This is a genomic window from Roseateles aquatilis, from assembly GCF_002205645.1.
In the GTDB taxonomy this organism is placed as follows: domain Bacteria; phylum Pseudomonadota; class Gammaproteobacteria; order Burkholderiales; family Burkholderiaceae_C; genus Roseateles; species Roseateles aquatilis.
Genome location: NZ_NIOF01000001.1, coordinates 454,443 through 915,815 on the forward strand (window position 1 = coordinate 454,443; position 461,373 = coordinate 915,815).

The 461,373-nt window shown below is 68.9% G+C and carries 377 protein-coding genes, 11 tRNA genes and 1 riboswitch (1 of these 389 cut by a window edge); of the genes, 138 read left to right on the plus strand and 250 right to left on the minus strand.

Features of this window, described 5'->3' with window-relative positions; genetic code table 11:
- From lpxD to rpsB, 11 genes are all read right to left on the minus strand, one after another.
- Positions 1-965: the 5' portion of a UDP-3-O-(3-hydroxymyristoyl)glucosamine N-acyltransferase gene (gene lpxD / locus CDN99_RS01960; protein ID WP_088383306.1), read on the minus strand. It extends 97 nt beyond the left edge of the window; 965 of the gene's 1,062 nt are visible here — the first part of the coding sequence; the start codon lies at positions 963-965; its stop codon lies off the left edge, out of view.
- A gap of 2 nt (positions 966-967) precedes the next feature.
- Complete coding sequence (locus tag CDN99_RS01965) at positions 968-1,477, minus strand: OmpH/Skp family outer membrane protein (RefSeq protein ID WP_088382425.1); 510 nt, start codon at positions 1,475-1,477, stop codon at positions 968-970.
- Positions 1,477-3,780 carry an outer membrane protein assembly factor BamA gene (gene bamA, locus CDN99_RS01970; RefSeq protein ID WP_088382426.1) on the minus strand — a complete coding sequence of 768 codons (2,304 nt, stop codon included), beginning with the start codon at positions 3,778-3,780 and terminating at the stop codon, positions 1,477-1,479. The genes CDN99_RS01965 and bamA overlap by 1 nt, the downstream gene beginning before the upstream one ends.
- Before the next feature lie 9 nt (positions 3,781-3,789).
- Positions 3,790-5,163: an RIP metalloprotease RseP gene (gene rseP / locus CDN99_RS01975; protein WP_088382427.1), complete on the minus strand. Its 1,374-nt coding sequence runs from the start codon at positions 5,161-5,163 to the stop codon at positions 3,790-3,792.
- 46 nt (positions 5,164-5,209) lie between these two features.
- Positions 5,210-6,418 carry a 1-deoxy-D-xylulose-5-phosphate reductoisomerase gene (ispC, locus tag CDN99_RS01980; RefSeq protein ID WP_088382428.1) on the minus strand — a complete coding sequence of 403 codons (1,209 nt, stop codon included), beginning with the start codon at positions 6,416-6,418 and terminating at the stop codon, positions 5,210-5,212.
- 55 nt (positions 6,419-6,473) lie between these two features.
- The gene (locus CDN99_RS01985) at positions 6,474-7,307 is read right to left on the minus strand and encodes a phosphatidate cytidylyltransferase (RefSeq protein ID WP_088382429.1); all 834 of its coding nucleotides are present in this window, start codon (positions 7,305-7,307) and stop codon (positions 6,474-6,476) included.
- A gap of 1 nt (position 7,308) precedes the next feature.
- On the minus strand, positions 7,309-8,040 hold the full coding sequence (gene uppS / locus CDN99_RS01990) for a polyprenyl diphosphate synthase (RefSeq protein ID WP_375134409.1): 732 nt from the start codon (positions 8,038-8,040) through the stop codon (positions 7,309-7,311).
- A 13-nt stretch (positions 8,041-8,053) separates the two neighbouring features.
- Positions 8,054-8,614: a ribosome recycling factor gene (gene frr, locus CDN99_RS01995; RefSeq protein WP_088382431.1), complete on the minus strand. Its 561-nt coding sequence runs from the start codon at positions 8,612-8,614 to the stop codon at positions 8,054-8,056.
- Between the two features lie 91 nt (positions 8,615-8,705).
- Positions 8,706-9,416 carry a UMP kinase gene (pyrH, locus tag CDN99_RS02000; protein WP_088382432.1) on the minus strand — a complete coding sequence of 237 codons (711 nt, stop codon included), beginning with the start codon at positions 9,414-9,416 and terminating at the stop codon, positions 8,706-8,708.
- A gap of 119 nt (positions 9,417-9,535) precedes the next feature.
- Positions 9,536-10,432 (minus strand): translation elongation factor Ts, encoded by an 897-nt coding sequence (gene tsf, locus CDN99_RS02005; RefSeq protein WP_088382433.1) that lies wholly within the window; start codon positions 10,430-10,432, stop codon positions 9,536-9,538.
- A 138-nt stretch (positions 10,433-10,570) separates the two neighbouring features.
- On the minus strand, positions 10,571-11,317 hold the full coding sequence (gene rpsB / locus CDN99_RS02010) for a 30S ribosomal protein S2 (protein ID WP_088382434.1): 747 nt from the start codon (positions 11,315-11,317) through the stop codon (positions 10,571-10,573).
- A gap of 201 nt (positions 11,318-11,518) precedes the next feature.
- Between rpsB and CDN99_RS02015 the strand changes: the two genes are divergently transcribed.
- The 3 genes from CDN99_RS02015 to CDN99_RS02030 all read left to right on the plus strand — a co-directional run bounded on the left by CDN99_RS02015 (position 11,519) and on the right by CDN99_RS02030 (position 15,910).
- Positions 11,519-12,880, plus strand: a complete 1,362-nt coding sequence (locus CDN99_RS02015; protein ID WP_088382435.1) for an amidase — start codon at positions 11,519-11,521, stop codon at positions 12,878-12,880.
- A complete protein-coding gene (locus CDN99_RS02020; RefSeq protein WP_088382436.1) occupies positions 12,880-14,085 on the plus strand; it encodes an FAD-dependent oxidoreductase in 1,206 nt (401 codons plus the stop codon). The genes CDN99_RS02015 and CDN99_RS02020 overlap by 1 nt, the downstream gene beginning before the upstream one ends.
- Before the next feature lie 226 nt (positions 14,086-14,311).
- Entirely contained in the window at positions 14,312-15,910 is a 1,599-nt protein-coding gene (locus CDN99_RS02030) for an NAD(P)H-hydrate dehydratase (RefSeq protein WP_088382438.1), read from the plus strand.
- Between the two features lie 173 nt (positions 15,911-16,083).
- Here CDN99_RS02030 and rnr read toward each other — a convergent pair whose 3' ends face one another.
- Complete coding sequence (gene rnr / locus CDN99_RS02035; RefSeq protein ID WP_238139374.1) at positions 16,084-18,405, minus strand: ribonuclease R; 2,322 nt, start codon at positions 18,403-18,405, stop codon at positions 16,084-16,086.
- 242 nt (positions 18,406-18,647) lie between these two features.
- Between rnr and CDN99_RS02040 the strand changes: the two genes are divergently transcribed.
- Positions 18,648-18,732 (plus strand) — tRNA-Leu (locus tag CDN99_RS02040).
- A 231-nt stretch (positions 18,733-18,963) separates the two neighbouring features.
- Here the strand turns inward: CDN99_RS02040 and CDN99_RS02045 are convergent.
- The 20 genes from CDN99_RS02045 to CDN99_RS02140 all read right to left on the minus strand — a co-directional run bounded on the left by CDN99_RS02045 (position 18,964) and on the right by CDN99_RS02140 (position 40,953).
- Positions 18,964-19,485: a phosphoribosyltransferase gene (locus CDN99_RS02045; RefSeq protein ID WP_088382439.1), complete on the minus strand. Its 522-nt coding sequence runs from the start codon at positions 19,483-19,485 to the stop codon at positions 18,964-18,966.
- Positions 19,486-19,547: 62 nt separating this feature from the next.
- Positions 19,548-20,885: an adenylosuccinate synthase gene (locus CDN99_RS02050; protein WP_088383310.1), complete on the minus strand. Its 1,338-nt coding sequence runs from the start codon at positions 20,883-20,885 to the stop codon at positions 19,548-19,550.
- A 49-nt stretch (positions 20,886-20,934) separates the two neighbouring features.
- Positions 20,935-22,098 carry an ATP phosphoribosyltransferase regulatory subunit gene (locus CDN99_RS02055; RefSeq protein ID WP_088382440.1) on the minus strand — a complete coding sequence of 388 codons (1,164 nt, stop codon included), beginning with the start codon at positions 22,096-22,098 and terminating at the stop codon, positions 20,935-20,937.
- 150 nt (positions 22,099-22,248) lie between these two features.
- Positions 22,249-22,440: a DUF2065 domain-containing protein gene (locus CDN99_RS02060; RefSeq protein WP_088382441.1), complete on the minus strand. Its 192-nt coding sequence runs from the start codon at positions 22,438-22,440 to the stop codon at positions 22,249-22,251.
- 66 nt (positions 22,441-22,506) lie between these two features.
- A complete protein-coding gene (gene hflC / locus CDN99_RS02065) occupies positions 22,507-23,403 on the minus strand; it encodes a protease modulator HflC (RefSeq protein WP_088382442.1) in 897 nt (298 codons plus the stop codon).
- A 19-nt stretch (positions 23,404-23,422) separates the two neighbouring features.
- Entirely contained in the window at positions 23,423-24,622 is a 1,200-nt protein-coding gene (gene hflK, locus CDN99_RS02070) for an FtsH protease activity modulator HflK (protein WP_238139375.1), read from the minus strand.
- Positions 24,623-24,765: 143 nt separating this feature from the next.
- A complete protein-coding gene (hflX, locus tag CDN99_RS02075; protein WP_238139319.1) occupies positions 24,766-26,091 on the minus strand; it encodes a GTPase HflX in 1,326 nt (441 codons plus the stop codon).
- A gap of 96 nt (positions 26,092-26,187) precedes the next feature.
- A complete protein-coding gene (hfq, locus tag CDN99_RS02080; RefSeq protein ID WP_067275532.1) occupies positions 26,188-26,430 on the minus strand; it encodes an RNA chaperone Hfq in 243 nt (80 codons plus the stop codon).
- 77 nt (positions 26,431-26,507) lie between these two features.
- Entirely contained in the window at positions 26,508-27,872 is a 1,365-nt protein-coding gene (gene der, locus CDN99_RS02085; protein WP_088382445.1) for a ribosome biogenesis GTPase Der, read from the minus strand.
- 1 nt (position 27,873) lies between these two features.
- Positions 27,874-29,031: an outer membrane protein assembly factor BamB gene (bamB, locus tag CDN99_RS02090; protein ID WP_238139320.1), complete on the minus strand. Its 1,158-nt coding sequence runs from the start codon at positions 29,029-29,031 to the stop codon at positions 27,874-27,876.
- Positions 29,028-29,699 carry a YfgM family protein gene (locus CDN99_RS02095; RefSeq protein WP_088382446.1) on the minus strand — a complete coding sequence of 224 codons (672 nt, stop codon included), beginning with the start codon at positions 29,697-29,699 and terminating at the stop codon, positions 29,028-29,030. The genes bamB and CDN99_RS02095 overlap by 4 nt, the downstream gene beginning before the upstream one ends.
- Positions 29,700-29,811: 112 nt before the next feature.
- A complete protein-coding gene (gene hisS / locus CDN99_RS02100; protein ID WP_088382447.1) occupies positions 29,812-31,122 on the minus strand; it encodes a histidine--tRNA ligase in 1,311 nt (436 codons plus the stop codon).
- A gap of 142 nt (positions 31,123-31,264) precedes the next feature.
- Positions 31,265-32,569, minus strand: a complete 1,305-nt coding sequence (gene ispG / locus CDN99_RS02105; RefSeq protein WP_088383314.1) for a flavodoxin-dependent (E)-4-hydroxy-3-methylbut-2-enyl-diphosphate synthase — start codon at positions 32,567-32,569, stop codon at positions 31,265-31,267.
- Between the two features lie 114 nt (positions 32,570-32,683).
- Positions 32,684-33,706: a RodZ domain-containing protein gene (locus CDN99_RS02110; RefSeq protein ID WP_088382448.1), complete on the minus strand. Its 1,023-nt coding sequence runs from the start codon at positions 33,704-33,706 to the stop codon at positions 32,684-32,686.
- A gap of 10 nt (positions 33,707-33,716) precedes the next feature.
- On the minus strand, positions 33,717-34,532 hold the full coding sequence (gene pilW / locus CDN99_RS02115) for a type IV pilus biogenesis/stability protein PilW (protein ID WP_088382449.1): 816 nt from the start codon (positions 34,530-34,532) through the stop codon (positions 33,717-33,719).
- Positions 34,529-35,710, minus strand: coding sequence for a dual-specificity RNA methyltransferase RlmN (rlmN, locus tag CDN99_RS02120; protein WP_088382450.1), 1,182 nt, complete (start codon positions 35,708-35,710; stop codon positions 34,529-34,531). The genes pilW and rlmN overlap by 4 nt, the downstream gene beginning before the upstream one ends.
- 53 nt (positions 35,711-35,763) lie before the next feature.
- The gene (gene ndk, locus CDN99_RS02125) at positions 35,764-36,189 is read right to left on the minus strand and encodes a nucleoside-diphosphate kinase (RefSeq protein WP_088382451.1); all 426 of its coding nucleotides are present in this window, start codon (positions 36,187-36,189) and stop codon (positions 35,764-35,766) included.
- Between the two features lie 229 nt (positions 36,190-36,418).
- Complete coding sequence (locus CDN99_RS02130; RefSeq protein ID WP_088382452.1) at positions 36,419-38,506, minus strand: pseudouridine synthase; 2,088 nt, start codon at positions 38,504-38,506, stop codon at positions 36,419-36,421.
- 50 nt (positions 38,507-38,556) lie between these two features.
- Complete coding sequence (scpB, locus tag CDN99_RS02135) at positions 38,557-39,540, minus strand: SMC-Scp complex subunit ScpB (protein WP_088382453.1); 984 nt, start codon at positions 39,538-39,540, stop codon at positions 38,557-38,559.
- A gap of 294 nt (positions 39,541-39,834) precedes the next feature.
- Positions 39,835-40,953, minus strand: a complete 1,119-nt coding sequence (locus tag CDN99_RS02140) for an RluA family pseudouridine synthase (RefSeq protein WP_088382454.1) — start codon at positions 40,951-40,953, stop codon at positions 39,835-39,837.
- 151 nt (positions 40,954-41,104) lie between these two features.
- Between CDN99_RS02140 and CDN99_RS02150 the strand changes: the two genes are divergently transcribed.
- Positions 41,105-41,887, plus strand: coding sequence for an outer membrane protein assembly factor BamD (locus tag CDN99_RS02150; RefSeq protein ID WP_088382456.1), 783 nt, complete (start codon positions 41,105-41,107; stop codon positions 41,885-41,887).
- Positions 41,888-41,948: 61 nt separating this feature from the next.
- Here CDN99_RS02150 and yoaA read toward each other — a convergent pair whose 3' ends face one another.
- The gene (yoaA, locus tag CDN99_RS02155) at positions 41,949-44,048 is read right to left on the minus strand and encodes a DNA repair helicase YoaA (protein WP_238139321.1); all 2,100 of its coding nucleotides are present in this window, start codon (positions 44,046-44,048) and stop codon (positions 41,949-41,951) included.
- Positions 44,035-44,301, minus strand: coding sequence for an HP1242/YdcH family protein (locus CDN99_RS02160; RefSeq protein WP_088382457.1), 267 nt, complete (start codon positions 44,299-44,301; stop codon positions 44,035-44,037). Before CDN99_RS02160 ends, yoaA begins: the two co-directional genes overlap by 14 nt.
- 51 nt (positions 44,302-44,352) lie before the next feature.
- Here CDN99_RS02160 and CDN99_RS02165 point away from each other — a divergent pair, with 51 nt between their 5' ends.
- On the plus strand, positions 44,353-45,120 hold the full coding sequence (locus tag CDN99_RS02165; RefSeq protein ID WP_088382458.1) for a PP2C family protein-serine/threonine phosphatase: 768 nt from the start codon (positions 44,353-44,355) through the stop codon (positions 45,118-45,120).
- 105 nt (positions 45,121-45,225) lie between these two features.
- Here the strand turns inward: CDN99_RS02165 and CDN99_RS02170 are convergent, their stop codons facing one another.
- The 5 genes from CDN99_RS02170 to CDN99_RS02190 form a co-directional block, all read right to left on the minus strand.
- Entirely contained in the window at positions 45,226-45,906 is a 681-nt protein-coding gene (locus tag CDN99_RS02170) for a hypothetical protein (RefSeq protein ID WP_141100593.1), read from the minus strand.
- Between the two features lie 36 nt (positions 45,907-45,942).
- Positions 45,943-47,043 carry a cell division protein ZapE gene (zapE, locus tag CDN99_RS02175; protein WP_088382460.1) on the minus strand — a complete coding sequence of 367 codons (1,101 nt, stop codon included), beginning with the start codon at positions 47,041-47,043 and terminating at the stop codon, positions 45,943-45,945.
- A 103-nt stretch (positions 47,044-47,146) separates the two neighbouring features.
- Complete coding sequence (lpdA, locus tag CDN99_RS02180; protein WP_088382461.1) at positions 47,147-48,574, minus strand: dihydrolipoyl dehydrogenase; 1,428 nt, start codon at positions 48,572-48,574, stop codon at positions 47,147-47,149.
- A gap of 154 nt (positions 48,575-48,728) precedes the next feature.
- Entirely contained in the window at positions 48,729-49,991 is a 1,263-nt protein-coding gene (gene odhB, locus CDN99_RS02185) for a 2-oxoglutarate dehydrogenase complex dihydrolipoyllysine-residue succinyltransferase (RefSeq protein WP_088382462.1), read from the minus strand.
- Positions 49,992-50,105: 114 nt separating this feature from the next.
- A complete protein-coding gene (locus tag CDN99_RS02190) occupies positions 50,106-52,958 on the minus strand; it encodes a 2-oxoglutarate dehydrogenase E1 component (RefSeq protein ID WP_088382463.1) in 2,853 nt (950 codons plus the stop codon).
- A 344-nt stretch (positions 52,959-53,302) separates the two neighbouring features.
- Here CDN99_RS02190 and CDN99_RS02195 point away from each other — a divergent pair, with 344 nt between their 5' ends.
- The 4 genes from CDN99_RS02195 to CDN99_RS02210 all read left to right on the plus strand — a co-directional run bounded on the left by CDN99_RS02195 (position 53,303) and on the right by CDN99_RS02210 (position 58,216).
- Positions 53,303-54,145, plus strand: a complete 843-nt coding sequence (locus CDN99_RS02195; protein ID WP_088382464.1) for an isopenicillin N synthase family dioxygenase — start codon at positions 53,303-53,305, stop codon at positions 54,143-54,145.
- A 172-nt stretch (positions 54,146-54,317) separates the two neighbouring features.
- Complete coding sequence (locus CDN99_RS02200; protein ID WP_088382465.1) at positions 54,318-54,716, plus strand: hypothetical protein; 399 nt, start codon at positions 54,318-54,320, stop codon at positions 54,714-54,716.
- Between the two features lie 71 nt (positions 54,717-54,787).
- Positions 54,788-56,395 (plus strand): ABC transporter substrate-binding protein, encoded by a 1,608-nt coding sequence (locus CDN99_RS02205; protein WP_088382466.1) that lies wholly within the window; start codon positions 54,788-54,790, stop codon positions 56,393-56,395.
- 204 nt (positions 56,396-56,599) lie between these two features.
- Positions 56,600-58,216, plus strand: coding sequence for an ABC transporter substrate-binding protein (locus CDN99_RS02210; protein WP_088382467.1), 1,617 nt, complete (start codon positions 56,600-56,602; stop codon positions 58,214-58,216).
- A gap of 31 nt (positions 58,217-58,247) precedes the next feature.
- Here the strand turns inward: CDN99_RS02210 and CDN99_RS02215 are convergent, their stop codons facing one another.
- From CDN99_RS02215 to CDN99_RS02240, 6 genes are all read right to left on the minus strand, one after another.
- Complete coding sequence (locus CDN99_RS02215) at positions 58,248-58,811, minus strand: type II toxin-antitoxin system MqsA family antitoxin (protein ID WP_088382468.1); 564 nt, start codon at positions 58,809-58,811, stop codon at positions 58,248-58,250.
- Positions 58,808-59,314, minus strand: a complete 507-nt coding sequence (locus CDN99_RS02220; protein ID WP_088382469.1) for a type II toxin-antitoxin system MqsR family toxin — start codon at positions 59,312-59,314, stop codon at positions 58,808-58,810. Before CDN99_RS02220 ends, CDN99_RS02215 begins: the two co-directional genes overlap by 4 nt.
- A 219-nt stretch (positions 59,315-59,533) precedes the next feature.
- On the minus strand, positions 59,534-60,487 hold the full coding sequence (locus CDN99_RS02225; protein WP_088382470.1) for an NAD(P)H-dependent flavin oxidoreductase: 954 nt from the start codon (positions 60,485-60,487) through the stop codon (positions 59,534-59,536).
- A gap of 121 nt (positions 60,488-60,608) precedes the next feature.
- Complete coding sequence (locus tag CDN99_RS02230; protein ID WP_088382471.1) at positions 60,609-62,402, minus strand: acyl-CoA dehydrogenase; 1,794 nt, start codon at positions 62,400-62,402, stop codon at positions 60,609-60,611.
- A 102-nt stretch (positions 62,403-62,504) separates the two neighbouring features.
- Positions 62,505-63,434 carry an electron transfer flavoprotein subunit alpha/FixB family protein gene (locus tag CDN99_RS02235; protein ID WP_088382472.1) on the minus strand — a complete coding sequence of 310 codons (930 nt, stop codon included), beginning with the start codon at positions 63,432-63,434 and terminating at the stop codon, positions 62,505-62,507.
- A 34-nt stretch (positions 63,435-63,468) separates the two neighbouring features.
- Complete coding sequence (locus CDN99_RS02240; protein ID WP_088382473.1) at positions 63,469-64,224, minus strand: electron transfer flavoprotein subunit beta/FixA family protein; 756 nt, start codon at positions 64,222-64,224, stop codon at positions 63,469-63,471.
- A gap of 235 nt (positions 64,225-64,459) precedes the next feature.
- On the opposite strand from CDN99_RS02240, the gene murI reads away from it, so the two are divergent.
- Positions 64,460-65,287 carry a glutamate racemase gene (gene murI, locus CDN99_RS02245; protein WP_088382474.1) on the plus strand — a complete coding sequence of 276 codons (828 nt, stop codon included), beginning with the start codon at positions 64,460-64,462 and terminating at the stop codon, positions 65,285-65,287.
- A gap of 30 nt (positions 65,288-65,317) precedes the next feature.
- Here murI and CDN99_RS02250 read toward each other — a convergent pair whose 3' ends face one another.
- From CDN99_RS02250 to CDN99_RS02310, 13 genes are all read right to left on the minus strand, one after another.
- On the minus strand, positions 65,318-66,610 hold the full coding sequence (locus tag CDN99_RS02250) for an MFS transporter (protein WP_088382475.1): 1,293 nt from the start codon (positions 66,608-66,610) through the stop codon (positions 65,318-65,320).
- Between the two features lie 51 nt (positions 66,611-66,661).
- Positions 66,662-66,749: transfer RNA gene (locus CDN99_RS02255), tRNA-Leu, on the minus strand.
- An 89-nt stretch (positions 66,750-66,838) separates the two neighbouring features.
- Positions 66,839-66,914 (minus strand) — tRNA-Gly (locus tag CDN99_RS02260).
- A 49-nt stretch (positions 66,915-66,963) separates the two neighbouring features.
- A tRNA-Gly gene (locus CDN99_RS02265) sits at positions 66,964-67,039 on the minus strand.
- A 13-nt stretch (positions 67,040-67,052) separates the two neighbouring features.
- A tRNA-Cys gene (locus tag CDN99_RS02270) sits at positions 67,053-67,126 on the minus strand.
- Positions 67,127-67,217: 91 nt separating this feature from the next.
- A tRNA-Gly gene (locus CDN99_RS02275) sits at positions 67,218-67,293 on the minus strand.
- A 230-nt stretch (positions 67,294-67,523) separates the two neighbouring features.
- The gene (gene lon, locus CDN99_RS02280; RefSeq protein ID WP_088382476.1) at positions 67,524-69,962 is read right to left on the minus strand and encodes an endopeptidase La; all 2,439 of its coding nucleotides are present in this window, start codon (positions 69,960-69,962) and stop codon (positions 67,524-67,526) included.
- Between the two features lie 89 nt (positions 69,963-70,051).
- The gene (gene clpX, locus CDN99_RS02285) at positions 70,052-71,320 is read right to left on the minus strand and encodes an ATP-dependent Clp protease ATP-binding subunit ClpX (protein ID WP_088382477.1); all 1,269 of its coding nucleotides are present in this window, start codon (positions 71,318-71,320) and stop codon (positions 70,052-70,054) included.
- A 195-nt stretch (positions 71,321-71,515) separates the two neighbouring features.
- Positions 71,516-72,124: an ATP-dependent Clp endopeptidase proteolytic subunit ClpP gene (gene clpP / locus CDN99_RS02290; protein WP_088382478.1), complete on the minus strand. Its 609-nt coding sequence runs from the start codon at positions 72,122-72,124 to the stop codon at positions 71,516-71,518.
- A 206-nt stretch (positions 72,125-72,330) separates the two neighbouring features.
- A complete protein-coding gene (gene tig / locus CDN99_RS02295; protein ID WP_088382479.1) occupies positions 72,331-73,641 on the minus strand; it encodes a trigger factor in 1,311 nt (436 codons plus the stop codon).
- A 24-nt stretch (positions 73,642-73,665) separates the two neighbouring features.
- Positions 73,666-73,752 (minus strand) — tRNA-Leu (locus tag CDN99_RS02300).
- Positions 73,753-73,949: 197 nt separating this feature from the next.
- Positions 73,950-77,090 carry an efflux RND transporter permease subunit gene (locus tag CDN99_RS02305; RefSeq protein WP_088382480.1) on the minus strand — a complete coding sequence of 1,047 codons (3,141 nt, stop codon included), beginning with the start codon at positions 77,088-77,090 and terminating at the stop codon, positions 73,950-73,952.
- Positions 77,091-77,106: 16 nt separating this feature from the next.
- Complete coding sequence (locus CDN99_RS02310; RefSeq protein WP_238139322.1) at positions 77,107-78,309, minus strand: efflux RND transporter periplasmic adaptor subunit; 1,203 nt, start codon at positions 78,307-78,309, stop codon at positions 77,107-77,109.
- Positions 78,310-78,473: 164 nt separating this feature from the next.
- Here CDN99_RS02310 and hpnC point away from each other — a divergent pair, with 164 nt between their 5' ends.
- From hpnC to CDN99_RS02330, 4 genes are read left to right on the plus strand one after another with little or no spacing between them, the layout of a single operon-like run.
- A complete protein-coding gene (hpnC, locus tag CDN99_RS02315; RefSeq protein WP_238139323.1) occupies positions 78,474-79,331 on the plus strand; it encodes a squalene synthase HpnC in 858 nt (285 codons plus the stop codon).
- Complete coding sequence (gene hpnD / locus CDN99_RS02320; protein WP_088382483.1) at positions 79,328-80,266, plus strand: presqualene diphosphate synthase HpnD; 939 nt, start codon at positions 79,328-79,330, stop codon at positions 80,264-80,266. The genes hpnC and hpnD overlap by 4 nt, the downstream gene beginning before the upstream one ends.
- 33 nt (positions 80,267-80,299) lie before the next feature.
- Positions 80,300-81,628, plus strand: coding sequence for a hydroxysqualene dehydroxylase HpnE (gene hpnE, locus CDN99_RS02325; RefSeq protein WP_088382484.1), 1,329 nt, complete (start codon positions 80,300-80,302; stop codon positions 81,626-81,628).
- Positions 81,629-81,686: 58 nt separating this feature from the next.
- Positions 81,687-82,454 (plus strand): IclR family transcriptional regulator, encoded by a 768-nt coding sequence (locus CDN99_RS02330; protein WP_088382485.1) that lies wholly within the window; start codon positions 81,687-81,689, stop codon positions 82,452-82,454.
- Between the two features lie 121 nt (positions 82,455-82,575).
- Here the strand turns inward: CDN99_RS02330 and pbpG are convergent, their stop codons facing one another.
- From pbpG to CDN99_RS02365, 7 genes are all read right to left on the minus strand, one after another.
- Positions 82,576-83,586 (minus strand): D-alanyl-D-alanine endopeptidase, encoded by a 1,011-nt coding sequence (gene pbpG, locus CDN99_RS02335; protein ID WP_088383318.1) that lies wholly within the window; start codon positions 83,584-83,586, stop codon positions 82,576-82,578.
- Between the two features lie 184 nt (positions 83,587-83,770).
- A complete protein-coding gene (locus CDN99_RS02340; RefSeq protein ID WP_088382486.1) occupies positions 83,771-85,312 on the minus strand; it encodes a 2-isopropylmalate synthase in 1,542 nt (513 codons plus the stop codon).
- Positions 85,313-85,629: 317 nt separating this feature from the next.
- Positions 85,630-87,315, minus strand: a complete 1,686-nt coding sequence (leuA, locus tag CDN99_RS02345) for a 2-isopropylmalate synthase (protein ID WP_088382487.1) — start codon at positions 87,313-87,315, stop codon at positions 85,630-85,632.
- A gap of 264 nt (positions 87,316-87,579) precedes the next feature.
- Complete coding sequence (gene pssA, locus CDN99_RS02350; RefSeq protein WP_088382488.1) at positions 87,580-88,425, minus strand: CDP-diacylglycerol--serine O-phosphatidyltransferase; 846 nt, start codon at positions 88,423-88,425, stop codon at positions 87,580-87,582.
- A 95-nt stretch (positions 88,426-88,520) separates the two neighbouring features.
- Entirely contained in the window at positions 88,521-89,537 is a 1,017-nt protein-coding gene (gene ilvC, locus CDN99_RS02355; protein WP_088382489.1) for a ketol-acid reductoisomerase, read from the minus strand.
- 126 nt (positions 89,538-89,663) lie between these two features.
- Positions 89,664-90,155, minus strand: coding sequence for an acetolactate synthase small subunit (gene ilvN / locus CDN99_RS02360; protein WP_088382490.1), 492 nt, complete (start codon positions 90,153-90,155; stop codon positions 89,664-89,666).
- A 176-nt stretch (positions 90,156-90,331) separates the two neighbouring features.
- Positions 90,332-92,128 (minus strand): acetolactate synthase 3 catalytic subunit, encoded by a 1,797-nt coding sequence (locus tag CDN99_RS02365; protein ID WP_088382491.1) that lies wholly within the window; start codon positions 92,126-92,128, stop codon positions 90,332-90,334.
- Between the two features lie 261 nt (positions 92,129-92,389).
- Here CDN99_RS02365 and CDN99_RS02370 point away from each other — a divergent pair, with 261 nt between their 5' ends.
- The 5 genes from CDN99_RS02370 to CDN99_RS02390 are packed head-to-tail and all read left to right on the plus strand — an operon-like array spanning position 92,390 to position 95,273.
- A complete protein-coding gene (locus tag CDN99_RS02370; RefSeq protein WP_088382492.1) occupies positions 92,390-92,956 on the plus strand; it encodes an RNA polymerase sigma factor in 567 nt (188 codons plus the stop codon).
- Complete coding sequence (locus CDN99_RS02375; protein WP_088382493.1) at positions 92,953-93,450, plus strand: DUF3619 family protein; 498 nt, start codon at positions 92,953-92,955, stop codon at positions 93,448-93,450. Before CDN99_RS02370 ends, CDN99_RS02375 begins: the two co-directional genes overlap by 4 nt.
- An 8-nt stretch (positions 93,451-93,458) precedes the next feature.
- Positions 93,459-94,316, plus strand: a complete 858-nt coding sequence (locus CDN99_RS02380; protein WP_158218728.1) for a DUF3106 domain-containing protein — start codon at positions 93,459-93,461, stop codon at positions 94,314-94,316.
- 9 nt (positions 94,317-94,325) lie between these two features.
- Positions 94,326-94,877: an RDD family protein gene (locus CDN99_RS02385; protein ID WP_088382495.1), complete on the plus strand. Its 552-nt coding sequence runs from the start codon at positions 94,326-94,328 to the stop codon at positions 94,875-94,877.
- Positions 94,878-94,895: 18 nt separating this feature from the next.
- Positions 94,896-95,273 carry a diacylglycerol kinase gene (locus CDN99_RS02390; protein ID WP_088382496.1) on the plus strand — a complete coding sequence of 126 codons (378 nt, stop codon included), beginning with the start codon at positions 94,896-94,898 and terminating at the stop codon, positions 95,271-95,273.
- Between the two features lie 112 nt (positions 95,274-95,385).
- Here the strand turns inward: CDN99_RS02390 and CDN99_RS02395 are convergent, their stop codons facing one another.
- A complete protein-coding gene (locus CDN99_RS02395) occupies positions 95,386-95,724 on the minus strand; it encodes a P-II family nitrogen regulator (protein WP_067275693.1) in 339 nt (112 codons plus the stop codon).
- 121 nt (positions 95,725-95,845) lie between these two features.
- Entirely contained in the window at positions 95,846-97,942 is a 2,097-nt protein-coding gene (locus tag CDN99_RS02400) for an NAD(+) synthase (RefSeq protein WP_088382497.1), read from the minus strand.
- A 59-nt stretch (positions 97,943-98,001) separates the two neighbouring features.
- Between CDN99_RS02400 and CDN99_RS02405 the strand changes: the two genes are divergently transcribed.
- The gene (locus CDN99_RS02405) at positions 98,002-99,192 is read left to right on the plus strand and encodes a GNAT family N-acetyltransferase (protein ID WP_088383320.1); all 1,191 of its coding nucleotides are present in this window, start codon (positions 98,002-98,004) and stop codon (positions 99,190-99,192) included.
- Here CDN99_RS02405 and CDN99_RS02410 read toward each other — a convergent pair.
- Entirely contained in the window at positions 99,170-100,435 is a 1,266-nt protein-coding gene (locus CDN99_RS02410) for a glycosyltransferase (RefSeq protein WP_088382498.1), read from the minus strand. The genes CDN99_RS02405 and CDN99_RS02410 overlap by 23 nt on opposite strands.
- Positions 100,436-100,913: 478 nt before the next feature.
- A complete protein-coding gene (gene ppa, locus CDN99_RS02415; protein ID WP_088382499.1) occupies positions 100,914-101,453 on the minus strand; it encodes an inorganic diphosphatase in 540 nt (179 codons plus the stop codon).
- Between the two features lie 315 nt (positions 101,454-101,768).
- Between ppa and CDN99_RS02420 the strand changes: the two genes are divergently transcribed.
- Positions 101,769-103,973 (plus strand): sodium-translocating pyrophosphatase, encoded by a 2,205-nt coding sequence (locus tag CDN99_RS02420; RefSeq protein ID WP_088382500.1) that lies wholly within the window; start codon positions 101,769-101,771, stop codon positions 103,971-103,973.
- A 30-nt stretch (positions 103,974-104,003) separates the two neighbouring features.
- On the opposite strand, the gene CDN99_RS02425 is transcribed toward CDN99_RS02420, so the two are convergent.
- From CDN99_RS02425 to CDN99_RS02435, 3 genes are read right to left on the minus strand one after another with little or no spacing between them, the layout of a single operon-like run.
- On the minus strand, positions 104,004-105,509 hold the full coding sequence (locus tag CDN99_RS02425) for a sensor histidine kinase (RefSeq protein ID WP_158218729.1): 1,506 nt from the start codon (positions 105,507-105,509) through the stop codon (positions 104,004-104,006).
- Complete coding sequence (locus CDN99_RS02430; protein ID WP_088382502.1) at positions 105,478-106,164, minus strand: response regulator transcription factor; 687 nt, start codon at positions 106,162-106,164, stop codon at positions 105,478-105,480. The genes CDN99_RS02425 and CDN99_RS02430 overlap by 32 nt, the downstream gene beginning before the upstream one ends.
- Before the next feature lie 14 nt (positions 106,165-106,178).
- Entirely contained in the window at positions 106,179-106,982 is an 804-nt protein-coding gene (locus CDN99_RS02435; protein WP_158218730.1) for a MipA/OmpV family protein, read from the minus strand.
- A 313-nt stretch (positions 106,983-107,295) separates the two neighbouring features.
- On the opposite strand from CDN99_RS02435, the gene CDN99_RS02440 reads away from it, so the two are divergent.
- Positions 107,296-108,153, plus strand: a complete 858-nt coding sequence (locus CDN99_RS02440; protein ID WP_088382504.1) for a J domain-containing protein — start codon at positions 107,296-107,298, stop codon at positions 108,151-108,153.
- Between the two features lie 211 nt (positions 108,154-108,364).
- Here CDN99_RS02440 and CDN99_RS02445 read toward each other — a convergent pair whose 3' ends face one another.
- The 5 genes from CDN99_RS02445 to CDN99_RS02465 form a co-directional block, all read right to left on the minus strand.
- Complete coding sequence (locus CDN99_RS02445; protein ID WP_088382505.1) at positions 108,365-109,084, minus strand: ABC-type transport auxiliary lipoprotein family protein; 720 nt, start codon at positions 109,082-109,084, stop codon at positions 108,365-108,367.
- Complete coding sequence (locus CDN99_RS02450) at positions 109,081-110,046, minus strand: MlaD family protein (protein ID WP_158218731.1); 966 nt, start codon at positions 110,044-110,046, stop codon at positions 109,081-109,083. The genes CDN99_RS02445 and CDN99_RS02450 overlap by 4 nt, the downstream gene beginning before the upstream one ends.
- A gap of 31 nt (positions 110,047-110,077) precedes the next feature.
- Positions 110,078-110,944 (minus strand): ABC transporter ATP-binding protein, encoded by an 867-nt coding sequence (locus CDN99_RS02455; protein ID WP_088382507.1) that lies wholly within the window; start codon positions 110,942-110,944, stop codon positions 110,078-110,080.
- A complete protein-coding gene (locus CDN99_RS02460; protein WP_088382508.1) occupies positions 110,941-112,104 on the minus strand; it encodes an ABC transporter permease in 1,164 nt (387 codons plus the stop codon). The genes CDN99_RS02455 and CDN99_RS02460 overlap by 4 nt, the downstream gene beginning before the upstream one ends.
- A gap of 152 nt (positions 112,105-112,256) precedes the next feature.
- Positions 112,257-113,267, minus strand: a complete 1,011-nt coding sequence (locus tag CDN99_RS02465) for a LytTR family DNA-binding domain-containing protein (protein ID WP_238139324.1) — start codon at positions 113,265-113,267, stop codon at positions 112,257-112,259.
- A 123-nt stretch (positions 113,268-113,390) separates the two neighbouring features.
- Here CDN99_RS02465 and CDN99_RS02470 point away from each other — a divergent pair, with 123 nt between their 5' ends.
- A complete protein-coding gene (locus CDN99_RS02470) occupies positions 113,391-114,650 on the plus strand; it encodes an acyltransferase family protein (protein WP_088382509.1) in 1,260 nt (419 codons plus the stop codon).
- Between the two features lie 13 nt (positions 114,651-114,663).
- Here the strand turns inward: CDN99_RS02470 and CDN99_RS02475 are convergent.
- The 19 genes from CDN99_RS02475 to CDN99_RS02565 form a co-directional block, all read right to left on the minus strand.
- A tRNA-Pro gene (locus CDN99_RS02475) sits at positions 114,664-114,740 on the minus strand.
- A 34-nt stretch (positions 114,741-114,774) separates the two neighbouring features.
- Complete coding sequence (locus CDN99_RS02480; protein ID WP_088382510.1) at positions 114,775-115,245, minus strand: MerR family transcriptional regulator; 471 nt, start codon at positions 115,243-115,245, stop codon at positions 114,775-114,777.
- Positions 115,246-115,284: 39 nt separating this feature from the next.
- Complete coding sequence (locus tag CDN99_RS02485; RefSeq protein ID WP_067062315.1) at positions 115,285-115,650, minus strand: integration host factor subunit alpha; 366 nt, start codon at positions 115,648-115,650, stop codon at positions 115,285-115,287.
- A gap of 14 nt (positions 115,651-115,664) precedes the next feature.
- Positions 115,665-118,082 carry a phenylalanine--tRNA ligase subunit beta gene (gene pheT / locus CDN99_RS02490; protein WP_088382511.1) on the minus strand — a complete coding sequence of 806 codons (2,418 nt, stop codon included), beginning with the start codon at positions 118,080-118,082 and terminating at the stop codon, positions 115,665-115,667.
- A gap of 39 nt (positions 118,083-118,121) precedes the next feature.
- Entirely contained in the window at positions 118,122-119,159 is a 1,038-nt protein-coding gene (gene pheS, locus CDN99_RS02495) for a phenylalanine--tRNA ligase subunit alpha (RefSeq protein ID WP_088382512.1), read from the minus strand.
- Between the two features lie 226 nt (positions 119,160-119,385).
- Complete coding sequence (gene rplT / locus CDN99_RS02500) at positions 119,386-119,742, minus strand: 50S ribosomal protein L20 (RefSeq protein WP_088382513.1); 357 nt, start codon at positions 119,740-119,742, stop codon at positions 119,386-119,388.
- A 25-nt stretch (positions 119,743-119,767) separates the two neighbouring features.
- A complete protein-coding gene (gene rpmI / locus CDN99_RS02505) occupies positions 119,768-119,971 on the minus strand; it encodes a 50S ribosomal protein L35 (RefSeq protein ID WP_088382514.1) in 204 nt (67 codons plus the stop codon).
- Between the two features lie 141 nt (positions 119,972-120,112).
- The gene (infC, locus tag CDN99_RS02510; RefSeq protein WP_259374710.1) at positions 120,113-120,661 is read right to left on the minus strand and encodes a translation initiation factor IF-3; all 549 of its coding nucleotides are present in this window, start codon (positions 120,659-120,661) and stop codon (positions 120,113-120,115) included.
- A 68-nt stretch (positions 120,662-120,729) separates the two neighbouring features.
- Positions 120,730-122,655 (minus strand): threonine--tRNA ligase, encoded by a 1,926-nt coding sequence (gene thrS / locus CDN99_RS02515; RefSeq protein WP_088382516.1) that lies wholly within the window; start codon positions 122,653-122,655, stop codon positions 120,730-120,732.
- Between the two features lie 244 nt (positions 122,656-122,899).
- A complete protein-coding gene (locus CDN99_RS02520; protein ID WP_088382517.1) occupies positions 122,900-123,982 on the minus strand; it encodes a patatin-like phospholipase family protein in 1,083 nt (360 codons plus the stop codon).
- 44 nt (positions 123,983-124,026) lie between these two features.
- Entirely contained in the window at positions 124,027-126,234 is a 2,208-nt protein-coding gene (locus CDN99_RS02525) for a TonB-dependent receptor plug domain-containing protein (protein WP_088382518.1), read from the minus strand.
- A 575-nt stretch (positions 126,235-126,809) separates the two neighbouring features.
- Positions 126,810-129,152 (minus strand): Tex family protein, encoded by a 2,343-nt coding sequence (locus CDN99_RS02530; protein WP_088382519.1) that lies wholly within the window; start codon positions 129,150-129,152, stop codon positions 126,810-126,812.
- A gap of 52 nt (positions 129,153-129,204) precedes the next feature.
- Complete coding sequence (locus CDN99_RS02535) at positions 129,205-130,881, minus strand: acyl-CoA dehydrogenase family protein (RefSeq protein ID WP_088382520.1); 1,677 nt, start codon at positions 130,879-130,881, stop codon at positions 129,205-129,207.
- Between the two features lie 387 nt (positions 130,882-131,268).
- Entirely contained in the window at positions 131,269-132,543 is a 1,275-nt protein-coding gene (locus CDN99_RS02540) for a BaiN/RdsA family NAD(P)/FAD-dependent oxidoreductase (protein ID WP_088382521.1), read from the minus strand.
- A 303-nt stretch (positions 132,544-132,846) separates the two neighbouring features.
- Positions 132,847-134,571 (minus strand): ATP-binding protein, encoded by a 1,725-nt coding sequence (locus CDN99_RS02545; RefSeq protein WP_088382522.1) that lies wholly within the window; start codon positions 134,569-134,571, stop codon positions 132,847-132,849.
- A gap of 195 nt (positions 134,572-134,766) precedes the next feature.
- Entirely contained in the window at positions 134,767-135,663 is an 897-nt protein-coding gene (locus CDN99_RS02550; RefSeq protein ID WP_088382523.1) for an SDR family oxidoreductase, read from the minus strand.
- A 62-nt stretch (positions 135,664-135,725) separates the two neighbouring features.
- The gene (locus tag CDN99_RS02555) at positions 135,726-136,670 is read right to left on the minus strand and encodes a glutathione S-transferase family protein (protein ID WP_088382524.1); all 945 of its coding nucleotides are present in this window, start codon (positions 136,668-136,670) and stop codon (positions 135,726-135,728) included.
- Entirely contained in the window at positions 136,667-137,128 is a 462-nt protein-coding gene (locus tag CDN99_RS02560; protein WP_088382525.1) for a GNAT family N-acetyltransferase, read from the minus strand. Before CDN99_RS02560 ends, CDN99_RS02555 begins: the two co-directional genes overlap by 4 nt.
- A complete protein-coding gene (locus CDN99_RS02565) occupies positions 137,128-138,156 on the minus strand; it encodes an NADP-dependent oxidoreductase (RefSeq protein WP_088382526.1) in 1,029 nt (342 codons plus the stop codon). The genes CDN99_RS02560 and CDN99_RS02565 overlap by 1 nt, the downstream gene beginning before the upstream one ends.
- A gap of 219 nt (positions 138,157-138,375) precedes the next feature.
- Here CDN99_RS02565 and CDN99_RS02570 point away from each other — a divergent pair, with 219 nt between their 5' ends.
- Together CDN99_RS02570 and CDN99_RS02575 are read left to right on the plus strand one after the other, a co-directional pair.
- The gene (locus CDN99_RS02570) at positions 138,376-139,398 is read left to right on the plus strand and encodes a hypothetical protein (RefSeq protein ID WP_141100596.1); all 1,023 of its coding nucleotides are present in this window, start codon (positions 138,376-138,378) and stop codon (positions 139,396-139,398) included.
- Between the two features lie 87 nt (positions 139,399-139,485).
- The gene (locus CDN99_RS02575; RefSeq protein ID WP_141100597.1) at positions 139,486-141,093 is read left to right on the plus strand and encodes a hypothetical protein; all 1,608 of its coding nucleotides are present in this window, start codon (positions 139,486-139,488) and stop codon (positions 141,091-141,093) included.
- A gap of 9 nt (positions 141,094-141,102) precedes the next feature.
- Here CDN99_RS02575 and CDN99_RS02580 read toward each other — a convergent pair whose 3' ends face one another.
- From CDN99_RS02580 to CDN99_RS29080, 7 genes are all read right to left on the minus strand, one after another.
- Positions 141,103-141,621, minus strand: a complete 519-nt coding sequence (locus tag CDN99_RS02580) for a PaaI family thioesterase (RefSeq protein ID WP_088382529.1) — start codon at positions 141,619-141,621, stop codon at positions 141,103-141,105.
- An 11-nt stretch (positions 141,622-141,632) separates the two neighbouring features.
- Positions 141,633-142,424 (minus strand): SDR family oxidoreductase, encoded by a 792-nt coding sequence (locus tag CDN99_RS02585; protein ID WP_088382530.1) that lies wholly within the window; start codon positions 142,422-142,424, stop codon positions 141,633-141,635.
- A gap of 85 nt (positions 142,425-142,509) precedes the next feature.
- On the minus strand, positions 142,510-144,327 hold the full coding sequence (locus tag CDN99_RS02590; RefSeq protein WP_088382531.1) for an acyl-CoA dehydrogenase: 1,818 nt from the start codon (positions 144,325-144,327) through the stop codon (positions 142,510-142,512).
- 17 nt (positions 144,328-144,344) lie between these two features.
- Positions 144,345-145,520, minus strand: a complete 1,176-nt coding sequence (locus tag CDN99_RS02595) for an acetyl-CoA C-acyltransferase (protein ID WP_088382532.1) — start codon at positions 145,518-145,520, stop codon at positions 144,345-144,347.
- 18 nt (positions 145,521-145,538) lie between these two features.
- Complete coding sequence (locus CDN99_RS02600) at positions 145,539-147,635, minus strand: 3-hydroxyacyl-CoA dehydrogenase NAD-binding domain-containing protein (protein ID WP_088382533.1); 2,097 nt, start codon at positions 147,633-147,635, stop codon at positions 145,539-145,541.
- A 226-nt stretch (positions 147,636-147,861) separates the two neighbouring features.
- Positions 147,862-148,308, minus strand: coding sequence for a hypothetical protein (locus CDN99_RS02605; protein ID WP_088382534.1), 447 nt, complete (start codon positions 148,306-148,308; stop codon positions 147,862-147,864).
- A 75-nt stretch (positions 148,309-148,383) separates the two neighbouring features.
- A complete protein-coding gene (locus CDN99_RS29080) occupies positions 148,384-148,797 on the minus strand; it encodes a hypothetical protein (protein ID WP_141100598.1) in 414 nt (137 codons plus the stop codon).
- A 120-nt stretch (positions 148,798-148,917) separates the two neighbouring features.
- Here CDN99_RS29080 and CDN99_RS02610 point away from each other — a divergent pair, with 120 nt between their 5' ends.
- Complete coding sequence (locus CDN99_RS02610; protein WP_141100599.1) at positions 148,918-150,924, plus strand: hypothetical protein; 2,007 nt, start codon at positions 148,918-148,920, stop codon at positions 150,922-150,924.
- Positions 150,925-150,951: 27 nt separating this feature from the next.
- On the opposite strand, the gene CDN99_RS02615 is transcribed toward CDN99_RS02610, so the two are convergent.
- The 6 genes from CDN99_RS02615 to CDN99_RS02640 form a co-directional block, all read right to left on the minus strand.
- Positions 150,952-151,695 carry an ABC transporter ATP-binding protein gene (locus CDN99_RS02615; RefSeq protein ID WP_088383324.1) on the minus strand — a complete coding sequence of 248 codons (744 nt, stop codon included), beginning with the start codon at positions 151,693-151,695 and terminating at the stop codon, positions 150,952-150,954.
- A 32-nt stretch (positions 151,696-151,727) separates the two neighbouring features.
- Entirely contained in the window at positions 151,728-152,516 is a 789-nt protein-coding gene (locus CDN99_RS02620; protein WP_238139325.1) for an ABC transporter ATP-binding protein, read from the minus strand.
- Entirely contained in the window at positions 152,513-153,907 is a 1,395-nt protein-coding gene (locus tag CDN99_RS02625; protein WP_238139326.1) for a branched-chain amino acid ABC transporter permease, read from the minus strand. The genes CDN99_RS02620 and CDN99_RS02625 overlap by 4 nt, the downstream gene beginning before the upstream one ends.
- Positions 153,908-153,910: 3 nt before the next feature.
- Positions 153,911-154,855 carry a branched-chain amino acid ABC transporter permease gene (locus CDN99_RS02630; protein ID WP_238139378.1) on the minus strand — a complete coding sequence of 315 codons (945 nt, stop codon included), beginning with the start codon at positions 154,853-154,855 and terminating at the stop codon, positions 153,911-153,913.
- A gap of 206 nt (positions 154,856-155,061) precedes the next feature.
- Positions 155,062-156,321, minus strand: coding sequence for a branched-chain amino acid ABC transporter substrate-binding protein (locus CDN99_RS02635; protein WP_088382539.1), 1,260 nt, complete (start codon positions 156,319-156,321; stop codon positions 155,062-155,064).
- A 208-nt stretch (positions 156,322-156,529) separates the two neighbouring features.
- A complete protein-coding gene (locus CDN99_RS02640; protein ID WP_088382540.1) occupies positions 156,530-158,200 on the minus strand; it encodes a 3-(methylthio)propionyl-CoA ligase in 1,671 nt (556 codons plus the stop codon).
- A 310-nt stretch (positions 158,201-158,510) separates the two neighbouring features.
- Between CDN99_RS02640 and CDN99_RS29580 the strand changes: the two genes are divergently transcribed.
- From CDN99_RS29580 to CDN99_RS02675, 7 genes are all read left to right on the plus strand, one after another.
- Positions 158,511-160,052, plus strand: a complete 1,542-nt coding sequence (locus tag CDN99_RS29580) for a methyl-accepting chemotaxis protein (protein ID WP_088382541.1) — start codon at positions 158,511-158,513, stop codon at positions 160,050-160,052.
- A gap of 487 nt (positions 160,053-160,539) precedes the next feature.
- Complete coding sequence (locus CDN99_RS02650; protein ID WP_088382542.1) at positions 160,540-162,081, plus strand: protein adenylyltransferase SelO; 1,542 nt, start codon at positions 160,540-160,542, stop codon at positions 162,079-162,081.
- On the plus strand, positions 162,078-162,536 hold the full coding sequence (gene msrB / locus CDN99_RS02655) for a peptide-methionine (R)-S-oxide reductase MsrB (RefSeq protein WP_088382543.1): 459 nt from the start codon (positions 162,078-162,080) through the stop codon (positions 162,534-162,536). The genes CDN99_RS02650 and msrB overlap by 4 nt, the downstream gene beginning before the upstream one ends.
- A 33-nt stretch (positions 162,537-162,569) precedes the next feature.
- Positions 162,570-163,217, plus strand: coding sequence for a septation protein A (locus tag CDN99_RS02660; protein ID WP_088382544.1), 648 nt, complete (start codon positions 162,570-162,572; stop codon positions 163,215-163,217).
- 38 nt (positions 163,218-163,255) lie between these two features.
- Positions 163,256-163,528: a BolA family protein gene (locus tag CDN99_RS02665; RefSeq protein WP_375134414.1), complete on the plus strand. Its 273-nt coding sequence runs from the start codon at positions 163,256-163,258 to the stop codon at positions 163,526-163,528.
- A 72-nt stretch (positions 163,529-163,600) separates the two neighbouring features.
- Complete coding sequence (locus tag CDN99_RS02670) at positions 163,601-164,398, plus strand: peptidylprolyl isomerase (RefSeq protein WP_088382546.1); 798 nt, start codon at positions 163,601-163,603, stop codon at positions 164,396-164,398.
- A 136-nt stretch (positions 164,399-164,534) separates the two neighbouring features.
- Entirely contained in the window at positions 164,535-165,095 is a 561-nt protein-coding gene (locus CDN99_RS02675; protein ID WP_088382547.1) for a DUF2062 domain-containing protein, read from the plus strand.
- Positions 165,096-165,200: 105 nt separating this feature from the next.
- On the opposite strand, the gene CDN99_RS02680 is transcribed toward CDN99_RS02675, so the two are convergent.
- Complete coding sequence (locus tag CDN99_RS02680; protein WP_088382548.1) at positions 165,201-165,896, minus strand: ABC transporter ATP-binding protein; 696 nt, start codon at positions 165,894-165,896, stop codon at positions 165,201-165,203.
- On the opposite strand from CDN99_RS02680, the gene CDN99_RS02685 reads away from it, so the two are divergent.
- The 7 genes from CDN99_RS02685 to CDN99_RS02715 all read left to right on the plus strand — a co-directional run bounded on the left by CDN99_RS02685 (position 165,895) and on the right by CDN99_RS02715 (position 176,254).
- Positions 165,895-166,584, plus strand: a complete 690-nt coding sequence (locus CDN99_RS02685; RefSeq protein WP_238139327.1) for an arylesterase — start codon at positions 165,895-165,897, stop codon at positions 166,582-166,584. The genes CDN99_RS02680 and CDN99_RS02685 overlap by 2 nt on opposite strands.
- 165 nt (positions 166,585-166,749) lie before the next feature.
- Complete coding sequence (locus CDN99_RS02690) at positions 166,750-168,381, plus strand: sulfatase-like hydrolase/transferase (RefSeq protein ID WP_238139328.1); 1,632 nt, start codon at positions 166,750-166,752, stop codon at positions 168,379-168,381.
- A gap of 159 nt (positions 168,382-168,540) precedes the next feature.
- Positions 168,541-169,902 carry an Nramp family divalent metal transporter gene (locus CDN99_RS02695; RefSeq protein WP_088382549.1) on the plus strand — a complete coding sequence of 454 codons (1,362 nt, stop codon included), beginning with the start codon at positions 168,541-168,543 and terminating at the stop codon, positions 169,900-169,902.
- 477 nt (positions 169,903-170,379) lie between these two features.
- On the plus strand, positions 170,380-172,200 hold the full coding sequence (locus CDN99_RS02700; protein ID WP_088382550.1) for a M4 family metallopeptidase: 1,821 nt from the start codon (positions 170,380-170,382) through the stop codon (positions 172,198-172,200).
- 76 nt (positions 172,201-172,276) lie between these two features.
- Positions 172,277-173,869 carry a M20/M25/M40 family metallo-hydrolase gene (locus tag CDN99_RS02705; protein WP_202820211.1) on the plus strand — a complete coding sequence of 531 codons (1,593 nt, stop codon included), beginning with the start codon at positions 172,277-172,279 and terminating at the stop codon, positions 173,867-173,869.
- 227 nt (positions 173,870-174,096) lie between these two features.
- The gene (locus CDN99_RS29585) at positions 174,097-175,656 is read left to right on the plus strand and encodes a methyl-accepting chemotaxis protein (protein ID WP_088382551.1); all 1,560 of its coding nucleotides are present in this window, start codon (positions 174,097-174,099) and stop codon (positions 175,654-175,656) included.
- A gap of 133 nt (positions 175,657-175,789) precedes the next feature.
- Positions 175,790-176,254 (plus strand): chemotaxis protein CheW, encoded by a 465-nt coding sequence (locus tag CDN99_RS02715; RefSeq protein ID WP_238139379.1) that lies wholly within the window; start codon positions 175,790-175,792, stop codon positions 176,252-176,254.
- Positions 176,255-176,366: 112 nt separating this feature from the next.
- Here the strand turns inward: CDN99_RS02715 and CDN99_RS02720 are convergent, their stop codons facing one another.
- Positions 176,367-177,590 carry an MFS transporter gene (locus CDN99_RS02720; protein WP_088382553.1) on the minus strand — a complete coding sequence of 408 codons (1,224 nt, stop codon included), beginning with the start codon at positions 177,588-177,590 and terminating at the stop codon, positions 176,367-176,369.
- A 136-nt stretch (positions 177,591-177,726) separates the two neighbouring features.
- Here CDN99_RS02720 and CDN99_RS29590 point away from each other — a divergent pair, with 136 nt between their 5' ends.
- Positions 177,727-178,842, plus strand: coding sequence for a tetratricopeptide repeat protein (locus CDN99_RS29590; RefSeq protein ID WP_202820212.1), 1,116 nt, complete (start codon positions 177,727-177,729; stop codon positions 178,840-178,842).
- Positions 178,843-178,859: 17 nt separating this feature from the next.
- Here the strand turns inward: CDN99_RS29590 and CDN99_RS02730 are convergent, their stop codons facing one another.
- Positions 178,860-179,708, minus strand: a complete 849-nt coding sequence (locus CDN99_RS02730; RefSeq protein WP_088382554.1) for an IclR family transcriptional regulator — start codon at positions 179,706-179,708, stop codon at positions 178,860-178,862.
- A 202-nt stretch (positions 179,709-179,910) separates the two neighbouring features.
- On the opposite strand from CDN99_RS02730, the gene CDN99_RS02735 reads away from it, so the two are divergent.
- Genes CDN99_RS02735 through fahA form a run of 5 tightly spaced genes read left to right on the plus strand, consistent with a single transcriptional unit; the run spans position 179,911 to position 185,830 of the window.
- Positions 179,911-180,885, plus strand: a complete 975-nt coding sequence (locus tag CDN99_RS02735) for an MBL fold metallo-hydrolase (protein ID WP_088382555.1) — start codon at positions 179,911-179,913, stop codon at positions 180,883-180,885.
- 30 nt (positions 180,886-180,915) lie between these two features.
- Positions 180,916-182,811, plus strand: a complete 1,896-nt coding sequence (locus CDN99_RS02740) for an FAD-dependent oxidoreductase (RefSeq protein ID WP_238139329.1) — start codon at positions 180,916-180,918, stop codon at positions 182,809-182,811.
- A gap of 13 nt (positions 182,812-182,824) precedes the next feature.
- Positions 182,825-183,064, plus strand: coding sequence for a DUF2783 domain-containing protein (locus tag CDN99_RS02745; protein ID WP_088382557.1), 240 nt, complete (start codon positions 182,825-182,827; stop codon positions 183,062-183,064).
- On the plus strand, positions 183,061-184,446 hold the full coding sequence (hmgA, locus tag CDN99_RS02750) for a homogentisate 1,2-dioxygenase (protein WP_088382558.1): 1,386 nt from the start codon (positions 183,061-183,063) through the stop codon (positions 184,444-184,446). The genes CDN99_RS02745 and hmgA overlap by 4 nt, the downstream gene beginning before the upstream one ends.
- 49 nt (positions 184,447-184,495) lie before the next feature.
- Positions 184,496-185,830: a fumarylacetoacetase gene (gene fahA, locus CDN99_RS02755; RefSeq protein WP_088382559.1), complete on the plus strand. Its 1,335-nt coding sequence runs from the start codon at positions 184,496-184,498 to the stop codon at positions 185,828-185,830.
- 291 nt (positions 185,831-186,121) lie between these two features.
- Here fahA and CDN99_RS02760 read toward each other — a convergent pair whose 3' ends face one another.
- Together CDN99_RS02760 and def are read right to left on the minus strand one after the other, a co-directional pair.
- A complete protein-coding gene (locus CDN99_RS02760) occupies positions 186,122-188,158 on the minus strand; it encodes a DUF6600 domain-containing protein (RefSeq protein WP_088382560.1) in 2,037 nt (678 codons plus the stop codon).
- Positions 188,159-188,279: 121 nt separating this feature from the next.
- Positions 188,280-188,816, minus strand: a complete 537-nt coding sequence (gene def, locus CDN99_RS02765) for a peptide deformylase (protein ID WP_088382561.1) — start codon at positions 188,814-188,816, stop codon at positions 188,280-188,282.
- A 168-nt stretch (positions 188,817-188,984) separates the two neighbouring features.
- Between def and CDN99_RS02770 the strand changes: the two genes are divergently transcribed.
- Positions 188,985-189,989 (plus strand): MBL fold metallo-hydrolase, encoded by a 1,005-nt coding sequence (locus CDN99_RS02770; protein ID WP_238139330.1) that lies wholly within the window; start codon positions 188,985-188,987, stop codon positions 189,987-189,989.
- A gap of 63 nt (positions 189,990-190,052) precedes the next feature.
- Here the strand turns inward: CDN99_RS02770 and ntrC are convergent, their stop codons facing one another.
- The 10 genes from ntrC to CDN99_RS02820 all read right to left on the minus strand — a co-directional run bounded on the left by ntrC (position 190,053) and on the right by CDN99_RS02820 (position 201,148).
- The gene (gene ntrC, locus CDN99_RS02775) at positions 190,053-191,537 is read right to left on the minus strand and encodes a nitrogen regulation protein NR(I) (RefSeq protein ID WP_088382562.1); all 1,485 of its coding nucleotides are present in this window, start codon (positions 191,535-191,537) and stop codon (positions 190,053-190,055) included.
- A 42-nt stretch (positions 191,538-191,579) separates the two neighbouring features.
- The gene (gene glnL, locus CDN99_RS02780) at positions 191,580-192,668 is read right to left on the minus strand and encodes a nitrogen regulation protein NR(II) (RefSeq protein WP_088382563.1); all 1,089 of its coding nucleotides are present in this window, start codon (positions 192,666-192,668) and stop codon (positions 191,580-191,582) included.
- A gap of 48 nt (positions 192,669-192,716) precedes the next feature.
- Positions 192,717-193,262, minus strand: coding sequence for a hypothetical protein (locus CDN99_RS02785; RefSeq protein WP_238139331.1), 546 nt, complete (start codon positions 193,260-193,262; stop codon positions 192,717-192,719).
- Between the two features lie 243 nt (positions 193,263-193,505).
- Positions 193,506-194,924: a type I glutamate--ammonia ligase gene (gene glnA / locus CDN99_RS02790; protein ID WP_088382564.1), complete on the minus strand. Its 1,419-nt coding sequence runs from the start codon at positions 194,922-194,924 to the stop codon at positions 193,506-193,508.
- A 326-nt stretch (positions 194,925-195,250) separates the two neighbouring features.
- Positions 195,251-196,045, minus strand: a complete 795-nt coding sequence (locus CDN99_RS02795; RefSeq protein WP_088382565.1) for a competence/damage-inducible protein A — start codon at positions 196,043-196,045, stop codon at positions 195,251-195,253.
- Between the two features lie 32 nt (positions 196,046-196,077).
- The gene (locus CDN99_RS02800) at positions 196,078-197,019 is read right to left on the minus strand and encodes an EI24 domain-containing protein (protein WP_238139332.1); all 942 of its coding nucleotides are present in this window, start codon (positions 197,017-197,019) and stop codon (positions 196,078-196,080) included.
- Positions 197,019-198,071, minus strand: coding sequence for a sterol desaturase family protein (locus CDN99_RS02805; RefSeq protein WP_088382566.1), 1,053 nt, complete (start codon positions 198,069-198,071; stop codon positions 197,019-197,021). The genes CDN99_RS02800 and CDN99_RS02805 overlap by 1 nt, the downstream gene beginning before the upstream one ends.
- Before the next feature lie 84 nt (positions 198,072-198,155).
- On the minus strand, positions 198,156-198,998 hold the full coding sequence (locus tag CDN99_RS02810; RefSeq protein ID WP_375134415.1) for a polysaccharide deacetylase family protein: 843 nt from the start codon (positions 198,996-198,998) through the stop codon (positions 198,156-198,158).
- Between the two features lie 34 nt (positions 198,999-199,032).
- Positions 199,033-200,058: a YncE family protein gene (locus tag CDN99_RS02815; protein WP_088382567.1), complete on the minus strand. Its 1,026-nt coding sequence runs from the start codon at positions 200,056-200,058 to the stop codon at positions 199,033-199,035.
- Positions 200,059-200,335: 277 nt separating this feature from the next.
- Positions 200,336-201,148 carry a TIGR00266 family protein gene (locus CDN99_RS02820; RefSeq protein ID WP_088383342.1) on the minus strand — a complete coding sequence of 271 codons (813 nt, stop codon included), beginning with the start codon at positions 201,146-201,148 and terminating at the stop codon, positions 200,336-200,338.
- Between the two features lie 83 nt (positions 201,149-201,231).
- On the opposite strand from CDN99_RS02820, the gene CDN99_RS02825 reads away from it, so the two are divergent.
- Complete coding sequence (locus CDN99_RS02825) at positions 201,232-202,026, plus strand: IclR family transcriptional regulator domain-containing protein (protein WP_088383344.1); 795 nt, start codon at positions 201,232-201,234, stop codon at positions 202,024-202,026.
- A gap of 122 nt (positions 202,027-202,148) precedes the next feature.
- Here CDN99_RS02825 and CDN99_RS02830 read toward each other — a convergent pair whose 3' ends face one another.
- From CDN99_RS02830 to phaC, 5 genes are all read right to left on the minus strand, one after another.
- Positions 202,149-203,756, minus strand: coding sequence for a bifunctional aspartate transaminase/aspartate 4-decarboxylase (locus CDN99_RS02830; protein WP_088382568.1), 1,608 nt, complete (start codon positions 203,754-203,756; stop codon positions 202,149-202,151).
- 21 nt (positions 203,757-203,777) lie between these two features.
- Complete coding sequence (aspT, locus tag CDN99_RS02835; protein WP_238139333.1) at positions 203,778-205,463, minus strand: aspartate-alanine antiporter; 1,686 nt, start codon at positions 205,461-205,463, stop codon at positions 203,778-203,780.
- Between the two features lie 213 nt (positions 205,464-205,676).
- Entirely contained in the window at positions 205,677-206,414 is a 738-nt protein-coding gene (gene phbB, locus CDN99_RS02840) for an acetoacetyl-CoA reductase (RefSeq protein WP_088382570.1), read from the minus strand.
- A gap of 88 nt (positions 206,415-206,502) precedes the next feature.
- Positions 206,503-207,690 (minus strand): acetyl-CoA C-acetyltransferase, encoded by a 1,188-nt coding sequence (locus CDN99_RS02845; RefSeq protein ID WP_088382571.1) that lies wholly within the window; start codon positions 207,688-207,690, stop codon positions 206,503-206,505.
- Positions 207,691-207,812: 122 nt separating this feature from the next.
- A complete protein-coding gene (gene phaC / locus CDN99_RS02850) occupies positions 207,813-209,558 on the minus strand; it encodes a class I poly(R)-hydroxyalkanoic acid synthase (RefSeq protein WP_088382572.1) in 1,746 nt (581 codons plus the stop codon).
- Between the two features lie 176 nt (positions 209,559-209,734).
- Here phaC and CDN99_RS02855 point away from each other — a divergent pair, with 176 nt between their 5' ends.
- Positions 209,735-210,079: a hypothetical protein gene (locus CDN99_RS02855; RefSeq protein WP_088382573.1), complete on the plus strand. Its 345-nt coding sequence runs from the start codon at positions 209,735-209,737 to the stop codon at positions 210,077-210,079.
- Here the strand turns inward: CDN99_RS02855 and pgeF are convergent.
- The gene (gene pgeF / locus CDN99_RS02860; RefSeq protein WP_238139334.1) at positions 209,999-210,838 is read right to left on the minus strand and encodes a peptidoglycan editing factor PgeF; all 840 of its coding nucleotides are present in this window, start codon (positions 210,836-210,838) and stop codon (positions 209,999-210,001) included. The two genes, CDN99_RS02855 and pgeF, sit on opposite strands and share 81 nt — an antisense overlap.
- Positions 210,828-211,466, minus strand: coding sequence for a maleylacetoacetate isomerase (gene maiA, locus CDN99_RS02865; RefSeq protein WP_088382574.1), 639 nt, complete (start codon positions 211,464-211,466; stop codon positions 210,828-210,830). The genes pgeF and maiA overlap by 11 nt, the downstream gene beginning before the upstream one ends.
- A gap of 41 nt (positions 211,467-211,507) precedes the next feature.
- Between maiA and CDN99_RS02870 the strand changes: the two genes are divergently transcribed.
- Positions 211,508-212,056, plus strand: a complete 549-nt coding sequence (locus CDN99_RS02870; RefSeq protein WP_088382575.1) for an NUDIX hydrolase — start codon at positions 211,508-211,510, stop codon at positions 212,054-212,056.
- 11 nt (positions 212,057-212,067) lie between these two features.
- On the opposite strand, the gene CDN99_RS02875 is transcribed toward CDN99_RS02870, so the two are convergent.
- The 5 genes from CDN99_RS02875 to CDN99_RS02895 form a co-directional block, all read right to left on the minus strand.
- On the minus strand, positions 212,068-212,415 hold the full coding sequence (locus CDN99_RS02875) for a hypothetical protein (protein ID WP_088382576.1): 348 nt from the start codon (positions 212,413-212,415) through the stop codon (positions 212,068-212,070).
- Between the two features lie 20 nt (positions 212,416-212,435).
- Positions 212,436-212,723, minus strand: a complete 288-nt coding sequence (locus CDN99_RS02880; RefSeq protein ID WP_088382577.1) for a type II toxin-antitoxin system RelE/ParE family toxin — start codon at positions 212,721-212,723, stop codon at positions 212,436-212,438.
- Positions 212,720-213,019 carry a hypothetical protein gene (locus CDN99_RS02885; protein WP_158218732.1) on the minus strand — a complete coding sequence of 100 codons (300 nt, stop codon included), beginning with the start codon at positions 213,017-213,019 and terminating at the stop codon, positions 212,720-212,722. Before CDN99_RS02885 ends, CDN99_RS02880 begins: the two co-directional genes overlap by 4 nt.
- 141 nt (positions 213,020-213,160) lie before the next feature.
- Entirely contained in the window at positions 213,161-215,089 is a 1,929-nt protein-coding gene (locus CDN99_RS02890; protein ID WP_158218733.1) for an EAL domain-containing protein, read from the minus strand.
- 55 nt (positions 215,090-215,144) lie between these two features.
- Positions 215,145-215,819: a transglutaminase-like cysteine peptidase gene (locus tag CDN99_RS02895; protein WP_088383348.1), complete on the minus strand. Its 675-nt coding sequence runs from the start codon at positions 215,817-215,819 to the stop codon at positions 215,145-215,147.
- 127 nt (positions 215,820-215,946) lie between these two features.
- Here CDN99_RS02895 and CDN99_RS02900 point away from each other — a divergent pair, with 127 nt between their 5' ends.
- Positions 215,947-216,813 carry an HDOD domain-containing protein gene (locus tag CDN99_RS02900; protein WP_088382580.1) on the plus strand — a complete coding sequence of 289 codons (867 nt, stop codon included), beginning with the start codon at positions 215,947-215,949 and terminating at the stop codon, positions 216,811-216,813.
- Between the two features lie 132 nt (positions 216,814-216,945).
- Here the strand turns inward: CDN99_RS02900 and CDN99_RS02905 are convergent, their stop codons facing one another.
- The 4 genes from CDN99_RS02905 to aceE all read right to left on the minus strand — a co-directional run bounded on the left by CDN99_RS02905 (position 216,946) and on the right by aceE (position 224,160).
- Entirely contained in the window at positions 216,946-217,827 is an 882-nt protein-coding gene (locus CDN99_RS02905) for a delta(1)-pyrroline-2-carboxylate reductase family protein (protein WP_088382581.1), read from the minus strand.
- 16 nt (positions 217,828-217,843) lie between these two features.
- Complete coding sequence (gene lpdA, locus CDN99_RS02910; RefSeq protein ID WP_088382582.1) at positions 217,844-219,649, minus strand: dihydrolipoyl dehydrogenase; 1,806 nt, start codon at positions 219,647-219,649, stop codon at positions 217,844-217,846.
- A gap of 107 nt (positions 219,650-219,756) precedes the next feature.
- On the minus strand, positions 219,757-221,418 hold the full coding sequence (gene aceF, locus CDN99_RS02915) for a dihydrolipoyllysine-residue acetyltransferase (RefSeq protein ID WP_088382583.1): 1,662 nt from the start codon (positions 221,416-221,418) through the stop codon (positions 219,757-219,759).
- Between the two features lie 24 nt (positions 221,419-221,442).
- Positions 221,443-224,160, minus strand: a complete 2,718-nt coding sequence (gene aceE / locus CDN99_RS02920) for a pyruvate dehydrogenase (acetyl-transferring), homodimeric type (RefSeq protein ID WP_088382584.1) — start codon at positions 224,158-224,160, stop codon at positions 221,443-221,445.
- Between the two features lie 317 nt (positions 224,161-224,477).
- On the opposite strand from aceE, the gene CDN99_RS02925 reads away from it, so the two are divergent.
- The 6 genes from CDN99_RS02925 (at position 224,478) to CDN99_RS02950 (ending at position 232,315) form a co-directional block, all read left to right on the plus strand.
- Positions 224,478-227,057, plus strand: a complete 2,580-nt coding sequence (locus CDN99_RS02925; protein ID WP_088382585.1) for a PAS domain-containing sensor histidine kinase — start codon at positions 224,478-224,480, stop codon at positions 227,055-227,057.
- A complete protein-coding gene (locus CDN99_RS02930; RefSeq protein ID WP_088382586.1) occupies positions 227,054-227,689 on the plus strand; it encodes a response regulator transcription factor in 636 nt (211 codons plus the stop codon). The genes CDN99_RS02925 and CDN99_RS02930 overlap by 4 nt, the downstream gene beginning before the upstream one ends.
- Positions 227,690-227,758: 69 nt before the next feature.
- Positions 227,759-228,625 (plus strand): bifunctional methylenetetrahydrofolate dehydrogenase/methenyltetrahydrofolate cyclohydrolase FolD, encoded by an 867-nt coding sequence (gene folD / locus CDN99_RS02935; RefSeq protein WP_088382587.1) that lies wholly within the window; start codon positions 227,759-227,761, stop codon positions 228,623-228,625.
- A gap of 172 nt (positions 228,626-228,797) precedes the next feature.
- Positions 228,798-230,867 (plus strand): M3 family metallopeptidase, encoded by a 2,070-nt coding sequence (locus CDN99_RS02940; RefSeq protein ID WP_088382588.1) that lies wholly within the window; start codon positions 228,798-228,800, stop codon positions 230,865-230,867.
- 121 nt (positions 230,868-230,988) lie between these two features.
- Complete coding sequence (locus CDN99_RS02945) at positions 230,989-231,885, plus strand: endonuclease/exonuclease/phosphatase family protein (protein WP_088382589.1); 897 nt, start codon at positions 230,989-230,991, stop codon at positions 231,883-231,885.
- Entirely contained in the window at positions 231,878-232,315 is a 438-nt protein-coding gene (locus CDN99_RS02950; protein ID WP_088382590.1) for a hypothetical protein, read from the plus strand. Before CDN99_RS02945 ends, CDN99_RS02950 begins: the two co-directional genes overlap by 8 nt.
- On the opposite strand, the gene CDN99_RS02955 is transcribed toward CDN99_RS02950, so the two are convergent.
- Together CDN99_RS02955 and CDN99_RS02960 are read right to left on the minus strand one after the other, a co-directional pair.
- Positions 232,308-235,400, minus strand: coding sequence for an EAL domain-containing protein (locus CDN99_RS02955; RefSeq protein ID WP_088382591.1), 3,093 nt, complete (start codon positions 235,398-235,400; stop codon positions 232,308-232,310). The two genes, CDN99_RS02950 and CDN99_RS02955, sit on opposite strands and share 8 nt — an antisense overlap.
- Positions 235,401-235,722: 322 nt before the next feature.
- Positions 235,723-238,560 carry a M16 family metallopeptidase gene (locus CDN99_RS02960; protein WP_141100600.1) on the minus strand — a complete coding sequence of 946 codons (2,838 nt, stop codon included), beginning with the start codon at positions 238,558-238,560 and terminating at the stop codon, positions 235,723-235,725.
- A 273-nt stretch (positions 238,561-238,833) separates the two neighbouring features.
- Between CDN99_RS02960 and CDN99_RS02965 the strand changes: the two genes are divergently transcribed.
- Positions 238,834-239,778: a hypothetical protein gene (locus CDN99_RS02965; protein WP_141100601.1), complete on the plus strand. Its 945-nt coding sequence runs from the start codon at positions 238,834-238,836 to the stop codon at positions 239,776-239,778.
- Positions 239,779-239,884: 106 nt separating this feature from the next.
- Here CDN99_RS02965 and CDN99_RS02970 read toward each other — a convergent pair whose 3' ends face one another.
- The 7 genes from CDN99_RS02970 to CDN99_RS03000 all read right to left on the minus strand — a co-directional run bounded on the left by CDN99_RS02970 (position 239,885) and on the right by CDN99_RS03000 (position 246,650).
- Positions 239,885-241,063 carry an MFS transporter gene (locus CDN99_RS02970; RefSeq protein WP_088382594.1) on the minus strand — a complete coding sequence of 393 codons (1,179 nt, stop codon included), beginning with the start codon at positions 241,061-241,063 and terminating at the stop codon, positions 239,885-239,887.
- A complete protein-coding gene (locus tag CDN99_RS02975) occupies positions 241,060-242,496 on the minus strand; it encodes a DNA recombination protein RmuC (RefSeq protein ID WP_088382595.1) in 1,437 nt (478 codons plus the stop codon). The genes CDN99_RS02970 and CDN99_RS02975 overlap by 4 nt, the downstream gene beginning before the upstream one ends.
- A 341-nt stretch (positions 242,497-242,837) precedes the next feature.
- Positions 242,838-243,821 (minus strand): 2-hydroxyacid dehydrogenase, encoded by a 984-nt coding sequence (locus tag CDN99_RS02980; protein ID WP_088382596.1) that lies wholly within the window; start codon positions 243,819-243,821, stop codon positions 242,838-242,840.
- A 152-nt stretch (positions 243,822-243,973) separates the two neighbouring features.
- Entirely contained in the window at positions 243,974-244,693 is a 720-nt protein-coding gene (locus CDN99_RS02985; protein WP_088382597.1) for a nitroreductase, read from the minus strand.
- Positions 244,690-245,175, minus strand: coding sequence for an acyl-CoA thioesterase (locus CDN99_RS02990; protein ID WP_088382598.1), 486 nt, complete (start codon positions 245,173-245,175; stop codon positions 244,690-244,692). The genes CDN99_RS02985 and CDN99_RS02990 overlap by 4 nt, the downstream gene beginning before the upstream one ends.
- Before the next feature lie 45 nt (positions 245,176-245,220).
- Positions 245,221-245,667: a cupin domain-containing protein gene (locus CDN99_RS02995; RefSeq protein ID WP_088382599.1), complete on the minus strand. Its 447-nt coding sequence runs from the start codon at positions 245,665-245,667 to the stop codon at positions 245,221-245,223.
- Between the two features lie 35 nt (positions 245,668-245,702).
- Positions 245,703-246,650: a histone deacetylase family protein gene (locus CDN99_RS03000; protein WP_088382600.1), complete on the minus strand. Its 948-nt coding sequence runs from the start codon at positions 246,648-246,650 to the stop codon at positions 245,703-245,705.
- 251 nt (positions 246,651-246,901) lie between these two features.
- Here CDN99_RS03000 and phaP point away from each other — a divergent pair, with 251 nt between their 5' ends.
- Complete coding sequence (gene phaP / locus CDN99_RS03005; protein WP_088382601.1) at positions 246,902-247,456, plus strand: TIGR01841 family phasin; 555 nt, start codon at positions 246,902-246,904, stop codon at positions 247,454-247,456.
- A 298-nt stretch (positions 247,457-247,754) separates the two neighbouring features.
- On the opposite strand, the gene CDN99_RS03010 is transcribed toward phaP, so the two are convergent.
- Complete coding sequence (locus tag CDN99_RS03010) at positions 247,755-248,465, minus strand: TetR/AcrR family transcriptional regulator (protein ID WP_088382602.1); 711 nt, start codon at positions 248,463-248,465, stop codon at positions 247,755-247,757.
- Positions 248,466-248,690: 225 nt separating this feature from the next.
- Here CDN99_RS03010 and CDN99_RS29595 point away from each other — a divergent pair, with 225 nt between their 5' ends.
- The 3 genes from CDN99_RS29595 to CDN99_RS03025 all read left to right on the plus strand — a co-directional run bounded on the left by CDN99_RS29595 (position 248,691) and on the right by CDN99_RS03025 (position 252,321).
- The gene (locus CDN99_RS29595; RefSeq protein WP_158218734.1) at positions 248,691-250,229 is read left to right on the plus strand and encodes a methyl-accepting chemotaxis protein; all 1,539 of its coding nucleotides are present in this window, start codon (positions 248,691-248,693) and stop codon (positions 250,227-250,229) included.
- 94 nt (positions 250,230-250,323) lie between these two features.
- On the plus strand, positions 250,324-250,893 hold the full coding sequence (locus CDN99_RS03020; RefSeq protein WP_088382604.1) for a YdeI/OmpD-associated family protein: 570 nt from the start codon (positions 250,324-250,326) through the stop codon (positions 250,891-250,893).
- Between the two features lie 93 nt (positions 250,894-250,986).
- The gene (locus CDN99_RS03025; protein ID WP_088382605.1) at positions 250,987-252,321 is read left to right on the plus strand and encodes a hypothetical protein; all 1,335 of its coding nucleotides are present in this window, start codon (positions 250,987-250,989) and stop codon (positions 252,319-252,321) included.
- 42 nt (positions 252,322-252,363) lie between these two features.
- Here the strand turns inward: CDN99_RS03025 and CDN99_RS03030 are convergent, their stop codons facing one another.
- On the minus strand, positions 252,364-253,221 hold the full coding sequence (locus tag CDN99_RS03030) for a patatin-like phospholipase family protein (RefSeq protein WP_088383350.1): 858 nt from the start codon (positions 253,219-253,221) through the stop codon (positions 252,364-252,366).
- 319 nt (positions 253,222-253,540) lie between these two features.
- Between CDN99_RS03030 and CDN99_RS03035 the strand changes: the two genes are divergently transcribed.
- Positions 253,541-255,931 carry a penicillin acylase family protein gene (locus CDN99_RS03035; protein WP_088382606.1) on the plus strand — a complete coding sequence of 797 codons (2,391 nt, stop codon included), beginning with the start codon at positions 253,541-253,543 and terminating at the stop codon, positions 255,929-255,931.
- Positions 255,932-255,973: 42 nt separating this feature from the next.
- Here CDN99_RS03035 and pncB read toward each other — a convergent pair whose 3' ends face one another.
- Positions 255,974-257,188, minus strand: coding sequence for a nicotinate phosphoribosyltransferase (gene pncB, locus CDN99_RS03040; RefSeq protein ID WP_088382607.1), 1,215 nt, complete (start codon positions 257,186-257,188; stop codon positions 255,974-255,976).
- 213 nt (positions 257,189-257,401) lie between these two features.
- Here pncB and CDN99_RS03045 point away from each other — a divergent pair, with 213 nt between their 5' ends.
- A complete protein-coding gene (locus tag CDN99_RS03045; RefSeq protein ID WP_141100602.1) occupies positions 257,402-258,286 on the plus strand; it encodes a hypothetical protein in 885 nt (294 codons plus the stop codon).
- A 120-nt stretch (positions 258,287-258,406) separates the two neighbouring features.
- Positions 258,407-259,687: a hypothetical protein gene (locus CDN99_RS03050; RefSeq protein WP_088382609.1), complete on the plus strand. Its 1,281-nt coding sequence runs from the start codon at positions 258,407-258,409 to the stop codon at positions 259,685-259,687.
- Positions 259,688-259,702: 15 nt separating this feature from the next.
- Here CDN99_RS03050 and CDN99_RS03055 read toward each other — a convergent pair whose 3' ends face one another.
- Complete coding sequence (locus CDN99_RS03055) at positions 259,703-260,128, minus strand: Lrp/AsnC family transcriptional regulator (RefSeq protein WP_088382610.1); 426 nt, start codon at positions 260,126-260,128, stop codon at positions 259,703-259,705.
- A 171-nt stretch (positions 260,129-260,299) separates the two neighbouring features.
- Between CDN99_RS03055 and ocd the strand changes: the two genes are divergently transcribed.
- The 10 genes from ocd (at position 260,300) to CDN99_RS03105 (ending at position 270,596) form a co-directional block, all read left to right on the plus strand.
- Positions 260,300-261,439: an ornithine cyclodeaminase gene (gene ocd / locus CDN99_RS03060; protein ID WP_088382611.1), complete on the plus strand. Its 1,140-nt coding sequence runs from the start codon at positions 260,300-260,302 to the stop codon at positions 261,437-261,439.
- Between the two features lie 117 nt (positions 261,440-261,556).
- A complete protein-coding gene (gene ybiB, locus CDN99_RS03065) occupies positions 261,557-262,480 on the plus strand; it encodes a DNA-binding protein YbiB (RefSeq protein ID WP_088382612.1) in 924 nt (307 codons plus the stop codon).
- Positions 262,481-262,766: 286 nt separating this feature from the next.
- Positions 262,767-264,455, plus strand: coding sequence for a nitrite/sulfite reductase (locus CDN99_RS03070; protein WP_088382613.1), 1,689 nt, complete (start codon positions 262,767-262,769; stop codon positions 264,453-264,455).
- A 15-nt stretch (positions 264,456-264,470) separates the two neighbouring features.
- Positions 264,471-264,974 carry a DUF934 domain-containing protein gene (locus tag CDN99_RS03075; RefSeq protein ID WP_088382614.1) on the plus strand — a complete coding sequence of 168 codons (504 nt, stop codon included), beginning with the start codon at positions 264,471-264,473 and terminating at the stop codon, positions 264,972-264,974.
- A 2-nt stretch (positions 264,975-264,976) separates the two neighbouring features.
- Entirely contained in the window at positions 264,977-265,891 is a 915-nt protein-coding gene (locus CDN99_RS03080) for a phosphoadenylyl-sulfate reductase (protein WP_088382615.1), read from the plus strand.
- The gene (gene cysD, locus CDN99_RS03085) at positions 265,888-266,847 is read left to right on the plus strand and encodes a sulfate adenylyltransferase subunit CysD (RefSeq protein ID WP_088382616.1); all 960 of its coding nucleotides are present in this window, start codon (positions 265,888-265,890) and stop codon (positions 266,845-266,847) included. Before CDN99_RS03080 ends, cysD begins: the two co-directional genes overlap by 4 nt.
- Entirely contained in the window at positions 266,847-268,196 is a 1,350-nt protein-coding gene (locus CDN99_RS03090; RefSeq protein WP_088382617.1) for a sulfate adenylyltransferase subunit 1, read from the plus strand. Before cysD ends, CDN99_RS03090 begins: the two co-directional genes overlap by 1 nt.
- 16 nt (positions 268,197-268,212) lie before the next feature.
- Positions 268,213-269,013, plus strand: a complete 801-nt coding sequence (gene cobA, locus CDN99_RS03095) for a uroporphyrinogen-III C-methyltransferase (RefSeq protein ID WP_088382618.1) — start codon at positions 268,213-268,215, stop codon at positions 269,011-269,013.
- 95 nt (positions 269,014-269,108) lie between these two features.
- On the plus strand, positions 269,109-269,432 hold the full coding sequence (gene fdxA / locus CDN99_RS03100; protein ID WP_088382619.1) for a ferredoxin FdxA: 324 nt from the start codon (positions 269,109-269,111) through the stop codon (positions 269,430-269,432).
- 72 nt (positions 269,433-269,504) lie between these two features.
- Positions 269,505-270,596 (plus strand): NAD(P)/FAD-dependent oxidoreductase, encoded by a 1,092-nt coding sequence (locus tag CDN99_RS03105; protein WP_375134410.1) that lies wholly within the window; start codon positions 269,505-269,507, stop codon positions 270,594-270,596.
- Between the two features lie 58 nt (positions 270,597-270,654).
- Here the strand turns inward: CDN99_RS03105 and CDN99_RS03110 are convergent, their stop codons facing one another.
- The 4 genes from CDN99_RS03110 to CDN99_RS03125 all read right to left on the minus strand — a co-directional run bounded on the left by CDN99_RS03110 (position 270,655) and on the right by CDN99_RS03125 (position 274,270).
- Positions 270,655-272,361 carry a flotillin family protein gene (locus CDN99_RS03110; protein ID WP_088382621.1) on the minus strand — a complete coding sequence of 569 codons (1,707 nt, stop codon included), beginning with the start codon at positions 272,359-272,361 and terminating at the stop codon, positions 270,655-270,657.
- Between the two features lie 97 nt (positions 272,362-272,458).
- Positions 272,459-273,085: a YqiJ family protein gene (locus tag CDN99_RS03115; RefSeq protein WP_088382622.1), complete on the minus strand. Its 627-nt coding sequence runs from the start codon at positions 273,083-273,085 to the stop codon at positions 272,459-272,461.
- Positions 273,082-273,756, minus strand: coding sequence for a PspA/IM30 family protein (locus tag CDN99_RS03120; RefSeq protein ID WP_088382623.1), 675 nt, complete (start codon positions 273,754-273,756; stop codon positions 273,082-273,084). Before CDN99_RS03120 ends, CDN99_RS03115 begins: the two co-directional genes overlap by 4 nt.
- Position 273,757: 1 nt before the next feature.
- Positions 273,758-274,270 carry a hypothetical protein gene (locus CDN99_RS03125; RefSeq protein ID WP_088382624.1) on the minus strand — a complete coding sequence of 171 codons (513 nt, stop codon included), beginning with the start codon at positions 274,268-274,270 and terminating at the stop codon, positions 273,758-273,760.
- 309 nt (positions 274,271-274,579) lie between these two features.
- Between CDN99_RS03125 and CDN99_RS03130 the strand changes: the two genes are divergently transcribed.
- From CDN99_RS03130 to CDN99_RS03155, 6 genes are all read left to right on the plus strand, one after another.
- On the plus strand, positions 274,580-274,810 hold the full coding sequence (locus tag CDN99_RS03130; protein WP_088382625.1) for a DUF4160 domain-containing protein: 231 nt from the start codon (positions 274,580-274,582) through the stop codon (positions 274,808-274,810).
- Entirely contained in the window at positions 274,807-275,280 is a 474-nt protein-coding gene (locus CDN99_RS03135; protein WP_088382626.1) for a DUF2442 domain-containing protein, read from the plus strand. The genes CDN99_RS03130 and CDN99_RS03135 overlap by 4 nt, the downstream gene beginning before the upstream one ends.
- Positions 275,281-275,319: 39 nt before the next feature.
- A riboswitch (TPP riboswitch) is annotated at positions 275,320-275,416 on the plus strand.
- Positions 275,417-275,515: 99 nt separating this feature from the next.
- The gene (locus CDN99_RS03140) at positions 275,516-277,690 is read left to right on the plus strand and encodes a TonB-dependent siderophore receptor (RefSeq protein WP_238139337.1); all 2,175 of its coding nucleotides are present in this window, start codon (positions 275,516-275,518) and stop codon (positions 277,688-277,690) included.
- A 36-nt stretch (positions 277,691-277,726) separates the two neighbouring features.
- Positions 277,727-277,802, plus strand: a tRNA-Asn gene (locus tag CDN99_RS03145).
- Positions 277,803-277,905: 103 nt separating this feature from the next.
- Positions 277,906-277,981, plus strand: a tRNA-Asn gene (locus tag CDN99_RS03150).
- 71 nt (positions 277,982-278,052) lie between these two features.
- Entirely contained in the window at positions 278,053-278,565 is a 513-nt protein-coding gene (locus CDN99_RS03155) for a GNAT family N-acetyltransferase (protein WP_088382628.1), read from the plus strand.
- An 18-nt stretch (positions 278,566-278,583) separates the two neighbouring features.
- On the opposite strand, the gene CDN99_RS03160 is transcribed toward CDN99_RS03155, so the two are convergent.
- The 4 genes from CDN99_RS03160 to CDN99_RS03175 all read right to left on the minus strand — a co-directional run bounded on the left by CDN99_RS03160 (position 278,584) and on the right by CDN99_RS03175 (position 281,866).
- Entirely contained in the window at positions 278,584-279,183 is a 600-nt protein-coding gene (locus CDN99_RS03160) for a hypothetical protein (protein WP_088382629.1), read from the minus strand.
- A 106-nt stretch (positions 279,184-279,289) separates the two neighbouring features.
- Positions 279,290-280,684, minus strand: a complete 1,395-nt coding sequence (locus tag CDN99_RS03165) for an FAD-containing oxidoreductase (RefSeq protein ID WP_088382630.1) — start codon at positions 280,682-280,684, stop codon at positions 279,290-279,292.
- Positions 280,681-281,436 carry a YoaK family protein gene (locus CDN99_RS03170; RefSeq protein ID WP_088382631.1) on the minus strand — a complete coding sequence of 252 codons (756 nt, stop codon included), beginning with the start codon at positions 281,434-281,436 and terminating at the stop codon, positions 280,681-280,683. Before CDN99_RS03170 ends, CDN99_RS03165 begins: the two co-directional genes overlap by 4 nt.
- A 31-nt stretch (positions 281,437-281,467) precedes the next feature.
- Positions 281,468-281,866, minus strand: coding sequence for an RT0821/Lpp0805 family surface protein (locus tag CDN99_RS03175; protein ID WP_141100603.1), 399 nt, complete (start codon positions 281,864-281,866; stop codon positions 281,468-281,470).
- A gap of 668 nt (positions 281,867-282,534) precedes the next feature.
- Here CDN99_RS03175 and CDN99_RS03180 point away from each other — a divergent pair.
- Positions 282,535-284,850: a TonB-dependent receptor plug domain-containing protein gene (locus tag CDN99_RS03180; protein WP_158218735.1), complete on the plus strand. Its 2,316-nt coding sequence runs from the start codon at positions 282,535-282,537 to the stop codon at positions 284,848-284,850.
- Positions 284,851-285,513: 663 nt separating this feature from the next.
- Here the strand turns inward: CDN99_RS03180 and CDN99_RS03185 are convergent.
- From CDN99_RS03185 to CDN99_RS03200, 4 genes are all read right to left on the minus strand, one after another.
- Positions 285,514-285,915: a cold-shock protein gene (locus CDN99_RS03185; protein ID WP_158218736.1), complete on the minus strand. Its 402-nt coding sequence runs from the start codon at positions 285,913-285,915 to the stop codon at positions 285,514-285,516.
- A 193-nt stretch (positions 285,916-286,108) separates the two neighbouring features.
- The gene (locus CDN99_RS03190; RefSeq protein WP_202820213.1) at positions 286,109-288,076 is read right to left on the minus strand and encodes a S9 family peptidase; all 1,968 of its coding nucleotides are present in this window, start codon (positions 288,074-288,076) and stop codon (positions 286,109-286,111) included.
- A 238-nt stretch (positions 288,077-288,314) separates the two neighbouring features.
- On the minus strand, positions 288,315-289,628 hold the full coding sequence (gene guaD, locus CDN99_RS03195) for a guanine deaminase (RefSeq protein ID WP_088382635.1): 1,314 nt from the start codon (positions 289,626-289,628) through the stop codon (positions 288,315-288,317).
- Positions 289,629-289,656: 28 nt separating this feature from the next.
- Positions 289,657-290,604 carry a LysR family transcriptional regulator gene (locus CDN99_RS03200; protein WP_088383354.1) on the minus strand — a complete coding sequence of 316 codons (948 nt, stop codon included), beginning with the start codon at positions 290,602-290,604 and terminating at the stop codon, positions 289,657-289,659.
- Between the two features lie 103 nt (positions 290,605-290,707).
- On the opposite strand from CDN99_RS03200, the gene xdhA reads away from it, so the two are divergent.
- Positions 290,708-292,249, plus strand: a complete 1,542-nt coding sequence (gene xdhA, locus CDN99_RS03205; RefSeq protein ID WP_088382636.1) for a xanthine dehydrogenase small subunit — start codon at positions 290,708-290,710, stop codon at positions 292,247-292,249.
- Positions 292,246-294,621 (plus strand): xanthine dehydrogenase molybdopterin binding subunit, encoded by a 2,376-nt coding sequence (gene xdhB, locus CDN99_RS03210; protein ID WP_088382637.1) that lies wholly within the window; start codon positions 292,246-292,248, stop codon positions 294,619-294,621. Before xdhA ends, xdhB begins: the two co-directional genes overlap by 4 nt.
- A 162-nt stretch (positions 294,622-294,783) precedes the next feature.
- Here xdhB and CDN99_RS03215 read toward each other — a convergent pair whose 3' ends face one another.
- From CDN99_RS03215 to kduI, 20 genes are all read right to left on the minus strand, one after another.
- Positions 294,784-297,837, minus strand: a complete 3,054-nt coding sequence (locus tag CDN99_RS03215) for a DUF3857 domain-containing protein (protein ID WP_088382638.1) — start codon at positions 297,835-297,837, stop codon at positions 294,784-294,786.
- A 217-nt stretch (positions 297,838-298,054) separates the two neighbouring features.
- Positions 298,055-298,405: a GFA family protein gene (locus tag CDN99_RS03220; protein WP_088382639.1), complete on the minus strand. Its 351-nt coding sequence runs from the start codon at positions 298,403-298,405 to the stop codon at positions 298,055-298,057.
- 7 nt (positions 298,406-298,412) lie between these two features.
- Entirely contained in the window at positions 298,413-299,267 is an 855-nt protein-coding gene (locus CDN99_RS03225) for an HDOD domain-containing protein (protein ID WP_088382640.1), read from the minus strand.
- A gap of 38 nt (positions 299,268-299,305) precedes the next feature.
- Positions 299,306-300,145 carry a Crp/Fnr family transcriptional regulator gene (locus CDN99_RS03230; RefSeq protein WP_141100604.1) on the minus strand — a complete coding sequence of 280 codons (840 nt, stop codon included), beginning with the start codon at positions 300,143-300,145 and terminating at the stop codon, positions 299,306-299,308.
- A 212-nt stretch (positions 300,146-300,357) separates the two neighbouring features.
- Positions 300,358-301,665 (minus strand): glycerate kinase type-2 family protein, encoded by a 1,308-nt coding sequence (locus CDN99_RS03235; RefSeq protein ID WP_088382642.1) that lies wholly within the window; start codon positions 301,663-301,665, stop codon positions 300,358-300,360.
- 9 nt (positions 301,666-301,674) lie between these two features.
- Positions 301,675-302,583 carry a 2-hydroxy-3-oxopropionate reductase gene (gene glxR, locus CDN99_RS03240; protein ID WP_088382643.1) on the minus strand — a complete coding sequence of 303 codons (909 nt, stop codon included), beginning with the start codon at positions 302,581-302,583 and terminating at the stop codon, positions 301,675-301,677.
- A gap of 36 nt (positions 302,584-302,619) precedes the next feature.
- On the minus strand, positions 302,620-303,405 hold the full coding sequence (gene garL / locus CDN99_RS03245; RefSeq protein ID WP_088382644.1) for a 2-dehydro-3-deoxyglucarate aldolase: 786 nt from the start codon (positions 303,403-303,405) through the stop codon (positions 302,620-302,622).
- 10 nt (positions 303,406-303,415) lie between these two features.
- Positions 303,416-304,429, minus strand: coding sequence for a Bug family tripartite tricarboxylate transporter substrate binding protein (locus tag CDN99_RS03250; protein WP_238139338.1), 1,014 nt, complete (start codon positions 304,427-304,429; stop codon positions 303,416-303,418).
- Positions 304,430-304,476: 47 nt separating this feature from the next.
- Positions 304,477-305,763, minus strand: a complete 1,287-nt coding sequence (locus CDN99_RS03255) for an enolase C-terminal domain-like protein (protein WP_088383356.1) — start codon at positions 305,761-305,763, stop codon at positions 304,477-304,479.
- 76 nt (positions 305,764-305,839) lie between these two features.
- Positions 305,840-306,826 carry a Bug family tripartite tricarboxylate transporter substrate binding protein gene (locus tag CDN99_RS03260; protein WP_088383358.1) on the minus strand — a complete coding sequence of 329 codons (987 nt, stop codon included), beginning with the start codon at positions 306,824-306,826 and terminating at the stop codon, positions 305,840-305,842.
- A 278-nt stretch (positions 306,827-307,104) separates the two neighbouring features.
- Positions 307,105-307,857, minus strand: a complete 753-nt coding sequence (locus CDN99_RS03265; protein WP_088382646.1) for a FadR/GntR family transcriptional regulator — start codon at positions 307,855-307,857, stop codon at positions 307,105-307,107.
- A 109-nt stretch (positions 307,858-307,966) separates the two neighbouring features.
- Complete coding sequence (gene kdgR, locus CDN99_RS03270) at positions 307,967-308,776, minus strand: DNA-binding transcriptional regulator KdgR (RefSeq protein WP_088382647.1); 810 nt, start codon at positions 308,774-308,776, stop codon at positions 307,967-307,969.
- A 30-nt stretch (positions 308,777-308,806) separates the two neighbouring features.
- Positions 308,807-311,221, minus strand: coding sequence for a pectinesterase family protein (locus tag CDN99_RS03275; RefSeq protein WP_158218737.1), 2,415 nt, complete (start codon positions 311,219-311,221; stop codon positions 308,807-308,809).
- Between the two features lie 20 nt (positions 311,222-311,241).
- On the minus strand, positions 311,242-312,393 hold the full coding sequence (locus CDN99_RS03280) for an oligogalacturonate lyase family protein (protein WP_088382649.1): 1,152 nt from the start codon (positions 312,391-312,393) through the stop codon (positions 311,242-311,244).
- A gap of 8 nt (positions 312,394-312,401) precedes the next feature.
- Complete coding sequence (locus CDN99_RS03285; protein ID WP_088382650.1) at positions 312,402-313,748, minus strand: ABC transporter substrate-binding protein; 1,347 nt, start codon at positions 313,746-313,748, stop codon at positions 312,402-312,404.
- Positions 313,745-314,896: an ABC transporter ATP-binding protein gene (locus CDN99_RS03290; RefSeq protein ID WP_088382651.1), complete on the minus strand. Its 1,152-nt coding sequence runs from the start codon at positions 314,894-314,896 to the stop codon at positions 313,745-313,747. The genes CDN99_RS03285 and CDN99_RS03290 overlap by 4 nt, the downstream gene beginning before the upstream one ends.
- 4 nt (positions 314,897-314,900) lie before the next feature.
- Positions 314,901-315,848, minus strand: a complete 948-nt coding sequence (locus CDN99_RS03295) for a carbohydrate ABC transporter permease (protein ID WP_088382652.1) — start codon at positions 315,846-315,848, stop codon at positions 314,901-314,903.
- On the minus strand, positions 315,845-316,732 hold the full coding sequence (locus tag CDN99_RS03300) for a carbohydrate ABC transporter permease (protein ID WP_088382653.1): 888 nt from the start codon (positions 316,730-316,732) through the stop codon (positions 315,845-315,847). The genes CDN99_RS03295 and CDN99_RS03300 overlap by 4 nt, the downstream gene beginning before the upstream one ends.
- Before the next feature lie 24 nt (positions 316,733-316,756).
- Positions 316,757-317,527: a 2-dehydro-3-deoxy-D-gluconate 5-dehydrogenase KduD gene (gene kduD, locus CDN99_RS03305; protein ID WP_259374706.1), complete on the minus strand. Its 771-nt coding sequence runs from the start codon at positions 317,525-317,527 to the stop codon at positions 316,757-316,759.
- Positions 317,528-317,664: 137 nt separating this feature from the next.
- On the minus strand, positions 317,665-318,501 hold the full coding sequence (gene kduI / locus CDN99_RS03310; RefSeq protein WP_088382654.1) for a 5-dehydro-4-deoxy-D-glucuronate isomerase: 837 nt from the start codon (positions 318,499-318,501) through the stop codon (positions 317,665-317,667).
- Positions 318,502-318,798: 297 nt separating this feature from the next.
- Between kduI and CDN99_RS03315 the strand changes: the two genes are divergently transcribed.
- From CDN99_RS03315 to CDN99_RS03325, 3 genes are all read left to right on the plus strand, one after another.
- On the plus strand, positions 318,799-319,131 hold the full coding sequence (locus tag CDN99_RS03315; protein WP_088382655.1) for a cupin domain-containing protein: 333 nt from the start codon (positions 318,799-318,801) through the stop codon (positions 319,129-319,131).
- Positions 319,132-319,332: 201 nt separating this feature from the next.
- Positions 319,333-322,386 (plus strand): TonB-dependent receptor, encoded by a 3,054-nt coding sequence (locus CDN99_RS03320; protein ID WP_088382656.1) that lies wholly within the window; start codon positions 319,333-319,335, stop codon positions 322,384-322,386.
- A gap of 211 nt (positions 322,387-322,597) precedes the next feature.
- Positions 322,598-323,359 (plus strand): rhamnogalacturonan acetylesterase, encoded by a 762-nt coding sequence (locus CDN99_RS03325; protein WP_088382657.1) that lies wholly within the window; start codon positions 322,598-322,600, stop codon positions 323,357-323,359.
- A gap of 27 nt (positions 323,360-323,386) precedes the next feature.
- Here CDN99_RS03325 and CDN99_RS03330 read toward each other — a convergent pair whose 3' ends face one another.
- From CDN99_RS03330 to CDN99_RS03345, 4 genes are all read right to left on the minus strand, one after another.
- The gene (locus CDN99_RS03330; RefSeq protein ID WP_088382658.1) at positions 323,387-323,662 is read right to left on the minus strand and encodes a hypothetical protein; all 276 of its coding nucleotides are present in this window, start codon (positions 323,660-323,662) and stop codon (positions 323,387-323,389) included.
- 67 nt (positions 323,663-323,729) lie between these two features.
- Positions 323,730-324,665, minus strand: a complete 936-nt coding sequence (locus CDN99_RS03335) for a sugar kinase (RefSeq protein WP_088383362.1) — start codon at positions 324,663-324,665, stop codon at positions 323,730-323,732.
- A 138-nt stretch (positions 324,666-324,803) separates the two neighbouring features.
- On the minus strand, positions 324,804-326,012 hold the full coding sequence (locus tag CDN99_RS03340; protein WP_088382659.1) for a urate hydroxylase PuuD: 1,209 nt from the start codon (positions 326,010-326,012) through the stop codon (positions 324,804-324,806).
- Positions 326,013-326,227: 215 nt separating this feature from the next.
- Complete coding sequence (locus CDN99_RS03345) at positions 326,228-327,124, minus strand: LysR substrate-binding domain-containing protein (RefSeq protein ID WP_088382660.1); 897 nt, start codon at positions 327,122-327,124, stop codon at positions 326,228-326,230.
- A gap of 99 nt (positions 327,125-327,223) precedes the next feature.
- Between CDN99_RS03345 and CDN99_RS03350 the strand changes: the two genes are divergently transcribed.
- From CDN99_RS03350 to mdoH, 5 genes are all read left to right on the plus strand, one after another.
- Positions 327,224-328,678: a sensor histidine kinase gene (locus tag CDN99_RS03350; protein ID WP_088382661.1), complete on the plus strand. Its 1,455-nt coding sequence runs from the start codon at positions 327,224-327,226 to the stop codon at positions 328,676-328,678.
- Complete coding sequence (locus CDN99_RS03355; RefSeq protein ID WP_088382662.1) at positions 328,636-329,223, plus strand: hypothetical protein; 588 nt, start codon at positions 328,636-328,638, stop codon at positions 329,221-329,223. The genes CDN99_RS03350 and CDN99_RS03355 overlap by 43 nt, the downstream gene beginning before the upstream one ends.
- On the plus strand, positions 329,220-330,611 hold the full coding sequence (locus tag CDN99_RS03360) for a sigma 54-interacting transcriptional regulator (RefSeq protein ID WP_088382663.1): 1,392 nt from the start codon (positions 329,220-329,222) through the stop codon (positions 330,609-330,611). Before CDN99_RS03355 ends, CDN99_RS03360 begins: the two co-directional genes overlap by 4 nt.
- Before the next feature lie 162 nt (positions 330,612-330,773).
- Positions 330,774-332,330 (plus strand): glucan biosynthesis protein G, encoded by a 1,557-nt coding sequence (locus tag CDN99_RS03365; protein WP_193531673.1) that lies wholly within the window; start codon positions 330,774-330,776, stop codon positions 332,328-332,330.
- 11 nt (positions 332,331-332,341) lie between these two features.
- A complete protein-coding gene (gene mdoH / locus CDN99_RS03370; RefSeq protein WP_088382664.1) occupies positions 332,342-334,495 on the plus strand; it encodes a glucans biosynthesis glucosyltransferase MdoH in 2,154 nt (717 codons plus the stop codon).
- Positions 334,496-334,667: 172 nt separating this feature from the next.
- On the opposite strand, the gene CDN99_RS03375 is transcribed toward mdoH, so the two are convergent.
- The 5 genes from CDN99_RS03375 to CDN99_RS03395 form a co-directional block, all read right to left on the minus strand.
- Positions 334,668-335,072: a GFA family protein gene (locus CDN99_RS03375; RefSeq protein ID WP_088382665.1), complete on the minus strand. Its 405-nt coding sequence runs from the start codon at positions 335,070-335,072 to the stop codon at positions 334,668-334,670.
- A 247-nt stretch (positions 335,073-335,319) separates the two neighbouring features.
- Positions 335,320-336,171 (minus strand): urease accessory protein UreD, encoded by an 852-nt coding sequence (locus tag CDN99_RS03380; RefSeq protein WP_088382666.1) that lies wholly within the window; start codon positions 336,169-336,171, stop codon positions 335,320-335,322.
- Positions 336,172-336,498: 327 nt separating this feature from the next.
- Positions 336,499-338,097: an ABC transporter substrate-binding protein gene (locus CDN99_RS03385; RefSeq protein ID WP_088382667.1), complete on the minus strand. Its 1,599-nt coding sequence runs from the start codon at positions 338,095-338,097 to the stop codon at positions 336,499-336,501.
- 108 nt (positions 338,098-338,205) lie between these two features.
- The gene (locus CDN99_RS03390) at positions 338,206-339,456 is read right to left on the minus strand and encodes a cyclic di-GMP phosphodiesterase (protein WP_088383366.1); all 1,251 of its coding nucleotides are present in this window, start codon (positions 339,454-339,456) and stop codon (positions 338,206-338,208) included.
- Between the two features lie 132 nt (positions 339,457-339,588).
- Positions 339,589-340,302, minus strand: coding sequence for a c-type cytochrome (locus CDN99_RS03395; RefSeq protein ID WP_238139339.1), 714 nt, complete (start codon positions 340,300-340,302; stop codon positions 339,589-339,591).
- 87 nt (positions 340,303-340,389) lie between these two features.
- On the opposite strand from CDN99_RS03395, the gene CDN99_RS03400 reads away from it, so the two are divergent.
- The 4 genes from CDN99_RS03400 to CDN99_RS03415 all read left to right on the plus strand — a co-directional run bounded on the left by CDN99_RS03400 (position 340,390) and on the right by CDN99_RS03415 (position 344,389).
- Positions 340,390-341,232: an AAA family ATPase gene (locus CDN99_RS03400; protein ID WP_088382669.1), complete on the plus strand. Its 843-nt coding sequence runs from the start codon at positions 340,390-340,392 to the stop codon at positions 341,230-341,232.
- Positions 341,233-341,242: 10 nt separating this feature from the next.
- A complete protein-coding gene (locus CDN99_RS03405) occupies positions 341,243-341,473 on the plus strand; it encodes a hypothetical protein (RefSeq protein WP_088382670.1) in 231 nt (76 codons plus the stop codon).
- A 112-nt stretch (positions 341,474-341,585) separates the two neighbouring features.
- Complete coding sequence (locus tag CDN99_RS03410; RefSeq protein ID WP_088382671.1) at positions 341,586-342,194, plus strand: GNAT family N-acetyltransferase; 609 nt, start codon at positions 341,586-341,588, stop codon at positions 342,192-342,194.
- Positions 342,194-344,389 carry a S9 family peptidase gene (locus CDN99_RS03415; protein WP_088382672.1) on the plus strand — a complete coding sequence of 732 codons (2,196 nt, stop codon included), beginning with the start codon at positions 342,194-342,196 and terminating at the stop codon, positions 344,387-344,389. The genes CDN99_RS03410 and CDN99_RS03415 overlap by 1 nt, the downstream gene beginning before the upstream one ends.
- Positions 344,390-344,439: 50 nt before the next feature.
- Here the strand turns inward: CDN99_RS03415 and CDN99_RS03420 are convergent, their stop codons facing one another.
- A complete protein-coding gene (locus tag CDN99_RS03420) occupies positions 344,440-345,741 on the minus strand; it encodes a sensor domain-containing phosphodiesterase (protein ID WP_238139340.1) in 1,302 nt (433 codons plus the stop codon).
- Between the two features lie 126 nt (positions 345,742-345,867).
- Here CDN99_RS03420 and CDN99_RS03425 point away from each other — a divergent pair, with 126 nt between their 5' ends.
- The 4 genes from CDN99_RS03425 to CDN99_RS03440 all read left to right on the plus strand — a co-directional run bounded on the left by CDN99_RS03425 (position 345,868) and on the right by CDN99_RS03440 (position 353,401).
- Entirely contained in the window at positions 345,868-347,049 is a 1,182-nt protein-coding gene (locus CDN99_RS03425; RefSeq protein ID WP_088382673.1) for a vWA domain-containing protein, read from the plus strand.
- The gene (locus CDN99_RS03430) at positions 347,046-348,992 is read left to right on the plus strand and encodes an autotransporter assembly complex protein TamA (protein ID WP_088382674.1); all 1,947 of its coding nucleotides are present in this window, start codon (positions 347,046-347,048) and stop codon (positions 348,990-348,992) included. Before CDN99_RS03425 ends, CDN99_RS03430 begins: the two co-directional genes overlap by 4 nt.
- A 7-nt stretch (positions 348,993-348,999) precedes the next feature.
- Entirely contained in the window at positions 349,000-353,223 is a 4,224-nt protein-coding gene (locus tag CDN99_RS03435; RefSeq protein ID WP_088382675.1) for a translocation/assembly module TamB domain-containing protein, read from the plus strand.
- A gap of 103 nt (positions 353,224-353,326) precedes the next feature.
- Positions 353,327-353,401 (plus strand) — tRNA-Arg (locus tag CDN99_RS03440).
- 79 nt (positions 353,402-353,480) lie between these two features.
- Here the strand turns inward: CDN99_RS03440 and CDN99_RS03445 are convergent.
- A complete protein-coding gene (locus tag CDN99_RS03445; protein ID WP_088382676.1) occupies positions 353,481-353,822 on the minus strand; it encodes a cupin domain-containing protein in 342 nt (113 codons plus the stop codon).
- A gap of 380 nt (positions 353,823-354,202) precedes the next feature.
- Here CDN99_RS03445 and CDN99_RS03450 point away from each other — a divergent pair, with 380 nt between their 5' ends.
- From CDN99_RS03450 to CDN99_RS03470, 5 genes are all read left to right on the plus strand, one after another.
- Positions 354,203-355,648: a S41 family peptidase gene (locus tag CDN99_RS03450; protein WP_088382677.1), complete on the plus strand. Its 1,446-nt coding sequence runs from the start codon at positions 354,203-354,205 to the stop codon at positions 355,646-355,648.
- A 137-nt stretch (positions 355,649-355,785) separates the two neighbouring features.
- A complete protein-coding gene (locus CDN99_RS03455) occupies positions 355,786-356,613 on the plus strand; it encodes a HesA/MoeB/ThiF family protein (protein ID WP_088382678.1) in 828 nt (275 codons plus the stop codon).
- Positions 356,614-356,716: 103 nt separating this feature from the next.
- On the plus strand, positions 356,717-357,610 hold the full coding sequence (locus CDN99_RS03460; RefSeq protein WP_088382679.1) for an LOG family protein: 894 nt from the start codon (positions 356,717-356,719) through the stop codon (positions 357,608-357,610).
- A 31-nt stretch (positions 357,611-357,641) separates the two neighbouring features.
- On the plus strand, positions 357,642-358,562 hold the full coding sequence (rocF, locus tag CDN99_RS03465) for an arginase (protein ID WP_088382680.1): 921 nt from the start codon (positions 357,642-357,644) through the stop codon (positions 358,560-358,562).
- A 278-nt stretch (positions 358,563-358,840) separates the two neighbouring features.
- Positions 358,841-359,368: a Csu type fimbrial protein gene (locus tag CDN99_RS03470; RefSeq protein WP_158218738.1), complete on the plus strand. Its 528-nt coding sequence runs from the start codon at positions 358,841-358,843 to the stop codon at positions 359,366-359,368.
- Between the two features lie 33 nt (positions 359,369-359,401).
- Here the strand turns inward: CDN99_RS03470 and CDN99_RS03475 are convergent, their stop codons facing one another.
- A complete protein-coding gene (locus CDN99_RS03475) occupies positions 359,402-360,307 on the minus strand; it encodes a ketopantoate reductase family protein (RefSeq protein WP_088383370.1) in 906 nt (301 codons plus the stop codon).
- Between the two features lie 132 nt (positions 360,308-360,439).
- Positions 360,440-361,420, minus strand: coding sequence for a DUF429 domain-containing protein (locus CDN99_RS03480; RefSeq protein ID WP_238139341.1), 981 nt, complete (start codon positions 361,418-361,420; stop codon positions 360,440-360,442).
- A gap of 93 nt (positions 361,421-361,513) precedes the next feature.
- Between CDN99_RS03480 and CDN99_RS03485 the strand changes: the two genes are divergently transcribed.
- Positions 361,514-363,196, plus strand: a complete 1,683-nt coding sequence (locus CDN99_RS03485; RefSeq protein ID WP_088382682.1) for a GGDEF domain-containing protein — start codon at positions 361,514-361,516, stop codon at positions 363,194-363,196.
- Positions 363,197-363,601: 405 nt separating this feature from the next.
- On the opposite strand, the gene CDN99_RS29500 is transcribed toward CDN99_RS03485, so the two are convergent.
- The 6 genes from CDN99_RS29500 to hutC form a co-directional block, all read right to left on the minus strand.
- Positions 363,602-365,158, minus strand: coding sequence for a methyl-accepting chemotaxis protein (locus CDN99_RS29500; protein ID WP_088382683.1), 1,557 nt, complete (start codon positions 365,156-365,158; stop codon positions 363,602-363,604).
- 126 nt (positions 365,159-365,284) lie between these two features.
- Entirely contained in the window at positions 365,285-366,640 is a 1,356-nt protein-coding gene (gene hutF, locus CDN99_RS03495; protein WP_088382684.1) for a formimidoylglutamate deiminase, read from the minus strand.
- Positions 366,637-367,473, minus strand: a complete 837-nt coding sequence (gene hutG / locus CDN99_RS03500; RefSeq protein ID WP_088382685.1) for an N-formylglutamate deformylase — start codon at positions 367,471-367,473, stop codon at positions 366,637-366,639. The genes hutF and hutG overlap by 4 nt, the downstream gene beginning before the upstream one ends.
- A 72-nt stretch (positions 367,474-367,545) precedes the next feature.
- Positions 367,546-368,784, minus strand: a complete 1,239-nt coding sequence (gene hutI, locus CDN99_RS03505) for an imidazolonepropionase (protein ID WP_238139342.1) — start codon at positions 368,782-368,784, stop codon at positions 367,546-367,548.
- Positions 368,781-369,440 (minus strand): HutD/Ves family protein, encoded by a 660-nt coding sequence (locus CDN99_RS03510; RefSeq protein WP_088382686.1) that lies wholly within the window; start codon positions 369,438-369,440, stop codon positions 368,781-368,783. The genes hutI and CDN99_RS03510 overlap by 4 nt, the downstream gene beginning before the upstream one ends.
- A gap of 22 nt (positions 369,441-369,462) precedes the next feature.
- On the minus strand, positions 369,463-370,197 hold the full coding sequence (gene hutC, locus CDN99_RS03515) for a histidine utilization transcriptional repressor HutC (RefSeq protein WP_088382687.1): 735 nt from the start codon (positions 370,195-370,197) through the stop codon (positions 369,463-369,465).
- Positions 370,198-370,305: 108 nt separating this feature from the next.
- On the opposite strand from hutC, the gene hutU reads away from it, so the two are divergent.
- The 3 genes from hutU (at position 370,306) to CDN99_RS03530 (ending at position 375,228) form a co-directional block, all read left to right on the plus strand.
- Positions 370,306-372,051 (plus strand): urocanate hydratase, encoded by a 1,746-nt coding sequence (gene hutU, locus CDN99_RS03520; RefSeq protein WP_088382688.1) that lies wholly within the window; start codon positions 370,306-370,308, stop codon positions 372,049-372,051.
- Between the two features lie 64 nt (positions 372,052-372,115).
- Positions 372,116-373,753 (plus strand): histidine ammonia-lyase, encoded by a 1,638-nt coding sequence (hutH, locus tag CDN99_RS03525; RefSeq protein ID WP_088382689.1) that lies wholly within the window; start codon positions 372,116-372,118, stop codon positions 373,751-373,753.
- Positions 373,754-373,839: 86 nt separating this feature from the next.
- Positions 373,840-375,228, plus strand: a complete 1,389-nt coding sequence (locus tag CDN99_RS03530; protein WP_088382690.1) for an alpha/beta hydrolase — start codon at positions 373,840-373,842, stop codon at positions 375,226-375,228.
- A gap of 226 nt (positions 375,229-375,454) precedes the next feature.
- Here the strand turns inward: CDN99_RS03530 and clsB are convergent, their stop codons facing one another.
- Genes clsB through nudB form a run of 3 tightly spaced genes read right to left on the minus strand, consistent with a single transcriptional unit; the run spans position 375,455 to position 378,083 of the window.
- The gene (gene clsB / locus CDN99_RS03535; RefSeq protein ID WP_088382691.1) at positions 375,455-376,729 is read right to left on the minus strand and encodes a cardiolipin synthase ClsB; all 1,275 of its coding nucleotides are present in this window, start codon (positions 376,727-376,729) and stop codon (positions 375,455-375,457) included.
- Complete coding sequence (locus CDN99_RS03540) at positions 376,726-377,556, minus strand: endonuclease/exonuclease/phosphatase family protein (protein WP_088382692.1); 831 nt, start codon at positions 377,554-377,556, stop codon at positions 376,726-376,728. The genes clsB and CDN99_RS03540 overlap by 4 nt, the downstream gene beginning before the upstream one ends.
- A complete protein-coding gene (gene nudB, locus CDN99_RS03545; protein WP_238139343.1) occupies positions 377,553-378,083 on the minus strand; it encodes a dihydroneopterin triphosphate diphosphatase in 531 nt (176 codons plus the stop codon). The genes CDN99_RS03540 and nudB overlap by 4 nt, the downstream gene beginning before the upstream one ends.
- A 470-nt stretch (positions 378,084-378,553) precedes the next feature.
- Here nudB and CDN99_RS03550 point away from each other — a divergent pair, with 470 nt between their 5' ends.
- Positions 378,554-385,546 (plus strand): type I secretion C-terminal target domain-containing protein, encoded by a 6,993-nt coding sequence (locus tag CDN99_RS03550; RefSeq protein WP_141100606.1) that lies wholly within the window; start codon positions 378,554-378,556, stop codon positions 385,544-385,546.
- A 94-nt stretch (positions 385,547-385,640) separates the two neighbouring features.
- On the opposite strand, the gene CDN99_RS03555 is transcribed toward CDN99_RS03550, so the two are convergent.
- From CDN99_RS03555 to CDN99_RS03575, 5 genes are all read right to left on the minus strand, one after another.
- Positions 385,641-386,750, minus strand: coding sequence for an ATP-binding protein (locus tag CDN99_RS03555; RefSeq protein WP_141100607.1), 1,110 nt, complete (start codon positions 386,748-386,750; stop codon positions 385,641-385,643).
- Between the two features lie 70 nt (positions 386,751-386,820).
- Complete coding sequence (aspS, locus tag CDN99_RS03560) at positions 386,821-388,614, minus strand: aspartate--tRNA ligase (protein ID WP_088382696.1); 1,794 nt, start codon at positions 388,612-388,614, stop codon at positions 386,821-386,823.
- 131 nt (positions 388,615-388,745) lie between these two features.
- Complete coding sequence (locus CDN99_RS03565) at positions 388,746-389,420, minus strand: DUF502 domain-containing protein (protein ID WP_088382697.1); 675 nt, start codon at positions 389,418-389,420, stop codon at positions 388,746-388,748.
- A gap of 22 nt (positions 389,421-389,442) precedes the next feature.
- The gene (locus CDN99_RS03570; RefSeq protein WP_088382698.1) at positions 389,443-389,778 is read right to left on the minus strand and encodes an FmdB family zinc ribbon protein; all 336 of its coding nucleotides are present in this window, start codon (positions 389,776-389,778) and stop codon (positions 389,443-389,445) included.
- Positions 389,779-389,921: 143 nt separating this feature from the next.
- A complete protein-coding gene (locus tag CDN99_RS03575; protein WP_088382699.1) occupies positions 389,922-391,391 on the minus strand; it encodes a high affinity choline transporter 1 in 1,470 nt (489 codons plus the stop codon).
- Positions 391,392-391,569: 178 nt separating this feature from the next.
- Between CDN99_RS03575 and CDN99_RS03580 the strand changes: the two genes are divergently transcribed.
- The 9 genes from CDN99_RS03580 to CDN99_RS03610 all read left to right on the plus strand — a co-directional run bounded on the left by CDN99_RS03580 (position 391,570) and on the right by CDN99_RS03610 (position 397,158).
- Positions 391,570-391,749 (plus strand): hypothetical protein, encoded by a 180-nt coding sequence (locus CDN99_RS03580; protein WP_088382700.1) that lies wholly within the window; start codon positions 391,570-391,572, stop codon positions 391,747-391,749.
- Positions 391,750-391,816: 67 nt separating this feature from the next.
- Positions 391,817-392,038 (plus strand): hypothetical protein, encoded by a 222-nt coding sequence (locus tag CDN99_RS28010; RefSeq protein WP_141100608.1) that lies wholly within the window; start codon positions 391,817-391,819, stop codon positions 392,036-392,038.
- An 82-nt stretch (positions 392,039-392,120) separates the two neighbouring features.
- On the plus strand, positions 392,121-392,720 hold the full coding sequence (locus CDN99_RS28015) for a hypothetical protein (protein ID WP_141100609.1): 600 nt from the start codon (positions 392,121-392,123) through the stop codon (positions 392,718-392,720).
- Positions 392,713-393,027 carry a hypothetical protein gene (locus CDN99_RS28580; protein ID WP_158218739.1) on the plus strand — a complete coding sequence of 105 codons (315 nt, stop codon included), beginning with the start codon at positions 392,713-392,715 and terminating at the stop codon, positions 393,025-393,027. Before CDN99_RS28015 ends, CDN99_RS28580 begins: the two co-directional genes overlap by 8 nt.
- On the plus strand, positions 393,024-393,842 hold the full coding sequence (sctJ, locus tag CDN99_RS03590; protein ID WP_259374707.1) for a type III secretion system inner membrane ring lipoprotein SctJ: 819 nt from the start codon (positions 393,024-393,026) through the stop codon (positions 393,840-393,842). Before CDN99_RS28580 ends, sctJ begins: the two co-directional genes overlap by 4 nt.
- Positions 393,839-394,513, plus strand: coding sequence for a hypothetical protein (locus tag CDN99_RS28020; RefSeq protein ID WP_141100610.1), 675 nt, complete (start codon positions 393,839-393,841; stop codon positions 394,511-394,513). Before sctJ ends, CDN99_RS28020 begins: the two co-directional genes overlap by 4 nt.
- Complete coding sequence (locus tag CDN99_RS03600; RefSeq protein ID WP_141100611.1) at positions 394,510-395,172, plus strand: GNAT family N-acetyltransferase; 663 nt, start codon at positions 394,510-394,512, stop codon at positions 395,170-395,172. The genes CDN99_RS28020 and CDN99_RS03600 overlap by 4 nt, the downstream gene beginning before the upstream one ends.
- 11 nt (positions 395,173-395,183) lie before the next feature.
- A complete protein-coding gene (gene sctT / locus CDN99_RS03605; protein WP_088382705.1) occupies positions 395,184-395,984 on the plus strand; it encodes a type III secretion system export apparatus subunit SctT in 801 nt (266 codons plus the stop codon).
- 31 nt (positions 395,985-396,015) lie between these two features.
- Complete coding sequence (locus CDN99_RS03610; protein ID WP_088382706.1) at positions 396,016-397,158, plus strand: EscU/YscU/HrcU family type III secretion system export apparatus switch protein; 1,143 nt, start codon at positions 396,016-396,018, stop codon at positions 397,156-397,158.
- Positions 397,159-397,210: 52 nt separating this feature from the next.
- On the opposite strand, the gene CDN99_RS03615 is transcribed toward CDN99_RS03610, so the two are convergent.
- The 8 genes from CDN99_RS03615 to CDN99_RS03645 all read right to left on the minus strand — a co-directional run bounded on the left by CDN99_RS03615 (position 397,211) and on the right by CDN99_RS03645 (position 406,552).
- The gene (locus tag CDN99_RS03615) at positions 397,211-397,585 is read right to left on the minus strand and encodes a hypothetical protein (protein WP_141100612.1); all 375 of its coding nucleotides are present in this window, start codon (positions 397,583-397,585) and stop codon (positions 397,211-397,213) included.
- Positions 397,586-397,695: 110 nt separating this feature from the next.
- A complete protein-coding gene (locus CDN99_RS03620) occupies positions 397,696-399,051 on the minus strand; it encodes a FliI/YscN family ATPase (protein ID WP_088382708.1) in 1,356 nt (451 codons plus the stop codon).
- Entirely contained in the window at positions 399,045-400,319 is a 1,275-nt protein-coding gene (locus tag CDN99_RS03625) for a hypothetical protein (protein WP_088382709.1), read from the minus strand. The genes CDN99_RS03620 and CDN99_RS03625 overlap by 7 nt, the downstream gene beginning before the upstream one ends.
- Before the next feature lies 1 nt (position 400,320).
- On the minus strand, positions 400,321-402,471 hold the full coding sequence (locus CDN99_RS03630) for an FHIPEP family type III secretion protein (RefSeq protein ID WP_088382710.1): 2,151 nt from the start codon (positions 402,469-402,471) through the stop codon (positions 400,321-400,323).
- Positions 402,472-402,535: 64 nt separating this feature from the next.
- A complete protein-coding gene (locus tag CDN99_RS03635; protein ID WP_141100613.1) occupies positions 402,536-403,741 on the minus strand; it encodes a hypothetical protein in 1,206 nt (401 codons plus the stop codon).
- 36 nt (positions 403,742-403,777) lie between these two features.
- Complete coding sequence (sctC, locus tag CDN99_RS03640) at positions 403,778-405,622, minus strand: type III secretion system outer membrane ring subunit SctC (protein ID WP_088382712.1); 1,845 nt, start codon at positions 405,620-405,622, stop codon at positions 403,778-403,780.
- Between the two features lies 1 nt (position 405,623).
- On the minus strand, positions 405,624-405,833 hold the full coding sequence (locus CDN99_RS28025) for a hypothetical protein (protein WP_141100614.1): 210 nt from the start codon (positions 405,831-405,833) through the stop codon (positions 405,624-405,626).
- Positions 405,830-406,552, minus strand: a complete 723-nt coding sequence (locus CDN99_RS03645) for a FliH/SctL family protein (RefSeq protein WP_088382713.1) — start codon at positions 406,550-406,552, stop codon at positions 405,830-405,832. Before CDN99_RS03645 ends, CDN99_RS28025 begins: the two co-directional genes overlap by 4 nt.
- A 324-nt stretch (positions 406,553-406,876) precedes the next feature.
- On the opposite strand from CDN99_RS03645, the gene CDN99_RS03650 reads away from it, so the two are divergent.
- The 4 genes from CDN99_RS03650 (at position 406,877) to CDN99_RS03665 (ending at position 409,739) form a co-directional block, all read left to right on the plus strand.
- Positions 406,877-407,800 (plus strand): FliM/FliN family flagellar motor switch protein, encoded by a 924-nt coding sequence (locus CDN99_RS03650; RefSeq protein ID WP_158218741.1) that lies wholly within the window; start codon positions 406,877-406,879, stop codon positions 407,798-407,800.
- Complete coding sequence (gene sctR, locus CDN99_RS03655; RefSeq protein ID WP_088382715.1) at positions 407,782-408,489, plus strand: type III secretion system export apparatus subunit SctR; 708 nt, start codon at positions 407,782-407,784, stop codon at positions 408,487-408,489. Before CDN99_RS03650 ends, sctR begins: the two co-directional genes overlap by 19 nt.
- A gap of 10 nt (positions 408,490-408,499) precedes the next feature.
- A complete protein-coding gene (gene sctS / locus CDN99_RS03660) occupies positions 408,500-408,769 on the plus strand; it encodes a type III secretion system export apparatus subunit SctS (protein WP_202820214.1) in 270 nt (89 codons plus the stop codon).
- Positions 408,770-408,884: 115 nt separating this feature from the next.
- Positions 408,885-409,739 (plus strand): sigma-70 family RNA polymerase sigma factor, encoded by an 855-nt coding sequence (locus tag CDN99_RS03665; RefSeq protein WP_088382716.1) that lies wholly within the window; start codon positions 408,885-408,887, stop codon positions 409,737-409,739.
- 114 nt (positions 409,740-409,853) lie between these two features.
- On the opposite strand, the gene ubiB is transcribed toward CDN99_RS03665, so the two are convergent.
- Positions 409,854-411,407: a ubiquinone biosynthesis regulatory protein kinase UbiB gene (gene ubiB / locus CDN99_RS03670; RefSeq protein ID WP_088382717.1), complete on the minus strand. Its 1,554-nt coding sequence runs from the start codon at positions 411,405-411,407 to the stop codon at positions 409,854-409,856.
- A gap of 11 nt (positions 411,408-411,418) precedes the next feature.
- The gene (locus CDN99_RS03675) at positions 411,419-411,952 is read right to left on the minus strand and encodes a hypothetical protein (protein ID WP_088382718.1); all 534 of its coding nucleotides are present in this window, start codon (positions 411,950-411,952) and stop codon (positions 411,419-411,421) included.
- A gap of 228 nt (positions 411,953-412,180) precedes the next feature.
- On the opposite strand from CDN99_RS03675, the gene CDN99_RS03680 reads away from it, so the two are divergent.
- From CDN99_RS03680 to wecB, 10 genes are all read left to right on the plus strand, one after another.
- The gene (locus CDN99_RS03680) at positions 412,181-413,575 is read left to right on the plus strand and encodes an undecaprenyl-phosphate glucose phosphotransferase (protein WP_088382719.1); all 1,395 of its coding nucleotides are present in this window, start codon (positions 412,181-412,183) and stop codon (positions 413,573-413,575) included.
- 73 nt (positions 413,576-413,648) lie between these two features.
- Positions 413,649-414,812, plus strand: a complete 1,164-nt coding sequence (locus CDN99_RS03685) for a TonB-dependent receptor (RefSeq protein ID WP_088382720.1) — start codon at positions 413,649-413,651, stop codon at positions 414,810-414,812.
- Between the two features lie 45 nt (positions 414,813-414,857).
- The gene (gene galE, locus CDN99_RS03690) at positions 414,858-415,877 is read left to right on the plus strand and encodes a UDP-glucose 4-epimerase GalE (protein WP_088382721.1); all 1,020 of its coding nucleotides are present in this window, start codon (positions 414,858-414,860) and stop codon (positions 415,875-415,877) included.
- A gap of 121 nt (positions 415,878-415,998) precedes the next feature.
- Positions 415,999-417,408, plus strand: a complete 1,410-nt coding sequence (locus tag CDN99_RS03695; RefSeq protein WP_088383378.1) for a mannose-1-phosphate guanylyltransferase/mannose-6-phosphate isomerase — start codon at positions 415,999-416,001, stop codon at positions 417,406-417,408.
- Between the two features lie 172 nt (positions 417,409-417,580).
- Positions 417,581-418,861 (plus strand): nucleotide sugar dehydrogenase, encoded by a 1,281-nt coding sequence (locus CDN99_RS03700; protein ID WP_088382722.1) that lies wholly within the window; start codon positions 417,581-417,583, stop codon positions 418,859-418,861.
- 77 nt (positions 418,862-418,938) lie between these two features.
- Complete coding sequence (gene rfbB, locus CDN99_RS03705) at positions 418,939-419,997, plus strand: dTDP-glucose 4,6-dehydratase (RefSeq protein ID WP_088382723.1); 1,059 nt, start codon at positions 418,939-418,941, stop codon at positions 419,995-419,997.
- 7 nt (positions 419,998-420,004) lie between these two features.
- Entirely contained in the window at positions 420,005-420,886 is an 882-nt protein-coding gene (rfbD, locus tag CDN99_RS03710) for a dTDP-4-dehydrorhamnose reductase (RefSeq protein ID WP_088382724.1), read from the plus strand.
- Between the two features lie 10 nt (positions 420,887-420,896).
- Positions 420,897-421,790 carry a glucose-1-phosphate thymidylyltransferase RfbA gene (gene rfbA, locus CDN99_RS03715; protein ID WP_202820215.1) on the plus strand — a complete coding sequence of 298 codons (894 nt, stop codon included), beginning with the start codon at positions 420,897-420,899 and terminating at the stop codon, positions 421,788-421,790.
- Positions 421,790-422,341: a dTDP-4-dehydrorhamnose 3,5-epimerase gene (gene rfbC, locus CDN99_RS03720; protein ID WP_088382725.1), complete on the plus strand. Its 552-nt coding sequence runs from the start codon at positions 421,790-421,792 to the stop codon at positions 422,339-422,341. The genes rfbA and rfbC overlap by 1 nt, the downstream gene beginning before the upstream one ends.
- Positions 422,342-422,345: 4 nt before the next feature.
- On the plus strand, positions 422,346-423,491 hold the full coding sequence (gene wecB, locus CDN99_RS03725) for a non-hydrolyzing UDP-N-acetylglucosamine 2-epimerase (RefSeq protein ID WP_088382726.1): 1,146 nt from the start codon (positions 422,346-422,348) through the stop codon (positions 423,489-423,491).
- A 22-nt stretch (positions 423,492-423,513) separates the two neighbouring features.
- On the opposite strand, the gene kdsA is transcribed toward wecB, so the two are convergent.
- From kdsA to CDN99_RS03850, 25 genes are all read right to left on the minus strand, one after another.
- Entirely contained in the window at positions 423,514-424,353 is an 840-nt protein-coding gene (gene kdsA / locus CDN99_RS03730; RefSeq protein ID WP_088382727.1) for a 3-deoxy-8-phosphooctulonate synthase, read from the minus strand.
- A 71-nt stretch (positions 424,354-424,424) separates the two neighbouring features.
- Positions 424,425-425,765, minus strand: a complete 1,341-nt coding sequence (locus CDN99_RS03735) for a UDP-glucose dehydrogenase family protein (protein ID WP_088382728.1) — start codon at positions 425,763-425,765, stop codon at positions 424,425-424,427.
- Between the two features lie 90 nt (positions 425,766-425,855).
- On the minus strand, positions 425,856-426,863 hold the full coding sequence (locus CDN99_RS03740; protein WP_088382729.1) for an NAD-dependent epimerase: 1,008 nt from the start codon (positions 426,861-426,863) through the stop codon (positions 425,856-425,858).
- A gap of 82 nt (positions 426,864-426,945) precedes the next feature.
- A complete protein-coding gene (locus tag CDN99_RS03745; RefSeq protein ID WP_088382730.1) occupies positions 426,946-428,442 on the minus strand; it encodes a lipopolysaccharide biosynthesis protein in 1,497 nt (498 codons plus the stop codon).
- Positions 428,388-429,296 carry a glycosyltransferase family 2 protein gene (locus CDN99_RS03750; RefSeq protein WP_158218742.1) on the minus strand — a complete coding sequence of 303 codons (909 nt, stop codon included), beginning with the start codon at positions 429,294-429,296 and terminating at the stop codon, positions 428,388-428,390. The genes CDN99_RS03745 and CDN99_RS03750 overlap by 55 nt, the downstream gene beginning before the upstream one ends.
- Positions 429,297-429,306: 10 nt before the next feature.
- Positions 429,307-430,326 (minus strand): acyltransferase family protein, encoded by a 1,020-nt coding sequence (locus CDN99_RS03755; protein ID WP_088382732.1) that lies wholly within the window; start codon positions 430,324-430,326, stop codon positions 429,307-429,309.
- Complete coding sequence (locus tag CDN99_RS03760) at positions 430,323-431,747, minus strand: lipopolysaccharide biosynthesis protein (protein WP_238139384.1); 1,425 nt, start codon at positions 431,745-431,747, stop codon at positions 430,323-430,325. The genes CDN99_RS03755 and CDN99_RS03760 overlap by 4 nt, the downstream gene beginning before the upstream one ends.
- A 5-nt stretch (positions 431,748-431,752) precedes the next feature.
- Positions 431,753-432,934, minus strand: coding sequence for a glycosyltransferase (locus CDN99_RS03765; protein WP_158218744.1), 1,182 nt, complete (start codon positions 432,932-432,934; stop codon positions 431,753-431,755).
- Between the two features lie 92 nt (positions 432,935-433,026).
- Entirely contained in the window at positions 433,027-434,424 is a 1,398-nt protein-coding gene (locus tag CDN99_RS03770; protein ID WP_088382735.1) for a glycosyltransferase, read from the minus strand.
- Complete coding sequence (locus tag CDN99_RS03775; RefSeq protein WP_158218745.1) at positions 434,421-435,482, minus strand: glycosyltransferase; 1,062 nt, start codon at positions 435,480-435,482, stop codon at positions 434,421-434,423. Before CDN99_RS03775 ends, CDN99_RS03770 begins: the two co-directional genes overlap by 4 nt.
- Before the next feature lie 29 nt (positions 435,483-435,511).
- Complete coding sequence (locus tag CDN99_RS03780; protein WP_088382737.1) at positions 435,512-436,453, minus strand: glycosyltransferase family 2 protein; 942 nt, start codon at positions 436,451-436,453, stop codon at positions 435,512-435,514.
- Between the two features lie 115 nt (positions 436,454-436,568).
- A complete protein-coding gene (locus CDN99_RS03785) occupies positions 436,569-437,417 on the minus strand; it encodes a WecB/TagA/CpsF family glycosyltransferase (RefSeq protein WP_088382738.1) in 849 nt (282 codons plus the stop codon).
- A gap of 16 nt (positions 437,418-437,433) precedes the next feature.
- The gene (locus tag CDN99_RS03790; protein WP_238139344.1) at positions 437,434-438,642 is read right to left on the minus strand and encodes a glycosyltransferase family 2 protein; all 1,209 of its coding nucleotides are present in this window, start codon (positions 438,640-438,642) and stop codon (positions 437,434-437,436) included.
- Positions 438,635-439,912, minus strand: a complete 1,278-nt coding sequence (locus tag CDN99_RS03795; RefSeq protein WP_088383384.1) for a glycosyltransferase family 4 protein — start codon at positions 439,910-439,912, stop codon at positions 438,635-438,637. The genes CDN99_RS03790 and CDN99_RS03795 overlap by 8 nt, the downstream gene beginning before the upstream one ends.
- A gap of 71 nt (positions 439,913-439,983) precedes the next feature.
- The gene (locus tag CDN99_RS03800; RefSeq protein WP_088382739.1) at positions 439,984-441,456 is read right to left on the minus strand and encodes an Atrophin-1 multi-domain protein; all 1,473 of its coding nucleotides are present in this window, start codon (positions 441,454-441,456) and stop codon (positions 439,984-439,986) included.
- Complete coding sequence (locus CDN99_RS03805) at positions 441,453-442,106, minus strand: serine acetyltransferase (RefSeq protein WP_088382740.1); 654 nt, start codon at positions 442,104-442,106, stop codon at positions 441,453-441,455. The genes CDN99_RS03800 and CDN99_RS03805 overlap by 4 nt, the downstream gene beginning before the upstream one ends.
- The gene (locus CDN99_RS03810; RefSeq protein WP_238139345.1) at positions 442,103-443,758 is read right to left on the minus strand and encodes an Atrophin-1 multi-domain protein; all 1,656 of its coding nucleotides are present in this window, start codon (positions 443,756-443,758) and stop codon (positions 442,103-442,105) included. Before CDN99_RS03810 ends, CDN99_RS03805 begins: the two co-directional genes overlap by 4 nt.
- 1 nt (position 443,759) lies before the next feature.
- Positions 443,760-444,806, minus strand: a complete 1,047-nt coding sequence (locus CDN99_RS03815) for an acyltransferase family protein (protein WP_088382741.1) — start codon at positions 444,804-444,806, stop codon at positions 443,760-443,762.
- On the minus strand, positions 444,803-446,350 hold the full coding sequence (locus tag CDN99_RS03820) for an O-antigen ligase family protein (RefSeq protein WP_088382742.1): 1,548 nt from the start codon (positions 446,348-446,350) through the stop codon (positions 444,803-444,805). The genes CDN99_RS03815 and CDN99_RS03820 overlap by 4 nt, the downstream gene beginning before the upstream one ends.
- Positions 446,351-446,361: 11 nt before the next feature.
- Positions 446,362-447,147 (minus strand): exosortase C-terminal domain/associated protein EpsI, encoded by a 786-nt coding sequence (locus tag CDN99_RS03825; protein WP_088382743.1) that lies wholly within the window; start codon positions 447,145-447,147, stop codon positions 446,362-446,364.
- Positions 447,144-448,064: an exosortase B gene (gene xrtB / locus CDN99_RS03830; protein WP_088382744.1), complete on the minus strand. Its 921-nt coding sequence runs from the start codon at positions 448,062-448,064 to the stop codon at positions 447,144-447,146. Before xrtB ends, CDN99_RS03825 begins: the two co-directional genes overlap by 4 nt.
- 229 nt (positions 448,065-448,293) lie before the next feature.
- Positions 448,294-449,205 (minus strand): polysaccharide biosynthesis tyrosine autokinase, encoded by a 912-nt coding sequence (locus tag CDN99_RS03835; RefSeq protein ID WP_088382745.1) that lies wholly within the window; start codon positions 449,203-449,205, stop codon positions 448,294-448,296.
- On the minus strand, positions 449,205-450,617 hold the full coding sequence (gene epsF / locus CDN99_RS03840) for a chain length determinant protein EpsF (protein ID WP_088383388.1): 1,413 nt from the start codon (positions 450,615-450,617) through the stop codon (positions 449,205-449,207). Before epsF ends, CDN99_RS03835 begins: the two co-directional genes overlap by 1 nt.
- A gap of 40 nt (positions 450,618-450,657) precedes the next feature.
- Positions 450,658-451,524: a polysaccharide export protein EpsE gene (gene epsE, locus CDN99_RS03845; protein WP_202820217.1), complete on the minus strand. Its 867-nt coding sequence runs from the start codon at positions 451,522-451,524 to the stop codon at positions 450,658-450,660.
- Positions 451,524-452,504 carry an EpsD family peptidyl-prolyl cis-trans isomerase gene (locus tag CDN99_RS03850; protein ID WP_088382747.1) on the minus strand — a complete coding sequence of 327 codons (981 nt, stop codon included), beginning with the start codon at positions 452,502-452,504 and terminating at the stop codon, positions 451,524-451,526. The genes epsE and CDN99_RS03850 overlap by 1 nt, the downstream gene beginning before the upstream one ends.
- Positions 452,505-452,811: 307 nt before the next feature.
- On the opposite strand from CDN99_RS03850, the gene CDN99_RS28030 reads away from it, so the two are divergent.
- A complete protein-coding gene (locus CDN99_RS28030; RefSeq protein ID WP_141100615.1) occupies positions 452,812-453,318 on the plus strand; it encodes a hypothetical protein in 507 nt (168 codons plus the stop codon).
- Between the two features lie 67 nt (positions 453,319-453,385).
- Here CDN99_RS28030 and ubiE read toward each other — a convergent pair whose 3' ends face one another.
- The 3 genes from ubiE to CDN99_RS03870 form a co-directional block, all read right to left on the minus strand.
- The gene (ubiE, locus tag CDN99_RS03860; RefSeq protein ID WP_088382749.1) at positions 453,386-454,117 is read right to left on the minus strand and encodes a bifunctional demethylmenaquinone methyltransferase/2-methoxy-6-polyprenyl-1,4-benzoquinol methylase UbiE; all 732 of its coding nucleotides are present in this window, start codon (positions 454,115-454,117) and stop codon (positions 453,386-453,388) included.
- A gap of 42 nt (positions 454,118-454,159) precedes the next feature.
- Positions 454,160-454,594 (minus strand): gamma-butyrobetaine hydroxylase family protein, encoded by a 435-nt coding sequence (locus CDN99_RS03865; RefSeq protein ID WP_088382750.1) that lies wholly within the window; start codon positions 454,592-454,594, stop codon positions 454,160-454,162.
- A gap of 222 nt (positions 454,595-454,816) precedes the next feature.
- Positions 454,817-456,622 carry a S8 family peptidase gene (locus CDN99_RS03870; protein ID WP_088382751.1) on the minus strand — a complete coding sequence of 602 codons (1,806 nt, stop codon included), beginning with the start codon at positions 456,620-456,622 and terminating at the stop codon, positions 454,817-454,819.
- A 400-nt stretch (positions 456,623-457,022) separates the two neighbouring features.
- Between CDN99_RS03870 and CDN99_RS03875 the strand changes: the two genes are divergently transcribed.
- The 3 genes from CDN99_RS03875 to CDN99_RS03885 all read left to right on the plus strand — a co-directional run bounded on the left by CDN99_RS03875 (position 457,023) and on the right by CDN99_RS03885 (position 461,367).
- A complete protein-coding gene (locus tag CDN99_RS03875; RefSeq protein WP_088382752.1) occupies positions 457,023-459,065 on the plus strand; it encodes a M13 family metallopeptidase in 2,043 nt (680 codons plus the stop codon).
- 553 nt (positions 459,066-459,618) lie between these two features.
- Positions 459,619-460,128 (plus strand): hypothetical protein, encoded by a 510-nt coding sequence (locus CDN99_RS03880; RefSeq protein WP_088382753.1) that lies wholly within the window; start codon positions 459,619-459,621, stop codon positions 460,126-460,128.
- Positions 460,129-460,371: 243 nt separating this feature from the next.
- A complete protein-coding gene (locus CDN99_RS03885) occupies positions 460,372-461,367 on the plus strand; it encodes a Bug family tripartite tricarboxylate transporter substrate binding protein (RefSeq protein WP_088382754.1) in 996 nt (331 codons plus the stop codon).
- The last annotated feature ends 6 nt before the right edge of the window (positions 461,368-461,373 follow it).

Consider the following 461,373-nt stretch of genomic DNA (forward strand, 5'->3'; position numbering starts at 1 on the left):
AAGGGCCACATGCCGGCATAGGCGCCGGGCTTGTCGATGCTGTTGCTGATGTTGGCCGTGGGGCCGATCTGCACGCCGTCGGTGATCTTGATGTGGCCGTTGATGCGGGCCGCGCCGGCGACGATGCAATGGGCACCGATCTCCGCGCTGCCCGCGATCGCCACCGCGCCGGCGATCGCCGTGCCGCGACCGATCTTCACGTTGTGGGCGATCTGGACCAGATTGTCGATGATGACGCCGCCGGCGATCACCGTGTCGCCCAGCGCGCCGCGGTCGACGCAAGTGTTGGCGCCGATCTCGACGCCGTCACCGATGCGCACCGCGCCGAGCTGCTCGATCTTGACCCACTGCACGCCGGCCTCGCCCTTGGTCGGCGCGAAGCCGAAGCCGTCGGCGCCGATCACCACGCCGCTGTGCAGCAGGCCGTCCTCGCCGATCACGCAGTCATGGCCGAACACCACGTGCGGCGCCAGCCGCGTGCGGGCGCCGACGCGGGCATCCTGCTCGACGATCGAGTGCGCGCCGATGCGCACGCCGTCGCCCAGCACCACGCCGGACTCGATCACCGCATGCGGGCCGACCTCGACCTCGCGACCGATCGTCACGTCGGCGGCGACGGTCGCGGTCGGGTGGATGGCGGGCGCGACGCGCGGCTTGCGCATGTTCGCGGCCCACCACTGGGTCAGGCGGGCGAAGTAGAGATACGGATCCGGCGCGACGATGCAGCACGCCGTCGTGCCGCCCCCTCGACGCGCCGCGGCGGCCTCGGCCAGCTTGGGCGAGACGATCACGCAGGCGGCGCCGGTGGTCGTCAACTGCGCTTCGTACTTCGGGTTGGACAGGAAGGAGATCGCGTCCACGCCGGCGTCCTCCAGCGGCGCGATCGCGCGGATCGCCACGTCGGAGGCACCAACAAGATCGCCGCCCAAGGCGGCGATCAGTTCCGAGACCAGAACCTGCTTCACGGTCACTTCTGGGCGTTGAGCGCGTCGATCACCTTCTTGGTGATGTCCACGCGCGGGCTGGCATGAATCGCGTCCTGAACGATCAGATCGTACTTCTCTTGCTCGAAGATCTGCTTGATGACCTTGTTGGCCTTCTCGACCAGGGCCGTCGTTTCCTCGCTCTTGCGCTGGGCGACGTCCTCGTTGAACTCGCGGCGCTTGCGCTGCAGGTCGCGGTCCTGCTCGATCAGCTCGCGCTGGCGGCGCGAGCGCTCGGCATCGGTCAACGCGGGACCGTCCTTGTCCAGCTTCTCGGCGGCGCCGCGCAGCTTGGTCTCCTGGTCCAGCAGCGCCTTCTCGCGCCGGCTGAACTCCGCCTGCAGCTTGGACTCGGCGGCCTTGGCCAGGTTGGTCTCGCGCAGGATCCGCTCGCTGTTGACGTAGCCGATCTTGACTTCCTGGGCTTGCGCGCCCAGCGACGCCGTCGCCGTCAGGAGGACAGCGGCGACGACCTGCGACAGCTTGCTCTTCATCAGAATGCAGTCCCGATCTGGAATTGGAAACGCTCGATTCTATCCGTGGGCTTCTTGCGCACCGCCGAGCCGTAGCTCAGACGCAGCGGGCCCATCGGCGACAGCCAGCTGATGCCGACGCCGGCCGACACGCGGGTGTCCTTGAATTCGAGCTTTTCGTCCTGGCCCCACACGTTGCCCGCGTCGACGAAGCCGAACAGGCGGAAGCTCTTGTCGTTGCCGGCGCCCGGCACCGGCACGTAGAACTCGGTGTTGATGTTGAACTTGCGGTTGCCGCCGGTGTACGAGCCGGTCACGTCGACCGGGCCCAGCGTGCCCGGCTCGAAGACGCGGACCGAACCCAGGCCGCCGCCGTAGAAGTTCTTGAAGACCGGGAACGGCCGGCCGCTCAGGCCGCGGCCATAGGCCACCTCGCCGTTGACCATGAACGAGAACTTGCGGCCCAGCGGCACGAACTGCTGGTACTGCAGGTTGGCGATGGTGTAGCGCGAATCGCCGATCGGGCTCATCTCCAGGTTGACCCGCTTCATCGAGCCGGCAGTCGGGGTGATGACCGAGTCCCGGTTGTCCTTCTTCCAGCCGATCGTCAGCGGAATCGACATCGCCGAGGCGCCGAACTGGTTGCGGAACAGCCAGTAGCTGTTGGGCAGGCCGGTGGTCGTCGTGATGCGGGTGGTCTCGTAGCCGATGCCGAAGAAGACCGTGTCGTCTTCCGAGAACGGCACGCCGAACTTGACCGAGCCACCGTAGGACGCGAACTCGTATTCCTCGCCCAGGTTGTTGATCGGCTTGACGGTGCGGTAGAACACGTCGATCGCGCGCGACACGCCGTCGACGGTGAAGTACGGATCGACCGTTGTCACGCCCAGCGCGCGGCCGGTGCTGGCCGTGTTCACCTGGACACCCAGGTAGTTGCCGGAGCCGAACACGTTCTCCTGCGAGATCGAGCCCGACAACGACAGCTTGCTGGCGCTCGAGTAGCCGGCGCCGATCTGGATGTTGCCGGTGGGGCGCTCGGTGACGGTCAGCGTGACGTCCACCTGGTCGGGGGAGCCCGGCACCTCGGTGGTGTCGATGGTGACGTCCTTGAAGTAGCCCAGCCGCTCGACGCGGTCGCGCGAGGCCTTGATGCGGGCGCCGTCGTACCAGGAGGATTCGAACTGGCGGAACTCCCGGCGGATCACTTCGTCGCGGGTGCGGGTGTTGCCGGACACCAGCACGCGGCGCACATAGACGCGGCGCTGCGGCTCGCCGACCAGCGTGACGGTGACCTGCCCGGTCAGGCGGTCGATCTCGGGGCGGCTCTCGACACGCGCGAAGGCGTAGCCGAAGGTGCCGTACATGTCCTGGAAGTTGCGCGTCGTCTGCGCCACGGCCTCGCCGTTGTAAGGCTCGCCGGGCTTCAGCGCGATCAGGCGCTTGAACTCGTCGTCACGGCCGAGGAACTCGCCTTCCAGCTTGACCGCGTTGACCGTGTAGGGCTGGCCTTCGTTGACGGTGATCGCGATGCTGATGCTCTGCTTGTCCGGCGAAATCGTGACCTGCGTCGATTCGACGTTGAACTCCAGATAACCGCGGTTCAGGTAGTACGAGCGGATCGTCTCCAGGTCGGCGTTCAGCTTGGCGCGGGAGTAGCGATCGGTCTTCGTGTACCAGGTCAGCCAGCCCGAGGTGGTCTGCTCCAGCAGACCCAGCAGCGTGCTTTCGCTGAACACCTTGTTGCCGAGCACGCGGATCTCGGCAATCTTGGCAGGCTCGCCCTCGGTCACCGAGAAGCTGACGTTGACACGGTTGCGCTCGATCGGGGTGATCGTGGTGGTGACCTCGGCGCCGTACAGCGAGCGGGTCAGGTATTGACGCTTGAGCTCCTGCTCGGCGCGGTCAGCCAGCGCCTTGTCGAAGGGCTTGCCTTCGCCGATGCCGACGTCCTTCAGCGACTTGGTCAGCGCCTCGGCGTCGAACTCCTTCAGGCCGACGAAGCTGACGTTGGCGATGATCGGACGCTCCTCGATCACGATGACGACGGCATCGGTGTCGAGGTTGATGCGGACGTCCTTGAACAGGCCGGTCGCGAACAGGGCGCGCAGCGCGGCGGCACCCTTCTCGTCGTTGTAGGTGTCGCCGATGCGGAACGGCAGGGCCGCGAAGACGGTACCGGGGTCGGTCCGTTGCAGGCCCTCGACGCGGATGTCCTTGAGGACGAAGGGCTCGGCGGCCCAGACGGCGCCACCTTGCAGCGCGGTGGCCAGCACCGCCAGTTGGATCACGTGGGGGCGCAGGGACTCGGGCAGGAATCGGGACATGCGGAAGCTTCAGTGCAGACCCGGCGTGCGGGTCAGATCGTTGAAAAGGGCCAGGCTCATCATCAGCAGCACGACGGCGATACCTGCGCGTTGCAGCTGCTTGTGCCACCACTCAGAGACAGGGCGGCCGCTCAAACCCTCGAAAAGATAATACATCAGGTGTCCGCCATCGAGCATCGGCAGCGGCAGCAGGTTCAGTACTCCGAGGCTCACGCTGACGGTGGCCAGGAAGCTCAGGAAGGCAGTGAGCCCGAGGCTCGCGGACTGGTCCGCCGCCTTGGCGATCGTGAGGGGTCCGCTGAGGTTCTTTACCGAAGCTTCACCGATGAGCATGCGGCCCAGCGTCTTGGCCGTCAGCGCGCTCAGCTCCCACGTGCGGGTCAGGCCTTGCCTGACCGATTCGACGGGCCCGTAGTGGACGGTGACGCGGGCCGGTTTGGCATCGAAGCCGGCGCCGATGCGGGCGACTCGCTGATCGCCGGCGATGTCCACGCGCGGCGTGACCTCGCGCACCAGTTGCTGGCCATCGCGCAGCACGGTGATGCGCAGCGTCTCCGCCCGGCCATCGACGACCGCGCGCCGGATGCGTTGGATGAACCAGGCCACGTCCGGCACCGGGTCGTCATTGACGCGCAGCACACGGTCGCCGGCGCGCAGGCCGGCGGCCTCGGCCGGATCACCCTCGATCATCCGACCCAGCACCGGCTCGGCGAACACACCGCTCAGGCCGATCTGGCGCATCGCGCGTTCGTCGAAGTCGCGGCTGTCCAGCGTGTCGGTGTCCAGGCGCAGATTGCGATGGCCGTGGCCCTGCGCGTTGGCGACGCTCAGGAACAGCGGCCGCTTGTCCGCCACCGCCTGCGCGAGTTGCCAGCCGAGGTCGGGCATCGAGCGCACCTCGTCCCACTCCTGACCGTCGCTGGACCACGCCTGCACCCAGTCGCCGGCGCGCAGGCCGGCGCGTTCCGCCAGGCTGCCGGTCAGCGGCGAGCCGAGCAGCGCCTTCGATTCCTCGCGGCCGATCCAGCCGACCGCCGCGAACAGCAGCACCGCCAGGATCAGGTTGGCCGCCGGCCCCGCGGCGACGATCGCGGCGCGCTGCCACAGCGTCTTGCGGTTGAAGGCCTGCGAGCGCATGTCGGGCGGCACGTCGCCGTCGCTTTCGTCGAGCATGCGGACGTAGCCGCCGAGCGGGATCGCGCTCAAGGTGAACTCGGTGGCGTCGGGATGCTTGCGGCGGCGCAGCAGCACGCGTCCGAAGCCGACCGAGAAGCGCAGCACCTTGACGCCGCAGGCGCGCGCCACGCGGTAGTGACCCCATTCGTGGATCACGATGAGGATGCCCAGCGTGACGAGGAAGTAGAGGATCTGGGAGAGGGTCACGATGTGGTCCGGTGGCGGCGGCGGGTCCGGCTGGGAAGGCGCGGGGTCAGACGGTGGCGGCGAAAGCAGCGATCAGTGCCTGCGCATGACGCCGCGCCCGGGCATCCAGCGCGAGCAACCCCGCCACGCTGTCGACGTCGCCGGACTGCGGCGCAACGGATTCGAGCGCCTCGCGGTTGACCTGGCAGATCTGGTCGAAGCGCAGGCGGTGGTCCAGGAAGGCGGCGACCGCCTCCTCGTTGGCCGCGTTCAGCACCGCGGTGCTGCCCTCGGCCGCGCGCAGCGCCTGCCAGGACAGGTGCAAACCCGGGAAGCGGCGCTTGTCGGCCTCCTCGAAGGCCAGATTGGGCGCGGCCAGCAGGTCCAGCATGCCGGCGCCGGACTCGATGCGCTCCGGGAACGACAACGCGTAGGCGATGGGCACGCGCATGTCGGGCGTGCCGAGCTGCGCCAGCACCGAGTGGTCGCGGCACACCACCATCGAGTGCACGATGCTCTGCGGGTGGATCAACACCTTGATCTGCTCGGGCCGCAGGTTGAACAGCCAGCGCGCCTCGATGACTTCGAGCGCCTTGTTCATCATCGTCGCCGAATCGACCGAGATCTTGCGGCCCATCACCCAGTTCGGATGCGCGCAGGCCTGCTCAGGCGTGACGTCGGCCAGCGTCGAGGGGTCGCGCTGGCGGAACGGTCCGCCGGACGCGGTCAGCACGAGGTGATCGATGCGCTGATGCCAGGTCGAGCGGTCCTCGGGCAGGCACTGGAAGATCGCCGAGTGCTCGGAATCGACGGGCAGCAACGTCGCGCCGCCCTCCTCGACCGCGCGCATGAACAGCGCGCCGCCGAGCACGATCGCTTCCTTGTTGGCCAACAGCAGGCGCTTGCCGGCGCGCGCCGCGGCGATCGCCGGCGACAGGCCGGCGGCGCCGACGATGGCGGCCATCACGGCATCGACCTCGGGATGGGCGGCGATCTCGCTGAGCGCGGCCATACCGTCCAGCACCTCGGTGCGAGAGCCCGCCTCGCGCAGGCCGGCGCGCAGCTGGGCGGCCAGCCCGGCATCCGGCAGCACCGCGAAGCGCGGCGCATGCGCCAGGCATTGGGCCAGCAGTTCGTCGACGCGGCTCATCGCCGACAGCGCGAAGACGCGATACCGGTCCGGATGGCGCGCGATGACGTCGAGCGTGTTGGTGCCGATCGATCCGGTGGATCCCAGCACGCAGACCTGTTGCGGACGGTGAAGGGTGAGGCTCATCGCGGGGTGATCACTGGGTTGAATGCTGGATCGATCACGGGTTGGCCAGACGGGATCAGAGGGAACTCAGCGCCAGCGCCAGCGGCAGGACCGGCAGCAGCGCATCGACACGGTCCAGCACGCCGCCGTGGCCGGGCAACAGCTGACTGCTGTCCTTGGCGCCGGCGGCCCGCTTGACCAACGACTCGAACAGATCGCCGACGACGCTCATCGCCGCCAGGAACACCAGCGCCAGCAGCGACACGATGCCGACGCGTTTCACCAGGACCGTGTAGAGACTGGCCGAATCGACGTCCACGCGCACGTCGATGACGTGCACCCAGACGAAGGCCAGCACGATCACGCCGACGAGGCCACCGATCGCGCCCTCCCAGCTCTTGCCGGGACTGATCGCGGGCGCCAGCTTACGCCTGCCGAAGGCCTTGCCGGAAAAATAGGCGGCGATGTCGGCCATCCAGACCAGGCACATCGCCGACAGCAGGAAGTTGACGCCGCGCGATTTCGCCACGATCAGCGCCAGCCACGCGGCCCACAGCAGCACGGCGCCGAGCACCAGCCGCAGCGGCCGCGACAGCGTCGGCCAGCCGGCCACGCCGACCGCCAGCGCGCGCGCGCCGCCCAGCACCCACAGCCCGCCGGCCAGCCACCAGCACCAGGATGGCACCGCGAAGCCCACGAAGAAGAAGGTGCCCGCGCAGACCGCGGCGAGCACCGCGCCGAACGCCAGCGCCGCGGCGCCGGGCTTGCCGTTCAGCCGCGACCATTCCCAGCCGGCGGCCGCGATCATCGCCAGCGTCAGCAGCGCGAACCACGTCGGGTTCGACGCGAACAGCGCCGGCAACAGGATCGCCAACAGCACGATGGCCGTGATGACGCGTTGAAGCAGCATGTCAGGCCTCCTGGGGCACGCCGGGCGCGTTGACGCCGCCGAAGCGGCGGTCCCGGGCGCGGAACGCGGCGATCGCCTCGTCCAGCTGTGCCTCGCCGAACTCCGGCCAGAGGCAGTCGGAGAAGACGAACTCGGTGTACGCGGTCTGCCAGAGCATGAAGTTGCTGATGCGCAACTCGCCACCGGTGCGGATGAAGAGGTCCGGATCAGGCGCGTAGTTCATCGCCATGTATTCGGACAGCTTCGCCTCGGTCAGCTCCGCCGCGGGCACGCCGTCTTCGATCGCGCGGCGGCAGGCCTGGACGATGTCCCAGCGGCCGCCGTAGTTGAACGCGACGTTCAGCGTCAGCTTGCTGTTGTGGGCGGTCGAGGTCTCGGCCTCGGCCCACGCCGCGCGCAGCTTGTCGGACACCGCCTCGCGGTCGCCGACGATGCGGATGCGCACGCCCATCGCGCCCATGCGGGCCAGGTAGCGCGACACCGCCGCCAGCACCAGGCCCATCAGGCCGGAGACCTCGTCGCTGGGGCGCTTCCAGTTTTCGCTGGAGAAGGCGAAGACGGTCAGGTACTCGATCTCGCGGTCGATGCAGGCCTGCACGACGCGCACCAGCGCGTCCACGCCCTGCTTGTGACCGAAGAAGCGCGGCAGAAAGCGCTTCTTGGCCCATCGACCGTTGCCATCCATGACGATGGCCACATGGCGGGGCACTCCCGCCTTGCTGTCGGCGCTCACCAGGATGCGGCGCTCAGACAGCCATGATCTCGGCTTCCTTGGCCGAGAGCAGCTTGTCGATGTCGGAGATGACGCGGTCGGTCAGCTTCTGGACTTCATCCTGGCTGCGACGCTCGTCGTCCTCGGTGATGACCTTGTCCTTGGCGGCCTTCTTCGCCTGCTCGTTGGCATCGCGGCGCAGGTTGCGCACGGCAACCTTGGCATCCTCGGCGGCCCCCTTGGCGACCTTGGTCAGGTCACGGCGGCGCTCTTCGGACAGCGGCGGCATCGGCACGCGGATCAGGTCGCCCTGCGACGCCGGATTCAGGCCCAGGTCGGACTCGCGGATGGCCTTCTCGATCTTCTGGCCCATGCCCTTTTCCCAGGGCTGCACGCTGACCGTGCGGGCGTCCAGCAGCGTGACGTTGGCCACCTGCGAGATCGGCACCATCGAGCCGTAGTAGTCCACGTGCACCTGGTCCAGCAGGCCCGGGTGGGCGCGACCGGTGCGGATCTTCTGCAGCTCGTTCTTGAAGGACTCGACGGACTTGGCCATCTTGACTTCGGCGTTGCTCTTGATGTCGGCGATGCTCATGTTCTTTTCCTCGATTCAATGGGACGGTGATGCCCGGATGCGGCCGCGACGGCGCGTGCGTGGCGGATCCGGCGTTAACGCGTCACAGCGCTCAGACGTGCACCAGCGTGCCTTCGTCCTCGCCCATCACGACGCGCTTGAGCGCGCCCGGCTTGAAGATGCTGAAGACCTTGATCGGCAGCTTCTGGTCGCGGCACAGCGCGAACGCAGTGGCATCCAGGACTTGCAGGTTCTTGCTGATGGCTTCGTCGAAGCTGATGCGGGCGTAGCGCGTCGCGGTCGGGTCCTTCTTCGGATCGGCGGTGTAGACGCCGTCGACCTTGGTCGCCTTCAGCACGATCTCGGCGCCGATCTCCGCGCCGCGCAGCGCGGCGGCGGTGTCGGTGGTGAAGAAGGGGTTGCCGGTGCCGGCGGCGAAGATGACGACCTTGCCCTCTTCCAGGTACTGCAGCGCCTTGGGGCGCACGTAGGGCTCGACGACCTGCTCGATCGCGATGGCCGACATCACCCGCGCGGTCATGCCTTCCTGGCGCATCGTGTCGGCCAGCGCCAGCGAGTTCATCACCGTCGCCAGCATGCCCATGTAATCCGCCGTCGCGCGATCCATGCCCACCGCGCCACCGGCCACGCCGCGGAAGATGTTGCCGCCGCCGATGACCACCGCGACCTCGACGCCGAGGCGGGTGACGTCCTGGATCTCTTGCACCATGCGGACGATGGTCGCGCGATTGATACCGTAAGCGTCGTCGCCCATCAGGGCTTCGCCGGAGAGCTTGAGCAGGATGCGTTTGTGCGCGGGCATTGTTACCTCGTCAATACAACCAATGGGGTGGGCCTGCACGGGGGTCTGCGGGCGGCGCTCGACGCGGGCGCAGGCACAAGTGTAAAGGGCGCCAACGGCGCCCTTTTGAGTCGCGGAGCTTATTGCCCCTTGCTGGCGGCAGCCACCTGGGCGGCCACCTCGGCGGCGAAATCGTCCACCTTCTTCTCGATGCCCTCGCCCACCACGTACAGGGTGAAGGACTTCACCGTGGTGGCCTTGTCCTTGAGCATCTGGGCGACAGTCTGCTTGCCGTCGGCGGCCTTCACGAAGACCTGGTCCAGCAGCGAGACTTCCTTCAGGAACTTCTGCACCGAGCCTTCGACCATCTTGGCGACGATCTCGGCCGGCTTGCCGGATTCGGCGGCCTTCTCGGCGGCGATCTTGCGTTCCTTCTCGACCAGGTCGGCCGACACTTCGGCGGCCGACAGGGCGGCCGGCTTCATCGCGGCGACGTGCATGGCGACGTCCTTGGCGGCGACGTCGTCACCCTCGAACTCGACCATCACGCCGATGCGCGTGCCGTGCAGGTACGACACCAGCTTGGAGCCGGCGTAGCGCTTGAAGCGGCGGATCGTCATGTTCTCGCCGATCTTGCCGATCAGGCCCTTGCGCACGTCTTCCACCGTCGGGCCGAAGCCTTCCTGCGACAGCGGCAGGGCCGACAGCGCTTCCACGCTGGCGGGGTCGTTCTCGGCGATCAGGCCGGCCAGCGCGTTCACGAAGGCCAGGAAGGCGTCGTTCTTGGAGACGAAGTCGGTTTCGCAGTTGACTTCGATCAGCGCGCCGGCGTTGCCGCTGACGACCGAGGCGACCACGCCTTCGGCGGTGATGCGCGAGGCGGCCTTGCCGGCCTTGCTGCCCAGCTTGACGCGCAGGATTTCCTCGGCGCGGGTCATGTCGCCCTCGGCCTCGGTCAGCGCCTTCTTGCACTCCATCATCGGCGAGTCGGTGCGGGCGCGCAGTTCGGCGACCATGCTTGCGGTAATTGCTGCCATTTCAATCTCCGTTTGGCGCGGCGCCGGGACCGGGACAGGTCGGCGCCGCTGAATCTTGCTTGGAAAGAACTTGGAAAAAAGGGGCTGAATCAGCCCCTTGTGAGACCCGATCTGCGTGACCAGGTTGAAGGCCCGAGATCAGGCGCCTTCGTTCACTTCCACGAACTCGTCGCCTTCGGCGGCGACGGCCTGGACCAGATCGGTCGTGCTGTTGGCGCGGCCTTCCAGCACGGCGTCGGCGACGGCCTTGGCATACAGGGCCACGGCCTTGGCCGAGTCGTCGTTGCCGGGAATGACGTAATCGATGCCTTCGGGCGAGTGGTTGGTGTCGACCACGCCGATGACCGGAATGCCCAGCTTCTTGGCTTCGGCGACAGCGATCTTGTGGTAGCCGACGTCGATCACGAACAGCGCGTCAGGCAGCGCAACCATGTCCTGGATGCCGCCGATGTTCTTTTCCAGCTTGGTGATGTCGCGCTGGAACAGCAGGGCTTCCTTCTTGATCGCGGGCTGCGTGCCGGCGTCGACCTGGGCCTGCATGTCCTTCAGACGCTTCAGCGAGGTCTTGACGGTCTTGAAGTTGGTCAGCGTGCCACCCAGCCAACGCTGGTTGACGCTGGGCACGCCGGCGCGGTCGGCCTCGGCGGCGACGATGTCGCGGGCCTGGCGCTTGGTGCCGACCATCAGGATCGTGCCGCGCTTGGAGGCGAGCTGGCGCACGAACTTGAGGGCTTCCTCGAACGCGGGCAGCGTCTTCTCGAGGTTGATGATGTGGATCTTGTTGCGATGGCCGTAGATATACGGGGCCATCTTGGGATTCCAGAAGCGGGTTTGGTGACCAAAGTGGACGCCGGCTTCCAGCATCTCGCGCATCGTGACGGACATGAGTAACTCCGAAGGTTGGTTCTAGAATCCGGCACGAATTGCAACGGGTTTTGAACGTTGCAACACCTTTGATCGCCGGATCCGCGAATTTGCGATGTGCTCCAAGGACTTGCGTCTCTCGTTGCACTCCGCGTCCCGCCAGACTCCAACCCCAGCGGTTGGCGTATCCGGCAAAACCCGACGAGTATAACCCCTTTTTGCATGTCGATCGACCTGACCGAGGCCCTGGCGCAGTTGAACCAGGGCCGCCGCGACGCGCGCTCCTTCCTCGCCGAGAACCTCGAGCACGCCCGCGCCGAGGCCTGCGAGCACGCCTTCCTGCGCCCCTTCTTCGCTGACGCCGAGGCGGCCGCCGCGTCCTCCGACGCCGCCGCCGCGCGCGGCGAGCCGCGCCCGGCGCTGGGCGGCCTGGCGCTGTCGGTGAAGGACCTGTACGACGTCGCCGGCCACCCCACCACCGCCGCGTCCGCCGCGATGGCCGACGCACCCCCGGCGACCGCGGACGCGCCGGCCGTCGCGCGACTGCGCGCCGCCGGCGCGGCGCTGCTGGGCCACACCAACCTGAGCGAGTTCGCGTTCTCCGGCGTCGGCATCAATCCGCATCACGGCACGCCCCGCAATCCGGTGACGCGCGCGATCGACGGCAAGGACCGCATCCCCGGCGGATCGACCTCCGGCGGCGCCGTCAGCGTCAGCGCGGGCGCCGCGTGGGCGGCGCTCGGCTCGGACACCGGCGGCTCGCTGCGCATTCCCGCGGCGCTGCAGGGCCTGGTCGGATTCAAGGGCACCGCGCGCCTGGTGCCGCTGGACGGCTGCATCCCGCTCGCGCCCTCGTTCGATACGGCCGGCGCGATCACGCGCTCGGTGCGCGACGCGGCGCTGCTGCACGCCGTGCTCAGCGGCGCGCCGGTGACGCTGGACGCGCGCCCGCTGTCCGGCTGGCGGCTCGCGGTCACGCCGACCTTCATGCAGGACGATCTGGAGCCGGCCGTCGCCGCCGCCTTCGAACGCGCCCTTGCCACGCTGCGCGGCGCCGGCGCGCGGATCGAGGAGCGCGCGCTACCCGCCCTGCCCCGCGTGGCCGATCTGCAATCACAGGGCGGCATCACCGCGGCCGAGGCCTGGGCATGGCACCATGCGCGCCTCGCCGAACGCGGCGAGCGCTACGACCCGCGCGTCGCCCTGCGCATCCGCCGCGGCGAGGCCATCACGCCCGCCGCCCTCGTGGCGCTGCGCGACGCCCGCGCCCGCTGGATCGACGACATGACGGCCTCGATGCACGGCATCGACGCCTTCCTCAGCCCCACCGTTCCCCTGCAAGCCCCGGAGGTCGCCCCCTTGCGCCACAGCGACGATTTGTTCTTTGCCACCAACGCGCGACTGCTGCGCAACACCGCCGTCGTCAATCTGCTCGACGGCTGCGCAATCTCGGTGCCGTGCGAGCGGCCCGGCGAACTGCCCGTGGGCTTGATGCTGTGGGCGCCGGCGCTGCGGGACGAGGCGCTGCTGAGCATCGCCTCGCGCGTCGAGACGACACTGAACGACGCGGCGGGAGCGCATTGATGCGGGTCGCGATCATCGGCGCCGGCCTGGCCGGCGTGACCAGCGCGTACGAGCTCGCGCTGCAGGGCCACGAGGTCCATGTCTTCGAGCGCGGCACCAGCGTCGCCACCGGCGCCAGCTTCGCGCCGCCGGGGCTCATCGCGCCGGGGTTGATGGCGGCACGGCCTGAATGGCCGCTGGCCTGGCGTGGCAAGCCGGCGCAATTGGGCTGGAAGCTCGCCCACTGGCGCGCCGGCCGCACACGCGGCGCGGCGGCGATGCCCGAAGCGCTGCACGCGCTCGGATTGCGCGGCCAGGCGGTGATGGCCGTCTGGCGCCGCGAGCTCAAGATGGAAGTCGAGCGCGAGGCCGGCGTGCTGCTGCTGTGGCGCACGGCCAAGGGCTACAAGGCCGCGCCGCAATTGCTGACCCGGCTGCGGGAGCGGGAGGTCCCGCATCGCGAGCTCGACGCGGACGGCTGCCGCGCGCATGAGCCCGGCCTGAACGCCGACACCCCGCTCCACGGCGGCATCCTGCTGCCGCAGGACGAGGCCGCGAACGCGCGTCAGTTCGGCCAGGCGCTCAAGCACGAGGCCCAGCGCCTCGGCGTGCGCTGGAACTTCAATGCCGACGTGCTCCGCATCGAGCCGGGCGCGCAGCCGTCGGTCCACATCGCCGCTGGCGAGCCGCTGCGCGTGGACGCGGTCCTCGTCTGCGCCGGCAAGGGCGCGGCCCCGCTGCTGGCCGCGCACGGCCTCAAGCTGCCGTGGGGCACGGTCCACACGCACACGCTGACGGCGCCGCTGCGCATGCTCGAGGCCCACCCGGACCTGGGCCCGCGCGCCACCGTCGTCGACATGAGCACCGGCGTCAGCCTCACGCGGCTCGGCCAGCGCGTGCGTGTCGGCGGCGGCAACGAATTGGGCGGTGCCTCGGCGCAACCCGACGGGCAGTCGATGGGCGCATTGCACCAGGCGGCCCATGACTGGTTCCCCGGCGCGCTGCTCGCCGCGGGCCAGCAACGCTGGAAGGCCTCGCGACTGCTGCTGCCCGATGAACTGCCCTTGATCGGCGAATCCGGATTGCCGGGCGTCTGGCTCAACATCGGCCATGGCGAGCATGGCTGGACCATGGCCGGCGGCGCCGCCCAACTGCTCGCGGCACGGCTCGCGAAGAAGGATCCCGGCATCGACGCGGGAATGCTGGAGCCCTCGCGGTTGAAGTGAGCCGTCCAGGCTTGGCTGGCAGCCCAGCCCAGGCTTGGCCACCTCAGCTCACCTCAACCTGGGCTCGGCCCGGCCCGGCCCGGCTCGGCTCAGCTTGGCTTGGCTTGGCTTGGCTTGGCTTGGCTTGGCTGGGCCCAGATCGGATCGCCTTGAGTCGTGCCGTGTCAGGTCGACCCACCCGTGACCGGCCTGCCCGGCCGCCTCGCACCGGGATAGAGTCGGCGGCATGCTGCCGCTCCTCCCGACCTCCCGTGATTGGCCGCTCCACGACGCCGCGACGAGTCGGGGGGCCGAAGCCGCGGCACTCGCGCTGCACCCGCCCCACGCGTTGATCGAGCGCGCTGGCCTCGCGGTCGCGCGACTCGCGCTGGCCGTCGCGCCACATGCGAGAACCGCGGCCGTCTTCGCCGGTCCCGGCAACAACGGAGGCGACGGCCTGATCGCCGCTCGACACCTGGCCCATCAGGGGTGGCGTGTCGACGTGATGCTCGTCGGAGGGTCACCACCGTCCGGCGGCGATGCGGCGCACGCACGACTGAGCGCGGAGGCCGCGCTTGCCGCCGGCGCGACGAAGCTCCGTCTTCACGAGGGCCTCACCGACGCCCCGGCCTCGGCGGATGTCGTGATCGATGCCCTCTTCGGCCTCGGCGCCAGTCGCGCGCCCGAGGGCGCGGTCGCGGCGGCCATCGCCGCCATCGCGCGGCTCCGGGCCGGCGGTGCCACGGTGCTGGCCGTCGACCTGCCCAGCGGCTTGCACGTCCGCACAGGGCAGCCACTCGGTGACGACATCGTGCGCGCCGACCACACCTTGGCCCTGCTCACGATCAAGACAGGCCTCCTCACCGGCGAAGGGCGCGATGCCTGCGGACGGATCTGGTTCGACGACCTCGCCGGGTCGAGCAGCAGCAGCAGCAGCAGCAGCAGCAGCAGCAGCAGCAACAGCAGCAACAGCAGCAACAACAACGCCGTCGGCATCGGCATCGCGACGCTCATCGGGCGCGAGCGCGTGGAGCGATGGCAGCGCGCGCATGCTCGCTCGGCGACGAGCCACAAGGGTCGGCACGGCGATGTGGTGGTGCTCGGCGGCGCCCCGACGATGCGTGGTGCAGCGTGGCTGGCCGCTTCCGCCGCGTTGGCCGCGGGCGCCGGGCGCGTGTACGCCGCCCTCCCCGACGATGACGGCCAGCCCTGGCCCGCCCGACCCGAGCTGATGCATTGGGACGCCTCGCGCTGGAACACCGCCGCCTCGACCTGGCGCGATGTCGTCGCCGTGTGCGGATGCGGCGGCGGGACGGCCATCACGCCACCGCTGAGCACGCTGCTCCACGGGGCCGCGCGGATCGTGCTCGATGCCGACGCGCTCAACCTCGTCGCGTCGGATGAGGCACTTCAGCACGCCGTTCGTGGACGAAGCGCCCGCGGCCAGGTCACCGTGATGACGCCCCATCCGCTCGAAGCCGCGCGGATGCTCGGCCTCGCGGCGGCATCGCAGGTTCAGGCGGATCGACTGGGGGCGGCGCAGGCGCTCGCGGAGCGATTCGAGAGTTGCGTGGTCCTGAAGGGGTCGGGCAGCATCGTCGCCATGCGCGACCACCTGCCGGCGATCAACGGCACGGGCTCATCGGCCCTCGCCACGGCGGGCACCGGCGATGTCCTTGCCGGATGGCTGGGAGGCCTGTGGGCCCAGGCGCCCGCGATCGACCCGCACACACTGGCCTGCGCCGCGGTGGCCTGGCACGGCGCGGCGGCGGAAGGCCATGCCGGCCCGCTGCTGGCCGCAGATCTGGTGCGGGCGATGGCGGCGCTCCACGCCACCACGCCCTAGCCCGCCAACGGCCGAACGGCCCAGCGGCCATGCACCGCTCGTCGCTCGCCATTCGTGGCTCGCCGATCGCCACTCGCCACTCGCCATTCACCGATCAGCGATCAGCGACCACCACGCGCCTGTCGCACCGGGATGACCGCGAGACCGCGAGACCGCAGTCGACGCCCAGGGGGTCAGGTCCGCTTGCGCCGGGTCGTCTTGGCCGGCGGCGCGCCGCTGCTTTTGCCCGCCACCGACTTCGCCGCGCCGCGGGCCGTCTGCTTCGCCGCCGCGACCGGATGGGTCGTGGACGTCTTGGTCGCCCGGGCGGACTTGCGGCGTTCCGCCTTCAGCGCCCGGTCGGCCTGCTCGACACGCTCCAGCGCGTCCACCGCGGTGGGCGGATCAGGCGGCGGCAGCGGCATGGGCTCGACCGTCGGCGCGGGCGCCGCGGCGGCGTCGCGACGCGCGCGACGTTCCGAGCGCTTGTCATGGCGCTTCGGATCGCCGTGCTTGTCGCGCGGGCCGCGTTGCAGGGTCCGCGCCTCGTCCTGGTCACGCACCAGGCGGAAGTCGATCTTGCGACCGTCGAGGTCCACGCGACTGACCTGCACCTGCACGCGCGCGCCGGTGCCGTAGCGGATGCCGGTGCGCTCGCCACGCAGTTCCTGGCGCACCTCGTCGAAGCGGAAGTACTCGCCGCCCAACTCGGTGATGTGGACCAGGCCCTCGACGTACAACGCATCGAGCTGCACGAAGATCCCGAAGGTGGTGACCGCGCTGACCGTGCCGGAGAACTCCTCGCCGAGGTGGTCGCGCATGAAGCGGCACTTGAGCCAGGCCTCGACGTCGCGCGAGGCCTCGTCGGCGCGGCGCTCGTTGGCGCTGCAATGCGCGCCGACGATCTCCCAGCGCTCCACGTCGGTCGACGCGGTGGCGGGATTCAGCGTCTTGGTCGGCCGGCCGGGACGCTTGGGCAGCGGGTTCGCCGCCTCCATCTTGTGCGCGTCCAGCGCGTACTTCTTGTTGGCCAGCAGCGCCTTGATCACCCGGTGCACCAGCAGGTCGGGATAACGCCGGATCGGGCTGGTGAAGTGGGTATAGGCCTGGTACGCCAGGCCGAAGTGGCCCGCGTTGGCCGGCGTGTAGATCGCCTGCTGCATCGAGCGCAGCAGCATCGTGTGGATCTGCTGCGCGTCGGGCCGGTCCTTGGTCGCCTGCGCGATGGCCTGGTACTCGCCCGGCGTCGGATCGTCGCTGATGCCCATGCCGATGCCCAGCGCGCGCAGGTAAGCCTGCAGCGCCATGCGCTTCTCGGGCGTCGGCCCCTCGTGGACGCGATACAGCGAGGCGTGCTTGCCGCCGGCGATGAAGTCGGCCGAGCAGACGTTGGCGGCGAGCATCGCCTCCTCGATCAGGCGGTGGGCTTCATTGCGGGTGCGGGGGACGATCTTCTCGATGCGGCCGTTGTCGTCGCAGACGATCTGGGTCTCGGTGGTCTCGAAGTCGACCGCGCCGCGCTTGGCCCGCTGCGACAGCAGCGCGCGATAGACCTCGTGCAGGTGCAGCAGGTGCGGCACCAGCGCCTTGCGCTTGTGGGCCTCGGGACCGTGCGTGTTGCCCAGGATCGCGGCGACCTCGGTATAGGTCAGGCGCGCATGCGAGTTGATGACCGCCGGATAGAACTGGTAGGCGTGCAGCTCGCCGTCCTCGCTGACCAGCATGTCGCAGACCATCGAGAGCCGGTCCTGCTCGGGATTGAGCGAACACAGGCCGTTCGACAGCTTCTCCGGCAACATCGGGATGACGCGGCGCGGGAAGTAGACCGACGTGGCGCGCTCGTAGGCGTCGCGGTCCAGCGGCTCGCCGGGCTTGACGTAATGGCTGACGTCGGCGATCGCGACCAGCAGGCGCCAGCCCTTGAACGCCGTCTTGCCACGGCCCTGCTTGTGGGGCTCGCAGTAGACCGCGTCGTCGAAGTCGCGCGCGTCCTCGCCGTCGATCGTGACCAGCGCCACATCGCGCAGGTCGATGCGCTGCTTCAGATCGACGGTCCGCACCTTGTCCGGCAGTTTCGCCGCCTGCGCGAGCGTGTCGGCGCTGAACGCGTGCGGCACCTCGTACTTGCGCACGGCGATCTCGATCTCCATGCCGGGGTCGTCGATCTCGCCGAGCACCTCGGTGACGCGACCGACCGGCTGCGAGTACAGCGACGGCGGCTCGGTCAGCTCGACGGCCACGATCTGGCCGGCGGTGGCGTTCGCGATCGCGTTCTTCGGGATCAGGATGTCCTGCCCGTATCGCTTGTCCTCGGGAGCGACGAGCCAGATCCCGGATTCGAGCAGCAGGCGGCCGATGATGGGCTTCTTGCGGCGCTCCAGGATCTCGAGCACGCGGCCTTCCGAGCGACCGCGCTTGTCCTGGCGCACCACGCGCACCCGCAACCGGTCGCCGTGCATGACGGCGTGCATCTCCTGCGACGAGAGGTAGACATCGGGCTGGCCGTCATCGGGCATCAGGAAACCGTGCCCGTCGCGGTGGCCTTGCACCGTGCCCTCGAGCTCCCCCGTCAACGGCTGTTGCGGGGGAGTTGCGTTCTTGAAGTTTTTGATAGTAGAATCCTTGTCTTTCCTGAAACGCAAAAGCTGTTTGCGATCTCAAGGAACCGAAGGCTCAAGAATAACTTCATTAAGTTGCTTGAGCGAGTTCTCGAAGTTGTTGAGGGCGGGGTTCGTTGGATTGCGATGTTTTTGACCTTGCCCAGGTGGCGGAATTGGTAGACGCACTAGTTTCAGGTACTAGCGGGTAACTCCGTGGAGGTTCGAGTCCTCTCCTGGGCACCAAATTCGAAAAGCCGGCCATGAGCCGGCTTTTCTCATTCCGCCGCCCAGGAAGTGATGTCCAGTGGACAGCACGCGAGGACTCGAAGGGTTTGGACGACGCGTCCAAACCGGAGTCGCGCGCTCGCGACCGCATCCTCTCCGCGGGGTCCTGGGGGCACGCTTCAACGCCCCCAGTATTCGCCGCGCGCCAAAACAAAAAAGCCGACGTCCCCGCCGGCCTTCTTCTCATCATCAGATCGCGAACTTCTTCGCCAGCGCATCGGGCCGCAGCGAGTCATAGTCCTCGAACGGCTGATGGATCCACGGGCTGGTTTCCAGCATGTCGACGTAGTAATCGGGGGTGTACTCCGACACGCTCTTCGTCCAGATCACCGCCGAGCGCAACTCCTTGATCGACGGCATGCCGCGCAGCCGCTCCACCACCGCCTTCAGCGTCACGCCCGAATCCGCCAGATCGTCGACCAGCAGCACGCGGCCGGCCAGTTCACCCTTGGGCATGGTGATGTACTTGGCGATGTCCAGGCGACCCTGGATCGTGCCCGCTTCGGAGCGGTACGAGCTGGTCGACATGATGCCCAGCGGCTTGTCGAACACGCGCGACAGCACGTCACCCGGACGCATGCCCCCACGGGCCAGGCACAGGATCTGGTCGAACTCCCAGCCGGAGGCATGCACCTTCAGCGCCAGGCGTTCGATCAGCAAGTGGTATTCGTCCCAGGACACGTACAGATGTTTGCCGTCGTCGGTCAACATGGGGAGGGCTCCTCAGCGATGGATAGGGTCAGGTCGAAAAAAGACAGGGCCTGGCGGACGACTCAGGCCTGGAACGGGTGTTGCAGCAGGATGGTGTGATCGCGGTCGGGACCGGTCGACACCATGGCGATCGGCGCGCCGATCACTTCTTCCACGCGCTTCAGGTACGAGCGCGCATTGGCCGGCAGTTGATCCCAGCTCGTGATGCCGAAGGTGGATTCGGTCCAGCCGGGGAAGACTTCGTAGATGGGCTTGCAGGCGGCGATCTCGTCGCCATCCAGCGGCAGGATGTCGAGGCGCTTGCCGTCGAGCTCGTAGCCGATGCACATGCTGATCTCGGCCAGGCCGTCCAGCACGTCCAGCTTGGTCAGGCACAGGCCCGAGATGCCGTTGATGATGATCGAGCGCTTGAGCGCCGCGGCGTCCAGCCAGCCACAGCGACGCGCGCGACCGGTCACCGTGCCGCGCTCCTGACCCACCGTCGACAGGTGATGGCCGACCGTGCCGGGCGTTTCCCAGTCGAGCTCGGTCGGGAACGGGCCCGAGCCGACGCGCGTCGCGTAGGCCTTCGTGATGCCCAGCATGTAGTGCAGCATCTGCGGCCCGACGCCGGCGCCCGCGGCCGCGTTGCCGGCGACGCAGTTGCTCGACGTCACATAGGGGTAGGTGCCGTGGTCGATGTCCAGCAGCGTGCCTTGCGCGCCTTCGAACAGCAGGTTCTGGCCGGCCAGGTTGGCCTTGTGCAGCATGTAGCCGACGTCGGCCATCATCGGCTTGATCTGCTCGGCCAGCGACATCGCGTGGTCGTAGATCGGCTGGAACTCCAGTGCCTTCGAATTCAGATATCCGGACAGCGCGAAGTTGTGCAGGTCGACCAGCTCCTTGAGCTTCTTGGCGAAGCGCTCCGGATGCTTCAGGTCCTGCACGCGCAGCGCGCGGCGGGCGACCTTGTCCTCGTAGGCCGGGCCGATGCCCTTGCCGGTGGTGCCGATCTTGCCGTTGCCGCTGCTCTCGCGCAGCGCCTCGCGGGCGCGGTCGACCTCGACGTGGAAGGGCAGGATCAGGGGGCAGGACTCGCTGATGAACAGGCGCGAGCGCACCTCGACGCCGGCCTTCTCCAGGCGCTCGATCTCCGACAGCAGATGGGTCGGATCCAGCACCACGCCGTTGCCGATGTAGCAGGCCACGCCGTCGCGCATGATGCCCGAAGGGATCAGTTGCAGGGCCGTCTTCACGCCCTTGATGACCAGCGTGTGGCCGGCGTTGTGGCCGCCCTGGAAGCGCACCACGCCCTCGGCGTGGTCGGTGAGCCAGTCGACGACCTTGCCCTTGCCTTCGTCGCCCCACTGGGTGCCGACGACGACCACGTTGCGGCCGCGCGCGATCTCACTGCTTTGCATGTTGTTCATCCGATGATTGGGTTGAGAGGGAGGGTGTGGAAGGCGACGCTCACAGCGATCGCAACACCCACTGACCGCCGGCCTGCGCCAGCTCGCGGTCGCATTCGAACTCGTCGTTCTCTTGTTCGTGGCCCGGCAGCACGCAGACCACGGTTTCGCCCCGCTCGCGCAGACGGCGGACCGCCGCGCGCAGGTCGGGATCCTCGCCCCACGGGGCGCGCACCGCGGCCCGCAGCGACGTGGCGGGGAGCAGGCCCGCCAGCGTCTTGAGATCCAGGCTGAAGCCGACCGCCGGACGACGCCGGCCGAAGACGGCCCCGACCTCGTCATAACGACCGCCGCGCACGACGGCATCGCTGCAGCCCTGCGCATACAGCGCGAAACGCGCGCCGCTGTAATAACCGAAGCCCGGCAGGTCCGCCAGGTCCACGCCGATGCGCACATCCGGATAGGCCGCCTGCAAATGGCGGATCAACCAGTCCAGGTCGTCCAGCGCGGCGGTCACCAGCGGATGCGCGGGCAGGCGCTCGCGCGCCAACGCCAGCACCTCGACGCCACCATACAGGCCCAGCAGCGCCTGCAGCGCCGTGATGACGTCGGCAGGCAATTCCTTCGCGAACGCGGCGACACCGGCCGCGTCCTTGGCGGCCATCGCAGCCACCAGCGCGTTCAGCCGGTCCTCGTCGAGCGCGTGCTCGCCGAGCAGCCCCCGCACCAGACGCGCGTCGCCCAGATCCAGCACGAGGTGCTTCAGGCCGGCGCGTTGCATCGCGTCGATGGCCAGCTCCTGCGCTTCCAGGTCGGCCTCCAGACCGGCATGGCCGTAGATCTCGACGCCGAACTGCAGCGGCTCGCGCGTCGCGGTCAGGCCTTCGGCGCGGGTGTGCAGCACCGGGCCGCAGTAGCACAGGCGCGTCACGCCGGCGCGGTTCAGCAGATGCGCGTCGATGCGCGCGACCTGCGGCGTCGTGTCCGCGCGCAGGCCGAGGCTGCGACCAGAGAGTTGGTCGACGAGCTTGAAGGTCTTGAGGTCCAGCGCCTGACCGGTGCCGGAAAGCAGCGAGTCGAGATGCTCCAGCATGGGCGGCATCACCAACTCGCAACCATAGGTCCGCGCCATGTCCAGCAGCTCGCGGCGCAATTCTTCGATGCGGCGGGCCTGGGAGGGCAGGACGTCAGCAATGTGCTCGGGCAGCAGCCAAGCAGAGGCCATGACGTTCAGGAGGGGGTTAAAAACGGCATTGTACCGGGGTCGCGACGAACCTCGGCGGGCGCGCCCCTCACGCGAGGGTCGCGCGCAGGATCGGCGCCCCGCGGGAGCCTTGAAAAAGCACAAGGGCGTCCCCGTGGGCCGCCCTTGCGATCAGTGCCAGACCAGCATCAGCAGCAAGCCGCCGCACAACACGCTGGCCAGGCCCAGGAAGCGCAGTTGGCCGTCGCTCATCGCCAACAGTTTGGCGAACAGCTTGCGCCAGGCCACCGGATTCAGGAAGGGCATCAGCCCTTCCATCACCAGCAGCAGCGCCAGTGCCACGAGCCAGTTGTCGCCGCTCATGACACCCGTGCTGCCTTGTGGCCGGCCGCTATCGTGGGAGTCCGTAGACAGCCGCGCGGACCGCGATTACTTCTTCGGCGCCGCGGCGGGACCACCGGGGCCGCCGTTGCGCATCGCGTTGAAGAACTGGCTGGACGGATCCAGCACCATCACGTCGCTCTTGTTGCGGAAGCTGCGCTGGTACGCGTCCAGCGAGCGATAGAACTGAGCGAACGCCGGGTCGCGGCCGAAGGCTTCCGAGTACAGCGCCGATGCCTTCGCATCGCCCTCGCCCATGATCTTCTGCGCGTCGCGGTAGGCCTCGGCGGTGATGATCTCGCGCTGCTTGTCGGCGTCGGCCTTGATCTTCTCGCCTTCGGCCGAGCCGGTCGAGCGCAGCTCGTTGGCGACGCGGGCGCGCTCCGACTTCATCCGGTTGTAGACCGACTCGGTGATGTTGGCCGCGAAGTCCACGCGCTTGACGCGCACGTCGACGATCTCGATGCCGAACTGCTTGGCCTCTTCCTCCAGGCGCTTGCGCACGTCCTGCATGACCTTCTCACGCTCGGTGGCCAGCACCGCGCGCACGGTGCGCTTGGTGACTTCCTCGTTCAGCGCGGCCTGCACGATCGGGCTCAGGCGAGCCTCCAGGTTGCGCAGGCTGGTACCGCTGTTGCGGATGTACTGGCGCGAGTCGACGATGCGCCACTTCACCAGCCAGTCGATGACCAGGCTCTTTTTCTCGGCGGTGAAGATGGGGCGCGAGTCCGGGCTGTCCAGCGTCTGCACGCGGCGATCCAGGAAGACCACGTTCTGCAGCGGCGGGGGCAGCTTGAACTTCAAGCCGGGCTCGGTGACGACTTCCTTGATCTCGCCCAGCGAATAAACGACCGCGAACTGGCGCTGGTCGACGACGAACAAGGTCGAACTGGCGATCACGAACAGGATCAGCAAGCCCAGGACGACGGAGACGATGCGATTCATTGTGTGGTGCTCCTGTCGTTCAACGGCCGTCGCGGTCGCGGCTGCGCGCGTTGTCGCGTGAGCGCGGGTCGGCGTTCAGCGAGCTGGCGCCGGTCGCGGAGGGATCCGGCGTGACCGCCGGCGTCGGCACCGTGGTCGTCACCGTGCCCTGCCCTTGCTGCTGCATCAGCTTGTCCAGCGGCAGGTACAGCAGGTTGTTGGAGCCGCTGCGGGCGTCGACCATCACCTTCGTGACGCGCGAGTAGACCTGCTGCATCGTGTCGATGTACAGGCGGTCGCGCGTGACGCCCGGCGCCTTCTGATACTCGGCCAGCACGCTCTTGAAACGCTGCGAATCACCTTCCGCGAACGAGACGACGCGGGCACGGTAGGCCTCGGCGTCCTCGCGCAGACGGGCCGCCTGACCCTGGGCGCGCGGGATCACGTCGTTGGCGTAGGCCTCGCCTTCGTTCTTCAGACGCTCGCGGTCGGCGGTGGCGCGGAAGGCGTCGTCGAACGCCGCCTGCACCTGCTCGGGCGCCTGCACGCTGCCGACGTTGACGTTGACGACCTGGATGCCGGTCTTCAGCCGGTCCAGCTGGACCTGGATGGACTTGACCAGATCAATCGCGATCGCGTCGCGCTGCTCGTACAGCACCGAGTCCATGTTGCTGCGACCGACGATCTCGCGCACCGCCGATTCGGCGGCCTGCACGACGGCGTCATCGGTGCCGACGTTCTCGAACAGGTAGTCGCGCGAATCCTTCAGCCGATATTGCACGGTGAAGCGGATGTCGACGATGTTCTCGTCCTGCGTCAGCATCGACGAGTCGCGCAGGCCCGAGGCCTGTCCGACCGAGCTGCGACCGACTTCCACCGATTGCAGCTGCGTGAACGAGACGATCTCGTGCGCCTGGAACGGGTACGGGAAGCGGTACTGGATGCCGGCGTCGACCGTGCGGCTGTACTTGCCGAACGAGGTGATCACGCCTTGCTGGCCTTCCTGGACGATGAACACGCCGCTGGCCAGCCAGCCCAGCAGCACCACGCCCACGACCAGACCAGCGCCGATGCCGGCGCCCTTCATGTCGGGCTGGTAGTTGCCACCGCCGCCGCCGTTGCCCGAGGGGCCACCGTCGTTGTTGCCGCCGCGACCGCCGAACAGCCGCGAAAGCTTGCGGTTGAAGTCGCGCCAGAGTTCGTCCAGGTCGGGCGGGCCCTCGTTGCGGCCATTGCTCATCCAAAGGCCCAGCCTGCGGCGCAGGCCGCCGGCTCCACCCTGCGGGTCACGTCCACGGCCTGCCATGGACATGCGGTCGTCTTGATTCATACGCATCCTGATAAGGAAGTCTTGTTGCAAGTATCGGGCATCGCCGCGTGGTGTCAGCCTGCGCGCCCTTGCGGATCATCCTGAACGTCCGACCGATCTTGGGGCAGGTCTTGCGCGTTCAAGTCGGCTTCATCGGCATCGCCCATCGCATCGGCCTCGTCGCCCCCATCGACATCATCCAGCGGGGACGGCTCCAGGTCCGTCTCCTGCCCGGCGTACTCCGGCACCGGCGCGGCCTGCATCAGCGACGCGATCATCGCGCGCAGCTCGTCCAGGCCCTCGCCCTGCGCGGCGCTGACGAAGATGCGCGGCAAGCGCTGCCCGCCGTGCTCGCCGCCGATGCGCGTCAGCCAGTCCTGCAATGCGCGCGGGCGCTGGTTGGGCTCCAGCAGGTCGAGCTTGTTGTAGACGAGGATCTGCGGAATGTGCTGCGCGCCGATCTCGGCCAGCACACGTTCCACTTCCTCCATCTGCTCGGTCAGCACCGGGCTGGCGGCGTCCACGACGTGCAGCAGCAAGTCGGCGTCGGCCGCCTCCTGCAGCGTCGCCTTGAACGCCTCGACCAGCTTGTGCGGCAGATCGCGGATGAAGCCGACGGTGTCGGAGAGCGAGACGCTGGCGCCGGCTTCCTCGATGTAGAGCGATCGCGTGGTCGTGTCGAGCGTCGCGAACAGCTGATTCGCGGCGTAGGCCTTGGCCTTGGTCAGCGCATTGAACAGCGTGCTCTTGCCGGCGTTGGTGTAGCCGACCAGCGAGACGCGGAACACACCGCTGCGGGTGCGCGCGCGCCGCTGCGTCGCGCGCTGGCGCTGGACCTTCTTGAGGCGCTCCTTGATCGACTTGATGCGGTCGTCGATCATGCGGCGGTCCAGCTCGATCTGGCTCTCGCCCGGGCCGCCGCGCATGCCGATGCCGCCGCTTTGACGCTCCAGATGGCTCCAGCGGCGCACCAGGCGCGTGGCCAGGTACTGCAGGCGGGCCAGCTCGACCTGCAGCTTGCCTTCGAAGCTCTGCGCGCGAGCGGCGAAGATTTCCAGGATCAGCGCGGTGCGGTCCGCCACCGGCACGCCCAGATGACGCTCCAGGTTGCGTTGCTGCGCGGGGGAGATGGCCTGATCGAACAGCACGGTGTGGGCGCCCAGCGCCTGCACCATCAGCTTGATCTCGTCGGCCTTGCCGGAGCCGATGAACAGCGCCGCGTCGGGCGCCTTGCGCTTGGCCACGACTCGGGCCACGGGGGTGTCGCCGGCGGATTCCGCCAGCAGGGCAAGTTCATCGAGGGTGGCGTCGAAAGCCTCGCGGCCCAGGTCGACGCCCACCAGAATGGCGCGCGCCGCCTCGGGGGGCGGCGTCGAATGAGTGGGATCTTGCGTTGTCAAGATTGGGTGTTCGGCGGACCGGGTCGCGGTCCGCGTAGTGCGCCTGGCGTGACCGCGCGGCCACCATCGGGAAGGACGGCGGCCGCGGGATCCGGATCAGCTGGCGTCGTTGCTCTCGCCGGTGTGGAAGTTCACCGCCCGGCCCGGCACCACCGTGGAGATGGCGTGCTTGTAGACCATCTGCGTGACCGTGTTTCGCAGCAGCACCACGTACTGGTCAAAGGACTCGATGTGGCCTTGCAGCTTGATGCCGTTCACCAGGTAGATGCTCACGGGAACATGCTCCTTGCGCAGCAGGTTCAGGAAGGGGTCTTGCAAGAGTTGTCCTTTGTTGCTCACGATATGCTCCGTGTTGTGAGAGGTGTTGGAGTGCCCGACCTTATCACAGCACCGGGTTTCCCCGGACGGGTCGGTGATCAGGTTTCGTTGAACGGGTTCTTCGAGGACCGCATCTCGATCCGCAGCGGCGTGCCGACCAGCTTGTAGTGATCGCGGATCCGCCCTTCCAGATACCGCTTGTACACGTCGCTGACGCCTTCCAGCGCGTTGCCGTGGATGACGACGATCGGCGGGTTCATGCCGCCCTGATGGGCGTAGCGCAGCTTGGGACGGGACAACCCCGCGCGCTTGGGCTGCTGGTGCTCGACGGCCTCGTGCACCAGGCGCGTCAGCACCGGCGTGGTCATCTTCTTGTAGGCCGACGAATACGAGTCGGCCAGCGCCTTCCACAGCGGCCCCAGGCCCTGGCGCTTGAGCGCCGAGATCTGCAGGATGGGCGCGAACCGCAGGAAGGCCAGGCGCGTCGTGATCTGGCGCTCGATCGTCTCGCGCTGGTAGCTGTCGATCGCATCCCACTTGTTGATCGCGACGACCACCGCGCGGCCACTGTCCAGCACGTAGCCGGCGATGTGGGCGTCCTGGTCGGTCACGCCCTGCGTGGCGTCGATCAGCAGCAGCACGACGTTCGCGTCGGAGATCGCCTGCAGCGTCTTGACCACCGAGAACTTCTCGATCGCCTCGAAGACCTTGCCCTTGCGGCGCAGGCCGGCGGTGTCGATGAGCTTGAACTTCTGGCCATTGCGCTCGAAGTCGACGCTGATGGCGTCGCGCGTCGTGCCCGGCATGTCGAAGGCGACCAGGCGCTCCTCGCCCAGCCAGGTGTTGATCAGCGTGCTCTTGCCGACGTTCGGGCGGCCGGCCACCGCCAGGCGGATGGCGCGGGGTTCGTCGCCTTCCTCGTCCGGGGCGTCGCCGTCGAAGGCGACGTCATCGTCCGTGGCGCGACCCTCGTCGAAGCTGTCCAGCACCGCTTCCAGCAGGCTGCGGATGCCCTGGCCGTGCGCGGAGGAGACCGGGTGCGGCTCGCCCATGCCGAGCTCGTGGAACTCCGCCATCAACGGCGAGTCGCTCATGCCCTCGGCCTTGTTGACCGCGACGAAGACACGCTTGTTGCACTGGCGCAGGTAGCGGCCGATGTCCATGTCCTGGCCGGCCAGTCCGGTGCGGATGTCCAGCACGAAGATCACCGCGTCCGCCTCGGCCACGGCCTGGCGGGTCTGCTTGGCCATCTCCTTGACGATGCCGGTGGAGCTGTCCGGCTCGAAGCCGCCGGTATCGATGACGATGAACTCGCGATCGCCCAGACGGCCGTCGCCGTAGTGGCGGTCGCGGGTGAGGCCGGCGAAGTCCGCGACGATGGCGTCGCGGCTCTTCGTCAGCCGGTTGAACAGCGTGGACTTGCCCACGTTGGGGCGGCCCACCAGGGCGATCACAGGTTTCATATCAGTCTTGGCGCAGCGCGAACAAGCGTCCGCTGCGAGTGGCGATCAGCACCGTGTCCCCCGATTGCACCGGGGCGGCGACGACGCCGGAACTGTCGGTCGACAGGCGCTGGATGGTCTGCCCCTTGTCGCGGGACAGGAAATGCACGTACCCCTCGCCGTCGCCGACGATGACCGACTTGGCGGTCACCAGCGGGGCGCTGAGCTTGCGGTTCTGGAACTGGTCGGCGGTCCACTGGACGTCGCCGTTGCGGGTGCCCCAGGCCGTCAGGCGGTCGGAGGCATCGCCGCCGACGACGATCGCGGCGTCGACGCCCAGGCCGCGGCTGCCGCCGACGTTGCGGCTCCAGATCGCGTTGCCGCGCTCGGCGTTGACGCAGGCGACGGCGGACTGGAACGCGCGGGCGCAGAAGGTGTCCTTGTCGCGGCCCATCGGGCCGACCAGGTCGGCCAGGCGCTCGACTTCGTTGGTGCCGCGCGGGCTGGCGACGGAGGCCTCCCACAGCAGCAGGCCGCGGGTCGGATCGACGCCGGCCAGGCGCGGGCCCTGCCCCACCAGCAGCGTGTTCTGGTAGGCGCCGATGACGCCGGACTGCTGCAGCGTCAGCGGCTCGCCCGGACGACGCAGCTCCCACAGGCGACGGCCGTCGGCCGCGTCGAAGGCCAGCACGGCACGATCCAGCGTCAGCACGAAGACGCGCTCGCCGGCGACGAACGGGGCGGTCACCACCGGCGTCGTCATCGCCTTGCGCCACAGGATCCGGTCGCCCTCGGTGACGACCAGCTCGTTGTCACGAGTGACCGCGGCAGCGAAACGGCCGTCGCTGCCGACACCGGCGGTCAGGCCCTTGCCGACCTCGGCGCGCCACAGCGTGGTGCCGTCCTTGGCGGAGATGGCGCTGATGACGCCGTCCGAGCCGCCGACCACGAAGCGGTCGTCCAGCGCGGTGATCGTCAGCGGAAACTTGACGCTGTCCACGCGCGCTTCCCAGACCACGCGGGCTTGCAGCGACGGGGTGATGTTCTCGAGCGGCGCGGGTTTGGGCGCATTGGAGCTGCTGGACAGCGAGCACGCGCCCATCGTCAGCGCGACGCCGGCCAGCACCAGCGCGCGGGCCAACGGACGGATCAGCGGGCGGCCTTGGATGCGGGCGATCATTGCGCGGCTCCCGGCGTTTCGTCGTCGCCGACGGCGACACCCAGGCTGGCCAGCTTCACCTGCAGCAGGCGGCGGTAGTCCAACTGCTTGTCCATGGCGTCGTAGGCCTTCTTGAATTCGGTCCTGGCCTGGTCGGGCTTGTTCTGCAGCAACGCCAGGTCGCCGCGGCGATCGGCCAGCAGCGGCGCGAAGTCGGCGTTCTTGACGCCGTCCAGCGTCTTGCCGGCCTCGTCGTACTGCTTGGCATCCATCTGCAGCGCGGCCAGGCGCAGGCGGGCCAGATCACGGTAGGCGTCGCCCTTGGCGCCGTCGACGGCCCAGGTCAGCGTGGCACGGGCTTCGTCGGCCTTGCCCTTGTCCAGTTGCAGCTTGGCGGCGATCAGCGCGGCCTGCGCGGCGTATCCGGTCGAGCCGTACTCCGTCTTCAGGTTGCCGAACACCGCGGTGGCCTTGCCGGCGTCGCCGGCTTGCGCCGCGCGTTCCAGCTCGGTGAACATCGCGGCGGCCTTGGCGGCCTGCTGGCGCTGCCAGTAGTTCCAGCCGGTCCAGCCGGCGTAGGCCACCAGCGCCAGCGTCAGCAGCCAGGTGATCGCATTGCCCCAGCGCTTCCAGAACGCCTTGACCTGCTCCAGCTGTTCCTGTTCTTCGAGATCGAGATGAGACGCCATGTGCGAAAAACGGTCCGTCGGTTGAACTATCGAAGCCGGTGCGACAGGCGCGGGCCGGCGGGTACTCGGAATCTGACCGGCGGCGGCCTGCGCCACCCCGGCAAAGCCGCGATTATGCGTTGCGCAGCTCGGCTGCCCAGCCGGCCACGTCGTAAAGCGATCGTGTCGTCTGCGCGGCGCCTTCATCGCGCAGCGGCTTGACCGCGACCTCGCCGCGCGCCAGCTCGTCCTCGCCGAAGATCAGCGCGAAACGGGCGCCGCTGCCGTCGGCCTTCTTGAACTGCGACTTCATGCTGCCCTGGCCCGGATGCATGACAACCCGGACGCCGGCCGCGCGCAGCGCCTCCAGCGCGACCATCACCTGCGGCAGCCCTTGCGCGGACGGGATGACGGCGTAGGCGTCCGGGACGTCCGGCGCTGGCAGCGTGCCGACTTCCTCCAGCAGCAGCAGCAGGCGTTCGATGCCCATGCCGAAGCCCACCGCCGGCGCCGGCTTGCCGCCGAGTTGCTCGATCAGGTAGTCGTAGCGGCCGCCGCCGCAGACGGTGCCCTGCGAGCCCAGGCGCTCGGTGACCCACTCGAACACCGTCAGGTTGTAGTAGTCCAGGCCGCGCACCAGGCGCGGATTGATCTGGTACGCGATGCCGGCGGCGTCCAGGATCGCGCGCACGCCGTTGAAGTGCGCCAGCGAGGCCTCGCCCAGAAAGTCCAGCAGCTTGGGCGCGCCGTTGGCCATGTCCTGCAGCGCCGGGTTCTTGGTGTCCAGCACGCGCAGCGGGTTGCTGTGCATGCGGCGCCGACTGTCCTCGTCCAGCAGCGCCTGGTGCTGTTCGAGGTAGGCGATCAGCGCCTCGCGGTGGGCGCGGCGCTCGGCCGGCTCGCCCAGGCAGTTGAGCTCCAGGCGGAAGTGCTCGCCGTCCTTCAGGCCCAGCTCGCGCAGCAGGCGGCTGCCCATGAGGATGACCTCGGCGTCCACGTCGGGGCCGGCGAAGCCCATGGCCTCGACACCCATCTGGTGGAACTGGCGGTAGCGCCCCTTCTGCGGCTTCTCGCGGCGGAACATCGGGCCGAAGTAGTACAGGCGGCGGCCGGAGTCGCGCAGGAACGAGTGCTCCGTCATCGCGCGCACCACGCCGGCCGTCATCTCGGGGCGCAGGGCCAGGTGCTCGGCCTGGCCGTGCTTGTCGGCGCGATCCTCGAAGGCGTACATCTCCTTCTCGACGATGTCGGTCACCTCGCCGATGCCGCGCACGAACAGCGCGGTCGGCTCGACGATGGGCGTGCGCACGTTCTGGTAGCCGTAGCGCTGCAGCACGCTGCGCATCATGGCTTCCAGCCATTCCCAGCGCGCCGATTCCGGCGGCAGGATGTCGTTCATGCCCTTGACGGCCTGCAAGGCTTGCAGCTTCTTGGTGTCTGTCATGTGGTCGGGATCCCCCGGGAGGGATCGAGGTATCGCGGGGAAGGGCCGGACGGGATCGCCCCGGCCCGATGTCGATCGGAAAAACGACGCGGCGCCCTCCCCGTCCACCAACCGGCGAACGGCGCGGGGCGCCACGGCAGGGTCAATGCGCGCCGGCTTCGCCGAAGCGCTTCTCGATGTAGGTCTCGACCAGCGCGTGGAACTCGGTCGCGATGTTGTCGCCGCGCAGCGTCAACGCCTTCTCGCCGTCGATGAACACGGGCGCGGCCGGCGCCTCGCCGTTGCCGGGCAGGCTGATGCCGATGTCGGCATGCTTGCTCTCGCCGGGCCCGTTGACGATGCAGCCCATCACCGCGACCTTCATGTTCTCGACGCCCGGGTACTTGCCGCGCCAGATCGGCATCTGCGCGCGCAGGAAGTCGTCGATCTGCTTGGCCAGCTCCTGGAAGGTCGTGCTGGTGGTGCGGCCGCAGCCGGGGCACGCGGTGACGCTCGGGTTGAACGCGCGCAGCCCCAGCGACTGCAGGATCTCCAGCGCGACCACCACTTCCTGCGTGCGCGCCTCGCCGGGTTGCGGCGTCAGCGAGACGCGGATCGTGTCGCCGATGCCTTCCTGCAGCAGCACCGACAGCGCCGCGGCGGAAGCCACGGTGCCCTTGGTGCCCATGCCGGCCTCGGTCAGCCCCAGGTGCAGCGCGTAATCGCAGCGCCTGGCCAGCGCGCGGTAGACCGAGATCAGGTCCTGCACGCCGCTGACCTTGCAGCTGATGATGATGTTGTCGGGATTCATGCCCAGCTCGCGCGCATACGCGGCCGACGATAACGCCGACTGGATCAGCGCCTGGTACATCACCTGCTTGCCGTCCCACGGGGCGGCGCGCCGGGCGTTGTCGTCCATCATCTGGGCGAGCAGTTCCTGGTCCAGGCTGCCCCAGTTGACGCCGATGCGCACGACCTTGTCGTACTGCACCGCCGCCTCGATCATCTGGGCGAACTGGCGATCCTTCTTGTCACCCTTGCCGACGTTGCCGGGGTTGATGCGGTACTTGGACAGCGCCCGCGCCATCGCCGGGTGCTCGGTCAGCAGGCGGTGGCCGTTGTAGTGGAAGTCGCCAACCAGCGGCACGTCGATGCCCATGCGGTCGAGCTGGTCGCGGATGTGCGGCACGGCATCGGCCGCCTCGGGCGTGTTGACGGTGATGCGGACCAGCTCCGAGCCGGCGATCGCCAGCTCCTTGATCTGGATGGCGGTCTCGATGACGTCGACGGTGTCGGTGTTGGTCATCGACTGGACGCGCACCGGCGCGTCGCCGCCGATCGTCACGACATGGTCGCCCCAGCGTACGTTCGCCTGGCGCGTGAGGTGCCGGGCCGGCGCGGCGGCGGCGATCAGGTCCGACGGGTCGGTGCCGTCGATCGCGGAAGCTTCGGTGATCTGGGTGTCCATCGTCATGCGGCGCTCATGCAAAGAAATTGGGGGGCGGCGACCGAGTGGCTGCCGCTACTGCGGATGCTGCCGTGCTTGCCCATCAGTCCACCCTTCGGTCCGATCCGGCGCGGTTCAGTTCAGCTCCAGTCGCGCGACGTTGTCACGCGAGCGGGCGGCCAGGTCCACGGGTTGGCCGCGAAACACCAGTTCCGTGCCGGCCACGTTGCCCACGCGCAGCTTCAGCGGGGCGATGCCATTCACGTCGACCTGATCCCCCGACCGCAGCAGACGGGAGAGCAACACCTGCCCCTTGGCGTCGACCACCTCGACCCAGGATTCGGCGCTGGCCTTGATCAGCAGCGACGAGCTGCCGGGCGGCGGCGCCGTGACGGGCGAGGCGAGCGTGGATGCCGCGGTCGTGTTGCCGGCAGCGGCGGGCAGCGTCGGCGCCGCGGCCACCGGAGGCGGCACGCTGGCGCCGGCTCCGACGGCCAACGGCGAAGGGGCTGGCACGCTCGCGGCGGCTTGCGGCACGGGCACGGCTTCGGATGCGCCTGCCGGCGGTGCCTCGACGTTCGTCGGCACATCGGCGGCGCCAGCGGTCGCGGCCGTGCCGGCGGCACCGGTGGCGACCGTCGACGATGCGGTGTCGGCCCCTTGGAAACGCTGCGTGATCTGGTCGATCCAATGGGACGGCAGCGCGTAGACCGCCACCGCCGCCACCAGCAGGGCGGCCACACCCAGCACCATCGGACGCTTCATCAGATCGGTCGAGATCATCGGCTCGTGGCTGGACGAGCGCTCCCGGAACGGCTGGTTCAGGCCCGGCGTCACGCGGTCCAGCGAGGCCTCCGCGCCGCTGCTGGGCAGCATCGCCAGCACCGGCTCGGCGTCGACCTTGAGCACGCGGCACATCGACCGCGCCAGCGCCCGCGCGAAGGTCGCGTCCGGCAGGTCCTTGTAGCGGTCGGCCTCCAGGGCTTCCAGCTTGGACTGCGGCACTTTCAGCGTCGCCGCCAACGCGGCGATGTGCAGGCCGCGGGCTTCCCGCGCGCGCCGCAAGGCTGCCCCGGCGGTCGTCGGCGGTGACGCAGCCGGGGGTGAAGCAGCCGGCGCGGCCGCGGATGTCGCCTCGTCGGCCACCGTCGGAGTCATGCGATGTCCCTCATTCATCGAATCGCCCACTGTTCAGCGCTTGGGTCTCGGTCGCCTGCGGATACTTGCGCCGCATTTGCTGGCCGAGATCTTCCATGTTCGCCATGTTCCCGATGCGGCGCTCGATGCGCAGTTCCAGCCACAGGCTGGCCGCATTCGCTTGCTCCACATTGGTGTTCACACGGCGGGCATAGAAACGCGCCCGTTCATATTCGCCCTGGCGGTACAGGACCTCGCCCAGGTTCAGCGCCACGGTCGGATTGCCGGGCTCCAGTTCAAAAGCCTTCGTCAGGCGCTGCTGCGCCGGCACCAGGCGACCCTCGCGCGCCTCGCAGACGCCCCAGGCCAGCCAGGTGCGGCCAGGCGTGCGATAGGTCGGCAGCGCGAGCGCGGCGTCGAACTGCTGGTAGGCCTCGGCGTAGCGCTGGCGCTGGCACAGGAACCAGCCGTAGTTGTGCAGCGTGTCCGCGTTGCCGCGATCGCGCGCGAGCACTTGCTTGAAGCCGTCCTCGGCCAGCGCGTATTCCCCCATCGCGGCGAAGATCAGGCTGCGCAGGTTGATGGCCTCGGGCAGGTCCGGCTTCGCGGCCAGCGCCTGCTTGACCTCGTCCAGCGCCGTCTCGTATTGGCCGCGCGCGAAGTAGCCGCCGGCCAGTTCCATGCGCACGGACGCGCGGCGGTCGTTGTCGGTCTGGTCGCTGGCGGTGCGAGGCTGCTGGGCCGTCGGGGTCGCGCAGCCCGCCAAGGCCGCGGCGATCAACAGCGCGACGGAAACGATCCGGGCGGGACGACGCGGGGAGACGGTGCCGAACGACAGTGGGGTCATGGACGTGGGCCTGGTGGGTTGGCGGTCGATGCGGGCGCCGCGCCTTCGCGCGGCGTTGACGGAGATGCGGCGCCACGCTGTACCACCACGGGCGCGCGCACCATGCGCAGGTGAACCCGCGTCCGATCCTGAACTTCGCCGGCGAGCTGGCCGCAGGCGGCGTCGATATCGTCGCCACGCGTCTTGCGCACGGTGGTGATGATGCCGGCCTGGATCAGCAGATCGGCGAAGGCCTTGACGCGCTCGTTCGAACTGCGTTTCAGGCCCGACGCGGGGAAGGGATTGAACGGGATCAGGTTGATCTTGCAGGACACCTTGCCCTTGAGCAGCGCGATCAGTTCGCGGGCCAGTTCGGGCGTGTCGTTCACCTCGTCGAGCATGCAGTACTCGAAGGTGATGAAGTCGCGCGGCGCGCGTTCCAGATAGCGGTTGCAGCTGTCCAGCAGTTCCGCGATCGGGTACTTGCGGTTGAGCGGCACCAACTGGTCGCGCAGCGGGTCGTTGGGCGCGTGCAGCGACACGGCCAGCGCCACCGGCGCGTCGTCGCGCAGGCGGTCGATCATCGGCACGACGCCGGACGTCGACACCGTCACCCGGCGGCGCGACAGGCCGTAGCCGTGGTCGTCGAGCATCATCCGCAGCGCCGGCACGAGCGCGCCGTAGTTCTGCAGCGGCTCGCCCATGCCCATCATCACGACGTTGGAGATGACGCGTTCATCGGTGTTCAGGCGCTGCCGCAGCGAGTGCTCGGCGTACCAGAGCTGGGCGATGATTTCCCAGGTCTCCAGGTTGCGGCTGAAGCCTTGATGGCCGGTCGAGCAGAACCGGCAGCCGACGGCGCAACCGGCCTGGCTGGAGATGCACAGCGTGGCCCGGTCGTCCTCGGGGATGTAGACCGCCTCGACGGCGTTGCCCTGGCCGACGTCGAACAACCATTTGATCGTGCCGTCGGCGGAGACATGTTCGGAGATCACCGGCAGCGCGGTGATGTGGGCGCGCCCGGCCAGCTTGTCGCGCAGCGACTTGGCCAGGTCGGACATCTGGGCGAAGTCCGCCGCGCCCTTCTGATGGATCCAGCGGAACAGCTGGGTGGCGCGGAAGCGCTTCTCGCCCAGCTGCTCGCAGTACGCGGCAAGGCCTTGCAGATCGAATCCGAGCAGGTTGACCGCGTCCATCATTGTTTCCTCTTTCTCAAGGGCCTCGTAGCCCGGGGGTCAGAGGCGTTGCCGGCTCAGCGGCCGTTGATTTCCAGGCCGGAGAAGAAGAAGGCGACTTCTTGCGCGGCGGTTTCCGGAGCGTCCGAGCCGTGCACGGCGTTGGCGTCGATGCTGTCGGCGAAGTCGGCGCGGATGGTGCCCTTCTCGGCCTTCTTCGGATCGGTCGCGCCCATCAGGTCACGGTTCTTCAGGATGGCGCCTTCGCCTTCCAGCACCTGGATCTGCACCGGGCCGGAGATCATGAAGCTCACCAGGTCGTTGAAGAACGGGCGGGCCTTGTGCACGGCGTAGAACGCTTCGGCTTCGGCGCGCGACAGCTGCTTCTGCTTGGAAGCGATGATCTTCAGGCCGGCGCCTTCGAAGCGGGCGTAGATCTGGCCGATGACGTTCTTGGCCACGGCATCGGGCTTGATGATGGAGAGGGTGCGTTCGACGGCCATGTTTTTTCCTTGAAATCTGGGGCTTGGCAAAGCCGGGCATTGTACTGCGTGAAGTCAAGTCCCCGGTGACATCCCGATGTCTGCCGCCGCGTCCCGGAAAGCAAAAAGGGAAGGAAACCGAGTTCCCCTCCCCTCTCACCGCATGCCCCGGCCCGAGCAAGACGCCCGGGCGGGATATCGGACCGGGCCCGGCGATGCCCGCCGTGCCCGCGCCGATGACGGCCGCGAATCAGCGGCGGCCGCGACCACCGCCTCCGCCTCCGCCACCACCACCACCGCCGCCGCGACGACCGCCGCGGTTACCCCGGTTGATGAAGGCATCGGCGCCGATGTAGCCCATCGACGTCTTCATCGGATCCGGCTGGCGCTCGCCGCCCGGACCACGGCTGTTGCGACCCTGGTCGGGGTTGTTGGAGGGATCGCTGCCGCCGCGGCCGAAGCCCTGCGGAATGCCGCGCTTGCCACTGGTGGCGAAACGACGGTCGAAGGTCTGCTCCAGCGGATTGATGTGACGCGGGATGAAGTCGTCCTCGTCCTCGTCACGGCGGCGTTCGCGCTCCGGCGGGGCCGGACGCTGCTGCGGCTGGTGCTGCGGCTGCTGGGCGCGCTGCTCGTTGCGCGGCGGCTCCGGGCGGCTCGGGCGCGGGCCGCCGGTGTTGCCGCGACGGCGCTTGCTGTTGCGGTCACCCCGGTCGTTGCGATCGCCGCCACGGTCGCCGCGATCACCGCCTCGGTCCGCGCGGTCACCGCGATCAGCGCGTTGCTCACGCGGCTCGTTGCCAGCCAGCTGACGAATGATGCGGACATCGGCGTCGCCCAGTTCGATGTAGACGCCACGGCGCAGGCCGCGCGGCAGCACGACGGTGCCGTAGCGGATGCGAATCAGGCGGCTGACGGCCAGGCCGACGGTCTCGAACAGCTTGCGGACTTCGCGGTTGCGGCCTTCGGTGATGACGACGCGATACCAGCGATTCACGCCTTCGCCGCCGCCGTCGTCGATGCTCTTGAAGCTCGCCTGCTGGCCGTCGACGTCGACGCCGGCCAGCAGCTTCTCCTTCTGCTCCTTGCTCAGCGTGCCCAGCACGCGCACGGCGTACTCGCGCTCGACGCCGAAGCGCGGATGCATCAGCTGGTTGGCCAGTTCACCGGAGTTGGTGAACAGCAGCAGACCTTCGGTGTTCAGGTCCAGGCGGCCAACCGACTGCCACTTGCCCTGCGGCAGGCGGGGCAGGCTGCGGAAGACGGTGGGACGGCCCTCGGGGTCGTTGAACGTGACGACCTCGCCGACCGGCTTGTGATACGCCAGGATGCGCGGCGCGATCGGGGCGATGCGGACCTTGATCGGCTTGCCGGCCACCGCCACGCGGTCGCCGTAGGAGATGCGCTGACCCACGTGCGCGACAGCGCCGTTCACGGTGATCTGGCCCTTGGCGATCATGTCCTCGATGTCGCGGCGGGAGCCGACGCCGGCCTGCGCCAGCACCTTCTGCAGCTTCGGCGCGTCGGGTTCGGGCGCCAGCACGCGCTTGGCGGGCTGGCCGGAGGCCTCAACGCCCTCCTCGGCCTCGTCCACCTCGTCGGCCGGCTCGGCCTGGGCCGAGCCGTCGGCCTCCGCGTCGGCGTCGAACGTGCCGGCGATCAGCGCGTTGAAGCGCTCCTGCGCCTCGGCCTGCAGTTGCGCGTCGTCGGCCACGATCGGCGTGGCAGCCGGGGCGTTGTCGCCCGAGCCTTCACCTTGCGCTGGCCGAGCCTCGCGCGGCTCGCCTTCGCGGGCCTCGCGGCCATCACGACCACGGCGGCGGCGGTTGCGACCGCGACCTTCGCGCTCGCCCGCCTCGCCGTCGGTCGCGGGACCTTCCGCGTCGGACGCTTCATGGGCGACCAGCTCGCCCACCGCCTCGGCCACCGGCGTCACCGGCGCGGGCGCGATCTCGACGGTCGCGGAGGCCGTCGCGACGACCACGGGCGTCTCGACGGCGGCCGCGGCCTCCACGGCCGGCTTGGCGCGGACGGTGCGGCGCTTGGGCTTGGCCGGCGCCTCACCGTCGTCGGCCACGGGCGCCTCGGCGATCTGGGGGACCGCCTCCACGGCCTGGACGGCCACGTCGGCCGCAGCCTCGGTGGACGCCGCCGTCTTGCGACGGGCTCGGGGCTTGGGCGCCTCCTCGACCGCGGGGCTCACGCCCGGGTCGACCTCCGTGGCGGAGGCGGCGGGCTTGCGGGTGCGCTTGGGCTTCGCGGGCGTGTCGGACGGGGTGTCCGACGCGGCGGCGGCCAGCGCCTCGGGCTTGGAGTTGTCGATGTCGTTGGAATTCATGTGTCGGCTTGCACCTTGTCAGCGGTGGACACGGCCCCTTCCCGGGGCGCTCAAGTGGGCTCGGGGTTGACGGCCCCAGCCGGTGGTTCGTCGCCCGGCTCGCCTGAGGCGGCCGGCTTGGTGGATTCGGAGTCAGTGGTCGCGATGGAGGCCTCCGATGCCTCCGTCGCCTCATCTTCATTCGTGGACTCGACGGCGAGCCCGTTCACCGGGGCCGCCTCGAAACCGAGGCCCGGGCCGGGCCCGGCATCGGCCCCGCCCCCGGCCGCCGCTTCGACAGCGTCAGCGTCGGACTGGGCGGACCCATCCTCCTTGGCCGGGTCGGCCTGATCGACGCGCTCCGCCTGCTCGTCCATCGCCTCCGGCAGGCCGGATGCCTGGGCCAGCGCCTGCGCGTCGGCGGCCTCCGCCGTCGCGATCGCCACGGCGACCGCGCCTTCCGGTTCGACCTCGACCACCGCGTCGCCGGGCGGCTCCTCCAGCAGCGAGCCTTGCAGCGCCCCGGCGATCGGCGTCGGATCACCGCCCTGGATCAGCGCGGGCAGTTGCTCCAGGCTGGACAGCCCCAGGTCGTCCAGGAACTGCCGCGTCGTCGCGTACAGCGCCGGCCGTCCGGGCGCTTCCCGATGGCCGATCACCTCGATCCAGTTCCGGTCTTCCAGCTGCTTGACGATGGGGGTCGCCACCACCACGCCGCGGATGTCCTCGATGTCGCCGCGGGTCACCGGTTGACGGTAGGCGATGATCGCCAACGTCTCCAGCACCGCCCGCGAGTACTTCGGCGGCTTCTCCGGATGCAGCCGGTCGAGATGCTCGCGCAACTCCGGCCGGCTCTGGAAGCGCCAGCCCGAGGCCAGCACCACCAGTTCGATTCCTCGCCCTTCCCAGTCGCGCAGCAACTCGTCGAGCAACGACCGCACGCTGTCCGCGTTGACCTCGTCCGCGAACAACGAGCGCATGTCACGCAGCGTCAGCGGCGCCTGCGCGCAGAGCAAGGCAGTCTCCAGGACACGCTTGGCCTCCTGCGTGTTCATGGACTCAGCTCATGAAGCCGGCATCGCGGCCGACCAATTCCGTGTGTTTCGCCATCTTGGGCGCCGGCGGCGGCATCGGGCCGCGCCGAACGAGTTCGATCTGCTTGCTTCTTGGGAGCTCTCGGCACCGTCGGCCGCCGCTCAGAGGGCGGCCCGACCGGCGGGACTGGGACCGTGGCGTGGTCGGCGACACAGACCACGGTCTCTGGCGCAGTGCGCGGGGTCGACTGCTGACCCGCCACGTTCTTGCGCAAAAACTTAAGGCGCATTGTAGCGCGCGCTTTCGCCCACGCCTCAGAACTCCGGATCGGGCAAACCCGCGAGGCGCCAACCCACTGCCAATTCAGGCGGCAACGGGGCCTCGAAGCGCAGCGGTTCGGCGCTGACCGGATGCTCGAAACCCAGCCGCGCCGCATGCAGCGCCTGGCGGGGCACATCCAGCGCCTGCGCCCCGCCGTAGAGCGCATCGGACACCAGCGGATGCCCGCGATGCGCCGCGTGCACGCGGATCTGATGGGTGCGACCCGAGTGCAGCACGCAATGCAGCGCCGACACCGTGCGCCGCAGTCCGCGCGCGTCCTCCCACTCGCCTTCCGACAACCTGTAGAAATCGGTGCGCGCCGGCTTGCCGCTGCCCACCACCGCCATCTTCGTGCGCGACTGCGGGTCGCGCCCGATCGGCGCTTCGACGATCCATTCCTCCGGCGTGCGGCCGTGGGCCAGGGCGAGGTACTCGCGGCGCACCTCGCGCGCCGCGATGGCCCGCACCAGCGCGGTCACCGCCGGCAGCGTCTTGCCCACGACCATCAGGCCGGAGGTGTCCTTGTCCAGCCGATGCACGATGCCCGCGCGCGGCAGCGTCGCGGCCCGCGGGTGATGCGCGAGCAGCCCGTTCATCAGCGTGCCCGACCAGTTGCCCGCCGCCGGATGGACCACCAGGCCGGCCGGCTTGTTGACCACCAGCAGGTGCTCATCCTCGAAGACGATGTCCATCGCCAGCGGCTCGGGACGGAAGGCCAGCGCCTCTTCGGTGGGCACCAGATCGACGACCAGCCGCTGGCCCAGCCGCGGCTTGCGCGACGCCTGCGTGGCGACCTGCCCGTCCAGTTGCACGCAGCCGCGCTCGATCAGCCCCTGCAGGTGATTGCGCGAGAACTCCGGCGCGAGCTGCACCAGCCACTTGTCCAGCCGCAGCCCGATCTCGTCGCGGCCGGCCTCGGCCTCGCGCCGCTCGGGGGCCTCGGCGCCGAGATCCTGGGCGTCGTCCTGGGCCTCGGGTGCGGTCTCCGAAAGAGCCTCGGAATGGGCCTCGGAATGGCCTTCGTCATGCGCTGCGGGGCGGGGCTCGCCACTGGCGGACGTCCCCGGGTAAAGCCCATCCGCGGGCGCCGGGGGGGTGCCGACCTGAACCATATAATCGCCGCTCCAATTTCAGATGAGGGCCGCCATCGCGCGCGCCCTGTGGACCATGATCGAGACCTGGGTGTTGCGCCGCCGGACCGCCGTTTCCGCTGATTCCGCAGATGCGTCCGGATCCTGGCGCGCCGCTTGGCGCTCCGCGGCGATGACCGCCGCGGCGGTCGCCGTGCTGGGGCTGGCGGCCTGCTCGTCCGCCCCCAAGGATGACCCGAATTCCCAGGCCAACCTGGAGAAATTGTACGCAGAGGCCAAGGAGGACATGCTCTCCGGCTCGTACGACCGGGCGATCAAGACGCTGGAGCGCATCGAGGGGCGCGCCGCCGGCACGACGCTGGGCCAGCAGGCGCAGCTCGACCTGGCCTGGGCCAACTACAAGAGCGGCGAGCGCGTGCAGGCCGTGACGGTGCTGGACCGCTTCATCAAGCTCAACCCGTCGAGCCCCGCGCTCGACTACGCGCTGTACATGAAGGGCCTGGTCAACTTCAACGACGATCTGGGCCTGTTCGGCCGCATCTCCCGCCAGGACATCAGCGAGCGCGACCAACAGGCCGCGCGCGATTCGATGCAGGCGTTCAAGCAGCTGGTCGAGCAGTTCCCGGAGTCCAAGTACTCCGACGACGCCCGCATCCGCATCGACTACATCACCAACAGCCTGGCTGCCTACGAAGTGCATGTGGCGCGCTACTACTACAACCGCGGCGCCTACCTGGCCTCGGCGAACCGCGCGCAGGCGGCGCTGCTGGAGTTCCAGCACGCCCCCGCGCTGGAGGAAGCGCTGTTCCTGATGGTCAAGAGTTACGACCGGCTGGGCATGACCCAACTGCGCGACGACTCGGAGCGCGTGCTCAAGGCCAGCTTCCCGGACAGCAGCTATCTGACGACGGGCACGGCTCGAGCGAAAGACAAAGCCTGGTGGCAAATCTGGTAACTTGAGCGGACTCTGCTCGGACCACCCGGCCCGCTTTCGAGCGGGCTTTCTTTTTGCCGCGTCAGGCGTCGTGGGAAGCGCGCAGTTCGGCCAGCCATGCCTGAGCCGTCGCTTCGTCGGGCACTTGCGTCATCGGCGGCAAGGCCTCGCGCAGGCGACGGCCGTAGTGGGAGCCCGCCAGGCGCGGGTCGCAAACGACCAGCAGCCCGCGATCGGTCTCGGTGCGGATCAGGCGCCCCGCGCCCTGCTTCAGCGCGATCGCGGCCTCGGCGACGAAGTACTCCATGAACGGGTTGCGCCCCTCGGACTCCAGCCGCGTCACGCGCGCCTCGACCAGCGGATCGTTCGGCGGCGGAAACGGCAACTTGTCGATCACGACGCATTGCAGCGAATCGCCGGGTACGTCGATGCCCTCCCAGAAGCTCGCCGATCCGACCAGCACCGACGCCGGCTGATCGACGAACTGCTGCAGCAACTGCCGCTTGGGCATGCTGCCCTGCACCAGCACCTCGATGCGATGGCCGCCTTCCTCGAAACGCTGGCGCAGCACATCGGCGACCGTCTGCAGTTGGCGCAGCGTCGTCGTCAGGATGAAGGTCCGCCCGCCGAGCTTGGCCGCCAAGCGGGCGCCGAGCCACCCCACCGATTCGCCGTGGTCGGGCTCGGACGGCTTCGGAAAATGCCGCGGCACGTATAGCCGCGCGTGCGTCGCGTAGTCGAACGGGCTGCCGACACGCAGCGTGCGCGCGCCCTGCAGGCCGGCGGGCTCGGTGAACCAGGCCAGGTCCTCGCCCTCGCCCAGCGTCGCGGACGTGAACACCCAGGCCTTGGGCGTGCTCGCCAGCGCCTCCTGCATCGCCTCGCGGATGTCGAGCGGCGATTCCACCAGCCGGACCTGGTGTGTGCCGACATCGACCCAGCGCACCGCGCCGGGATCGGGCTCGCGCGCGAACAGCAGCGCGTTCTTGTAGACCTCGACCGCGCGCTCGTGCAGCCGCGCCAGGTCGGGTCCGACCTCCATCACCGTCGCCAGCGCGTCGACGCTGAGCTCAAGCGCCCGCGCCACCTCCGCCAGCGCGGCCTCGAAGTCGGCGCGGCCGGCGCATTCGTTCCAGCGCAGCTTGAGCAGGCCGCGCAGTTCACGCCCACCGGCGCAGGCCAGCCGCAAGGCGCGGGCCGCGCGCTCGACGCCGGCTGAAATCTCCTGCCACTCCTGTAGCCCGCGCGCATGGACCAGCCCTTGCGCGACCAGGTCGCGCGCGAAGTCGAACAACTGCGCGCTGCCGACCATGCGGCCGAGGAAGTTCAGACCCGCCTCGGGCAGTTGATGCGCCTCGTCGAAGATCGCCACCTCGACGCTGGGCAGCAGCTCCGCGACGCCGCTGTCGCGCAGCACCAGGTCGGCGAAGAACAGGTGGTGATTGACGACGACGAGGTCCGCTTCCATCGCCTCGCGCCGCGCCTTGACGACATGGCAGTCGCGATACGACGGGCAGTCCGTGCCGAGGCAGTTGTCGCGGTTCGAGCTCACGATGGGCAGCACCGGCGAGCGCTCGTCCAGGCCGTCGATCTCGGAGAAGTCGCCGGTGTGCGTCGTCATGGCCCAGCGCTCGATGCGCGCCAGCTGCGCGACGGCGCGGCGGTCGGGCAACTCGGCGCTGTGGCGCGCCTGCTCCAGCCGATGCAGGCAGAGATAGCTGCCACGGCCCTTCAGCAAGGCGGCGCGCAGCGGCAGCGAGAAGGTCTCCAGCAGCCGCGGCAGGTCGCGCAGATAGAGCTGGTCCTGCAGGCTCTTGGTCGCGGTGCTGATCAGCGTGCGCCCGCCGGAGAGCAGCGCCGGCACCAGGTAGGCGAAGGTCTTGCCGACGCCGGTGCCGGCCTCGACCACCAGCGTCTCGCGGCCCGCGATCGCCTGCGCGACCGCGCGCGCCATGCCCTGCTGGGGCTCTCTGGGCGAATAACCGGCGTCATGCCGCGACAACGGGCCACCGATGTCGAACGCGGCCACGACGGCCTGTTCCAGCTCGCCCGGACGCAGCGCCTCGGCGGCGGGACGCTCGCGGACCGGCGCGGGCGGGACGTCGGACCCCGGCGCTCCCCAGGGAGCATCCGCCATCAGGTCGTCGGTCGATTCGGTGGGGTCCTGGTCAGGCCGGCTCATCGGGATCGCTGGCCCGTTCGAGCCGCGCGATCTCGTCGCGCAGCGCCAGGCGTTGCTTCTTCAGGCGACGCAGGGTCAGGTCGTCATTCGGCTGGCCGAGCGCATCGGCCTCATCGGCCGCATCAGGCGGGTCAGGTTGATCGCGATTGTCCGGCTGAGCACCGGACAATCGATCGATGCGGCCGTCCAACTCGGCATGCGCGATGCGGAGTTCGATCAGACGCCGGGCCGGAGAGTGAAGTTGTTCATCCATGAGGGGGAACCACTCGACCGAGAGGCCGAGGGAGGCGATTATAGTTTTGGGATGAGTCGCACAACCCCAGGCTTTCGCCTCAGCGCCGCCACCGGCATCCATCGCGGCGATCGCCTGTACCAGCAGGACCAGGTCCAGGTCATCGCCCACCCTCGCCAGGCAGGCTGCGTGCTGGGCATCGTCGCCGACGGCATGGGCGGCAAGAGCGGCGGCCGCAAGGCGGCGGACCAGGTCATCCTGACCGCGCAGCAGCTCTTCGAGCGCTTCGTGCCGGGTGAGGAGGACGAGGCCGAGCTGCTGCGGCAGATCGTCTCCGAAGCCCACCTCATGATCCGCCTGACGGCGATTTCCGCCGAGGAAGAGCCGCACGCCACGCTGGCCGCCTTCCTGCTGACGGCGGACCGGCGCTGCTTCTGGATCCACACCGGCGACTCGCGCATTTATCACTTCCGCGGCCCCAACATGGTGACGCGCTCGCTCGACCAGTCGTACGTGCAGCGACTCGTCGACGAGGGCCAGATCACCGAGGAAGAGGCGCTGGTCCATCCGCAGTCCAACCTGCTGACCGCCTGCCTGGGCACGGTGCAGGAGCCCACGCCGGTCGAGGCCTTCATCGAGCAGCTAGAACACGGCGACAGCCTGATGGCCTGCAGCGACGGCCTGTGGCACTACTTCTCCGCCGCCGAGCTCGGCACCGTGATGCACAGCCTGCCGCCGCGCGACGGCGCGGAACTGCTGGTCAACAAGGCCCGGCAACGCGCGAAGGGCACGGGCGACAACTTGTCGATCGCGATTGTGCGACTGGATCCGCGGGAATGAGCACGCTGCCCGCGGCGGCCTCGGCGCCCGCGAGGGCCTGACCAGGAAAAACGCCGGTCCTCGCGACCGGCGTTTGCCTTTTTGGGGGCCGATCGGCCTCGCGCTTCAGCGCCTGGGCAGCGCCTTGATGTCGGACGCGGACGGCGTCGGCAGATGGATGGGATCAGGCTTGGGCGTCGCGTTGCCCTTGGCCGACGACGCGGCGCTGGCGCGCTTCTGGTCGCGCAGGGCCAGGTCCTCGCTGGCCTTGCGCTGGCGCTGCTGCGCCTTCACGCGCCGCTCGGCGGCAGCGTCGCGACGGTCGGCCGCCTTGGCCTTCGCCTCGGCGTCCTGCTGCGCCTGCTGGCGCTGATGCAGCTCGGGATTCGCGCGCGGCGTCTTCGCCGCCGGCACTTGCGGCGCCGAGGCCGGATGGTCGGCCATGCGGACCGATTCGGTCTTGCGCCTGGCCTCGTCGGCGGCGGCCTGGCGTTCGTTCTCCAGCACGCGGGCGCGGGCCGCGACACCACGGCGTTCGCGATCCTCGGCGTTCACGATGTGTTCGGCGCGGTCCAGCGGGCGCAACAGGCGGATGCGCTCGTCACGCGCGTCCTCCAGGCAACTGGTGACGACGAAGCGCTGCCGGCACTCGCGCACCTTGTCCTGGTAGTCCTTCTCGACGCGGGCGCGCTCGGCCTCGATCTGGGCCCGGGTCATCTCGGCGGCCTGGGCCGGAGCGGGCAACGAGGACAGGGACGCGCACAACGTCAGCGGAGCAAGGACCGGAAGAAAAGCGGAAGGCTTCATGGGGGCGATCATCGCATCCGCCACACCGCCGCCGGATCAGGTCAACGACGTATCGACGTCGCGCCGCTCCAGTGCCAGGTACTCCTTGGACTGCATCTCCTGCAGCCGCGACACGGTGCGCGGGAATTCGTGCGCCAGCGGCCCTTCGGTGTAGAGCTGCTCGGCCGGCACCGCGGCCGAGATGATCAGCTTGCAGCGGCGGTCGTACAGCACGTCCACCAGCAGCGTGAAGCGGCGTGCCTCGCTGGCCAGCCGCGGCGGCATGGCCGGCACCTTGGACAGGATCACCGTGTGGAACTGGGTCGCCAGCTCCAGGTAGTCGTTCTGGGAGCGCGGCCCGCCACACAGCTCCGCGAAGTCGAACCACACCACGCCACCGGCGCGTCGGCGCGAGCGGATCTCGCGATGCTCGATGCGCAGGATCGGGTCCTCGTCGCGCGCCTCGGCCAGCGACTCGAAGGCCGCCGTCAGCGCCTGCTCGGCCGCGTCGTTCAGCGGCGTGTGGTACAGGTCGACGTGGTCCAGCGAGCGCTGGCGATAGTCGGTGCCGTTGTCGACGTTGATGACCTCCAGGTTGGCCTTCAGCAGTTCGATCGCGGGCAGGATGCGATCCCGATGCAGGCCGTTGGGGTACAGGCCGTCGGGATGGAAGTTGGACGTCGTCACGATCGACACGCGGTTGCGGAACATCGCATCCAGCAGCCGGTGCAGGATCATCGCGTCGGTGACGTCGGCGACGTGGAACTCATCGAAGCAGATCAGGCGGAAACGCCGCGCGATGCGCTTGCCGAGCTCCTCCAGCGGGTCCTGGATGCCCTTGAGGTCCTGCAGCTCGCGGTGGACCTCGCGCATGAACTCGTGGAAGTGCAGCCGCGTCTTGCGCGTCAGCGGCACCGCCTGGAAGAAGCAGTCCATCAGGAAGCTCTTGCCCCGCCCCACCCCGCCGAACATGTAGACGCCGCGCGGCAGCGGCGGCCGCACCAGCAGCTTGCTGAACGCGTTGGAACGTCGCGCCTTGTAGTCGGCCCATTCGTCCTGGCAACGCTGCAGCGCGGCGACGGCGCGTAACTGCGCGGGGTCGGCGGTGTAGCCGCGTTCGGCCAGGGTCTGCTGGTAAAGCTCGGTGACGGAGGTCATGCGACGGTCTCGGGAGTCTGTTCGGCACGGTCGCGCGCCAGGCGCGGCACAAGGACAAAGGGGCGACTCAGCGCCGCCCCTTTCGCGAGTTCCGAGCCGGGGCTCAGAAGTTCAGCGTGCGCTTGTCCACGGCCAGGGCCGCTTCCTTGGTGGCTTCGCTCAGCGACGGATGCGCGTGGCAGATGCGGGCGATGTCCTCGGCCGAGGCCTTGAACTCCATCGCCACCACGGCTTCGGAGATCAGCTCCGAGGCCATCGGGCCGATGATGTGCACGCCCAGGATCTCGTCGGTCTTGGCGTCGGCCAGGAACTTGACGAAGCCGGTCGTGTCGCCCAGCGCGCGCGCGCGGCCGTTGGCCAGGAACGGGAACTGGCCCGCCTTGTAGGCCACGCCGTCCGCCTTGAGCTGCTGCTCGGTCCTGCCGACCCACGCGATCTCGGGGCTGGTGTAGATCACCCACGGGATCGTGTTGAAGTTGACGTGCCCGTGCTGGCCGGCGATGCGCTCGGCCACGGCGACGCCTTCTTCTTCCGCCTTGTGCGCCAGCATCGGGCCGCGCACGACGTCACCGACCGCCCAGACGTTCGGCAGGTTGGTCTTGCACTCGTCGTCCACGACGATCGCGCCGCGCTCGTCCAGCTTCAGGCCGACGGCTTCCGGGTTCAGGCCGATGGTGTTGGCGACGCGGCCGATCGAGACGATCAGCTTGTCCACCGCCAGCGTCTGCTCGGCGCCCTTGGCGTCGGTGTACTTCACCGCGACGCCGTCCTTGCCGTTCTCGACGCTGGAGATCTTCACGCCCAGCTCGATGTTCAGGCCCTGCTTCTTGAAGACCTTGGCGGCCTCCTTGGCGACGGATTCGTCGGCGGCGCCCAGGAACGCGGGCAGCGCTTCCAGGATCGTCACGTCCGCGCCCAGGCGGCGCCACACCGAGCCCATTTCCAGGCCGATGACGCCGGAGCCGATCACGCCCAGCTTCTTCGGCACGGCCGGGATGCGCAGCGCGCCGTCGTTGGACAGGATGTTCGTCTCATCGAACGGCGCGCCGGGCAGTTGGCGGGCGTTGGAGCCGGTGGCGACGATCACGTGCTTGGCGGTGATCGTTTCCTCGGCGGCGCCGGCGACCTTCAGTTCGTAGCCGCCGTCCTTCGCCGCCACGAACGAGCCGCGGCCGTGGAAGAACGTGACCTTGTTCTTCTTGAACAGGTACAGGATGCCGTCGTTGTTCTGCTTCACGACGGTGTCCTTGCGACCGACCATCTTGGCGATGTCGATCTTCAGGTCGTTCATCGCGATGCCGTGGTCGGCGAAGCCGTGGCCCGCGTGCTCGAAGTGCTCGCTGGACTGCAGCAGCGCCTTGGACGGGATGCAGCCGACGTTGGTGCAGGTGCCGCCGGGCGCGGGGCCGCCCTTGTCGTTCTTCCACTCGTCGATGCAGGCCGTGTTGAAGCCCAGTTGCGCCGCGCGGATCGCCGCGATGTAGCCGCCGGGGCCGCCGCCGATCACGACGACGTCGAATTGCTTGCTCATCAAAATCTCCAATCTCATTCAACGCTCTGTCGGAGCGTAGCGAGCGGGGTCAGGGCTAGGCGCGGGTGCCGAGCCACCGGAACGTAGCAGCGCTACGTGAGGATGGCGAGGCGGGCCCCGCAACGACGCCCTGGCGCCGCGCAGTAGCTCCGACTTAGATGTCGAAGAGGAGGCGGGACGGATCTTCGAGCGCTTCCTTCATGGCCACCAGGCCCAGCACGGCTTCGCGGCCGTCGATGATGCGGTGGTCATAGGACATCGCCAGATAGTTGATCGGGCGGATCACGATCTGGCCGTTCTCGACCACGGCGCGGTCCTTGGTGGCGTGCACGCCCAGGATCGCGGATTGCGGCGGGTTGATGATCGGGGTCGACAGCATCGAGCCGAAGGTGCCGCCGTTGGAGATCGAGAAGGTGCCGCCGGTCATCTCTTCGATGCCCAGCTTGCCCTCTTGCGCCTTCTTGCCGTACTCGGCGATCTTCTTCTCGATGTCGGCGAAGCTCATCTGGTCCGCGTTGCGCAGGATCGGCACGACCAGGCCGCGCGGCGAGCCGACGGCGATGCCGATGTCGAAGTAGCCGTGGTAGACGATGTCGTTGCCGTCGACCGAGGCGTTCAGCACCGGGTACTTCTTCAGCGCGTGCACGGCGGCCTTGACGAAGAAGCTCATGAAGCCCAGCTTCGTGCCGTGCTCCTTGGTGAAGCTGTCCTGGAACTTCTTGCGCAGCTCCATGACCGGGGCCATGTTCACTTCGTTGAAGGTGGTCAGGATGGCGTTGGTCGACTGCGACTGCAGCAGACGCTCGGCGATGCGGGCGCGCAGGCGGCTCATCGGCACGCGCTGCTCCGGGCGGTCGCCCAGGCTGGCGGCGGCCGGGGCGGCCACGGCCGGCAGCGGCTTGGCGGCGGGCGCGGTCGGCGCCTGCACCGGGGCGGCCACGGCGGCCGGCTTGGCGCCGCCTTCGATGGCGCCCAGCACGTCACCCTTGGTCACGCGGCCGTCCTTGCCGGTACCGGCGACGGAGCCGGCGGCCAGGTTGTTGTCGGCCATGATCTTGGCGGCGGCGGGCATCGCCACGCCGGCCTTGCTGTTGTCGCCAGTGGCGACGGCAGCGGCGGGTGCCGGAGCGGCGGCGGCGGGCGCTGCCGCGGCCGGGGCGGCGGCGCCGGCCTTGCCTTCGGAGTCGATCTTGGCGATGACCTGGTCCGAGGTCACCGTGCCGCCGTCGGCGACGACCAGCTCGGTCAGCACGCCGGCGGACGGCGCCGGCACTTCCAGCACGACCTTGTCGGTCTCGATCTCGATCAGGATCTCGTCGATGGCGATGGCGTCACCGGGCTTCTTCTTCCACTGCAGCAGCGTCGCTTCGGCGACGGACTCGGACAGTTGGGGGACTTTGACTTCTACGATTGCCATGATGTTTTTTCTCTCGGTTTTTCAGTAAACCGGAGCCTTGCGCCTGCCGGCGCCGGGGAGCTGTGCCTGTCCCCGGCGGCCGGTGTCATTGCGGCGCGCGGCGTCCGCAATGACTCACTTGGTCAGCACGAAACCCTTCAGCTTGCCGAAGGCCTGCTCCAGCAACGCCTTCTGCTGCTCCTGGTGCAGGTGCGCATAACCCACGGCCGGCGAGGCCGACGCCGGACGGCCGGCGTAACCCAGCTTCTGGCCGTCGGTCATGTTCTCGTGGATGTAGTGCTGCACGAAGAACCAGGCGCCCTGGTTCTGCGGCTCGTCCTGGCACCAGACGATCTCGGTCGCGTTCGGGTACTTCTTGAGCTCGGCCGCGAAAGCCTTGTGCGGGAACGGATAGAGCTGCTCGACGCGGATGATGGCCACGTCCTTCTTCTCGCCGCGGGCCTTCATCAGGTCGTAGATCACCTTGCCGGAGCACGCGATCACGCGCTTGACCTTGGACGCGTCGATGTCGGCGTTTTGCTCGCCGATGACGGTGCGGAACTCACCCTTGGTGAACTCGCTGACCGGCGACGTGGCGTCCTTGGCGCGCAGCAGCGACTTGGGCGTCAGGATCACCAGCGGCTTGCGGAACATGCGCAGCATCTGGCGACGCAGCAGGTGGAAGATCTGCGACGCGGTCGTCGGCTGCACGATCTGCATGTTGTTGTCCGCGGCCAGCTGCATGAAGCGCTCCAGGCGGGCCGAGCTGTGCTCGGGGCCCTGCCCTTCGTAGCCGTGCGGCAGCATCAGCGTCAGGCCGTTGGAGCGGCCCCACTTCACTTCGCCCGAGGCGATGAACTGGTCGATCACGACCTGCGCGCCGTTGACGAAGTCGCCGAACTGCGCTTCCCAGATCGTCAGCGTGTGCGGGTCGGCGGCGGCGTAGCCGTACTCGAAGCCCAGCACCGCCTCTTCCGACAGGATCGAGTCGATCACCACGAACGGCGCCTGGCCGTCGGCGACGTTCTGCAGCGGGATGTAGGTGCCTTCGTCGAAGCGCTCGCGGTTCTGGTCGTGCAGCACCGCGTGGCGGTGGGTGAACGTGCCGCGGCCGCAATCCTCGCCCGACAGGCGGATCGGATGGCCCGCCGCGACCAGCGAGGCGAAGGCCATGTGCTCGCCCATGCCCCAGTCGACGTTGATGTCGCCGCGACCCATGGCGGCGCGGTCGGCGATCACCTTCTCGACCAGCGAGTGCGCCTTGAAGCCCACCGGCAGCGTGGTGATCTTCTCGGAGATGCGCTTCCACTCGACCACCGGCAGCGCGGTGTCGCAGCTGTCGGTCCACTTCTTGCCGAGGAACGGCGTCCAGTCGGTGGCGTACTTGCTCTTGAAGTTGGTCAGCACCGGGTCGACGGTGTGACGGCCTTCGTCCATCGCGGCGCGGAAGGCCTTGACCATGCCGTCCGGACCGTCGGCCTGCAGGACGCCCTGGGCCACCAGTTTCTCGCCGTACAGCTTGCGGGTGCCCGGGTGCTGGGCGATGGTCTTGTACATCAGCGGCTGGGTCAGCGCGGGCGTGTCCTGCTCGTTGTGGCCCAGCTTGCGGAAGCAGACGATGTCGACGACGACGTCCTTCTTGAACTGCTGGCGGTACTCCAGCGCCAGCTGGGTGCAGAACACCACGGCTTCCGGATCGTCGCCGTTCACGTGCAGCACCGGAGCCTCGATCATCTTGACGACGTCGGAGCAGTACAGCGTCGAGCGGGTGTCGCGCGGGTCGCTGGTGGTGAAGCCGATCTGGTTGTTGATGACGATGTGGACGGTGCCGCCGGTGTAATAACCGCGCGTCTGCGCCAGCGCCAGCGTCTCCATCACCACGCCCTGGCCGGCGAAGGCGGCGTCGCCGTGCACCAGCACGGGCAGCACCTGCTCGCCGGTCTTGTCGCCGCGACGGTCCATGCGGGCCTTGACCGAGCCCTCGACGACCGGGTTCACGATCTCCAGGTGGGACGGGTTGAAGGCCAGGCTCAGGTGGACCGGGCCGCCGGGGCTGGTCACGTCGCTGGAGAAGCCCTGGTGGTACTTCACGTCGCCGGAGGGCAGGTCCTCGGGGGCGGTGTGGTCGAACTCGGCGAACAGGTCCTTGGGCATCTTGCCCAGGGTGTTCACCAGCACGTTCAGGCGGCCGCGGTGGGCCATGCCGATGACGATTTCCTGCACGCCCTTGGCGCCGGCGCATTGCACCAGTTCGTCCATGGAGGCGATGAAGCTCTCGCCGCCTTCCAGCGAGAAGCGCTTCTGGCCGACGTACTTCGTGTGCAGGTAGCGCTCCAGGCCTTCGGCCGCGGTCAGGCGGTCAAGGATGTGCTGCTTCTTCTCGGCCGTGTAGCTCGGCTTGCTGCGCACCGTTTCCAGGCGCTCCTGCCACCAGCGCTTCTCGGTCGGCTCGGTGACGTGCATGAACTCGGCGCCGACGGAGCCGCAATAGGTGTCACGCAAGGCCTGCACGATCTCGCGCAGGGTCATGCGCTCGGCCTTGGTGAAGTAGGTGTTCGTGGCGCTGAAGCTGATGTCCATGTCGGACTCGCTCAGGCCGTAGGACGCGGGATCCAGCTCGGGGATCTTGGCGCGCTCGGTGCGCTTGAGCGGGTCCAGGTCCGCCCAGCGCGAGCCCAGCGTGCGGTAGGCCGCGATCAGCGACTGCACGTGGACCTGCTTGCCGGCGACCTCGAGTTCCGCGCTCGACACCTTGGTGTTCAGCGCGTTGGCCTTGGCGCGCTGCGCGAAGGACTCGATCACGGGGGCGTGGGGGACGTCGCGCTTGTCGCTGCCGTCGACAGCAGGGACGTGCTGCAGCGCGTCGAAATAGGCGCGCCAGTTGTCAGGCACGGCGCCAGGGTTGTCGAGGTACTGTTCGTACATTTCCTCGACGTAGGGCGCATTGCCCCCGAACAGGTAGGAGTTAGACCTGTATTGCTGCATCATCTTCGCTCACCTCTTGCCCCGGCTTCCAGGGCTATCGGCTGGTTAAGAAACCTTCCGCGACACGGCTTGACCGGTTGGCGGATTGCGACCCGCCTTTGCTGTTGCCAGAAAAGGGGACGGGAAGGACCTCTAGTCACAAGCGCAGGACTGTAGCACCACGGCGAAACCGTTGCTGTTGCAGGCGCGCCCACTTTTTGTGCGCAATGTCCATGACGCGGATCAAGGGGTTGCACCAGTACGGCTACCAAACGTTTGCGATCCGACAGCCCAAACCGATAGACTTCCGACCTGCGGTACCGCCCCGACATTGAATGGCGGATCGTTCGGGACACAGGAGATCCCACATGCAAGTTCGAGTCGTCGACTACCGCGCCGCGGATGCGGCCGAGCAATTCACCCGCTCCCTGCACGAGACAGGTTTCGGCGTCCTGGTGAATCACCCCCTGCCCCAGAGCCTGGTCGAGAAGATCTACGGCGACTGGCTGGGCTTCTTCAACGGCGGCGAGAAGCAGGACTTCGCGTTCTCCAAGGAGACGCAGGACGGCTACTTCTCCACCGAGATCTCGGAGACCGCCAAGGGTCACACGCAGAAGGACATCAAGGAGTACTTCCACATCTACCCGTGGGGGCGCGTCCCGGCATCGCTGAAGGATGACGCGATGGAGTACTACCGGGTGGCCAACGACCTGGCGGCGGAGTTGCTGTCGTGGGTCGAGCGGCACACGCCGGCCGACATCGCGAAGAACTATCGCGAGCCGCTGTCCAACATGATCAATGACAGCCGGCTGACGCTGCTGCGGGTGCTGCGCTATCCGCCGCTGACGGGCAACGAGCCGGCCGGTTCGCTGCGCGCGGCGGCGCACGGGGACATCAACCTGCTCACCATCCTGCCGGCGGCCAACGAGCCCGGCCTGCAGGTGCAGGGGAAGGACGGCGAATGGGTCGACGTGCCCGGCGACTTCGGCATGCTGATCATCAACATCGGCGACATGCTGCAGGAGGCCTCGCAGGGCTACTACCCGTCGACGCAGCACCGCGTGGTCAACCCGACCGGCGAAGGCGCGAAGAAGAGCCGCGTGTCGTTGCCGCTGTTCCTGCATCCGCGGGAGGAGGTCGTGCTGTCCGATCGGTACACCGCGCACGAGTATCTGGAAGAGCGACTGCGGGAGCTGGGGGTCAAGACCTGACACGCCGGATGCCCTCGGATGTCTTCGCATGCCTCGGATCGAGTCGGCGAAAGCCGGGGCGGAGGCGACGATTTGGCGAGCATATGAGGAGCCCCCGCTCCGGCTTTCGCTGACGGGCGCACGCGGCCCCTCCCTGCGACCGCCTCGGCCCGGCTCGGGGCTACAGTGCCAAATGCCTCCCCAGCCCGCCCGAGCCGTCATCTGGATCCATCCGGAAGCGCCGCCCAAACCCGCCATCGGCCAGCCTTGCAACGGCTGCGGCGTCTGCTGCCTGGCCGAGCCCTGCCCGCTCGGCATGGTCGTCAGCCTGAAGCGGACCGGTGCCTGCCGCGCGCTGGAATGGTCCGACGAGGGCCACCAGTACCGCTGCGGCATGCTGACCCATCCGGCGCGTTATGTGGGCCTGCGCACATTGAACCCGGAAGGGCTGCTCAACCGGCTGATCCGACGCTATGCGCGGCGGATGATCGCCGCCGGCATCGGCTGCGACGCCGACATCGAGCCGCAGCGTCCATCCGACGCCCCGCCGCCGGCACCCTCTCCCGCGCACCGCCCCCCGGAGAAGCGCTAAGCAACACCCGACCCTCGCCGGACTAGCATGGACTTCGCATCGCCTGATCAGGCTTCATCGGAGTCACCCCCATGCCCCGCTCCACGAGAAGTTCCCGGTTCGTCCCTGCCTTCCCGATCGCGCGCGTCGCGTTGTCGGTGGCGCTGGCCCTCGGCGCCGCCGCCGCGCACGCGGTGCCGCTGCGCTGGGCCGCTCAGAACGACGTGCTCACGCTGGACCCGCATTCGCAGGACCACACGACCACGTCGGCCATCCTGCAGCACGCCTACGAGGGCCTCACCCGCTATGACGAGCAGTGGGAGATCGAGCCCTGCCTGGCGACGAAGTGGACCACCATCAGCCCGACGCAGGTGCGTTTCGAACTGCGCAAGGGCGTGAAGTTCCAGGACGGCTCCCCGTTCACCGCGGAGGACGTGATCTTCAGCTTCAACCGCGTCCGCCAGCCGCAGGGCACGATGCAGATCTACGTCACCGGCATCAAGGAGATCCGGAAGATCGACGACTACACCGTCGACGTGATCCTCGACGCGCCGCAGCCCATCCTGCTGCGCAACCTGGTCGACTTCCGCATCATGAGCAAGGCCTGGGCGGAGAAGAACAAGGCCACCCAGCAGGCCGATTACAAGTCCAAGGACGAGAACTACGCCAGCCGCCACGCGATCGGCACCGGCCCGTATGAAATCACCTCCTGGCAGCCCGACCAGAAGGTGACGATGAAGATCAACAAGGACTGGTGGGACAAGAACAAGGGCAACATCACCGAGGTCACCTACGTCCCCATCAAGTCCGATCCGACGCGCGTCGCGGCGCTGACCTCGGGCGACGTCGACCTGCTGACGGACGTGCCGACGCAGGACGTCGGCGCGCTCAAGGCCGATCCCAAGCTCAAGTCGATCGAAGGCCCCGAGACCCGCACGATCTTCTTCGCCATGGACCTGGGCAGCGACGAGTTGCGCGGCTCGTCGGTGAAGGGCAAGAACCCGTTCAAGGACGTCCGCGTGCGTCAGGCGCTGTCGCTCGCGATCGACCGCGAGGCCATCAAGCGCAGCATCATGCGCGGCCTGTCGGTGCCGGCGGCGCTGATGATTCCGCCCGGCGTGCACGGCTACGCGGCCGACATCGACAAACCCCTGACGCCCGACCTGGCCAAGGCGAAGAAGCTGCTCGCCGACGCCGGTTATCCGTCCGGCTTCGAGATCCCGCTGAACTGCCCCAACAACCGCTACGTCAACGACGAGAAGATCTGCCTGGCCGTCGTGTCGATGTGGAGCAAGATCGGCGTGACCGCGCGGCTGACGGTGCAGCCGATGTCGCAGCACAGCCAGCTGTTCCAGCGCTTCGAGGCGCCGCTGTACATGCTGGGCTGGGGCGTGTCGACGCGCGACGGGCTGTACTCGCTGCAGGCGCTGGCGCGCACGCGGTCGGGCGGCGCGGACGGCAGCTTCAATTTCTCCAAGGTCAGCGATCCGCAACTCGACAAGCTGATCGACGCCATCAAGACCGAGATCGATACCGCCAAGCGCGACGCCCTGCTGCGCGAGGCATTGCTGCTCGTGCGCGACCAGGCGCTGTTCATCCCGCTGCATCACCAGGTGCGGCCCTGGGCCATGCGCAGCAACGTGCAGACGCCGCACCGCTCCAACGACCGGCCGGAAGCGCGCTTCACCACCATCAAGTGACGCGCCGGGCGCGGCGCGGCGCCCGTGCCTCGCCCCGGAAGGCTTCGGCCCCGCCTTCATCGCCGCCCGCATTTGCCGACGCGCGGCCGCTCCCTTCCAAGGGCAATCCCCGAGGCGGCGCGATGACACATCGCCCGCCCCGGCGGCTAGCATCCGGACAACTTCACATCTTCTTAACGACGTTGTCAGAGGGAGCTACCGCTCATGTCGAAGACCCCGGGATCGATCTCCCGCGCCGCGCACGCCATCCGCCTCACCACCCTCGCCTGCGCCGCCACGGCGGCCCTGGGCCTGGCGTTGCCCGCCGCGGCCGCGACGCTGCGCTGGGCGGCGCAGAACGACGTGCTGACGCTGGATCCGCACTCGCAGAACCACAGCACCACCAACGCCATCGCGCAGCACGCCTACGAGGGCCTGACGCGCTATGACAAGAGCTACCAGGTCGAGCCCGCGCTGGCCACGAAGTGGACGCAGACCGGCCCGACCACCTGGCGCTTCGACCTGCGCAAGGGCGTCAAGTTCCATGACGGCTCGCCGTTCACCGCGGACGATGTGGTGTTCTCGTTCCACCGCATCAAGCAGCCGGTCGGCACGATGCATCCGTTCGTGGCGGGCGTGGCGGACATCAAGAAGGTCGACAGCCACACCGTCGACGTGATCCTGGCGGCGCCCAACCCGATCCTGCTGCGGCAGTTCGTCGACTTCCGCATCATGAGCAAGGTCTGGGCGGAGAAGAACAAGGCCGTCAACCTGCCCGACTTCAAGGCCAAGGAAGAGACGGTGGCCACGCGCAGCGCCAACGGCACCGGCCCGTACCGCATCACCGGCTGGCAGCCGGACCAGCGCATCACCATGGTCCAGAACAAGGAGTGGTGGGACGCGAAGAACGCGACCAACGTGGACGAGCTGATCTACACGCCGATCAAGTCGGACCCGACGCGCGTCGCGGCGCTGCTGTCGGGGGACGTGGACCTGCTGTCCGACATCCCGACCCAGGACGTCGCCCGGCTGCGCACCGACGCGAAGCTGACGGTGCTGGAGGGCAGCGAGATCCGCACGATCTTCATCGGCATGGACCAGGGCAGCGACCAGCTCAAGGGCAGCAATGTCCAGGGCAAGAACCCGTTCAAGGACAAGCGCGTGCGCGAGGCGCTGTCGATCGCGATCGACCGCGAGGCGATCAAGCGCGCGACGATGCGCGGCCTGTCGGTGCCCGCCGGCATCATGGTCGCGCCGGGCGTGAACGGCAACTCGCCGGACATCGACGTGGCCGCCAAGGCCGACCCCGAACGCGCCAGGAAGCTGCTGGCCGAGGCCGGCTATCCGGGTGGCTTCGAGGTGCCGCTGAACTGCCCCAACAACCGCTACGTCAATGACGAGGAGATCTGCCTGGCGGTGGTGTCGATGTGGAGCAAGGTGGGCGTGAAGGCGCGGCTGCAGACCGAGTCGTTCAGCACCTTCAGCCCGAAGCTGCAGGCTTTCGAGTACCCGCTGTTCCTGTACGGCTGGGGCGTGCCGACCTACGACGCGCTGTACACGATGCAGTCGCTGGCGCGCACGCGGGCCGGTGGCGCGGACGGCAGCGGCAACTACTTCCGCCTCAGCGACGCCAAGCTCGATCAGATCATCGACGCGGCCAAGGTCGAGGGCGATGTCGCCAAGCGCAACGCGCTGCTGAAGGACGGCCTGCTGCGCATCCGCGACGAGGTGCTGTTCATCCCGCTGCACCACCAGGTGCGTCCGTGGGCGATGAAGAAGGCGGTGCAGACGATGCATCGCTCGGACGACCGACCGGAGGCGAGGTTCACGACGGTGAAGTGATCGCAAGGCGGCGCCGGCGAGCGCCGCCCGTTCATGCCCGCGCGGTGGCGCGCGCGGGCCGCGCGGCCTGTCGCCCTGGCTTGCCGGGCGCCTCGTCCGACCTCGCCGCGGCCGCGCGCAGCGCCCGACGCGCCGCGGCCTCATCCCGAATGCGCTGCTTCCACATCGGCAGTTCAACACCGGCGCGATCAGCGAGCCATTTCAACACCGCGGGCATTTCGATGGCCGCGGTGAGCAGCAGGGTCATCGAGTCATCCGGATAGCTGCTTTCGTTCTCGTAGCGCGAGAACGCAATTTTTCCTTTGCCGAACACCTTCGCCGCGGCCTGCTGCGTCAGGCCATATCGTTTTCGCAGCGCAACAATCTCCTGCCCCATCAACAACCCGTCGTACCGAGACTTGCGAGCCTGAAGACGTTTGGTGTTCTCGCGCAACTGCTTCAGGTCGCCGAACACGTGATCACATGCCGCGCAGCGCCATTGCAGAAGTGCCACGACGACCTCCTGACCCCTGGGGCGAAATGTCTCGTTGAACGACTCCTCCTGGAGGCGCGTCGAACCACATGCTGGGCAGTCAGGCTTGAATCGGTGAGTCATCCGAGGCTTCTCAGGTTGAGCAGTGACAGGACGCGATCAGGATGGTCACTCGATCCCCCCATATCGACGGAAAACTTCAGGTAGACCGGCACCGCTCGCACATCCCGGCGGCGACGCAACGCGTCGTAGTACGTGTGATAGACGTCGCAAGCGACCCAGCGACGTCCTCGATCAATTCGTGCCCACTCGGACTTTTTGTAGTCCTTCGCGACAAGGACCGCAATGATCTGTCGCACATCGCCATCGGACCACCCTTCACGATGGATGTCCTTCAAGACATCCGGGTTGGCAAGGCGTATCTGACGCTCGTCGAAGCCCTCGCCGTCCATGAGTTCGTGCAAGCATTTCAAGTTGAAGAGCGGGCCGAAATCAATCCTCCGAGCGTTCGCATCCTCGGGCTTCATGGCTCGAAGACGCCCTGCGAAACAGTAGAGCCGATCGGTTTCAAACTTTATCACCGTGATAAGCCTCCGGAACACCGACGACATGTCGAAGAGTGACATCCCCTCTATCGCCGACCATGGAGGATCGAAGTCGACTCGCCCTTTCGTATTGCGTAATCTCAACGTTCTGGTTGAGCCCGCCGAAAACGACTTGTCCCAGTCAGGAACCGGCGACTCACGGATGGATGCGGCATGACCGATCCAGGTCTTCTGGCATCGCCAAAAGGAAACGCCCCGCGAAGCGGGGCGTCGGATGGTCGGGCCGGGCGCCGGCGCGGCTTACGCCACCGCCAACCGTTGACGCGCCGCCTCGTACTCGCGGCCGAGGCGCGCCACCAGTTCACCCGCCGGCAGCACCTCGCGGATCGCGCCGATGCCCTGGCCGCTGCCCCAGACGTCCTTCCAGGCCTTGGCGCCGTTGCCGCCGAAGTTCATCTTGGATGGATCGCTCTCCGGCAGGTTCTCCGGGTCCAGGCCGGCCTTGACGATCGAGCCCTTCAGGTAGTTGCCGTGCACGCCGGTGAACAGGTTGCTGTAGACGATGTCGTCGCTGTTGCTCTCGACGATCATGCGCTTGTAGTCGTCGGAGGCGCGCGCCTCGTCGGTGGCGATGAAGGCCGAGCCGATGTAGGCCAGGTCGGCTCCCATCGCCCGCGCCGCCAGCACCGCGTCGCCGCTGGCGATCGATCCCGACAGCGCCAGCGGGCCGTCGAACCACTCGCGGATCTCCTGGATCAGCGCGAACGGGCTCTTCACGCCCGCGTGGCCGCCCGCGCCGGCCGCCACCGCGATCAGGCCGTCGGCGCCCTTCTCGATCGCCTTCCTCGCGAACTTGTTGTTGATGATGTCGTGCAGCACGATGCCGCCCCAGCCGTGCACCGCCGCGTTCACGTCCTCGCGCGCGCCCAGCGACGTGATCACGATGGGCACCTTGTACTTGGCGCACAGGGCCATGTCGTGATCGAGCCGGTCGTTGCTCTTGTGCACGATCTGGTTGATGGCGAACGGCGCCGCCGGCGACTCCGGATGCGCGCGGTCATGCGCGGCCAGCGCCTCGGTGATCTCGGCCAGCCACTCGTCGAGCAACTCGGCCGGACGGGCATTGAGCGCCGGCATCGAGCCGACGATGCCAGCCTTGCATTGCGCGATCACCAGCTTGGGGTTGCTGATGATGAACAGCGGCGAGCCGATCACCGGCAGGCGCAGCGTGTTGAACAGCGGGGGAAGTGCCACCTCGAGATCTCCTCTGGTCAATGGGATCGGACCACCGTCCGATGTTGGCCCCGACACGCCGCTCCGAGCGTCGCGTGGGGGACGCGGCGCGAGGCGCCGCGAGCGTCGATCGCGCGGCGGATCAGAACGCGTCCACCGGCAGCGCCATGACGCTGTCGGCGCCGTTCACCACCGCGTCGCGCAGCGACTGGCAGCGCGGCAGGATGTGCTCGGCATAGAAACGCGCGGTGGCGATCTTGGCGGTCATGAAGTCCGTGTCCTCGCCCACGGCGAGCAAGGCCTTGGCGGCGAGCAGCGAGCGCGCCAGTTGCCAGCCGGCCATCAGGTTGCCGCCCAGCATCAGGTACGGGACCGAGCCGGCGAAGGCCGCGTTGGGCTGCGCCTTGCCATGGGCGGCGATGAAGTCCACCACCTGCACGAACGAGGCCCGCGCCGCCGCCAGTTGCGCCCGCACGGCCAGCGCGTCGGCGCCGCCGTCGGCGGCCAGCGCGCCTTCGGTCTCCTCGATCTGCGCCGCGATGCCGCGCGCGAAGACGCCGCCGTCGCGCACCGTCTTGCGGCCGACCAGGTCGTTGGCCTGGATCGCCGTGGTGCCCTCGTAGATCGGCAGGATGCGCGCGTCGCGGTAGTACTGCGCCGCGCCGGTCTCCTCGATGAAGCCCATGCCGCCATGCACCTGCACGCCCAGCGAGGTCACCTCCAGGCTCATCTCGGTGCTGTAGCCCTTGACCAGCGGCACCATGAATTCGTAGAAGGCCTGCGCCTGCTTGCGGGCGTCGGCATCGGCGTGATGGTGCGCGATGTCGTAGGCCGCGGCGGCGTCGATCGCCATCGCGCGGCAGCCCTCGACCAGCGCGCGCTGCGTCATCAGCATGCGGCGCACATCGGGGTGATGAATGATCGCCACCGGCGCCGACGCGGAGCCGTCGACCGGCCGCGACTGGACGCGGTCCTTCGCGTACGCGACCGCCTTCTGGTAAGCCCGGTCCGCCACCGCGATGCCCTGCACGCCGACGCCGAAGCGGGCCGCGTTCATCATGATGAACATGTACTCCAGGCCGCGGTTCTCCTCTCCGATCAGCGTGCCGATGGCGCCACCATGGTCGCCGAACTGCAGCACCGCGGTCGGGCTGGCCTTGATGCCCAGCTTGTGCTCGATGGACACGCAGTGCGCGTCGTTGCGCGCGCCCAGCGAGCCATCCTCGTTGACCAGGAACTTCGGCACCAGGAACAGGCTGATGCCCTTCACGCCCTCGGGCGCGCCGGGGACGCGCGCCAGCACCAGGTGGACGATGTTGTCCGCCATGTCATGCTCGCCCCAGGTGATGAAGATCTTGGTGCCGAAGACCTTGTAGGTGCCGTCGCCCTGCGGCTCCGCGCGGCTGCGCACCAGCGCCAGGTCCGAGCCGGCCTGCGGCTCGGTCAGGTTCATCGTGCCGGTCCATTCCCCGGACAGCAGCTTGGGGATGAAGCGCTGCTTCTGCGCCTCGCTGCCGGCCACCAGCAGCGCCTCGATCGCGCCGTCGGTCAGCAGCGGGCACAGCGCGAAGCTGACGTTGGCCGCCTGCACGATCTCGCCGCACGCGGCGCCGATCGTCTTGGGCAGGCCCTGGCCGCCGTATTCCTCCGGATGCTGCAGCCCCTGCCAACCGCCCTGCGCATACTGCCGGAACGCCTCCTTGAAGCCTGGCGTCGCGAAGACCTGGCCGTCCTTCCAGTACGACGGGCTCTTGTCGCCCTCGAAGTTCAGCGGAGCGATCACATCCTCGTTGAGCTTCGCCGATTCCTCCAGCACCGCCTGCGCGGTGTCCAGTCCATGGTCGGCGAAGGCGGGGATCTGCTCGGCGAGCGTCTGCAGGCCGGCCAGGGCCTGCATGTCGAACAGCATGTCCTTGATCGGGGCGCGGTAGGTCATGGGGATGTCTCCGGATGAAAAAAGGGCGCCGCGCTTCGTCGGCGGGCGCCCTGGGTCTGACGCGCGGTGGACCAGCCGGCCGCGCGGGGTCGTCGCGTCGGTTTACAGCGCCTTGACGAGCTCGGGCACGGCCACGAACAGGTCGGCTTCCAGGCCGTAATCGGCCACCGAGAAGATGGGCGCTTCCGGGTCCTTGTTGATCGCCACGATCACCTTGGAGTCCTTCATGCCGGCCAGATGCTGGATCGCGCCCGAGATGCCGGCGGCGATGTACAGCTGCGGCGCGACGATCTTGCCGGTCTGGCCGACCTGCCAGTCGTTGGGCGCGTAGCCGGCGTCGACCGCGGCGCGGGAGGCACCCAGCGCGGCGTTCAGCTTGTCGGCCAGCGGCGTCAGTACTTCATTGAACTTGTCGCTGCTGCCCAGCGCGCGGCCGCCGGACACGATGATCTTGGCGGCGGTCAGCTCGGGGCGGTCGCTCTTCGTGACCTCGCGGCCGACGAACGCGCTCTTGCCGCTGTCGGCGGCGGCCGTCAGCATTTCCACGGCGGCGCTGCCGCCTTCGGCCGCGGAGTCGAAGCCGGTGGTGCGGACGGTGATGACCTTCACCGCGTCCGTGGCCTGCACGGTCGCGATCGCGTTGCCGGCGTAGATCGGGCGCTCGAAGGTGTCGGCGCTGATCACCTTGGTGATGTCGCTGACCTGCGCCACGTCCAGCAGCGCGGCGACGCGCGGGGCGACGTTCTTGCCGGCGGCGGTGGCGGGGAACAGCAGGTGGCTGTAGTCCTTGGCGATGGCGATCACCTGGGCGGCGACGTTCTCGGCCAGGCCGTCGGCGAACTGCGCGCCGTCGGCGTGCAGGACCTTGGCGACGCCCGTGATCTTCGCGGCGGCGGCGGCGACGGCCCCGGCGTTCGAGCCGACGACGAGCACATGCACGTCGCCGCCCAGCGCGGCGGCGGCGGTCACGGTGTGGTGGGTGGCGCCCTTCAGGGACGTGTTGTCGTGTTCAGCAATGACGAGAGCGGTCATGAGCTTTTCTCCGTGTCTTGTTCTGCGGGGCGCGTCAGATGACCTTGGCTTCGGTCTTCAGCTTCGTGACCAGCGTGGCCACGTCCGGCACCTTGATGCCGGCGCTGCGCTTGGGCGGCTCGGCCACCGACAGCGTCTTGATGCGCGGCGCCACGTCCACGCCCAGATCGGCCGGCTTGACGACGTCCAGCTGCTTCTTCTTCGCCTTCATGATGTTGGGCAGCGTCACGTAGCGCGGCTCGTTCAGGCGCAGGTCGGTGGTCACGACCGCCGGCAGCGTCAGGCTGACCGTCTCCAGGCCGCCGTCGACTTCACGCGTCACGTTGACCTTGCCGTCGACGACTTCCACCTTCGACGCGAACGTGCCCTGCGGCAGCCCGGTCAGCGCGGCCAGCATCTGGCCGGTCTGGTTGCAATCATCGTCGATGGCCTGCTTGCCCAGGATCACGAGCTGCGGTTGTTCCTTGTCCACCAGCGCCTTCAGCAGCTTGGCCACGGCCAGCGGCTGCAGTTCGACATCGGCCGGCGTCTCGACCAGGATGGCGCGGTCCGCGCCGATGGCCATCGCGGTGCGCAGGGTCTCCTGGCATTGCGTGACGCCGCAGGACACGGCGATGACCTCGGTCACCACACCCTTTTCCTTCAGGCGGACGGCCTCCTCGACGGCGATCTCGTCGAAGGGGTTCATCGACATCTTCACGTTGGCGATGTCGACCCCGGTGCCGTCAGCCTTGACGCGCACCTTGACGTTGTAATCGACGACTCGTTTGACGGGGACCAATACCTTCATCGAAGCACTCCAAGCGGATTGACGTTAACGTTAATTCGATTCTATGGGAGGCCTGGGCCGCTCCCGTGTCTCTCAGCCATCATGCGCCCTGCCCTCGTTGGGGGCTCTGCGGCGTCGGCTCGAAAATAAAACGAACGATCGTTCTATTCTAGCCACCGAATCGCGGCTGCCAAGCGGTAATCGAACGCCCGTCAGGGAATCTTCTAGACTGCGCACCCGACGCCTGCCGCCCACGATGACCAGCCCGAGCCTGCTCCCCGCCTCTTCCGCCCTCCATGTCCCTTGCATCGGGGTCTTCGATTCCGGCGTCGGCGGCCTGACCGTGCTGAAGGCGTTGCGCGAGCAGTTGCCGGACGTGCCGCTGCACTACCTCGCGGACGCGGCGCATGCGCCATATGGCGATCGCAGCAGCGCCTACATCGTCGAGCGCAGCGTGCGCGTGGCCGAACACCTGCACGCGCTGGGCGCCCGCATGGCGGTTGTCGCCTGCAACACGGCGACGGTGCACGCGGTGCAGGCGATGCGGGAGCGCTGGCCGGCATGGCCGGTCGTGGGCACCGAGCCCGGCGTGAAGCCGGCGGTGGCGGCGACGCGCACCGGCCGCATCGGCGTGATGGCGACGACGGCGACGATCGCGAGCCGGCGTTACGAGCAGCTCGTCGCCGCGCATGCGACCGACGTCACCTTGATCAGCCAGCCCTGCCCCGGACTGGTGACGCTGATCGAGCAGGGAGATCTGCGCAGCGCCGAACTCGACCGCTTGATCGAGCGCTACTGTGCGCCGCTGCGGGAGGCGGAAGTGGACACCGTCTTGCTGGGCTGCACCCATTACCCCCTTGTGCAGGCCCGCATCCAGGCGGCGCTCGGCGATGGCGTGCGTCTGCTCAACATCGAGGACGCCGTCGCGCGTCAGGCGAAGCGGATCTGGGACGGGCTGGGGATCGCGCCGGAGGGGTCGGCCTCGATCGTGCTTGAAAGCACCGGCGACCCGGCACCGCTGCAGGTGCTGGCGCGCGAGGCGCTCGGCTGGCGCGATGCCGTGGCGACACGCGTCGCCACCTGAACCCGCCTCCGGCCGACCCGGTCAGCGCTATCAGACGAGCGCGCGCGCCAGGCCACGCGTCATGTCGACGCGCCGCAGCAACCACCACCCCAGCGCGAAGAACACGCCGGTCGACAGGATCGCCAGTCGGTGGTTGCCGGCCGTCAGCACGGTGACCGCGCCGTAGGTCAGCGGACCCACGATCGCGGCAAGCCGGGTGGCGAAGGTCCACAGGCCGAAGAATTCGGCGAGGCGGTCATGCGGCGCCAGGGCGCCCGCGAGCGCGCGCCCGCAGGACTGGCTCGACCCCATGCACAGCCCCGCGATCGCCGCGGCGATCCAGAACAGCCAGGCGCTGGTCGCGAGGAACGCCAGCAGCGTCATCACCATCCAGCCCACCAGCGTGAAGGCCAGCGCCGGCTGATGGCCGATGCGGTCCTCGTAATAGCCGAAGGCGAAGGCGCCGACCGCGGACGCGATGTTGACGAGGAACACCAGCGTCATCGTCTGGGCCTGCGTGAAACCGAGGGCCTGCTCCGCATACACGGCGGCCAGCGCGATGACGACGGCGATCCCCGCTTGATAGCTGGTGCCGCAAGCGAGCAGCCGCAGGAAGTCCGGATACGCACGGGCGCGTTGCCACGATATCCACAGCTGGGAAAGACCCGACCCCATCTTCGCCGCGCGCCGCGTCGCACAGGGGTCGGCGCGCTCGCGCAGCAGCAGGAAGGTCGGGAGCGCGGCGAGCAGGTACAGGCCGGCGGTGATCAGCATCGCGACCGGCACGAAGGCCCCGGCGGACTCGCCGCGCGACTGCGCGCTCAGCACATATCCGAGGCACAGCCCCAGCGCGAGCATGCCGCCAAGATACCCGAAGGCCCAGCCCCAACCCGACACGCGGCCGAGCGCGTCGCGCCGGGCCAGCTCGGGCAGGAAGGCGGCGATCAGCGATTCGCCATAGGAGAAAAACACGTTCGACAGCACGACCGCCGTGGCCGCCCACCCGAGCTGCGTCGGCCCGAAGATCGCCAGCGCCGCGGTCGACAGCACGCAGCCGAGGGTGCAGATACCGAGCAGTTTCTTCTTGGCCGCGTGCGCGTCGGCCCATGCGCCCAGGCCCGGCATCGTGATCATCACGAGGAAGCTGGAGAAGGCCACCAGCATCGTCCACAGCAAGGTGGCGGACGGCTGGCCCTTGGCGATCACACCGACGAAATAGGCGTTGTAGACGGCGGTCAGGACGACGGTCGTGTAGCCCGAGTTGGCGAAGTCGTACATCGACCAGCCGAAGACTTCGCGTTTGCGAACGCCCGGATTCAACAGTTCCTGCGCGAACAAGGCCATGCCGTGTCCATACCGTCCATGCGTGAGGGGGAGCCCGCAGGGGTCAGCGTGTGGTGCCTGGAACGGGACTCGAACCCGTACGCCGGTTGAAGGCGGCGGATTTTAAGTCCGCTGTGTCTACCGATTTCACCATCCAGGCCACGATGGCTCGCGGGGATTGACCGCGCATTATCGGGGGTACCGACCATGAAAAATGGGAAGCCAGAACTGGCTTCCCATGGAGGAGTTTGGAGCGGGAAACGAGGCTCGAACTCGCGACCTCAACCTTGGCAAGGTTGCGCTCTACCAACTGAGCTATTCCCGCATCGCAGGACAGTCGAATGACGTTGCATCCAACCACCCTTGAAGTGTTTTGGAGCGGGAAACGAGGCTCGAACTCGCGACCTCAACCTTGGCAAGGTTGCGCTCTACCAACTGAGCTATTCCCGCAATGTCCATTCTTTGGAGGCGCGATCCGGAGTCGAACCGGACTGACCGGATTTGCAATCCGGGGCATAACCGCTTTGCTATCGCGCCCCAGAACCCTGGACGGGATTCTGAATGGAGCCAGATTTGGTTGTCTGACTCCGATAAAAAATGGAAGCAGAAGCTTCCATCTTTTGATGCCTGGAGCGGGAAACGAGGCTCGAACTCGCGACCTCAACCTTGGCAAGGTTGCGCTCTACCAACTGAGCTATTCCCGCAGGGTCTTCAACGCACTGCCTGCTCGGCTTGAAACTGCTCTTGCGATCAGCTTCTTGCTGCAGCACCGTTTGCGCCGAAGCCGAGAGTATAGAACGATTTTCGAGGGGCACACAAGAGTTGCGCGAACTCTTTGTGAACATCGCCCATCTCTCCACCGGGCCCACCGACCAGAAACAACGATAGCGCCCGAAGGCGCCATCGTGATTCATCGCGACGGTGTCGCAGCCGCTCAGTGCTTCAGCGAATCGCCGCTCGCGTCAGGCTTGGCTTCCGCCACCTTCTCCGCCGCGGGAGTGGCGGCCACCACGGCGGCGACCTCTTCATCGGGCAGCGCCTGCGGGTAGCTTTCCAGCGCGACTTCCAGCACGCGATCGATCCAGCGGACCGGCACGATCTCGAGGTGGTTCTTCACGTTCTCCGGAATGTCCTGCAGGTCCTTCACGTTCTCTTCCGGGATCATGACGGTCTTGATGCCACCGCGGTGAGCGGCCAGCAGCTTCTCCTTCAGACCCCCGATTGCCGTGACCTCGCCACGCAGCGTGATCTCGCCGGTCATGGCGACGCCCGCCCGCACCGGAATGCCGGTCAGCGCGGAAACGAAGGCCGTGGTCATCGCGATGCCCGCGCTGGGACCGTCCTTCGGCGTCGCGCCGTCGGGCACGTGCACGTGGATGTCGCGCTTCTCGAAAAGCTCGTCCTTGATGCCCAGGCGTCGAGCCCGCGAACGCACCACGGTGCGCGCCGCCTCGACCGATTCCTTCATCACGTCGCCCAGCGAGCCGGTACGGATGATGGTGCCCTTGCCCGGCATCGCCGTGGCTTCGATGGTCAGCAGATCGCCGCCCACTTCCGTCCACGCCAGACCGACCACCTGGCCAACCTGGTTCTTCTTTTCCGCGCGGCCGAAGTCGTACTTGCGCACGCCCAGGAACTCGTTCAGGTTGTCCTCGTTGACCACCACCTTGCCGTCGTAGGTCTTGAGCTGAAGGCCCTTGACCACCTTGCGGCAGATCTTCGAGATCTCGCGCTCCAGCGAACGCACGCCGGCCTCGCGGGTGTAGTACCGGATCACGCCGCGGACGGCGTCTTCCGTGACCTCCAGCTCGGTGTCCTTCACGCCGTTGTTGCCACGTTGCTTCGGCAACAGGTAGCGCTGGGCGATGTTGACCTTCTCGTCCTCGGTGTAGCCCGACAGCCGGATCACTTCCATCCGGTCCAGCAACGCCGGCGGGATGTTCAGCGAGTTGGACGTGGCGATGAACATCACGTCGCTCAGGTCGTAGTCGACCTCGATGTAGTGGTCCGCGAAGGTGTGGTTCTGCTCGGGATCCAGCACCTCCAGCAGCGCCGAGGAAGGATCGCCGCGGAAGTCCATGCCGAGCTTGTCGATCTCGTCCAGCAGGAACAGCGGATTGCGCGTGCCGACCTTCGACAGGCTCTGCAGCACCTTGCCCGGCATCGAGCCGATGTAGGTGCGGCGGTGACCGCGGATCTCGGCCTCGTCACGCACGCCGCCCAGCGCCATGCGGACGAACTTGCGGCCCGTGGCGCGCGCCACCGACTGCCCCAGCGAGGTCTTGCCGACGCCCGGAGGGCCCACCAGGCACAAGATCGGCGCCTTCACCTTGTCGACGCGCTGCTGCACCGCGAGGTACTCGAGGATGCGTTCCTTGACCTTGTCGAGGCCGTAGTGGTCCTCGTTCAGCACCGCCTCGGCGTTGGCCAGGTCGTGTTTGATCTTGGTCTTCTTCGCCCACGGCAGGTTGACCAGCGTGTCGATGTAGTTGCGCACGACGGTCGCCTCGGCGGACATCGGCGACATCAGCTTGAGCTTCTTGAGCTCGGTCTCGGCCTTCTTGCGCGCTTCCTTCGGCATGCGAGCAGCCTGGATCTTCTTCTCCAGCTCCTCCATGTCGGCGCCTTCCTCGCCGTCGCCCAGCTCCTTCTGGATGGCCTTGACCTGCTCGTTCAGGTAGTACTCGCGCTGGGACTTTTCCATCTGGCGCTTGACGCGGCCACGGATGCGCTTTTCCACCTGCAGGATGTCGACCTCATGCTCCAGCAGGTCCAGCAGCTTCTCCAGCCGCTTGCCCACCTCGGACAAGTCCAGCACCGACTGCTTCGCGTCGAGCTTGAGCGGCAGATGCGCGGCGATCGTGTCGCCCAGGCGGCCGGCGTCGTCGATGCCGGCGATGGAGGTGAGGATCTCCGGCGGGATCTTCTTGTTCAGCTTGACGTACTGGTCGAACTGCTGCGTCACCGCACGGCGCAGGGCCTCGACTTCCGGCTGATCGTCCGCCTCGGGCGGGATCGGCATGACCTCGGCGGTGAAGTGCTCTTCACCGTCCTCGATCTTGCGGGTGGTCGCGCGTTGCAGGCCCTCGACCAGCACCTTCACGGTGCCGTCGGGCAACTTCAGCATCTGCAGGATGCTGGAGACACAACCCATCTCGAACATGTCGTCGGGCTTGGGCTCGTCCTTGCCGGCGGCCTTCTGCGCCACCAGCATGATCTGGCGGCCCGCCTCCATCGCGGCCTCCAAGGCCTTGATGGACTTGGGACGGCCGACGAAAAGGGGGATCACCATGTGCGGGAACACCACCACGTCGCGCAGCGGGAGCAGCGGCAGGGTGATGGGTTCCGCGGGGAGGATCGGATGACCGGACATGAAAACCTCTCTTTCTCAGACCCATCTAGGGCCCGAGGGACCAATTACAAGGTGCCGTTCAATAGCCTGGGACAAAGGCCGCAACGCGGTCAGGCGCTGGCCTTGGCCTCGCGGTAAACCAGCAGCGGCTTGGAGTCCTCGTCGATGTTGTGCTCGTCCAGGACCACCTTGGCCACGCTCTCCAGCGACGGCAGCTCGAACATCGTGTCGATCAACGCATGCTCGACGATCGATCGCAAGCCACGCGCCCCAGTCTTGCGGGCCAGCGCCTTGCGAGCGACGGCGTTGAGCGCCGACGGGCGTACTTCCAGTTCGACCCCGTCCATCGAGAACAACTGCTGGTACTGCTTGACCAGCGCGTTGCGAGGTTCGGTCAGGATCTGCACCAGCGCGTCCTCGGTCAATTCGCCCAGCGTGGCGATCACCGGCAAACGGCCGACCAGTTCCGGGATCAGACCGAACTTGATCAGGTCGCCCGGCTCCACTTCGCGGAACAGCTCGCCGACGCGCTTCTCGCTCTTGCTCTTCACCGACGCGCCGAAACCGATGCCGGATTTCTCGGAGCGGTTCTGGATGACCTTCTCCAGGCCGTCGAACGCACCGCCGCAGATGAACAGAATGTTGGTCGTGTCGATCTGCAGGAAATCCTGATTCGGATGTTTGCGGCCGCCCTGCGGCGGCACCGACGCCATCGTGCCTTCGACCAGCTTCAGCAGCGCCTGTTGCACGCCCTCGCCCGACACGTCGCGCGTGATCGACGGGTTGTCAGCCTTGCGGCTGATCTTGTCGATTTCGTCGATGTAGACGATGCCGCGCTGGGCGCGCTCGACGTCGTAATTGCAGTTCTGGAGCAGCTTCTGGATGATGTTCTCGACGTCCTCACCCACGTAGCCGGCTTCGGTCAGCGTGGTGGCGTCGGCGATCACGAACGGGACGTTCAGCACGCGGGCCAGTGTTTGCGCCAGCAGCGTCTTGCCCGAGCCGGTCGGACCGATCAGCAGGATGTTGCTCTTGGACAGCTCGACGCCGTCCTTCGTGTCGGCCGCGTGGCGCAGCCGCTTGTAATGGTTGTAGACGGCGACGGCCAGCGTGCGCTTGGCCACGTCCTGGCCGATCACGTACTGGTCGAGCGTAGTCTTGATCTCGCTGGGCACCGGCAGGTCCGACTTGCTCGCGCGACCGCTGGTCGCGGCCTCGGCCGGAACCTCGTCGCGGATGATGTCGTTGCACAGCTCGATGCACTCGTCGCAGATGAACACCGACGGACCCGCGATCAGCTTCTTGACCTCGTGCTGGCTCTTGCCGCAGAAGGAGCAATACAAGACTTTTTCGCTGGAGTTGCCTTTTTTCTCGGCCATGGAAGTGCTGCTGGGGCTGCTAGATGACAGGCAAGTGCCTGCATTGATGATAGTTCAATTGCCGCTACCACCCTTGGGGGGATAAAAGCCCCTAAGAGAGGTCAGTTGGTGTGCTGAACCGGCAATTCCGCCTCCCCCGGCGAGCGATTTCCCGTGTCAAAAGGAAACCGCCCGGCGGAGCGGGCGGGGGCGTCGTCAAGGGCGCTTGGCGATGACCTGATCGACCAGGCCGTAGGTCGATGCTTCGTCGGCCGACATGAAGTAGTCGCGCTCGGTGTCGGCCTGGATCTTCTCCAGGCTCTGGCCGGTGCGCTCGGCCAGGATGCGGTTCAGTTGCTCGCGGGTCTTGAGGATCTCGCGGGCGTGGATCTCGATGTCCGTGGCCTGACCCTGCGCGCCGCCCAGCGGCTGATGGATCATGATCTTGGCGTTGGGCAGCGCGAAGCGCTTGCCCTTCTCTCCGGCGGCCAGCAGGAACGCACCCATCGACGCGGCCATGCCCATGCACAGCGTCGACACCTGCGGCTTGATGAACTGCATCGTGTCGTAGATCGACATGCCGGCGGACACGCTGCCACCCGGCGAATTGATGTACAGCGAGATCTCCTTGTCGGGGTTCTCGCTCTCCAGGAACAGCAGCTGCGCGACCACCAGGTTCGCCACGGCATCGTTCACGGGGCCGACCAGGAACACGATGCGCTCGCGCAGCAGGCGGCTGTAGATGTCATAGGCGCGCTCGCCGCGGCCCGACTGTTCGATGACGATGGGCACCATGCCCAGATTGCTAGTTTCCAGCGCGCTCATGAAGTCCTCTGTGTGTGGTTCGCGTCACGGCTCATTATGTCGTGCGCCCCAATGCCCTTGCCGACGACGCGTCGGGTGGTTCCGGGGAAAGAAAAAGGCGCCGGCCTCGCGGCCCGGCGCCTTACATGGCGATCGCGGCTCAGTGAATCAAGAGCGAGCCGGAATGCGACCGCACGTTGTCATTGTCGCGACGCGAGGGCTGGCGCTCAGGCGCCGGCCATCAGCTCGTCGAACGGCAGTTGCTTGTCGGCGATCTTGGCCTTGGCCAGGATGAAGTCAGTGACGTTGTTCTCGATCACGACAGCTTCCACCTCGGCCATGCGCTCGCGGTCCGAGAGGTACCAGCGCACGACTTCCGCCGGCTTCTCGTAGCTCTGCGAGATTTCCTCGATGTGGGCCTGCAGCTGCTCGGGCTTGGCTTGCAGGTTGTTCGAGCGCACCAGCTCGGCCACCACGAGGCCCAGGCGCACGCGCTTCTCGGCCTGCTCGCTGAACAGCTCGGCGGGGATCGGGGCCTTGTCGGCGTCCTTGATGCCGCGCTTCTTCAGGTCCTCGCGGGCGTTAGCGACCATGCGCTCGGCTTCGCCTTCGACCAGGGCCTTGGGCACGTCCAGCTCGGCCTTCGAGACCAGGGCATCCATCGCGGCGCCCTTGTTCTTGGCGAGCACGCGGAACTTCACTTCGCGCTCGAGGTTCTTCTTGATGTCGGCGCGCAGCGCTTCCACGGTGCCGTCCTTGATGCCCAGGGCCTTGGCGAACGACTCGTTCACTTCGGGCAGGTGCTGGGCCTCGATCTTCTTGACGGTGACCAGGAAGTCGGCTTCCTTGCCCGCGACATCCTTGCCGTGGTAGTCCTCGGGGAAGGCCAGCGGGAAGGTCTTGGACTCGCCCGCCTTCATGCCGCGCACGGCCTTCTCGAAGGCTTCGAGCATCTGGCCTTCGCCCAGCAGGAACTGGAAGCCGTCGGCCTTGCCGCCAGCGAAGGGTTCGCCGTCGATCTTGCCTTCGAAGTCGATGGTGACGCGGTCGCCATCGGCGGCGACGTCGGCTGCACCGCGCTGCGCGAACGAGCGGCGCTGCTTGCGCAGGATCTCGACGGTCTTGTCGATGGCTTCCTCGGTCACGTCGGCGGTGACGCGCTCGACTTCAGCCTCGGCCAGGTCGCCCAGCTTGACTTCGGGGTAGATCTCGAAGGTCGCGTCGAAGGCCAGCTGGCCTTCGGCGGCGCCGTCCTTCTGCTCGATGCGGGGCATGCCGGCGACGCGCAGCTTGGCCTCGTTGGCGGCGGCGCTGAAGGCCTCGCCGAGCTTGTCGTTGACGACCTCGTACTGCACCGAGGCGCCGTAACGCTGGGCCACGAAGGACATCGGCACCTTGCCCGGACGGAAGCCGTCGGCCTTGACGGTGCGAGCCAGCTTCTTCAGGCGGGACTCGACCTCGGAGTTGATGTCAGTGGCCGCCAGCGTGAGCGTGATGCGGCGTTCGAGCTTTTCGAGAGTTTCGACGGTGACAGCCATAGTGGACTCGGAAACAGTTGGAAGTGGTGCGCGGGGCCGGACTCGAACCGGCACGCCCGTGAAGGCGTCAGGACCTAAACCTGGTGCGTCTACCAATTTCGCCACCCGCGCTGGGTGAACTGAGGACGCCGCGATCGCTTTCAGCAACCGGCGCGGCGGCCCCTTGGTAATTCGAAGTTCGCGTGACCGGGCCGTGAACGGCCCCGGTTCCGCGATCCGGAAAACCGGCGATTGTAGCCAAGGAAAGGGGCGTTTTCGCGCCGCCCCCTCCGGGATAACCCACGCCGGGCCGGTGGCGGCCGGTCAGATCAATGCGTCGACGGCGCGATCCCCGCGTCCTTGTCCCGCTCGACGCGGAACCAGGCGGCGTACATGGCCGGCAGCGCCAGCAGCGTCAGCACGGTGGCGACGATCAGGCCGCCCATGATGGCCACGGCCATCGGCCCCCAGAACACGCTGCGCGACAGCGGCACCATCGCCAGCACCGCCGCCGCCGCGGTCAGCGCGATCGGCCGCAGCCGCCGCACGGCGGACTCGACGATCGCTTGCGCCGCCGGCACGCCGCGGCTGCGGTCCTGCTCGATCTGGTCGATCAGGATCACGGAGTTCCGCTGGATCATGCCCATCAGCGCGATCACGCCGAGCAGCGCGACGAAGCCGAACGGCCGGTTCAGGATCAGCAGCGCCGCGGACACGCCCGCGATGCCCAGGAAGCCGGTCAGGAAGGCCAGCATCGCCCGCGAGAAGCTGTGCAGTTGCAGCATCAGCAGCGTGAAGGTGATGAACAGCATGATGGGCACGCCCGCGGCGATCGAGCCGGTGCCCTTGCTGCTCTCCTCCACCGCGCCGGCGATGCTGATGCCGTAGCCGGGCGGCATCTCCTTGGCCATCGCGTCGAGTTGCGGCCACAGCTGGTTGGTCACCGTCGCGCCCTGCAGGCCCTCGATCACGTCGCCCTGGACGGTGATCGCGAACTGCCGGCTCTCGCGGTGCATCACGCCCGGCTCCCAGGTGAACTGGGGCTTGGCGATCTGCGTCAGCGGCACCGAGCGGCCCGAGGCCGTCGGCACGTAGGCATTGGCCAGTTCCGACAGCGTGTCGCGCTCCTGCACCGGCTGGCGCAGGACGATGTCGATCAGCCGATCCGCCTCGCGGTACTGCGCCACCGTCGTGCCGGACACGAGGATCCGCGCAGCCTGCGCGATGCTCTGGCTGGTCACGCCCAGGGCGCGCGCCTTGTCCTGGTCGACCTGCAGGCGCAGGACCTTGATGGCCTCGTTCCAGTTGTCGTTGACGCCCACCATGTTGGTGTTGGCGCGCATCATGTCCTTGGCGCGGTCGGCGTACTGGCGCAGCGTCGCCGGGTCGTCGCCGAAGATGCGGAACTGCACCGGATACGGCACCGGCGGCCCGTTGGGCAGCAGCTTCACGCGGCCGCGTACGTCGGAGAACTCCTCCGCCAGGATCTTCGGCAGCTTGTGGCGCAGCGCCTCCCGCTCGGCCGGCGTCTTGGGCAGGATGATGGCCTGGCTGACGTTGGTGTTGGGCAGGATCTGGTCCAGCGGCAGATAGAAGCGCGGCACGCCCGAGCCCACCCACGTCGCGACGCTGCCCACCAGCGGCTCCTTGGCCATGCGCGCCTCGAAGCGCTTGGCGACCTCGTTGCTCTGCGCGATCGTCGAGCCTTCCGGCAGCCACAGGTCGACCAGGATCTCGGGTCGGCTTGAATCGGGGAAGAACTGCTGCTGCACCTTGCCCATGCCCACCAGCCCCAGCACGAACACCAGGATGGTCAGGCCGATGGTCTTCCAGCGGTGGTACACGCACCAGGCCACCGCGCGGCGGAAGCGGCTGTAGAACGGCGTGTCGAAGACCTCGTGCGCCTCGCCCTCGTGGCCGGCGCGGGTCTTGAGCAGCAGCGCGCCCAGGTAGGGCACGAAGTACACGGACACGATCCAGGAGATCACCAGCGCCGCCGCGGTCACGGCGAAGATCGCGAACGTGTACTCGCCGACGGTGGACTTGGCCAGCCCGATCGGCAGGAAGCCGACGGCGGTGATCAAGGTGCCGGTCAGCATCGGCTTGGCGGTGGCGTCGTAGGCATACGTCGCCGCATGCATCTTGTCGTAGCCCTCCTCCAGCTTGCGCACCATCATCTCGACCGCGATGATCGCGTCGTCCACCAGCAGGCCCAGCGCGATGATCAGCGACCCCAGCGAGATCTTGTGCAGCCCCACCCCCGCGTACAGCATCACCACGAAGGTGATCGCCAGCACCAGCGGGATGGTGATGCCCACCACCAGCCCCGGCCACACGTCGATGCGCAGCGGCTTGGTGTGCAGCCCCAGGCTGATGAAGCTCACCGCCAGCACGACGACCACGGCCTCGATCAACACGTGCACGAACTCGCCCACCGAGCTCTTCACGGCCGACGGCTGATCCTGGATCTGCTGCAGCGTGACGCCGGCCGGCAGCGTCTGCTGCAGGCGCTTGACCGAGGTCTGCAGCGCCTTGCCCAGCGCGATGATGTCGCCGCCCTTGCCCATCGACACGCCCAGCGCCACGACCTGCTTGCCCTGAAAGCGGACCATGGTGGTGGCCGGATCGACGAAGCCGCGCCGCACCTTGGCGATGTCGCCCAGGCGCAGGCTGCTGGCCGTGCCGGTGGCGGCGTTGGTCGCGCGGATCGGGAAATCGCTCAGCGACTGGACCGAGTTCAACTGGCCCTCGACGCGGATCTGCAGGTTGGCGCTGCCGGCGTCCATCACACCGGCGCTCTCGACCGCGTTCTGCGCGTTGAGCTGCGAGATGACCTGGTTGAAGTCCAGGCCCAGCTCGGCGAGCCGCTTCTGCGAGATCTCGACGAACAGCTTCTCGGCCTGCACGCCGAACAGGTCGACCTTGGCGACGTCGGGCAGCCTCAGCAGCTCCGAGCGCACGGCCTCGGCCTGCTGGCGCAGGTCCTCCATCGAGAAGCCGCCGTCCGACGAGAGCGCGAAGATCGAGCCGTACACGTCCCCGAACTCGTCGTTGAAGAACGGCCCCAGCACGCCCTGCGGCAGCGTGGCCTTGAGGTCGCCGATCTTCTTGCGGACCGTGTACCAGAGCTGCGGCACCTCGCCCGGGGCGGTGCTGTCCTTGACCTGGAAGATGGTCAGCGACTCGCCCGGCTTGGTGTAGCTGCGGATCTTGTCGGCGTGCGGCACCTCCTGCAGGGTGCGCTCGATCTTGTCGGTGACCTGCTCCGCCATCTGCTGCGGCGTGGCGCCCGGCCAGTAGGCCTGAACGACCATGGCGCGGAAGGTGAACGGCGGGTCCTCGTCCTGGCCCAGCTGGAAGTAGGCGGCGAAGCCCAGCACCATCAGCACCACCATCAGGTAGCGCGTCAGCGGGGCGTGCTCCAGCGCCCAGCGCGAGAGGTTGAAACCGGCGCGGCTCGGGTTGCTCATCGATGGCTCCCGGCGCTCAGCGTTGAGCCGGGGCCGACGAGGGCGCGGGCATCGGAGCGGCCACCGCCTGCCCTTCGGCCGTCGGGCCCGGCGGACGGAAGCGCTTGATCTTCTGGCCCGGCGTCAGCACGTGGCCGCCGGCGGCCACGATCTCCATGCCGGGCGTCAGGCCCTGCACGATCAACTCGTTGCCCTCGGCGCCGGCGACGGTCACCGGCTTGGGGTTCACCGTCATCGTCTTCGGATCGAGCAGCAGCACCGCGCTCTTGCCCTGCGATTCCATCACCGCGCTCAGCGGCAGCTTGATCGAGTTGTCCGACGGCGTGCCGGTCAGGATGACCGTCGCGGTCTGGCCCAGGTGGACGTTCTTGTCCTTGAGCTCCGCCTTGACCAGGAAGGTCCGCGTCACCGGGTCGGCGGCGGCGGCCAGCTCGCGCAGCTTGATCGGCTGCGGCTCGGCCTTGCCGTCGGTCCACAGCTTGACCTTCATGCCGTCCGGGCGCGCCGCGGCGGCGCGCACCATCGCGACCTGGTCTTCGGCGACGGAGAAGACGATGTCCCGGGGGCCGTCGTTGGCCACGCGCACCACCGGCGTGCCGGCGGCCACGACCATGCCGGGCTCCGCGTCGATGCCGGTCACCACGCCGGCCACGTCGGCGATCAGGGACGAGTACTGCGCCTGGTTGCGCTGCACGTCGGACTGGGCGCGCGCCTGGTCGAACTGCGCCTGCGCGGCCTTGAACGCGGCGTCGCGGCGGTCAAGCTCGGCGGCGCTGATGAAGCCCTGGTTGCGCAGGTCGATGTAGCGCTTGTAGTCGGCGCCGAGCTGGTCGCGGTTGACACGGGCGGCCAGCACCCCGGCCTTGGCGGCCTCCTGGGCCAGCATCAGGTCCTGGCTGTCCAGCCGGGCCAGCACCTGCCCTGGCTTCACCACCGACCCCAGGTCCACGCGGCGCTCCAGGATCTTGCCGGCGACGCGGAAGGACAGGCGCGACTCGACGCGGGCCCGCACCTCGGCGGCGAACTCCCGTTGCAGGCCGGTCGATTGCGGCGCCAGCACCAGCGTGCGCACATAGCGTTCCGGCTCGGGCGGGGGCGCCTGCTTGCCGCAGGCCGCGAGCACCGCCAGCGACGCCGCCGCCGACACCATCATCAACACGCGGCTCCACCGGCCGCCAGGCGACGACACGGACGAGGACACAAGAGACCGTTGGGGCATGAACCACCTCGACAAAGGCACGGTGTCCGACGCCGGACACCGAAGTAACTGACTGACCGGTCAGTAATGTATTCAGCGAGTCCGGACGTGTCAAACCGACGGCGTACGGTTCACCGGGGGGTACTGCTCTGTTGACGGAAGCGGCGATGGATCCTCAGCGGACAATGCCGGCCGTGAGCATAGAGCACTACGAAAACTTTCCTGTCGCTTCCTGGCTGAGCCCGCCGGCGTTGCGTCCCGCGATCGCGGCGATCTACCACTTCGCGCGGACCGCCGACGACCTGGCCGACGAGGGCGACGCCAGCGCCGACGAGCGCCTGCGCGACCTGACGGCATACCGCGCGGACCTGCGGGCGGTCGCCGCCGGCCGGCCGCCGTCGCCGCGCTGGGAGCAGCGCGTGTTCGCGCCACTGGGGCGGGTCCTGGCGTCGTTCCACCTGCCCGTGCCGCTGCTGGAGGACCTGCTCGACGCCTTCGAGCAGGACCTCGTCAAGACGGACTACGCGACCCGCTCCGAGCTGCTGGACTACTGCCGCCGCTCGGCCAATCCGATCGGGCGGCTGCTGCTGCACCTGTATGGCATCGACGACGCCCGGGCGCTACGCAGCTCCGACGCGATCTGCTCGGCGCTGCAGTTGGTCAACTTCTGGCAGGACTTCACCGTTGACGGTCCGCGAGGCCGTCTGTACGCGCCGCGGGAGGATCGTCAACGTCACGCGGTCGAGGGACAAGACCTGCTGGCGCTGCGGGACAGCCCGGGCGCCCGGGCGCTGATCGGCGAGCTTTGCGGCTGGGCCCGCGCCTTGATGACCGAGGGGGCGCCGCTGGTGCATCAGATCCCGGGCCGGGCCGGCTGGGAGCTGCGCTTGGTGGTACAAGGCGGCCTTCGTATTCTCGACAAACTGGAAGCGATGCATTTCGCCGCCTTGCTGCAACGGCCCCGGCTCGGCGCGCTCGACGCGCCGCCGCTGCTGTGGCGGGCGCTGACCATGAAGACACGCCGCCAGGAGACGGCGCGATGAACACCAAGACCGACAAGAATCCGATCGACCCGACCGACCAGCGCGCCGCCGGAGCACCTGGCCGCGCCGCCGGCGCGCCCGCGGCCTCGACGCCCGAGCAGTACGTGCAGCAGAAGGCTGCCGCCAGCGGTTCGAGCTTCTATTACGCCTTCCTGTTCCTGCCCCCGACGCGGCGCGCGGCGATCACCGCGTTCTACGCCTTCTGCCGCGAGGTGGACGACGTGGTCGACGAGGTCACCGACCCCGGCGTCGCCGCGACCAAGCTGGCCTGGTGGCGCAAGGAGGTCCTGAGCGCCTTCGGCGGCCAGCCCTCGCATCCGGCGATGAAGGCCTTGATGCCGCATGTCCAGGACTACGACATCCGCGCCGAACACCTGATGGCCGTCATCGACGGCTGCCAGATGGACCTGGAGCAGACGCGCTACCTCGACTACGCCGGCCTGCAGCGCTATTGCCACCTGGTGGCGGGCGTGGTCGGCGAGGTCGCTTCGGGCATCTTCGGCCGCACCGATGCCGCCACGATCGCCTACGCCCACAAGCTGGGCCTGGCGATGCAGTTGACGAACATCATCCGCGACGTCGGCGACGACGCCCGCCGCGGCCGCATCTACCTGCCGGTCAGCGAGTTGCAACAGTTCGACGTCAAGGCGCACGAGATCCTCAAGCGCGACGCGCCCTGGGGCTACAGCGAGCGCTTCACCGCCTTGATGAAGTTCCAGGCCGATCGCGCGCACCGGCTCTACGACGAAGCCTTCGCGCTGCTGCCCGAGGCCGACCGCAAGGCGCAGAAGCCGGGGCTCATGATGGCCAACATCTACCGCACGCTGCTGCGCGAGATCGAGGCGGAGCACTTCCAGGTCCTGCAGCAACGCATCGCGCTGACGCCGCTGCGCAAGCTGTGGATCGCGATGAAGACGAACTGGCGCGGCCGCTGACGTGATGACACGCATGAGCGCCCGACGCCCGGCATGAGCGTGCGGCTGGCCGTCGTCGGCGGCGGCTGGGCCGGACTGGCCGCGGCCGTGGAGGCGGTGTCGCTGGGCGCCGCGGTGACGCTGTTCGAGATGGCCCCGACGCTGGGCGGCCGGGCGCGCAGCCTCCCCGCCGGGCCGACCCCGGGGGACCACGCCCTCGACAACGGCCAGCACATCCTGATCGGGGCCTACGCCGACACGCTGGCGCTGATGCGCCGCGTTGGCGCGAATCCGGACGAACTGCTGCTGCGTATGCCGCTGCGGCTGCGTTATCCCGACCGCGAGACGCTGCGGTTGCCGCCCGGTCCGCCCGCCCTCGCCTTCCTGCGCGGCGTGCTCGGCTGCGGGGCCTGGGCGTGGGGCGACAGGCTGCGATTGCTCGTCGCCAGCACTGGTTGGACGATGCGCGGCTTCCGCTGCGATCCGGCCTCGACCGTCGCCGACCTGTGCGCGGACTTGCCGCGCGATGTCCGCGACGACCTGATCGATCCGCTGTGCGTCGCCGCGCTGAACACGCCCGCCGCACAGGCCAGCGCGCAGGTCTTCCTGCGGGTATTGAAGGACGCGTTGTTCACCGGCCCGGGCAGCGCCGACCTGCTGCTGCCCAGGCAGGGCCTGAGCGCGCTGCTGCCGGATCCGGCGCGCGCCTGGCTGCTCCAGCACGGCGCCACGGTCCGCACGGGGCGCGTCCAGCAACTGGCGGCGACGGGCCGCGGCTGGGCGGTCGACGGGGAGGCGTTCGACCTCGTCGTCCTTGCCAGCAGCTTGGGCGAAGCGGCGCGCCTCACGCGTGATCTCGCGCCCGCGTGGAGCGCCGTCGCCGGGGCGTTCGAGTTCCAACCCATCGTCACCATCTACCTGGAAAGCGTCGGGTCGGCGCTGCCCGCGCCGATGGTCGCACTGCGCGAATCGGCGACGGAACCCGCCCAGTTCGCCTTCGACCTCGGTCAGCTCGGCCAGCAGCCGGGGCTGTTCAGCCTCGTCGTCAGCGGTGCGGGGCCCTGGATCGCGCAGGGCCTCGATGCCACCGGCGAGGCAGCGCGGGCGCAGGCGATGCGTCGTCTCGCCTGGGCGACACCGCCGCGCATCGTGCGCGTCCTCAGCGAGAAACGCGCCACCTTCGCCTGCACGCCGAACCTGGCGCGTCCGCAAGCCTCGATCGCACCGGGACTGATGGCCGCTGGCGATTACCTCGCCGGCCCCTACCCCGCGACGCTCGAAGGCGCGGTCCGCAGCGGCCTGGCCGCCGCGCGTTCCGCATTGCAACAAAGTGGTCGCCCCGCGCCCCATCGAGGGGCAGTTGATGGACAAAAGCGACGGTAGGGATGGCTCTCGGTTTCGCCATGCAAAACCGTCGCGAAATCCTTCACAATCGTCCGCCATGAAGTCCAAGGAGCTGCAGTCCCCCGCCATCCAGGTCCTGGAGCGCACCTTCGCGCTGCTGGATGTCCTGGCCCAGCATCAGGATCCGGTGTCGCTGAAGTTGATCAGCGAGACCACCGGCTTGCACCCGTCCACGGCCCACCGCATCCTCAACGACCTGACGCTGGGTCGCTTCGTCGATCGCCCGGAGGCCGGCAGCTACCGCCTCGGGATGCGGCTGCTGGAGCTGGGCAACCTGGTCAAGGCGCGGCTGGACGTGCGCGAGGCCGCCATCGGCCCGATGCGCGAGCTCCACAAGCTGACGCATCAGCCGGTCAACCTGTCGGTCCGCCAGGGTGACGAGATCGTCTACATCGAGCGGACCTACAGCGAGCGCAGCGGCATGCAGGTCGTGCGCGCGGTCGGCGGCCGGGCGCCGCTGCACCTGACCTCGGTCGGCAAGCTGTTCCTGGCCGGCGACGATCCCCAGCGCGTGCGCGCCTACGCCACGCGCACGGGGCTGTCGGGACACACCCGCAACAGCCTCACCGACCTGTCCCATCTGGAGCGCGAGATGGCGCTGGTGCGCCAGCGCGGCGTGGCCCGCGACGACGAGGAGCTGGAACTGGGCGTGCGCTGCATGGCCGCCGGCATCTACGACGATCAGGGCAAGCTCGTAGCGGGGCTGTCGATCTCGGCGCCCGCCGACCGGCTGGAGGAAGGCTGGCTGCCCCGCTTGAAGGAAACGGCGACGCGGATCTCGGCGGCGCTCGGCTTCCGGGGCTGAGCCCGGGGCCGGCACGCGCCGGCCGGCGCGGATCGGCCGGAAACGACAAAGCGGGCACGAAGCCCGCTTTTCCATGGGTGCCCGGCGTCGCGGAGTCCCTGGCCTGGCGCCGGAGTCCGGCTTACTTCGCCAGGACCGTCGCCGCGGTGGGCGCCGACACCGTCGCCAGCGGCGAGCTCGTGCTGGTCAGCCACTTGCGCACCCGTTCCGCATCACCGATCCGCGAGTACTTCCCCGCCGAATCCAGGAACACCATGATCAGCTTGCGACCCGCCAGTTGCGCCTGCATCACCAGGCACTGCCCCGCTTCGTTGATGAAGCCGGTCTTCTGCAGGCCGATGTCCCAGTCCGACTTGCGCACCAGGCCGTTGGTCGTGCCGAAGCGGACCTGCTTGCGGCCCAGGGCCACGGTGTATTCAGGGGACGTCGACAGCTCGCGGATCAGCGGGAACTGATGCGCCGTCTTGACCAGCGCCGCCAGATCCTTGGCGCTGGACTGGTTGCGGCTGGACAGGCCGGTCGGCTCGACGTAATGGGTGTCCATCATGCCCAGCGACTGCGCCTTGGCGTTCATCGCCGCCACGAAGGCTTCCAGGCCGCCCGGGTAGTTCCGGCCCAGCGCATGCGCCGCGCGGTTCTCGGAGGACATCAGGGCCAGATGCAGCAACTCGCCGCGCGTCAGCGTGGTGCCGACGGCCAGACGCGAGCCGGTGAATTTCTCGGTGTCCTTGTCCTCGTCGCTGATGGTCAGCTTCTCGTCCAGCGACTGGTTCGCCTCGACGACGAGCAGCGCGGTCATCAGCTTGGTGATGGACGCGATCGGCAGCACCGCCTGCGGATTCTTGGAGAACAGGACCTCGTTGGTGTCCTGGTCGACGACGAAGGCGACGCTGGACTTCAGGTCGAGCGGATCTTCGGTGTCGTGCAGGCCGTACATCTGGCCGAAGGAGGGTTTGGCCGGGACGATCTCGCGGACCGGGGCGGCCGCGCGGGCCGCCACCTTGCGCGGGGACCGCGGGGCCGGTTTGGCCTTGCGCACGGTCTTCGCCTTGGCTTTGGAGGAAGACGACGCCGTCGCCGCCTGCGCCGGTTGAACCGGCGCGAGACTGGCGGTCAAGCCCGTCAGCAACATGACACCGCTGAGCGCGGCACCAGACAGCAATGTCGCAATGGTCTTCAATCCAGTCCCCAAATCAGTGGGCGCGAGTGTAGGGGATCACGGAAAGACCGGCAAGATCAAGGACTTAGTCCACTCTTTTAAAGTGTCCGAATCCGTGGCATCCGACGCGGCCCGAAGACCTTTGCCGGAGACCCTGTCAACCTTGGGCCGCGACCCGCTCCGTCTTGCTTTGCAGCTTGTTCAGAGCGCTCAAATATGCTTTGGCCGAGGCGACGACGATATCGGGGTCTGCCCCCACACCGTTCACCACGCGCCCCGCATGTTGCAGTCGCACCGTGACTTCTCCCTGCGATTCTGTGCTTCCGCTGGTGATGGCGCTGACGGAATACAGCAGCATTTCGGCCCCACTTTCGACCTTGCTCTCGATGGCCTTGAGGACCGCGTCGACCGGCCCGTTGCCGTCGCTCTCGGTGCGATGCTCGACGTCGCCGGCCGAGAACACCACCTGCGCCTGGGGGCGCTCGCCGGTTTCGGAGCGCTGCGCCAGGGCCACCAGGCGGAAGTGCTCCTGGTCCTGCGTGACCGATTCATCCATGACCAGCGCGATGATGTCCTCGTCGAAGATCTCGGACTTGCGGTCGGCCAGGTCCTTGAAGCGGACGAAGGCGGCGTTGATCTCCGCCTCCGATTCCAGCACCACACCCAGCTCCTGCAGGCGCTGCTTGAACGCGTTGCGGCCGGACAGCTTGCCCAGCACGATGCGGTTGGCGCTCCAGCCGACGTCCTCGGCGCGCATGATCTCGTAGGTGTCGCGGGCCTTCAGCACGCCGTCCTGGTGGATGCCCGACGCATGCGCGAAGGCGTTGGCGCCGACCACGGCCTTGTTCGGCTGGACGACGAAGCCCGTCGTCTGCGACACCATCCGCGACGCCGGCACGATCTGCGAGGGATCGACGCGCACGTCCAGCCCGAAGTAGTCGCGGCGCGTCTTCAGCGCCATCACGACCTCCTCCAGGGAGCAGTTGCCCGCCCGCTCGCCCAGGCCGTTGATCGTGCATTCGATCTGTCGCGCACCGCCGATCTTCACGCCGGCCAGCGAGTTGGCCACCGCCATGCCCAGGTCGTTGTGGCAGTGCACGCTCCAGATCGCGCGGTCGGAGTTGGGGACGCGCTCGCGCAAAGTCCGGATGAACTCGCCGTAGAGCTCCGGGATCGCATACCCGACGGTGTCGGGGATGTTGATGGTGCGGGCGCCCTCCTTGATCACGGCCTCGACGACACGGGCCAGGAACTCCGGGTCGGACCGATAGCCGTCCTCGGGCGAAAACTCGATGTCGTCGGTCAGCGTGCGCGCGAAACGCACCGCCTGCGTGGCCTGCTCCAGCACCTGCTCGCGGCTCATGCGCAGCTTCTTCTCCATGTGGAGCTCGCTGGTCGCGATGAAGGTGTGGATGCGCGAGCGCGCCGCCCCCTTGAGCGCCTCGGCGGCGCGCGCGATGTCGCGGTCGTTGGCCCGCGCGAGCGAGCACACCGTGCTGTCCTTGATCGCCTCGGCGATCGCCCTCACCGCCTCGAAGTCACCCTGGCTGGAGGCGGCGAAACCAGCCTCGATCACGTCGACCTTGAGCCGCTCCAGTTGCCGCGCGATGCGCAGCTTCTCATCCTTGGTCATGGACGCGCCGGGCGACTGCTCACCATCGCGAAGGGTGGTGTCGAAGATGATCAACTGGTCGGTCATGGTCGGGCTTCCTTGGGGCGGTGGCTCGTGTCGGTGGGGCGGTGGTCGTTTGGAGGTGCGTTCGGGCGAGCGGCTAGCGGTCTGGTCGCTCTGGCCAATCTGGCGGCCTGTCGACCGCACCACCGGGCGCGGCGAAGGAAGCCGGGGGGCGGCTTCCTCATAAGTCCCAAAATCGTCAGCCGCCCCCCGGCTCCCTTCGCCCACACACACCGCGCATCACGCCCTCCCAGACCGCGGACCGAGGTTCTCGACCTGGGGATCGCTTGTCGTGGGTGGCGGGCCTTGGCGTGTGCGCGTGGGTTCGCTTTGTCTCGATCTTAGGCGGTGACGCGGTCGGCGAGTTTCAGGATGCCGCGCTGCGCGGCACGGCGCAGGCCGGACACGATCGCCTTCAGCGACGCGGAAGCAATGTTGCCGTCCATGCCAACGCCAAACAACGTCGCCTCGCCCACGCGCAACTCCAGATAGGCCACCGCCTGCGCGTCGGCGCCGCTGCCCATCGCGTGCTCGTGGTAGTCGAGCACCCGGACCTGCGTCTTCAACACCTTGTTCAGGCCCTCGACGAACGCGTCGATCGGACCACTGCCCTGGCCGTCGATCTTGACCATGCGCACGCACAGGTCGGCCTGCGCGCTCACCGTCGTCTGGCCATCGGCGGCCGTGCCGATCTGCGGATGCAGCGCCGGCGCCTGCTTGACACCGTACTCGCGGTCGAAGATCTGCCACAGGTCCGCGGCGCCAAGCTCCTTGCCGTTCGTGTCCATCACGCCCTGGACAATCTGGCTGAACTCGATCTGCAGGCGGCGCGGCAGCTCGACGCCGTACTCGGCCTCGAGGAGGTAGGAGATGCCGCCCTTGCCCGACTGGCTGTTGACGCGGATCACCGCCTCGTAGCTGCGGCCCAGGTCCTTGGGGTCGATGGGCAGGTAGGGGATCTCCCAAATGTCGTCCGCCTTGCGGGCCGCGAAGGCCTTCTTGATGGCGTCCTGGTGCGAGCCGGAGAACGAGGTGTAGACCAGCTCGCCCACATACGGATGCCGCGGATGGACCGGCAACTGGTTGCAGTGCTCGACGCAGCGGCGGATCTCGTCGATGTCGGAGAAGTCCAGCGCCGGATGGACGCCCTGCGTGTACAGGTTGAGCGCGACATTCACCAGGTCGAGGTTGCCGGTGCGCTCGCCGTTGCCGAACAGGCAGCCCTCGACGCGATCGGCGCCCGCCATCAGCGCCAGCTCCGCCGCCGCCGTGCCGGTGCCCCGGTCGTTGTGCGGATGCACCGACAGGATCACGCAGTCGCGACGCTCGATGTGGCGGCCCATCCACTCGATCATGTCGGCGTAGATGTTGGGCGTCGAATGCTCGACCGTGGTCGGCAGGTTGATGATGATCTTGCGATCCGGCGTCGGTCCCCAGGCGGCGGTGACAGCGTCGACGACGCGCTTGGAGAAGGCCAGCTCGGTGCCCGAGAACATTTCCGGCGAGTACTCGAAGCGGAAGTCCGTCTCCGGCTGCCGCTCGGCCATCTCGCGGATCATCGCGGTGTGCGTGACGGCGAGGTCGACGATCTCGTCCTCGGTCATGTTCAGCACCACGCGGCGCATCACCGGCGCGACCGCGTTGTACAAGTGCACGATCGCGCGCCGGGCGCCGACCAGCGACTCGAAGGTGCGCGCGATCAGCGGCTCGCGTGCCTGCGTCAGCACCTGGATCGTGACGTCGTCGGGGATGTGCCCCTGCTCGATCAGCAGGCGGACAAAATCGAAGTCGGTCTGCGAGGCGGACGGGAAACCGACCTCGATTTCCTTGAAGCCGATCTTGACCAGCATCTGGAACATTCGCAGCTTGCGCTCGGCGTCCATGGGCTCGATCAGCGCCTGGTTGCCATCGCGCAGGTCGGTGCTCAGCCACAGCGGCGCCGTCGTGATCTGCGCATCGGGCCAGCGGCGGTCCGGGAGAGCGATGGGCGCGAAGGCGCGGTACTTGGTCTGCGGTTGCTTGAGCATGGAAGCGTTCCTGTTGGGTTCAGGGGGGCAACTCGCGGACTCTCCAGAAACAGAAACGGCCCGCTGCGAGTTGCATTCGGGCCGTTGATCTGGGATGAGCGTCTGGATGGACGGACGTGCGCGATCTAGCGAACCCGAAGGTCACCTAGTAGTAGCAGCGCAATGCTGCGAGTCGCGGTCACGGACGTCATGGTTGTCGAATATAGAGGGGCGGCGCGGGCAGCGTCAACGCCAGTGGGCGAAGGACCGCGCCGCGAGCATTCGCTATCGGTGAAGGCCGGCTTCATCGGGCTCGTCGGTCGACATCGCGATCACGCTCGCCGGCTTGCCCTTGGCGCGCCGCACGGCATAGACGATGTAGCCCGAGATGCCGTAGGCGCAGAACACGCCGAACAGCACGCGCGGCGGATCGATGTTGATGGCCGCGATGGCCAGCATGATCACGACCAGGACGATGAACGGCACCGAGCGCTTGAAGGTGATGTCCTTGAAGCTGTAGAACGGCGCGTTCGTCACCATCGTCAGGCCGGCGTACAGCGTGAATCCGAAGGCCAGCCAGGCCAGCGCCGGATCGCGGTGAATGTCCTTGTAGCCGGCGCTGTCGAGCGCCCAGATCAGGCTCATCACCAGCGCCGCGGCGGCCGGGCTGGGCACGCCCTGGAAGAAGCGCCGGTCCACGACGCCGATGTTGGTGTTGAAGCGCGCCAGGCGCAACGCGGCACCGGCGATGTAGACGAAGGCCGCGAACCAGCCCCACTTGCCCAGGCCCTGCAACGCCCACGAGTACATGATCAGCGCGGGCGCCGCGCCGAAGGAGACCATGTCGGACAACGAGTCCATCTGCTCGCCGAAGGTGCTCTGCGTGTTGGTCATGCGCGCGACGCGGCCGTCCAGGCTGTCCAGCACCATCGCGGCGAAGATGCCGTAGACGGATTGCTCGAAGCGGCCACCGATGCCCATCACGATCGCGTAGAAGCCGCTGAACAGCGCCGCCAGCGTGAAGAGGTTGGGCAGCAGGTAGATGCCCTTGTGGCGAGGACGCTGCGGCTCGTGGACGTCGGGCTCGTCCTCGTCGAGCAGGTCCACGTTCTTGTTCTGGGGTGAATTCATGGGGCGGGAGGATACCTTACGCCATCCGACGAAAAAGGCCGCGCCGGTGTGCCGGCGCGGCCTTTCGAGAACGACTTTCGTCGACTGGTTCCGGATCAGTTCTTGGACTTGTCGACCAGCTTGTTGGCCTTGATCCAGGGCATCATCGCGCGCAGTTGCTCGCCGACCTGCTCGATCGGATGCTCGGCGGTCAGGCGGCGGCGGCTGATCAGCGTCGGGGCACCGGCCTTGTTCTCCAGGATGAAGCTCTTGGCGTATTCACCGGTCTGGATGTCCTTCAGGCACTGGCGCATCGCGTCCTTGGTGGCCGCGGTCACGACGCGCGGACCGGTCACGTACTCGCCGTACTCCGCGTTGTTGGAGATCGAGTAGTTCATGTTGGCGATGCCGCCTTCATAGATCAGGTCGACGATCAGCTTGAGCTCGTGCAGGCACTCGAAGTAGGCCATCTCCGGCGCGTAGCCGGCTTCGGTCAGCGTCTCGAAACCGGCCTTGATCAGCTCGACGGCGCCGCCGCACAGCACGGCCTGCTCGCCGAACAGGTCGGTCTCGGTCTCCTCGCGGAACGAGGTCTGGATGATGCCGGCCTTGCCGCCACCGTTCGCGGCCGCGTAGCTCAGGGCCAGGTCACGCGCCTTGCCGGTCTTGTCGGCGTAGACGGCGATCAGGTGGGGCACGCCGCCGCCCTGCTTGTAGGTGTTGCGCACCGTGTGGCCGGGGGCCTTGGGGGCGACCATCCACACGTCCAGGTCCTCGCGCGGCTGCACCTGGCCGTAATGGACGTTGAAGCCGTGAGCGAAGGCCAGCGACGCGCCCTGCTTGATGTTGGGCTCGACTTCCTTCTTGTAGACATCGGCGATCTGCTCGTCGGGCAGCAGGATCATGACCACGTCGGCCGCCTTCACGGCGTCGGCGATCTCCGCGACCTTCAGGCCCGCGCCCTCGGCCTTGGACCAGGAGGCGCCGCCGCGGCGCAGGCCCACGGTGACCTTCACGCCGCTCTCGTTCAGGTTCTGGGCATGGGCATGGCCTTGTGAGCCATAACCGATGATGGTGACGTTCTTGCCCTTGATCAGGCTGAGGTCGGCGTCCTTGTCGTAGTACACGTTCATGGTGGTCTCTCCGGGGGAAATCAGGTCGGGTGGAAAAGTGGACCGCCGTCGCGGGCGAATGACGGGCGAGACGGTCCGGTGTTCAGTGAATCGTCGTGGGATGGCGGGATCGATGTCGGCCGGCGCTCAGACCCGCAGGATCCGCTCGCCGCGGCCGATGCCGCTGGTGCCGGTGCGCACCGTCTCGAGGATGGCCGCGCGGTCGATCGCGTCGATGAAGGCGTCCAGCTTGCCGGCGTCGCCGGTGAGCTCGATCGTGTAGGTCTTCTCGGTGACGTCGATGACGTGGCCGCGGAAGATGTCGGCGGTGCGCTTGAGTTCCTCGCGCTCCTTGCCGACCGCCCTCACCTTGATCAGCATGAGCTCGCGCTCGATGTAGCGGCCCTCGGTCAGGTCCACCACCTTCACGACCTCGATCAGCCGGTTCAGGTGCTTGGTGATCTGCTCGATGATGTCGTCGCTGCCGCTGGTGACGATGGTCATCCGCGACAGCGAGGCGTCCTCGGTGGGCGCCACCGTCAGGCTCTCGATGTTGTAGCCCCGGGCGGAGAACAGCGCCACGACGCGCGACAGCGCACCCGGCTCGTTCTCGATGAGCAAAGCAATGATGTGTTTCATGGAATCTCGTCCTTCGCGCTCTTCAGGCCGCCGGCGGTAACCGGTCGGCCCTTGGCCACGCTCTTCGATCAGGGAACAGGCTCGCGGAATCGCCGAGCGACTCGGGCCGTTCGCCGCCGGTCACGCCGCGCGCGGTAACGCGCGGTGCGCCGGACGGCTTCGGGCCGTCATCGGTCTCAGAGGTCCTCGGAGCCCAGCAACATCTCCGAGATGCCCTTGCCCGCCTGGACCATCGGCCAGACGTTTTCGGTCGGATCGGTCCGCACGTCCACGAAGACGGTGCGATCCTTCAGGCGCATCGCCTCGCGCAGCGCCGGCTCGACATCGGACGGCTTCTCCACCAGCAGGCCGACGTGCCCATAGGCCTCGGCCAGCTTGACGAAGTCGGGCAGCGCATCCATGTAGCTGTGCGAGTAACGCTTGCCGTAGTCCAGCTCCTGCCACTGCCGCACCATGCCGAGGTAGCGGTTGTTCAGCGAGATCACCTTCACAGGCGTCTTGTACTGCTGGCAGGTCGAGAGCTCCTGGATGTTCATCTGGATGGAGCCCTCGCCGGTGATGCAGAACACGTCCGACTCCGGCTTGGCCAGCTTGATGCCCATCGCGTACGGCAGGCCCACGCCCATCGTGCCCAGGCCACCGGAGTTGATCCAGCGCCGCGGCTCGTCGAAGCGATAGAACTGCGCGGCCCACATCTGGTGCTGGCCGACGTCGGAGGTGATGTACGTGTCGCGGTCGCGGGTCAGGTTCCACAGCGTCTCGACGACGTACTGCGGCTTGATGACGTCGGTCGAGTGCTTGTAGGCCAGGCAGTCGCGCTTGCGCCAGTCGTTGATCTGGCTCCACCAGGCGTTGATCGCCTCGCCGTCGGGCCGCGCCTGCGCTTCACGGATCTGCGCGATCAGCTCCTGCAGCACGTCCTTCACATCGCCCACGATCGGGATGTCCACGCGCACGCGCTTGGAGATCGACGAGGGGTCGATGTCGATGTGGATGATCTTGCGGTCGACGCTGGAGAAGTGCTTCGGGTTGCCGATCACGCGGTCGTCGAAGCGCGCGCCCACGGCCAGCAGCACGTCGCAGTGCTGCATGGTCATGTTGGCCTCGTACGTGCCGTGCATACCCAGCATGCCCAGGAAGCGCGGATCGGTGCCGGGCATCGCGCCCAGGCCCATCAGCGTGTTGGTGCAGGGGTAGCCGAGCAGCTCGACGAGCTGGCGCAACTCCGCCGTCGCCTCGCCCAGGATGACGCCGCCGCCGGTGTAGATGTACGGCCGCTTGGCGTTCATCAGCAGTTGGACCGCCTTGCGGATCTGACCGCTGTGGCCCTTCTTCACCGGGTTGTAGGAGCGCATCTCGACGCGCTCCGGGTAGCTGAACGCGGCGCGGTTGAGCGAGACGTCCTTGGGGATGTCCACGACCACCGGGCCGGGGCGGCCGGTGCGGGCGATGTGGAACGCCTTCTTCAGCGTCATCGCCAGGTCGCGCACGTCCTTCACCAGGAAGTTGTGCTTGACGATGGGACGGGTGATGCCGACGGTGTCGCATTCCTGGAAGGCGTCCAGGCCGATGGCCGGGGTGGGCACCTGTCCGGTGATGATCACCATCGGGATCGAATCCATGTACGCGGTCGCGATGCCGGTGATGGCATTCGTGACGCCCGGACCCGAGGTCACCAGCGCGACGCCCACCTCGCCGGTGGCGCGCGCGTAGCCGTCGGCGGCATGCACGGCGGCCTGCTCGTGCCTGACCAGCACGTGCTGGATGGCATCCTGCTTGTAGAGCGCGTCGTAGATGTAGAGGACGGCACCGCCTGGATAACCCCAGAGGTACTTCACGCCTTCGGCCTGAAGACTCTGAACCAGGATTTCGGAGCCATTCAGCTCCTGACCGGAGCTGACGGAATTGGGGTGCGGTTGTGAGCGAGCTTCCGTGATCGCTGCACGTTTGATGTCCGCGGCAGACATGTCCATATGTCGAACCTCTGAGTTTTTTCTCTGACGAAAAACCATCGGTGCTCCTCCTCTCACCCTTGTGGGGCGGACTTGGAACGTCGCGTCAAAAACAGGGCGGCCCGGGTCGGGCGGCCAGCTTGAGACAAATACTGCGTTGTGCGAAGGCGCGATTATGCATGCAAACCCGCATGAACCTTCGAAGGCAATCGCTATTTGTAGTGCGAGTGCGATACTCTTCGCCGCTTTTGCCCGCCCGATCGCCGCTTTCGGCGCCAGCCCTTGGCCACAGACAAAGAACTCAACGACTTTCTCAAGACCGTCGACCGACGCGCGTTCAAGCGCACGGTTTACATGGTGCGAGACGAGGACGCCGCGCTGGACATCGTCCAGGACGCGATGATCCGTCTGGCCGAGAAGTATTTCGACCGCCCGGCCGCCGAGCTGCCGCTGCTGTTCCAGCGCATCCTGTCCAACGCGACGATGGACTGGTTCCGCCGGCAGAAGGTGCGCAACGCGCTCTTCAGCAACCTCTCGGACTTCGAGGGCGGCGAGCCCGGCGACGATTTCGACCTGCTGGAATCGCTGGAAACGCGGGAGGGCTCGATGGGCGCCCTGTCCGCCGCGGACGAGGTGTCGCGGTTTCAGGTGCTGGCCATCATCGAACAAGACGTTGCAGCTTTGCCGGCGCGTCAACGCGAAGCCTTTTTGCTGCGTTACTGGGAAGAACTCGACGTCGCGGAGACGGCCGCGGTCATGGGTTGCTCGGAGGGCAGTGTCAAGACACACTGCTCCCGCGCGGTGCATGCACTGGCCAAAACGCTCAAAGCCAAGGGAATCACGCTATGAAGAAGAACACGCCAGGAACGCCGCTGCCGCAGGAGCTGGACGCGCGCGTGACCCGCTTCGGCCTGCGCGTCGCCGCCGGCTTGACCGAGAACAGCACCACCCTGTCCGGCGACATCCAGGAACGGCTGCGCTTCGCGCGTGAGCAGGCGCTCGCCAAGGCGATCGCCGCCCGCGCGGCGGCTCCGGTGACCGAGTCCGCCGTGCGCCACGTCGGTGGCGGCACGCTGGCCCTGGGCGGCGGCGACAAGACCCCGCGCTGGCTGAAGGCCGCGGCGCTGCTGCCTCTGGCGCTGCTGCTGGGCGGTCTGCTGCTGATCCAGCACAGCCAGTGGTACGAGCAGATCCGCAGCGCGGCCGAGCTCGACACCGAGATGCTCTCCAAGCCGCTGCCGCCCGCCGCGTATAGCGACCCGGGCTTCCGCGAATACCTGAACGAGCACCCGAACGACCCCAACAGCGCCGACGACGCCAAGTCCGACGAAGCCAAAGAGTGAGCCGGCGCGTGGCCAGTCCCTTCCGCGTTATCCCTGACACCCCCACCGCCTCCCCCCGGGTTCGCCGCCTGGGGCTGACGCTTGTCGGCTGCGCGTTGGCATGCGCCGCCGCATGGGCGACCGCGCAGGACAACGCCGCGTCGGCGCCCGTGCTGGCGCCGGTGGAGATCGCCGTGCCGGTGCCGGTCGTGCCCGCGTCGGCCGCCGCCCGGGCCTCCGCCCCCCTTCCGACGCCGGCGACGCCGACGGCCCCGGCCGTCCTCAGCCTGGGCCAGAACTGGTCCTCGCTGACGCCGATGCAAAAGGAGGCGCTCGCGCCGCTGTCCCGCGAATGGGACCAACTGGACGGTGCCCACAAGGGCAAGTGGCTGGAAATCGCGGCCCGTTATCCGACCTTGCCCGTGGAGCACCAGCAACGCCTGCGCGAGCGCATGGTCGAGTGGACGCGCATGTCCGCCGCCGACCGCCAGAAGGCCCGCATCGGCTACCAGCACGCTGGCGAGCTGCGCGGCCCCGAGCAGACCAAGCTGCAGGCGAAATGGGAGGCCTACCAGGCGCTATCGCCGGAGAAACGCCAGCGCCTCGTCGAACGCGCCGCCGAGAAGGCCTCGGCCGAGCGACGCGACGCCCCGCCGGCGCCCAACCTGGCCAAGGCCCCGATTCAGCGCGCCCCGCTGTCGGTGACCAGCACCGGTCCGACCGTCGTCCAGGCCCGCCCGGGCGCGACGACGGTGCTGCTGACGCAGCGCGCCGAGCCGGCTCCGGCCGGCGCCAGCACCGCGCCGGGCCGCCCGCTGCGCACACCGCGCGAAGCCAGGCTCGACCCCAATACGCTGCTCCCCAAGCGCGACGGCGCCAGCCGCTAAACTGGCGCGATGACCTCCGCCCCCGCGACCGGCGACGACGCTCCGCCCGCCTTGATGCGCCGCATGGCGTCCTTTCTTTATGAAGGCGTCGTGCTGTTCGGCGTCGTCTTCATCGCCGGCTGGCTGTATTCGACGCTGACACAGCAGCACAACGCGCTGGTCGGCCAGCAGGGGCTGCAGGCCTTCCTCTTCTTTGTGCTCGGCATCTACTTCATCTGGTTCTGGTCGCGCGGCGGCCAGACCGTCGCGATGAAGGCCTGGCACCTGCGGGTCGTCGACGCGCAGGGCCGCCCGGTGACGCAGCGGCGGGCCCTGGCCCGCTACCTGGCGTCCTGGCTCTGGTTCCTGCCGGCGCTGGCCAGCGTCCACCTGCTGGACCTCGACCACAGCACCGGCGCGATCTTCGGCACGCTGTTCGCCGGCGTGCTGGGCTATCTGCTGCTGGCGCGGCTGCATCCGCAGCGCCTGTTCCTGCACGACGTGCTCTGCAGCACCCGCCTGATCACGCAGCGCCCGGCCCCACGCCGGGCCGCCGCCGCTCGGCCGGCCGCCGATTCCTGACCTTCTCCCCTCCCCACGATGAGCAACCCCCACAAGGGCCGCACCGGCCTGGATCGCATCCTGCACGCCGCCGGTTATTCCTGGGACGGCCTGATGGCCGCCTATCGGGGCGAAAGCGCCTTCCGCCAGGAGGTCTGGCTGACGCTGGTCGGCGCGCCGCTGGCCTTCTGGCTGGGCAAGGACTGGGTGCAGGTGGCGTTGCTGCTGGGCTCGCTGATCCTGGTACTGATCGTGGAGCTGCTGAACTCCGCGGTGGAAGCGGCGATCGACCGCGTCTCGTTCGAGCTGCACGACCTGAGCAAGCGCGCCAAGGACATCGCCAGCGCCGCCGTGCTGCTGTCGCTGCTGCTGAGCGCCGGCATCTGGGGCGCAGCGATCTGGCAACACCTGCGCTGAGCTGCCGCCGGTCCGACGATTCCCAGGAAATGAAGAAGGGCGGGACGCCGATCGGCGCCCCGCCCTTCTGTCCTTCCGGCCGCTCCGAAGACGCGAAGCAGCCGTCGGCGGATCAGACCGCCGCTTCGTCCTGCTCGCCGGTGCGGATCCGGATGACCTGCTCGACAGCGGTGACGAAGATCTTGCCGTCGCCGATCTTGCCGGTCTTGGCGGCCTTCAGGATGGCGTCGATGCTGCGCTCGACCTCGTCGTCCTTGACCACGACCTCGACCTTCACCTTGGGCAGGAAGTCGACGACGTATTCGGCGCCACGGTACAGCTCGGTGTGGCCCTTCTGGCGGCCGAAACCCTTGACTTCGGTGACCGTCAGGCCGGAGGCGCCGACCTCGGCCAGGGCTTCGCGCACTTCGTCGAGCTTGAACGGTTTGATGATGGCGGTGATCTGTTTCATCGCTGGCTCCGGGAGGTGGATATCACTGGCAAAACTGGCTGTGATTTAAGCACGGATCCCCTCGATCACGTCCCCGCCATCCGAGAAGGCTGGCATCGCACAGCCTCGGGACGGGCGATGCTCAATCGGGGATGCGGTCCAGGTCCGCCAGCCAGACCGCCGGCTCGGAGTCGCTCGGCGCCCGCCAGTCGCCCCGCGGCGACAGCGATCCGCCGCTGCCGACCTTGGGCGCGTTGGGCACGCAACTGCGCTTGAACTGGCTGCCGCGGAAGAAACGCGTCACGAAGATGCGCAGCACCCGCTTGATCTCCGCCAGCGGGTAGTCGTTGCGCTGCACATGCTCGCCGTCCGGCCAATCGCCGCGTGTCTTGTCGCCCCAGGCATGACGCGCCAGGAACGCGATCTTGGCCGGCGCATGGCCGTGGCGGATCGTGTAGAACAGGTTGAAGTCCTGCAGCTCATAGCGACCGATGTGGTCTTCGGTGCTCTGCAGCGCCGGGGCGCCCCGGCCGTCGACACCCGCGCCCGCCGGCGCCTGCGGGACGAGCTCCGGGCTGATCTCCGTGGCCAGGATGTCCAGCAGCACGTCACGGCCGCCATGGCCGAGCTGCCCGGTCTCCGCCACCCAGCGCACCAGGTACTGGATCAGCGTCTTGGGCACCGAGGCGTTCACGTTGTAGTGCGACATGTGGTCGCCGACGCCATAGGTGCACCAGCCCAGCGCCAGCTCGCTCAGGTCGCCGGTGCCGAGCACCAGCGCACCCGTGTGATTCGCGAGGCGGAACAGATGGCTGGTGCGCTCGCCGGCCTGCACGTTCTCGAAGGTGACGTCGTAGACGGCCTCCCCGTTCGCGTAGGGATGGCCGAGGTCCTTGAGCATCTGCTCGCAGCTGGGCCGGATGTCGATCTCGCGCGCCTCGCAGCCGATCGCCCGCATCAGGCGCAGGGCCTGATCACGCGTGCGCGTGCTGGTGGCGAAGCCCGGCATCGTCACGCCCAGGATCTGGCTGCGCGGCCAGCCCATCTGGTCCATCGCGCGCGCGGCGACAAGCAGCGCATGCGTCGAATCCAGCCCCCCCGAGATCCCGATCACCAGCTTGTGAATGCCGCTCGACACCAACCGCTGCACCAGCGCCTGGACCTGGATGTTGAAGACCTCGTTGCAGCGCTCGTCACGGCGCAGGCGGTCCGACGGCACGTAGGGGAAGCGCTCGATGCGCCGACGCAGCGCCAACGGCTGCGCGAGGTCCAGGCCGAGTTCGAACTCGACCGTGCGGAACGCCTTGAGCAACGACGCGTGATGCCGCACTGAGTCCCCGAAGCTCGTCTGCCGCATGCGCTCGCGCGACAGCCGCTCCAGGTCGACATCGGCGCTCACCAGCTGGGAGCGGCGCTGGAAGCGCTCGCTCTCGGCGAGGAAGCTGCCGTTCTCGTAGATCAGCGCCTGGCCGTCCCAGGCGAGGTCGGTGCTGGACTCGCCCGCGCCGGCCGAGGTGTAGACGTAGGCGGCGAGGCAACGGGCCGATTGCTGGCCGACCAGTTGATGCCGGTAGCCCGCCTTGCCGATGGTGACGTTGGACGCGGACAGGTTGACCAGCACCGTCGCGCCGGCCAGCGTGGCGTAGCTGGAAGGCGGGATCGGGGTCCACACGTCCTCGCAGATCTCGACGTGCAGGCGCAGCAGCGGCAGGTCGCTCGCGGCGATCACCAGCCGCGTGCCGAAGGCCGCGCGCTGCCCGAGCAGCGTGATGTCCTCGCTGATCGCCTCGTCGGCGGCGTTGAACTGGCGGGCCTCGTAGAACTCGCCATAGTTGGGCAGATAGCTCTTGGGCAGGACCGCCAGGATCCGGCCGCGCTGCAGCACCACGGCGCAGTTGAACAGGCGATGCTCGACGCGCAGCGGCAGCCCCACGATCGCCACCGTCGGCAGGTCGCGCGACACCGTCAGCAGATGCGCCAGCGCGGCTTCGCAGCCGTCCAGCAGCGCGCGCTGATGGAACAGGTCGTCGCTGGTGTAGGCCGCCAGGCCGAGCTCGGGGAAGGCCACGACGGCCGCGCCGTCGGCGGCCGCCTCGCGCAGCAGTTGCGCCGTCTGCTCGCCGTTGAAGACGGGATCGGCGATGCGACACAGCGGCACGCCGACGGCGATGCGGGCGAAGTCGTGCGTGTAGAGGTTGTCGAACGAAGGCGCGGGGAAAGAAGTCGTCGTCGCTTGCATGGGGCAACATCCTGCCATCAAAGCGCGGGCTTTGGGCTTGCGCCTAAGATTTGCCGCGCATGACCTCCGCCCACGCTACGCCGCCCGCCCCTCCTCAACCGCTGATCCGTGTCGACGACGACCCCGCCGCGTTGCCGCGCGAGGCGTGGAATGCGCTGCTGACCCGGTCGCCGCTGCCCTCGCCGTTCATGCGGCTCGAGTATCTGGAGGCGATGCACGCGTCCGGCTCGGCGGTCGCGAAGAAGGGCTGGCAGGCGCAGTTCCTGAGCGTCTGGGAGGACGACGAACTGATCGCCGCCTGCCCGGCCTACCTGAAGGGGCATTCGTATGGCGAGTACGTCTTCGACTGGGCCTGGGCCGACGCCTATCAACGTCATGGACTGGCCTATTACCCCAAGCTGCTGGTCGCCGTGCCCTTCACGCCGGTGCCGGGCAGCCGCCTGCTGGCGCGCGACGACACCGCGCGCGAGTGGCTGCTCAAGGGCCTGCGCGCGCTGGCGATGAAGACCGAACTGTCCTCCGTGCACGTGCTCTTCGGCGACGAGTCGGATCGACAGGCGCTGGCCGCGGACGGCTGGCTGCCCCGCCAGCAGGTGCAGTTCCACTGGACCGGCGACGGCGTGCCGCGCGACTTCGACGACTACCTGCGAACGCTGCAACGCGAGAAGCGCAAGAAGATCCAGCAGGAGCGACGCAAGGTGGCCGACGCCGGCATCCGCTTCGAGACGCTGCGCGGGACCGCGATCGGCGCGGACGACTGGGACTTCTTCTACGAGTGCTACACGCTCACCTACCTGGCCCACCGCAACAAGCCCTATCTGACACGGGACTTCTTCGCGCGGATGGCGGCGGACATGCCGGAGCACTGGTTGATGTTCGTCGCCCGCGACGCGCAGGGCGAGCGGGTGGCCGCGTCATTGGTCGCCATCGACGACGCGCAGCGCGCGGCCTACGGTCGCTACTGGGGCGCGACGCGCTACATCCCCAACCTGCATTTCGATGCCTGCTACTACCAGCCGCTGGCCTGGTGCCTGGCGAACGGCTGGCTGCGCTTCGAAGGCGGCGCGCAGGGGGAGCACAAGATGGCGCGCGGCCTGATGCCGGTGGCGACGCATTCGGCGCACTGGCTGGCGCATCCGCAGTTCCGCGAGGCGGTGGCGGACTTCCTTGAGCGCGAAGGTCAGGCGATGGACGAGTACATCGACGAACTGGAGCGGCATCAGCCGTTCAAGGCCGCGGCGACGGATTGACGCGCCCCGTCGACGTGACCAACCGCGGCTGAGCTCGCCCCACGGCGCCCGCATGCTCGCGGAACAAGGCCGCCAGCGTCTCGGCCGCATCGTCGATGTCGTGACGAGCGAGCACGCGTGCGCGCGCCGCCTCGCCCTTGCGCCGCAGCTCGGCGTCGTCGCAGCGCAGGCAGTCGATCATGGCCTGCGCCAGCGGCTGCGGATCACCGGCCGGCACCAGCCAGCCGTTGTCCGGGCGGACGAGCTCCGGGATCGCCGCGATCGCCGTGCTGATGACCGGGCGGCTCAACGCCATCGATTCCATCACCACGACCGGCAGGCCCTCGGCGAAGCTCGACACCACCAGCGCGCGGGACGCGAGCATCTCCTCGCGCACCTGATCGCTGCTGATCCAGCCCGTGATGCGGACGCGATGACCCAATCGCAGTTGGGCGATGCGCGCCTCGACCGGTCCGCGCAGCTCGCCGTCGCCCGCCAGCACCAGTTCAAACTCCAACCCCAGGGCGGCGACCAGCGCGGCGGCCTCCAGCATCAGCAGATGGCCCTTCTGCTCGCACAGGCGGCCGACGGCCAGCAGGCGTCGACCACTGGCCGGCGCGGCCGCCGTGGCGTGGAAGGCCGGCTCGACGCCGCAAGGCACGATCTTGATCTTCGGCCAGTGGTCGTGGTCGACCCAGCGATAGACCTGGCTGCGGCAAAACGACGAGATCGCCACGACGAAACGCGCGCGGCGGATCTTCTCGCCCAGGTGCAGCATCTCGGGCCGGTCGAACTCCTCGGAGCCATGGCAGGTGAAGCTGTAGCCCGGCCCGCCCAGCGCCTCGATCAGCAGCGCCACCTCGGTGGCGTTCGTCCCGAAATGGGCGTGGACGTGGTCGACCCCCTGCTCGCGCAACATCGCGAGCGCGAGGCACGCCTCGGCCAGATAGATGAAGTGGACGGGCAGCGGGCGGTCGGCCCGGCGGCCCAGACGGAAGGTCAACATCAGCGCCGAGAAGAACCGGGCCGGCGACGTCAGCGCCTGTGTCAGCAAGGCCTTGATCAGCGGCCCCACGCCGCCGCGCAGCAGGTAATGCGTGTGCGCCTTCTCCGCCTGGTCGGTGGGATCAGGGGCGGCATCGTCCCAGCCGCGCACCGCCACCCGCATCACGTCCACGCCTTGCTGCTCCAGCGCCAGAATCTCGCGGCGGATGAAGGTGTGGCTGACCTTGGGGTAGTGATTCAGCAGGTAGGCGACTTTCACGTGTACGGCTCCTTTGTTCGCCAATCGAATGGGCGACACAAGCCAACCATTCTGGTGCCTGGCGCACCAGGCACACAACGCGAATCCCCAAAATAGGGACATCCCGGATGTAACGCGGCGTCAAGGCATGGGGGTTGCCCTTCGGGACATTTGGGGAGCGCTGCTCGGCGGCTCGGCGGCTCGGCGGCAGCCTGAAGGATCCGGCTCCTGCGACGCTCGGCGCGTTGGCCGCAAGGGCGTTGGGGCCAGCGCCTTCGCGCAAACCCCACGCCCTTCCGTCCCAACCACCTGCCAACTTCCAAGGTTTCGCGATCGAGGACTTCGGATTGGGGCGGCAAGCGCGTGTGAGCGCGTGGAGCGCAGGGGATTTTCTTGATCGGTGTTGGCGTGGCGGTCGTTGCTTCCGGAAACGAAAAAGCGTCCCGGAGGACGCTTCGTTCGGCGCGGTCCTCGTGAGAGTCCCGCTTCCTGTCGGCGATCAGCCTTGCAGCGACTTCGCGTAGTTGGCGATGCCGTCGGTGATTTCCTTCTTGGCGGCCTCGGGGCCTTCCCAGCCCTTGACCTTGACCCACTTGTTGGGCTCGAGGTCCTTGTAGTGCTCGAAGAAATGCTGGATGGCCTTCAGGCGCATCTGGTTGATGTCCTCGGGCTTCTGCCAGTGGTCGTAGATCGGCAGGATCTTGCTGGTCGGGACGGCCAGCAGCTTGGCGTCACCGCCCGCCTCGTCGTCCATGGCCAGCATGCCGATCGCGCGGCAGGTCACCACCACGCCCGGCGTCAGCGGGAAGGGCGTGATCACCAGCACGTCCACCGGATCGCCGTCGTCCGCCAGCGTCTGCGGCACGTAGCCGTAATTGCAGGGGTAATGCATCGCGGTCGTCATGAAGCGGTCGACGAACAGCGCGCCGCTTTCCTTGTCGACCTCGTACTTGATCGGGTCGGCGTTCATCGGGATCTCGATGACGACGTTGAACTGCTCGGGCGCCTTCGCGCCGGGGGTGACTTTGTGCAGGCTCATGATGGTGGACAGCGGGAATGCCAGGGAAACCGGGATTCTAGAGGCTCGCCTGAACCGGCCCTGACGTTCGGACCCAGCCGTCATGCCCACGTGAAGGCCCTGCGGGGCGTGGGGTCAGTTCTTGCCCGGCGCCCCTGCAAAGCCTGACACCAGCCTTGCGGCGCGGACTGAATCCGCTGGTAAACGCTCGTGCCATGACCTATCACCGGGCTTAGCATCGTCCGACGGACTGTTGCTGTCGCATGCGCGCAGGGCCGGCGCGGCGGGGCATCGGGGCGTCTTCAAAAAATGGCGGTCAGCTAGAGGAGACAACATATGTCGACGAGTTTGGCGCTGTATTTCGCGCTCGCCTGCGGTGTCGCCGCGGTGCTTTACGGCTTCATCCAACGCAGCTGGATCCTGAGCCAGGATGCCGGCAACGCCCGCATGCAGGAGATCGCGCAGGCGATCCAGCAGGGTGCCGCGGCCTACCTGTCCCGGCAATACCGGACCATCGCGATCGTCGGCGTGGTGCTGGCCGTGCTGATCGGCATCTTCCTGCAGTGGCAGACCGCCGTCGGCTTTGTCGTCGGCGCGGTGCTGTCCGGGGCCTGCGGCTTCATCGGCATGAACGTGTCGGTGCGGGCCAACGTGCGCACCGCGCAGGCCGCCACCAAGGGCATGGCACCGGCGCTCAACGTCGCCTTCAAGGGCGGCGCGATCACCGGCATGCTGGTCGTCGGGCTGGGTCTGCTGGGCGTGGGCCTGTTCTTCATGTGGGTCAGCCAGAACGGCGAACGCGTCGACAGCGAGACGCTCAAGCCGCTGCTGGGCCTGGCCTTCGGCTCTTCGCTGATCTCGATCTTCGCGCGGCTGGGCGGCGGCATCTTCACCAAGGGCGCCGACGTCGGCGCGGACCTCGTCGGCAAGGTCGAGGCCGGCATCCCCGAGGACGATCCCCGCAACCCCGCCGTGATCGCGGACAACGTCGGCGACAACGTCGGCGACTGTGCCGGCATGGCGGCCGACCTGTTCGAGACCTACGCCGTCACGCTGATCGCGACGATGGCACTGGGCGCCCTCACCTTCGGCGGCATGTCGGTCGCGGCGCTGGTGTACCCGCTGGTGCTGGGCGGCGTATCGATCATCGCGTCCATCATCGGCTGCGGCTTCGTCAAGGCCAGCCCCGGCATGAAGAACGTGATGCCGGCGCTGTACAAGGGCCTGATCGTCGCCGGCGTGCTGTCGGCGATCGCCTTCTGGTTCGTGACGCGCGCGCTGTTCCCGCAGGACCTGACGCTGCCCGGCGGCCAGGTCATCGGCGCGACCCACCTGTTCCTGGCCTGCCTGGTGGGCCTGGCGCTGACGGCCGCGATGGTCTGGATCACCGAGTACTACACCGGCACCGACTACAAGCCGGTGCAGCACGTGGCGCAGGCGTCGACCACCGGCCACGGCACCAACATCATCGCGGGGCTGGGCGTGTCGATGCGCTCGACGGCGTGGCCGGTGCTGTTCGTCTGCATCGCGATCCTGGTGGCCTTCAAGCTGGCCGGGCTCTACGGCATCGCGATCGCGGCGACCGCGATGCTGAGCATGGCCGGCATCGTCGTGGCGCTCGACGCCTACGGGCCGATCACCGACAACGCCGGCGGCATCGCCGAGATGGCCGACCTGCCCGAGAGCGTGCGCGCCGTCACCGATCCGCTGGACGCCGTCGGCAACACGACCAAGGCGGTCACCAAGGGCTACGCGATCGGCTCGGCCGGCCTGGCCGCGCTGGTGCTCTTCGCCGACTACACGCACGCGCTGGAGTCGCGCGGGCTGACCGTCAGCTTCGACCTGAGCAACCACATGGTGATCGTGGGGCTGTTCCTCGGCGGGCTGATTCCCTACCTGTTCGGCGCGATGGCGATGGAGGCCGTCGGCCGCGCGGCGGGCTCGGTGGTCGAGGAAGTGCGGCGCCAGTTCCGCGACATCAAGGGCATCATGGAAGGCACGGCCAAGCCCGAGTACGGCCGCGCCGTCGACATGCTGACCGGCGCGGCGATCAAGGAAATGATCGTGCCGTCGCTGCTGCCGGTGGTGGCGCCCATCCTCGTGGGCTTGCTGCTGGGCCCGGCGGCGCTGGGCGGGCTGCTGATGGGCACCATCGTGACGGGGCTGTTCGTCGCGATCTCGATGTGCACGGGTGGTGGGGCGTGGGACAACGCCAAGAAGTACATCGAGGACGGCCACCACGGCGGCAAGGGCAGCGAGGCCCACAAGGCGGCCGTGACGGGCGATACGGTCGGCGATCCCTACAAGGACACCGCCGGACCGGCCGTCAACCCGCTGATCAAGATCATCAACATCGTGGCGCTGCTGATCGTGCCGCTGCTGCCGGCGGCCGGCATCGGCGGACCCGCCGCGGGCGCGCACACGCCGCCGCCGATCAGCGCGCCGGCGCCGGAAGCCTCGGCCCCCGGCATGCCGGACATGATCGCCAGCGGGCCCATGGAGGCTGCCAGCAACGCGGCGAGCGCGGCCTCGCAGCCTTGATCCTTGATAAGCAGCGGCTTCCAGCGCCGGTCAGAACAGCACGTCGCGAATGATGTGTGCCGTGGGACGGAGGTGAAGCGGTAGCGGCGGTGACGGCAGTCGCTCCGCGACCGTCTCCTCCCACCGCTCCTCGGTCGCCTGCGCACTGGATGACGTGGTCTCGTCGCTGTCGAGGCGGCAGGTCACCACCAGTCCTTCCGCGCCGGGCGCGGCGCTCAGACGCCAGCCGTGCGCCGTCGCGATCTCCGTGCAGATGGACAGGCCCAGGCCGGCGCCGTCGTCGCGCCGGTCCTCTCCGCGCCAGAAGCGCTCGAAGATCCTCGGCAGATCCTTCGGCGCCACGCCGCCGCCCTGGTCCGAGACGCTGAAGCGACGCGGCTCCGCCGTCAGCCACACCGCCGCGCCGACCGGGCTGTGCTGGATGGCGTTCTCCAGCAGGTTCTTGAGCAGCGTGAACAGCGCGCCCCGGTCCACGTCCCAGGTCCGCAAGGCCGGATCCACGCGGATGCCCAGCCGCACCTGCCGCCGCGCCGCGACGCGGTCCATGAAGTCGAACACCTCCTGCAGCGCGGGGCGCGGGTCGATGCGCTCGATGCGGTAGTTCTCCGGCTCGCTGGCCTCGGCGAGCAGCAGCAGTTGCTGGACCTGCCGCGCGACACGGTCCACGTCCTCCAGCAACTGGCCGCGCTCGGGCTCGGCGATGCCCAGCTCCACCTGCGCGCGGATCAGCGCCAGCGGCGTCTTCAGCTCATGCGCCGCGCTGGCCAGGAACTCCTGTTGCGCGCGGAAACCGCGCTGCAACCGGTCCAGCGCCTGGTTGAAACCCTGCACCAGGGGACGGATCTCCAGCGGCTGATCGGCCTCCTCGAGCCGGCGGTCCAGCGACCGCGGCGAGATGCGGCGCGCCGCCGCCGAGGCCTGTCGCAAGGGCCGCAGCGCATGCCGGAGCGTGACGTGCATGGTGACGAAAAACACCACCAGGAAGACCACGCACAGCGCCACCACGCCCTGGCGCAGCGCCGGCGCGCCGAACGACAGCTGCATGCTCTGCATCATGCGGTCGCTCACGGCCAGTTGCAGCAACCAGCGCCGGCCTTCATGGATCAACGGCACCGTGGCGGCATGCATCGGCACGCCCTGATGCAGCATCGGGAAGGACTCGCGGGCGGGATCGAAGGGTTGGCCTTCCGGCGCGAAGGCGCGCGGCGACGGGTCCGGGTCGGTGGCGAAGACCACGCGGCCCTCGGGCGTCAGCACGCGCAGCTTCGCTTCCTCGCTGAAGCTGTCGAACAGCCAGGGTTCGACCACGGTCTCGTCCAGGCCCCGCGGACGCCCTTGCGCATCGAAGCGCACGAACTCCGCCACCTCCTCGGCGTAATGATGCGCGATGCCCTGTCGCACCTCGCGATAGAAGGTGTCGTGCAGTGACACGTACAGCAGGCCCACCAACGCGGCGCTCAGGACCATGCCGAACACGAACACGGCGAACAGCCGGCCGCGCAGGCTAGCCGGCCAGGGAATCTTCGCGAAGCGCATACCCGAGGCTCCTGACGTTGATGATCTGCAGCCGCGACCCCGCGGCGGCCAGCTTCTTGCGCAGGCGGTGCAGCGCCACATCCAGCGCGTTGGGCGTCACCGCCTCCGACAGGCCCCAGGCGGCCGCCTCCAGCGCCCCGCGCCGCACCACCCGCCCCTGATGCCGCACCAGCGTCGCGACGATCTGCAGCTCGGCCGGCGGCAGCGGCTGGCGGTGCTCGCCGCGCACCAGCAGGCCCTCGTCGAGGTGCAGCTCCAGATCGCCGAAACCCAGCGACGCCGTCCTCAGCGCGGCGGGCCGCCGCATCAACGCGCGCACGCGCGCCACCAGCTCTTCCATCGGGAACGGCTTGACCAGGTAGTCGTCGGCCCCGGAATCCAGTCCGTCGATGCGGTCGTGCAGCGCGTCGCGCGCGGTCAGCATCAGGCACGGCGTGGATTGCCCGGCGGCCCTCAACCGCTTCACCAGCGTCAGCCCGTCGCCGTCCGGCAGCCCGCGATCGATCACCAGCGCGGCGTATTCGATCTCGCGATGCGCCGCCCAGGCGGGCTCCAGCGCATGGAACACGTCCACCGGAATCCCGGCCGCCTGCAACGCCTGCCGGACGAGATCGGCCAGACGGATGTGGTCTTCGACAACAGCGATGCGATTCATGGCGGGCGACGTGATCAGAACCGATACATATACCCGACGATGGCGCGGCTCACGCTGCGGCGGTCGACGATGGGACTGTCGGTCACGGCGCTGGGCAGGCGCGTGACGCCGAGGTCCATGAACACCCCGTGCCGGCCCGCCAGCGCGTAATCGACCCGCAGCCCGGCCTCCACCTGGAACGCTGACTTGCCGGCATACGCCGCCCGATCGACGCGGACCTCGTCGGCGCGGACGCCATAGTAGTAGTCGACGACCTTGCGGTCCGACCACTGCGCGCGCACCCGGGGCGTCACGCCGAGCGCGCCCCAACGCATCCGGTGCTCGACGCCCAGTTGCAGCTTCTGCCCCTTGCTGTTGCCGGACAGGTCCGTCATCCAGTCGGCGCTGAGGTGCGCCCACGGCGTCTCCCACGTGACCGCCGGACCGCCCCAGAAACTGCCCTTGCGCTTGGCCATGCCGCCCAGTCGCGGCGAGTCGCTGGCCTTGTAGCCCTCGTCGTCGTAGCCGAGCCGCAAGCCGACGTCCAGGGTCTGCTTCGGCGACGTGTCCAGCCGCCACAGCTTCAGCTCGGCGCCGGCCCCGGCGACGCGAAACCAGCGACTCTCGTACATCAGCACCGGCAACACGTTGGTCTTGCGCTCGACGCCGACGAACGGCCGCTGGCGCACCGCGACGGCACCGCCGAGCGCCCATCGGTCGGGCTCCGCCTGCGCGGGCACCCAACCGAATACCTGAGCCTGCGCGGTGACGGACAGGCCCAGGCCAAGGCCCATCGCGGACAGGGCGCCGAGCCGGCGCAAGCAAACGAATCGATTCATGGAACGGGCCCTCGTGCGAGGCTCCAAAGCGACAGAGGGCCGCATGCTCGGCGGGGTGGTCTTACCGGCTTCTTACCGGCGTCTTCCCGAGGGCCGGGCGGCGCCTTCCCAGGAGCGGCGCGCGGCTCGACGTGGGCCTCGACGTTGAGCTCGATGCGGGGCTCGATGCCGGGCTCGATGCGGGTCCGCCGCGTGCCCTGGTGAAAACGCTGAGAAAAACAACCTCCCCCAGGCCTGTTTACGCTTTGAGCGGTCATGGGCACACGGCAGAATCGGCGGTCAACAACAATCACCGCCAGGGATCCGCTCCGACATGTCCAGCCAGGCCATCACGCCCAGGGAACTCGACCAGCGCCGCGAGCAGTTGGCCGACCTCCGGCGCTACCTGGCCTCGGAGGAAAGCGAATACGCCGCGCGCCGCCAGCGCGTGCAGCGATTCATCGACCGCTACGTCTGCGCGCTCGGCCCGCTGTACATGGAGCTGGACGCGCTGGAATCTCAGCTCTACTGCGCGATGCGCTACCTGCACGAGGCGCTCGCGCGCAACGGTCTGGACACCCGCGCGCCGGACTCGCCCAAGGCCACCTCGATGCCGCAGTTGCTGATGCTGCCCGCGGGCGCGCCGCTGCCGCCGGAACCCGAGGGCGGGCTGGTGCAGGTCGGACCGCCGCCGCTGAAGACCCTCTACCGCCGCGCCGCCAAGCGCCTGCATCCGGACCTCGCGCCCGACGACACCGCGCGCCGCCATCGCGAGCGCAAGATGGCCGAGGTCAACGAGGCCTATGCCGCCTGTGACCGCGGCCGCCTGGAATCGCTGCTGCTGAGCGCCGGCGAAAGCATGATCAAGGTCCGCGGCGGCGACGCCGACGCGGTGATGGAATGGCTGCGCAGCGCCGAGCGCGCCGTGCAGGGACGGCTGCGCGTCGTCCAGGCCCACATGGCGCTGCTGACCAACCACCCGATGCACGAGCTGGGCGAGTCGATCGAACGCGCCGAGAAAAAGGGCCTGGACCCGCTCGGCATCATGGCCAACCGCCTGCGGGCGCAGATCACCGAGCGCCGCCAGGAGCTCTACATCGGACAGCGCCTGCAACCCGAGTCCAGCATGGCCGAAGCCTTCCTGCGCCAGCGCCAGCAACGCATGGGCGGCGGCATCGCGGCCTCGCACTGACGCGCGCCCCCCTCGAGCCGCCCTGGCTCTCCCCTCAACGAATCACGAAACAACCGAGGTTCTCGGTCGCAACACCGTTGCACGCGGGAGTGGTTGGGAGGCGGAAGGGCATGGGGGTTGCGCGCTGGCGCGGTCCCCATGCCCTTGCGACCAACGCGCTGAACGAGGCCGGTGGGCGGTCTCCGCCTTCAGTCTCGAAGTACGGTCACGGTCACCGCCGCCCCCGCCCTTGCTGCGGTTTCGGCGTCAACGATGCGGCCCAGATTGCGATCTCCGGCCCCAGCGCATCGACAGCCGCGGCAGTCGCCTTCACCGCGCCTTCGGCCGTCGCACCTGACGGCTCGGTCCTGTCGAAGGTCCGCTGGGAGCCGTCCTCCGCGGTCGCCGTCAGGCGCAACTGCACCTCGCTGCGCGCCGCGCCGGAGAAACTCTGCAGGCACTCTTCCAGCTCCAGCGTCACGCCGATCGCCGCCTGCTGATCGGTGCCGAGGCCCAGAGGCGCGCGCGCAATCTGCTGCCGCAACCGTGACGCGACCAGCACGGGCAGCGGCGCCGCCCAGCGCGAGTCGCGGTACACGCGCCGCGCGTAGGGATCGGAATCGCTGAGCCGATAGGCGATGCCGGTGCCCTGGAGCATCTCGGACGACGTGACGGCCTGCAGGTCGACACGCCGTGGCAGCGCCTGCTGCGACGGCCACGCGACCACCGGCCCCAGATCCATCTGCGTGGGCGCCGGGGGCCGGCTCCCGCACGCGGCGAGCAACGGCAGCAACGCGCCGAACGCCAGTCCGGATCCCAGCAGCCGACGCCGGCCCGCCACCCTCGCGTTCGTCATCGACTTCATCGACGACTCCATCGTCGAACCCGTCGACGGCTCCATGGTCGTGCCCGTCATCGCCACGCCCCTCACCTGCTGGTCGGTCTTGTTCATTTCGCCTTCGCCCCTGCCTCGAAGCCCGCCTCGCCCGGTCCCGGCGCGGTGGGGCGCGGCCCGACGATCAGGCTCTGCGGTTGATCACCGATGGTCTGCGCGGCACGCTCCAACGCCTTCGCCGCCTGGGACAGATCGTCCAGCACCGCGCGCTGGCGCGGCTTGTCGGCCGACCCCACCAGCGCCAGCTCGACGCGCCGCAAGGTGCGCTGCATCTGCACCGCCGCCTCGCCCAGTTGATCGATCGCCGCGGCGCGGGCCTTGTACTCGTCGACCAGCTCACCGCCCTGCTTCGCCAGCGTGTCCACGTTGCCCAGCGTGCGCTGACCCGCGACCACCAGCGTGTCCGCGTCCTTCACCAGCGTCGGCAGCGCCTTGGCCGTCGGCCGCAGCTCCCTCACCAGCTCGTTGAGCCCCGCCGACGCCTCGTTGAGCTGCGCCAGCGTCTGGCTGAGCTGCTGCTGGTTGCCGTCGCCCAGCACCCGCTTGATGCGGTCCATCGTCTCCATCGCGCTGGCGGCCAGCTTGGGGCCGGCATCGCTGAGCTGGTCCAGGATGGACGGCAGCAGCGGGATGCGCCGCGTCGTCAGCACGCTCTGCGCCGGATCGCTGGGCTCCGTCCCATCGAACAGGTCGATGAAGGACAGCCCCGTGATGCCCTGGTAGCCGAGCTTGGCCACCGCGCCCGCGGCGATCGGCGCGTCGCTGTCGACCTCGATCTCCACGAGGATCTGCCGCGGCGAATCCGGATCGAAGCGGATGCTGTCCACCTTGCCGATCTGCACGCCGCGCAGCTTCACCGGCGCCTTGACGTTCAGGCCCGGCACGCCGGACTTCGTCACCACCGTGAAGTTCTGGGTATCGCCGCGATCGTCGCGGAACCACAGCACCACCGCCACCAGGGCAGCGCCCAGCAACAGCACGAACAGGCCGGTGACCAGCGCATGAGCCTTGTTTTCCATGAGGTCGGACGCGGGCCTTTCTACCCGTCGCTCACGCCGGCATCGCGTCCTGCTGATGCAGGGCGTCGCGATAACTGCGCAGATTGTCGCCAGCGCATCGCTGCACATGGCCGAGGAAGAAGTTGCGGATGAACGGATGCGGCTGATTCACCACCACCTCCAGCGGCCCGTGCGCGATCAGCCGCTGGTCCGCCAGCACCGCGATGCGATCGGCGATCGCGAACAGGGTATCGACATCGTGCGTGACCATCACGACCGTCAGCGCCATCTCGCGCTTCAGGCTCTCGATCAATTGCACGAAGCCCTTGGAGCTGGCCGGATCCAGGCCCGCCGTCGGCTCGTCCAGGAACAGCAACTGCGGATCCATGATCAGCGCCCGCGCCAGCGAGACCCGCTTGACCATGCCGCCCGACAGCTCGGACGGCATCTTGATGCCGTCCTCCGGCTTCAGCCCGACTTGCTGGAGCTTGGTCATGACCAGCTCCCCGATCAGGTCCCTGGGCAGGCTCTTGAGCTCCCGCAGCGGCAGCGCGACGTTCTCGAACACCGTCAGCGCCGAGAACAGCGCGCCCTGCTGGAACAGCACGCCCCAGCGGTGCCGCACCTGCGCCAGATCGGTAGCCTCGCAATTGCCGAGCTTGTGGCCGAAGACCTGCACCTCGCCCTCGGTGGGCCGCTCCAGGCCCAGCATCAGCCGCAGCAGCGTGGTCTTGCCGCTGCCCGAGCCGCCGATGATGCCCAGCACCTCCCCGGCGGTGACCTCCAGGTCCAGGTTCTTGTGGATGCGCACGCCGCCCAGCACCGTGCCGACGCCGCGCACCTGGATGACGGGGTCGCCCGGTTTGACGTTGAGCTCCTCGAGCGCCTCGCCCGAGCCCGTTTCGATACATCCGCTCATGCCTTCAACCCCACGTCGGAGAACATCACCGCGAAGATCGCGTCCACGATGATCACGACCGTGATCGCGCTCACCACCGAATCGGTGGTGCCCGCGGCCAGGCTCTCGCTGTTCGGCTTGATCCGCAGCCCGAAATGGCAGGCCACGAACGCGATCAGCAGACCGAACACCGTCGACTTCGCCAGCCCCAGCCACAGATTGCCGACCGGCACCGCGGCCGGCAAACCCTGCAGGAACTGCACATAGTCCAGCCCCAGCGTGGCCCGCGCGGCGATCATGCCGCCCAGCAGGATCATGCTGCTGGTCCAGACCATCACCAAGGGCAAGGAGAGTGCCAGCGCCACCATCTTGGGCAGCACCAGCCGGATGGTGTGGGAGATGCCCATCACCGACAGCGCGTCCAGCTCCTGCGTCACCCGCATCACGCCGAGTTGCGCGGTCATCGCCGAGCCGCTGCGGCCCGCCACCAGGATCGCGGCCAGCAGCGGGCCGAGCTCGCGCCAGACGCTGATGCCCAGGATGTTGATGACGTAGATGTCGGCGCCGAAGTTCTGCAGCTGCTTGGCGGTCAGGTAGGACAGCGTGATGCCGACCAGCACCCCCACCAGCGCCGTGATGCCCAGCGCCTGCGCGCCGCTGCGGTAGATGTGGGCGGAGATGTCCCGCCAGGCGATCAGCGACGGCTGGCGCGCCAGGGTGGCGAGGTCCCGCACCACCTGGCCCAGCAGCGTGGTGGCGGAGAGCAGATGGTCGACCAGGTTGAGCAGGCCCTGGCCGAGGCGCCGGGCGCTTTCGACGCGCGGCGGCTTGGCGGGTTTGCCCTGCTTGCCGCTCAGGCGCGCGAACAGCGCCTGGAACATCGGCGCGAGCGGAGCCGGCGGCCAGCGCAGGTCATCCGGCTGGCGGCGGCCCCAGGCCTGCCAGAGCAGCAGCGCGCCGGTCGGATCGAGCCGGCTGATGGCGCTCAGGTCCCAGGACACGCCGGACTTGGGCATCGCGGCGAGCTCGTGCCGCAACGCCTCGACGCGCTCGCGCAGCGCCAGCAACGTCCAGTCGCCTTCAAGGCGCGCCTGCACGCGTCCGCCGTCGCCCGACTCGCGCAGCAGGCGCGGCGACGGGTCGGTGGAGGCGGACGGATCGGCGCGGTCGCTGTCTTCCATGTGAGCATCCATGAAGGCCACAGCATAGCCGGGCCAGGCGTCGGCGGCGCACGCAAGGGGAACGAGATCGCCCGGTCGAGCCGATGTGCCGGCCTCCGAGGTCGGCGAGGCGGCAACACGGCGCCGCGGCACGGCGGCGCGGCCGCCGCTCCTCAGACCAGCCGCTGCCTCAGGCGCTCCAGATAGGTGCGGCTGCACGGCACCTGACTGCCGTCGCGCAGGCGCAGATGGGCATCGCCCGCCTCGGTCGGCTCGATGGTCTCGATCAGGCTCAGCCGGACGAGGTAGCTGCGGTGGACGCGCACGAAGCTCGCCGGGTCCAGGCGTTGCTCGAAGGCGCCCAGGCTGCTGCGCAGCGGATAGTCGTGCCGCTGGCGGTGCAGGTTGACGTAGTTGCCGCAGGCCTGCACCCACTCGATCTCATCGACGGGGAGCAGGAATTCCTTGCCCAGCTTCTTCACCAGCAGGCGCTCGGGCCGGTCGGCGGCGGGCTGCTCCGGCATCGGCTCGGCCCTCGATGCGGACTCGGGCGCAGCAGGGCCGGCGGCCGTCGCGGGTTCTGCATCCTCCGTCCCCGTCCCTGAGCCAGCACCCACCCCAGTCGCCGTGCGATGGCCAACGCCGATGCCGGCCTCCGCGCCCGGCAACGCACGGGGCGCTTCGGCGAGCAGACTCGCCTCGCCCTGCCAGCGCCACAGGACCAGCCGGTACGCGCCCACGACCAGCAGCACGAACGCGTAGCTGCGCACGTCCTTGAGCCCCTCGTAGAACAACTCGAGCGGCCAGTTGCCGAAGTCGTAGCTGGCGCCCTGCGTCACATAGACCAGCTTGCGCAGCGCGACCATGCCCAGCACATGCACCAGGCTGGCGACCAGCGCGAACAGCAGGTGCCAGGGCAGATGCCGCCGCAGCAGGCCCCAACGCAGCGGCTTCGCGTCGGCGGCTCGGACGATCATCGGCACGATCAGCAGCCACATCGCGGCGCTGGAGAGTTCCCAGCAGAGCAGCTCCCAGGTCTCGACCCGCAGGCCCGCGCGGCGGAAGTCCAGGTTGGTCGTGATCACGTTGGCCAGCGCCGACCCGATCAGCACCACCGCCCAGGCCGCGCGCTCGATCGCGCGGCGCCGCGCCAGGTAGAACTTCAACCACTCGTCCTGTGTCATGGCGGCGCAGTGTAGGGGCGGCAGCGCGCCGAGCCATCCCCGGGACGGGGCGGCTCGTCACCGGACGGGGGCGGTTGGTCACTCTCCGTCCCGGCGCGTCCGGGGTGGACCGATGCTGGCGCCATGAACACGCCCTCCGCCCTCGCCTCCCCCGGCGCCTCGCCCCGCGCGCCCGTCGCCAGCGGCCCGACCGCATCCCGGCTCACCGAGCTGGACTGGCTGCGCGTCCTCGCCTTCGGCTTGCTGATCCTCTATCACTCCGGCATGTTCTACGTGAGCTGGGACTGGCACGTGAAATCGCCACGGCTGATCCCGGAGCTGGAGCACTGGATGCTGTGGCTCAACCCGTGGCGCATGTCGCTGCTGTTCCTGATCTCGGGCGCGGCGACGTCGCTGATGGCGGCGCGCGGCACGCCGGGACTGATCCGCGCCCGCGGCAAGCGCCTGCTGCTCCCGCTGCTGTTCGGCATGACCGTCATCGTGCCGCCGCAGGCCTACCTGGAGGTGGTCGAGAAGCTCCACTACGCGGGCAGCTACCTCGACTTCCTGGCGCTGTACTTCCAGGGCTATCACGGCTTCTGCCGCACCGGCGACTGCCTGCGGCTGCCGACCTGGAATCACCTGTGGTTCCTGCCCTACCTGTGGACCTACACCGTCCTCGTGCTGCTGGCGCTGCGTTGGGATCGCGCGCAAGCGGCGATCGCACATCCGGCGTGGCGCGGCATCGTCTCCGGCACGCGCCTGCTGTGGGTGCCCTGGCTGCTGTTCGCGCTGCTGCGCCAGCATCTGCTCGATCGCTTCCCCTCGACGCATGACCTGGTGAACGACTGGTACCAGCACCCGCTGTACTTCGCGATGTTCGTGCTCGGGTTCGTGCTGTTCGGGTCCCGCGAAGACCGGCATGGCGCCTGGGAAGCCGCGCGGCGCCTGCGCTGGGTGGCGCTGATCGCGGCGGTCGCGGTGCAGTTGCTGTCGCAGCAGATCTGGCAACACTGGACCGCCACGCATGGCGACGAGGCGCCGGACGCGCTGCTGATGGCCTTGCGCGCGCTCAATGCGGGCAAGCAATGGCTGCCGATCGTCGCGGCGCTGGGCTGGGGCCGCCAACTGCTCGCGAACCGCGACACGCCCCTGCTGCGCTGGCTGACGGTGGCGGTGTTCCCGTTCTACATCGTGCACCAGACGGTCACCGTCATCGCGGCGCACAAGCTGGCGGCGCTGCACTGGCCGCTCGCGCTGGAAGCCTTCGCCGTCGTCGCCATCACGGCGGCGGCATGCGTGCTCGCGGCCTTGATCGCGATGCGCGTCGACGCGCTGCGCCCGTGGATGGGCCTGGCGCCGGAAAACAAAAAACCCGGCACCTTGCGGTACCGGGTTTCCTGATTCTTCTTATAAATGGTCGGGGTGGCGGGATTCGAACTCGCGACCCCTTGCACCCCATGCAAGTGCGCTACCAGGCTGCGCTACACCCCGACGAAGCCTCAGATTCTATACGTATCCAAGAGGCTCATGCAAGCAAACTCTCTCGGATGGCCAACAATTCTTCTCTGACCTGATCCAGCGTCAGTTTCTCGAGCGACACGCTGGTGTAAGCCGCGCCGTCCGAGACCCCGGCCGCCAGCGCACGCGCCATCTCGCGCGATTCGCGCGGCTCGCGGTGCAGGTCGATGCGCGCGGACGCGAGCGCCTCGGCGCGAAACTCCTGCGCGCTCGACGACGCATGCACGGCGTCCACCAACTGGTTGCGCGCGCCGCTGATCGTGAAGCCCTGGTCGTAGAGCAGATCGCGGATGCGGCGGATCAGGAGCACCTCGTGATGCTGGTAGTAGCGGCGGTTGCCCCGTCGCTTCATCGGCTTGAGCTGGGTGAACTCCTGCTCCCAGTAGCGCAGCACGTAGGGCTTCACACCGCACAGCTCGCTGACCTCGCCGATGGTGAAGTAGCGCTTGGCAGGAATGGCGGGAAGCGCGATGTCCATGGGGATCGGGTGCTCCGGCGGCTAAAGGGAGGTCAGACTCTACTCGAAGTCTCCGCCCGTCGGCGTGTTGCCTTGGACGGCTTCTTTCAATTTGTGACTCGCATGAAACGTCACGACGTTGCGCGCCTTGATCGGGATCGCTTCGCCGGTGCGCGGGTTGCGGCCGGGCCGCGGCGCCTTGCGCCGGATGTTGAAGTTGCCGAAGCCCGAGAGCTTCACTTCACGCCCGCTCGACAGGCTGTCGTGAATGATGTCGAAGAAGGCCTCGACCATGTCCTTGGACTCGCGCTTGTTCAGGCCCAGCTTGTCGAACAGCAGTTCGGCCAGCTCGGCCTTGGTCAGCGTGGGCGTCTCCAGGCTGCCCAGCAGCACCCGGGCCTGCTCCTTCAGATCGTCATCGCTCATGCTCTCTCCCCTCCTCAGCCCCGCAGGCGCGCGCCCAGGCTGTCGCCGAGCCGCGCCACCACCTTCGTCACCGCCTGTTCGATGCGCTCATCGGTCAGCGTGTTCTCGTCGTCGAGCAGCTCCAGGCGCACCGCCAGGCTGCGTTCGCCGGCCTTCAGCTCGGCCGTGGGCTGTGCCGGCTTGAAGACGTCGAACAAACGGGCAGAGCGTACCAGGGCTTCGCCACTGGATTCGATCGCCCGCATGAGGGTGTCGTGCGTCACGCGCTCATCGACGATCAGCGCCAGATCGCGCTGCACCGCCTGCAGGCGCGGCACGCCCTTGCCCTGCGGCAGCACGCGCGCCAGCACGGCATCCAGCGCCAGTTCGAAGAGCACCAGCGCCGACGGCAGGTCGTAGCCTTGGCGCCACTTCGGGTGCAGCTCGCCCACCACGCCGATGACGTCCCCGTCCAGCAGCACGCGGGCGCTGCGGCCCGGATGCAGCGCCGGATGTTCGGCGGCCTCGAAGCTCAGCACGCGGGGCGCGAACAGCGCCTCCAGGTCGCCCTTGACGTCGAAGAAGTCGACCGCGCGGTCCTTCTGCGCCCATTGCTGCTGGTCGGCCGGCCCCCAGGCCAGGCCGGCCAGGCGCATCGGCTGCGCGATGCCGGCGATGGTCGTGTCGCTTTCCTGCACCGACGCGTCGCGCAGGAAGACGCGGCCGATCTCGAACACGCGCACCCGCGGTGCCTTGCGCGCCAGGTTGTTGCGCAGGACCTGCACCAGCGAGCCCATCAGGCTGGTACGCATCACCGCCAGCGGGGCGGCGATCGGGTTCAGCAGCTGGATCGGGTTCGCGTTGCCGGCCAGTTCCTGCTCCCAGCGCGCCTCGACGAAGCTGAAGTTGATCGTCTCGAAGTAGTCCCGGGCGGCCATCGCGTGACGCAGCGCGTGCGTCGCGCGACGTGTCTCCGAGCGCACCTTGCCGACCACCGGCGCCAGCGGCGGCGTCGAGGGCAGCTTGGGGTACCCCAGCACGCGGATGACTTCCTCGATCAGGTCTTCCTCGATCACGAGGTCGAAGCGGAACGACGGCGGCACCACCGTGATCACGCCAGGCGCGGTCACGCGGTGCTCCAGGCCCAGGCGCTGGAACACGCCCTCGCAATCGGCCTGCGTCACCGGCATGCCGATGACCTTGGCGGCGCGCTCGACGCGCAGCGCCACCGGCTTGCGCTCGGGCAACACGGTGGTCTGGTCGCCCATCGGGCCCGCCTCGCCGCCGCAGATCTCCTGGATCAGCTGGGTGATGCGCTCGATGTGATCGACGGTGCCCGCCGGATCGACGCCACGCTCGAAGCGGTGGCCGGCATCGGTCGAGAAGTTGAAGCGACGCGAGCGCCCCATCACCGCCTTGGGCCACCAGAACGCGGCCTCGACATAGACGTTCTTCGTGGCGTCGGACACGGCGGTGGCGTCGCCGCCCATGATGCCGGCCAGCGACTCGACCTGCTCGCGATCGGCGATCACGCCGACGTCTCCGTCGACCTCGATCGTGTTGCCGTTCAGCAGCTTCAACTGCTCGCCCGCCTTGCCCCAGCGCACGATCAGCTCGCCGTGGATCTTGTCCAGGTCGAAGATGTGGGACGGACGGCCCAGCTCGAACATCACGTAGTTGGAGATGTCCACCAGCGGCGACACCGAGCGCTGGCCGCAGCGGGCCAGGCGGTCGACCATCCAGGCCGGCGTCCTGGCCGTCGTGTCGACGTTGCGCACGATGCGGCCGGAGAAACGGCCGCACAGGTCCGGCGCCTCGATGCGCACCGGCAGCTTGTCCGCGTGGGCGACGGCGGCCGGCGTGATCTCGGGCGCGACCAGCGGCGCGCCGGTCAGCGCGGAGACCTCGCGGGCGATGCCGTAGACGCTCAGCGCATGCGCCAGGTTGGGGGTCAGCTTGAGCGTGAACAGCGTGTCGTCGAGCTTCAGGTGCTCGCGGATGTCCTGGCCGAGCGGCGCATCCGCGGCCAGCTCCAGCAGGCCGGCGTGGTCCTCGGCCAGCTTCAGCTCGCGAGCGGAGCACAGCATGCCGAAACTCTCGACGCCGCGCAGCTTGCCCTTGCCGATCTTGAACGGCTTGCCGTCCTCGCCCGGGGGCAGCTCGGCGCCGATCGTGGCCAGCGGCACGCGGATGCCGACGCGCGCATTGGGCGCGCCGCAGACGATCTGCAGCAGCTCCGGGCCGCCGGCATCGACCTTGCAGACGCGCAGGCGGTCCGCGTCGGGATGCTGGACGGCCTCGACGATCTCGGCCACGACGATGCCGTGGAACGGCGGCGCCACCGGGCGCAGCTCTTCCACTTCCAGGCCGGACATGGTCAGCAGTTCGGCCAGCTCATTCGTGTTCAGCGCGGGATCGCAGAAGGCCCGCAGCCAGGATTCAGGGAATTGCATGTGTTTCTCTCTTGCTCTCTAGGCGACCGGAACGCGGGCTCACTTGAATTGCGACAGGAAGCGCAAGTCGCCGTCGAAGAACAGCCGCAGGTCGTTGACGCCGTAGCGGAGCATGGCCAGGCGATCGATGCCGGAGCCGAAGGCGAAGCCGATGTAGCGCTCGGGATCGAGGCCCATGTTGCGGATCACCTGCGGATGCACCTGGCCGGAGCCGGACACCTCCAGCCAGCGGCCCTTCAGCGGGCCGGTGCCGAACATCATGTCGATCTCGGCGCTGGGCTCGGTGAACGGGAAGTAGCTGGGGCGGAAGCGGATGTCCATGTCCGTCGTCTCGAAGAACTGCTGCATGAAGTTCACGTAGACGGACTTGAGGTCCTTGAAGCTGATGTTCTCGCCGACCCACAGACCCTCGACCTGGTGGAACATCGGCGAGTGCGTCGCGTCGCTGTCGACGCGGTACGTGCGGCCCGGCGCGATGACGCGGATCTCGGGCATCGGCTGGCCGGCGTCGATCAGGTGGCGGTGCTTCTTGACGTGCTGCACCGCGTAGCGGATCTGCATCGGGCTGGTGTGGGTGCGCAAGACATGACCCCCTTCGATGTAGAAGGTGTCGTGCATCGAGCGGGCCGGATGGTCTTCCGGCGTGTTCAGCGCGGTGAAGTTGAACCAGTCGTTCTCGATCTCCGGACCGTCGGCGACGTCGAACCCCATCGAGCCGAAGATCGCCTCGATGCGCTCCATCGCGCGCGTGATCGGATGCAGGCCGCCAGTGCCGCGCTGGCGGCCGGGCAGCGTGACGTCCAGCGCCTCGGCCTTGAGCTGGTGCGCGAGCTCGGCGTCGGCCAGCGCCTGGCGACGCGCGGTCAGCGCGGCCTCGATGCCCTGCTTCAGCTGGTTGATCTGCGCGCCGCGGGTCTTCTTCTCCTCGACCGGCAGGCTGGCCATGCCCTTCATCAGCTCGGTGACCTGACCGGTCTTGCCCAGGAAACGGGCCTTGGCGTTCTCCAGGTCGGCGGGAGTCGTGGCGGCGGCGAAATCACCGACAGCCTGTTGGAGCAATTGATCGAGGTCGTTCATCGCGGGGCGACTGGGGTCGTTGGGCGTTAACTGCGGGGGCGCGTTGGCGAAACCTCGCGTCGCGGCATCACGCGTCGTCGGCGTGAAACCGGATGGCGAGGATCGCACCGCCGCGCCGGAAAGAAAAAAGGCCGGACACCAGGGTGTCGGCCTTCGAAAGAGGCGCCTCGGCGAACCGAGGCAGCCAGCCCGTCGCGGGCGATGGGCCCGCGAGCGGTCGTGGCTATTAAGCGAGAGCGGCCTTCACCTTGGCGAAGATGCTGGCAAAACCAGCAGGATCGTTGACGGCGAGATCGGCCAGGACCTTGCGGTCGATGTCGATCTGGGCCTTCTTCAGGCCAGCCACGAACTTGCTGTAGCTCAGACCCAGGCCACGGCTTGCCGCGTTGATACGGGCAATCCACAGCTGGCGGAACACGCGCTTCTTGGCACGGCGGTCACGGTAGGCGTACTGGCCCGCCTTCATCACCGCCTGCTTGGCGATGCGGAAGACGTTCTTGCGACGACCACGATAGCCCTTGGCCAGAGCCAGGACCTTCTTGTGACGAGCACGTGCGGTTACACCACGTTTGACGCGAGGCATGTTGTATCTCCTTGTCTAAGCTGGATTACAGACCAGCGAAGGGCAGCATCGCAGCGATGTGGCCCATGTTGGTCTCATGCACGGTCGTCACGCCGCGGAGCTGGCGCTTGTTCTTCGTGGACTTCTTGGTCAGGATGTGGCGCTTGAACGCTTGACCGCGTTTGACGGTGCCACCCGGGCGAACGCGAAAACGCTTCTTCGCGCTGCTCTTGGTCTTCATCTTGGGCATGACTGCTCCTTCTATGTGCGTCCCTGCAGGCGACCACGGGACTCGCGGTACTTGACGGCCTGCAGGAGACTAATAAGCCCGCCGACGACCAATCGACGGGCTGAAACTTGAGCCGGATCCCGAGGGATCCGGCCGGGATCATCAGCTGCGCTTCTTCGGCGCCAGCACCATGATCATCTGGCGGCCTTCGAGCTTGGGCATGTGCTCGACCACCGCCACGTCCGCCAGTTCATCGCGGATGCGCTCCAGCATGCGCATGCCGATTTCCTGGTGGGTGATCTCGCGTCCGCGGTAGCGGAGCGTGACCTTGCCCTTGTCGCCGTCCTCGGAGATGAAGCGACGCAGATTGCGCATCTTGATCTGGTAGTCGCCTTCGTCCGTGCCCGGACGGAACTTGACTTCCTTGACTTCGATGACCTTCTGCTTCGACTTGGCTTCCGCCGCGCGCTTCTGCTCCTGGTACTTGAACTTGCCGTAGTCCATCAACCGGCAGACCGGCGGCACGGCCGTCGCGGCAATCTCGACCAGATCGACGTCTAGGTCACCCGCCATGCGAAGCGCTTCCTGGATGCTGACGATACCGATCGGCTCGTTCTCAGGACCATTCAGACGGACTTCAAGGGCGGTGATTTCGCGATTCAGGCGGTGCTTGCGCTCGGGAATCGCACGACGGTCAGCAAAAGTAGCGATGGTGGTTACCTTTCGATGGGCCTTGGCGGAGGTCCGGAATGTTCAATACAACGCAAAAAGCGCCCGACTCAGGCCTTGTCGGTGATGGCTGAAGAGAGCTTCACAGCGAAGTCCTCCAGCGACATCACGCCCAGATCCTGGTTGCCTCGGGCGCGCACCGCAACCGTGCCGTTCGCCTTTTCCTTGTCGCCGACGACCAGGATGAACGGGACTTTTTGCAGTGAATGCTCGCGGATTTTATACGTGATTTTTTCATTGCGCAAATCTGCCTGGACCCTAACCCCTTGTTTTTGCAGCGTTTTCACAATGTCCGCGACGTAATCCCCCTGGGCATCGGTGATATTGGCCACGACGACCTGCACCGGAGCCAGCCAAACCGGCAGCGCGCCGGCGTGTTGTTCGATCAGGATGCCGATGAAACGCTCCAGGCTGCCGACGATCGCGCGGTGCAGCATGACAGGCGTGTGGCGCTCGCCGTCCTCGCCGACGTATTCGGCGCCCAGGCGCGCCGGCATCGAGAAATCGACCTGCATCGTGCCGCACTGCCACTGGCGGCCGATGGCGTCCTTCAGCGTGTACTCGATCTTCGGGCCGTAGAAGGCGCCGTCGCCCGGGGCGATGATGAAGTCCACGCCCGACGCCCGCAGCGATTCCATCAGCGCGAACTCGGCCTTGTCCCAGACCTCGTCCGAGCCGATGCGCGCCTCGGGACGCGTCGCGACCTTGTAGATGATGTTGTCGAAGCCGAAGTCCTTGTAGACCTTCTGCAGCAGCGCCGTGTAGGCGACGCACTCCGCCAGGATCTGGTCTTCCGTGCAGAAGATGTGGCCGTCGTCCTGCGTGAAGCCGCGCACGCGCATGATGCCGTGCAGACCGCCGGTGGGCTCGTTGCGGTGGCACTGGCCGAACTCACCGAAGCGCAGCGGCAGGTCGCGATAGCTCTTGATGCCGTGCTTGAAGATCAGGATGTGGCCGGGACAGTTCATCGGCTTGAGCGCGTAGTCGCGCTTCTCCGATTCCGTCGTGAACATGTTGTCGCGGTACTTGTCCCAGTGGCCCGTGGCCTCCCACAGCGTCTTGTCGAGCAACTGCGGACCCTTGACCTCCTGGTAGCCGTTGTCGCGATAGACGCGGCGCATGTACTGCTCGACCTCCTGCCAGATCGTCCAGCCCTTGGGGTGCCAGAAGACCACGCCGGGGGCGTGCTCGTCGATGTGGAACAGCTCCAGGTCCTTGCCCAGCTTGCGGTGGTCGCGCTTCTCAGCCTCCTCCAGCATGCGCAGGTAGTTGGCGAGGTCGTCCTTCGTCGCCCAGGCCGTGCCGTAGATGCGCTGCAGCTGCTCGTTGCGGTGGTCGCCGCGCCAGTAGGCGCCGGCCACCTTCATCAGCTTGAAGAACTTCAGCTTGCCCGTCGACGGCACGTGCGGGCCGCGGCACAGGTCCGTGAACTTGCCCTCGGCGTACAGGGAGACATCCTGATCGGCGGGGATGCCCTCGATGATCTCGGCCTTGTAGGCCTCGCCGATGCCCTTGAAGTACTCGACCGCGGCATCGCGCGGCAGCACCGAGCGCACCACCTTCTCGTCCTTGCGGGCGAGCTCCGTCATCTTGGCCTCGATCGCGGCCAGGTCCTCGGGCGTGAAGGGGCGCTTGTAGGAGAAGTCGTAATAGAAGCCGTTCTCGATGACCGGGCCGATCGTGACCTGCGCGTCGGGGAACAGCTCCTTGACGGCGTAGGCCAGCAAGTGGGCCGTCGAGTGGCGGATCACGTCCAGCCCGTCCGGATCCTTGTCCGTGACGATGGCCAACTGCGTGTCCTTGTCGATCAGGAAGCTCGTGTCGACGACCTTGGCGTCGTCGCCGGCGCCGATGCGGCCGGCCAGCGCGGCCTTGGCCAGGCCCGTGCCGATCGAGGCCGCGACATCGGCGACCGTCACCGGATGCGGGAACTCGCGCTTCGAGCCATCGGGCAGTTGAATGGAAATGTTCGACATGTTCGTGTACTCCGAAAAACAAAAAAGCGCGGCCACTTGCCGCGCTTCCTGTTGGAGAGCTGATCTCAGGAGGGGTGCCTCTCAGCGCTTGCTGAGGACTTCCTTTTCCGGACAGCCGATGAAAAGACGTGACGAGCCGCGGCCGCTCAAACCTTGCAGAGGGAGGTCGTAGTCCGCGGTGTCATAACCAATTCGCCTTTCCCGGTCCTTGTTGGAAAAAGAAAAATCAAGCGGCCAGTGTATCTCAGAGCTTCTGAACGTCCAGCGTCGGCCGCATGCAGGCCTCGCGGAATTCGTCGCGCAGTCGCTCGCCCTCCTTCACCGCGCGCAGCCAGTCGCGGGCGCGGCCGGGCACGTCGTTCATGTAGCGCTGGAAGTCGTCGCGATCGGGCAGCTTGCCGTTGGGCAGCGTCTTCACCCATTCGGGGTTAGGCGTCAGCAAGACGACGTTGTCCAGGAAGGCGCTGGGCCGGTGACGACGCTTGAGCGTCTTGTCCAGCCAGCCCGGGACCACGCTGGCCTGGAAGTGCGGATACAGCGCGATGCCGTCGCCCACCATCGCAGCGTAGTTCAGGTGCAGGTGGTAGTCGGTGATGCCGCCGTCCCAATAGGCGCCGGCGGGCGCGCCGGCGATGTCGTGGACGGCCTGCAGCCAGAACGGGATGGAGCAACTCGCCAGGATGCTGGGCTGGAGGTTGCCCGCGTCCAGCGGCACCTGCCGGCTGCGGTAGTCGTGGAGCGGCATCGGCAGTGGCGAGCGCCGATCGGAGAACACGACGCGCTCCAGCCACGCGCCCATCGCGCGGCGCGACATCGCGTTCGCCGCGAACGCGCCGAGGTAACCGAGTGGCGTGCGCAGGCGCCCTTCCCGCCCGAGCACATGCCGCCCGCGCGAGGTGAACACATGCAGCCGGTATTGCGGATGGCCGAGCACCTCGGCCTCGCGTCCACCGAAGATCTCGCCGAGCTTGTCGGAGAAAGCCCGGCTGACCGTCGCGGCGGTGGGTCGCTTGCCGGGCTCCGAGTCGTAGTCCTGATGCGCGTAGTCATGGGCCAGGCGCTCGAACTCCGCGGCAGTGCCCGCCGCATCACGCGCCAGGCAGGCGGTGGCCATGCGCCAGGCACCGATGGACGCGCCCAGCAGATGGACCTCCCGCCCGCCCGAGGGCAGGAACTCGCCGAACAGATGCGCGTCGAGCGCGCTCAGGATCAGCCCCTTCGGGCCGCCGGCGGCGCCGGGCACCACCCGCACATCGGCGGCCCGCAGGCCGTGGTCGCGCAGCCGTTGGCGCGCCCGGGGTCCGGCAAGAATCTGCAATGCCTGCATCGGCGAGTCGTCCTTTCGTGGGCGCCCGCCGCGGACAGGCGCGCTTACAGCTTCATGTCGAGGGCGAGGATCACCAGGGTGCGGGTTCCGCGGTCCGCGTAGGTGTAGTCGCCGCCGCCGGGGCCGCCGCTGACGGTGGTCAGGCGGGTGTTGCCCAGCGGGGCCAGATTATTGGCCGACAAGCGCAGCGACGTCTTCGGGCTGAAGACCCATTGTGCGAAGACGTCCAGTTGACGCGTGCGCCACTGGTCGAGCGACTGGATGTCGGTCTGCCGCGTGGTGTAGCCCGGCGTGTAGACCAGGCTGGAGCCGACCGTCAACGGCATGCCGGTGAAGCGGTAGTCGAAGCCCAGGCTGCCCGACCACGGCGGCTGCTGGTCGAGGCGGTTGTCCGGCCCCGGCAATGTCTTCACCCGCGAGCGATAGACGCTCAGCGCGGCACGCAGGTTGAGCGCCGTCTTGGGATCGAACATCGACGGCAGCAACTCGCCGGCCCGGCCCTTGAGCTCGGTCTCGATGCCGCTGGTGGTAGCGCGCGAGATGTTGGACGGCCGCATCACCCAGCGCGGCACCGGCACCAACGCGCTCGGCGCGTCCAGCGTCGTGACGTTGCGGATCAGGTTGTCGATGTTGCGATGGAAGAAGCCCAGGCTGAACATCCCGCCGCCGGCCATGTACCGCTCATAGGCGATGTCAAGACCGGTCGCGAGCTCGGGCTTGAGCAGCGGATTGCCGACCCGGTCGGGCGACAGCGCGTCGTTCTGCTCGTTCGCCGACGGGTAGTTGCTGTTGAGCGCGTAACGCCCCATCAGCTGCGAGATGTCCGGCGACTTGTAGCTGCGGGTCAGGCTGGCGCGCACCATCTCGCGCCCCTTCGGGTCGAGCTTCCAGTTCAGGTGGAGCAAGGGGCTGAAGACGCTGCTGCTGTTGCGCACGTCGACGCCGACACCGCTGCTGGTGGTGGAGACACGCTCGGTGCGCACGCCCAGCGAGGCCGACCACAGCGGGTTGATCTCCCACTCGTCCTGCAGGTAGAACGCGCGCCTGTCGATGCGGGCGCGGAAGGCTTCGCCGTTGAGGGACGGCAGCTGGCCGACGCCGCCGACGGTGGTCGTGCGGGTCTCGTCGCGCCGGCGCCATTCCAGATCCCAGCCGGCGCTGACGGTGTGGTCGTCACCGACCAGTTGGCTGAACTTGCCGGCCTGCGTCAGGCCGCGATCGGTGTTGCCGCCGAGGCTGCGCACCGGCGCGACGGCATTCAGCGTGCGGTTGTCCCAGCTGGCCTTGGCCTCCTGCGCGCCAGCCTTGAGCTCGAACTTCTGCGAGTCGTTGAGGCGCTTGCTCCATTGCGCGTTGGCGCGAAGCATCTGCCAGGTGCCGTCGTTGTCGGAGCTGTCATCCAGCTTCGGGCTCTTGTAGTTGCCGCCGTTGATCACGCGCGTGTCGCTGTTCCACCAGCCCTTCTGCAGGAAACCCTGCAGCGTGACGGTCTCGTCGTCGCTGATCTTCCAGTTCAGGCGCGGCGCGCTGTTGATGCCGTGACCATGGTTGCGGGTGTCCGCGTGCTGGGTCGCGACGACCGGCGCGTTGGCGGCGTCGGTGCCGGGGCGGCGCACGTCCAGCTCCTGCTTGTTCACCCACATGAAGCCGGACAGCGGCAGCGTGAAGGACACCGGCCCGAGGCGCTCGCTGAACGTGAGCGTGCCCGACGGACGCGGGCTCTCGATGTTGTAGACCAGGGCCGTGCGCAGATCGAGTTGCGATACGCGCGGCGGCTCCTTCAAGATGACGTTGATGGCGCCGGCCACCGATTGCGCGCTCTGGTCGGCGGTCGCGCCCTTGGTGACTTCGATGCGCTCGATCTGGGCAGGATCCAGTTGATCCAGCTTGAACCCGGGGGGCGCCGGGTCGCCGTTGATCAGCACCAGCGTGTAGCCGTTGCCCAGGCCGCGCATGCGGACCGCGCCGTCCACGACGCTGATGCCGGGCAGCCGCTTGAGCACATCGGCGATGTTGGTGTCGCCGTAGCGGTCCAGCTCGTCACGGCCGTAGACCTGCTTGGCGACCGACGCCTTGCGGCGAAGGTCGTTGTCGGATTGGCGGCCGCCAGTGATCTCGACACGGTCGAGGCGGCGCTGCGGCGCTTCCGTCCCAGGCGGGCCCTCCTGGGCAAGAACGAAGGAACTGGCGGTCAGGCCGGCGACGGGCAGGCAAGCGAGCAAACAGGCCCGGGCGATGGCGTGGGTCTTCAAGGGGGACTCCCGAAAAATCTTTGTCGATCTTGTGAACGGCGAAACGGCGCGCAGAGTAGCGGGGGGCGTGTGACGCCGTCACCGCAACTGCGACCAGATGCGAAAAACTGGGAGCCAAGTGCGATCTTTGGGGCTGGTCCGCGCGGGGAACGGCCGATCGGGGATGCATGGCTGGCGGCGACCAAGCCCGGATGGCATGCCGCGACTGGGCCAGGACGGCAGGCCGCGACCGAGCCCGGACGGCAGGCCGCGACCGAGCACGATCAGGGCGACCGGGGGGCCTTTTGCTCCGTGTCCCTCCTTCGCCGCCCTACCCGGGCGGCGAATTCCTTCCTTGACCTGCGCAAAAGGCCCCCCGGTCGCCCTGATCCGATACATCAACTCATCCAACCCGCGACGCGCAGCACATCAACACGTCAGGACCAAGACCAAGACCAAGACCAAGACCAGAATCGACGAGAGGCGACAGGCCAGAGGCCAGCGGCGGGATCACTGGTCGATAGCCGATGAGGAGGAGAGCCCCGTGCAAAGGCCCTGCCGGCGACATGTTCCCGGGCAAGCGCCCGGGTGTGCGATCAGCGCTTGAGCTTCGCGAATGCCGCCGCCATCGCGTTGCCGGCGGGTGCCTGCGACGATGAAGATGACGTGTTGCGGTGGCCACCCTGTCGCTCATTGCGGCCCGCGGGGCGGAAGTTGTTGTCGGTCTTGCCGGCACCACCGCGCGGCGCCTGCGCGTCGAGCTTCATCGTCAGCGCGATGCGCTTGCGCGCGAGGTCCACCTCCAGCACCTTCACCTTGACGATGTCGCCGGTCTTCACGACCTCGCGAGCATCGTTGACGAATTTGTTGGCGAGCTGGCTGACGTGCACCAACCCATCCTGATGCACGCCGAGGTCGACGAAGGCGCCGAACTGCGCGACGTTGGACACCGTGCCCTCCAGCACCATGCCTTCCTTCAGGTCCTTGATGTCCTCGACGCCGTCGTTGAAACGCGCCACCTTGAAGTCGGGGCGCGGATCGCGGCCCGGCTTCTCCAGCTCGCCCAGGATGTCCTTGACGGTGATCGCGCCGAAGCGCTCGTCGGCGAAGGCCTCGGGCTTGAGCGCGCGGATCACGTCGCTCTTGCCCATCACGTCGGCGATCGGCCGCGCGACCTGGGCCAGGATGCGCTGCACCACCGGATAGGTCTCGGGGTGGACGCCGCTCATGTCCAGCGGGTTCTCGCCGTCGCGGATGCGCAGGAAGCCGGCCGCCTGCTCGAAGGTCTTGGGCCCCAGGCCGGTGACGTCCAGCAGTTGCTGGCGATTGCGGAAGGCGCCGTTGGCGTCACGCCAGCGGACGATCGAATTCGCCACGCTCGCCGACAGCCCCGAGACACGGGAGAGCAACGGCGCCGACGCCGTGTTCAGGTCCACACCGACCGAGTTCACGCAGTCCTCGACCACGGTGTCCAGCGTGCGCGCCAATTCGCTCTGGTTGACGTCGTGCTGGTACTGGCCGACGCCGATCGACTTGGGATCGATCTTCACCAGCTCCGCCAGCGGGTCCTGCAGCCGCCGCGCGATCGACACGGCCCCGCGCAGCGAGACGTCGAGCTCGGGCAATTCCTTGGACGCGAACTCGGACGCCGAGTACACCGAGGCGCCGGCCTCGCTGACGACGACCTTCTCGATCACCGTGTCGGGCGCGATCTGCTGGATGCGCTTGATGAGGTCGGCGGCCAGCTTGTCGGTCTCGCGCGAGGCGGTGCCGTTGCCGATGGCGATCAGGTTGACGCCGTGCGTGGCGCACAGGCGGCCCAGCGTGTGCAGCGAGCCCTCCCAGTCGCGCTTGGGCTCGTGCGGGTAGACGGTCGACGTGTCGAGCACGCGGCCGGTGTCGCTGACGACCGCCACCTTCACGCCGGTGCGGATGCCCGGGTCCAGGCCCATGACGACGCGCTTGCCGGCCGGCGCGGCCAGCAGCAGGTCGCGCAGGTTCTCGGCGAAGACCTTGGTCGCCACTTTCTCCGCCTCCTCGCGCAGGCGGCCGAAGAGATCGCGCTCCAGGCTCAGCGACAGCTTGACCTTCCAGGTCCAGGCCACGGTCTTGCGCAGCAGTTCGTCGGAGGGGCGCTTGCCGTGGCTCCAACCCAGATGGCGGGCGATGCGGCCCTCGGCAAGCGAGGGCTGGCCCGCCACGACTTCCTCGTCCAGCGCCAGCTTGGCGTCGAGGAACTCCTGTGTGCGCCCCCGGAAGACGGCCAGCGCGCGGTGCGAGGGCACGGTGCGGATCGGCTCGGCGTAGTCGAAGTAGTCGCGGAACTTGGAGATGTCGGGGTTGTTCTCGTCCTTGCCGTCCATCAACCTGGACTTGAACAGGCCCTCTTCCCACAGCCATTCGCGCAGCTTGCCGATCAGCGCGGCATCCTCGGCCCAGCGCTCGGACAGCAGGTCACGCACGCCTTCCAGCACCGCGAAGGCATCGGCGAAGCCGGCGTCCGGGTTGAGGAACGCCGCGGCCTCGGCCATCGGGTCGAGCGTCGGGTCGGCGAAGAGCTTGTCGGCGAGCGGCTCCAGGCCGGCCTCGCGGGCGATCAGGCCCTTCGTGCGGCGCTTGACCTTGTAGGGCAGGTACAGGTCTTCCAGCTCCTGCTTGGTCGGCGCGGCGGCGATCGCCGCGGCGAGCTCGGGCGTCAGCTTGCCCTGCTCCTCGATGCTGCGCAGCACGGCCTCGCGTCGGTCCTCGAGCTCGCGCAGGTAGGACAGGCGGGACTCGAGGTCCCGCAGTTGCGTGTCGTCGAGGCCGTCGGTGGCCTCCTTGCGATAACGGGCGATGAAGGGCACGGTGGCCCCGCCATCCAGCAGTTCGACGGCGGCGTTGACCTGGGCCGGGCGCACATTCAGCTCGGCGGCGATCTGGAGCAGGATCTTGTCCACAACAACTACGGGCCCGAAACGGACCTGACAGGAGAAAGCGCGGGAGTTTAGGTCAGACGGGGAACGCCCTTCGCAACAACGCGTCCACGTCCATCGCCCGCGTGTCCAGCGCTCCGACGATCGCGCCCCACCCCGCGTCGAGCCGGCTGGCCGAGAACGCGTCGGCGACGAAGCCGGGCGCATGACGGCGCAGCAGCGCGGCCTGCGCCAGCAGCACCAGCCGCGATGCGAAGCGGCGGCCCATGGCCTCCAGGGGCTCCGGCGGCGTGGCGAGCAGACCGCGCAAGGCGGCGAGCTCGGCGCGCCAGCCGCGGTGGTCGGCGAGGTCCGCCTCGATCTCGTCCAGCAACGCGAGGAAGGCCTGCGGATCGCGTGCGACGGCACGCATCACGTCCAGGCACATCACGTTGCCGGAACCCTCCCAGATCGAGTTCACCGGCGCCTCGCGGTAAAGGCGGCCCATGATGCCGTCGTCGATGTAGCCGTTGCCGCCGAGCACCTCCATCGCCTCGCCCGTCAGCTCCACCGCGCGCTTGCAGACCCAGAACTTCGCCGCCGGCGTGACCAGCCGCATCCAGGTACGTTCGCCCGGATCGTCCTGCCGCTCGAAGGCGCGTGCGAGCCGCAAGCTCAGCTGCATCGCGGCCTCGCTTTCGAGCGCGAGATCCGCCAGCACCGCGCGCATCAACGGCTGCTCGGCCAGGCGCTTGCCGAAGGCGGTGCGATGGCGCGCGTAGTGCAGCGCCTGCACCAGCGCCTGGCGCAGCATCGCGGCGCTGCCGACGACGCAGTTCAGCCGCGTGTAGGTCGCCATCTCGATGATGGTCGGGATGCCGCGGCCCTCCTCGCCCATCAGCACGCCGTGGGCGTCCTGGAACTCGACCTCGGCGCTGCTGTTGCTGCGATTGCCGACCTTGTCCTTGAGCCGCTGCACGTTGACCGCGTTCTTGGTCCCATCCGGCCGCCAGCGCGGCACGAAAAAGCAGCCCGGCGCGCCGTCCGGCGTCTTGGCGACGACCAGGTGCGCGTCGCACATCGGCGCGGAGAAGAACCACTTGTGCCCGGTCAACCGATAGTCCTGCCCCCGCCCGCCGGAGCCGACCGGCTCGGCCCGCGTCGTGTTGGCGCGGACGTCGGAGCCGCCCTGCTTCTCGGTCATGCCCATGCCCAGCCAGATCGAGCGCTTGCGGTCGATCGGCAGGTCGCGGTCGTCGTAGTCGGTGCTGAAGAGCTTGTCCCGCAACTGGTCCCACAGTTGCGGCTCTCGCCGCAGCACCGGGATGCTGGCCTGCGTCATCGTGGCGGGGCACAGGGTGCCGGCCTCCACCTGACCGTGCAGATAGAAGCCCGCGGCCCAGGCGGCCCAGCGGCCGGGACGCTCGTCGCGGAACGGCAGGGCGACCAGGTCGGCGCCGCGGTACATCGCCAGCAGCCGATGCCAGCCGGGATCGAAGTCGACCCGATCGATGCGGCGGCCGCGCTTGTCGAAGCTGTCCAGCGTCGGCGTGACGCGGTTGATGCGCTCGGCGATCGCGTAGGTCTCGGCGCGGCCGAGCTCGGTCGCGTAGGCGCCCAGCACCGGCACGAAGGCCTCGGCCTGCGCGCGCCCCAGCGCCTCCTTCAGCGCCAGGTCGGTCTCCAGCAACGAATAACCGCTGAGTTCGTCGACCTGATTCGAGATCTCGTGGGTGCGCCAGTCATGCGTGGCGCGCGGGTCGGTCGTCTCCATGGTCCGCGTCTCCCTTGGGGGGTATCGGTGGAGTCTAGAGCGATCGGCGTCGTCAGGTCGCCAGGTCGTCAGGTCGTCGGCGCCGACGGTGGTGGCGCGTCGGCCGCCTCCACCCCGTGCGACCGGCCCGGCACGTTGACGTCGTCTCGCACCGCCTTGCCCACCCCTTGCATGCGCAACTGTCCGGCGGCTGGTAGCGCACCACCTCGCGTCCCGGCCGCCCGCCGACGATCTGCATCGCGCCCTCGTGCTCGCGCTATCGCCCCACGGCGATGCGCCGCACCCGCTTCATGCATCGACAGCTGATGAAATGAGCCGCATCGGTCGAATGGCAGTTCCGCGTCTGGGCCGCGTCCCGCGATTCGCGGCTCGTGGACCCGGAAGTCCTCAGCGCAGGAACGTCACCGCGCCCTCGCCGGCCACCAGCCCGCTCGCCAGGGCCGCCGTCAGCAAATACCCCCCCGTGGGCGCCTCCCAATCGAGCATCTCGCCGGCGACGAACAGCCCGGGGCGGGACTTCAGCATCAAGTGCGCGTCGAGCGACTCCAGCCGGACGCCGCCCGCGGTGCTGATCGCCTCGGCCACCGGCCGCGCGGCGCGCAGGCGCAGCGGCAGCGCCTTGATCGTGCGGGCCAGCAGCGCCGTGTCGACGTACTCGTCCTTGGACAGCACCTCGTGCAACAGGCCCGCCTTCAGCCCTTCCAGGTTGAGGCGGCTCTTCAGATGCGACGACATCGAGCGCGAGCCGCGCGGATGGGCGACCTGCTCCTCGACCCACGCGGCATCGCGACCGGGCAGCAGGTCCAGGTGGACGACGGCCTCGCCGCGCTGCTCGATCACCTCGCGCAGCAGCGCGGAGACCGCATAGACCAGCGAACCTTCGATGCCTGTGGCCGTGACGACGAACTCGCCCTGGCGGGAGAACTGACGGCCGTCGAGGCCCTCGGCGGTCAAGGCCACCGGCTTCAGCGGCTGCCCGGCGAATTTCCCGGCGAAGAACGGCGACCAGCCCGCGTCGGCATCGGCGGGCGCGTCGGCCCGGCGCGGTCCGAGGTCGAAGCCGCAGTTCGCCGCGCGCAGCGGCGCGACGTCGGCGCCGATCGCGCCGAGCAGCGGCGCCCACGCGCCGTCAGACCCCAGCTGCGGCCAGGACGCGCCGCCCAGCGCGAGCACCACGGCATCGGCGCGGACGATCTGCTCGCCGTCGGGCGACTGCAGGCGCAGCGCGCCGTCGTCGGTCCAGCCGAGCCAGCGATGCCGCATGTGGAAGCTCACGCCCTGCGTGCGCAGCCGGGACAGCCAGGCGCGGAGCATCGGCGCCGCCTTCAGGGTCTGGGGAAAGACGCGGCCCGAGGTGCCGACGAAGGTCTCGACGCCCAGGCCTTGCGCCCAGGCGCGCAGCGCGTCGCCGTCGAAGCGGTCGAGCCAGGGCGCGATGTCGGCCTGCCGCTCGAAGTAACGGGTGTCGAAGGCGGGACGAGGCTCGGAGTGCGTCAGGTTGAGGCCGCCCTTGCCCGCGAGCAGGAACTTGCGCCCCACCGAGGCCATCGCGTCATAGAGGTCGACGCGAACGCCCGCGAGGGCGAGGCGTTCAGCGGCCATCAGGCCGGCGGGGCCGCCGCCGATGACGACGGCGCGGCGATTGGATTCGGAGGAGGACATGGCGGCGGAGCTTACTGCGAGAGGGGGCGCAGTGTGCCAGACGCACTGGTCACCGGCCTCGACTGCCAGGCTCGCCACCAAGCTCGGTGAATCGGATCGGGACGACCGGGGTCCCTTTCCCGCAAGTCAAGGAAGGTGAATTCAACTGCCGGAAGGCAGTTGAAGAGGAGGGACTGAGCTCGGACACAAACAGTCCTGAGGACTGTTTGTGCCTAGCGAAGGCCGGGGCCTCCTGGCCCCGGCATGGAGGGAAAGGGGCCCCGGTCGGCCCGATCGCGCTCGGTGCCCGTGGGGACGATCAATTCAAGCCGCCGTGGGCACCGCCGGCAACTCCAGCGTGAATCGGCTCCCCTGCCCGGTCTCGCTGTCGACCAGGATGCGCCCGCCCATCCGGTCCATCAGCTGCTTGCAGATCACCAGCCCGATGCCGGTGCCGGGCTGCTCCACTCGTCCCAGCCGGTTGAACGGCTGGAACAGCTGGGAGCGCTGCTCGGCGCTCAAGCCCAGGCCATTGTCGGCCACCTCGATCCGGAAGCCGCGCTGCGCGACGCAGGCCCGCACCTTCACCCAGCCGCCACGGCGGTTGTACTTGATCGCGTTGGAGATGAGGTTGTGCAGCACCTGCTCCAGCCGGATCGGATCGGCCTGCACCAGCGGCAGCGTGCTGTCCTCGTCCGGCGTCAGTCCCAGCTGCAGCTGCACGCCGGCCGCCTCGGCCGCCGGCTGGGCGAGGTCCACGCAGCGCCGCAACAGCGGCCCGGCCTGCAGCGGCAGCGCCTGGACGGTCAGCGTGTTCGCCTCGACCCGCGAGAGCATCATCATGTCCTCGATCAGCGCCAGCAGGTGCTTGGCCGCCTGGTCGATGTGGCGCACCCGCGAGCGCTGCGTCTCGTCCAGCGGGCGCTGCGCATCGTGCGCCAGCAACTGGCTGAAGCCCAGCACGGCGTTCAGCGGCGTGCGCAGCTCATGGCTGGCCTGGGACAGGAACTCGCTCTTGGTCCGGCTCGTGACCTCGGCCGACTCGCGCGCACGGTCCGCGTCCTGCAGCCGCATCCGCTCGGCCAGTTCCCGGTTCAGCAAGTCCCCGCGCAAGCGCACCTGGCGCTGCAGCGCGCGATTCCACAGCAGCACCAGACCCAGCCCCGCGATCACCAGCACCAGCGCGATGCCGATCGCCCACAGCGCCCGGCGCTGCCAGCGCATCAACGCGGTGTCCTGCGTGATCCAGCGGTCGGCGATGGCCTGCCGCTCGCCGTCGCCGATGCGCAGCAGCGCCTTGTCCAGGATGCGGCCCAGCATCGGCCAGTCGTGCCGGTAACCAATGCCCAGCGAGTAGGCGAAGCCGATGTCGTCCACCACGCGCAGGTTGCCGATGCCGTCGCTGCGCATCAGGTAGGTGGCGCCGGCCAGGTCCATCACCGCCGCGCCGATCTCGCCACCGGCCAGCCGCCGCAGCACCGCGCGGTCGTCGGACTCCACCTGCACCGGATTCGTCGCGTAACGGTCCTTCAGGAAGGCGGCGACCGCATAACCGCGCGACACCGCGACCGGCTCGCCCGGCTGCAGCGGGCCGCCGCCGTCGCCCGCACGCCGCAGCAGCACCGCTGGCACGCTGATGTAGGGCCGCGTGAAGCCCACCTTCTGCGCCCGCTCGGCCGTCTCCCTGAGCGACATGAGCATGTCGATGTCGCCGCTGCCCAGGCCGGCCAGGTTCTCGGCGAAGGTCTGGGGCTTCTGGAATTCGAAGCGCAGCCCGGTCAGCTCGGACAGCCGCCGCGCATAGTCGACCGACAGGCCGGTGGTCCGGCCGTCCTCGTCCGTGTACGTGAAGGGCCCGTAGGTCGCCGAGGCACCGACGCGCACCACCGGATGCTGCGCCACCCAGGCGTGCTCCTCGGCGGTCAGCCAGTCGCGCGGATCGGCGTGGCCCTGGCCGGCGAGGGCCAGCCATGCGACCACCGCCGCCGCCAGGACGGGCAACAGCCGCAGCAGGACGCGCGCAACGGAAGGAAGGGCGAACGGAACCACCCGCCCATTGTCATCCGACCGCCGCCGTCGCGGACGGGCGGAGAACCCGCATCCGGGTGATCGACAACGGAATAAACCACACCGCGCACACCGCCCCCCCGCCGCCGGCGTCGCCGGAGTCCCCTCGGTCGACCCAGTCAGCGCGGTCCCGGCGCGACATGCCGCGGCGCCGGCCCGGGATGCCTCGGGGCGGCCTCAGACGCCCCGCAGCGACTCGCGCAGGCGCGCGCCGATCTCCGGCTTGTCCTGGAAGGGGTCGGTCGGATTGCGCAGCTGCATGACGTCCTCCAGCCGCGTCTGCACGCCCTTGAGCGCCTGGGGGTGGCTGAAGATGTAGAAGCGCTGCGCGTCCATCGCGTCGAAGACCATCCGCGCCACGTCGGCCGCGGTCAGCTTGCCCGAGCCGACCGCCTTGTCGGTCATCGCCTGCGAAATCATCTGGCTGCGCGTCGGCTTGCCGGCGCCGAGCTCGCCGGGGCGGTTGCGGTGGCTCTGCGTGATGCCGGTGGGCACGAAGTACGGGCACAACACCGAGCAGCGTACCTGGTCCGACACCAGCGCCAGGTCCTGGTGCAGCGTCTCGCTGAGGGACACCACCGCATGCTTGGACACGTTGTAGACACCCATGTTGGGCGGGTTCAGCATGCCCGCCATCGATGCCGTGTTGACGATGTGGCCCTGCCAGGCCGGATCCTTCTCGGCCGCGGCCAGCATCATCGGCGTGAACAGCCGCACGCCGTGCACCACGCCCATCAGGTTGACGCCGAGGACCCATTCCCAGTCCGCCAGCGAGTTCTCCCAGATCAACCCGCCCGAGCCCACGCCGGCGTTGTTGAACACGAAGTGGGGGGCGCCGAAACGCTCCTGCACCGCCGCGGCCAGCGCCTCCATCTGATCGGCCTTGGCCACGTCCACGCGGCGCGCCAGCACGGGGTGGTCGGCGAACTCGGCGGCCGCCGCGTCCAGCGCGTCCGCCTGCACGTCGCACAGTACCAGGTTCATGCCGCGCGACGCGGCGATGCGCGCCACCTCCAGGCCGAAGCCCGAGCCCGCGCCGGTGATGACGGCCGTCCTGCCTTGATAGTCCTTCATGCCTTGTCTCCTTGATGCCTGGATCCGCGCATGGGCGGATGGATCGGTGGCGTGCTCGGCGCTCAGCCGGCCGCCTTCTTCACGATGTAGCGGATGCGGGGAAAGTGGACGTGCACGCGGCCGGCGCGGTCGTCATCGCGGGCGACCGTCACCGAGCGGGCGTTCAGGCCGACCAGCGTGCCGGCCACCGCGTCGCGGGCGTAATCGCTCGGGGTGACCGTCACCGCGTCACCCGCCTCGAAGCCCTGCCCGGCCTCGACCACCGCCGGTTTCGGCGTCGATGCCCGGGCCAGCGCGATCGCTTGCGCGCCGTCCAGCTTGCCAGCGCGCTCGCCGTGACCGACGGCGGCCACGCGCGCCATCCATTCGCGCAGCACCGGATGCGGGGCGAAGATCTCGGCCAGCGGGCCCGTCCTGGTCACGAACCACAGCGGGTGATAGACGCTGAAGTCGGCGATGCTCGCCTCGCCGCCCAGCAGCCACGGCCGGCCGTCGTCCAGCATCGCCGCCAGCCACGCGAGGTACTGGCTCAGCGCGGCGGTCGCATCGGCGCCGCTCAGGCGGGGCATGCCCTCGGTCATCGCGCGGCGGTCGGCGACGAAGTCCTGCAGCATCTCCGGCGGCGCGCCCGCGAAGAGCGCCGCGGCCCCCGCCGGCTGCATCGCATACGGCAGCGCGGTCCAGAACAGGTCCAGCCCCGCCCATTGCGCCAGCACCCGCGCCTGGCCGGCGACGGCGGCCGGGAACAGGCTGGGCGTCGGCCGGAGCTCCTCCAGCAGCTCGGCGATCAGCGCCGTGTCGCAATGGATGTCGGCACCGATCTGCAGGAACGGCGTGCGCCGGTAGCCGCCGGTCAGCGCCGCCACGTCGGGCTTGGGCTGCACCATCGGCACCGTCACCGAGTGCCAGGCCAGGCCCTTGAAGCCGAGCATCAGCCGCGCCTTTTCGGCGAACGGCGAAGAGCCGTAGTGGTGAAGGATCAGGTCGTCGCTGCCGGGTCCGCTCATGGCGTCGCCTCCTTGCGCATGTCGATGTGGGGAATGCCGTCCTCGTCATAGACGTCCGAGGTCGGCGTGAAGCCGAAGCTGCCGTAGAACTCGCGCAGGTGTGCCTGGGCGCCCAGCTCGATGGGCGTGCCCGGCCAGAGCTTCTGGCACTCGCGCACCGCCTGGCTCATCAGCGCGCGGCCGAGACCGCCGCCGCGGGCGTTCGCGGCCGTGATCACCCGGCCGATGCGCGCCGCGCCGCCGCCGATCGACGGCGGCAGCAGGCGGGCGTAGGCCAGCAGGGTCTCGTCGGCGCTCACGCCCTGCAGGTGCCAGGCCGGCTCGTCGAGTCCGTCGGGATCGAGATAGATGCAGCGCTGCTCGATGACGAAGACCTCCGAGCGCAGCCGCATGACGCGATACAGCCCCCGGACGGTCAGGTCGTCGAAACGCTGGCAGGTCCAGCGGGGGCCGGCCATCAGATCAGCTTGACCAGCTGCTTGCCGAAGTTGCGGCCCTTGAGCAGCCCCAGGAAGGCTTCGGGCGCGGCGGCCAGGCCGTCGGCCACGGACTCGCGGTACTTGAGCTTGCCCGTCGCCACCAGCGTGCCCAGCTCCTTGAGCGCCTCGGGCCAGACCTCCATGTGCTCGGAGACGATGAAGCCCTCGATCTTCATGCGGTTGACCAGGATCAGTTGCGGCGCGCTCAGCGGAATCGGCTCGCCGTTGTAGCCGGCGATCATGCCGCACATGGCGACGCGGCTGAAGGCATTGGCGCGCAGCATCACGGCATCCAGGATCATGCCGCCGACGTTCTCGAAGTAGCCGTCGATGCCGTTCGGACAGTCGGCCTTGAGCGCCGCCGACAGCGACTTCACATCGCGGTGCTGCTTGTAGTCGATGCAGGCGTCGAAGCCCAGTTCCTCGACGACGTAGCGGCACTTGTCCGCGCCGCCGGCGATGCCGACCGCGCGCGCACCCCGCGCCTTGGCCAACTGGCCCACCGCGCCGCCGACCGCGCCGCTGGCGGCGCTGACGACGACCGTCTCGCCCGCCTTCGGATCGATGATCTTGACCAGCCCGTACCAGCCGGTCACGCCCGGCATGCCGACCGCGCCGAGGTAGGCCGACAGCGGCACGTGCGTCGTGTCGACCTTCTGCAGCACGCCGCGCTGGCTGGCGTCGACGAGCTGGAACTCCTGCCAGCCCCCCATGCCCACCACCTTGTCGCCGACCTTGAAGTTGGCGCTGCGGGAGGCCACGACCTCGCCGACGGTGCCGCCGATCATGACCTCGTTCAGCGGCTGCGGCTGCGCGTAGCTCTTGCCGTCGTTCATGCGGCCGCGCATGTAGGGATCCAGGCTCAGGTAATGGTTGCGCACCAGCACCTGGCCGTCGGCCAGAGCCGCGGCATCGGGAACCGCGGTCTCGACCAGCTTGAAGTTGTCAGTGCCGGGCTCGCCGGTCGGGCGGGACGCTAGCAGGATCTGATGGTTGACTTGAGTCATCTAGGGGCTCCTCTATCGGTGTTGATCCATGGCAGTCCATGGCGTTTTTCAGGGATCCGTGGCGGCTGTCGCCCTCCCGATCCGTGACGGAATGCCGGCGATTGAACCACGCCACCCCTGCCCTTTACGTCCCTCGGGTGACAAAAAAGAACGAGCGTTCTTTTCCTCATCCAGCCTGGCAAGACCGACCGATTCAAGTCAGCAACCCGGCATGGTCGGTTGTCACTGAACGCCCGTCCTGATGCGGCGTCCGAGCTTCGGTCGCTTTCGTTCACTATTGAATCGGTCGATGACATGTCCCTTATCCGACGTTCCCACTTCCCGTCATTCTTGTTCTCGAAGCCTGCGCCAGCCAAGGCGCCGCCGCATCCCGCGGTACAGGGCTGGCTCAAGTCCGAACTTCATACCTCGCGGCATCCCAAGCCGCTGAAGGATCTGGCGCGATTGATGGAGAAGGCGCTGGATCGCCAGTCGCTGAAGCTGGACCTCTCGTCCGCCGATCCCATGGCGCTGCACAAGGTGCCGCCACACCTGATGCAACGCCTGCACGACCATGTCGCTCACCTGGTCCTGCCGGATTCCTGCCCCCCGGATGTCGTCGCGCACTGGGCCCAGGAAATGCCGAACGTGGAGATCACACCGACGTCGATCGTGCCGGAGCGCTCGCGCCTATTCCAGCCGCAGCCTCCGCGACGGGGCAGCAGCAAGCTGCGCGAGGACCCCTTGCGCACCGGCACCGCATCCACCGAATCCGTGAAGAACCTGGCGATGATCGCCGGCGGAAGGGGCTTCGGGCGGCCGGCACGCGCGCCGATGAAGGTCGATGCGCCCACGGTGCCAGCGAGCGAATCGCCCTTGTCGTCCTTGCCACTGCCGAGCGCGCTGCCCGGCGCGGACAAGATTCGCGAAGCCCTCGATGCCAGCCGACCGATGCGCGCCTGGCTCCTGAACAGCGCGTTCCAGCAGGGCAACGGTGCCAAGGCTGCTCTGGGACACGAGGCAGCCAACGCCATCGCAGAGGCGCTTCTCGTCCGACCCGATCATCTGCCTCATCACCTGGAGAAGGCCTTCGCCGCGAGTCAGGCGGTCCTCGCGGCCCGATCGCCGGGTAAGGATCTGCATCTGAGCGCTGATCAGGCCCATTTTCTGGACATCGCGCTGTCCGCCATCGAGAGCCGGTCGGCCGCATCGACGCCCTCGACGCGGCAGGAGAGCGGTCCAGTGCCGCCGTCGCGTAGCTGAACGCGGCATTCGTCCAAGCCTGCCAGGCAGGCTCGTGTCGTTCCGGCCATTTCGTCTCGCTTCAACCCTTTCACTGACCGGCCTGTCATGAACCCGTTCTCTCGATTGGATCTCTCGCATCGGCTGCAAAACGCTTTCCACGGCACCCCCGCGGCGGAGGTCCGCGACGATGCTTTGCGACAGTGGCTCGATACTCAGCGCTCACTGTCACGCACCGAATCCAAGGCCGTGGCACGAGCCCTCAACGACGCCTTCAACCAGCGCTCATCCCGCATCGACCTGAGCCATCTCTCGCCCAAGGCGATCGACGCTCTGCCCGACACCCTGGTCCGGCGCATGGCCGCGCACGCCGACCATCTGACGCTGCCCGTCGGCTGTGATCCGAACACTGTGATGCGCTGGATCGAACCGCTCAACCTGTCGAAACTCGTCGCCTACGGCATGACCGGCAACGCGCCCCATTGGCGGGACGACCAGTTGCCCGAACGGTTGACGCTGATCTGCAGCGACCGCCTGCCCGTGCCGGAATCGGACCTCATCGGCACGCACCGCCTCTACGACATTCGCGACCGACACGTTGCGGCGCATATCGACGCTCGCCCGGGCCGAGGCGACACACAGGCCGGTCCGACCACGTCCAACACGCTGAGCGACTACATCGACGCGGCGCTCATCGCCAAGCATCTCGTTCAATGGGCGTCGAACAGGCTGCCCGGCGAGCATTCGACATCGATGCAAGCGGAGTCCGCCCAGTCGCTGAAGCGCACGCTGAGCCAGGTCGATCTCCACCTTCTGGCGCCGAAAGCCCGCGAAGCTTGCAGGCTGGTGCTGCAGTGGCTCCAGCAAGGCCAGCGGCCGCAGGTCTCGGCGACTCGCGCCAGTCAGTTGGCCCTGGCCTGCACCGCGATGGCGCGGGCCTTCACGGCCGACACGATCAACGGGCCCGCGCTCGCCACGCCGAATCAACTCGCGCGGCTGCAGCAACGTCTTCTCTGGATCGATGAAGCGCCCGATCTGCATGCGCGCACGGACCGCGAGCTGCTGCTGAGCCGGGAACTGGATCTGCGCGCGCCAGACCTGCTGTCGCCGCAAGCCAGGCCAACAATCGGGACGTCGACGCCAATGCGCGGGAAGTCGACCAGTTCCTCCACCGCATCGAGCGATTCCGGCTTCGCCTCGGCGAGAGGGCCCCAGGGCGAGGTCGACTATGTCAATACCCGTCGCCCCCCGCCGGTCTACACCGACGTCGGCTACGCGGACATGTCCGGCGCGGCCCCCTCTTTGCGGAAATCTCGGGGCGCCGCGGGACCCGATCGCCCCACCCGTCTCCGCGGCCAACTGCCCTCGAACGACGTCGTCGACGCGGCAGAGGCCGCCATGCGCCCGCTGCGTCGCGCGCTCGCGGTGAAGGCCGACGGCGCGGCCCCCAGCCTGACCCTCGACACCTTCCAGCGCACGCGGCTGTCAGATGCGCTGAAGCGGACCGACGAAGTCCTGCCGGCACGTCTGGCCGCCACCCGCGCGCGCGCCACGCATTGGTTGAAGGCCGGCGGAGCGGAGGCGATCGAACTCAGCCGCGCGCAGGTCCAAGACCTGCTGGACGTGTTCGACGCCTTGCGCGGCCTTTCGGCCCAGACGCGCAGCGACGACGAGCGACCCGCGCTGCCGACGCGACCGCCGAAACACGGCGGCTGACGCGCCGCCTCAGTCCTCGCTGCGCTGCAGCGCCTTCAGGCTGCGGCCCTTCCCGGGCAACGCCTTCAGGTATTTGAACGTCCCGGTCGAATGCGCGCAGAGCTTGCCGTCCTCGCCATAGACCGACCCATCGCAGAAGGCCATCGTCGTCGAGCGGTGCAGCAGCCGGCCCACCGCGCGCAGCGCGCCCTCCCCGGGGCGCATGAAGCTGGTCTTCATTTCCACCGTCACCACGCCCGGCCCGAAGCCGGGCAGATCGCGATGGATGCTGCGTGCCGCATGCGCCATCGCCACGTCCAGCAGCGTCATCAGCACGCCGCCATGGGCCACCTCCCACGAGTTGAGGTGCAGCTCGCGGATGTCGACCCGCAGTTCCGCCTCGCCGTCGCCCATGCGGACCAGCTCGAAGCCGAGCTGCTGGACGAAGGGAATGTGGACCGGGAACGCGAGCGTTGCCGACGAGGTGGAGGCGAGGGTTTCGACCGGGGACTCGACGGTCGGATCGACAGGGGATTGCGGCGCGCTCATGCGGGGATCGTTCAGCTTCCGTGGACGGCGGAGACGCCGCCGTCGACCGCCAGGATCTGGCCGGTGATGTGTTTCCCGGCGCGGCTCGCGAACAGCAGGGCGGCGCCCTTGAGGTCGTCATCATCGCCGATGCGGCGCAGCGGCGCGTGCGCGGCCAGCTTGTCCTCGCCGATGGCCGCCAGCAGGCCCTTGGTCATCTTGCTGGGGAAGAACCCCGGCGCGAGCGCGTTGACGGTGATGCCGTACTCGCCCCACTCGCCGGCCAGCGCGCGGGTGAAATTCACCGCGGCGCCCTTGCTGGTGTTGTAGGCGATGGTCTTCATCACGCCGCTGTTGCCGCCCAGGCCGGCGATCGACGCGACGTTGATGATGCGGCCGTGACGGCGCGGGATCATGCTCTGCCGCGCCGCCTCCTGGCTCATCACGAACAGGCTGCGGATGTTGAGGTTCATGACCTTGTCCCAGGCCTCGACCGGGTGCTCCTCGGCGGGCGCGCCCCAGGTGGCGCCCGCGTTGTTGACCAGGATGTCGATCTGCCCGGCGCGCTCCACCGCCTGCGCGACGATGCCGCGCGCCTGCGCCTCGTCCGAGGCGTCGCCGGCGATGTACGACGCGTCGATGCCCAGCGCCTTCAGATGGGCCACGGCCTCCTCCAGATCGCTCGCCTTGCGGGAGCTCAGCAGCACCTTCGCGCCCGCCTCGCCCAGCGCCTGCGCGATCTGCAGGCCCAGCCCGCGGGATCCGCCGGTCACCAGCGCCACCTGGCCGCCGAGGTCGAAGAGGTCTTGCACCTTGTTGCTCATCGTTGTCTCCTTGATCCCGCGCCTGCGCGCGGGGTGATGTGAATCCGTCGGCCTCCAGGTCCACCCGGGCCCGGGGCCATGGCGCTCAGAACCACGCGTCGCGCATCTCGCGCGTCAGCGGCTCGCGCCGCGCGACCACGCCCAGCCAGGCGTGGATCCGGGGCAGCTCGTAAGCGAAAAAGTAGCGCTGCGCGGCGCGCTTGCCCTGCGCGAAGTCGTCGTCGCGCCCGTCCAGCGCCAGCGCCACGTCCAGCCAGACCCAGGCCAGCACCAGGTGTCCGAAGGCCTGCAGGTAGGGCGTCGCGTTGGCCAGCGCCTCTTCCGGATCGCCGGTGGACCACGCCTTCTTGGTCGCGCCGCCGACCGCCGCCAGCGCCGCGCCCAGCTCGTTCGCCGCCTCGGCCAGGCCGGCCACCTGTCCGGCGCGCTGCGCCGTCTCGCCGATGCGGCCCGCCAGCGCCAGCAACGCCCGGCCGCCGTCCATCACGACCTTGCGGCCCAGCAGGTCCAGCGCCTGGATGCCGTGCGTGCCCTCGTGGATCATGTTCAGGCGGTTATCCCGCCAGTACTGCTCGACCGGGAAATCACGCGTGTAGCCGTAGCCGCCCAGCACCTGGATGGCGAGCGAGTTGGCCTCCAGGCACCACTCGCTCGGCCAGCTCTTGGCGATGGGGATCAGCACCTCCAGCAACAGCTTCGCCGCGGCGGCGTCGTCGGGCGCGCCGGTGTGCTGCTCGTCGACCAGGCGCGCGCAGAACAGCTCCAGCGCCAGCCCGCCTTCGACGTAGCTCTTCTGCGCCAGCAGCATGCGCTTGACGTCGGCATGCTCGACGATGAGTTGCTGCGGCCGCGACGCATCCTTGCCGCCCGACGTGACGGGCCGCCCCTGCGGACGCTGGCGCGCGTACGCGAGGCTGGCCTCGTAACCCGCGTACCCGAGCATCACCGCGCCGAGGCCGACGCCGATGCGGGCCTCGTTCATCATGTGGAACATGCAGCGCAGGCCCTCGCCCGGCTTGCCGACGAGGTATCCGACCGCGCCGCGCCGGCCACCCGGCGTGAAGCGACCCTCGCCGAAGTTGAGCAGGCAGTTGGTCGTGCCGCGATAACCGAGCTTGTGGTTGAGGCCCGCCAGCGCGACGTCGTTGCGCTCGCCGGTCAGGCGCGCGTCGGTGTCGACCAGGTGCTTTGGCACGATGAACAGCGAGATGCCCGTGGTCCCCGGCAGCGGCTTGCCGTCGGGTCCGGGGATCTTGGCCAGCACCAGATGGACGATGTTCTCGGTGATCTCGTGCTCGCCGCCGGAGATCCACATCTTGTTGCCGGTCAGGCGGTAGCGCGGACCGAGCGGATCGGCCTCGAAGTCGGTGCCGTCGGGCTCCGCGCGCGTCGCCACGTCCGACAGCGACGATCCCGCCTGCGGCTCCGACAGGCACATCGTGCCGAACCAGCGCCCGGAGAACTCGTTCATCGCGAACACGTCGCGCTGCCTCGGCGTGCCGTGCGCCATCAGCAGGTTGGCGTTGCCGTTGGTCAGCATCGCGTAGCCGCCCATGGCGACGCTGGCCTTGCTGAAGAAGCAGTTGGCGGCCATCTCGACGACGCACGGCAACTGCATGCCGCCGTACGCGTGGTCCTGCGCCGCGGCCAGCATGCCGGAGCCGACATAGGCGGCCAGCGCCTCGTGCGTCGCCCGGGGCAGGTGCACGCGCTCGCCGTCGAAGCGCGGCTCCTCGGTGTCGGTCAGCCGGTTGAACGGCGCGAACTTGTCGCGGGCGATCTTCTCGCAGGTGTCGAACACCGCGTCGAAGGTCTCGCGCGAGTGATCCGAGAAGCGCTCGCGACGGCCGAGGTCTTGCACCTTCAGCCAGTCGTAGAGCAGGAATTCCAGCGTCTGGCGCATGCGGACCTCGGCGGGCTTCAGAGAACTTCGAAGACCCCGGCGGCACCCATGCCGCCGCCGATGCACATCGTCACGCAGACGCGCTTGGCGCCGCGGCGCTTGCCTTCGATCAGCGCATGGCCGGTCAGGCGCTGGCCCGACACGCCGTACGGGTGGCCGATCGCGATCGCGCCGCCGTTGACGTTGAGCCGGTCCATCGGGATGCCCAGCTTGTCCGCGCAATACAGCACCTGCACCGCGAAGGCCTCGTTGAGTTCCCACAGGTCGATGTCGGATACCTTCAGGCCCAGGCGCGACAGCACCTTGGGCCCCGCGAAGACCGGGCCGATGCCCATCTCGTCGGGCTCGCAGCCGGCCACGGCGAAGCCCAGGAAGCGGCCCAGCGGCTTCAGGCCCTTCTTCTCCGCGTAGGACTCGCTGACGATCGCGCAGGCGCCGGCGCCGTCGCTGAACTGGCTGGCATTGCCGGCGGAGATCACGCCGCCCGGAATCGCCGTGCGGATGTCCTTGATGCCCTCGTAGGTGGTGCCCACGCGCAGGCCCTCGTCGACGCCGACGGTGACTTCCTTCGTCATCATGCCGCGCACCTTGTCGGCCACGCCCGCGGTGACGGTGATGGGCACGATCTCGGCGTTGAACAGGCCCTCGGCCTGGGCCGCGCAAGCCTTCTGCTGGCTGCCGGCGCCGTAGTGGTCCATGCGTTCGCGCGGGATCTTGTAGCGCTGCGCCACGTTCTCGGCCGTCTGCAGCATCGACCAGTAGACCTCCGGCTTGTGCGCCGTCAGCCAGCTCTCGTGCAGCATGTGGCGGTTGGCCTCGTTCTGCACGCAGGAGATGCTTTCCACGCCGCCGGCCACGAACACGTCGGCCTCGCCCGCGATGATGCGCTGCGCCGCCGTCGCGATGGTCTGCAGGCCGCTGGAGCAGAACCGGTTGACGGTCTGCCCGGCCACCGTCACCGGCAGGCCGGCGCGCAGCGCGATCTGGCGCGCGATGTTGCCGCCGGTCGCGCCCTCGGGCGTCGCGCAGCCCATCAGCACGTCCTCGACCTCGCCGCCCTCGATGCCGGCGCGCTCCAGCGCCGCGCGCACCACATGCCCGCCCAGCGTCGCGCCGTGCGTCATGTTGAAGGAGCCCTTCCAGCTCTTGGCCAGCGGCGTGCGGGCCGTCGAAACGATCAATGCCTTGCTCATGTCTTGCTCCTGCGTGCTTTATTCGTTGAAGCTCTTGTCCTGATCGGCCAGGCGCGCGAGCAGCGGCGCCGGCTCCCAGAACTTGCCGTCGTCATGCGGATTCTTGGCGAAGCGCTTCATCGCCTGCACCACGTTGTACAGACCGACCGTGTCGGCATAGCACATCGGGCCGCCGCGCCACAGCGGAAAGCCGTAGCCGGTCAGGTAGACCATGTCGATGTCGGAGGCGCGCAGCGCGATGCCCTCCTCCAGGATCTTGGCGCCCTCGTTGACCAGGGCGAAGACCAGGCGCTGGACGATCTCCTCGTCGCTGATCTTGCGCGGCGCGATGCCCAGCGCGGCGCGGTGCATCTCGATCATCTCGACGACCGTCTTGGACGGGATCGCGTCGCGCTTGCCGGCCTGGTAGTCGTACCAGCCCGCGCCGGTCTTCTGGCCGAAGCGGCCCATCTCGCACAGCAGGTCCGCGGTCTTGGAGTAGCGCAGGTCCGGCTTCTCCAGGTAGCGCCGCTTGCGGATGTACCAGCCGACGTCGTTGCCGGCCAGGTCGCCCATGCGGAACGGCCCCATCGCGAAACCGAAACGCTCGGCCGCCTTGTCCACCTGCTGCGGGGTGCAGCCCTCCTCCAGCAGGAAGCCGGCCTGGCGGCTGTACTGCTCGATCATGCGGTTGCCGATGAAGCCGTCGCACACGCCCGAGACCACGCAGGTCTTGCGGATCTTCTTGCCCAGCGCCATCACCGTGGCCAGCACGTCCTTGGCGGTGGCGGCGCCGCGCACCACCTCCAGCAGCTTCATCACGTTGGCGGGGCTGAAGAAGTGCGTGCCGATCACGTCCTGCGGACGCTTGGTGAAGCTCGCGATCTTGTCCACGTCCAGCGTCGAGGTGTTGGAGGCCAGGATCGCGCCGGGCTTCATGACCTCGTCGAGTTGCTTGAAGACCTGCTCCTTGACGCCGATGTCCTCGAAGACCGCCTCGATGACGAGGTCCGCGTCGCCGATGTCGGCGTAGTTCAGCGTCGAGTGCAGCAGGCTCATGCGCTGCACGTACTTGTCTTCCTTGAGCTTGCCCTTCTTGACCTGCGCCTCGTAGTTCTTGCGGATCGTGGCCAGGCCGCGGTCCAGCGCCTCCTGCTTCATCTCGAGGATGACCACCGGGATGCCGGCGTTCAGGAAGTTCATCGCGATGCCGCCGCCCATCGTGCCGGCGCCGATGATGGCGACCTTCTCGATCTTGCGCAGCGGCGTGTCCTCGGGCACGTCGGGGATCTTGGACGCGGCGCGCTCGGCGAAGAAGGCATGGCGCAGCGCCTTCGATTCGGGCGTCAGCATCAGCAGGCCGAAGGCCTCGCGCTCCGCGCGCATGCCGTCCTCGAATTTCATCGTGACGGCGTTGGCGACGGTCTCCACGCATTGCAGCGGCGCGGGGAAGTTCTTGCTCAGCGCCCCCACGGTGTTGCGCGCGAACTGGAAGAAGGCCTGCGCTTCCGGATGCTGCGCCTTGAGGTCGCGCACGCGCGGCAGCGGGCGCTTGTCGGCGATCTCCAGCGCGTAGCTCACGGCGCCGTCGAGCAGGTCGCCATCGATGACCTTCTGGAACAGCACCTGCCCCGGCACCTGCGCCAGCAGCTCGCTGTTGACGGGCTCGCCGCTGACGATCATGTTCAGCGCCGGCTCGACACCCAGCGCGCGCGGCAGCCGCTGCGTGCCGCCGGCGCCGGGCAGCAGGCCCAGCTTCACTTCCGGCAGCGCGATCTTGGCGCCGGGCGCGGTGACGCGGTAGTGGCAGCCCAGCGCCAGCTCCAGCCCGCCGCCCATCGCGACGCTGTGGATCGCGGCGACGACCGGCTTGGCGCAGGACTCGACGCGGTTGATCAGCGAGCCCAGGTTGGGCTCCGCCAGCGCCTTGGGCGAGCCGAACTCGCGGATGTCCGCGCCGCCCGAGAAGGCCCGTCCGGCGCCGGTGATGACGATGGCCTTGATGGCGGCGTCGTTCTCGGCCTGCTCGACGCCTTCGGCGACGGCCTTGCGCGTGGCGTGGCCCAGGCCGTTGACCGGCGGATTGTTGAGCGTGATCACCGCGACCTGGCCGCGGACTTCGTAGCTGGCACCCATGCTTGTTCCTTCCAGTACTGGTGAGAAGTCTCGCCGCCGGAGCTGTCTCCCCTGATGGGTGCCGGCAACGAAAAGAACGATCGTTCGATTCTAGGCAGCGCCGAGCCGCGCCGCTTGTCTCTGCTGTGACAGGGCGTCACCGGGGAAGTCCCGGGAGGAGGCGCGACCGGCGCGCGAGGTCCAAGGGTAGGCGGTCGACGGCACGTGGCGCGGCCGTCGCCAACGCTCAGAACGGCTTGTCGATCTGTGTCGGCGCGAAGCCGTTGTGGCCGGATTCCGGCTCCTGGAACTGGGTGCGGGCGAAGCCGCCTTCGTTGTCCACGTCCTCGCGCGGGGCGGCGGCCTTCGCGCGCACGATGGGCGCGGCGGGCGCCGCGGGCAGGATCGAGTCGGGGCCGTCCAGCGATTCGGCCGGGCTGCCCGTGTGCGCGGCCTTACGGCGCATGCGCTCGGCGATCAGCCGCAGTTCGCCGAGTTCGAGCTGCATGCGCTCGATCTGGCGGCGGGCCTGGGTGGTTTGCTCGTTGAGCAACTGACGCGCGGCTTCGAGCCGATCGATCAGCCGACGCGCGCGCTTCATGCGCGGCCACCACCAGCTGCTGGCGCCCACGCCCCCCACCGCCAGTCCCGCCAACGCGCCAGCGACGACCATCCAAGGCTGCACCGAATTCATGGGGGCTCCTTGTTCCTTGCCTTACGGCCAATGTAGTGCGGCGCCCGCCGGTTGTGGCGCCCGCAGGCACCCGGATCAAGGGACGCGAATCAGGGGGGAGGCGATGTCGGGTGCCGACCCGTCCGCTACTGACCCCGCTTCCTTGGTCATTCGCCCATGCTCATGAACAACCTCGCCGCGCTCTACGTCGACCGCAACATCCGCAGCTTGATGGACGATGGAAGCACACCCGCCAGCCTGCCGCTTCTTGCGGGACATCCGACCACCGGCAGTCGCTTCGAGCTGCAGAGACGCCATCCGGCCAACGACAACATCCAGCGCCTGGCCTGGACCCTGGAGCAGCTGAAGGAGGACGCCGCAAGCGTGTGGGACCTTCGCGAGTTTTCCCCGAACACGTTGGCGCAGTTGCCTGTCGAGGCGCTGCTCGAACTCTCGGGCAGGATCGACCATCTGCTGTTGCCCGAGCAATGCGCCGGCGCCGACGTTCATCGCTGGCTGCACTACGTGGGCGGCCTCCATCGGCTCAGCGTCAGCCACCCCCGGCTCGAACCGTCCGCCCGCATCGACGTGAGCCTCGGACGCTCGCTGAAGGAATTCCAGACCGATCCGGTGACGGCCCTGCGCTGCCACCTCCCCCGGGGCATCAAGCTCGTGCCCGCTCGCGAGGCGACAACGACAACAGCGATAGAGCTCCCGGCCGAGCCCAAGGCGCCGTGGTTCGCTCGCGCGCTGGGTGCGCTGCGCAAGCCGCGCGCCGCCCCGCCGGACACCGACCCGGGTCAACACCTGCCGCGCAACTGGCTGGGATTGTCCGGCGAGCTCAGCCGGTGCCTGATCGTCCCTTCCGTGGCCGCCGTTCCCAGACTCCTGATCGATACCCGCAACAAGGCGTGTCGTTTGCTCGACGCGTTTCCTCGTCCCTTGATCCTGCCCAGCGAGGAACCCCTGCTGAGCGACGCGAAGCGCATCCTCGCGCGCGCTCCGCGGCGAGGCCGCATCGCGATTTCCCAGGCCGAGGCGACCCTGTTGTACCGCGCGATACAGCTGGTCCGCGCGACGTTCGCGGCGCCGGGGTGCTCCGGGCCGGTGGAGCGATCGGCGCAGCAATGCCAGGGGCTGAGCGCGCTGATGGCCTGGGTCCGCGAGGCGGTCGATCCAGCGCAGCGCCGCCAGCGCGAAGCCGCCGCGCGCGCCTGCCGCGCGTCATCGGTCGAACCCGCGCCTCATCCTTCGATCCTGCAATTCGAGGAGCCTGCGCCCCACCCACATCTGTCCGCCATCGAACTGCCGCCCGCGTCCATCCTCCGCGCGCTGTGGCCGGAGCGCAGCCTGTGGCTCAGGCTGCGTACCACCACCGGTCAGATCCGCAACGTCGCCGACTTCCGGAGCGCCCTGCAAGCGTTCGACGGCATCACGCTGGAGCCGGGTCTGTGGCATGGCGGGCTGCCGGAAGTCTTCGACGCCGCCGCGCTGCACGGCCTCGATCTGGGCAACGTGATGACGCCCATCGACTGGCCGGCGCTGTGGGCATCGGTGGCGAGGCAGCCGGGGTTGCGCTGGATCGAGCCCCCTCACGGACAGACGCCCCTGGACGTGCCACCGGGCTGGGAATGGGACGACGTCAACAGGCGCTGCCACAGCCCCGCCGGTCTCGCGGCCATCGCGATCGAAGCGGCTGAGGCGGCCACGGCGGCGGCGGCTGCAGCAGCCGAAGCGGAGGAAGCGCGCGCGCGGGGCGCGGCACTCAACCAGGCGGCGCCGCGCGGTGACATTCAGGTGATCTCCGACTTCGTCGATGCCACCGACAAGCTGATCGAACGGCTGCATGACAGCGGCAAGCATCGTCAGCACACGGGGCGTCACAAGACCATCTTGAAGGCATTGCAGCATTGCCTGCGGAGCGGCCATGCGCCCGCCCTGGCCGAAGCGGCCGCGCTGATCCGGCAGGCCCCGGGCCACTGCGAGGACGCGAACCTGATGCGCCTGGACAACCTCGATGCGTGGTTGAAGGCAGGCCGGTTGGGATCTCTGAATCAAGCTGCGGAGTTGCTGCTGCGTCAGGGGATGCAAACGCGCGCGGCGCAGCATGCCGTCGTCGCGAACCCGCTCTACGTCGAGAGCCAGGAGCTCGCCAGCGGCCTGGCCTGGCTGGTCGACCAATGCCTCGACGACCTGCTGCCGAAGCGCGCCCACGCGACGAGTCAACCGTATTACGGACAGGCGGCGGGCACCAGCCCGCTGATGTCCGCGCCGCGTCGGCAGTGGCGCACGCGCATGGACTCGCAGGTGCAAGCCCGTGATGCGGTGCTGCGCCAGGAGTTGGACGAAGGGCTGCCCACCTTGCGCGAGCTGCTCACGCAGGAAAGCGGCCTGGGTCGCAGGATTCGCGACTTCGTCGAGCGGCAACCGGCTTGCGCCAAACGCGCGCAGAAGATCGAGGCCGAGTTCCAGAAAGCGCATGCCGCCGCCGTCGACGCGGATCCCGACAATCCGCACGCCGGCTGGGACGTCTACCTCGCCAAGGAGGCCGCGCTGATCGACACGGCCATGGACACGCTGCACCCCGCGCTGGATCCGCTGCTGGCGCGCATCCGCAAGGGCCTGTCGAAGCCCTGAGCCCGCGCCGCGGCGGGTCCCGCGGGCCTAGACCTCCAGCCACTCCTTGCGCACGTAGGCGTTCGCCCGCAGGTCGGCGGGCGTGCCCTCGAAGACGATGCGCCCGTGGCCCATCACGTAGCAGCGCTCGGAGATCTCCAGCGCGATGGCCAGCTTCTGCTCGACCAGCAGCACCGACACGCCGCGCCGCTTGAGCTCCTTCAGGTACTCCGCCACCAGCTCGACGATCTTGGGCGCCAGGCCCTCGGTGGGCTCGTCGATCATGATCAGGTCGGGGTCGCCCATCAGGGTGCGGCACAGCGTCAGCATCTGCTGCTCGCCGCCGGACAGCACGCCGGCCTCGGTGTGCTGGCGCTCCTTCAGGCGCGGGAACATCGCGTACATGTCGTCGAAGCCCCAGCGGGCCGGCTGGCCGCGCCGGCCGCCCTTCTCGCCCAACATCAGGTTCTGGTGCACCGTGAGCTTGGGAAAGATGTCCCGGTTCTCCGGCACGTAACCGATGCCCTGATGCGCGATCTCGTAGGCCTTCTGGCCCAGCAGCGCCTTGCCGCCCCAGCTCACCGAGCCGGTGCCGTCCACCTGGCCCATGATGGTCTTCACCGTCGTCGACCGGCCCGAGCCGTTGCGGCCCAGCAGGCTGACGATCTCGCCTGGGCGCACCTCCATGGTCACGCCGTGCAGCACATGGCTCTTGCCGTAGAAGGCGTGAACGTTCTCCAGCTTCAGCGCCCGTGTCCCGGCCGGCGTCGCGCCGGCGGACGCGGCGCGCATCGCGCCCACGTTGGTGTCGTTGATCGCCGTGCTCATGCGTGCGCCCCCGCGGCGTGCGACTCGGCCAGCACCGATCCCAGGTAGGCCTCCTGCACCCGCGCGTTGGCCCGCACCGCCTCGGGCGTGTCGAAGGCGATCACCTCGCCGTAGACCAGCACCGCGATCTTGTCGGCCAGCCCGAAGACCACGCCCATGTCGTGCTCCACCGTCAGCAGCGTGCGGCCCTCCGTGACTTGCCGGATCAGCTGGATGAAGCGACGCGTCTCGCTCTTGCTCATGCCGGCCGTGGGCTCGTCGAGCAGGATCACCTTCGCGCCGCCGGCGATCGTGATGCCGATCTCCAGCGCGCGCGCCTCGGCGTAGGTCAGGTTCATCGCCGGCACGTCGCGCTTCTTGTCGAGATGGATCTGCACCAGCAGTTCCTCGACGCGATCGTTGACGTCGTCCATGCCCGCGAGGAACTTCCAGAACGCGTAGCGGTGGCCCATGGACCACAGCAGCGCGCAGCGGATGTTCTCGAAGACCGACAGCCGCGTGAACAGGTTGGACACCTGGAAGCTGCGCGACAGGCCGCGGCGGTTGATCTGGTACGGCGGCAGCTGGTCGACGCGCTCGCCGAAGAGCCGGATCTCCCCGCTGGTGGGCGCGAAACGGCCGCTGACCAGGTTGAACAGCGTCGACTTGCCGGCGCCGTTCGGGCCGATGATCGCGACGCGCTCGCCGGGCTTCACCGCCAGGTCGGCGCCGCGGATGATCTCGCTCTTGCCGAAGCTCTTGCGGACCGACTTCAACTCCAGCGCATAAGGTCCAGGTCCGCTCACAGCGATTCCCTCCGCTTGATCTCTTTCTCGATCTCTTCCTGCGCCTTGTCCCATTCCGCCTTGAACTGGCGGCGCAGCAGCTCGAACAGCCCCAGCCCGGTGACCAGCACCAGCCCCGCGCCGAACCACGATTCGACGCTCCTGGCGTTGAACGCCAGGCCCAGGTAATGCATCTGCGGCCCGAGCGCCTCGTTGAGCTGCAGGTGATAGAGCATCTCCACCATCGCCGAGCCGCCCACCAGCATCGTCAGCGCCGCGCCGGCCAGGCCCAGGTAGGACGGCCACAGGCGCCCCAGCTTGCCGAAGGCCGCCAGGCGCAGGTTCATCATGATCAGCGAGGCGATGCCGCCCGGCGCGTACATCACCATGAACAGGAACACCAGGCCCAGGTAGAGCAGCCACGCCTTGGTCAGCTCCGACAGCAGCACCAGCGCCACCACCATCAGCACGGCGCCGATGATCGGACCGAAGAAGAAGGTCGCACCGCCCAGGAAGGTGAACAGCAGGTAGGCGCCAGAGCGCGCCGCGCCGACGACCTCGGCGGTGACGATCTCGAAGTTGATCGCCGACAGGCCGCCCGACACGCCCGCGAAGAAGCCCGCGATCAGGAACGCCAGGAAGCGCACCCACTGCGTGTCGTAGCCGATGAACTCGACGCGCTCGGGGTTGTCGCGGACCGCGTTGAGCATGCGGCCCAGCGGCGTGCGCGTGAACGCGAACAGCAGCGCGGTGCAGACGAAGCAATAGACGGCGATCAGGTAATAGACCTGGATCTGCGGGCCAAAGGTGATGCCCATCACCGCCTTGCCGACGACGCGGTTGCTGGAGACGCCGCCCTCCCCGCCGAAGAACTCCGGCAGCATCAGCGACATCGACCAGATCAACTCGCCCAGGCCCAGCGTGATCATCGCGAACGGCGTGCCGGACTTCTTCGTCGAGACATATCCGAACAGCGCCGCGAAGCACAACCCGGCGATGCCGCCGACGATGGGGATCAGGCTGACCGGCAGCGCCAGTTGGCCCCCGCCGACCATGTTGAGCGTGTGGATCGCCAGGTAGGCGCCCAGGCCGCTGTAGACCGCGTGGCCGAAGCTCAGCATGCCGCCCTGCCCCAGCAGCAGGTTGTAGGACAGGCACGCGATGATCGCGATGCCCATCTGCGTCAGCATGGTCTGCGCCAGGCTGCTGGTCCAGAGCAGCGGCGCCACCAGCAGCGCCAGCGCGTAGAAGCCCCACACGATCCAGCGGCCGACGTTGTGCGGCTTGAAGTGATAGGTCTGGCCGCGCGGCACGGCGCGGCGGGACGCTGCCGCGCCGCCGGTGGCGGGCGCAGCGCCCGTGGTCGGATCCGGCGACGCGGGCGTCGGGGAAGGCGTCATCACAGCAGACATCGATCAGCCCTCCCGCGTGCCGAGCAGGCCCTTGGGCCGGAAGATCAGGATCAGCACCATCAGCAGGTAGGGCAGGATGGGCGCGACCTGGGCGAGCGTCAGCTTGAGCAGCGGATAACCGAAGGTGTCGGGGCCGAGCTTGAAGGCCTGCGCCAGCGACACGTCCACCGTCAGCGGCAGCGTCTGCAGCAGGCCGATCAGCAGCGACGCCACGAAGGCGCCGGCCAGCGAGCCCACGCCGCCGACCACCACCACCACGAAGATGATGGAGCCCACGATCACCGCCATCGACGGCTCGGTGACGAAGGTGATGCCGCCGATCACGCCGGCCAGCGCCGCCAGCGCGCAGCCGCTGCCGAAGACCAGCATCAGCACGCGCGGCACGTTGTGGCCCAGGGACTCGACCATCTCCGGATGCGTCAGCGCCGCCTGGATGACCAGGCCGATGCGGGTGCGCGTGAGCAGCAGCCACAGCGCCAGCAGCATGAACAGCGCCACCACCATCATGAAGGCGCGCGTCAGCGGGAACTTGGAACAACTTGCCGCGGCGCACAGCGCGGCGGGCGCGTCGCCCCAGACCATCTGGAGGCTCTGCCCGGGCGCATGCACCAGCGTGAACGCCGCGCCCTGCAACGACGGCGGCGGCGGGAACGGCACCGCCGTGCGGCCCCAGACAAGCTGGACCAGCTCCAGCACCACGTACGACAGGCCGAAGGTGATGAGCAGCTCCGGCACGTGCCCGAACTTGTGGACGCGCCGCAGCGCGCCGCGCTCGAACAGCGCCCCGCAGGCGCCGACGAGCAGCGGGGCCGCGATCAGCGCCGGCCAGAACCCGATCCATCCGGCGATCGTGTACGCGAAGTACGCGCCCAGCATGTAGAAGCTCGCATGCGCGAAGTTCAGCACGCCCATCATGCTGAAGATCAGCGTCAGGCCGGAGCTGAGCATGAACAGCAGCAGCCCGGACGACAAGCCGTTCAGCAGGTTGATCAGTATCTGTTCCAAGACTTCACCCTCACTTCATCCTCTCTGCACGAGCCGGGCCGGCGCGGATCCCGCCGCGGGCGGGCCGAGGTCGGGTCCGGGCGCGGCGCCGCGCGCCCGTACGGCGAGCACCGCAGGCCCGAGATCGGCTCGCGCGGCAGCCCGACGCGTCAACCCGGGCGCTTCATCTGGCAGGACGTGGGCGTGCTCGAAACATACGCGTCATAGGTCTTCACGGGCGCGAAGTTGAAACCCGTGTTCTCCACGTTGTACGGATGCTTGGCGTCGACCTTCTCCCAGCGCGAGATGTACAGCGCCTGCTGCAGCTGGTGGTCGGTCTTGCGCATCTCGACGTCGCCGTTGAAGCTCTTGAACTTGAGCCCTTCCAGCGCCGCGGCGACCTTCACCGGATCGGTGCTCTTGGCCTTGGCCATCGCGGCGCTCAGCGCGGTGTAGATATGGATGACGCTGCCGGTGTAGAAGTCGTCGTTGAACTTGGCCTTGAACTCGTTGGCCCACTGGTCCATCTGGCCGCCCATGTTGTTGTAGTTGTAGGCCGCCTGGTAGACGCGGCCGGCGCCCGCCGCGCCCATGGCCGTCGGCGTGCCGGTGACGCCGGCGTAGTAGGTGTAGAACTTGCCGTTGTAGCCGGCCTCGCTGGCGGCCTTGATCAGCAGCGCCAGGTCCGAGCCCCAGTTGCCGGTGATCACCGTGTCCGCGCCGCTGGCCTTGATCTTGGCCACGTAGGGCGCGAAGTCGCGCACCTGCGCCAGCGGGTGCAGGTCCTCGCCGACGATCTGGACGTCGGGCCGCTTCTTGGCCAGCCCTTCCTTGGCGTACTTGGCGACCTGATGGCCGTGCGCGTAGTTCTGGTTGAGCAGGTAGACCTTCTTGACGTCCGGCTGGTCCTTCAGGAAGGTGGTGATGGCCTCCATCTTCATCGACGTGTCGGCGTCGAAGCGGAAGTGCCAGTAGCTGCACTTGCTGTTGGTCAGGTCGGGGTCCACCGCGGAGTGGTTGAGGTAGACCACCTCCTTGCCGGGATTGCGCTCGTTGTGCTTGTTGACCGCGTCGATGATGGCCAGCGCCGCCCCCGAGCCGTTGCCCTGCGTCACGTAGCGCACGCCCTGGTCGATCGCCGACTTCAGCGCGTTGAGCGATTCCGCCGGGCTCAGCTTGTTGTCGATGGCGATGACCTCGAACTTCACGCCGGCCGGGTTGCTCGCGTTGAACTTCTCGGCGAAGAACTGGAAGGACTTCACCTGGTTCTGGCCCACCGGGGCCATCAGGCCGGACAGCGGATCGATCCAGGCGATCTTCACGGTCTCGCCCTTTTGCGCGTGGGCGCCGGCGGCCGCGAAGAGGGCCAGCGCGGCGACGGCCAGCGGCCGGGCCAGGGGGGTGATCGAACGCGTGCTGTGCTTGCTCATGCTTGTCTCCTGATGTGGTTTTGGTGCAAGGCTGTTCCGAAAGCGACGGACTGCGCGGACTGCTGGGACGGGGATCAGTGAAGGGCGAAGAACTCCTGGAAGCGACCCGACCGGATCGGGCAGCGCCGCGGACCGCGACGCGAGACGACCGACGACGATGGCGCGCGGATGGAACGGGCGGCCGCGGCGACGCGAGGCCGGACCACGCTCAGCAGCCGGGCAGTTGGTGGGACTTGAACTGCTCGCGCAACTTCAGCTTGAGCATCTTGCCGGTGGCGGTGTGCGGGATCTCGTCGACGAAAACGACGTCGTCGGGCACCTGCCACTTGGCGATCTTGCCCTCGTAGAACCCGAGCACGTCCTCGCGCGTCAGCGCGGCGCCGGCCTCGCCGGGCTTGCGCACCACGACCAGCAGCGGGCGCTCGTCCCACTTCGGATGCGGCACCGCGATCACCGCGGCCTCGTGCACGGCGGGGTGGGCCATGGCGATGTTCTCGACGTCGATGGAGCTGATCCATTCGCCGCCGGACTTGATGACGTCCTTGCTGCGGTCGGTGATCTGCATGAAGCCGTCGGCATCGATGGCGGCCACGTCCCCGGTGGGGAACCACAGGCCCGCGTCGCGCCCGTCCGCGCCCGCGACGCGAATCAGCGGCGAGCCGTCATGTCCGAAGTAGCTCTCGATCACCCACGGGCCGCGCACGACCAGGTTGCCGGAGCTCTTGCCGTCCCACGGCAGTTCGCGGCCGGCATCGTCCACGACGGTCATGTCGACGCCGAAGATGGCCTTGCCCTGCTTCTCCAGCAGGCGGCGCTGCTGCTCCTGGGGCAGCTCCAGTTGCCGGCTGCTCAGCCGCGACAGCGTGCCCAGCGGCGACATCTCGGTCATGCCCCAGGCGTGGATCACGTCGACGCCGTAGTCGTCCATCAGCGTGCGCAGCATCGCCGGCGGACAGGCGGAGCCGCCGATCACCGTGCGCTTGAAGGTCGAGAACTTGAGCTGGTTGGCGCCGACGTAGTTCAGCAGGCCCAGCCAGACGGTGGGCACGCCGGCGCTGAAGGTGACCTTCTCGGTCTCGAAGAGCTCGTACAGCGACTTGCCGTCCAGGTGCGGGCCCGGCATCACCAGCTTGCAGCCCACCAGCGCGGTGCTGTACGGCAAGCCCCAGGCGTTGACGTGGAACATCGGCACGACCGGCAGGATCACGTCGCGGCGCGACGCGGCCATCGCGTCCGGCAGCGCCGCGCCGTAGGCGTGCAGCACCGAGCTGCGATGGCTATAGACGGCGCCCTTGGGATGGCCGGTGGTGCCGCTGGTGTAGCAGATGCTCGAGGCGGTGTTCTCGTCGAACTCGGGCCAGACGTAGCGACCGTCCTCGGCCTCGACCAGTTCCTCGTAGCAGCGCAGGTTGGGGATGGCGGTCTGGGCCGGCATGTGGGCGCGGTCCGTCATCAGGATGAAGTGCCGGACCTGGGGTAGCTGCGCGGCGATCTTCTCGACCAGCGGCAGGAAGGTCAGGTCGAAGCACAACGCGCGGTCGTCGGCATCGTTGGCGATCCACGCGATCTGCTCCGGGAACAGGCGCGGATTGATGGTGTGGCAGACCAGGCCGGAGCCCGAGGTGCCGTAGTAGATCTCCAGGTGGCGATAGCCGTTCCAGCCCAGCGTGCCGACGCGCTCGCCGGCCGAGAGCCCCAGCCGCGCGAGCGCCTGGGCCAGCTGGCGGGAGCGCAGCTCCACCGCCGCCCACGTGGTGCGGTGCAGGTCGCCCTCGACCCGCTTGCTCACGATCTCGGTATCCCCGGAATGTCGCGCCGCGTGCTGGATCAACGAGGAGATCAGCAGCGGCATCGACATCATCTGGCCCATCAGTGCCATGCGTGTCTCCTGGATATGGTTCGGCGCCTCGCCGTGCCCGGCACCGCGCGCGGCGGTGATCCGGACCCTCGCGGACCCCTTGTCGGACCAGTCTATCGGCGGGTCCGCGCGCCTTGCGTCACCCTAGTGACGCGGCGGCGCTTCTGGCATAGGGGATTACACGGGCGGTACGGTGTCACGGCAACGCCGGGCCCGGGGGCTTACCCCCACCGAAGCCCTCTTGGCAGCGCGCGCGGCCGGTGTTCAGAATCGGCGCGTCCAGGCCTTTCCCATCGGAAAACCAGAACCATACAGAGACAAGGAGACTTCGATGCGGCTCAACGACCTTCCCCTGGCGCGCAAGCTCAACGGCGCGATCGTGCTGTTGATCCTGGCGATGCTGGTGATCGCGGGCGCCACGCTGGTGCGCAACGACACGATCACGCACGAGGCCACCACGGCGATCAACGACGCGCAGGACCTGATCCGCAAGTCGGTCCAGTGGCAGGGCATGACGCAGACGGCGGTGGCGCGCAGCATGGCCAGCGCCATCAGCTCCGACCCGGTGGTGGGCGAGCTGTTCAAGGACAACATCGCCAACGACGCGCCCGAGGTCGCCAAGCTGCGCGAGGGCATCGCGGCGCAGGCGCGGCGGCCCGAGGACCAGGCCAAGCTCAAGGAGATCGTCGCGCTGGGGCAGACGCTGCTGGCCGCGAGCAAGAAGGCGCGCGAGTCCGGCGCGGCCGGCGACTGGAGCGCCACCAGCCGCATCGTCAAGGACGAATACGCGCCGTCGGTGAAGGTCTACCTGGACGCCATCGGGCAGTTCGTGGCGATGCAGGAGCAGCGCGCCGAGGCCGCCCGGCAGGCCTCGCTGGACGCGCGCTCGGCGCTGCGCTGGCAGGCCGCGCTGGGCGCGCTGGTGATCGCCGCGGTGGGCCTGGTCACCGCCTGGCTGCTGAGCCGCGCGATCGTGACGCCGATGGCGCAGGCGGTGCAGGTGGCCGAGGCCGTCGCGGCCGGCGACCTGCGCTCGGTCATCCAGCACGACAGTCGCGACGAGACCGGGCAATTGCTGTCCGCGCTCAAGCGCATGAACGAGAGCCTCTCCGGCATCGTGGGCCAGGTGCGCCAGAGCAGTGACTCGATCGCCACCGGCACCGGCGAGATCGCCACCGGCAATGCCGACCTGTCGCAGCGCACCGAGCAGCAGGCGGCCAACCTGGAAGAGACGGCGGCGTCGATGGAGCAGCTCACCGCCACGGTGAAGCAGAACGCCGAGACGGCGCGCACGGCGACGCAGCTGGCGCAGTCCGCGTCGACCGTCGCGGTGGAAGGCGGCCAGGCGGTCCAGCAGGTGGTGACGGTGATGCGCCAGATCGACGAGAGCTCGCGCCGCATCACCGACATCATCGGCACCATCGAAGGCATCGCCTTCCAGACCAACATCCTGGCGTTGAACGCCGCGGTCGAGGCCGCCCGCGCCGGCGAACAGGGCCGCGGCTTCGCGGTCGTGGCCAGCGAGGTCCGCGCGCTCGCGCAGCGCAGCGCGGCGGCGGCCAAGGAGATCAAGACGCTGATCGGCGACAGCGGCGCCAAGGTCGAGGCCGGCACGCGACTGGCCGGCAACGCCGGGGACACGATGGGACAGATCGTCGACCGGGTGAAGCAGGTCTCCGACCTCATCGCCGAGATCAGCGCCGCGAGCGTGGAGCAGAGCCAGGGCATCGACCAGGTCGGCGACGCGATCAGCCAGCTCGACCAGGTCACGCAGCAGAACGCGGCGCTGGTCGAGGAGTCCGCGGCGGCGGCGGACAGCCTCAAGCAGCAGGCGGCGCAGTTGAATCAGGCGGTGGCGATCTTCCGGCTTTGATTGATTGATTGATTGATTGATTGATTGTTTGTTCGTTTGCTTGCTTGCTTGCTTGCTTGCTTGCGAAGACCGAGCAAGCCACCGTGAGCCGGCATCCCCCTCGCTCCTAAGTCCCAAAGTCGCTCGGGGGATGCCGGCCCACGGCGGCTACTCGCACCACGCGATTCGACGTATCCACGGCGCTGATCCGGGTCCCGAGGTCGCTCGGTGGGGGCCCACGGCGGCAAGTCACGTCGGGTGATTCGACGATATCCACGAGCGCTGGCAAGCCGCCGGGGATCCCCGCCCCCCGAACGACTTTGGGACTTAGGAGAGAGGGGGGCGGGGATCCCCGGTGGCCTGCTCGGTCGTCGCAAGCATTCGCGGGAGCGGTGGGAGCGGTGGGAGCGGTGGGAGCGGTGAGAGTCGCGCGAACCGCGGGAACCGCAGGAGCCAGGAGATCCTCGGCCACCCACAGGGCCATCCCCCGCTCGCTACACTGCCCGGCATGAACGCGCCCGAGACGACCGCGCCCGCCCTCGACGGTTTCGAGGGCGCCGACGCGGCCCGCTGGACCCACCGCTACGCGAGCCTGGGTCCTGACTTTTTCACCGAGTTGCCCGGCTCCGGGCTCCCCGATCCCCAGTGGGTGGCGACCAGCCCCGACTGCGCCGCGCTGCTCGGCTGGTCCCCGGACTGGTGGACCCGCCCCGGCTCGCTGGAGGTCTTCAGCGGCAACGCGCTGCTGACCGGCATGCGCCCGCTGGCCACCGTCTACAGCGGCCATCAGTTCGGCGTCTGGGCCGGCCAGCTCGGCGACGGCCGCGCGCTGATGCTCGGCGGGCTCGACACCCCGAACGGCCATTTCGAGCTGCAGCTCAAGGGCGCCGGCCTGACGCCCTACTCCCGCCGTGGCGACGGGCGGGCGGTGCTGCGGTCGTCGATCCGGGAGTTCCTGTGCTCCGAGGCGATGGCCGCGCTCGGCATCCCGACGACACGCGCGCTGGCGATCACCGGATCGACACGCCTGAAGGTGCAGCGCGAGACGGTCGAGACCAGCGCCATCGTGACGCGTGTCGCGCCCAGCTTCCTGCGCTTCGGCCACTTCGAGCACTTCGCCCACCATGGCATGCCCGATCAGTTGCGCGTCCTGTTCGACCACTTTGTCCGCCACCACGCGCCCGAATGCGCCGAGGCACCGAATCCCGTCACCGCCGTGCTGGCCCAGGTCGCCGCGCAGACCGCCGAGATGGTGGCGCGCTGGCAGGCCGTCGGCTTCATGCACGGCGTGATGAACACCGACAACATGTCGATGCTGGGCCTGACCATCGACTACGGCCCGTTCGGCTTCATGGACGGCTTCGATCCCGGCCACGTCTGCAATCACTCGGACCACCAGGGCCGGTATGCCTTCGCGCGCCAGCCGCAGGTGGCGTTCTGGAACCTGCATGCGCTCGCCCAGGCGCTGCTGCCGCTGATGCCCAACGTCGACACGGACCAGGACGCCGCGGGCGACGAGTTGATCGCGGCGCTGGACGTGTACCGCGAGCGCTTCGGCACCACGCTGCTCGGTGAGATGCGCGCCAAGCTGGGACTGGGCACGGCGCTGGACGAGGACGGTCCGCTGGTCGACGACTGGCTGCGGCTGCTCGCCCTGCACCACACCGACTACACCATCGCGCATCGCCGGCTGGCCGCCTTCGATCCCGAGCAGCCGCCCGAGGCGCCCACGCACGCGCCGCTGCGCGACCTGTTCGTCGACCGTGACGCCTTCGACGCCTGGGCCCATCGTTACGCCGGGCGCTTGAAGCGCGAGCCGTCGGACGCCTGCGCGACCCGTGCCGCGCGGATGCACGCGGTCAACCCGGCGGTGGTGCTGCGCAACCACCTGGCCGAGACCGCGATCCGTCAGGCCGAGGCTGGCGACTTCAGCGAAGTGCGTCGGCTGCTCGACGTCCTGCGCCGCCCCTTCGACGAACCGGCCCAGGCGTCCGACGCCGGATTCCCGCCCGACTGGGCTCAAACCCTGGAGGTCTCCTGTTCATCATGAGCCGATTCACCGACCCCATCCCCGCCGGCGCCCACGACCCGGAGCGCGACCGCGACACCGAGTACCCCGTCCGCAAGACCGATGCCGAATGGCGCGCGCAGCTCGACGCGACGCAGTACCAGGTGGCGCGCCACGCCGCCACCGAGCGCGCCTTCACCGGCAAGTACTGGGACCATTGGGAGGCCGGCCGCTACAACTGCGTCGGCTGCGGCACGCCGCTGTTCCAGGCCGACACCAAGTTCGACGCCGGCTGCGGCTGGCCGAGTTATTACGAGCCCATCAACGCGGAAGTGGTCGAGCGCGTGGTCGACGCGAGCCACGGCATGGTGCGCATCGAGGTGCGCTGCAACAACTGCGGCACCCATCTCGGCCACGTCTTTCCCGATGGCCCCGAACCGACGGGCGAGCGGTTCTGCATCAATTCCGCCGCGATAGACTTCGAACCCCGGCGCTGAGCGCCCGCCCTCCCCTGGCTCCGGCCCTTCCCCATGAAGTTGTTGCTCGATTTCCTGCCGCTCCTGCTGTTCTTCGTCACCTTCAAGTACGCGGACGGACGGGCGGACTGGGCCGCGGCCTTCGCCACCGAGCATCTGGGCTTCCTGGTGTCCGGCGGCAAGGTCGGCGCGGCCGAGGCCCCGGTGCTGCTGGCCACCGTCGTGACCATGCTGGCGACGATCGCGCAGGTGCTGTACCTGAAGCTGCGCGGACGCAAGATCGACCTGATGCTGTGGATCAGCCTGGCGCTGATCGTCACGCTGGGCGCGGCCACCGTCTACTTCCACAGCGAGACCTTCATCAAGTGGAAGCCGACGCTGCTGTACTGGGCGATCTCCGCCGCGTTCCTGGTCAGCCGCGTGTTCCTGGGCAGGAACCTGCTGCGCAAGGTGCTGGGCGCCGAGCTGCAGTTGCCCGACCCCGCCTGGGCACGGTTGAACTGGGCCTGGTCGGTGTTCTTCGGCGCCCTGGGCGTGGCCAACCTCTACGTCGCGCATGCCTACAGCACCGAGGCCTGGGCCAACTTCAAGGTCTTCGGGGCGACCGGCCTGATGGTGCTGTTCATGCTGGGCCAGGGGCTCTACATGAGCCGCCACATGCCCGAGCAGGACGAGGCGCCGGCCGAGGAGCCCAAGCCATGAGCGCCCCCACCACCGCCCCCAAGGGCAATCCCGCCGCGATGCCGTCGGTCGAGATCGAGGCCCGCTTGCGCGCGGCGCTGGCGCCCGTCTCGCTGAGCCTGCGCGACGACAGCGCCCACCACGCCGGCCACGCGGGGGCCCGCGAGGGGGGGCACTATTACCTCGAAATCGTGAGCTCGCGCTTTGCCGGTTTACCCAGGGTGGCGCGTCATCGGCTCGTATATGATGCCCTCGCCGATCTGATGCAGAAGGGTATACACGCACTGGCCATCGATGCCCGCGCGCCCGACGAACAGCAGACCAAGGTCTAAGTTAGCGCCGTTATCGGCGCTTTGTTTTGGAGCGTACGCGCTCACCCGGGAGTCCCGAAAGGCCCTTTATCCATGAAGAAGTTTGTGCTTGCCGCCACCGTGGCGGTCATCGGTGCCGTGTCCCTGCCGGCCATGGCCCAGAACATCGCGATCGTGAACGGCAAGCCGGTGCCCAAGGCCCGTGCCGAGCTGCTCATCAGCCAGATCGCCAAGGGCGGCCAGCCGCGCAGCCCGGAAATGGAAGCCAAGGTCAAGGATGAGGTCGTCCTGCGCGAGATCTTCCTGCAGGAAGCCGAGAAGCGCGGCCTGAACAAGACCGACGACTACAAGAACCAGATGGAACTGGCCCGCCAGACCATGCTGATCCGCGAGCTCTTCAATGACTACATCAAGAAGAACCCGGTGACCGACGCGGAAGCCAAGGCCGAGTACGACAAGTTCAAGGCGCAAGCCAGCGGCACCGAGTTCCACGCCCGCCACATCCTGGTGGAAAAGGAAGAAGACGCCAAGGCGCTGATCAAGCAACTGAACGGCGGCGCCAAGTTCGAGGACGTCGCGTCCAAGAACTCCAAGGACACCGGCTCCGCCGCCAACGGTGGCGATCTGGGCTGGTCCGCGCCGGACGCCTACGTGCCTGAGTTCAGCGCTGCCCTGGGCAAGCTGAAGGCCGGCGAAATGACGCAGGAGCCGGTGAAGTCGCAATTCGGCTTCCACATCATCAAGCTGGAAGAAACGCGCGACGCGCAGTTCCCGGCCTTCGACGACGTGAAGGCGCAGATCGCCCAGCGCATCCAGCAGCAGAAGGTCGCCCAGTTCCAGGAAGAGCTGCGCACGAAGGCCAAGACCGACTACAAGTTCTCCGCGAACTGATCGTCGACGCCTCGAAGCGGACCTCGCGGTCCGCGTTCCATGCCGGCCCGCGCCGCTGACCTGTCAGCCGCGCGGGCTTGTCTTATCCGGGCACCAGCCCCTTGATCGGTCGCCGCCCCGCGATCCGCCCCGCCCCATGACGGCTTCCCGCCTTGCCCGCCGCCTGCTGCCCTCGCCCGAGACCCTGGAACAGACCAAGGGTCTGAAGTGGCTCGGCCACTACCTGCGCGAGCGGCCCTGGCTGTGGGTGGCGCACCGTCGGCGCGTCGCGCTGGGCGCGGCGCTGGGACTGGCGGTGGGCGTGATCCCGCTACCGACGCAGATGCTGCTGGCCGCGGCGGTCGCGATCCTGTGCCGCGCCAACGTCGCCGCCGCGATCGCGGCCACCTGGCTGACCAACCCGCTGACGCTGGTGCCGATCTGGGGGCTGGCGATCTTCCTGGGCCGGCAGGTGCTGGGCGTGCACGGCCCGATTTCGGCGCCGACGGAGCTCGCGCTCAACTGGAGCGATCCGGCCAGTTGGTGGCCCGCGCTCAGCCAGTGGCTGTCGGAGCTGGGCGCGCCGCTGCTGGTCGGCCTGCCCTGCGCCGGCGTGGTGCTGGGCCTGTCGTTGTACGTGATCGTCTACGTCGGCTGGTGGGCGGTGATCCGCTACGAGCGGCGTCGGCGCCTGCGCGAACGCGCATTGCGGGCCTGACAGGATCCCCCGCCATCCGTCCCCGACGCCCGGTACCGCCCGCGCCGACGGGATACCGCGGCATGCGCCCAGTGGCGCATCGAGGGGCCGCCGAGGGCGCTTTCCTCAGGCCGGCAGATCCGCCATCGTGATGTCCTGCAGATGTCCGGCGGAGATCTTCAGCTGACGATCGCAGCGCGCCGCGATGCTGCTGTCATGCGTGACCATCACCAGCGTCGTCCCGAGCTCGCGATTGAGCTCGAACATCAAGGCCATCACCTGCTCGCCGGTCGCATAGTCGAGGCTGCCGGTCGGCTCGTCGGCCAGCAGCAACGCGGGTTGCTGCACGAAGGCTCGCGCCAGCGCGACGCGCTGCTGCTCGCCGCCCGACAGCACGCGCGGGTAGTGCGACAGGCGCTGCCCCAGCCCCACGCGTTCCAGCATCTGCCTGGCCAGCGACCGGGCCTCGCGCTCGCCGCGCAGCTCCAGCGGCAGCATGACGTTCTCCAGCGCCGTCAGGTGCCCGAGCAACTGAAAGCTCTGGAACACGAAGCCGAGGTGCTCCCCGCGCAGCGCCGCGCGGCCGTCCTCGTCCAGCACGAACATGTCCTGCCCGCGCAGCCGCACGGTGCCTTGCGTGGGCGTGTCCAGGCCCGCGAGGATGGACAGCAGCGTGCTCTTGCCGGAGCCTGACGCGCCGACGATGGCGACGGATTCCTTGCCCTGCAGCTGAAAATTGATGTCATGCAGAATGGTCAGCACGCCGTCGGCGTCCCGCACCGACTTGCTGACATGATCGACTTCGAGGATGTTCTGAGCCATGAACCAACCGCAGATGCGCCGCCGTGAATGGATGTTGCACTGTAGCGCCTGTGTCCTGACCCTGGCCGCGGCCGGGGCGACATCGGCGCCTGTCGCCGCGCAAGGCCGCACCGATGCGGCCGGGGGCGCCGCGCCGCGCCGCATCCTGGTGCTGGGCGACAGCCTGTCGGCCGAGTACGGCCTGGCCCGCGGCAGCGGTTGGGTCGCGTTGCTGGACCAGCGCCTGCGATCGCAGAAGCTGCCCGCCGAGGTGATCAACGCCAGCATCAGCGGCGACACGACCTCGGGTGGCCGCTCCCGCCTGCCCACGCTGCTCAAGCAGCACCGGCCCACCCACCTGATCATCGAGCTGGGCGGCAACGACGCGCTGCGCGGCCTGCCGCTGACGATGACTCGCGACAACCTCAAAGCGATGGTGCAGGCCGGCAAGGACGCCGGCGCGAAGGTGCTGATCATCGGCATGCAGATCCCGCCCAACATGGGCGCGAGCTACGCGCGCGATTTCGAGGGCAGCTTCAGGACCGTCGCGCAGGATGAGAAGGTGGCGCTGCAGCCCTTCCTGCTGGCGGGCATCGCCGACCGCGCCGACATGCGCGACTGGTTCCAGGGCGACGGCATCCACCCGCTCGCCAAAGCCCATCCGCTGATGCTGGACAACGTGTGGAAGGTGCTGCGGCCGATGCTGTGAGCGCGGGTCGGGGCGGCGCGCGGGCGCCTTGCGAGCGCGAAAAAGCTGCGGGCGGCTTCCGCTTAAACCTTCGCCGGTGGGCGCCTTCGTTCCCTAGACTCGCGCGTCCCTGCCTTCCGCCGCGAGTCCTGGACGGCTCGCCTTGTCTCAGCCCACGACCTCTCGATGGCCATTTCCCTTCCCGCGCGTTCCGTGCTGCCCTCGTGGCTGGCGATGGGCCTGCTCGCGGCCGGCGCCGCCGTCGCGGTGGTGATGGGCCATGACGGCCGCCGCGCCGCGCAGGTCGCGATGCTGGTGCTGCCGCTGCTGCTCTGGCTGCGCTGGCCGGTCGCGAGCACCGGCTGGCGCCGTGTCCGCGCGGTCGCGGTCTTCGCGCTGCTCGCGGCGTTCCTGCTCGACGGCGCGGTGCGCGCCTACCTGGTGAAGCTCTATCAGGCCACGCCGGACAGCTCGCTGGTGCTCTCCGCCGCGGCCAACACCACGGCGCGCGAGATCCGCGAGTACCTCAGCTCGCAACTGTCCACGATGGCGCTCGCGATCGGCGTGGCGATCGTGGCGCTGGCGCTCACCGGCGTGGCCATCGCGGCGGCCACGCGCGATCAGGCGCCGCTGTCGCGCCCCGGGCGCATCGCCGTGATCGCGCTGCTGGTGGTCTGCAGCATCGGGTACCTCAGCAAGCCCTGGCGGCGCCACCATCCGCTCACGTTCTGGCCCACCTGGGCCGAGCAGGTCAAGGACCTGCGTCTGGCCTGGTCCGACCAGCAGGGCCAGCGCGACCAGTTGATGCGCAATGCGCGGGCCGCGTCGCCGACGATCGCCGCGGCCGGCCCCGCCACGGTCGTGCTGGTGCTGACCGACAGCGTCAACCGCGACAACATGAGCCTGTACGGCTACGCCCGCCAGACCACGCCGCAGCTCGCGGCGCTGAGCGGCGAGGAGGCCGGCCGGCTGCTGACGCTGCGCCACGCCTGGTCGGTGGAGGCGGCCACCCTCGCCTCGCTGAGCGGCCTGTTCAGCTTCGGCGAGCGTGACGCGGACGACCCGGCCGGCCGCGCGCAGCACCTGCTGGCGCTCGCCCGCACCGCCGGCTACAAGATCTGGTGGATGAGCAATCACGACGATGTCGCCGTCGACCAGCAACACGCGCGGCTCGCCGACGAGGTCGAGATGATCAACCGCCAGCCGGGCCGCTCCACCGCCTCGCTGGATGGTGAGCTGCTCGACTGCCTGGAGGAGGCGCTCGTCGATCCCACGCCGCGCAAGCTGATCGTCGTGCACCTGCTGGGCGCCCATCCGCATTACCGGCTGCGCCGCCCGCCCGGCGACCACCCCTTCGACGACGCGCCCGACGCCGTCGACGCCCGCATGATCCGCGACGGCCACCCCGTCTGGCTGCGCGAGTCGCGCCAGGACTACGACGCGGCGCTGCGCTACCACGACGACGTCGTCGCCCAGACGCTGCGGCTCACGCGCCGCCACGTGCCGGATGCCGGCCAGGGCGCGTGGATGTTCCTGTCCGACCATGGCCAGGAGGTCGGCCATGACATCGTGCACGCCGGCCACAGCCCGGGCACCGCGGCGGGATACCGCATCCCCGCCCTGCTCTGGCGCAACGCGCCGGGCTTCGATGCCTCGCTCGCGTCGCGTCCGTTCCGCGCCGACTGGGCGGGCTGGACGCTGGCGGAGCTGATGCACCTGCGCTGGACGGGCATGGCCGCCGACCGCAACGTGCTCGACCCCACCTACGCGTGGCGCCCACCCACGCTGCCGGCCCGGGTCTCGCGCTTCGACCGATAGCACGTCTTCGAGCGCCTTGGGGCGCCGTCAGGCGTCGTCGGACGGCGGTCCGGCAACCTCCGCGACCTGCCGCCCGCGTCGCTTGCATCACCCGCATCGGTTGCATCGCCCGCATCGGGCATTCCGCTTGCCTCCCCGTCGAAAACGAAGGAGTTCGGCATGGCCGATGACAAGCCGGACCACGCGCCCGAGAACGACGCCGACGACGAGCCGGACCGCGCCTGGCCGGCCGCGGCCGACGGCGTCGCCGACGAGTCCGGCGGCAAGGCCTGGTGGACCCAGCTCGGTCCGGGCCTGATCACCGGCGCCGCCGACGACGATCCGAGCGGCATCGCCACCTACTCCCAGGCCGGCGCGCAGTACGGCTACACCGTCGGCTGGACCATCCTGGTCACCTACCCGCTGATGGTCGGCATCCAGCTCGCCAGCGCGCGCATCGGCCGCATCACGGGCAAGGGGCTGACCGAAACCTTCGCCCGGCTGTGTCCGCGCTGGCTGGTGGTCGGCCTGGTGGCGCTGCTGGTCGTGGCCAACGTCATCAACCTGGGCGCCGATCTCGGCGCGATGGGCGATGCCGTGCACCTGGTCGCGGGTGGCGGCCACCCGGCCGTCTTCGTCGTCGCGATGGCGGTGCTGTCGCTGCTGCTGCAGATCTGGCTGCCGTATGAGCGCTACGTCAAGATCCTCAAGTGGCTGACGCTGTCGCTGCTGGCTTATGTCGGCGTCGGCTTCGCGGCCAAGGCGGACTGGACCGCGGCACTGACAGCGATGGTGTGGCCGGCGGCGCATTGGGATCGCGGCTACGCGACCACCGTCGTCGCCATCCTCGGCACGACCATCAGCCCCTACCTCTTCTTCTGGCAGGCCGACCAGGAGGCCCAGGAGATCAAGCGCATCGCCGCCGACCGCCCGCTGGCCTGCGCGCCCGAGCAAGCCCGGGCGCAGTTCCACCGGCTGCGCGTGGACACCATCGTCGGCATGGGCTTCTCCAACACCATCGCGTTCTTCATGATCGTCGCCACCGCCGCCACGCTGCACGCGCACGGCGTCCACGACATCGAGACCACCGCGCAGGCGGCGCAGGCGCTCAAGCCGATCGCCGGGGACTTCGCCTTCCTCCTCTTCGCCGCCGGCATCGTCGGCACGGGGCTGCTGGCGCTGCCGGTGCTGGCCGGCTCGGCCGCCTACGCGGTCGCGACGCTGATCGGCGTGCGGCGCGGCCTCGATCGGCCGCCGCGCAGCGCCAAGGCGTTCTACGCGATCCTCAGCGGCGCGATGCTGATCGGGTTGGCGCTCAGCCTGTCGGGCTTCAACCCGATCAAGGCGCTGTACTGGTCGGCCGTCGTCAACGCGGTGATCTCGGTGCCGATCATGGTCGCGGTGATGATCGCCGCCTCGCACCCCCGCATCGTCGGCGACCTGCGCCTGCCCGCGTTGTGGCGCTGGCTGGGTTGGCTCGCCACCGCGGCGATGGCCCTGGCCACGATCGCGATGCTGGTGATGCAGGCGATGCCGGCCTGACACCGTCCCGCCGCCGCTTCCGAGCGGCCAGAACAGGCCGGACGAGCGGCCCGTGCCGCCGCGGCCGGGTGGCCGCGTCCGCGCAGCCCCACTTCCTGACGCGAGCCGAGCCCCGGCCGCGTCCTCTCGACCCTCGGGGCGACGCGCCCGCGACGTCCCCGCGCGCCCGCGTGCGATCGGCGTGCCCAGTCGTCGCCATTCGAGGGTTACTCCGGATGTCAGTGCTGACAGTCCGTTCGAGCCGGCTCTCGCCCTACATTCGCGCCAGTCGTCCTCGCCGACGACATTTCACCTGCTTGCCATTCCGGGCAATCGGCGAAGGTCTCCGGACCCCGCCGCCTTGTTCGGTACCGCACACAACATCCACGGTCTGCCGCACCACCGGCAGCGAGTGGGGCGGCCGCCCTGGCTCCACCCGAGCGAGGCGCGGTCATTTCTTCGGGAGTTCATCGAACTATCACGAAAGAAAGAAGCGACATGACACAGGCATTCATCCAACGCCTCCTGCGTGCCAGCCTCCTGGCAGCCGCGGCCACCGCCGCTTGTCAGGCCCTGGCGGCCGACCGCGTCACCCTCGACGACAACACCCCCGTCAACACCCTGCAACGCGCCGCGAGCGCGTCCCAGAACGCGGCCTCCGCGCTGGGGCTGGCCGCCAGCGACCTGCAGGCCGTGCGCAGCCAGACCTACCCGAACGGCAAGGTCGTCACGCGCCATCAGCAATACCACCTCGGCGTGCCCATCTGGGGCGAAGGCGTCGTGGAGCACCGCGACACCACCGCGGGCACCGCGCGCTTCTCCGGCACCATGCTGACCAACATCCAGCAGGACCTGGCCACCGCGCAACCGGGCGTGACCTCGCAGGGCGCGCTGGTCATCGCGCGCAGCGCCGTCAACGCGGTGCTGACCGAGAACGAGCAGGTCAAGCTCTACATCCGGCTCAACGCGCGCAACCAGGCCCAGCTGTTCTACCTGGTGTCCTTCGTGCGCGAGGACACCAAGGCGCCGAGCCGTCCGCACTTCATGATCGACGCCACCACCGGCGCGGTGCTGGAACGCTGGGAGGGCCTGGCCCACCGCGACGCCACCGGCCCCGGCGGCAACACCAAGACGGGCCGCTACGAGTACGGCACCAACTACCCCGCCCTGCAGGTCACCGACACCTGCCAGATGAACAGCGGCAACGTCATCACCGTCAACCTGAACGGCGGCACCAGCGGCAGCACGCCGTTCCAGTTCACCTGCCCGCGCAACGAGTTCAAGCAGATCAACGGCGCCTACTCGCCGCTGAACGACGCGCACTTCTTCGGCAACGTGATCTTCAACATGTACCGCGACTGGTTCAACATCCGGCCGATCACGGGGACGCTCTACATGAAGGTGCACTACGGCACCAACTACGAGAACGCGTTCTGGGACGGCACGGCGATGAGCTTCGGCGACGGCGGCAGCCGCTTCTTCCCGCTGGTGTCGCTGGACGTGTCGGCGCACGAGGTGAGCCACGGCTTCACCGAGCAGAACTCCGGGCTGGTGTACTCGGGGCAGTCGGGCGGCATGAACGAGGCCTTCTCCGACATGGCCGGCGAGGCCGCCGAGTACTACCGCAACGGCGGCAGCAACGACTGGCTGGTCGGCGCGCAGATCTTCAAGGCCACCGGCGCGCTGCGCTACTTCGACGATCCGACGCGCGACGGCAGCTCCATCGGCCACGCCTCCAACTATCGCAGCGGCATGGACGTGCACTACTCCAGCGGCGTCTACAACCGCGCGTTCTACCTGCTGGCGACCAAGGCCGGCTGGAACACGCGCAAGGCGTTCGAGGTGATGGTCGACGCCAACCGCCTGTACTGGACCGCCAGCAGCACCTTCAATCAGGGCGCCTGCGGCGTGGAGAAGGCGGCGGGCGACCGCGGCTACACGGTGGCCGACGTCACCGCGGCCTTCGCGACGGTGGGCGTGAGCTGCAGCGGCACCACCCCGCCGCCGACCGCCACCCCGCTGACCAGCGGCGTGCCCGTGACCGGTATCGCGCTGACGCGTGGCAGCACCAAGCTGTACAGCATCAACGTGCCCGCCGGTCGCAGCAGCGTGACGTTCCGGCTGTCCGGCGGCAGCGGTGACGGCGACATCTACGTCAAGCGCGGCTCCGCGCCGACCACGACGAGCTACGACCGCAAGTCCGACGGCTCGACCAACGCCGAGACCATCACGATCTCGGCGCCGACGGCGGGTACCTACTACCTGCTGCTGAGCGCCTACGCCACGGTGAGCGGCGCCTCGCTGGTCGCCACCTACTGATCCCCGACCGATCGCGCTCCGGCGCGCCGCCCTCGACGGCGGCGCGCCGGCTCCGCCATTCCTGGAGACAACACCCATGCGTCAATTCCTCGCTCTCACCGCCCTGTGCCTGGGCATGGCCGTGCTCACGCCGGCCGCCCACGCGGGCGACAAGGTCTGGATCAGCCTCGGCGACGCCGCGCTGACCGAGCTGCAGAAACACCGCCCCGCCGCGCGCGCCGTGGCCAGCGTGCAGGCCGACGCGGCGCAGGACGCGTCCGCGCTGTCCGTCACCGCCACGCGCGAAGGCATCCACCTCGTGGAGGTCGACGAGGACGCGCTGGCCTCGCTTAGCCACTCCATCCACGAGGCGCTGCGCCGCTGCGGCGGCTACATGTACCACCCGACCAAGGAGGCCGGCCTGGCCTCGCTGCGCCGCCACAGCACGCCGCTCGCCGCGCAGCGGCTGGCCGCCGCGGCGGTGGCCACGCGTCCGAGCTACGTGATCGACCAGCAGGCGGTGGTGACGCCGCTGCTGGCGCAGATGCAGGCCAGCAACATCGGCCAGACCATCGTCGACCTGTCGGGCTACACCAACCGCTACTACACCAGCAGCAGCGGCGTGAACGCCTCCAACTGGCTGCGCCAGCGCTGGGCCACGCTGGCGGGCGCGCGCACCGACATCACGGTGGCGCAGTTCACCCACGCGGGCTGGGCGCAGAAGTCCGTCATCGCCACCATCCAGGGCACCGACAACGGCACCGAGGTGATCGTGATGGGCGCGCACCTGGACTCGATCAACCAGTCCGGCGGCTCCGCCGAGACCATGCGCGCGCCGGGCGCGGACGACGACGCCTCCGGCGTGGCCAGCCTGACCGAGGTGCTGCGCGCGTTCGTCACGGCCAACTACAAGCCGCGCCGCACCATCAAGCTGATGGCCTACGCCGCCGAGGAAGTGGGCCTGCGCGGCTCGCAGGAGATCGCCAGCAGCTTCGCCGCCGCGGGCACCAACGTGGTCGGCGTGCTGCAGCTGGACATGACCAACTACAAGGGTGCGGCCAATGACATCTACATCTTCAGCGACTACACCGACAGCGCGCAGAACCAGTTCCTCACCGCCCTGATCCAGACCTACCTGCCGACACTGCGCGTGGGCACGGACCGCTGCGGGTACGGCTGCTCGGACCACGCCTCGTGGAACGCGCAGGGCTACTTCGCCAGCATGCCCTTCGAGTCCAGCTTCAGCGCCGACAACCCGTACATCCACACGGCCAACGACACCTACGCCAACATGGGCAGCCAGGCCGACCACGCGCTCAAGTTCGCGCGCCTGGCGGCGGCCTACGCGGTGGAACTGGGCAGCGACGGCCCCGGCACGGGACCCGGCCCGGTGGACCGCACGGAGAACTTCAGCGGCAGCCTCACGCGCGGGCAGAGCAAGAGCTTCGGTCCGTTCAAGGTCGCGGCCGGCGGCAGCCTCGCGGCCAGCACCACGGGCACCGGCGACATCGACCTCTACGCCCGCCGCGGCGCCGTGCCCACCACCACCACGTACACCTGCAAGTCGGACGGCGCCACCTCCACCGAAGGCTGCACCGTCGCGATGACGGCCAACGGCGACGTGTACGTGCTGGTGTCCGCCTACTCGGCGGGGAGCTATCAGCTGAAGGTGGTGTACCGCCCGCAATGACACCGTCGAGGGGGTGAACGATCCGGCTCGCCGCGCTCGCGGCGGGCCGGCGCGCCATGACATCCGACCCTGCCCCGGCGGACAAAAGTCGGATGGCGGAGCGCGCGCGCCGATGCCAGGATCCGTGCGTCGCCACAGGCGGCAAGCTCGCGGCGCCCGCGCGATCCACCGTCGGATCGCGCGGGCCCGGTCACCCCTCGGATTCGGATGCGGAAGGATTGCTGGCTATGTTCACGAACATGCGTGTCGCCGTGAAGCTCGCCCTGGGATATGGCGTGGTGCTGCTGCTGATGGTGGGCATCCTGCTGCTGGGCATCACCAACATGATGCGCATGAACGAAGCCTCGGAGCGCATCCTCCATGAGCGTTATCCCAAGACCGTGATCGTGAACGACGCGATCGCCAGGACGCTCGACAACGGTCGATCGACACGCAACCTGCTGCTGGTGGACACGCCGGACGTCGTGGCGCGCAACGTAACCCTCATCCAGGAGAACCGGGCCAGGATCCGCCAGTTGCTGGCCGACCTGGACCCGCAAGTGCACGCGCCCAAGGGCCGCGAGCTGATGACGGCCATCCTCCGCCATCGCGACGCCCTGGAGCCCAAGTATGAGGAACTGATGACGCTGGCCCAGGCCGACCGGGCGCGGGCGATCGAGTTCCAGATGAACAGCTTCGCCACGACGAACACGGCGTTCGCCAAGGCGCTGCGCGACATGGCCGACTACCAGGGCGGGAAGATGGAGGAAGAAGGCGACGCGATCGAGGCGGCGAATCTGTCCGCGCGCAATCAGATGCTGGGCGTGGGCCTCGTGGCGATGCTGGCCGCGCTGGCCCTGGCGGGCGCGACCATCCGCGGCCTGTCGCGGCAGCTCGGCGGCGAGCCCGCCGAGGCGGTGCAGGTGGCCAACGCCATCGCCGAAGGCGACCTCAACGCGCGCTTCCAGGTCCGCAGCGGCGATACCACCAGCGTCATCGCCGCCATGCGACGCATGAACGACAACCTGGCGCAGATCGTGGGCCAGGTGCGCAACAGCAGCGACAGCATCGCCACCGGGTCCGAGCAGATCGCCACCGGCAATGCCGACCTGAGCCAGCGCACCGAGGAACAGGCCAGCAACCTGCAGCAGACGGCGGCGTCGATGGAGCAGCTGTCGAGCACCGTCAAGGTCAACGCCGAGACCACCCTGCAGGCCAACCAGCTGGCGGCGCAGGCCTCCGCCGCGGCCGCCAAGGGCGGCGAGGCCGTGGGCACCGTGGTGGCGACGATGCAGGACATCGCCACGTCATCGCGGCGGATCGCCGACATCATCGGCGTGATCGACGCCATCGCCTTCCAGACCAACATCCTGGCACTGAACGCGGCCGTCGAGGCGGCGCGTGCCGGCGAGCAGGGCCGCGGCTTCGCCGTCGTGGCCGGCGAGGTGCGCAACCTGGCCGGGCGTGCGGCCGAGGCGGCGCGGGAGATCAAGTCGCTGATCGGCGCCAGCGTCGACAAGGTGGAGGTCGGCGCCCGGCAGGTCCACGACGCCGGCGCGTCGATGACGGAGATCGTCGCGCAGGTCGCGCGCGTGACGCAGTTGATCGGCGAGATCTCCCACGCCACGACCGAGCAGGCGTCGGGCATCGGCCAGGTGGGCGATGCCGTGATGCAGCTCGACCAGGTGACGCAGCAGAACGCGGCCCTGGTCGAGGAAAGCGCCGCCGCCGCCGAGAGCCTGAAGCACCAGGCCGCGCGGCTGGCGCAGGCGGTGAGCGTCTTCAAGATCGGGCAGCTCGCGCAGTGATCGCCCCCCTTCATCCGAATCCGAATCCGAATCCGAGGAACCGCCGATGAGCGTCGTCGTGAATGAATACCCCGCGCCGGAACTGGCCGCCGAGTTGATCGAGATCCCCTCGATCACCGCCAGACCGCCGACCATGCCCGAGGAGTTCCTCAGCTTCCGCCTGGGCGCGGAGGAGTACGGCATCGACATCCTGCACGTGCAGGAGATCCGCAGCTACGAGCCCCCCACCCGCATCGCCAACGCACCGCCCTTCATCAAGGGCGTGGTCAACCTGCGCGGCACCATCGTGCCCATCGTCGACCTGCGGCTGAAGCTGGGCTGCGCGTCGGCCGAGTACACGGACTTCACCGTGGTCATCGTGCTCAACGTCCGCTCGCGGATGATCGGCGCGGTGGTGGACGCGGTGTCGGACGTGCTCGCGCTGGGGCCGGAGGACATCAAGCCGGCACCGCGGATGAACGCGTCGGTGGACCCGGGCTACATCCTGGGCGTGGGCTGCGTGACGAGCGGCGATGTCGACCGCATGCTCATCCTGACCGACATCGAGGCGCTGATGAGCAGCGCCGAGATGGGGTTGATGGGCGCCGCCCGCGGTTGACGGCGGCCGGGAAGGTCCTGCGACGGTCCTCAGGCCTTCGGGCGGCCCCGGCGCCAGAGCGAGACCGTCAAGTACGCGAAAGCCGCGAGCGCCGCCGCCGTGAAACCGCCGGCTACGGCCGATGGCCCGTGCGCTTCGGGATCCACCGTCCCAGCATCGCCGCCGCCGCCAGCGCCATCACGCCGGCCGCCGCGATGCCTCCCGCGAGCGACACCCCGGCCACCAGCACCGACAGCAGCGCCGGCCCGCACGAGCCGCCGACGTCCGACAGAAAGCGCCACACGCCCAGGAAGTAGGCGCGACCGTGGCGCGGCGCGTGGTCGGCGCCCAGCGTCATGATCAAGCCCGAGCCGATCCCGTTGCCGAAGCCGACCGCCGTCGCGGCCAGCAACAGCGACACGAAGCCGGTGGTGAACGGCATCCACAACATCGCCGCGCCGATGACGAGCATCGACGGCACGGCGACCCAGCGGCGGCCCTTCAGGTCCATGACCCGTCCGGCCGGATAGAACATCAGCATCTCGATGCCGCCGGCAATGCCGTAGATCAGCGACGCCAACGCCGGCGCGAGCGCCAGATGGTCCGCCCACAGCGGGATCGCGGCCTGGCGGGAGGCGCGCACGGCGCTCACCAGCAGGATGCCCAGGCCGAGGGTAAGGAACACGCGCCGATGGTCCGCCAGGATCGATCCCAGCGAGACCGGCGCCGGCGCGGCCTGCCCGCCGGCCAACGGCGGGCTGACCAGGTCGGGCAGCCGCGCGCCTACCGCCGCCGCGCACAGCACCCCGGCGATGCCGACCGCGAACGCGGCCGAGATCCCGAACGCATGCACCGCCGCCGCCGACAGGAACGGCCCGATGAACATGCCGATGCGCATCACGCCGCCCAGCGTCGACAGCGCGCGGGCGCGGTAGACGACGGGCACGGCCTCCGTCAGATAACTCTGCCGCGCCAGGTTGTAGACCGCCTGCGACATGCCCACCATGAAGCAGCCCGCGGCGAAGGGAAACAGGCCCTGCGTGAAGACGCACAGCGCCATGCCCAGGGCGCTCCACAGGCCCGCGACGACGATGGCCCAGCGCTCGCCCCAGCGCATCGTGATGAACGACGCCGGGATGTTGTTGAGCAGCGAGCCCAGGCCGATCAGCGTGACGATGAAGGCCGCCATCGACACCGAGGCGCCGAGGTCGCGCGCCATCAGCGGCACGATCGGCAGGATGGCGCCCTCCCCCAGCCCGAAGAGCAGCGACGGACCGAAAGCGGGGACGGCGATCCTGCGCAGCGAGAACTCGGCGGCGGTGCTGGGCTCGTCGGAGGTGGGGAGCGTGGACGACATGGGTCTGGGCGGCCGGACAAGGGACGGCGTGGCGGATGGCGGACGACGCGCGGAACAGGGAGTCTCGTTCAAACCGGCCGGTCGGCGCGCCGCGGTGCCCGGCATGTCGGCGCCTATCGCCCGGTAGACTGGTCCGATGACCTCATCCGCATCGCCCGCCGCTCCGCTCCACGACGCCTGGACCCTGCGCATCGACGACGTCTGGCGTCGCGCGCCCGGCCTGGCCGGCGAGCAACTGATCGCCGAGATCGACGCGCTCGCGGCCGAGCGCCCATCCACCGACGCACGCGCCCTCTTCGAGCGTGCCTGCGCCCGCGACACCGCGGGCCGCGAGGCGGAGGCCGAAGGCTTCTACCGGGCGGCGCTCGAAAGCGGCGGCCTGGACCCCTACCGCCGCACGCGCGCGGTGATCCAGCTCGGCAGCACGCTGCGTTGGCTGGACCGCCTCGACGAGAGCGAGGCGATGCTGATCGGCGAGCTCACCCACCACCTGCAGCCCGGCAACGACCGCCCCTTGCACGACGAGGCCCGCGCGATCCTGGCGCTGACCTATGCGGCGCAGGGCCGCGGCAACGAAGCGGCGGGGCTGGCCCTCGCGGCCCTGGCGCCCCGGCTATCGCGCTACAACCGCTCGATGCTGGCCTGCGCGAAGCAACTGACCGGCGAGGTCTGGGACGGCGGCCCGGCGCCCACGACCGCCGCCGCCCCGGTGACCTTGACGGAGGGCGATCTCATCCTCCGTCCCTATCGCCCCGCCGACCTGGCCGAGTTCGTCACGGCCGTGCGCGAGTCCCATGCCTCGATCGGGCGCTGGATGAAGTGGGCGCATGCGGGGTTCTCGGAGGCCGACGGGGCCGCGTGGTTCGACGCTTGCGCGCGCGGATGGGAAGCCCGCACGGCCTTCGAGTTCGGCATCTTCGACCGTGAAAGTGGCGCCTTCGTCGGCGGTGGCGGGCTCAACAGCCTGCATGCGGCGCATCCGTTCTGCAATCTCGGCTACTGGGTGCGCGACTCGCGTCACCGCCAGGGCGCCGCGTCCGCCGCGGTGCGGGCGCTGAGCCGACACGCGTTCGAGGTGCTGAAGATGGCGCGCGTGGAGATCGTCGTCGCGGAAGGCAACGAGCCCAGCCTGGCCGTCGCCCGGCGATGCGGCGCGCAGCACGAGGGGCTGCTGAGGAATCGCATCCTCGGCGTGGACGGCCAGCCGTGGGATGCGCATATGTTTTCGCTGGTGGCGCCGGCGACGCGTTGAACGTGGGGCGGGAGCGCTCACCCCGGAAACCGCCCGCCCATCTCCCGCATCAACCCTGCCGCCGCCACCGTGAGTCCACGCGCGACCGCGCCGTCCCAATCCGCATTGAAGGCCCCCGACGGCCCGATCGCCGTCAGCGCAAGCACCATGGCGGCGTCGCTGTCGAAGACCGGCGCGGCGAAGGCGCTGACGCCCTCGACGATGCCGTCGACCGAGCGATGCAGCGCCCGGCCGCGGATCTCGGCCAGCGTGCGCGAGAACTCCGCCCATGACGGCACCGTCTGCGGTCGGTCATGGCGGCCGACGCGCGCCAGGTCCAGCGGGCCCTTCTGCCGCGCATCGGCGAGCATGGCCTTGATCTCCGCCGCCGGCCGGTAGGCCGCGAACAGCGGACCGGAGGCCGTGTCCGACAGCGACACCACCGTGCCGTGCCGCATCGTCACGTGCACCGCCGCCGGCGACGCCGCCGTGCGGACGATGGTCGCGCCGTTCGAGCCCCAGACCGCGATGGCCACCGTGTGGCCGATCTCCTGCGCCAGGTCCTCCAGCCGCGCCGTCGCCAGCCGGATCGGATCCAGCTGCTGCATGCCGATCAGGCCCATCTCCATCGCCAGCGGACCCAGGCCGTAATAGCCGGTCGCCGGATCCTGGCTCATCAGCCCCAGCTTGCAGAAGCTGACCAGGTAGGGATGCGCCTTGGCCGGGCTCATGTCCGCGGCCTGCGATAGCGTCTTCAGCGCCATCGGCTGGCCCCGCGCCGCAGCGGCCTTCAGCAGACGCCCCCCCACCTCGATGCTCTGGATGCCGCGGCGATCCTCGCGATCGTCCCGGTCTTCTCGGTCGGCGGCAGTGTCTTCGGTGCTCATGCTTGTGTCGGTGGAGGGCCCGGCGCAGTATCCGTCGCATTCCGCGAACCGCCCCCGCAAAGCCCGCACCATCGACGAATGAATTCGATAATGTTGAATGGATTCCACGTCGGCGCTATATTCGCACCGCATTCGCGAGCAACGAACGCGTTCCGTTTTGTCTAACGACCTTCCCACAGGTCCGCAGGAAAGAGCCGCCGCCATGACCCAGACCCGCCCGTCGACCACCAGGACATTCGCCAGCCACGCCGACGTCGAGGAGAAAAAGGTCTCCTTCGTCAAGCTCAGCGACAACGCCTACGCCTACACCGCCGAGGGCGACCCCAACACCGGGATCATCATCGGCGACGACGCGGTGATGGTCATCGACACGCAGGCCACGCCGGTGATGGCGCAGGACGTCATCCGCCACATCCGCGCCGTCACCGACAAGCCCATCAAGTACGTCGTGCTGAGCCACTACCACGCGGTGCGCGTGCTGGGCGCGTCGGGCTACGCGCCCGAGCACATCATCGCCAGCCGCGATACCTACGACCTGATCGTCGAGCGCGGCGAGCAGGACAAGGCCAGCGAGATCGGCCGCTTCCCGCGCCTGTTCCGCAACGTCGAGTCGGTGCCGCCCGGCCTGACCTGGCCCACCCTCACCTTCAGCGGCACGATGAGCCTCTGGCTCGGCCAGCTGGAAGTGCAGCTGATTCAGCTCGGACGCGGTCACACCAAGGGCGACACGGTCGTGTGGTTGCCTCAGCAGAAGATCCTGTTCTCCGGCGACCTGGTGGAGTTCGACGCCACGCCCTATGCCGGCGACGCCTACTTTCGCGACTGGCCGCAGACGCTCGACAACATCGCCGCGCTGGAGCCGGTCGCCCTGGTGCCGGGCCGCGGCGCGGCGCTGACGACGCCCGACCGCGTCGCCCAGGGCCTGGCCGGCACGCGTGCGTTCATCGCCGACCTGCACGCGTCGGTGACGGCGGGTGTCGCCGCCGGCAAGGACCTGACCGCCGTGTACCGCGAGACCCACGCGGCGATGAAGCAGAAGTACGGCCACTGGGTCATCTTCGACCACTGCATGCCCTTCGACGTGACCCGCTGCTACGACGAGGTCACCGCGCACCCCGATCCCCGCATCTGGACCGCCGAGCGCGATCTGGAGATGTGGAAATCGCTGGAAGGCTGAGGCCCCGGCTCGACCGCCATCAGCGCCGCCATGAACACTGGCATGAGCACCGGCATCCACGCCCCGACCGGGACCGCGAGCCAACCCGTGATCGGCGCCGCACGCGCCGCCCGGATCGACTCCGCGGCCGATGCATCGACCGACACCGCTGGCGACACGACGCCGGATGGCGCCATCGACTACCAGCAGGTCGTCTACCCGTATCGACGCAGCGTCGATCAGGATGGCCCCTTTCCGGCGCGCCATCCCGTCGTCGTGGTCGGCGCGGGGCCGGTGGGGCTGACGGCGGCGATCGACCTCGCGCTGCAAGGCGTGCCGGTCGTGCTGCTGAACAACGACGGCCGCCTGTCCGTCGGCTCGCGCGCGCTGTGCTTCGCGAAACGGACGCTGGAGATCTTCGACCGCCTGGGCTGCGGCCAGCGCATCGTCGACAAGGGCGTGTCCTGGGGCGTCGGCCGCGTGTTCTTCCGTGACGAGCAGGTCTATCAATTCGATCTGCTCGCCGAAGCCGGCCACCAGCGTCCGGCCTTCGTGAACCTGCAGCAGTACTACGTCGAGGGCTTCCTGGTCGAGCGCGCGCTCGGGCTGCCACTGATCGATCTGCGCTGGCATCACGGCGTCGTCGGGGTCGAGCAGCGCGAGGACCACGTCGAACTGCGGGTGGAGACGCCCGAGGGCCCTTACACGCTGCATGCGGCCCATGTCGTCGCCTGCGACGGCTCGCGCTCCACGGTGCGCCGCGCCATCGGACAGGAGAGCCACGGCCGCACCTTCAAGGACCGCTTCCTGATCGCCGACGTGCGCATGAACGCGCCCTTCCCCGCCGAGCGCTGGTTCTGGTTCGACCCGCCCTTCCACCCCGGCCAGAGCGTGCTGCTGCATCGCCAGCCGGACGGCGTGTGGCGCATTGATTTCCAGCTCGGCTGGGACGCGGATCCGGAGCTCGAGAAGCGCCCCGAACGCATCCTGCCGCGCGTGCGCACGCTCATGCATCAAGCGTCGATCGCCGCCGGCGGCGACGGCGTCGTGCCCGACATCGAGCTGGTGTGGGCCAGCGTCTACACCTTCTCCTGCATGCGCATGGACAGCTTCCGCCACGGCCGCGTGCTCTTCGCCGGCGACGCGGCGCATGGCGTGTCACCGTTCGGCGCGCGTGGCGCCAACTCGGGCGTGCAGGACGCGGAGAACCTGGCCTGGAAGCTGGCCGCCGTCGTGCAGGGGCGAGCGCCGCAGGCGCTGCTCGACAGCTACGCGCGGGAACGCGAGTTCGCGGCCGACGAGAACCTGCGCCACTCCAGCCGCTCCACCGACTTCATCACGCCCAAGAGCGAGATCAGCCGCGTCTTCCGCGACGCGACGCTGACGCTGGCCAAGGACTTCGCCTTCGCGCGGCGGCTGGTCAACAGCGGACGGCTGTCGGTGCCGGCGGTGCTGACGGCGTCGTCGTTGAATGCCGATGACCAGGGAAACGTCGGAGATGTCCGACCTGGACAAGAGGTCCCGCATGCCGACGGCGCGGCGAGCCCCAGGCACGCCAACGACGCCGCGGCCTTCGACGGCGCGATGCGCCCCGGCGCGCCGGCGGTGGACGCGCCGATTCGCCGCGACGGCCACGAGGGATGGCTGCTGCGGCTCACCCGGCCGGGACGCTTCACCGCGATCGTCTTCGAGGATGACGAGGCCGGGGCCGGGACTGCCGCCGCCGCACTGAGCGCGGTCGCCCAGGGTTTCGAAGGGCTGGAGGATCCGGTCGTGATCACGATCGCCGAGGCCGCCGATGTCGACGGCCTGATCCGCGCCCGTTACGACGGCCGCCCCGGCACCGTGGTGCTGCTGCGCCCCGATCAACACGTCTGCGCGCGCTGGCGCGATCCGACGCCGGCGTCGATCTGCGCGGCGGTGCGGCGCGCGCTGGCGCACGCATGAGGAGGCACGCCGCATGCCGCTGATCACCACACCGAATCTCGAAGCCGGCGACGACTTCTATGCCGCGTTGCTGGAGGCGCATCAAGCGCTGACACCGGCGGCCAGCATGGCCTTCAACGCCCGCCTGATCCTGTTGATGGCCAATCACATCGGGCGGCAGGACGTGCTGGCGGAGGCCCTGGCCGCCGCGGCAATGGCCGACGCCGCACCAGATTCCGCACCAGATTCCGAATCCCCGAGAGGACCCGCATGAACGCTCCAGAAACCATCACCCCGACCGCCGCGTCGACCGCCGCCTTGCCCCCCGGTTCCGACCGGCCCGCGTTGCGTTATCAAAGCGGTTTCGGCAACCAGTTCGAGACCGAGGCCGTGCCCGGTGCGTTGCCCAAGGGTCGCAACAGCCCGCAACGCGCGCCGCTGGATCTCTATCCGGAACTGCTGTCGGGCAGCGCCTTCACCGCGCCGCGCGTGGAGAACCGCCGCACCTGGTTGTATCGCCGGCAACCGTCGGTGGTGACCGGCGCCTTCCACGCCTACGAGCAGCCGTTCTGGACCAGCGGCGCGGCCGGCGGCGTCGCGGCGCCGCCCGATCCGCTGCGCTGGCATCCGTTCCCCATGCCCGGCGAGGCGGCGGCCGGCGCGTCGGCGCAAGGCGTCGACTTCGTCGACAGCATCAAGACCCTCGTCAGCAACGGCGATCCCGACGCGCAGACCGGCATGGCCGCGCTGATCTATGCCTTCAACCGGCCGATGACCGGACGCGCGCTGATGAACGCCGACGGCGAGATGCTGATCGTCCCGCAGCAAGGCGGCCTGCGCCTGGTGACCGAGATGGGCCTGCTCGACGTCGTGCCCGGCGAGATCGCGTTGATCCCGCGCGGCGTCACCTTCCGCGTCGACGCGCACGACGGCGCCGCGCGCGGCTACATCTGCGAGAACTACGGGGCGGCCTTCCGCCTGCCGGAGCTGGGCCCGATCGGCTCCAACGGCCTGGCCAACCCGCGCGACTTCCTAGCGCCGGTGGCCGCGCATGACGCCCACGCCGACGGCCCCTGCGAGGTCATCCGCAAGACCGGCGGCGCGCTGTGGCGCAACCAGCAGTCCGTGACGCCGTTCAACGTCGTTGCCTGGCACGGCAACCTGACGCCGCTGAAGTACGACACGGCGCACTTCATGACGATCGGCTCGATCAGCTTCGACCATCCAGATCCGTCGATCTTCACCGTGCTCACATCGCCCACCGACACGCATGGCACGGCCAACTGCGATTTCGTGATCTTCCCGCCGCGCTGGCTGGTCCAGGAGGACACCTTCCGTCCGCCCTGGTACCACCGCAACGTGATGAGCGAGTTCATGGGCCTCATCCACGGCCAGTACGATGCCAAGCCCGAGGGCTTCCGTCCCGGCGGCGCGAGCCTGCACAACTGCCTGGTCCCGCACGGCCCGGATGCCGATGCCTTCGAGGCCGCGAGCACGCGCGCGCTGACGCCGCAGAAGCTGGACCATACGCTGGCATTCATGTTCGAGAGCCGTTGGCGCTTCCGCCCGTCGGCCTGGGCGCTGCAGGGCGGCTCGCTCGACACGAACTACGCCGCCTGCTGGAGCGGCCTCAAGGACAATTTCAAGGCGACGTGAACGGCACGCCCGCCCTTCCCTTCAACGACCGCGACCGCATCGGATCCCCATGACCGCTTCCCACGACATCGACCACACCCACGACCCCGCGCTGCGCAGTTGGGTGGCTTCCGCCAACACGCCCGACACCGACTTCCCGATCCAGAACCTGCCACTGGGCATGTTCCGCCGCGCCGGCACGACCGGCTCGTTCCGGCCCGCCACGGCGATCGGCGACCAGGTCCTGGACCTGATCGGCGCGGCCGAGCTGGGCGTGCTCTCCGACGCGCTCGGTGCCGTGCTGCGCACCTGCGAGGGCATGGGCCTGAACCCGCTGATGTCCGTCGGTCCCGACTTCCGGCGCCAACTGCGCCATGAGCTGGTCGCCGCGCTGAACGCGGACGCGGGGCCGACCTCGTCCCAGACCCTGGCGCCGGCGCTGACGCCGCTGGCCGACGTCGAATTGACGCTGCCCTGCCGCATCAGCGACTACACCGACTTCTACACCGGCATCCATCACGCCACGACGGTGGGCAAGCTGTTCCGCCCCGACAACCCGCTGCTGCCCAACTACAAGTGGGTGCCGATCGGGTATCACGGCCGTGCGTCGTCGATCGGCGTCAGCGGGCAGACCTTCCGCCGCCCGGTGGGCCAGACCAAGGCCCCCGACGCCGAGACGCCGAGCTTCGGCCCCTGCAAGCGGCTCGACTACGAGCTGGAAGTCGGCGCGCTGGTCGGCACCGGCAACGAAAGCGGCCAGCCGATCGCCATCGGCGACGCGGAGCGCCACCTCTTCGGCCTGGTGCTGCTCAACGACTGGTCCGCGCGGGACATGCAGGCCTGGGAATACCAGCCACTGGGACCCTTCCTGGCGAAGAGCTTCGCCACGACGATCTCGCCCTGGGTGGTGACGATGGAGGCGCTGGCGCCCTTCCGCCGCGCCTTCACGCGGCCGGACGGCGACCCGCGGCCGCTGCCCTACCTCGACAGCCCGGCCAACCGCGAGCAAGGCGCCATCGCGGTGCAACTTGAAGTCCACCTGCAAACCCGGGCGATGCGTGACGCGGGCGAGGCGCCGACGAAGCTCATGTGCTCGGACTTCGCGGAGTCGTACTGGACCGTGGCGCAGATGCTGACGCACCACGCCAGCAACGGCTGCAACATGCAGCCGGGCGACCTCTTCGGATCGGGCACGCAATCGGGACCCACGCCGGAGCAAGGCGGCTCGCTGCTGGAGCTGACCCAAGGCGGCAAGCAGGCCATCACCCTGCCCAACGGCGAGCAACGCACCTTCCTGCAGGACGGTGACAGCGTCGCGCTGGTCGGCCGTTGCGAAGCCCCGGGCCGGCGCTCGATCGGTTTCGGCCCCTGCATCGGCACGGTGGCGCCGGCAGTGACGGGCTGACCCGCAGGTCTTCCCCAGATCAATCCAGCCCCGCCACGCTGGCCCACCCCTCTACCCTCGCCGCCCTGTCCCCCCGAGCTCAAGACCTTCAGCCAGCCAGCGCGTCCCAGTCGGTTTCTGCCTGGTTGAATGACTCGATGAATGGCTCGGTGATGTGAGCGGAGGGAGTCGGGGGGCGGCTGCCGATTTGGCGAGCGTATGAGGAAGCCGTCCCCCGGCTTCCTCCGCTGCGCTCCACCGCGGCGCACGCGGCGCATGCGGCACGAACGTGCCGTCGTGCGCGAAGAAGCCTCAACGCTCCTGCTGCTTGAACCCGTTCTCGCGCGATCCGGGCGGCGGCCCCTTGGGTGGTTCCACGCGTGGGGCTTGAGGGGCTTGGGGCGGTGGGCGGGGAGCTTCGACGCGCGGGGGTTGCGGCATGGGGCGAGGCGCCTCGACGCGCGGCTGTTCAACGCGGGGCTGCTCGACCCTGGGCTGCTCCACGCGGGGCTCGAAGCGGGGTTGTTCCACGCGGGGTTGGGGCTCGAAGCGGGGCCGCTCGACGCGGGGTTGCTCCACGCGCGGCTGCTCGATCCGCGGCTGTTCCACGCGCGGTTGTTCCACACGGGGCTGCTCGTTGCGCAGCGGTTCGACGCGGGGCGGCGGGAGACGCACGGGCTCGTCGCGTCGGACCGGATCGGCGCGCATCCCTTCATTGCCACGATCCCCTCGATCGCCGCGATTGCGATCCCCCTCGCCGCGACCGTCCGGGCCCGGGCGATTGCGCCACGCCTCACGATCGCCTTCACGGCGGTCCTGCGGGCGCTGGGCATCCGGCCCGCGTTGCGGCGTCACCGTGTGATTCGCGGGCACGTTCGGAACGGCATTGCCGTTGTTGCCATTGCCCTGCGGAACGACCGTCGCCGTGTTCGGCTCGGGACGGATGACGCCCCGCGTCGGCCGCGTGCCGCCCTCGTCCGGCCGATCCGGCCGCCCGTCGTGGTTACGGTCGACGAATGGGCGGCCGTCCGGACGACCATCCACCTGACCACCCGGGCGCGGCGGCCACGAGCGTTGCGGCTGCAACGCCGCGGCCGGCAGCGGTGCCGTCACCGGACGCTGCGTGTAGAGCGGCCCATGCTCACGCTCGTTGCGATAGGACGGCGGCGGGCCGCCCGGCCGCACGACCGTCGCGGGATTCGGATCCGGATTGACACGGCGCCAGTAAGCCTGGCTGTAGCGGCCCGGCGGCTGCCAGGCCTCGCGCGGCGCCAGCGGCACCCAGCCGCCATACCGCGGCGGCGGCGGACGGCGTCCACCGACCACGATGCCCACGCTCACGCCCGCGCCGCCGACCCAACCGACCATCGCCGGCGAATACGCGGGGCGGCGCACATACGGTCCCGGCACCCAGCACCAGCGGTCGCGCCAGTAGGCCCAGCGACCGTAATGGAACGGCGCGAAGCCCCAGGGCATGTCGTCCACCCAGGTCCAGCCCCAACGCCCGCTCCAGGCCCATCGCCCGTAGCGATACGGGGCCCAGTCGGCCACGACGACCGCCGGCACCCACACCGCGCCGTAGTCCGGGCTCTGTTCCCAGACACCGTACTGACCGAGATCCTCGGCGCCGGTCATCTCAGGCGACACATAGGCCGCGGCCGTGGGCGGCGGTGACACGGTATCCCGCGCGTCCTCCAGCATCAGGCGCGCGAAACCATCGCGTTCCAGCGGCTGGCGCTCGGTGCGCGGGCCGTTGTCCCACCAGAACTCGGCTTGCTCATTCGTCGCCAGCCAGACCGGCTGCGCGTCCGTCGCGCGCGAATCGAAGCGCAACTTGCCTTGCCACGACTGCGCCTCGCTGCCGCGTCCCAGTTGCGTGACGCGGTACAGGCCCTCCCGCTCGAAACCGAAGCGGCCTTCCAGCGTGCGCAGCGACCACTCGTCGGCGGACTCCTGGTTGCGCAGCCGCAGGCCGACGGCGCCCTTCACGATCTGCACCGAAATGCGGTTGTCCGCGAGCGCGTTGAACTCGATCTCGCTGCGCTGGTCCATCCACAGCGTGGCGGACCCGATGGTGATGGTGGCGCCGCCGCCATCGTCGGCGCGCAGCCGATCGCCCTCGCCCACGGTCTGGTTGCGGCGCACCTCGGTCCATTCGCGCGCATCGGCGTCATAGAGCCAGACAGCGCCGGAGAGCTCGGCGATCCGGCCGGCGCGGGTCGGCGGATCGGCCAGCGCCAGGCCATGGACCATCAACGCCGCCAGCGCGACCAGCGCGGCGATCCACCATCGCAACGACGGCAGCCGCGGCAACGGCCGCGGCAGGGAGTGATTCAGCGCATCAGTCATGGGGAGGACCTTCCAGCGGGATCAGAACTTAACGCCGTCGCGACATCCCGGTGCACGTGTGCTTACAACTTGACGCCGTGTTGCCGGAGCGTCAAGCGCTCGGATCCCGGGCCCGGCCACGTCAATCGTCGGTGTTCGGATCCAGCCCGGGGAACAGGATCTCGGTGAAGCCGAAGCGGCTGAAGTCCTTGATCCGCATGGGATACAGCGTGCCGATCAGATGGTCGCATTCATGCTGGACGACGCGGGCGTGGAAGCCCTCGGCCTCGCGATCGATCGCCTGACCCTGGGCATCGACGCCCTGATAGCGGATCCGGCTGAGCCGCGGCACCACGCCGCGCAGCCCCGGCACCGACAGGCAGCCTTCCCAGCCCTCTTCCGTCGCGTCGGACAGCGGCGTGATGACGGGATTGATCAGCACCGTCATCGGCACCGGCGGCGCGTCCGGATAGCGCTCGTTGCGCTGGAATCCGAACACAACGACCTGCAGGTCGACGCCGATCTGCGGCGCGGCGAGCCCGGCCCCATTGGCGGCCTTCATCGTGTCGAACATGTCTTCGAGCAACGCATTCAGCTCAGGCGTGTCGAGCGCCTGCACCGGTTGCGCGTGGCGCAGCAGGCGGGGGTCGCCCATTTTGAGAATTTCACGAACGGCCATAGCGGGGTCCTTTGCTGCGAAGTCGCGGCGGCTGGGCGCGCGGGTCAAACGCGTGACGCACTGGCGCGGCGTCATCGCGTAACCTGTGGCGCCACATGTCGCGCCGTCCGGGCGCGTCCTGTCGCGCCCTCTGCGGACCATTCTAAGAACCCCAGCACGGAGACACCCTTGGCCCCCTCGACTCCCCTGCCCGCCTCATCGGCACTGCCCGGCTACCTCGAGCCGCTGGACCATGGCGTCTACGCGATCGACACGGCATTCCAGCGCGATCACTTCGACGCCGCCTTCCTGATCGTGGACAGCGGCCGGGCCGCCTTCATCGACACCGGCACCCGCCATGCGCTGCCGCGGCTGCTCGGCGCGCTGGAGGCGCTGGGGCTGCCGCTCGACGCGGTGGACTGGGTCATTCCCACCCACGTCCACCTGGACCATGCCGGCGGTGTCGGCCCGCTGATGGCTGCGCTGCCGGGCGCCATGCTGCTGGTGCATCCACGCGGCCTGCGCCACATGGTCGATCCGTCGGCGCTATGGGCCGGCGCGCTGGCCGTCTACGGCGAGGCCGAGATGCGCCGCTCCTACGGCGAGCTGGTCGGCGTCCCCGAAGCCCGCGCCCAGGCCAGCACCGACGACCAGCGCATCACGCTGGGCTCGCGCACGCTTCGCCTGATCGACACTCCCGGCCACGCGCGTCACCACCACTGCATCTGGGATGAGACCAGCGGCGGCTGGTTCACCGGGGACACCTTCGGCCTGTCGTATCGCGAGTTCGACGACCCGGTGCGAGGCGAATGGATCATGCCCACGAGCACGCCGGTGCAGTTCGAGCCGGATGCCTTGCGCGCCTCGGTACGGCGGATGCTGGAGACGCAGCCGTCGCGCATGTACGTCACGCACTACAGCCGGATCGGACGCGATGCCGCGGATATCGAGCGGCTGGCGGCGCTGCTGCTGGCGCAGGTCGACGAGATGGAAGCGATCGCGCTGCGCCTGAAGGACGCGCCGGACCGGCATGCGGCGCTCAAGCGGGAGCTGCTGGCGCTCTACCAGCGCCGTGCCGTCGAGCACCTCGGCGACCGGCTGCCGCCGACGCGCATCGCCGCGCTGCTGGCGATGGACGTGGAGTTGAATGCGCAGGGGTTGGGGGTGTGGTTGGACAAGAGTCGCCGCCAATGAAAACGGCGGCCGTCGGCCGCCGTCGAATCCCGTCGCCGCGCTTGCAGCGCGGCGAATCCGTGCTCACGCATCCAGATCCAATTCCTGAATCTTGCGCGTGATCGTGTTGCGTCCGATGCCGAGTTTCTGCGCGGCTTCGATGCGACGGCCGCGCGTCAGGTCCAGCGCGGTGAGGATCAGACTGGCCTCGAAGCGGCGCGTCAGCACGTCCCACACGTCAGGCTCGCCGGCGACCAGCAGGCGGCGCGCCTCGCGGGCCATCTCGGCGATCCAGGCGTCCGGCGACGGCGGGAGGGTCACCATCCCCGCCGGCAACGGCGGCGGGGCCGGCATGCTGGTCAGGCCCGTCGCCGACGGCACCACGTCCGTCACCGCCGCCGTCGGATAGCTGCCCGGCGCGGCCAGCAACTCCTGCGGCAGGTCCTTGGCCTCCACCACCAGGCTGGGCGCCATCACGCTCAGCCAGTGGCAGATGTTCTCCAGCTGACGCACGTTGCCCGGAAAGTCGAAATTGATCAGGCGCTGCAAGGCCGCTTCCGACAACCGCTTCGTCTCCACGTCCAGTTCGTTCGCGCTGCGCTGCAGGAAATAACGCGCCAGCAGCGGCACGTCCTCGCGGCGCTCGCGCAGCGGCGGCAGGCGCAGGCGGATCACGTTCAAGCGGTGGAACAAGTCCTCGCGGAAGCGTCCTTCCTTGACCAGCGTCTCCAGGTTCTGGTGGGTCGCCGCGACCACGCGCACGTTCGCGCGCTGCGGGCTGTGACCGCCGACGCGATAGAACTGGCCGTCCGACAGCACGCGCAGCAGGCGCGTCTGCAGGTCCAGCGGCATGTCGCCGATTTCGTCGAGGAACAGCGTGCCGCCTTCGGCCTGCTCGAAGCGCCCGCGCCGCGTGGCCTGCGCGCCGGTGAAGGCACCGCGCTCGTGGCCGAAGAGCTCCGACTCCAGCAGATCCTTGGGGATCGCCGCCGTGTTGATCGCGACGAACGGGCCCTCGGCGCGCGGGCTGTGCTTGTGCAGCGCCCGCGCCACCAGCTCCTTGCCGGAGCCGGACTCGCCGGTGATCAGCACCGTCACGTGGCTCTGGCTCAGCCGGCCGATCGCGCGGAACACGTCCTGCATCGCCGGCGCCTGGCCCAGCATCTCCGGCATCTCGACCTGCTCGGCCTCGATCACCGATTCACGCTGGCTTTCCTCCTGCGCGCGCCGGATCAGCTCCACCGCGCGCGGCAGGTCGAACGGCTTGGGCAGGTACTCGAAGGCGCCGCCCTGGAACGCGCTCACCGCGCTGTCCAGGTCGGAGTAGGCCGTCATGATGATCACCGGTAGCCCGGGCAACTGCTTCTTGACCGCGGTCAGCAGTTCCAGGCCCGACCCGCCCGGCATGCGGATGTCGGAGACCAGCACCTGCGGCGTGTCCTCCTCCAGCGCCGCCAGCACCTCGCGCGTCTGGCTGAAGGTGCGCACCGGCAGGCCTTCGCGTGTCAGCGCCTTCTCCAACACAAAACGGATCGAATGGTCGTCGTCAACAATCCAGATCGACTTCATCTATGGCTCCCCTTTCCCCCGTTGTCGGCTTGTGGCCGCGGCTCAGGGCAAAGGCAGGGTGATTCGAAAATCGGTCCGACCCGGTTGACTGTCACAGTCGATCATCCCCTGGTGCTGTTGGGCGATCGTCTGCGCCAGCGTCAGCCCGAGGCCGGAGCCGCCATCCCTTCCCGATACCAATGGGAAGAAGATGCGGTCCTTGATCTCCTCGGGCACGCCTGGGCCGTTGTCTTCGATATGCAATTCCAATGCCAAGCGCCACCGCTGCTTGCCGATCGTCACCTGGCGCGCGACCCGCGTGCGTAGCGCGATGACCGCGTCGCCCTGCGCGATGCGCTCGTGCAGCGCCTGTGCCGCGTTCTGCGCGATGTTGAGCACCGCCTGGATCAACTGCTCGCGATCGCCACGGAAGTCGGGCAGCGAGATGTCGTAGTCCCGCAGCAGCTTGAGCCCGCGCGGGTACTGCGCCAGCACCAGCGTGCGCACGCGCTCGCAGACCTCGTGGATGTTGACGTCCCCCACCACCTGCGCCCGCCGGTGCGGCGCCAGCAGGCGGTCGACCAGCGATTGCAGCCGGTCGGCCTCGTGGATGATGACGACGGTGTACTCCTCCAGCTCGGCCCACAGGTCCGTCGGCTCCAGCTCCAGCGCCAGCAACTGCGCCGCGCCACGGATGCCGCCGAGCGGGTTCTTGATCTCGTGCGCCAGGTTGCGGGTCAGCTCCTTGGTCGAGCGGACCTGGTCGAGGTTGCGCTCCTCGCGATCCTGGCGGGTCTGCTGAGCGTTCTCGATCAACTCGATGACCAGCCGCTGCGGGTCGTCGGTCTGGCTGACGATCACGTGCACCGGCATCAGGTCGTCATGGGCGCGTGGACCGCGGCGGATCATGGCGTCGAAACGGCTGCTGGAGAACGCGTTGCGGCTGACTTCCTCCAGCGCCTCGACAAGGCGCCCGGTGTCGGTGAACCATTCGAGCAGGTTGCTGCCCTGCACCGCGCGTCGCGGCAGGTTGAACAGCGTCTCGACGGCGGTGTTGGCGAACTCGCAGGTGCCGTCAGGCTTGACCACCGCCACCAGCGTGGCCAGGAGGTCGAAACATTGGTAGTTCGCTTCGAGCGGAGTGGGCTTCATCGTGCTGCAGCGCCTGCGCGCGACCCAGCCGCCATCGCCGCATCCCGATCAGGGCGGCAGCTTGCCGAGCTCGCGCTTGATGGCTTGAACGTCGCTTTCCTGGCGCGCCACGCTGGCCTTGAGCTCGGCGGTGCGGTCCAGGTACTTCTGATAGTTGCGCTCGTCGCCGCGGCGCTCGGGCTGGCCGTTGTTGTACTCCTGCTGGAGCTTGGCCAGGCGGCTCTCGGCCTCGCGCAGTTCCTGCTCCAGCACGCGGCGGCGGTCGTCGTCCCGGACGCGCTGGTCCTTGGGGTCGACACGCAATTCACCTTGCGTCCCCGAGGCGGAGACCACCGGCGCCTTCGGCTTCACCGGCGAGAACACCGTGATCGGCGTGCCCTCGATGCTGCGGCAGCCCTTGTCGGCGGCTTCCTTGGGCGTCATCGCGTCGGTGTACAGCACCGGCGGGCCGGGACAGCGGTACACCACCGCCTGCGCCGACGCCGATCCGGCCGCGACGACCGTCAACAGCGCGACGGCCCATCGGCTCGGCGCACCCCTTGCGCTCATCGCGCCAGGCAACGAACGTCCCACCCATTTGATCCGCAGCGTCATCTGCAATCCCTGCTTCCAACTGACCAGAGTCTGCTGCGATTGTGACCCAAGGCGACAGGCCCGGCCGCGAGGCCGCGAGCGCGCGCTGTTGCCAGGTGTACCGACCGGAAGCGGCGTCGGCGCGATCCGTGACATCGCGCCGATCGGCCACGAAAAAGGACGGCCGGAGCCGTCCCTTGCGTGCCGAGGCGAACTGCGGAACGAGCCGTGCCAAGGGGGCCATGGCGCGCTCCGCGCTCGCGATCACAGCGCGTAGTACATGTCGAATTCGACCGGGTGCGTCGTCATGCGGAAGCGCTGGACTTCCTGCATCTTCAGATCGATGTAGGCATCGATGTAGGAGTCGGTGAACACGCCGCCCTTGGTCAGGAACGCGCGGTCCTTGTCCAGGTACTCCAGCGCCTGGTCCAGGCTGTGGCAGACGGTCGGGATCTTCGCGTCTTCTTCCGGCGGCAGGTGGTACAGGTCCTTCGTGGCGGCTTCGCCCGGATGGATCTTGTTCTCCACGCCGTCCAGGCCCGCCATCAGCAGCGCGGCGAAGGCCAGGTACGGGTTGGCGGAAGGATCCGGGAAACGCGCCTCGATGCGGCGGCCCTTGGGGTTCGCGACATACGGGATGCGGATCGAGGCCGAGCGGTTCTTGGCCGAGTAGGCCAGCTTCACCGGCGCTTCGTAGCCGGGCACCAGGCGCTTGTACGAGTTGGTGCCGGGGTTGGTGATGGCATTCAGCGCGCGGGCATGCTTGATGATGCCGCCGATGTAGTACAGCGCGAAGTCGCTCAGGCCCGCATAGCCGTCACCGGCGAACAGGTTCTTGCCGTCCTTCCAGACCGACTGGTGCACGTGCATGCCGGAGCCGTTGTCGCCCACGATGGGCTTGGGCATGAACGTGGCGGTCTTGCCGTAGGCATGCGCGACGTTCTGGATGATGTACTTCTGCAGCTGCAGCCAGTCGGCGCGCTGGACCAGCGAGCTGAACTTGGTGCCGATTTCCATCTGGCCCGCGGTCGCCACCTCGTGGTGGTGGACTTCGACGGGGATGCCCATCTGTTCCAGGATCAGGCACATCTCCGAGCGCATGTCCTGGCCGCTGTCGACCGGGGGCACCGGGAAGTAGCCGCCCTTGACGGTGGGACGGTAGCCGCTGTTGCCGTGCTCGTATTCCTTGCCGGTGTTCCAGGCCGCCTCTTCCGATTCGATCTTGACGAACGAGCCGGACATGTCGACGTTCCAGCGCACGCTGTCGAAGATGAAGAACTCGGGTTCCGGACCGAAGTAGGCGGTGTCGCCCAGGCCGGAGGACTTCAGGTAGGCCTCGGCGCGGCGAGCCAGCGAGCGCGGGTCGCGCTCGTAGGCCTTGCCGTCGGTCGGATCGATGACGTCGCAGCTCAGGATCAGCGTCGGCTCTTCGAAGAACGGGTCGATGTTGGCCGTGTTCGGGTCCGGCATCAGCAGCATGTCCGAGGCTTCGATGCCCTTCCAGCCGGCGATCGAGGAGCCGTCGAAGGCATGGCCCGACTGGAACTTGTCTTCGTCGAACGCGGACACGGGCACGGTCACGTGCTGTTCTTTGCCGCGCGTGTCGGTGAAGCGGAAGTCAACGAACTTGACCTCGTGCTCCTGGACCAGGTTCATCACGTCGGCGACGGTCTTGGTGGCCATCAATCACTCCTAGGGGGCTGGATGAGAAAGAAAGATTCGGCGGGCCGATGCCCGATTCGGCTTGACGGCTGGAAGGGGTCAGGTCGCCCAGGACCCCGTCCGGATCCGCCACCGGGTTCTCGCCGGCCGCGGACATCAAGCGCGGACTATTTAGCAGTTTGCATGCCAACGGATGGCAGAACGGTGACGGGCAGGCGCCAGACCGGTGCATGACGCGGCGATCCCCGATGCGGCGCGCGCCACGCGAGGGCACGCGACCTCACGCCCGGGAGACCGGCGTCGGACCGGTCACGGCCGCCGTCGCGCAGCGGCTCCGAAGCGGTGCATCATCGCACCAATTCAGTGCCTATGACAGCACCAAATTGGACGACGCCTGAGCGCAGCGCCGCATAGGCGGCCTCCATCGTGGCGGCGTCGCCCTTGACGCCCAGTTCGATGTGGCGACCCCATTGCGGATGGTCGACGCTGGGCAGCGAAAAGACCTTGATGCCGGGGAAGTCCGCCTCCACACGCTCCATCAGCGGCGTCAGCGTCGCCTCCATCGCGCCCTGCACGATCAGCGAGCGCTCGCGCGTGCCGACGGGCTGGTGCAGCGCGGCATGGCGTTCGTCCAGCACCCACTCGATCATCGGATGGGCCATCACCGGGAAGCCGGGCACGAAGTAGACGGTGCCGACCGAGAAGCCGGGGATCTTGTTGTACGGGTTCGGAATGATGGCGGCGCCGGCCGGGAACACGCCCATCTCCATCCGGCGCCGCGTGTCGGGGTGATCGCGTTGCGGCTCGGTGCCCTGCTCCGCCGCCATTTGCTGGACGCGTTGCCAGATGGACTCGGCGGCCTCGGGGTGCAGTTGCAAATCACGGCCGAGCGCGGCGGCGGCGGCCTGCCGCGTGTGGTCGTCCGGCGTGGCGCCGATGCCGCCGCAGCTGAACACCAAGTCGCCGCTGCCGAACGCGGCGGCGAGTTCCACGATCAGTTGCTCGCGATCGTCGCCGAGGTACTTCGCCCAGGACAGCGACAGTCCGCGCGCGCCGAGCAGCTCGATCACCTTCGCCAGGTGCTTGTCCTGGCGCTTACCGGACAGGATCTCGTCGCCGATGATGATGAGGCCGATGTTCATGCGAAGGGGTCCTCGGAAAACTCAGGGGAGCCTCAGGGATTGAGCGGCCTGGGCCGGTCGAGCGCGGGCGGGCCGGGCTCGGGGTCGTCGGCGATCAGCGGCGGGGCGGTCGCGTAGTTGGCCGGCAGCGCATCCATCACCGGATCGGGGGCGCGTTCGGCGTGGGTGTCGGCGCGGCGCATCTCCTGCAGCGCGGCCAGCGCGTAATGCGCGAACCACAACGAGCTGAAGGCGAAGACCAGCGTCGACAGGAACACGAAGACCAGGATGAAGAGCGGCGCGAAGACGAAGGCCAAGGCGCCCAGCGCCCAGATCGCCGCCGGCGCGGCGCCCAGGTAACCGGTCACCAGCCCGAGCGCCAGCAGCGGCAGGCGGTGCTCGGCGAGCAGCCGGCGCCGCTCCGCGCCGGACGCGAAATCGGCGAGCACGTCGAAGGTGAACACGCGATACGACAGCCAGCCCAGCACCAGCGGCGGCACGATCAGCGCGACCGGCGGAATGAGCCAGAACGGCAGCGACAGCACCAGCGCGATCAGCGCGATCAGCGTGTGCCCCAGCCCCCACGACAGGCCGGCGATGAAGCCGGCGCCGTGCTTGCGCTCCAGGCCCGCGAAGCGGCGCTGCGCGACCAGATCGGCCATCGACGGCGTCATCATCGTCGCCACCAGCAACAGGCACAGCACGACCAGCACCGGCGCCGCCATCGCCACCACGATGATGGGCGCGATGACCGTGCGGAAGCCGCTGGCGCCCAGGCTGTCCAGCCACTTCAGCAGGCTGTCCACCAGGCTCCACGATTCCAGTGTCGCGCGGACGGCCGCCACGGCGCCTTCCCAGAAGAAGTAGCCCAGCCCGAACGACAGCACGCCCAGCAGGATCAGCGGCAGCAGCGACCAGCCAATGACCCGCGGATGCAGGCAGTACGCCATCGCGCGCCAGAAGGAGTCCGCGACACGGCTCATCGGCTTGATCATCAGTCGTTCCCTCCGGCCGGCGCGCCACCGGCGATGTTGGTCTTGGATGCGGACGAGGCCGCGGCGCCGCCGCCCGGCGCGGACGCGATCTTGTCACGTCCGGCGAGCCGCTTCAGACCCAGCCACTGCTGCGCCCAGAAGCCGCGGCCATAGTCGCGCCCGCCCTCTTCCGGCAACTGGTCGCGCACGCCGGTCGGGTCCCAGCGGTTCTCGAAACTGGCGGTGCGGAACAGCACGTCCCAGATCGGCAGCATCACCGCGAAGTTGTGGCCACCCAGCGTGCCGCGGCCGAAGCCTTCGTGGCCGATGCCGATCGAATGATGCAGGCGGTGGAAGCGCGGGCTCACGAGCAGACGCTCGCCGATCAGGCCGAAGCTGACCCGCAGGTTCGCGTGCTGCAGGTTCTCCAGCAACTGCGAGATCGCCACCAGCGCGACGAACTGGCCCGGGCCGACGCCGATCAGACGCGCCACCAACACGACGGCGCCGTCGATCAGCAGGTCGTCGAGCAAGTGGTTGCGGCTGTCGCTCCACATCGTCATCTGGCGCTGGCTGTGGTGCAGCGAATGCAGCGCCCACCACCAGTTCCACGAATGCTGCGCGCGATGCAACCAGTACTGCAGCAGATCGAAGACGACGAGGTAGAGCGCGAAGCTGACCCACGCCGTGTCGGTCACGCCGGGCCAGATCGCGTCCAGCTGGAAGGTCGGGATGCCCCACAGCCGCATCTGGCCGACGACCGCGTCGAAGGCCGGCTCCAGCGAGAAGAACGTCGCCAGCCGGAACAGCCCCAGCCGCTGGATCAGCGTGTAGACGATGTCGACGCGGATGGCGTGGCGATCGGTGACCGCCTCGGCCGGCCGCCAGCGCTGCAGCGAGCCGATCACCGCCAGCATCACCACGATCTGGATCATGCCGACCAGCAGCCAGCCGGTCGCGTCGAAGGCGTCCTCCAGCAGGTTGCCGTAGCCGAGCCCGAAGACGATCGGCTGAATGACGCTTTCGAACAGCGCCTGCTGCGCCTGTCCGAACAGATCGGTGAACCAGTCCATCACGAGATCAGGCCTCCATCCTCGATAAGGTCCATGCGTGCGCGCGTCGACGTCAACTTCACTTCCACGTGAACGCCGCCGACATCAACGCGCCTTGCCCGCCTTCAGCGCGAATGCCTCGGCCGGCTTGCGCATCCACGCGACGTAGTCCGGATGATCGCGCAACGGCGCGAAGCACATGCCGCGGGACTTCAAGCCCTGCAGCAGCGGCTCCAGCACCGTCGGCGCCCACGGGTCCTGGCGCGACCAGATGCCCAGGTGCGCCATCAGGATATCGCCCGGCTTGATGCGTCGCAGCGCCTGCTCCAGCAGCGCCTGGTTGGGGAACTTGTCGCTCGGCAGTTCGTCGCCGAGGAAGCCGCCCGCGCTCCAGCCGACATGGCGGAAGCCGCAGGCCTGCGCCGCCGCCAGCAGCGCCGGCGAGGTGCGCCCGGCGGGCGCGCGGAAGATCATCGACATCGGCCGACCGGTCATTTCCAGGAAGCGCTGCGCGGGACGCTTCAGGTCCTCGCAGTACTCGGCCGCGGTCATCACGACGGTCTGGGGCACCTGCTCGCCGGCGGCGCGGCGGAAGCGGAACCTGTTGTCCGGCAGGTCCGCCGACCAGGCGTCGTGGTACCAGGTGTGCGAGCCGAAGTCGTGGCCCTGCTCCGCCAATGACTTCCACCACGGCGCCCACTTGTCGTCGAGCGTCTGGCCGCCGTCCATCGTCGGCTCCTGCGCCAGGAAGAAGGTGGCCTTGGCGTCGAAACGCTTGAGGGTGTCGACGATCAACGGCGCGACGCCCATGTGGCCGGTGTCGAAGGTGAGGTACACGGGCTTGTCGCACGCGGCCGGCGTCGGAGACTGCGCTTGCGGTTGCGCCCCCAGGGTGGCGAAGGACAGGCCGAGCACCAGCGCGGCACCGCGACACAGGACGGACGGGATCTTCACGGGACTGCCTTCGTCTGCGCGCGGGCGGTCACTGGCGCGGCATCTGGTCGAGCGTCCAGACGCCGTGTGGCGACTTGCCGACCTTCACCTGCTGCAGGATCTGCTTGGTCTGCAGGTCCATGATCGTCAGCTTGCGAGCCCAGCGCGACGTGAACATCAGCGTGCGGCCGTCGGGCAGGATCTCCATGTCATCGGGACCGCCGGGCGCCTTCAGCGTGTCGACGACGGTGAAGTCCGCCAGCGAGATCTTGCTGATGGTGTTGGCCGCGCGGTTGCTGACCAGCACATGGCGCTTGTCGCCGAGCGCGCGGAAGGAGTGCGCGCCGTCGCCGGTCTCCAGCTTCTTGACCAGCCGGGGCTGCGCGCCGCTGACGTCATAGACCTCGACGCTGCGCTCGCCGGTCAGCGCGACCAGCAAGTGCTTGTCGTCGGGCGTCAGGTACAGGTCGGCGGGCAGCTTGCCGACGGGGATCTTCCAGCGCGGCGCCATCGTGTTCAGGTCGATCGCGAGCAACTCGCTGCTGTCCTGCAGGCTGGCGTAGACGACGGAGCTCCTGCTGTCGATCGACAGGTGGCTGGGCGTCTTCGGCGCCGAGAAGCGCTTGAACAGCGCCAGCGGCTCTGTCGCGTTCTGCGGCTGCCACTTGTAGATGTCGACGTGGTCCAGCCGGTTGCCGGCCAGCACCAGCCACTTCATGTCGGGCGAGAAGCGCAGGTGGTACGGATCAGGAATGCCGCGCACGGTGCGCTGCACCTCGGCGGTCACCGGATCGAGGAAGGTCAACGAATCGCCCAGCGCGTTCGCCACGACCATCGTCTTGCGGTCGGGCGTCAGGTACAGGTGATGCGGCTCCTTGCCGGTCGGGATGCGCTTGATCTCGCGGAAGCCCTTGGGGTCGATCACGCTGATGTCGGCGTCGAGCGAGTTCAGCACGAAGATCGGGCTGGTGGCGCCGTTGCCGGTCGTCGCCGAGGCGGGCGTGCCGGCGAACGATGCGACGAGACCGAAGGACAGGGCCAGGGCGGCGAACGGCCGCGCAGAACTGAACAGCATGGAGTTCCTCAACAGGGGGATGCGCGACGCGCGTGGCCCCGGTCGAGGACGAGGGCGGCAACGACGCAGCGCGCGCAGCCCTCAAGTGTAGGCGGGTTGACCCTGAGCCCGAGACTGAAGAAGGCCGTCGATGCCCCGGTTCATGCAGGGCCCGGCGCGCCCAGTGCACAAGTCTTGAGGCGGCCTGAACGTCCGCGCCGCACGCCAGACTTGCCGCCAGCATTGCGGCAAGTCTGCGCACGGGGAATCGGACGGGCGACAGGATCGCCCGCCGCGCTCACTCGTCGTCGCCGCCGAGGATGCCGCCGAGCAGGCCACCTGCCGCGAAGCCGCCCAGGATCGAGCCCTCTTCACGCGAGCCGCCACGCTGCGGCGCGGCCGCGAACACGCGCGACGCCAGGCGCGAGAACGGCAGGCTCTGCAGCCAGACCTCGCCAGGGCCGGTCATCTTCGCGAGGAACAGGCCCTCGCCACCGAACAGGGCGGTCTTGATCTTGCCCACGTACTGGATCTCGAAGCTCACGTTCGGCGTGTAGGCCACGACGCAGCCGGTGTCCACCAGCACCGTCTGCCCCGGCTGGAGCGTACGACGAACCACGGTACCCCCCGCATGCACGAAGGCCAGCCCATCACCATCGAGCTTCTGCATGATGAACCCTTCGCCACCGAAGAAGCCAGTCGACAGGCGCTGCTGGATCGCGATCCCCAGCGAGACGCCGCGGGCCGCGCAAAGGAACGCGTCCTTCTGGCAGATCAGCGTACCGCCGAGTTGGCGCAGATCCATGGGGAGGATCTTGCCCGGATAGGGCGCCGCGAAAGCGACCCGCTGTTTGCCATGGGTCTGATTCGTGTAGATCGTGGTGAACAGAGACTCTCCGGTCACCAGCCGCTTGCCGGCGCCCAGCAACTTCCCGAAGAACCCGCCCTGATTGGCGGACCCGTCGCCGAACACCGTGTCCATGCCGATGCCGGCATCCATGAACATCATGCTGCCGGCTTCGCCGATCGCAGCCTCGCCGGGGTCGAGTTCGACCTCGACGAACTGCATCTCGGCGCCCTTGATTTCGTAGTCAACAACATCCATGGCCATGGTGATCACCCTCTGTCACATCTCAAAGAACGGGGCGCGATGTTAACGTTTCGCGGCCTTTCTATACTGCGGTCATGACGCCCATGTCTTCTGACGAAAGCGCAACAATCCTCAAGCCCGGCGACAGCTACGTGCAGTCATTTGCCCGGGGTTTGTCGGTGATCCGGGCCTTCGGCGCGGACGCTCCCCGGCAGACGCTCACCGAAGTCGCCCGCCGCTGCGGGCTCACCCGCGCCGGCGCCCGGCGCATCCTCCTGACCCTGCAGACGCTCGGCTACGTGCGCGCCGAGGGCCGGCTCTTCGAGCTCACGCCGAAGATCCTCGATCTCGGGTTCGCGTACCTCTCCTCGCAGCCGCTGTGGCAATTCGCCGAGCCCCTGGTGCTGCAACTGTCCAGCGACCTGAAGGAGTCCAGCTCCATCGCCGTGCTCGACGGCGCGGACATCGTCTTCGTCGTGCGTGTGCCGGCCCGCAAGGTCATGAGCACGACCATCGGCGTCGGCAGCCGCTTGCCCGCCTGGGCGACGGCCATCGGCCGGGTGCTGCTGGCCTCGCTGCCGGTGGAGGAGCGCGAGGTGCAGGTGGCGCGGACCGATCTGGTCCCGTTCACCGCCCTCACGGTGCGCTCGCACGACGACCTGCGCGCCCAGGTCGAGCAGGCGCGTCGCCAGCACTGGTGCCTGGTGGACCAGGAGCTGGAGGACGGGGTCGTGTCGGTCGCGGTGCCGATCACCGGTCGAGATGGCAAGGTGATCGCCGCGGTCAACCTCAGCACGCATGCTGGCCGCACGCCGCCGCAGTTGCTGCTGGATCAAGGCCTGCCGCGGCTGCAGGAGACGGCTCAGAGCATCTCCCGACTGCTGCAGATCAAGGGCTGATCGACCGCGCCGCGGGCTTGCACGCCGCGTCATTCGAGAAACGAGGCGGGCCGCGTTGAACACAACGCGGCCCGCCTTTCATTCGACCGCGCCCGGGAGGGCGATCGTGTCATTCGTGTCGGTCACGACTTTCGGGAGGGGTGCTGCTTCCCGTACGCCACATACAACTCGTCCGCCCACTTGCGCAGCGCCTGACCGATGGCCACGTACTCGTACTCGTTGAGGTTGGCCAGCGAGGCGCGGGCCGACGGCCGCGAGGCGCCGAAGCCGCGGCCGGGCAACAGCACGATGCCGGTTTCCTCGGCGACGCGGAACAGCAGCTCGCCGGTCGACGATTGCTGAACGGCCCATTCGGCGAACGCGTCGCCGTACAGCTCGCGGGCCAGATCCTCGACGTCCAGCAGGGTGTAGTAGTTGACGGAGTGCTTGTCCTCCTTGACCGTCACGCCCAGCGCGCCATGCAGGGCCGTGTCGCGGCGCCGGATCAGCTTCTTCAGCGCCCCCTTGTAGGCGTCGTGCTCGTCCATCAGCGCGAACAGCGAGAACAGCGTCATCTGCACCTGCTGAGGCAGCGACAGCCCCGCGGTGTGGTTCAGGGCCACTGCCCGGCTGTCGGCGACCATCCGATCGATGAACTTCAGCGCCGAGACGTCGACGGTGACGGATTCATAGCGCCGGTGCAGACGCTGGCGCTGTTCCTCCGGCGCCCGCGCGAGCGCCGCGTCGAAGATGTTCTCCTTGTGCATCGCGATCGCGCCCAGGCGCCATCCCGTGGCACCGAAGTACTTGGAGTAGGAGTACACCAGCAGCGTATTGGCCGGGCAGGTCTGGAAGACGGACTTGAACTCGTCGGCGAAGGTGCCGTACACGTCGTCCGTGATGATCATCAGATCGGGGCGCTCGTTCTTGACCAGGGCGCTGATCCGGGCATGGCTGCGCTCGTCCAGGCAGACCGACGGCGGGTTGCTCGGGTTGATGCAGAAGAACACCTTGACGGCGGGATCCTTGAGCTTGTCCAGCTCGCTGTCCGGATACTGCCAACCGGCCTTGGGATCGGCGTTCATCGGCACGATCTCCAGCGAGAACTGCTCCAGCTGCGGGATCTCGATGTACGGCGTGAAGACCGGCATGCCGATCGCCACCTTGTCGCCGGCCTTCAGCAACCCGTTGCTCTGCAGGCTGTTGAAGATGTAGGCCATCGCGGCCGTGCCGCCCTCCACCGCGAACAGGTCCATCTGGCTGGGCGGGACGGTCGATTGCGTCATCTCGCGGCTCAGGTAGTGGCCCACGATCTGCTCGCTCACGCGGAGCATGCGCCCCGGCACCGGGTAGTTGCAGCCCAGGATGCCGTCGACCATCTCGTGCAGGAAGGCGGTGGCGTTCAGGCCCAGTTGATCGCGGACATAGCTCAGCGTCTTGCCCAGGAAACGCACGCCCTCCTGGTCCTTGTGCTCGGTGACGAAGCGCTCGAAGCGGCCCTCGATGCCCTCGATGCCGGCCAGGCCGCCGATGCCCGGGGTCATGTAGGAGTAGGACAGCTCGGACTCCGCCGCGGCGAACAGGCCCAGCCGGAAGAAGGCCCGGCGCGGCGTCGTCGCCAGGAAGTTCGGATTGCCGCGGCCCGCGTTGAGCATCGCGCGATTGCTCTTGCCGGACGAGGCCAGCTTGATCAGCTCGTCCTTGAGCTCGAACGGGCTCAGCGACGCGAAGTTCTTTCCGTTTGCAGTCATCTCTCTACTCCCTTTGAAACCTCAAGCGAAAGCGATGATCAACGGCCCCAGCAACGTCAGGAAGACGTTCGCGAGGGCATAGGTGATGGCGAAGGGAACGGTCGGCACGTTGTTGCCGGCCTTGTCCAGTACTTCGCCGAACGCGGGATTCGCGCTGCGCGCGCCGCTCAGGGCGCCGGCGAAGACCGCGACGTTGTCGTAGCGCAGCACGTACCGACCGAAGAGCATCGCGATCAGCAGCGGGATCACGGTGACCAGCACGCCCAGCAGGAACAGCTTGATCCCCTGATCCATGATGGTGTGCACCGCCTGCTGGCCGGATTGCAGGCCCACCATCGCGACGAAGCCCGCCAGGCCCAGGTCGCGCATCAGCGTCGACGCGGCGGTGGGCAGGTTGCCCGCGGTATGCCGGCGGCTGCGCCACCACCCGAACAGCAGGCCGCTCAGCAGCGCCCCGCCGCCGCTGCCCAGGGTGATGGGCACCGGCCCCGCGCGCACCACGAGCAAGCCGATCAGCAGGCCCACGGTGATGCCGAAGCCATGGAACACGAAATCGGTCTTGTCGCTGGGAAGGACCACCGGCCCCACCGACTGCGCGGCGCGCTGGATGTCGGCGCTGGCGCCGAACAAGGTCACCATGTCCCCCGGCAGCACCACCGTCTCCGGCCGGATCGGCACCGGCGAGCCCGCGCGCAGCAGCGCCAGCGCGTAGACGCCGTGCCTCACGCCCTCGGACAGGTTGGTGATGATCTCGCCCACCGGGCGATTCAGGTACTGCGGGTTGGCGATGGACACGTCGCGCTTGACCATCACCAGGTCCATGCCTTCGGTGCTGTGGTCCTCCTCGCCGATCACGCCGGCCTGCGCCACGACGGCCCGCCGACGCCCGACGAGCAGGATGCGGTCGCCGACCTCCAGCGCCAACTGTCCCGCGACGCCGATCTCGGCGCCGTCGCGCTGCAGGCGCTCCACGGTCACGGCGCCCACGGGGCCGCTGCTCTCCACACCTTGCACGGTCAGGCCCGCCTGGGTGACGCGGATGACGCGGCCCACAATGTCCGGCAGCGCGTTCGATTCGTCCACCCCGTACAGGCGCACGCCCTTGAGCTGCTCCTGCTCCGCCTGGACCGCGTCCTCGCGGATCTTGCGCCTCGTGAACCACTCCAGCAGATTCACGCAGATGAGGATGGCGCCGAACGATCCGAAGATGTAGGTGACGGCATAACCGATGGCCACGTTGGCCTGCATCGTCTGCACGGCTTCAGGGGACAGGCCGAGCTTCTCGATCGCGGAGCCGGCCGTGCCGATGATGGCGGACTGCGTCATGCCGCCCGCGGCAAGCCCCGCCGCCAGGCCCTTGTCCAGGCCGAACACCCGGGCGATCACCAGCACGGTGAGCAGCCCCGACAGCGCCACCACGACCGCCATGGAGATCTCGCGCAGCGATTGGCGCCCCAGCGAGCGGAAGAACTGCGGACCGCTCTCGAAGCCGACCGCGTAGATGAACAACGCGAACAGCACGGCCTTGATGCCGGAGTCGATGTGGACGCCGACCTGGCTCACGGCCACGGCCGCCAGCAGGGAGCCCGCCACGCCGCCGAGCTGAAAGGAGCCGAACTTGAACTTGCCGATCCAGTAGCCGATGGCCAAGGACAGGAACAGCGCGAGCTCGGGAGACTGGTGAAAAACGGATTGGATGAACGCCAATTTTTTCTCCCTGTTTGCGACCCAGACTAACGCAAGCCCCGTCGTCATCGGCCATATCCCCAGGCGCGCATGGCCCTTCACTCAACACTTGACCCCGTCGGGGCGGCGGGGTTATATACCGGCGCGCGAGACGACCCGGCGCGGACGCGGCCCGCGGCTGGACGAAAAAAAGGCTGCCCGAGGGCAGCCTTTTCGCGGGCGCGAGGCTGAGGATCAGCCCATGTGCAGGCCGCCGTTGCAGCTGAAGTCCGCGCCGGTGGTGAAGCCGGAATGGTCACCCGCCAGCCAGCCCACGATGGAGGCGATCTCCTCGGGCTGGCCGAGGCGTCGCACGGGGATGCCGGCGATGATCTTCTCCAGCACGTCGGGCCGCACGGCCTTGACCATGTCGGTGCCGATGTAGCCCGGGCTGACGGTGTTCACGGTCACGCCCTTGTGCGCCAGTTCCTGCGCCAGCGCCATCGTGAAGCCGTGCATGCCGGCCTTGGCCGCCGAGTAGTTGGTCTGCCCCGCCTGGCCCTTCTCGCCGTTGACCGACGAGATGTTGATCACCCGCCCCCAGCCCTTGTCCACCATGCCCGGCACCACCTGCTTGGTGACGTTGAACATGCTGGTCAGGTTGGTGCTGATGACGGCGTCCCACTCGTCGCGCGTCATCTTCAGGAACATGCGGTCCTTGGTGATGCCGGCGTTGTTGACGAGGACGTCGATCGGGCCGTGCTCGGAGATCGACTTGTCGAACGCGGCCACGGTGGAGTCCCATTCCGCGACGTTGCCGACCGACGCGTAAAAGGTGTAGCCCTGCTCGGACTGTTCGGCCAGCCATTTGGCGTGGTCGCGGCTCGGACCGCAACCGGCGATGACCTTGAAACCTTCCTTGTGGAGGCGCTGGCAGATGGCGGTACCGATGCCGCCCATGCCTCCGGTGACGTATGCAACTTTCTGAGTCATTTTGCTTGCCTCCTGTCGGGCTCCCCGGGTCGCCGCGCCCGCGTCCGGAGAGCCTGGAATGTGACCACCTATCGACGCGATGAAATCCTCAGCGCTCGACGCAGAGCGCCACGCCCATGCCGCCGCCGATGCACAGGCTGGCGATGCCCTTCTTGGCATCGCGCTTGATCATCTCGTGCAGCAGCGTGACCAGGATGCGGGCGCCGGACGCGCCGATCGGATGGCCCAGCGCGATCGCGCCGCCGTTGACGTTGACCTTGTTCAGATCCCAGCCCATCTCCTGATGCACCGCGCAGGCCTGCGCGGCGAAGGCCTCGTTGATCTCGAGCAGGTCCAGATCCTTGGGCTGCCAGCCGGCGCGCGCCAGCGCCTTCCTCGACGCGGGCACCGGGCCCATGCCCATGGTCTTGGGATCGACGCCGGCGCTCGCGTAGGACGCGATGCGCGCCAGCGGCGTCAGGCCCAGCGACCTGGCCTTGGCGTCGGTCATCAGCACCAGGCCGGCGGCGCCGTCGTTCAGGCCGGAGGCGTTGCCCGCGGTCACCGAGCCGGCCTTGTCGAAGGCGGGCTTCAGGCCGGACAGCGCCTCGGCATTGGTCTTGCGGTTGATGAACTCGTCGGCGGAGAAGACGATCGGATCGCCCTTCTTCTGCGGGATCGTGACCGGCACGATCTCGGCGGTGAAGCGGCCCGCGTCCTGCGCGGCGGCGGCCTTCTGCTGGCTGGCCAGCGCCAGCTCGTCCTGCTGCGCGCGGTTGATGTGGTGCTCCTTGGCCACGTTCTCGGCGGTGATGCCCATGTGGTACTGGTTGTACACGTCCCACAGGCCGTCCACGATCATCGTGTCGATCAGCTTCCAGTCGCCCATGCGCTGGCCGTCGCGCGAGCCCGGCAGCACGTGCGGGGACAGGCTCATGCTCTCCTGGCCTCCGGCGATGATGATGTCGGAGTCCCCGTCGCGGATCGCCTGCGCGGCCAGCATGACCGCCTTCAGGCCGGAACCGCAGACCTTGTTGATGGTCATGCCGGGCACGCTGACCGGCAGGCCCGCCTTGATGACGGCCTGGCGCGCCGGGTTCTGGCCGACGCCGGCCGTCAGCACCTGGCCCAGGATGACTTCGTTGATCTGGTCCGCCTGCAGCCCGCTGCGACGCAGCAGCTCCTGGATGACCAGCGCGCCCAGCTCGCTGGCCGGCGTCTTGGACAGCGTGCCTCCGAACTTGCCGATCGGCGTGCGCGCGGCTGCGACGATGACGATGTCTTGCGGTGAACTCATGACTCGCTCCTCTAGGGGTTTCGGTACTGCTGCAACAGCGGGAATGAAATCGGTCTCTGTCTGTCGTGGGCCGGCGTTGGCGGTCGAATGACGCGAGGTCGGTCGAGGGCTTGGCCGGCGCCTCAGGCGCGTTGTTTCACATATCGACCGGGCGCCGGCTCGACGGCCCGGTGCTCGCGGTTGCCCGGCGCGCGCGGAGCCGCCTTCAGCGGACCCGCGTGGCCGGCCAGCCACTGCGACCAGTCGGGCCACCAGCTGCCGGGGTGCTCGGCGGCGGTGGTCAGCCATTGCTGGGAATCGGCCGGCAGCGCGGCGCCCTTCCCGATCCAATGGCTGCGTTTCTTCTTCTCCGGCGGATTGATCACACCGGCGATGTGGCCGGACGCACCCAGCACGAAACGCTTCTTGCCGCTGAACACCTGCGTGCTGCGGTAGGCGGCGTCCCAGGGCACGATGTGGTCCTCGCGCGAGCCGTAGATGTAGACCGGCGCCTTGATCGCGCCCAGGTCCACCGACTCGCCGCAGACGGTCAGGCGGCCGGGGACCTTGAGGTCGTTCTGCAGGTAGGTGTGGCGCAGGTACCAGCAGTACATCGGCCCCGGCAGATGCGTCGCGTCGCCGTTCCAGTACAGCAGGTCGAACGCGGGCGGCGCGTCGCCCTTCAGGTAGTTGCCGACCACATAGTTCCAGACCAGGTCGTTCGGGCGCAGGAAGCTGAAGGTGGTGGCGAGCTCCTGGCCATGCAGCAGGCCGGGGCCGCCGTTGGCCTGCGCGCCGATGGTCACCTCGCGCAGGCGCACCGACGGCTCGTCGACAAACAGGTCCAGCACGCCGTTGCTGCTGAAGTCGATCAGCGTGGTGAGCAGCGTGACGCTCGCGGCCGGATGCTCGCCGCGCGCCGCCAGCACCGCCAGCGCCGTCGACAGGATCGTGCCGCCGACGCAGAAGCCCAGCGTGTTGATCGTGTCGGCCCCGGTGATCTCGCGCGCGACCTCGATGGCCTTGATGGCGGCCTGGCCGATGTAGTCGTCCCAGGTCCAGTGCACGCAGCTCGCGTCGGGGTTGCGCCAGCTCACCACGAAGGTGCGGTGGCCCTGAGCGACCGCGTAGCGGATCAGCGAGTTCTCCGGCTGCAGGTCGAGGATGTAGTACTTGTTGATGCAGGGCGGCACCATCAGCAGCGGTCGCGCATGCACCTTGGCGGTGAGCGGCTTGTACTCGAGCAGCTGGAAGAATTCGTTCTCGAAGACGACGTCGCCCGCGGTCGTCGCGACATTGCGGCCGACCTCGAAGGCGGTCTCGTCGGTCTGCGAGACGTGGCCGCGCTGCGCGTCGGCGATCAGCAACTGCACGCCGCGGGCGATGCTCTCGCCCTGCGTGCTCAGCGCGCGCTGCTGGGCCTCGGGATTCAGCGCCAGGAAATTGCTGGGCGAGGCCGCGTCGATGAATTGCTGGACCGCGAAACGCACGCGCGCCCGCGATTTCTCGTCCCCCTGCACCTGCTCGGCCATCTGCTGCAGCGTGCGCGCGTTCAGCAGGTAGAGCTGCGCGGTGAAATGCGCCAGCCGGTTGTCGTTCCACGACGCATCGGCGAAGCGGCGATCCTTCAACGGCGCGGGCGCCGCATGGGCGCCGTGCTCGTGGGACTCGGCGATCGCGGTGTTCCAGAGCCGGCCCGCCTGCTGCAGGTAATCGGACTGCAACTGCGACCACGCCTCGGGCGCGATCTGCATCGCCTGCAATTGCCGCAGCGCATCGCCGAAGCCCTGCGTCAACCCCGCCGCGGCCTGCCTGGCCTGGTTGGTCAGATGCTCGAAATCATGGAATCCAGAACCGGCGGTGCCGGCGGTGGCGTTGTTCGCGCTCATGTGTCTCCTCGATCGGGCCTGAGCAAGAAGCTTGCCACAACGGATCGAGGGATCCACCGGACAGGCTTCGCATATGCTCAAGCGCTTTGTAGCCCGTTCAGCTTACCCCCGCGTGACGCTCGCGTCTCGATGCTCGGTGGATTTTGGGGCTCTCGCTTACCCGTCCTTGATGCCGCATGTACCTCGTTCCGATCGCATGGATGTATGTCGTGCTGATGATGGCCCTGGCCGAAGCCTTCAGCACGCAGGGCACGGTGCTCGGCGCGATCGTCACGTTCGTGCTGTACGGGCTGCTGCCGCTCTCCATCGTGATGTACCTGATGGGGACGCCTCGCCGCCGCGCGGCCAGGAGGAAGGCCGAAGCCGAGGAAGCCGCCGCGGCCGCCTTGAACGCGGCCCCGGTCGCGGATTCGGGCTCGGGCTCGGGCTCGTCCCCACCTTCAGCGCAACCGGATGACGGCGGCCATGCGCCCGCTGCGCAAGCCGTCGACGCGCTCGTGACGGAACGAAAAGTACCGTGACGGCTCGCTGAGCGTGCACCCGCCGCCGCCGCGAATCTCGACCAATCCCAGCGGCGCCAGTCGCCGCCGAGCCAGGCCGTGGAGGTCGGCCAACCAGCGCGGCTCGCCCGACGCGTTGGGCTGGAAGCGAAACAGCGGCTGGTCGTGATGCAGCGGCGCCACGCCGAAGGCGTCGAGCACGTCCGCGCCGACCTCGAATCGATCAGGCCCGATGCAGGCGCCCATCCAGGCCTGGATGGGGCCGTCGCCGCCGGCTTCCCGCATCGCGGCGACGGTGTTCTCCAGGACGCCCCCGGCCAGCCCGCGCCAGCCCGCATGCGCGGCGCCGACGACACCCGATCCGGCAAACAGCACCGGCAGGCAATCCGCCACCATCACCGCGCAGGCGAGCGCGGGATCGGTGCTGATGCTCGCGTCGGCGGGCTCGGGATCGGCGCCGGGCAGCGCGTGCTCGGGTCGCAGACGCAGCACGGCCGTTCCGTGCACCTGCTTCAGGAACACCGGCACCCCGCCGATGGCCATCGCCACCCGATGCCGGTTCCGCGCCACGTTCGCCGGATCGTCGCCGACCGAGCGGCCAAGGTTCATGCTGGCCAGCCCTGCCAGCGCCGCACCGTCGCCGTCATCGGCGACTGTCCCGCTGACGCCGCCGGCACGGGTGGTCATGAACGCGTCGACCTGGGGGGCGTGCCAATCGGGCCGCAGCCAGTCCAGATGCGGCGTGGCCTGGAAGTCCTCGCTCGACGCCTCACTCCGCATCGGGACAGGCGCTGGGCTGGGTCTGGCTGAAGGCATCGAGCGTCATGCAGTGCTCATGGATACGCATGACGGTCGGCACGTGGTCCAGCCGGCAATCGAAGCGCTGCGCGTTGAAGATCTGCGGCACGAGCACGCAGTCCGCCATCGTCGGCGTGTCGCCGAAGCAGCACAGGCCCGATCGACGCTCCGTCTGCAGGCGTTGCTCGACCACCGCCAGGCCGCTCTCGACCCAGTGCTGGTACCAACGGGTCTTGTTGTCGTCGCTGACACCGAGGTCCTTGACCAGGTAGCGCAACACGCGCAGGTTGTTGAGCGGATGGACCTCGCAGGCGATGTCCTGGGACAGCGCGCGGATGTAGGCGCGGCAGAGGGCATCGCCGGGCAGCAGCGGGGGTTCGGGATGCACCTCGTCGAGGTACTCGATGATGGCCATCGACTGCGTGACCACCGCGTCGCCATCCTTCAACAAGGGCACGAGGCGCGAGGCGGACACGGCGGCGTACGACTCGTTGAACTGCTCGTTCCTGGCGAGATGGACGGACTTGTAGTCGAAGTCCAGGCCCTTGAGCGCCAGCGCGATGCGCACGCGATACGAGGCCGACGAACGGAAATAGTTGTAGAGCTCCATGGCCGACGATGATGCCACGCGAGGCCGCTACACTGCGCCCCATGTTCCAAGCCCGGCGCTATCAACATTGCTCCACCTGCGGCGGCCAGATCGAATACCGCATCCCGGCTGACGACAACCGGGAACGCGCCACCTGCACCGTGTGCGGGGCGATCCACTACGAGAACCCGCTGAACGTCGTCGGCACGCTGCCGATCTACGGCGAGCAGGTGCTGCTGTGCAAGCGCGCGATCGAGCCGCGGCTCGGCAAGTGGACGCTGCCGGCGGGTTTCATGGAGCTCGGCGAGACCATCGCCGAAGGCGCGAAACGCGAAACCGACGAGGAAGCCGGCGCGCAGATCGAGCTGCAGGAGCTGTACTGCGTGATGAACGTGGTGCGCGTCGGCCAGGTCCATCTGTTCCACCGCGCCAGGCTGCTGAGCCCGGTGTTCGATCCCGGCCCGGAGACGCTGGAAGCGAAGCTGTTCCACGAGCATGAGGTGCCATGGGATGAGCTGGCCTTCCACACCGTTCGCGAAACGCTGCAGCGCTTCTTCGAGGATCGTCGCGGTGGCAACGGCTATCCGTTGCACGTGGCGGATATCGCCTGATCGTTCAACGATCAGGACCATCGGGGACGCTCCCGCGACGAGGGACTCTGGACCAGTCGTTCGTCGAACGTGGCCACGGCCTCCTCGTGTGGCACGACGTCACCCCGAAGCGCCGCCTTCACACCGTTGTCCTCTTGGCGCGCTATGAGCACCTCATGCAAGGTCACGTCCGGCTCTTCGGGATCGGTGCGCTCGACCCAGCGCTTGACGAGATGCTCGACCAGCTCGTTCATGTCGACGCTGATGCGACTGGCCAGCGCTTCGACGCGGGCCTTGAGTCGCTCGTCGATCTGGACGTGGAAATCCGTGCGCGGCTGGGCCTCCACGGCCGCGTCAGCGCACACGGTGTTCTGCGCCAACACCTGATTTCGAACTCGCATCATTGCTCACCGGCGCCATGCGGCCGGAGTTGCGACGTGTGCCAGAACGACATGACCAGAATCGCCGCCTTGGCGATCACATAGTGAATCACGTAGTTCTCCTGAACGCCCTTCTCTCGCCGGCCGCGCTTGATCGCCTTGCCCAGGAAGGGAAACTGCTCCAACAGCCGTGACTGCTTCAGGCAGTCGCGCAACAGCACTTCCGCAGCGCGCGGGTTGCGGGCCGCGACGTACTCGTACTGATGTTGAAGTTGGGCAAGGGCTCGGCGGGTCCACGCGACCCTCACCGTTTCAGCCCCTGACGCTGTCGCGCATCCGTCAGCATGGCGTTGAAGGCGGCATCGAACTCGTCTTGCGGGACGAGATCGCCACGGAGCGCCTCCTTCATGGCCTGATCGTGCCGGAGTTCCAGCAGAGCCTCGGCTTCACTGACATCGGGGCTGTCGGGGGCCACCCTCAACAACCAGTCTTCGATCAAGCTCGACACCAACTCGTCGACGCCCACATGGATCCGCTGCGCGATCGTCTCGATGCGCGCCTTGAGCTGCTCATCGATCTGGACGTTGAAGTTGGCGAGAGGCATGTAGGGTTCGATGGACTGAAAGACCGCGACCATTCTGCACCTGCTCTTTCAACAACAAGAGGAAGGCGCGAATTCTGAGAGCTTCCGGGCGCATTGCAAGAGTGCTGAACGGCCCTCAAGCGTTGCACCGACTTCAACGAGTCAGGGCTTGATGCCCTGCGCCGATGCCCACGGCCCGGTGATCCCGTCGAGCTCGCAGTCCCACAACGCCTGCGCGTCGAGCGCATCGGTGACGCCTTCGGCGTACACCTTCAGCGCCAGGCTGCGCAGCATCACGACCAGGCTGCGCACGAACGCCGCGCGGCTAACGTCAGCCGACACCCCGGATACCACGGCGCTGTCGAGCTTCACGTAGTCCAGGCCCGCCTGGAAAAGACGATCAATTTGAGCCAGTCCCGCACCGGCGTGCTCCAGCCCCAACTGCACCCCGAGCGGACGCAGTTGCCGCCCCAGTTCCTGCAGCGCCTCGAAGTGCTGCACCGCCGCGGGCTCCGCGAGTTCGAGGCCGATCAGCCGCCGCACCGCCGCCGGCGCGGCCTGCACCAGCTCGCGCGCCCGGGCGATGAAGCTGCCGTCGTTCAGCGAGGCCGGCGCGACATTCACGCAGCGCGCGCGATGGTCCTGCTGCGAGGCCTGCAGCGCCAGCGCCAGGGCTTGCAGATCGGCCTCGGCGCTGAGCCGGTGGCGCAGCGCCAGCGGCAGCCAGCGCGCGGCCGGCTCGAAATCACCGACCGGATTCAGCTTCAACTGCAGCGGGCATTCCAGGTGCAGGACCTGGCGATCACGCCCGATCAGCGGGAACTCCAGCAGGCGGCTGCGCTGCTGTTGCAACGCGTCGGAAATCAAGGCGCGCCAGGCGCGTTCGCCCTGGGCGACTTCCTCCGAGGGCGGCGCCTCGCGCAACTCCAGCACCACGCCCTCGCCCAGCTCCGCGCGCGCCAGCGCCGCATCCGCCGCGGCGAACCACGCGCCCATCGGCTGATCGCGCATCAGCTCGACCGCGCCCATCGCGACGCCGACACCGGGGCCCAGGTTCTGCAGCCCGGCGCGCAAGGCCTCGGCCAGCGCGTGCGCGGTATCGCCGACGACGCCCGGCGCCGGCAGCCACAAGGCGAAGTCCGACCCGTTCAGGCGTCCCGCCAGACAACCCCGGACCTGCTCGGGATACACCCGCAAGGCCTGCGCGATCGCCATCAGCGCCTGGTCGGTCGCGCCGTGGCCCAACCGCTGATTCAGGCCCTGCAAGTCCTTCAGCCGAAGCAGCACCAGCCCCGCTCGCAGCGGCCCGTCGTCGCGCTCCAGCGCCGAGCTCAGCTCCGCCACGAACTGCCGACGATGCGACAGGCCCGTCAGCTCGTCGCACAGCAGTTGGTGATGCAGCGTGCGCAGCTGCTCGGCCTGCGCCTCGAACATCTGCCGGGTGCGCAGCACCATCGTGTTCATCGCGCTGGTGAGCTTGCGCATCTCCGGCACGCGTGGCTCCAGCACCGTCTCGAAACGTCCTTGCGACACGCCCTCGGCCTGCTGCACGGCGGTGTCCAGCGGCCGGCGCACCCGCGACAGCACCGCCGCCGCCGCCACGCCGGTCAGCACGCCCACCAGCAGCAGCCACGACGCGGTGCTCAGCGTCGAGCGCCACAGCGCCTCGTGCACATACCCGGTCTGGCCGCGCAGCTCGACTTCGCCGATCGACTTCCAGCCGTCCGACACCTTGGCCACGCCCGGCGCCACGTCCAGCGGCAGCAAGGCCGCGAACCAACCCGGCGCGCGCGGCGCCTGCGGCGTTTCCAGATGACGCTCGAAGACCTGCGCGCCCTTGGCGTCGCGCCAACGCACGCTCTCGTACGCGCCCGCGTCGAACTGCGCCGAGATCAGCAGCGACATCAACTCCGCGTCGCCCTTCTGCTGCGACAGCGCCAGCGCCAGCGCGCTCGCGTTGTCGGCGTTCTTCAGTTGCGCCTGCGTCTGCAGCAGGTCGCGCAAGGACCAGGCGCTCACCGCGACGCCCCCCAGCGCCGAAGCCAGCACGGCGCCCAGGACCAGGCACCAGATTTGTCTTATCAAGGACATGTCGTGAATTCTCCGTTGCCCATTCTCTCGCCCGCGGCGCCGGCACCCGATCGCATCAGAAGCCCTCCGCCTTCGCCTTCGCCAGCAGGTCGCGCCACATCGACAGGCGCACCAGCGGGTTGCCCGCGGTCGTGGCGCCGACACCCGTCCACAAGCCCTCGCCATTGAAGCTGAACACCGGCGTCAGGTCCGGCCTGAGCGACGCGGGCCGGATCTCGGGGTTGATATTGTCCAGAATCAGGGGCTCCGCGTCCGGCTGCGGATAGTAGGCCAGGACCATGTGCGCCTGCGGCCGGCCCTGGAACTGCGCCCGCACGTAGACCATGCGCAGCTTGGCCGGCGCCACGCCCGCCGATTGCAGGCTCATGTACTTGGCGATCGCGTAGTCCTCGCAGTCCCCGGCGCCCTTGTCGAGCATCTCCAGCGGCGTGGCCCAGTAGTCGATCTGACCCCAGACCTCCATGTCGTCCTTGAAGGCGATGCGCTGGTTGAAGAAGTTGTTGACCAGCGCGAGCCGGTCGCGCTCGTCGGGCAGCGCGGCCGCGCGCTCGGCCATCTGGATCATGGCGCGCACCTGCGCCTGCGTCCTGGGCGACAGCTTGGCGGCGGATTCGGTCAGCCGGTCCTTGTCCCAGCCCCAGGCCGCCGCCGACCACAGCCCCGCCACGCACGCCAGCGCGCACAGGACCGGCCGGGCCCTGCGCGACAGATGGATGGCGAAACGTGACATGCGCAGCAATGTATCTGCCTGCGCGCGCGGTCGAGGGCGAACAACGACGCCGACGCGGACAAGCGGCAATTTGCCGCAGCCGCGTCACGCGTGTGTCGACGGAGCGCCGGGATAATCCGGGCCTCACATGAAGACCCAAGCCGTCCACCAGGAACTGGACCGCGCGCGCGCCGCCGGGCCGCTGCGCCAGATCCAGATTCCCCCTTGTCCGGAGCTGCTGCGGCGCCTGCGCGCCGCGATGGCGCTGCCACAGCCCGACCTGAACGAAGTGGGCCGCATCGCCGCCGCCGACGTGGCCATGTCCGCCACGCTGCTGCGCGTGGCCAACAGCCCGCTGCACCTGGTGGCGGGCAACGTGCCCTGCACCACCGTCGGCCAGGCGATGTACCGGCTCGGGCTGGACGAGAGCGCCGCGCTGATGCAGGCCTTCCTGGTCCGGCACGCCATCCCGGTCAACAGCCCGCACCTGCTGCGCTTTTGGCAGCGCTCCACCAAGCGCGCCGTCGCGATGGGCTTCATCGCCGGCCAGTTGCCCGGCATGCGCGTCGACCTGGCGCAGAGCTACGGCCTGTTCTGCCATGTCGGCATGCCGGTGCTGCTGCAAAGCGTACGCGGCTACGGCGCGACGATGGTCGAGGCCGCGGCCCGCATCGACCGCCCCTTCATCGCCACCGAGAACGCCAATCACCGCACCGACCACGCCGTCGTCGGCGCGCTGGTGATCAAGGTCTGGCATCTGGCGCCGGAGCTGATGACGGCGATCCGGCTGCACCACGACTTCGACGCGTTGCGCGACGAGGGCGTCGATCCCGAGACCCGCACGCTCATTGCCGCCGGCCTGATCGCCGAGCACCTGATGCGCCGCCACGAAGGCCTGGACGAGGACGCCGACTGGGCCGGCAACCGCCATGCGGCGCTGGCCTGGCTGCACTTGTCGGAGGACGAGCTGGAGCAGTGGGACGAGGCGCTGCGTCCGCTGCTGGACGAGGCCTGACCGGCCCGCCCGACCCGGCGAGCGCGCCCGATGGGCCGCATCGACCGGAAGGACCTGCGGACCTGATGACGTTGATCGCGTCGACGGCCCGGCGGGTCCGAGGCGGACGCCGCGGCGGCGCCCATGCGCGCGTCAGCCCCGCACCGCGACGCGGGCCGCCGCCAGGTCCCAACGCGCGCAGCCGACGCTCTTGAAGATGCGCGTGCGGCCGTCGTCGACGGGCCGCTCGCCCATGACGAGGTCCTCCAGCGAGGCCTGCGGCTCGAAGCGGCCCGCGGCCATCAGGTCGCCCGCCTCGGCCTGGGCGCCGACCGGGTCGTCGACCCAGACCTGCGCGTCGCGGACCAGCTCCGGCGGCAACTCCACCATGTCGTCGCGGAACGCGCCGACGCCGATCACCACCGCCCCTTCGCCGACACCCGGCCGCAGCACCGGCACGCGGCTGGTCGTGGCGCAGACGACGACGTCCCAGGCGTGACGCGTCTGGGACTCGGCCGGCAGCGGCTCGACGCCGAGCTCCTCCACGAAGGCCGGCACCGACTGATGTCCCTGCACATGGACGGTCGCCTGCGGGTGCAGCGCCATCAGCGCCTCCACATGCGCCCGCGCCTGCACGCCGCCGCCCACGACCAGCACACGGCGCGGCGCCTTGCGGGCCAAGTACTGCAGGGCGAGCATGCTGACCGCCGCCGTGCGGCGCGCCGTCAGCGCGGGGCCGTCCAGCACCGCCAGGCGTTGCCCGTTGCGGCTGTCCAGCACGATGACTTCGCCGGCGATGGTCGGCAGGCCCAGCGCCGCGTTGAGCGGGTGCACGCTGACGAGCTTGGTGATCGACAGGCTGTCGCTCAGGCAAGGCATCACCAGCAGCACGCCGTCCTGGCGCAACGGCAGCACCTGCCTCGGCGGACAGTTCAGGCGGCCGTCGCGATGCTCGCGACAGACCAGCCCGATCTCTTCCATCAGCGGCGTCCACGGCAGCGCGCGCGCGGTGGCGGCGGCGTCGAGCAGAGGCATCCGCCGGGTCGTCCGCTTACTTGCGCGCCGGCGGCACGTCGGTGCAGGACCCGTGCGCCACTTCCGCGGCCAGGCCGATGCTCTCGCCCAGCGTCGGATGCGGGTGGATGGTCTTGCCGATGTCGACGGCGTCGGCGCCCATCTCGATGGCCAGCGCGATCTCCCCGATCATGTCGCCCGCATGCGTGCCGACGATGCCGCCGCCGATGATGCGGTGCGTCTCCTCGTCGAACAGCAGCTTGGTGAAGCCCTCGTCACGACCGTTGGCGATCGCGCGGCCCGAGGCGCTCCAGGGCAGCAGCCCCTTCTTCACCTTGATGCCGCGCGCCTTGGCCTCGTCCTCGGTCACGCCGACCCAGGCCACTTCCGGATCGGTGTAAGCCACGCTCGGGATCACGCGCGCGTCGAAGCGCGACCTGGCCAGCGCCTCGTCGCCGAGCAGTTCGCCCGCGATGACTTCCGCCGCCACGTGGCCCTCGTGCACCGCCTTGTGCGCCAGCATCGGCTGGCCGACCACATCGCCGATCGCGAAGACGTTGGGGACGTTGGTCCGCATCTGCACGTCGACCGGGATGAAGCCGCGGTCGGTCACGACCACGCCGGCCTTGTCCGCGCCGATCTTCTTGCCGTTGGGGCTGCGGCCGACGGCCTGCAGCACCAGGTCGTAGACCTGCGGCTCCTTCGGGGCGCCCTCGCCTTCGAACGTGACCTTGATGCCTTCCGGCGTCGCCTCCGCCGACACGGTCTTCGTGTTCAGCATGATGTTGTCGAAGCGCGGCGCGTTCATCTTCTGCCACACCTTGACCAGGTCGCGGTCGGCGCCGGTCATCAGCGTGGGCAGCATTTCCACGACGTCCAGGCGCGCGCCCAGCGTCGAGTACACCGTGCCCATCTCCAGGCCGATGATGCCGCCGCCGACGATCAGCATGCGCTTGGGCTTGCTGGTCAGTTCCAGCGCGCCGGTCGAGTCGATCACGCGCGGGTCGTTCGGCATGAACGGCAGACGCACCGCCTGCGAGCCCGCGGCGATGATGATCTTCTTGAACTTCAGCGTCTGGGTCTTGCCGGTGCGCTCCTGCGCCTGGCCGGCGGTTTCCTCGACGGACAGGTGGTTCGCGTCGAGCAGCGTGCCGTAGCCGCGCACGACCGTGACCTTGCGGCCCTTGGCCATGAAGGCCAGGCCGCCGGTCAGCTTGCCGACGACCTTCTGCTTGTGCGCGAGCAACTTGGGCAGCTCGACCGTGGGTTCGCCGAAGGCGACGCCCAGGTCGGCGAAGTGCTTGACCTCGTCCATCACCGCCGCCACGTGCAGCAGCGCCTTGGACGGGATGCAGCCCACGTTCAGGCAGACGCCGCCCAGCGTGGCGTAGCGCTCGACGATCGCGACCTTCAGGCCCAGGTCGGCCGCGCGGAACGCCGCCGAATAACCGCCGGGGCCGCCGCCGAGGACGACCACGTCGTATTCACCGTCCGCCGCGCCGCCGTAGGTCGCGGCTTGCGGCGCCGGTGCCGCGGGCGCCGCCGGAGCGGGCGTCGCGGCGGCGGGCGCCGGGACCGGCGCGGCCGGCGCGGGCGCGGCAGCCGCGTCGCTGTCCAGCACGATCAGCAGGTCGCCCTGGTTCAGCTTGTCGCCCAGCTTGACCTTGAGCTCCTTGACCACGCCCGCCGCGGAGGACGGGATCTCCATCGAGGCCTTGTCGGACTCGACGGTGACCAGGCTCTGCTCCTGCTTGACCGTGTCGCCGACCTTGACCAGGACCTCGATGATCGCGACGTCCTTGAAGTCTCCGATGTCGGGAACCTTGACTTCGATTTGTGCCATCTGATGTCTCTCGCAATCTGTTTCTTAGCGCGCCCGGCCGGCGCCCGGCCGCCACGAGGCGGCCGGGCGCCCGCCCGGCGTGGGGCAGTGCCCTGCCCCCGGATGCATCACAACGCGATGCGGCGGAAGTCCGCCAGCAAGGACGCGAAGTACACGTTGAAGCGCGCGGCCGCGGCACCGTCGATGACACGGTGGTCCCAGCTCAGCGACAGCGGCAGGATCAGGCGCGGCTGGAACTGCTTGCCGTCCCACACGGGCTGCGTCGAGGACTTGCACACGCCCATGATCGCGACTTCCGGCGCGTTGATGATCGGCGTGAAGTAGGTGCCGCCGATGCCGCCCAGCGACGAGATCGAGAAGCAGCCGCCGGTCATGTCGGCCGGGCCGAGCTTGCCGTCGCGGGCCTTCTTGGCCAGCTCCGACATCTCCTGGCTGATCTGGAAGATGCCCTTCTTGTCGCAATCGCGGATCACCGGCACGACCAGGCCGTTCGGCGTGTCGGCGGCGAAACCGATGTGGAAGTAGTTCTTCAACACCAGCGTGTCACCGTCCAGCGAGGCGTTGAACTCGGGGAACTTCTTCAGCGCCGCGACGGTCGCCTTGATCATGAAGGCCAGCATCGTGACCTTGATGCCGGACTTCTCGTTCTCCTTGTTCAGCTGGACGCGGAAGGCTTCCAGCTCGGTGATGTCCGCGTCGTCATGGTTGGTGACGTGCGGGATCGTGACCCAGTTGCGATGCAGGTTGGCGCCGCTGATCTTCTTGATGCGCGAGAGGTCCTTGCGCTCGACCGGGCCGAACTTCTCGAAGTCGACCTTGGGCCAGGGCAGCAGGCCCGGGAAGGCGCCACCGCCGCCAGCGCCCGCCGGAGCGGCCGCCTTTTGCGCGACGGTCTGCGTCGTGCCGGCCATCACCGCCTTGACGAAGCCCTGCACATCGGTCTCGGTGATGCGGCCCTTGGCGCCGGAGCCCTTGACCTCTTCCAGCGGCACGCCCAGTTCGCGGGCCAGCTTGCGGATGGTCGGGGACGCGTGCGGCAGCCGGCCGGTCGGCTGGGTCGGTTCGTGCGGCGGCAGCGCGGCGGTCGGGACCTGGCGGTCCGTCGGCGCGGGGGCGCTGGCGGTCGCCGGAGCCGGCGCGGCCGCGGCCTGGGCCGGCGCGGCAGCCGGCGCCGCGGATGCGGCGGGCGCGCCGCCGACGGCGTCGATCACCGCGATCTTGCTGCCCTTGGCCACCTTGTCGCCGAGCTTGACCAACAGCGCCTTGATCACGCCGCCGTGAGACGACGGGATCTCCATCGAGGCCTTGTCGGACTCGACGGTGATCAGGCTCTGCTCCTGCTTGACGGTGTCGCCGACCTTGACCAGCACCTCGATCACCGCGACCTCGTCGAAATCGCCGATGTCGGGCACGACGATGTCGACCGGTCCGGCGGAGGCCGCAGGCGCGGCGGCCGGTGCCGCCTGCGGTGCCGGGGCAGCCGCCGCGGGAGCCGGAGCCGCGGCCGGCGCGGGGGCCGGCGCCGCGGCCGCGTCGCTCTCGAGGATGACGATCAGGTCGCCCTCGTTGAGCTTGTCGCCCAGCTTGACCTTGATCTCCTTGACCACGCCCGCCGTCGAGGACGGGATCTCCATCGAGGCCTTGTCGGACTCGACCGTGACCAGGCTCTGCTCCGCCTTCACCGTGTCGCCGGGCTTGACCAGCAACTCGATGATCGCGACATCCTTGAAGTCCCCGATGTCAGGAACCTTGACTTCCACCAATGCCATAACTGATGTCTCCGTCGCCGCCGCTTACGCGTACAGGGGGTTGATTTTGTCGACGTTGATGCCGTACTTCTTGATCGCTTCCGCGACCTTGGCCTGCGGCAGCTTGCCTTCGTCGGCCAGGCTCTTCAGCGCGGCCACGACGATGTAATGACGGTTGATCTCGAAGTGCTCGCGCAGCTTGGAGCGGAAGTCGCTGCGGCCGAAGCCGTCGGTGCCCAGCACCTTGTACGAGCGGCCTGCCGGGATGAAGGCGCGGATCTGCTCCGCGTAGTTCTTCATGTAGTCGGTCGACGCGACGATCGGACCCTGCACCTTGCTCAGTTGCTGGGTCACGTACGGCACGCAGGCCAGCTCGGTCGGGTGCAGCAGGTTCCAGCGCTCGGCGTTCTGGCCGTCGCGGGCCAGCTCGTTGAAGCTGGGGCAGGACCAGACGTTGGCGCCCACGCCCCACTCGGACTCGAGCAGCTTCTTGGCGGCCTGGCTCTCGCGCAGGATGGTGCCGGAGCCCAGCAGATTCACCGTCAGCGGCTGCGCGCCCTGCGGCTGCACGGCCTCTTCCAGCAGGTACATGCCCTTGAGGATCTGCTCCTCGGTGCCGGCCTTCAGGCCCGGCATCGGGTAGTTCTCGTTGAGCAGTGTCAGGTAGAAGTAGACGTTCTCCTGGTTCTCGACCATGCGCTTGAGGCCCGAGTGCAGGATCACCGCGACTTCATGCGCGAAGGTCGGGTCGTAGCTGATGCAGTTCGGGATCGTGCCGGCCAGGATGTGGCTGTGGCCGTCCTCGTGCTGCAGGCCCTCGCCGTTCAGCGTGGTCCGGCCGGACGTGCCGCCCAGCAGGAAGCCGCGCGCCTGCATGTCGCCCGCCGCCCAGGCCAGGTCGCCGATGCGCTGGAAGCCGAACATCGAGTAGTAGACGTAGAACGGCACCATCACCCGGTTGTTCGTCGAGTACGAGGTCGCCGCGGCGATCCAGCTGGCCATGCCGCCGGCCTCGTTGATGCCTTCCTGCAGGATCTGGCCGGCCTTGTCCTCGCGGTAGTACATGACCTGGTCCTTGTCGACCGGCGTGTAGTTCTGACCCGCGGGGTTGTAGATGCCGATCTGGCGGAACAGGCCTTCCATGCCGAAGGTACGCGCCTCGTCGACCAGGATGGGCACCGTGCGCGGGCCCAGTTCCTTGTCGCGCAGCAGCGTCGTCAGGAAGCGGACGTAGGCCTGCGTGGTGGAGATCTCGCGGCCTTCGGCGGTCGGGTCCAGCACGGCCTGGAAGGTGGCCAGGTCCGGCACCTTCAGCGCCTCGTCGGCCTGCGGGCGGCGCTTGGGCAGGTAGCCGCCCAGCGTCTTGCGGCGCTCCAGCAGGTACTGCATCTCGGGCGTGTCGTCGGCCGGCTTGTAGAACGGGATCTTGGCCAGCTCGCCGTCCGGGATGGGGATGTTGAAGCGGTCGCGGAAGGCCTTGATGTCCTCGTCCTGCAGCTTCTTGGTCTGGTGGGCGGTGTTCTTGCCTTCACCGATCTTGCCCATGCCGTAACCCTTGACGGTCTTGATCAGCATGACGGTCGGCTGGCCGACGGTGTTGACGGCCTTGTGATACGCCGCGTAGACCTTCTGCGGGTCGTGGCCGCCGCGGTTCAGGCGCCAGATGTCCTCGTCGGACATGTTCTCGACCATCTTCAGCAGCTCGGGGTGCTTGCCGAAGAAATGCTTGCGCACGAACGCGCCGTCATTGGCCTTGTAGGCCTGGTAGTCGCCGTCCAGCGTCTCCATCATGACCTTGCGCAGCAGCTCCTGCTTGTCGCGCGCCAGCAGCGGGTCCCAGTAGGAGCCCCAGATCAGCTTGATCACGTTCCAGCCGGAGCCGCGGAACTCGCCCTCCAGCTCCTGGATGATCTTGCCGTTGCCGCGCACCGGGCCGTCCAGGCGCTGCAGGTTGCAATTGACGACGAAGATCAGGTTGTCCAGCTTCTCGCGCGCGGCCAGGCCGATGGCGCCCAGGCTTTCCGGCTCGTCCATCTCGCCGTCGCCCAGGAAGACCCAGACCTTGCGCTTGGAGGTGTCGGCGATGCCGCGGGCGTGCAGGTACTTCAGGAAACGCGCCTGGTAGATCGCCATCAGCGGGCCCAGGCCCATGGACACCGTCGGGAATTGCCAGAACTCGGGCATCAGCTTCGGGTGCGGATAGCTCGACAGGCCCTTGCCGTCGACTTCCTGGCGGAAGCTGTTCAACTGGTCCTCGGTGATGCGGCCTTCCAGGAAGGCGCGGGCGTAGATGCCGGGCGCGCTGTGGCCCTGGATGTAGAGCAGGTCGCCGCCGTGCACGCCGTCGTCGCCGTGCCAGAAATGGTTGAACCCGCAGCCCAGCATCGTCGCCAGCGAGGCGAAGCTGGAGATGTGGCCGCCCAGGTCGCCGCCGTCCTCAGGATGCAGGCGGTTGGCGCGCACCACCATCGCCATCGCGTTCCAGCGCATGAAGGCGCGCAGGCGCTCCTCGATCTCGATGTTGCCGGGGAAGCGCTCTTCCTTGTCGGCCGGGATGGTGTTGACGTAAGCGGTGGTGGCCGAGAACGGCACGTCGATGCCCGCCTGGCGGGCGTGGTCGATCAGCGTCTCGAGCAGGAAGTGGGCGCGGTCGCCGCCCTCCTCACCGATGACGGCGGACAGGGCGTCCAGCCATTCCTTGGTCTCGAGAGCGTCGGTGTCATTGGCGGCTGCGCCGAGGAACGACTGGGGCTGCGCGGACATGTCTTGTCTCCTGTTTCTCAATCACCGGCCTTCGGCGGGCCTGCGCGGATCCGGCCTGGATCCGACGCGGGGCCGTCGCCGCGCGCAAGCCTGAGCTTACGTAATTGCGCGCGAAGCGACACCCGCCGGAAGGGCTATGGCGGCGGAGTGTCGCATAAGGCTTGCATTTTCCAAATAGCGCGACGCGTTTTCATATTATGAGATTTTCCAGTTGAGCGGAGAGCCGCGCCGGGTCGTTTTCCTTTCACGATGCGATCAGGGAATGCCCGGATCCGGCGCGCCCGAGCGGCGGCGAATCGGCTTGGATAATCGCGCCCATGTTGTCCCGCCTCGATGTCCAAGGCTTTCTGCGCCGCGTCCTGAATCCCGTCAAGCGTCTGGTTTCGGCGTGGTGGCGTCGGCAATCGCCATCGCGGCAGGACCGGTTCGCGACGCTGGGACCCTTGCTGTCGGTGGTGCTGTTCCTGGCGGCGATCGTTTCGGCCTTCTGGTACCTGCGCAACGAGGAAATCGAGCGCGAGGCCGAGGCCGTCAAGCGCGACACCGAGATGGCGCAGCAGCAGATCCGCTCGCGCCTGATCGACAACGAGGACCAGTTGATCCCGCTGCAGCGCGACCTGGCCAATCGCGCCATCGACAACCTCGAATTCACGCAGCGCGCGATGGCGATCGCGCGCAACCGTCCCGAGATCACCCACATCACCTGGCTGAACGCGCGGCGCGAGCGGCGCGTCAGCGTCGCCGCGATCGGCGAGCAGGCCGACTCGCTGATGACGCTGGACGGCAATGACCCGTCCATGCCCAACGGCCACGCCAACAGCGAGCCCGAGCGCGCCTTCCAGTCGGCGCGGGACCGGCGCACGCGGGTCTATTCGGCGTCCTTTGCCGACGCCAACAACACCACCGTCTTCCAGCTCCAGCTGCCGCTGAGCGACCGCAACGGCTTCGCCGGCGTGCTGATCGCCGAGTATGCGGTCGAGGGCCTGCTGCGCTACTCCGTCGCCAACGAGCTGACCTCGCGCCACGCCGTGGCGGTGCTGGACCCGCGCGAGCAGGTCGTGGCCAGTACCGTCACGCCGATGCCGGGGCGTCGCATCACGCGCGCGCCGATCTTCTACGAAGTGCCGATGGCGCCCGCGCCCGGCCTGGTGCTGCGCGGCCAGGGCTACCGCACGTCGATCGGACTGATCTCCAACACGCTGTTCTGGATGGTGATGGCGCTGTCGGTGCTGACCGTGTGGATGCTGCTGGGCACCTGGAAGCACATGCGGCGCCGGGCGCAGGTCCAGAACGCGCTGGCGGCGGAAACCAACTTCCGGCGCGCGATGGAGAACTCCATGCTGACGGGCATGCGCGCGATGGACCTGGAGACGCGCATCAGCTACGTCAACCCGGCCTTCTGCGCGATGACCGGCTTCGCCGAGTCCGAGCTGATCGGCCGCAAGCCGCCCTTCCCTTACTGGCCGCCCGACCGCTACGAGGAGAACCTGCGCCTGCTGCAGCAGGAAATGCAGGGCCGCAGCCCGGCCGGCGGCTCCGAGGTCAAGGTGATGCGCAAGGACGGCAGCATTTTCGACGCGCGCATGTACGTCTCGCCGCTGATCGACCCCAAGGGCAAGCAGAACGGCTGGATGACCTCGATGACCAACATCACCGAGGCCAAGCGCGTGCGCGACCAGCTGTCGGCCTCGCACGAGCGCTTCACCACGGTGCTGGAGGGGCTGGACGCGGCGGTGTCGGTGCTGTCGGTGCAGCAGGGCGAGTTGCTCTTCGCCAACCGCAGCTACCGGTTGTGGTTCGGCGCCGACCCGAAGGGGCACGCGATGCTGGCCGGCTCGCAGTTGACCGGCACCACCAGCAAGGAAGAGCCGGACGAGGAGGTCGACGACTACGGCGGCCTGCCCGCGCAGCACCTGACCGAGATCGGCGGCGACTCGCGCGAGGTCTTCATCACGCAGTTGGACATGTGGTTCGACGTCCGCGCCCGCTATCTGCAATGGACCGACGGCCGGCTGGCGCAGATGCTGATCGCCACCGACATCACCGCGCGTCGCCATGCCGAGGCGCAGCAGCAGCAGCAGGCCGAGAAGGCGCAGGTCACCAGTCGCCTGATCACCATGGGCGAGATGGCCTCCAGCGTCGCCCACGAGCTGAACCAGCCGCTGACCGCGATCAGCAACTACTGCAACGGGATGGTCTCGCGCGTGCGCGGTGACAACATCGCCAAGGACGATTTGCTCGCGGCGCTGGAGAAGACCGCCAAGCAGGCTCAGCGCGCCGGGCAGATCATCCACCGCATCCGCGCCTTCGTGAAACGCAGCGAGCCGCAGCGGCAGCCGGCCTTCGCGGCGTCCATCGTCGAGGACTCGGTCGAGCTGGCCGGCATCGAGCTGCGCCGGCGCAACGTGCAGATCCACACCTACGTCGCGCAGCGGCTGCCGGTGATGCGGGTCGACCCCATCCTGATCGAGCAGGTGCTGCTGAACCTGCTCAAGAACGCGGCCGAAGCCATCGACAACGCGGCGCTGCCGCCGTCGCGCCGCCACATCGAATTGCGCGTCGTGCCCAAGCACACCGCCGAGCTGGGCGCCAACATCGAGTTCTCCGTGACCGACATGGGCCCCGGCCTGCCGGTCGAGGTCATCGAGCGCATGTACGAGGCCTTCTTCTCCACCAAAGCCGATGGACTGGGCATCGGCCTAGGGTTATGCCGGTCCATCATCGAGTCCCACCAGGGCAGGATTCGCGCCGAGAACCTCTACAATGGCGCGTCCATCGTCGGGTGTCGGTTCGCGTTCACGATCCCTGTGGACATTCCCCGACCTGAGCCCCACGTCCCGAGTCCTGACAAGGACGCCGGCACGGGCACTGCTCACAACACCGCAGCAACACCATGAGCCTGATTCCGAAGAAGGGTAACGTCTACGTCGTGGATGACGACGAGGCCGTACGAGACTCCTTGCAGTGGCTGCTGGAGGGCAAGGACTACCGGGTCAAGTGCTACGACTCCGCCGAGAGCTTCCTCAGCCGCTACGACCCGCGCGAAGTGGCCTGCCTGATCGCCGACATCCGCATGGACGGCATGAGCGGCCTGGACCTGCAGGACAAGCTGATCGAACGCAAGAGCCCGCTGCCCATCGTCTTCATCACCGGCCACGGCGACGTGCCGATGGCGGTGCAGACGATGAAAAAGGGCGCGGTCGACTTCATCGAGAAGCCGTTCAAGGAAGAAGAGCTGCTGAACCTCGTCGAGCGCATGCTGGACCAGGCCCGCGGCGCCTTCGCCACGCAGCAGGAAGCGGCCAGCCGCGACGCCCTGCTGTCGCGCCTGACGACACGCGAGGCGCAGGTGCTGGAGCGCATCGTCGCCGGCCGCCTGAACAAGCAGATCGCCGACGACCTGGGCATCAGCATCAAGACGGTGGAAGCGCATCGCGCCAACATCATGGAGAAGCTCAACGCCAACACCGTGGCCGATCTGCTCAAGATCGCGCTCGGCGCGAACACCGCCGGCGCCAAGGCAGGCTGAGTTTCCCCCGCATCCCCCGAGGCCGCCCTGTGCGGCCTCTTTCATTTCCGAGCCCTGGAGTACCGCACCATGACCGCCCAACTGATCGACGGCAACGCCCTGTCCAAGCAACTGCGCGCCGACGTCGCCACGCGCGCCGCCGCCCTGACCGCCCGCGGCGTCAGGCCGGGGCTGGCGGTGGTGCTGGTGGGCGACAGCCCCGCCAGCCAGGTCTACGTGCGCAACAAGGTCAAGGCCTGCGAGGACGCCGGCATGCATTCCGTGCTGGAGAAGTACGACGCCGCGCTGACCGAGGCCGAGCTGCTGGCCCGTGTCGACGCGCTGAACCAGGACCCCGCCATCCACGGCATCCTCGTGCAACTGCCACTGCCGCGCCACATCGACGCGCACAAGGTCATCGAGGCGATCGCGCCGGAGAAGGACGTGGACGGTTTCCACGTCGCCAGCGCGGGCGCGCTGATGGTGGGCCAGGACGGCTTCAAGCCCTGCACGCCCTACGGCTGCATGAAGATGCTGGAGTTCATCGGCTATGACCCCAAGGGCAAGCACGCGGTGGTGATCGGCCGCAGCAACATCGTCGGCAAGCCGATGGCGATGCTGCTGCTGCAGGCCAACGCGACGGTCACCGTGTGCCACAGCGCGACGCCGGACCTGGCGCACTTCACGCGGCAGGCCGACATCGTGGTGGCCGCCGTCGGCAAGCGCGACGTGCTGACCCGGGACATGGTCAAGCCCGGCGCCGTGGTCATCGACGTGGGCATGAACCGCGACGACGCAGGCAAGCTCTGCGGCGACGTCGACTTCGACGGCGTGAAGGAAGTGGCCGGCTGGATCACGCCGGTGCCGGGCGGCGTCGGCCCGATGACCATCACGATGCTGCTGGTCAACACCATCGAATCGGCTGAACGCGCCGAGCGAGCCGCCTCGGCACGCTGATTGCCCGTCGGCGGCCGACCGGACGCCGCCGCATCCCTGTTGCGTCGGACCGGCCCCGCGCCGGCCGCCGCGTCGATAGCCAGCCTTGAAGGCCGCGATAGAAACCCCAAAAGCTGGGCGGCCATAAACGCTGACACACTGTTCCGGCTCCCATCAGACTCACGAGGCCTGCATGACCGACCTTTCCGCCGCGCCCAATCCGCTGCTCTCCACCGCATCGCTGCCGGACTTCTCCGCCATCGACCCGTTGCACATCCAGCCCGCGATCGCGGAGCTGCTCGCGCAGGCGCAACACGCGCTCGAGGAAGTCACGGCCGATGGCGCGCCGGCCGATTACGACCATCTGTCGCGGGTGCTCAACGTGGCGACCGAGCGGCTGGGCACGGCCTGGGGTGCCGTCGGCCATCTGAACGCGGTCGCCAACACGCCGGCGCTGCGCGAGGCCTACAACGCGGCGCTGCCGGCGGTGACCGAGTTCTCCACCGCGCTGGGCGCCAACGAGGCCTTGTACGCCAAGTACAAGGTGATCGCGACGCAGCCCGGCCTGACGCCGGAGCGCACGCAGTTGCTCAAGCACGCGATGCGCGACTTTGTGCTGTCCGGCGCCGAGTTGCATGGCGAAGCCAAGGAGCGCTTCGCCCGGATCCAGGAGCGCAGCGCGGAACTCGGCCAGGCCTTCTCCGAGCACGTGATGGACGCCACCGACGGCTGGGCCTATTACGCCACCGCGGACGAGCTCGCCGGCGTGCCGGCGGACGTCGTCGCCAACGCGCGCGCCGCCGCCGACAAGGACCGCGAGGAAGGCAAGGAACAGGCGCTGATCCCCGGCGCCCACAAGCTGAGCCTACACTTCCCCGTCTACATGCCGGTGATGCAGTACGCCGACGACCGCGCGCTGCGCGAGCGCCTTTACCGCGCCTACGCCACGCGCGCCAGCGAGCTCGGCGACAAGCCCGAGTGGGACAACAGCCAGCTGATGGGCGAGCTGCTGATGCTGCGTCAGGAGGAGGCCCGCCTGCTCGGCTTCCAGAACTTCGCCGAGGCGTCGCTGGTGCCGAAGATGGCGACGTCCCCGGCCCAGGTGATGGACTTCCTGCGCGACATGGCCGGGCGCGCCCGCCCCTTCGCGCGGCGCGACCTCGACGAGCTGCGCGACTTCGCCCGGGCCGCGCTCCAGATGGACGACCTGCAGGCCTGGGACATGGCCTACGTGTCGGAGAAGCTGAAGGAAGCGCGCTACGCGTTCTCCGACCAGGAGGTGCGGCAATACCTGACGTTGCCGCGCGTGCTGGACGGGTTGTTCCGCATCGTCGAGCGCCTCTTCGGCGTGCAGCTGGTGCCGGCACGGGCGTCGGTGTGGCACGACTCGGTGCAGTTCTGCGAGCTGCGCCGCGACGGCCAGTTGATCGGTCAGGTCTACCTGGACCTCTACGCCCGCAACGGCAAGCGCCCGGGCGCCTGGATGGACGAGGTCCGCGGCCGCTGGACCCGTCCGGACCTGTCGGGCGCCGCCGCCGAGCAGATCCCCGTCGCGCACCTGGTGTGCAACTTCCCGCAGGGCGCCGACGGCAAGCCGGCGCTGCTGACGCACGACGACGTCACCACGTTGTTCCATGAATGCGGCCACGGCCTGCATCACCTGCTGACGCGGGTCGCGGAACTGGGCGTGTCCGGCATCTCGGGCGTGGAGTGGGACGCGGTCGAGCTGCCGAGCCAGTTCATGGAGAACTTCTGCTGGGAGTGGGAAGTCATCCAGCAACTGTCCAGCCACGTCGACACCGGCGCGCCGCTGCCGCGCGAGCTGTTCGACAAGATGCTGGCGGCGAAGAATTTCCAGGCCGGCCTGCAGACGCTGCGCCAGATCGAGTTCGCGCTCGTCGACATGCGGCTGCACGCCGAGCCCGGCGCGGAAACGCGCATCCAGGAGCTGATCGACGAGGTCCGCGCCGAGGTCTCGGTCAATCCGCCGCCGGCCTTCAACCGCTTCCAGCACAGCTTCTCGCACATCTTCGCGGGCGGCTACGCGGCCGGGTACTACAGCTACAAGTGGGCGGAGGTGCTGTCGGCCGACTGCTGGAGCGCCTTCGAGGAAGAAGGCGTCTTCAATCCGGCCACCGGCCGCCGTTACCTCGACGAGATCCTGTCCATGGGCAGCGTGCGCGACGCCATGGACAACTTCAAGGCCTTCCGCGGCCGCGAGCCGACGATCGACGCGCTGCTCAGGCATCAGGGCATGGCGTGAAGCCGGCAGTCCTCGGCCACATCGCATCGATTTGAGCCAGTCCTGATCGAGGCTCCGAGCCCTCGCCCGTGTGTCCCGTTGGGTAGCATCTCCCGATGGGATGTGAAGGCCGAGGACATCGATGCAACTGACCCTCGCGTGGTGGAACACGGCGCTGTCCCCCACGAAACGAAAGAACCGGGGAACGCCCGAAGAAATCGGGGCCGCCGCGGCCGTGATCGGCCGCCTGATCCAGGCCGGCGCCGATCTCGTCGCGCTATGCGAGGTGACTGATCAGGACCTCGCCGGGATCGAGCGGCATCTGACCGCCACGCTGGATGACTTCGTGATCAGGCGCACGCAGGACAAGGTGGGATCGAGCCACTTCGATACCGCGGTCCTGCATCGAAAGTGCCTGTCTCTGGGCAAGGGCCAGTCAGTGGCCAGACATCAAGGGGCTCGGCTACTCAAGGCCGCGCAGAAGTTTCTGCTATCGCTGCCGGACGGCTCCGAGATCGTGCTCTACGTCTCTCATTGGCCGAGCCGGGCGACGCTGGAGACGCCCTCGAGAACCATCCTCGGCGACATCCTCCGAGGCAGCATCGAAGACGAGATGAAGGAGCGGCCGGCGTGCTCGGTCGTGCTCCTCGGCGACTTCAATGACGAACCCTTCGACCCCGTCATGGAGCAACGACTGCTGTCCAGCAGAGACAAGCAGCTGGTGAAAAAGAAGGACTACCTGCTCTACAACCCGTTCTGGCGCCACATGACCACCTATCGGCATGGCGCGAGGGAGCACCAGTTCTGCGACAGGGGGACCTACTTTCATGCCAATGGTCCCGTGACCAAGTGGAGAACTTTCGATCAGATGATGTTCAGCGCCTCGCTCGTGAGCGGCAAGGCTGGGTGGCAACTGGACGAAACGGCGACGAGGGTCTTCGATGACCCCGAGATGGGCAACCTTGTGTTGACCAGGAAGAACGTCTTTGATCATCTGCCGATCGTGGGACGACTGATCAGTAGCATCAGCGATGAATGACTTTCGACAAGCGCTCCATCGAGGGCTTCAGGCGGCCGACGAGGCCAAGGTAGCTCGCGCGGAAATCAACGCCATCTTCAACGAGCTGAATCTCGCGCTGCTTTCCGTCACGCAGGACCGGGTCGAGATTGCCCGGACCGATAACGCAGGCCGCCGGGATCCCGGGGAGGGGGCCGGGTCGCCCGGCGCCACCGCGCCGTCGGTCTCGGACCTCACCGCCATCTCCGTGACCGGCAATGGCACAACCCCCGCCGCCGCCCGTCGAATCGCCAAATGGAGACAGGCCACCGACGGCTATCCGTGCACCATCATTTGGGAAGACCGCCATGTCGAGTGCGATAGCGCCGAATCGCTGCGCCAGGAACTGATGGACCTGGTCGCCTCGTCGTCCGCGGGCGAGGCGATCAAGGCCATCATGATGCTCAAGTGACGCGCAGCTCCTCGACGCCGCTCGACGGCTTCCTCCACGGCACCGTCTGAATCAGCCGCCTGGCCTCGTCCGCGGGCAGCGCCTTCGCGAACAGCCAGCCCTGGGCGACCGGCACGCCCAGGTCCTCCAGCAGCGCCGCCTGCTGCTCGTCCTCGACGCCCTCGGCCAGCGTCTGTTGGCCCAGGGCTGCGGCCAGACCGACGATGGTGCGCACGGTCTCGCGGGCGTCCCGCCCTTCTCCCAGCCGCATGACGAAGCTGCGATCCACCTTGAGCGTGTCGAACCGGAAGCGGTGCAGGTGGGCCAGCGACGAGTAGCCGGTGCCGAAATCGTCGATGGACAGCTTGAACCCCAGCCGGGCCAGCGCCTGCAGCGTCTGCGCGGCGCGCTGCGGATCGGCCATCGCCGTGCGCTCGGCCACCTCCAGCGTCAACTGCGAGGCCGGCACGTCGCCCAGTGCCTTCAGCGTTTCGCGGGCATCGGCCAGCAACTCGGCGTCGCGCTCCAGCTGGACGCCAGACACGTTCACCGCGATCACGCCCTTGAAGCCGATGTCGCGCCAGCGGCGCAGTTGCAGCGCCGCCTCGATCAGGGCCCAGCGGCCGATCTCGGCGATCTGGCCGCTCTCTTCCGCCGCCGCGATGAAGTCAGCAGGCATCACCATGCCGCGCGTCGGATGCCGCCAACGGATCAGCGCCTCGAAGCCGAGCAGGCTGCGATCGGACAGCTTCACGAACGGCTGGTAGTGCAGCTCGAATTCACCGGCCGCCAGCGCCGATGCGACGTGGTCGCGGACCCAGCGGCTCGACGGCTCGACCCGCTGCTCGGCCGGATTGAACGCATGCGCGTGGCCAGGCCCGGCCGCCTTCGCGCGGGCCAGCGCACGTTCGGCGGCGACCAGCAGGTCGTCGGCGCTGAAGGCGCCCTGCCCCGCATGGGCCCAGCCGGCGCACGCGGTCAGGCGATGCGCGCCGGTGCGCGCGGCACCTGACGCGGCGGGGTCGGACGACACGATGGCGTCGAACAGGAAGGGCTCCTCGATCCGCGCCAGCGCCCACTCGGGCACGCGGTCGACGAGCGTGCCGCCGGGCTCCAGGCGGGCATCGAACAGGATGGCGAACTGATCGGCGCCCACGCGCGCGACCGTGCGCCCGGTGCGCCGGCCCAGGCGCTGCGCGCATTCGACCTGCACCGCGTCGCCGGCGATCAGGCCATGGCGCTCGGTGAACCCGTGGAAATCGTCCAGGCCCACCAGCACCACGCCGACCGGCAGTCCCGGCGTCGGCGTCGCCAGCCGCTGCGCCAGCAGCTCGACGAACAACGCGCGGTTCGGCAACCCGGTCAGCCGATCGTGCAGCGCGTCGCGCGCGCCCCGCGCCTGCAGGTGTTCCAGCGCGCCGATGTCGGTGAGCGTCCCGGCCATGCGCACCGGCTTGCCGTCGCGCCGCATCGCTACGCCACGCGCCAGCAACACGCGCGGCTGGCCGCCCTGGTCGAAGCGCAGCACGTGATGGAACTGGTGGCTGCGACCTTGCAGATGCGCGTCGAGGTCGCCGCGGAACAACCCGGCCGCGCCTTCATCCAACGGCGCGGTGAATCGGGCGATGCCCTCCGCCGCCTCGTTGCGGTCGGCCTCGCGACCCATCAGCGCCCACCAGCGCAGCGACACGTCGAGGCGATCGCGCGTGATGTCCCAGTCCCACAGCCCGTCGTTGGCGCCCTGCGCCGCCAGCGCGTAACGCGCCTCGCTGATCCGCAGTTGCCGCAGCGCCGCGCGGCGCCGGGCCAGCGCCGCCAGCGCCCGCAGCGCCAGCGCGCACAGGCTGCCCGCGGCGATCGCCAGCAGCGGCGTTGCCAGCGGCAGCACCAGGTATTCCTCCTCGAAGGCCCACTGCGCCGCCGCCAGGCCACCGGCCGTCAGCAGCGCGACCAGGACCAGCCCCAGCCACACGCGGCCGCGCGCCAGGAGCACGCAGCACAGCAGCGGCAGCGTCAGCAGCGCGATCAGCTCCGCCAGCGTCGCCCAGTTGGGCCGCGTGAGCGTGCGGCCGGTGAGGATGTTGTCGACGACGGTCGCGAGACGCTCCATGCCCGGCAGGCCGGCATCGAAGGGGCTCTTGACAGGGTCGCCGGCGCCGGGCGCCGACACGCCCAGGATCACGATCCGGTTGTGCAGCGCCTCGGGCGGCACGCGGCCGTCGAGCAGGTCGACCGCGCTCACCGCCGCGAAGGTCCCCGTCGGCCCGTAGTAGTTGACCCCTTGCTGCGACAGCAGATCCAGCGGCACGCGCAGCGAGCCCCAGCGAACGTCGCGGCCCCAGCGCAACGTGGCCTCGGACCAGGGCTGCCGCATCGCGTCACCGGCGATGCGCAGCGCCAGCGACGGGTAGACCTGACCGCTGAACGGCAAGGCCGGCAGGTCCTGGCGCAAGGCGCCGTCGGCATCGAGCCGCGTGGTGACATGTCCCAGCGAGCGGGCAGCCGACAGCAGCGGCTCCTGCGGCGCCTGGACGCGGTCGGGCACCAACGCGCTGCGCGGGGGGCCTTCCGCGCGCGTGAAGGCGTGCGGGAGCAATGCGGAGGGCGGCGATTGAGGCGGCGATTGAGGCGGCGATTGGGACGACGATTGGGCCGGCGATCCCGGTCCGATCTCCGCGGTCGACGACAAGGCGAACGGCAACAGCACCGGCGCACCGCCGCCCATCGCCGCGGCGAGGGCCCCGTCCGCATCCGGCTGCGGATCGAGCAGCAGCATGTCCACCGCGACGAGGCGCGGCCGGGCCGCCTGGATGCGGTCGATCAACGCGGCCAGTTGCTGGCGGCTCGGCGCGACCCCACCGAAGCGCGAAGCGCTGGCGTCGTCGAAACGCACCAGCGCGATCGGGTAGCTGGTGCCGGGCTTGAGCGGCCCGCGCCATTGCGCCTGTGCGTCCTGCACCAGCCCGTCGAGCCGCGCCAGCGGTCCGGCCTGGAATCTCGCCAGCCACAGCGTCGTGACGGCGGCCGTCACCAGCAGCGCGACGACCAACTGGGCCCAGGCCCAGCGCGACGGCCAGCGGAACCCGCGGCGACGGTCGCCCGCCATCACGCGCCCACCAATCGACCGACCCTCGCGCGGTCCTCGTTCAACAGCCTGCTCACATCGCCCCCTTTGTCATCGTGCCCTCGTTGCCGGCTTCTGGAATCCGCTTGCGGACCCGGTTCGGCCTGGACGGCTCGCCCCGGCCACGGCGACCGTGGGCAAGTGATGCAGACCACGCCAGGTTCGGATCCCGCGCCGACGCATCGTCAGCGGCGGCCATCGTATGACAAGGACGGACGCCGCCCGACACCGGAAACACGGTGCGGGCGGCGGGTCGGACAAGCCCGGACGCGCCGGCTGGGGCGCATCGGAGCCCGTCCCCAGGTCAGGGCATGTCCTTGAAGTCCCCCACCGTCGACACCACGAAACCGTCGAGGTTCACCCGTTTGCGCCAGGCCCGAGTGACCTGGTCGACGGTCGCTGACTGGATCGCCGCGTCACGTCGCGCCGCATCCGCCCAACCCTCGCCTTGGTCGGCCAGCGTCAACAGCGCCTCCGTCAATTGCGCGTCGTCGGCGCGTGCCTGGAGCCGGCCTTCCAGCAGATCCTTCTTGGCGCGAGCCAGCTCCGATTCCGTGATGCCGGCGCGGGTCATGCGGGTCAATTCCTCCTTGACCAGCGCCAGCACTTCCTCGCGGTTCTGCGGCGCGAAGGTGCCGCCGATGGTCAGGTTGGCGTCGTCGCCGAAGTGCTCGACCGACAGCGACGCGCCCACGCCATAGCTCAGGCCGGCCTGCTGGCGAATCCGCACCGCGAGCCGGTTCTCCAGCCCGCCACCACCCAGGATGTGCGTGGCGATCAGGAGCGGGAGGTAGTCCGGATCGCGGTCGTTCAAGGCGAAGTCCAGCCGCATCCGCATCTCGGCGCTGGTCTTGTCACGCGCGACCGCATCGAACCGCGCCGGAGGGATCGTGTCGGCCTTGTCGATGTGGCGCACGAACTTCGGCGCACCCGGCTTCTTCCACTTCCCGAACAGCTGCTCGATGGCCGCGTCCAGTCCGTCCGGGATCGCGCCGACAACCGCCACGCTGGCGTCGTTGGCGGACCAGTAGCGGGCGTGGAACCGCTTCACGTCGTCGAGCGTCGTCGCTTCGACGGTCGCGATGCGTTCGTCGATGCTCATCAGGTAGTCGGGATCCTTGATCGTCACGCCGCGGGCGCGGTTGTAGTGATCGCGCACCACCGCCTGCCGCAGCACCTCCAGGTCCTGGCGCGACCCCGCCAGTTCCGCCAGCGACGCGCGCTGCTGGCGCTCGAAGGCGTCGGCCGGCAGCAGCGGGCGCTGCATCACATCGGCCGCGATCTTCAGGACGTCCAGCAGCGTGCCCTGCTCGGCGCTGATCGTCAGCTCCGCGCCCTGGTCCTCGCTGGTCAGGTTCAGGTCGGCTCGCAGCTGGATCAGGCGATCCTGCAGGGCCTGCCTGGAGATCGACGCGCTGCCCTCGCCCATCAGCCGCGCCACGAGGTCGGTGCCGTGGTGCGCGTAGGTCTCGTCGCGCTCGCCCCAGCGCAGTTGCATCCGCAACTGCACCGTGTTGCCGCGCGTCTGCTTGGCCAACGTCGTCAGCGCGATGCCGGACGGCAGTCTCTTGGTCGCGGTGCGCTGCGCCAGGCGCGCCGGCGTCGGGTCGAAGCGTTCCCCCTCCTCGACCTTGGGTGGGCCCTTCAGTTGCGCCAGGCGCGCTTCGAGCGCGGGCGCGGCCGGGATCTCGACACGCTCGACCTTGTCTGTCGGCAGGTAGCGGCCGAGCGTGCGATTCGCCGGACGCAGGTAGGCCTGCCGGACGCGCTCGACATCCGCCAGCGTCACCTTCGGGATGTCTTCCATCAACTGGAACAGCAGCCGCCAATCGGTCGCGCCCAGGCTGGAGATCTGCTGGATCAGCGCCTCGGGCTGCTTCATCTGGTCGCGGTAGGACACCAGCGCGAGCTCTCGCACGCGCTTCAGCTCCGACTCGTCGAAGGCCTGGCCGGTGCGGCCCTCGACGATGTCCAGCAACTTGCGCTCGATCGCCGCGGCGTCCCCGTCGGGCGGCAGCACCGCGATGGCGCGGATGCCGCCGGGGTCGGCGCCGCCCAGGCCGGTCAGACCGGCGGCCAGCGCCAGCTTGGGTTCCACCAGCGCCTTGTACAGCTGGCCGCTGGGCTGCAGCGACAGCAACATGCCCAGCACCAGCAGCGGCGCGGTGTCGGGATGCGTGATCGCGGGCACGTGGTAGTAGGCCATCAGCAGTGGCTGGCCGCCGACGCGCCGCACCATCACGGTCCGTTCGCCGTCCTGTGGCGGCTCGACGGTGTACGGCCTCGGGATCGGCTCGGCCGGCGCCCGCAGCGGCCCGAACAGTTGCGACACGCGTGCCAGCACCGCCTTCGGGTCGAAACGTCCGGCGACCATCAGCGTCGCGTTGTCGGGTCGATAGAAGCGCTTGTAGAAGGCTTGCAGCCGCTCGATGGGGACGTTCTCGATGTCGCTCTTCGGGCCGATCGTGTCGTGGCCGTAGTTGTGCCAGTCGTAGGCCACGCCGATGACGCGCTTGTTCAGCACCTGGAAGGGCTCGTTCTCGCCGCGCTCGTATTCATTGCGGACGACGGTCATTTCCTTGTCCAGATCGGCCTTGGCGATGAAGCTGGCGACCATGCGGTCCGCCTCCAGCGCGAGCGCGAAGTCCAGCGTGTCCGGGTCGGCGTTGAAGTTGGCGAAGTAGTTGGTGCGGTCCGACGTGGTCGTGCCGTTGAAGCGCACGCCGCGCCGCGCGAACGCCTCGGGGATGTCACGCTGCGTCGGCGTGCCCTTGAACATCAGGTGTTCGAGCAAATGCGCCATGCCGTACTCGCCGGGCGACTCGTGCCGGCTGCCGACGCGGTAGGTGATGTTGACGGTGGTGGTGCTCTGCGCCTCGTCCGGGAACAGCAGGATCTGCAGGCCGTTGGGCAGCCGGTATTCGGTGATGCCGCCGATCTCGCGCACCCACTGCGCCGTCGCGGTCGAGGCACCGGGCGCGGCCGCGGCGACGGTTGGAGGACTCTTGGACTTGGCGGGCGTCGGACGCGTCGGCGCCTCGGTGTCGCGTGGCGCGGCCAACGCGCCGACATGCGGTCCGGACACCAGCACCGCCAGCACCAGCGCCCGCATCGCACCGCACGAAAGGGACTTCAACTTCATCGGGGTCTTTCCTGGCCGCTCGGTTCGCGGCGTGCCGACGATTGTGGGCGTGCGCGGCGCTGGCCGCGGTCTTCCGTCGCGCCGATGAAGCCGCGAGACAACACAGCAATAAATCGACTCATCGAGGCAATTGCCGGACACATCGCGGCTGGGTAAATGCGGCTGCGATGCATGCGGCCTTGTCCGACACACCGCCGCGACACGCGCCGACGTCCCGCGCGGCACGCGGCGCCTACGCTTCTTCAAAAGGTCCGAGACCCGATGGAGTCCGCCATGCGTTCGTTCCCGCACGTCTTCCACGTCACCAGGCGCCAGACGCCGCACCATGGCGCGTTGTTCTGGCTGGCCCACGCGGCCGTGCTGCTGACGCTGCTGCTGATCGCGACCGAGGTGTCTGCGCAGCAAGGCGCCGGCCTGAAGGCGCAGTACGAGCAGATGGCGCCGCAGCTGGCGCGCAGCCCGTTCCAGCGGCCCATCCTGCTGAGCTCCGTGGACGACACCGAGCGCCCGACCGGCGAGATGCACGCCATCGTCGCCCACGGCTTCCCGGCGCTGTCCGCCGCGCTGCAGCGCGCGGACGCATGGTGCGAGCTGCTGACGCTGCCGGCGAACGTGAAGCGCTGTGTCGTCGACGACGATGCGAAGCCGCTGACGCTGCACATGGCCGTGGGCCGCAAGTTCGACCAACCGATCGAGGACGCCTATGCGCTGGACTTCCGCTTCCAGGTGATCGCCGCGCAGCCGCAGTACCTGCTGGTCGAGATGAGCGCCGCCAAGGGTCCGATGGGCACCAGCGACTACCACCTGACGCTGGAGGCGATCCCGCTGGATGCACGGCGCAGCTTCATCCGCCTGCGTTACGCCTATGCCAACAACATGGCGGCGCGGCTGGCGACCAGCGCCTACCTGGCGACCTCGGGCCGCGAGAAAGTCGGCTTCACCGTGGTGGGCCGCGACGGCGACGGCGGGCCGCGCTACGTGGGCGGCATCCAGGGCATCGCGGAGCGCAACACGATGCGCTACTTCCTGGCGATCGAGTCCTACCTCGACACGCTGCCCACGCCCGCCGACCGGCGCCTGGACAAGCGCCTGCGCGACTGGTACGCCGCGACCGAGCGATATGCGCGTCAATTGCACGAGCAGACGCTGGACGAGTACGTGACGATGAAGCTCAAGGAGGCTCGACGCCAGGTGGCGCAGGCCACGCCGGTCCGTTGAGGAAGGGCTGGGCCCTCTCACGGCCGCCGCGGCCACCGAGTCGGGCGTCCGGCGGTGTATCGCGAATCGGAGCCGCGTCGGTCGCGGCAAGCCATGCGGCGCGTGCTCAGTCCCGCGTCGACCGAAGTTGCCGCGCGGGCCACTGCGCCGCGATCAGCAGCGACGCCATCAGCCACATCGGCGCGGCCGCCGCGCTGGCGGTGGCGAGCGCGCCGAAGCCCAGCGGCATCGCGATCGTCGCGCCGTTGGTCGCCAGCATGCGCAGGCCCAGCGCCTGCCCATGGCGCTCCGGCGGCGTGACCTGGTGCAGCGTCGCCAGCACCATCGGCTGCACCGAGCCCAGCGCCACGCCCAGGATCGCGGAGCCGACCATCAGCCCCGCCGTCCCCGGCAACCACGCGTAGACCAGCAGCATCACCGTCGCCACCGTCATCGCGGCGCGCAGCGCCTTGAGCTCGTCGAGGTGATCGGCCCAGCGCACGATGGCCAGCCGCACCACCGTCGCCGCCGTGGCGAAGCTGCCCAGCACCAGGCCGATGCTCGACGCCGACAGACCCTTCGCATGTCCCACCACCGGCACGACGAAGCTGTGCGCGTCCCAGCACGAGGACAGCACGATGTTGATCATGAGCAGGTTGCGCAGCGCCGGGTCGCGCAGCAGATCCCACGCGGGGCGCGGCTTGGCGCCGTCCCCCTTGGGCTGCGGCGCGTGGCGCGGCACGCGCGTGGCCAGGCCCCAGGCCACCGCCGGCAGCAACACCGCCAGCGCGAAGGCCCACGGGAACCCGGCATGGTCGATCAGCACGCCGGCGACCACCGGCGCGAGCGCGTTCGACAGCGCCGGCCCCAGCGCGACCCAGCTGAAGACGCGCTTGAGTTCGGACGCGTCGGTCGCCATCAGGCCGGCCTCGCGCTGGATCGCGACCGCCGCCACCGCGATGGCGCCGCCGCACAGCAGGCAGCCGACGGCGATGGCCCACAGCGACTGGAAGACCAGCACGCACAACGCGCCGCCCAGGGCCATCAGCACGCCGACCCCGACCGGCCGATGGAAGCCGTGGCGGTCAGCCAGCCGGCCGGCCCACAACGACAGCCCGATCGGGGCCACGGCGAACAGGCTCAGCAGCAGGCCGACGGTCCACTCGCCGTAGCCCTGGTCGAGCACCCACAGCGTGGCCGCGACGCGGGTCACGGCCATGCTGGCGTGCACGGCCACCAGCGTGGCGATGACGGCGGGAAAGGACCGGCGCAGTCCGGGCGAAGCGGGACCGGCGGCGTCGCTCATCCGGCGGCGCCCTCGTCATCGATCGCCTGGCCGACCTGCAGCACGCGGGCCATCTGGTCCTCGGGCAGCGCTTCGACGGTCTTGAGGCGGCGCGTCATCGCGCGGGTGCGCACCTCGGCGGCGTCGATGGTGTTGCTGGCTTCCTCCAGCTTCTTCTTCGTCTTGGCCAGCACGTCGCCGAACTTGCCGAACTCGGTCTTCACCGCCGACAGCACTTCCCACACCTCGGCCGAGCGCTTCTCCAGCGCCAGCGTGCGGAAGCCCATCTGCAGGCTGGACAGCGTCGCCAGCAGCGTGGTCGGACCGACCAGCATCACCTTGTGCTCGCGCTGCAGCGACTCGGTCAGGCCGGGGCGGCGCAGCGCCTCGGCGTACAGCCCCTCGGTGGGCAGGAACAGCAACGCGAAATCGGTGGTGTGCGGCGGGCCCAGGTACTTCTCGCGGATGGTCCTGGCCTCCAGCCGCAGGCGCGTCTCGATGGCGCGTCCGGCGGCCTCGGCGGCCGGCGCGTCGGCGCGTTCCTGCGCGTCGAGCAGCCGCTCGTAGTCCTCGCGCGGGAACTTGGCGTCGATCGGCAGCCAGAGCGGCAGGCCGTCGTCGCGCTGGCCGGGCAGCTTGAGCGCGAACTCCACCCGCGCGCCGCTGCCGGGCAGCGTCTCGACGTTGGCGGCGTACTGCTCCGGCGTGAAGACCTGCTCCAGCAGGCCGGCCAGTTGCACCTCGCCGAAGATGCCGCGCGTCTTGACGTTGGTCAGCACGCGGTTCAGCGACCCGACGTCGCGCGCCAGCGTCTGCATCTCGCCCAGGCCGCGGTAGACCTGCTCCAGCCGCTCGGCGACCTGCTTGAAGCTCTCGCCCAGGCGCGTCTCCAGCGTCGCGTGCAGCTTCTCGTCGACGGTCGCCCGCATCTGCTCGAGCTTCTTCTCGTTGTCCTGCTGGATGGACTGCAGGCGGGCCTCGACGGTGCGGCGGGTCTCGGCCAGGCCGGCCTCGTTGCGCTGGGCGAGCACCTGCAGTTGTTCGGTCATGACCGTCGTCGTGCGCGACGCGGCGGCATCCTGCGCTTCACGCGCGGTCACGGCCTGCTGCGCCAGCGACTGCTGCAGTTGCGCCAGCTGCACGCGGAAGGCGTCGATCTGCTCGTTCTGCGAGCGCGCCGTGTCGCCGCCCTGCGTCAGCAGCGCCTGCTGGAACTGCGTCAGCGTCGTCAACGTCTCCTGGCGCAGCCCGGCGTTGCCGCGGCTGAGCTCATCGCGCAACGCGCGCTCCAGGCGCTCGATGCGTTCGCCCGACTGCTGCATCTGCTGCATCAGCGGGGCCAGGGCCGCCCCCGCGTCTCCTCCCGTCGATCGCCGCAGCGTGAGGAACACGACGACGAGAAGAATCAGGATCAGCCCCGAAAGGGCCAGGTTCAGCAGGTCGGGCAAGGTCATCCGTCGATTCTCGCAGCGCCGAGTCCCCTCGCCCGCCATCCTTCGCCCGCCACGCCTCTCCCCAACATCCCTTCCCCACCGTCCGCGCGAGGCCTGCGATGCTCGCGACGTTCGCGGCGCTCCCCATCCATCTCTCGCAGACCTCGGTGGCGAAGCCGGTGAGGTACTCGTGGCAGAACCGGTGAAGTGATCGGTAGCAAAACTGGTGAAGTGCGACAGTGGTGGGGGACGGGAGCGCTGGGGGTTTTGCGAAGGCAAGGCCCCATGCGCTCGCGGCCAACGCCAGGTCCGAGGCAGATGGGCGGTGCCCCGCGGCCAGCGCCCAGCGCCTGGCCTCAACCTCAGCCCTTCAACACCTCGGGGTTCAACGCCGTCGGGGGAACGCCCCCGGTCAACGCCGCGATCAGGTTGTCGACGGCCAGATCGCTCATCGCCCGACGCGTCGCGATCGTGGCGCTGGCGATATGGGGCGTGAGGACGACGTTCTCGCAAGCCAGCAGATCCGGATGCACCGTCGGCTCCCCCTCGAACACGTCCAGGCCCGCCGCCGCGAGGGTGCCGGCCTTGAGCTCGGCGGCCAGCGCCGCGTCGTCCACGACGCCGCCGCGCGCGATGTTGACGAGCGTGGCCGTCTTCTTCATCAACCGCAGCTCGCGCTGGCCGATCAGATGGTGCGACGACGCGCTGTACGGCACGACGATGATCAGGTGATCCACGCGGCGCAGCAGCTCGTCCTTCTCGACCCATCGCGCGCCCAGCGGCGCTTCCTGATCGGCGGGCAGTCGCGAGCGGTTGTGATACAGCACCGGCATGCCGAAGCCCAGGTGACCGCGCCGCGCGATCGCCGCGCCGATGCGCCCCATGCCCAGCACGCCCAGCGTCGCGCCGTGGATATCGGCACCGGCGAACATCGTCACCGACCACTGCTTCCACTCGCCGCGGCGCAGGAAGTGTTCGCTCTCGGTGATGCGGCGCGCGGTGGCCATCATCAGCGCGAAGCCGAAATCCGCGGTGGTCTCGGTCAGCACGTCCGGCGCGTTCGTCACCACGACGCCGCGCGCCGTGCAGGCCGGCACGTCGATGTTGTTGTAGCCCACGGCCATGGTGCAGACGGCCTTGAGCTCGGGACAGGCGTCGAGCAGCGCCGCGTCGATCCTGTCGCCGCCGGCGATATAGGCGCCGGCCTTGCCCTGCAGACGGCGGATCAGCTCGTCCTGGGACCAGCCCAGGTCGCTGTCATTGACCTCGACCTCGAAGTGCGGCCGCAGCCGGTCGACGATGTCGTCGAAGGTCTTGCGGGCCACCAGGACGCGCGGTTTGCTCATGGCTCAGTCTCCTTGCAGGGAAGCGCCAACTGTAGGCAGCCACGAGGCCGGCGGCCCGTCGCGGCGCGCCGCCGGGGCCGCGGATCGCCCAGCCTGTGGCGCGTGCGCCGCGGCTGTCCCCGGTTTCAGGACGGCACCGCGACGGCGCGCCGTCACTCCAGGAAACGGGTGAAGGTCGAGACCGCCTCGCGCTCCGTCACCAGCGTGTTCTCGACCGCCGCCGGATCGGCGTAGCCCAGCGACATGCCGCACACGACCTGCTGCGTCGGCGCCAGGCCCAGCTCCTCCGCGATCACGCGATGGAACTGCGTGAATGCGGCCTGCGGGCAGGTGTGCAGACCGCGCGCGCGGGCCGCGACCATGATGTTCTGCAGGAACATGCCGTAGTCCAGCCAGCTGCCCTGCTGCATGACGCGGTCGATGGTGAACATCAGTCCCACCGGCGCGTCGAAGAAGCGGTAGTTGCGGCCGTGCTGCTCATGCATGCGCAGCTTGTCGCCCTTGGTGATGCCCAGCAGGCCGTACAGGTCCCAGCCCACCTTGCGGCGCCGGTCGATGTAGGGCGAGACCCATTCGCGCGGGTAGTAGGCGTACTCCTCGCCGTGGGTGGCGAGTTCTTCCGGGTCGTCGTAGACCGCCTGCAGCCGCGTCACCAGGCGTTCCTTGGCCGCGCCGGTCAGCACGTGGACCTGCCACGGCTGCGTGTTGGTGCCGGACGGCGCGCGGGCGGCGACCTGCAGCAGGCCCTCGACGACCTCGCGCGGCACCGGCGTCGGCAGGAAGGCGCGCATCGAATGGCGCGTCGTGATCGCGGCGTCGACGGCGGCGGATTGCTCGGGCGTCGGCGGCAGGAAGGGATCAGGCAGGTTCATGGCATCTCCAGCGCGGCCAGCGCCTTGAGGTAGGGATCGGGAAGCTGCGCCACCGGCCGGCGCGAGGCGCGGTCCACGTAGACATGCACGAAGTGGCCGCGCGCGGCGCACAGCGGCTCGCCCTCGGCGAACAGGCCGATCTCGTAGCGGACGCTGGACCGACCGCGCCGCGCGATACGCAGGCCAGCCTCGACATGTTGCGGGAAGGCCAGCGACGCGAAGAAGTTGCACTGGGTCTCGACCACCAGGCCGATGACCTCGCCGCGGTGCAGGTCCAGCGCGCCCTGCTCGATCAGGTGGCGGTTCACCGCCGTGTCGAACAGGCTGTAGTAGACGACGTTGTTGAGGTGGCCGTAGAGGTCGTTGTCCATCCAGCGCGTGGACACCGGGATGAAGCGGGCGAAGGCCTCGCGCGGCTCTGGGGTCGGGCGCGGCGGCGGACGGTCGGCGGGGGCGGCGTGGTGGGCGTGGTCGGCGGTCATGGCGGCGATTCTTCCATCGCCGCGGAGCCGCCGCTGTCGCGTGGGCTACGGGGGGTCGCGGTACTCGGTGTTCGACTGGACGCCGGGCGGCACGTGATCACGGACCTCCAGGATCACCGGCTCGCGCCCTCGCACCTCGCCGTGATGGAAGTCGTTGATCGATTCGACGATGGTCTCGCCGGCCTTGAAGTCGCGGTGGATGCCGGTGCTGGTCTGCACCACGCGGATCTCGCCCTGCAGCACCTTGCCGATGCGCGGATGGGGATGCTTGTGGACCGGCAACACCTGTCCGGGCTGCAGCGTGAGCTGGAAGCTGATCACCTGGCCGGGATTGGGGAAGGTCAGCGGCTGCCGCGTCCAGGTCTGGTCGAAGCGCTCGACGTTCATTGGGGTGGGATGCGCCGGCGCGGCCTCCGCGCGGCTGGCGACGGGGCAGCAGACCACGTGCGCCGGCGCCGCCGGGTGCTGGGCAGGGGGCTGGATATCGAACATGACGGCTCCAGAATGGAAACGTCGTCAGTGGCGGCTCAGACTGTTCGAGCAGCCTGCCATCGCGCCCAGGTGTCCGCCGCCGCGTCGAGCGTCCGGCGCTGCACCTCGACGGTCACGCCCAGGTCCTCGCCGTAACCGCCCGCCATGCTGAGCGCCACCGGGATGCGACGCTCGAACAGAGCATCCAGCACGATCCGGTCGCGGCGCAGCAGTCCGTTCGCGCTGAGCTTGAGCCGGCCGAGCCGGTCGCCCTCGTGCGGATCGGCGCCTGCCAGGTAGAACGCGAGCCCCGGCGGCCGATCCGCGACGCGCCGCCAGACCTCGGCCAGCGCGGTCTCCAGGGCCTCGATATAGACCTCGTCGCCACAGCCGTCGGGCAATCCGACGTCGAGGTCGCTGGCCTCCTTGCGAAACGGGAAGTTCTTCTCGCCGTGGATCGACAGCGTGAAGACGCTGTCGTCGTCCTGAAAAATACGGGCCGTGCCGTTGCCCTGATGCACATCCAGGTCGACGACCAGCACTCGCAGCCCGGGCCGGTCGGGATGCTCGCGGTGCCACCGCGCCTGCATCAGCCGGGCCGCGACCGCCACGTCGTTGAAGACGCAGAAGCCGCTGCCCTTGTCCGCGTAGGCATGGTGCGTCCCGCCCGCGAGGCTGGCGGCGACGCCCTCTTCCAGGGCCGCGCCCGCGGCGGCGATCGTCGCGCCGACCGAGCACAACGAGCGTCGCGGCAGCCCGGGCGCCCAGGGGAAGCCGATCTCCCGCTGCGCGGCGGCGCTCAGCGTGCCGTGCAGGACGGCGTCGATGTAGTCGGGCGTGTGGACCAGCGCCAGCTCCGCCGCCGTCGCCGCATCGGCCACGCGCAGGCGCATCCGGCCGGGATCGCGCTCCACGCGCTCGCGCAGCATCTGGTACTTGGATTGCGGGAATCGATGCCCGGGCGGCAGCGCCAGGGTCAGATGGTCGTAATGGAACGCGAGCATGCCCGCGACCTTACCGTGCGCGCCCCGCCGCCGGGGCAAGCGCCGGAAATGTCGCCCGCAACGGCCCGGGAAGACGCCCGGGGCCCCATCGGCAGGGGGATGCCGTCATTTTGCTGCAATGCAGCAAAAAGGGCTTGCAATCCCTTTGGGCGGTCCTATACTTGGCTCCATGCTGCACTGCAACATAGCTTGCGGCCCCGGTCCTCAGCCTGCCGTTTCCCTGGCTGACCTCAATTTCAAGGAGATTTCGCATGCTGACTGCTGAACAACTGATCGCCGCCCAAAAGAGCCAACTGGACGCCCTGTTCGGGCTGACCAGCAAGGCCTTCGAAGGCGTCGAGAAGCTGGTGGAACTGAACCTGCAAGTGGCTCGCACCGCCCTGGGCGAAGCCGCCGAGACCGCCCAATCCGCCCTGTCGGTCAAGGACGCGCAAGAGCTGCTGGCCCTGCAGGCCTCGCTGCTGCAACCGTCCGCCGAGAAGGCCGTGGCCTACAGCCGCCACCTCTACGACATCGCGTCGTCCACCTCTTCCGAATTCGCCAAGCTGGCCGAGGCGCAAGTCGCCGACGCGCAAGTGAAGCTGGGCTCGGTGGTCGACAACGTGACCAAGAACGCGCCTGCTGGCACGGAAAATGCTGTTGCTTTGGTCAAGTCGGCGGTTGCCGCGGCCAACAACGCCTACGAAAGCATGCACAAGGCCGCCAAGCAAGCCTCCGAGATCGCGGAATCCAACTTCAACGCCGTGACCAGCACGGCGGTGAAGGCGACCCAGACCGCCTCCCGCGCCGCCAAGCGCGCCGCCTGAGGTTGTCGGTTGCCATTGACCGGTTGTCTCCTCGGTACCCAAGGAAGTTAGGCTTCCCAAGTGCCCTTCAAGCCCAGCTTCATGCTGGGCTTTTTTTTGCCTGCGCGGACGAGTGAGCCCTGGATGTCGAGGGCCGGTCGCTTGACGCCTCGAGCTGGGCGCGTCTCGTCTGAGCGGCGGCGACGATGATCACGGCCTCGTTGGATAAGGGTCGATGCCCCGCCTGGTGGCGCCGGCACCACCCCGGTGCTCCAGCAATCGCCCGGGTGCCCGGCCCTCGTGCGAAAGCGCTTTCGCGTCAGCCGGTGGCGCGCCCGGATGGCGCCACGGAGAGCGTCGCGCCGGCCGCGTATTGATCCGTCACGTCGCGCAGCGCGCCCTGCACCGTGAGCTCGCGCAGCAGCTCCCGATCCAGCAGCGGATAGCGCGGCAGGCCGATCACCATCATCAGATACCCCATCTGCCGCACCGATAGCAGGTCGCACAGCAGCCGGATGCGCTGCTCGTCGGGCTCGACGCCCTCCGGCGCGCAGGCGGCCAGCCGTTCGCGGACCAAGCCGATCAAGCGGTAGTAGACGGGCTGCTGCGCCTGACCGATCTCGTCCAGCGAGCCGCTCTGCGTCAGCGACATGTAGATCATCCGGAACTGCTCCGGATGGCGCTCCCAGAAATCCAGGAAGCAGCGCACATGCGCCTCCAGCACCTTGCGCGCGCCGCGCTGGCCCTTGGACGCGTCCAGCAGTTCGTCCGTCAGGGCCTCGAAGATCTCGATCCACAGCCCGTCCAGCAGCGCTTTCTTGCTCTCGAAGTAGCTGTAGATGGCCATCGTCGAGATGCCCAGCTCCTGCGCCAGCCGGCGCATGCTGAGCGCTTCCACGCCTTCCTCGCGATAGATCTTGCGGGCGCGCTCCAGCATCTCGCGCTTCAAGGCGGCCATCTCCGCGGGGCCGCGTCGCAGCCTCGGCGCCCCGCGCCCGCCGTCAGGATCGGTGTCTCGCACTTGATTCATGGATGTAAGAAGTTATCGTTTGTGTACGTTATCTCATACTGGAGATCACGTTAAATCCTCACGAACCCTCAGCGCGGTTGCCTATCGAACGCCATGTACGCGTACGACAATTTCAGCAAACGGCATGCCTGCGCCTCCCCACCCGCGTCTCCACACGACCTTTCGACGTCTGGACGCATGTCGACTCCGACCCCGCCCGGGGTCTTTCAACTCCGAGAGTCCGTCATGTTCGACCGTCTGTCCGTCGGCGCCAAGCTTGCCTTGGCCTTTTGTTCCGTGTTGCTGATCACCGCGCTGCTGGGCGTCATGGCCATCTACCAGTTGGGCCGCGTCAACGACACCGCCTCCGACATGGCGGACAACTGGTTGCCGTCCGCCCGCGCGGCGCAGGCGATCAACCAGGACATCACCCGCTTCCGCACCCGCGAGTACCGCATGCTGCTGTCCGAAGGCAGCGAGCGCGCGACCGACGCCGGCAAGATCGACCAATCGCGCCAAGGCGTGGAGCAACGCCTGAACGCCTACGAGAAGCTGGTCAGTTCCCCCGGTGAAGCGGAAAAGCTCAAGCATGTGCGCTCCCTGTGGGCCGACTACCTGGCGCACAGCGCCCGCATGGTCGACGCTGCGCGCAAGGACGACGACGCCACCGCCAAGCGCCTGCTGGCGATCGACGGCCTGCCCAAGTACGAGGCGCTGGGCAAGGCGGTGGACGATCTGGTCGAGCTCAACACCGCCGGCGCCAACGCCGCCAACGATCTGGGCGACGCGATCTACGCGAGCAGCCGCTGGCTGGTGATCGGCATGACGCTGCTGGCGGTGACCCTGGGCGCGGCGCTGGCCTTCATCATCAGCCGCAAGATCACCGGGCCGCTGGTCGAGTCCGTGGCCATCGCCGAGGCGGTGGCCGCCGGCGACCTCACCCGCACGCTGCGGGTCCAGGGCCGCGACGAGGTAGCCCAACTGCAGACCGCGCTGATGCGCATGGTCACGCAACTGCAATCGGTGGTGACGCAGGTGCGCGACGGCGTGGAGTCGGTGTCCAGCGCCGCGTCGCAGATCGCCGTCGGCAACCAGGACCTGTCGGCCCGCACCGAGCAGACGGCGTCGAACCTGGAAGAGACCGCCTCCAGCATGGAGCAGTTGACCGGTGCCGTCGGCCAGTCCGCCGACACCGCGCGCCAGGCCAACCAGCTGGCCGGCAGCGCCGCCGACGCGGCCCAGCGCGGCGGCAAGGTGGTCGGCCAGGTGGTGTCGCGGATGCGCGAGATCAGCGACTCCTCGACCCGCATCGCCGACATCATCGGCACCATCGACGGCATCGCCTTCCAGACCAACATCCTGGCGCTGAACGCGGCGGTCGAGGCGGCGCGCGCCGGCGAGCAGGGCCGCGGCTTCGCGGTCGTGGCCAGCGAGGTGCGCTCGCTGGCGCAGCGCAGCGCCGAGGCGGCCAAGGAGATCAAGACGCTGATCAACCGCTCGGTGGAAACGGTCGAGGCGGGCTCCTCGGACGTGGCCGAGGCAGGCCAGGCGATGGAAGAGATCGTCAGCGGCGTGCGCCGCGTCACCGACCTGATGGGCGAGATCGCCGCCGCCGCCACCGAGCAGCGCGACGGCATCTCGCAGGTCAACCAGGCCGTCGCCAACCTGGACCAGATGACGCAGCAGAACGCCGCGCTGGTCGAGGAATCCACCGCCGCCTCCAGCTCGCTGCGCGAGCAGGCCCAGCGGCTGGCCGAGGTGGTCTCGGTCTTCAAGGTGTCCTGAGCGGACCGACCGGCGTCGGGCCGCCCCCGGGGCGGGGCACCGACCGGCCGCCGCCGACAGCGCCGGCCGTCGCCCGAGGGCATACTCGCCGCCCATGGCTGCCCGCACCCCGATCTTCTTCGCGACCCCCGCGGACTTCCGCGACTGGCTCGACCAGCACGCCGCCACGGCTTCCGAGCTGGTGGTGGGCTTCCACAAGCGCGCCACCGGCGCGCCCAGCATCGACTGGCCCGAGTCGGTCGACGAGGCGCTGTGCCACGGCTGGATCGACTGCGTGCGCACCCGCATCGACGACAAGACCTACAAGATCCGCTTCACGCCGCGCCGCGCGGGCTCGATCTGGAGCGCCGTCAACATCGGTCGCGTCGAGGCCCTGCTCGCGCAGGGCCGCATGAAACCCGCCGGCCTGGCCGCCTTCGAGGCCCGCCTGGAACACAAGTCGCGGGTCTACTCGTTCGAGCAGCCCAAGGAGCTCGTGGAGCTGACGCCTTCGCACGAGGTCATCTTCATGCGCCATGCCGACGCCTGGGCCTTCTTCCAGAAGCAGCCCGACGGATACCGCCGCACATCGATCTGGCACATCCTGAGCGCGAAGAAACCAGAGACGCAGTTGGCCCGGCTGGACCGGCTGATCGAGGCCAGCGCAAGGGGCGAGCGGCTCTGAACCCGGCCCCACGCTGACCGGCCTTGGTTGTTGTCATGCAGGCAAAACCGTGACGGCGACTGACCGACTCCCTTGTCAGTTGGAGCCGATCCGATGCCCCTCGTCCCGTCCCGTTCCCACCTCACTCGCCGGCACGTCCTGTCCGCCGCGCTAGTCCTGTCCGCGGCTGTCGGATGGATACCCATCGCCGTTGCCGCGCAAAGCGACAACACCGTCGGCCTGTTTCCGATTTCCGAAGCCCGGTCCGCAAGCGACGCCGCGGCGAGCACGTCGATCGACCACGACGCAGGCGACTTCAAGGCCGCCGAAGCTGACTCGCCGAGGTCGGAGCCCGCCGTCAACGCCTGGCGCGCCTGGGAGGGGCGGCACTTTCGACTGACCGCAGGCGGCGACATCAGCTGCTACAGCGAGGACGGCGAACACTGCAGCACCCGCACGCCGGATTCCGGCAAGGAAGCACGCACGATCAATTGCGCCATGCCGCAGAAGGAGCTATGGCGAACGTTGCCCGGTTACCAGCGGCTCGATCACTGGTGCAACATCGCCTACGCCAACCTGTTTGCCAAGTGGGTCAGCTACGAACCGCTCGGCTACCCAGTCGTGCTGGCCACCAACCCGCGCGGCGACGTGATGTGCAAATCGCTTGACGGCACCAGTTGCCTGGCGCCGGGAGAGCACCGGTCCGACCGCTCGCGGTCGCTCAATCCCGTGGTCTGCGGTCGGCAAATGAGAGAACGCGCCAACTTCAGCGGCTATGACGACCCGAACCATTGGTGCTCATCGCCGGAGCTGCTGCTACGCGACAAGCCCCTGCTCAAGACCAGGCGATCCATCCACACCGACCGCCGTCAACTCAGCCGTGATCACGAGATCGAGCTGAAGCGCTGGAGCGCTCAGGAAGTCCCCACCTGGATCGTCCGATTTCGGGTCCCTGAACCGTGGCACGCCGGGGTGGAGCTAATGATCGGTGGATGGGACACCGAGTACGTTGAACCCTACCCGACTTACAGCAGACCGTCCTTGGGCTGGCATCGAACAGCTAGCCTCGGTGCAGCGGCGACGTCCGGCGTCACGGCCCACGACTTCAAGTCCCACCATTTATTCCGGCGGCAACTGCTGGACTCGAAAGGGCGAGGCGTGCTGGCGATTCGCGTCGACAAGACCGGCCGCGTGCGCTTCTTCCAGGCTCCGGGTTGGCGCGGCTTCCAGGCATTGGAGGCGTACGAACTCGATCCGTGGAACACGTGGCGGCAGCTCCAGTTCTTCCGTTGGACAGAAAGTCCGAGAACCTGGGTCACGGTCATCGCCTCGCTCCACCGAAGCGGTGGCCAGCGACGATTCGACGAATCCGATCTGCGAGACCCCCCGCTCCCGGTCATCAAGGACGTGCTGGTGACCCGGCAACGCCCAACGCCTCCCCCGTATTGATCGACCGGCCGATCCACGCCGGGCCCAGGTCTCGGGAAGGCATCAACGCGTCTTCGCCGCGATCTTCTTCCTGATCTCGGGCAGCATCGCCGTCGCCACCTCGCGCCCCAGCGCGATGGCGCGGCGGCGCGTCGTGAAGTCGGCGCCGCTGAAGCCGTCGAGCTTGGGGCGCAGCACCACGTCGGCCCCCTGCAGCTCGTACTGGTTGATCGACTTGCCCATGATGGAGAAGGTCTGCATCAGCATGCGCATCGCGTCGCCGGGGATCTTGGGATCGGGCGGCTCGCCGATGTCGACGGCGATGACCAGCTCGGCGCCCATCTGCCGGGCGAAACGCACCGGCACCGGCGCGACCAGACCGCCGTCCACGTACTCCCGGTTGCCGATCTTGACCGGCTGGAACACCGCCGGCACCGCGCTGGACGCGCGCACCGCCGTGCCCACGTCGCCCTGACGGAAGAGGATGGGCGAGCCGTCGCCCAGGTCCGTCGCGACGATGCCCAGCGGCAGCGGCAATTGCTCCAGGCCGCGATTGCCCGTCATCTGCCGGACGTAGCGCGCCAGCGCCTCGCCGCGGATCAGGCCGCGCATCGGGAAGGTCCAGTCGGTGATGGCCCCCTCGTCCATGGACTCCGCGACCGTCTGCAGCTCCTTGCCGTTGCGACCGGCCGCGTAGAGCGCACCGACCAGGCTGCCGGCCGAGGTGCCGCAGACCAGGTCGACCTTGATGCCGTTCTCCTCCAGCACCTGGATCACGCCGATGTGCGCGAAGCCGCGCGCGGCGCCGCCGCCCAGCGCCAGCCCGATGCGCGGCGGCTTCGGGATGGGCTTGGGCGTCACCGGCGTCGGCAGGTCCGGCTCGGCCGTCGGGGCGGTGGCCGGCGCGGGCGCGGGCGTCATGACCGAGCACGCGCTCAGCGCGCCCAGGCTCAGCGCCGCGGCGGCGATCAGCCAGCGGCGGCGCTCGGGGGCGAACGACGGGGACGCGTCGCTCGGGGACGGCGCTCCGGACAACGCTTGGGACACGGATCGGAGCGGGGATCGGAGCGGGGATCGGAACGGGGATCGGAACGGGGATCGGGACATGGGCGTGGATTCTAGGGAAACGATATGGCGCGGCAGTCGCACGCCGCCCGACAATGCGCCCGCCGCCGACCGCGACGATCGATGAGGGCGCGGCGGCGGCGGTCAGGTGATCGGGAATCAGGGAGGACGAACGATGAATGGAACAAGCGCGCTGCGGCGCTGGGCGATGCGGGGTCTGCTGGCGCTGGTGATCCTGCTGATCGCGGCCGTCGTCGCCGGCTGGGCCGCGGTGCGGGCGAGCCGGCCGCAACTGGATGGCGAAGTCGCCCTGCCCGGCCTGACCGCGCCGCTCAGTCTGGGACGCGACGAGCGCGGCACGCTGGTCGTCGAGGGTCGGACCCGGCTCGACGTCGCGCGCGGCCTGGGCTTCGCGCATGCGCAGGAGCGCTTCTTCGAGATGGACCTGACACGCCGGTCGGCCGCCGGCGAGCTGGCCGCGCTATTCGGCGAGCAGGCGCTCGATCGCGACCGGCAGCGCCGCTTGCATCGGCTGCGGGCGCGCCTGACCGATCGCTTCGAGCAGTTGTCCGGCGAGGACCGCCTGCTGTTGCTCGCCTACACCGAAGGCGTCAACGCCGGGCTGCACGAGCTGCCGGTGCGGCCCTGGCAGTACCTGCTGCTGCGCGCCAGGCCGCAGGACTGGACACCGGTCGATTCGATGCTGGTGGTCGGCGAGATGTACTTCATGCTGCAGTCCGACAGCCTCGAGGCGGGCCTGGAGCGCGCGATGCTGCGCGAGCAGGTCGGCGATTCGGTCTTCGCGTGGCTGAGCCCGCGCGGCGGGCGTTGGGATGCGGCGCTCGACGGCAGCCAGATTCCGCCACCCGTCATGCCCACGCCGGCGCAGCTCGACCTGCGCGTCGGCGCCGTGCCGGGCGGCGCTCCCGCCAGCGCGCCATCCAGCACCTCGCCCGGCGCGCCGGCCGCGATCGCGCCCACGCCGCGCGAGCGGCCCGTGATCGGCAGCAACAACTGGGCGGTGTCGGGCACGCGCTCCGCGCATGGCGGCGCCATCCTGGCCAACGACATGCACCTGGGCCTGGGCGTGCCCAGCATCTGGTATCGCGCGCAGTTCCGCATCGGCACCGGCCAAGGCGCGATCCGCGCCGCCGGCGTGACGCTGCCGGGCGTGCCGGCGATGGTGGTGGGCTCCAACGGCGTCGTCGCCTGGGGTTTCACCAATGCCTACGGCCAATGGTTCGACTGGGTCGACGTGCCCGCCGACGCCGCGGTCACGACGCACACGGAAACGCTGGAGGTGATGGGCGGCCCGTCGCGGACGTTGGAGGTTCAGGAGATCAACGGCTCGCCCATCGTCGTGACCGCGGGCAAGCGTCGTTTCGCGCTGCACTGGATCGCGCACGAGGGCGCGGCCTACAACCTGGAGCTGGATCGCCTGCTGCAGGTCCGGCATGTGAGCGAGGCGCTCGCCCTCGCGCAGCGCGCCGGCATGCCGCATCAGAACCTGCTCGCCGCCGACCGCGACGGCCAGATCGGTTGGACCATCGCCGGCCGGCTCTGGTCGCAGCCGGGCCTGGACGTGTCATACGGGCGTTTCGTCGCGCCGTCCGCGACGCGGCACGACTGGATGACGCCGGAACGCTCACCGCAGGTGCTGTCGCCCGCGCAAGGCCAGTTGTGGACGGCCAATCACCGGCAGCTCGGCGGCGACGCCGGCGAGCTGTTGGGCGACGGCGACTTCGACCTCGGCGCGCGGGCGCAGCAGATCCGCGACCGATTGGCCGAGAAGACCCGACACGATGAAGCCAGCCTCGGCGCGATCCACCTGGACGACGAGGCGCGTTTCATGAAGTCCTGGGCGACGCGCCTGCTGGCCGCCGCCAGGACCGATGCCGGCACGAACCCCACGCACCGCGCCTTCGTCCAGTTGCTGGAGAACTGGAACGGCCGCGCCGACGCCGATCAAGCCGCCTACCGATTGGTGCGTCAGGCCCGGCTGCGCGTGCTGGACACGTTGTGGGATGCGTGGATCACGCCGTCGCGGGGCGAACGGCAGGTCGATCCCCAGCGCAACATCCGCTGGCGCAATCAGTTCGAGTACAGCGCCGCGCGCGCGCTCGACGAGCGCCCCGCCCATCTGCTGCCGGCCGCGTTCGGCGACTGGGATGCGTTGCTGCTGGCGCAGCTCGACGCCGCGGCGCGCGACATGGCGCCGGACGGCAACCTCGGCGCCGCCACCTGGGGCGCGCAGAACACGAGCCGCATCCAGCATCCGCTGGCCAAGGCGATCCCGGCGTTGTCGCGCTGGCTGGACATGCCGTCGGTGCCGCAAGGCGGTGACGACAATCTGCCGCACGTGGCGGCACCGGCGTTCGGGCAATCGGAACGGCTGGTGGTCTCGCCGGGTCGCGAGGACCACGGCTGGCTGTCGGTGCCCGGCGGGCAGAGCGGGCACCCCATGTCGCCGTTCTATGGCGCGGGACATCAGGACTGGGTCGAGGGCAAACCCACGCCGCTGCTGGCGGGGCCGGTGATTCACCGCATCACGGCGCATCGGGACTGATGGCGCGCCGGATGACGGCCGCGACCGCGGACGCGGCCGGGATCAGTCCGGTCGTGGCACGTTGAAGACCTGCCGCAGGTACGCCAGGAAGGTCTGGTCCTCGCACATCGTCTTGCCGGGGCTGTCGGAGAGCTTGGCCACCGGCTGGCCGTTGACGTGGGTCAGCTTGATGACGATGTTCAGCGTCGCCAGGCCCATGTCGTTGCTGAGCTTGGTGCCGATGCCGAAGCCGAGCTGGACGCGGTCCGCGAAGTGGCGGTACAGCGCCAGCGCCTTGGGCATGTCCAGCGCGTCGGAGAACACCAGCCGCTTCGTGTGCGGGTCGATGCGCAGCTTGTCGTAATGCGCCAGCGCCTTCTCGCCCCACTCGACCGGATCACCGGAGTCGTGGCGCAGGCCGTCGAAGAGCTTGGCGAAGTAGAGATCGAAATCGGCCAGGAACGCGTCCATGCCGATCACGTCGGTCAGCGCGATGCCCAGGTCGCCGCGGTACTCCTGCACCCAGTCCTCCAGCGCGGCCTTCTGGTGGTCGCGCAGCCGCACGCCGGTGGCCTGGTACGCCTGCAGGTATTCGTGCGCCATCGTGCCGATGGGCACCAGACCGAGCTCGCGCGCCAGCAGCACGTTGGACGTGCCGCGGAAGGTCTCGGGCAGCTCGTCGCGCAGCGTGCGCAGCACTTCCTCGTGCCAGGCGCCGGAGAAGCGCCGGCGCAGGCCGAAGTCGAAGAACTGGAACGGGTGGCGGCGCGGAGCCTCGTCGCGCGCGAAGGCGCGGATCGATGCGATCTTCTCCGCCAGCCGACGGCGCCCTTCGGCGATCGCGGGCCCTTGGTCGAAGCGGCGGAAGTAGAGCTCGTTGACCATCGCCAGCACGAAGATCTCGAAGCCCATCACGTGGACCTGCGGGCCGCGCACCACGATGTCCAGCCGGTCGCCGTCGGTGGTCACCGAGATGAAGTCGCGCTGGAAACGGAAGATGCGCAGCAGGTCGATGAAGTCCGTCCGCATGAAGCGCAGGCCGCGCAGGTAGTCCAGCTCCTCCTTGCGGAAGGTCAGCGAGCACAGGTGGTCGAGCTCGCGCTCCAGGTCCGGCAGCAGCTCCGCCAGCGGGTACTGCGGCGTGTTGCGGCAGGCGAAGCGGTACTCGGCCTGCGCCTGCGGATGGCGATGCAGCATCGCCTGCCACATCGTGAATTTGTAGAGATCGGTCTCCAGCAGGCTGCGGATCACCGGGGCATGGGTCTGGGGACGGCTCATGCGGGGGGCACTGTACACGCGGGAGGATGGCCTTGCGGCATCGGAGGGCGCCCCGCGCGGCCGCGCGCGCCACCTTGTAGATCGTCCACTCCTCACTCCTCTCCGCGAGCGCCGCGCGCGCCACCGAGCCCGACAGGGTTTGCCATCATCGCCAAAGGGGCGCCTCGCGCGCCCGCGCGCGCCGCGCTGCCAACGCCCGAGCCGGACTCGGCGATGATCGCGCCTGTGCCCTGCCCCGAGCCCTTCCGTCGAGCCTTCTTCCGCGCGTTCTCCGTTCTCATGAGCCTGCCCGCCCGTTCTCCGTCGATCCTCGCCATGACCTGGGTGCTGGCCGCCGCGATCGCGCCGCCGGCGCATGCGCAGTTGCCCGTGGCCATCGAGTCGCCGCCCAAGGCCGACGCGGCGATGCGCATGGTCTACGGCGGCACGACCTGGCGCGACGAACGCATCGCCGCCTTCTTCGGCGGCCGGTCGCCGGCGCTGAGGGCGGAGATCCGCGAGGTCTTCCGCGCCCGTTATGTCGAGCGCGACGTCGACAAGCTGATGCTGGTCTATCAACTGACGCCCGGCCCACGCGACCAGTTCCGCTGCGCCGCCTGCGTGCCCGCGCTGGGCGCGGCGGTGCTGGCGGCCGACGAGGCCGGCCGCTGGAAGCTGCGCGCCCGCGGCCTGCTGCTGACGCAAGGCATGCCGGGCTCCGGCGACGAGGATCTGCAGTTGCTGCAGATCGCCGACGACCGCTGGATCCTGCGCAGCCGCCGCCACGACGACGACCGCGGCCGTGAGAGCCGCCGCGAGCGCCTGATCCTGGAGCGCGATGGCGAGGTGCAACTGGCCGCCGACCTGGGCTTCGAGGACAAGCCCGGCCCGCGCGCCTGCGGCGCGGGCGCGGCGCCGCAGACCTCCGGCGTCAGCGTGCTGAGCCCCGGTCTGGGGCCGCGCGTGGAGGTGGTCCTGCGCTTCAACGAAGGCACGTGTCCGTCGCCGCGGCCGGTGGTGCAGCGGACCCGGATGGAATTGCGCGACGGGCGCTTCCAGCTCGCGCCGGACCCGGACGCGGACGACGAGCCCGGGGCAGCGTCCGCTCCTGGGCGCTGAGGGCACGGTCCAAGGCCGGCCCGCCGCGCGTGCCTCGGGCATCAAAGGCGTGGGTGTCATGCGTCACCAGCCTGCGAGGGACACAGAGCGTGTGTCCTTCAATCAGCAAAGAGGTCTCACGTGCACGCACCCATCCTGGGCCGACTCCTGGCCGCCCTCTTCACGGCGTACGGTTTGTCGGCCGCCGCCGAGCCGTCCCCTCATCCATCGGCCTGGAAGAAATGGCACGGCATTCACTACCGGCTGGAGGCCGACGGCAATTTCAGTTGCTACAGCGAAAACGGTCGCGACTGCCAGGCCGGAACGCCCGCCACCGATCCGGACCGGGTGCGGCCTCTGGTTTGCGGCAGCGCTCATCGCGCGGTCTGGCACTCCACCGGCTATGACACGCCGGATCACTGGTGCAATGTGGCCCACGCCAATCTGTTCGCCGTGTGGCACGACTACACCTTGCTCGGACATCCGGGGATGCTCTCCAAGAACGCCCGAGGCGACGCGATGTGCCGTTCGTTCGATGGGGTGACCTGCGACCGCCATGACCCGACCAAGGAGAGTCCCGACAGCGCCGCGATCGCCGCAGTCGAGGCTTTGAGACCTTTCGTGAGTCACGACCGGGGATACACCTGGGTGCGCGGTGGGTCGCTGAGAGCCGACGACGCCCGGGTCAAGGCGCTGATGCTTCCTGATGTCCATGCGCCTGCGACCGGCTCGCGCGAGATCCGGCCCGTCGTGTGCGGCAACGCTCTTCGGCGTCGGCACGGCATCTCGGGGTACGACCAGGCCGACCACTGGTGCAACACGCCCGAGATCGTGGCGCAGTGGATCCACCCGCCGTATGAGCCGATGGCCCTGTCCTGGCAAAAGACCGAATATGGCAAGCCCTACGAGTACGAACACGGTCGCATCTACAAGATCGCCCTGCCCGGGTGGACAGCCACCCAGCAACCGCTCTGGGCCGCGCGTATCCACACGGTAATGCACCATGATCTGGCGTTCCTGGGCCTCACGCGCGGCGACGAGTGGCTAGCCCTCCAACTGCCCGGCCAGAATGGTGCCGCGCAAGTCCACTTCGGGAACGATCCTCGATCGCTGGAGGACATGCCGTTCTCCGGCGCCGGCTGGGCGACAGCGGCGTTTCAAGTGACGCCTGACGGCAAGGCCAGCTTCGTACGACGAGCGGGCCGCACGACGCCGCTGACCACCCTGCCTGTGACGACAAAGGCGCTCGACCCGCACGCCATCGTGGGGAGTCTGCCGATGTCCTGGTCGGCATCGGCGCCGACAGCCGCGGCCTTCAGCTTCGAAATGTGGGTCTACAACTCCGAGGGAGAAGTCGCGCCCAACATGACGTCCCTCGACGAAGTGGTCATGGCCAAGCAGCGCGTCGTGCCCAAGGACTGATGCAACTCGGGCTGGTCAGGCCAGCTTGTACGTCTGCAAGTGAATGCTGGTCTCGGTCGCGCCGATGCCCTTGATCAGGCGCACGCGCTCGAGGATCTCGGCCAGTTCCTGAAGGCTCTCCGCGCGCAGCTCGGCGAGCAGGTCCCAGCGGCCGTTGGTGTCGAAGATGCCCGCCACGCCGGGCTCGCCGAGCAGGATGCCGACGACCTCGCGCGTGCGGTTGCCCTCCACCGCGATGCTCATCCAGGCGGTGATGTGGCGCGGCGCGATGTCGGCCCGCAGCCGCACCGTGTAGCCGACGATCTGGCCGCTGTCCTCCAGCCGCGTCAGCCGGTTGGTCACCGTCCCCCGCGACACCTTCAGCTTGTGCGCCAGCGTCGCGATGCTGGCGCGCGCGTCCTGGCGCAGCAGCGCGATCAACTGTTGGTCGAGCGTGTCCATCGATCCTTCCCACGGGCGAGCAGCGCCCGGGTTAACCCGAATCTCACGGCAAAACGTCAGTGGAGCCTGACGAAATGAACAAGGAGCTCGAATTATTGTTCAGTTCACTGGCTTCCCGCTAGCGCGCAGGGTCCGAAGAATGGAGGCATCCCAATACCCGTGAGATTGCCGATGACCCGATTGCTGATGACCGCGGACGTGGCCCGCATCGTTCGCCACCATGGCCTGGCCGAGAGCTTTTCCGCGTTGGCCCGCTACATCGCCGACGACTACCGCCGGTGGAGCGAGTTCGACAAGAGCGCCCGCGTCGCCAACCATTCCGACGACGGCGTGATCGAGCTGATGCCGATCTCCGACGCCTCGCTGTACAGCTTCAAGTACGTTAACGGTCACCCCAAAAACCACCGCGTGGGCCTGCCCACCGTCATGGCTTTCGGCGTGCTCGCCGACGTCGCCACCGGCACGCCGGCGGTGCTGTCCGAGCTGACGCTCAGCACGGCGCTGCGCACCGCGGCGACCTCGGCCCTGGTCGCCCGCCACCTGGCGCGGCCGGACTCGCGCTCGATGGCGCTGATCGGCAACGGCGCGCAGGCCGAGTTCCAGGCGATGGCCTTCCATCACCTGCTCGGCATCGACGAGATCCGCCTGTTCGACGTCGACCCCGCCGCCACCGACAAGCTGGTGCGGCACCTGTCGCGCGTGCCCGGCCTGACGCTCATCCGCAGCGCCAGCACGGCCGACGCGGTGCGCGGCGCCGACATCGTCACCACCGTCACCGCCGACAAGCGCAACGCCACCATCCTGACGCCGGAAATGGTCGAGCCCGGCATGCACATCAACGGCGTCGGCGGCGACTGCCCCGGCAAGACCGAGTTGCACCGCGACGTGCTGACGCGTGCCAGCGTCTTCGTCGAGTACGAGCCGCAATCGCGCATCGAGGGCGACCTGCAGCAGATGCCCGCGGACTTCCCGGTCACCGAGTTCTGGCGCGTGCTGCGCGGCGAGGCCGCAGGCCGCGGATCGCCCGAGGAGGTGACGGTGTTCGACTCCGTCGGCTTCGCGCTCGAAGACTTCGCGACCCTGCGCTGGCTGCGCGACCGCGCGCTGGCGTTGAACCTGGGTCGTGATCTGGCGCTGGTGCCGGACATGGCGGATCCGAAGGACCTGTTCGGCGAGCTGCGCATCAAGGACGACGTGGCCGAGACGGCCGCGACCCGCGCGGCGCCGCCCGCCGCCACGGTGGCCGCCGCCCTGCCCGGCAGCCCGAGGGACGCCGGCTCCGCGCGTGCGACGGCCCCACTCGTGGCCTGATTCTGAATGTCTCCTGCCCGGAGCTTCGCTCCGGGCGGCTCGAGCCGGCCCCGCGGGGCCGGCTTTTTTCCGTCCGGGGGCTTGCTCTTAAGATGCCCGCTTCCCACCGGACCCCTCATGGACTACGCCCCGCTCATCAAGGAAATCGGCCGTGGCGCGCGTGGCGCGCGCGACCTCACGCGCGAGCAGGCCCGCGCGCTGTTCGGCGCCCTGCTGGACGGCAGCGTGCCGGACCTGGAGCGCGGCGCGATCCTGATCGCGATGCGCATCAAGGGCGAGAGCCAGGACGAGTTGCTCGGCTTCGTCGAGGCCATGCAGGCCGGGGCCGCACGCGTCGCCCCGCCGCCCGACGCACCGCGCACCGTCGTGCTGCCCACCTTCAACGGTGCCCGCAAGCAAGCCAACCTGATGCCGCTGGTGGCGCTGCTGCTGGCGCGCGAGGGCATTCCCGTGCTGATCCACGGGCGGCATGACTTCGACAGCCGGGTCAGCCCGTTCGAGCTCTTCGACGCGCTCGGCCTGCCCGTGGCCACGGACACCGCCGACGCGGCGCGCCGGCTGGCCGCGGATCGCCTGGCCATCCTGCCCACCGCGGCCCTGCACCCGGGCCTGGACGCGATGATGGCCTTGCGCCCCCGCCTGGGCCTGCGCAACAGCAGCCACAGCATCGCCAAGCTGCTGGACCCGCTGCCCGGGCGCAGCGTGCGCGTCGTCGCGGTCACGCACCCCGAGTACGTCGACAGCATGGGCCAGGCGCTGCCGGTGCTCAGCGCCGACGGCGGTCGCGCACTGCTGATGCGCGCCAGCGAGGGCGAGGCCTACCTGCACCTGCGGCGCAAGGCGCACCTGCAAGGCTTCGCCGACGGGCAAGCCACCGATCTCAATCCGGCAATCAACGAGGACCTGGACTGGCCCCTGAGCGCCGCCTGCGACCCCGTCGAGAACGCCGTGCACATCCGCGCGCTGCTGAGCGGCGCCGAATCCCTCCCCCCTCGGATCCAGGACCAGCTGAGGGCACTTCGGACCCTGTCCATCGGATGAAGCGGTGATGGGACCGAAGGGCTCCGGGGGTCTCCTGAGCGACTTGGGACTTGGAGGGAAGGAGGCCCCCGGATCCCGCAGGTACGCTCGCTCCGGACAGGACGGCTCGGGCCCGCGCTTTCCAGCGTTATTCATATGCTTATTCAAGAATAAGCAATCTACGTTTTTGTAGTTCCCATATATATAAAGCATTCATAGAGTGCAGACTCCCGGCCAGCCCTGGGCCAGCTGCGGTGTCAGATGACGCGGCGGGCTCCTCATTTCCGGCCAGCGCTCAGCTGACACCATGTACGCCTATACCGATTTCGACCGCCAGTTCGTCCACGCCCGCGCCGCGCAATTCCGCGACCAGCTCGAGCGCCACATGGCCGGCCAATTGCCGGACGACGATTTCCGCGCGCTGCGCCTGCAGAACGGCTGGTACATCCAGCGTCATGCGCCGATGTTGCGCGTCGCCGTTCCGTACGGCGTGCTCTCCTCGAAGCAACTGCGCCAACTGGCCCGCATCGCCCGCGAGCACGACCGCGGATACGGCCACTTCACCACCCGCCAGAACCTGCAGTTCAACTGGATCCCGCTGCCGCAATCGGCCGACGTGATGGACCTGCTGGCCGATGTCGACATGCACGGCATCCAGACCAGCGGCAACTGCATCCGCAACATCACCAGCGACGTCACCGCCGGCGTCGCCGCCGACGAGCTGATCGACCCGCGGCCCTACGCCGAGGTGCTGCGCCAGTGGAGCACCCTGCACCCCGAATTCGCCTTCCTGCCGCGCAAGTTCAAGATCGCGATCTCCGGCGCGTCGGAAGACCGCGCCGCCATCGGCTGGCATGACATCGGCCTGCAGCTGAAGAAGAGCGAGGCCGGCGAGATCGGCTTCCAGGTCCTGGTCGGCGGCGGCATGGGCCGCACCCCGATCGTGGGCCAGCAGATCAGCCCGTTCGTGCCGTGGCAGCACATCCTGCTGTACCTGGAAGCGATCGTGCGGACCTACAACCGCTTCGGCCGCCGCGACAACATGTACAAGGCGCGCATCAAGATCCTGGTGAAAGCCGAGGGGCAGGCGTTCTTCGACGCCGCCAACGCCGAGTACCAGGCCATCCTGGCCGACGACACCGGCAGCCACGAGCAGATCATTCCCGAGGCCGAACTGGCGCGCGTCGCCGCCAGCTTCGTCGAGCCGGCTGGCGTGACGCCGACGGCGCCGATCGACATCTTCGAAGGCGCGTCGCCCGCCTACCGCCGCTGGCTGGAGCGCAACGTGCACGCGCACCGCGTCGACGGCTACCGCTCGGTGACGCTGTCGCTCAAGCGCGTCGGCCTGCCGCCCGGCGACATCACCGACGCCCAGATGGACGCCGCCGCCGAGCTCTCCGACCGCCACAGCCACGGCGAGCTGCGCGTCTCGCACGACCAGAACCTGCTGCTGCCCTGGGTCCGCGAAAGCGACCTGCCGGCGCTGTTCGAGGCCGCGAAGGAACACGGCTTCGCGACGCCCAACATCGGCCTGCTGACCGACATGATCGTCTGCCCCGGCGGCGACTTCTGCGCGCTGGCCAATGCCCGCTCGATCCCGGTCGCGGCCGAGATCACCGAGCGCTTCCAGGACCTGGACGAGCTCTGGGACATCGGCGACATCGACCTGCACATCAGCGGCTGCATCAACAGCTGCGGCCACCATCACAGCGGCCACATCGGCGTGCTCGGCGTCGACAAGGACGGCAGCGAGTGGTACCAGATCACGCTGGGCGGCTCCGACGGCTCGACGCTGTCCGGCGCGGCGGTGCCCGGCAAGGTCATCGGCCCGTCCTTCGCGGCCGACGAGGCCGCCGACGCGGTCGAGGCCGTCATCGCCACCTACCGCCGCGAGCGCCAGGCCGGAGAGCGCTTCATCGCCACCGTGCGCCGCATCGGCCTGGACGCCTTCAAGCAGGCGACCAACGCCATCCGCCGCACCACCGCGCAACACTGACCGATCGCCGCCGCCATGAAGTTCGTCTCCAAAGCCCAAGACCCCTGGCACACCTGCGCCGGCGAGGACGGCCCGCAGCCGCATCCCGTCGCCGCCGACCACAAGCTGCTGACGCTGGAGCAATGGCACGCCGTGCGCGACACCTGGCCGGAAGGCCTGGCCACCGGCGTGATCCTGCCCAACGACGCCGAGGTCGCCGACCTGGCCGCGGACCTGCCGCGCCTGGCGCTGATCGCGCTGCAGTTCCCCAAGTGGGTGGACGGCCGCGCCTACAGCCAGGCGCACGTGCTGCGCTCACGCCTCAAGTTCGCCGGCGAGGTCCGCGCCGTCGGCGAGGTGCTGGTGGACATGCTGCCGCTGCTGCAGCGCTGCGGCGTCGACGCCGTGCAACTGCGCGGCGACCAGAGCCGCGAGGCGGCCGAGCGCGCGCTGGGTTTCTTCCCCGGTCATTACCAGGCCGACGTCAACGAGACGCGTCCGATCTTCGCCCGTCCGGAAGCGGCGCGCGGTCAAGGCTGAGCATGAGCGGCGACGTTTCCTCGCTCGACCTTGCATCGCGGGACCGCTCGACGGACGCCTCGCCGGAGGTCTCGCCGCTCGGCGGCGTGTCCGCGCTGCCTGGCGCTGACGCGGGCGGACACGGCTCGGCCATCGGGCTGTATGCGCGGGCCACGCCCGGCTTCGACGAGCGCCTCGCCCGCACGGTCGAGGTGCTGAAGCAGGCCGCCGCGGACTTCGGCCCCGGCGCGCTGCAGTCCACGTCGCTCGGCGTCGAGGACATGGTCATCACCGACCTCATCGCCCGCCACGGCCTGCCGATCGCGCTGGCCACGCTGGACACCGGCAAGCTGCACGCCGAGACGCTGGCGCTGGTGCCGCGCATCAAGGCGCGGTATGGGCTGGACGTCGAGGTCTTCGCGCCGGTCGCGGAGCAGGTCGTGCACTTCGTCCGCGCGAACGGCGAGGAGCCGATGTACCGCAGCGTCGAGCTGCGCAAAGCCTGCTGCGCCGTGCGCAAGCTGGAGCCGCTGGCGCGCATGCTGGCCGGCCGCGGCGCCTGGATCACCGGCCTGCGCCGCGAGCAGAGCGCCAACCGCGCCGACGTCCCCTTGCGCGAGGACGACGGCCAGGGCCGCACCAAGATCAACCCGCTGGCCGAGTGGAGCTGGGCCGACGTCTGGCACTACGTCCAGCAGCACGTCGTGCCCTACAACCCGCTGCATGACCAGTTCATGCCCAGCATCGGCTGCGCGCCCTGCACCCGCGCCATCGCCGTCGGCGAGGACTTCCGCGCCGGGCGCTGGTGGTGGGAGCAGAGCGCCAAGGAATGCGGCTTGCACGCCACCCATGCCGAGCCGCGCGTCGAGCCCGGCGCAGAATCTGAATCCCAAGCGTCGCCCCCGACGTTCAACGCGCAATCCGGAGCCCCGGCATGAACGCCCCCGTGAATCTCGAACAACTGTTGCCGCTGGCGGACCATCACCACCTGGACCATCTGGAAGAAGAAGCCATCTTCATCCTGCGCGAGGTCGCCGCCGCCTTCGAGCGCCCCGCCCTGCTGTTCTCCGGCGGCAAGGATTCGTGCGTCGTGCTGCGCCTGGCCGAGAAGGCCTTCAAGCGCCGCATCGCGGGCAACGAGTTCAGCGGCAAGCTGCCCTTCCCGCTGGTACACGTCGACACCGGCCACAACTTCCCCGAGGTGATCGAGTTCCGCGACCGCCGCGTCGAGGAAATGGGCGAGCGCCTGGTCGTCGGCCACCTGGAGGACTCGATCAGGAAGGGCACGATCCGCCTGGCCCATCCGCTGGAGTCGCGCAACGGCCACCAGACGGTGACGCTGCTGGAGACCATCGAGGAGCACCGCTTCGACGTGCTGATCGGCGGCGCCCGGCGCGACGAGGAAAAAGCGCGCGCCAAGGAGCGCATCTTCAGCCACCGCGACAGCTTCGGCCAATGGCAGCCCAAGGAGCAGCGGCCCGAGCTGTGGAACCTGTTCAACACCCGCATCCGCCCGGGCGAGCACTTCCGCGCCTTCCCGATCAGCAACTGGACCGAGCTGGACGTCTGGCTCTACATCGCCCGCGAGAACATCCCGCTGCCGTCGCTGTACTTCGCGCACGACCGCCAGGTGATCCGCCGCAAGGGTCTGCTGGTGCCGCTGACCGACGTGACCCCGCCGGAAGCCGGCGAGACGGTGGAGACCGCGCAAGTGCGCTTCCGCACCGTCGGCGACATGACCTGCACCTGCCCGGTCGAGAGCCCGGCCGCGAACGCCGCCGACATCGTCGCCGAGACGCTGACCGTGACCGTCAGCGAGCGCGGCGCCACCCGCATGGACGACCGCACGTCCGACGCGTCGATGGAACGCCGCAAGAAGGAGGGCTACTTCTGATGTCCGCCGTCCTGACCCCCGCGAGTGCCTTCAGCGCAGTGACCACCGTGAGCCCTTCGAGCCCCGTGAACAAGATCCATCAGTCCGACGTCGACACGACGCACCGCGCGCTGCGCTTCCTGACCGCCGGCAGCGTCGACGACGGCAAGAGCACGCTGATCGGGCGCCTGCTCTTCGACAGCCGCGCGATCCTGGCCGACCAGCTCGACACGCTGGCCAAGCGCGCCGCCGGCCAGCCGATCGACCTGAGCCTGCTCACCGACGGCCTGGAGGCTGAACGCGAGCAAGGCATCACCATCGACGTCGCCTACCGCTACTTCGCGACCAAGCAGCGCAAGTTCATCATCGCCGACGCCCCCGGCCATGAGCAGTACACCCGCAACATGGTCACCGCCGCCGCCGGCAGCGACGCGGCCGTGGTGCTGGTGGACGTGACCAAGCTGGACCTGGACGCCGACGAGGTGCCGCTGCTGCCGCAGACCCGCCGCCACAGCCTGCTGGCGCACCTGCTGCGCGTGCCGAGCATCGTCTTCGCGATCAACAAGATCGACGCCGCGGCCAACCCCGGCGAGGCCTTCCGCAAGGTCGGCGCCGCGCTGGAGAAATTCGCCGGCGCCGCCGGCATCGCCGTGACCGCCGTGGTGCCGGTCTCCGCGCTGCGCGGCGACAACGTGACCCAGCCGCTGGCCGCCGACTGGTACGACGGCCCGTCGCTGCTGCAGGTGCTGGAGTCGCTGCCGACGGTGCAGGAAACGGTCGAGGCCCCGCTGGCGCTGCCGATCCAGTACGTCGCCAAGGACGGCGACGGCACCGGCAACAACCCCCGCGTGCTGTGGGGCCGGATCGCGCAAGGCCAGGTGCAGGTGGGCGATGAAGTCCAGATCCTGCCGGGCGGCCAGACCGCCCTGGTGGCCGAGCTGCGCCGCGCCGGCGAGCCGGTGGCCGCCTCGGTCGCCGGGGAATCGGCCGGCCTGCTGCTGGACCGCCAGATCGACGTGTCGCGCGGCGACTGGATCGTCGCGCCCGGCGCCGCCGCGCCGCGCCGCGACTTCCAGGCCACGCTGGCCTGGCTGGACACCGAGCCGGCCGTCATCGGCCGCAAGTACTGGGTCCGTCACGGCAACCGCTGGGTGCAGGCCCGCATCGCCGCGATCGATCACCGCCTGGACATCCAGACGCTGGCCGAGACCGAGGCCCACGAGCTCTCGGTCAACGAGATCGGTCACGTCACCGTCGAGCTGCAAGCCGAGCTGCCGCTGCAGCCCTACGCGGACAACCGCGTCGGCGGCGCGCTGATCGTCGTCGACCCCACCAGCAACCGCACCAGCGGTGCGCTGCTGGTCCGCTGAAGGACAGGGAGCCGCCATGGGACGCGTCCTCTTCGTCAGCGCCGGCCCCGGCGCCGCCGACCTGATCACGCTGCGCGGCGCCCGCGCGCTGGGCCGGGCGGAGGTGGTGCTGTTCGACGCGCTGACCGACCCCGCGCTGCGCGACCTGGCGCCGCAGGCGCGCTGGGTCGACGTCGGCAAGCGGGGCTTCTGCCACTCCACCAAGCAGACCGCGATCAACGCGGCGCTGGTGCGCGAGGCGCGAGCCCATGCAGTGATCGTGCGCTTGAAAGGCGGCGATGCCAGCGTCTTCGGCCGTCTGGAAGAGGAATTGCAAGCGCTGGCCGAGGCCGGCATCGCCTGGGAGATCGTGCCCGGCGTGACCGCCGCCATCGCGGCCGCGGCCCAGACCGGCCGCCCGCTGACGCGGCGCGGCGCCGGCCGCAGTGTCGCGTTGACGACGGCGATGACGCGCGAAGGCGAGTTGAATGCCGGCAAGACCGCCGACACCGAGGTGTTCTACATGGCCGGCCAACAGCTGGCCGCTTTGTCCCGCCGGCTGATCGCCGCGGGCTGGGCCGCGGACGCGCCGGTCAGCGTCGTGTCCCGGGCCGGTTGCGCGGACGCGCTGTCCAGCGAGCACGACGTCGGCACGCTGGGCGCCGCGTCCATGCTGCACAAGGGTCGGCCGACGGTCGTGATCGTCGGAGCCGGCGCGGCGCCGCTCCGGACGGAGGCACCCCGCGTGGGCGAATTCGCGACGGAATCGCCTGCCGACACCGCCCATACCCTTAGCCCGGGCGGGCCGGAGCGCCTGACGCAAACCCTGAACGATTAAAATCCGCCGTTTTCGTCAGCGCCCACCGAGCCGACTGCCAGGGCAACGCTGATTTCCGAGGGGCCAGAGCGCCCCGTCACCACAAGAGCCGCTCCATGACCCACGTCGTCACCGAAGCCTGCATTCGCTGCAAGTACACCGATTGCGTCGATGTCTGTCCCGTCGATTGCTTCCGCGAAGGCCCCAACTTCCTGACCATCGATCCCGATGAATGCATCGACTGCGCGGTGTGCATCCCCGAGTGCCCGGTGAACGCGATCATGCCGGAGGAAGACGTGCCCGGCGACCAGCAGATCATGATCAAGCTGAATGCCGATCTGGCGAAGAAATGGCCCAGCATCACCAAACGCAAGGCCCCGCTGCCGGACGCCGAGGAGTGGAAGGACAAGACGGGCAAGCTCGATCAGCTGATCCGCTGAACATTCCCCGCCCCTCTCCAATCGCGGCCGCCGGACCCTGCCGGCCGGCTCTCTACAAGAATGGAAACGCAAGTGACTGAAGCGACCTCCGCCCCGCACGCGGGCGTGATCGAAACCGATGCCGTCATCGTCGGCGCCGGCCCGGTGGGCCTGTTCCAGGTGTTCGAACTGGGCCTGCTGGAAATCAAGGCCCACATCATCGATTCGCTCGCCTACCCGGGCGGCCAGTGCATCGAGCTCTATCCCGACAAGCCGATCTACGACATCCCGGCGCTGCCGGTGGTGACCGGCAAGGAACTGACCGACAACCTGATGAAGCAGATCGAGCCGTTCGGCGCGACCTTCCATCTGGGCCAGGAGGTCACGACGGTAGAGAAGCAGGCGGACGGCCGTTTCTTCGTCGCGACCAGCAAGGGCACGCAGTTCCTGACCAAGACCATCTTCATCGCGGGCGGCGTGGGCTCCTTCCAGCCGCGCACGCTGAAGGTCGAAGGCATCGACAAGTACGAGGGCTCGCAGGTCCATTACCGCGTGCGCAACCCGGCGCAGTTCGCGGGCAAGAACCTGGTCATCATCGGCGGCGGCGATTCGGCGCTGGACTGGGCGCTGAACTTCTGCGGCGCCAATGATGACGGCAACCCGCACAAGGCCGAGAGCGTGATCCTGGTGCACCGCCGCGACGGCTTCCGTGCCGCGCCGGCTTCGGTGGCCAAGATGCGCGAGCTGTGCGACGCCTACGAGATGCAGTTCATCGTCGGCCAGGTCGGTGATCTGGACGAAGGCGAGGACCAGCTCAAGGGCGTGAAGGTCACCGGCGGCGACGGCGTGACACGCGTCGTCCCGGCCGATCATGTGCTGGTGTTCTTCGGTCTGTCGCCCAAGCTCGGCCCGATCGCCGAGTGGGGCCTGGCGCTGGAGAAGAAGCAGATCCAGGTCGACACCGAGAAGTTCCAGACCAATGTGCCGGGCATCTTCGCGGTGGGGGACATCAACACCTACCCGGGCAAGAAGAAGCTGATCCTGTCGGGCTTCCACGAGGCCGCGCTGGCCGCGTTCGGCGCGATGCCGATCATCAACCCGGACAAGCGCGTCCATCTGCAGTACACGACCACCAGCCCGAAGCTGCACAAGGTGCTGGGCGTGGAAACGCCGGTCTTCGACTGAGCCTGAACGCTCCGGGATCAAAGCCCGCCTGGCGAAAGCCGGCGGGCTTTTTCCTTGCTCAGGCCGATGCCGCCGCCGCGGGCTGGGCCTTCGCCAGCATGCCCGACAGCGACTGCGCGACGCCGGTGATGCCGTCGTTCGACAGCCCCGCGTCCTTCATCACCGCATCGACGATGGGCTTGGCGAGCTGGTACTGCAGCGCGGAGTTCATCACCTGCTCCGGGAAGGTCGCGCCACCGGCGCCGGTCGAGCCGTCGGCACCACCGGCACCAGCGCCGCCTCCCGCGCCCGGCATGCCGTTGACCTGGAAGATGCGGATCGAGTCGATCTTCTCCATCGGACGCACGGCCTGCTCCAGGATGTTGGGCAGTTGCTGCAGCAGCAGCGTGCGGACCTGCAAGTCGATCTGCGCGGCGGACAGCGTGTTCAGCGCCTCGTTGATCGCGCGACGGCCCTCGGCCTCCGCCAGCGCCGCGGCCTGCTTGGCTTGCGCCTCGATGGTCAGCGCTTCCGCGCGATCCATCGCCGCGGCCTTTTCCGCGGACGCCGAGACCTTCACCGCGATCGCGTTCTGCTCGGCTTCCTTGGAGGCCTCGATCAACTGGATGTTCTTCTCACGCTCGGCCACGGCCACCTGACGCGCGGTGTTCACCGCTTCCTCGGCCTTGACCGACTCGGCACGCGCCAGGTTGGCCGCGGCATCAGCGTCGGACTGCTCGCGCGACTTGGTCGCGATCGCGATCTGGGTGTCCTGGCGCGCCATCTCAACCTGCTTGCGCTGCTCCGCGCGCTGCATCTCGGTCTTGCGCTCCAGCTCGATCTCGCGCGTCTGGATGACGAGGTTCTTCTCCAGCTCGGCGGCCTTGATCTCGCGGTCGGCCTCGATGCGCTTCTGGCTCACCTGACGCTCGGCCTCGATCTTGGCCGCCTCGGCCTGCCTGCCGCGCTCCGCCTGCTGCGACGCGATCAGCGCCGCCTGCTCGGCGCGCGTGACCTCGATCTCGCGCTGCTGGCCCAGCGTGGCGAACTCCTGGTCCTTCTCGATGTTGAGCTTCTGGCGCGTGGCGTCCAGGTTCTTCGTTCGGACCTGCACCTCGGTGTCCTGCTCGACGTCGTTGCGCTGCTTGCGGCGCGCCTCGGTCTGCTCGGTCAGGCGGGTCAGGCCTTCCGCGTCGAACGCGTTGTTGGGGTTGAAGAATTGCTTGTCGGTCTGATCCAGGCTGGTCAGCGACACCGATTCCAGCTCGAGCCCGTTCTTCTCCAGGTCCTCGGCCACGGCGTTCTGCACCGCCTGCACGAAGTCGCGGCGCTTGTCCTGCAACTCCTGGATGGTCATGGTGGCGGCGGTGGCGCGCAGCGAGTCGACGAACTTGTCCTCCACCAGCGCCTTCAGCTCGTCCGGGCTCATCGTGCGCGCGCCCAGCGTCTGCGCGGCGATGCTCACCGATTCCTCGGTCTGCTTCACACGCACGAAGAACGCGGCCGTCACGTCGACGCGCATGCGGTCCTTGGTGATGAGGCTCTCGCGCTCGCGGCGCAGCACCTCCAGCTTCAGCGTGTTCATGTTGACCAGCACGCGCTCATGGAAGACCGGCAGCACGATCGCGCCGCCGTCCATGATGACTTTCTGGCCGCCGAGGCCGGTGCGGACGAAGGCCGTTTCCTTCGTCGAGCGCTTGTACAGCCGCGCGAAGATGGCGCCGATGGTCACCAGTGCCAGGAAAAGGACGCCGGAGATGGTCAGCAACTCGATCATGTTGTTCATGGACAGGGAACTCCCTCGATGGATCCAGGTTGTGGGTCGTGTGACGCGGCCGATGAAGGGCCGTCTTCGAAGTCAGGCATGAGACATTCAGCCGGTCTCACATCAGCGTCGGATGCGGGTTGGCGATGCAGCGATGGAAGGCGCCCACCTTGCTGACGATCAGGACCTGCGCGCCTTCCTCGAAGACCTCGTCGTCCAGGTCGGGCTCGACCATCAGGTAGTGGGACCGGCCATGCACGTCCTTGACCCGCGCCTGCGCGGCGAGGCCACGCCTGGCCGCGCCGGTGATGACGACGCCGACGCGGCCGACCAGGCTTTGCTCACTGACGGCACTGCTCTCGTCCTGCGGAATGATGTGCGCGATCAACGCGCCCAGGCCGCGCACCGTCGCCAGCCCCGCGGGCACGGCCGCCAGTCCCGCCACGGCGACCGGCAGGTAGTTGTCGAACAGTCCCTTCATTACCACCTGCAGGCTGTAGCCGAACACCGTGTAGCCGGTCAGGAACAACAGCAGCAGCACCAGCGCGGGCACCTTGCCGACATGCAGCCAGCCCAGCACCCGATCCAGGCCCGAATCGCCGTCGACATGCGGCAGCAGGTCGTCGAGCATGTTGCTGGGGCTGAGCGAGATCAGCATGCCCACGCCCTCCAGCAGCGCGATGCCGACGATCAACGCGAAGCCGATGCCGAAGGGCAGGTTCTGCGGCGCGGTGAACAGGCTCATGGCTTGACGGCCTTCAGTTGCGCCATGCGTTCGGCGATCTTGTTGTCGCGCACCAGGTCGTCCAGCTCCTTGAGCTGGGCCGCCTGCTGCAGGCTGCTGCCGCGCGCGGTGCCGGACAGGCCCGTCTGGCGCTCGTAGACGCGGTCGAAGGCATCGGCGACCTTGCCGATGCGATGCGCCGCGTCGACGCTCACGCCCGGCGCCTTGGCCACGCTGGAGGCGGCCGCGGCGCGGCTCTTGCGGAACTCGGCCAGCGCATCCTGCATCTCGCGCTTCTTGGCCAGCAGCGCCGCGACGAAGCCGGTCAGTTCCGTCTCCTGCCGGGCGTGCTCGGCCAGCGTCGTCTCCAGCACCGGCAGTTGCGCCTCGATGTCGAGCTGCCGGGCGACCGCGGCGCGCGCCAGCTCGTCGCGCCCGGCGGCGAGCGCCTCGTCGATCTGCGCCGCCAGCGTGGCGTGCAGCCGGTTGAGGCTGGCGTGCTGCTGCTGGGCCAGATGGCGGTTGGCGGAGACGGTGCCCAGTTCATGGCGCACCTCGTCGACGACGGCGTCGGCCTCGCGGATGGACTGCTCCATCATCGCTTCGGGCGCCTGGTCCTCGATGCGGTCGAGGAGCGCATGCACGCTGCCGGCAATCACGCGGCCGACGCGGGACTTGAGGGACTCGGACATCTCAGGATCCTTTCGGGGTCTGCAGGGTCAGGTGGTGGGCCAGCTCCAGCGCCGGGCCCATCTGCCGCCGGACGACCTGGGGGTCGAAGGCGGCGGCGGTCGGTGCGGCGCCCTGCCGCAGCAGGGTCTCACACAAGGCGAAGGCGCGACGGACCAGCGCCTCCTCGAATTTCCGGGCCTCGGCCTCGTCGGCCGGCGCCTGGCTGACGGCCAACGCGAACGCGGCGGTCAAGTGGTCGAGCAGCAGGCTGACGACCTCGGAATGCTGGCCGGTGCCCGCCTCGGTCCGCACCAGCGATTCGCGCAGCCGAGCCGTCAGATCTCGGATCCAGCCATGCGCGGCGACGTAGTCGAACGCGCCTTCATGCTGCCGCCTCAACTGCCCCAGCAGAACCCGCAGCTTGTCGCTATTGGTCGTGGCGCCCTCCACCTGCAACTGGGCCAGCCACAGGTACAGGTCGCTGGGCAGGCGGGCCGACAAGGGCTCCATCGAGGAGGCGGAACTGGTAGTCATGAGGCATGCCCTTGAAACCGTTGGAATCGGGCCAGTGTATTCATGTGAATTCAGACGTCAACGATCCATGCCATTCGGGTTTTCTGGCGGTGGCGAAGGATTTCCCGAAGGGCGAGGAGGCGCAGTGGACCCCTCGGGCGGAGCGGCGTCAATCGCCCTCCCCCATAGGTGGGAGAGATCGGCGACACACCCTGATCGGGGCCGCAGCCATGGGTTTGCGCTGGATCAAAGCCGTGGATGGCGCGCCCACGGACAGTGATCGGTCCGCCGCGAGGCACTTGCAGCAGTGCAACCATTGCACCAGAATCCATGCCAACAATCGTTCGTCTCCAAAGGTCCCGCATTGACATCTATGGCCGTGATCATCCGCCGCCGCACTTTCACGTGCGCGCCAACGACGGCAGCAAGGCCGCGATCGCGATAGAAGATCTGCGGGTTCTGGCTGGTGAAATCTCTCCGCCCGCACTGACTGAAGTGCGGTGTTGGGCCGAGGCTCACCGGCCCTTGCTCATGAGAATCTGGAAGGAGCGCAATTCATGAGATCGCCGCAATTCACCCTGACCAGCGTTACGCCGACGCCGCGAGCCTCGCTGCTGCTGGCGTTCGCGGATGGGGAACATTTCGACGTCGACCTGGTCGACGTCATCAAGACGTTTCGCGTTTTCGCACCGCTCAAGAGCCAGTCCGTGTTCAACACAGCTCGATTGGGCGAGTTCGCCGACACCGTCATCTGGGCCGATGACGACAACCTGGAACTTGCTGCCGATAACCTGCGTGCGATGGCGGTCGAACAGACCGGCGGCATCTCCCATGAGTTCATCTATCGCTGGATGCATGAGAACGACCTGAACCTCGACACCGCGGCGGAGGCGCTCGGCATGTCGCGGCGGATGCTGGCCTACTACCGCAGCGGCGCGAAGCCCGTGCCGCGGACGGTGGCGCTCGCGTGCCTGGGCTGGGAGGCCCTGCGCAAGTGGCCGGCGTCGAGGCAACTCCCGCTCGCCGCGTAGGGCTTGAGCGGAATGAAACTGGGCCGGGCGTAGAATCGTTGCCTTCGCTAGGGGTGCTGGCTTCACGGCCGGCTGAGAAAGTCCCTTTGAACCTGATTGAGGTAATCCTCGCGCAGGGAAGCATGCCACCCGACACCCACGTGTCCCCGCACGCCGCCTTCTCATCGGCGTGTCCGGTTTGCCGACCTGCCATCGCATTCATGGCTTCGGCACATCGATGGCAACTTCGTCTTCATTGAATTCCCTGTCCCTGAACCGCCTGGCGCTCGCGTTGATCGCCGGTGGCGGCTGCCTGCACGCCGCGGCGCAATCGACCGCGCCGGCCAAGGCCCCGGACAGCACCGCCCTGCCCAGCGTCGTCGTCAAGGGCGCGTCCGAGGCGCCGATCACCGTGGGCGGCTTCGGCGACACGCCGGTCGCGAAGCTGCCGCTGCAGGCCAGCATCGTCAGCGCCGAGCAGTTGCTCGATCGCGGGCTCAGCAGCCTCGCCGGCCTGACCCTGCTGGACGCGGGCGTGGGTGATTCGTACAACTCGGCGGGCTACGTCTCGTACCTGAAGATCCGCGGCTACGACATCGACAACCGCTTCAACTACCGCCGCGACGGTCTGCCGATCAACGCGGAAACCGCCCTGCCGCTGGCCAACAAGAGCAGCATCGAAGTGCTCAAAGGCACCAGCGGCATCCAGGCCGGCACCAGCGCGCCGGGCGGGCTCGTGAACATGGTGGTGAAGCGGCCGACGGTCGAGTTGACCAGCGTCACGCTCGGCGTGAGCGAGCGCGGCACCATCGAGACGGCGATGGACTGGAGCCATCGCTTCGGCGACGGCCGCGGCAACGACAAGGCTTTCGGCCTGCGCGTCAATGTGGAGGCCGCGAAGCTGCGACCCGAGTTGCGTGACGCCGACGGCAATCGCTGGTTGATGGCGGTCGCCGGCGACTGGCGCGTCACGCGTGACACGCTGGTCGAGGCCGAGGTCGAGCTCAGCCGTCAGAGCCAGCCCAGCCAGCCCGGCTTCAGCCTGCTCGGCGACAAGCTGCCCGATGCGAAGACCATCGATCCGCGCATCAATCTGAACAACCAGTCCTGGAGCCAGCCAGTGGTCTTCGAGGGCCGCACCGCGTCATTGCGGGTACAGCATCAGCTGACCGCCGACTGGAAGCTGCAGGCCCACGCGGCCATCCAGCGACTGGTCAACGACGACCGCCTCGCGTATCCCTTCGGTTGCACGGCGGGCGACGGCACGTATTACGCCAGCAGCTACTGTCCCGACGGCACCTTCGACCAGTACGACTTCCGCAGCGAGAACGAGCATCGCGACAGCGATGCGCTGGACCTCTCCGCGCAAGGCAAGCTGACGCTCGGCGGCATGACGCACCAGCTAACGACGGGCGTGCTGTTCTCGCGCTTCAAGAGCCGGTTGCAGGGCCAGGCGTACAACTGGGCCGGCACCGGCAACATCTGGGGCACGCTGCCCACCGTCGCCGACCCGACACTGACCGGCACCAACACCGACCGCACCGAACGCAGCACCGAGTTCTATCTGCGCGATGCGGTCGAGCTCAGCGATCGTTGGCAGGGCTGGCTGGGCGTGCGGCACACGCGCCTGCATCGCGACAGCTGGCAGGTCAACGCCGCGCCCGGCCAGGAGCAGGCCACCAGCTATGGCCAGTCGCTGACGACGCCGTGGCTGGGCCTGAGCTACGCGATCGATCCGCAACTGCTCGCGTATGCGAGCTGGGGCCAGGGCATCGAGTCGGATGTCGCGCCGAATCGGGCCAAGTACATCAACGCCGGCCGCGCGCTTCCGGCGATCCGCAGCAAGCAATGGGAAATCGGTCTGAAGTCGGGCAGCCGCACGGTGGACTGGTCGGTCAGCTATTTCGACATCAGCAAGCCGGCGTCGCGGGATGTGGACGTCGGCAACGCGAAGGTGGAGCGCCGACTGGACGGCACGCAGGACCATCGCGGTCTCGAGGCCCAGGCCGATCTGAAGTGGACCGGCGGCGGCCTGCAGGCCAGCGCGATGAAGCTGCATGCGCGCATCAACGGCAGCAGCGATCCCAGCCTCGACGGCCTGAAGCCCACCAACGTGCCCGAGACGGTGCTGAAGCTGCAAGCGCGCCAGAACGTCGGCCTGCCGGGGATGGAGGTGCAGGCGGGCCTCATCTATGAAGGCAAGCGCATGGTGCTGCCGGACAACTCGCTGGCGATCCCTGGCTGGTCCCGCATCGACCTGGGCGCGCGCTATGAACAGAACATCGGCCGCCAGATGCTGATCTGGCGCGTCGGCGTGGACAACGTGACCAACCGCCGAGCCTGGCGCGAGTCGCCCTACCAGTACGAGCATGTCTACCTGTACCCGCTCGCGAATCGCACATGGCGTGCGTCGGTGGAGTGGCTCTTGTAAGGGGCTGGTTTTTCTGTGTATACTCTTAGGCTCTGATCCCCGATAGCTCAGTCGGTAGAGCGCCGGACTGTTAATCCGTAGGTCCCTGGTTCGAGCCCAGGTCGGGGAGCCAAGATCAGATAACGAAGGTCTACGGACCTTCGTTCTTTTTCAGCCAATGCCCTACCGAAGGCAACGGCCACAGAATTCAGATCGACAGGATCTGAAAAGACTTTTCCTCGATAGCTCAGTCGGTAGAGCGCCGGACTGTTAATCCGTAGGTCCCTGGTTCGAGCCCAGGTCGAGGAGCCAAAATTGAAGCCCCGTCATCGCAAGATGTCGGGGCTTTTTCTTTGGTCGAATCTCACGCCATCGGCGCAACCATGACCCTCACCCTCAGAAGCGAAACGCCCGCCGACATCGATGCCATCGCGCGTCTCACCGCAGCAGCCTTCCTCCACGCGCCGCACTCCAGTCACACCGAACACTTCATCGTCGATGCACTGCGGCGTCATGGCCAGCTCACCGTTTCGCTGATCGCGGAAAAGGACGACGCCATCGTCGGCCACGTCGCCCTCTCTCCGGTCGAGATCTCTTCTGGCGCCACGGAATGGTTCGGTCTCGGTCCGATCTCGGTCTTGCCGGAATGCCAGGCCCAGGGCATCGGGACCTTGTTGATGCGGGCAGCGCTGAGCGAGATTCAGCGCCAAGGCGCGCAGGGATGCGTACTGCTCGGCGACCCCGCCTACTACGGTCGCTTCGGCTTCAAGCCCGAGCCGAGTCTCGTGCTGCCAGGCGTTCCGCCGGAATACTTCCAGGCCCTGTCCTTCGGCGGCGAAATGGCTTCAGGCAACGTGAGCTATCACGACGCCTTCAATGCAACGAGCGCGGGCTGAGCACCTCCTCGCGAGCCATCAACCCGCGCACACCCTCACCGGTTTACCCTTCCATCCGGTCTGTTCTTGAATGGCCGGCGCGACCATCGTGTACTTGCCCCAACGCCGCCTGTCCGTCCCATCAGCATTCCGATCGACGAGCAGACACAGCTCCGGATCGATGGCCATCGCCATCTTTTCCTCCGCCGTGGGTCGCGGGGAATTGGCCCGCGGATCGACGACTGCCGGATTCGCGAACGCACCCCGGATCGCTTCCCTCGAAGGTCGCAACCGGAGCGGCCCAGTGGACAAGGGATCGCCATCGGCAAGTCCTGACCCTGGCGCGGATCCCTGAGCCCCAGCGTCCGGCGTGCCGGTCGATCCGGTGGCACCGCCTTCGACCGTGACCTCCGGTGCGGCGATGATCACCTTCGCTGGGAGATATCGCGCGGGCTCCTCGTACCGACGCTCTGCTGCCGCGGCTCGATCCGCCTCCAGCGGCCTCAGCACCACGCGGATCGGCAGTGCCAGGGGCTCTCCCGATTTCTCCCGGGCCAGCGACACGATCCACAGCTGAATCACCGCCAGGTGCACCAGCACCACGCCGCCCATCACGACGCCGCGGCGCTGCGTGTCCATCAAACGAATCAATCCCTCTCCCCCGTCACGGCCGAATCTCCGTCGCCGCGGACTGTCTCATGCCCGATCGGCGCCAGCAGTTCAGACGAACCCTCGCACCTCGCCGTCATTCATCGGCCAATGGCTTCAGCGCCTCCAACGACTGCAATACCGTCGGCAGCAATTCGCTCACCGTCGGATGAATCCGCACGCCATTCATCACTTCGTCGAAGGGGCGCCGGGCCACGATGACGTCCAGCAGCGATTGAATCGCCTCGTCCCCATCCACGCCCAGGATGCTCGCGCCGAGGATCGCCTTCGATTCCGCATCGACGAGGATCTTGATGAAGCCCGCCTCCTCGCCCTTCTCCACCGCGCGCCCGACGCGTGACATCGGCCGGGTCCCGATGAGCGCCGGTCGGCCGGTCGCGCGCACCTCACGCTCGCTCAGCCCGATCCTCGCGAGCGGCGGATCGGTGTAGAGCGCATAGGTCACCACCCGCCCGCCGACACCGCGTCGCGCGCCATCGAACAGATTCGCCGCCACCACCTCGTAATCGTTCCAGGACGTATGCGTGAACGCGCCGCGACCATTGCAATCGCCAAGCGCCCAGATATGCGGCACGCTGCTTTGCAATTGGTCGCTCACGACGATGTTGCCGCGCTCGTCCAGCTTCACGCCGGCTTCCTCCAATCCGAGGTCATCCGTGTTGGGGCGCCGCCCGGTCGCGATCAGCACGTGGCTGCCGATGACCTCGGGCGGTCCGTCCTTGCAGTTCACCTGGACCGCGATCTCATTGCCCGAAGGCGCCAGGCGGACACACTCCGCGCCGGTGCGGATGTTCAGGCCCTCGTCGATCAGGATCTTCCGCAGCGCCTGCGCGACATCGGTGTCCTCGCGCGGCACGAGTTGCGGTCCGCGCTGCACGACCGTCACCTCGGCGCCGTATCGCTTGAACATCTGCGCGAATTCGAGCCCGATGTAGCTCCCGCCGACCACCACCAGATGCCGGGGCAATCGATCGATTCTCATGATCGACGCGTTGGTCAGCCACGGCACGTCGTCCAGTCCTTCGACGCCGGGTTGGGCGGGCCGTCCACCGACGTTGATGAAGAAGCGCTCCGCCGTGAGGCGCCGGCCGTCGACGGTCACCGTGTGAGGGTCGACGAAGCGCGCATGTCCCATGATCAGCTCGACATTGGCCATGCCGCGCAGCCACTTCTCGACGTTGCCGCGCGAGTTGCCCGAGATCCTGTCCTTGCGCGCGATCACGGCCGGCAGATCGACCACCGGTTGCGCGGGCGGGACCACGCCCCATCGGGCGGCCTCCCGCACGACCCAGGCGGCATGGGCGCTCGCCACCAGCGCCTTGGTCGGAATGCAGCCCGTGTTGACGCAGGTGCCGCCCACGCGCGAGCGCTCGATGACGGCGACTCGCCAGCCCTCGCGAGACATGCGGTCGGCCAGCGGCGATCCGGCCTGGCCGGCTCCAATGACGATGGCGTCGAAGACTTCGCTCATGTCGGCTCCCGACGAGTCAGCTTTTCCCAATCCCTGGTCATTGGCGGCAATGCCAGGAGGAACAGCACCGCCGCCAGCGGCACCACGCACACGAAACCCACGTGCTTGAAGCCGAGCGCCCCCGCCACGCCGCCCAGCACGAACGCCAGCAGCAATCCGCCGGCCCGGACCGCGCGCTCGCGGTCGTGGCGCACGCTCGGCCGGGCGTGGTCCCGCTGGCGATTCCAATAGAGCATCTTCCCGAGCTCCATGCCCAGGTCGGTGATGTTGCCGGTCATGTGGGTCGTGCGGACGCTTCCGCCCGACGTCTTCGATCCGACCGCGTTCTGCAGCCCCATGATGAAAGACAGCAGCAGCACCGTCAGCGGCACTGCGAACGGGGTGTGCCAGGTCAGCGTGATCGCGCCCATCAGGCCGAACGGGAACAACAGCGCCGCCTCCAGCATCAGCGGCAACGCATAGACGCTGCGCAGCCGGTGCTGCCGTGCCCAGTTCACCAGCATCGCGCAGACCGCCGCGCCGGTCAGGAACGCGAGGATCGCGCCGGCGGCGTTCAGCACCAGGGTCCCCTGCCCCATCACCGCGCCATCGGCAAGTTGCGATGCGAAGCCGGTCATGTGGGAGGTGTAGCGCTGCAGGATCAGGAAGCCGCCCGCGTTCACCGCACCGGCGTTGAACGCGAGCAACAAGCCGAGCGCCCGATTCGTCGACGGTGCACGATGCCGGCTGGTGAGATGCAGCAGGCGCCTCACCGCCGTCGGTCCTCACGTGGTGGCACGCTCATCACTTGGCGGCGGCCAGTCCCCATCGGCCCTGCTCGGACTTGCAGGCCATCCAGACCGACGATTTCTCCCCCCACTTCTTCATCGACACCCAGATCTGCAGCCGCTTGCAGGTGCGACCGTCCTTGGTCTCGGTGCGACGCAGCTCCTTGAAGCGGCCGGCGGCGCCGGTCGCGGGGTTGCTCCAGTTGACGACCTCGGGTGTGCCCTCGGCATTGAGCGCCTTGACGCCGGCGGCGAGGAACATCTGAAGATCCTCGTCGTCGAAGGACTCGGCCGGCGTGTTCTTCAACGCGGCGATCCAGCCGGCCGCCTGCGCGGGCGGCCCCAGGGTCATCGCGCACAACACGATGGCGGCCGAAGCCGCGACGGATGGGAACGTAGAGAAGCGACGTTTCACGAGTCCTCCCGAGTTGCGATGACGGTGCGGACCATGATACGGATGCCCCGCGTGGACGTCATCCGACGTGTCGCGCGTAGGGCCTGGGCAGCCCCTCGTGCGTCATCCACGCCGAGCAGACCGCCGCCTGCGCGCATCTGGCGACGGATGCGAGCAGGCCGGCCGACATTCCACCAATCGCACATCGCTCGAACTGGCCTGCCCACGCCCTGCTTTTCGTCAACTGCCCGTCACACGACCTCGGCAGAATGCAATGCATCCGAGGCAACAACCGGCTGCAACATTGGGCAGAGAGCTGGAACCCGTCACCAGCGTCACGGATACCCCATTCAGACGAAAGCCACCCGATGCGGTGGCTTTTTTCATTGGAGGATCGCCCCGTGCGGACGATGCCCTCCGGGCTTTCCCCACCCTCCGTCGCGCCCGCCCATCAGTCAACGTAAAGAAGGATGAAAGTCCCGCGCTGCCTTTCGTCACAAAACGTACAGCGTGCGATCCTTCGGACCGTCCTGCGACGTATCGGCCCCGATACGACCCGCATCTCTCCACTCCCCGCGCTTCCGTCACAGCCGTCGCCAGACTGGCCGCGCTTGCCCTGCCATTGCCTCTCGATGACACGCACCCGCCGCCCCGCCCTGCATCCGATTTCCGTCGCCCTGATGCTTGGCTTGAGCTCCACCGCCTGGTCCCAGGCCACGCCACAGAATCCGCCCACCGAAGCGCCGCAGAAGTCCCCCGCGCCGCAGCGCGCGCGCCCCGACGCCGCACCGGCGAAGCCGGACGCTTCCGCCCCCAACCCGCGGCAGCTCGACCGCGTCGAGATCCAGGGCACGTCGCGCGATGACGACCAGCGCCGCGCCTCGACCGCGTCCAAGATCATCATCGGCCGCGAAGAGATCGAGCGCTACGGCGACAGCACCATCGGCGAGGTTCTCAAGCGCCTGCCCGGCGTCACCACCGGCGGCCGCCCCGGCCGCGGCGGCGAGGTCCGCATGCGCGGCATGGGCGGCGGCTACACGCAGATCCTCGTCAACGGCGAACGCATGCCGCCGGGCTTCTCGCTCGACGAACTGCCGCCCGAGCAGATCGAGCGCATCGAGGTGATGCGCGCCCCCACCGCCGAGTTCGGCGCGCGCGCCATCGCCGGCACCATCAACGTCGTCCTGCGCGAGGCCCTCCAGCGCCGCCTGAACGAAGTCCGCCTGGCCACCACCTTCGAGCGCGACCACGTCACGCCGAACCTGAGCTGGACCCGCAACGACAAGCTGGACGACAACGGCGGCGCCTACAACGTCACCATCAACGCGATGCAGCACAAGCGTGTCGACGACATCAACTCGCAGTCGTTGACGCAGCTCGTCGACAACCAAGGCCGCGTCACGCGCGAGACGTTGCTGAAGAACCTGGGCAACAGCAACGACGAGCGCAAGTCGATCAACATGACCGGGCGGCTGCAACTGCGGCTGGACGGCGGCGACACGATCGCGATCCAGCCCTTCGTCATGGTCGGCCGCGGCAACAGCAGCAGCCGCTTCAACCAGACGCAGACGCCCGCGCTGCCCGACACCGACCTCGACCACATCCGCTACACCGATGCCGCCACCACCGGCGAGGGTCGCTCCACGATGGCGCGGCTCAACCTGCAGTGGAACAAGCGGCTCAACGAGACCTCGCGGCTGGAAACGCGCCTGGGCGCCGGCCGCATGACCATGTCCAGCGAGAGCGATCGGCTGGAGTCCAACGGCTCGAAGTTCTATCGCTCGCAGGACGACGACACCAAGAGCCGCGACACCTCCTGGAGCTTCAGCAGCAAGCTGACGCACCAGATGGAGAACGAGCACAGCCTGGTCGCCGGCGTCGAGGGCGAAGGCACCGATCGCAACCAGACGCGCACCTGCCTGCAGAGTTACACCCAGGGCCAGGCGGGGCTGCCTTGCGCCTACCTCGCCGACTTCGGCGACAACGTCAACGCGTCGACGCGCCGCTTCGCCGCGTACGCGCAGGACGAGTGGAACGTCGGCAAGCAGTGGGGCTTCTACGCCGGGCTGCGCTGGGAAGGCATCAAGACCGAGAGCAGCAGCAACATGGGGCCGATCAGCAACAGCTCCAGCGTCGTGACGCCGTTGCTGCACGCGGTCTACAAGCTCGACGAGAAGAGCAAGGAGCAGATCCGTGCCAGCCTGACGCGCAGCTACCGATCGCCCAACCTGAACGACATCGTCGGCCGCCTCAGCATCAGCAACCGCTATCCCTGCGGCGACCCGACGCAGCCCGCCTGCACCACCAACACCATCGACTCGCCGGACCGCCTCGGCAATCCGAATCTGAAGCCGGAGATGGCGACGGGGGTCGAGATCGGCTACGAGAAGTATCTTGAGAAGGGCGGCCTGCTCAGCGCCAATTTCTTCTATCGGCGCATCACCGATCTGATTCGCAGCCAGGCGCTGCTGGAGACCGTGCCCTACGCGCCGGTGCAGCGCTACGTCGTGCGGCCGCGCAACATCGGCGACGCGACCACCTACGGCGTGGAGCTGGAGGCCAAGTTCCGTCTCGACGAGTACCTGACCGATGCGCTCCCGGTGAACGTGCGCAGCAACCTGTCGCTGTTCCACTCCGCCGTCGACGGTATTCCCGGCCCCAACAACCGGCTCGACCAGCAGCCCCACTACACCGCCAACCTGGGCGCCGACTACCGCCTGCGCGGCATCCCGCTGACGCTGGGCGCGTCGCTGAACTACACGCCGTCCAACCTGCTGCAGCAAAGCCCGCAGGTGCTGGCCGAGATCGACAAGAAGCGCGTCATCGATGCCTCCGCGATGTGGACCTTCTCCCCGGCTGTCGCGGTGCGGGTCTCCGCCAGCAACCTCGTCCCGCTGACCTACGGCAACGGCAGCCTGGCGATCACGCCGGGCCGCGTCGTCACCAGCGAAAGCACCGGCCGCAGCTTCACCGTGTGGCAGGTCCGCCTCGAACTGAAGGTCTAAGACCCACACCGCAGCGCGCCGCGCGCCCCCTCGCCACCGCGCTCGTGGCCGTACTCGGTCCGAGTCATCGGAAGCCGGGGTGGGGGCGATGATTTGCGTCAGCGTATGAAGAGCCACCACCCCGGCTTTCGATGACGAACGAAGGCATGAAGGCCCCCCTCCCCGCAACGCCCGGTCCGAGTCATCGGAAGCCGGGGTGGGGGTGATGATTTGCGTCAGCGTATGAAGAGCCCCCACCCCGGCTTTCGATGACGAACGAAGGCATGAAGGCCCCCCTCTCCGCAACGCCCGGTCCGAGTCATCGGAAGCCGGGGTGGGGGCGATGATTTGCGTCAGCGTATGAAGAGCCCCCACCCCGGCTTTCGATGACGAACGAAGGCATGAAGGCCCCTCCCCGCAACGCCCGGTCCGAGTCATCGGAAGCCGGGGTGGGGGTGATGATTTGCGTCAGCGTATGAAGAACCCCCACCCCGGCTTTCGATGACGAGCGCTCGCCCTGACGGTCGACCAAGAGTTCCAGGCGCAAAAAAGGCTGCCACGAGGACAGCCTGAAAGAGCGGAGCATCGCTTGCCTCCGCGAGGGCGACGGGGCCGCAGGTGCCGGCCCCAAGGAGTCAACCCGGAGCGCCGACGCCGTCCTGACGGACGCGCCGACGCGAAACCTCAATGTCGCGCCTGTGTGCTGCCGTTGGCCGCGACCAGCGCGTGGGACGGCGCCCAGACGGTCGCGCCGAAACCCAGCACCAGCAGTCCCAGCACCATCCACATCAGCGGCGATGCTCGACGGCGGCGGCCGATCGGCCGCGGCGCGCGCGACCCGGTGCGCGGCGGGCGCAACTGCGATGGCAGCTTGTACGCCGACAGGCGCTGCAACCTCACCGCCTGTTTGCTGCCGTCACTCTTGGACACAACCTCGAAACTGATCCGCTCGCCTTCCTGCGGCACCTGGCCGTCCATCGGAAAGGCGGACACATGCACGAACAACGCTTCGCCGCCCTGTTCCGGGCGCACCATGCCGTGGCCGCGTTCGGCATACCAGCTGTCCAACGTTCCTTCGAATCGCACCTCTGATTCCCCCATCTTCTGAACGCCCTGCCCTCGCGCCACGAGCTCGTGGCCTGCGGGGCCTCGTGGACCGGCGTCTTGCTGTCTGATCGACGACGCCCGGCACAGGGGCCGGGCGTCAGGGGTCAGATGCTGCCTAAGGTTCTAGAACCTGGGGAAACAGCCTGTAAGCCGTGCAACTTCGCACGGAAACTCACTTCAGGCCGGGCTTCAGGTACTTGTCGAGGAACTCCAGCATTTTCCGGTTGGCCTCGATCTGGTTTTTCGTCTTCGTGAAGCCGTGCCCCTCGTCGTCGAAGACCACGTACTCCACCGGCACGCCGTTCTTCTTGACCGCCTCGACGATCTCGTCGCTCTCGGGCTTGATCACGCGCGGGTCGTTCTTGCCCTGGATGACCATCAGCGGCTTGCGGATCTCCTTGGCGTGGAACAGCGGCGAGGTGGCGATCAGGTGCTCCCGGTCCTTCACCGGATCGCCGATCTCCAGGTACAGCGCCTTGCGGAAGGTCTCCCAGTACGGCGGGATCGATTCCAGCGTGCGCAGCCAGTTGGACACGCCGAAGATGTCGATGCCGACCTTGAACGCCTCGGGCCGGAAGGCCATCGCCGCCAGCGTCATATAGCCGCCGTAGCTGCCGCCCATGATGCCGATGCGCTCCGGATCGATGACGCCGGTGCCGGCCAGGTAGGTCTTGGCCTCGATGCAGTCCCACAGCGGCTCGCGGCCGTGCTTGCCGTCGTCGGCGGTGAAGAAGGTCTTGCCGTAGCCGGAGCTGCCGCGGTTGTTGATGCCCAGCACCGCGTAGCCGTGGTTGACCAGGTACTGGATCAACGCGTTGTAGCCCCGCATGGTCTGCCCGCCGGGGCCGCCATGGACGAGCAGCACCGCCGGCACCTTGTTGGTCGGCGACGCGTCCTTGGGCTCGTAGTAGACCGACGGGATCACCATGCCGTCGAAGGACCGGAAGCGCACGATGCGGCCCTCGACCAGCTCGTTCGGATCGATCTCCTTGGACATGCTGTTGGTCAGCTGCCTGACCTGCTTCGTGCCGAAGTCGTAGACATACAGGTTGCTGGGGGCGCGGTCGCCGTTCAGGTAGAACGCCATGCGCTGGCTGTTGCGGGAGAAGCTCACCCCGCGCAGCTCGCCGCCGGGCAGCTTGGGCAGCGTCACCGCCTTGCCGTCGGCGGTCTGCACGATGCGCAGCGTCATGCTCGAGTCCGCGTTGATGCCGGTCACGCGATAACGCCCGTCGCGCGAGAACACGCTGTAGGCGATGTCCCAGTCGGCCTTCTCCAGCTCCCGCATCTGCCCGCCCGCCAGGTCGTAGGCCATCAGCCGCGTGAACTCGGTGCCCGCGTTGGACAGCACCAGCAGCGTCTTCGAGGCCGGGTCGAAGCTGGCCGCGCTGAACGCCGCCGTGCCCTCGTGCGGGGTCAGGTGCTTGCTCTGCTTCGACTGCGTGTCGTACAGGTAGACGTCCGAGTCCGACGTCGTGTTGGTCTTGCCCAGCGCCACCCAGCGGCCGTCGCCGCTGACGCCGAACACGGCCATGCCGTCGTCGTTCTTGTAGACCAGCGTGCGCTCGTAGGTCTTCGCGTCGTAGCGGTAGAGGTCGATGAAGCGCGGGTCGCGCTCGTTGGTCGTGACGTAGAACGCCGTGCCGTCCTCGCTCCAGCCGGAGAAGCCGGCCTTGACCTTGTCGCCGGGCGTCAGGTCGCGCTCGCGACCGTCGAGCTCGCGGACGTAGAGGTGGTTGTTCTCGTTGCCGCCCTGGTCGCGGGTGTAGAGCACCCGATCGTCGTTGCGGAAGTAGCCGACCGAGAAGTGCGTGTCGGTCTTGGACGAGGTCAGCGCCACCGGCTCCCCGCCGTCGACGGAGATGCTGTAGACGTTGAAGATCCCGGTCACGTTGCTGCTGAACAGGATGCGCTTCTCGTCTGCCGAGAACGACGCGCCGGCGATCGAGGTCGTCGCCATGAACTGCTCGATGGTGTAGCGCTTGGCCGGCCGGGGCTGCTCGGCCCTGGCGGTGGTCCTGCCGGCCGGCTCGTCCGGGCGCGGCGCGGCGGCGGTCGCCAGCGCGGGCAGCGTCAGCGCGACGGTCAGGGCCGCGGCGGCGAGCGCGCCGGGCCGGTGACGTTTCAGGGTCTTGTGCATCGTGTCTCCTCTCCCATGGGGGTACCCGGACCATCCGGGCATCCCTTCAATATAGGAGCGGTGACAGGTCTTGCCCAGCCCCAGCCGGACACGATGCGGGGACATGCGATGAAGCGTCGCTTCGCCCGGCCGAATGGTGGGTCGTGCCGCAGCGCGCCGCAGGACCTCGGGATCTTTGCGGGGCCTGCTCGGGGCCCTGTCGGGGGCGGCGCTCGGGGCCTCGGCCGCGAGGTGCCGTTCAGGGCCGCCGATAACGCAGCGCCCCCGCCACGTAGCTGGCCACGAGGTTGCGCTCGTCCGACAGCGTCATCCAGGCGAAGGCCCGCTCGTGCGCGTCGCGGGTCAGCGCCATGCGGCCCTCGGCCACCGGCCCGACGGCCCAGTCCCAGACGCAGACGTCGGCCAGCGTCGCCGCGCCGAAGTGGCCCAGCTCCCGCTCCAGCCCCAGCGCCTGCGCCGCGCCGAGCGTGGCCGCGTGCAGGCCCGACCACGCGGTCATGCGCTGGCCGTTGAGCGACTGCACCTTGTAGCCGTCCGCCAGCGTCCGCTGCGTCGACAGCGAGGTGCCGCCGCCCACGTCGCTGGCCGCGCTGACGCGCACGCCGGCCGCCAGCGCGCCGGGCCAGTCGAACAGCCCGCTGCCCAGGAACAGGTTGGACGACGGGCAATGCGCGAGGTGCGCGCCGGTGCGGGCCAGCACCCGCCGATCGGTGTCGTCGAGCCAGATGCCATGCGCCAGCACCGCGCGCGGATGCAGCAGGCCGACGCGGTCATAGACGTCGAGGTAGCTGCGCGCGTCGGGGAAAAGCTTCGCGACCCACTCGACCTCGCCACGGTTCTCGGCCACGTGGGTCTGCATGTACAGGCTGGCATCGGCGCGGCACAGCGCCCCGGCCATCGCCAGTTGCTCCGGCGTGCTGGTCGGCGCGAAACGCACGGTGACCGCGTAGGCCAGGCGCTCGCGGCCATGGTGGCGGGCGATCAGGTCGAGGCAGTCGCGCTCGGCCTGCACCACGTCGTCGCGCAGGCCGTCGGGGGCGTGCCGGTCCATCAGCACCTTGCCGGTGATCAGCCGCATGCCGCGCTCGGCGGCGGCGTCGAAGAGCGCATCGGCCGAGACCTTGTGCACCGTCGGATAGACGACCGCCGACGTCGTGCCGTGGGCCAGCAGCGCGTCGAGGAAACGGCCGGCGCCGACCCGCGCCACCTCGGGATCGGCGTAGCGGCCCTCGGCGGGGAAGGTGTAGGTCTCCAGCCAGTCCAGCAGCTCCGCCCCGTAGGACGCGATCACGTCCAGTTGCGGGCTGTGCACGTGGGTGTCGACGAAGCCGGGCAGGATCAGCCGCCCGGCGTGGTCCTCGCGCGCCCAGCCGTCCCCCGGATCGTCGGCCTGCGCGCCGACGATGCGGCCGTGCTCGATCAGCAGCCAGTGGTCCGGGCGCAGGCGCACGGCGGGGTCGTCCACGCGCGCCCACTGCGGCGCGGCGGTGAAGTCCAGCAGGTCGCCCTTCAGGGCCAGGCGCGCCGGAGCGGCGGATCGTTGATTCGTCATGCGTTGAACGGGAAAGAACTCGGGAACCTTACTTCACCAGCTCGCGCGCCACTTCGCGCACCTGCTCGCGCAGCCAGCGCAGCGGCGCGCTGTTGTGGCTGACGTCGTGCCACAGCTGGTAATACGTCATCGGCGGAAACGCCACCGGGCAGCGCAGCACCGTCACCGGCAACTGGTCCAGATAGCGGTTGCAGAACAGCCGGCCGGTGGTCAGCACCAGCAGGCTGCGCGCCACCATCTGCGGCAACTGCCCGAAATGGGCGCAGCGCACCGCGATGCGGCGCTCCAGCCCCAGCGAGGCCAGGTGCTGCTCGATCACGCCCGGCTGGTTGCGGCTCAGCGGCATCGGCGCCAGATGCTGGCAGTCCAGGTAACGCTGCTGCGTCCAGGCGCGCGGCGCCATGCGGGCGGCGGGATGATCGTTGCCGACCAGGCACACCACCTCGTCGACCAGCAGGCGGCCCAGGTGCAGCTCCTCGGGCGGCTCCAGCCAGTTGCCGATCACCAGGTCCACCTCGCCGCGCGCGAGCGAGGCGCGGTAATCGAAGTCCGCCGTCAGCGGCTGCAGATCGAGCTGCACGCCCGGCGCCATGCGTTGCAGCCGCGCGACCAGTTGCGGCAGGAACAGCGGGTCGATGTAGTCACTGGCCGCGACGCGATAACGCAGCGTGGCGGTGGCCGGGTCGAAGCCGGCCTTGCGCAGGCGGACGCCGAACAGCTCGTCGGCCTCGCGCAGCAGCCGCTCGGCGGGGGCGACCAGCTCCAGCGCGGTCGCCGTCGGCGTCATGCCCGCGCCGCTGCGCACCAGCAGCGGGTCGCCCGTGAGCGCACGCAAGCGCCGCAACTGCGCGCTCAAGGCGGGCTGCGTACTGCCGAGCCGCATCGCGGCCCTGGACACACTGCGCTCGACGATCAAGGTATGCAGGACCCGCACCAGAAGGAGGTCGATCTTGTCGAAATTGAGCTCTTGCGACATCAGCAATCACATATACAGGCCATACGCCACATCGTATAACCATATGCACTTCACAGGAGTACCGTTCGAGGTAATTGCATCTGCCCGCCTGCCGCCAGCCTCCATGAGTTCTCCGCGTCCCCTCCGCTTCGTCCACCAGGGTCGAGTGCAGTCTGTCACCGGTCTGCCGCCCACCACCACGGTGTTGCAGTACCTGCGCGAGCACGCCCGCTGCGCCGGCACCAAGGAGGGCTGCGCCGAAGGAGACTGCGGCGCCTGCACGGTGCTGGTGGGCGAGCTGGACGCCGACGGCGACGCCCTGGCGCTGCGCAACGTCAACGCCTGCATCCAGTTGCTGCCGATGCTGGACGGCAAGGCCTTGCTGACGGTCGAGGACCTGGGCGACAGCACCGACCTGAACCCGGTGCAGCAGGCGCTGGTCGACTGCCACGGCTCGCAATGCGGCTTCTGCACGCCGGGCTTCGCGATGACGATGCAGGCCATTTACGAGCGCCATCAGGCCGACGGGACGCGCCCCACGCGCCAGGACCTGGCCGACGACCTGGCCGGCAACCTGTGTCGCTGCACCGGCTACCGCCCCATCCTCGACGCCGGCGAACGCATGTTCGACGCCCCGATCCGCCTGCTGGACCGCGGACCGATCGTCGACGCGCTGCGGGAACTCCAGCACGACGCGCCGCTGCATTACGAGGCGCCGTCGCGTGCCGGCACGCCGCAACGCGTCTTCGCGCCCCGGTCGCTCGACGACTTCGCCGCGCTGCGCGAGGCGATGCCGCAGGCGCGCGTGGTCGCCGGCGCCACCGACGTGGGCCTGTGGGTCAACAAGCAGCAGCGCGAGCTGGGCGACGTGATCCTGACCGGCCGCGTCGAGGAACTGCGCCGCATCGACACCACCACCGTCACCGGATCCGACCGCGCCAGCGAGCGCGTGACGCTGCGCATCGGCGCCGCGGTGCCGCTGGAGGAGGCCTGGGCCGCGCTCACCGCCCACGTGCCGGCGCTGCGCGAGCTCTGGCTGCGCTTCGCCTCCCCGCCGGTGCGCCATGCCGGCACGCTGGGCGGCAACATCGCCAACGGCTCGCCGATCGGCGACGGGCCGCCGGCGCTGATCGCGCTGGGCGCGCGCATCGTGCTGCGCCGCGGCGCCACGCAGCGCACGCTGCCGCTGGAAGATTTTTACCTGGACTACATGAAGAACGCGCTCCAGCCCGGCGAGTTCGTCGAGGCGCTGGAGGTCCCCTCCCCGCCGCCCGGCACGCGCCTGCGCGGCTACAAGATCGCCAAGCGCTACGACAGCGACATCTCCGCCGTCTGCGCGGTGCTGAGCCTGCGGCTGGAGGACGGCGTCGTGCGCGACGCCCGCTTCGCGTTCGGCGGCATGGCTGCGATCGTCAAGCGCGCGGCGAAGGCCGAATCCGCCGTCACCGGCCGCGCCTGGGACGAGGCCGCGCAAGCCGCCGCCGCCCGGGCGCTGGACGAGGACTTCCGTCCGTTGACCGACCTGCGCGCCAGCGCCGGCTACCGGCAACGCGTCGCCGCCAACCTGGTCCGGCGCTTCTGGCTGGAGACCCGCGCCAACGCGCCGATCGCCGCGGAAGCCGGCAGCGTCTGGCAGGCCGTCAACCTGCGACGGAGCGTCGCATGAACAAGCCCAGCGAACTGCCGCCGGAGCTCACGACGGCCATCCCCACGCCGCAGCCACAGGTCGGCATCAGCCGCGTCCACGAGGCCGCCCACCTGCATGTCAGCGGCGAGGCCATCTACACCGACGACATCCCCGAGGCGCACGGCACGTTGCACGCGGCGCTGGGCCTGTCGCCGATCGCGCACGGCACGCTGGTCTCGATCGACCTGGACCTGCTGCGCCGCCAGCCGGGCGTCGTGGCGGTGCTGACCGCCGCCGACATCCCGGGCGAGAACAACTGCGGCCCGTTGCTGCACGACGATCCCATCCTGGCGGACGGCGAGCTGCGCTACGTCGGCCAGCCGGTCTACGCCATCATCGCCACCGATCGCGAGCTGGCGCGTCGCGCCGCCGCCCTGGCCCGGCAGGCGATCGTCAGCACGCCGCTGCCGGCGGTGCTGACCGCGCGCGACGCCCACGCGATCGGCCAGTACGTGGTCCCGCCCATGCACCTGACCCGCGGCGAGCCGCAGGCCGCGCTGGCCGCCGCGCCGCACCGGCTGGACGGCGAATGGGCCGTCGGCGGCCAGGAGCAGTTCTACCTGGAGGGCCAGATCAGCGTCGCGCTGCCGCAGGAGAACCAGGCGGTGCTGGTGCATTGCTCGACACAGCATCCGTCGGAGATGCAGCAGCTCGTGTCCCACGCGATGGGCTGGGCCTCGCATCAGGTGACGGTGCAGTGCCGGCGCATGGGCGGCGGCTTCGGCGGCAAGGAGTCGCAGTCGGCGCTGTTCGCGTGCGTCGCCGCGCTCGCCGCCACGCGGCTGCGCCGGCCGGTCAAGCTGCGCGTCGACCGCGACGACGATTTCCTCATCACCGGGCGCCGCCACGGCTTCGACTACCGCTGGTCGGTCGGCTTCGACGACGACGGCCGCATCCTGGCCGCCGACATCGACCTGATCTCCAACTGCGGCCACAGCGCCGACCTGTCGGCGCCGGTGATGACGCGGGCGCTGTGCCATTTCGACAATGCCTACTGGCTGCCGCATGTCTCGATGCACGGCTACTGCGCCCGGACCAACACGCAGAGCAACACCGCCTTCCGCGGCTTCGGCGGCCCGCAGGGCGCGCTGGCGATCGAGCTGATCCTGGACGGCATCGCGCGCCGGCTGGGGCTGGATCCGCTGACGGTGCGGCAACGCAATTTCTATCGCGACGGCCAGGACATCACGCCATACGGCCAGCAGGTCGAGGACAACCAGATCGGCCGCCTGACCGACCAGCTCGTCCGGACCTCCGACTATCACGCGCGCCGCGCCGAGATCGCGGCCTTCAACGCCGCGAGCCCGGTGCTCAAGCGAGGCCTGGCGCTGACGCCGGTCAAGTTCGGCATCTCGTTCAACGTGGTCCACCTGAACCAGGCAGGCGCGCTGGTGCATGTCTACACCGACGGCTCGGTGCTGGTGAACCACGGCGGCACCGAGATGGGCCAGGGCCTCAACACCAAGGTCGCGCAGGTCGTGGCGCACGAGCTGGGCGTGCCCGCCGCGATGGTGCGCGCCACCGCGACGGACACCAGCAAGGTGGCCAACACCTCGGCCACGGCGGCGTCGACCGGCTCCGACCTGAACGGCAAGGCCGCGCAGGACGCCGCGCGCAAGATCCGGCAACGCCTGACCCCGCTGGCGGCCCGGCTGCTGGATTGCGCGCAGGACGACGTGGTCTTCGAGGGCGGCGAGGTCCGCGATGCCGGCGCGGGAACGGGAACGGCCGGCCGGACGATCGGCTTCAAGGCGCTGGTCGCCCAGGCCTACCTGGCGCGCATCCAGCTCTGGAGCGACGGTTTCTACGCCACGCCCGGCCTGCACTGGGACCGCGCGAAGCTGCAGGGCAAGCCGTTCTTCTACTTCGCCTACGGCGCGTCGGTGGCCGAGGTGCTGGTGGACACGCTGACCGGCGAGAGCCGCGTGCTGCGCGCCGACGTGCTGCACGACGTCGGCCAGTCGCTGAACCCGGCGCTGGACATCGGCCAGGTGGAAGGCGCCTTCGTGCAGGGCCAGGGCTGGATGACCAGCGAGGAGCTGGTGTGGCATCCGCAGTCCGGCTTGCTGATGACGCACGCGCCGAGCACCTACAAGATCCCGACCGCCAACGACATGCCGCGCGACTTCCGCGTCGCGCTGTACGACGCGCCCAACCGCGCCGACAGCATTCATCGGTCGAAGGCGGTGGGCGAGCCGCCGCTGCTGCTGCCGTTCTCGGTGCTGCTCGCGATCAAGGACGCCGTCGCGGCCTGCGGCCCCTCGCGCTGCGATCCGCCGCTGCGCGCGCCGGCCACGCCGGAAGCGGTGCTGGATGCCGTCGAGGCGGTGCAAGCGACGCGCGCCACATAGTCAGCGCAGTCGGCATCGCCTCCGCGCGCGGGCACCGTCGAGGTGCCGGAGCGCTTCAGCGCGAGGACGCCGTCGAGGCGCCGGGCCCGCGTCAGCCGAGGTCATCGTCCAGGCATCTGCCGCGGCCTCGGCGCGAGCCCGGCGCCGAGGCGCCCGCCCTCCTCACCGCGCCGGCGCCGCGCGGCGCAACTCCAGCTTGGCGAGGATGTACTCGCGGTACGGGGCCGCCCGCGTGTCGACGGCGCGATCGAACCACGGCGTCGCCTCGTCGCGCTTGCCCTGGACCACCAGGGACTGGCCGATGAAGAAGTAGGCCTCGGCCAGTCGCAGCCGCGTCACGTCGGCCTCGGCGCGCGCCGTCTTCAGCAGCGCGTCCCGGTCGATGCGGCCGGCCAGGAAACGCGTCAGCGCGCCGGGCCAGGAGGTGTCGGCGTCACGCACCTCGCCGGCCAGCAGCGCCCGCCCCTTCCCCGGCTCGCGCCGTTCCTGCGCCAACGCCAGCCACAGCAGGGCGTAGGCGCGGCCATCCCCCGCGCTGCGGTCCACCACCTGGCGCAGCACCGGCTCGGCCTCCTCGTGACGCCCGTTTTCGTACAGGGCGATGCCCAGCCACGGGTCGGGCGAGCCGCGCGTCGTCGAGCGATCCATCTGCTCGAAGACGGGGATGGCCTCGTCCAGCCGCCCCAGGCTCAGCAGCGCGACGCCGCGCGCCTCGATCGCCAGATCGTCCTTGGGATCGATCGCCAGCGCCGCGTCGGCGTCCTTCAGGGCGGCGGCCGGGTCCTCCAGCAGGTTCTGCGCCTGCGCCCGCTCGCCCAGCGCCTGCCTGGCCATCACGCTGCCGGCGGGCACGCTGCGCAGCAGCAGATCATTGCGCACGCGCATGGCCTCCTGCATCACCACCACGCGCAGCAGCGCGTCGCCCTTGCCGTACCTGGCCAGACGCTTGTCCAGGCCCTTGACCGCCTCCTCCAGGTCGGCCTTGGCCACCAGCGGCAACACCAGCGACGTGCCCGCCGCCTGACGGCCGCGTACCACCGCCTGCCGGAAGGCATCCATCTCCGCGGGCAGCACCTCGTCGCCGCGACGCTCGTAGCGCGCCACCGCGGAGACCGTCCGGCCCTCGACCTCGGTGCGCACCGTCACGCTGAAGTGGTTGTCGCCAGCCTGGCGCTGCGGCGGCGGCTGGAACTCCATCGGCACCGGCCCCTGCACGCTGACGCGCGACTCCGCGCTGCGCGGGGTGTCAAGCATGAAGGGCATGCGACGCGTCGCTTCGGGCGGCACCGTCATGAGCTCCAGGAACTCCAGCTGCGGCAGCCCGATCTGCATCACCGCGCCCCGCATGGTGCCGGGCATCGGCGATTCGAAATGCATGCGGACCGTCAGCTCGTTGGTCTCCCGGCTGTCGGCCAGCTCCGGCGGGGCCGACGGCTTCAGGCCTGGGAACTGGCGCACGTAGACGCCGCCCATCGATTCGGCGACACGGTCCAGCCCGCTGCTCGCGATGTAGGCGCGCCAGCGCTCGGCGGACAGGCCGCGCAGCGTCATCGCCGTCGTCAGGGCCGGCACGCGCGTCAGGTCGGACAGGTCCCAATCCTGCCGATAGACGATGCGGTCGGACGCGAAGTCCGGCAGCGCCACCGCCTGCGGCCCCTGCCCGGCGCCGACGATCAGCGCCTGGCCGTAGGGGAAGTAACCACGCTCGCGCAGGCCGAAGCCCTGGCCGTTCATCGTCGCGTCCAGGTAATAGGCTTGCCCGTTGACGACGACATGCGTGATGACGTGATCGAACTGGTCGTGCGACGGCAGGTAGGCGCCGACGCCGCGGTTGCGCGCCATCGACACCAGCGCCGGCCGCGGCTCGAAGCCCAGCCCCGTCAACAAGGTGTTGAGCAGCAGCACCTTGTCCTTGCAATCGCCCTGGCGCTCGGCCAGCGTGCGCGCGGCGGGCTTGGGGCGGTGCGAGCTCTCCCCCAGGCTCAGGCTGAAGTACCGCACCTCGTCCTGCACGAAGCGCAGCACCTCGGCCACCAGGGCCTCGGGCGGCAGGTCGCGGGCCTTCCACGCGGCGATGCGCTCGGCGATCTCGCCGGACGGCGGCGCCATCGTGAACAGGCCCTGCGCCCAGCGGTCCACCTGCTCCCAGTCGCGGTACTCCGACACGTGCAGCGCCGGATAGACCTTGAACCAGGGCGGCGTCGCGGCCTCGGCCAGCACGGGCGGCACCTGGTCGCGCACCACCGTGAGGATCTCGCCGCCACCGGGCTGCGGCTCGCGCCGCACCGCGATGTCCGTGGCGCCGACACCGATCGGCCGGGTCTGCAGCGCGCGGCCGGCCGGCGTGAGGATGCGGACGAAGGCGCGGTCGACGGGAATGTCGGCGGCCAACTGGAGCAGCTCGGAGAAGCGGCCCTCGAAGATCGGATTCGCGCCCTCGATCGAGTACGCCACCTCGACCACGTCGCCGACGCGCACGTCGTTGAGGATCACCAGCGCGGTGCTGAGGCCGTCGAGCATCTGGCTTTCCAGGCGTTGCTCGCGGCGCATCATCTCCACGCGCAGGCCCTGCGTGCGGTCCTGGCGCAGGCCGTCGCGGGTGACCGCGACGCCGTGGATGACCAGCTTCTGGTATTCGGGGTTGAAGGCGATGCGCGGCTCGGAGAGCTCGCGCAGCATGCTCGCGTCCAGCGCCTGCATCCGCGTGCGGATGAAGGCCACGGGCACGGCGCCGCCCAGCTGGATCTGCGTGTCCAGCAGTTGCGCGCGCAGGGCCTTGACCGGCGAGGACGCAACGGCACCCGGCACGGCCGGGGCGGCGCCTGCGGTCGGCGCGATGCTGGCGCCCGCGGCGCCCGGCAGTCCGCCGAAGCCCCCCGGCAGGCCCGGGGGCAAGGGCTTGGGCGCGGGTGAAGGTGCGACCAGCGCCGGGGACGTCGCCTCGGCGGACGGCTCCACCACCCAGGCGGGGATGGGCGCGATGCGATAGGCGGGAGCCACCGCGGCCGCGGCCTTCGCGCCAGGCTTGGCGCCGACGGCCTTCGCGTCCTGCCTGGCGGGCACCTTGCCGTCGGCCTTGGACACGCCCTTCGCAGCGGACACGCCGGTGGCGCCCGCCGCCCAGGCGGACGACACCGCCAACGGCGCCAGGCTCAGGCACACCGCCAGCCAGACCGGACCGGCTCGACCCGGGGCTCGTTGCACACGCACGCTCATCTCGACTCCTCCCTTGAATGGGCGCGATTGTGCGTGAGCGCGCTCGCGTCGCCCTTCAGGGATAGCCGGGAGGAAAGGGGTCAGAGATCGCCAACCGCCCCTCGCGTGGGGGCGGCCCGAGCGTCGACGCGGCGCGGCCAAGCGCAGCGCGAGCGCGAGCGTCACGCACGACGCGTCAGGCGTCAGGCGTCAGGCGTCAGGCGTCAGGCGTCAGGCGTCAGGCGTCGCGGCCGTTGTAGTGCGTCACCGGCACGCTGTCGAGGTCCAGGCCCTCCAGGCAGCGGACGTTGATCGCCGCCATCGCGTTGCCCTTGGGATCGGTGCCCTCGGCATACGGGTGGATGCCGCAGACCGCGCAGAAGCGGTGATGGATGGCGTGCTTGTTGAACTCGTAGCTCGTGACGGCCGCCTCGTCGGTCAGCAGTCGCATCGAGGCGCGAGGCACGAACCACAGCAACGATCCCTTGCGCTGGCAGATCGAGCAGTTGCAGGCCATCGCGCCGTCGAGGGTGCCCTCGACCTCGTAGGCCACGCGCCCGCAGTGGCAACTTCCCTTGTAGAGCGTCATGCGTGCCTCACTTGAGCATCAGTTCGACGTCCTGGCCCGGGTCGCCGGCGCCGTCCAGGCGCAGACGCAGGAAGTCGAGGTCCAGGTGCAGGTGTTCCACCAGCTCGGGCACCGCGACCTGGAGCGCGTCGATCGGGTCGAGCTGCGCGTCGGCGGCGTCGGCGATGACCTCGGCCAGGTGCAGGATCGCCGCGAGCATCGAGAACGGCCGCACCTCCAGCGGGACGTTCGTGTCCTTGAAGGCCTCGACCATGTCGGCCGGGAAATGCCAGTGCGCCGCCAGCGCCGCCGTCACGTCGGCGTGCGTGCAGCCGAAGCGGTGCGTCTCCAGCGAGAAGCGGCTGCCGGGTTCGGTGGCGTGGGACTCGACATCGGCGACCTGCTGCGGCTCGCTCATCGCCATCATGAGCTGGCCGGTGCGCAGCATCAGGCCGGCGAGGTAGGCCGTGTCGACATCGCCCTGCAGCAGCTTGGCGAGCAGCCGCGCGTATCCCGCCGTGCGGACGCTGTGGCGCCAGAAGCGCTGCCGGTCCAGGCCCTGCACCACCGGGAAGCTGCCCGAGATACTGGCCGCCATCGCCAGGTTGCGCAGCGTCTCCAGGCCCAGCGCCATGGCGGCGTCCTGCAGCGTGGCGACGGTGTGGGACGGGCTGTAGCGCGCCGAGTTGGCCAGCCGCAGCACCTTGGCCGCGAGCGTCGAGTCCTTGCCGATCAGCTCGGCGATCTGGCCCAGGCTGACGCCGTCGTCGTCCAGGCTGCGCAGCAGCTTGCGGCCGACTTCCGGCATCACCGGGAGCGCGGCGTGGCCGCCGAAGAAGCGCTCCGCGGGGGAGCTGGACACAGGCATGCTGGCGATGGTCACGGCGGCCTCCTTATGACGCGCGGAAAGTGGCGGCCAGTCTAGACGGGCTGTCGGCAACGCGCCAGCGCCAGCAGTTCCACCCGGTCCAGCAGCCCGATGCGGTAGCCCTGAACCGCCAATACGCCACGGTCGGCCAGTTGCCGCAGCGTGCGCGACAGCGTCTCGGGGGAGATCGACAGCCGCGCCGCCACGTCGCGCTTGCGTTCGGACAGCCGGATCTCGTGCGCGGCGCCGGCCTGGGACAGCAGCCAGGCGGCGATCCGGCCGGTGGCGTCCTGGGTCGTCAGCGCGTGGATCTCGCCGTGGGCACCGCGCAGTTGCACGGCGACGGCGCGGATCAACGCTTCCAGCACCAGCGGGTGGCCGCGCAGCCACGGCACCGCCACCGCCATCGGCCATGCCATCACGAGCGCCGTGGGCGAGGCGACGCTGGCGCCCTCCTCATGGCGACCGTCGAACCAGGCGCTGTGCAGGTCCAACCAGCACGGCGCGGCCACCGAGCCCTTGAGCAGGCTCACGCGCCCCTCGCAGAGCGCCAGCATCGCGGCGGCCGGCTCGCCGCGACGCACCGGCATCTCGCCGTGACGGTAGCGGTGCAAGCGCGTCATGCTGCTCAGGTCGGCCCAGCTGTCGACGTCCAGCAGCACATCGCCCAGCAGCGCGCGCCACGGGATGGGCTGGCTGGGGCCGGGGATGAGGCCCGCGGAGGTGGGCAGGCTGGGCGTCGCCGGGGCGATCGCGTCGATCGCGTCGATCGCGTCGGCCAGGGGGACCGGGTTGGCCGGGTGGACGGCATCGGATTCACCGCGCGGGGCGGTGGGCGCGGTGGGCGCGGCAGGAGCGCCATCAGCGGCGGGGGCGGTCGGGTCGGAGGTCACGGGCTTTCTCGGAAACCGGGATGCCGCACTGTCGCGGCACCGGCCGGAAAAAGCCTTGAGGCTCGTCAACATCCGGTCAATCTTCCAAACCGATCGCCCGATCGTGGGAGGCCGGAAGTTTCGTGAAAGCTCGGACCCGGACGACGATGCCCGCCATCGACCGACCGACCGACCGATCGATCAACGGATCAACGGATCAGCGGATCAGCGGATCAGCGGATCAACAACGCCCGGAAGTCGTTGACGTTGGTCTGCGTCGGCCCGGTGATCAAGAGGTCGCCGAGCGCCTCGAACAGCGCATAGCCGTTGTTGGCCGACAGGAAGTCCGCCGGCTTCAGGCCCAGCGCCCGCGCGCGCTGCAGGCTGGAGGGGCTGAGGAAAGCGCCGGCGTTGTCCTCGACGCCGTCGATGCCGTCGGTGTCGGCCGCCAGGCCCCACACGCCCTCCTGCCCGTCCAGCGCGATGGCGCAGCCGAGCACGAACTCGCCGGCGCGCCCGCCGCGCCCCGGTGTCGGGATCAGCGTGACGGTGGTCTCGCCGCCGGACAGGATCAGGCAGGGCCGGGCGAAGGGCTCGCCATGCCGCGCGACGGACCGCGCCAGCGCCGCATGCACGCGGCCGACCTCGCGCGATTCGCCCTCGATCTCGTCGGACAGCACATGCGTGGCCAGGCCCAGCGCGCGGGCCGCCTCGGCCGCCGCCAGCAGGCTCTGCCGCGGCGCGGCGATGATGCGCTGCTCATGCCCGTCGAAGCAGGCGTCGCCCGGCTTGGGCGTCTCCCAGTCGCCGCGCTCCAGCGCCTGGACGGCCACGCGCGGCAGCTCGATGCGGTAGCGCCGGCAGATCGCCAGCGCGTCGGCGCAGGTCGTCGCGTCGGGCACCGTCGGGCCGGAGGCGATCACCTGCGGGTCGTCGCCCGGCACGTCGGAAATCATCAGCGTCAGCACCCGCGCCGGCGCGCAGGCCGCGGCCAGGCGGCCGCCCTTGATCGCGGACAGGTGCTTGCGCACGCAGTTCATCTCGCCGATGCCGGCGCCGCTGGCCAGCAGCGCGCGGTTCACCGCCTGCTTGTCGGCCAGCGTCAGCCCCGGCGCCGGCAGCGGCATCAGCGCCGAGCCGCCGCCGGAGATCAGGCAGATCACCTGGTCGTCGGCGGTGAGGTGGAAGTCCCGGACCAGCGCCATCATCCGCGCCGCGGCCTGCTCGCCGGCCGCGTCGGGCACGGGGTGCGCCGCCTCGACGATCTCCAGGCGCCGCGGCCGGTAGTCCGGCGGAATGTGCCCGTAGCGGGTGATCACCAGGCCCGACAGCGGCGCGTCCTTCGGCCAGACGGCCTCCAGCGCCTGCGCCATCGATCCCCCGCCCTTGCCCGCGCCGATCACCAGCGTGCGGCCCTTGGGCGGCGGCGGCAGGTGGCCGGGCAGGATCTTGCCGGGCAGCGCGCGCTCCACCGCCACCTGGTAGAGGTGGCGCAGCAGCGCGCGGGGATCGTCGAGCAGGGAGGCGTTGGCGTGGTCCATGGGCGGCGATTATGCGGAGGCGCCGCCCGGCTCGCCACCCAGTTCGTGGTGACCCATCAGCTCGATCGCCCGCACCAGCGCCGAATGATCCAGTTGGTCCCAGCCCTGCGCGGCGGCGGTCTGCATCAGCTGCGCCGTGCCCGCGGTGTTGGGCAGGGCCAGGTCCATCGCCTTGGCGCTCTGCAGCGCCAGGTTCAGGTCCTTCTGGTGCAGCGCGATGCGGAAGCCCGGATTGAAGGTGCGCTTGATCATGCGCTCGCCATGCACCTCGAGGATGCGGCTGGAGGCGAAGCCGCCCATCAGCGCCTCGCGCACCTTGGCCGGATCGGCGCCGGCCTTGGAGGCGAAGACCAGCGCCTCGCTCACCGCGGCGATGTTGAGCGCCACGATGATCTGGTTGGCGACCTTGGTCGTCTGGCCCGCGCCGGCACCGCCGACGCGCGTGATGTTCTTGCCCATCAGCTGGAGCAGCGGCTTGACGCGCTCGAAGACCGCCTCCTCGCCGCCGACCATGATGGACAGCGTGCCGCCCTTGGCGCCGACCTCGCCACCGGACACCGGCGCGTCCAGCCAGTCGGCGCCGAGCGCCTCGACGCGCCGCGCGAAGTCCTTCGTGGCCATCGGCGAGATGGAGCTCATGTCCACCACCGTCTTGCCCGCGGACAGGCCGGCCGCGACGCCGCCCTCGCCGAACAGCACGCGCTCGACGTCCGGCGTGTCGGGGACCATGGTGATGATGACGTCGGCCTGCCGGGCGACTTCGGTGGCGTTGCCGCAGACGGTGGCGCCGACGGCGCGGACCTCGTCGCGCACCGCGCCACGGGTGTGGACGAAGAGTTGATGGCCACCCTGCGCCAGGCGCACCGCCATGGGCGCACCCATGATGCCCAGGCCGATGAAACCGATCTTGATGCTCATTGCTTGCTCTCTTTCACTGCCGGGATGGAGAAGGAATCAGTCCTGGAACTTGTCGCGCAGGCCCTGCGTCGCGGCGCGGAACACGCCGAGGTCGCTGCCCACCGCGACGAAGGTCGCGCCCTGCGCGATGTAGCGGCGCGCGTCGGCCTCGACCGGGGCCAGGATGCCGACCGGCTTGCCGGCCGCCTGGCAGGCCGCGAAGATCGTCGCCATCGCCGCCTGCACGTCCGGATGGCCCGGATGGCCGAGGTGGCCGTACCCGGCCGCCAGGTCCGACGGACCGATGAAGACGGCGTCCACGCCGTCGACCGCGGCGATGTCCGCGACCGCCGCCACGCCGGTCGGGCTCTCGATCTGCACGATCACGGCGATCTGCTCGTTGATGCCCTGGAAGTACCCCGGCACCGTGCCGTAGCGGTTGTTGCGCTGCGCGACCGACACGCCGCGGAAGCCCTGCGGCGGATACCGCGTGGCCTCGACGGCGTAGCGCGCCTGGTCGGCCGACTCGACGAACGGGATCAGCAGGTTGGAGAAGCCGGCATCGAGCAGCCGCTTGATCTCGACGCCGCTGTTGCTGCTCGGGCGCACCACCGGCGCGCTGACGCTGTCCTTCAGCGCCATCAATTGCGGCACGAAGCTGCTGACCTCGTTGGGCGAATGCTCGCCGTCCAGCAGCAGCCAGTCGAAGCCGGCCACGCCCAGCACCTCGGTGCTGATCGGATTGGCCAGCGAGCACCAGCAGCCGATCAGGCGCTCGCCCGCCTTCAGGCGCTGGCGCAAGGTGTTGGGAAAGCTCGAATAGGGCGTGGTGGGTGTCGGCATGGTGGGGTTCTCAATCGAGCTTGATGCCGCTCTTGGCGACGACGGCGGCCCAGTTCTTGCGCTCCTTGTTGAAGAACGCGTCCATCTCGGCCGGATTCATCGTGTAGACCTCGGCGCCCTGCGAGGCCAGGCGGGCGCGGATCTCGGGCGAGCGGATGATGCGGATCAGCTCGGCCGACAGCTTGTTGATCACGGCCGGCGGCATCGAGGCCGGGGCCAGGATGCCCTGCCAGGTGCCGGACTCGAAGCCGGTGGCGCCCTGCTCGGCCAGCGTCGGCACGTTGGGCAGCAGCGGCACGCGCGTGGCCTTGCTGACGCCGATCACCTTGAGCTTGCCGCTCTGCACGAAGGGCAGCGTCGCGAGCATGCCGTTCATGAGCACCTGCGTCTGGCCGGCGATGGTGTCGGTGACGGCCTGCGAGCCGCCCTTGTACGGGATGTACTCCCACTTCGCGCCGGTCAGGCTGGCGACCTGGAAGCCGGCCAGGTGCGGCGCGCTGCCCATGGCGGTGACGGCGAAGTCGATCTTGGACTTCTTCGACAGCTCGACCAGTTCCTTCAGGGTGTTGGCCGGCACCGACGGATGCACCACCAGCATGTGCGGCGAGTACGCCAGCATCGCCACGCCCTTCAGGTCCTTGGACGGGTCGAAGGCGAGCTTGGTGTACAGCGACGGGCTGATGGCCAGCGCGCTGACGTCGCACAGCATGACGGTGTAGCCGTCGGTGGCCTTGGCGGTCTGGTCGGCGCCCATGTTGCCGCTGGCGCCGGGCTTGTTCTCGACGATGACGGGCTGCTTCAGCGCCTCCGACAGCATCGGCGAGATCGCGCGGGCGATGATGTCCGAGGACCCGCCCGGGGTGTACGGGACGATGATGCGCAGCGGCTTGTTGGGCCACTCCTGCGCGGCCAGCGCGTGCAGCGGCGCGGCGGCCACGACGGCGACGGCCGCCGCGGCGAGTGCGAGGCGGCGCGTGACCGGCGGACGGGACCGGCGCATCGACGGGGAGGTCTTCGGGGGCATGTCTTGTCTCCTTGGGGATCTTCTGGACCGGGGGTCGGCGATAGCGATCAGCGGACCATGCAGGGCTTCTTGGGGTCGAAGCGCCAGCCGGGGATGAGGTGCTGCATCGCGATCGCGTCGTCGCGGGCGCCCAGGCCGTGGCGCAGGTACAGCTGGTGCGCGGCTTCCACGGCCGCCATGTCCAGCGTCACGCCCAGGCCCGGCGCGGTCGGCACCTCGACCTCGCCGCCGACGATGCGCAGCGGGTCCTGGGTCAGGCCCTGGCCGTCCTGCCAGATCCAGTGCGTGTCGATCGCGGTCAGCCGCCCCGGCGCGGCCGCGGCGGCGTGGGTGAACATCGCCAGCGACACGTCGAAATGGTTGTTGGAGTGCGAGCCCCAGGTGAGGCCGAAGTCGCGGCAGGTCTGCGCGACACGCACGGCGCCGGACATCGTCCAGAAATGCGGATCGGCCAACGGGATGTCGACCGACTGCAGGCTCAGCGCATGCACGAACTGGCGCCAGTCGGTGGCCACCATGTTGGTCGCCGTGGGCAGGCCGGTGGCGCGGCGGAACTCGGCCATGACCTCGCGGCCCGAGAAGCCGCCCTCGGCGCCGCAGGGGTCCTCGGCATACGCGAGCACGCCGCCCAGGTCGCGCAGCAGACGGATCGCGTCCTTCAGCAGCCAGCCGCCGTTGGGATCGAGCGTGACGCGCGCGTCGGGGAACCGCGCCTTGAGCGCCCGGATCGCCTCGACCTCTTCCTCGCCGGCCAGCACGCCGCCCTTGAGCTTGAAGTCCTTGAAGCCGTAACGCGCCTGCGCGGCGGCGGCCTGCTCGACGATGGACTCCGGCGTCATCGCCACCTGGTGGCGCACCTTCAGCCAGACGTCGGCGGGATCGTCGCTGCCGGCCTCGTCGTCGGGCGTCCGGTAGGCCATGCCGGTCTTGGCGCGGTCGCCGACGAAGAACAGGTAGCCGAGCATCGCGACCGAGTCGCGCTGCCGGCCCTCGCCCAGCAGCTCGCAGACCGGCACGCCCAGATGCTGGCCGAGCAGGTCCAGCAGCGCGCATTCGACGGCGGTGAGCACGTGGATCGTGGTCCGCAGATCGAAGGTCTGCAGGCCGCGTCCGCCGCTGTCCAGCGACTTGAACTGCTCGCGGACCCGCGCGAGCAGCGCGTTCCACGTCGCCACCGGCTGGCCGACGAGCATCTCGCCGGCCGCCTCCAGCGTCGCGCGGATCGGCTCGCCGCCGGGGATCTCGGCGACGCCGACATGGCCGGCGTCGTCCTCCAGGATCAGCAAGTTGCGGGTGAAGAACGGCGCATGCGCGCCGCTCAGGTTCATCAGCATGCCATCGCGCCCGGCGACCGGGATCGCGCGGGCGGACTTCACAACGGGACTGCTTCCGCTCACGACGTGCTCCTGATCAATCGGCGGTGATCTTGCGGGTCTCGATGACCTGCTTCCAGCGCGCGAACTCGGTCTTCTGGAAGGCCTGCGCCTGGTCGGGCGTGTTGGCGACGGTCTCGATGCCGATGTCGGAGAACTTCTGCTTCACCGCCGGGTCCTGCAGCGCCGCGACCACCGCCTGATGGATCTGCGAGCGCAGCGCCGGCGGCAGGCCGCGGGGCGCCGCGACGCCCTGCCAGGAATAGACGTCCGCGCCCTTGATGCCGGACTCGGTCAGCGTCGGCACGTTGGGCACCACGGCCGAGCGCTTGTCGCCGGTCACCGCCAGCGCGCGCAGCTTGCCGCCGATGATGTGCGGCAGCACCGCGTTGATGTTCTGGAAGGACGCGTCCACCTGCGCACCCAGCAGGTCGCTGATCGCGGGCGCGCCGCCCTTGTACGGTACGTGCAGACCGGAGGTGCCGGTCTGCAGCCAGAAGAGTTCCGCCGTGAGGTGGTCCGACGAGCCGTTGCCCGACGACGCGAAGGTCATCTTGCCCGGGTCCTTCTTCAGCGCCTCGACGACATCCTTGACGCTCCGGTACGGCGAGCTGGCCGGCACCACCAGCACGTTGGGCGCCTGGATGGCGACGGTGAGCAGGTCGATGTCCTTGAGCGCGTCGTACTGGACGGCCTTCAGCAGATGCGGCGCGATCACGAACGGACCGAGCGAGGACACCAGCAGCGTGTAGCCGTCCGGCGCGGCGCGCTTCACCTGCGAGGTGCCGAGGGTGCCGGTGGCGCCGGGGCGGTTGTCGACGATGACCGTCTGGCCCCATTTCTCCTGCAGCTTGGCGCCCATGGCGCGGGCCAGCATGTCGGTCGATCCGCCGGCCGGGAACGGCACGACGAGGGTCACGGGCTTGTCGGGGAAGGTGGCGGCGCTGGCGAGCGTCGCGGCCAGGCAGGCAGTGCCGAGCGCGGCACCGAGTTTGACGGCCAGGCGGCGGGTCAGGACGGTCATGTGTGTCTCCGGGAATGGAAGCGATGGGACGCTCTTGGTGCCCACCCGGAAACGCTCCGGGAGGCGGACGGCGGCCTTGTTGTCAGTCATCATACAAGTTGGATCGAGCGGATGACAAGACGCTTCCACGCGGTTGAACGTCGGGACAAACGCGTAGGCATCGCGTGAAGACGAAGCGCGGGGCGATGCTCGCCAAAGGACGGAACAGGCCCGTCGCGGGAATAGCGAGCAAGGCCGCCGAGGCCCGACCCTCGGATCGGAAGCTCAGCCGGCGCGCGTCAGCGCCCTTCCCGCCCCTGCAGCGCCATCGCGGCGCGCCGCCGCCGTTCGCGGCTGTTGCCCAGGTGGGTCCGCATCGCCGCCCGGGCGGCCTCGGCGTCGCGCGCGGCGATGGCGTCGAGGATGCTTTCGTGCTCCGCGTTCACGCGCAGCAGGTAGTCGCGCTGGGCGCGGGGGTCTTCGTCGCCGGCGGCCTGCAGGCTGGCCAGGCGGGCGCGGGGGATGCTCGGCGCGCCGAGCGTGCCCATGAGCTGCTCGAAGTGCGGGTTGCCCGTGGCGCGGGCGATTTCGAGGTGGAACTGGAAGTCGGCGGCAACCGCGTCGCGCCCCGCCTCGGCCGCGGCGGCGAACGCGGCGACGGCCTCGCGCATCGCCGCCAGTTGCGCGTCGCTGCGGCGCTGCGAGGCCAGCGCCGCCGCCTCGGTCTCAATGCCGATGCGCAGCTCCAGCACCGCAATCACGTCGTTGAGCGTGGCCATCTGGTCCGCGCTGATGCGGAACGGTCCGCCGTCGCCGATGCCCAGCACGAAGGTGCCGATGCCGTGCCGGGTCTCGACCAGCCCCTCCGCCTGCAGCTTGGAGATCGCCTCGCGGACCACCGTCCGGCTGACCTCGAACTCCGCCATGATCGCGGCCTCGGTCGGCAGCTTGTCTCCCACCGCCAGCCCACCCGCGCGGATCCGCGCCCCCAGCGCCTGGACCAATCCCAGGGCGAGGGTTTTCGGACGGGAACGGGTCTGGAAGGGGCTCATGGACAGGTCAGTTGTACGACGACATTCTCACACGGCGACGCTCGCCAGGGGCGGTGTCGCGCATGTCGGGGACCCGGGACGGCCCCGGGGCTCGGGCTCGGGCGGCGCCTCAGTGCCGCTCGTCGAGCGGAAACCGTGTGCAGCCCAGGCGCGCGGAGATGTCGCGGCTGGCCGTCTGCAGCATGGCGACGACCTCGGGCGCCTTGGCCTCGTCGTAGCGGAAGGTCGGGAAGCTGACGCTCATGCCGGCGATCGGCTGGCCCAGCCGGTCGAAGATCGGCACGCCCAGGCAGCGGATGTGATCGTCGAATTCCTCGCGGTCCTCGCCGAACCCCTGCGCGCGGACGCGATCCAGCTCGGCCTGGAAGGCGGCCGGCTCGGTGATGGTCTTGTCGCGGAAGCGCTGGAACTCGGCGCCGGCCAGGACGCGCGCGCGGCGCTCCGGATGTTCCCAGGCCATCAGCACCTTGCCGATCGCCGTGCAGTGCAGCGGCGCGCGACGGCCCACGCGCGAGTACATGCCCAGCATGTGCCGCGAGTCGACCTTGTGCACGTAGATGATCTCGCTGTCGATCAGCGTGCCCAGGTGGACCGTCTCGCCGGTGGCGTCGGCCAGCATCTGCATGTGGTGCTTGGACAGGTCGATCAGGTCCGGGTACTGCATCGCCTTCGCGCCCAGCTCGAAGGTCTTCATCGCCAGGCCGTAGCGCTCGCTGTCGGTTTCCTGCCGGACGTAGCCCAGCGTCTTCATCGTCTGCAGGAAGCGGTAGACCGTCGCCTTGGGCATTGCCAGACGGACGGACAGTTCCGAGATGCCGGTGTCGCTGCGCTCCGACAGGGCCTGCAGGATGGCAAACACCTTCAGCACGGCGGCCACCGATTCGGGCGGCTGCTTGCCATCGTTCAGATCGTCATCCATGCGCGAGGTGTTCTTGGAGAAGGAAGGATTTCACCACAGCCGGCCCGCCCCCGCGCCCGCCCGGACGCGGGTGGCGGCATCGGCCGCGGTGTCGATGGGCAGGCGGTACGGCGGCGACCAGCCCGCCTCGGCGCCGACCGCCTGATCCGGCCGGGCGGCACGCAGCGCGCCGGCCAGGTCCAGCGTCGCGCCGTTGAAGAGCGAGCCGCGATCCTCGACGCGATCGCCCTTGAGCAGCCGCGCCACGCGCTCGGGCCCGATGCCGGGCGCGGCCACCCAGGCATTGGCCTCGCTCAGCAGCTGCGATTCGATGCCGATGCCCAGCGAGTAGCCATAGGGGTAGTCCCCGCCCGACTCGGCGACGTAAAGGTTGTTGGCCACGTGCACGCGGCCGTAGCGGACCCGCGGCGTGCGCTCCTTCACTGCCTCCCAGAAGTTGTGGTGCAGCGTCACGCGCAGATGCCCGCGATCGTCGCGATGCCCGTCGCCGCCGCCGATCAGCATGGTCTTGTCGTGGCGGCGGAAGACGTTCCACGACACGGTGACGAAGTCAGACCGCCGCGTGATGTCCAGCAGCCCGTCGTGGCGCTGCATGCGCTGGCCCAGCGCCACCGGCTCGCGGGCGTCCGGACGCTCGCCGTCGTCGAAGCTGCAGTGGTCGACCCAGACATGCCGCGCGGCGCGCAGGGAGACGGTGTCGTATTCGGAGTTCCACTCGCCATGCCCGTTGTCGTTGGGGTCCCAGGCCGGGAAGAAGTCGTAGGCATCGGCGAAATGCAGGTTGCGCAGGATGACCTGCTCGACGCCGTCCAGCATCAGCGAGCCGCCTTCGAAGCCGGCGTCGGGCGTCACGCCGACCAGGGTCGTGAACGACGGCGGCTTCACGACGACGTGCGCGGCCTGCCGCTTCGCCGAGCGGCGACGCGCCTCCTCCAGCGGCCCTTCCGGGTTGCGACGGCCCCAGGTCGCCGGGTCGTACTGCCGGACGAAGGCGTCGACGTCGAAGGCCGGGTCGCGGAAGTCGTCGAAGCCGAGCTTGCGGCCCGCCGCATCGGCGGCGAGGTCGATGCGCGCGGCGATCGCGATCAACTTCGGCGTGTCGCCCAGCGCCAGCGCCGCGTCGAGTTCCGCCCGCGTGCGCACGAAGCGGACGTGCGACGGCGCGGCCCGGGCGCCGCCCTCGGTACCGCCGTCCATCGACGCCCAGCCGTCGCCGTCCGCGAGCCGCTCGAAGGCCGCGGCGGGTAGCGCGACGTTGCGGTATTCGGCCATGCGATTGGCCGCCTCGCCGGTCGCGGCGAACGGGCGCCGGGAGGTCGACGCCGACCAGGGCGCGAGGTGCGGGCCGAGCAGGTTGCCGCGCACCACCGCCTGGCCGTTGGGCACCGTCGGCGAGGCGCGCCACTCGCCACGGCCGATGCCGCGATCCCAGGCTCGACCCAGGCTGACGCTGCCCGGGGCGACGCCGGGTTCGGCCAGCCAGCGGGAATCCTGGATCAGGAAACCATGCGGCTCGCCGTTCGGCGTGCTGGGCGCGAGCACGTGGCCGCCGTGGCCGGGCTGGCGCCGTCCGGCGCGGCTGACGATCAGGCTGCGGTCGATCACCAGCGTCGCGCCGCCGAAGATGAAGTCGACATCACCGCGGATCTCGCTGTCGCGCACCAGCACGCGCGAAGGGCGATCGGCGGCGCCTGGCGCGGCCCGTTCCTGGCCGTCGCCGTTGCTGCCAGCGCCGTCACCGGTGCCCGCGCGGGCCGGGCCTTCGGTGCCACCGTCGACGCGCTCGGCGTAGAACGTGTCCTGATGCCCGATCAGCCGGACCCGCTCCAGCTGCAGCCGATCGCCGCGCGTCATCAGCGCCACGGCCTGCGCGCCGCCGCTTTCACCGACGCCGGCCGGATACCCCTGGCCGTCGCGCACGCGATCCATCGCATCGTTGGCGATGGTCAGACGCAGGAGCTGCACGTCGTCGCTGAACAGCATCACGCTGGCGCTGCCGGGGGTGCCGTGGGTCGTCGCGTCGCGCAGCGGCATGCAGCGGTGCGCCGAAGCGCCGGGCGCCTTGGGCATCGCGTTGTAGCGGCCCTCGACGATGACCACCTCCGACGGATCGCCACGCCCGTAGAGCGTGAACGGGGCCTTGTCCCGCACGCACAGCGGCTCGCGGTAGGTGCCCGGCTTGACCAGCACGTAGCCACGCGCCGTGCCCTGCCCTTTCGCCGGCAGCGCGTCGATCGCCGCCTGCACCGTGCGATGGGTGCCGCTGCCGTCGGCCGCGACGACGAAGGTCGGCGTCCAGCGCGCCGGATCACCCAGCGGCGCCGGCCGCCAGTCGCCGAGGTAGTCGGCCACCGTCGCCCGGGCCGCCTGCGCGTCGTCGAGCTGAGGCCGTTCCTGCGCCCCCGCCGCCCCGGCCAGAACCGCCGTGCCGATGCCCAGGGACACGGCCCGCCACCAGCCCCGCATCACAGATCCGCCAGGTACAGCGCCGGCTCGCCCTCGGCGTCGGCGCTGAACAGCACCTGCCGCTGGTCCGGCGTGAACGACGGATGCGGGTGCGTGACCTGCCGGTTGCCCTTGTAGACGCGCCAGCTGCTGTCATGCCGCGCGACGCGGCGCTCGGTGCCCGCCTTCAGATCGAACAGGTGCAGGTAGGGGTCGGTCTTGATCTGATGGCTGCCGGCATCGGCCACGTCGGCCGGCGAGTCGCAACCGTCGCCGATCAGCAGCGTGCCGTCGTGATTGCTCATCAGGTGCGAGCACGGCGGCATGCGCGTCAGGCGCCGGGAGGCCAGCGTCACCGGATCGAGCGAGCAGATCCAGCGGTCGCGTTGCCCCTTCAGGTAGGACACATAGATCATCGCGGAGCCGTCCGGCACCCAGAACTCGTGGGTGCAGCTCTCGCCCGGATCATGGCGACGGCCACAGCGGATGTCGGTGCCGTCCTCGTTGACGAACCACATGCGCGCATCGACGAGGTCGTGCGGCCCTTCGTGGCAGTACGCGACGGTGCGGTCATCGCCGGGCCGGTACTGCGGATGGCCGAGCCAGCCCTGCTGCTCCAGGATCACCTCCCGCGCGCCGGTCGCCAGATCGATGCGGATCAGCCGGCAGCGCGGCCTGGCATGGAACATCTGGTGGAACTTCTGCCAGTCGCTCAGCGGGAACCAGTCGCTGGCCGCGATCTCGATGCCGACCATCGCGGTGCAGGCGCTGTTGGCGACCCAGGTGCCGTAGCCGACCCAGCCCTCGGGCACCGTGTACACGACCTCCTCGCGCAGATCGGCCAGCGCCAGGCGGATCAGGCGCCGCTCCGCGCGGACGAAGAACAGGTGCCGATCGTCGGGACTCAGGAAGCCGCCGAAGGTGTTCTCGCCGGGCTGGTCGGTGAGCTGCAACGCGACTTGGCGCTTCAGGTCCAGCAGGTGGTAGTTCCAGCTCGATCCGGGCCCGAACTCGCCGCCGAAGATCAGCTTCGAGCCGTCGTTGGTGAAGCACTTCTGATAGAAGTAGTTGCGGTGGCAGGTCACGTCCGTCGGGGTCAATCGCGTGACGCGGGCGCCGGTGTCCGGGTCCTCCCGGGTGACGAAGCGGAGCTGACGTTCGGTGGCTTTCATGATCGCTTTCACTTGATCCGTTGCAGCAGGGCCTGGCCCTCGGAGACAAGGCGCCTGGCGGCGGCCTCGTCGGTCGTCTTGTCGTAGGCGACGGTCTCGAAGACCTCGCGCATGAACTTGTGCAGGCGCGCATGCTCGAAGAGCGGCGCCGGGCGCTTCAGCCGGCCGGACTCGCGCTGCGCCCGGATCTGCTCGTGCGCCGCGATCTCCAGCGGCGGCAGCGTGCCGGACGCCTTCAGTTGCTCGAAGGGGCCGCGCGCCGACGGCAAGCCGCGCGTGCGGCCGAGGATCGTGGCGGCCTCGCGGTCGGTGAGCAGGAAATTCACCAGCCGCGCCGCCATCTCCGCGCGACCGTTCTTCTCGGCATGACGGCTGACCGCGACCATCACCGTCGGGCGGCCGAACATGCCGCTGTCCTGCGCGCCGGGCAACGTGGGGAAGTCCCCGAGCACGAGCTTCTGCCGCTTGTCCAGCGTCGAGGAGCGCAACGCGATCACCGAGTCCCAGGTGTAGTTGCCCGCCCAGCGGCCAACCACCCAGTCGGGTTGCTGCTCGGTCGGTTTCTCCGCGCCGCCGAGGCTGGCGCGCAGCGGCAGCGGCGTCGCGACGTGCTCGCCGACCAGCCGCCGATAGACCCGCACCCAGTCGAGCGCCGCCGCCTCGCTCATCGCCACGCGCGGCGAGGCGGGATCGACGTAGGGCGTGCCGTGGCGCTGCTGCACCCAGGCCTGGGCGAGCAGCATCATGTCGTACAGCTCGCCGTCGAGCGGGTAGGCGTCCTCGCCCAGCGCGCGACGGAAGGCGGGACCGGCGGCGAAGAGCTCGTCCCAGGTCCGGGGCAGCGCCACGCCGGCGCGCTCGAACGCGGCCTGGTTCCACAGCATCACCCGCGCGCTGAAGGACACCGGCAGCGCGTTGAGCTTGCCGGCGACGTCGCCATAGGCCAGGTCCTCGGCGGACAGCTGCGTCAGGTCGATCAGCCCCGCCTGCCGGCGCAGGTCGGCGAAGCCGTTGCCGCGCTTGCTGAACATCGCCAGCCAGGCCCAGTTGATCTGCATGACCTCCGGCTCGGAGCCCCCGGCGATCTGCGTCGTCAGCCGCTCCAGGTAGCCGTTGAAGCCCATGTACTCGGCCTTGACCTTGACGCCGGGGTGGCGACGCTCGAAGAGCGCCAGCGCCTTCAGCGTGGCCGCGTGCCGGCCCGCGCCGCCCCACCACGCGAAGCGCAGCACGGCGTTGCGGTCCTGGGCCCGCAGCACGGCGGGCGCGGCGAGCGTCCCGGCCACGGCCGCGATCCCGGCGAGGGCGCCGGCACCCGCGGCGGCGCCGAGCAGATGGCGTCGCGGCAGGCTCATGCGCGCGGCCCCGTCATCAGGTTGGCGCCCCCCGCCCGGTCGAACAGGTGGCAGGCGGACAGCTGCAGATGCAGCGTCAGCGCGTCGCCGCGCGCCAGGCCCTCCAGCGCCGCCGCCTGCTCGGCCGGAATGCGCGCCGTCATCGGCAACGGGCCCAGCTCGGCATGGAGATAGACCTCGGAGCCCATGTGCTCGGTGAAGCGCAAGCGCGCCGCGACCGGCACGCTGTCCCCCTGCGGGCGCGGCTGCAGGCCGATGTGCTCGGGCCGCAGCCCGAAGATCACCCCGCCGTCCGCCAGCGCCGGCAGCGCGGCGATGCGCGACGCCTTCTCCGCCGGTAGCGGCAGCCGCGCGCCGCCGACCTCGACCGTCAGACCGGCATCGGTCGCCTGCAGACGCGCCTCCAGCAGGTTCATCTCCGGCGAACCGATGAAGCCCGCGACGAAGCTGTTGGCCGGCCGGTCGTACAGCGCCGTCGGCGTGTCGACCTGCTGGATCACGCCCTCCTTGAGCACGCAGATGCGCTCGCCCATCGTCATCGCCTCGACCTGGTCGTGCGTGACATAGACGGTGGTGGCCGGCTGCCGGCCGTCCCGCAGCGTGCGGTGCAGCTCGGTCAGGCGCACGCGCATCGCGGCGCGCAGCTTGGCGTCGAGGTTGGACAGCGGCTCGTCGAAGAGGAACACATCCGGCTTCTTCACGATCGCGCGGCCGACCGCCACGCGCTGCGCCTGCCCGCCGGACAGCTGCTTCGGATAACGCTCCAGCAGATGCTCCATCTCCAGCAGCCTGGCGGCATGCCGCACGCGCTGATCCAGTTCCGCCTTCGGCGTGCCCGCCAGCTTCAGCCCGAAGGCCAGGTTCTCGTAGACCTTCATGTGCGGATACAACGCATAGTTCTGGAACACCATCGCGATGCCGCGCTCCTTGGGCGGCAAGGCGTTGACGGTGCGATCGCCGATGCGCAGCTCCCCGCCGGTGATGCTCTCCAGGCCCGCGATCATGCGCAGCAGCGTCGACTTCGCGCAGCCGGACGGGCCGACGAAGACCATGAACTCGCCGTCCTTCACTTCCAGGTCGACACCGTGCACGGCCTTGAAACCGTTGGGATAGGTCTTTTCGACCTTGTTGAGGGTCAGTCTCGCCATGCCGTCAGCCTTTGACTCCGGAGGACGTCGCGCCCTCGATGAAATGCCTCTGCGCCGCGAAGAACACGGCCACCGATGGGATCAATGCCACGACCGAGATCGCGATCACGTTGGCCCACTCGACCTCCTCGGTGGCGCCGATGCTCATCTTGAGCGCCAGGGAGACGGGGTACTTCTCGACCGAGGCCAGGTAGATCAGCGGGCCCATGAAGTCGTTCATCGTCCAGATGAACTGGAAGACGATCACCGAGATGATGGCCGGCTTGAGCAGCGGCACGATGATGTGCCACAGCAGCTGCAACGCGTTGCAGCCGTCGATCTGCGCCGCCTCCTCCATGTCCCGCGGAATGCCCCGCAGGAACTGCACCAGCATGAAGACGAAGAAGGTGTCCGTGGCGAAGGCCGACGGCACGATCAGCGGCAGGTAGGAGTCCAGCCAGCCGATCTCCCGGAAGACCAGGTACTGCGGCAGCCGCAGCACGATCAGCGGCAGCATCATCGTGGCGATCATGATGCTGAAGAGGAACTTGCGCCCCCAGAAGTCGAAGCGCGCGAAGGCATACGCCACCAGCACGCACGAGATCACCGTGACCACGATGCGCGGGATCGTGATCAGGAAGCTGTTGAGGAAGTAGGTCGCGAAGGTGTATTCGGTGCTGGTCTTCCAGCCCTTCGCGTACGCGCCGAAGTCGAGCCGGTCCGGCAGGAATCCCGCGGAGCTGAAGATCTCCGCATTGCTCTTGAACGACGCGCCCACCAGCCACAGCAGCGGATACAGCATCACGATCGCCACCGCGATCAGCGCCACGTACCGCGGCCACGCGCGGCCCCGGTCGCGGCCGAGGGCCAGCGCGTCCGGCGCCGTCGACCCGGCGTCGCCGCGCTGGCGTCCACGCGGCCGGCCGCTCAAGGGATCGCCCTTCGCGTCGGCGGGAAGCGGCAGGCGGCTCATCGCTTCTGCTCCTTCTCGCCGGAATAGAACACCCAGTACTTCGAGCTCCAGAACGACAGCGCCGCCAACCCGCCCACGAGCGCGAACAGCACCCACGACAGCGCCGCGCCATACCCCAGGTTGAAGAAGCGGAAGCTCTGGTCGTAGATGTAGAGCGCCAGCACGTAGGTCGAATGCAGGGGGCCGCCCTCGGTGATCATGTAGGGGCCGTTGAACTCCTGGAAGGCGTGCACCATCTGCATGATCACGTTGAAGAAGATCACCGGCGTGATCAGCGGCACCGTGATCTTCCAGAACTGCTGCGTCTTGCTGGCGCCGTCGCACTCCGCCGCCTCGTACAGCGAGATCGACACGTTCTGCAGCGCCGCCAGGAAGATCACCATCGCCGAGCCGAATTGCCACGTGAACAGCAGCACGATGGTCCACATCGAGTAATGCTCGTCGGCCAGCCACGCGATCGGCGCCACGCCCGCCTTGGCCAGCACCAGGTTCACCAGCCCGTTCTTCGCGAAGACGAAGCGCCACAGCACCGCCACCGCGATCGAGCCGCCCAGGATCGACGGGATGTAGAACGCCGCGCGGAAGAAGTTGATGCCGCGCAGCTTGAAATTCAGCACATGTGCGATGAACAGCGCGAAGCCCACGCGCAGCGGCACCGCCAGCAGGGCGAAGAGCAGCGTCACGCCGAGGGACTTGCGGAACAGCGGGTCGGCCGTCGCGAGCTCCTCGTAGTTCTGCATCCCGACGAACCGCGGCGGGTCGATCAGGTCGTACCGCGTGAAGCTGAGCGCGAAGCTCATCACGAAGGGGAAGAGCTTGAAGAGCAGCACGCCCAGCACGAACGGCAGGACGAACAGGAAGCCCAGGCGTTTGTTCTCGTACATCGGTGCCCCGCTGTCTCGGCCGACCTAGCGCGCGAGCCACCCGCCGTCGACGGCGACGGTGTAGCCGTTGACGTAGTCCGACGCCCGGGAGGCGAGGAAGACCACCGGCCCGGCCAGGTCGTCCGGCACACCCCAGCGGCCCGCCGGGATGCGGTCCAGGATCGCCGCGTTGCGGCTCTCGTCCTGGCGCAGCGCGACGGTGTTGTTGGTGGCCATGTAGCCCGGCGCGATCGCGTTGACGTTGATGCCGTGCGAGGCCCACTCGTTGGCCATCAACCGGGTGATGCCCATCACGCCGCTCTTGCTGGCCGTGTACGACGGCACCCGCACGCCGCCCTGGAAGGACAGCATCGACGCGACGTTGATGATCTTGCCGCCGCCGCCCTGCGCCAGGTATTGACGGGCGACGGCCTGCGAGAAGAAGAAGACCGTCTTCAGGTTGAGGTCGACGACGTCGTCCCAGTCCTTCTCGCTGAAGCGGATCGCGTCCTCGCGCCGGATGATGCCGGCGTTGTTGACCAGGATGTCGACGCGGCCGGTCAGCGACTTGGCCTCGGTGACCAGGCCCTCGATGCAGCTCACGTCGCCGAGATTGGCGCGCAGGTCGAGGAAGCGGCGGCCCAGGCGCTCCACTGCCGCGCGGGTCTCGACCGGGTCGGAGACGTTCACGCCGACGATGTCCGCGCCGGCCTGCGCCAGCGCCACGGCCATCCCCTGCCCCAGGCCGGTGTTGCAGCCGGTGACGATGGCCACGCGGCCGTCGAGCTGGAATTGATCCAGGATCATGGTGTTCATTCGTTCTGTCCCTCGGTGCCGGATGGCGGCGAACGGGTCGACCCGCGCCCCATCGCGTCGCGTCGCCGCGATGCGGGGTGGTGTGGGGCCTTGTCGGGTCGGGTGGGGGCGGGCGGTGTCGGCTCGCGTCGACGCGCTCAGCGCAGCGCCGTCATCGGCACGTGATCCATGTCCTTGAAGACCTGGTTCTCGCCCACCATGCCCCAGATGAAGGTGTAGGCCTGCGTGCCCACGCCGGAGTGGATGGACCAGCTCGGGCTGATGACCGCCTGCTCGTTGCGGACGACGAGGTGCCGCGTCTGCGTCGGCTCGCCCAGCATGTGGAAGACCACCGCGTCCGACTTCATGTCGAAGTAGAAATAGACCTCCATGCGGCGGTCATGCTGGTGGCACGGCATGGTGTTCCAGAGGCTGCCCGGCTCCAGCTGCGTCATGCCCATCAGCAACTGGCAGGTGGGCAGCACGTCAGGTACGAGGAACTTGTGGATGGTGCGGCGGTTGCTCGTGTCGGCCGAGCCCAGCGTCTCCGGCGAGGCCTCGGCCAGCGTGACCTTGCGCGTCGGGTACGCGGTGTGCGCCGGGGCGCAGTTGAAGTACAGCTTGGCGGGGTTGGCGGGATCGACGCTCTTGAACTCGACGAGCCTGGCGCCCTGGCCGATGTACAGCGCCTCGCGCGATTCGATGTCGTACTGCCGGTCGTCGACCAGCACGCGCGCCGCGCCGCCGATGTTGATCAGGCCCAGCTCGCGGCGCTGCAGGAAGAAGTCGGTGCCGGTGTGCCGGCCCAGTTCCGGCGCGAAGCTCACCGGCCGCGTCACCGGCATGATGCCGCCGACGATGATCCGGTCGATCTGGCTGTAGGTCAGCGTGGCCTCGTCGGGCTTGAACAGGCCCTCGACCAGGAACTGGCGGCGCAGGCCTTCGGTGTCCAGCGTGCGGGCGTGCTCGCTGTGGATGGGTTGGCGGATTTCCATGTCGTCCTCGGTGCGGGTGGGGGTCCGGGATGCGTTGTCCCGAGTGGGGAAGCGCCGTCGTTCAGGCGCTTCCTGGATGTCATGGAACGGAAGCGTACGGGCCCGAGGACTTTCCCGGAACTATGGTTTCTATGTAGTGAACCGCTGTTTCAATTTTTCATGGCATCGCTATAGTTGCTCGCAACGACGGGCCGGGACAGGCCCCGTGCCCCACCGCGAGGATCGCCCGGCGATCGGTCGGCGGTGGGCGGACGACACGACAGCGGCCGCCCGTGCCGCGCCAGGAGACAGCGCTTCATGAATCCGTACTTCGACAACGACGCGACACCGTGGACCGACCTCGGCGACGGCATCCGCCGCAAGATCGTCGGCCACACGCCGGAGCTGATGTCGGTGCTGGTGCAGTTCGACCGAGGCGCCGTCGGCACGCCGCATGCGCACGACGGGCATGACCAGATCGCGTTCGTGATCAGCGGCGCGTTCGAGTGCGAGGTCGGCGGCGTCGGCAAGGTGCTGCGCCCGGGCGACGCGTTCGTGGCGCCGCGGCTGACGTCGCACGGCGTGGTCGCGCTGGAGGCGGACAGCACGTTGCTGGACCAGTTCTCCCCGCGCCGGGACGACTACCTCTGACCCTCACCCGGACGCCGCGCCGCGCCCGCGCCGCCGCGTCCCCCAAGGATCCGCAGTACCGAGGCGGCGATCGCACTGCAGCGATGGCCGCTCCCGACCTGACGGCGCCCTGCGCGCGCCCGTGACCGACAACGATGCCGCCAGAGCGACGGGCCACGATCCCGCGCCGGCGGCCGCACAAGCACCTTGTGGAGACAAGTCATGCCCCAACGCCATGGGACCCGCCTCGGGACGTCCACGTCCGCCCGCCCCGCCGACCGATCGCCGCGCCGCCCGGCCGCCCGCCCCACCGCCCTGCCGCCGGCCCGGTTGACGCAGCTCGCCGCCTGCCTGCTGGGCACGGCGACGCTGTCGCTGCCCGCCTGGAGCCAGGACCGGGCCGCCGCGCCCGCCCAGGCGGCGAGCGCCGCGCCGTCCGCCCCGGCCGCTGACAAGGCGCTGGACACGGTCGTCGTGACCGGCCTGCGCGCGTCGCTGGAGAGCGCGCTGAACGCCAAGCGCCAGGACCGCGGCATCGTCGACGTGATCAAGGCGGAGGACATCGCCAAGTTCCCCGACACCAACCTGGCCGAATCGCTGCAGCGCATCCCCGGCGTGGTCATCGACCGCGACGCCGGCGAGGGCCGCAACATCACCGTGCGCGGCCTGGGCGCGGACTTCACCCGCGTGCGCATCAACGGCATCGAGGCGCTGGCCACGACCGGCGGCACCGACAGCTCGGGCGGCGCGAACCGCTCGCGCGGCTTCGACTTCAACGTCTTCGCCTCGGAGCTGTTCAACACCATCACCGTGCGCAAGAGCAGCTCGGCCGAGGTGGACGAGGGGTCGCTCGGCGCCACCGTCGACCTGCAGGCGGCGCGGCCGTTCGACTTCAACAAGCGCGTGATCACCGCGTCGGTGAAGGGCCGCTACAACGACCTCTCGCGCGAGACGGACCCGCGCATGGCCTTCCTGGTCAGCGACGTCTTCGCCGACAGGAAGCTGGGCGTGCTGATCTCGGGCGCGTACTCCAAGCGCCGCCTGAACGAGGAAGGTTTCTCGACCGTGCGCTGGGACAACGGCGCGTCGTCGGGCGGCTGGTGCTCCCCGGGCGGCGTGACGCCGGCCAACCCCACCACCACAGGAACGACCTGCGGCCCCGCCGCGCAGGGCGTGCCGCGCCTGCCGGCGTCGCAGTCGGCGACCGACGCCTACAACCTGGCCAGCAGCGCGGACAACTTCCATCCGCGGCTGCCGCGCTACGGCCGGCTGACGCATGACCAGGATCGGCTGGGCATGACGGGCTCGGTGCAGTTCCGCCCGTCGGACCGCACGCTGCTGACCTTCGACATGCTGTACTCCAAGCTCAAGGCGACGCGGCAGGAGGACTTCCTGGAGGCGATCTCCTTCAGCCGCACCGCGAGCCAGGGCGGCAAGCCGCAGACCAGCGTGGTGGAGGCGCAGTACGCGCCCAACGGCGCCCTGCTCTACGGCGTCTACAACGGCGTCGACATCCGCGCCGAGTCGCGCTACGACGAGCTGTCCACCACCTTCCGCCAGCCCAGCCTGACGCTGGAGCAGGACATCACCGACCACCTGAAGCTGAACGCCAAGATCGGTCGCGCGGACTCGAAGTTCCGCAACCCCGTGCAGACCACGACGACGCTGGACGCGCTCAACGTCAACGGCTACACGCTGGACTTCCGCGGCAACGACCGGCTGCCGGTGATCAAGTACCCGTTCGATCCGACGCAGGCCAACGGCGCGCTGCAGATCGTGGGCGTGCCGCAGGTCGCGACCAATCAGCCGACGACGGTCACCAACACCACGACCAGCGAGATCCGCATCCGTCCGCAAGGCGCCAACAACCGCAACGACATCGTCCACCTGGACCTGGCGTGGGAGGTGCTGCCCGATCAGCTGACGCTGAAGGCGGGCGGGGACTACAAGCAATACAAGTTCGACACCTACGAGTTCCGCCGGGTCAACCAGAACGACACGATCTTCGCGCCCGCCGCGGGCGCGGGCGTGCTGACGAAGATGCTGACCGACTTCGGCCGCGGGATGAATCTGCCGGCGGGCACGCCCACGTCGTGGGTGATCCCCGACCTGAACGCGATCGCGGCGGCCTACGACATCTACTGCAACTGCATCAAGAGCGGCCCGGCGGGCGGACCCGGCGACTTCACGTTGTCCTCGACCACCAACGGCAACGCGCGCGGTAACAACCGCGCGGTGGTGGAGACGGACCGCGGCGGCTTCGTGCAGGCCGACTTCGAGGGCCGCGTGCTGGGCCTGAAGGTGCAGGGCAACCTGGGCGTGCGGTACGTCGTGACCGAGCAGGAGGCCACCGGCTACCTGGCCACCGGCGGCGGCACCGAGGTCGTGATCGGGCAGAAGTACAAGGACTGGCTGCCGGCGCTGAACGTCTCGGCCAACCTGACCAAGGACCTGATCGCGCGCTTCGCCGCGGCGAAGGTGATGGCGCGTCCGCAGCTGGGCAACCTCAACCCGGGCGGCACCATCAGCACCACGGGCACGCTGTCGATCACGACGGGCAATCCCTACCTGAAGCCGTTCCGCGCCAAGACCTTCGACGCCAGCCTGGAGTGGTACTTCAACCGCAACGCCTTCCTGGGCGTGGGTCTGTTCCAGAAGAACATCAACACCTACATCCAGAGCCTGCGGACCAACGCGCCGTACAACCAGACGGGGCTGCCGATGTCGCTGCTGCCGTCCAACTTCACCGGCGAGGAAGTCTTCCAGCTGACCACGCCGATCAACACCCCGGGGGGCAAGCTGCGCGGCATCGAGCTGAACTACCAGCAGCCGTTCACCTTCCTGCCGAGCTGGGGCAAGAACTTCGGCACGGTGTTGAACTACACCTACGTGAAATCGAAGATCACCTATCTGGTCTCGCCGACCAGCAACGCGGTGATCACCGACGACCTGCTCAACATGTCGCCGAAGTCGTGGAACGCGACGCTCTACTACGACGACAACACCTTCAGCGCGCGCGTGTCCGCATCGAAGCGCTCGTCGTTCCTGACGCGCGTGCCGGGGCAGAACAACAACGACGTCGAGGGCAAGAACGGCACGCTGAACGTGGACGCGTCGATCTCCTACAAGGTCAACGACCGGCTCTCGATCACCCTGGAAGGCGTGAACCTGACGAACGAGGCGAACGATCAATTCATCTCGCGGGCCCGCAACAGCCCGGTCGTCTATCACGTCACCGGTCGCGAGTTCCTGTTGGGCGCGGCATACAAGTTCTGAGCCCACGGAGGGGGCCTCGGCCCTCTCCTGTTCATCCAATCCAGCCCAATCCAAACCGCCCGATCCACCTCAGGCTGACCGAACCCATGCCACCCCCACCTCGGTCCTGCACCGAAGGGCACGGTGGACCCGAGGTCCGCATAGGGCATGAAGGTCCTGGAGGGAGCCCCATGCCCTGCTCCAGTCGCACCGCCAATGGAGGACTCGCCTCATGAAAAACGTGTTGATCGCCGCATTGATCGGTGTGGGCGGCATTGCTCATGCCGAGGAGGGTGCGCGCCTTCGCGTGATCCTCGTCGGCGATTCCACGATGGCCACGAAGAGCGGCTACGGCGACGCGCTCTGCGCGCGCTTTAAGCCCGAGGTCGCTTGCCTGAACCTGGCGCGCGGTGGGCGCAGTAGCAAGAGCTATCGCGCCGAAGGTCTCTGGGGTCAGGTCATGACGCTGCTGCGCGATCGGCCCGTCGGGCAGACCGATGTGGTGCTCATGCAATTCGGGCACAACGACCAGCCCGGCAAGCCGGGCCGCTCCACGGATCTGGCGACGGAGTTTCCCGCCAACCTCGCCGGCTACATCGAAGACGTCGGGCCCACCGGCGCACGTCTGGTGATGCTCACGCCGCTGACCCGTCGCAGCTTCGATGCCCAGGGCCATCTCACCAACGACCTGCGCCCGTGGGCCGAGACCACGATCCGCGTCGCGGCCCGGCATCACGTGCCCGCCATCGACCTCAACGCCATCAGCCGCGATGCCGTCCAGGCCATGGGCGAAACCGACGCCGACACCTTGGCCATGGCCCCAAAGCCCGCGAGCGCGCCCGCGCAGGCCACGTCCTCGTCGGAACGGGCCGGCGCGGCCAATCCCGCGTTCGATCGAACGCACCTCGGCGCGAAGGGCGCCGAGTTCTTCTCGGGCATGGTGGCCGAGCAACTGGTCAGCACGCTGCCCGCGTTGAAGGGCTGGATGCGCTGATCGGTGGACCGATCGCGCCGGCCGCCGTCAGCGTTGCCCGTGCCGCGCCGCCGCCGTGTCGATCGAGGCATCGGCCATGTCGGCCATCATCAGGCTGACCTCCGCGCCGATGCGCCCCATCACCAGCAGCACCAGCCCCGCGACGATGCCGCCGACCATGCCGAAGGGACCCGCCATGATGCCCACTGCGACGCAAACACCGCCCAGGATGTAGGTCAGCCACTTGACCAGCGCGATGAAGCCGCGAAACGTCGGGTAGGCGGTGTTGCGCCGCAGCGAGGCGAGATAGATTTGTCGGTCCACGAGAACTCCCTCCAATGAAAACAGCGACGTCTGTGCGTCGCTCGCGCCAGTATCCCCGAGGCCCGGCTCAGATCAGATCCGCCATCGCCTCCGTAGAGATCACGGCGCCCGGATGCTGGATCACGCGCGCGGCCACACGATTGCCGTGCTCCGCGGCGGCGACGGCATCGTCGCCGGCCAGGCGCCTCGCGAGATACCCGCCGGCGAAGGAATCCCCCGCCGCGGTCGTGTCGACGACGCGCTCGATGCGCTGCGTCATCGCCTCCAACCAATCGCCCGCGCCACCGGCCGCGCGCACCAGCGTCGGCGCCGCGCCGCGTTTGATCAGCACCTCCGGCACCGGCAGCGTCTTCGCATGCGCGATGGCGGCATCGATGTCGTGCAGTCCCATCAGCGCCTGATGGTCGTCCGCCGTGACCAGCGCGATCGTGGCGAGCGAGAACGCGCGCTCGAACGCGGCCCGCGCGGACGCGCGATCCGGCCAGAGGCGCGACCGATAGTTGTTGTCGAAGATCACCTGCGCGCCACGCTCGCGCAGGGTGGCCATCAAGGCATACAGCCGCTCGCGGCCCGCCGCCGGCAGGATCGCCAGCGTGATGCCGCTCAGATAGAGCGCGTCGAAACGATCCGCCTGCGCCTCCAGCGGGGAGACCTCCGCCTCGAAGTAGGACTTCGCCGCGGCGCTGTCGCGCCAGTAATGGAAGCTGCGCTCGCCGCGCCCGTCGACTTCGATCATGTAGAGCCCCGGCATGCGGCCCGCGATGCGGCTCACCAGGCTCGTGTCCAGGCCCTGCGCCTGCCAGCGTCCGATCAATCCGGTGCTGAGGCCATCCTCGCCGAGGGCCGTCGCGTAGGCCACCTCGATGCCGGCGGCGGCGCCGCAGCGCCGGAGATAGACGGCGGTGTTGAACGTGTCACCGCCATACCCCTGCGTCATCGCGCCGAAGGCTTCGCCCTTCAACTCCAGCATGCATTCGCCGATCACGGCCACGCGTTGGGTCATCGGCTGATTCGTCGGCATCTCGTCCTGGCCTCACATCTGAAACGATGTTTCGGATTTTGATTTCGACAAGAAAAAGCCGCCACGGGGGTGACCCGTAGCGGCTCGATGACCGGTGGAGGGCGCCTGCTCGCTGCGCCGTCACCGCTCCTTGAACCACCGCCCCAACGTCGCCCGTTCCTCGTCGGTGATGCCGGTGGCGTTGTTGAGCGGCATGGTCTTCTGGACGACGGCCTGCTGGTAGATCTCGGCGGCGTGCTGCTCGATCAATTGCGGCTCGTGGAACTGGATCCGCTTGGGCGCCAGCGCCGCGTTGTGGCACGCGAGGCAGCGATCGTCGACGATCTTCTTCACCTGCGCGAAGCTCACCGGCGCCGGCTTCGCAGGCACGGCGGACGTCGACGCGCCCGGCGGCGTCGCCTCGGGACGCGGCGCGAGCCACGTGATCAGCGCCGCCAGCAGCGCCGCCACGATCACCAGCAACGGCCACGCGTTCACGCCCTTGTGGCGCTTCACGAACCACGTCCGCACCAGCGCACCGGCCAGCATCAGCCCGACCAGCACCAGCCAGCCGTGCGCGTGGCCGTAGAGCATGCCGTAATGGTTGGACAGCATCGCGATCAGCACCGGCAGCGTGAAGTAGGTGTTGTGCACGCTGCGCTGCTTGCCGCGCTGGCCGTGGACCGGATCCACCGGCCGGCCCGCGCGCATGTCGGCGATGACCTGCTTCTGGCCGGGAATGATCCAGAAGAAGACGTTGGCGCTCATCATCGTGGCGATCGTCGCGCCGACGATCAGGAAGGCCGCGCGACCCGCGAAGAGCTGCCCCGCGCCCCACGCCGCCGCCGCGATGACGACGGCGACCAGGCCCAGCACCACGCCGTCGTTGCCGATCGAGCCGTCGGCCTTGCGGCCGAAGCGCCGGCAGATCTGGTCGTAGATCAACCAGCCGCCGGCCAGGAACCCGAGCGCCCCCGCGACCGCCGCCGGCGCGGACCAGTCATGCACGCGCTTGTCGATCAGATAGGTATCGGCATTGAAGAGATACAGCAGCGCGAAGAGCGCGAAGCCGCTCATCCACGTCCAGTAGCTCTCCCAGTAGAACCAGTGCAGGTGCTGCGGCAGGTCGGCCGGCGCCACCATGTACTTCTGCGGGTTGTAGAAGCCGCCGCCGTGCACCGCCCACAACTCGCCGTCCACGCCCTTGGACTTGAGGTCCTCGGCCCGCGGCTTGAGCAGGTGGTTGTCCAGCCAGACGAAATAGAAGGAGGCCCCGATCCAGGCGATGGCCACGATCACGTGCAGCCAGCGCAGCAGCAGATTGGCCCAGTCGAGCAGATAGCTGTCCATCGACGAAGTTCAGCAAGATCCGGACCACCACTGCGGGCGCTGTGAACCGGGAGCGTCGCGCTGAAAAACCGGGCGCCGCGGCGACGTCAAGGCGCGAAGTGTATACAGATCTGCGTCCAGATCAGGCCGCCGCGCCCGCCTCGTCGGCCCTCGCCCGGTGCGTGTGGACTCAGCCCCGCGCCGGATCGAGCAGCGGCCGCGGGCGTCGCGGGCGCTCAGCCCGTCTGGCAGAGATGGTCGATGAACACGCGCACATGCCGGGACAGCGCATCCAGGTCGCGCACGCCGATCAGCAGCGTGCGGTCGGACCAGGTCTCGTCGATCGCGATCCGCCGCAGGTCGAGCGGCTTGAGCAGCGGTTCCACCGCCTCGTCCGGCAGCACCGCGATGCCCATGCCGGCCGCCACCATGCGGCACATCGCGTCGAAGCTGCGCACCTGGATGCGGTTCTTGAGACGACGGCCGAGCTTCTCGGTCTCCATCTCCAGCCGCTTGGCCAGCGAGGTGGCCTTGGCCAAGGTGACGAAGTCGTACTCCACCGCCTGCTCCCATCGCACCGCCTTGCGCCGCGCCAGCGGATGGCCGGCCGGCGCGACCAGCGCGAGCCGGTCGTGGCGATAGGTCAGCACGTGCAGGCCCAGCGCCGGCGTGCGGTCCGCGAAGATGCCCAGGTCCGCGCGGCCATCGAGCACGGCGACGACGATGTCGTTGCTGTCCGCCTCCTCCAGCTCGATCCGGATGCGCGGATTGGCGCGGCCGAAGCCCGAGATCTGCGCCGGCAGGAACTGCGTCACCGCCGACGTGTTGGCCCACAGCCGCACCACGCCGGTCAGGCCCGAGGCGTAGTCGGACAGGTCGGCCGCCATCTGGTCGACGTCGCTCAGGATGCGCTGGGCGTGCCGCTGCAGCGCCAGGCCGGCCTCGGTCAACGTGACGCCGCGCGAGTGCCGCTCCAGCAGCGTCGTGCCCAGGGACCGCTCCAGGTCGCTCAACCGCTTGCTCGCGGCGCCCACCGCCAGCGCGGCCAGCGCGGCGCCCTTGCTGATGCTGCCCGTCCTGGCCACCAGGCTGAACAGGGACAGGGAGACGAGATCGACGCGGTGCAGGTTCATGGCCGCCGAAGTATCCATCCGTATCCACCCGTGCCCATCCGCGTCCAGGCGACACGCGGGACCGGCCCGCCCATCCCCGCGCCGCTAATATCGCGGCCGATGTTCAGCCTCCACCGAATCTCCTTCCGCCAGATGCTGCTGATCGGCTTCCTGTCGATCGCCGGCCTGCTCGCCGCCGCCTCGCTGGGCGGACTGCTGACGCTGGAGCGCCTGACCGTGCAAAGCCGCGAGGGCGTCGTGCGCGCCGCCCGCATGACCAGCCAGGTGCAGCAACTGGGCGACCGCAGCGTCAGCATGGAGCGCGCGGCGCGGCAGTACATGGTGCTGGAGGACCGCGCGCTGCGCCAACGCTTCGACGACGACGCCGCGGACGCCGCCCGCCTGCTGGGCCTGCTGCGCGCGCAGGGCCTCGCGCCCGCGCCGCTGAATGCGTGGGCCGCGCGGCTGGACGAGATCCGCGCCCTGCTCGACGCGCCGCGCGCCGCCAACCCGCGCAAGCGCGAGCAGGACCTGACCGCGAAGTTCCGCGACCTGGGCGCCCTCACCGGCGGCCTGGCCGAGGACGTGCGCCGCCATTCCGAGCTCAACAACCGCGTCCTGCAGGACAAGCTGGAGAACGGCCGCGTGCTGCTCGGCCAGCAGGTGCTGGGCGCCATCGTGCTGGCCGCGGTGCTGTCGCTGGTCTTCGGCATCTGGCTGACGCGCCCGATCCGCCGCCTGGAGAAGGCCATCGCCCGCCTGGGCGAGAACCGCCTCGACGAGCGCATCGAGATCCCGGGGCCCGCCGACCTGCGCTCGCTCGGCCAGCGGCTGGACTGGCTGCGGCTGCGGCTGGTGGAGCTCGATGCCGACAAGGCGCGTTTCCTGCGGCATGTCTCGCACGAGCTGAAGACGCCCCTGGCGGCACTGCGCGAAGGCACCGCGCTGCTGGAGGACGAGGTCGCCGGCCCGCTCAACGACAAGCAGCACGAGGTCACCCGCATCCTGCGCGACAACACCGCCGTGCTGCAGCGCCAGATCGAGGATCTGCTGCGCTTCAACGCCGCCGCCTTCGAGGCCCGCGACCTCAAGCCGCGGCGCACCGAGCTCGCGTCCCTGATCCAGGGCGCCATCGACCACCAGCGGCTGCAGTGGCAGGCACGCCGATTGCACATCGCCATCGCCGGCGGCCCGCTGGAGGCGGAGGTCGATCCGACCAAGATCGGCGTCGCCCTCGGCAACCTGCTGTCCAATGCGATACGCTTCGCCCCGCCCGGCGGCCGGATCGACATCCGGCTCGCGCGCCAGGGCGGCCACATCATCATCGATTTGCGCGACGACGGCCCCGGCGTCGCGCCGGCGGATCAGGCCCGCATCTTCGAGCCCTTCTATCGCGGCGAACGCCAGCCCGAGGACGCGCTCAAGGGCACCGGCATCGGCCTGTCCATCGTCAAGGAAACCCTCGCCGCCCACGGCGGGCAGATCGAACTGCTGCCCGCCGAGCAAGGCGCCCATTTCAGAATCACGCTGCCATGCGCCCACACGCCCCGGTCCCCGAAATCCCTCGCCGCCTGACGCCCCATCCCGGCGTCGTGCTGCTGATCGCCCTGGCGACGGCCGGCTGCGCACAGCAGCCGCCCAAGACCGTCGTGCGCGAGGTGCGCGTGGAGGTGCCGGTGCAGGTGCCCGTCGTCAGCCCTTCCGACAACGCGGCGCGCGCGCTGCTGCAGGCCAACGACCGGCTGCGCCAACTGAGCCCGCTGGAGCTGGCGCAGGAGGTCGCGCCGCGCGACGACGGCGCGCTGACGCCGGGCGCGGCGACGCAACTCGCGCTGGCGCTCATGATCAGCCACAACAACGGCGAGACCTTCCGCGCCCAGACGCTGCTGGACCAGGTGCTGCGCACCAACAGCCCGGAGGCCAACGACTGGCGCGCGCTCGCGCAGTTCCTGGTCGACCGCGTCGCCGAGCAGCGCCGGCTGGAGGACCAGCTGGAGAAGTCCAACGCCGCCGGCCGCGACCTGCAGCGCCGGCTGGATCAGGCGAATCAGAAGCTCGAGGCGCTCAAGGCGATCGAGCGCAGCCTCGGCGGGCCGCGATCGGCAGTGGACAAGCCATGAGCGCCGACAGCGCGAAGGGCGCCAAGGCCGCCAGGGGCGCGAACCTGCTGCTGGTCGACGACGACGCCGACCTGCTCAAGCTGCTGTCGATGCGCCTGGACGCCGCCGGCTACGACGTCACCGCCGTCGGCAGCGCCGAGGCCGCGCTGGCGCAGATGGAGGTGCAGCGGCCCGCGCTGGTCCTGAGCGACGTGCAACTGCCGGGCATGGACGGCCTGGCGCTGTTCAACGCCATCCGTGAACGCCATCCCGCGCTGCCCGTCATCCTGCTGACCGCGCACGGCACCATCCCCGACGCCGTCGCCGCCACCGCGCAGGGCGTCTACACCTACCTCACCAAGCCCTTCGACGGCCGCGCGCTGCTGGACACGATCGCGCAAGCCCTGACCCTCACCGCCGCGCGCCAGGACGACGACAGCCACGGCGCCTGGCGCGAGGCCATCGTCAGCCGCTCCAACGTGATGGCGGAGGTGCTGGCCGAGGCCCGGCTGGTCGCCGCCTCGCAGGCGTCGGTGCTGATCCGGGGCGAGAGCGGCTCGGGCAAGGAGCTGCTCGCGCGCGCCATCCACGCCGCCAGCCCGCGCGCCGGTCGGCCCTTCGTCGCCGTCAATTGCGGCGCGATCCCGGAGCCGCTGCTGGAGTCGGAGCTCTTCGGCCACGTCAAGGGCGCCTTCACCGGCGCGTTGTCCAACCACCGCGGGCTGTTCCAGGCCGCCGACGGCGGCACGCTGCTGCTCGACGAGATCGGCGACATGCCGCTGCCGCTGCAGGTCAAGCTGCTGCGCGTGCTGCAGGAACACCAGGTGCGGCCGGTCGGCGCGAGCGAATCCGTGCCCATCGACGTGCGCATCCTGTCGGCGACGCACCGCGACCTGGAGGCCGCGCTGGCCGAGGGCCAGTTCCGCGAGGACCTCTACTACCGCCTCAACGTCGTCAGCCTGACCCTGCCCGGCCTGGACGAGCGCCGGGAGGACATCCCGCTGCTGGCCCAGCACTTCCTGCAGCGGCTGGCGCTCAAGTACGACAAGCGCCTGAACGGCTTCGCGCCCGACGCGCTCAAGGCGCTGACGATGGCCTCCTGGCCGGGCAACGTGCGGCAGCTCCACAACGTGGTGGAGCAGGTCAGCGCGCTGGCCACCTCCCCGTTGATCCCGCTGGCGCTGGTACAGCGCGCGCTGCGCTCGCCCAGCATTGAAGTACTCCCTTACGCCGAGGCGCGACAGCGCTTCGAGCGGGAGTATCTGGTCGGCCTGCTCAAGCTCACCGACGGCAACGTGGCCGATGCCGCGCGGCTCGCCGACCGCAACCGCACCGAGTTCTACCGCTTGCTGCAGCGCAACGGATTGAACCCCTCGCTGTTTCGCGCCGAAGGGCCTGTCGCCGAATAGCGACAAGAAAATCCATTAAAAATCAACAACTTGGAAGAATCGGCGGCAGACGCGTCGCCGCACGGCGACGAATTTCCCGTGTGCGGCAGCGCACAAACGTCGTAAGCCGTTGATTCATAAGGCGTATCGCTGGTGGCACAGGCCTTGCACTAGGCCTGTCACATGCGAACTATTCACGCCCTCCCCCTCCAGCCCGACCACCGTCGGTGGGTCGGAACCTTGTTCGGCCTGTCCGTCGGCCTGGCGCTGCTCGCGGGCAGCCTGACGGCGCATGCCTTCGGTTTCGACGAGGTGGCCGAGCGCGCCAAGGCGCTGGCGGCCAAGCCCTACATCGCGCCGCCGGACACGCTGCCGGCCGAGCTCAAGAACCTGGACTACGACCAGATGCGCGACGTCCGCTTCAAGCCGGACCGCGCGTTGTGGCGCGACCAGAAGCTGCCGTTCGAGCTGATGTTCTTCCACCTGGGCCACTACCAGACCCAGGCCGTGCGCATCAACGAGATCGTCGGCGGCCAGGCCAGGCCGGTGCCGTTCAGGCGCGAGGACTTCGACTACGGCAAGAACCGCCAGCTCTCGCCGCAGAAGTGGGGCGACGTCGGATTCGCCGGCTTCCGCGCGCATTTCCACCTCAACGGCGACAAGTACAAGGACGAGCTGATCGTCTTCCTCGGCGCGAGCTACTTCCGCGCGCTCGGCGCCGGCCAGCATTACGGCCTGTCGGCACGTGGCCTGGCGATCGACACCGTCGGCGGCAAGGGCGAGGAGTTCCCGCGCTTCACCGAGTTCTGGATCGAACGCCCCGCCACCGACGCCAAGACGCTCACCATCCACGCGCTGATGGACTCGGCCCGCGCCAGCGGCGCCTATACCTTCGTCGTCAAGCCGGGCGCGGACACCATCGTCGAGACGCGCGCGCGGTTGTTCCTGCGCGCGCCGGTGGCCACGCTGGCGCTGGCGCCGCTGACCAGCATGTACCTGTTCGGCGAGAACCAGCCGCAGAAGGGCGACTTCCGGCCCGAGGTGCACGACAGCGACGGCCTGATGGTCGCCAGCTCGACGGGCGAGTGGATCTGGCGCCCGCTGATCAACCCCAAGGGCACGCTGACGACCTCGTTCACGCTGCCCGGCCTGCGCGGCTTCGGCCTGATGCAGCGCGACCGCCGCTTCGCCAACTACGAGGACACCGAGGCCCGCTATGAGCAGCGGCCGTCCGCGTGGATCGAGCCGATCGGCGACTGGGGCCCGGGCCGCGTCGAGCTGATGCTGCTGCACACGCCCGACGAGACCCACGACAACGTGGTCGCCTACTGGGTCCCCGCCAAACAGCCGGCCCCGGGCCAGCCGCTGGACTTCGCCTACCGCCTGCACCAGCAGGGCGAGGCGCAGCAGCGTCCGCCGGGCGCCTGGGCGGTGCAGAGCCGCACCGGCTACAGCTACGCCAAGCTGGCCGCCAACGAGCAGCAGTTCATCGTCGACTTCGAAGGTCCCTCGCTGGCCGCGCTGCCCGCCGGCGCCGAGGTCAAGGCGATCGCCAGCACCGACGGCAACGGCGAGATCGCCGAGGTCAACGCCTATCCCAACCCCGTCACCGGCGGCTGGCGCATGGCCGTCCGCATCAAGCAACTCCGCCCCGGGCAGTCGACCGAACTGCGCGCGTTCCTCCAGACCCGGCAGCAGGTGCTCACCGAGACCTGGAGCCTGATTCTTCCTCCCCAGTGAAGGAGCACCCCATGACGCCATCCGTCCTTCATCCCGCCGCCGCGGCCCCTGGTCCGGTCGGACCGAGCGCCCCGGCCATCAAGCGCGGCGCGATGGTGCCACGCCCCTGGGGCCAACGCACCCCGCCGGTCGAACCGCTGCCCGCGGCCGAGCCGCCGCAGGCCTGGGAGACCGCGGCCCGCAACCGCCGCAACGCGCTCAAGCTCGGCGTGGCCGGCGCCACCGCGCTGGCCACCGGCGTGCTCTGGCAGACCCACAACGGCTGGGCGGACAACCCGCTGGCCTTCGCCCTGCAATGCGTGCATCTGGCGCTGTTCGCGCTGCTGTTCGCCTGGGTCAGCGCCGGTTGCGTGACCGCGGTGATGGGCTTCTGGGTCATGCTGCGCGGCGACCGGCACGCGATCTCGATCCGCGACGCCGGCCACGCGCCGCTGGGCGCCGACGCGCGCACCGCGCTGGTCATGCCGATCTGCAACGAGGACGTGACCACCGTCTTCGCCGGCCTGCGCGCCAGTTGCGAGTCGCTCGCGGCGGCCGGCGCGCTGCGGCTGTTCGACATCTACATCCTGTCCGACAGCAGCGACCCGGAATGCCGCACGCAGGAACTGGCCGCCTGGGCCGAGCTGCGCGCGCAGTTCGCGGGCCGCGGCCGCATCCATTACCGCTGGCGACAGCGCCGCGTGAAGAAGAAGGCCGGCAACGTGGCCGACTTCTGCCGCCGCTGGGGCCGCAACTACCGCTACATGGTGGTGCTGGACGCCGACAGCGTGATGAGCGGCGACTGCCTGCTGGGCCTCGTGCGCCTGATGGAGAAGAACCCGCGCGCCGGCATCCTGCAGGCCGCCAACCAGGTCTGCGGCCACGACACGCCGCATGCCCGCGCCCAGCAGTTCGCGAGCCGCGTGACCGGCCGGCTGTTCGCCGCCGGCATGCAGTTCTGGCAGCTCGGCGAGGCGCACTACTGGGGCCACAACGCGATCATCCGGGTCGAGCCCTTCATGAAGCATTGCGCGCTGGCGCCGCTGAAGGGCAAGGACATCATGTCCCACGACTTCGTGGAAGCCGCGCTGATGCGCCGCGCCGGCTACCAGGTCTGGCTGGTGGCGGACCTGCCCGGCAGCTACGAGCAGCAGCCCCCTCACCTGCTGGCCGAGCTGCAGCGCGATCGCCGCTGGTGCCAGGGCAACATCCAGAACGCCGGCCTGATCGCCGAGCCCGGCCTGCACGGCGTGCACCGCGCGATGCTGATCACCGGCGCGCTGTCCTACCTGGCCGCGCCGCTGTGGCTGCTGTATGTCGGCCTGGGCGTGCTGCTGTGGAATGTCGGCGGCAGCGAGTCCTTCCGTCCGTTCCTGGACGACGGCAGCCTGACGCCGGGCGTGGCCGCGCTGTGGCTGGGCACGATCGGCATGCTGGCGCTGCCGCGCCTGCTGTCGGTGATGGCCGTGATCCTGCGCGGCGAGCAGGGCCAGTACGGCGGCTCGCTGAAGCTGCTGGCCAGCAGCGTGGCCGAGGCCGGCATGTCGCTGCTGCAGGCGCCACTGCGGATGGTCGCGCACTCGATCTTCTGCGTGGTGGCGCTGACGGGCCTCTCGCTGGAATGGAAGTCGCCGCCGCGGGCCGCCGAAGACGTGTCCTGGAAGGAAGCCTTCGCCGCGTTCGGCCGCGTCGGCGCGGTGACGCTGGCGCTGTCGGTCGTCATCGGCCTGCTGAGCCCGTCGACGCTGATGTGGATCGCGCCGATCGCGCTGCCGCTGGTGCTGGCCGCGCCGATCACGGTGCTGTCCAGCCGCGGCCGACTGGGCGAGAAGATGCGCCGCGCGGGCCTGCTGGTGATTCCCGAGGAGAGCCAGACGCCGACGGTGCTCAGCAACGCCTGGGCCTACAGCCGCCAGGAGCGCCGCCTTCCAGGCTGGACCGAGTTGCTGTCCAGCCGCCGCCTGACCGCGCTCGCGGCCGAGGCGATGGGCCGTCGCGACATCGGCAACGGCGTGCGCGCGCAAGTCCGCGCCCGTCACCTGCGCCTGATCGCGGCGCGTCCGGGTGCGCTGGAGAAGCTCTCGAACGCGGAGCGCATGCGCTTCCTGAGCGAGCCGGGTCACCTGCTGCAACTGGCGCAGCCGCTGCGTCCGACGGCGTCGCAGGCGCTGCCGCTCGCGGCCTGACCCACGCCGCGTCCGCCGCGCCGGACCGGGCGCCGCGGGACCGATGTCATGGCGGTCTCGCGGCGTCCGGGCTCCGGCCGGGACGGGCACGACGCGACGAACGCGCGCCTTCGGGCGCGCGTCGTCGTTTCAAGCGCGGCGGGCCCCAGGCGCGGGTCGTGCGGGGCCCCGCTCAGATCGGATCGCGGTCGTGGACGGCGATGCCCTCGGGCAGCACCACCCATCGGTGCTTGCGACAGGTGTAGACCGAGTCCTCGGGCGGCGGAAAGTCCGGATCGCCGAAGGCCCCGACCGCGACGGCGACCGAGCCCTCCACGCCTTCCTCGGTGTGGAAGACGTTGCTACCGCAGACGGGACAGAAGCGGAACCGGAATTGCGCGCCCTGGTCGCCGGTGCGCACGTAGTCGGTGGCGATGCCGACGACGTCATACGGTTCCTTGAACGCGGCGAGCGCCGCGAAGACGCTGCCGGTCCGGCGCTGACATGCCAGACAGTGGCAGAGCCCCGTGCCGAGCGGCTCTCCTTGAACCACGATCCTCAACTGACCGCAACTGCAAGACGCTGTTCGCGAAGACATCGATCACCTCCCTGGAGATCGGTCGTGGAACACCGATGCTATGCGCTGGGGATGACGCTGGCTACAAGGGCGTGACATCGTTGTCGAAAAGAAGGGGGCGATCTCCTCAAGGGGTGGGACGTGAGAGGTGTCGGGAGCGCGGCTTGCTATGCCGCGGCCGGTCCGGCGCGCATACGCGCACGGTCACCGTCACCGTCACCGTCACCGCCAGCGTCCCCGTCGCGGTGGCCCTCGCCACCGCGGCCGATCACACGGCCCAGAGGCGCGGCGCGGCGCCGTCCAGGTCCCAGAGCTCGCGCCGCCATGCGGCCCAGCAGCGACGCAGCAACAACGACACCGGCTCGACCAACGGCCCCAGCGCACGCACGACGAGCACGCCCTCCTGCGCGGCGGTCGCGCCAGCGGTGAGACGCAGCGGATCCGCCTCGATCAACTCCCGTACGGCGTCCAGCGCACGCTCGCGCCGCTCGCGTTCGATCGCGGCACCCGCGGCGAAGACCAACGTGCCGAGGCAGCGGTGCCCCGCCAGCCCCAGCCCACCGTCCATCAGCACCGAGTCCGACGCGTCCAGCAACCCGCGCTCCAACCACACGCCAGGGATCTCCAGATGCTGTTGGAAACGCCCCGTGCCAAACGGCTGATCGGCGCCAGGCAATCCCAATGCAGTGATGTCCCACGCCATCAATTCGGCCGTCGGCGCCAACTCGAAACGCGCTTCGTTCAGCGCCTCGCAACCGGGGTAGGCGATCGCCTCCAGCGGCAACCACTCCAGCCTCGACCGCTCGCGCAGCACCGCATGCACGCGTTGCGTCGCGAGCGCGCCCGATGGGCTCCGATAGAAGCGCGTCGCGCCCGGCGTCGTGATCAACGCATGGGCACCCTCGCCCACCGACAGCCCCATGTCCAGCGTGTCGCCACCGACCAGCCCGCTCGGCGGATGCACCAGCACGCTGTGGCAGATCGCGTCGCCCTCCGGGTACAAACTCTTCAACAGCCGCAGCGGCCCTTCATGCCCGTGGCGGACGACGCAGCGACCAGCTTCATGCCTGTAATCGGCGCGCAGGCGGGCGAGCCACTTCTTCTCTTCGGGAGGGGTCATGGGCAAGGATGTTAGGGCGTCCTGCCAGGACCGCGCGCGCTGGCCGACCTTGAGCTCGCCCGGGCGCAGATCCACCATGCCGGCAAGGACCGCGCGCGCAGGCCGACCGGGGGCCCTTTTCCTCCATGTCCCTCTCTTCGCCACCCTGGCCGGGTGTCGAATTCACTTCCTTGACTTCCGGAAAAGGGCCCCCGGTCGGCCTGCTTCGATGCGTCTGCGTCCTGCGATTCGTCAGCGTCCTGCGATCCGTTAGCGTCCGGTGATGCGTCAGTGTCCTGCGACGCGTCTGGCCCGCGGCCGTCGCTCCGGTGGGGTGGGAGCACGCAGTCATTTGGGCAGCGTGATCCAGGTGTACTCCAGCCAGTTGTCGGCGCGGTGCACGACCTTCACCCCCTGACGCATCGCCCAGGGCGTGACCTGCCGATGCAGCGGCAGCACGTTCAATTGCTGGCGGTATTCGGTGAGCGCGGCCTTGATCAGTTGCTCGCGCTTCGCGGGATCGGGCTCCGACGACGACGCGGCGGCGAGCTGATCGAACTTGGGGTTCTTGGTGCGGCCGTAGTTGTAGTAACCGGCACCTGAGATGCGGTCCTCGCCGCGATAGACCGGCGTGAGGATGGTCTCGGCATCGGTGATCGCGCCACCCCAGCCCATCAGGTAGAGACTGGTCTCGTAGCGCTCCAGCTTCGGGAAGAAGGTGACGCGCGGCATCGCGTTGACACGCACCTTCACCTTGAGTTGCGACCACATGGAGGCCAGCGCCAGGCAGATCGCCTCGTCGTTGATGTAGCGGTTGTTGGGGCAGTCCAGCGTGACCTCGAAACCGTCCGCGTATCCCGCCTCGCTCATCAGCTTGCGCGCGGCGGCGACGTCGAACGGCAGGCGGCTTTCCAGCACCGGGTCGTTGTAGTCGCCGAGCGGGGACGGCGTCAGGCTGCCAGTCGGCTGCGACAGGCCGCTCATCAGGCGGGTGCGGATCGCCTCGATGTCGATCGCCTGATACAGGGCCTGCCGCACGCGCAGGTCCTGGAACGGGTTCTTGCCATTCGGCGCACGGCCGTACACCAGCGTGTCCCGCGCCTGGTCCATGCCGATGAAGATCAGCCGGTTCTCGACGCCCTCAACGACCTGCACGCCGGCCGTCTGCCGCAGGCGCGGCACGTCGCGCGGCGCGGGGTCGATCACCAGGTCGATCTCGCCGGACACCAGCGCCGCGAGCCGCGTGGCGTCGTTGGCGATGGGCGTGAACTGCACCTCCTGCACGTTGCCCTCGAAGCGGCCCCACCAGTTGGGATTGCGCTTGTAGACGGTGCGGATGCCGGGTTGGCGCCGCGCCAGCAGGAACGGCCCCGTGCCGTTGGCATTGAAGCTGGCGAAGCTCTCCTCGTTGTCCTTGAAGCTGAGCGGGCGCGTGACCTTGTGCTGCTCGCTCCAGGACTTGCTCATGATGAAGAGCAGGTCCAGATGCTGCAGGAAGATGGGATCGAAGCGCGGCTGCGTGATCTCGACGGTGAGGTCGTCGATCTTGCGCGCGGTGCCCACCGCGTTGGCATAGACCGCGATCTGCGAGGTGGGTGCCTTGGCACGCTGCAGCGAGAAGATCACGTCGTCCGCGGTGAACGGGCTGCCGTCGTGGAAGCGGACGTTGGGCCGCAGCTTGAAGCGCCAGACCAGCGGGCTGACCTGCGTCCATTCGGAGGCAAGACCCGGCACGATCTGGAGCTGCCTGTCGCGAGACGTCAGCCGCTCGTAGACCTGCGAGTTCATGCCGTTGGTCAGGCTCTCGTTCTGCGAGTGCGGATCCATCGTCTGCGGATCGCCCTGGCTGGCCCAGCGCAGGGTCTGCGCCTGGGCGGGCACCAGGCCGCCGCTCATTCCCGCGAGAAGGCCGGCGCACAGCGCCAGCCCTGGAAGCATGCGCCTCATCCCGTTCTCCCGACGTCCGTGTGGTGGGAGGAGTTTAGGCAGCGGGATCGCGCGGGGGCATGGGTGTTTCCCGACGGGGGCGGCACGGTCCCCGCGCCCGCTCAGCCATCACTTCGCTGGCGCCTGCCACAGCTCGTCGAGCCGCTGGAAGCCCCAGGTCGCCGGATCCTCGCGGCCGACGATGCGATCCGAGGCGCCTTGCGCCGACAGGTCCAGCACCTGCGTCGGGATCGGCATCTGCGACTTGGTCGAGTAGAAGGCCCGCACGCGCGGCGCCGTCAGCGCCGTGGCGTTCTGCTCCAGCACCACCGCCAGCTTGCCGGACTGCAACTTCACCAGCGTTCCCACCGGATAGATGCCGACGCATTTCACGAAGGCCTGGAAGACGCGTGGGTCGAAATGGCCCGTCCACTGCGCCATCCGCGCCAGCGATGCCGCCGGATCCCACGCCGCCTTGTACGGCCGGTTGGAGGTGATCGCGTCGTAGACGTCGCACACCGCGCCCATGCGCGACAGCAGGCTGATCTGCTCGCCCACCAGCTTGCCGGGATACCCGCTGCCGTCCATCTTCTCGTGATGCCGCAACGCCACGTCCAGCGCCGCGTCGGGCACCGCCGCGCCTTCCTTCAACATCTCGTAGCCGCGCGTCGGGTGGTCGCGCATGATGGCGAACTCGTCATCGGTCAGCGCGCCGGGCTTGTTCAGCACATTGAGCGGCATCGCCATCTTGCCGATGTCGTGCAGCAGGCCGGCCAGGCCGGCCTCGCGCGTGTGCGGCTCGTCCAGGCCCATCTGCCGCGCCAGCGACACCATCAGCGCGCACACGGCCACCGAATGCATGTAGGTGTAGTCATCCTTGGTCTTCAGCCGCGCCAGGCTGATCAGCGCCGACGGGTTGCGGACCACGGAGCTCGCCACCTCCTCGACCAGGGGCAGGCATTGCTCGGTGTCGATCGCCTTGCCCAGCCGCGCCTCGCCGAACAGCGACATCACCGCCCGCTTGGACCGGTTCATCACCTGCGTGGCGCGCTCCAGCTCCTCGCCCATCGACGTGGGCGCGGTGCCGAGCTCGGGACGGACGCGGGCCGCGATCACGGCCGGCGCCTCGGGCGCGGGCTCCGACACGGCGGCGGGAACAGGCGTCGGCGCCGGCGCCACCGGCTCGGCGACCTCCACGTCCAGTCCCAGCGACGCGTCGATCCAGCAGAACGGCACGCCGCTCGCCTTCAACGACTTGAGGTCTTCCGGATCCGTCAGGACGAACTTCGTCTTCCAGAACGGATGCGACAGCCACGACCCTTCCATCCCATGCAGATACATGCCCAAGCGCACCTGGGCCGTGGGGATTTTCTTCAGCATGACCGGCGTTTTCATCCAGGACAACACAGTATGGCGCCCTCCATCGCGCGCGCACAGGCCGAGACCCATGAAAAAAGCCGCCCGATCGGGCGGCTTCGCGGCGATGCAGGGACAGGCATAGCCTGCCAGAAGTCATCGAAACCTTGACTGGGGGACTGTACGGAGTTCGGACGGTAGGCTCGCCAGATACTGGGACAAAGTCTTCAATTCGGCGTGCGTGAACTGCTTGACCTGGCCGGCCATGACGGCGTTGCTGCGGCCCACGTAGGATTTACCCTCGATCTGATAGGACTTCAGCGCGACATACAGGTAGTCGGCATGCTGGCCCGCGATCTTCGGATAGGCACCGTCGATCGGCTTGCTGAAGTTGGCGCCGTGACAGCTCGCGCAGGCACCCTTGTCCAGCAGCTTGCGCACATCGGCCGGCGGCTCCACCGCGGCGGCGACCGGCTCGACCTTCGCCAGCGTGGCGTAGTACTCGGAGATCTGCGCGATGTCCTGCTCGCCCAGCGGCAGCGCGATGCCGCGCATCGTCGGATGCTTGCGGTCGCCCTTGGCGTACGCCGTCAGCGCGGCGGCGATGTACTTGGCGTTCTGCCCGGCGATCATCGGCACCTTGTGCACCTCCGGGAAGGTGGCCTGGTAGCCGGGAATGCCATGGCAGCCGATGCACATGGCCACCTTGGCCTGCACCGGGGGTTGGGGGCCAGGTGTTGCCACCGCGGCGTTGGTCGCGGCCGACGCTTGTCCCGGCGTCGGCTGCGAGGGCGCGTTGGACTGAGCGGCTGCAACAAAAGCACTTCCGGCCAGCACCAGCGCGAGGGACATCTGCAGTTGTTTTCTCATGGTTCCAATCATCGAGGAACTTGGGCGGCGCGATTATAGGGGGGCCCCTATATACTGGTTTTCACCGCTGCGCTAGAGAAACCCCTCATGAAATTCCAAGGCTCCCAGGACTACGTCGCCACGCCCGACCTGATGCTGGCGGTCAACGCGGCGATCACGTTGAAGCGGCCGCTGCTGGTCAAGGGTGAACCCGGCACCGGCAAGACGCTGCTGGCCGAGGAAGTCGCCAAGTCGCTGGGCCTGCCGCTGCTGCAGTGGCACGTGAAGAGCACGACCAAGGCCCAGCAGGGCCTCTACGAATACGACGCCGTCAGCCGCCTGCGCGACAGCCAGCTGGGCGACGACAAGGTCCGCGACATCTCCAACTACATCGTCCAGGGCACGCTCTGGCAGGCCTTCACCGCCGACGAGCCGGTCGCGCTGCTGATCGACGAGATCGACAAGGCCGACATCGAGTTCCCCAACGACCTGCTGCGCGAGCTCGACCGCATGGAGTTCTACGTCTACGAGACCCGCGAGTGGGTCCGCGCCAAGCATCGCCCGCTGGTCTTCATCACCTCCAACAACGAGAAGGAGCTGCCCGACGCCTTCCTGCGCCGCTGCTTCTTCCACTACATCAAGTTCCCCGAGGCCGACACGATGCAGGCCATCGTCGACGTGCACTTCCCGGGCCTCAAGAAGGAACTGCTGGCCGCCGCGCTGAAGACTTTCTACGACGTGCGCAAGCTGCCGGGCCTGAAGAAGAAACCCAGCACCTCCGAGCTGATCGACTGGCTCAAGCTGCTGCTGGCCGAGGACATCCCGGCCGAGGCGCTGCAGACGCAGGACGACAAGGTCGCGATCCCGCCGCTGGTCGGCGCGCTGCTGAAGAACGAGCAAGACCTGACCCTGTTCGAGAAGCTCGTCTACATGCAGAGCCGCAACCGCTGAGGCCCGCCAGATGAGCAAGGAATCCTTGAATGCCGGCGCCTGGCGCGCCGCCGTGGCCGACGCGCTCGGTTTCGTGCTCGGCGGTGTGCTCGGCCTGCTGGCCGGTCGCGCGCTGGGTTGGGACTTCGTCGGCGCCCCGGGCTGGGGCACGCCGCAGATCCTGGGCCTGCTGCTGATCCTCGCCGGCATGGGCGGCTGCCGCTGGCTGCTGCGCCGCTGGCTGCTGGGCCCGCGCGCCTGATCCGTCGGCCGGCTCCGAACCCGACCGCCGCCCTGGCCGCCCCGCCGATCGCCCGCCAGATCCCCCTGCCGGTCGCCACGCCGACCCCCTTGCCCTCCGACCTCACCGCACCATGACCGCCCCGAATCCCTTCACCGCGCCGGTCACGCTGACCGGTCCGCACGCGCGGCTCGAGCCGCTCTCCCGCGACCACCGCGACGCGCTGCGCGACGCCGCCAGCGACGGCGAGCTGTGGAAGCTCTGGTACACCAGCGTCCCGCCGCCCGACCGCATCGAGGCCGAGATCGATCGCCGCCTCGCGTTGCGCGACGCGGGCTCCATGCATCCGTTCACCGTCTTCGACGCCGACGGCCGCGTCGCCGGCATGACGACCTACATGCACATCGACGCGATCAATCGCCGCGTCGAGATCGGCTCCACCTGGACGCGCGCCTCGTGCCAGCGCAGCGGGTTGAACACGCAGTGCAAGCTGCTGTTGCTGCGCCACGCGTTCGAACAGCTGGACTGCATCGCGGTGGAGTTCCGCACCCACCGCCTCAACACGCAGAGCCGCCGCGCGATCGAGCGCCTGGGCGCGCAGCTCGACGGCATCCTGCGCTCGCACCTGCGCATGCCCGACGGCACGCTGCGCGACACCTGCGTCTACAGCATCACCGCGGCCGAATGGCCGACCATCGAGACCCACCTCCAGTGGCAACTGGACAAACCCCGGAGCGCCTGATGCCCGCCGTCAAGAAGAAGCACTCGACCGCCACCGCGAAGACCACGACGAAGGCGTCGGCGAAGACCGCCACGCCGCCGGTCGCCAAGACCGTCGCCGGAGCGCTCGCCAAGACCTCGCGCAAGACCACCGGCAAGGCCGCTCGACCGAAGGCCGCCGCGGCCTCGCGGCCCTTCGACGTCGACGCGCTGTGGGCGCTGGACCGCGTCGGCGCGCCCAGCCTGTCGCCGGACGGGGCGCAGGCGGTGGTGCCGGTGACGCGTTTCGACATGGAGAAGAACCACGGCAGCACCTCGCTGTGGCTGCTGTCGACGCTGGGCGGCCAGCCCCGCGCGCTGACGCATGCCGGCGAGAAGGACGGCCAGCCACGCTGGAGCCCGCAGGGCGACCGCATCGCCTTCATCGCCCGCCGCGACCAGGAAGGCGCCAAGGACGAGCAGCCGCAGCTCTACGTCATCCCGCCCGACGGCGGCGAGGCCCGCCGCGTGACGCGCCTGCCGTTCGGCGTCGAGTCCTTCAAGTGGTTCCCCGACGGCAAGCGCCTGGCCTTCGTGTCCTGGGTGGTGCCGACGCTGAAGGGCCAGCCCGCGCAGGACCGGGCGCGCCAGGCCGAGAAGGACCGCAAGGAATCGGCCTACGTGACCGAGGAAGGCTTCTACCGCTTCTGGGACCACTCGTTGCCGATGGGCCGCGTGCCGCATCTGCACGAGCTGGACCTGGAGACCGGCGCGGTGCGCGACCTCTTCGAAGGCACGCCCTATGAGCTGAGCCGCGCGGAGCCCGACGCCGACACCTTCGACATCTCGCCGGATGGCCGCCGCATCGTCTTCAGCTTCGATCCGGCCGAGAAGAAGGTGCTGGAGCACCGCAACGCGCTGGCCGAGGTCGACCTGCGCTCGGGCCGCACGCAGGTGCTGCTGCGCGACGGGGACTGGGACTTCACCGCGCCGGTCTACAGCCACGCCGGCCACCACATCGCGTTCATCGCCAGCCACCAGGGCCTGAAGCACACGATGCCGCAGCAGCTCGCGGTGCTGGACACGCACGGCCACTGGGCGGTGCTGTCGGAGGACTGGGACCAGGAAGTCGCCGCGCCCCTGCGCTGGGACGAGGACGACCTGGGCGTGATCTTCTGCGCCGAGGACCGCGGCCGCCGCCACCTCTACCGCTTCGACGTCAAGACGCTGCACGCGTTCCTGCTCTTCGAGGGCGGCCATGCCGGCGCCTTCGCGCTGGAGGCCGGCACGTTGGTCGTGCTGCACGACAGCGTCCAGTTCCCGCCGCGCGTCTGCGTCGTCGACCACGAGGGCGAGGCCGACGAGCAGGTGCTGCGCCGCATCGAGTCCTTCAACGACGAGGCGCTGGCCGCGCATCGCTTCGGCCTGCACGAGGAGCTGTGGTACGCCGGCGCGCAGGACGAGCTGGTGCAGATGTGGCTGATCTACCCGCCGGGCTTCGATCCCCGGAAAAAGGGCGGCGGCAAGCTGCCGCTGATGCAGCTGATCCACGGCGGCCCGCACACGGCGATGGGCGACAGCTGGCACTGGCGCTGGAACCATCAGGCGATGGCGGCCCAGGGATACGTCGTCGCCTGCGTGAACTACCACGGCTCGTCGAGCTTCGGCCACCGCTTCGCCGACTCGATCACGCACCGCTGGGCGGAGCTGGAGCTGCAGGACATCGAGACCGCCACCGACCTGCTGCTCAAGCAGCCCTGGGCCGATCCGAAACGCGTCTTCGCCACCGGCGGCAGCTACGGCGGCTACATGGTCGCGTGGATGAACGGCCACCTGCCGGCGGGCCGCTATCAGGCCTACGTCTGCCATGCCGGCTGCTTCGACTGGCAAGCCATGTTCGCCAACGACGCGTACCACTGGCATGCCAAGGAGCTCGGCGCCTGGTACTGGGACGATCCCGCCAAGGTCGCATCGCAGAACCCGGTCAGCGCCGCCGGCCATCTGAACACGCCAACGCTGGTCATCCACGGCCAGCTGGACTACCGCGTGCCCGACGCGCAGGGCCTGGCCTACTACAACACGCTCAAGGCGCAGGGCGTGGCCGCGCGCCTGGTCTGGTTCCCGGACGAAAACCACTGGGTCATGAAGCCGCGCAACAGCCGACTCTGGTACGGCGAGTTCTTCGATTGGCTCAAGCGCCACGACGCGCCGTCCAAGACCCGGGCCAAGGGTCGCTGAGCACGGCCCTGGAGGTCCTCGGACCGCCAGGGAAGGCCCGCGGACCTTCCCTAGGCCTCGTCCCAGTCCAGGTCGCCGCAGAGGACGCGCAGCCGCCCGTCCTGCCAGTACGCGACCGATACCGTCACGCACATCCGCGCCCCGTGCAGGCTGAGGTAGGGGCGCGTGACCTGCAGCTCGCCGACGGTCTCGATGGCGCGGCGGAAGTACGGCCGGCGCGCCCAGCGCGCGTCACCGGCGCGCTCCATGGGCAGGAAGCGCGGATCGGTGTCCGCGGGACCTTCCGCCGGCACCGCGCGCGGGCCGACCTCACGCCCGTCCTCGTCCAGCAGGAAGCACATCTGCGCGCCGTCCAGCCGCAAGAAGGCCGAGCAGGCCTCGACCAGCGGCCGACCTTGCGTCAGCGGTTGCAGCGCCAGCGCCAGCGCGGTGCGGAACGGCAGCAGCCGGTCCTGGTAATCGCGGCGCAGTTGCGCCTGGCGCTCGTTGAACAGGCTCCAGACGCCCTCCAGCTCCGGCGACACGCCGCGCTCGTCGCGCAGCGACGGGGCCGGGTGGCCGAAGGCGAAACCCTGCACCAGGTCCACGTCCGCGTCCATCGCCAGCCGCGCGTCCTCGACGCTCTCGATGCCCTCCAACAGCACCATCGAGCCGCACTCGTGCAGCAGCGCCACCATCTGGGCCAGCACCCGCGCCATGCGCCGCGATCCGCGCGAGCGCAGCAGCAGCGAGCGGTCCAGCTTGACGATCTCCGGCCGGATGCGCCAGATGCGGTCGAAGTTGGAATGGCCGACGCCGAAGTCGTCCAGCGCCAGCAGGCAACCGGTGGCGCGGGCCGCCTCGACGGCGCCCTCGAAGGCCTCGTCGCGGGCCATCACGTCCTCGGTGACCTCGAACACCAGCCGGTGCGTCGGCAGGCCGAGCTGGTGCACCGCCTCCACCGCGCGCGCCAGCATGCGGACCTGCAAGGCCGCGTGCACGAACACCGCCGGGTGGATGTTGAGGAACAACCAGCAGTCCGGCTGCCGCTGCGACACGAAGTTGTGCACGTGCAGCAGCCGGCACAGGCGGTCCAGCCAGACCTGCTCGTCGAAGTCGCCGACGCCCTCGAACGCCGCCACCGGCGCGATCGGGCGGCCGCGGTCGTCCTCGACGCGGATCAACGCCTCGTAACCGACCGGACGTCGGTGCGGGAAGCTGTAGATCGGCTGGAACGCGCTGCTCAGCCGGTAGACGCCGTGGCGGGCCACCCAGCGGCCGCGCTCCTCGGAGATCGCGCCGTACAGCGCCTGGAGCATTGCCTCGACCTCGACGTTGGAACCGTCGTGCCCGTCGCCGTTGATGCCGTCCATGCGCCCGATCCCAACCTGTCATGTTTCGCGGTGTCCCGCGCCCGCGGGCACACGCGTGGGCCGATGCTACGCCCATGCCCCGGCATGGATAATGCCCCGATGCCCTGCAGTTCAGGGGGGAGGCCCATGCTCATCCAGTTCTTCTACACGCTGCGCGCCGCCAAGCTGCCGGTCTCCGTCAAGGAGTACCTGACCCTGCTGGAAGCGCTGCAGGCCGGCGTCCTCGACGACGACGGCGGCCCCACGGTGGACAAGTTCTACACGCTGTCCCGCGCGGCGCTGGTCAAGGACGAGGCGCTGTTCGACAAGTTCGACCGAGCCTTCGGCGCCTATTTCAAGGGCGTCGAGCTGATGGGCGACCTGTTCAAGGCGCTGCCGCAGGACTGGCTCACCAAACAGCTCGAACGCGAGCTCACGCCCGAGCAGCTCGCGCAGCTCAAGGCGCTGGAGTGGGACGAGCTGATGGACACGCTGCGCCAGCGGCTCGAAGAGCAGCAGGGGCGCCACGAGGGCGGCAACCGCTGGATCGGCACCGGCGGCACCAGCCCCTTCGGCAACGGCGGCGTCAATCCGCGCGGCGTGCGCATCGGGGGCCCCGGCGGCCAGCGCAGCGCGGTCAAGGTCTGGGACCAGCGCGCCTACAAGGACTACGACGACAACATCGAGCTGGGCACCCGCAACATCAAGCTGGCACTGCGCCGGCTGCGGCGCTTCGCGCGCGAGGGCTCGGAGCTCGAGCTCGACCTGGACGACACCATCCACAAGACCGCCGCCAACGCCGGCATGCTGGACATCCGGATGGTCCCGGAGCGCCACAACAAGGTGAAGCTGCTGCTGCTGATGGACGTCGGCGGCACGATGGACGAGCACGTGCACCGCGTCGAGGAGCTCTTCTCCGCGGTCAAGAGCGAGTTCAAGCACCTCGAGTTCTTCTACTTCCACAACTGCGTCTACGACTTCGTCTGGAAGAACAACCGGCGCCGGTTCTCGGAGAAGACCTCGACCTGGGACCTGATCCACAAGTACAACCGCGACTACAAGCTGATCTTCGTCGGCGACGCGACCATGAGCCCCTACGAGATCCTGCAAGCCGGCGGCAGCGTCGAATACAACAACGAGGAAGCCGGCGCCGAATGGCTGCAGCGGCTGACCCACGCCTTCCCCAAGCATGTCTGGATCAACCCCGAGCCGGCCGGCGTCTGGCAGTACCGCCAGAGCATCTCGCTGGTCCAGCAATTGATGCAGCAACGCATGATGCCGCTGACGATGGGCGGCCTCGAAGAGGCGATGCGCGTGCTGAACCGATGAGCTTCACGCCCACGCTGCCGCCGACGATGCCGATGTCGACGACCGCGCGCCTGTCACGTGCGCTGCGCCTGCTGCTGCTGTTGACGCTGGCCGCGGCGATGGGCGCCTGCTCGCTGCTGCCCACCGACCGCCGGACGCAGCTCAAGGTCGCCGCGACCGAGGAGCCGGACGACGCCAACCCCAACGTCTCGCGCCGCCGGATCTCGGCCTACGAGCTGACCGTCGACGCGCCGCCGGAGCTGCGCGCGCTGCTGATGGAGCACCTGGACCTGGCGCGCTTCCGCGACACGCCGGAGGACCTGCGCCTGACCGCCGCCGAGCTGCGCCGCCTGGCCGCCGTCGCCCCCGAGCAGGCCACGCGGCTGCTGGAGACGGCCGGCTACTTCAACGCCAAGGTCAAGATCGAGGAAGTCGGCGACCTGTCCGACGGCGTGCGCAATCTGCGCCTGGTCGTCGACACCGGACCGCGCGCGCTGATCCGTCAATCGGACCTGCGCATCGAGGGCCCGATGAAGACGGCCGCCGAGCGCGGCGACAAACTCGCCGTGGCGCTGGAACGCACGCTGACGCAGAGCTGGCAGCTGCAGCCGCAGTCCGGCTTCAGCCAGGGGGATTGGGCGGCGGCCAAGAACGCGCTGCTGACGCGCGCCCGCGCGCAGGGCTATCCGCTGGCGCGCATGGTCCACAGCGAAGCCGTCGTTCAAGCCGACGACAACCAGGTCGACATCGCGGTGACGCTGGAGAGCGGCCCGCTGTTCACGCTCGGCGAGCTGACGGTCGACGGCCTGAAGCACCAGCCCGAGGAGAGCGTGCGCCGCCTGGCCGGCTACAGCCTGCACCAGCCCTACAACGAGAAGCTGCTGCTGGACTTCCAGGAGCGGCTGCTGGGCACGCAGCTGTTCGACAGCGTCAGCGTCGAGATCCAGCCCGAGAGCGTCACCCCCGCCGCGGGCGCCGAGACCGTCGAGGTGCCGGTCACCGTCAAGATCCGCGAGTCGGCGCGCCAGCAAGTCACCACCAGCGTCGGTTATCACAGCATCGACGGACCCAACGTCGGTATCGAGCACACCAACCGCAAGCCGTTCGGGCTCAACATCCGCGAGCGCACCAAGCTCAACATCGGCCGCGACAAGAGCTCGGTCGACATGGAGCTCAGCTCGCACCCGCAGCCCAACATGCAGCGCAGCCTGGCCGCGCTGTACCTGGAGCGGGTCAAGCTGAACGAGCAGATCGACGTCAACCTGCGGACCCGGCTGGGTTTCGCGCGCGAGACCGAGCCCGAGGACCGGCTGTATTACGTCGAGCTGCTGCGCGCCTGGGAGCGCCAGCCCAACGTGCAGACCACGGTGGCCGGCGCGGTGTCGCTGAACGAGCAGGTGATCTGGCGCCGGCTGGACTCCAAGCTGCTGCCGACCAAGGGCTGGAGCGCCAGCCTGCTGGTGGGCAGCGGCTGGGCCAACAGCACGACCGAGGCCAACGGCGCCTTCGGCCGCGCGCAGGCCAAGGTGTACTGGTACCGGCCGCTGCCCTCGCGCTGGCTGCTGTCGACGCGGCTGGAGGCCGGCCAGATCCTGGCCAAGGACAACATCGGCCTGCCCGAGGCGCTGCGTTTCCGCACCGGCGGCGACGACAGCGTGCGCGGCTACGGCTACAACGAGCTGGGCCCGGTCAATGCCACCGGCGCCGCCACCGGCGGCCGCGTGCTGCTGGACGGCAGCGTCGAGGTCTCGCATCCGCTGACGCCGCGCATCCCGCAGCTGATGGGCGCCGTGTTCGTCGACGCCGGCCAGGCGGCGCAGAACTGGGGCGACCTCAAGCCCGCCTGGGCCTACGGCCTGGGGCTGCGCTACCGCAGCCCGGTCGGGGTGCTTCGATTCGACTTCGCCAAGGGCAACCTGGCGGACAAGTGGCGCCTGCATTTCAGCGTCGCGATTTCCCTGTGAGCCCGGCATGAGCGACCCGCGCGACGACCACCCCGCCCCGCCGACGCCGCCCGAGGCGGCGCCGGCGCCCTCCCCCGCGCCGCGCAGGCGCCGCCGCGCGCGCGGCCTGCTGTGGGCGCTACTGGCGGTGCCGCTGCTGATGGGCCTGGGCGTGCTGGTGCTGACCTGGGCGCTGAAGACCGAGACCGGCACCACCTACGTCCTGGCCAAGGTGCCCGGGCTGAACCTGCAGAACGCGCGCGGCAGCCTGCTGGGCGACTTCGACGTCGACCGCGCCGAGTTCGTGCTGCCGGGCAGCGAGGACCGCATCGTCCTGGAGCAGTTGCAATGGCGCGGCGTGCGGCTGGGCTGGAACCGGTCCCCGCTGCTGTGGGGCGAGGTGACCGCGGACCGGCTGGCCGTCGCGCGGCTGCGCGTGCAGGTCGCGCCGACGCCGTCGACCGAACCCGCCAAGCCGCCGACCAGCCTGCTCTCGCCCGTCGCGGTGACGATCAAGGACCTGGAGATCGGCGAGCTCTTCGCGCCCGGCCTGACGACGCCGCTGCGTGGCCTGCGCGGCAGCGCGTCGCTGGGGGCCGACGGCGGCGAGCATCACCGCGTCGAGGTCAAGTCGCTGAACTGGCAACAACTGACCCTGTCCGGCACCGCGCAGATGGCCACGCAGGGCGACCTGAAGCTCGCCAGCCGCTGGACGCTCAGCCAGACCCAGGGCGAGCTGCCGTGGACCGCGCCGTTCCAGCTCGACGGCCCGATCCAGTCGCTCGCGCTGCAAGGGCAGCTCGAAGCCGCCAGGCAGCGGCTGCAGATCAAGGCCCGCCTGCTGCCGTTCGAGCCCTTCCCGGTGGCGCAGCTGGAGACGCAGGCGCAGGACCTGGACCTGGCCGCGCTGCTGCCCGGCACCGACGGCGTGCCGCGCACCGGCCTGACCGGCAAGGTGCAACTGACGCCGAACGCGGACAAGTCGCTGAGCGTGAAGGCCGACTTGGCCAACACCGCCGCGGGCCGGCTCGACCAGGACCGACTGCCGCTGCGCGCGTTGCAGCTCGACCTGCTGCTCGATCCGGCCAACTGGACCCGGCTGCGCCTGCCCCGCCTGGATGCGCAACTGGCCGGCGGCGGCCGCCTGCGCGCGGTGGGCCAGACCAGCCAGGCCGACGGCAGCCTGCTGACGCTGCGGCTGGACGGCCTGGACAGCCGCCAGATCGATGCGCGCTGGCCGCTGGTCCAGGCCCGCGGCGAAGTGAAGCTCAGCACCAGGGCCAGCATCGCCCACGCCTCCGCCGATCAGGCGCTGCAGGTCGAGGGCGAGCTCGCGGGCCAGCTTGGCCAGGGCAAGCTGCAGGCGCCGCTGGAGGTCTCCCTGGCCGCGGAACTGCGCACGCAGTCCATCGCGCTGCAACGCCTGCGCGCCCGCTCCGGCCCCGCGACGCTGCAGGCCGAGGGGGAGCTGGGCCTGAACGAGGCGCTCAGCCTCGCCCAGGGCTGGAAGGCACGGCTGGAGGCGTCGGTACAGGGTCTCGACCCGCGCCGGCTGAGCGCGGAGACGCTGCCCGAGGGCGCCTTGCCGCAAGCCATCAACGGCCGCGCGCACGCCACGCTGCAATCGGTGCGCGGCAGCCTGTGGCCGCAGGGCAAGGCCGATGTCGAGCTGCTGCCCAGCCAATGGCAGGGACTGCCGCTGCAGGGCGAGGTCCGCTACAGCCGCAGCGGCGCAGCGGCGCCCGACGTGTCGGCGGACCTGCGACTGGCCGACGCGACGCTGAGCGCCCGCAGCCGCATCAATGCCGCCGCGCGGCGCGAGCAGGTCGACCTGTCGATCGAGCTGAACGCGCCCCGGCTCGCCAGCCTGCAGCCGATGCTGCGAGCCCGGTTCCCGCAGGCGACGCTGCTGGGCAGCGCGCAGGCGCAGGCCACCGTTGTGCTGATCCAGCCCGGCGCGCGCCAGGCGCAGTACGGCAGCGACGGCAAGTGGCAGGTGCAGGGCCTGGCGCTGTCCGGCATGCCGGGCCTGCCGGCCAACTCCGGCAGCCGGCCGGCGCTGCAGCTGGACAATGCCTCGGGCCAGTGGTCGCTGTCCAGCCTGCGCGATGCGAAGCTCGCCTGGACCACGCGACTGCGCAACCTGCGCCTGCCGCAGCAGAGCACGCGGCTGGACGAGGTCCTGCTCGACCTGAGCGGCAGTTGGGCGCAGCACAAGCTGGTCCTGAGCACGCGGGGTCAGGTGCCGCTGCCGCCGGTGCTGACGCAGCCGTCGTCGACCAAGGTGGTGGCGCGCGCGCAGTCGGCCAGCGGTGCCGGCGCGCAGACCGTGCCGCTCGACCCGCAAGGCGCCCACGCGCGCATCGCGCTGGAAGGCGCGCTGGAATCGGATCCCTTGCAGGCGTGGCGGCAAGGCGCCCAGTGGCAGGCGCGCGAGCTGACGCTGCTGCTGGAAGGCAGCCAGCAGTCGCTGCCGCTGCTCAAGGCCGGGCCGCTGGCCGTGGCGCTGCGCCTGGACCCGGGACTGGACCCGCGACAGGCGACGCTGGCGCCGGGACGGATGGAAGTCCTGGGCGCCGGCGTGCGCTGGGACCGGATGGCGTGGCAGTCCCCGCGCGACTGGGACGTGCAGGCGGTGCTGGAGCCGCTGGCGGCCGCGCCGGTGCTGAACAAGCTGCAGCCCGACTTCGGCTGGGGCGGCGACCTGCAGGTCGAGGGCCGGCTCAAGACGCGCAGCGACGCGCGCGGCCTGTCGCTGGACTTCATGATCGCCCGCACCGGCGGCGACCTGACGGTGACCGACGAAGTCAGCACGCAGCGGCTGGCACTGACCGACCTGCGGCTGGGCGCGCTGGCCGACCAGGGCGTCTGGCACCTGGTGCAAGGCGTGGCCGGCGAGAACATGGGCGCCATCGGCGGGGCGGTGACCTTCCGCAGCGGCGACGCGCATGCGCTGCCGACACGCGACGCGAAGCTGGAAGGCGCCATCGAGGCCAAGGTGGACAACCTGGGCAACTGGGGTCCGTGGGTGCCGGCCGGCTGGCGGCTGGGCGGCAGCCTGTACGCGACGCTCAACCTGAGCGGCACGCTGGGCGCGCCCGAGATCCGCGGCAAGGCCGGCGGCCAGAAGCTGTCGCTGCGCAACGCGCTGATGGGCGTCGACATGCAGCAGGGCGAACTGGCGCTGACCATGAGCGGCCGCGAAGCCAAGCTCGAGAAGTTCAGCGCCAAGTCCGGCAACGGCACCATCAACGCCGAGGGCGGCCTGCACTTCGGCGCCGATCCGCGCGCCGAGCTGTCGTTGAAGGCGGACACCTTCGCGCTGCTGCAGCGGGTGGACCGGCGCATCGTCGCCAGCGGCACCGCGCAGCTCAAGGCGAGCGCCCAGCTGATGGACCTGCAGGGCCGCTTCGTCATCGACGAGGGCCTGTTCGATTTCTCTCGCGGCGACGCGCCGCAGCTCGACAGCGACGTGCAGGTGGTGCGCCAGAGCGCCCCGCCCAAGGCCGCCGACGGCAGCGGCAAGCCGATGCGCATCAAGCTCGGGCTGGACGTGGAGCTCGGCCGGCGCCTGCAGCTCAAGGGCTACGGCATCGACACCAGGATCCGCGGCGTGCTGCACCTGGCCCAGGACGGCCAGCCGCGGCCGACGCTCGAAGGCGAGGTCTACAGCGAGGGCGGCACCTTCAACGCCTACGGCCAGAAGCTGGTGGTGGAGCGCGGCCGCTTCACCTTCATCGGCCCGCTGGACAACCCGCGGCTGGACGTGCTGGCCATCCGGCCCGGCATGGAGAGCGAGGACGTGCGCGTCGGCGTGACCGTCACCGGCACCGCCAGCAACCCGCGCATCAAGCTCTACTCCGAGCCGGACATGAGCGAGACCAACAAGCTGTCCTGGCTGGTGCTGGGACGCTCGCCCGACAACCTGGGCCGGACCGACACGGCGCTGATGCAGCGCGCGGCGATGGCGCTGATCAGCGGCGACGGCGAGAGCGCCAGCGACAAGCTGATCCACAACATCGGCCTGGACGAGCTGTCCTTCAGCGGCGAAGGCGACGACGCGCGCGGCACGGTGGTGCGGCTGGGCAAGCAGGTCAGCCGCAACGTCTTCGTCGCGTATGAGCGCGGGCTGAACGCCACGACCGGCAACTGGCAGCTGATCTACAAGGTGGCGCAGCGCTTCACCTTGCGGGCGCAGGCCGGGGAATTCCAGCAGGGGCTGGATGTGATCTGGCAGTGGAAGTGGGAGTGATGCGCGTAGCGTGACGCGCGGCGCCGGCACCCGGTCTTCCATGCGAGAATCCGCCGCTTCCGCGCGCCCTCCGGGGCTCGCGAGCGGCTGCCCCGCCTGCCGCCTCTCCGTAGTTCAATGGATAGAACGGCCGCCTCCTAAGCGGCAAATACAGGTTCGATTCCTGTCGGAGGGACCACGTTTCAGAGGAGAACCGGCGTGCTGTGCGTGAATCGTGCGGGATCAGTGCCCAGCCTGCCTGCGCACCCCGTGCCTGCCTAGCGCCTCAGCACGATCGTCACCAGCGCCGACGCATCGATCACGCCGCTGACCGCGTGCACCACCCCGCCCTCCAGATAGCAGAGCTGCCCGGCTTGCAGGCGCTGACGCTGCTCGGCGCCGTCACGCTGCACGGTCAGTTCCAGTTCGCCCTCGATGCAATGCAAGGTGATCTCGCCGTCGACCTTGTGCGGCGGTAGCGACTTCCCGGCCGGCAGCACCAGCCGCATCACCTCCAGCCCACCGGCCTTGAACAGCGCGGAGGTCGGCGTCGTGGCCAGCGCGGCGCCCAGCGGCGCGACATCGATCGGTTGAGCGGGGGCGGCATGTGGCAGGGCCATGGAACTGCTCCTCGTGGACGAGCGACTCGGACGGATTCGCCGATCATGGCACCGACCGGCCCGCGCCGCACCTGTGCCCACATCGCTCCCCGCGCGGCATCCAGCACACGGATCGGCGAACGCTCCCCGGGCCGGCGACTTGCCCCTGACGGAAGTCACCCATGCGCGCCGGACAAGCGCAAAGATCGGTCAGATAGGGCTTGCGCGGGCCGCCATCAATGCACGGGATACGCGTAAATGAGGGGTAAACAGCCATTTCATGGCAGGCCGGTTTTTTGCCCGACGCATATACTGGGAACGCCTTTGTTCCGTCCCACGCAACAGGGACGGGCCTCCGGCGCCAAGCAGCCAGGCTGTACTGTTTTAGGATTTTTTGCATCATGGGCGCCAAACTGAAAGTCGCGGGCTGGGTCGCTTTGGGAGCGATGACCGGCGTGTTGACCACGATGCAGCTGCAAGCGAACGCCCGCAGCACCGCGTCCCCGCTCCCCCTCGAGGAACTGCAGCAGCTGGCCGCGGTCTTCGGCATCGTCAAGTCCGACTATGTCGAGCCCGTCGACGAGAAGAAGCTGATCAACGATGCCATCTCCGGCATGGTCAGCGGCCTCGATCCCCATTCGCAGTTCTTCGACAAGAAGAGCTTCAAGGAATTCCGCGAGAGCACCTCCGGCCGCTTCGTCGGTGTCGGCATCGAGATCGGCATGGAGGACGGCCTGGTCAAGATCGTCTCCCCGATCGAGGGCAGCCCGGCCTTCCGCGCCGGCCTCAAGAGCGGCGACCTGATCAGCAAGATCGACGACACGGCGGTGCGCGGCCTGACGCTGGACCAGGCGGTCAAGAAGATGCGCGGCGAGCCCAACACCAAGGTCACGCTGGCGATCTACCGCAAGTCCGAGAGCCGCACCTTCCCGATCACGATCAGCCGCGAAGAGATCCGCGTCCAGAGCGTGCGCGCCAAGATGGTCGAGCCCGGCTACGCCTGGATCCGCGTCAGCCAGTTCCAGGACCAGACCGTCACCGACTTCTCGCAGAAGCTGGTCGACCTCTACAAGCAGGACCCCAAGATCAAGGGCGTCGTGCTCGACCTGCGCAACGACCCGGGCGGCCTGCTGGAAGGCGCCGTGGCGATCTCCGCGGCCTTCCTGCCCAAGGACGTCGAGGTCGTCTCGACCAACGGCCAGTTGAGCGAGTCCAAGGCCAGCTACCGCGCCAATCCTGACTTCTACGCCCGTCGCGGCGCCGGCGATCCGCTGCGCAAGCTGCCCGAGGCGCTGAAGAACGTGCCACTGGTGGTGCTGGTGAACGAAGGTTCCGCCTCCGCCAGCGAGATCGTCGCCGGCGCGCTGCAGGATCACAAGCGCGCCACGGTGATGGGCCTGCAGACCTTTGGCAAGGGCTCGGTGCAGACGGTGCGCCAGCTGGGCCCGGACACCGCGGTCAAGCTGACCACGGCCCGCTACTACACCCCGAGCGGCCGCTCCATCCAGGCCAAGGGTATCGTGCCGGACATCCCGCTGGACGAGACCGCCGAAGGCAACGTCTTCGCCGAGCTGCGCATGCGCGAGGCCGACCTGGAAAAGCACCTGACCAGCGCCGACGAGAAGTCGGAGGAAGCGCGCTCGAAGGAGCTGGAGAAGCTGCGCGAGGAACGCCGCCAGAAGCTGGAGGCCGACTATGCCAAGCGCGCCGAGCCGCCCAAGCCGCTGCCCGAGTTCGGCAGCACCGAGGACTTCCCGCTGCAGCAGGCGCTGAACCAGCTCAAGGGCAAGCCGGTGGCGGTGTCCAAGGTCGCGCAGGAGCGCAAGGCCGAGGCCAAGACCGAATGAGGGGCGCCTGAGGGGCGAGCGATCGTCCGGTGATCCGTGGCCGGACGCTCCGGCGCTCGCACCCGCGATCACGCGCCCTCGCGACCAAGGCCCCGACAGGGGCCTTTTTCATTGCGGGCCGCTATGCTTGCCAGCTTATGGATGACGAGCAACTGCTGCGCTACTCGCGCCACATCCTGCTGGACGATATCGGTGTCGAGGGCCAGCAGCGACTGCTGGATTCGCACGCGCTGGTGATCGGCGCCGGCGGGCTGGGATCGCCGGTGGCGCTCTACCTGGGCACGGCCGGCGTCGGCCGCATCACACTGGTCGATCACGACCACGTCGACCTCACCAACCTGCAGCGCCAGATCGCCCACAGCCTGGACCGGGTGGGCCAGCCCAAGGCGCTGTCCGCCGCCGCCGGCATCGCCGCGATCAACCCGGAGCCGAAGGTGCGTCCGGTGCTCGCCCGGGCCGACGCGACGCTGCTCGACGAGCTGGTGCCGCAGGCCGATGTCGTGCTCGATTGCACCGACAACTTCGCGACCCGCCACCTCGTCAACGCCGCCTGCGTGCGGCACGGCAAGCCGCTGGTGTCCGGCGCGGCGCTGGGTTTCGACGCGCAGCTCGCCGTCTACGACAGCCGAGTCGTGGGCAGCGCTTTCGACCTGGGCGACGAGCACGACGAACGCGCCGTGCGCCCGCGACGCTTCCCTTGTTATGCCTGCCTCTTTCCGCCCGACCAGGCGCCGGAGGAACAGCGCTGCGCGGTGATGGGCGTCTTCGCGCCGCTGGTGGGCATCATCGGCAGCATGCAGGCGGCGGAGGCGCTGAAGCTGCTGTCCGGCATGGGCAGCCACCTGCCCGGCCGCCTGCTGATGCTCGACGCGCGCCGCCTGGAATGGACCGACCTGCAGGTCGCGCACGATCCGCGCTGCCCCTGCTGCGGCGACGCGGCGGCCCAACATCCCGCCGTGGCCTGACCCACCGCCGACGCGCAAGAAACCGACGGCGAGGCCCCGCCCCGCCCCCATCAACGAACAGAAATTAAGCGCCGATCTCCGTAAGCTCACGGCCCATCGCATCATGATCAGAACCGACAAGCTCACCGCCCGCAACTTCCCCAGCGCCCAGGAGGAGGTCGCCCAGCAAGCCTCCTTCGACAGCGAGTTCGACGCGAACCCGCCCAGCGCCTACCGGCTCGCGTTCACCGACACCGACTTCCTGGTCCGCCCGGAACTGCGCCCGGTGCGCATGCAACTGGAGCTGCTCAAGCCCGAGCTGATCCAGCAGGAGCTGGACATCCAGTCGACCGTCGTCATCTTCGGCAGCGCGCGCATCGCCGATCGCGAGGCCGCGCAGGCGGCGGTGGACACGGCCCGTGCCGCGAACGACGATCAGGCGCTGCAGCGCGCCGAGCGCCGCCTGGTGATGAGCGGGTATTACGAGGAAGCACGCCGCTTCGCGCGCCTGATCACCGAGCACACCCGGGACCATGCCCATCCGCTGTACGTCGTCACCGGCGGCGGCCCCGGCATCATGGAGGCGGGCAACCGCGGCGCGCACGAGGCCGGCGGCCGCAGCATCGGCCTGAACATCGTGCTGCCGCACGAGCAGCGGCCCAACCAGTACATCACCCCGGAGCTGTGCTTCCGCTTCCACTACTTCGGGTTACGCAAGATGCACTTCCTGATGCGGTCGGTGGCGCTGGCGGCCTTCCCGGGCGGTTACGGCACGCTGGACGAGCTCTTCGAGACGCTCACGCTGATCCAGACCGGCAAGTGCCGCAAGCGGCCCATCCTGCTGTTCGGACGCGACTTCTGGTCGCGCCTGATCGACTTCGACCTGCTGCTGGACACCGGGATGATCAGTCCCGGCGACGAGCAGCTTTTCCATTACGTTGAAACGGCCGACGAGGCCTGGGCGCTGCTGATGAAGGAATACGACATCGGCTCGCCGGGGAATCACGGCTCCCCCTGAGCAACACCAGCAACCGCAAAGAGGTTCGGACATGACCACAGCACGACACGTCACCCTGATCGGCGCCCCCACCGACATCGGCGCGGGCGCCCGCGGCGCCAGCATGGGCCCGGAGGCCCTGCGGGTGGCCGGCCTGGCCGAGGCCCTGCGGGCACACGGCGTGGACGTGCTGGATCGCGGCAACCTCGCCGGGCCGTCCAACCCCTGGCTGCCGCCGACCGACGGTTACCGCCACCTCGACGAGGTCACCGCCTGGAACCGGTCGGTGCATGACGCGGTGCACGCGGCCCTCGGCGACGGCCGGATGCCCATCCTGCTGGGCGGCGACCATTGCCTCGGCCTGGGGTCGATCTCGGCGGTGGCGCGCCATTGCCGCGAGACCGGCAAGAAGCTGCGCGTGCTGTGGCTGGACGCGCATGCCGACTTCAACACCAGCAAGCTCACCCCCAGCGGCAACATCCACGGCATGCCGGTGGCCTGCCTGTGCGGCCACGGGCCCCAGCAATTGATCGAGATCGGCGGCCACATCCCCGCCATCGACCCCAAGTGGATCCGCCAGATCGGTATCCGCAGCGTCGACGAGGGCGAGAAGCGCTTCGTCCACGAGGTCGGCCTGGAGGTCTTCGACATGCGCTACATCGACGAGATGGGCATGCGCCACACCATGGAGCTGGCGCTGGCGACGATGGACGCCAACACCCACCTGCACGTCAGCTTCGACGTCGACTTCCTGGATCCCGACATCGCGCCCGGCGTCGGCACCACCATCCCCGGCGGTCCGACCTACCGCGAGGCCCAGCTGTGCATGGAAATGATCGCGGACACCGGCCGCATGGCCTCGCTCGACGTGATGGAGCTGAACCCCGCGCTGGACGTCCGCAACAAGACCGCGCTGGTCGCGGTCGACCTCATCGAATCGCTTTTCGGGAAATCAACCCTGATGCGCAAGTAAACGGGTCGGGTGCAAAATCCGTCGCGGTCGTGACACGCGACGGGTTCCCGACACGTTGGTTGCGATACCACGACCGAAGCGGTGGCAGATTGCGCGGTTAGGGAGCTTCCCCAAAAAGTGGGGACTCTGTTCGTGAACTAGCGCACGCAGTGAAAACAGCAAAATCGTGTCAAATTGATACCAGGGACAGGCAATAGAGGCCGACCACCGGAGCGCATCGCGCCGGCATGTCACCAGAGCCCGCCAAATCCTGCGATGCGGAATGCTCGAAATTTCCCATGTCTTCTCGCTTCTTCACCGCAGTTCTGAAACGTACCTTGCTCATCGCGATCGTCCTTGGCGCTTCCGCGATGTCCGCCCAGGCGGCGAATCCGACCTCCGCCTCCGGCACCTTCCAGGTCGGCGCCACCATCCTGGTGGCCTGCAACGTCACCGGCAGCACGCTCACCTTCGGCGCCATCGATCCGTTGCAGAACCCCGGCCCGGCCGATGCATCGACGTCGCTGAACGTCACCTGCACCAAGACCACGCCCTACTCCGTCGCGCTGAGCGCCGGGACGAACGCGGGCAACCCCTCGGCCTTCGGGTCGCGGGTCATGAAGAACGGCAACAACAGCCTGCCCTACCAGCTGTATCTCGATGCCGGCCGCACCCAGGTCTGGGGTGACGGCAACAGCAGCGGCGTCTACGCCGGCACGGGCACCGGCAGCCAGCAGGCGCTGACCGTCTACGGCCGCCTGCCGTCGCTGAACGGCATCGTGCCGGGCAACTACTCGGACACGGTCACGGTCACGATCACCTACTGATCGCGCCGCACCGACGCCCTCGCGAAGCCGCCGTCAGGCGGCTTCTTCGCTTGAGCCCGGCTGCGCCAGCCGGACCAGCGTGTGCAGCACCCGGTTCGCCGGCACCGGCACGCCGAGCGCCTCGCCGCGCCGGACCAGGAACCCATTCAGATGATCGATCTCGGTCCGCTTGCCGCGGCTCAGGTCCTGCGCCGTCGACGAGTACTGCCCCGGCATCGTCTCCGCGATCTTGCGCACGGCCTGACGGACGTCCCCCGCCAGCACGACGCCGTCCGCCGCGGCCACCGCGAGACCTTCGTCCAGCAGTTGGTCCATCACCGCCCACACGCCCTCTCCCTCGACCAGCTTGCCGTACGGCAACTGCGTCAGGGCCGACAGCGCGTTGTAGGCGCAATTGATCAGCAGCTTGGACCACAACGCGCCGCGCACGTTGTCCGAGATCTCCGTCGGAACGCCCGCCGCGACCAGCGCCCGCGCGACGCGCTCGGCGCCCGGCGCGGGCTCGATCACCAGCTCGCCGCGGCCGTGATGCTTCACGTGACCGGGGCCGGCCATCTCGGTGGCCACGTAGACGACGGCCGCGGAGACGGGCTGCGACAGCGCTTCCCGCACCCGGTCCGCGTTGTCGACGCCGTTCTGCATCGACACCAGCAGCGTATCCGGCGCGAGGAACGGCGCCAGCGCGCGGGCGGCGGACGCCGTATCGGTGGACTTCACGCAGAACAGCACCACGTCGGCCCCACGCGCCGCGGAAGGCTCGGTGTCGGCGCGCAGGCGGACCTGCTCGTCGAACGTGCGGGTCTCCATGCGCAGGCCGTACTCGCGGACGGCCTCGACGTGCATCGGCCGGCCGATCAGCACCACGTCGTGGCCGGCCCGCGCCAGCATGCCGCCGAAGAAGCAGCCCACCGCGCCGGCGCCCATCACGGCCACACGCAGCGGGGAGGAATCAGGTGTCGTCATCGCTTGTCCTCAAGGTCTGGAACACATCCGGCGGCCCGCGTCGGCAGCGCCGCGCGGCAGCCGGGAAACGTCGGCGATCCTAGGCGGATCCGGATGGCCCTGCGTCGCTCAGGCGCACAGGATCCAGCCTTCCAGCGCATCCATGCCGGCCGGCTGGCCGAAGTCCGGCCGCTGGTCGGCCCAGGCCGCCTGGATCAGGCACAGCACCGCGTCCAGCTTGTCGCCGCTGGCGTCGTCGGCCAGTTCGTCGCGTTGCGCATGGCTCAGCTTGAGCCGCAGGCCCAGCCGCGTGCGGCCCTGCTCCAGCGCCTCGATCAGATCCTTGCGGGCGATCAGGCGCTCCGGGGTCTGGCGGGCGCGGTCGTCGCTCTTGTAACTGCGGGTGCCGAGCACCTCCCGGGCCAGCAACCCGGGATATGCCTCCAGCGCCACGCGCGACGGGTCGCCCGGGTGCAGGCCCGGCAGGTGCACGCCCGCGCGGATCAGGCGCGGCACACCGGCATGCAGCATGTAGGCGACCGGCGGATTGACCCACTTCATGCTGGGCGACGACCCCGCCGGACCATCGCACGCGCGATGCGCGAATTTGCCGCCCACCGGGCGCGCGTCGCAGAACGCGGCGAAGGTGTCGCGGATTTCGGCCCGCGACAGGCTCTCGTAATGCGCCATCAGCGGCGCCCACGCCAGCGGCCAGCCGAGCGTCTCCACCAGCTCGCGCGGCAGCCCGAACGGCAGGTCGAAGCCCCCCAGCCAGGGACCGGCCGCGCGCAGCCAGTCCTCGAAACCGTCCAGCGACTCGATCGCCAATTGCCGCTCCAGCTTCACCACGGCGCCGCGCCGCTGACCGACGGCCACGCGGATCGGCTTGCGGCGCGAGGGGGCGCTGGTGAAATCGACGCCGACGAGCAGGCGCTCGATCGAAACGGCGGAGGCGGCGGATGCACCAGGCGCGCCGGACACGCCGGATTCGCCGGCGGACCGGGCACCGGACGTGCCGCTGGACCGGCCTCCAGGCATGGGGCCGGACACCGCCTGCGGCGCGGACCGGGGTGCCCGGGCGGTGGCCGGGGCCTTCGAGACTTTTGACATGGCCGCGAATATATCGGCGACGCCCTGGGGCCGACCGCCATTGACGTCACCCCGCGCCCGCCCAATGCTTGCGGACAAGAGAGGAGATTCCACTTGTTCCAACGCGAATTGGCGCGCGCCCTTCATCTGAGCCGGCGCGGCGCGTACCGCGACGCCACCGATGCGCTGGAGCTGGCGCTGGCCGCGGCCGACTCGGCGCGCGACCGGGCGCGCGCGCTGATCCTGATCGCCCACAACCTGCCGCGCCAGGGCGACCTGCAGGCCGCGTTGCGCCGCGCCAGCGAGGCCGTCGCGGCGGTGCGGCTGGTCGACGGCCCCGACCACGACGTCTGGGTCGCGGAGGCGCAGACCGAGCTCTGCTACGTCTACGCCCAGTTCCAGATGGGCCGCGACGCGCTGCAGGCGGGATGGCAGGCGCTGGCCGCCGCCCGGCGCGCCGCCGATCCGGTGCGCGAGGCCTGGGCGCTGAACCGGCTGGCCGTCGCGTACGCCGTCAGCGAGCAAGTCGACCAGGCCTGCCAGGACACGCTGCAGGCGCTGGAGATCGCGCAGGGCCACGTGGGCGCCGAGCGGGAGCTGATGCTCTCCTGCCTGAACAACCTCGCCCACTTCTGGCTGCAGGCCAGCGCCGAGGCCATCCGCAACGAGGACCGCCAGGCCGCCGCCGAAGCGCTCGCCCATGCCGAGCCTTACGCGGTGCGTGCGGCGGCGCTGGTGCGGGAGGAAGGCAATCCGTTCCTGGTGGTGGTGTCGCTGTCCAACCTGGTCGAGTACCAGCTCGGCACCGGCGCGATCGACGCGGCGCTGACGATCGCCGACGAGTACGAGGCGCTGGCGCAGCGCCACGGTTATGCCGGCATGGTCCAGCAGGCACGGGCCCAGCGCGCGCTGCTGCAACTGCGGCGCGACGACACGGCCGGCGCGCAGGACGCCTACGAGGCGCTGGAGGCGATGCAGGAGCTGCTGCTCCAGCCCGCGCCGCAGCAGCTGCCGGCACGCCTGCGGCGCTACCTGACGCTGGCGATGTACCGTGCCTACAAGCTGCGCGGCGACCCGGCGCGCGCGCTGGCGGCGCACGAGCAGCTCTCCGCGCTGGAGCGCCAATCGGCGCGCAACGCGATGGCGCTGCAGACGGAGGCGATGTTGATCCGCCAGGAATTCGAGCAGGCGCAGGCGCGCGCCGAGCACGCGCTGCAGGACGCCCGCCGCGAGCGCGAGCGCGCCGACCAGGCCGAGCAGGAGCAGCACCGCCTGCGGCGCCAGGCCGCCGAGCTGGGCCGCATGGCCCACGAGGACGCGCTGACGGGTCTGAACAACCGCCGCCACGCCGAATTCGCGCTGCCGCTGCTGCTGGAGCGCGCCCGCCAGGAGAGCCGGCCGATCGCGTTGGGCCTGCTGGACATCGACCACTTCAAGCAGGTGAACGACGCCTTCGGTCACGGCATCGGTGATCAGGTACTGCAGAAGGTCGCGCAGGTGCTGCGCCGGCAGCTGCGCAGCGCCGACCTGCTGGCGCGCGTCGGCGGAGAGGAGTTCATGCTCGTCTTCGTCGGCGTCACCGCGGCCAAGGCGCAGGACATCTGCGAACGGCTACGCACCGCCATCGCGGCGCATGCCTGGGGTGAGCTCGCCCCGGCGCTGCAGGTCACCGTCAGCATCGGCCTGTCTGCGGGCGAGCCGCCTGGCAAGCCGCATCAACTCGTCGAGATGGCCGACCAGGCGCTCTACGGCGCCAAGCACGCCGGCCGCGACCGGGTGCAGTTCATGCCCTGTTAGCCCCACGCCGCAACAACGCGGATCGCGGCACGCCCATCACACCGCAACTCGCATCGCACCTCGCATATCCCAGGTCCCACCACGAATCACATCGCGGGTCAGATTCCAGGCCAGATCGCGAGACGCTGCCTGGATGAAGGACTCGGTGACATGCGGTTGGGAGGGCCGGCAGCCCCGTCGAGGAATTTTGTCTGACGAGACGGGGCTGCCGGTCCTCCCGGCCGGCGCGCCGGTGGTCGCAGGGCGGCCTTGGCCGCGTCAGCGGCAGCGGCAGCGGCAGCAACGGCAGCAGCAGCAACGGCAGCAGCACATTCGCAGCCAGCCTCCCACGCCCACGACAGCGTCGCCTCACAACACAGGACAGACTCCCGCCGCAAGAACGACGCGCCGCGCCCGGTCCTCCCGTCACGCCAGCTTGAACACCGCCACCGACTGCGACAGCTCATCCGCCTGATGCTGCAGGCTTTGCGCCGCCGCGGCCGACTCCTCGACCAGCGCGGCATTTTGCTGCGTCATCTGATCGAGCTGCGAGATCGCCGTGCCGATCTGGTTGATGCCCCCGCTCTGCTCCACCGTCGCATGGCTGATCTCCGCCACGATGCGCGACACGCGCGAGATCGAGTCCGAGATCTCGTGCATCGTCTGCCCCGCGCGCTCGACCAGCGCCGCGCCGTTGGCGACGCTTTCCCCGCTCTCGGTGATGAGCTGCTTGATCTCCTTGGCGGCCTCGGCGCTGCGCTGCGCCAGCGAGCGCACCTCGCTGGCCACCACCGCGAAGCCGCGGCCCTGCTCGCCGGCACGCGCGGCCTCGACCGCCGCGTTCAACGCCAGGATGTTGGTCTGGAAGGCGATCCCGTCGATGGTGCCGATGATGTCGCCGATGCGGGCCGACGACGCGCTGATCCGGCCCATCGTCTGCACCACCTCGCCGACCACGCTGACGCCGCGGCCGGCCACGTCGGCGGCCTCCTCGGCCAGCGCGTTGGCCTGCCGCGCCGAATCGGCGTTGTGCTGCACGCTGGCGGTGAGCTCCTCCATCGCCGACGCCGTCTCCTGCAGATTGGACGCCGCCTGCTCGGTCCGATGGCTCAGGTCGTGCGCCCCGGCCGCCACCTCGCGCGACGCGGTGGCGATGCTGTCGGTGGCGTTGCGCACGCCGCTGACCACATCCCGGATCGACGTCTGCATGCCCTGCACGCCACGCATCATGACCGCGGTCTCGTCGGTGCCGTGCACGTCGACGGACTCGCTCAGGTCCTGGCGCGCGATCCGCTGCGTCGTCGACACCGCCTGCGCCAGCGGCGTCAGGATGGACGCGATGTTGAAGACGGTGAACGTGCCGATCACCAGCACGCCCACCAGCATCACCCCGCCCAGGGCCAGGCGGATGCGCGACTCCTGCGCGTCGATGCGCTGCACCTCTTCCTGCCCGCGGCGCATGATGGCCTGCGTCATCTGCCCCAGTTGCTGGTCCATCGCCCGCACCGGCCCCTTGATCGGCTCGGTCTGCCGGTTGGCCTCGGCGGAGTCCACGAACTCCTGCTTCAGGATCCGGTCCGCGATGCCGTCCATGCCGGTCTTGTAGGCGGCCAGCGAGGTCTTCATCGCCGGCGGCATCACCTTGATCTCCGGCAGGATGTCCAGCGCGCCGATCGCGTCGAGGTTCTGGTTCACGCCCTCGAAGGTCTTCTGCCACTCCTGGCGGTAGCGCTTGATCGCCTCGTCGTCGCCGATGTTGATCAGCATGTCCTTCTCGTACCGACGCAGGTTGCCGACGCCGGCGCGGACTTCCGAGAGCTGCACCAGCGACTCGACGTCCTGGGTGACGTAATGCTGGAAGTCCTGCTTGGTGCGGGCCATGGCCCACAGGCCGTCGGCGCCGATCAGCAGCAGCGCCAGCACCGACAGCAGGCCGAGCGCGAGCAGTCGCGTCCGGATCGTGTAGTTACGCAGTGACCACATGGTTTCCCCAACGATGTTTGTGAACGCCGGGGAAGACTAGCAGCCGGCGTGCCAGCCCGTAAGCCTTTGGAATGGGGGATGTCCGCGGCTGATCGCGCGGCGCCATCGCCTCATCGCCTCATCACGTCACCGCCACAGCGCCGACATCGTCGTGACATACCGCCGGCGGCGCTCGGCATCGTCCATCGCGCGTCGCTGCCCGGCGACGTAGACCTCGCGCCAGGTCGGCCCCTGGCTGGCGAAGATCAACCCGTCCAGCAGCGCCGCGGGCGGCAGCCCGGCCAGGCCGCTGGCCGCGTCGTCCAGGACGAGGAAGTCCGCCCGCGCGCCAACCGTCAGTCCCCACGACGGCAAGCCCGCGGCCCGCGCGCTGCCCGCCACGCAGGCGTCGAACAGCCGCGCGGCCGTCGACGGCTGCCGGCCCGGCGCGGCGGCGACGTTGCGCCGCTGCTGCCCCAGGCGCTGGCCGTACTCCAGCCAGCGCAGCTCCTCCACCCAGCCGCGCGTGACCTGGCTGTCGGACCCCACCGTCATCGGCACGCCCGCCGCCAGCCAGCCGTCCAGGTCGGCCAGGCCGTCGCCCAGGTTGGCCTCGGTGCCCGGGCAGATCACCACGCCGGCGCCGCTGGCGGCGATGCGGGCGATCTCGTCCCGGGTCGAGTGCGTGGCGTGCACCAACTGCCAGCGCGGATCCAGGCCGTGGTCGGCCAGGAAATCCAGCGGGCGCTTGCCCGTCGCGGCAAGGCAGTCCTCGACCTCCTGGCGCTGCTCGGCGACGTGGATGTGGACCGGCACGTCGGCGTCGCCGACCAGCGCCTGCAACGCCCGCACGTCGGCCGGATGGGCCGCCCGCAGCGAGTGCAGCGCCACGCCGGCACGCACCAGCGGCAGGCCGGCAGCGTTGATGCGCCGGCAGGCGTTCCAGACCCAGTCCGCATCGGTGCGGAAACGCCGCTGCGTATCCCGCAACCCCGTCTGGCCGAAACCCGCATGCGCGTACAGCACCGGCAGCAACGTCAGCCCGATGCCGGCCTCCTGGGCCGCCTCGGCCAGCGCCAGGCACATTGTCAGCACGTCGTCGTAGGGCGAGCCGTCCTCGCGGTGCTGCAGGTAATGGAACTCGCAGACCTGCGTGTAGCCGCCGGCCAGCAGCTCGGTGTAGAGCTGCGCCGCGATCGCCTTCAACTGCGCCGGCGTGACGCGCAGCGCAACGCCATACATGCGGTCGCGCCAGGACCAGAAGTCGTCGCTGTCCTGGTCCCGCTGCTCGGCCAGGCCGGCGAACGCGCGCTGGAAGGCGTGGCTGTGGGCATCGACCAGGCTGGGCAGCACCGGGCCACCGAGCCGCGCCGCGTCGGCCGGCGCGGGCCGGCCCGCGCTCAGCTCGATCCAATGCCCATCGGCGTCGACGCGCATCAGCACGTCGGCCTGCCAGCGCCCGTCCAGCCAGGCCAGCGGCGCGTGAAAGACGCCCGCGCTCATGCCGCGCCCCGCGCCACGGCCGGGCCGGGGTTGGCCAGCAGGTAGGCCTGCAGCAGCATCGTCAGCACCGGCCGGATGCGCGCCAGGCAGGCATCGTCCAGCTCGTAGCCGGTGAAGCCCATCTCGCCCTCGATCATGTAGCAGCGATAGCACATCTCCAGTTGCACCGCCTGCTGGCCGAGGTCGGGTCGCCCGTACTGCCGCGTGATGTAGCCGCCCTTGAAGCGCCCGTCCACCACCCACGTGAAATCGTCCTGCGCCGACAGCGCCACCTCCATTGCCTGGCGCGTGAGGCGCTTGCAGGACTTGCCCTCGACGGTGCCGACGTTCAGGTCGGGCAGGCGGCCTTCGAAGAGCCAGGGCAGCTCGGAGCGGATGCTGTGGGCCTCGAACAGCAGCGCCTGACCGTGCGCCTGGCGCAGCCGTTGCAGCTCGCCCTGCAGCGCCTGGTGGTATGGCGCCCAGTAGGTCTCGATGCGGCGCTGCTTCTCGTCGGCGTCGGGCGCGAGCCCGTCCTTGTAGAGCGGCTCGCCGGTGAAGAAACGCGTCGGGCAGAGCTCGGTGTTGGACGCGCCCGGATACATCGGCGTGTCCTCCGGCGGGCGGTTGAGGTCGATCAGATACCGCGAGTAGCGCGGCACCAGCAGCCCCGCGCCCAGTTGCTCGGCGATCGGCGCATAGAGCGGCTCCAGGTGCCAGTCCGTGTCCTCGCTGCCGAGCGCGCGCTCGACGTAACGGTGGTGCTGGTCCGCCGGGATCTCGCGGCCCACGTGCGGCATGCTGATCAGCAGCGGGGTGCGGCCGCGCCGCAGTTCGAAGGCGTCGTGCTTCATCGTCGATGTCCTTGTTGTCTCCTCGATCACGCCGTGGCGGAGCGCGACGCCTGCCCGGCGCCGCGCCCGCTGTCAGGCGCGCGGACGCCCGCCCGCCACCGTCTGGCGCAGCGGATTGCGTCCGAACCAGTAGGCCAGCTCGCGCGGATGCGCGGCGTCCCAGATGCAAAAGTCGGCGCGTTGGCCGGCGGCCAGCCGGCCGCGGTCGGGCAAGCCGAGCGCCCGCGCCGCGTTCACCGTCAGGCCGCGCAGCGCCTCTTCCGGCGTCATGCGGAAGAAGGTGCAGGCCATGTTGAGCATCAGCAGCAGCGACAGCCCCGGCGAGCTGCCCGGGTTGTGGTCCGTCGCCAGCGCGATCGGCACGCCCGCCTCGCGCAGCGCGGCGATCGGGGGCAGCTTCGTTTCGCGCAGGAAATAGAACGCGCCGGGCAGCAGCACCGCGACCGTGCCGGCGCGCGCCATCGCGGCGACGCCGGCGTCGCTCAGGTATTCGAGATGGTCGCAGGACAGCGCGCCGAACTCGGCCGCCAGCGCCGCCCCGCCTTGATCGCTCAGTTGTTCCGCGTGCAGCTTGACCGGCAGGCCCAGCGCCCGCGCCGCCTCGAAGACGCGGCGCGTCTGCGCGGGCGTGAAGGCGATGCGCTCGCAGAAGGCATCGACCGCGTCGACCAGCCCCTGCCGCTTCAGCTCCGGCAGCCAGGCGCAGACGGCGTCGACGTAGTCGTCCTGTCCGCCCTCGCGACCGTCGAACTCCGGCGGCAACGCATGCGCGCCCAGGTAGGTCGTGCGCACCGTCAGGCCGAGCTCGCCCAGCTTGCGCGCCACGCGCAGGCACTTGGCCTCGGCGGCCAGCGACAGGCCGTAGCCGGACTTCACCTCCAGCGTCGTCAACCCTTCCGCCATCAGCGCCCGCGCGCGCTGCACCGCAAGCACGTGCAGCGCATGCTCGCCGGCCAGCCGGGTCGCGGCCACCGTCGACCGGATGCCGCCGCCGGCGCGGGCGATCTCCTCGTAGGTCGCGCCCTGCAGGCGCAGCTCGAATTCGGCCGAGCGCTCGCCGCCGTAGACCAGATGGGTGTGGCAATCGATCAGGCCCGGCGTGACCAGCGCGCCGCCGAGGTCGCGTTCCTCGACCACGCCTTGCCTGAACGCCTCGGGCAACGCCGCCGCCGGACCGACCCAGCGCAGCGTCTCGCCCTCCACGACCAGCGCGCCGTCGGGCACCAGGCCCCAGTCGCGGTCGCCCGCCAGCGTCACCAGCGTCGCGCCGGTCCACAACCGGCGCGCGCCGCCTTGCATCGATGCCGTCATCTTTCGCTCCAGACCAGCCACCACGCGGGGCCGTGTTGATCGCCGTCGTCGAAGACGTAGCTCTGCGCGGCCGGTGTCTCGCACCAGGCCAGCGTGCGCGGCGCCAGCGGCACCGAGCGGTGTCCGTGGACCAGCAGGCCGCCGCGCTCGGTGAACAGGCCGAGCCAGGTCGCGCCGGCGGGCAGCAGCGGCCGGTCGGCCGGCTGCACGCGCAGCACGCCCGCGCCGCGCCGGTGCATCGCGTTGAAATCCTGCGTCGGTCCGTCGACGAGCGCGCAATCGGGCGCGTCCTCGCCGCGGAACGCCAGCAGCCCGTCACCGGGTGTCAGCGTCCGGCCCAGCAGCCGCACGCCGCCGCCCGACAGCACGCCGAACCAGCGGTCCACGCCGGGGAAGGCGGAGAACGGTCCGTCGCGATCGATGTCGGCGACGCTGATCCGCACCTTCCAGTCCCCGACATGCGGCCACGCGAGCAGCTCGCGCGTGCGTCCGCCGCCGTTGCGCCACGGTGTCGGCGCGACGCCGTCCGCGGTGATCCTCATCCAGCTCATGGCCTCGCCCCCATCCACATCGTTCACATCCTCGGCATCGCTCACGTCGCCCGCCTCGCTCTCGTCGCTCGTTCCGTCCACGCCGGCCCGGATCGTCGGCCTCATCGACCTCGTCAGGCGCCTTCCCTCAGGCCTGGAAGCTGCCTTCCAGGATCCAGCGGCTGCCCGGATGCACCAGCCGCACCGCGGTGACGATGCGGCCGTGGCTGGACGTCGCGCGCTTGACCACCAGGCAGGGCTCGCCGCGCGGCATGCCCAGCAGCCGGGCTTCCAGCGCGTTGGGCATCTCCGCCTCGATCGTGTAGCGCGCCTCCGACAGCGGCGCGACCTCCAGCAGGTAATGCGTCGGCGTGACCTGCTCGAAGTCCTGCGCCATGTACGCCGGCGCGCAGGCCGCGTTGACCAGCCGGTCCTCGCATTGGATCGCGACGCCGTTCTCGCGGTGCACGATGATGCTGTGGAACAGCGTCGCCCCGGCGCGCAGGCCGAATTGCGCGGCCTGCTCGGCGCTCGCGCGCAGCGACTCCAGCACGTGCACCTTGGCCTCGTGGCGATGGCCGCGCGCGGCGATCTCCTCGTGGACGTCGCGCACCGTCAGCGTCGACGCGATCCGGTGCAGCTCCGCGACGAAGCTGCCCACGCCCTGCACGCGCTCGACCATGCCCTCCTGGTGCAGCTCGCGCAGCGCGCGGTTGACCGTCATGCGGCTGACGCCGAAGGTCTCGGTCAGCTCGGCCTCCGACGGCAGACGCTCGCCGGGCCGCCAGCGGCCGCTGGCGATGCCTTCGCGCAGATGGGTCTTGACCTTCAGGTATTGCGGCGAAGGACCGCCAGCCGGGTTGCTCGATGAACTGGTCGCCATGGGGCGGCATCCTACTTGACTGTACTTGTATAGACAACCGGCGAAACCGCTCCTATGATCGCGCCCCATCGAGACCCGCAGCCGACTGCAAAAGCCCTGGAGACACCGATGAGCGCCACCTTCTCGACCGACACGTCGACGACTGCTTCGACCCACGCCGGGGCGACCCGGGCCCCCGCCCAGCCGCGCCCGGTGCGCGCGCCCACCGGCACGCAGCTGAGCTGCAAGAACTGGCTGATCGAGGCCGCCTACCGGATGATCCAGAACAACCTGGATCCGGTCGTGGCGGAGAACCCCGATGCGCTCGTGGTTTATGGCGGCATCGGCAAGGCGGCGCGCAACTGGGACTGCTTCGAGCAGATCCTGGCCTCGCTGAAGACCCTGAACGAGGACGAGACGCTGCTGATCCAGTCCGGCAAGCCGGTGGGCGTCTTTCGCAGCCATGTGGACGCGCCGCGCGTGCTGCTGGCCAACTCCAACCTGGTGCCGGCCTGGGCCAACTGGGAGCACTTCAACGAGCTGGACCGGCTGGGTCTCATGATGTACGGCCAGATGACGGCCGGCTCGTGGATCTACATCGGCTCGCAAGGCATCGTGCAGGGCACCTACGAGACCTTCGCGGAGGCGGGCCGGCAACACTTCGGCGGCGACATGGTCGGCCGCTGGGTGCTCACCGCCGGCCTGGGCGGCATGGGCGGCGCGCAGCCGCTGGCCGCGACCTTCGCCGGCGCCTGCTCGCTGACCATCGAGTGCCAGCAGTCGCGCATCGACTTCCGCCTCAAGACGCGTTACGTCGACGAGCAGGCGGCCGACCTGGACGACGCGCTGGCCCGCATCGCCAGGTACACCGCCGAGAAGAAAGCCGTCTCCATCGCGCTGCTGGGCAACGCCGCCGAGGTGCTGCCGCGGCTGGCCGCGCGCGTGAAGGCCGGCAGCGCGATCAAGCCGGACCTGGTCACCGACCAGACCTCCGCCCATGACCTGATCAACGGCTACCTGCCGGTGGGCTGGAGCGTCGAGCAGTGGAAGGCCGCCGCGGCCGATCCCGCGAAGCACGCCGACCTGAAGGCCGCCGCGGCGCGCGGCTGCGCGGCCCACGTGCAGGCGATGCTGGACTTCCAGCAGATGGGCATCCCGACCGTCGACTACGGCAACAACATCCGCCAGGTCGCCTTCGACGAGGGCGTCAAGAACGCCTTCGATTTCCCCGGCTTCGTGCCCGCCTACGTGCGCCCGCAGTTCTGCGAAGGGCGCGGCCCGTTCCGCTGGGTCGCCCTGTCCGGCGACCCGGAAGACATCTACAAGACCGACGCCAAGATCAAGGAGCTGTTCCCGCACCACGCCGGCGTGCATCGCTGGCTGGACATGGCGCGCGAGCGCATCGCCTTCCAGGGCCTGCCCGCGCGCATCTGCTGGCTGGGCCTGGGCGAGCGCCACATCGCCGGCCTGGCCTTCAACGAGATGGTCCGCAACGGCGAGCTGAAGGCGCCGATCGTGATCGGCCGCGACCATCTGGACTCCGGCTCGGTCGCCAGCCCCAACCGCGAGACGGAAAGCATGAAGGACGGCTCCGACGCCGTGTCCGACTGGCCGCTGCTGAACGCGTTGCTCAACACCGCCGGCGGCGCGACCTGGGTCTCGCTGCACCATGGCGGCGGCGTGGGCATGGGCTACTCGCAGCACAGCGGCGTGGTGATCGTGTGCGACGGCACCGACGCCGCTGCCCGACGCATCGAGCGCGTGCTGTGGAACGACCCCGGCACCGGCGTGATGCGCCATGCCGACGCCGGCTACGAGCTCGCGCAGCAAACCGCCCGCGAGCGCGGCCTGAACCTGCCGATGCTGGACCGTTGAGCGCCGCCGCGACCGCCCTCGCCTCACCGTCTCGTTGCCCTCCAGATCACCGACGCAAGATCCCATGACGACTTCCCTTGAAATCATCCCCGGCCAGCTCTCGCTCGAGCAGTTGCGCCGCATCCGCGCCGGCGGCGTGTCCCTCGCGCTCCGCGCCGACGCCTTCGCCGCGATCCGCCGCGGCGCCGCCGTCGTGCAGGCGGCCGCGGCCGGCGACGCGCCGGTCTACGGCGTCAACACCGGCTTCGGCAAGCTCGCGTCCAAGCGCATCGGCAAGGACGAGCTGGCGGCGCTGCAGCGCAACCTGATCCGCTCGCACTGCGTCGGCGTCGGCGCGCCGCTGTCGCCGGCCGTCACGCGGCTGATGCTGGCGACCAAGGCGGCCTCGCTGGCGCGCGGTTTCTCCGGCGTGCGCGAGTCCGTCGTGCAATGCATCCTCGACGCCTTCAACGCCGGCCTGGTGCCGTACGTGCCGGCGCAGGGCTCGGTGGGCGCCTCGGGCGACCTGGCGCCGCTGTCGCACATGACGCTGGCCCTGATGGGCGAAGGCGAGATGCTGGTCGACGGCCAGCGCCGCCCCGCGCTGGCCGAGCTGGAGAAGGCCGGCCTGCGCCCGCTGGTCCTGGAAGCCAAGGAAGGCCTGGCGCTGATCAACGGCACGCAGACCTCGACCGCGCTGGCGCTGGACGCGCTGCTGCGTTTCGAGACCGTCTACGCCGGAGCCATCGTCAGCGGCGCGCTCAGCCTGGACGCCGCGCGCGGCAGCGACGGCCCCTTCGATCCCCGCATCCACGAGGTGCGCGGCCAGCCCGGCCAGATCGAGGCCGCCGCCGCCTACCGCGCGCTGCTGGCCGGCAGCCCCATCCGCCAATCGCATCGCGACGGCGACGACCGCGTGCAGGACCCCTACTGCCTGCGCTGCCAGCCGCAGGTGATGGGCGCCTGCCTGGACCAGTCCCGTTACGTGCGCGACGTGCTGCTGCGCGAGGCCAACGCGGTCACCGACAACCCGCTGGTCTTCGCGCCCGAGGACGGCCCGGCGGCCGATGCCGGCGCCAGTCCGTCCCAGGGCGGCATCGCGGCCCCAGGGGGAGCGGCGTCGCAGACGCTGGGGACCTCGACGATGGTCAGCGGCGGCAACTTCCACGCCGAGCCGGTGGCGCTGGCCGCCGACGCGCTGGCCTGCGCGGTGGCCGAGGTCGGCGCGATCGCCGAGCGCCGCATCGCCATGCTGATCGACACCGGCGTGTCGCGCCTGCCGGCCTTCCTGACCGATAACGCCGGCCTGAACTCCGGCTTCATGATCGCGCACGTCACCGCCGCGGCGCTGGCCAGCGAGAACAAGTCGCTCGCCCACCCGGCCAGCGTCGACAGCCTGCCGACCTCCGCCAACCAGGAGGACCACGTCTCGATGGCCACCTTCGGCGCGCGCCGCCTGGGCCCGATGCTGGACAACACCGCCCACATCATCGCCATCGAGTTGCTGGCCGCCGCCCAGGGCATCGAGTTCCTGCGCCCGCTGCGCAGCTCGGCGCCGCTGGAGGACGTGCATGCGCTGCTGCGCGAGCGCTGCCCGCCCATGCCCAGCGACCACTACCTGGCGCCCGACATCGAGCGCGCCTTCGCGCTGGTCAACGAGGACGGCGACCGCAGTCTGGCAACACTGCTGCGCCGCCGAACTGATATGGTCGTGCTCGATTGAATCCCGGGCCGGCGACGGCCCGGACCCGGACAGGGCGCCAGGACCGGCGCCACATCCGGACCGGCACCGTTCAGCCTCGCCCGACCATGACCTCACTGCCCACTGCCTTCCCGCACGCCGGGCGCGCCATCGGCGCGCCCTCCACGGGCGTCGCCACGCCGTCCTCCCTGCTGACTTCCGCGGCCCGCGCCAGGCTCCTGATGGGGCTGCTGGCGCTGCTGGCCTTGCTGCTGCCCGCCTCGCGCGCCTTCGCGGCGGTACGCGTGATCTTCGACGTCGACATGAGCGAGGAGATCCGCGCCGGCCGCTTCGATCCCGCCCGGGACACGGTGGGCGTGCGCGGCGGCGCGGCGCCGCTGAGCTGGACGCGGTCGCTGATCGCCCCGGCGGCGGGGCTGGGCCGCGAGGGCCGCTACACCGCCACGGCCGTCTTCGAGCGCATCCCCGCCGGCGGCAACGTGCCCTACAAGTTCCGCGTCGAGCGCCCCGGCCAGGGCGAAGGCGAGGACGGCTGGGAAACCGGCGGCAACCGCTCGCTGGAACTGGTCGCCGAGGAGGTGCGCGTCGCGCGCGCCTTCAACGCGCCGGGCGCGCCGATCTCGCTCAGCCGCGCCGGCCGCATCGACCGGCTCGACCCGCTGCCGGAGCGTTTCGTCGCGCCGCGCGCGGTGCAGGTCTGGCTGCCGCCAGGCTACGAGCAGGACCCGCGGCGCCGCTATCCGGTGCTCTACCTGCACGACGGCCAGAACGTCTTCGACGCCGCCGCTGCCGGCGCCGAATGGCAGGTCGACGAGACCGCGCAGCAACTGGTCGTCTCCGGCCAGATCCGGCCGCTGATCATCGTCGCGGTCAACAACACGCCGCAGCGCATCGACGACTACACCGCCACCGCCATGAGCCGCGACGGCCACACGCAGGGCGGCAAGGGCCCGGCCTACGCGCGCTACCTGATCGAGCAGCTCAAGCCCGACATCGACGCCCGCTACCGCACCCTGCCCGACGCCGCGCACACGGCGGTGGGCGGCTCGTCGCTGGGCGGGATCATGAGCCTGTGGCTGGCGGTCCATCACGGGGACGTCTTCGGCACCGCGCTGGTGGTCTCGCCTTCGCTGTGGTGGGACGACAGCTTCCCGATCCGCGACACCTCGAAGACGCCGCTGCCGGCGACGCTGCCGCGCCCCAAGCTCTGGCTCGACATGGGCACCGGCGAAGGTCCGGACGCGATCCGGCAACTGCGGCAGTTGCGGTCGGTGCTGTTCGCCCGCGGCTGGGCCAATGCCGACCTCGCCTACCTGGAGGCCGAGGGCGCCACGCACGATGAGGCCAGTTGGGCCGCGCGGGTGGAGCCGATGCTGCGCTTCGTCGACAAGCAATTCAACGCCCGGCCCGGCGCGCGGGAAGGCACGCAGCAGGAGCCCTATCCCTCGTCGGTCCGCCCGTCGATGCCTCCCGGCCCCGGCACCTACAACAAGTAGTCGCACGGCCTCACGCCACGTCACGCCACATCGACATCGACATCGACATCGACGCATGTCAGCGCGTGCGTGCGGGCCGCCAGGAGCCGGCGTGCCCTGAACGCAGCGTGGGACTTGCGGAGCGATGGGCTCGCCGGCGTCTGGCGGCGGGCTCGGCCCCCCGGGGGACCGAGCAGTCTCGCCCGATGCCACGCGCGAGCACGCGATCTCGGCGAGACGGGCACCTTCAGTACCGCCCGGTCGCCCCCGCCACCCTCAAATACACGTAGGCGACCCACGCCACCAGCGCCCGCCCGAGCATGCCGCGCAGCCCGCGGCGCTCGGGCTGCTCGACGCGCCGCGACAGCGCGACGGCCGCGTCGAACTCCCGCGCCACGTCGCCGGAGAACGCCGCGTCGCGCACCACCACGTTGGCCTCCAGGTTCAGCAGCAGCGACAGCGGATCGATGTTGGAGCTGCCGATCGTCGCCCAGTCGTTGTCGACGACGCAGATCTTGGCGTGCAGGAAGGCCGGCGTGTACTCGTAGATCTGCACGCCGTGGCCCAGCAGCTCCTCGTACAGCGCATGCGCGGCGACGGCGGCGATGCGGTAGTCCACCTTGCCTTGCAGCAGCAGGCGCACCTGGACGCCGCGCCGGGCGGCGTCCTTGAGCGCGCGGCGGAAGCGTTGCCCCGGATAGAAATACGGCGTGATCAGATCGACACGCGCCGTCGCGCCGCGGATCGCCTCGACGTAGGCGCGCTCGATGGTGCGGCGCTGGCGCAGGTTGTCCCGCAGCACGAAGGCGGCGCGCACCGGCGCCAGTTGATCGGGATCGCGCCGGCGGTGCTCGCCGCGCGGCATGCGGATGCGCCGCATCAGCCGCCGCGCGCGCCGCCCCGGCGAAGCGCTGCGGATCATCGCGCGCATCTCGTCACCGAAGTCGTGGCCCAGCCAGGCACGTGTCCACACCGCGCGGGCGGCCTGCTCGACATGCCGCACGATCGGCCCGCCGACGCTGACGGCGAAGTCCAGCCGCGGCGTCTCGGTGCGGCCGTGATGCAGGTCCACCCGGTCATCGATGATGTTGATGCCGCCGACGAAACCGATGCGGCCGTCGACGACGCAGAGCTTCTGATGCAGGCGCCGCAACTGGCCGGGATGCAGCCAGTTCCACCACCGGTCGATCGGCCGGAACACCGCCAGCGCCACCCCCGCGTCGTCGAGCCGCTGATGCAGCCACGCCAGGCTGGCCTTGGCGCCGAAGCCGTCCACCACCACCCGCACCCGCACGCCGCGTTGCGCCGCGCGGCGCAGGGCCTCGACCGTCGCGATGCCGGCCTCGTCGTCATGAAAGATGTAGGTGGCGAGCCAGACCTCGTGCTCGGCCCGATCGATCGCCTCGATCTGGGCCGGGAACAGCGCGTCCCCGCCGCACAGCAACTGCACGGCGTTGCCGCCGCTGAAGCTGGGCTGCGACCCGAGGGTCCAGGGGAACAGCGGCTCCGGCGCCCGCTTCACCGGTCCAGCACCAGCTCCGCCAGCAGCGGCAGGTGATCCGACATGCGCGCCCAGGACGGCCCGCGGGGCACCTTCAGATCGACGCAGCGCAGCCCGCGCGTATAGATCCGGTCCAGCGAGAACACCGGCACCCGCGATGGAAACGTCGGCAGCGAGCGCCGCGCCCCCGGCAGCAACGCGCGCCGCAGGCCGCCGGCGGTCATGGGCTCGTCCAGCCGCTCGCCCCAGTCGTTGAAGTCCCCGGCCACGACCAGCGGCGCGTCCTGGGGCACATGCGACGTGATGAAGTCCGCCAGCCGCTGCACCTGCCGCACCCGGCTGCCGTGCATCAGCCCCAAGTGCGCGACGACCGCGTGCACCTCCACGCCCTGCCAGCGCACCGGCACGTGCAGCAGGCCGCGCTGCTCGAAGCGGTGGTCCGACACGTCGTGATGGCCGATGTCCCCGATCGGGTAGCGCGACAGCAGCGCGTTGCCGTGCTCGCCGTGGCGCGTCGTGGCGTTGGTGCGGTAGGCCACCTCGTAGCCGTCGGGCGCGAGGAACTCGGCCTGGCCCTGCGCCGGCCAGCCGAAGTAGGTGCGCTCGAACTGGCGCGCCTCGCGGTGATGGAACAGTCGGACCTCCTGCAGGAAGACCAGGTCGGCATCCAGCGCCTGCACGCCCATGCCCAGGTTGTGGATCTCCAGCCGCTTGCCCGGGCCCATGCCGCGCACGCCCTTGTGGATGTTGTAGGTGGCCACGCGCAGTCGGCCGGCGCTGTCGGCGGCGGAGGTGTCGGTGGTCGCCGAATTGGCGACGGCGGCGTGGCGCGGGGTCGGGCGCGTCATGGCGCGGCCCTCCGCTCGCGCCGCGCCGGCAACTGCAGGATCGCCTCGGCGTTGGACGGAGAGAAGCACAGGTCCGCCGCCTCGCGCCACGGCAGCCAGCGATGGTTCAAGTGCTCGCGCGGGGCCAGCCGCACCGGGATGCCCACCGGCACGGTCAGGCCGAAGACGTGCTCGGTGTTGCGCGTCACGCCTGGCGCGTAGCGATGGCGCCAGACGGGGTAGATCTCGTAGACGTTGATCAGTTGCCAGTCGTCCAGCGCGTCCGGGGCCAGGTCTTGCGCGCGGATGCCGGTTTCCTCCAGCACCTCGCGCAGCGCGGTGTCGGCCAGCGGCTCGTCGGCGCTGTCCTTGGAGCCGGTCACGCACTGCCAGAAGCCGGGCTTGTCGGCGCGCTCCAGCATCAGCACGTCCAGCTCGGCGGTGTGGATCACCACCAGGACGGACTCGGGAATCTTGTAGGCACGCCCGGGCGCGACAGGCGTCGCGGTGGTGTCGGACAACGGAGGGGCGACGGGGGCTTCGCTCATGCGGGCAAGCATATCGCAGCGGTCCCCGGGGCACGCCGACGCCCCGTGTCGCAATGACGGCCACGGCGACCACGCCGACCCCTCCCCGGACGCGGACACGATTCCTCGCCTGGTGAAACGCCGGGGACACGCGACCGACACGCAAGGGCGTAGAGCAATGGCTGACATGCGAATTGACCCCGATGGCAACGCTTGTTCACACACGCTGCACGTCGGCGTCAGCGAATGTGCAGCAGGAAATATAGAAAATTTGTACAGGCGCGCAGGGGCGCGGCGCTGCAGGGCATCCGCCGTGCCGTGCGCCGGAAATGTCCTTCATCGGAGCCACAGCTGCGCACTCCCCCCACTGGCGTCGCAGCCCGCCAGATCGCCCAGGCGCAAGCGCGGCACGTCGGGCGCGGCGCGGTTGGCCGTAAGCGGTGCAGCCCTCACGTCGGGCGGGGTAGAGACATAAAACAACTAGCAACTTTTTGCCTGACACACCATCAAACAGGCAATTTGATGCCAGTGCCAGCTCAGGACGCGGTCAGGAAACTACAGATCTTTGTCAACAAGAGAGTCCCATCATGAGCGCGCCCGCACGAGTTCATCAGCCTGTTCAAAGCATTGGTCGCGCTCAATCCGACCAAACGCCTGCCTCCCACGGCGCGGAGGCACTGCCCTCGGAAACCGCACAGGCCGGTCGTGCCCGCGCGCCGATGCCCAGGCAAGAGGCAGATGTTCCGGTCAAAACTCGGATCGCGCCCCGGGACGACCGGTCCGACGACGATGTCGAGAACGAACCATCCCCTGCCTCGACTGGTGGCCCGAGCGAGGGTGCGCAAAGTCTGGCGCCGGCTTCGACGCCCGACCTCGACTCGCCCGCCCCCACGCCTTCCGACACCCTGGACAGGGCCGATGCCCTAGCCGACTGCGTGTCGCATCCCTCCGACCTCAATTCCAGCGTCGATGCGCCCCCGGCGGTCGCTCTGCCCTGCCTCGCGCACGCCGAGGAGAAATCCGACGATCACGTGTTCGCATGGATGGGCGGGCTGCTGGCGATCGGTGGCGCGAGCGTCGGCGGCCACGACGCATCGGTCGCGCCATCCCCCCCGACAAGCAATGGTCCCGGGACCCCGACGCCCGGACAGCCTGAAGTTCTCCCCCCTCCGCAGGAACCGGAGCAGCCCCGGCAGCCCGAAGGGCCCGAGGGCGAGCAACAGCCCCACCCGGACGAGTCAGATCCGATCGAAGAGCCCCCCCTGCCCGAAATCCAGGTGCCGGGACGCCCAACACTGTCGCTCGCCAACGATTCCGGTGTGTCGCGAAACGACGGGATCACGGCGGATCCGACGGTTCGCGTGGACGGGCTGATCGAGCACGCCACCTGGTTCTACAGCCTCGACAACGGCGCCACATGGCGGCAAGGCACCGGCGACACCATTCCCGCGGCCGCCTTCGCGGCCGACGGCCTGCAACACGTCCTGGTGCGGCAGACCGGGCCTAGCGGCCACAGCAGCACCACGTCGGTCTTGCACTTCGACCTGGACAGGCACATCGACGCGCTCGCGCCGACCCTGGCCCAGGACACCGGCCTGCACGCCGACGACCGCGTCACCCGCCACGCCGCGGTGCGCGTCGACGGCATCGAGGACGGCGCGCGGTGGGAGTACCGCCTGGCCGGTCACGACGACTGGCATGAAGGTCACGGCGACAAGATCCCTCAGAACGTCTTCCGGGAGGACGGCGCCCACGCCGTCGAGGTGCGCCAGATCGATCTGGCCGGCAATGTCAGCATCCCGACTTCGCTGAACTTCACCCTGGACACCCACGTCGCCACACCCACGCTGCAGTTGCACGTGGACTCCGGACGCCCTGGCGATCTCGTCACCAACAACGCGGCGGTGGACGTCGGTGGCCTGGAGGCGGGGGGGACGTGGGAGTACCTCTGGATCTCCGCCTCCGGCGACTCCGGCTGGGTCCAGGGCTCGGGCGCGCAGTTGCCCGACAGCCTGGCAACCGCCGACGGGGACGTGACCGTGCTGGCTCGTCAGACAGATCTGGCCGGCAACACCAGCGGCGTCGCCTCGCTGACGTTCACTCGCGACACCTCCGGCGGCGACACCGCACCGCTGTCCGTCACGCTCAAGCACGACACGGGGCGGCTGGGAGACCTGATCTCGCAGGACATCACACTGGTGGTCGACGGTCTGGAGGCGCAGGCCCATTGGGAGTACCAACTCGATGGCCGCGGCGACTGGGTCCATGGCACGGGGCAGGAGATCCCCGACGACGCGTTCATCGGCGACGGCGCGCACACGGTGCTGGTGCGGCAGGTCAGTCTGGCCGGCACCGCCAGCCCGGCCACTCGGGTTCACGTGGTTCGCGACACGCAGGCGCTGGCGCCGCAGGCTTCATTGGTGAACGACACCGGCCATGCCGCCGATGACCGCATCACCAACGACGCCAGCGTGCATCTCGCCGGCCTCGAAGCGCAGGCTGAATGGTTCTACAGCATCGACGCGGGTGCCTCGTGGATTCAGGGCGACGGCGACACGATCGCCGGCAACGTCTTCGGCGATGGCCCGGTGAATTTGCTCGTCCATCAGGTGGACGTCGCCGGCAACCGCAGTGCCGATGCCGCCCTGAACTTCACGCTCGACTCCCAGACCTTCACGCCGACGCTGACGCTGGCGGAGGACACGGGCGATGACAGCGACGATGGCCTGACCCGCAACGGCAACGTCCTCGTCGGCGGCCTGGAGCCGGGTGCCCGCTGGCAGTTCAGCATCGACGATGGCGACTGGATCGACGGCGTAGGCACCGAAATCCCGCACGAGGCCTTCCCAAACGACGGTCCCCACCGCGTGGAAGCCCGCCAGATCGACGCCGCGGGCAATCGGAGCGACGTCACCGCGCTGATGTTCGAGCTCGACACCGTGGTGATCACGCCGCGCCTGTCGCTGCTCAATGACACAGGCGTTTCCGCCACCGACGGCATCACCCGGGATTCAACCATTCAAGTCGACGGGCTCGAGCCCGGCGCCCATTGGCGCTGCAGCGTCGATGGCGGCGTGACCTGGACGGAGGGCACGGAGGCAATCATCCAGGGGTTGCCGTTCACGGTGGGGCCGGCCCACATTCAGCTGGTGCAGATCGACGCAGCCGGCAATGTCAGCGATCCCGCCGAGCTGAGCTTCACGCGGGTGTCCGACCTCGCCGCCCCGTCTCTTTCGCTGCGCGCGGACACCGGCCACGACGGCACCGATGCCATCACCCGCGACGGCACGCTAATCGTCGGCGGACTGGTCGACGGCGCCACATGGCAGTACCGGTTGGCACCGGACGCCGCCTGGTTGGACGGCAGTGGCACGATGTTGCCGAGTGAAGCATTCGCGACAGACGGTCGTCAAACTGTGCAGGTGCGCCAGATCGACATCGCAGGACATGTCAGCGAAATCACCGCGTTCGATTTCACACTGGACCGTACCCCGCCGACGATCGACCTGACGGACACCGTCGGTATCCAGAGCAGCCGCCAGGTCGTGCTGGACGCCGCGGAGTGCCGAGCCGGCGTGCCGTTGACCGCGCTGACCGGCGAGTTGGCGGACGACGATCTGCACGAACTCCGTCTGGTGCTCGGCGGCGACGCATTCGATGCCACCAACGACCGGCTCGTGCTCGACCGCGAGATCGCGCTCGACAGCGACGCGGTGGGCGACGGCGTGCGACTTGGCAGCGTCGACGATCTGCGCTATCGCTACGACAGCGCCACGCGCTCGCTGTCGATCGGCAAGACCGACGGAACGCCCCTGACCGGCGCGGAAGCGACCGGGCTGACCAACGAGATCCTCTGGCGCAACGGCGCCTCGGGGCTGCGCGAGGGGGCTCGGACGATCACGCTCTCCGGCACCGACATCGCCGGGAATGTCAGCGCCAGCGCCACGATCACGGTGACCGTCGACACGCGCGTGCCTTCGCTTGACCTGAATGGCTCGCAGCCGGGCACCGACGCGAACTGGGCGACCGCGTCACTGACGGCCGGCGTGGCCCCCTTCGCAGCCGACCTGACCCTCACCCACGGCAATCCCGATGCGACCTTGCGCCGCGTCGAGGTCACGCTCAGCGGCTCCGGTGCCAGCCGGATCGATCAACTCGCGAGCGTCGCCACCGACGGCTCCATGGCGGCCTGGGCAGGCAATGCCGCCGTGATGACGGTCGCCGGTGTCGACTGGGCCATGACGCGGCTCTCCAACACCTACACCTTCACGCGCGCGGACGGTGCCCAGTCCAGTCCCTCCGAGGCGCGCGCGCTGCTCGACAGCCTGCGCCTGTCCAACGAAGCCGCCGCGCCTCTGCAGGGAAGCCGCACCTACACGGTCACCGTGTTCGATCACCTCGGGCGCAGCGACCGCGCCCGCGGCACGATCGTCTACGACACGGAAGGACCGACGATCGACCTCAACGGTGCACTGCCCGGGACCGATCGCGGCGTGACCGTGACGCCGGGACTGGCGTGGGACTTTGGCCTCGCGCGACCGGCCGCCGGCGTTGTCCTCGATACGGACGCCATCACGCGGATGACCCTGCGTTTCGCTTCCAATGTCGTCGGCGCCTTCGACGGCAACGATGCGACGCGCGCCGAGTGGGTCGGCTTCTTCAACGACACCGACGCCGCGGATCACTCGCGGATGCTTCGGCTGGGCACGACCGGCGAGTTGACGGTCCTGACCTTCCTGCCGCGCAAGACGTTGACGCTCAGCCTCGCGGCGGACGGGGTCTCCCTGTCCATCGCGACCGACTCGCCATTGACGCCGGACGAAGCCTCCCAAGTGCTGCGCGCCTTGAGTTTCCAGAGCGCCGACGCCACCGTCCCGGGCATTCGCACCGTCGAGTTCAGCGCCGTCGACCGCGCCGGCAACACCACGACGCTGCCGGCGACCGCCAGGCTGGACGTGCGCAACGATGTCCCGGTGATGCGGCTCGACCCCAGCGCCGACACCGGGCTTCATGATCGCGACAGCGTCACCCGACTCAACGGCGGCGTCGACGCGCCGCTGCTGTTTTCCGGCCTGGCCGCGGCCGGCCAGACTGTCACGGTCTTCCGGGATGACAACAACAATGGCCAACTCGATGCTGCCGAGCGCCTGGGCACGACCGTCGCGGATGCGAATGGGCGCTGGTCCCTGTCCTACGCCGGCGCACCGCTGGCCGATGGCAGCTACCGCATCGCGGCGACCTGCAATGGCCGCGTTTCCGATGCGGTGGACCTCACCGTGGACACCCGTCCGCCGGCGAGCACCTTCTCGATGGGGCAGTCCGTCCACGTCGTGCCGGTGCTGGCCGGCACGACCGATCCGGGCGCCACCGTGCGGGTCGAGCTGGACGCCGACAACAACCTCTCCAACGGCTACGAGGTGGCCTACGGCGTCATCGCCGATGAGACCGGTCGCTGGGTGCTCGACACGGCGACCGCTTCCCCGATCGCGGGACAGGCGGTGACCTACGCATCGGGCGCCATCGTGCAGGCCCGCGTCATCGCCGACGATCTGGCCGGCAACGAAACGGTGCGCACCGCCTCCAGCGTGGCCCAGTCGTCGATCTATTCGATCTCGGACTCGCATGTGATCGAGGGCACCAGCGGCACGCGCGAGATGGTCTTCATGGTGACCCGCGAGGGCGATCTCACCGAGGCGGGGTCGGTGCACTACGCCGTTGACGCGGCCAACAGTTCCGCTCGCGCCAACGCCTCGGGCGCGGCGGCGGACAACGACTACTCCGGCGCCGCGGCCGGACGGCTCGACTTCGCGCCGGGAGAGTCGTCCAAGCTGGTCCGTTTCGCGGTGAATGGCGACTACTTCCGCGAAGTGAACGACAAGCTGGTCGTCAAGCTGCACGACGCGACGCAAGGCGCCATTGGCGACGAGACAGGCATCGGCAACATCAACGAGATCGACATCTCGCGTCTGCAGGCCGCTTACGGTCTACGAGATCTGAACCCCCAATCCAATGACTTCGCCATCCGTGTGCGCCGCTCCTCCGACAATGCGGAACAGGACATCGGCTTCGATGTCAACGGCAATCTGGATCAGCAAGCGCTGCTGGACTTCGTGGGCAGGACTTCGACCAGCAAGGGCTTCGTCACCACGTGGTACGACCAGTCGGGCCACGGCGTCGACATGCTGCAGCCCGACATGGCCAAGCAGGGCGTGATCGTTGACGCCGGCAAGGCGGTCACCCGCTCCGATGGCTTGATCTCCATCAGCTTCAACAACGGCCGCAACGGCCGCAACGACGACTGCATGGTCGCGAACGGCGTGGCGGCCACCGATTGGAAGAGCTTTGCCGCCTACGCGAAGGTGCAGGTGGAGGGCATGGCGAACGGGTCCCTGTTCAATCTCGGCGAGGCTGGCGCGGGTCGGCTCAGCGCCTGTTACCCCGACTATGGCAGTTACTGCTTCGACGTCAGAAACCAGGGGGCCACCGAACGCCTGAAGCAGCCAGTGCCGGCCGGTACCACACTGCTCGGGAAGGCAACTGACGTGGTCTTCGAGGCCCACAGCGGCAACACCGGAGCCGGCACTCCCGCGATGAACTACACGGACGCCAAGCAATTGATCTTCGATGATGGCGTGCGCGTGGCATCCGACGACAGCCTGCCCTCGCAGTTCCCCACGTCGAAAGAATGGAAGCTGGCCTGGCACGGCGCTTACGGTTCAAGCGACAGCAATTATTACCAGCAGGCCATGTACAACGAGTTTCTCGTCTTCCTGGACAAGGACGGCAAAGCCACGCCTTCCATGCAGTCGCTGATAGGTACCGCCGGATCGGACGTGCTGACGTACTCGGGCGAAATGGGCCTGACCAGCATCAACGGTCTGGCGGGCGAGGACACGCTCTACCTCTCGGGCTCGGTCGATCTGGACTTCGCGGCGATGTCGGGCGGTGTCCGAGGCATTGAGCAAGTATGGATGGACAACGGCGCCGTCAACACGCTGACGCTGAGCGCGACCACCCTCGCCGTCAATGGCGCCTCCACGCTGACGATCACGATGGATGCCGGCGACGCGGTGATCCTGGACGGCACGCGGATGGCGCATTCGGCCGACCAACAGACCCTGATCCTGGGCAGCGCCGGGAACGACAGGCTGATGGGCACGGCCCGCAACGACGTCATGATCGGCGGCGCCGGCCTGGACACCTTCACCTGGCTGCAGAACCAGGGGGGGCACGATACCGTGCTCGACTACACCGCGGCGCAGGGCGACCAGTTGGACCTCACCGCACTGCTGCGCGGCTTCACCGCGGGCAGCGAGACCCGCTACATCCACAAGGCGGTCGACAGCCATGGGGACGTCGTGCTCGCGATCGACTGGGATGGCAACGGTCACTTCGACCAGCCGGACCTGACCATCACCCTGGTCCATGTCAACGCCGCCGATGCCATCACCCTCGTGACGGCGGCGGGCACGTCGGTGCTCTGAGTCGCGGCGACCATCGTCACCTCCCAGCCCGGCCTCGCCCCGCTCAGCTCAGGCGAGTGCTCAGCTCAGGCGAGTGCTCAGCCCAGGCGAGTGCTCAGCCCAGGCGGTCGACCAGCCGGCGCGCGCGTTCGATCGCATCGCGCAGGTGCACGGCGAAGTCCGCGCCCTGCACGCCCGCGTCGGCACCGAGGCGCTCGAGCGTCCGCAGCAAGGCCTTCGCCTCGCCGGCGGCCTCGGCCAATGCGACGGCGGCGGGCGCGGCCTGCGCATCGGCGTCGAATCGCGCCAGTTGCTCCAGGCGTGCCGGCAGCTCGGTCTGGCCGAGCGTCGCCAGCGCGGCCTCCAGCCTTTGACGCTGCTGCTGGTGATGCCAGCTCGGTCCGAGCTGGCCCTGCTCCGCCATCAACTGGCTGAGCCGTCCATGGGCCGCCGCCTGGATCGAGCGCGACTGCAATGCTTCGCCGAGTGCCAGCGCCTGCTCCGCGGGCGCCACCGCGTCGATGCCGGCATGCAGCTCGGAGATCAGCAGCAGCACCTGTGCCTGCAGCCAGCGGTAATGACAGCGCCGCGCCAGGTCCACGGCCTGCGTGGCCAGCGACAACGCCTCGGCCGCCGCCGCGCTGTCGCGCGCGCAGCGGGCGTAGTGCCACAGCGCTTCGGCCTCGTAATCGCGGTGGCCGGCCTCGCGCGCGGCGGCGCGCGCCAGGTCCAGCCGCGCCATCGCCGCCTGCGGCCCCTGCGTTGCGCGCAGCGACACGGCTCGATTCAGCCCGATCTTGGCGCGCAGGTAGGCGTCGTCGCCAAGGCGCGGATAGTGGCGCTCCGCCTCGTCCAGCACCCGGCCGCCGCGCGCCCAGTCGCCCAGCGCGAAGCACAGCTGCGCCAGTCCGATCCGGGCCAGGCAGGCCCAGCGCGTCTGGTCGTCGGTGAGTTCGAGCGACTGGCTCCAGGCATTGCAGGCCTGGACGTAGTCGCCGCGCTGGTAGTGCAGCCGGCCGAGCGCCTCGCTGAGCTCCGCCGCGTCCTCCAGCAGCCGCTGCTGCAGCGCCCGCGCGAGCGCGCGTTCCAGCTCGATCTGCAGCTCGGGGCCGCGGCCCCAGCGCTCCAGGATGAAGAAGGCGCCGAGCAGCGCCTGGAAGGGCGGCTCGGCCTCCCGGGCGATCAAGCCTTGCAGGCGTGGGTAGGCCAGACCGGGACGCCTCATCACGAGGCGCTCCCAGCGCATCAACGGCTGCGGCGCCGCCACCGGGGCGGGCACCGCGCCGTCGCGACGGTCAGGCCGCCGCCGCACCCGGGTTGCGCAGACGGATGTGCAACTCGCGCAGCTGCTTCTCGTCCACGTTCGAGGGAGCGCCGGTCAGCAGGCACTGCGCGCGCTGGGTCTTCGGGAAGGCGATCACGTCGCGGATCGACTCGGCCTTGGTCATCAGCGTCACCAGACGGTCCAGGCCGAAGGCCAGGCCGCCGTGCGGGGGCGCGCCGTACTGCAGTGCATCCAGCAGGAAGCCGAACTTGACGCGCTGCTCCTCGGGGCTGATGTTGAGCGCCTCGAAGACCTTGGCCTGCACGTCGGCACGGTGGATACGCACCGAACCGCCGCCCAGCTCCCAGCCGTTGAGCACCATATCGTAGGCCTTGGCCACGCACTTGCCGGGGTCGGTGACCATCAGGTCCTCGTGGCCGTCCTTGGGCGCGGTGAACGGGTGATGCACCGCGGCCCAGCGCTTGTTCTCCTCGTCTTCCTCGAACATCGGGAAGTCGACCACCCACAGCGGCGCCCACTTGTCCTCGAACAGGCCGGTGGACTTGCCGAACTCGCTGTGCCCGATCTTCAGGCGCAGCCCGCCGATGGCGTCGTTGACGATCTTGGCCTTGTCGGCGCCGAAGAAGATCAGGTCGCCGTCCTGCGCGCCGGTGCGCGACAGGATGTCCGCCACGGCCTTGTCGTGCAGGTTCTTGACGATCGGCGACTGCAGGCCCTCGCGGCCCTTGGCGATTTCGTTGACCTTGATCCAGGCCAGGCCCTTGGCGCCGTAGATCTTCACGAACTCGGTGTAGCTGTCGATCTCGCCGCGGCTCATCTGGGCGCCGCCGGGCACGCGCAGCGCGACCACGCGGCCGCCCGGGGTCGTCGCCGGACCGGAGAACACCTTGAAGTCGACATCGCCCATCACGTCGGTCAGCTCGGTGAACTCGAGCTTGACGCGCAGGTCGGGCTTGTCGGAGCCGAAGCGGAACATCGCCTCGTCGTACTTCATCACCGGGTAATCGCCCAGCTCGACGTTCAGCGCCTTGCGGAAGACGTGGCGGATCATGCCCTCGAACATCGCGCGGATCTCTTCCTCGTTGAGGAAGCTGGTCTCGATATCGATCTGCGTGAACTCGGGCTGGCGGTCGGCGCGCAGGTCTTCGTCGCGGAAGCACTTGGTGATCTGGTAGTAGCGGTCGAAACCGGCCACCATCAGCAGCTGCTTGAACAGCTGCGGCGACTGCGGCAGCGCGAAGAACATGCCGTCATGGACACGCGACGGGACCAGGTAGTCGCGCGCGCCTTCGGGCGTGCTCTTGGTCAGCATCGGCGTCTCGATGTCGACGAAGCCGTGCTCGTCCAGGAACTTGCGCGCCTCCATCGCCACGCGGTAACGCAGCATCAGGTTGTTCTGCATGTACGGGCGGCGCAGGTCCAGCACGCGGTGCGTCAGGCGCGTGGTCTCGGAGATGTTCTCCTCGTCCAGCGGGAACGGGGGCGTCACCGAGGCGTTCAGCACTTCCAGCTCATGGCACAGGACTTCGACCTTGCCGCTGACCAGGTTGCCGTTCTCGGTGCCGGCCGGGCGCGCGCGCACCTTGCCGACGACCTTCACGCAGTATTCGCTGCGGACCTCTTCCGCCACCTTGAACATCTCGGCGCGGTCGGGGTCGCAGACGATCTGCACCAGGCCTTCGCGGTCGCGCAGGTCGATGAAGATCACGCCGCCATGGTCGCGGCGGCGATGGGCCCAGCCCATCAGGGTCACGGTCTGGTCGAGCAGCTTTTCGCTGACTTGGCCGGCATAGCAGGTACGCATGGGAATCTCTCCGGGAATCTTTGAATGTTCGGTGCGGGCTGACGCGGCGCGCGCGGCCAGCCCGATGAAAGGCGCTGGCGGGGTCTTGTCGGACCCTCAGGACTGAGCGCTTGCCGAGGCGCTCAGCCCGGTCAATTTCGGACGGTCTCGGTCGGCAGGACGACGGCGGGCTCCCCCTGAGGAGCGACCACCCCCATCGAAATGATGTACTTGAGCGCCTCGTCGACGCTCATCGCCAGCGGCCGCAATTGCGCCCGGGGCATCATCAGGAAGAAGCCGGACGTGGGATTGGGCGTCGTGGGCACGTACAGCGAGACGTGTTCCTCGGCCAACGCGCCGCTGAGCGAGCCCAGCTGCTGCGCCACCTCGCCGGCCGGCTTGCCGGTGACGAAGGCGATGGTCCAGGAATTGGCGTGCGGATACGGCACCAGCACCGCCTCGCGGAAGGCGTTGCCGCTGGACGAGAACAGCGTGTCCGAGACCTGCTTGACCGAGCTGTAGATGCTCTTGACGATGGGGATCTTGTAAAGCAGCCGGTCCCATTGGCGCAGCCACCACTGGCCGAAGATGTTCGCGACGAACATGCCGGTCAGCATCAGCAACGCCACCATGACGACCACCCCCAGGCCGGGGATGTCGTGCAGTTGCTTGAGCGAATCCTGGGCGGACAGCGGCAGCACCGCCTGCACGGCCGACAGCAGCCACATGAAGACGCCGTCGATCATGCCGAGCACCCACAACAGCACCCAGATGGTGATCGCGAGCGGGAGCCAGACCAGCAGGCCGGTGATAATGTACTTTCTCATGCCTGGGTCCGGGTCCTCGGCGTCAATGACAGGCGCAGGAGCCGCCGCAGGGCGTGCTCGACGAGGCGCTGGAAGCTGTGGCCGAAGCGCCAGAAGAGGCCGCGGCCTCCGCGCCGGACGACGCGCCCGCGTCGCCGCCGGAACCGCCGCCCGCGGTGGGGGCCGGGGCCGACGAGCCGCCGCGGAAGTCCGTTGCATACCAACCCGACCCCTTGAGCTGGAAGCCGGCGGCGGTGACTTGCTTGGAGAAGCTCTCCGCGCCGCAGGCCGGGCAAATGCTCAGCGGGGCGTCGGACAGCTTCTGCAGCACGTCCTTGGCGTGTCCGCAGACGCCGCAGCGGTAAGCGTAGATCGGCATTTTTCGGGGGGTGAGGTCAAAACCCGAAATTATATAGAGAGCCGCCCGGTCCCCCGTCGCGGGGAGACTGGGGCGCTCCTTCGAGGGGGTGGGTCGTCACGGCCCGGTGTCATGCGGCGATGCGTCGCGGAATCGCCTCAGGGTCAGGCCGCCTGACTCGCGGCCGATCCGCCACCGCCGGCCAGGCGGTGATGCGAGCCCTGCACGTCGCGGATCGCCTGGGGACCCAGGGACCCGAGCAGCATGCCGACGATGCCTGCCAGGAAGCCGGCCAGTTGCGCCGGGAACTGCTCGCCCGCGGGCGTCATCAGGAACAGCAACCAGGCGATCACGCCCAGCACGATCGCGAAGATCGCGCCTTGCGTCGTCGCGCGCTTCCAGTACAGCCCGAAAACCAGCGGCACGAAAGCGCCGACCAGGGTCACCTGGTAGGCCCCGGAGACCATTTCATAGATCGAGGTGCCCTGCAGCGCGATCGCGTAGGCGCAGACGCAGGCAGAGAACAGCAGCACCGCGATCCGCATGGTGCGCAGCTCCTGCTTGTCCGACACACGCGGGAAGAATTGGCGCCAGATGTTTTCGACGAAGGTCACCGACGGTGCCAGCAGCGTGGCAGACGCGGTCGACTTCAGCGCCGACAGCAACGCGCCGAAGAAGATCACCTGCATCACGAACGGCATGCGGTCGATCACCAGCGTGGGGATGACCTTCTGCGGATCCTCGGCGATCAACTGCTTGGCCTCCTCCGGCATGATGATCAGCGCGCTGACGACGATGAACATCGGCACGAAGGCGAACAGGATGTAGCAGATGCCGCCGATCACCGGGCCGCGCGTGGCGGCGTACTCGTTCTTGGCGGACATGACACGCTGGAACACATCCTGCTGCGGGATCGAGCCCAACATCATCGTGATCGCCGCGCCGATGAAGAAGACGATGTCGTGGAAGCTCGGCTCGGGCAGGAACTTGAACATGTCCTGGCTGGTCGCCAGCGCGATGACCTTGTCGGCGCCGCCCGCCTTGTCCGCGGCGAACCACGCGATGATCGACAGACCGACCACCAGGATGATCATCTGGATGAAGTCCGTCACCGCCACCGACCACATGCCTCCGAACAGCGTGTAAGCCAGGATCGACGCGGTGCCGATCACCATGCCCACCGGCACGCTGATCGCGCCCCCCGACAGCAGGTTGAACACCAGGCCCAGCGCGGTGACCTGCGCGGACACCCAGCCCAGGTAGGACAGGATGATGATGAAGCTGCAGACGACCTCGACGACGCGGCCGTAGCGCTCGCGGTAATAGTCGCTGATCGTCAGCAGCGTCATGCGGTACAGCTTGGCCGCGAAGAACAAGCCCACCAGGATCAGGCACGACCCGGCGCCGAACGGATCCTCCACCACCCCGTTCAAGCCGGTCTGCACGAACTTGGCCGGGATGCCCAGCACCGTCTCGGAGCCGAACCACGTCGCGAAAGTGGTGGTGACGATCATCACCAGCGGCAGATGCCGCCCGGCGATGGCGAAATCCGTCGTGTTCTTCACCCGTTTGGCGGCCCACAGACCGATCGCGATGGTGACAAGCAAGTAGAGGATGACCAGGGTCAGGAGCATGGCAGCGGGCCTTGGGAAAACAAGAACAGGGGAGTCCGGCTTACAAAAATGCGCGCGGATTATCCCCGGAACGTCAACTCTCGCTACTCCGGGAGACCCCGGGCCTCATGAACCCTGTTTTCAAGTCTTCGACTGAAGAAGCCGCAGCGCGCATGCGTTGTCTTCCAAGGAGTACTTCATGTTTCCCCAATCCAATCAATGGCTCACCGCCAGCCAGTACCTGCAACAGTCTGTGCAGAACGGCGTGCAGGACGTCGAGGATCAGCGTTCGGTTCAGCAGCTGCAGAACCTGAAACGTCAGACGGCCAACGAGCAGCGCAACAAGAACGTCGAAATCGCTCAGGGCGTGAAGCTCTGATGCCCCTACGCCGCCCCACAAGCTGGGGCGGCGACTCCCCATCACATTCAATCAAGATTGACTTTCCATGTCTGGACCTACCACCAACAACACGTTTTATGCCCCGCCGCCGCCGCCGTCCTACGCGCAAGGTTTCCTTGCAGGCATGAACGGCGCCGCTGGCCTTGGCGGAATGGGCTTCGGCGGCATGAGCGGTATGGGCGCGTTCGCCAGCGCCTTTGCCGGCAGCTTCCTCGGCAACGCTATGGGCCAATGCGCCCATAACCGCGGCTTCGGCTTCGGCTACTGACGCCCCACGGGCTCCCGTCTGGTCCAACGCAATCGGCGCGCCCGGCGGGAGCCCTTTCCTCCCCCCCGCAGATATTCAACCCATGCCTGAAATTCTCAACAGCTCCGAGACGCTTCTGGAGAAGCGAGCCTGCGTCGCAACCTTGATGGACGAACACCCGGAAATCTTCGCCCGTCCCAACCAGCACAGCACCTGGGTGGAATTCGCGCAGCAGAACAAGACCCCCGACGACCACGAGCAACGGATCATCGATCAGGCCACCGGCCGCATTCATCAGGTCATGCGGGCGGCCCAGGATCGCACGCCACCGCAGTTCGACATGAAGGAAATGCTGAACACCGTTCGCGACCAAGGGATCGGCGACTTCGAGGCCGACCCGCGCGTGCTGGAAATCGCCTCGCCTGACGCCACGGCCGACGACGATGGCCCGCGCGATGACGCTTTACAAGGAAGCCATCAAGACTGGCGCTGCCAATGGTGGAGAGTTGAACGAAACGCTCGAAGGCGCCTTTGGCGAACTGCCGGCGGAGACCCCCTTCATGCGCGCGTTGGTGGACACGGCCAAGCGCATCGTCCTGATCGACCTGCGTCACGCGATGCAGCAAGACTGAGAGAGAGACCGCCCCATGCAATTGCCTCCACTTCCCACACGTGTCGTCGACGCCGCGACCACCATGGCTGAGTCCACTGCCAGAGGCGGCTCTTCTTTCAAGCGCGCCCTGGCGCAGGTGGACGCCATCCAGCGTCCCTTATCGCCAGCTTTGGATGGCGCAATGTCCAATGGCCCGGCAAAGGGCTTGATGGCTGCGTACTCCGAAGGGCAACGGCGAATCGACCGGCTGATGACGCGCACGCGCCTCACCGGCAATGCAGACAACGCGCCGGAGCTTGCGCTGGTCATGGTCGACCAGACCGTCCGCGGCGATCTGGTGGCCAAGGCCATCGGCAAGGGCATATCCGGCATCCAACAGCTGAGCACCTTGACGTGAGGTCACGATCGACACGATCGGGCCGGCCTTGCGCCGCGCGCGCGCTGGCGTGCGCGGTATTGTTGGCGTCGACGCTCGCGGCCTGTTCTGGTTCGATCGATCTGTATACCGGCCTGAGCGAGAAGGACGCCAATGAAGTCACGGCGGAGCTCGATCGCCATGGCCTGAGCGCGTCGAAGATTCCCGGCGGAAAGCTGCTGTTCGCGGTTCGAGTGCCTCAGGACCGCTTCGCTTCGGCGGTTGCGATTCTGCAGGCGGCAGGATTGCCTCGCAGTTCGTTCAGCCGCATGGGTGATATCTTCAAGAAGGACGGCATGATCTCCACGCCGACCGAGGAACGAGCCCGCTTCCTGTCGGCGCTGTCCCAGGAACTCGAAAGCACGCTGTCACAGATCGACGGCGTCGTACTGGCACGAGTCCATCCCGTCCTGCCAGAGCGCATCGTGCCGGGCGAGCCCGTGCTTCCGTCCTCCTGTTCGATCCTGATCAAGCATGTGCCCGGCTGGAACACGGCCGCCTACGAACCACGCATCCGCAAGCTGGTTCTGGCAGGGATTCCGGGCTTGTCCGACGCACCCGAGAAAGTCGCGGTGGTGTTCGTTCCCGCCGAATCGACCTCAGCCGCCGGCCGGGCCGCCAATCCTCAGGACTTCAGCACTGATAAGACCGGGGCGCCGGCTGGCTGGCTCATTGGCGTGCTGGCGATCGTCATCGGCATCGGCGGCCCCTCCAGTTGGCTGCTATGGCAGCGTCGCCGCACGGGCCTGGCGAAAGCGACGGGCGATGAACCGCAGCCCAAGCCCAACTTGCCATGACTGTCGACGCAGCAATCGATGCGGACGCGAGTTGGGTTGAGCTCTGGTTCGAGCCTTGGCTACAGATGCAACCTGCTTGGTGGACCGAACTCGGCAACCAATCTGGCGGCGAACCCGGCCCCTCCGATCTGCCGGCGCGATACCGCGAGGCCGGCCCCTCGTTGCGTCTCGCCTATCGCTGGTTCTGCAAACAGTTTGACATCCATGCAGACGCGGCATTCCCCTTCGAACACCTGGCGGCCCTGCCACCGCATCTGCCGCTGGATGGTCAAGCGCTCGAACGTGTCGCGCTGTCGCTGGGTCGCATCGCCTATGTCAGTCATTGCATGGCGAACTCGCGTAGGGCGCTGGCTCATCTGTTCTCAGCGGAACACGGTGACACTGTCTTCTGGCGCGACGCGCTCAGACAGGCCAAGGCGCGACCGATGAGCGCGGCCGGGGCCCCTCCGCCGAGCGACGGCTCCGCTATCGCTTTGCAGCGTTGGGCTATTCCGCTCATGGCGCGATTGATCGACGACGCGCTGCCTGGCGCCTGGGCTCGATTGCGTCTGCGCTGCGATCCCGCGATCGTCCGCGCGTCGACATTGCAATCCTCGCCCTCTCCCGGTCTGCGCCGCCAGGCCTGGCGCGTCTGGCGCTCCGATGCGGCCGCCCCCCATTCCCTCTTATGAACACAAGACAACTTCAGCGGGATGGACGTGATGTCCTCCCCGACCCGAGCACCCTCCTCTGGCGCCGAGCCGTCCCCGAGGACGCCGAGGAACTGATCCGCATCTATAACGAGTCTGTTTCTGGAGGCGGGCACTCGCCGGCGCTTGTGGTGGGCAACACGCAGGACATGCGCGTCATCGTCGAACAAAGCCGCCGCATGGGCTGGCCGATGTGGGTGATGAATGCGCCCACCGACGCCGGCGACGCGCAGGGGAACGCTACAACCGCCCGGCCTCCAGTCGCCTGGGCTTTCCTGCGCCCGATCGCCTGGGCGCCGGAGGCTTGCAGCAGTACTGGTGATCTGTGGCTCTACGTCTCACGCGACTGGCAAGGCAGCGGTATCGCGATGCGCATGATCCGCCGCGTGTTCAGAGAGTGCCGACGCCATGGCTTCGATGCCATCACCTGCTGGATCCTCGGCAGCAACCGCCGCAGCCTCTCGCTGGTGAGGGCATGTCGACTGACGCGATGGGGCAACTTGCCTGCGGTCGTCGACTATGGCGGCTTGCGCTTCGATCTCGAGATCTGGGGCTGCAAACTTGACGATCCCGTCTGGCTCGCTCACATGGATCGATTGGAGCGCCGTCACGCGCGCCTGGACGCGCGCCGCTCCGTCTGAAGGTGTCCGCCATGCGCCTCGACAACCCCTTCGATCTGTTCCTGATCCTTCAGGTGACGGCGCTGGCCATGGCGCGCGCCATTGGCATGACGTTGTTTCTGCCATTCCTGTCGCGGCAGCAGACCTCCGGCATGGTCCGCACGGCGATCTGCCTGGGGCTGTCGCTGCCGACCGCCGCGACGCTGTGGCCTGGCTTCATCAGTGCCCCACCGGGCATGGCCGCGCTCGTGCTGATCGCGATCAAGGAGGCTTTGCTCGGCGCGCTGCTGGGCATGCTGGTCGCGCTTCCCTTCTGGACTGTGCGCGGCATGGGAACATTGATTGACAACCAACGCGGCGCGAATGCAGCCCAGCAGGCCAACCCGGCGCTTCAAGCCGACGCGACCCTGCTCGGCGAATTGTCCGAACGCGCGCTTGTCGCGTTTCTTATCGATCTGGGGTTGCTGCAGACCGCGTTCACCGCACTTGCCGCCAGTCATGCGCAGTGGCCGGTGCTCGAGATGTTTCCCGTCTTCGACACGGCGCGACAGCATGCCGTCTTTCAGGCGTTAGGAAGTTGCATTGCCCAGGCGGTATTGCTCGCGGGACCCGCATTGCTCCTGCTTCTGCTGATCGAGCTGGCCCTGGCCATCTCCAGTACGGCGGTGCAGGGCTTCGACGTCTACGCGTCGGCAATGGCAGTGAAGACACTGTCCGCGCTGCTCATCTTCGCCCTGATCGCAGTGCCGTTGTTCGACAAGGTCGCCGGCGACACGTTGCAATGGTGGCAGGAGGGTGTGATGGACACGCTCGGCTTGCGGCCATTGCGCTGAGCAGCGCGCCGGCGTATCAGGCAGTTCGTCCATGGCTGAAAAGAACCTTCCCCCGACCGAGTCTCGCAAGCGGCAAGCTCGAGAAGACGGACACCTCGGCGTCAGCCAGGACTCGTTGAAGATCCTGCGCTTGCTGCTGATGTCCGAAGTCGCCTTCGCCACCGAGCCACTCTGGCGAGGCCTGATCGCCGAGATGCTGGACGCGGGACTGCGCCAGGTCGAGCGGCCGCTGGATCTGGATTTCTCCATGGCGTGGTCCTCATTCCTGCAGGTACTGGTCGTTCTACTGATCCTGGCCCTGTTGCCGGCACTGACCGCAGTCATCGGCACGTTGGCGCAGACGAAGTTCAATGTCGCGCCGAAGACCTTGGGCAAGGGTTTTGACAAGCTCAATCCCGGCAACAACCTGAAGAACCTATTTTCAGGTCAGAAGCTCGTGATGGCGGCCCTGGGTCCCATTCGCAGCAGCATGTTGCTGGTGGTGGCTTGGCTGAAGATTCGCTCGGAACTGCCCGATGTAGCGCAGGCCTTCCGAGCCAACGCGGAACAAGGCTGGTCGATGGCGCTGGAATTGCTGCACGGTCTTGAACGTCAATGCATTGTGGTGCTGGTGCTGTTGATCGTGACCGACATCCTGCTTCAACGCTATCTGACCTACCGCCAGCTACGAATGGACATCAGCGAGGTCAAGCGCGACCACAAGCAGAACGAAGGCGATCCGATGCTGAAGGGGATGCGCAAACACATCGCCAAAGAGATCGTCATGAGCGACGGTCCGCCACCTCAGACGCGACCGAGCGCGGTGGTCGTCAATCCGGAACATATCGCCGTGGCGCTCTTTTACGACCCCGAGATCACCGAGGTGCCGCTGGTGCTGGAGAAGCTTGGCGATCAAGAGGCGCTGGCCCTTCGTCGCAAGGCGCGGGAGGACGGCATCCCGGTTGTTCGCTATGTCGGTCTGGCGCGTCACTTGATGGCCTCCGGCCAAGTTGGACAGCCGGTGCCCGAGTACACCTTCCGTGCCGTGGCGCTCCTGCTGCGCGTCATCGAAGAGTACGAGCGGCGCGCGCCGGAGATTCTCCGCCCTGTCCTCAGACCCGGAGAGCATGAACACCATGTGGATCTGGCCGAGGTGGATGATGCACTCGGAGATTCGATGCTCTCATTGGGCTGAGAAACGCACCGTCGAACCTCGCGGCCCATCGCCGACGCTTCACGTCGATCGATCAAGCCTCACGCAGTTGCTCCTCGAGCAACGAGTACTTTTCTCTCCGCCGCGCCAGCGCCCTTTGCCGATCGAGTGCCTCGCCGAGCGCGAGTTCCGCGGCGTCTCGATCGCGCGCTCGATCGGCGACATGTCGACGTGAGACCTCGATGCGATCGATCTGTGCCTGGTCGTCCTCGCGCCAACGTTGCAATGAGCGCGCTTCGCCGGCTTCGGCCTGACACGCCGCGCGCAGCTGGTCCCGCTGGAGCGCCACGTCGGCGATGCACGCTCGAAGCGCGTGATCCGCGTCGATCAAGGCGCGCTGAGCGTTTTCACTGGCCCGCTGGGCGCGGAGAAGCTCGGCGTCCGCCATCGCCGCGCGACGACTGGCCAACGCTCCGATCAGACGAACGCCGGAAAGGCGAGGGTCAGGAGGGGCCGGCGTTTCGAACTCGTGAGGTCCGCGGCGAGCTTGCGGCCGCTCCTCGTGGGCCCGAGTCGCGCTCATGTGGCGCCGGCAGTCAACGTCTTCAGGCGCGCCATGCTGTCATCCCACGGGGCGGGCTCGCGTGTGTCCTGCCGCAGGAAGTCAATCACTCGCGGGTGATCGGCAACGATGCGGTCTGTTTCGGCGTCCAGGCCCGGCCGATATTCACCAAGTCGAACCATCAGTTCCATGTCCCGATAGCCGGACAGCACCTGTCGGATGCGGTTGGCGGCGCGACTGTGCTCGCGCGGCACGATGTTGGACATCACTCGGCTCAGGCTTGCAAGCACATCGACGGCGGGATACTGGCCTTGTTCGGCCAGCTTGCGGGACAGCACGATATGTCCATCCAACAATGACACCGCTTCCTCGCTGATTGGGTCGGAGCGCAGTTCACCTTCCAGGAGCACGGTGTAGAGCGCCGTGATTGATCCCCCCGCGGCATTGCCCGCGCGCTCGATCAAACGAGGCAATAGCGCATAAACCGACGGGGGAAAGCCGGCGCGGGCGGGGGCTTCACCGGCGGCCAGACCGATTTCGCGCTGAGCTCGCGCCAGTCGAGTCAGAGAGTCCACCATCAGCAGCACATTCAGGCCTTGATCGCGCAAACCTTCGGCAATCGCAGTCGCGGTGAAGGCCGCACGCACGCGCTCGATCGATGTGCGGTCGGAGGTCGCGCACACGATCACCGTGCGGGACATCAATGCCGGATCGAACTCGTGCTCCGTGAATTCGCGCACCTCGCGACCTCGCTCCCCGATCAGGCCAACGACGATCGCATCTGCCGGGCTACCTCGCCCGGCGGCCGCCATGAGCGTTGTCTTGCCGCATCCCGGGCCGGCGAAGAGACCAACACGCTGCCCCTGTCCCACCGTCAACAGCATGTCGAGGCTGCGAATCCCGGTCGGAAAACGGTCCTTGATCCGCCAACGTTCGACTGGTGGAGGGGCGTCGGCAATGACTCGACGTAGCGTGACACCGTCGGCGCCGGGACTCAGCTTCGGGCCCCCGTCGAGCGGATCACCGAAGCCGTCGAGAATGCGCCCCAATAATTGTCGACCGACGGCCACCTGATGCACGGTACGCAACGGCCGGATCACGCAGCCGCCGGAAATCCCTTCCAGCGCCATCAATGAAGAGAGCAGCACTTTGGGTCCGGTGAAACCAACCACCTCGCACCGCCAGACCTTCGCCGGATCGTCCGGGTGGTACACCTCACAGAGCTCCCCGATGCTGGCGCCGGGCACCGTGCCCTCTATGAGCATGCCCAGCACCCGGTCCACTTGACCCAACTGCCGCGTCAGCGGCACGGAGGCCATCGCCGCGGCAACCCCCGCCGCATGACGCTCGGCAATCGCTAGCGGCGTCACCATGGCACCTGCACCTTACGGGGGCCATCGAACACGAGTGCTCCCGGGCGAATCTCCGCCAATCGCCAGGCCCCCGTGCGATCGCCGGGCTCAAGTCGACGACCGTCGGTCAGGATGACAAGACTGCGTGGGCCGAGCAACACCTCCTGGATATCGAACGGCAGCGTGATCGGATCCTGGCCGGGGGATCTCACCACAAGTCGATGACCGGGCGCTGCACCGCCGGCGATAGCGACGCCTTCGTGTGCCGCTCCGGTCAACGTCTCGGCATCACCGGCCAACTGTTCTGTCGGCGTTGCCTGGGGCCCCTTGTCGACTGCAGGTTCAGGTGCGATCTCGGTTTGAGTGACCTTGCTGGAGACGGCAGAAGCTGTCACCGCATTGTCGGCGGCTGACGCTTCCCCCGTCACACCGAGCATTCGCCGCGTGGCATCGGCTATCGCTGCCACTGGATCGACTGCCGCTCGACTGCGCCCCACGCCAGTCCGCGCGGTAGCGAAGCTCGCCTGCCAGATCAATGCACCGATCCCCAGGATCGTCGACAACAAGCCGGCGGCGACGATCGCCCGCGCCAGTCCCTGCGAGGAGTGCAGTTGCCGTGCGGTGCCATGACTGCGTGCGTCAGCCACCATATCCGAAGCATCGAGCAGCGCTTCGTTCAACTCGATCCGGCTGTCATTCATCGACGCACCGTCGACGCCATTGGAAGCCTCAGCGGCTGTCAAGGCCGGCGACGAAGCAGGCGGAGACCATGCCTCCCACGGCGCCCGCGACGCGCGAACCGCCAACCACGTGTCTGCCGCTCGAAACACCTCGCCGGCCTGTAGTCGCACGCATTGGCCAATCTCGACCATTGCTCCCGATGCGACACGCACGCCATCGGCAAGCGCCTCCAACGTCACCTCTCCTGCCTCGGTCATCGCAAGGCGCAACTGCGTCGAAGCTATGCCTTCATCCAGTAGAAGCACATCCGCGGCGTCATCGGAGCCAACGATCAAAGCATCCAGGATCGGCATTGCCGCCCCAGCCTGCAGACCGGTCAGCACGCGCAGTTCCGGCATGTCGCCACGCGCATCCACGCTCACGCCATCGGTTTCCTCGGCTTCCAGATCTCCAGCCAGGTCAGGCGCGGGGACTTCATTTCCGTTCTCGCCGAGATCATCCAGAAAGAACTCCTGGTCAGCAAAAGCTTCGTCATCGGCCCAGGCCTGATCGCCGTCATCGCCACCGAGGTCGCGAGCCTGCGTCTCCGTCATATCCAGCGCCGCCATGTCAATGCAGATCGGACAGCGAGGCGCCATCCAGCGGCACGCTGATCACCGAGCGTACGTTGACGCGATAGTCCGGCGGGAGTTCCGACATGCCGATAACGCCCAAGTCCGGCATCCGGTCTGCCATCAGCTTGCGCACATGAGCTCGCACATCCTGAGCGCAGACCAGCACCACTCGGCCGCCGTCAACGGCGGCGAGATAGGCGACGGCAGTCTCGTCGAGGATCGCATCGGTCATGTCGGCATCCAGCGCGAGGAAGTCCCCATAGGCGGTCTGGCGGATGGCGGCTCGGATCTGAGACTCCAGCTCGCTATCGAGCATCAACGCACGCAACTCCTTGCGTATCGCATAGGCGTCGCAGATCTCCCGCTGCAAGGCGGCCCGGATGCACTCGGCCAGAACCGCCGGGTCTCGCTCCCGCGGGCCCCAATCGATCAGCGCGTTGAGGATCATCGGTAGATTCCTGATGCTCACCTGCTCGGCGAGCAAGCGACGCAGCACCTCGGCCATTCGGCTGACGGGCACGGCGCGTTCCAGTTCCTTGGCGACTTCGGGCGTCTTGCGCGCCGCCCATGCAACGATGCGCTGGGACTCTTCCACGCCGAAGTAGCTCGAACCGACGCGAAGCAGAGTTTCGCCAGCCAAGTCCGCCAGACGCTGCCAGCAATCGCCCAGGTCGAACGGCTTCGGTGTCAGTGCCAGCGCTGTGGCTTCCGGCAGCCATACGCGAGGTGCGCAAGCCTGTCCGCCGCGCGGCTCGACCTGCTCCGCCGACAGGCCGAGATCCGCGACGTCGCCCCGAACCCAGGTGCAAGTAAGAAGATCCTCACGCAAGAACAGGGAGAAGACGCGGACCTCTCCATGACAGAACTCGATGTCCGCATCTTCCAGATCGACGTCAAGGTCGGCATCGATTTCGGGGGTCACCAAGGCCAGTCGACGCACGAGATCATTGCGTGTCATGCGGCAGACGTTGATCGCGCGCTGCGCCCGTTCCGGATCGATGCGGCTGCTGACCCGAATCGTGAACGGCCGAACGATGTTGAAGTCTCGCATCGCCTCGATGTCGCTGGCGCGCCGGAGCGTTTCCTCCTGCTCGGCCTTCAGCTTTCGATGCATTGCTGTCAGGCCAACTGCCGCGGAGCCACCCGCCAGGCCGATGAACGCCAGAACGGGCATGCCTGGCAACAATCCGAAGGCCAACATCGCACCGCTCGCGGTGACCCAGGCTTTGGGTTGATGCAGCAATTGCGCTGTCAACTCGGCGCCGATCGCGTGCCCCCCGGTGGGTTTGGACACTCGCGTGACCAACAGGCCCGCCGTCATCGACATCAGCAGCGCTGGAATCTGAGCTACCAAACCGTCGCCGATGGTAAGAATCGAATAGACATGCAGCGCTTCAGACGCGCCCATGCCACGCTGCAGCACGCCAACTGACAAGCCACCGAGCAGGTTTACCAGAACGATGACGATCCCCACGATCGCGTCGCCCTTCGCGAACTTCATCGTGCCGTCCATTGCGCCAAAGAACTGGCTCTCCTCGGTCAGCCCGTCGCGCTGAGCTTTCGCCTCTTCCTGGGTGATGCCGCCCGCCTTGCGCTCCATGTCGATGGCCATCTGCCGGCCCGGCATGGCATCCAGAGAGAAGCGCGCGGCGACTTCGGCGACGCGTTCCGAGCCCTTGGTGATGACAATGAACTGAACAACGGTCAGCACGAGGAACACCACCAAGCCGACCACCAGATTGCCTCCGACGACGATTTCGCCGAACGCCGCGATGATGTGCCCCGCCTCCGCATTGAGCAGGATCTGCCGCGTGCTCGCCACGCTCAGAGCGACTCGAAACAGAGTCGTGACGAGGAACAAGGAGGGGAACGCGGACAGCCCCGTGGTTTGCCGAATCTGCATCACCAAGACGATGAGGAAGGCGGACACGCACAGATTGATCGCGATCAGCAGGTCCAACAGCCACGTCGGCACCGGCAGCAGCATCGCGAAAACGACCGCGACAACCAATGCGGTGACAACCACCTCTGCGCGCTCGCCACGCGGCGCGATATGTTTGGCAAGTGCCGCAGCAGAGGATCCTGCGGATGTGAGAGTGGAGCGCGCATCGGGTTTCACCGAGCGGCGGGAGGGTAGCAAGGCCATGATGGCGTTCAGTCGCCGACGTCCCGCTGCAGTTCGTCACCGGAATTTGCTGGCTTCGCAGTCCTCAGAGCCGACTTCTGATGGGGCCCGCCCGGTTCAGTACACCGCGTCGCACCAAATCTTCGGTATTGGCATTGCGTAGCTCGGTCTCGACCATGGATTTGGCATCCACGCTGATCCAGACAGTCATCGGAAGTTGATCTTGAACCTCGATCAGCATTTGGCGTTGCGTTCGCGTCCGCGCATCACCGTTGATCTTCATCACGGTGCTCATGCGACCCAGCGAGGCCAATGGTGACGGTGCCGACGTTGTATCCAGTATCCATCGCGAGACTTTGCGAACCTCCTCCGCATCGTCCGCGCCGACACAGCCTCCCGCCTTCATCAACCGTGATCCACTGCGTCCGACTTCACGCAGCAGTCCCATCGTGCGCAACAGCGCTACCGAGAGGCCGACTTCAGCCATCGGCGACACACCTCGCTCCCCACGTGAACGGCGAATCGCTTGTGCCTCGAGTTTGGAGAGTCCATCCGGGCCAAGCGCGCTTGCGGTGTCGAGTACAAGTTTCGGCGACAGTGGGGAAAGCAGCAACGAGTGCAACGGCGAATGAGTGTCCGCCCGTTGGGCGCCGCCCCGGGAACCGCCAGTAGCCACATCAGTGGCTGCCACCAGTCGGCGCACGGTTCCGATGGCGTCAGTCTCAAACCTGCGTAAATGCGCCTCCAGCCGCTCTGCTTCCGGCCCGGTCTTCATCTGCTCCAACGCCAGTCGCATCAGGGCGAAGCGTTCGGCAGAAGGCATGTTTTCTGGGCTCACCTCATCCAACGCATCCTCCGCCCGTCCCTGGACCCAAAGCGTCGCGAAGCGCTCCGCTCGCTGGCGAATCTGCGCGTATCCGTCCTGACCGGCAATCTGACGCATCAACTCGCGCACGTGCTCGATACGCATCAATCCCTCGACTCTCTCCGCCTTGAGCTCGCGCGCGTCCCGATCCTCGTCGTGAGTCTCAATCTCCTCGCGTTCACTCATTCCGAAGGTAATCTCTTCGGCGCCATCACCCAGCCCCGTATCCACCATGGCAAGGGCCGTGAGATCCGCGCGTGCAAACGTCGGGGATGTCGCGACGTTCGGAGACGGCGATTTCTGCGCCTGGGACTCGATGTAGCGCCGATCACCTACCTCTCGTGGACGGACATCGGCGGGGCTTTGTGCCGTTGTCTGCGTCTGATGGAATGCACTCAGGTCTGCCGAACGATTGATCGTGCTCATGGAACGAAGCGATGGGGGATAAGGTTTGCGCGCCGCTCAGGGTAGTGCGCGAGCGGTAAGAATGAACAGCCGCTCGCGTTCATCGCTGAGCGTGCTGTCGCTGCGGAACAGGGCGCCGATCAGTGGCACCGAAGACAGCCCGGGCACGCGGCTGTTCGAGGTCTGCTGATTCTGCCGGCGGTACCCGCCGATCACCAGCGACTCGCCGGGTCGCACGACCGCCTCGGTGCTGACCGCGCTATTGCCCACACGAGGAGGGGCGCCGTCGGCTCCATTGGCCGACAGTTGTCCGTCCTCGATGTCCAAGGTGACGCGAATGCCGTGATCCTTTCCGGCCCTTTCGTCGCTGGAGTCGCTGGTGTCGCCCACGATGCTCGGTGTCACTTTCAGCAGGGTGCCGGCCGTGATGGTGCGTAAATCAGAGTTGCGCTCGCCCACGAGCTTCACGTAGGCAGACTGATTCATGTCGAGCAGTGCACCAACGTTGTCCATCGTCAACACCGATGGGCGGGACAGCACCTGCGCCTGGCCGCTCGACTCAAGCGCTCGCAACCTCATCTGCAATCGATCGGACGCCCACAGCGCCATGGTGGATCCACTAACGCCGGTACCTGGCGATGCGCCAGCGCCGATGTTTCCGCCGCCACTCACGGCGAATCGAGCCGCGCCGGAACCTCCCTCGACCTCTAGCGACCAATCGCGCAGCGCATTGACGCTGACGTCGAGGATGGTGACATTGATCTCAATCAAACGGCTCGGTATGTCCAGCTCGCCGATGATGGCGCGGTACTCCTCTCGACGGGACGGAAGGTCCCAGACGAGCACAGCATTCAATGGTGCGTAGGCCGCGATGGAAGGAACGAACTCCGTGTTGGCCTTGGCATCCGGGCCGTAGCGATTGGCTCCAGACATCAATCGACCAACTTGCGCGGCATCAACCGTCGCGGGAGCTGGAAAGAGCGCGCCCGAGGGATTTCCAGCCCTGGCCATGGCGGACGCCGCCTCGCCTGTCGGGATCGGTAGATTTGCCGCGGCAAACCCAGACGGCACGCCGTTGGAAGACGCGTCAGGGCCACCCATCAGTTGCGTCGCCAATGTCGCCCAGGAATCGTCCCGATTGCGACCCGAATTGCCCATGTCCGGCTTGGAAAATGCGGCGGCCTCTCGCCACGCGGAGTTCGCCTGTTGACTACTCTGCAGAACCTGATTGAGGGTCGAAACCAAGCCGGGCATGGTTACGCTGCGCTCACGCGTGCGCATTTCTCGATCTGACGCGGAGGCGTAGTGCAGCCTGAAGATCATCAGTTGGGGCCGCTCGCGGCGCACGCCAGCACTTGCTGGAATGACCAGTGCCCGCCGCACAAGCGCGACGTAGGCCTGCGGCCCCGATACCAGGGCAGTCGGCGGGTCGCCATCAAACTCGCCCCAGCCGAATCGACTTTCGAGCAAGCCAATGCCAATCAGCGCCTCACGCGCGTCGGAAGGGCTTTGCGTCCCGAGCTGCAGGCGCTCACTGACTGCGGTCGATCGGGCCGACACATGCAGTACACCCTGATAGACAAACCAGTCCAGACCTTGCGCATCGGCCAAGCGGTCGAGAAATTCCGCCGGTGAGGCGCCTTTTCCGCCCAGGCTGACGGCTCGCCGACCCAACGCGGGATCGGCCAGCTTCAGTTCAAGTCCGAGCGTCGACGCAAAGCGCGCGAGGACTTGCGAGAGCGGCAGATCTTGTTCAGATCGATAGCTATAGAGCGTGTCCCGCCAGCCGGCAGGTGCCACGGCCACCGCGTCGTGCGTCGCCGGGCCAAAGGGGCCCGCCAGTGCGGCAGCGCAAAGTACTGCGCGGCACGCGGCCAGCGAGCTCAACCGATGAGCGCTCATGTCAGCGAATCTCGTTCACGATCTTGCGTAGCAACCCCTGATGCTGATCGACCGAAGCCTTCAGAATCATGTTGTTGACCTGCATGTGCCGACGGATGTCTGCGAAACGAGCGCTTTGGTCCGGCGGGAGACCTTGCAGCTCGACCATCAGGCGATCCTGTCCAGTCGATGCGGCAAGTGCTTGGCGCGCTGTGAAACTATTGACATTCATGCGAGATTCTCCTTAACAAGGGGGGAATTGATTGATTGGGATGGCGCGTCCATCAGAACGACGCCTGGCGGCCCGAGCGCATCGATCAACGCGCGCACGTTGTCGCCATATGTAGCGCGCAAGCTTCCCGCGGCGTGGGTCAACTCGCAGTGCCCACGTGCCAACGTGACGTCAGAGATCAGTGCCCATCCGGCGCCTTTCGCGAGCTCTCTCAACGCATCCAGATCGTCGGGATGCACTCGCAGTTGAGGATCTCCCTCGCCACGCATGGCGCGCCATTCATCGAGCAACAGATGTGCACTCGACTGAATCGCCAGATCGGGAGGCACAGCGAGCAACAGGCGACGCGCGGCCTGCCGTGAAATCTCCACGATCAGCGTTTCCATGGCTTGCGTCAATTGACGACGCTCGTCTGCAAGTGCCGTGGCGATGCGAGCAGTCTCCGCCAATGCACTGCGATGGATCTCCGCTTCGCTCGCGGCCGCGCGTTGCACAGCGGCCTCACGTGACTTCCATCGCCATTGCCACTCTCGCGCACGCGACTTTCTCAGACGTTGCGCGCACGCCCAACGCACGCGCTTGACCAAATCAGAAGTCGAACGCACGACATCCAGAGACTCTCGCCTCAACACGATGTTCGTCCCGGAATTCTGATCATCGTCGATCCGATGAGCGATCCCAGACAACGAGTGGCGATGAGCAATCCAAACGCGATTCATGCACGGCTAGTGAAACGCGCCCTCGCTATGGTTCATCGCTTGCGTTGGACAGACGAGAACGGTTTTCCTGAGACACGGCACTGACGGACCTCGTCTCTGCCCACCAGCCCTCGCTCGGACCTCATTCCCACAATGTTCGTCGGCATCTCCACTGCTCCCGCCTGTCCCATGCCGTGGACGCAACTCGCCACTACCGGCGGGACCATTGGCAAGCCTTCGCCACTGCGTCTTCCTGTCCGAGACGTCATGGTCGTTCGACTACGCAATTTCCTGCGATCGACTTGTCGCTGGCAAGTTGTCAACGAACGCTCTCCATGGGAGTTCGTGGAACTCATCCTCTCTCATGGCAATGAGGCCCAAGGGCGATTTGGTACCGACGATTCACTGGCCCCACGCCTGCGCAGCCTCTGCGGGGACATGCTACTGACCGACGATGCGCTGATCACGCTCGCGACCGGCATTCATCTGCCAACAGAAGGCGATGTGGAGACGCGCGAGGCCCTACTGCGCCTCGCTTGTGCCCACTGGCCATCGGACCTGCTGGAGCCGTTCGGCGGCGTGCTCGAACTCACGCTCACGGCATGCGGCATGAGTCAAGAGGTCGATTCGTCGATGCACACCGCGCTGTTGACTCTTGGCGCACGCGATGGAACGCGTCACACATTCTTTCTACGAGCCTCGGCCGAGACACTGTTGCACTTCGTCGAACGCGCCGGCTGGCATCGGCAGCCGCGACGCGGGCCTTTGCCCGCGGCGATCGCGGCCATTCGACCACCTGGTGGCCTGGGAATCGGTCGTGTGCGTCTCGCTTTGCCGCAACTGTCTTCCCTCCGGGTCGGAGATGCGTTGTGGCTCCCCCCCAACGAGCGAAGCGACACCGCGCCGATCTCACTCGTCGCTGGCAGCAGACCTGTTCATTTAGGTCATGTTCAGCTCGCCTCCAGCCAGTTTCTGGGATGGGGCTCCGAGGGGGCGGCGATATCAAATCTCTACCAAGCCTTCTCACCCCCAACGGAGCCCCGCCAAGTGGACGCCTTGACCGTAGACCTTGACTTCATCGTCGGCCGACTCGCGATGACAGTCGGCGAATTGAGCGCTCTGTCCGCTGGACAGGTTGTGCAGCTCGACGCCCTTCTCCCCGCCCATGTGCGCATCGTCGCCCACGGCACGGAACTTGGCAGTGGACAGCTGGTGGAGATCGAAGGTCGCTTGGCCGTCGAGATCGTCGAATGGGGAGCACCGCGGTGACGTCTTCGGGATTCGATCCGATCGCACTGGCCCTGCTACTGGGCGGACTTGCCCTGCTGCCGCTGTTGTTGGTCTGCACGACCAGCTTTCTGAAGATATCGATGGTGTTGATGATCGTTCGCAACGCATTGGGTGTGCAACAGGTCCCGCCCGGCATCGCGCTCAATGGCATGGCACTCGCTGCCACGCTTTTCGTGATGGCGCCCGTTCTCAACGAGGTCGTGAGCCGATTGCCGATCGATCTGTCCGGCGCCGCGGCGCACGGTCCTTCCAGGGACTCCGGCGCGCGCGCCAAGCCAAGCAAGGTCGGTCTACCAGAACTCGCGTATGCGGCAGAGCCTTTACGCGGTTTCATGCTCGCCAACACGCTGCCGGAACGTCGTCAGAAGTTCCTGGATCTCGCCCGCCAGCAGTGGCGCCAGACGGCGATGGAGCCTCCCAAGGAAACCGACTACGTCGTGCTCATCCCATGCTTCGTCGTCAGCGAACTCGAGCTCGCGCTCAAGGCCGGCTTCGTCCTCTACGTTCCTTTCGTGGTGATCGACCTGCTGCTTTCCAACTTGCTGTTGGCGTTGGGCATGCAAATGGTGTCGCCGATGGTGGTGTCGCTGCCGCTGAAGATCCTGCTGTTCGTGTTGCTCGACGGCTGGACCCGACTCTTCGACGGCTTGGTCCGTTCCTACGCGTGAGGACCCCGCCGTGATCGAGACCATCGCGTTCTTTCAGAAGGGTTTGCTGTTGGTGATCTGGTTGTCGCTGCCGCCATTGCTGGTGGCGGTGTTGGCGGGCGTCATCGTTTCCCTGGTGCAAACGGTGTTGTCCATGCAGGACCAGAGCATTCCCTTCGCGGTCAAGCTGCTGGCCGTCGGCCTCGTGCTGGCGATGACCGGCCGCTGGATGGCGTTGCAGCTGCTGGCGCTCGGCGACCAAGCGCTCGCCGCCTTGACCAGTTTCGGCGGCCGGCCATGACGCCGACCGCTCCGCCCTCCGTTCTCTTAGGGAGCCCTGGCTCCGGACGATCCCCGGCGGGCACGAGCCCGCGTTCGAGCCGACAGGGGACGCCGGACCTTCTTCGAGTCTGACCATGAACCAACATCGCGAAGAATCGGCCGGCACGGGACAACCCCGTCCGCATGCCTCCACAACGACTCAGGGTCCGGAACATCCGGAGCGCCCAGGGCTCGATCCGAACCCAATGCCGCCCACTGCGATCGCGCTCGTCGCGGGCGGCGGGGAGTCCGTCGCCGACGACCTGGGCGAGACAGTCGAAGACATCGGCAAGGTCGACACCGCATCTGCGGATGTCCCTCATGCGCAGCAGCCAGAGGCCGGCGAACCACTCGAGCCAGTCGACCCAGCGCTCGTCGCCTACCGTCAGCAATTGGTGCTGGCCCACATTGTCAAGATCGCTCGCGATTCGCGCAGCGATTCCAGCAAGCTCAAACGCTTCTTGCGCCGCTACGAGCGCTCGCCAGGGGAGCTCGACGACATCATCCAGGATGCGATGCTCGAAGCCACGCGCTGCGCCGACCGCTATCAGGCCCGATCGTCGGTGGAAACCTGGTTCTTCGGCATCGCGGCCAACGTGGCGCGCAACCACGTGGCGCGCTGCTCCAAGCGCAGCAGTCAGATGGAGAGCCTGGACGAGTCGCCCCACATGATGGACGGTGAATCGGCGCACCGCCCACGCGATTCGTCAATGGATGTCAGCCGCCAAGTGGCCTACCGCCAACTGGCCGGCATCGTGGACCACACATTGGCCGGCTTGTCGCCCGACCTGCGTGGCACTTTCGACCTGGCCTGTCTGCAAGAGGAGTCCTATCGCGACGTCGCCGAAATCCAGGCGATCCCGATCGGCACGGTGCGATCACGCGTCAACCGGGTGCGGACACTGCTGCGCTCGCGTCTGAAGCACGGCTTCGCGGACTACGCCACCTGATGTCGTGACACTCTTGTGAATTGATTTTGAAGCGCTCGTGAACCTGGCGACACGAAAAGGCGGCCGCAGACACCCGAAACCCTGCGGTCGCGCATCAAAGCGTAAGACTTGTCTTCAGCCGACCCAGCGTATCGCGACCTGGGTCAGTACCAGCGCCAGCATGAATCCCGCCACGCCCCACAGCAGTGCCTGCAGCAGGTTGTTGGTGCGGCGCTGCTCGTGGATCAACTGACGCGTCAGGTCCGCATGTCCGCTGTCGGCCCGCTGCCGCAGCACCTCGTGCATCAACCGCGGGAACTCCGGGACCATGTGCGCAAAGCGCGGCGCTTCCTTCTTCAGCCGGTGCACGAAGGCACGCCACCCGACCTGCTCGTCCATCCAGCGCTCCAGGAAGGGCTTGGCCGTCGCCCAGAGATCCAGATCCGGATCGAGCTGCCTGCCCAATCCTTCAATGTTGAGCAGCGTTTTTTGCAGCAAAACCAGCTGAGGTTGAATCTCGACGTTGAACCGGCGCGAGATCTGAAACAGCCGCATCAGCACCTGGCCCAGTGAAATGTCCTTGAGCGGCTTGTCGAAGTGCGGCTCGCAGACCGTGCGCACCGCCCCTTCGAGTTCATCCACCCGCGTCTCGGGCGGAACCCAGCCGGACTCGATGTGCAGCTCCGCCACGCGCTTGTAGTCGCGACGGAAGAACGCGATGAAGTTCTGCGCCAGGTAATCCTTGTCGACCTCGGTGAGCGTCCCGATGATCCCGAAGTCGAGCGCCACATAGCGCCCGAAGGTCTGTGGATCCAGGCTGACCTGGATGTTGCCCGGGTGCATGTCGGCGTGGAAGAACCCGTCGCGGAACACCTGCGTGAAGAAGATCGTCACGCCGTCGCGCGCCAGCTTCTTGATGTCGACGCCCGCCTGCCGCAGCCGCTCCAGCTGCGAGATCGGCACGCCGCGCATGCGCTCCATCACGATGACCTCGCTGGTGCAGAACTCCCAGATCATCTCGGGCACCAGCACCAGCTGCAGGTCCTGCATGTTGCGGCGCAGTTGCGCGGCATTCGCGGCCTCGCGGACCAGGTCCAGTTCGTCATGCAGGTAGGTGTTGAACTCGCCGACCACCTCGCGCGGCTTGAGCCGCCGCCCGTCCGCCGAGAAGCGCTCCACCCAGCCCGCCACCGTGCGCATCAACGCGAGGTCGTCCTCGATGATGTCCAGCATGCCGGGCCGCAGCACCTTGACCGCGACCTCCCGACCATCCTTCAAGGTCCCGAAATGCACTTGCGCGATCGAGGCGCTGGCCACGGGCTCGGCCTCGAAGGTCGCGAAGATGTCCTCGATGCGACGGCCGAAGGCGCGCTCGATCAGCTCGCGCGACAGCGCCGCCGGAAACGGCGGCACGTTGTCCTGGAGCTGGGACAACTCCTCGATCATGTCCGCCGGCACCAGGTCGCGGCGCGTCGAGAGCAACTGGCCGAACTTGACGAAGATCGGCCCCAGCCGTTCCAGCGCCAGCCGCAGACGCACGCCACGCGGTTGCTCCCAGGCGCGGCCGACCGAGATCAGCCGGCGCAGGAATCGGAAGCGGCGACGCTTGAGCGTGGACAGCGCCAGTTCATCGAGCCCGAATCGGTAGAGCGTCCAGACGATGACCAGCAGGCGGGAGAGATACCTCATGCGTCAGGACCTCATGCCCGGCCCTGGCCGTCCGGCATGAAGCGACCCGCCTGACGGGCCAGCGTCGCCATCGCGCCGGCGACGGCACGCCCCAGGCGCCCCAGCTGGTGCGCCACGGCGGGGCCGGTGACGGCCGCGAGGTCGTCCTCGATGTCCCAGCGCACGTGGTCGATCAGCCAGTTGAAGTCCCCGGCCAGTTGCGCGTCACCTTGCACGCGCACGTCGGGGCGTCCACCGGACAGCGCGGCGAAGGCCGCCGCGGCCGGATTCGACGCGTCCAGATCGATGGTCAGGTCCGCTTCTTGCCTAGGGGCATCTTCGTCGGCGAGGCGTTCGAGCAATCCGGCCGGGGTGATGCGCAGGCGCAGATCCGGCGCCGCTGGCAGGACCGCCGGCCAGCCGGCCAGGTGCACGCGCAGCGTCTTGCCCGTGTGCGGGGCCAGCCGCTCGGTGGCGACGGGCTCGCGTGACATGACGTGGTTGAGCAGCAGCGTGATGCGATCCTGAACCGCGGGGGCAAGGAGCTTGGACCATTCTTGAAGCATGGGGCGGATTGTAGGCAGCCGAAGCGGGCCGCCGGATCGGCTTCAAGGTAGGGGGTCCGGTTACGAGTCGACGGAATGAATTGAGAGAGAATTTCCGGCTCTTGCCGGGATGGGGGATACCCGGCCAGCCTCGCCCCGTCGCGGCCTGCCGGGAACAGGTGCGGCAGGTCGGCCAATGGGCGCCGTCCGACCGCGGCAACGAGGGACGCATAGAAGGACCACCGGGTGATGTTTGAGGATCGAAATTACAAGAGGACCTTCTACAGCGCGCCGCAATCGGTCCAGTCGTTCATCGCGGCTTTTCTCGAGCCCAGCCTGATCGTCCTGATCTATCTCGCCCTGCTGGCCTGGTTCGACGAGCCGGTGATGCGCTCGACCTACACGCTGTGCATGCTGGTGTTCGCGCTGACTTTCCCGGGGCGCAACCGCTTCGCCGACCACCCCGCCAGCGCGGTGACGGACATCGTCGGCTCCTGGTTGATGCTGCTGCTGATCCTTGGCATGTTCGCCTACGCGACCAGCAGCTTCCACTACTTCGAGCGCGAGGTGCTGCTGTGGTGGGCGATCCTGACACCGCTGGCGCAGATCGTCGCGGTCGAGATCGGACGCCAGGTGCTGCGCTGGCGCGCCCGCCAGCCGTGGGTGCGCCGCACCGCGGTGATCGTCGGCGCCGGCCCGCTCGGCGCCAAGGTGGCGCGGGCGTTGGAACTCGGCCCCGTCAAGGGCGTCGAATGCATGGGCTTCTTCGACGACCGCACCGACGACCGGCTCCATGGCGACTGCGCCGGCCGGCTGCTCGGCACCTTGCCGCAACTGAGCGACTACGTCCGCGCCCACGGCGTGCGCGAGGTCTACATCACCCTGCCGCTCGGCTCGCAGCCGCGCATCCTTCAGTTGCTGGAGCAGCTCCAGGGCACGACCGCGTCGCTGTTCTTCGTGCCGGACGTCTTCGGCATCAGCATCATCCAGGGCCGGCTGCAGGACATGAACGGCGTGCCGGTCGTCGGCATCCTGGAGACGCCGTTCACCGGCGTGAACGAGGTCGTCAAGCGCGTCAGCGACATCATGCTGGCCAGCCTGATCCTGGTGCTGATCTCGCCCATCCTGCTGGCGTTGGCCATCGGCGTGAAGATGAGTTCGCCGGGACCGGTGATCTTCCGGCAGCGCCGCAACGGCCTGGACGGCGAGGAAATCATCGTCTACAAGTTCCGATCCATGCGGGCGATGGACAACGGCACCGTGGTCAAGCAGGCGACCAAGGGCGACCCGCGCATCACCCCGTTCGGCGCCTTCATCCGCCGCACCTCGCTCGACGAGTTGCCGCAGTTCGTCAACGTGCTGCAGGGCCGCATGAGCATCGTCGGCCCTCGCCCTCACGCGGTCGCCCACAACGAGGAGTACCGCCAGCTCATCAAGGCCTACATGGTCCGCCACAAGGTCAAGCCCGGCATCACCGGCTGGGCGCAGGTCAACGGCCTGCGCGGCGAGACCGACACCGTGGACAAGATGAAGGCACGGGTCGAATACGATCTGGAGTACCTGCGCAATTGGTCCCTCGGGCTGGACTTGCAGATCATCGTGCGCACCGTGCGATTGATGCTGTTCGACCGCCACGCGTATTGACGCGGCGCCCGGCGCCGTCCTCCCGACCGATCCGACACGAGACGACAGACAGAACCGAAGGGGTCCACCTCCGATGAAGCACCTCCGCCATTTGACCTTGCCGCTGGCGCTGCTGGCGTCGTTCCCGAGCTGGGGCCAGAGCGACGGCAGCAGTCCGTACTACCTGGGCGCGTCGCTGTCGCATTACTACGCCAGCAACGTGTTCCGCGTAAACGCCGGCGAGAACAACGACCGGCTCACCACGCTGAGCCTGCTCGCCGGCATCGACACGCGGCTGGGCCGCCAACACGTCTACGCCAACGCGCGCTGGCAGAAAGTCAGCTACCAGGAAAACAGCCGTCTGAACAACAACGGCTACAACCTCGCGACCGGCGTCGACTGGGAAACCGTGGGCAACCTGTCGGGCTCGCTGAACTACACCCGGGCCCGCACGCTGGCCGACTTCAACAGCAACACCACGGTCGCGCCCAGCACGGACCGCAACCTGCAGACCGACCAGAGCGCCGGCGCCAGCATCCGGCTGGGCCTGCCGACGCTGTCGTCGTATTCGCTGGAGGGCACGTTCACCCGCCGTGAGCGCGACTACTCGCTGGCGCTGTACGACACGCAGGAGTACCGCCAGAACGCGTCCTCGCTGGGCCTGCTCTACAACGCCAGCAGCGCGTGGCGCTTCGGGGTCGCCGGGCGCTACACCAAGGGCACGGTGCCGGTGAGCGGCTTCCAGTACAGCCGCCGCGACATCGACCTGACCGCGCGCTGGCGCGCCACCGGCGCCAGCAGCCTGGACGCTCGCATCAGCCGCAGCACGTCGGCCAGCTTCCACGGCGTCACCGGCGCGCTGACCTGGGATTGGCGCCCCGGCGGCCGCTGGTCGCTGAACACGCAGCTGTCCCGCGATACCGGCGTGGAAACCTATTACCTCGGCATCAACAACAGCTCGACGTCCGACTTCAACCGCGTGCAGACCGCGCTGCAGACGCAGCTCACCTATCGCCTGACCGCCAAGGTCTCGTTGACGGCCGGCGGCAGCTACTCCCGCACCAGCCGCGACGATCTGACGCGACAACTCGATTACAGCGACAGCACGCGCCAGTACAACCTGGGCGTGGCCTGGCAGGCGCTGCGCGCGGTGTCCGTGGGCTGCGGATACAACCGCGTCGAGCGCCGCACCGGCAACCTCCTCTATACCTACGATGCGGACAGCGTCGGCTGCTACGTCCAGGGCATGCTGCAATGACGGCATCCCGGCCGACCTCCGGTCCTTCCTCGAGCGCGTGACGACATGACCCAGACCATCCTGCTGACCGGCGCGACCGGCTACATCGCCTCCCACACCTGGCTCGCGCTGCAGGCGGCGGGCTACCGCGTCATCGGCGTGGACAACTTCAGCAACAGCTCGCCCAAGGTGCTGGAGCGCCTGGCCGAGCTGAGCGGCCAGACCCCGCTGTTCGAGAGGCTCGATGTCTGCGACGGCGCCGCGCTGGACGCGGTCTTCGCCGAGTACAAACCCGCCGCGGTGGTCCACTTCGCGGCCTACAAGGCGGTCGGCGAGTCGACGACCAAGCCGCTGAGCTACTACCGCAACAACCTCGACGGCCTGCTCACCGTCTGCGAGACGATGCGGCGCCACGATTGCCACCGGATCGTCTTCTCGTCCAGCGCGACGGTCTACGGCCAGCCCAAGACGCTGCCGCTGCGCGAGGACGCCGACCTGATGGCGGTCAACCCCTACGGCGCCACCAAGCTCATCGGCGAAGGCATCCTGCGCGACCTCGGCGCCGCCGACCCGCGATGGCAGACCGCCTGCCTGCGCTACTTCAATCCGGTCGGCGCGCACGAGAGCGGCCGCATCGGCGAAGACCCGCGCGGCATCCCCAACAACCTGATGCCCTACGTGACGCAGGTGGCGGTCGGCCGGCGCGCCAAGCTGTCGATCTTCGGCGACGACTACGACACGCCGGACGGCACCGGCGTGCGGGACTACATCCACGTCGTCGACCTGGCCGACGGCCACGTCGCGGCGCTGAACTTCCTGCTGCGCGGCAACGAGTCGATCTGGGTCAACCTGGGCACGGGCCGCGGCTACAGCGTGCTGGAACTGGTGGATGCCTTCGCCAAGGCCAGTGGCCGTGAGATTCCACATGAGATCGTCGCCCGACGCGCCGGCGACGTGGCCGCCTGCTACGCGGATCCGGCGCTGGCGCGCGACAAGCTTGGCTGGACCGCGAAGCACGACCTGCGGCGCATGTGCGAGGACAGCTGGCGCTGGCAGTCGTCCAATCCGAACGGCTTCGAGGGTTGATCGCCGGCCATCTGCGACACTTCAGACCCATTTTTTCAAAGACTACGCCGCATCCGGTCAGGCTGCGGTTCCAAGCAGAGGGAGCAGTACCTTGAGCAAGATCGACACGCAACCGGTGATCATGGCGGGCGGCAGCGGGACGCGGCTGTGGCCGCTGTCGCGCGCCGGTTATCCGAAGCAGTTCCTGGTGCTCAACGGCAACACCAGCCTGTTCCAGCAGGCGGCGGACCGCCTGGCGACGCTGGGCGCCGAGGACATCGCGGTGCGTCCGCCGATCGTGGTCGGCAACGAGGAACACCGCTTCATGGTGCTGGATCAGCTGCGCGAGCAGAAGATCGCGCCGGAAGCCGTGCTGCTGGAGCCGGTCGGCCGCAACACCGCCCCGGCGATCACGCTGGCGGCCCTGCAGGCGATCGAGTCGGGCCAGGATCCGGTGCTGGTCGTGACGCCCGCCGACCAGACGGTCACCGACGGCCCGGCCTTCACCGCCGCGCTGCAGGACGCGGTGCGTCAGGCCGCCGATGGCGCGATCGTCATCCTCGGCATCACGCCGGACCGCGCCGAGATCGGCTACGGCTACATCCGCAGCGGCGTCGAAGGCGCGGGCCTGCGCGTCGAAGCCTTCGTCGAGAAGCCCGACGCGGCCACCGCCCAGCGCTACCTCGACCAGGGCGGCTATTACTGGAACAGCGGCATGTTCGTGTTGCGTGCCAGCGTCTGGCTGAAGGCGCTGCAGCAGTTCCGCCCGGATATCGAGCAGGCCACGCGCGTCTCGTTCTCCGGCAAGGCCGTCGACGGTCCGTTCGTCCGCCCCGCCAAGGACGCCTTCGCGGCAGTGCCGTCGGAATCGATCGACTACGCGGTGATGGAGCGTTGCCCCGGCAGCGCGATCGCGCTGCGCATGGTGCCGCTGGCCGCCGGCTGGAACGACCTGGGCGCCTGGGAGGCGGTCTGGCAGGTGGCCGACAAGGACGCGTCCGGCAACGCCAGCCGCGGCGACGCCATCATCGCGGACAGCCGCAACACGCTGGTCCACGCCACGAGCCGCCTGGTGTCGGCGGTCGGTCTGGACAACATCGTCGTGGTGGAGACGCCGGACGCGGTGCTGGTCGCCGACCGCAGCAAGAGCCAGGACGTCAAGAAGATCGTCAACCAGCTGACCGCCAGCCAGCGCGACGAGCAGAACCTGCACCGCAAGGTCCACCGCCCCTGGGGCTGGTACGACAGCATCGACATGGGCGAGCGCTTCCAGGTCAAGCGCATCATGGTCAAGCCCGGCGCGTCGCTGAGCCTGCAGATGCACCACCACCGCGCCGAGCACTGGATCGTCGTGCAGGGCACGGCCGAGATCGTCAACGGCGACAAGACCCTGCTGCTGACCGAGAACCAGTCGACCTACATCCCGCTGGGCCAGGTGCACCGCCTCTCCAACCCGGGCAAGGTGCCGCTGGAAATCATCGAGGTCCAGTCCGGCTCCTACCTGGGCGAGGACGACATCGTCCGTTACCAGGACACCTACGGCCGCAACTGATTCACGGAGCGCCCGTCCCGACCGCGACTGAGGGGTCGGCGGCGACCGAAAAAACGGATACAAAGCCGTCCTTGCAGAGAGACCGCGAAGAACGCCCGGCCGGCGACGTCCGGGCGTTCGGACCATTTCGGCGCGGCAGCGCGCCCAGAATCGCCGCTTACAGGAGAAGGCCGTGTCCGTGATTGCCGTCGTCGGGTTGGGATATGTGGGATTGCCGCTGGTGGTGGAGTTCGGCAAGCAGGGCCGCACCATCGGCTTCGATATCGCCCAGGACAAGGTGGCCAAGTGCCGCGCCGGCACCGACCCGTCCCGCGAGCTGACCGACGAGGAAGTCCAGGCCGCGGTGCACGCCGAGTACCACAGCGACCCGGCCTGCCTGGCCGAGGCCGACGTCATCATCGTGGCCGTGCCCACGCCGGTCGACCAGGCCCACATCCCCGATTTCAAGCCGCTGATCGGCTCATCCACCAGCGTGGGCCGGCACATGAAGCGCGGCGCCGTGGTCGTCTACGAATCGACTGTCTACCCCGGCGCGACCGAGGAGGTCTGCATCCCGGTGCTGGAGCGCGAATCCGGCCTGAAGTGGAAGCAGGACTTCTTCGTCGGCTACAGCCCCGAACGCATCAACCCTGGCGACAAGGAACACACGCTGACGAAGATCCTCAAGATCGTCTCCGGCGACACGCCCGAGACGCTGGACATCGTCGCCCGGACCTACGAGAAGATCATCGTGCCGGGCGTACACCGCGCGTCCAGCATCAAGACGGCCGAGGCGGCCAAGGTGATCGAGAACACCCAGCGCGACCTCAACATCGCGCTGATGAACGAGCTGGCGATCATCTTCGAGCGCATCGGCCTGGACACCTCCGAGGTGCTGGAGGCGGCCGGCACGAAGTGGAACTTCCTGAAGTTCAAGCCGGGCCTGGTGGGCGGCCACTGCATCGGCGTGGACCCGTACTACCTGACCCACAAGGCCGACATGCTGGGTTACCACCCGCAGGTCATCCTGGCCGGGCGCCGCATCAACGACGGCATGGGCAAGTTCATCGCCGAGCAGACCATCAAGCAGATGATCGCCGCCGGCAGCCACGTCAAGGGCGCCAAGGTCAACGTGCTGGGCCTGACCTTCAAGGAGGACTGCGGCGACCTGCGCAACTCCAAGGTGATCGACATCATCCACGAGCTGCAGAGCTACGGCGTCGAGGTCTTCGTCACCGACCCGGCCGCCGAGGCCGAGGAAGCGATGCACGAGTACGGCGTGCGCCTGTGCCCCTTCGAGGACCTGCCGCGCGCCGACGCCATCGTCGCGGCGGTGGCGCACCGCGAATACAAGGCGCTGGGCGCCGCGGACCTGGCGGCCAGGCTGGTGGACGGCGGGGCCTTCATCGACGTGAAAGCCGCATTTAACGGCGACAATCTGCGCGCCGCCGGCCTGCGGGTCTGGCGGCTGTAAGACGACGGCGCCCGGTCCCGCCCTCTGCCGGGACACGCCGGGCCGCTGCGGACATTCATCGATTCCAGGGAAGTTTCATGACGATTCTCGTCACCGGCGGCGCCGGTTTCATCGGCAGCAATTTCGTGCTCGACTGGTTCAAGTCCTCGGACGAGCCGGTGGTCAACCTCGATGCGCTGACCTACGCGGGCAACCTCGAGAACCTCGCCCCGTTGAAGGACGACTCCCGTCATATCTTCGTCAAGGGCGACATCTGCGACCGCGCGCTGATCGACCAGTTGCTGGCGACGCATCGCCCGCGCGCGATCGTCCATTTCGCCGCCGAGAGCCACGTCGACCGCTCCATCCACGGCCCCGGCGCGTTCATGCGCACCAACGTCGAGGGCACGTTCTCGCTGCTCGAAGCCGCGCGCGCCTACTGGTCCGCGCTCCAGGGCGACGCCAAGGCCGGCTTCCGCTTCCACCACGTGTCGACCGACGAGGTCTACGGCTCGCTCAAGCCCGAGGATCCGCCCTTCGCCGAGACGAATCCCTACGAGCCCAACAGCCCCTACTCCGCCTCCAAGGCCGCCAGCGACCATCTGGTGCGCGCCTGGCACCACACCTACGGCCTGCCGGTGGTGACGACCAACTGCAGCAACAACTACGGCCCGCTGCATTTCCCCGAGAAGCTGATCCCGCTGATGATCGTCAACGCGCTGGCCGGCAAGCCGCTGCCCGTGTACGGCGACGGCCAGCAGATCCGCGACTGGCTGTACGTCACCGACCACTGCTCCGGCATCCGCGCGGTGCTGGCCGGCGGCGCGCTGGGCGAGACCTACAACATCGGCGGCTGGAACGAAAAGGCCAACATCGACATCGTGAAGACGGTGTGCGCGCTGCTCGACGAACTGCGCCCCGACCCGGCCGGCCCCTACAGCCGCCTGATCACCTACGTGACGGACCGCCCCGGCCACGACCGCCGCTACGCGATCGACGCGCGCAAGATCGAGCGCGAACTGGGCTGGCGTCCGGCCGAAACCTTCGAGACCGGCATCCGCAAGACGGTGGCGTGGTACCTGGAGAACGAGGCGTGGGTCGCGCGCGTGCAGTCCGGCGCCTACCGCGACTGGGTCTCCCAGCAATACGGCGACTGAGGTCCGCATGAAAGTCCTGCTGCTGGGCAAGAACGGCCAACTCGGGTGGGAACTGCAGCGCGCGCTGGCGCCGCTGGGCGAGCTGGTCGCGCTGGACCGCCAGGAGGGCGGCGACCTCGGCGACAGCGACCTGCTGCGCGCCACGGTGCGCCGCGTCGCGCCCGACGTCATCGTCAATGCCGCGGCCTACACCGCCGTCGACAAGGCGCAGGGCGAGCCCGAGCTCGCGCGCCAGATCAACGCCCTCGCCCCCGGCCTGCTGGCCGAGGAAGCCAAGTCGCTGGGCGCGCTGCTGGTCCACTACAGCACCGACTACGTCTTCGACGGCAGCGGCGAGCAGTGGCGCTTCGAGGACGCGCCGACGGCGCCCCTGAGCGTCTACGGCGCGACCAAGCTCGAAGGCGAGCAACTGATCGCCGCCGCCGGTTGCGACACGCTGGTCCTGCGCACCAGCTGGGTCTACGCCGCGCGCGGCGGCAACTTCGCCAAGACGATGCTGCGCCTGGCCGCCGAGCGTGACGAGTTGAAGGTGGTCGCCGACCAGATCGGCGCGCCCACCGGGGCCGACCTGCTGGCCGACGTCACCGCGCACCTGATCCGGTCCACGCGTGCCGACCGCGCGTTGTGCGGCACCTACCACGCGGTCGCCAGCGGCGAGACCAGTTGGCACCGTTACGCCCAGCACGTGCTGACGCGCGCACGGGCCAAGGGCGCCGCGCTGAAGGTCGCGCCGGAGAACGTCCAGGCCCTGCCCAGCAGCGCCTACCCGACGCCCGCGCCGCGGCCGCTGAACTCCCGCCTCGACAACCACAAGCTGCAGGACCGATTCGGCCTGGTGCTGCCGCACTGGCAGACCGGCGTGGACCGCCTGCTCGACGAAATCCTCTAAGGACCTCCGCATGGCCAACTCCATCGACCGCAAGGGCATCATCCTGGCAGGAGGCTCCGGCACCCGCCTGCATCCCGCCACGCTGGCGATCAGCAAGCAGTTGCTGCCTGTCTATGACAAGCCGATGGTCTATTACCCGCTCAGCACGCTGATGCTGGCGGGCATGCGCGACATCCTGCTGATCAGCACGCCGCAGGACCTGCCGCGGTTCGAGGCGCTGCTGGGTGACGGCTCGCGCTGGGGCATCAACCTCAGCTACTGCGTGCAGCCCAGCCCGGACGGCCTGGCCCAGGCCTTCATCCTGGGCCGGGACTTCATCGGCGGCGCGCCGAGCGCGCTGGTGCTGGGCGACAACATCTATTACGGCCATGACCTGGCCGGTCTGCTCGACAGCGCCGACGCGCAGGCCGACGGCGCGACCGTCTTCGCCTATCACGTGACCGATCCGGAGCGTTACGGCGTCGTCGAATTCGACAGCCGGCAACGCGCCATCAGCATCGAAGAAAAGCCCAAGGCGCCGAAGAGCAACTACGCCGTCACCGGCCTGTACTTCTACGATCGCCAGGTCTGCGACATCGCCGCCGACATCAAGCCCAGCCCGCGCGGCGAGCTCGAGATCACCGACGTCAACGCCCGTTACCTGCAACAGCAGCAGTTGAGCGTCGAGATCATGGGCCGCGGCTACGCCTGGCTGGATACCGGCACGCACGACAGCCTGCTCGAAGCCGGCCAGTTCATCGCGACACTGGAAAAGCGCCAGGGCCTGAAGGTCGCCTGCCCCGAGGAAATCGCCTTCCGCAAGGGCTGGATCGACGCCGAGCAGTTGGAGCGCCTGGCGCAGCCGATGCTCAAGAACGGCTACGGGCAGTACCTGAAGCAGTTGCTCAACGACAAGGCCTTCTGATGAACGTGATCCCCACCGCCCTCCCCGAGGTGCTGATCATCGAGCCCAAGGTGTTCGGCGACGCCCGCGGCTTCTTCATGGAGAGTTGGACGGAGCCCAAGTTCAACGCCGCTGTCGGTCACGACGTGCGCTTCGTGCAGGACAACCATTCGCGCTCCGGCCAGGGCGTGCTGCGCGGCCTGCATTTCCAGTTGCCGCCGCATGCGCAGGGCAAGCTGGTGCGCTGCACCAGCGGCGCGGTGTTCGACGTCACCGTCGACATGCGCAAGGCCAGCCCCAACTTCGGCAAGTGGGCCGGTGTCGAGCTCAGCGGCGAGAACCACCGCCAGCTGTGGATACCGCCGGGGTTCGCTCACGGCTTCCTGGTGCTGACGGAGACCGCCGACTTCCTCTACAAGACCACCGACACCTACGCGCCGCAGGCCGAGGGCTCGGTGCGCTGGAACGATCCCGCCATCGGCATCGTTTGGCCCACGCTGCCGATCGACTTCAAGCTGGCGGACAAGGACGCCAACGCGCCGCTGCTCGCGGCCGCGAAGTCCTTCGACTGAGGTCATGCCGGCGCCGCTGCTGCACCTGATCGCGGGCGCCCGGCCCAACTTCATGAAGCTCGCGCCGTTGGTGCGCGCGCTGCGCGCCGATGGCCGCCTGGCGTGGAAGTTGATCCACACCGGCCAGCACCATGACCAGGCGATGAGCGGCGTCTTCTTCGACGAGCTCGGCCTGCCGCCCCCGGACGTGTCGCTGGACTGCCATGGCGGCAGCCATGCGCAGCTCACGGCGCGGATCATGCAGGCCTATGAACCCTGCGTCATCGCCGACCGGCCCGCGGCCTGCGTCGTCGTCGGCGACGTGGACTCGACGCTGGCCTGCGCGCTGACGGCGCGCAAGCTCGGCGTGCGGGTCGCTCACGTCGAAGCCGGCTTGCGCAGCGGCGACATGACGATGCCGGAGGAAATCAACCGCCGCGCCACCGACGCGATCGCCGACTGGCTGTTCACCACCGAACCCAGCGCCGCCGCGCACCTGCGTCGCGAGGGCCATCCCGACACGCGCATCCACGACGTCGGCCACGTCATGGTCGACAACCTGCTGTATCAGCATCGCCGCCTGAACGAAGCGCCCGCGGGTGCCGCCGGCCTGGCGCGGTCGGTGCTGGACGAGGCAGGCCTGGGCGCGCTTGCCGACCGCCGCTATGGCGTCGTGACGCTGCACCGCCCGTCGAATGTCGACGATCCGCTCCAGCTGTCGGCGCTGATGGCGGCACTGGGCAGGTTGTCCGAGCGGCTGCCCTTGCTGTTCCCGGTTCATCCACGCACGCGCGCTCGGATGCAGGCCTTGTCGCTGCCGGTGGCGCCGGGCGTGCACCTGCTGCCCCCGCTGCCCTACCAGCCGTTCCTGGCGCTGTGGAGCCGAGCGGCCCTGGTGCTGACGGACAGCGGCGGCCTGCAGGAGGAAACGACCGCGCTGGGCGTGCCCTGCCTGACCGTGCGGGACAACACGGAGCGCCCGGTGACCGTCGATGCCGGCACCAACGAGCTGGCCGGCACCGATCCCGCCACCGTGCTGCAACACGCGCAACGCCGACTGGATGTGCTTGACGGGGCGATCGCCACCCCTGCGCCGGCACGCCGCCCCGCGCTGTGGGACGGCCACGCCGCGGAGCGGATCACGCGGATCCTGAGCCGCGACCTGCTCTGACCGCCTCGGGACGGGCGTCCCTTCAGGCCGTGTCCAGCGCCGCGAAGCCCTTCACCAGGTCATCCACCGCCTTCACCTGCTCCAGGAACGGCTTGAGCTGCGACAGCCGCAGCGCGCTGGGGCCGTCGCACAGCGCCTTGGCCGGATCCGGGTGCGACTCCAGGAACAGCCCCGCCAGACCGATCGCCATGCCGGCCCGCGCCAGCTCGGTGACCTGCCCGCGCCGGCCGCCGGACGCCGCCGCGCCGGACTCGCGCTGCTGCAACGCATGCGTGACGTCGAAGATCACCGGCTTGCCGCCGCTGACCTGCTTCATCACGCCGAAGCCCAGCATGTCCACGACCAGGTTGTCATAGCCGAACTGCGCGCCGCGATCGCAGAGCATCACGTTCGGATTGCCGCCTTCCTCGAACTTCTCGACGATGTTCTTGATCTGCGGCGGGCTGACGAATTGCGGCTTCTTGATGTTGATGACGCGCCCCGTCTTGGCCAGCGCGATCACCAGGTCGGTCTGCCGGGCCAGGAAGGCGGGCAGTTGCAGCACGTCGCAGACGGCGGCGACCTCGGCCGCCTGGGCGGGTTCGTGCACGTCGGTCAGCACCGGCACGCCGTGGGCCTTCTTGACCGCCTCGAAAATCTTCAGGCCGGCCTCCAGGCCGGGACCGCGATAGCTCTTGATCGACGAGCGGTTGGCCTTGTCGAAGGACGCCTTGAAGACGTAGGGGATGCCCAGTTCCTTCGTGACGCGGACGTACTCGCCGCAGACGTCCACCGCGAACTGCTCCGACTCCAGCACGTTGACACCGCCGAACAACACGAACGGCTTGGCGTTGTCGACTTCGATGGCGTTGATCTTGATCATTTGCTTCTCTCCGGGCGAAGCCGCGAGTATCCCATCGCCGGTCTTCGCCCCGGGGGCCGAGGCCCCCTTGCTCAGCCCATGCGCGTGGTGGTGCCGCGGCCGATCGCGTGATGCTCGATGCCCAGCGCCTTCATCAGCGTCGGCTCGTACAGGTTGCGGCCGTCGAAGACCACCGGCTGCTTGAGCTCGGCCTTGATGCGGTCGAAGTCCGGCGTGCGGAACTCCTTCCACTCGGTCACGATCACCAGCGCGTCGGCGTCGGGCAGCGCGTGCTCGGCACGCTCGCAGAAGCTCACGCCCGGGTTGGCCGACAGCACCTTCGAGGCCTCGCTCATCGCCACCGGGTCATAGGCGGCGATCGCCGCGCCGCGGCGGGTGAGCTCCTCGATGATGGTCAGCGACGGCGCCTCGCGCATGTCGTCGGTGTTGGGCTTGAACGCCAGCCCCCACACGGCGAAGCGCTTGCCCGCCAGATCCTCGCCGAAGCGCGCCACCACCTTGTCCACCAGCACCAGCTTCTGGCGGTCGTTGGCGTCCTCGACGGCGTTGAGCACCTTCAGGTCCTGGCCGTACTCGCGCCCGGTGCGCACCAGCGCCTTCACGTCCTTGGGGAAACACGAGCCGCCGTACCCGGCGCCCGCGTACAGGAACTGGTAGCCGATGCGCGGATCGGAGCCGATGCCGCGACGCACCAGCTCGATGTCGGCGCCGACCTTCTCGGCCAGCAGCGCCAGTTCGTTCATGAAGCTGATGCGCGTGGCCAGCATCGCGTTGGCGGCGTACTTGGTGAACTCGGCGCTCTTGACGTCCATCACCATCAGCCGGTCGTGGCTGCGCGTGAACGGGGCGTACAGCGCGCGCATCATCAGCGTCGCCTGCTCGTCGTCGGAGCCCACGACGATGCGATCGGGCTTCATGAAGTCGTCGACCGCCGCGCCTTCCTTCAGGAACTCGGGGTTGGAGACGACCGAGTAGGTGGCCGTCGCGCCGCGCTTGTCCAGCTCCTCGCGGATCGCCGCGTTGACCTTCTCGGCGGTGCCCACCGGCACGGTGCTCTTGTCGACGATGACCTTGTAGTCGGTCATGCGCTGCCCGATCGAGCGCGCCGCGGCCAGCACGTACTGCAGGTCGGCCGAGCCGTCCTCGCCCGGGGGCGTGCCCACGGCGATGAACAGGATGGTGCCGTGGTTGACCGCCGCGTCCACGTCGGTCGTGAACTGCAACCGGCCCGCGGCCACGTTGCGCGCGACGACCGAGTCCAGGCCCGGCTCGTGGATGGGGATGCCGCCCTCGTTGAGCACGCGGATCTTCTCGGGGTTCACGTCCAGGCAGACCACGTGGTTGCCCATCTCGGCCAGGCACGCGCCGGTGACCAGACCCACGTAGCCGGTGCCAATCGTCGTCACTTTCATCGGAACACTCCTCAAACAGATTCCAGGATTCGCAGGGATGCGGTCGACGCGACCTCGCTCGCCCCGACCGGGCGCGAGCGGCGCGGGACCTCAGGTCTTGTAGTACTCGCGGTACCAGGCCACGAAGCGCCGGATGCCCTCGGGCACCGGCATCGCCGGCCGGAAGCCGGTCCAGGCGGCCAGCTCCTCGACGTCCGCGTGCGTGGCCGGCACGTCGCCGTCCTGCAGCGGCAGGAACTCCTTGATCGCCTCGCGGCCCACCGCCTGCTCGATCGCGCCGACGAAGTCCATCAGCGGGATCGGATCGTGGTTGCCGATGTTGAAGACGCGGTACGGCACGTTCGAGCGCGCCGGGTCCGCCGCCACCGGGTCGTACGACGGGTCGGCCGTGGCGGTGCGGTCCAGCACCCGCACCACGCCCTCGGCGATGTCGTCGATGTAGGTGAAGTCGCGGATCATCCGGCCGTGGTTGAACACCTTGATCGGCTCGCCCGCCAGGATCGCCCTGGTGAACAGGAACAGCGCCATGTCCGGGCGGCCCCAGGGGCCGTAGACGGTGAAGAAGCGCAGCCCCGTCGTGGGCAGATTGAACAGATGGCTGTAGGTGTGCGCCATCAGCTCGTTGGCCTTCTTGGTCGCCGCGTACAGGCTGACCGGATGGTCCACGCCGTGATGCTCGCTGAACGGCATCTGCGTGTTGCCGCCGTAGACGCTGGAGCTCGACGCGTAGGCCAGGTGCTGCACGCCGTTGTGGCGGCAGCCTTCCAGGATGTTGGTGAAGCCGACGATGTTGGCGTCGATGTACGCGTGCGGGTTCACCAGCGAGTACCGCACCCCCGCCTGCGCGGCCAGGTGCACGACCCGGTCGAACTTGTGCCGCGCGAACAGGTCGGCGATGCCCTGGCGGTCCGCCACGTCCATCTTCACGAACTCGAAGCCGGGCCGGCCGCTCAACCGCGCCAGGCGGTCGTGCTTGAGCTTCGGGTCGTAATAGTCATTGAGGTTGTCCAGGCCGACCACCTGGTCCCCGCGCGCCAGCAGGATCTGGCTGACATGCATGCCGATGAAGCCGGCGGCGCCGGTAACGAGTACTTTCAAGCCAACTCCCGCGTTCAGGTCGAGCAACGACGTCGATTCTCGCCCAGCCGGAGCCGGGCGCCTCACCCATGGCCCCGCTCGTTCAGGGGCCTGCCTGCCTTCCGGCGCGCCAGTGTCGCCAGGCGGCGCGCAGCAGCCGGTGCTGCGACCCCACGGCCGCGACGGTCACCGCCGCGGCGGCGGCCCAGTAGGCGCGTGGATCCGGCACCGTGTTCACCATCCAGCCCAGGACGAAGAACAGCACGCCGACGGCCACGTCGCGCGCCGGCAGCATCACGCCCTGGGCGCGGTACTGGTCGATGCCGCGGATCGCCGCCAGCACCGCGGCGGCCGAGATCGTCGCCGCGACGGTCCCCCAGACGCCATGGACGGGCACCAGCAGCCAGCTCATGACCGCCGCCAGCAACGCCGCCAGCAGGCTGGTGCCGAAGATCGCCGAGGTGCGCCGCTGCAGCTGGTAGAGCACGTCGTACAGCCCCGCGACGCAAAGCAGGAAGGCCGACAGCAGCAGCGGCGGCACGTACACGCGGGCGTGGGCATAACCGGCGTCGATCATCAGCGCGAAGAACGGCCGCAGGAACACCGCGATCAGCCCCAGCGCCACCAACCCGAGCCGGACATAGGCGCCCAGCGCCTGGCGGTAGAAGGCGACGCGGTCGCTGTCCCGGGCATGACGCAGCACCGCGTCCTGCCAGGCCATGTAGAAGGTGATGTTGAGCATGTAGACGACGGCGGGCAGCTTGTCCGATACCGCGAAGTCGGCCACCTCCTGCAAGCCATGCGAATGGCCCAGGGTGTAGCGCCCGATCATGCGGATCACCCACCAGCTGATCGCGGCCGGCACCAGCGGCAGCGCGTAGGCCAGCATCGGCCGCAGGATCGCGAGCGAGAACAGCCGCGGCTTCACGAAACGCGCGCCGGTGTCCTTGCACATCAGGTAGGCCAGCATCGCCGCCGCGCCCAGCGCCATCGCGCCGACGTAGCCGGCCGCCTCCAGCTTCCAGACGCCCAGCAGCAACAGGCTGGACACGGCCATCGTGGCCGCGTTCACCATCGCCGAGCCGGCATAGGCCGAGCGGTCGCCGACCACGCGCGTGGTCTGCTGGAAGAACTCGGCCGGGATGCGCAGCAGCGTCCACGCGAGCAGCAGCCACGGGTGCGGCAACGGGATGCCGAACAGCGCCAGCAGCCCCCACACCAGCGCCGCGCCGGCCAGCGCATTGATCGTGACCAGCCCCAGCACCGAGGTGATCATCGCGGCGCGCCGCTCCGGATCGGTCTCGTCGAACAGCGCGCGATAGACGGCATCGAACAGCCGCAGCGTGACGAGGGTCCCGAACAGCGTCGACCCGGTCAGCACCAGGTCGACATACCCGTAGGCCTGCTTGCTCAGCACCGCCGTGTAGAACGGCAGCATCAGGAAGCCGGCGAAGCGGCTGAACAGCATGCCGACGGCGTACAGGCCCACGCCGCGCAGCAAGGCGGCCTTGCGGCCGACGTCGACGCCGGAACTCACCGCGTCGCTCAGGCGCCACCCGCGCGCCAGCGGCGCGCCATGCGCCACCAGCCGCGCGGCCACCAGCCCAGGCCGATGAAGCGGCGCAGGTCGGCCAGGTCGGGCCGGAAGCCGTAGTAGTCCGAGAACACCTGCTCCAGCAGCAGCCGCTGCAGCGTGTGGCGCTGGTCGCCGCCGTGCTTGGCGTACATCAGCTCGCAGGCCTGCATCACCTTGCGCTTGGACTTGCTGGAGATGCGGTCCGGGCGCGGCGTCACGTCGAACACGTAGCTCGGCAGGTCCAGCAGGCGCGCCGGCCCATGCATCTTCAGGAAGCGATAGAAGAACTCCAGGTCCTGCCACGCCGGCATGGCCTCGTCGAACAGCCCCGCCGACAGGAAACGATCACGCGGCGCGAAGAGCTGATTGCCGACCTGGTTGGCGTTCAGCATCATCTCCGCGGTCGCGCGGCCGATCTTGTGGGTGTAGGCGACCGGTCCGCCGCTGCGCAGCTCGTCCTGGACATACAGCGCGGAGGGGTCGTCGCCCGCGCCGGTGAGCAGTTGCCAATAGCTCACCAGCGACGCGAGGTGATGCGGCTTGAACTCGTCGTCGTCGTCCAGGCCGGTGAGGAAGAAACCCGTGGCGGCGCGGATGCCGACATTGCGCGCCGCGCAGGCGCCGCGCCCCTCCTCGTGCCGGTGCACGACCAGGCGCGGGTCCAGGCGCGCCTGCTCGGCCAGCCACGCGGGCGTGCCGTCGGTGGAGCCGTCGTCGACGACGATCAATTCGATCTCGCGGTAGGTCTGGCCCAGCACCGAGCGGACCGCCGCCTGCATCGATCCGAGCCGGTTGCGCGTCGGCATGTAGATCGAGACCTTGGGCAGGCCGGCGTCGCCCGTGGCGGGCGAGGAGGTATCGAAGGTCGGATCGCTCATCTTGAATCTCTCAACTCGAAGTCCGGACGTCATGGCCGGCTCGTGGGGAAGTCGGCGCGCGGCCGTCCAGCAGCGCCTTCGCGGCGGGCAGCCAGCGCTCCAGCGCCAGCAGCAGGGCCAGCGTCGCCAGCGCCGCGATCAGCCACAGCACATCCGCGCGGGTCACGCCCGCGCGACGCAGCGCCTCGATCACCAGCGGATGCAGCAGGTACAGGCCCAGCGCGAAGCGCCGGCCCCAGTCGGCCAGCCGCTCCATGGCGGGGATGGCCGGCATCGCCAGTCCCGCCGCCAGCGCGGCGACGCCGCACACGATCGCGCCGATCTGCAACTGCAGCTCCGCCGGCTCGCCGCCGCGCCAGGCAACCAGCGCGCCTTGCACCACCGTGAGCACCACCCCGATCACCAGCAAGACGAGCCAGCGCCCGCGCAGCACCTCGGCCGGCACGCCGGCGAGCTTGACGCCCAGCCACACCAGGCACAAGCCCGCGGCGAAGCGTGACGCGAACATGGTGCCCCAGTCGATCCGCTTCATCGCGAACAGCGTATCCAGCGCGCTGCACAGCAGCAACGCCACGATCAACACCGGCCAGGCGCGACGCGACGCCAGCCACTGCGGCCGGGCCGCCGCCAGCAGCAGCCCGGCCAGCGCGGCATGCAGAAACCACAGGTGGCCCCAGACGCCCCGCACGACGGTCTCCGGCGACACGAGGCGCAGCAGCCCCTGTCGCGGACCTTGTTGCGCCACCACCAGCACGCCGTAGATCAGCGTGCAGACCAGCAGGATTTGCACCACCCGGCCCGCCGTCGCCAACGCGGGCGCGACGATCCCCGGCCGCTGCCCGATGAAGAATCCCATGACCAGGAAGAAGAACGGCACGACCCAGCGGCCGCAGGCCCGGCTGATCTCCATCAGCGCGACCGGCCATTCCGGGAACAGCCCGACGTGCAGCCCCACCACCAGCACCGCGCCCAGGATGCGCAACGCGTCGATGCCGGGCAGACGTCCGTTCGATGGCGTGTCCGCGCTCATGCCTTCCCCTTCACCGTGTTGAGCAGGACCCGAGGCGACTGCTGGAACGCCAGCGCCAGCACCGTCAGGTAGGTCGCCGCGCCGGCCGCCACCAGCAGCCCGAAGCCGAGCTTGGGCGGAATGCCCTGCGCGCGCAGGCCCCAGTCGACGGCCAGGATCATCGCGCCCATCGCCAGCGACGAGCACACCGGCGCCCGCATCTCCCGCCACAGCGGCGCGAGGCCGGCCCGCAGCCACTTGCCCATGCAGACCACCGTGACGACGAAGTTCACCAGGTTGGCGACGAAGTACCCGATCGCCACGCCGACGACGCTGAACTGCGCCCCGGCGAAGAAGCCCAGCAGCACCGTCGCGGTGTTGAAGATGCCCAGCAGGAACAGCTCGCGCGTGCGGCCCTGGGAGGTCAGCGTGCTGCCGATCGTGCTCATCAGCGACTGCATGATGCCCACCGGCGCCAGCCACGCCAGCAGCGCGGCCACGATGTGCCACTTCGGCCCCAGCACGACCTCGGTGAACGGCACCCGCAGCGCCCACAGGCCGACCATGATGGGCATGCTCAGCAGCGCGATGCCGCCCAGCACGCGGAAGTAGACCTGCCGCACCGCCGCCAGGTCGTCCTGGATGCCGCTCAGGCGCGGCAGCAGCGCCCGGCCGATGACCCAGCTCATGTGCTGCACCGGGAACAGCATCAGCTTGTAGGCCATGCCGTACTGGCCCAGCGGCCCGGCGCCCAGCATGCGGCCGATGATCATGCTGTCGGCGTTGCGGGCGAAGTAGTTGATGAAGTTGAACGCGGTGAGGTTGCCGCTGAAGCCCCACAAGGAGCGGAACTCCCCGCGGTTCCATTGCCGGCCCGGCTTGAATCCCGACTTGAACCACAGCCAGGTCGATCCCACGCTGATCGCGAAGAGCGTCGGCACGACGAAGCTGTACACGCCCAGCCCGGCCATCGCCGAGCCCACCGACAGCAGCAGGCCGCCGACCTGCGTCGTGACGTCCAGGATCGCCAGCTCGCGAAAGCGCGAGGCGCGCTCCATCGTCGCCTGATGCACCGCCGTCAGGCTGCTCACCGGGAAGCCGACCGACAGCAACAGCAGCACCGGCGCCAGCTCCGGCTCGCGGAAGAACACCGACAGCGGATACGCGCTGACCGCCAGGATCACCCCGAGCGTCAGCCCCAGGCCGAAGTTGAGCCAGAACACCGTGTCGGACAGCGACTGCGTCAGCTCCTTGCGCTGGATGATCGCGGCGCCGGTGCCCAGATCGCGCAGCAGGCCAGCGAAGGTCACCACCACCCCGGCCAGCGCGATCACGCCGTAGGCGCTCGGCGGCAGCAGCCGCGACAGCACCACCACGCTGACCAACTGGCCCAGCACCTTGCTGGCCTGAGCGACGCTCAGCCAGCGGACGCTGTGCATCATGCCGCTCAAACGGCACCTCCTTCGGCTCGCATGGTGTAGAAGTGCTCTAGCCTGCTGTTGCATGACGCCAGTGGAAAGCGCTCCTCAACGAAGGCGCGCGCGGCGCGTCCCATGCGCGAGGTGCGCGTTGGGTCGCCCAGCAGCTCGCAGAGCTGCGAGGCCAAGGTTGCGCGGTCGCCCTCGTCAAAGGCAAAGCCGGTCTCGCCGTGCACCAGCCCCTCGTCCCTGCCGCCGACGGCGGACGTCAGCACGGGCACGCCGCAGGCCTGCGCCTCCAGCAAGACGAGACCAAACCCTTCGGCATCGCCGCTACGAGCAACAACACTCGGCAGACAGAAGGCGTAGGCCTGCCCCATCAGGTCGCGCACGACTGCGCTGGGCTGCGCGCCGAGAAAGTCGACCGGCACGGCGAGCTCATGGGCCCGGGCCTCATGCTGCGCGCGCAGCGGCCCGTCACCGACAACCTTCACCCGCGCCTGCGGAAACCGCGCATGAACTTCGGCCATGGCATCGATCAGCACGTCCAACCCCTTCTTCTCGACCAGCCTCCCCACGAAGAGCACATGCTGCGGGCGTTCGCCGGCTGGGGTGGCGGCCACCTGGAACGCGTCCGTATCGACGCCAATGTGAAGCGTCGTTATCTTGTCCTCGGGCAGTCGATAGACGTCGATCGCACGACGCCGCACGGCCTCGGACACGGCGATGAACGACACCTGCGAATCGGTCGCCATGGCACGCAGGCGCGTCGGATAGTCCCGCATCGCCTCGCCGCCCAGCCCGTCTTCCCACCACTGCGGATGAGTCTGGATGTCGTACCCGTGCAAAGTGACCACCACCGGCAGACGGAGCGGCGCAAGCCATTGCCACGCCGCCACTGCATCAGTCCCGAAATGGACGTGAGCCAACTCCGGCCGTGTTCCGCCCTCCTCCGGCGCCATCAGCGCGCGCAGCGCCGCCGGCAGCGGCCAGCCCAGCCGGCGGTACAGCCGCCAGCGCCAGCGGTCGGCGGTGCCGGTCGGCGTCAGGTCCAGCAGCCGATGCCGCAGCCCGTCCAGCGGCAGGCCCTTCGGGCTCAGCCGCTGCCCCACCAGCGTGGCCTGCCAGTCCTTCAGTTGCAGCGCCTGCTGCTTCACGAAGGTCTCGGACAGGGGCAGCAATTCGTCGCGGATCACGAGGACACGTCTCAAGAGTCTTTCCCTTTGCTCGATGCTTGGTCGCGCGCGCGCCGCGCCGGCCCGGTCCTGGACCGGGTCGGCGCGCGTGGCGGTGTCGATGGTGTTCAGGCGGGGTCTCCCAGCGAGGCGGACGCCGCGGAGGTCGTCGCCGATGGGGTCGCTGTGGTCGCCGCGGCCGTTCCGGCCGGTGGGGTCGACGCACCGGCCGACGCGGCTTGCGGCGCCGACGCCGACATGCCGCCCTGCGTCGACGTCGCCGCGGTCGTCAGGACCGCCTCGACCGCGCGCGCGAAGCCCTGGAAGGAGAACCGCTCCCCGGCCGACCGGGCGCCATGCCGGCCCAGGTCCAGGCCCGCCTGCGGCGCGGCCAGCAGGTCGGCGCACTGCCGCGCGAAGCTGTCCTCGTCGGCCGCCTCGAAGAGCCCTTCCAGGCCCTCGAAACCCTTGGCCGCATGCGGCGTGACGACGCAGCAGCGGCCGTAGACCAGCGCCTCGATCACCTTGATGTTGGTGCCGCCGCCCTGGAAGATCGGCGCGACCGCGAAGAGCGCGCGCTCGTAGTACGGCGGCAGTTCCGGCACGCGGCCGTGCAGCACCACGCCGGGCACCGCGGCCCAACGCGCCGCCACGTCCGCGTCCACCAGCTTGCCGACCAGGTCCAGTTGCGCACGCGGGAAACGCTCGCGCAGCCGCGGCCAGACGCGCGTCACGAACCAGTCGAAGCCGAGCAGGTTGGGCCGGTAGTCGAAGGCCGCCACGCCGATCACGTGCAGCTTGCCGTCGTCTCCGGCCACATGGCGCAGCGGCTCGGCCGGCGCCGGATAGTTGGCGAAGGGGATGTTGGGCAACTCGCGCAGGTCGGGCCGCGCCAGCCGCCGCGCGTCGCGCGCCTTCGCGACCCAGCCGCCGGCCATGCGGCGCAGCAGCGCGCGCTGCGCCTGCTCGTAGCTGGCGGCGATCCGGCGGTAGTAGGCCTGGAGCCAGCCGGGGCCGGCCTCGTCGGCGCGGCTCTGCCAGACCTCGGATTCGAGGTCGTCCACGTCCAGCCAGGTCGGCAGCCGCGCGGGCACGTCGGCCTGCACCAGCGGCCACAGGTAGCGGCCGACGGCGAAGTCATAACGTCCCTGGTCGATCACCGCGCCGAGCCGCGCCGCCATGCGCCGGCTGCGGAACAGCGTCGTGCGGCTGCCCAGCAGCCAGCGCGTCAGGCGCAGCACGTTGACGGCGATCGGCCCGTAGCCGAAGTCCAGCCGGCGCAGCGTGAAGGTGCCCGGATGCGGCTCGACGATCTCCTTCAGCCCGAAGTCGCGGCGCAGCACCGCCAGCGCCTCGTCGGTCGGCCGCCGCGCGCTGACCAGCACCGTGTCGACCTCGCCCAGCCGGCGCAGCGCCTGGTACAGCAGGAAGCTGCGCTGCGCGCCGCCGGAGTCGGCCGGGAACGGCGCGACCGGCGTGACGAAGAGGATGCGTGGCGTGCCCGTCATGACATGCGGCCCGGTCATTCGAAGCGGCTCTTCAGCCCGATCAGATAGCGCTCCGCCTGGCTGCGGTAGGAGCCCATGCCCAGGTAATAGCCGAGGTCCGCCAGTTGCGTCACCCAACCGATGTCGCCGCGTCGGCGCATCGCGCGGTAGCGCAGGAATCGCCCCAGGCCGCGCCGGTAGCAGCGCCAGCGCGACAGGCTGAAGTCGGGCGGCACCGAGCCGTCGACGATCAGGTAGTTGTCCGCCGGCGAATGGGCCTTCAGATGGGCCGTCGTGGCGCCGGCCAGGAAGTAGTACTCGTAGATGTAGGCCGCGCTCTGGCGCGCCGGCGGGATGATGTGGTGCACCGCGGAGCCGGGCACCCACCAGCCGGTCGCGCCGGCCTTCATCATCCGGTAGATGGCGTCGACCTCCTCGCCCAGCCGCTTGTGCGTCGGGGAGACGCCCAGCGCCGGGTCGTACATCGCCTGGCGCTGCTCGGCGGCGCGGACCGCGTAGTTGGCGCCATACGGCACGCGGTTGCCCTTGAAGCCGAGCGGCACTTCCCCGTCGCCCAGGTCGCGGTAGGCCATCGGGCTGGCGATCGGCACGGCCAGGTGATGCTCGACGAACCACGCCGGCGCGCCGCCGCCCTCCAGCCGCGGCAACACCCGGCCGCCGAAGACCGCCGCCTCCGGATGGCGCCGGAACGCCTCCGCGTAGGACGCCAGCCAGCGCGGGTCGATCACCACGTCATCGTCGGTCCAGCACAGGTAACGGCCGCGCGCCGCGCGCACGCCGCGGTTGCGCGCGTTGGACAGGCCCGGCGTGTCCTCGCGGCAATAGCGCACCGGCAGCCGTCCCGCGAAGGACCGGATGACGTCCGCCGTGTCGTCGGTGCTGCCGTTGTCGACGACCAGCAGCTCCCACGCCAGGCCGGCGGGCACATCCATCGCGGCCGCCGACTCGAGCACCGAGGCCAGTTGCCGCGCACGGTTGCGGGTGCAGATGACGACGCTGACGTCGAGGTCGGTCGGCGTCATGTCGAGGCCGTTCGGTACAGGGCTCGGGGTCATCGCTGGGCTGGATTCGTTCACGATCGTTCTCTCGTTCATTCGCGCGGCGCTCAGGACCGCACCGCGTGCTTGAGCCGCGACAGCGCGACGTAACACGCGCGCGGCACCAGGCTGAGCACGCTCAGCCGCAGCTTCTCGCGCCGGAAGGTCTCCGTCCGCGTCTCGCGCAGCAACTGCCGCCCCACCGCCGCGTCACCCCAGCGGATCTGGTGATGCGCGTGCAGCAGGCGGAAGAAGTTCTTGAACTCCTCGGCCTCGCGGCGCTCGTCGGCACGCCCCGGATGCTGCGCCAGCCAGCGGTCGATCGTGTCGAAGAACACGTACCGCGCCGGCGGCGCATGGGTGTTGAGCGCGCGGTTGGTCGCGTCGTTGAAGTACATCCCGCCGGGCCGCGCATCGAAGACGATGGGGCCCTGGAACAGCAGCCGCAGCCAGGTGTCGATGTCCTCGCCCAGCCGCACGCCCTCGGGGAAGCCGCCCGCCGCCAGCAGCGCGTCGCGCCGCACCGCGACGGACGACGAGAACACCGGCGAGCCGTGCTTGCCGATGCGGAAATACGCCAGCGGATCCAGCAGCTGCGACGGCGCGCGCGCCGGATCCACGCCCAGCGAGCGCGCGCCGCTGGGCGCCACGATCTCGTAATTCATCGCCACCGCGACCGCGCCCGGATGGCGCTCGGCCAGCGCCGCGACGTTCTGCAGGAAGTCGGGCTCCCACGCGTCGTCCGCGTCGAGGAAGGCGATCAGCGGCGCGCGCGACAGCGCCACGCCGCGATTGCGCGCCACCGACACGCCGCCGTTGGGCTGGCGCTCCAGCCGTACCCGCGGATCGGCATACGCCTGCACCACCGCCGCGCCACCGTCCCTGGAGCCGTCGTCCACGACGATCAGCTCGAAGTCCCGATGGCCTTGCGCCAGCACCGAATCGATGGCGCGGGCGATGTGCCGCTCCTTGTCGTAGAGCGGAATCACCACGCTGATCAAGCTGCCCACGTCAGGCCCTCCACTTCCCTGCGGTTCCGGTCGGAGGACGTGTCTGCCGGTCGTCCTGTCCTGCTGTGCTCGCTGCCTGCGCGGGCCGTCTGCGCGGCCATGAGCGCCCTTGCCATCACGGCGCCGCCGCCGGGCGGTGACGCGCCAGCCGCGCCCGCCACAGCAGGCCGACCGCGAACGGGATCCCGTCCACCAGGTACCGCCGCGCCAGCCGGCCCGGCTCCTGCACCAGGCGGTGCACCCACTCCAGTCCCGAGCGCTGCATCCAGCCCGGCGCCCGCTTCACGTCGCCGGCGACGAAGCTGAAGCTCACGCCCACGCCCAGGTACCAGGCGCGCGGCGCCAGCGGCCGCAGCCGGGCGATGAGCTTCTCCTGCTTGGGCGAGCCCAGGCCGATGAACACGATGTGCGGCCGCCAGTCCACGAGCAGGCGCTCGATGCGCGCCATCTCCGCCGGCTGCTGCTCGAAGCCCAGCGGCGGGCACAGGCAACGTACCGCGCCGCCGCCGTGCTGGCCGTCCTCGCCGGGCGTCAGCTTGGCGGCGGCGGCTTCGGCCGCGCCCTCGTTGCCGCCGATCAACACGATGCGCAGGTCCGCCGCATGCGCCTGACGCGTCAGTTGCACGAACAGGTCGGCCCCGGTCAGCCGCGCCGGCAGCGGCGTGCCCTGCAACTGGCTGGCCCAGACGATGGGGCGGCCGTCGGCGGTGAAGACGGTGGCCGTGTCCACCAGCGCGCGGAACGCGGCGTCCACGCGCCAGCGGCGCAGGATGTCGATGTTGGGCGTCACCACCCAGCCGCCGCGGCCGGCACGGGCCTCGGTCACGATGTGATCGGTCAGCTGCGGCACCGTGGCGGCGACGAAGGGCAGCCCGTCGACGCGGACCGTCGGCAGCGCGGCCGGCGCCGAGGGCGGCGGGGTCGCGGCGCCGCGCGCGGCATCGAGGGAGGGCATGTCGGTCATCGCGTTCGAATCCTTCTCAGATGTCTCGTTTCGTGCGGACCCAGTCCACCTGCCGCTTGAACACGAAGCGCAGGTACAGCGGGATCTTCGTCAGCAGCAGGAAGGGCGCGCCGCACAGCTCGCCCAGGCCGATCAGGTCGCCGGCCCAGCGCCAGCGGGCGACCAGGATGGCCGCGGCGATCATCAGCACCGCCAGCAGCGCCACCACGAAGGGCGCGGCCCAGCCCAGCGCGATCGCCAGCACCGCCGTCACCAGCGTCCAGCCGACCAGCCCCATCGCCAGCAGCGCCAGCGGCGGCACCAGCATGTCCAGCACCTGCAGCAACTGCGCGCCGCGACCGGGGCGCAGCGATCGCCACAGCAGCCGCGGGCCTTCACCGAAGAGCATCGCCAGGTGGCCGTGCTCCCAGCGCGTGCGCTGGCTGGCCTCGCCTTCCTTGCTGTTGGCGAAGACGCTGGTCACCCGCGCGTCCTCGCACAGCAGCGGCGGCGCGCCCAATTGCGCGAGGCGCACGCCCAGCTGCATGTCCTCCGCCAGATGCCCGCTGGCCAGCGGCGCCTGCACCGCGACGTCCCATGGGAAGGCCATGCCGGTGCCGTAGAGGCCGCAGGGCAGGCCCAGTTGGTGCATGCCGCGCGGCCGCACCAGGTTCTTGACGCGCATCGCGAATTCCGCGATCCGCGCCTTCAGGCTGCCGTTGGCCGCCTCCATCAGGTAGGTCGCCTGCACCGGCCGGCCGGTGCCGTGCGCCACCGCGGCGATGCGCGGCAGCAGCTTGGGGCCGAGCATGCAGTCCGCGTCCAGCACCACGACGACATCGGGCGCGCGGCCCTCCTTCAGCGCCAGTTGCTCGAGCGCGCGCACGCCGTGATCCAACGCGTAGCCCTTGCCGCGCTCGGTCGCGTGGACGCGCTCGACGACGGTGACGTCGAACTCGCGCGCCTGCGCCGCCGTGTCATCGGTGCAGTTGTCCGCCACCACCAGCACCCGATCCTGCGGGCCGAGCTGCGCCAGCGCCTGCATCAGCGTCGGCCGCAGCCCGCGGCCCTCGTTGTGCGCCGGCATGATCACGGCGATCCGGCCCGGGCGCTGCATCTCCGGCAGCGTGCGGTCGGGCAGCAGCGACAGCAGCACCTGCGCCAGCAACAGCAGCGCCGGCACCATCAGCGCCAGGCTGACCAGCAGCAGCAGCGTCCACGCCAGTCCGAGCATCAGTTCAGGCATGCGCGCCCTCCCCGGCCTTCTTGCCCGCCGCCTTGCCGGCGGCATGGGGCGCCGCCTCGGGCTCGGACGTCGCCGCGTACTCGCGGAACAGCGCCGCCAGCTTGGCCGCCTCGCGGTCGACGTCGTGCCGCAGCAGCGCCGCGGCGCGGGCCTGCCGGCCGACGCCCGCCAGCGTCTCGTCGTCCAGCCGCAGGCAAGCGAGCATCGCCTCGGCCAGCGCGTCGGGATCGCCTGCGGGCAGCAGCCAGCCGTTCTCGCCGTCGCGGATGAGCTCCGGAATACCGGCGATGCAGGTGCTGACGCAAGGCCGGCCCAGCGCCATCGCTTCCATGATCACGACCGGCAGCCCCTCGGCGAAGCTGGCCAGCACCAGCGCCCGCGACGCCAGCAGCTCCTGCCGCACCGTGTCGCTGGAGATCCAGCCGGTGATGCGCACGTTGCGCTGCAGGCCGTGGTGGGCGATGCGCTGCTCGATCGTCGCGCGCAGCTCGCCATCGCCGGCCAGCACCAGCTCGAAGTCCGGCATCTGCCGGGCGACCTGGGCGGCGGCCTCGATCAGCAGCAGGTGCCCCTTCTGCTCGGACATGCGGCCGATGCAGATCAGCCGCCGGCCGCGCGGCGGCGGCGCGTCGACGCGGTGGAAGTCCGGATCCACGCCGCAATGGACGATGCGGATCTTGGGCCACTCGGTGTACGCGACCCAGCGCGACAGCTGGCTGCGGCAGAACGAGGTGATCGCCGCGACGAAGCGCGCGCGCCGGATCTTCTCGCCCAGGTGCAGGAAGTCGGGCCGGTCGAACTCCTCGGGGCCGTGGACCGTCATGCTGTAGCCGGGACCGCCCAGCGCCTCGATCAGCAGGCCGACCTCGGCCGGGTTGGTCCCGAAATGGACGTGCAGATGCCGGACGCCCGCGGCGCGCAGCACCGGCACCGCGGCGCAGGCCTCCATCAGGTAGACCAGGTGGAAGGGCCAGGGCTTGTCGGCCCGCCGACTCATGCGCAGCGCCAGCTTCAGTGCCGACCAGAACCGGCCCGGCGCGCGCAGCGCCTGCGTCAGCGTCGCCTTCAGCAGCGCGCCGACGCCGTCGCGCAGCAGGTAGTGCGTGCGGGCCTTCTCGGCCTGGTCGACCGGATCGGGCGCGTCGTCGTCCCAGCCGCGGATGGCCATGCGGAACACCTCGATGCCATGCTGCTCCACCGCCAGGATCTCGCGGCGGATGAAGGTGTGGCTGACCTTGGGGTAGTGATTGACCAGATAACCGATGCGCAGGCGGCCCGCCTGCGGCACGGCCGGCGAGGCGGACGGGGCGGCGGCCCGCGGCGGGGTCGGGACGGCGTGGCTCATTCGGCGAGCGCCAGCAGTTCGCCGCCGGCCCAGGCCTCGCCGTCGGCGGTGGCGCGCACCACCAGCCGCGCGCCGGCGTAGCGCTCCGGCCAGCGGAAGGTGACGCTCTTGCCATCGACCAGCTCGCCGGTGTCGACGGCGGCGGATCCTCCACCGGACCGGAGCTGCAGCCGCAGCGTGGCGTTGCCGGCACGGGCGGTCAGGCGGCAGTTCTGGCCCGGCTTGGGCTTGGCCCAGTAGACGCCGGTGATGGCGCGGTCCGCGCTGCCGCTGACGGCATCGCCGGCGCGCGCGTCGCTCAGCACCACGGCCTGCTTCCAGGTGTCGTAGCGGGCGCGCGCGTCGCCGCGCTCGCTCTTCCACTGGCCGCGCATCGAGAGCACGTTCATCGGCGCCGCCAGGTCGACGGGCCGGCCGTGGCCGTCCACCCACGAGGCCACCGACGTCACCTGCCGCAGGCCGGCGCGGATGCGGTCCAGGTCGCTGGCGACCTGGTTGTTCCAGCCGCCCATCGGATGCAGGCGCACCGGCGTGCCGATCTCGGCGTAGATCACGAACGGCGTGCCGGTGTTGCGGTCCACGACATAGGCGCCGTAGGTCTTCAGCGTCTCGGCCACCTTGCGCAGCTTCAGGTCGCTGAGCTGGCGGACGTCGAATTGCGGCGGCAGCATCAGCAGCGCGCCTTCGGGAATGGTGCCCTTGTTGCGCTCGGGCGAGTTGTCCGCCGAGGTCGCCGGGAAGACGTAGTTGGGCCGCGCCTGCAGCGCCGAGAACGTCAGCGACATCGCCAGCGCGTGCCGGAACATCGTGTCGCCGTCGTCGTATTCGTGGCGGCGGATCACGCCGCCCATGGTCGGCACGCCGGCCGCGCGCGCGCCCTGGAAGTAGTGCGCGGGGTCGCCCCAGCCGCGGCCGTCCAGGCGCGACCAGGCGTACTGCTGCGCGCGCCAGTCGTCGTCGCCGATGCGCTTGAGCATGAAGAACGAATGGATGATGCCGGTCTGCGTGTCCACCACGTCGAGGTGGCCGTCGGAGCCCTTGGACGGCATCGCCGCCTGGGGCCAGCGCGGGATGACGATCTCGCTCTGGTGCGCCTCGGCGTCGGGGTCCCAGACGCCCGGCTGGCCGGGCAGGCCGCGCACGCGCTGCGGCTTGTCGTCGGGGCCGCAGACGAAGACGCCGGTGGACCAGGTGCCGTTCTCGATGGTCGGGTAGTAGTCGTCCTTGGGGACCTTGGCCTCGCCCAGCACGGGATCGACCGGGCGCGAGTTCCACGGCGACCGCGCCGAGAACGGCCGCTCCGGCGTGCCGAAGCGCAGCCGGCGCTGCTGCGCGTCGGCGCCCGACGCGGCGCGCTCGCCGGCCTCGTCCAGCGCCGCGGCGACGGGCATCAGCCACGGCGTCGCGCTGCCGGCCGCCAGGCCCAGCCCCGCGCCGCACCAGCGGCGTCGATTCCAAAAGCTCGTCACGTCGGCGTTCCTTCCAGGGTCTTGTCGTCCGCCGGTCCGCCCGAAGACGTTTCCTCGGACCGGGGCGCCCCAAGGGGCAAGATGCGTGCCGGGTTGCCCACGGCGGTCGCGCCCGGCGGCACGTCGCGCAGCACCACCGCCATCGCGCCGACCTTGCAGCCGGCGCCCAGCCGCACGCCGCCCAGCACCTGCGCGTAGGCGCCCAGTTCGACGCCGTCCTCCAGCACCGGGCACGGGCCGTCGTCGACCCGGTTGCCCAGCGTCACGCCCTGGCGCAGGGTGCAGTTCGCGCCGATGACGGTGGCGGGATTGATGAAGATGCCACCGAAATGCCAGATCCGCAGTCCCGCGCCCACGCGACACTCCTTGGGCAGGCTGATGCCGGTGAGCGTCTCCACCCACCGGAACAGCAGCCAGTAGAGCGAGGTCCGCCAGCGCCGCCCGAAACCGGCCGGCCGCGCGTCCACCGCCCGCCCGAAGCGGTAGACGCGGATCGCCCACAGCGCCTGCGACCGGCGCAACGCCCGACGCCCACCGTTGCGGGCGAGGTCGGCGGCCCAGTCCGCGTGCGGATCCTCCCGACGCGCATCAGGCGCGTCACCGGCGACGGCCAGGCCGTCCACGGGGCTGCGGGCGTGGCCGTCCGTCATTTCATCAGCACCTTTCCGGAGGTCTGCGTCAGCGGCTGGTTGGAGATCAAGGTCCCGCCCACCGTCGACTGCGTGCCGGCCGCGCCGCTGTAGGCGTAGAGCGCGGTGCGCAGCGCTGCGCCATCGGGCCAGGCGAAGTCCACGCTGGCGCCGTCGGCCAGTTCGCCGCTGTCGAAGAGGCGCGCCCCGGCGCTGCTGTACAGCTGCAACTTCAGCCGCCCGCCGCCGGTGGCACGCGCGGTCAGCCGGTAGGACACCCCGGCCACCGGCTTGGCCCACGCCACCGAGCTGATCACCCGGCTGCTGTAGTTGACCTGCACCACGTCGGCCGAGGCCGCCGGGAACACCACCGCCTGCTTCCAGGTGTCGAAGACGCCGATCGGCGAGCCGCGCTGCGGCGACCACTGGCCGCGCATCGACAGCAGGTTCAGGCGCTGCTCCGGGATCACCGGCTGGCCGTTGCCGTCCTGCCAGCCGGACACGTTCGTGACCTGGCGCAGCGCCTGGCGGATGCGGTCGAGCTGGGTGGCGGTCTCGTTGTCCCAGCCGCCGGGCATCAGGTTGAAATTGCTGCCGTTCTCGACGTAGATCACGTACGGCGTGCCGGTGTTGCGGTCGACGACATAGGCGCCGTAGCGCTTGAGCGTCTCGGCGACCTTGCGCAGCTTGAGGCTCTGGATGGACGAGGTGTCGAAGTCCGGCGGCAGCATCACCAGCGCGCCCTGCGGGATGCCGCCGGTGTTGGTGCTGGCGGCGTTGGCGTCGGCCGAGGTGGCGGGGAAGATGTAGGGCGTGGCCGCGCTCAGGCCGTTGAAGGTCAGCGACATCGCCAGCGCGTGGCGGTAGTACGGCAAGCCGTCGTCGATCTCGCTCTTGCGGATGATGCCGCCTATCGCCGGCACGCCGACGGCGCGCGCGCCCATGTAGTAGTGGGCCGGCTCGCCGAAACCCCGGCCCGCCAGCGGCGCCCAGGCGTACTGCGCGGCGCGCCATTGGCCGCCGGTGTCCTGCCGCAGCTGGAAGAACGAGTGCACGATGCCCATGGCCTCGTCGACGATGTCGGCATGGCCGTCGGAGCCCGAGGCCGGCATCACGCCGGCCGGCCAGCGCGGGATGGTGACGGTGGGCCGGTAGGCCTCCATGTCGGGGTCCCAGACGCCCTGCTGCCCGGCGAGCGGATAGACCGTCACCGCCGTGTCGGTCACGGCGGCCTTGAAGGCGCCGGTGGACCAGGTGCCCTCGGCCAGCGTCGGGTAGTACTGCGAGGTCGGGATCACGAAGCTGCCCAGCACCGGATCGACGGGCAGCAGGTTCCATGGCGAGTACGCCGCGAACGGCGCGCCGAAGGTGCCGTAGGCGGGCGCCGGCACGGTGGGCGGCGCGGTCTGCGCCGCGGTCTCGCCGGTGGGCATCGTCAGCAGCGCGCCGGCCACGACCAGCGTGACGGCCGCGGTCCGGGTGGCGGACCCTGCGAGGGTTCTCGTGGCGGCGCCCGCGAGCGCACTCGCGGGCCTGGCCGACGCTGGAACGACGGGGCGCGGTCGTCGTCGGGCCGCCGCGCGGGACGCGCCGGGGATCGACGCCATGAACGGGGGGGCGAGCAGGACGCTCTCGACACGATGCCGGGAGCGGACGAGTGATGACAGCTTCATCTCATACCTCCTTCAGCCGCCGGCCGCGCCCTGCCCCGATGCGCTTGGCCAGCTCATTGAAGCGCCGCTCGATCTGGAAGGTCGAGACGTGCGCGATGCCGAAGACCACCAGCAACAGCAGCGGCCGCTTGAGGTATTTCGTCCAGAGGTCGCCGCTTCCCAGCCAGGTGGCCGCCAGGGGCAGATGCCACACGTACAGGGCATAGGACACGGAGGCGATGTAGGCAAACGCGGGGCCCCCCAGGCGCACCGACAGCCAGTGCCGCGGCTGCATCAGCAGCGCGCCCACGAATGCGGCGGCGGCGTAGGGCCGCAGGAAGCTCAGCGGATAGACGCTGTGGGACGACACCAGGCTGCACGCCAGCAGCACCGCCAGCGTCAGCGGCACGGCGCCCGGGCGCCCCAGCGCGGTGCGCAATGTCCCGACATGGCGCGATTGCAGCAGCAGGGCCAGGCAGGCGCCGGCCAGCAGGTCGTCGGCGCGGAACCAGGTGATGCTGCCGGTCGTCGACAGGTTGATGACGCGCAGCGCGGTGATCCCCAGCAGCAGCGCCGGGAACAGCCACCAGATCGCGCGCACCCGCAGCCACAGCAGGATCGCGGCCAGCAGATAGAACTGGACCTCGACGCACAGGCTCCAGAAATGGTCGATCGGCCACACCAGCCGCTGCGGCGGCAGGTTGGCGTAGAAGAACAGGTAGCTCAGCGCCGTGTCCACCGACACCGGCATGAACCACCACACCACCGCCAGGCAGATCCATGCCGCGGGGATGACGCGCAGCAGGCGCCGCGCGACGAAGTTGCCCACCGGCGGCCGCTTGAGCAGCTGCTGCGTGATCAGGAAACCCGACAGGATGAAGAACAGGGCCATGCCGAACATGCCCAGCGAATCGTTCAGCGAATGGCCCACGACGCGCAGCGGGAACAGATGCGTCCACAGCACCGCCAGGATGCTGACGGCGCGCACGCCGTCCAGGACCGGCTGGCGGCCCGCGGCCTCGGGTCCCGCGGCGGGGCCGGCGATGGCGGGCTCCGCCGCGCGCGTCATCGCACCTGCCCCCCGGTCAGGCGCGCACGCGCCGGCGCGGGCAGCGGCTCGGACGGCGGCGGCGCCTCGGCCAGCGCCTCGGGCGGCCGGTACTTGCTCGGACGGATGCCCCAGGGCCGCGCCTTGCGGGGCTCGCCGGCGCCGGCCAGGCGGCAGGCCAGCGCGCAGATCGCGCCCATCGTCAGCCAGAAGTACCAGTTGTAGATCAGGTAGGCCAGCATGTTGTCGGACATGGAGACCAGGAAGTTGGCCCCCAGCAGCGACAGGCCGATCACCGTCAGCAGCCGGCGCTGCCCGTACAGCGCCAGGATCATGCGCGCGGTGCGGTAGTACACCCACAGGAACGAGGCCAGGCCGATGGCGCCGAGCTCGAAGAACACCTGCACCGACGCGCTGTGCGCGCCCCAATGCGTGCGGCCCGCCATCGAGAAGAAGGTGGTGGACAGCTCGGAGAAGGACTCGGCGCCGTAGCCGATCAGGTAACGCGACGGCGACATCCACTCGATCGCCTCCGTCCACAGCAGCTTGCGCCACGCGAAGGAGTTGAGCTTGGCGTACTGCACCACCTCGTTGCCCTCGGCCAGGCCCATGACGCGGTCGCGCACCTCGGGCACCAGCATGGCCAGCATGCCGCCGATGACGAGGTAGACGAGGTAGCGCCGCTCCTGCATCACGCCGAAGACGGCGAAGACCAGCAGCACCGACATCCAGGCACTGCGCGTCTTGGTCGCGAACAGCAGCCCGGTCAGCAGCAGCATGTAGCCCACCACCCCGATCAGGGTGACGGGCTGGCGGCCGATCTGGCCGCTCTTCCAGCGATAGAGGATCACACCCAAACACAACACCAGGTAGAACGCCAGGATGTTGGCGTGGGGGAAAGGCCCGCCGTAACGCGAGGCACCTTCCTCAAGGCCGTCCACGATACCGGCCGTGCGCCCCAGCCCGATGTAAATCAGGGTAACCAATGCCACAGGCACCGAGGACCATGTGACCAGCTTGAGCAACCTGTTCAGATCCGCTTCCGACATCACCAGGTAGAAGCTGACCAGGAACAGCGCCACCACCGACAACTGGCCGAGGTACAGGCGCAGCGCCTGCACCTTGTCGGGCGAGTACAGCAGGCCCACGCCCGCCATCACGGTGAACGGGATCCAGATCATCCAGGCGCTGCGCGGCACGCGCTTCGGGTCGCGCGCGATGATCAGCGCGGCCAGCAGGATCACCAGCGCGTTGAGCAGGCCGCCCAGGCCCCCGATGCCGGGCAGGCGGGTCTCCTCGAAGACCGGATTGGTGCCGGCGCGCAGCAGCAGCACCACCATCAGGAAGGCCTCGCGGCTGTAGACGAACAGGAAGCCCGTCAGCAGCAGCAGCGGCAGCACGGCCAGCAGCACCGGCTTGTCGGGCGCCATGCTGCCCACCATCACCGTCAGGTAGCCGATCGCCACCGCGCCGGCGCTCAGGCCGGCCAGGGCCGTCCAGGACGCGCCCTCCATGCCGGCGCTCCAGTGCCGCCAGCCTTGCATCGCCCATCGGAACACGCGCACCGCCCGACTCCTCACCGCACCAGCAGGGTCCGCGTGCCGGCCGGCACCGCGGCGACCAGCTCGCTCAGGAAGGACGCCATCAGCGCCTGCGACTGCGCCTCGGCGCCGGGTTGCGCCAGCCGCTGCGAGGCGCGCACCAGCATGCCGTCGGGGATGCGGCCGCGGAAGCCCTCGTTCAGGATGTACCAGCGCGCGGCCATGCCGTCGCCGCCGTACATGTCGCCGATGCGGATCCAGTAGCGCACGGCCTCGTAGCCGCCGCCGCGGGCCTCGGTCAGCAGCTCGACCGAGGGGACCGGCTGCGCGCGCGCGGAGGTCGGGATGGCCGGGCCGTCCGCCGCCTTGCGGATCGAGTACCCCTGCGCCGGATAACAGACCTCGGGCCGATGCACCTTGACGTCCTGCCGCTGGCGCTCGCCCCAGGCCAGCGCCAGCATGATCTGCTCGCCCTTGCCGTTGACGTAGGTCCGCATCACGGTCTGGTCGTAGGGCTGCTCCTGCACGGTCTCCACGCCCTGCGACACGTCGACCTGCGTCCGCGCGTCCTGGATCATGCGCCAGTCCCCGAAGCTCGCCGGCACCGTCGCCTCCAGGCTGCTGGGCGCGCCCTGCATCGCCTGCAGGCGCGGCGTGGCCAGCCAGGCCGCGCCCACGGCCACCAGCATCAGCGCGACGCCGCCGACACAGACGCCCAGCGGCAGGCGCGGCAGCCTGTTCGTCGATAGCGACGAGGGCGGCATGGGAGACGACGACGGCGGCACCGGCGCGCCGGCGGGGGGAACGGGACGGGGACTCATGCGATCTCCTTGCCGCGCCAGCGGGCCCAGCGCAGCGACAGGCCGCGCAGCAGGCCGTCGACGACGACGATCAGCATCAACGCGGTGAGGAACAACGCCATGCCGGAGAACTCGTGCATGAAGCCCTGCCCGACGTCGTCGCCCAGGTGGTACGTGAGCAGCGCCAGGATCAGGATGCGGATGACGTTGGAGCAATAGGAGATGGGCACGATCAGGATGGCCAGGGTGATGTTGCGGAACACCGATTCATGGCGCACCACGTTCATGTACAGCAGGCCCAGCGCCTCGAGCGTGAACAGCGAGTTCAGGCCCGCGCAGGCATCGGCCACCATCAGCTGATACGGGCCGACCTGCAGGATCACGCCGGCCCGCGCGACCGGATAGCCGAGCGCGAACATCAGTTGCTCCGCGCCCCAGGACGCCGCCAGCTTCATCGGCTGCGTGATCACGTCGACGACCGACGCCGGCAGCGGCACCGCGAACAGCAGCAGGAAAAACGCGAACCAGTAGCGCCGCGCAATCGCCGGCCCGACCAGGATCAGCGCCAGGCCCAGCAGCACCGGCAGCAGCGAGCCCATCTCCAGCAGGGCTAGCGACTGCGAGCGTCCCAGCACATAGACGGCCAGGCCGAGCACCAGCACCGACCAGCCGGCGACCGGCGCGGGATGCGGCTGGAAGGGCTCGCCCTGCCCGACCAGGCGGCGGGTCTGGAAGTAGAAGTACCAGGCCGACAGCGCCAGCACGATCGGGCCGTGGGAGTTGCGGTCGCCGCGCCAGGGTCCGTGGATGAAGTCGATGATCGTGGGCACGTACAGCGCCAGCAGCCCGACCGCCAGCAGCAGCAGCGCCTTGCGGTTGGCGGCCCAGAAACCCGGCCCCAGCCGATTCGGAGCCCTGGCGAAGAGATTGCGCGACATCACTTTCACTGCGATCCCTGCTCAAGCGTGAAGACTACCGGTGTCCTGCCGCCCTGTGCCGACAGGCCCGCCCCGGCGCCCCGATCGCCACGATCAGGGCGCAATCGAACGTCGAAGGCCGTGCGAGACGGCGCGTGAGGCCAGGCGCGAAGCGGAGCGATGCCGGGGGCATTGCGAGCACTCGCAACGACGCCGCACGCGCCGTCTCGCGCGGCAGGCGACGTTCGATTCAATATTGGTTCATGACGGTGCCGATCAACGTCGTGTTGACGCCGTCGAGGCTGTCGGTCAATTCCTGCAGCGCGACCACGCGCGACTGGTTCTGGCGCGCCAGCACCAGCGCCGCGCCGCAGCGCGCCGCGACGATCGCCGCGTCCGCGCCGTACTGGCCGGCCGAGGTGTCGACGATCACGTGATCGAACTTGCCGGCCAGCTCGCGCATCAACATGCCGAAGGCGGGCCGCTCCAGCAGCTCCACCGGATTGGGCGGCACCGCCCCGACCGGCAGCACGAACAGGCTGTTCAGGCCCTCGACCTGCTGGATCACGCGCGGCTCACTGCGTCCCGACAGGATGGAGGACAGGCCGGCCTGGTTGTTGATGTCGAAGATGTCGTGCTGACGCGGGCGGCGCAGGTCGGCATCGACCAGCAGCGTGCGTCCGCCGAGCTGCGCCAGCGTCACCGCCAGGTTGGCCGTGAAGTAGCTCTTCCCGTCCAGCGAATCGGGGCTGATCACGGCCAGCGCGCGGCGCGCTTCGCCCTCGCGGTAGAGCCGCATCATGATCTGGCTGCGGATCGCCCGGAACACTTCCGCCTGCGACGAGAACGGCTGGTTCAGCGCCACCAGCTCGGGGCTGCGCGTCTTGCGCTCGTTGGGCGCGTAGGGGTAGTGGAACTGCTTGGAGAGCGCCTCCAGCACGTCCTCGGCATTGGCGTAACCCAGCGCCACGGCAGCCTCGCCGAAGCGGATGCCGCGCTCGCGCTGGTACTGCAGCACGCGCTCGACCTGGTCGGCGCTGAGGTTGCGGGTCTCGGCGATGATCGCGCCGATCGAGCGGTCGTGCAGGCCGCCCGCGGGTTTGGTCGAGCTGTCCACGGGTTTGCTGTGCGCAGGGGAAATGGGTTCCTTCAGATCCGACATCAGGCGGCTCCTCGACTCGTGGCGTGGCCCAGCAGCCGGCGCTCGGCCGACGGCAGCGCGTTGTACTGGCGCTTGCCGGGCGCGGGCAGCACGCCCAGCATCGGCAGCGGCAGCACCGCCATCACGTCGTCGGCATCACGCACCTTGCGGTCGCGCAGTTCCAGCAGCAAGGCGATGCCGATCGCAAGAATCAGGCCGGCGACGAAGGCCAGGCCCGTGTTCAGGCCGACGCGCGGCGAGGCCGGCGCGCGCGGCGGCGTCGCCTCGGTCAGCAGGTTGACGTTGCTCTGCGTGGCCTGGCTTTCCAGGCTGGTCTGGTTCAGGCGCGTGGTGATGTTCTCGTAGGCGCGCTGGGCGCTTTCGGCCTCGCGCATCAGGCCGCCGGCGTCGTCGCGGGCCTGCTTGAGCTTGGCGACCTTCTCGCGCTGGGCGTCGAGCTGGGCGCGGGTCTCGGCCTCGCGCTGGCGGTTGATGCTGTTGGTCACGCCGACCGCGCCGGTCACGCGCCTCATCTCGGCGTTGAGCTTGGAGCGGGTGTCGGCGACCGAGGCCTTGGCCTCGATCACTTGCGGGTGGTTGTCCCCGTAGCGGGTGCTGAGCTGCTGCAGTTGCGCCTCGGCGCGGCTGAGGTCGGCCTTGAGCTGCGACACCACCGGATTGGCCAGCACGTCGGGCAGTTGCTCCGCGCCGCGGGCGGCGGCGCCCTGGCGGCTGCCGGACTCGGACGACAGGCCCTGCAGGTTGACCAGTTGCGAGGACAGCTCGGACAGCCGCGCGGTCTCGATGTCCATGCGCTCGTCGCTGGCCAGGATGCCGTGCTCCCGTTCATAGGCGGACAGCTTGGCGCGGGCGGCGTCCAGCTTCTCCAGCGCGGTCTTGGCCTGCTGGTCGAAGTAGCCGGCGTACTGGCGCGCGGGCTCCACGCGCAGGTCCAGCGTGGTGGCGATGTAGGCCTTCACGAAGGCATTGGCCATCGTAGCGGCCACCTGCGGCGCGGGCGACTTGTAGGTCACCATCAGCACGTTGCTTTCCTTGGACGGCTTCACTTCCATGTTGCCGCGCAGGCCCTCGGCCAGCCATTGCTCCATCGTGCCTTCCAGGCCCTGGTCCTGCCACTGCTGGCGCAGCTCGGGCACCTCGGTCAGGCGCAGGTCGCGCACGACGCGCAACGCGACGCGATCGCTGGCGATCACGTCGACCTGCGTGTTCATGTAGGCCGGCGAGGCCAGGCCCGGATAGATCAGCGCGGAGACCGGATCGGGCTTGGCGTCGATCACCACCGACGCGGTCGCGATGTAGCGCTTGGGCAGCACCAGGCTCACGCCCAGGGCGGTCAGCGTGGTCAGCAGGACCACGAGCAGCACCAGCGACCAGCGGGCGCGGACGATGGACATCAATTTGCTGGGCGTCACCATGCACTCCTTTGCCGGGCCGGGAGCCCGGCTTCAAACATCAGAACAGGCTCTCGCGCACGAAGATCACGTCGCCGCCTTGCAGGGACTCGTCCATCGCGGGCTTGAGCTCCTGCACCTTGCCGTCGGAGCCCTTGCGATGCACGCGGATGCCGCGCTCGGTGCCGCGCAGCGTCAGGCCACCGCCGGCCGCCAGGCCCTGCAGCAGCGTCATGCCGCGCTCCAGGCGGATCTGGCCGGGGCGCTGGACCTCGCCGTAGATGTAGATCATCGGGAAGCGGTCGACCCAGAGCACGTCGCCGTTCTGGACGATCAGGTCCTGCTCGCGACCGTTCGGACCGAACAGCGTCGGCAGGTCGATCTCCAGGCGGAAGGCCTTGCCCGCGCGGGTGCCGGTCAGCACCAGCAGGTCGCCGCCGGTGGTGGCCACGCCACGGGCGTTGGCCAGCAGGTCGGTCAGGTGCGTGTCGGCCACTTCCAGCGGATAACGGCCGGGCTGGTTCACCTGGCCCAGCACGCTGGCCTGGTTGCCGGTGACCTTCAGCACCAGGATCGTCACCTGCGGCTGCTTGACGAAGTTGCCCTTGCGCAGCCCGTCGGCGATGCGGTTCTCGGCCTCGCTGATGGACAGCCCGCCCACGCGCACCGCGCCCAGCAGCGGGAAGCTGATGGTGCCGGCCTCGGTGACGCGGGTCTCCAGCGTCATGTCCGGGTTCTGGAAGACGGTGATCTTGATCGCGTCGCCCGATCCCAGGCGGTACTCGGCGGCGGCGCCGGTGACGTTGCCGACCGGCGCGGGCTGCGCGCCGGGGGCGGCCGCGCGCGGCGCGGTCTGCGCCAGCGCGCCGGTGGAGACGGCCAGCGCCAGCAAGGCGGCGGCGAGGATCGGGAAGCGACGCTGATTCATCATTTGATTCCTAGGCCCTTCGAAAGTGCGGAGTTGTCCATCGGGCCGCTGGCGGCGCCGAGGGGGGTGTCGGAGGCGGCCGGCAATGCCGGCGTGGTCGAGGCCGGCGCGGACGCGGCGCCCTCGGCGAACTTGCCGACGTACTCGATCCGGGCGTTCTCGCGCATCGCCTTGATGTCCTTGGCGACCAGTTCCGAGCGGCGCTGGTTCAACAGGAACAGCTCGATGGACGGGCGCGCCTGCGCCTCGGTGGCGGGCTGGCTCTGCGAGCCGGCCAGGTAGAGCACGGTCAGGCCGGTCGGATTGCCGTTCAGGATGAACTGGCCGTCCTTCAGGCGCGAGATCGCGTCCAGGTTGTTGAGCGGGATCTGTTCCGCCGAGCGGACCAGTTGAGTGCCGACGAAGCGGAAGCCGCCGGCCTTGAGCCCTTCGAGGAATTGCGGCAGGGTCTTGGCGTCCTGCAGCTGCGTCCGGATGCTGTCGTATTGCTCCGGCTTGGCCTCGATGTTGATTTCCTGCAAGTTGTAGATGCGACGCTCGGCAAAAAGTGCCGGCTTGTCGGCGTAGTACTGCTTGATTTCCTGCTCGGTGGGCTTGGTGGCCGTCTCGCCGAGGTGCTCAGCATAGGCCCTGGCGATGATCTCGCGCTTGGCGGTTTCGATCTGTTGCACCACCCGCGGATCGCGGTCGAGCTTGAGGTCCTGGGCCTTCTGCACGGCCAGTTCCTGGTCGATCAGGCGCTCCAGGATCTGGCGCGACGCCGCGTCGACCTGCTCGGGCTTGATGTTGGGCTGGCGTTGCAGCACGAAGTTGATCTGATGAACGGTGATCTCTTCCTTGTTCACCTTGGCCGCGGTTTGCGACGCCTTGGCGCCGCTGCCGCCGCCACAGGCGACGAGGGCGACGGCGGTCACGACGGCGGCGCTCAGGCCGGCCAGACGAACTGTGGTGCAGCGGACCTGCGTCCTCTTCAAATTCATGGTTTCGACCTTCGTTGTTCTGACGATCCAGGGCCCCTCTGGAGGGGCCCGCCGCGCTCTTGCGAGCGGCGAGTGTAGCCCTGCACCATGTCGGCGAACCCTCATTCCAAGGGGTTCCCGACCCCTCCATCCCGAGTTCGAAGGGGTCCATAGCAAGAATGGGTCCCGGGCCCGCCGCACCCCGCACGCCGGCCCCCACGAACGAGGGGGACCCGATCTGTAAAGACCGCGTCAGAACGTCAGCGAGACGGTTCGCTTGGGTTGTCAGACGCCAGTCCGAAAGCGTCAAAGGGTCAATCGACACCCCATGAAATCGGATGCCGCGTCAGATGAACCTTGGTTCAATTTCGGGCATGCGGTGGGAACGGATCTTCGATGCGGCGGACAGGATGCGGGGACGGCGCCGACGGGTTGCGGACCTGTGCCGTCGCTATGCGCGGATTGCCAGCAAGCAATCCTTTCGCCGACAGCGAAACAGCGCGATGCCTATGGCCGGTTCATGCACGCGCTTTCCGTGGCCTCGTTGGTCGGCGCCGCCACGGCATGGTCGACCTCGTCCGTTCTGCTGTTCTGGGACATTGCGCGTCTGCTGACGCTGGTCGTTCTCGCGGCCGTACTGTTTTTTCAGTGGAGCTCTGGTGAGCAAAGGAGAAGACTGATGGATGTGATCTTCATACTCGTGGTGGGTTTCGGCCTTGCCATCGGCTTCGGCATCATTGCCGTGCGTGCCGAGGAAGAAAAGGATCGTCGTCGCCAGGCGGCGAGCGCGGCGGCCTCGGGGGGCAAACCGGATGAGGCCGCCTCCTCGGCGTGAATGACCGCCCCAACGACAAGGGCCCCGATCCGGGGCCCTGGTTTCTCTCACGGCGACCCGTGTCACCTCAACACTTGATCCCCGCGTGCAGCGCCACGACGCCGCCCGTCAGGTTGTGCACGTCCACGTGCCCGAAGCCGGCCGTCTTCATCATCTGCTTGAGCTCGGCCTGCGGCGGATGCATGCGGATGGACTCGGCCAGGTAGCGGTAGCTGTCGGCGTCCCCGGCGATCATCGATCCCAGGCGCGGCAGGATCTTGAAGGAGTACCAGTCATACGGCTTGCGCAGCGGCGCCGCCACCTGCGAGAACTCCAGCACCAGCAATCGCCCGCCCGGGCGCAGCACGCGGCACATCTCCGCCAGCGCGCGGTCCTTGTGCGTCATGTTGCGCAGGCCGAAGGCGACGCAGACGAGGTCGAAGCTGTTGTCCTTGTAGGGCAGTTGCTCCGCGTCGCAAAGGTTGGTGGGCAGCACCAGCCCCTCGTCGATCAGGCGCTCGCGGCCGGTGCGCAGCATCGCCTCGTTGATGTCGGTGTGCACGACCATGCCGCGCTCGCCGACCTTCTTCGCGAAGGCGCGGGCCATGTCGCCGGTGCCGCCGGCGATGTCGAGCACGCGGTCGCCCGGCTTCAGGTTGGCCACCGCCAACGTGTAGAGCTTCCATGCGCGATGCATGCCCATGGACATGAGGTCGTTCATCACGTCGTAGCGCGACGCGACCGAGTCGAACACGCCGCGCACGCGCTTGGCCTTGGCGTTCTCTTCGACGGTCTCGAAACCGAAATGGGTGGAGCTCATGGTGGGGTCCTGCTAATTGGGGGAGCGGCGCGCGCGGCGTGGTCAGTGGCTGCCGCAGCTGCCGCCGCCGTGGTCGTGCTTGCCGGCGTTCTTGCCCGGCATCGGCGCGTCCCGGTCGAGACCGGCGGCGGCGAGCTTCGCCAGGTAGTCCTGCATCAGCGCCTCCTGGTCGCGGCCCAACTGGTAGAGATAGGCCCACGTGAACAGGCCGCTCTCATGACCGTCGGAGAACAGCGGCTGCAGGGCGTAATGGCCGACCTGCTGGACCGCCACGATGGCCACGTCGCGCTTGCCGGTCTGCAGCGTCTCCTGGCCGGGGCCGTGCCCTTGCACCTCGGCCGACGGGCTGCACACGCGCATCAGCTCGAACGGGATGCGGAAGCGGGCGCCGTCGTTGAAGGCGAGCTCCAGCACCTTGGACTGCTGGTGCACGACGATGTCGGTGGGGAGCGGGGTGCTGGGGTCGATGCCGGCCATGGAACGAGGGCGCGCCGGAGGGCGGGCGCCGGAACACGCGGGAAGGGCCGCAGTGTAGCGGGACCCGGCCGCCCCGCCCCGCCGCACGGACCTGGCGCGGGCTCATCACGAAAGCAAAAAAAATCCCGCCAGCTTTCACCGGCGGGATTCAACGGGAGCCCCGTTCGGGCCCAGGACTCCCGGCTTACCAAACGAGGAGAGTGGCAAGAACTAAGGGGCTCCTCACCAGCTCAGCGCCAGCGTGTAGTTGCCGGTGCCGCCGGAGTAATAGGTGACGCGCACGTACAGGGTGATCGAGGACGAGCCGCTGTTGACGTACGAGAAGCTGTCGACCGCGCCGGCGGCGTTGGTGCTGGAGGCCACCTGGCTGCCGCCGCTGTTGTACAGATACAGGTCGTAGTCCTTGCCGCTGGGCGGCGTCAGCGTCGCCACGAGCGTCTTGCCGGCCGGCAGGGTGACCTTGTAGTAGTCGGTGTCGGTGGTGCTGGAGATGCTGCCGTTGACGGTGCCGACCGCGCTGATCGTCTGGGGCGCGGAGATGCTGTTGTTGGGCTCCACCTCGGTGATGGTGGTGCCGCCGCCGCCGCCCAGGATCGCGGTGACCGCCGCGTTCGCGTCCAGCAGACCGGTGCCGCACTGGTTGCACACCCCCGGGAAGGCCCGGGCGCTGCTCTTGAGCGCGGCCGTGATCTGGTCCGGCGTGGCGGTGGGCTTGACGCTGTACATCAGCGCCGCGACACCGGCCACGTGCGGCGCGGCCATCGACGTGCCCTGGTAGTAGGCGTAGTTGTCCGCGCCCGGCGTGGTCGTGCCGGCGTTCAGCGTCGACAGGATGCCGTTGCTGGCGCTGGAGCGCACGTCGCCGCCCGGCGCGGCCAGGGCCACGAGGGCGCCGTAGTTGGAGTAATACGCCCGCGCGCCGAAGCGGTCCGTCGCCGCGATGGCGACGACGCCCGAGCAGCTGGCCGGGCTGAAGCCGGAGGCGTTGGCGTTGGAGTTGCCGGCCGCCACGATCACGCTGGCGCCGCGGGAGCGGGCCCCGTTGACCGCCGTCTGCGTGGTCGTGTCGCAGGCGCCGCCGCCGCCCAGGGACAGGTTCAGCACCTTGGCCGGCGTGGCGTTGGCCGGCACGCCGGAGACGGTGCCGCCCGAGGCCCAGGTGATGCCGTCGGCGATGTCGGACGTGTAGCCGCCGCAGCGGCCCAGCACGCGCACCGGCTGCACCTTGGCGTTGAAGGCGATGCCCGCCACGCCCAGCGAGTTGTTGGTCTTGGCGGCGATGGTGCCGGCCACGTGCGTGCCGTGCCAGCTGGAGTTCTCCGCCGGCTCGCCGGCGCCGCACTGGCCCGCGGCGGCCCAGTCGCCGGGGTCGGACGGATCGTTGTCACGGCCGTTGCCGTCCACCGAGACCGCCGTGTCCGCGATCATGTCGTAGCCGGCGACGATCTGGCCGGACAGGTCGGCATGCGGCCGGTAGCCGGTGTCGATCACCGCCACCACCACGCCGGTGCCCGTCGCCTGGTCCCAGGCGGCCGGGGCGCGGATGCCGGCGGTGGCTTCGTACAGGTCCCATTGGGAGCTGTAGTTCGTGTCATTGGGCGTCATCAAGGCGTACATCTTGCGGTCGGGCTCGACGTACTCGACGTTGGCGTCGGCAGCCTTGATCTGGTCGCCGAGCTGGCGCAGTTGCTGCACCGACAGCTGGCGGTCCAGCCGGAAGACGTGGGCGCCGGTGCCCATCTGGCGCACCAGCGTCATGCGGGCGCCCAGCGGGGCGGCCAGTTGCTGCAGCCGCTCGGTGCGGGCGCCGAGGGCGTCGCTGGCGACGGACTGGGCCTGCACGGCGGCGCCCATGCGCTGCTGCACGACGGTGCTGCCGTCCTTGTACTTCACGATCAGACGATCGGTCTGCTCGCTCAGGGGCCGCTGAGCCTTGTCGACATCCACCGACGAGACGCCCGCGTGGGCAACGCCCATCGTGGCGAGACTCAGAACCAGCGCACGGCTGAGCTTGTTCAAACGCAACATGCTGTGATCTCCAGAGTTATCGAACGGCACCGGGTACCGGTGTCCCAACTGCCCAACGCCCTGGCGCGTTGGCACCTCTGGCGGGGCTTCGGCCACCGGACCCTTCCGATGGCTTGCGGTCCAGTTTAGGAAGCCGTCACAGCGACGGATCGCCCACCTGAAAGACCTGACAGGAAGGAATACACCTATAACTTTCTTGTATGAAAACGTAGATTTCCGTCCACCTATCGCCCATTCAGGTCTGCTAACGCCCTGATTCGTAAGGTTTGCGCACGTTTTGCGCAGCTGCGCGAACGGCGTGCCCGGGGTGTCAGAAGGCATGCACGGGAGAGCGCCGATGGCGACACGGGAGGGGCTCGTTTAGCCTGCCCGTCTTGTCTTTTTCGCCACACTCGTGGCCATGCCCATGTTCCGAACCCGCCTGATCGCCGCCGCCGCGGTGGCTGCCCTGTCCATCGCCGCCACGCCGTCGCGCGCGCTGGACGTCGCCAGCTTCTCGCCGGACGTCTCGCCTTGCGCCGACTTCTATGACTACGTGAACGGTCCCTGGGTCGCCCGCACCGAGTTGCCGGCGGACCGCACCCGGATCGGCAGCTTCGACGCGCTGCGCGTGGCCAACGACCGTCTGCTGAGCGAGGCGCTGGCGGAATTGGTCGCCAAGCCGGAACTGCGCAAGACGCCCGGGCTGAAGCAGGTCGCCGCCTACTACGCCAGCGGTCTGGACCTGGCCGCCATCGAAGCGCAGGGCCTCAAGCCCGTGCAGCCGCTGCTGGACCGGGTGGCGTCGATCAAGACGGCGCAGGACCTGCCCTTCGCGCTGGCGCAACTGGGCCGCGTGGGGATCTCGGCCCCGGTGGGCGCCTATGTCCGCGCCGACGTCAAGAACACGCGCGTCAACGTGCTGACGCTGGGCCAGAGCGGCCTGGGCCTGCCGGACCGCGACGACTACTTCAAGGACACCGAGATCGCCCGGAAGCTGCGCGCCGCCTACCGGCTGTATGCGCAGCGGCTGCTGTCGTCGGCGGGCTTCGAGGCGACGCCGGCGGCCATCGACGCGCTGATGGCCTTCGAGACCCGGCTGGCCGACGCCACCACGCCGCGCGCGCAATTGCGCGACCCGCTGGCGGTCTACAACCCGATGACGACGCCGGAGCTGACCGACAAGGCACCCGGCCTGGCCTGGGACGCCTACCTGAAGGCGCTGACGCGCAGCGACTCGCGCCCCGGCGGCGTGGAGCGGCTGATCGTCGCGCAGCCCGAGTTCATGAAGCGCGTCGCGGCGATGGCCAAGGACGTGCCGATGGCCACGTGGCAGACCTACCTGCGCCTGCGCGTGCTGGAGAACAGCGCCGCGCGCCTGCCCAAGGCCTTCGCCGACGCCGACTTCGACTACCGCGGCGTCGCCATCAGCGGCCTGGAACAGCGCCCCCCACGCAACGAGGAAGTGATCCTGCTCATCGGCGGCCGCACCGGCGGCGCGCCGCTGGGGTTGGCGCTGGGCGAGCTGTTCGTGTCCAAGGCGTTCTCGCCCGAGGCCCAGCGGCGCGCGACGCTGCTGATCGGCGACGTCAAGGCGGCGATGAAGACGCGCATCCAGAACCTCGACTGGATGAGCCCCGCGACCAAGCTCAAGGCGCTGGAGAAGCTGGAGGCGATGCAGCCCAAGATCGGCGCGCCGGAGAAATGGCCGACCTACGACGGCATGACGCTGGACGCGAAGGAGTTCGCCGGCAACCAGCTGCGCGCGGCGGCCTGGCAGCACGGCGAGCAGATCAAGGACCTGGACCGCCCCAGCGACCGCACCCGGTGGACGATGTCGCCCTACATCGTGAACGCGCAGGCCGGCGGCCTGAACGAGATCACCTTCCCGGCCGGCATCCTGCAGCCGCCGTTCTTCGACGCCAAGCTCGACGACGCGATGAACTACGGCGGCATCGGCATGGTGATCGGCCACGAGATCGTCCACCACTTCGACGACCGCGGCCGGCAGTTCGACAGCATCGGCAGCCTGAACGACTGGTGGACCACCGCGGACGCCGACAACTACAAGGCGCGCGCCGACCGCGTCGCGGCGCTGTACGACGGCTACGAGCCGGTCAAGGGCACGCACATCAACGGTCGGCTGACGCTGGGCGAGAACCTCTCGGACATGGCCGGCATGCCGATCGCCTTCGATGCGCTTCAGAACGCGCTCAAGCGCACCGGCAAGACGGACAAGATCGACGGCTTCACGCAGGAGCAGCGCTTCTTCCTGTCCAACGCGCTGGTGTGGCGCAACAAGTCGCGCGAGGCCGCGCTGCTGAACCAGTTGCGCACCGATCCGCATTCACCGGGCAAGTACCGCGTGCTGGCGCCGATGTCCAACATGCCGGAGTTCGCCAAGGCGTTCAGTTGCAAGAGCGGCGACGCGATGGTCGCGGCGGATCCGATCAAGGTGTGGTGATCGGCCGCAGCCGACCGGTCGGTCGGTCGGCTGATCACCTGATCAACTTATCAACTGATCGCTTGACCACTTGATCGCTTGACCACTTGACCACTTGATCGCTTGATCGCTTGATCGCTTGATCGCTTGATCGCTTGATCGGTCGATCGCTTGATCGGTCGGTCGATCGGTCGATCGGTCGATGACACGGGGCCCGCGAGCCGAGAGGCGCGTCGGGCCCCATGTCTTTTGACTGGTCGCCACGGAAGTCATGGATCGACCGCCTCACGTGCGGGGTCAGGTCTTGTCACCGTTCCGTCACACCCTCGCCGGCGGCGTGTCATGAGTCGGTCAGCATGACTTTTCACCCGATGGATACTGGTGAAAATCGATCCCGCCTCATCCTGCGACGGACGCGCTTCGTCGCGGATTTCTGTCGATACGCGCCCGATCTTCCACGCTTGGTCGCGCGCCGCTTGGTGCGGCCGCGGGCGCTGCCTACGCTGACGACAGTCCGATCGATGAGCCGCACCCAGGCGGCGCGCGACGGCCCCTCAGCCCGTAGGAGCAAGCGATGAACACCACCACCACCCGCACCCCGATCAAGTCCCTCGTCCACGCCACGCTCGGCGCGATGCTCGCCGTCCTGTCCGTCGGCGCCGCGCAGGCGGCGCCGGACGACCTCGCCCGCGTCGAAGTCAGCGGCCGCCGTCCCGGCGAAATGCCGCGCACCGACGTGCGCGCCAACTGCCCCGGCGTCGACGCCGCGATCATCCAGCGGGTGAGCGCGCTGCAGTACCGCACCCGCGAGGAAGGCCTCTCGACCATCAGCTTCCGCCTCAACGGTGCGACCGTCGGCGAAGTGCACCAGAGCGAAGGTCCCGACGTCTATCGCCAGGCCCTGCGCCGCGCGGTGGCCTCGCTGCAATGCACCGGCCCGGCGCGCGATTCGCTGTTCGTGATGCAGGTCCGGTTCCGCAACGACGAGGACGGCACCGACCCGGGCAACCGCGTCGCACTGGTCGAGTTCGCACCGCCCGCCGCCGGCACGGCCAGCACCGTGGCGAGCGCCGCGGGCCGCTGAACAGCCGGACCGGTGCGCCGCCAGGCACAGGCACAGGCACAGGCACAGGCACAGGCACAGGCACAGGCACAGGCACAGGCCACGGAGCACGGAACCGGGACACCGAGCGAGGCGCGAAGGCGCCGTGCCGTGCGGCCGCCTCACCCGCACGGCGCGGTGCGCGGCACCATCGGGTTGTTCCTGAATGGGTCGCCGGAGGGCGCTGGCTAGGATGGGCCAACCCCCATTCCGGAGACACGCCCCATGCCCCGCTGCCCGATCGATGCCGAGCGCCGATCCCTGTTGCTGTCCGCGGCGGGTGTCGCCACCGTCAGCCTGCTGCCTGCCGCGGCGCGCGCGGACACCTGGCCGTCCAGGCCGGTGCGCTGGGTGGTCGCCTATCCGGCCGGCGGCGGCTCGGACTTCCTGGCGCGGCAGCTCGCGCCGGTGCTGGGCAAGGCGCTGGGCCAGACCCTCATCATCGACAACAAGCCCGGCGCCGCCGGCATCATCGGCACCGACAACGCCGCCAAGTCGCCGCCCGACGGCTACACCCTCCTCACCGGCGACAACGGCGCGATGGTCTTCAACAGCGCGCTCTACAAGAAGCTGCCCTATGCCCCGAGCGACTTCACGCCGGTCGGCTTCATGGCGCGGTTCCCGCTGCTGCTGGTCGTCAATCCCGCCTCCGGTTTCATCTCCGCGACGCAGTGGCTGGAGGCCGTCAAGGCGCGCCCCGGCAAGTACAGCTATGCCTCGCCCGGCATCGGCAGCCCGCACCACCTGGCCATGGAGCTGCTGAAGGACCGCACCCACAGCTACATCGTGCACGTGCCCTATCGCGGCACGGCGTTCTCGACGCAGGACCTGGTGGCGGGCATCGTGCCCATGGGCATCCTGGACACCGCCGCCGCGCTGCCTCATCTGCGCGCCGGCAAGCTCAAGGCGCTGGCGGTGCTGTCGCCCCGGCGCATCGCGGCGCTGCCCGACGTGCCCAGTTTCGAGGAGCTGGGCGTGCGCGGCGTCGACGTCACCGCCTGGCAAGGCCTGTTCGTGCCCAAGGGCACGCCAGACGCGATCGTGGCACGCCTGGGCAACGAGCTGGGCAAGGCGCTCGCGCAGCCGGAGCTGAAGGCGCGGCTGGAGGACTTCGGCCTGGAGGTCGCCCCCGGCGACGGTGCCTCGCTGGGGCGCTTCGTCCAGCAGGAGACGGTCAAGTGGCACGCCCTGATCCGCAGCCGCGGCATCACGGCGGAATAAGCGCGA

What these genes read in the sequence shown, in the direction of transcription:
- CDN99_RS01965 (WP_088382425.1), bottom strand. Translation starts at nt 1,477, where the DNA reads ATGAAGAGCAAGCTGTCGCAGGTCGTCGCCGCTGTCCTCCTGACGGCG.
- bamA (WP_088382426.1), bottom strand. Translation starts at nt 3,780, where the DNA reads ATGTCCCGATTCCTGCCCGAGTCCCTGCGCCCCCACGTGATCCAACTG.
- ispC (WP_088382428.1), bottom strand. Translation starts at nt 6,418, where the DNA reads ATGAGCCTCACCCTTCACCGTCCGCAACAGGTCTGCGTGCTGGGATCC.
- CDN99_RS01985 (WP_088382429.1), bottom strand. Translation starts at nt 7,307, where the DNA reads ATGCTGCTTCAACGCGTCATCACGGCCATCGTGCTGTTGGCGATCCTG.
- frr (WP_088382431.1), bottom strand. Translation starts at nt 8,614, where the DNA reads ATGAGCATCGCCGACATCAAGAGCAACGCCGAAGTCAAGATGGCCAAG.
- pyrH (WP_088382432.1), bottom strand. Translation starts at nt 9,416, where the DNA reads ATGCCCGCGCACAAACGCATCCTGCTCAAGCTCTCCGGCGAAGCCCTG.
- tsf (WP_088382433.1), bottom strand. Translation starts at nt 10,432, where the DNA reads ATGGCAGCAATTACCGCAAGCATGGTCGCCGAACTGCGCGCCCGCACC.
- rpsB (WP_088382434.1), bottom strand. Translation starts at nt 11,317, where the DNA reads ATGTCCGTCACGATGCGCGAGATGCTGGAAGCCGGCGTCCACTTTGGT.
- CDN99_RS02015 (WP_088382435.1), top strand. Translation starts at nt 11,519, where the DNA reads ATGTCGATCGACCTGACCGAGGCCCTGGCGCAGTTGAACCAGGGCCGC.
- CDN99_RS02020 (WP_088382436.1), top strand. Translation starts at nt 12,880, where the DNA reads ATGCGGGTCGCGATCATCGGCGCCGGCCTGGCCGGCGTGACCAGCGCG.
- CDN99_RS02030 (WP_088382438.1), top strand. Translation starts at nt 14,312, where the DNA reads ATGCTGCCGCTCCTCCCGACCTCCCGTGATTGGCCGCTCCACGACGCC.
- rnr (WP_238139374.1), bottom strand. Translation starts at nt 18,405, where the DNA reads ATGCCCGATGACGGCCAGCCCGATGTCTACCTCTCGTCGCAGGAGATG.
- CDN99_RS02045 (WP_088382439.1), bottom strand. Translation starts at nt 19,485, where the DNA reads ATGTTGACCGACGACGGCAAACATCTGTACGTGTCCTGGGACGAATAC.
- CDN99_RS02050 (WP_088383310.1), bottom strand. Translation starts at nt 20,885, where the DNA reads ATGCAAAGCAGTGAGATCGCGCGCGGCCGCAACGTGGTCGTCGTCGGC.
- CDN99_RS02055 (WP_088382440.1), bottom strand. Translation starts at nt 22,098, where the DNA reads ATGGCCTCTGCTTGGCTGCTGCCCGAGCACATTGCTGACGTCCTGCCC.
- CDN99_RS02060 (WP_088382441.1), bottom strand. Translation starts at nt 22,440, where the DNA reads ATGAGCGGCGACAACTGGCTCGTGGCACTGGCGCTGCTGCTGGTGATG.
- hflC (WP_088382442.1), bottom strand. Translation starts at nt 23,403, where the DNA reads ATGAATCGCATCGTCTCCGTCGTCCTGGGCTTGCTGATCCTGTTCGTG.
- hflK (WP_238139375.1), bottom strand. Translation starts at nt 24,622, where the DNA reads ATGAGCAATGGCCGCAACGAGGGCCCGCCCGACCTGGACGAACTCTGG.
- der (WP_088382445.1), bottom strand. Translation starts at nt 27,872, where the DNA reads ATGAAACCTGTGATCGCCCTGGTGGGCCGCCCCAACGTGGGCAAGTCC.
- bamB (WP_238139320.1), bottom strand. Translation starts at nt 29,031, where the DNA reads ATGATCGCCCGCATCCAAGGCCGCCCGCTGATCCGTCCGTTGGCCCGC.
- CDN99_RS02095 (WP_088382446.1), bottom strand. Translation starts at nt 29,699, where the DNA reads ATGGCGTCTCATCTCGATCTCGAAGAACAGGAACAGCTGGAGCAGGTC.
- hisS (WP_088382447.1), bottom strand. Translation starts at nt 31,122, where the DNA reads ATGACAGACACCAAGAAGCTGCAAGCCTTGCAGGCCGTCAAGGGCATG.
- ispG (WP_088383314.1), bottom strand. Translation starts at nt 32,569, where the DNA reads ATGGACACCCAGATCACCGAAGCTTCCGCGATCGACGGCACCGACCCG.
- CDN99_RS02110 (WP_088382448.1), bottom strand. Translation starts at nt 33,706, where the DNA reads ATGACTCCGACGGTGGCCGACGAGGCGACATCCGCGGCCGCGCCGGCT.
- pilW (WP_088382449.1), bottom strand. Translation starts at nt 34,532, where the DNA reads ATGACCCCACTGTCGTTCGGCACCGTCTCCCCGCGTCGTCCCGCCCGG.
- rlmN (WP_088382450.1), bottom strand. Translation starts at nt 35,710, where the DNA reads ATGATGGACGCGGTCAACCTGCTCGGATTCGATCTGCAAGGCCTTGCC.
- ndk (WP_088382451.1), bottom strand. Translation starts at nt 36,189, where the DNA reads ATGGCCGTCGAACGCACCCTCTCCATCATCAAGCCCGATGCCGTGGCC.
- CDN99_RS02130 (WP_088382452.1), bottom strand. Translation starts at nt 38,506, where the DNA reads ATGAATTCCAACGACATCGACAACTCCAAGCCCGAGGCGCTGGCCGCC.
- scpB (WP_088382453.1), bottom strand. Translation starts at nt 39,540, where the DNA reads ATGAACACGCAGGAGGCCAAGCGTGTCCTGGAGACTGCCTTGCTCTGC.
- CDN99_RS02140 (WP_088382454.1), bottom strand. Translation starts at nt 40,953, where the DNA reads ATGGTTCAGGTCGGCACCCCCCCGGCGCCCGCGGATGGGCTTTACCCG.
- CDN99_RS02150 (WP_088382456.1), top strand. Translation starts at nt 41,105, where the DNA reads ATGACCGCCGCGGCGGTCGCCGTGCTGGGGCTGGCGGCCTGCTCGTCC.
- yoaA (WP_238139321.1), bottom strand. Translation starts at nt 44,048, where the DNA reads ATGAGCCGGCCTGACCAGGACCCCACCGAATCGACCGACGACCTGATG.
- CDN99_RS02160 (WP_088382457.1), bottom strand. Translation starts at nt 44,301, where the DNA reads ATGGATGAACAACTTCACTCTCCGGCCCGGCGTCTGATCGAACTCCGC.
- CDN99_RS02165 (WP_088382458.1), top strand. Translation starts at nt 44,353, where the DNA reads ATGAGTCGCACAACCCCAGGCTTTCGCCTCAGCGCCGCCACCGGCATC.
- CDN99_RS02170 (WP_141100593.1), bottom strand. Translation starts at nt 45,906, where the DNA reads ATGAAGCCTTCCGCTTTTCTTCCGGTCCTTGCTCCGCTGACGTTGTGC.
- zapE (WP_088382460.1), bottom strand. Translation starts at nt 47,043, where the DNA reads ATGACCTCCGTCACCGAGCTTTACCAGCAGACCCTGGCCGAACGCGGC.
- lpdA (WP_088382461.1), bottom strand. Translation starts at nt 48,574, where the DNA reads ATGAGCAAGCAATTCGACGTCGTCGTGATCGGCGGCGGCCCCGGCGGC.
- odhB (WP_088382462.1), bottom strand. Translation starts at nt 49,991, where the DNA reads ATGGCAATCGTAGAAGTCAAAGTCCCCCAACTGTCCGAGTCCGTCGCC.
- CDN99_RS02190 (WP_088382463.1), bottom strand. Translation starts at nt 52,958, where the DNA reads ATGATGCAGCAATACAGGTCTAACTCCTACCTGTTCGGGGGCAATGCG.
- CDN99_RS02195 (WP_088382464.1), top strand. Translation starts at nt 53,303, where the DNA reads ATGCAAGTTCGAGTCGTCGACTACCGCGCCGCGGATGCGGCCGAGCAA.
- CDN99_RS02200 (WP_088382465.1), top strand. Translation starts at nt 54,318, where the DNA reads ATGCCTCCCCAGCCCGCCCGAGCCGTCATCTGGATCCATCCGGAAGCG.
- CDN99_RS02205 (WP_088382466.1), top strand. Translation starts at nt 54,788, where the DNA reads ATGCCCCGCTCCACGAGAAGTTCCCGGTTCGTCCCTGCCTTCCCGATC.
- CDN99_RS02210 (WP_088382467.1), top strand. Translation starts at nt 56,600, where the DNA reads ATGTCGAAGACCCCGGGATCGATCTCCCGCGCCGCGCACGCCATCCGC.
- CDN99_RS02215 (WP_088382468.1), bottom strand. Translation starts at nt 58,811, where the DNA reads ATGACTCACCGATTCAAGCCTGACTGCCCAGCATGTGGTTCGACGCGC.
- CDN99_RS02220 (WP_088382469.1), bottom strand. Translation starts at nt 59,314, where the DNA reads ATGTCACTCTTCGACATGTCGTCGGTGTTCCGGAGGCTTATCACGGTG.
- CDN99_RS02230 (WP_088382471.1), bottom strand. Translation starts at nt 62,402, where the DNA reads ATGACCTACCGCGCCCCGATCAAGGACATGCTGTTCGACATGCAGGCC.
- CDN99_RS02235 (WP_088382472.1), bottom strand. Translation starts at nt 63,434, where the DNA reads ATGACCGCTCTCGTCATTGCTGAACACGACAACACGTCCCTGAAGGGC.
- CDN99_RS02240 (WP_088382473.1), bottom strand. Translation starts at nt 64,224, where the DNA reads ATGAAGGTATTGGTCCCCGTCAAACGAGTCGTCGATTACAACGTCAAG.
- murI (WP_088382474.1), top strand. Translation starts at nt 64,460, where the DNA reads ATGACCAGCCCGAGCCTGCTCCCCGCCTCTTCCGCCCTCCATGTCCCT.
- CDN99_RS02250 (WP_088382475.1), bottom strand. Translation starts at nt 66,610, where the DNA reads ATGGCCTTGTTCGCGCAGGAACTGTTGAATCCGGGCGTTCGCAAACGC.
- lon (WP_088382476.1), bottom strand. Translation starts at nt 69,962, where the DNA reads ATGTCCGGTCATCCGATCCTCCCCGCGGAACCCATCACCCTGCCGCTG.
- clpX (WP_088382477.1), bottom strand. Translation starts at nt 71,320, where the DNA reads ATGGCCGAGAAAAAAGGCAACTCCAGCGAAAAAGTCTTGTATTGCTCC.
- clpP (WP_088382478.1), bottom strand. Translation starts at nt 72,124, where the DNA reads ATGAGCGCGCTGGAAACTAGCAATCTGGGCATGGTGCCCATCGTCATC.
- tig (WP_088382479.1), bottom strand. Translation starts at nt 73,641, where the DNA reads ATGGCTGTCACCGTCGAAACTCTCGAAAAGCTCGAACGCCGCATCACG.
- CDN99_RS02305 (WP_088382480.1), bottom strand. Translation starts at nt 77,090, where the DNA reads ATGAGCAACCCGAGCCGCGCCGGTTTCAACCTCTCGCGCTGGGCGCTG.
- CDN99_RS02310 (WP_238139322.1), bottom strand. Translation starts at nt 78,309, where the DNA reads ATGCCCCAACGGTCTCTTGTGTCCTCGTCCGTGTCGTCGCCTGGCGGC.
- hpnC (WP_238139323.1), top strand. Translation starts at nt 78,474, where the DNA reads ATGCCGGCCGTGAGCATAGAGCACTACGAAAACTTTCCTGTCGCTTCC.
- hpnD (WP_088382483.1), top strand. Translation starts at nt 79,328, where the DNA reads ATGAACACCAAGACCGACAAGAATCCGATCGACCCGACCGACCAGCGC.
- hpnE (WP_088382484.1), top strand. Translation starts at nt 80,300, where the DNA reads ATGAGCGTGCGGCTGGCCGTCGTCGGCGGCGGCTGGGCCGGACTGGCC.
- CDN99_RS02330 (WP_088382485.1), top strand. Translation starts at nt 81,687, where the DNA reads ATGAAGTCCAAGGAGCTGCAGTCCCCCGCCATCCAGGTCCTGGAGCGC.
- pbpG (WP_088383318.1), bottom strand. Translation starts at nt 83,586, where the DNA reads ATGTTGCTGACGGGCTTGACCGCCAGTCTCGCGCCGGTTCAACCGGCG.
- CDN99_RS02340 (WP_088382486.1), bottom strand. Translation starts at nt 85,312, where the DNA reads ATGACCGACCAGTTGATCATCTTCGACACCACCCTTCGCGATGGTGAG.
- leuA (WP_088382487.1), bottom strand. Translation starts at nt 87,315, where the DNA reads ATGCTCAAGCAACCGCAGACCAAGTACCGCGCCTTCGCGCCCATCGCT.
- pssA (WP_088382488.1), bottom strand. Translation starts at nt 88,425, where the DNA reads ATGAATTCACCCCAGAACAAGAACGTGGACCTGCTCGACGAGGACGAG.
- ilvC (WP_088382489.1), bottom strand. Translation starts at nt 89,537, where the DNA reads ATGAACGTGTACTACGACAAGGACGCCGACCTCAGCCTGATCAAGGGC.
- ilvN (WP_088382490.1), bottom strand. Translation starts at nt 90,155, where the DNA reads ATGAAACACATCATTGCTTTGCTCATCGAGAACGAGCCGGGTGCGCTG.
- CDN99_RS02365 (WP_088382491.1), bottom strand. Translation starts at nt 92,128, where the DNA reads ATGGACATGTCTGCCGCGGACATCAAACGTGCAGCGATCACGGAAGCT.
- CDN99_RS02375 (WP_088382493.1), top strand. Translation starts at nt 92,953, where the DNA reads ATGAAGAAGAACACGCCAGGAACGCCGCTGCCGCAGGAGCTGGACGCG.
- CDN99_RS02385 (WP_088382495.1), top strand. Translation starts at nt 94,326, where the DNA reads ATGACCTCCGCCCCCGCGACCGGCGACGACGCTCCGCCCGCCTTGATG.
- CDN99_RS02390 (WP_088382496.1), top strand. Translation starts at nt 94,896, where the DNA reads ATGAGCAACCCCCACAAGGGCCGCACCGGCCTGGATCGCATCCTGCAC.
- CDN99_RS02395 (WP_067275693.1), bottom strand. Translation starts at nt 95,724, where the DNA reads ATGAAACAGATCACCGCCATCATCAAACCGTTCAAGCTCGACGAAGTG.
- CDN99_RS02400 (WP_088382497.1), bottom strand. Translation starts at nt 97,942, where the DNA reads ATGCAAGCGACGACGACTTCTTTCCCCGCGCCTTCGTTCGACAACCTC.
- CDN99_RS02405 (WP_088383320.1), top strand. Translation starts at nt 98,002, where the DNA reads ATGACCTCCGCCCACGCTACGCCGCCCGCCCCTCCTCAACCGCTGATC.
- ppa (WP_088382499.1), bottom strand. Translation starts at nt 101,453, where the DNA reads ATGAGCCTGCACAAAGTCACCCCCGGCGCGAAGGCGCCCGAGCAGTTC.
- CDN99_RS02420 (WP_088382500.1), top strand. Translation starts at nt 101,769, where the DNA reads ATGTCGACGAGTTTGGCGCTGTATTTCGCGCTCGCCTGCGGTGTCGCC.
- CDN99_RS02425 (WP_158218729.1), bottom strand. Translation starts at nt 105,509, where the DNA reads ATGCGCTTCGCGAAGATTCCCTGGCCGGCTAGCCTGCGCGGCCGGCTG.
- CDN99_RS02430 (WP_088382502.1), bottom strand. Translation starts at nt 106,164, where the DNA reads ATGAATCGCATCGCTGTTGTCGAAGACCACATCCGTCTGGCCGATCTC.
- CDN99_RS02435 (WP_158218730.1), bottom strand. Translation starts at nt 106,982, where the DNA reads ATGAATCGATTCGTTTGCTTGCGCCGGCTCGGCGCCCTGTCCGCGATG.
- CDN99_RS02440 (WP_088382504.1), top strand. Translation starts at nt 107,296, where the DNA reads ATGTCCAGCCAGGCCATCACGCCCAGGGAACTCGACCAGCGCCGCGAG.
- CDN99_RS02445 (WP_088382505.1), bottom strand. Translation starts at nt 109,084, where the DNA reads ATGAACAAGACCGACCAGCAGGTGAGGGGCGTGGCGATGACGGGCACG.
- CDN99_RS02450 (WP_158218731.1), bottom strand. Translation starts at nt 110,046, where the DNA reads ATGGAAAACAAGGCTCATGCGCTGGTCACCGGCCTGTTCGTGCTGTTG.
- CDN99_RS02455 (WP_088382507.1), bottom strand. Translation starts at nt 110,944, where the DNA reads ATGAGCGGATGTATCGAAACGGGCTCGGGCGAGGCGCTCGAGGAGCTC.
- CDN99_RS02460 (WP_088382508.1), bottom strand. Translation starts at nt 112,104, where the DNA reads ATGGAAGACAGCGACCGCGCCGATCCGTCCGCCTCCACCGACCCGTCG.
- CDN99_RS02465 (WP_238139324.1), bottom strand. Translation starts at nt 113,267, where the DNA reads ATGACACAGGACGAGTGGTTGAAGTTCTACCTGGCGCGGCGCCGCGCG.
- CDN99_RS02470 (WP_088382509.1), top strand. Translation starts at nt 113,391, where the DNA reads ATGAACACGCCCTCCGCCCTCGCCTCCCCCGGCGCCTCGCCCCGCGCG.
- CDN99_RS02480 (WP_088382510.1), bottom strand. Translation starts at nt 115,245, where the DNA reads ATGGACATCGCGCTTCCCGCCATTCCTGCCAAGCGCTACTTCACCATC.
- CDN99_RS02485 (WP_067062315.1), bottom strand. Translation starts at nt 115,650, where the DNA reads ATGAGCGATGACGATCTGAAGGAGCAGGCCCGGGTGCTGCTGGGCAGC.
- pheT (WP_088382511.1), bottom strand. Translation starts at nt 118,082, where the DNA reads ATGCAATTCCCTGAATCCTGGCTGCGGGCCTTCTGCGATCCCGCGCTG.
- pheS (WP_088382512.1), bottom strand. Translation starts at nt 119,159, where the DNA reads ATGAACGACCTCGATCAATTGCTCCAACAGGCTGTCGGTGATTTCGCC.
- rplT (WP_088382513.1), bottom strand. Translation starts at nt 119,742, where the DNA reads ATGCCTCGCGTCAAACGTGGTGTAACCGCACGTGCTCGTCACAAGAAG.
- rpmI (WP_088382514.1), bottom strand. Translation starts at nt 119,971, where the DNA reads ATGCCCAAGATGAAGACCAAGAGCAGCGCGAAGAAGCGTTTTCGCGTT.
- thrS (WP_088382516.1), bottom strand. Translation starts at nt 122,655, where the DNA reads ATGTCGAACATTTCCATTCAACTGCCCGATGGCTCGAAGCGCGAGTTC.
- CDN99_RS02520 (WP_088382517.1), bottom strand. Translation starts at nt 123,982, where the DNA reads ATGCAGGCATTGCAGATTCTTGCCGGACCCCGGGCGCGCCAACGGCTG.
- CDN99_RS02535 (WP_088382520.1), bottom strand. Translation starts at nt 130,881, where the DNA reads ATGGAGACGACCGACCCGCGCGCCACGCATGACTGGCGCACCCACGAG.
- CDN99_RS02540 (WP_088382521.1), bottom strand. Translation starts at nt 132,543, where the DNA reads ATGTCCTCCTCCGAATCCAATCGCCGCGCCGTCGTCATCGGCGGCGGC.
- CDN99_RS02550 (WP_088382523.1), bottom strand. Translation starts at nt 135,663, where the DNA reads ATGAAGGACTATCAAGGCAGGACGGCCGTCATCACCGGCGCGGGCTCG.
- CDN99_RS02555 (WP_088382524.1), bottom strand. Translation starts at nt 136,670, where the DNA reads ATGAGCGGACCCGGCAGCGACGACCTGATCCTTCACCACTACGGCTCT.
- CDN99_RS02560 (WP_088382525.1), bottom strand. Translation starts at nt 137,128, where the DNA reads ATGGCCGGCCCCCGCTGGACCTGCCAGCGTTTCGACGACCTGACCGTC.
- CDN99_RS02565 (WP_088382526.1), bottom strand. Translation starts at nt 138,156, where the DNA reads ATGACTCAAGTCAACCATCAGATCCTGCTAGCGTCCCGCCCGACCGGC.
- CDN99_RS02575 (WP_141100597.1), top strand. Translation starts at nt 139,486, where the DNA reads ATGAACCCGTTCTCTCGATTGGATCTCTCGCATCGGCTGCAAAACGCT.
- CDN99_RS02580 (WP_088382529.1), bottom strand. Translation starts at nt 141,621, where the DNA reads ATGAGCGCGCCGCAATCCCCTGTCGATCCGACCGTCGAGTCCCCGGTC.
- CDN99_RS02585 (WP_088382530.1), bottom strand. Translation starts at nt 142,424, where the DNA reads ATGAGCAACAAGGTGCAAGACCTCTTCGACCTCGGCGGCCAGGTGGCG.
- CDN99_RS02590 (WP_088382531.1), bottom strand. Translation starts at nt 144,327, where the DNA reads ATGCGCCAGACGCTGGAATTCCTGCTCTACGACTGGCTGAAGGTGCAA.
- CDN99_RS02595 (WP_088382532.1), bottom strand. Translation starts at nt 145,520, where the DNA reads ATGAGCAAGGCATTGATCGTTTCGACGGCCCGCACGCCGCTGGCCAAG.
- CDN99_RS02600 (WP_088382533.1), bottom strand. Translation starts at nt 147,635, where the DNA reads ATGGGTGCCAGCTACGAAGTCCGCGGCCAGGTCGCGGTGATCACGCTC.
- CDN99_RS02605 (WP_088382534.1), bottom strand. Translation starts at nt 148,308, where the DNA reads ATGAATTCGGTGCAGCCTTGGATGGTCGTCGCTGGCGCGTTGGCGGGA.
- CDN99_RS29080 (WP_141100598.1), bottom strand. Translation starts at nt 148,797, where the DNA reads ATGAACGTCGGCGCCGGCGCATTGCTCGGGCAACAGCAGATGGTCGAT.
- CDN99_RS02615 (WP_088383324.1), bottom strand. Translation starts at nt 151,695, where the DNA reads ATGCGCGCCGCGTCCGCCGGCGCGACGCCGGCCGGGACACGGGCGCTG.
- CDN99_RS02625 (WP_238139326.1), bottom strand. Translation starts at nt 153,907, where the DNA reads ATGTCTGCTGTGATGACGCCTTCCCCGACGCCCGCGTCGCCGGATCCG.
- CDN99_RS02630 (WP_238139378.1), bottom strand. Translation starts at nt 154,855, where the DNA reads ATGCTCAGCTCCGGCCTGACGCTGATCTTCAGCATGATGGGCGTGCTG.
- CDN99_RS02635 (WP_088382539.1), bottom strand. Translation starts at nt 156,321, where the DNA reads ATGAGCAAGCACAGCACGCGTTCGATCACCCCCCTGGCCCGGCCGCTG.
- CDN99_RS02640 (WP_088382540.1), bottom strand. Translation starts at nt 158,200, where the DNA reads ATGGCACTGATGGGCCAGATGATGTCGATGCCGCTGCTGATCTCCTCG.
- CDN99_RS29580 (WP_088382541.1), top strand. Translation starts at nt 158,511, where the DNA reads ATGCGGCTCAACGACCTTCCCCTGGCGCGCAAGCTCAACGGCGCGATC.
- CDN99_RS02650 (WP_088382542.1), top strand. Translation starts at nt 160,540, where the DNA reads ATGAACGCGCCCGAGACGACCGCGCCCGCCCTCGACGGTTTCGAGGGC.
- msrB (WP_088382543.1), top strand. Translation starts at nt 162,078, where the DNA reads ATGAGCCGATTCACCGACCCCATCCCCGCCGGCGCCCACGACCCGGAG.
- CDN99_RS02660 (WP_088382544.1), top strand. Translation starts at nt 162,570, where the DNA reads ATGAAGTTGTTGCTCGATTTCCTGCCGCTCCTGCTGTTCTTCGTCACC.
- CDN99_RS02665 (WP_375134414.1), top strand. Translation starts at nt 163,256, where the DNA reads ATGCCGTCGGTCGAGATCGAGGCCCGCTTGCGCGCGGCGCTGGCGCCC.
- CDN99_RS02670 (WP_088382546.1), top strand. Translation starts at nt 163,601, where the DNA reads ATGAAGAAGTTTGTGCTTGCCGCCACCGTGGCGGTCATCGGTGCCGTG.
- CDN99_RS02675 (WP_088382547.1), top strand. Translation starts at nt 164,535, where the DNA reads ATGACGGCTTCCCGCCTTGCCCGCCGCCTGCTGCCCTCGCCCGAGACC.
- CDN99_RS02685 (WP_238139327.1), top strand. Translation starts at nt 165,895, where the DNA reads ATGAACCAACCGCAGATGCGCCGCCGTGAATGGATGTTGCACTGTAGC.
- CDN99_RS02680 (WP_088382548.1), bottom strand. Translation starts at nt 165,896, where the DNA reads ATGGCTCAGAACATCCTCGAAGTCGATCATGTCAGCAAGTCGGTGCGG.
- CDN99_RS02690 (WP_238139328.1), top strand. Translation starts at nt 166,750, where the DNA reads ATGGCCATTTCCCTTCCCGCGCGTTCCGTGCTGCCCTCGTGGCTGGCG.
- CDN99_RS02695 (WP_088382549.1), top strand. Translation starts at nt 168,541, where the DNA reads ATGGCCGATGACAAGCCGGACCACGCGCCCGAGAACGACGCCGACGAC.
- CDN99_RS02700 (WP_088382550.1), top strand. Translation starts at nt 170,380, where the DNA reads ATGACACAGGCATTCATCCAACGCCTCCTGCGTGCCAGCCTCCTGGCA.
- CDN99_RS02705 (WP_202820211.1), top strand. Translation starts at nt 172,277, where the DNA reads ATGCGTCAATTCCTCGCTCTCACCGCCCTGTGCCTGGGCATGGCCGTG.
- CDN99_RS29585 (WP_088382551.1), top strand. Translation starts at nt 174,097, where the DNA reads ATGTTCACGAACATGCGTGTCGCCGTGAAGCTCGCCCTGGGATATGGC.
- CDN99_RS02715 (WP_238139379.1), top strand. Translation starts at nt 175,790, where the DNA reads ATGCCCGAGGAGTTCCTCAGCTTCCGCCTGGGCGCGGAGGAGTACGGC.
- CDN99_RS02720 (WP_088382553.1), bottom strand. Translation starts at nt 177,590, where the DNA reads ATGTCGTCCACGCTCCCCACCTCCGACGAGCCCAGCACCGCCGCCGAG.
- CDN99_RS29590 (WP_202820212.1), top strand. Translation starts at nt 177,727, where the DNA reads ATGACCTCATCCGCATCGCCCGCCGCTCCGCTCCACGACGCCTGGACC.
- CDN99_RS02730 (WP_088382554.1), bottom strand. Translation starts at nt 179,708, where the DNA reads ATGAGCACCGAAGACACTGCCGCCGACCGAGAAGACCGGGACGATCGC.
- CDN99_RS02735 (WP_088382555.1), top strand. Translation starts at nt 179,911, where the DNA reads ATGACCCAGACCCGCCCGTCGACCACCAGGACATTCGCCAGCCACGCC.
- CDN99_RS02740 (WP_238139329.1), top strand. Translation starts at nt 180,916, where the DNA reads ATGAACACTGGCATGAGCACCGGCATCCACGCCCCGACCGGGACCGCG.
- CDN99_RS02745 (WP_088382557.1), top strand. Translation starts at nt 182,825, where the DNA reads ATGCCGCTGATCACCACACCGAATCTCGAAGCCGGCGACGACTTCTAT.
- hmgA (WP_088382558.1), top strand. Translation starts at nt 183,061, where the DNA reads ATGAACGCTCCAGAAACCATCACCCCGACCGCCGCGTCGACCGCCGCC.
- fahA (WP_088382559.1), top strand. Translation starts at nt 184,496, where the DNA reads ATGACCGCTTCCCACGACATCGACCACACCCACGACCCCGCGCTGCGC.
- CDN99_RS02760 (WP_088382560.1), bottom strand. Translation starts at nt 188,158, where the DNA reads ATGACTGATGCGCTGAATCACTCCCTGCCGCGGCCGTTGCCGCGGCTG.
- def (WP_088382561.1), bottom strand. Translation starts at nt 188,816, where the DNA reads ATGGCCGTTCGTGAAATTCTCAAAATGGGCGACCCCCGCCTGCTGCGC.
- ntrC (WP_088382562.1), bottom strand. Translation starts at nt 191,537, where the DNA reads ATGAAGTCGATCTGGATTGTTGACGACGACCATTCGATCCGTTTTGTG.
- glnL (WP_088382563.1), bottom strand. Translation starts at nt 192,668, where the DNA reads ATGAAGCCCACTCCGCTCGAAGCGAACTACCAATGTTTCGACCTCCTG.
- CDN99_RS02785 (WP_238139331.1), bottom strand. Translation starts at nt 193,262, where the DNA reads ATGACGCTGCGGATCAAATGGGTGGGACGTTCGTTGCCTGGCGCGATG.
- glnA (WP_088382564.1), bottom strand. Translation starts at nt 194,924, where the DNA reads ATGGCCACCAAGACCGTCGCCGACGTGATGAACCTGGTCCAGGAGCAC.
- CDN99_RS02795 (WP_088382565.1), bottom strand. Translation starts at nt 196,045, where the DNA reads ATGAACATCGGCCTCATCATCATCGGCGACGAGATCCTGTCCGGTAAG.
- CDN99_RS02800 (WP_238139332.1), bottom strand. Translation starts at nt 197,019, where the DNA reads ATGATCAAGCCGATGAGCCGTGTCGCGGACTCCTTCTGGCGCGCGATG.
- CDN99_RS02805 (WP_088382566.1), bottom strand. Translation starts at nt 198,071, where the DNA reads ATGGACTGGTTCACCGATCTGTTCGGACAGGCGCAGCAGGCGCTGTTC.
- CDN99_RS02815 (WP_088382567.1), bottom strand. Translation starts at nt 200,058, where the DNA reads ATGCTGTTCAGTTCTGCGCGGCCGTTCGCCGCCCTGGCCCTGTCCTTC.
- CDN99_RS02820 (WP_088383342.1), bottom strand. Translation starts at nt 201,148, where the DNA reads ATGGCCATGGATGTTGTTGACTACGAAATCAAGGGCGCCGAGATGCAG.
- CDN99_RS02825 (WP_088383344.1), top strand. Translation starts at nt 201,232, where the DNA reads ATGTCTTCTGACGAAAGCGCAACAATCCTCAAGCCCGGCGACAGCTAC.
- CDN99_RS02830 (WP_088382568.1), bottom strand. Translation starts at nt 203,756, where the DNA reads ATGACTGCAAACGGAAAGAACTTCGCGTCGCTGAGCCCGTTCGAGCTC.
- phbB (WP_088382570.1), bottom strand. Translation starts at nt 206,414, where the DNA reads ATGACTCAGAAAGTTGCATACGTCACCGGAGGCATGGGCGGCATCGGT.
- CDN99_RS02845 (WP_088382571.1), bottom strand. Translation starts at nt 207,690, where the DNA reads ATGAGTTCACCGCAAGACATCGTCATCGTCGCAGCCGCGCGCACGCCG.
- phaC (WP_088382572.1), bottom strand. Translation starts at nt 209,558, where the DNA reads ATGAGCGCGAACAACGCCACCGCCGGCACCGCCGGTTCTGGATTCCAT.
- CDN99_RS02855 (WP_088382573.1), top strand. Translation starts at nt 209,735, where the DNA reads ATGTACCTCGTTCCGATCGCATGGATGTATGTCGTGCTGATGATGGCC.
- pgeF (WP_238139334.1), bottom strand. Translation starts at nt 210,838, where the DNA reads ATGCGGAGTGAGGCGTCGAGCGAGGACTTCCAGGCCACGCCGCATCTG.
- maiA (WP_088382574.1), bottom strand. Translation starts at nt 211,466, where the DNA reads ATGGAGCTCTACAACTATTTCCGTTCGTCGGCCTCGTATCGCGTGCGC.
- CDN99_RS02870 (WP_088382575.1), top strand. Translation starts at nt 211,508, where the DNA reads ATGTTCCAAGCCCGGCGCTATCAACATTGCTCCACCTGCGGCGGCCAG.
- CDN99_RS02885 (WP_158218732.1), bottom strand. Translation starts at nt 213,019, where the DNA reads ATGCCTCTCGCCAACTTCAACGTCCAGATCGATGAGCAGCTCAAGGCG.
- CDN99_RS02890 (WP_158218733.1), bottom strand. Translation starts at nt 215,089, where the DNA reads ATGTCCTTGATAAGACAAATCTGGTGCCTGGTCCTGGGCGCCGTGCTG.
- CDN99_RS02895 (WP_088383348.1), bottom strand. Translation starts at nt 215,819, where the DNA reads ATGTCACGTTTCGCCATCCATCTGTCGCGCAGGGCCCGGCCGGTCCTG.
- CDN99_RS02900 (WP_088382580.1), top strand. Translation starts at nt 215,947, where the DNA reads ATGAAGACCCAAGCCGTCCACCAGGAACTGGACCGCGCGCGCGCCGCC.
- CDN99_RS02905 (WP_088382581.1), bottom strand. Translation starts at nt 217,827, where the DNA reads ATGCCTCTGCTCGACGCCGCCGCCACCGCGCGCGCGCTGCCGTGGACG.
- lpdA (WP_088382582.1), bottom strand. Translation starts at nt 219,649, where the DNA reads ATGGCACAAATCGAAGTCAAGGTTCCCGACATCGGAGACTTCAAGGAC.
- aceF (WP_088382583.1), bottom strand. Translation starts at nt 221,418, where the DNA reads ATGGCATTGGTGGAAGTCAAGGTTCCTGACATCGGGGACTTCAAGGAT.
- aceE (WP_088382584.1), bottom strand. Translation starts at nt 224,160, where the DNA reads ATGTCCGCGCAGCCCCAGTCGTTCCTCGGCGCAGCCGCCAATGACACC.
- CDN99_RS02925 (WP_088382585.1), top strand. Translation starts at nt 224,478, where the DNA reads ATGTTGTCCCGCCTCGATGTCCAAGGCTTTCTGCGCCGCGTCCTGAAT.
- CDN99_RS02930 (WP_088382586.1), top strand. Translation starts at nt 227,054, where the DNA reads ATGAGCCTGATTCCGAAGAAGGGTAACGTCTACGTCGTGGATGACGAC.
- folD (WP_088382587.1), top strand. Translation starts at nt 227,759, where the DNA reads ATGACCGCCCAACTGATCGACGGCAACGCCCTGTCCAAGCAACTGCGC.
- CDN99_RS02940 (WP_088382588.1), top strand. Translation starts at nt 228,798, where the DNA reads ATGACCGACCTTTCCGCCGCGCCCAATCCGCTGCTCTCCACCGCATCG.
- CDN99_RS02945 (WP_088382589.1), top strand. Translation starts at nt 230,989, where the DNA reads ATGCAACTGACCCTCGCGTGGTGGAACACGGCGCTGTCCCCCACGAAA.
- CDN99_RS02950 (WP_088382590.1), top strand. Translation starts at nt 231,878, where the DNA reads ATGAATGACTTTCGACAAGCGCTCCATCGAGGGCTTCAGGCGGCCGAC.
- CDN99_RS02955 (WP_088382591.1), bottom strand. Translation starts at nt 235,400, where the DNA reads ATGGCGGGCGACCGTCGCCGCGGGTTCCGCTGGCCGTCGCGCTGGGCC.
- CDN99_RS02960 (WP_141100600.1), bottom strand. Translation starts at nt 238,560, where the DNA reads ATGAAGTTGAAGTCCCTTTCGTGCGGTGCGATGCGGGCGCTGGTGCTG.
- CDN99_RS02965 (WP_141100601.1), top strand. Translation starts at nt 238,834, where the DNA reads ATGCGTTCGTTCCCGCACGTCTTCCACGTCACCAGGCGCCAGACGCCG.
- CDN99_RS02970 (WP_088382594.1), bottom strand. Translation starts at nt 241,063, where the DNA reads ATGAGCGACGCCGCCGGTCCCGCTTCGCCCGGACTGCGCCGGTCCTTT.
- CDN99_RS02975 (WP_088382595.1), bottom strand. Translation starts at nt 242,496, where the DNA reads ATGACCTTGCCCGACCTGCTGAACCTGGCCCTTTCGGGGCTGATCCTG.
- CDN99_RS02980 (WP_088382596.1), bottom strand. Translation starts at nt 243,821, where the DNA reads ATGAGCAAACCGCGCGTCCTGGTGGCCCGCAAGACCTTCGACGACATC.
- CDN99_RS02985 (WP_088382597.1), bottom strand. Translation starts at nt 244,693, where the DNA reads ATGAACCTGCCTGATCCCTTCCTGCCGCCGACGCCCGAGCAATCCGCC.
- CDN99_RS02990 (WP_088382598.1), bottom strand. Translation starts at nt 245,175, where the DNA reads ATGACCGCCGACCACGCCCACCACGCCGCCCCCGCCGACCGTCCGCCG.
- CDN99_RS02995 (WP_088382599.1), bottom strand. Translation starts at nt 245,667, where the DNA reads ATGTTCGATATCCAGCCCCCTGCCCAGCACCCGGCGGCGCCGGCGCAC.
- CDN99_RS03000 (WP_088382600.1), bottom strand. Translation starts at nt 246,650, where the DNA reads ATGCTCGCGTTCCATTACGACCATCTGACCCTGGCGCTGCCGCCCGGG.
- phaP (WP_088382601.1), top strand. Translation starts at nt 246,902, where the DNA reads ATGCTGACTGCTGAACAACTGATCGCCGCCCAAAAGAGCCAACTGGAC.
- CDN99_RS03010 (WP_088382602.1), bottom strand. Translation starts at nt 248,465, where the DNA reads ATGAATCAAGTGCGAGACACCGATCCTGACGGCGGGCGCGGGGCGCCG.
- CDN99_RS29595 (WP_158218734.1), top strand. Translation starts at nt 248,691, where the DNA reads ATGTTCGACCGTCTGTCCGTCGGCGCCAAGCTTGCCTTGGCCTTTTGT.
- CDN99_RS03020 (WP_088382604.1), top strand. Translation starts at nt 250,324, where the DNA reads ATGGCTGCCCGCACCCCGATCTTCTTCGCGACCCCCGCGGACTTCCGC.
- CDN99_RS03025 (WP_088382605.1), top strand. Translation starts at nt 250,987, where the DNA reads ATGCCCCTCGTCCCGTCCCGTTCCCACCTCACTCGCCGGCACGTCCTG.
- CDN99_RS03030 (WP_088383350.1), bottom strand. Translation starts at nt 253,221, where the DNA reads ATGACGCCCGCGCCCGCGCCGGCCACCGCCCCGACGGCCGAGCCGGAC.
- CDN99_RS03035 (WP_088382606.1), top strand. Translation starts at nt 253,541, where the DNA reads ATGAATGGAACAAGCGCGCTGCGGCGCTGGGCGATGCGGGGTCTGCTG.
- pncB (WP_088382607.1), bottom strand. Translation starts at nt 257,188, where the DNA reads ATGAGCCGTCCCCAGACCCATGCCCCGGTGATCCGCAGCCTGCTGGAG.
- CDN99_RS03045 (WP_141100602.1), top strand. Translation starts at nt 257,402, where the DNA reads ATGATCGCGCCTGTGCCCTGCCCCGAGCCCTTCCGTCGAGCCTTCTTC.
- CDN99_RS03055 (WP_088382610.1), bottom strand. Translation starts at nt 260,128, where the DNA reads ATGGACACGCTCGACCAACAGTTGATCGCGCTGCTGCGCCAGGACGCG.
- ocd (WP_088382611.1), top strand. Translation starts at nt 260,300, where the DNA reads ATGACCCGATTGCTGATGACCGCGGACGTGGCCCGCATCGTTCGCCAC.
- ybiB (WP_088382612.1), top strand. Translation starts at nt 261,557, where the DNA reads ATGGACTACGCCCCGCTCATCAAGGAAATCGGCCGTGGCGCGCGTGGC.
- CDN99_RS03070 (WP_088382613.1), top strand. Translation starts at nt 262,767, where the DNA reads ATGTACGCCTATACCGATTTCGACCGCCAGTTCGTCCACGCCCGCGCC.
- CDN99_RS03075 (WP_088382614.1), top strand. Translation starts at nt 264,471, where the DNA reads ATGAAGTTCGTCTCCAAAGCCCAAGACCCCTGGCACACCTGCGCCGGC.
- CDN99_RS03080 (WP_088382615.1), top strand. Translation starts at nt 264,977, where the DNA reads ATGAGCGGCGACGTTTCCTCGCTCGACCTTGCATCGCGGGACCGCTCG.
- cysD (WP_088382616.1), top strand. Translation starts at nt 265,888, where the DNA reads ATGAACGCCCCCGTGAATCTCGAACAACTGTTGCCGCTGGCGGACCAT.
- CDN99_RS03090 (WP_088382617.1), top strand. Translation starts at nt 266,847, where the DNA reads ATGTCCGCCGTCCTGACCCCCGCGAGTGCCTTCAGCGCAGTGACCACC.
- cobA (WP_088382618.1), top strand. Translation starts at nt 268,213, where the DNA reads ATGGGACGCGTCCTCTTCGTCAGCGCCGGCCCCGGCGCCGCCGACCTG.
- fdxA (WP_088382619.1), top strand. Translation starts at nt 269,109, where the DNA reads ATGACCCACGTCGTCACCGAAGCCTGCATTCGCTGCAAGTACACCGAT.
- CDN99_RS03110 (WP_088382621.1), bottom strand. Translation starts at nt 272,361, where the DNA reads ATGAACAACATGATCGAGTTGCTGACCATCTCCGGCGTCCTTTTCCTG.
- CDN99_RS03115 (WP_088382622.1), bottom strand. Translation starts at nt 273,085, where the DNA reads ATGAGCCTGTTCACCGCGCCGCAGAACCTGCCCTTCGGCATCGGCTTC.
- CDN99_RS03120 (WP_088382623.1), bottom strand. Translation starts at nt 273,756, where the DNA reads ATGTCCGAGTCCCTCAAGTCCCGCGTCGGCCGCGTGATTGCCGGCAGC.
- CDN99_RS03125 (WP_088382624.1), bottom strand. Translation starts at nt 274,270, where the DNA reads ATGACTACCAGTTCCGCCTCCTCGATGGAGCCCTTGTCGGCCCGCCTG.
- CDN99_RS03130 (WP_088382625.1), top strand. Translation starts at nt 274,580, where the DNA reads ATGCCAACAATCGTTCGTCTCCAAAGGTCCCGCATTGACATCTATGGC.
- CDN99_RS03135 (WP_088382626.1), top strand. Translation starts at nt 274,807, where the DNA reads ATGAGATCGCCGCAATTCACCCTGACCAGCGTTACGCCGACGCCGCGA.
- CDN99_RS03155 (WP_088382628.1), top strand. Translation starts at nt 278,053, where the DNA reads ATGACCCTCACCCTCAGAAGCGAAACGCCCGCCGACATCGATGCCATC.
- CDN99_RS03160 (WP_088382629.1), bottom strand. Translation starts at nt 279,183, where the DNA reads ATGGACACGCAGCGCCGCGGCGTCGTGATGGGCGGCGTGGTGCTGGTG.
- CDN99_RS03165 (WP_088382630.1), bottom strand. Translation starts at nt 280,684, where the DNA reads ATGAGCGAAGTCTTCGACGCCATCGTCATTGGAGCCGGCCAGGCCGGA.
- CDN99_RS03190 (WP_202820213.1), bottom strand. Translation starts at nt 288,076, where the DNA reads ATGCACAAGACCCTGAAACGTCACCGGCCCGGCGCGCTCGCCGCCGCG.
- guaD (WP_088382635.1), bottom strand. Translation starts at nt 289,628, where the DNA reads ATGACGAATCAACGATCCGCCGCTCCGGCGCGCCTGGCCCTGAAGGGC.
- CDN99_RS03200 (WP_088383354.1), bottom strand. Translation starts at nt 290,604, where the DNA reads ATGTCGCAAGAGCTCAATTTCGACAAGATCGACCTCCTTCTGGTGCGG.
- xdhA (WP_088382636.1), top strand. Translation starts at nt 290,708, where the DNA reads ATGAGTTCTCCGCGTCCCCTCCGCTTCGTCCACCAGGGTCGAGTGCAG.
- xdhB (WP_088382637.1), top strand. Translation starts at nt 292,246, where the DNA reads ATGAACAAGCCCAGCGAACTGCCGCCGGAGCTCACGACGGCCATCCCC.
- CDN99_RS03215 (WP_088382638.1), bottom strand. Translation starts at nt 297,837, where the DNA reads ATGAGCGTGCGTGTGCAACGAGCCCCGGGTCGAGCCGGTCCGGTCTGG.
- CDN99_RS03220 (WP_088382639.1), bottom strand. Translation starts at nt 298,405, where the DNA reads ATGACGCTCTACAAGGGAAGTTGCCACTGCGGGCGCGTGGCCTACGAG.
- CDN99_RS03235 (WP_088382642.1), bottom strand. Translation starts at nt 301,665, where the DNA reads ATGGACCACGCCAACGCCTCCCTGCTCGACGATCCCCGCGCGCTGCTG.
- glxR (WP_088382643.1), bottom strand. Translation starts at nt 302,583, where the DNA reads ATGAGCATCAAGATCGGTTTCATCGGCCTGGGCATCATGGGTGCGCCC.
- garL (WP_088382644.1), bottom strand. Translation starts at nt 303,405, where the DNA reads ATGCCGACACCCACCACGCCCTATTCGAGCTTTCCCAACACCTTGCGC.
- CDN99_RS03250 (WP_238139338.1), bottom strand. Translation starts at nt 304,429, where the DNA reads ATGCCCCCGAAGACCTCCCCGTCGATGCGCCGGTCCCGTCCGCCGGTC.
- CDN99_RS03255 (WP_088383356.1), bottom strand. Translation starts at nt 305,763, where the DNA reads ATGCTGATGAACCTGAGCGGCGCGCATGCGCCGTTCTTCACCCGCAAC.
- CDN99_RS03260 (WP_088383358.1), bottom strand. Translation starts at nt 306,826, where the DNA reads ATGACCGTCCTGACCCGCCGCCTGGCCGTCAAACTCGGTGCCGCGCTC.
- CDN99_RS03265 (WP_088382646.1), bottom strand. Translation starts at nt 307,857, where the DNA reads ATGAGCCCCTTCCAGACCCGTTCCCGTCCGAAAACCCTCGCCCTGGGA.
- kdgR (WP_088382647.1), bottom strand. Translation starts at nt 308,776, where the DNA reads ATGGATGACGATCTGAACGATGGCAAGCAGCCGCCCGAATCGGTGGCC.
- CDN99_RS03280 (WP_088382649.1), bottom strand. Translation starts at nt 312,393, where the DNA reads ATGAAAGCCACCGAACGTCAGCTCCGCTTCGTCACCCGGGAGGACCCG.
- CDN99_RS03285 (WP_088382650.1), bottom strand. Translation starts at nt 313,748, where the DNA reads ATGAGCCTGCCGCGACGCCATCTGCTCGGCGCCGCCGCGGGTGCCGGC.
- CDN99_RS03290 (WP_088382651.1), bottom strand. Translation starts at nt 314,896, where the DNA reads ATGGCGAGACTGACCCTCAACAAGGTCGAAAAGACCTATCCCAACGGT.
- CDN99_RS03295 (WP_088382652.1), bottom strand. Translation starts at nt 315,848, where the DNA reads ATGAGCCGCCTGCCGCTTCCCGCCGACGCGAAGGGCGATCCCTTGAGC.
- CDN99_RS03300 (WP_088382653.1), bottom strand. Translation starts at nt 316,732, where the DNA reads ATGTACGAGAACAAACGCCTGGGCTTCCTGTTCGTCCTGCCGTTCGTG.
- kduD (WP_259374706.1), bottom strand. Translation starts at nt 317,527, where the DNA reads ATGAACACCATGATCCTGGATCAATTCCAGCTCGACGGCCGCGTGGCC.
- kduI (WP_088382654.1), bottom strand. Translation starts at nt 318,501, where the DNA reads ATGGAAATCCGCCAACCCATCCACAGCGAGCACGCCCGCACGCTGGAC.
- CDN99_RS03315 (WP_088382655.1), top strand. Translation starts at nt 318,799, where the DNA reads ATGAATCCGTACTTCGACAACGACGCGACACCGTGGACCGACCTCGGC.
- CDN99_RS03320 (WP_088382656.1), top strand. Translation starts at nt 319,333, where the DNA reads ATGCCCCAACGCCATGGGACCCGCCTCGGGACGTCCACGTCCGCCCGC.
- CDN99_RS03325 (WP_088382657.1), top strand. Translation starts at nt 322,598, where the DNA reads ATGAAAAACGTGTTGATCGCCGCATTGATCGGTGTGGGCGGCATTGCT.
- CDN99_RS03335 (WP_088383362.1), bottom strand. Translation starts at nt 324,665, where the DNA reads ATGACCCAACGCGTGGCCGTGATCGGCGAATGCATGCTGGAGTTGAAG.
- CDN99_RS03340 (WP_088382659.1), bottom strand. Translation starts at nt 326,012, where the DNA reads ATGGACAGCTATCTGCTCGACTGGGCCAATCTGCTGCTGCGCTGGCTG.
- CDN99_RS03345 (WP_088382660.1), bottom strand. Translation starts at nt 327,124, where the DNA reads ATGAACCTGCACCGCGTCGATCTCGTCTCCCTGTCCCTGTTCAGCCTG.
- CDN99_RS03350 (WP_088382661.1), top strand. Translation starts at nt 327,224, where the DNA reads ATGTTCAGCCTCCACCGAATCTCCTTCCGCCAGATGCTGCTGATCGGC.
- CDN99_RS03355 (WP_088382662.1), top strand. Translation starts at nt 328,636, where the DNA reads ATGCGCCCACACGCCCCGGTCCCCGAAATCCCTCGCCGCCTGACGCCC.
- CDN99_RS03360 (WP_088382663.1), top strand. Translation starts at nt 329,220, where the DNA reads ATGAGCGCCGACAGCGCGAAGGGCGCCAAGGCCGCCAGGGGCGCGAAC.
- CDN99_RS03365 (WP_193531673.1), top strand. Translation starts at nt 330,774, where the DNA reads ATGCGAACTATTCACGCCCTCCCCCTCCAGCCCGACCACCGTCGGTGG.
- mdoH (WP_088382664.1), top strand. Translation starts at nt 332,342, where the DNA reads ATGACGCCATCCGTCCTTCATCCCGCCGCCGCGGCCCCTGGTCCGGTC.
- CDN99_RS03375 (WP_088382665.1), bottom strand. Translation starts at nt 335,072, where the DNA reads ATGTCTTCGCGAACAGCGTCTTGCAGTTGCGGTCAGTTGAGGATCGTG.
- CDN99_RS03380 (WP_088382666.1), bottom strand. Translation starts at nt 336,171, where the DNA reads ATGACCCCTCCCGAAGAGAAGAAGTGGCTCGCCCGCCTGCGCGCCGAT.
- CDN99_RS03385 (WP_088382667.1), bottom strand. Translation starts at nt 338,097, where the DNA reads ATGAGGCGCATGCTTCCAGGGCTGGCGCTGTGCGCCGGCCTTCTCGCG.
- CDN99_RS03390 (WP_088383366.1), bottom strand. Translation starts at nt 339,456, where the DNA reads ATGCTGAAGAAAATCCCCACGGCCCAGGTGCGCTTGGGCATGTATCTG.
- CDN99_RS03395 (WP_238139339.1), bottom strand. Translation starts at nt 340,302, where the DNA reads ATGAGAAAACAACTGCAGATGTCCCTCGCGCTGGTGCTGGCCGGAAGT.
- CDN99_RS03400 (WP_088382669.1), top strand. Translation starts at nt 340,390, where the DNA reads ATGAAATTCCAAGGCTCCCAGGACTACGTCGCCACGCCCGACCTGATG.
- CDN99_RS03405 (WP_088382670.1), top strand. Translation starts at nt 341,243, where the DNA reads ATGAGCAAGGAATCCTTGAATGCCGGCGCCTGGCGCGCCGCCGTGGCC.
- CDN99_RS03410 (WP_088382671.1), top strand. Translation starts at nt 341,586, where the DNA reads ATGACCGCCCCGAATCCCTTCACCGCGCCGGTCACGCTGACCGGTCCG.
- CDN99_RS03415 (WP_088382672.1), top strand. Translation starts at nt 342,194, where the DNA reads ATGCCCGCCGTCAAGAAGAAGCACTCGACCGCCACCGCGAAGACCACG.
- CDN99_RS03420 (WP_238139340.1), bottom strand. Translation starts at nt 345,741, where the DNA reads ATGGACGGCATCAACGGCGACGGGCACGACGGTTCCAACGTCGAGGTC.
- CDN99_RS03425 (WP_088382673.1), top strand. Translation starts at nt 345,868, where the DNA reads ATGCTCATCCAGTTCTTCTACACGCTGCGCGCCGCCAAGCTGCCGGTC.
- CDN99_RS03430 (WP_088382674.1), top strand. Translation starts at nt 347,046, where the DNA reads ATGAGCTTCACGCCCACGCTGCCGCCGACGATGCCGATGTCGACGACC.
- CDN99_RS03435 (WP_088382675.1), top strand. Translation starts at nt 349,000, where the DNA reads ATGAGCGACCCGCGCGACGACCACCCCGCCCCGCCGACGCCGCCCGAG.
- CDN99_RS03445 (WP_088382676.1), bottom strand. Translation starts at nt 353,822, where the DNA reads ATGGCCCTGCCACATGCCGCCCCCGCTCAACCGATCGATGTCGCGCCG.
- CDN99_RS03450 (WP_088382677.1), top strand. Translation starts at nt 354,203, where the DNA reads ATGGGCGCCAAACTGAAAGTCGCGGGCTGGGTCGCTTTGGGAGCGATG.
- CDN99_RS03455 (WP_088382678.1), top strand. Translation starts at nt 355,786, where the DNA reads ATGGATGACGAGCAACTGCTGCGCTACTCGCGCCACATCCTGCTGGAC.
- CDN99_RS03460 (WP_088382679.1), top strand. Translation starts at nt 356,717, where the DNA reads ATGATCAGAACCGACAAGCTCACCGCCCGCAACTTCCCCAGCGCCCAG.
- rocF (WP_088382680.1), top strand. Translation starts at nt 357,642, where the DNA reads ATGACCACAGCACGACACGTCACCCTGATCGGCGCCCCCACCGACATC.
- CDN99_RS03470 (WP_158218738.1), top strand. Translation starts at nt 358,841, where the DNA reads ATGTCTTCTCGCTTCTTCACCGCAGTTCTGAAACGTACCTTGCTCATC.
- CDN99_RS03480 (WP_238139341.1), bottom strand. Translation starts at nt 361,420, where the DNA reads ATGTCAAAAGTCTCGAAGGCCCCGGCCACCGCCCGGGCACCCCGGTCC.
- CDN99_RS29500 (WP_088382683.1), bottom strand. Translation starts at nt 365,158, where the DNA reads ATGTGGTCACTGCGTAACTACACGATCCGGACGCGACTGCTCGCGCTC.
- hutF (WP_088382684.1), bottom strand. Translation starts at nt 366,640, where the DNA reads ATGAGCGCGGGCGTCTTTCACGCGCCGCTGGCCTGGCTGGACGGGCGC.
- hutG (WP_088382685.1), bottom strand. Translation starts at nt 367,473, where the DNA reads ATGAAGCACGACGCCTTCGAACTGCGGCGCGGCCGCACCCCGCTGCTG.
- hutI (WP_238139342.1), bottom strand. Translation starts at nt 368,784, where the DNA reads ATGACGGCATCGATGCAAGGCGGCGCGCGCCGGTTGTGGACCGGCGCG.
- CDN99_RS03510 (WP_088382686.1), bottom strand. Translation starts at nt 369,440, where the DNA reads ATGAGGCCGACGATCCGGGCCGGCGTGGACGGAACGAGCGACGAGAGC.
- hutC (WP_088382687.1), bottom strand. Translation starts at nt 370,197, where the DNA reads ATGGCGACCAGTTCATCGAGCAACCCGGCTGGCGGTCCTTCGCCGCAA.
- hutU (WP_088382688.1), top strand. Translation starts at nt 370,306, where the DNA reads ATGAGCGCCACCTTCTCGACCGACACGTCGACGACTGCTTCGACCCAC.
- hutH (WP_088382689.1), top strand. Translation starts at nt 372,116, where the DNA reads ATGACGACTTCCCTTGAAATCATCCCCGGCCAGCTCTCGCTCGAGCAG.
- CDN99_RS03530 (WP_088382690.1), top strand. Translation starts at nt 373,840, where the DNA reads ATGACCTCACTGCCCACTGCCTTCCCGCACGCCGGGCGCGCCATCGGC.
- CDN99_RS03540 (WP_088382692.1), bottom strand. Translation starts at nt 377,556, where the DNA reads ATGACGCGCCCGACCCCGCGCCACGCCGCCGTCGCCAATTCGGCGACC.
- nudB (WP_238139343.1), bottom strand. Translation starts at nt 378,083, where the DNA reads ATGAGCGAAGCCCCCGTCGCCCCTCCGTTGTCCGACACCACCGCGACG.
- CDN99_RS03555 (WP_141100607.1), bottom strand. Translation starts at nt 386,750, where the DNA reads ATGAGGCGTCCCGGTCTGGCCTACCCACGCCTGCAAGGCTTGATCGCC.
- aspS (WP_088382696.1), bottom strand. Translation starts at nt 388,614, where the DNA reads ATGCGTACCTGCTATGCCGGCCAAGTCAGCGAAAAGCTGCTCGACCAG.
- CDN99_RS03565 (WP_088382697.1), bottom strand. Translation starts at nt 389,420, where the DNA reads ATGAGAAAGTACATTATCACCGGCCTGCTGGTCTGGCTCCCGCTCGCG.
- CDN99_RS03570 (WP_088382698.1), bottom strand. Translation starts at nt 389,778, where the DNA reads ATGCCGATCTACGCTTACCGCTGCGGCGTCTGCGGACACGCCAAGGAC.
- CDN99_RS03575 (WP_088382699.1), bottom strand. Translation starts at nt 391,391, where the DNA reads ATGCTCCTGACCCTGGTCATCCTCTACTTGCTTGTCACCATCGCGATC.
- CDN99_RS03580 (WP_088382700.1), top strand. Translation starts at nt 391,570, where the DNA reads ATGTTTCCCCAATCCAATCAATGGCTCACCGCCAGCCAGTACCTGCAA.
- CDN99_RS28010 (WP_141100608.1), top strand. Translation starts at nt 391,817, where the DNA reads ATGTCTGGACCTACCACCAACAACACGTTTTATGCCCCGCCGCCGCCG.
- CDN99_RS28015 (WP_141100609.1), top strand. Translation starts at nt 392,121, where the DNA reads ATGCCTGAAATTCTCAACAGCTCCGAGACGCTTCTGGAGAAGCGAGCC.
- CDN99_RS28580 (WP_158218739.1), top strand. Translation starts at nt 392,713, where the DNA reads ATGGCTGAGTCCACTGCCAGAGGCGGCTCTTCTTTCAAGCGCGCCCTG.
- CDN99_RS28020 (WP_141100610.1), top strand. Translation starts at nt 393,839, where the DNA reads ATGACTGTCGACGCAGCAATCGATGCGGACGCGAGTTGGGTTGAGCTC.
- CDN99_RS03600 (WP_141100611.1), top strand. Translation starts at nt 394,510, where the DNA reads ATGAACACAAGACAACTTCAGCGGGATGGACGTGATGTCCTCCCCGAC.
- sctT (WP_088382705.1), top strand. Translation starts at nt 395,184, where the DNA reads ATGCGCCTCGACAACCCCTTCGATCTGTTCCTGATCCTTCAGGTGACG.
- CDN99_RS03610 (WP_088382706.1), top strand. Translation starts at nt 396,016, where the DNA reads ATGGCTGAAAAGAACCTTCCCCCGACCGAGTCTCGCAAGCGGCAAGCT.
- CDN99_RS03620 (WP_088382708.1), bottom strand. Translation starts at nt 399,051, where the DNA reads ATGGTGACGCCGCTAGCGATTGCCGAGCGTCATGCGGCGGGGGTTGCC.
- CDN99_RS03625 (WP_088382709.1), bottom strand. Translation starts at nt 400,319, where the DNA reads ATGGCGGCGCTGGATATGACGGAGACGCAGGCTCGCGACCTCGGTGGC.
- CDN99_RS03630 (WP_088382710.1), bottom strand. Translation starts at nt 402,471, where the DNA reads ATGGCCTTGCTACCCTCCCGCCGCTCGGTGAAACCCGATGCGCGCTCC.
- CDN99_RS03635 (WP_141100613.1), bottom strand. Translation starts at nt 403,741, where the DNA reads ATGAGCACGATCAATCGTTCGGCAGACCTGAGTGCATTCCATCAGACG.
- sctC (WP_088382712.1), bottom strand. Translation starts at nt 405,622, where the DNA reads ATGAGCGCTCATCGGTTGAGCTCGCTGGCCGCGTGCCGCGCAGTACTT.
- CDN99_RS28025 (WP_141100614.1), bottom strand. Translation starts at nt 405,833, where the DNA reads ATGAATGTCAATAGTTTCACAGCGCGCCAAGCACTTGCCGCATCGACT.
- CDN99_RS03645 (WP_088382713.1), bottom strand. Translation starts at nt 406,552, where the DNA reads ATGAATCGCGTTTGGATTGCTCATCGCCACTCGTTGTCTGGGATCGCT.
- sctR (WP_088382715.1), top strand. Translation starts at nt 407,782, where the DNA reads ATGGGGAGCACCGCGGTGACGTCTTCGGGATTCGATCCGATCGCACTG.
- CDN99_RS03665 (WP_088382716.1), top strand. Translation starts at nt 408,885, where the DNA reads ATGAACCAACATCGCGAAGAATCGGCCGGCACGGGACAACCCCGTCCG.
- ubiB (WP_088382717.1), bottom strand. Translation starts at nt 411,407, where the DNA reads ATGAGGTATCTCTCCCGCCTGCTGGTCATCGTCTGGACGCTCTACCGA.
- CDN99_RS03675 (WP_088382718.1), bottom strand. Translation starts at nt 411,952, where the DNA reads ATGCTTCAAGAATGGTCCAAGCTCCTTGCCCCCGCGGTTCAGGATCGC.
- CDN99_RS03680 (WP_088382719.1), top strand. Translation starts at nt 412,181, where the DNA reads ATGTTTGAGGATCGAAATTACAAGAGGACCTTCTACAGCGCGCCGCAA.
- CDN99_RS03685 (WP_088382720.1), top strand. Translation starts at nt 413,649, where the DNA reads ATGAAGCACCTCCGCCATTTGACCTTGCCGCTGGCGCTGCTGGCGTCG.
- galE (WP_088382721.1), top strand. Translation starts at nt 414,858, where the DNA reads ATGACCCAGACCATCCTGCTGACCGGCGCGACCGGCTACATCGCCTCC.
- CDN99_RS03695 (WP_088383378.1), top strand. Translation starts at nt 415,999, where the DNA reads ATGGCGGGCGGCAGCGGGACGCGGCTGTGGCCGCTGTCGCGCGCCGGT.
- rfbB (WP_088382723.1), top strand. Translation starts at nt 418,939, where the DNA reads ATGACGATTCTCGTCACCGGCGGCGCCGGTTTCATCGGCAGCAATTTC.
- rfbD (WP_088382724.1), top strand. Translation starts at nt 420,005, where the DNA reads ATGAAAGTCCTGCTGCTGGGCAAGAACGGCCAACTCGGGTGGGAACTG.
- rfbA (WP_202820215.1), top strand. Translation starts at nt 420,897, where the DNA reads ATGGCCAACTCCATCGACCGCAAGGGCATCATCCTGGCAGGAGGCTCC.
- rfbC (WP_088382725.1), top strand. Translation starts at nt 421,790, where the DNA reads ATGAACGTGATCCCCACCGCCCTCCCCGAGGTGCTGATCATCGAGCCC.
- wecB (WP_088382726.1), top strand. Translation starts at nt 422,346, where the DNA reads ATGCCGGCGCCGCTGCTGCACCTGATCGCGGGCGCCCGGCCCAACTTC.
- kdsA (WP_088382727.1), bottom strand. Translation starts at nt 424,353, where the DNA reads ATGATCAAGATCAACGCCATCGAAGTCGACAACGCCAAGCCGTTCGTG.
- CDN99_RS03735 (WP_088382728.1), bottom strand. Translation starts at nt 425,765, where the DNA reads ATGAAAGTGACGACGATTGGCACCGGCTACGTGGGTCTGGTCACCGGC.
- CDN99_RS03750 (WP_158218742.1), bottom strand. Translation starts at nt 429,296, where the DNA reads ATGAGCGATCCGACCTTCGATACCTCCTCGCCCGCCACGGGCGACGCC.
- CDN99_RS03755 (WP_088382732.1), bottom strand. Translation starts at nt 430,326, where the DNA reads ATGAGCGCGGACACGCCATCGAACGGACGTCTGCCCGGCATCGACGCG.
- CDN99_RS03760 (WP_238139384.1), bottom strand. Translation starts at nt 431,747, where the DNA reads ATGATGCACAGCGTCCGCTGGCTGAGCGTCGCTCAGGCCAGCAAGGTG.
- CDN99_RS03770 (WP_088382735.1), bottom strand. Translation starts at nt 434,424, where the DNA reads ATGACCGGGCCGCATGTCATGACGGGCACGCCACGCATCCTCTTCGTC.
- CDN99_RS03785 (WP_088382738.1), bottom strand. Translation starts at nt 437,417, where the DNA reads ATGACCGACATGCCCTCCCTCGATGCCGCGCGCGGCGCCGCGACCCCG.
- CDN99_RS03790 (WP_238139344.1), bottom strand. Translation starts at nt 438,642, where the DNA reads ATGCCTGAACTGATGCTCGGACTGGCGTGGACGCTGCTGCTGCTGGTC.
- CDN99_RS03805 (WP_088382740.1), bottom strand. Translation starts at nt 442,106, where the DNA reads ATGACGGACGGCCACGCCCGCAGCCCCGTGGACGGCCTGGCCGTCGCC.
- CDN99_RS03810 (WP_238139345.1), bottom strand. Translation starts at nt 443,758, where the DNA reads ATGAAGCTGTCATCACTCGTCCGCTCCCGGCATCGTGTCGAGAGCGTC.
- CDN99_RS03815 (WP_088382741.1), bottom strand. Translation starts at nt 444,806, where the DNA reads ATGACGCGCGCGGCGGAGCCCGCCATCGCCGGCCCCGCCGCGGGACCC.
- CDN99_RS03825 (WP_088382743.1), bottom strand. Translation starts at nt 447,147, where the DNA reads ATGAGTCCCCGTCCCGTTCCCCCCGCCGGCGCGCCGGTGCCGCCGTCG.
- xrtB (WP_088382744.1), bottom strand. Translation starts at nt 448,064, where the DNA reads ATGTCGCGCAATCTCTTCGCCAGGGCTCCGAATCGGCTGGGGCCGGGT.
- CDN99_RS03835 (WP_088382745.1), bottom strand. Translation starts at nt 449,205, where the DNA reads ATGTCGGATCTGAAGGAACCCATTTCCCCTGCGCACAGCAAACCCGTG.
- epsE (WP_202820217.1), bottom strand. Translation starts at nt 451,524, where the DNA reads ATGAATCAGCGTCGCTTCCCGATCCTCGCCGCCGCCTTGCTGGCGCTG.
- CDN99_RS03850 (WP_088382747.1), bottom strand. Translation starts at nt 452,504, where the DNA reads ATGAATTTGAAGAGGACGCAGGTCCGCTGCACCACAGTTCGTCTGGCC.
- CDN99_RS28030 (WP_141100615.1), top strand. Translation starts at nt 452,812, where the DNA reads ATGAAATCGGATGCCGCGTCAGATGAACCTTGGTTCAATTTCGGGCAT.
- ubiE (WP_088382749.1), bottom strand. Translation starts at nt 454,117, where the DNA reads ATGAGCTCCACCCATTTCGGTTTCGAGACCGTCGAAGAGAACGCCAAG.
- CDN99_RS03865 (WP_088382750.1), bottom strand. Translation starts at nt 454,594, where the DNA reads ATGGCCGGCATCGACCCCAGCACCCCGCTCCCCACCGACATCGTCGTG.
- CDN99_RS03870 (WP_088382751.1), bottom strand. Translation starts at nt 456,622, where the DNA reads ATGTTGCGTTTGAACAAGCTCAGCCGTGCGCTGGTTCTGAGTCTCGCC.
- CDN99_RS03875 (WP_088382752.1), top strand. Translation starts at nt 457,023, where the DNA reads ATGCCCATGTTCCGAACCCGCCTGATCGCCGCCGCCGCGGTGGCTGCC.
- CDN99_RS03880 (WP_088382753.1), top strand. Translation starts at nt 459,619, where the DNA reads ATGAACACCACCACCACCCGCACCCCGATCAAGTCCCTCGTCCACGCC.
- CDN99_RS03885 (WP_088382754.1), top strand. Translation starts at nt 460,372, where the DNA reads ATGCCCCGCTGCCCGATCGATGCCGAGCGCCGATCCCTGTTGCTGTCC.